Annotated in this window: 412 protein-coding genes, 1 tRNA gene and 4 pseudogenes (1 of these 417 running past the window's edge); 209 read left to right on the forward strand and 208 right to left on the reverse strand. The window is 71.0% G+C overall.

Annotated features, from left to right (window positions below):
* Positions 1–1,217 precede the first annotated feature (1,217 nt).
* The 3 genes from JYK18_RS34800 to JYK18_RS34810 are packed head-to-tail and all read left to right on the forward strand — an operon-like array spanning position 1,218 to position 4,064.
* Positions 1,218–1,994: an ATP-binding protein gene (locus JYK18_RS34800; RefSeq protein ID WP_206807634.1), complete on the forward strand. Its 777-nt coding sequence runs from the start codon at positions 1,218–1,220 to the stop codon at positions 1,992–1,994.
* Between the two features lie 52 nt (positions 1,995–2,046).
* Positions 2,047–3,342, forward strand: a complete 1,296-nt coding sequence (locus JYK18_RS34805) for a hypothetical protein (protein WP_206807635.1) — start codon at positions 2,047–2,049, stop codon at positions 3,340–3,342.
* Entirely contained in the window at positions 3,339–4,064 is a 726-nt protein-coding gene (locus tag JYK18_RS34810) for a hypothetical protein (protein ID WP_206807636.1), read from the forward strand. The genes JYK18_RS34805 and JYK18_RS34810 overlap by 4 nt, the downstream gene beginning before the upstream one ends.
* A gap of 308 nt (positions 4,065–4,372) precedes the next feature.
* On the opposite strand, the gene JYK18_RS34815 is transcribed toward JYK18_RS34810, so the two are convergent.
* Positions 4,373–4,603 (reverse strand): CHC2 zinc finger domain-containing protein, encoded by a 231-nt coding sequence (locus tag JYK18_RS34815; RefSeq protein ID WP_206807637.1) that lies wholly within the window; start codon positions 4,601–4,603, stop codon positions 4,373–4,375.
* A 206-nt stretch (positions 4,604–4,809) separates the two neighbouring features.
* Here JYK18_RS34815 and JYK18_RS34820 point away from each other — a divergent pair, with 206 nt between their 5' ends.
* Positions 4,810–6,555: a DDE-type integrase/transposase/recombinase gene (locus JYK18_RS34820; RefSeq protein WP_206807638.1), complete on the forward strand. Its 1,746-nt coding sequence runs from the start codon at positions 4,810–4,812 to the stop codon at positions 6,553–6,555.
* Between the two features lie 17 nt (positions 6,556–6,572).
* A complete protein-coding gene (locus tag JYK18_RS34825) occupies positions 6,573–7,337 on the forward strand; it encodes an ATP-binding protein (protein ID WP_206807639.1) in 765 nt (254 codons plus the stop codon).
* 862 nt (positions 7,338–8,199) lie between these two features.
* Here the strand turns inward: JYK18_RS34825 and JYK18_RS34830 are convergent.
* Positions 8,200–10,905 (reverse strand): LuxR C-terminal-related transcriptional regulator, encoded by a 2,706-nt coding sequence (locus JYK18_RS34830; RefSeq protein WP_206807640.1) that lies wholly within the window; start codon positions 10,903–10,905, stop codon positions 8,200–8,202.
* Positions 10,906–10,973: 68 nt separating this feature from the next.
* Here JYK18_RS34830 and JYK18_RS34835 point away from each other — a divergent pair, with 68 nt between their 5' ends.
* The 3 genes from JYK18_RS34835 (at position 10,974) to JYK18_RS34845 (ending at position 13,696) form a co-directional block, all read left to right on the forward strand.
* The gene (locus JYK18_RS34835; protein WP_206807641.1) at positions 10,974–11,339 is read left to right on the forward strand and encodes a cupin domain-containing protein; all 366 of its coding nucleotides are present in this window, start codon (positions 10,974–10,976) and stop codon (positions 11,337–11,339) included.
* Between the two features lie 12 nt (positions 11,340–11,351).
* Positions 11,352–11,651, forward strand: coding sequence for a DUF4287 domain-containing protein (locus JYK18_RS34840; RefSeq protein WP_206807642.1), 300 nt, complete (start codon positions 11,352–11,354; stop codon positions 11,649–11,651).
* A 197-nt stretch (positions 11,652–11,848) separates the two neighbouring features.
* Complete coding sequence (locus tag JYK18_RS34845; protein ID WP_206807643.1) at positions 11,849–13,696, forward strand: glycoside hydrolase family 5 protein; 1,848 nt, start codon at positions 11,849–11,851, stop codon at positions 13,694–13,696.
* Here the strand turns inward: JYK18_RS34845 and JYK18_RS34850 are convergent.
* The 4 genes from JYK18_RS34850 to JYK18_RS34865 are packed head-to-tail and all read right to left on the reverse strand — an operon-like array spanning position 13,693 to position 17,221.
* Positions 13,693–14,757: a zinc-binding dehydrogenase gene (locus JYK18_RS34850; RefSeq protein WP_206807644.1), complete on the reverse strand. Its 1,065-nt coding sequence runs from the start codon at positions 14,755–14,757 to the stop codon at positions 13,693–13,695. The genes JYK18_RS34845 and JYK18_RS34850 overlap by 4 nt on opposite strands.
* The gene (locus tag JYK18_RS34855; protein WP_206807645.1) at positions 14,730–15,737 is read right to left on the reverse strand and encodes an ABC transporter substrate-binding protein; all 1,008 of its coding nucleotides are present in this window, start codon (positions 15,735–15,737) and stop codon (positions 14,730–14,732) included. Before JYK18_RS34855 ends, JYK18_RS34850 begins: the two co-directional genes overlap by 28 nt.
* A 9-nt stretch (positions 15,738–15,746) precedes the next feature.
* Positions 15,747–16,499 carry an ABC transporter permease gene (locus JYK18_RS34860; protein ID WP_206807646.1) on the reverse strand — a complete coding sequence of 251 codons (753 nt, stop codon included), beginning with the start codon at positions 16,497–16,499 and terminating at the stop codon, positions 15,747–15,749.
* Complete coding sequence (locus JYK18_RS34865; RefSeq protein ID WP_206807647.1) at positions 16,496–17,221, reverse strand: ABC transporter ATP-binding protein; 726 nt, start codon at positions 17,219–17,221, stop codon at positions 16,496–16,498. Before JYK18_RS34865 ends, JYK18_RS34860 begins: the two co-directional genes overlap by 4 nt.
* Positions 17,222–17,412: 191 nt before the next feature.
* On the opposite strand from JYK18_RS34865, the gene JYK18_RS34870 reads away from it, so the two are divergent.
* The gene (locus JYK18_RS34870) at positions 17,413–17,964 is read left to right on the forward strand and encodes a YbhB/YbcL family Raf kinase inhibitor-like protein (protein WP_374195082.1); all 552 of its coding nucleotides are present in this window, start codon (positions 17,413–17,415) and stop codon (positions 17,962–17,964) included.
* Between the two features lie 3 nt (positions 17,965–17,967).
* On the opposite strand, the gene JYK18_RS34875 is transcribed toward JYK18_RS34870, so the two are convergent.
* The 5 genes from JYK18_RS34875 to JYK18_RS34895 are packed head-to-tail and all read right to left on the reverse strand — an operon-like array spanning position 17,968 to position 22,928.
* Positions 17,968–18,759 (reverse strand): citryl-CoA lyase, encoded by a 792-nt coding sequence (locus tag JYK18_RS34875; RefSeq protein ID WP_206807649.1) that lies wholly within the window; start codon positions 18,757–18,759, stop codon positions 17,968–17,970.
* Positions 18,756–19,970, reverse strand: a complete 1,215-nt coding sequence (locus tag JYK18_RS34880; protein WP_206807650.1) for a CaiB/BaiF CoA-transferase family protein — start codon at positions 19,968–19,970, stop codon at positions 18,756–18,758. The genes JYK18_RS34875 and JYK18_RS34880 overlap by 4 nt, the downstream gene beginning before the upstream one ends.
* Positions 19,967–21,478: a tripartite tricarboxylate transporter permease gene (locus JYK18_RS34885; protein ID WP_206807651.1), complete on the reverse strand. Its 1,512-nt coding sequence runs from the start codon at positions 21,476–21,478 to the stop codon at positions 19,967–19,969. The genes JYK18_RS34880 and JYK18_RS34885 overlap by 4 nt, the downstream gene beginning before the upstream one ends.
* Positions 21,478–21,945, reverse strand: a complete 468-nt coding sequence (locus JYK18_RS34890; RefSeq protein WP_206808347.1) for a tripartite tricarboxylate transporter TctB family protein — start codon at positions 21,943–21,945, stop codon at positions 21,478–21,480. The genes JYK18_RS34885 and JYK18_RS34890 overlap by 1 nt, the downstream gene beginning before the upstream one ends.
* Positions 21,942–22,928: a tripartite tricarboxylate transporter substrate binding protein gene (locus JYK18_RS34895; RefSeq protein ID WP_206807652.1), complete on the reverse strand. Its 987-nt coding sequence runs from the start codon at positions 22,926–22,928 to the stop codon at positions 21,942–21,944. Before JYK18_RS34895 ends, JYK18_RS34890 begins: the two co-directional genes overlap by 4 nt.
* A gap of 111 nt (positions 22,929–23,039) precedes the next feature.
* Between JYK18_RS34895 and JYK18_RS48130 the strand changes: the two genes are divergently transcribed.
* From JYK18_RS48130 to JYK18_RS34910, 3 genes are read left to right on the forward strand one after another with little or no spacing between them, the layout of a single operon-like run.
* On the forward strand, positions 23,040–23,807 hold the full coding sequence (locus tag JYK18_RS48130; protein ID WP_307796187.1) for an IclR family transcriptional regulator: 768 nt from the start codon (positions 23,040–23,042) through the stop codon (positions 23,805–23,807).
* A gap of 19 nt (positions 23,808–23,826) precedes the next feature.
* Positions 23,827–24,405 (forward strand): methyltransferase, encoded by a 579-nt coding sequence (locus JYK18_RS34905; protein WP_307796188.1) that lies wholly within the window; start codon positions 23,827–23,829, stop codon positions 24,403–24,405.
* Positions 24,398–25,309 (forward strand): NAD(P)-dependent oxidoreductase, encoded by a 912-nt coding sequence (locus JYK18_RS34910; RefSeq protein ID WP_307796189.1) that lies wholly within the window; start codon positions 24,398–24,400, stop codon positions 25,307–25,309. The genes JYK18_RS34905 and JYK18_RS34910 overlap by 8 nt, the downstream gene beginning before the upstream one ends.
* A gap of 1 nt (position 25,310) precedes the next feature.
* Here JYK18_RS34910 and JYK18_RS34915 read toward each other — a convergent pair whose 3' ends face one another.
* Genes JYK18_RS34915 through JYK18_RS34925 form a run of 3 tightly spaced genes read right to left on the reverse strand, consistent with a single transcriptional unit; the run spans position 25,311 to position 29,506 of the window.
* On the reverse strand, positions 25,311–27,143 hold the full coding sequence (locus JYK18_RS34915; protein ID WP_206807653.1) for a serine/threonine-protein kinase: 1,833 nt from the start codon (positions 27,141–27,143) through the stop codon (positions 25,311–25,313).
* Positions 27,144–27,152: 9 nt separating this feature from the next.
* Positions 27,153–28,937, reverse strand: a complete 1,785-nt coding sequence (locus tag JYK18_RS34920; RefSeq protein WP_206807654.1) for a serine/threonine-protein kinase — start codon at positions 28,935–28,937, stop codon at positions 27,153–27,155.
* Positions 28,938–28,996: 59 nt separating this feature from the next.
* Positions 28,997–29,506, reverse strand: a complete 510-nt coding sequence (locus JYK18_RS34925; RefSeq protein WP_206807655.1) for a hypothetical protein — start codon at positions 29,504–29,506, stop codon at positions 28,997–28,999.
* Between the two features lie 245 nt (positions 29,507–29,751).
* Between JYK18_RS34925 and JYK18_RS34930 the strand changes: the two genes are divergently transcribed.
* The gene (locus tag JYK18_RS34930) at positions 29,752–30,744 is read left to right on the forward strand and encodes a DMT family transporter (protein WP_206807656.1); all 993 of its coding nucleotides are present in this window, start codon (positions 29,752–29,754) and stop codon (positions 30,742–30,744) included.
* Here JYK18_RS34930 and JYK18_RS47135 read toward each other — a convergent pair.
* A pseudogene (locus JYK18_RS47135) lies at positions 30,695–31,675 on the reverse strand (acyltransferase family protein); the annotation flags it as partial. The gene JYK18_RS34930 and the pseudogene JYK18_RS47135 sit on opposite strands and share 50 nt — an antisense overlap.
* A gap of 54 nt (positions 31,676–31,729) precedes the next feature.
* On the opposite strand from JYK18_RS47135, the gene JYK18_RS34935 reads away from it, so the two are divergent.
* From JYK18_RS34935 to JYK18_RS34965, 7 genes are read left to right on the forward strand one after another with little or no spacing between them, the layout of a single operon-like run.
* Entirely contained in the window at positions 31,730–32,869 is a 1,140-nt protein-coding gene (locus JYK18_RS34935; RefSeq protein WP_206807657.1) for a tyrosine-type recombinase/integrase, read from the forward strand.
* 16 nt (positions 32,870–32,885) lie between these two features.
* Positions 32,886–34,004, forward strand: a complete 1,119-nt coding sequence (locus JYK18_RS34940) for an acyl-CoA dehydrogenase family protein (RefSeq protein WP_206807658.1) — start codon at positions 32,886–32,888, stop codon at positions 34,002–34,004.
* Between the two features lies 1 nt (position 34,005).
* Entirely contained in the window at positions 34,006–34,590 is a 585-nt protein-coding gene (locus JYK18_RS34945; protein ID WP_206807659.1) for a carbon-nitrogen hydrolase family protein, read from the forward strand.
* On the forward strand, positions 34,584–34,721 hold the full coding sequence (locus JYK18_RS34950) for a hypothetical protein (RefSeq protein ID WP_206807660.1): 138 nt from the start codon (positions 34,584–34,586) through the stop codon (positions 34,719–34,721). The genes JYK18_RS34945 and JYK18_RS34950 overlap by 7 nt, the downstream gene beginning before the upstream one ends.
* A gap of 20 nt (positions 34,722–34,741) precedes the next feature.
* Positions 34,742–35,095, forward strand: a complete 354-nt coding sequence (locus JYK18_RS34955) for a YciI family protein (RefSeq protein ID WP_206807661.1) — start codon at positions 34,742–34,744, stop codon at positions 35,093–35,095.
* A complete protein-coding gene (locus tag JYK18_RS34960; protein WP_307796190.1) occupies positions 35,092–36,279 on the forward strand; it encodes a DUF6596 domain-containing protein in 1,188 nt (395 codons plus the stop codon). Before JYK18_RS34955 ends, JYK18_RS34960 begins: the two co-directional genes overlap by 4 nt.
* Complete coding sequence (locus JYK18_RS34965; RefSeq protein WP_206807663.1) at positions 36,276–36,671, forward strand: NUDIX domain-containing protein; 396 nt, start codon at positions 36,276–36,278, stop codon at positions 36,669–36,671. The genes JYK18_RS34960 and JYK18_RS34965 overlap by 4 nt, the downstream gene beginning before the upstream one ends.
* Here JYK18_RS34965 and JYK18_RS34970 read toward each other — a convergent pair.
* Genes JYK18_RS34970 through JYK18_RS34980 form a run of 3 tightly spaced genes read right to left on the reverse strand, consistent with a single transcriptional unit; the run spans position 36,664 to position 38,725 of the window.
* Positions 36,664–37,869: an RNA polymerase sigma factor gene (locus tag JYK18_RS34970; RefSeq protein ID WP_206807664.1), complete on the reverse strand. Its 1,206-nt coding sequence runs from the start codon at positions 37,867–37,869 to the stop codon at positions 36,664–36,666. The two genes, JYK18_RS34965 and JYK18_RS34970, sit on opposite strands and share 8 nt — an antisense overlap.
* Entirely contained in the window at positions 37,869–38,216 is a 348-nt protein-coding gene (locus JYK18_RS34975; RefSeq protein ID WP_206807665.1) for a YciI family protein, read from the reverse strand. Before JYK18_RS34975 ends, JYK18_RS34970 begins: the two co-directional genes overlap by 1 nt.
* 44 nt (positions 38,217–38,260) lie before the next feature.
* Positions 38,261–38,725 (reverse strand): Lrp/AsnC family transcriptional regulator, encoded by a 465-nt coding sequence (locus JYK18_RS34980; protein WP_206807666.1) that lies wholly within the window; start codon positions 38,723–38,725, stop codon positions 38,261–38,263.
* A 93-nt stretch (positions 38,726–38,818) separates the two neighbouring features.
* Between JYK18_RS34980 and JYK18_RS34985 the strand changes: the two genes are divergently transcribed.
* Both JYK18_RS34985 and JYK18_RS34990 read left to right on the forward strand, forming a co-directional pair.
* The gene (locus JYK18_RS34985; RefSeq protein WP_206807667.1) at positions 38,819–39,661 is read left to right on the forward strand and encodes an LLM class flavin-dependent oxidoreductase; all 843 of its coding nucleotides are present in this window, start codon (positions 38,819–38,821) and stop codon (positions 39,659–39,661) included.
* On the forward strand, positions 39,658–40,074 hold the full coding sequence (locus tag JYK18_RS34990) for a nucleoside deaminase (protein ID WP_206807668.1): 417 nt from the start codon (positions 39,658–39,660) through the stop codon (positions 40,072–40,074). Before JYK18_RS34985 ends, JYK18_RS34990 begins: the two co-directional genes overlap by 4 nt.
* Here the strand turns inward: JYK18_RS34990 and JYK18_RS34995 are convergent.
* The 3 genes from JYK18_RS34995 to JYK18_RS35005 form a co-directional block, all read right to left on the reverse strand.
* Entirely contained in the window at positions 40,068–41,240 is a 1,173-nt protein-coding gene (locus tag JYK18_RS34995) for a glycosyltransferase (protein WP_206807669.1), read from the reverse strand. The two genes, JYK18_RS34990 and JYK18_RS34995, sit on opposite strands and share 7 nt — an antisense overlap.
* Positions 41,241–41,325: 85 nt before the next feature.
* On the reverse strand, positions 41,326–41,811 hold the full coding sequence (locus JYK18_RS35000) for an SWIM zinc finger family protein (protein ID WP_206807670.1): 486 nt from the start codon (positions 41,809–41,811) through the stop codon (positions 41,326–41,328).
* Complete coding sequence (locus JYK18_RS35005; protein ID WP_242582398.1) at positions 41,808–43,442, reverse strand: DEAD/DEAH box helicase; 1,635 nt, start codon at positions 43,440–43,442, stop codon at positions 41,808–41,810. The genes JYK18_RS35000 and JYK18_RS35005 overlap by 4 nt, the downstream gene beginning before the upstream one ends.
* A gap of 146 nt (positions 43,443–43,588) precedes the next feature.
* Here JYK18_RS35005 and JYK18_RS35010 point away from each other — a divergent pair, with 146 nt between their 5' ends.
* A complete protein-coding gene (locus JYK18_RS35010) occupies positions 43,589–44,080 on the forward strand; it encodes a GNAT family protein (RefSeq protein ID WP_307796191.1) in 492 nt (163 codons plus the stop codon).
* Positions 44,081–44,215: 135 nt separating this feature from the next.
* Here JYK18_RS35010 and JYK18_RS35015 read toward each other — a convergent pair.
* The 3 genes and pseudogenes from JYK18_RS35015 to JYK18_RS35025 form a co-directional block, all read right to left on the reverse strand.
* Positions 44,216–45,325, reverse strand: a pseudogene (locus JYK18_RS35015) (epoxide hydrolase family protein); the annotation flags it as partial.
* A 47-nt stretch (positions 45,326–45,372) separates the two neighbouring features.
* Entirely contained in the window at positions 45,373–45,870 is a 498-nt protein-coding gene (locus JYK18_RS35020; protein WP_206807672.1) for a VOC family protein, read from the reverse strand.
* A 36-nt stretch (positions 45,871–45,906) separates the two neighbouring features.
* A complete protein-coding gene (locus tag JYK18_RS35025; protein WP_206807673.1) occupies positions 45,907–46,887 on the reverse strand; it encodes an AraC family transcriptional regulator in 981 nt (326 codons plus the stop codon).
* Positions 46,888–47,032: 145 nt separating this feature from the next.
* Between JYK18_RS35025 and JYK18_RS35030 the strand changes: the two genes are divergently transcribed.
* A complete protein-coding gene (locus JYK18_RS35030; protein WP_206807674.1) occupies positions 47,033–47,923 on the forward strand; it encodes an NAD(P)H-binding protein in 891 nt (296 codons plus the stop codon).
* 36 nt (positions 47,924–47,959) lie between these two features.
* A complete protein-coding gene (locus tag JYK18_RS35035) occupies positions 47,960–48,448 on the forward strand; it encodes a DUF1772 domain-containing protein (protein WP_206807675.1) in 489 nt (162 codons plus the stop codon).
* On the opposite strand, the gene JYK18_RS35040 is transcribed toward JYK18_RS35035, so the two are convergent.
* Positions 48,430–49,200 carry an alpha/beta fold hydrolase gene (locus JYK18_RS35040; RefSeq protein WP_206807676.1) on the reverse strand — a complete coding sequence of 257 codons (771 nt, stop codon included), beginning with the start codon at positions 49,198–49,200 and terminating at the stop codon, positions 48,430–48,432. The genes JYK18_RS35035 and JYK18_RS35040 overlap by 19 nt on opposite strands.
* A 114-nt stretch (positions 49,201–49,314) precedes the next feature.
* Between JYK18_RS35040 and JYK18_RS35045 the strand changes: the two genes are divergently transcribed.
* Both JYK18_RS35045 and JYK18_RS35050 read left to right on the forward strand, forming a co-directional pair.
* Positions 49,315–49,863 carry a PadR family transcriptional regulator gene (locus JYK18_RS35045; RefSeq protein ID WP_206807677.1) on the forward strand — a complete coding sequence of 183 codons (549 nt, stop codon included), beginning with the start codon at positions 49,315–49,317 and terminating at the stop codon, positions 49,861–49,863.
* 156 nt (positions 49,864–50,019) lie between these two features.
* Complete coding sequence (locus JYK18_RS35050) at positions 50,020–51,039, forward strand: aldo/keto reductase (RefSeq protein WP_206807678.1); 1,020 nt, start codon at positions 50,020–50,022, stop codon at positions 51,037–51,039.
* Here the strand turns inward: JYK18_RS35050 and JYK18_RS35055 are convergent.
* From JYK18_RS35055 to JYK18_RS35070, 4 genes are all read right to left on the reverse strand, one after another.
* Complete coding sequence (locus tag JYK18_RS35055; protein WP_206807679.1) at positions 51,036–52,310, reverse strand: RNA polymerase sigma factor; 1,275 nt, start codon at positions 52,308–52,310, stop codon at positions 51,036–51,038. The two genes, JYK18_RS35050 and JYK18_RS35055, sit on opposite strands and share 4 nt — an antisense overlap.
* Positions 52,307–53,308: a YafY family protein gene (locus JYK18_RS35060; protein ID WP_206807680.1), complete on the reverse strand. Its 1,002-nt coding sequence runs from the start codon at positions 53,306–53,308 to the stop codon at positions 52,307–52,309. The genes JYK18_RS35055 and JYK18_RS35060 overlap by 4 nt, the downstream gene beginning before the upstream one ends.
* Positions 53,309–53,420: 112 nt before the next feature.
* Entirely contained in the window at positions 53,421–55,679 is a 2,259-nt protein-coding gene (locus tag JYK18_RS35065) for an excinuclease ABC subunit UvrA (protein WP_206807681.1), read from the reverse strand.
* Positions 55,679–56,515, reverse strand: a complete 837-nt coding sequence (locus JYK18_RS35070) for an NAD(P)H-binding protein (RefSeq protein WP_206807682.1) — start codon at positions 56,513–56,515, stop codon at positions 55,679–55,681. Before JYK18_RS35070 ends, JYK18_RS35065 begins: the two co-directional genes overlap by 1 nt.
* Positions 56,516–56,590: 75 nt before the next feature.
* On the opposite strand from JYK18_RS35070, the gene JYK18_RS35075 reads away from it, so the two are divergent.
* A complete protein-coding gene (locus JYK18_RS35075; RefSeq protein ID WP_206807683.1) occupies positions 56,591–57,373 on the forward strand; it encodes a TetR/AcrR family transcriptional regulator in 783 nt (260 codons plus the stop codon).
* Here JYK18_RS35075 and JYK18_RS35080 read toward each other — a convergent pair.
* The 3 genes from JYK18_RS35080 to JYK18_RS35090 are packed head-to-tail and all read right to left on the reverse strand — an operon-like array spanning position 57,361 to position 60,470.
* Complete coding sequence (locus tag JYK18_RS35080; protein WP_206807684.1) at positions 57,361–57,897, reverse strand: NADPH-dependent FMN reductase; 537 nt, start codon at positions 57,895–57,897, stop codon at positions 57,361–57,363. The two genes, JYK18_RS35075 and JYK18_RS35080, sit on opposite strands and share 13 nt — an antisense overlap.
* Before the next feature lie 16 nt (positions 57,898–57,913).
* Complete coding sequence (locus JYK18_RS35085; protein ID WP_206807685.1) at positions 57,914–59,467, reverse strand: MFS transporter; 1,554 nt, start codon at positions 59,465–59,467, stop codon at positions 57,914–57,916.
* Between the two features lie 34 nt (positions 59,468–59,501).
* Complete coding sequence (locus tag JYK18_RS35090) at positions 59,502–60,470, reverse strand: YafY family protein (protein ID WP_206807686.1); 969 nt, start codon at positions 60,468–60,470, stop codon at positions 59,502–59,504.
* A gap of 54 nt (positions 60,471–60,524) precedes the next feature.
* Between JYK18_RS35090 and JYK18_RS35095 the strand changes: the two genes are divergently transcribed.
* Positions 60,525–61,181 (forward strand): alpha/beta fold hydrolase, encoded by a 657-nt coding sequence (locus JYK18_RS35095; RefSeq protein WP_206807687.1) that lies wholly within the window; start codon positions 60,525–60,527, stop codon positions 61,179–61,181.
* Here JYK18_RS35095 and JYK18_RS35100 read toward each other — a convergent pair.
* Complete coding sequence (locus JYK18_RS35100) at positions 61,169–61,342, reverse strand: hypothetical protein (protein WP_206807688.1); 174 nt, start codon at positions 61,340–61,342, stop codon at positions 61,169–61,171. The genes JYK18_RS35095 and JYK18_RS35100 overlap by 13 nt on opposite strands.
* Before the next feature lie 25 nt (positions 61,343–61,367).
* On the opposite strand from JYK18_RS35100, the gene JYK18_RS35105 reads away from it, so the two are divergent.
* Both JYK18_RS35105 and JYK18_RS35110 read left to right on the forward strand, forming a co-directional pair.
* Positions 61,368–61,886 (forward strand): CGNR zinc finger domain-containing protein, encoded by a 519-nt coding sequence (locus JYK18_RS35105; protein WP_206807689.1) that lies wholly within the window; start codon positions 61,368–61,370, stop codon positions 61,884–61,886.
* Positions 61,883–62,479, forward strand: coding sequence for a VOC family protein (locus JYK18_RS35110; RefSeq protein ID WP_206807690.1), 597 nt, complete (start codon positions 61,883–61,885; stop codon positions 62,477–62,479). The genes JYK18_RS35105 and JYK18_RS35110 overlap by 4 nt, the downstream gene beginning before the upstream one ends.
* Here JYK18_RS35110 and JYK18_RS35115 read toward each other — a convergent pair.
* Complete coding sequence (locus JYK18_RS35115; protein WP_206807691.1) at positions 62,466–63,011, reverse strand: hypothetical protein; 546 nt, start codon at positions 63,009–63,011, stop codon at positions 62,466–62,468. The genes JYK18_RS35110 and JYK18_RS35115 overlap by 14 nt on opposite strands.
* Positions 63,012–63,116: 105 nt before the next feature.
* Between JYK18_RS35115 and JYK18_RS35120 the strand changes: the two genes are divergently transcribed.
* Both JYK18_RS35120 and JYK18_RS35125 read left to right on the forward strand, forming a co-directional pair.
* Positions 63,117–63,695 carry a TetR/AcrR family transcriptional regulator gene (locus JYK18_RS35120; RefSeq protein WP_307796192.1) on the forward strand — a complete coding sequence of 193 codons (579 nt, stop codon included), beginning with the start codon at positions 63,117–63,119 and terminating at the stop codon, positions 63,693–63,695.
* A complete protein-coding gene (locus JYK18_RS35125; protein ID WP_206807692.1) occupies positions 63,692–64,447 on the forward strand; it encodes an SGNH/GDSL hydrolase family protein in 756 nt (251 codons plus the stop codon). The genes JYK18_RS35120 and JYK18_RS35125 overlap by 4 nt, the downstream gene beginning before the upstream one ends.
* 54 nt (positions 64,448–64,501) lie before the next feature.
* Here the strand turns inward: JYK18_RS35125 and JYK18_RS35130 are convergent, their stop codons facing one another.
* The 4 genes from JYK18_RS35130 to JYK18_RS35145 all read right to left on the reverse strand — a co-directional run bounded on the left by JYK18_RS35130 (position 64,502) and on the right by JYK18_RS35145 (position 67,856).
* Positions 64,502–65,806: an SPFH domain-containing protein gene (locus tag JYK18_RS35130; RefSeq protein WP_206808306.1), complete on the reverse strand. Its 1,305-nt coding sequence runs from the start codon at positions 65,804–65,806 to the stop codon at positions 64,502–64,504.
* Between the two features lie 144 nt (positions 65,807–65,950).
* Complete coding sequence (locus JYK18_RS35135) at positions 65,951–66,379, reverse strand: NfeD family protein (protein WP_206807693.1); 429 nt, start codon at positions 66,377–66,379, stop codon at positions 65,951–65,953.
* 77 nt (positions 66,380–66,456) lie between these two features.
* A complete protein-coding gene (locus tag JYK18_RS35140) occupies positions 66,457–67,260 on the reverse strand; it encodes a DUF3097 domain-containing protein (RefSeq protein ID WP_206808307.1) in 804 nt (267 codons plus the stop codon).
* Positions 67,261–67,322: 62 nt separating this feature from the next.
* A complete protein-coding gene (locus tag JYK18_RS35145) occupies positions 67,323–67,856 on the reverse strand; it encodes a TetR/AcrR family transcriptional regulator (protein ID WP_242583759.1) in 534 nt (177 codons plus the stop codon).
* Positions 67,857–67,939: 83 nt separating this feature from the next.
* Between JYK18_RS35145 and JYK18_RS35150 the strand changes: the two genes are divergently transcribed.
* Positions 67,940–68,719, forward strand: a complete 780-nt coding sequence (locus JYK18_RS35150) for an SDR family NAD(P)-dependent oxidoreductase (protein WP_206807695.1) — start codon at positions 67,940–67,942, stop codon at positions 68,717–68,719.
* Here JYK18_RS35150 and JYK18_RS35155 read toward each other — a convergent pair.
* Both JYK18_RS35155 and JYK18_RS47735 read right to left on the reverse strand, forming a co-directional pair.
* Positions 68,712–68,960 (reverse strand): hypothetical protein, encoded by a 249-nt coding sequence (locus tag JYK18_RS35155; RefSeq protein WP_206807696.1) that lies wholly within the window; start codon positions 68,958–68,960, stop codon positions 68,712–68,714. The genes JYK18_RS35150 and JYK18_RS35155 overlap by 8 nt on opposite strands.
* Positions 68,961–68,998: 38 nt before the next feature.
* The gene (locus JYK18_RS47735; RefSeq protein ID WP_206807697.1) at positions 68,999–69,949 is read right to left on the reverse strand and encodes an MBL fold metallo-hydrolase; all 951 of its coding nucleotides are present in this window, start codon (positions 69,947–69,949) and stop codon (positions 68,999–69,001) included.
* 86 nt (positions 69,950–70,035) lie between these two features.
* Here JYK18_RS47735 and JYK18_RS35165 point away from each other — a divergent pair, with 86 nt between their 5' ends.
* Positions 70,036–70,983, forward strand: coding sequence for a YafY family protein (locus tag JYK18_RS35165; protein ID WP_206807698.1), 948 nt, complete (start codon positions 70,036–70,038; stop codon positions 70,981–70,983).
* Here JYK18_RS35165 and JYK18_RS35170 read toward each other — a convergent pair.
* Both JYK18_RS35170 and JYK18_RS35175 read right to left on the reverse strand, forming a co-directional pair.
* The gene (locus JYK18_RS35170) at positions 70,980–71,774 is read right to left on the reverse strand and encodes an SCO1664 family protein (RefSeq protein ID WP_242582404.1); all 795 of its coding nucleotides are present in this window, start codon (positions 71,772–71,774) and stop codon (positions 70,980–70,982) included. The genes JYK18_RS35165 and JYK18_RS35170 overlap by 4 nt on opposite strands.
* A 1-nt stretch (position 71,775) precedes the next feature.
* Positions 71,776–72,351 (reverse strand): DUF3090 domain-containing protein, encoded by a 576-nt coding sequence (locus tag JYK18_RS35175; RefSeq protein ID WP_206807699.1) that lies wholly within the window; start codon positions 72,349–72,351, stop codon positions 71,776–71,778.
* 162 nt (positions 72,352–72,513) lie between these two features.
* On the opposite strand from JYK18_RS35175, the gene JYK18_RS35180 reads away from it, so the two are divergent.
* Together JYK18_RS35180 and JYK18_RS35185 are read left to right on the forward strand one after the other, a co-directional pair.
* Complete coding sequence (locus JYK18_RS35180) at positions 72,514–74,463, forward strand: prolyl oligopeptidase family serine peptidase (protein WP_206807700.1); 1,950 nt, start codon at positions 72,514–72,516, stop codon at positions 74,461–74,463.
* Positions 74,463–75,371 (forward strand): LD-carboxypeptidase, encoded by a 909-nt coding sequence (locus JYK18_RS35185; protein ID WP_206808309.1) that lies wholly within the window; start codon positions 74,463–74,465, stop codon positions 75,369–75,371. The genes JYK18_RS35180 and JYK18_RS35185 overlap by 1 nt, the downstream gene beginning before the upstream one ends.
* Here the strand turns inward: JYK18_RS35185 and JYK18_RS35190 are convergent.
* A complete protein-coding gene (locus JYK18_RS35190; protein WP_206807701.1) occupies positions 75,368–76,318 on the reverse strand; it encodes a squalene cyclase in 951 nt (316 codons plus the stop codon). The two genes, JYK18_RS35185 and JYK18_RS35190, sit on opposite strands and share 4 nt — an antisense overlap.
* Positions 76,319–76,347: 29 nt before the next feature.
* Between JYK18_RS35190 and JYK18_RS35195 the strand changes: the two genes are divergently transcribed.
* Together JYK18_RS35195 and JYK18_RS35200 are read left to right on the forward strand one after the other, a co-directional pair.
* A complete protein-coding gene (locus tag JYK18_RS35195; protein ID WP_206807702.1) occupies positions 76,348–76,944 on the forward strand; it encodes a pyridoxamine 5'-phosphate oxidase family protein in 597 nt (198 codons plus the stop codon).
* On the forward strand, positions 76,928–77,335 hold the full coding sequence (locus JYK18_RS35200) for a TIGR03668 family PPOX class F420-dependent oxidoreductase (RefSeq protein ID WP_206807703.1): 408 nt from the start codon (positions 76,928–76,930) through the stop codon (positions 77,333–77,335). Before JYK18_RS35195 ends, JYK18_RS35200 begins: the two co-directional genes overlap by 17 nt.
* 106 nt (positions 77,336–77,441) lie before the next feature.
* Here the strand turns inward: JYK18_RS35200 and mptB are convergent, their stop codons facing one another.
* The 5 genes from mptB to JYK18_RS35225 are packed head-to-tail and all read right to left on the reverse strand — an operon-like array spanning position 77,442 to position 84,428.
* Complete coding sequence (gene mptB / locus JYK18_RS35205; protein ID WP_206807704.1) at positions 77,442–78,962, reverse strand: polyprenol phosphomannose-dependent alpha 1,6 mannosyltransferase MptB; 1,521 nt, start codon at positions 78,960–78,962, stop codon at positions 77,442–77,444.
* 14 nt (positions 78,963–78,976) lie between these two features.
* Positions 78,977–80,656 carry an ABC transporter ATP-binding protein gene (locus JYK18_RS35210; RefSeq protein ID WP_206807705.1) on the reverse strand — a complete coding sequence of 560 codons (1,680 nt, stop codon included), beginning with the start codon at positions 80,654–80,656 and terminating at the stop codon, positions 78,977–78,979.
* A complete protein-coding gene (locus tag JYK18_RS35215; protein ID WP_206807706.1) occupies positions 80,653–81,564 on the reverse strand; it encodes an ABC transporter permease in 912 nt (303 codons plus the stop codon). Before JYK18_RS35215 ends, JYK18_RS35210 begins: the two co-directional genes overlap by 4 nt.
* Positions 81,561–82,589 carry an ABC transporter permease gene (locus tag JYK18_RS35220; RefSeq protein WP_206807707.1) on the reverse strand — a complete coding sequence of 343 codons (1,029 nt, stop codon included), beginning with the start codon at positions 82,587–82,589 and terminating at the stop codon, positions 81,561–81,563. Before JYK18_RS35220 ends, JYK18_RS35215 begins: the two co-directional genes overlap by 4 nt.
* A 12-nt stretch (positions 82,590–82,601) precedes the next feature.
* Entirely contained in the window at positions 82,602–84,428 is a 1,827-nt protein-coding gene (locus JYK18_RS35225; protein ID WP_242582407.1) for an ABC transporter substrate-binding protein, read from the reverse strand.
* Between the two features lie 163 nt (positions 84,429–84,591).
* On the opposite strand from JYK18_RS35225, the gene JYK18_RS35230 reads away from it, so the two are divergent.
* The 8 genes from JYK18_RS35230 to JYK18_RS35265 all read left to right on the forward strand — a co-directional run bounded on the left by JYK18_RS35230 (position 84,592) and on the right by JYK18_RS35265 (position 99,531).
* Positions 84,592–85,419, forward strand: coding sequence for a M55 family metallopeptidase (locus JYK18_RS35230; protein ID WP_206807709.1), 828 nt, complete (start codon positions 84,592–84,594; stop codon positions 85,417–85,419).
* Complete coding sequence (locus tag JYK18_RS35235; protein ID WP_206807710.1) at positions 85,412–86,728, forward strand: M20/M25/M40 family metallo-hydrolase; 1,317 nt, start codon at positions 85,412–85,414, stop codon at positions 86,726–86,728. The genes JYK18_RS35230 and JYK18_RS35235 overlap by 8 nt, the downstream gene beginning before the upstream one ends.
* 214 nt (positions 86,729–86,942) lie before the next feature.
* Complete coding sequence (locus JYK18_RS35240) at positions 86,943–91,253, forward strand: GH92 family glycosyl hydrolase (protein ID WP_206807711.1); 4,311 nt, start codon at positions 86,943–86,945, stop codon at positions 91,251–91,253.
* A 68-nt stretch (positions 91,254–91,321) separates the two neighbouring features.
* Positions 91,322–94,570: a GH92 family glycosyl hydrolase gene (locus JYK18_RS35245; protein ID WP_206807712.1), complete on the forward strand. Its 3,249-nt coding sequence runs from the start codon at positions 91,322–91,324 to the stop codon at positions 94,568–94,570.
* Positions 94,567–96,660 carry an FUSC family protein gene (locus JYK18_RS35250; protein WP_206808310.1) on the forward strand — a complete coding sequence of 698 codons (2,094 nt, stop codon included), beginning with the start codon at positions 94,567–94,569 and terminating at the stop codon, positions 96,658–96,660. Before JYK18_RS35245 ends, JYK18_RS35250 begins: the two co-directional genes overlap by 4 nt.
* A 49-nt stretch (positions 96,661–96,709) precedes the next feature.
* The gene (locus JYK18_RS35255) at positions 96,710–97,699 is read left to right on the forward strand and encodes a malate dehydrogenase (RefSeq protein ID WP_206807713.1); all 990 of its coding nucleotides are present in this window, start codon (positions 96,710–96,712) and stop codon (positions 97,697–97,699) included.
* A gap of 118 nt (positions 97,700–97,817) precedes the next feature.
* Positions 97,818–99,308 (forward strand): peptide MFS transporter, encoded by a 1,491-nt coding sequence (locus tag JYK18_RS35260; protein WP_307796193.1) that lies wholly within the window; start codon positions 97,818–97,820, stop codon positions 99,306–99,308.
* An 82-nt stretch (positions 99,309–99,390) separates the two neighbouring features.
* The gene (locus JYK18_RS35265) at positions 99,391–99,531 is read left to right on the forward strand and encodes a hypothetical protein (RefSeq protein ID WP_206807714.1); all 141 of its coding nucleotides are present in this window, start codon (positions 99,391–99,393) and stop codon (positions 99,529–99,531) included.
* Positions 99,532–99,576: 45 nt separating this feature from the next.
* Here JYK18_RS35265 and JYK18_RS35270 read toward each other — a convergent pair whose 3' ends face one another.
* The 4 genes from JYK18_RS35270 to JYK18_RS35285 all read right to left on the reverse strand — a co-directional run bounded on the left by JYK18_RS35270 (position 99,577) and on the right by JYK18_RS35285 (position 104,405).
* Positions 99,577–101,628 (reverse strand): M3 family metallopeptidase, encoded by a 2,052-nt coding sequence (locus tag JYK18_RS35270; protein WP_206807715.1) that lies wholly within the window; start codon positions 101,626–101,628, stop codon positions 99,577–99,579.
* Positions 101,625–102,329 (reverse strand): histidine phosphatase family protein, encoded by a 705-nt coding sequence (locus JYK18_RS35275; RefSeq protein ID WP_206808312.1) that lies wholly within the window; start codon positions 102,327–102,329, stop codon positions 101,625–101,627. The genes JYK18_RS35270 and JYK18_RS35275 overlap by 4 nt, the downstream gene beginning before the upstream one ends.
* Before the next feature lie 191 nt (positions 102,330–102,520).
* Complete coding sequence (locus tag JYK18_RS35280) at positions 102,521–103,360, reverse strand: undecaprenyl-diphosphate phosphatase (RefSeq protein WP_206807716.1); 840 nt, start codon at positions 103,358–103,360, stop codon at positions 102,521–102,523.
* A 1-nt stretch (position 103,361) separates the two neighbouring features.
* A complete protein-coding gene (locus JYK18_RS35285; RefSeq protein WP_206807717.1) occupies positions 103,362–104,405 on the reverse strand; it encodes an LLM class F420-dependent oxidoreductase in 1,044 nt (347 codons plus the stop codon).
* 85 nt (positions 104,406–104,490) lie between these two features.
* Here JYK18_RS35285 and JYK18_RS35290 point away from each other — a divergent pair, with 85 nt between their 5' ends.
* The 3 genes from JYK18_RS35290 (at position 104,491) to JYK18_RS35300 (ending at position 106,760) form a co-directional block, all read left to right on the forward strand.
* On the forward strand, positions 104,491–105,456 hold the full coding sequence (locus JYK18_RS35290) for an aldo/keto reductase (protein WP_206807718.1): 966 nt from the start codon (positions 104,491–104,493) through the stop codon (positions 105,454–105,456).
* 96 nt (positions 105,457–105,552) lie between these two features.
* Positions 105,553–106,545, forward strand: a complete 993-nt coding sequence (locus tag JYK18_RS35295) for a YncE family protein (protein WP_206807719.1) — start codon at positions 105,553–105,555, stop codon at positions 106,543–106,545.
* The gene (locus tag JYK18_RS35300; RefSeq protein WP_206807720.1) at positions 106,542–106,760 is read left to right on the forward strand and encodes a DUF5703 family protein; all 219 of its coding nucleotides are present in this window, start codon (positions 106,542–106,544) and stop codon (positions 106,758–106,760) included. The genes JYK18_RS35295 and JYK18_RS35300 overlap by 4 nt, the downstream gene beginning before the upstream one ends.
* Positions 106,761–106,778: 18 nt before the next feature.
* On the opposite strand, the gene JYK18_RS35305 is transcribed toward JYK18_RS35300, so the two are convergent.
* A complete protein-coding gene (locus JYK18_RS35305; protein ID WP_307796194.1) occupies positions 106,779–107,087 on the reverse strand; it encodes a metalloregulator ArsR/SmtB family transcription factor in 309 nt (102 codons plus the stop codon).
* Positions 107,088–107,148: 61 nt separating this feature from the next.
* Here JYK18_RS35305 and JYK18_RS35310 point away from each other — a divergent pair, with 61 nt between their 5' ends.
* The gene (locus JYK18_RS35310; RefSeq protein ID WP_206807721.1) at positions 107,149–108,144 is read left to right on the forward strand and encodes a zinc-binding dehydrogenase; all 996 of its coding nucleotides are present in this window, start codon (positions 107,149–107,151) and stop codon (positions 108,142–108,144) included.
* Here JYK18_RS35310 and JYK18_RS35315 read toward each other — a convergent pair.
* Both JYK18_RS35315 and pruA read right to left on the reverse strand, forming a co-directional pair.
* The gene (locus JYK18_RS35315) at positions 108,141–109,067 is read right to left on the reverse strand and encodes a proline dehydrogenase family protein (RefSeq protein ID WP_206807722.1); all 927 of its coding nucleotides are present in this window, start codon (positions 109,065–109,067) and stop codon (positions 108,141–108,143) included. The two genes, JYK18_RS35310 and JYK18_RS35315, sit on opposite strands and share 4 nt — an antisense overlap.
* A gap of 3 nt (positions 109,068–109,070) precedes the next feature.
* On the reverse strand, positions 109,071–110,702 hold the full coding sequence (gene pruA, locus JYK18_RS35320) for an L-glutamate gamma-semialdehyde dehydrogenase (protein ID WP_206807723.1): 1,632 nt from the start codon (positions 110,700–110,702) through the stop codon (positions 109,071–109,073).
* Between the two features lie 87 nt (positions 110,703–110,789).
* On the opposite strand from pruA, the gene JYK18_RS35325 reads away from it, so the two are divergent.
* The 3 genes from JYK18_RS35325 (at position 110,790) to JYK18_RS35335 (ending at position 114,051) form a co-directional block, all read left to right on the forward strand.
* A complete protein-coding gene (locus JYK18_RS35325) occupies positions 110,790–112,370 on the forward strand; it encodes a CdaR family transcriptional regulator (RefSeq protein ID WP_206807724.1) in 1,581 nt (526 codons plus the stop codon).
* Positions 112,371–112,482: 112 nt separating this feature from the next.
* Positions 112,483–113,697, forward strand: coding sequence for an SGNH/GDSL hydrolase family protein (locus JYK18_RS35330; protein WP_206807725.1), 1,215 nt, complete (start codon positions 112,483–112,485; stop codon positions 113,695–113,697).
* 156 nt (positions 113,698–113,853) lie between these two features.
* On the forward strand, positions 113,854–114,051 hold the full coding sequence (locus JYK18_RS35335; RefSeq protein WP_242583769.1) for an IS110 family transposase: 198 nt from the start codon (positions 113,854–113,856) through the stop codon (positions 114,049–114,051).
* Here JYK18_RS35335 and JYK18_RS35340 read toward each other — a convergent pair.
* From JYK18_RS35340 to JYK18_RS35375, 8 genes are all read right to left on the reverse strand, one after another.
* Positions 114,048–115,445, reverse strand: a complete 1,398-nt coding sequence (locus JYK18_RS35340) for a Gfo/Idh/MocA family protein (protein ID WP_206807727.1) — start codon at positions 115,443–115,445, stop codon at positions 114,048–114,050. The two genes, JYK18_RS35335 and JYK18_RS35340, sit on opposite strands and share 4 nt — an antisense overlap.
* A 17-nt stretch (positions 115,446–115,462) precedes the next feature.
* The gene (locus tag JYK18_RS35345) at positions 115,463–118,390 is read right to left on the reverse strand and encodes an endo-alpha-N-acetylgalactosaminidase family protein (protein WP_206807728.1); all 2,928 of its coding nucleotides are present in this window, start codon (positions 118,388–118,390) and stop codon (positions 115,463–115,465) included.
* A 104-nt stretch (positions 118,391–118,494) separates the two neighbouring features.
* Positions 118,495–119,280, reverse strand: a complete 786-nt coding sequence (locus JYK18_RS35350) for a DeoR/GlpR family DNA-binding transcription regulator (RefSeq protein ID WP_206807729.1) — start codon at positions 119,278–119,280, stop codon at positions 118,495–118,497.
* Positions 119,277–121,043, reverse strand: a complete 1,767-nt coding sequence (locus JYK18_RS35355; RefSeq protein ID WP_206807730.1) for a DUF5107 domain-containing protein — start codon at positions 121,041–121,043, stop codon at positions 119,277–119,279. The genes JYK18_RS35350 and JYK18_RS35355 overlap by 4 nt, the downstream gene beginning before the upstream one ends.
* Positions 121,043–122,122 (reverse strand): ABC transporter ATP-binding protein, encoded by a 1,080-nt coding sequence (locus JYK18_RS35360; RefSeq protein WP_206807731.1) that lies wholly within the window; start codon positions 122,120–122,122, stop codon positions 121,043–121,045. The genes JYK18_RS35355 and JYK18_RS35360 overlap by 1 nt, the downstream gene beginning before the upstream one ends.
* Positions 122,123–122,135: 13 nt before the next feature.
* A complete protein-coding gene (locus tag JYK18_RS35365; RefSeq protein ID WP_206807732.1) occupies positions 122,136–123,071 on the reverse strand; it encodes a carbohydrate ABC transporter permease in 936 nt (311 codons plus the stop codon).
* 8 nt (positions 123,072–123,079) lie between these two features.
* Positions 123,080–124,021 (reverse strand): carbohydrate ABC transporter permease, encoded by a 942-nt coding sequence (locus JYK18_RS35370; protein ID WP_206807733.1) that lies wholly within the window; start codon positions 124,019–124,021, stop codon positions 123,080–123,082.
* Positions 124,018–125,421, reverse strand: coding sequence for an ABC transporter substrate-binding protein (locus JYK18_RS35375; protein ID WP_206807734.1), 1,404 nt, complete (start codon positions 125,419–125,421; stop codon positions 124,018–124,020). The genes JYK18_RS35370 and JYK18_RS35375 overlap by 4 nt, the downstream gene beginning before the upstream one ends.
* Positions 125,422–125,588: 167 nt before the next feature.
* Between JYK18_RS35375 and JYK18_RS35380 the strand changes: the two genes are divergently transcribed.
* Positions 125,589–126,374 (forward strand): DeoR/GlpR family DNA-binding transcription regulator, encoded by a 786-nt coding sequence (locus JYK18_RS35380; protein ID WP_206807735.1) that lies wholly within the window; start codon positions 125,589–125,591, stop codon positions 126,372–126,374.
* A 72-nt stretch (positions 126,375–126,446) separates the two neighbouring features.
* On the opposite strand, the gene JYK18_RS35385 is transcribed toward JYK18_RS35380, so the two are convergent.
* Genes JYK18_RS35385 through JYK18_RS35395 form a run of 3 tightly spaced genes read right to left on the reverse strand, consistent with a single transcriptional unit; the run spans position 126,447 to position 129,023 of the window.
* A complete protein-coding gene (locus JYK18_RS35385; RefSeq protein ID WP_206807736.1) occupies positions 126,447–127,280 on the reverse strand; it encodes a class II fructose-bisphosphate aldolase in 834 nt (277 codons plus the stop codon).
* A complete protein-coding gene (locus JYK18_RS35390) occupies positions 127,258–128,163 on the reverse strand; it encodes a 1-phosphofructokinase family hexose kinase (protein ID WP_206807737.1) in 906 nt (301 codons plus the stop codon). The genes JYK18_RS35385 and JYK18_RS35390 overlap by 23 nt, the downstream gene beginning before the upstream one ends.
* On the reverse strand, positions 128,163–129,023 hold the full coding sequence (locus JYK18_RS35395) for an SIS domain-containing protein (protein ID WP_374195092.1): 861 nt from the start codon (positions 129,021–129,023) through the stop codon (positions 128,163–128,165). The genes JYK18_RS35390 and JYK18_RS35395 overlap by 1 nt, the downstream gene beginning before the upstream one ends.
* Before the next feature lie 98 nt (positions 129,024–129,121).
* Between JYK18_RS35395 and JYK18_RS35400 the strand changes: the two genes are divergently transcribed.
* The 3 genes from JYK18_RS35400 (at position 129,122) to JYK18_RS35410 (ending at position 131,236) form a co-directional block, all read left to right on the forward strand.
* Positions 129,122–129,628 carry a helix-turn-helix domain-containing protein gene (locus JYK18_RS35400; RefSeq protein ID WP_206807739.1) on the forward strand — a complete coding sequence of 169 codons (507 nt, stop codon included), beginning with the start codon at positions 129,122–129,124 and terminating at the stop codon, positions 129,626–129,628.
* 61 nt (positions 129,629–129,689) lie between these two features.
* A complete protein-coding gene (locus JYK18_RS35405; protein WP_206807740.1) occupies positions 129,690–130,193 on the forward strand; it encodes an SRPBCC family protein in 504 nt (167 codons plus the stop codon).
* Positions 130,193–131,236 (forward strand): LLM class flavin-dependent oxidoreductase, encoded by a 1,044-nt coding sequence (locus tag JYK18_RS35410; RefSeq protein WP_206807741.1) that lies wholly within the window; start codon positions 130,193–130,195, stop codon positions 131,234–131,236. The genes JYK18_RS35405 and JYK18_RS35410 overlap by 1 nt, the downstream gene beginning before the upstream one ends.
* An 18-nt stretch (positions 131,237–131,254) precedes the next feature.
* On the opposite strand, the gene JYK18_RS35415 is transcribed toward JYK18_RS35410, so the two are convergent.
* Positions 131,255–131,986, reverse strand: coding sequence for an SDR family oxidoreductase (locus tag JYK18_RS35415; RefSeq protein WP_206807742.1), 732 nt, complete (start codon positions 131,984–131,986; stop codon positions 131,255–131,257).
* 130 nt (positions 131,987–132,116) lie between these two features.
* Between JYK18_RS35415 and JYK18_RS35420 the strand changes: the two genes are divergently transcribed.
* The 3 genes from JYK18_RS35420 (at position 132,117) to JYK18_RS47740 (ending at position 134,141) form a co-directional block, all read left to right on the forward strand.
* Complete coding sequence (locus tag JYK18_RS35420; RefSeq protein WP_206807743.1) at positions 132,117–132,992, forward strand: NAD(P)H-binding protein; 876 nt, start codon at positions 132,117–132,119, stop codon at positions 132,990–132,992.
* A gap of 186 nt (positions 132,993–133,178) precedes the next feature.
* On the forward strand, positions 133,179–133,736 hold the full coding sequence (locus JYK18_RS35425; RefSeq protein WP_206807744.1) for a DUF6801 domain-containing protein: 558 nt from the start codon (positions 133,179–133,181) through the stop codon (positions 133,734–133,736).
* Positions 133,737–133,772: 36 nt separating this feature from the next.
* A complete protein-coding gene (locus tag JYK18_RS47740; protein WP_206807745.1) occupies positions 133,773–134,141 on the forward strand; it encodes a hypothetical protein in 369 nt (122 codons plus the stop codon).
* Positions 134,142–134,156: 15 nt separating this feature from the next.
* Here JYK18_RS47740 and JYK18_RS35435 read toward each other — a convergent pair whose 3' ends face one another.
* Together JYK18_RS35435 and JYK18_RS35440 are read right to left on the reverse strand one after the other, a co-directional pair.
* Positions 134,157–135,137, reverse strand: a complete 981-nt coding sequence (locus tag JYK18_RS35435) for a hypothetical protein (protein ID WP_206807746.1) — start codon at positions 135,135–135,137, stop codon at positions 134,157–134,159.
* Complete coding sequence (locus JYK18_RS35440; RefSeq protein ID WP_206807747.1) at positions 135,137–136,036, reverse strand: universal stress protein; 900 nt, start codon at positions 136,034–136,036, stop codon at positions 135,137–135,139. The genes JYK18_RS35435 and JYK18_RS35440 overlap by 1 nt, the downstream gene beginning before the upstream one ends.
* A 122-nt stretch (positions 136,037–136,158) precedes the next feature.
* Here JYK18_RS35440 and JYK18_RS35445 point away from each other — a divergent pair, with 122 nt between their 5' ends.
* Positions 136,159–136,905 carry a helix-turn-helix domain-containing protein gene (locus tag JYK18_RS35445; RefSeq protein ID WP_242582410.1) on the forward strand — a complete coding sequence of 249 codons (747 nt, stop codon included), beginning with the start codon at positions 136,159–136,161 and terminating at the stop codon, positions 136,903–136,905.
* Here JYK18_RS35445 and JYK18_RS35450 read toward each other — a convergent pair.
* The 3 genes from JYK18_RS35450 to JYK18_RS35460 all read right to left on the reverse strand — a co-directional run bounded on the left by JYK18_RS35450 (position 136,852) and on the right by JYK18_RS35460 (position 139,055).
* Positions 136,852–137,397, reverse strand: coding sequence for a dihydrofolate reductase family protein (locus JYK18_RS35450; RefSeq protein ID WP_206808314.1), 546 nt, complete (start codon positions 137,395–137,397; stop codon positions 136,852–136,854). The two genes, JYK18_RS35445 and JYK18_RS35450, sit on opposite strands and share 54 nt — an antisense overlap.
* 77 nt (positions 137,398–137,474) lie before the next feature.
* Positions 137,475–138,524 carry an aldo/keto reductase gene (locus tag JYK18_RS35455; protein WP_206807749.1) on the reverse strand — a complete coding sequence of 350 codons (1,050 nt, stop codon included), beginning with the start codon at positions 138,522–138,524 and terminating at the stop codon, positions 137,475–137,477.
* Positions 138,525–138,578: 54 nt separating this feature from the next.
* Positions 138,579–139,055 (reverse strand): VOC family protein, encoded by a 477-nt coding sequence (locus JYK18_RS35460; RefSeq protein ID WP_206807750.1) that lies wholly within the window; start codon positions 139,053–139,055, stop codon positions 138,579–138,581.
* Between the two features lie 110 nt (positions 139,056–139,165).
* Here JYK18_RS35460 and JYK18_RS35465 point away from each other — a divergent pair, with 110 nt between their 5' ends.
* The 8 genes from JYK18_RS35465 (at position 139,166) to JYK18_RS35500 (ending at position 147,768) form a co-directional block, all read left to right on the forward strand.
* Positions 139,166–140,146 (forward strand): YafY family protein, encoded by a 981-nt coding sequence (locus JYK18_RS35465; protein WP_206807751.1) that lies wholly within the window; start codon positions 139,166–139,168, stop codon positions 140,144–140,146.
* 27 nt (positions 140,147–140,173) lie between these two features.
* Positions 140,174–141,415, forward strand: coding sequence for a PQQ-binding-like beta-propeller repeat protein (locus JYK18_RS35470; RefSeq protein ID WP_206807752.1), 1,242 nt, complete (start codon positions 140,174–140,176; stop codon positions 141,413–141,415).
* Positions 141,412–142,896, forward strand: a complete 1,485-nt coding sequence (locus tag JYK18_RS35475) for a hypothetical protein (RefSeq protein WP_206807753.1) — start codon at positions 141,412–141,414, stop codon at positions 142,894–142,896. Before JYK18_RS35470 ends, JYK18_RS35475 begins: the two co-directional genes overlap by 4 nt.
* Before the next feature lie 185 nt (positions 142,897–143,081).
* A complete protein-coding gene (locus JYK18_RS35480) occupies positions 143,082–143,426 on the forward strand; it encodes a hypothetical protein (RefSeq protein WP_206807754.1) in 345 nt (114 codons plus the stop codon).
* 13 nt (positions 143,427–143,439) lie between these two features.
* Positions 143,440–144,195, forward strand: a complete 756-nt coding sequence (locus JYK18_RS35485; protein WP_206807755.1) for an IclR family transcriptional regulator — start codon at positions 143,440–143,442, stop codon at positions 144,193–144,195.
* Between the two features lie 99 nt (positions 144,196–144,294).
* Positions 144,295–145,329, forward strand: a complete 1,035-nt coding sequence (locus JYK18_RS35490; protein ID WP_206807756.1) for an aromatic ring-hydroxylating dioxygenase subunit alpha — start codon at positions 144,295–144,297, stop codon at positions 145,327–145,329.
* Complete coding sequence (locus JYK18_RS35495; protein WP_242582413.1) at positions 145,326–146,408, forward strand: PDR/VanB family oxidoreductase; 1,083 nt, start codon at positions 145,326–145,328, stop codon at positions 146,406–146,408. Before JYK18_RS35490 ends, JYK18_RS35495 begins: the two co-directional genes overlap by 4 nt.
* A 25-nt stretch (positions 146,409–146,433) precedes the next feature.
* On the forward strand, positions 146,434–147,768 hold the full coding sequence (locus JYK18_RS35500) for an MFS transporter (RefSeq protein WP_206807757.1): 1,335 nt from the start codon (positions 146,434–146,436) through the stop codon (positions 147,766–147,768).
* Positions 147,769–147,878: 110 nt separating this feature from the next.
* Here the strand turns inward: JYK18_RS35500 and JYK18_RS35505 are convergent, their stop codons facing one another.
* Genes JYK18_RS35505 through JYK18_RS35515 form a run of 3 tightly spaced genes read right to left on the reverse strand, consistent with a single transcriptional unit; the run spans position 147,879 to position 150,882 of the window.
* Positions 147,879–149,063, reverse strand: coding sequence for an amidohydrolase (locus tag JYK18_RS35505; protein ID WP_206807758.1), 1,185 nt, complete (start codon positions 149,061–149,063; stop codon positions 147,879–147,881).
* Positions 149,060–149,707, reverse strand: coding sequence for a response regulator transcription factor (locus tag JYK18_RS35510; protein WP_206807759.1), 648 nt, complete (start codon positions 149,705–149,707; stop codon positions 149,060–149,062). The genes JYK18_RS35505 and JYK18_RS35510 overlap by 4 nt, the downstream gene beginning before the upstream one ends.
* The gene (locus JYK18_RS35515; RefSeq protein WP_206807760.1) at positions 149,704–150,882 is read right to left on the reverse strand and encodes a sensor histidine kinase; all 1,179 of its coding nucleotides are present in this window, start codon (positions 150,880–150,882) and stop codon (positions 149,704–149,706) included. Before JYK18_RS35515 ends, JYK18_RS35510 begins: the two co-directional genes overlap by 4 nt.
* A gap of 193 nt (positions 150,883–151,075) precedes the next feature.
* Here JYK18_RS35515 and JYK18_RS35520 point away from each other — a divergent pair, with 193 nt between their 5' ends.
* Positions 151,076–151,618: a heme-binding protein gene (locus tag JYK18_RS35520; protein ID WP_206807761.1), complete on the forward strand. Its 543-nt coding sequence runs from the start codon at positions 151,076–151,078 to the stop codon at positions 151,616–151,618.
* A gap of 206 nt (positions 151,619–151,824) precedes the next feature.
* Positions 151,825–152,448, forward strand: a complete 624-nt coding sequence (locus tag JYK18_RS35525; RefSeq protein ID WP_206807762.1) for an ankyrin repeat domain-containing protein — start codon at positions 151,825–151,827, stop codon at positions 152,446–152,448.
* Here the strand turns inward: JYK18_RS35525 and JYK18_RS35530 are convergent, their stop codons facing one another.
* The 5 genes from JYK18_RS35530 to JYK18_RS35550 are packed head-to-tail and all read right to left on the reverse strand — an operon-like array spanning position 152,449 to position 158,579.
* The gene (locus JYK18_RS35530; protein ID WP_206807763.1) at positions 152,449–152,934 is read right to left on the reverse strand and encodes a hypothetical protein; all 486 of its coding nucleotides are present in this window, start codon (positions 152,932–152,934) and stop codon (positions 152,449–152,451) included. It lies immediately after the preceding gene.
* The gene (locus JYK18_RS35535) at positions 152,931–155,255 is read right to left on the reverse strand and encodes a molybdopterin oxidoreductase family protein (RefSeq protein WP_206808316.1); all 2,325 of its coding nucleotides are present in this window, start codon (positions 155,253–155,255) and stop codon (positions 152,931–152,933) included. Before JYK18_RS35535 ends, JYK18_RS35530 begins: the two co-directional genes overlap by 4 nt.
* A 60-nt stretch (positions 155,256–155,315) precedes the next feature.
* On the reverse strand, positions 155,316–157,580 hold the full coding sequence (gene katG, locus JYK18_RS35540) for a catalase/peroxidase HPI (protein ID WP_206807764.1): 2,265 nt from the start codon (positions 157,578–157,580) through the stop codon (positions 155,316–155,318).
* Positions 157,581–157,604: 24 nt separating this feature from the next.
* Positions 157,605–158,027 carry a Fur family transcriptional regulator gene (locus tag JYK18_RS35545; protein WP_206807765.1) on the reverse strand — a complete coding sequence of 141 codons (423 nt, stop codon included), beginning with the start codon at positions 158,025–158,027 and terminating at the stop codon, positions 157,605–157,607.
* Positions 158,028–158,066: 39 nt separating this feature from the next.
* Positions 158,067–158,579 (reverse strand): TetR/AcrR family transcriptional regulator, encoded by a 513-nt coding sequence (locus JYK18_RS35550; protein ID WP_206807766.1) that lies wholly within the window; start codon positions 158,577–158,579, stop codon positions 158,067–158,069.
* A 52-nt stretch (positions 158,580–158,631) separates the two neighbouring features.
* Between JYK18_RS35550 and JYK18_RS35555 the strand changes: the two genes are divergently transcribed.
* Positions 158,632–158,982, forward strand: coding sequence for a VOC family protein (locus JYK18_RS35555; RefSeq protein ID WP_206807767.1), 351 nt, complete (start codon positions 158,632–158,634; stop codon positions 158,980–158,982).
* 3 nt (positions 158,983–158,985) lie between these two features.
* Here JYK18_RS35555 and JYK18_RS35560 read toward each other — a convergent pair whose 3' ends face one another.
* Together JYK18_RS35560 and JYK18_RS35565 are read right to left on the reverse strand one after the other, a co-directional pair.
* Positions 158,986–160,155 carry an LLM class flavin-dependent oxidoreductase gene (locus JYK18_RS35560; RefSeq protein WP_206807768.1) on the reverse strand — a complete coding sequence of 390 codons (1,170 nt, stop codon included), beginning with the start codon at positions 160,153–160,155 and terminating at the stop codon, positions 158,986–158,988.
* Between the two features lie 87 nt (positions 160,156–160,242).
* The gene (locus tag JYK18_RS35565; RefSeq protein ID WP_206807769.1) at positions 160,243–160,818 is read right to left on the reverse strand and encodes a DUF4232 domain-containing protein; all 576 of its coding nucleotides are present in this window, start codon (positions 160,816–160,818) and stop codon (positions 160,243–160,245) included.
* A 114-nt stretch (positions 160,819–160,932) separates the two neighbouring features.
* Here JYK18_RS35565 and JYK18_RS35570 point away from each other — a divergent pair, with 114 nt between their 5' ends.
* From JYK18_RS35570 to JYK18_RS35580, 3 genes are all read left to right on the forward strand, one after another.
* The gene (locus tag JYK18_RS35570) at positions 160,933–161,499 is read left to right on the forward strand and encodes a hypothetical protein (RefSeq protein WP_206807770.1); all 567 of its coding nucleotides are present in this window, start codon (positions 160,933–160,935) and stop codon (positions 161,497–161,499) included.
* A 36-nt stretch (positions 161,500–161,535) separates the two neighbouring features.
* Positions 161,536–162,870, forward strand: coding sequence for a ferric reductase-like transmembrane domain-containing protein (locus tag JYK18_RS35575; RefSeq protein WP_206807771.1), 1,335 nt, complete (start codon positions 161,536–161,538; stop codon positions 162,868–162,870).
* Positions 162,871–163,023: 153 nt separating this feature from the next.
* Positions 163,024–163,908 (forward strand): glycoside hydrolase family 19 protein, encoded by an 885-nt coding sequence (locus tag JYK18_RS35580; protein WP_206807772.1) that lies wholly within the window; start codon positions 163,024–163,026, stop codon positions 163,906–163,908.
* Positions 163,909–163,967: 59 nt separating this feature from the next.
* Here the strand turns inward: JYK18_RS35580 and JYK18_RS35585 are convergent, their stop codons facing one another.
* The gene (locus tag JYK18_RS35585; RefSeq protein ID WP_206807773.1) at positions 163,968–164,723 is read right to left on the reverse strand and encodes a helix-turn-helix transcriptional regulator; all 756 of its coding nucleotides are present in this window, start codon (positions 164,721–164,723) and stop codon (positions 163,968–163,970) included.
* 54 nt (positions 164,724–164,777) lie between these two features.
* On the opposite strand from JYK18_RS35585, the gene JYK18_RS35590 reads away from it, so the two are divergent.
* The 3 genes from JYK18_RS35590 to JYK18_RS35600 all read left to right on the forward strand — a co-directional run bounded on the left by JYK18_RS35590 (position 164,778) and on the right by JYK18_RS35600 (position 167,297).
* Positions 164,778–165,977: an MFS transporter gene (locus JYK18_RS35590; RefSeq protein WP_206807774.1), complete on the forward strand. Its 1,200-nt coding sequence runs from the start codon at positions 164,778–164,780 to the stop codon at positions 165,975–165,977.
* Positions 165,978–166,011: 34 nt separating this feature from the next.
* A complete protein-coding gene (locus tag JYK18_RS35595) occupies positions 166,012–166,917 on the forward strand; it encodes a VCBS repeat-containing protein (RefSeq protein WP_206807775.1) in 906 nt (301 codons plus the stop codon).
* Positions 166,918–167,030: 113 nt separating this feature from the next.
* Complete coding sequence (locus JYK18_RS35600; RefSeq protein ID WP_206807776.1) at positions 167,031–167,297, forward strand: GlsB/YeaQ/YmgE family stress response membrane protein; 267 nt, start codon at positions 167,031–167,033, stop codon at positions 167,295–167,297.
* A 5-nt stretch (positions 167,298–167,302) separates the two neighbouring features.
* On the opposite strand, the gene JYK18_RS35605 is transcribed toward JYK18_RS35600, so the two are convergent.
* On the reverse strand, positions 167,303–168,649 hold the full coding sequence (locus JYK18_RS35605) for an MFS transporter (RefSeq protein ID WP_242583785.1): 1,347 nt from the start codon (positions 168,647–168,649) through the stop codon (positions 167,303–167,305).
* 341 nt (positions 168,650–168,990) lie between these two features.
* Here JYK18_RS35605 and JYK18_RS35610 point away from each other — a divergent pair, with 341 nt between their 5' ends.
* Both JYK18_RS35610 and JYK18_RS35615 read left to right on the forward strand, forming a co-directional pair.
* Positions 168,991–173,097: a WD40 repeat domain-containing protein gene (locus JYK18_RS35610; protein ID WP_206807778.1), complete on the forward strand. Its 4,107-nt coding sequence runs from the start codon at positions 168,991–168,993 to the stop codon at positions 173,095–173,097.
* A 120-nt stretch (positions 173,098–173,217) separates the two neighbouring features.
* The gene (locus tag JYK18_RS35615; protein ID WP_206807779.1) at positions 173,218–173,982 is read left to right on the forward strand and encodes a phosphotransferase; all 765 of its coding nucleotides are present in this window, start codon (positions 173,218–173,220) and stop codon (positions 173,980–173,982) included.
* Here the strand turns inward: JYK18_RS35615 and JYK18_RS35620 are convergent.
* Both JYK18_RS35620 and JYK18_RS35625 read right to left on the reverse strand, forming a co-directional pair.
* Positions 173,961–174,881: a sugar phosphate isomerase/epimerase gene (locus tag JYK18_RS35620; protein WP_206807780.1), complete on the reverse strand. Its 921-nt coding sequence runs from the start codon at positions 174,879–174,881 to the stop codon at positions 173,961–173,963. The two genes, JYK18_RS35615 and JYK18_RS35620, sit on opposite strands and share 22 nt — an antisense overlap.
* 49 nt (positions 174,882–174,930) lie before the next feature.
* Positions 174,931–179,451, reverse strand: a complete 4,521-nt coding sequence (locus JYK18_RS35625) for an RHS repeat-associated core domain-containing protein (RefSeq protein WP_206807781.1) — start codon at positions 179,449–179,451, stop codon at positions 174,931–174,933.
* A 138-nt stretch (positions 179,452–179,589) separates the two neighbouring features.
* Between JYK18_RS35625 and JYK18_RS35630 the strand changes: the two genes are divergently transcribed.
* Complete coding sequence (locus tag JYK18_RS35630) at positions 179,590–180,258, forward strand: DUF427 domain-containing protein (protein WP_206807782.1); 669 nt, start codon at positions 179,590–179,592, stop codon at positions 180,256–180,258.
* Here the strand turns inward: JYK18_RS35630 and JYK18_RS35635 are convergent.
* Positions 180,248–182,485, reverse strand: a complete 2,238-nt coding sequence (locus JYK18_RS35635) for a tetratricopeptide repeat protein (RefSeq protein ID WP_206807783.1) — start codon at positions 182,483–182,485, stop codon at positions 180,248–180,250. The two genes, JYK18_RS35630 and JYK18_RS35635, sit on opposite strands and share 11 nt — an antisense overlap.
* 167 nt (positions 182,486–182,652) lie before the next feature.
* On the opposite strand from JYK18_RS35635, the gene JYK18_RS35640 reads away from it, so the two are divergent.
* Positions 182,653–183,108 (forward strand): carboxymuconolactone decarboxylase family protein, encoded by a 456-nt coding sequence (locus JYK18_RS35640; protein WP_242582415.1) that lies wholly within the window; start codon positions 182,653–182,655, stop codon positions 183,106–183,108.
* 38 nt (positions 183,109–183,146) lie between these two features.
* A complete protein-coding gene (locus JYK18_RS35645) occupies positions 183,147–183,584 on the forward strand; it encodes an iron chaperone (protein WP_206807784.1) in 438 nt (145 codons plus the stop codon).
* Here JYK18_RS35645 and JYK18_RS35650 read toward each other — a convergent pair.
* Positions 183,561–184,478: a LysR family transcriptional regulator gene (locus tag JYK18_RS35650; RefSeq protein WP_206807785.1), complete on the reverse strand. Its 918-nt coding sequence runs from the start codon at positions 184,476–184,478 to the stop codon at positions 183,561–183,563. The two genes, JYK18_RS35645 and JYK18_RS35650, sit on opposite strands and share 24 nt — an antisense overlap.
* 73 nt (positions 184,479–184,551) lie before the next feature.
* On the opposite strand from JYK18_RS35650, the gene JYK18_RS35655 reads away from it, so the two are divergent.
* Positions 184,552–185,451, forward strand: coding sequence for a serine/threonine dehydratase (locus JYK18_RS35655; protein ID WP_206807786.1), 900 nt, complete (start codon positions 184,552–184,554; stop codon positions 185,449–185,451).
* Between the two features lie 71 nt (positions 185,452–185,522).
* On the opposite strand, the gene JYK18_RS35660 is transcribed toward JYK18_RS35655, so the two are convergent.
* From JYK18_RS35660 to JYK18_RS35685, 6 genes are all read right to left on the reverse strand, one after another.
* The gene (locus JYK18_RS35660) at positions 185,523–186,227 is read right to left on the reverse strand and encodes a hypothetical protein (protein WP_206807787.1); all 705 of its coding nucleotides are present in this window, start codon (positions 186,225–186,227) and stop codon (positions 185,523–185,525) included.
* A 39-nt stretch (positions 186,228–186,266) separates the two neighbouring features.
* Positions 186,267–186,641: a hypothetical protein gene (locus tag JYK18_RS35665; protein ID WP_206807788.1), complete on the reverse strand. Its 375-nt coding sequence runs from the start codon at positions 186,639–186,641 to the stop codon at positions 186,267–186,269.
* A gap of 47 nt (positions 186,642–186,688) precedes the next feature.
* Positions 186,689–187,075, reverse strand: coding sequence for a roadblock/LC7 domain-containing protein (locus tag JYK18_RS35670; protein ID WP_206807789.1), 387 nt, complete (start codon positions 187,073–187,075; stop codon positions 186,689–186,691).
* A gap of 238 nt (positions 187,076–187,313) precedes the next feature.
* Entirely contained in the window at positions 187,314–188,318 is a 1,005-nt protein-coding gene (locus tag JYK18_RS35675; RefSeq protein WP_206807790.1) for a hypothetical protein, read from the reverse strand.
* A gap of 29 nt (positions 188,319–188,347) precedes the next feature.
* On the reverse strand, positions 188,348–189,409 hold the full coding sequence (locus tag JYK18_RS35680; protein WP_206807791.1) for a hypothetical protein: 1,062 nt from the start codon (positions 189,407–189,409) through the stop codon (positions 188,348–188,350).
* 53 nt (positions 189,410–189,462) lie between these two features.
* Positions 189,463–190,053, reverse strand: coding sequence for an isochorismatase family protein (locus JYK18_RS35685; protein ID WP_206807792.1), 591 nt, complete (start codon positions 190,051–190,053; stop codon positions 189,463–189,465).
* Between the two features lie 119 nt (positions 190,054–190,172).
* Between JYK18_RS35685 and JYK18_RS35690 the strand changes: the two genes are divergently transcribed.
* Positions 190,173–191,153, forward strand: a complete 981-nt coding sequence (locus JYK18_RS35690; protein WP_206807793.1) for a GlxA family transcriptional regulator — start codon at positions 190,173–190,175, stop codon at positions 191,151–191,153.
* Positions 191,150–191,404, forward strand: a complete 255-nt coding sequence (locus JYK18_RS35695) for a hypothetical protein (protein ID WP_206807794.1) — start codon at positions 191,150–191,152, stop codon at positions 191,402–191,404. Before JYK18_RS35690 ends, JYK18_RS35695 begins: the two co-directional genes overlap by 4 nt.
* On the opposite strand, the gene JYK18_RS35700 is transcribed toward JYK18_RS35695, so the two are convergent.
* The 3 genes from JYK18_RS35700 to JYK18_RS35710 form a co-directional block, all read right to left on the reverse strand.
* Complete coding sequence (locus JYK18_RS35700) at positions 191,405–192,703, reverse strand: DUF4474 domain-containing protein (RefSeq protein ID WP_242583795.1); 1,299 nt, start codon at positions 192,701–192,703, stop codon at positions 191,405–191,407.
* A 5-nt stretch (positions 192,704–192,708) separates the two neighbouring features.
* Complete coding sequence (locus tag JYK18_RS35705) at positions 192,709–193,017, reverse strand: hypothetical protein (protein WP_206807796.1); 309 nt, start codon at positions 193,015–193,017, stop codon at positions 192,709–192,711.
* A gap of 80 nt (positions 193,018–193,097) precedes the next feature.
* Entirely contained in the window at positions 193,098–194,006 is a 909-nt protein-coding gene (locus JYK18_RS35710) for an alpha/beta hydrolase (protein ID WP_206807797.1), read from the reverse strand.
* A 74-nt stretch (positions 194,007–194,080) separates the two neighbouring features.
* On the opposite strand from JYK18_RS35710, the gene JYK18_RS35715 reads away from it, so the two are divergent.
* The gene (locus JYK18_RS35715) at positions 194,081–194,485 is read left to right on the forward strand and encodes a MarR family winged helix-turn-helix transcriptional regulator (RefSeq protein WP_206807798.1); all 405 of its coding nucleotides are present in this window, start codon (positions 194,081–194,083) and stop codon (positions 194,483–194,485) included.
* Here JYK18_RS35715 and JYK18_RS35720 read toward each other — a convergent pair.
* Together JYK18_RS35720 and JYK18_RS35725 are read right to left on the reverse strand one after the other, a co-directional pair.
* Positions 194,482–195,507, reverse strand: a complete 1,026-nt coding sequence (locus JYK18_RS35720; RefSeq protein ID WP_206807799.1) for an NADP-dependent oxidoreductase — start codon at positions 195,505–195,507, stop codon at positions 194,482–194,484. The two genes, JYK18_RS35715 and JYK18_RS35720, sit on opposite strands and share 4 nt — an antisense overlap.
* Positions 195,508–195,559: 52 nt before the next feature.
* Positions 195,560–196,450, reverse strand: a complete 891-nt coding sequence (locus tag JYK18_RS35725; protein ID WP_206807801.1) for an AraC family transcriptional regulator — start codon at positions 196,448–196,450, stop codon at positions 195,560–195,562.
* Positions 196,451–196,538: 88 nt separating this feature from the next.
* On the opposite strand from JYK18_RS35725, the gene JYK18_RS35730 reads away from it, so the two are divergent.
* Positions 196,539–197,504, forward strand: coding sequence for an MBL fold metallo-hydrolase (locus tag JYK18_RS35730; RefSeq protein WP_307796195.1), 966 nt, complete (start codon positions 196,539–196,541; stop codon positions 197,502–197,504).
* Here JYK18_RS35730 and JYK18_RS35735 read toward each other — a convergent pair.
* Both JYK18_RS35735 and JYK18_RS35740 read right to left on the reverse strand, forming a co-directional pair.
* The gene (locus JYK18_RS35735) at positions 197,416–198,237 is read right to left on the reverse strand and encodes a helix-turn-helix domain-containing protein (protein ID WP_206807803.1); all 822 of its coding nucleotides are present in this window, start codon (positions 198,235–198,237) and stop codon (positions 197,416–197,418) included. The genes JYK18_RS35730 and JYK18_RS35735 overlap by 89 nt on opposite strands.
* Before the next feature lie 4 nt (positions 198,238–198,241).
* Positions 198,242–198,982 carry an SDR family NAD(P)-dependent oxidoreductase gene (locus tag JYK18_RS35740; RefSeq protein ID WP_206807804.1) on the reverse strand — a complete coding sequence of 247 codons (741 nt, stop codon included), beginning with the start codon at positions 198,980–198,982 and terminating at the stop codon, positions 198,242–198,244.
* Positions 198,983–199,086: 104 nt separating this feature from the next.
* Between JYK18_RS35740 and JYK18_RS35745 the strand changes: the two genes are divergently transcribed.
* Complete coding sequence (locus JYK18_RS35745; protein ID WP_307796196.1) at positions 199,087–199,689, forward strand: TetR/AcrR family transcriptional regulator; 603 nt, start codon at positions 199,087–199,089, stop codon at positions 199,687–199,689.
* Here the strand turns inward: JYK18_RS35745 and JYK18_RS35750 are convergent, their stop codons facing one another.
* Positions 199,690–200,760 carry a hypothetical protein gene (locus JYK18_RS35750; RefSeq protein ID WP_206807805.1) on the reverse strand — a complete coding sequence of 357 codons (1,071 nt, stop codon included), beginning with the start codon at positions 200,758–200,760 and terminating at the stop codon, positions 199,690–199,692.
* Between the two features lie 81 nt (positions 200,761–200,841).
* Here JYK18_RS35750 and JYK18_RS35755 point away from each other — a divergent pair, with 81 nt between their 5' ends.
* Positions 200,842–201,216, forward strand: a complete 375-nt coding sequence (locus JYK18_RS35755) for a limonene-1,2-epoxide hydrolase family protein (protein WP_206807806.1) — start codon at positions 200,842–200,844, stop codon at positions 201,214–201,216.
* Here the strand turns inward: JYK18_RS35755 and JYK18_RS35760 are convergent.
* Together JYK18_RS35760 and JYK18_RS35765 are read right to left on the reverse strand one after the other, a co-directional pair.
* Positions 201,177–201,626: a thioesterase family protein gene (locus JYK18_RS35760; protein ID WP_206807807.1), complete on the reverse strand. Its 450-nt coding sequence runs from the start codon at positions 201,624–201,626 to the stop codon at positions 201,177–201,179. The two genes, JYK18_RS35755 and JYK18_RS35760, sit on opposite strands and share 40 nt — an antisense overlap.
* Positions 201,627–201,710: 84 nt before the next feature.
* The gene (locus tag JYK18_RS35765; protein WP_206808348.1) at positions 201,711–201,959 is read right to left on the reverse strand and encodes a hypothetical protein; all 249 of its coding nucleotides are present in this window, start codon (positions 201,957–201,959) and stop codon (positions 201,711–201,713) included.
* A 100-nt stretch (positions 201,960–202,059) separates the two neighbouring features.
* On the opposite strand from JYK18_RS35765, the gene JYK18_RS35770 reads away from it, so the two are divergent.
* From JYK18_RS35770 to JYK18_RS35815, 10 genes are all read left to right on the forward strand, one after another.
* Complete coding sequence (locus JYK18_RS35770; RefSeq protein ID WP_206807812.1) at positions 202,060–202,926, forward strand: TetR/AcrR family transcriptional regulator; 867 nt, start codon at positions 202,060–202,062, stop codon at positions 202,924–202,926.
* 29 nt (positions 202,927–202,955) lie between these two features.
* The gene (locus tag JYK18_RS35775; protein WP_206807817.1) at positions 202,956–203,849 is read left to right on the forward strand and encodes a 3-keto-5-aminohexanoate cleavage protein; all 894 of its coding nucleotides are present in this window, start codon (positions 202,956–202,958) and stop codon (positions 203,847–203,849) included.
* The gene (locus JYK18_RS35780; RefSeq protein ID WP_206807819.1) at positions 203,842–204,807 is read left to right on the forward strand and encodes a 3-hydroxyacyl-CoA dehydrogenase NAD-binding domain-containing protein; all 966 of its coding nucleotides are present in this window, start codon (positions 203,842–203,844) and stop codon (positions 204,805–204,807) included. The genes JYK18_RS35775 and JYK18_RS35780 overlap by 8 nt, the downstream gene beginning before the upstream one ends.
* Complete coding sequence (locus tag JYK18_RS35785; RefSeq protein ID WP_206807825.1) at positions 204,800–205,234, forward strand: thioesterase family protein; 435 nt, start codon at positions 204,800–204,802, stop codon at positions 205,232–205,234. The genes JYK18_RS35780 and JYK18_RS35785 overlap by 8 nt, the downstream gene beginning before the upstream one ends.
* Positions 205,235–205,275: 41 nt before the next feature.
* A complete protein-coding gene (locus JYK18_RS35790; RefSeq protein WP_206807826.1) occupies positions 205,276–206,832 on the forward strand; it encodes an ABC transporter substrate-binding protein in 1,557 nt (518 codons plus the stop codon).
* Positions 206,833–206,856: 24 nt separating this feature from the next.
* A complete protein-coding gene (locus JYK18_RS35795; RefSeq protein WP_206807827.1) occupies positions 206,857–207,819 on the forward strand; it encodes an ABC transporter permease in 963 nt (320 codons plus the stop codon).
* A complete protein-coding gene (locus tag JYK18_RS35800; RefSeq protein ID WP_206807828.1) occupies positions 207,816–208,679 on the forward strand; it encodes an ABC transporter permease in 864 nt (287 codons plus the stop codon). The genes JYK18_RS35795 and JYK18_RS35800 overlap by 4 nt, the downstream gene beginning before the upstream one ends.
* Entirely contained in the window at positions 208,676–210,256 is a 1,581-nt protein-coding gene (locus tag JYK18_RS35805) for an ABC transporter ATP-binding protein (protein WP_206807829.1), read from the forward strand. Before JYK18_RS35800 ends, JYK18_RS35805 begins: the two co-directional genes overlap by 4 nt.
* A gap of 236 nt (positions 210,257–210,492) precedes the next feature.
* On the forward strand, positions 210,493–211,263 hold the full coding sequence (locus JYK18_RS35810; RefSeq protein ID WP_307796197.1) for a GntR family transcriptional regulator: 771 nt from the start codon (positions 210,493–210,495) through the stop codon (positions 211,261–211,263).
* Positions 211,264–211,503: 240 nt separating this feature from the next.
* On the forward strand, positions 211,504–212,601 hold the full coding sequence (locus tag JYK18_RS35815) for a ThiF family adenylyltransferase (RefSeq protein WP_206807835.1): 1,098 nt from the start codon (positions 211,504–211,506) through the stop codon (positions 212,599–212,601).
* 3 nt (positions 212,602–212,604) lie between these two features.
* Here the strand turns inward: JYK18_RS35815 and JYK18_RS35820 are convergent, their stop codons facing one another.
* Entirely contained in the window at positions 212,605–213,462 is an 858-nt protein-coding gene (locus JYK18_RS35820) for a helix-turn-helix transcriptional regulator (protein WP_307796198.1), read from the reverse strand.
* A 424-nt stretch (positions 213,463–213,886) separates the two neighbouring features.
* Here JYK18_RS35820 and JYK18_RS35825 point away from each other — a divergent pair, with 424 nt between their 5' ends.
* Together JYK18_RS35825 and JYK18_RS35830 are read left to right on the forward strand one after the other, a co-directional pair.
* The gene (locus JYK18_RS35825) at positions 213,887–214,624 is read left to right on the forward strand and encodes a hypothetical protein (protein WP_206807837.1); all 738 of its coding nucleotides are present in this window, start codon (positions 213,887–213,889) and stop codon (positions 214,622–214,624) included.
* A gap of 268 nt (positions 214,625–214,892) precedes the next feature.
* Positions 214,893–215,807 carry an RNA polymerase sigma factor gene (locus tag JYK18_RS35830; protein WP_206807838.1) on the forward strand — a complete coding sequence of 305 codons (915 nt, stop codon included), beginning with the start codon at positions 214,893–214,895 and terminating at the stop codon, positions 215,805–215,807.
* 1 nt (position 215,808) lies between these two features.
* Here JYK18_RS35830 and JYK18_RS35835 read toward each other — a convergent pair whose 3' ends face one another.
* On the reverse strand, positions 215,809–216,954 hold the full coding sequence (locus tag JYK18_RS35835) for an acyl-CoA dehydrogenase family protein (protein WP_206807839.1): 1,146 nt from the start codon (positions 216,952–216,954) through the stop codon (positions 215,809–215,811).
* Positions 216,955–216,973: 19 nt separating this feature from the next.
* Positions 216,974–218,224, reverse strand: coding sequence for a cyclase family protein (locus tag JYK18_RS35840; protein ID WP_206807840.1), 1,251 nt, complete (start codon positions 218,222–218,224; stop codon positions 216,974–216,976).
* A 133-nt stretch (positions 218,225–218,357) separates the two neighbouring features.
* Between JYK18_RS35840 and JYK18_RS35845 the strand changes: the two genes are divergently transcribed.
* Together JYK18_RS35845 and JYK18_RS35850 are read left to right on the forward strand one after the other, a co-directional pair.
* Positions 218,358–219,752 (forward strand): BNR repeat-containing protein, encoded by a 1,395-nt coding sequence (locus JYK18_RS35845; protein WP_206807841.1) that lies wholly within the window; start codon positions 218,358–218,360, stop codon positions 219,750–219,752.
* Between the two features lie 26 nt (positions 219,753–219,778).
* Positions 219,779–221,023, forward strand: a complete 1,245-nt coding sequence (locus JYK18_RS35850; RefSeq protein WP_206807842.1) for a prolyl oligopeptidase family serine peptidase — start codon at positions 219,779–219,781, stop codon at positions 221,021–221,023.
* Here the strand turns inward: JYK18_RS35850 and JYK18_RS35855 are convergent, their stop codons facing one another.
* The 4 genes from JYK18_RS35855 to JYK18_RS35870 all read right to left on the reverse strand — a co-directional run bounded on the left by JYK18_RS35855 (position 221,024) and on the right by JYK18_RS35870 (position 224,890).
* Entirely contained in the window at positions 221,024–222,208 is a 1,185-nt protein-coding gene (locus JYK18_RS35855) for a cytochrome P450 (protein ID WP_206807843.1), read from the reverse strand.
* On the reverse strand, positions 222,205–223,143 hold the full coding sequence (locus JYK18_RS35860) for a PDR/VanB family oxidoreductase (RefSeq protein ID WP_206807844.1): 939 nt from the start codon (positions 223,141–223,143) through the stop codon (positions 222,205–222,207). Before JYK18_RS35860 ends, JYK18_RS35855 begins: the two co-directional genes overlap by 4 nt.
* Before the next feature lie 70 nt (positions 223,144–223,213).
* Positions 223,214–223,966 (reverse strand): IclR family transcriptional regulator, encoded by a 753-nt coding sequence (locus JYK18_RS35865; protein ID WP_206807845.1) that lies wholly within the window; start codon positions 223,964–223,966, stop codon positions 223,214–223,216.
* A gap of 3 nt (positions 223,967–223,969) precedes the next feature.
* Positions 223,970–224,890, reverse strand: a complete 921-nt coding sequence (locus tag JYK18_RS35870; protein ID WP_206807846.1) for a LysR family transcriptional regulator — start codon at positions 224,888–224,890, stop codon at positions 223,970–223,972.
* A 107-nt stretch (positions 224,891–224,997) separates the two neighbouring features.
* Here JYK18_RS35870 and JYK18_RS35875 point away from each other — a divergent pair, with 107 nt between their 5' ends.
* From JYK18_RS35875 to JYK18_RS35895, 5 genes are read left to right on the forward strand one after another with little or no spacing between them, the layout of a single operon-like run.
* On the forward strand, positions 224,998–225,963 hold the full coding sequence (locus JYK18_RS35875) for a cyclase family protein (RefSeq protein WP_307796199.1): 966 nt from the start codon (positions 224,998–225,000) through the stop codon (positions 225,961–225,963).
* Between the two features lie 20 nt (positions 225,964–225,983).
* Positions 225,984–227,105, forward strand: a complete 1,122-nt coding sequence (locus JYK18_RS35880) for an FAD-dependent oxidoreductase (RefSeq protein ID WP_206807847.1) — start codon at positions 225,984–225,986, stop codon at positions 227,103–227,105.
* 17 nt (positions 227,106–227,122) lie between these two features.
* Entirely contained in the window at positions 227,123–228,061 is a 939-nt protein-coding gene (locus tag JYK18_RS35885) for a VOC family protein (protein WP_206807848.1), read from the forward strand.
* A 5-nt stretch (positions 228,062–228,066) separates the two neighbouring features.
* Positions 228,067–229,035 (forward strand): fumarylacetoacetate hydrolase family protein, encoded by a 969-nt coding sequence (locus JYK18_RS35890; RefSeq protein WP_206807849.1) that lies wholly within the window; start codon positions 228,067–228,069, stop codon positions 229,033–229,035.
* Between the two features lie 3 nt (positions 229,036–229,038).
* On the forward strand, positions 229,039–230,202 hold the full coding sequence (locus JYK18_RS35895) for a S9 family peptidase (protein WP_206807850.1): 1,164 nt from the start codon (positions 229,039–229,041) through the stop codon (positions 230,200–230,202).
* A gap of 35 nt (positions 230,203–230,237) precedes the next feature.
* Here the strand turns inward: JYK18_RS35895 and JYK18_RS35900 are convergent, their stop codons facing one another.
* The gene (locus JYK18_RS35900; protein WP_206807851.1) at positions 230,238–231,113 is read right to left on the reverse strand and encodes a hypothetical protein; all 876 of its coding nucleotides are present in this window, start codon (positions 231,111–231,113) and stop codon (positions 230,238–230,240) included.
* A gap of 66 nt (positions 231,114–231,179) precedes the next feature.
* Here JYK18_RS35900 and JYK18_RS35905 point away from each other — a divergent pair, with 66 nt between their 5' ends.
* Positions 231,180–231,827, forward strand: coding sequence for a helix-turn-helix domain-containing protein (locus tag JYK18_RS35905; RefSeq protein ID WP_206807852.1), 648 nt, complete (start codon positions 231,180–231,182; stop codon positions 231,825–231,827).
* On the opposite strand, the gene JYK18_RS35910 is transcribed toward JYK18_RS35905, so the two are convergent.
* A complete protein-coding gene (locus JYK18_RS35910; protein WP_206808322.1) occupies positions 231,814–232,473 on the reverse strand; it encodes a haloacid dehalogenase type II in 660 nt (219 codons plus the stop codon). The two genes, JYK18_RS35905 and JYK18_RS35910, sit on opposite strands and share 14 nt — an antisense overlap.
* 82 nt (positions 232,474–232,555) lie before the next feature.
* Between JYK18_RS35910 and JYK18_RS35915 the strand changes: the two genes are divergently transcribed.
* The 3 genes from JYK18_RS35915 (at position 232,556) to JYK18_RS35925 (ending at position 234,578) form a co-directional block, all read left to right on the forward strand.
* Entirely contained in the window at positions 232,556–232,885 is a 330-nt protein-coding gene (locus tag JYK18_RS35915) for a helix-turn-helix transcriptional regulator (protein ID WP_242583812.1), read from the forward strand.
* Between the two features lie 56 nt (positions 232,886–232,941).
* Positions 232,942–233,808, forward strand: a complete 867-nt coding sequence (locus JYK18_RS35920; RefSeq protein ID WP_206807854.1) for a hypothetical protein — start codon at positions 232,942–232,944, stop codon at positions 233,806–233,808.
* A gap of 203 nt (positions 233,809–234,011) precedes the next feature.
* Positions 234,012–234,578 carry an EF-hand domain-containing protein gene (locus JYK18_RS35925; protein WP_206807855.1) on the forward strand — a complete coding sequence of 189 codons (567 nt, stop codon included), beginning with the start codon at positions 234,012–234,014 and terminating at the stop codon, positions 234,576–234,578.
* A gap of 3 nt (positions 234,579–234,581) precedes the next feature.
* Here the strand turns inward: JYK18_RS35925 and JYK18_RS35930 are convergent, their stop codons facing one another.
* Positions 234,582–235,028, reverse strand: a complete 447-nt coding sequence (locus JYK18_RS35930) for a pyridoxamine 5'-phosphate oxidase family protein (protein WP_206807856.1) — start codon at positions 235,026–235,028, stop codon at positions 234,582–234,584.
* A gap of 220 nt (positions 235,029–235,248) precedes the next feature.
* Between JYK18_RS35930 and JYK18_RS35935 the strand changes: the two genes are divergently transcribed.
* Together JYK18_RS35935 and JYK18_RS35940 are read left to right on the forward strand one after the other, a co-directional pair.
* Positions 235,249–235,911, forward strand: coding sequence for a HEAT repeat domain-containing protein (locus tag JYK18_RS35935; RefSeq protein WP_206807857.1), 663 nt, complete (start codon positions 235,249–235,251; stop codon positions 235,909–235,911).
* The gene (locus JYK18_RS35940; protein WP_206807858.1) at positions 235,905–236,897 is read left to right on the forward strand and encodes a MerR family transcriptional regulator; all 993 of its coding nucleotides are present in this window, start codon (positions 235,905–235,907) and stop codon (positions 236,895–236,897) included. Before JYK18_RS35935 ends, JYK18_RS35940 begins: the two co-directional genes overlap by 7 nt.
* Here the strand turns inward: JYK18_RS35940 and JYK18_RS35945 are convergent.
* Together JYK18_RS35945 and JYK18_RS35950 are read right to left on the reverse strand one after the other, a co-directional pair.
* Complete coding sequence (locus tag JYK18_RS35945; RefSeq protein ID WP_206807859.1) at positions 236,890–238,092, reverse strand: sorbosone dehydrogenase family protein; 1,203 nt, start codon at positions 238,090–238,092, stop codon at positions 236,890–236,892. The two genes, JYK18_RS35940 and JYK18_RS35945, sit on opposite strands and share 8 nt — an antisense overlap.
* Before the next feature lie 201 nt (positions 238,093–238,293).
* Positions 238,294–239,274, reverse strand: coding sequence for a saccharopine dehydrogenase family protein (locus JYK18_RS35950; protein WP_206807860.1), 981 nt, complete (start codon positions 239,272–239,274; stop codon positions 238,294–238,296).
* 45 nt (positions 239,275–239,319) lie between these two features.
* Between JYK18_RS35950 and JYK18_RS35955 the strand changes: the two genes are divergently transcribed.
* The 6 genes from JYK18_RS35955 (at position 239,320) to JYK18_RS35980 (ending at position 245,166) form a co-directional block, all read left to right on the forward strand.
* Entirely contained in the window at positions 239,320–239,970 is a 651-nt protein-coding gene (locus JYK18_RS35955) for a TetR/AcrR family transcriptional regulator (protein ID WP_206807861.1), read from the forward strand.
* A 51-nt stretch (positions 239,971–240,021) separates the two neighbouring features.
* Positions 240,022–241,146 carry a sensor histidine kinase gene (locus JYK18_RS35960; protein ID WP_206807862.1) on the forward strand — a complete coding sequence of 375 codons (1,125 nt, stop codon included), beginning with the start codon at positions 240,022–240,024 and terminating at the stop codon, positions 241,144–241,146.
* On the forward strand, positions 241,139–242,236 hold the full coding sequence (locus JYK18_RS35965; RefSeq protein WP_206807863.1) for a hypothetical protein: 1,098 nt from the start codon (positions 241,139–241,141) through the stop codon (positions 242,234–242,236). The genes JYK18_RS35960 and JYK18_RS35965 overlap by 8 nt, the downstream gene beginning before the upstream one ends.
* A gap of 315 nt (positions 242,237–242,551) precedes the next feature.
* A complete protein-coding gene (locus JYK18_RS35970; protein WP_206807864.1) occupies positions 242,552–242,950 on the forward strand; it encodes a hypothetical protein in 399 nt (132 codons plus the stop codon).
* Positions 242,951–243,085: 135 nt separating this feature from the next.
* Entirely contained in the window at positions 243,086–243,673 is a 588-nt protein-coding gene (locus JYK18_RS35975) for a carbonic anhydrase (RefSeq protein ID WP_206807865.1), read from the forward strand.
* 8 nt (positions 243,674–243,681) lie between these two features.
* Positions 243,682–245,166 (forward strand): SulP family inorganic anion transporter, encoded by a 1,485-nt coding sequence (locus tag JYK18_RS35980; RefSeq protein WP_206807866.1) that lies wholly within the window; start codon positions 243,682–243,684, stop codon positions 245,164–245,166.
* 45 nt (positions 245,167–245,211) lie between these two features.
* Here JYK18_RS35980 and JYK18_RS35985 read toward each other — a convergent pair whose 3' ends face one another.
* Positions 245,212–245,865, reverse strand: a complete 654-nt coding sequence (locus tag JYK18_RS35985) for a CoA transferase subunit B (protein ID WP_206807867.1) — start codon at positions 245,863–245,865, stop codon at positions 245,212–245,214.
* Between the two features lie 2 nt (positions 245,866–245,867).
* Positions 245,868–246,569, reverse strand: a complete 702-nt coding sequence (locus JYK18_RS35990; protein WP_206807868.1) for a CoA transferase subunit A — start codon at positions 246,567–246,569, stop codon at positions 245,868–245,870.
* Between the two features lie 134 nt (positions 246,570–246,703).
* Here JYK18_RS35990 and JYK18_RS35995 point away from each other — a divergent pair, with 134 nt between their 5' ends.
* Positions 246,704–247,471 (forward strand): IclR family transcriptional regulator, encoded by a 768-nt coding sequence (locus tag JYK18_RS35995; RefSeq protein WP_206807869.1) that lies wholly within the window; start codon positions 246,704–246,706, stop codon positions 247,469–247,471.
* Positions 247,472–247,480: 9 nt separating this feature from the next.
* Here the strand turns inward: JYK18_RS35995 and JYK18_RS36000 are convergent, their stop codons facing one another.
* The gene (locus tag JYK18_RS36000) at positions 247,481–250,150 is read right to left on the reverse strand and encodes a BTAD domain-containing putative transcriptional regulator (protein ID WP_206807870.1); all 2,670 of its coding nucleotides are present in this window, start codon (positions 250,148–250,150) and stop codon (positions 247,481–247,483) included.
* A 91-nt stretch (positions 250,151–250,241) separates the two neighbouring features.
* Between JYK18_RS36000 and JYK18_RS36005 the strand changes: the two genes are divergently transcribed.
* Complete coding sequence (locus JYK18_RS36005; RefSeq protein ID WP_206807871.1) at positions 250,242–251,756, forward strand: MFS transporter; 1,515 nt, start codon at positions 250,242–250,244, stop codon at positions 251,754–251,756.
* Positions 251,757–251,775: 19 nt separating this feature from the next.
* On the forward strand, positions 251,776–252,135 hold the full coding sequence (locus JYK18_RS36010; RefSeq protein ID WP_307796200.1) for a DUF4440 domain-containing protein: 360 nt from the start codon (positions 251,776–251,778) through the stop codon (positions 252,133–252,135).
* A gap of 3 nt (positions 252,136–252,138) precedes the next feature.
* Here JYK18_RS36010 and JYK18_RS36015 read toward each other — a convergent pair whose 3' ends face one another.
* The gene (locus JYK18_RS36015) at positions 252,139–253,110 is read right to left on the reverse strand and encodes a helix-turn-helix transcriptional regulator (protein ID WP_206807873.1); all 972 of its coding nucleotides are present in this window, start codon (positions 253,108–253,110) and stop codon (positions 252,139–252,141) included.
* Positions 253,111–253,200: 90 nt separating this feature from the next.
* Positions 253,201–255,888 (reverse strand): BTAD domain-containing putative transcriptional regulator, encoded by a 2,688-nt coding sequence (locus tag JYK18_RS36020; protein WP_206807874.1) that lies wholly within the window; start codon positions 255,886–255,888, stop codon positions 253,201–253,203.
* Positions 255,889–256,196: 308 nt separating this feature from the next.
* Here JYK18_RS36020 and JYK18_RS36025 point away from each other — a divergent pair, with 308 nt between their 5' ends.
* Together JYK18_RS36025 and JYK18_RS36030 are read left to right on the forward strand one after the other, a co-directional pair.
* Positions 256,197–257,009: a TauD/TfdA family dioxygenase gene (locus JYK18_RS36025; RefSeq protein WP_206807875.1), complete on the forward strand. Its 813-nt coding sequence runs from the start codon at positions 256,197–256,199 to the stop codon at positions 257,007–257,009.
* Positions 257,006–258,445 carry an FAD-binding protein gene (locus JYK18_RS36030; RefSeq protein WP_206807876.1) on the forward strand — a complete coding sequence of 480 codons (1,440 nt, stop codon included), beginning with the start codon at positions 257,006–257,008 and terminating at the stop codon, positions 258,443–258,445. The genes JYK18_RS36025 and JYK18_RS36030 overlap by 4 nt, the downstream gene beginning before the upstream one ends.
* On the opposite strand, the gene JYK18_RS36035 is transcribed toward JYK18_RS36030, so the two are convergent.
* On the reverse strand, positions 258,400–259,353 hold the full coding sequence (locus JYK18_RS36035; RefSeq protein WP_206807877.1) for a LysR family transcriptional regulator: 954 nt from the start codon (positions 259,351–259,353) through the stop codon (positions 258,400–258,402). The genes JYK18_RS36030 and JYK18_RS36035 overlap by 46 nt on opposite strands.
* Positions 259,354–259,404: 51 nt before the next feature.
* Between JYK18_RS36035 and JYK18_RS36040 the strand changes: the two genes are divergently transcribed.
* On the forward strand, positions 259,405–260,361 hold the full coding sequence (locus JYK18_RS36040) for an L-tyrosine/L-tryptophan isonitrile synthase family protein (protein ID WP_206807878.1): 957 nt from the start codon (positions 259,405–259,407) through the stop codon (positions 260,359–260,361).
* Here the strand turns inward: JYK18_RS36040 and JYK18_RS36045 are convergent.
* The 6 genes from JYK18_RS36045 to JYK18_RS36070 form a co-directional block, all read right to left on the reverse strand.
* Positions 260,337–261,593, reverse strand: a complete 1,257-nt coding sequence (locus JYK18_RS36045) for an NAD(P)/FAD-dependent oxidoreductase (RefSeq protein ID WP_206807879.1) — start codon at positions 261,591–261,593, stop codon at positions 260,337–260,339. The two genes, JYK18_RS36040 and JYK18_RS36045, sit on opposite strands and share 25 nt — an antisense overlap.
* Positions 261,594–261,611: 18 nt before the next feature.
* On the reverse strand, positions 261,612–262,499 hold the full coding sequence (locus JYK18_RS36050) for a MerR family transcriptional regulator (protein WP_206807880.1): 888 nt from the start codon (positions 262,497–262,499) through the stop codon (positions 261,612–261,614).
* A gap of 334 nt (positions 262,500–262,833) precedes the next feature.
* Entirely contained in the window at positions 262,834–264,354 is a 1,521-nt protein-coding gene (locus tag JYK18_RS36055; RefSeq protein WP_206807881.1) for an FAD-dependent oxidoreductase, read from the reverse strand.
* On the reverse strand, positions 264,351–265,295 hold the full coding sequence (locus JYK18_RS36060) for a phytoene/squalene synthase family protein (RefSeq protein WP_206807882.1): 945 nt from the start codon (positions 265,293–265,295) through the stop codon (positions 264,351–264,353). The genes JYK18_RS36055 and JYK18_RS36060 overlap by 4 nt, the downstream gene beginning before the upstream one ends.
* Positions 265,292–266,776: a phytoene desaturase family protein gene (crtI, locus tag JYK18_RS36065; protein WP_374195083.1), complete on the reverse strand. Its 1,485-nt coding sequence runs from the start codon at positions 266,774–266,776 to the stop codon at positions 265,292–265,294. The genes JYK18_RS36060 and crtI overlap by 4 nt, the downstream gene beginning before the upstream one ends.
* Positions 266,777–266,879: 103 nt before the next feature.
* A complete protein-coding gene (locus tag JYK18_RS36070; protein ID WP_206807884.1) occupies positions 266,880–267,239 on the reverse strand; it encodes a hypothetical protein in 360 nt (119 codons plus the stop codon).
* A 143-nt stretch (positions 267,240–267,382) separates the two neighbouring features.
* On the opposite strand from JYK18_RS36070, the gene JYK18_RS36075 reads away from it, so the two are divergent.
* The 4 genes from JYK18_RS36075 to JYK18_RS36090 are packed head-to-tail and all read left to right on the forward strand — an operon-like array spanning position 267,383 to position 269,724.
* Entirely contained in the window at positions 267,383–267,703 is a 321-nt protein-coding gene (locus tag JYK18_RS36075) for a lycopene cyclase domain-containing protein (RefSeq protein ID WP_206807885.1), read from the forward strand.
* A complete protein-coding gene (locus JYK18_RS36080) occupies positions 267,700–268,011 on the forward strand; it encodes a lycopene cyclase domain-containing protein (protein WP_206807886.1) in 312 nt (103 codons plus the stop codon). Before JYK18_RS36075 ends, JYK18_RS36080 begins: the two co-directional genes overlap by 4 nt.
* Complete coding sequence (locus JYK18_RS36085) at positions 268,008–268,727, forward strand: class I SAM-dependent methyltransferase (protein ID WP_206807887.1); 720 nt, start codon at positions 268,008–268,010, stop codon at positions 268,725–268,727. Before JYK18_RS36080 ends, JYK18_RS36085 begins: the two co-directional genes overlap by 4 nt.
* 4 nt (positions 268,728–268,731) lie before the next feature.
* On the forward strand, positions 268,732–269,724 hold the full coding sequence (locus JYK18_RS36090; RefSeq protein WP_206808323.1) for a DUF5914 domain-containing protein: 993 nt from the start codon (positions 268,732–268,734) through the stop codon (positions 269,722–269,724).
* A 4-nt stretch (positions 269,725–269,728) separates the two neighbouring features.
* Here JYK18_RS36090 and JYK18_RS36095 read toward each other — a convergent pair whose 3' ends face one another.
* Together JYK18_RS36095 and JYK18_RS36100 are read right to left on the reverse strand one after the other, a co-directional pair.
* Complete coding sequence (locus tag JYK18_RS36095) at positions 269,729–270,361, reverse strand: transglutaminase family protein (RefSeq protein ID WP_307796201.1); 633 nt, start codon at positions 270,359–270,361, stop codon at positions 269,729–269,731.
* 85 nt (positions 270,362–270,446) lie between these two features.
* A complete protein-coding gene (locus JYK18_RS36100; RefSeq protein WP_307796202.1) occupies positions 270,447–271,667 on the reverse strand; it encodes an NAD(P)/FAD-dependent oxidoreductase in 1,221 nt (406 codons plus the stop codon).
* 88 nt (positions 271,668–271,755) lie between these two features.
* Here JYK18_RS36100 and JYK18_RS36105 point away from each other — a divergent pair, with 88 nt between their 5' ends.
* On the forward strand, positions 271,756–272,562 hold the full coding sequence (locus JYK18_RS36105) for a hypothetical protein (protein ID WP_206807889.1): 807 nt from the start codon (positions 271,756–271,758) through the stop codon (positions 272,560–272,562).
* Positions 272,563–272,594: 32 nt separating this feature from the next.
* Here JYK18_RS36105 and JYK18_RS36110 read toward each other — a convergent pair whose 3' ends face one another.
* Positions 272,595–273,917, reverse strand: a complete 1,323-nt coding sequence (locus JYK18_RS36110; protein WP_206807890.1) for a M20/M25/M40 family metallo-hydrolase — start codon at positions 273,915–273,917, stop codon at positions 272,595–272,597.
* Between the two features lie 113 nt (positions 273,918–274,030).
* Here JYK18_RS36110 and JYK18_RS36115 point away from each other — a divergent pair.
* A tRNA-Leu gene (locus JYK18_RS36115) sits at positions 274,031–274,114 on the forward strand.
* Here the strand turns inward: JYK18_RS36115 and JYK18_RS36120 are convergent.
* From JYK18_RS36120 to JYK18_RS36145, 6 genes are read right to left on the reverse strand one after another with little or no spacing between them, the layout of a single operon-like run.
* On the reverse strand, positions 274,096–275,850 hold the full coding sequence (locus tag JYK18_RS36120) for a recombinase family protein (protein ID WP_206807891.1): 1,755 nt from the start codon (positions 275,848–275,850) through the stop codon (positions 274,096–274,098). The two genes, JYK18_RS36115 and JYK18_RS36120, sit on opposite strands and share 19 nt — an antisense overlap.
* Entirely contained in the window at positions 275,840–276,004 is a 165-nt protein-coding gene (locus tag JYK18_RS36125; RefSeq protein ID WP_206807892.1) for a hypothetical protein, read from the reverse strand. Before JYK18_RS36125 ends, JYK18_RS36120 begins: the two co-directional genes overlap by 11 nt.
* Positions 276,001–278,037: a cell division protein FtsK gene (locus JYK18_RS36130; protein WP_206807893.1), complete on the reverse strand. Its 2,037-nt coding sequence runs from the start codon at positions 278,035–278,037 to the stop codon at positions 276,001–276,003. Before JYK18_RS36130 ends, JYK18_RS36125 begins: the two co-directional genes overlap by 4 nt.
* Complete coding sequence (locus JYK18_RS36135) at positions 278,030–278,725, reverse strand: hypothetical protein (RefSeq protein ID WP_206807894.1); 696 nt, start codon at positions 278,723–278,725, stop codon at positions 278,030–278,032. The genes JYK18_RS36130 and JYK18_RS36135 overlap by 8 nt, the downstream gene beginning before the upstream one ends.
* The gene (locus JYK18_RS36140; protein WP_206807895.1) at positions 278,722–279,042 is read right to left on the reverse strand and encodes a hypothetical protein; all 321 of its coding nucleotides are present in this window, start codon (positions 279,040–279,042) and stop codon (positions 278,722–278,724) included. Before JYK18_RS36140 ends, JYK18_RS36135 begins: the two co-directional genes overlap by 4 nt.
* Positions 279,039–279,383 carry a WhiB family transcriptional regulator gene (locus tag JYK18_RS36145; RefSeq protein WP_206807896.1) on the reverse strand — a complete coding sequence of 115 codons (345 nt, stop codon included), beginning with the start codon at positions 279,381–279,383 and terminating at the stop codon, positions 279,039–279,041. The genes JYK18_RS36140 and JYK18_RS36145 overlap by 4 nt, the downstream gene beginning before the upstream one ends.
* Before the next feature lie 333 nt (positions 279,384–279,716).
* Between JYK18_RS36145 and JYK18_RS36150 the strand changes: the two genes are divergently transcribed.
* The 3 genes from JYK18_RS36150 (at position 279,717) to JYK18_RS36160 (ending at position 282,082) form a co-directional block, all read left to right on the forward strand.
* Entirely contained in the window at positions 279,717–280,097 is a 381-nt protein-coding gene (locus JYK18_RS36150; protein ID WP_206807897.1) for a helix-turn-helix domain-containing protein, read from the forward strand.
* A gap of 117 nt (positions 280,098–280,214) precedes the next feature.
* Complete coding sequence (locus tag JYK18_RS36155; RefSeq protein ID WP_206807898.1) at positions 280,215–281,735, forward strand: transcriptional regulator; 1,521 nt, start codon at positions 280,215–280,217, stop codon at positions 281,733–281,735.
* Positions 281,732–282,082 carry a signal peptidase I gene (locus tag JYK18_RS36160; RefSeq protein ID WP_206807899.1) on the forward strand — a complete coding sequence of 117 codons (351 nt, stop codon included), beginning with the start codon at positions 281,732–281,734 and terminating at the stop codon, positions 282,080–282,082. Before JYK18_RS36155 ends, JYK18_RS36160 begins: the two co-directional genes overlap by 4 nt.
* Here the strand turns inward: JYK18_RS36160 and JYK18_RS36165 are convergent.
* On the reverse strand, positions 282,071–283,555 hold the full coding sequence (locus tag JYK18_RS36165; protein WP_307796203.1) for a helix-turn-helix transcriptional regulator: 1,485 nt from the start codon (positions 283,553–283,555) through the stop codon (positions 282,071–282,073). The two genes, JYK18_RS36160 and JYK18_RS36165, sit on opposite strands and share 12 nt — an antisense overlap.
* A gap of 803 nt (positions 283,556–284,358) precedes the next feature.
* Here JYK18_RS36165 and JYK18_RS36170 point away from each other — a divergent pair.
* A complete protein-coding gene (locus JYK18_RS36170) occupies positions 284,359–284,574 on the forward strand; it encodes a hypothetical protein (RefSeq protein WP_206807900.1) in 216 nt (71 codons plus the stop codon).
* Between the two features lie 3 nt (positions 284,575–284,577).
* On the forward strand, positions 284,578–285,624 hold the full coding sequence (locus JYK18_RS36175; protein WP_206807901.1) for a Scr1 family TA system antitoxin-like transcriptional regulator: 1,047 nt from the start codon (positions 284,578–284,580) through the stop codon (positions 285,622–285,624).
* Between the two features lie 46 nt (positions 285,625–285,670).
* Here JYK18_RS36175 and JYK18_RS36180 read toward each other — a convergent pair whose 3' ends face one another.
* From JYK18_RS36180 to JYK18_RS36190, 3 genes are all read right to left on the reverse strand, one after another.
* Positions 285,671–288,055: a tetratricopeptide repeat protein gene (locus tag JYK18_RS36180; RefSeq protein WP_206807902.1), complete on the reverse strand. Its 2,385-nt coding sequence runs from the start codon at positions 288,053–288,055 to the stop codon at positions 285,671–285,673.
* Positions 288,056–288,362: 307 nt separating this feature from the next.
* A complete protein-coding gene (locus tag JYK18_RS36185) occupies positions 288,363–290,705 on the reverse strand; it encodes a hypothetical protein (protein WP_206807903.1) in 2,343 nt (780 codons plus the stop codon).
* 916 nt (positions 290,706–291,621) lie between these two features.
* Positions 291,622–292,740: a recombinase family protein gene (locus tag JYK18_RS36190; protein ID WP_307796204.1), complete on the reverse strand. Its 1,119-nt coding sequence runs from the start codon at positions 292,738–292,740 to the stop codon at positions 291,622–291,624.
* On the opposite strand from JYK18_RS36190, the gene JYK18_RS48135 reads away from it, so the two are divergent.
* A complete protein-coding gene (locus JYK18_RS48135) occupies positions 292,621–294,939 on the forward strand; it encodes a PEP/pyruvate-binding domain-containing protein (protein ID WP_307796205.1) in 2,319 nt (772 codons plus the stop codon). The two genes, JYK18_RS36190 and JYK18_RS48135, sit on opposite strands and share 120 nt — an antisense overlap.
* A gap of 167 nt (positions 294,940–295,106) precedes the next feature.
* Here JYK18_RS48135 and JYK18_RS36200 read toward each other — a convergent pair whose 3' ends face one another.
* The 5 genes from JYK18_RS36200 to JYK18_RS36220 form a co-directional block, all read right to left on the reverse strand.
* On the reverse strand, positions 295,107–295,304 hold the full coding sequence (locus JYK18_RS36200) for a hypothetical protein (RefSeq protein ID WP_206807904.1): 198 nt from the start codon (positions 295,302–295,304) through the stop codon (positions 295,107–295,109).
* 139 nt (positions 295,305–295,443) lie between these two features.
* Positions 295,444–296,118: a helix-turn-helix domain-containing protein gene (locus JYK18_RS36205; RefSeq protein ID WP_206807905.1), complete on the reverse strand. Its 675-nt coding sequence runs from the start codon at positions 296,116–296,118 to the stop codon at positions 295,444–295,446.
* A 4-nt stretch (positions 296,119–296,122) separates the two neighbouring features.
* Positions 296,123–296,332 (reverse strand): hypothetical protein, encoded by a 210-nt coding sequence (locus tag JYK18_RS36210; protein WP_206807906.1) that lies wholly within the window; start codon positions 296,330–296,332, stop codon positions 296,123–296,125.
* Positions 296,329–297,681 carry a cell wall metabolism sensor histidine kinase WalK gene (locus JYK18_RS36215; RefSeq protein WP_206807907.1) on the reverse strand — a complete coding sequence of 451 codons (1,353 nt, stop codon included), beginning with the start codon at positions 297,679–297,681 and terminating at the stop codon, positions 296,329–296,331. The genes JYK18_RS36210 and JYK18_RS36215 overlap by 4 nt, the downstream gene beginning before the upstream one ends.
* Positions 297,678–298,355: a response regulator transcription factor gene (locus tag JYK18_RS36220; protein ID WP_206807908.1), complete on the reverse strand. Its 678-nt coding sequence runs from the start codon at positions 298,353–298,355 to the stop codon at positions 297,678–297,680. Before JYK18_RS36220 ends, JYK18_RS36215 begins: the two co-directional genes overlap by 4 nt.
* A 466-nt stretch (positions 298,356–298,821) precedes the next feature.
* Between JYK18_RS36220 and JYK18_RS36225 the strand changes: the two genes are divergently transcribed.
* On the forward strand, positions 298,822–299,274 hold the full coding sequence (locus JYK18_RS36225; RefSeq protein WP_206807909.1) for a DUF4232 domain-containing protein: 453 nt from the start codon (positions 298,822–298,824) through the stop codon (positions 299,272–299,274).
* 541 nt (positions 299,275–299,815) lie between these two features.
* Here the strand turns inward: JYK18_RS36225 and JYK18_RS36230 are convergent.
* From JYK18_RS36230 to JYK18_RS36240, 3 genes are all read right to left on the reverse strand, one after another.
* Positions 299,816–300,889, reverse strand: a complete 1,074-nt coding sequence (locus tag JYK18_RS36230; RefSeq protein WP_206807910.1) for an acetate/propionate family kinase — start codon at positions 300,887–300,889, stop codon at positions 299,816–299,818.
* 2 nt (positions 300,890–300,891) lie between these two features.
* Entirely contained in the window at positions 300,892–303,543 is a 2,652-nt protein-coding gene (locus tag JYK18_RS36235; RefSeq protein WP_206807911.1) for a GNAT family N-acetyltransferase, read from the reverse strand.
* A gap of 115 nt (positions 303,544–303,658) precedes the next feature.
* Positions 303,659–305,398 carry a GAF domain-containing sensor histidine kinase gene (locus tag JYK18_RS36240; RefSeq protein ID WP_206807912.1) on the reverse strand — a complete coding sequence of 580 codons (1,740 nt, stop codon included), beginning with the start codon at positions 305,396–305,398 and terminating at the stop codon, positions 303,659–303,661.
* Between the two features lie 181 nt (positions 305,399–305,579).
* Here JYK18_RS36240 and JYK18_RS36245 point away from each other — a divergent pair, with 181 nt between their 5' ends.
* On the forward strand, positions 305,580–306,521 hold the full coding sequence (locus tag JYK18_RS36245; protein WP_307796206.1) for a nitroreductase family protein: 942 nt from the start codon (positions 305,580–305,582) through the stop codon (positions 306,519–306,521).
* 44 nt (positions 306,522–306,565) lie between these two features.
* Positions 306,566–306,868, forward strand: coding sequence for a hypothetical protein (locus JYK18_RS36250; RefSeq protein ID WP_206807914.1), 303 nt, complete (start codon positions 306,566–306,568; stop codon positions 306,866–306,868).
* A 9-nt stretch (positions 306,869–306,877) separates the two neighbouring features.
* Here JYK18_RS36250 and JYK18_RS36255 read toward each other — a convergent pair whose 3' ends face one another.
* The 10 genes and pseudogenes from JYK18_RS36255 to JYK18_RS36300 form a co-directional block, all read right to left on the reverse strand.
* Positions 306,878–307,531: a response regulator transcription factor gene (locus JYK18_RS36255; RefSeq protein ID WP_206807915.1), complete on the reverse strand. Its 654-nt coding sequence runs from the start codon at positions 307,529–307,531 to the stop codon at positions 306,878–306,880.
* A 165-nt stretch (positions 307,532–307,696) separates the two neighbouring features.
* Positions 307,697–309,409, reverse strand: a pseudogene (locus tag JYK18_RS36260) (hypothetical protein).
* Positions 309,406–310,293 (reverse strand): universal stress protein, encoded by an 888-nt coding sequence (locus tag JYK18_RS36265; protein WP_206807916.1) that lies wholly within the window; start codon positions 310,291–310,293, stop codon positions 309,406–309,408. The pseudogene JYK18_RS36260 and the gene JYK18_RS36265 overlap by 4 nt, the downstream one beginning before the upstream one ends.
* Complete coding sequence (locus JYK18_RS36270) at positions 310,293–310,904, reverse strand: CBS domain-containing protein (RefSeq protein WP_206807917.1); 612 nt, start codon at positions 310,902–310,904, stop codon at positions 310,293–310,295. The genes JYK18_RS36265 and JYK18_RS36270 overlap by 1 nt, the downstream gene beginning before the upstream one ends.
* On the reverse strand, positions 310,891–311,559 hold the full coding sequence (locus JYK18_RS36275; RefSeq protein WP_206807918.1) for a CBS domain-containing protein: 669 nt from the start codon (positions 311,557–311,559) through the stop codon (positions 310,891–310,893). The genes JYK18_RS36270 and JYK18_RS36275 overlap by 14 nt, the downstream gene beginning before the upstream one ends.
* The gene (locus tag JYK18_RS36280) at positions 311,556–312,464 is read right to left on the reverse strand and encodes a universal stress protein (RefSeq protein ID WP_206807919.1); all 909 of its coding nucleotides are present in this window, start codon (positions 312,462–312,464) and stop codon (positions 311,556–311,558) included. Before JYK18_RS36280 ends, JYK18_RS36275 begins: the two co-directional genes overlap by 4 nt.
* Before the next feature lie 102 nt (positions 312,465–312,566).
* The gene (locus JYK18_RS36285; RefSeq protein ID WP_206807920.1) at positions 312,567–313,061 is read right to left on the reverse strand and encodes a hypothetical protein; all 495 of its coding nucleotides are present in this window, start codon (positions 313,059–313,061) and stop codon (positions 312,567–312,569) included.
* A gap of 65 nt (positions 313,062–313,126) precedes the next feature.
* Positions 313,127–314,011: a universal stress protein gene (locus tag JYK18_RS36290; protein WP_206807921.1), complete on the reverse strand. Its 885-nt coding sequence runs from the start codon at positions 314,009–314,011 to the stop codon at positions 313,127–313,129.
* A complete protein-coding gene (locus tag JYK18_RS36295) occupies positions 314,008–314,934 on the reverse strand; it encodes a hypothetical protein (RefSeq protein WP_206807922.1) in 927 nt (308 codons plus the stop codon). The genes JYK18_RS36290 and JYK18_RS36295 overlap by 4 nt, the downstream gene beginning before the upstream one ends.
* A gap of 88 nt (positions 314,935–315,022) precedes the next feature.
* Entirely contained in the window at positions 315,023–315,574 is a 552-nt protein-coding gene (locus tag JYK18_RS36300) for an HPP family protein (protein WP_206807923.1), read from the reverse strand.
* A 154-nt stretch (positions 315,575–315,728) separates the two neighbouring features.
* Between JYK18_RS36300 and JYK18_RS36305 the strand changes: the two genes are divergently transcribed.
* Positions 315,729–316,283, forward strand: coding sequence for a DoxX family membrane protein (locus JYK18_RS36305; protein ID WP_206807924.1), 555 nt, complete (start codon positions 315,729–315,731; stop codon positions 316,281–316,283).
* A gap of 292 nt (positions 316,284–316,575) precedes the next feature.
* Here JYK18_RS36305 and JYK18_RS36310 read toward each other — a convergent pair whose 3' ends face one another.
* The 3 genes from JYK18_RS36310 to JYK18_RS36320 form a co-directional block, all read right to left on the reverse strand.
* Positions 316,576–317,511: a hypothetical protein gene (locus tag JYK18_RS36310; protein WP_206807925.1), complete on the reverse strand. Its 936-nt coding sequence runs from the start codon at positions 317,509–317,511 to the stop codon at positions 316,576–316,578.
* Positions 317,508–318,818, reverse strand: a complete 1,311-nt coding sequence (locus tag JYK18_RS36315) for a hypothetical protein (protein WP_307796207.1) — start codon at positions 318,816–318,818, stop codon at positions 317,508–317,510. The genes JYK18_RS36310 and JYK18_RS36315 overlap by 4 nt, the downstream gene beginning before the upstream one ends.
* Before the next feature lie 61 nt (positions 318,819–318,879).
* Positions 318,880–319,146 carry a DUF6403 family protein gene (locus JYK18_RS36320; RefSeq protein ID WP_307796208.1) on the reverse strand — a complete coding sequence of 89 codons (267 nt, stop codon included), beginning with the start codon at positions 319,144–319,146 and terminating at the stop codon, positions 318,880–318,882.
* Positions 319,147–319,606: 460 nt separating this feature from the next.
* On the opposite strand from JYK18_RS36320, the gene JYK18_RS36325 reads away from it, so the two are divergent.
* The 7 genes and pseudogenes from JYK18_RS36325 to JYK18_RS36350 all read left to right on the forward strand — a co-directional run bounded on the left by JYK18_RS36325 (position 319,607) and on the right by JYK18_RS36350 (position 324,263).
* Entirely contained in the window at positions 319,607–320,845 is a 1,239-nt protein-coding gene (locus JYK18_RS36325; protein ID WP_206807927.1) for a YncE family protein, read from the forward strand.
* 389 nt (positions 320,846–321,234) lie between these two features.
* Positions 321,235–321,567 carry a hypothetical protein gene (locus JYK18_RS36330; protein WP_206807928.1) on the forward strand — a complete coding sequence of 111 codons (333 nt, stop codon included), beginning with the start codon at positions 321,235–321,237 and terminating at the stop codon, positions 321,565–321,567.
* 134 nt (positions 321,568–321,701) lie between these two features.
* Positions 321,702–322,016: pseudogene (locus JYK18_RS48345) on the forward strand (histidine kinase); the annotation flags it as partial.
* Positions 322,017–322,105: 89 nt separating this feature from the next.
* The gene (locus tag JYK18_RS47155) at positions 322,106–322,432 is read left to right on the forward strand and encodes a sensor histidine kinase (protein WP_242582420.1); all 327 of its coding nucleotides are present in this window, start codon (positions 322,106–322,108) and stop codon (positions 322,430–322,432) included.
* Positions 322,429–323,067 (forward strand): response regulator transcription factor, encoded by a 639-nt coding sequence (locus tag JYK18_RS36340; RefSeq protein WP_206807930.1) that lies wholly within the window; start codon positions 322,429–322,431, stop codon positions 323,065–323,067. The genes JYK18_RS47155 and JYK18_RS36340 overlap by 4 nt, the downstream gene beginning before the upstream one ends.
* 120 nt (positions 323,068–323,187) lie before the next feature.
* Positions 323,188–323,790 carry a TetR/AcrR family transcriptional regulator gene (locus JYK18_RS36345; protein WP_206807931.1) on the forward strand — a complete coding sequence of 201 codons (603 nt, stop codon included), beginning with the start codon at positions 323,188–323,190 and terminating at the stop codon, positions 323,788–323,790.
* A 104-nt stretch (positions 323,791–323,894) separates the two neighbouring features.
* Entirely contained in the window at positions 323,895–324,263 is a 369-nt protein-coding gene (locus tag JYK18_RS36350; RefSeq protein WP_206807932.1) for a DUF1330 domain-containing protein, read from the forward strand.
* 119 nt (positions 324,264–324,382) lie between these two features.
* Here JYK18_RS36350 and JYK18_RS36355 read toward each other — a convergent pair whose 3' ends face one another.
* The gene (locus tag JYK18_RS36355) at positions 324,383–325,816 is read right to left on the reverse strand and encodes an alpha/beta hydrolase (RefSeq protein ID WP_206807933.1); all 1,434 of its coding nucleotides are present in this window, start codon (positions 325,814–325,816) and stop codon (positions 324,383–324,385) included.
* Between the two features lie 261 nt (positions 325,817–326,077).
* On the opposite strand from JYK18_RS36355, the gene JYK18_RS36360 reads away from it, so the two are divergent.
* Positions 326,078–327,127: a sensor histidine kinase gene (locus JYK18_RS36360; RefSeq protein ID WP_206808328.1), complete on the forward strand. Its 1,050-nt coding sequence runs from the start codon at positions 326,078–326,080 to the stop codon at positions 327,125–327,127.
* A 118-nt stretch (positions 327,128–327,245) separates the two neighbouring features.
* Positions 327,246–328,343: a DUF4037 domain-containing protein gene (locus JYK18_RS36365; protein ID WP_242582421.1), complete on the forward strand. Its 1,098-nt coding sequence runs from the start codon at positions 327,246–327,248 to the stop codon at positions 328,341–328,343.
* A 109-nt stretch (positions 328,344–328,452) separates the two neighbouring features.
* Here JYK18_RS36365 and JYK18_RS36370 read toward each other — a convergent pair whose 3' ends face one another.
* Positions 328,453–328,989, reverse strand: coding sequence for an ABATE domain-containing protein (locus JYK18_RS36370; RefSeq protein ID WP_206807935.1), 537 nt, complete (start codon positions 328,987–328,989; stop codon positions 328,453–328,455).
* 39 nt (positions 328,990–329,028) lie between these two features.
* Between JYK18_RS36370 and JYK18_RS36375 the strand changes: the two genes are divergently transcribed.
* Complete coding sequence (locus JYK18_RS36375; RefSeq protein WP_206807936.1) at positions 329,029–329,862, forward strand: alpha/beta fold hydrolase; 834 nt, start codon at positions 329,029–329,031, stop codon at positions 329,860–329,862.
* Between the two features lie 301 nt (positions 329,863–330,163).
* On the opposite strand, the gene JYK18_RS36380 is transcribed toward JYK18_RS36375, so the two are convergent.
* Positions 330,164–332,404 carry an NPCBM/NEW2 domain-containing protein gene (locus JYK18_RS36380; protein ID WP_307796209.1) on the reverse strand — a complete coding sequence of 747 codons (2,241 nt, stop codon included), beginning with the start codon at positions 332,402–332,404 and terminating at the stop codon, positions 330,164–330,166.
* A gap of 188 nt (positions 332,405–332,592) precedes the next feature.
* On the opposite strand from JYK18_RS36380, the gene JYK18_RS36385 reads away from it, so the two are divergent.
* Positions 332,593–332,931 (forward strand): hypothetical protein, encoded by a 339-nt coding sequence (locus tag JYK18_RS36385; protein WP_206807937.1) that lies wholly within the window; start codon positions 332,593–332,595, stop codon positions 332,929–332,931.
* 86 nt (positions 332,932–333,017) lie between these two features.
* Positions 333,018–334,259 carry an erythromycin esterase family protein gene (locus JYK18_RS36390; RefSeq protein WP_206807938.1) on the forward strand — a complete coding sequence of 414 codons (1,242 nt, stop codon included), beginning with the start codon at positions 333,018–333,020 and terminating at the stop codon, positions 334,257–334,259.
* A gap of 124 nt (positions 334,260–334,383) precedes the next feature.
* On the opposite strand, the gene JYK18_RS36395 is transcribed toward JYK18_RS36390, so the two are convergent.
* Complete coding sequence (locus tag JYK18_RS36395) at positions 334,384–335,010, reverse strand: sigma factor-like helix-turn-helix DNA-binding protein (RefSeq protein ID WP_206807939.1); 627 nt, start codon at positions 335,008–335,010, stop codon at positions 334,384–334,386.
* Positions 335,011–335,033: 23 nt separating this feature from the next.
* Here JYK18_RS36395 and JYK18_RS36400 point away from each other — a divergent pair, with 23 nt between their 5' ends.
* From JYK18_RS36400 to JYK18_RS36410, 3 genes are all read left to right on the forward strand, one after another.
* Positions 335,034–335,708: a hypothetical protein gene (locus tag JYK18_RS36400; protein WP_206807940.1), complete on the forward strand. Its 675-nt coding sequence runs from the start codon at positions 335,034–335,036 to the stop codon at positions 335,706–335,708.
* Between the two features lie 98 nt (positions 335,709–335,806).
* Complete coding sequence (locus JYK18_RS36405) at positions 335,807–336,694, forward strand: ABC transporter ATP-binding protein (RefSeq protein WP_206807941.1); 888 nt, start codon at positions 335,807–335,809, stop codon at positions 336,692–336,694.
* Complete coding sequence (locus tag JYK18_RS36410; protein WP_206807942.1) at positions 336,691–338,256, forward strand: ABC transporter permease; 1,566 nt, start codon at positions 336,691–336,693, stop codon at positions 338,254–338,256. Before JYK18_RS36405 ends, JYK18_RS36410 begins: the two co-directional genes overlap by 4 nt.
* Before the next feature lie 48 nt (positions 338,257–338,304).
* Here JYK18_RS36410 and JYK18_RS36415 read toward each other — a convergent pair whose 3' ends face one another.
* Genes JYK18_RS36415 through JYK18_RS36425 form a run of 3 tightly spaced genes read right to left on the reverse strand, consistent with a single transcriptional unit; the run spans position 338,305 to position 340,524 of the window.
* Positions 338,305–338,643, reverse strand: a complete 339-nt coding sequence (locus JYK18_RS36415; protein WP_206807943.1) for a hypothetical protein — start codon at positions 338,641–338,643, stop codon at positions 338,305–338,307.
* A complete protein-coding gene (locus JYK18_RS36420; RefSeq protein ID WP_206807944.1) occupies positions 338,643–339,011 on the reverse strand; it encodes a YbaB/EbfC family nucleoid-associated protein in 369 nt (122 codons plus the stop codon). Before JYK18_RS36420 ends, JYK18_RS36415 begins: the two co-directional genes overlap by 1 nt.
* A gap of 25 nt (positions 339,012–339,036) precedes the next feature.
* Positions 339,037–340,524 carry a hypothetical protein gene (locus JYK18_RS36425; RefSeq protein WP_206807945.1) on the reverse strand — a complete coding sequence of 496 codons (1,488 nt, stop codon included), beginning with the start codon at positions 340,522–340,524 and terminating at the stop codon, positions 339,037–339,039.
* Between the two features lie 197 nt (positions 340,525–340,721).
* Here JYK18_RS36425 and JYK18_RS48140 point away from each other — a divergent pair, with 197 nt between their 5' ends.
* Entirely contained in the window at positions 340,722–344,843 is a 4,122-nt protein-coding gene (locus JYK18_RS48140) for a WD40 repeat domain-containing protein (RefSeq protein WP_206807946.1), read from the forward strand.
* A gap of 97 nt (positions 344,844–344,940) precedes the next feature.
* Positions 344,941–347,451: a tetratricopeptide repeat protein gene (locus JYK18_RS36435; protein ID WP_206807947.1), complete on the forward strand. Its 2,511-nt coding sequence runs from the start codon at positions 344,941–344,943 to the stop codon at positions 347,449–347,451.
* A 64-nt stretch (positions 347,452–347,515) separates the two neighbouring features.
* On the opposite strand, the gene JYK18_RS36440 is transcribed toward JYK18_RS36435, so the two are convergent.
* Both JYK18_RS36440 and JYK18_RS36445 read right to left on the reverse strand, forming a co-directional pair.
* Complete coding sequence (locus JYK18_RS36440; RefSeq protein ID WP_206807948.1) at positions 347,516–348,856, reverse strand: tachylectin-related carbohydrate-binding protein; 1,341 nt, start codon at positions 348,854–348,856, stop codon at positions 347,516–347,518.
* 134 nt (positions 348,857–348,990) lie between these two features.
* Positions 348,991–349,725, reverse strand: coding sequence for an SDR family oxidoreductase (locus JYK18_RS36445; RefSeq protein WP_206807949.1), 735 nt, complete (start codon positions 349,723–349,725; stop codon positions 348,991–348,993).
* 117 nt (positions 349,726–349,842) lie between these two features.
* On the opposite strand from JYK18_RS36445, the gene JYK18_RS36450 reads away from it, so the two are divergent.
* The 4 genes from JYK18_RS36450 to JYK18_RS36465 all read left to right on the forward strand — a co-directional run bounded on the left by JYK18_RS36450 (position 349,843) and on the right by JYK18_RS36465 (position 354,157).
* On the forward strand, positions 349,843–350,514 hold the full coding sequence (locus JYK18_RS36450; RefSeq protein WP_206807950.1) for a TetR/AcrR family transcriptional regulator: 672 nt from the start codon (positions 349,843–349,845) through the stop codon (positions 350,512–350,514).
* A 10-nt stretch (positions 350,515–350,524) separates the two neighbouring features.
* Entirely contained in the window at positions 350,525–351,163 is a 639-nt protein-coding gene (locus tag JYK18_RS36455; RefSeq protein ID WP_307796210.1) for a TetR/AcrR family transcriptional regulator C-terminal domain-containing protein, read from the forward strand.
* Between the two features lie 272 nt (positions 351,164–351,435).
* Positions 351,436–352,914, forward strand: a complete 1,479-nt coding sequence (locus JYK18_RS36460; protein WP_206807952.1) for an MFS transporter — start codon at positions 351,436–351,438, stop codon at positions 352,912–352,914.
* Between the two features lie 37 nt (positions 352,915–352,951).
* On the forward strand, positions 352,952–354,157 hold the full coding sequence (locus tag JYK18_RS36465; protein ID WP_206807953.1) for an FAD-dependent monooxygenase: 1,206 nt from the start codon (positions 352,952–352,954) through the stop codon (positions 354,155–354,157).
* On the opposite strand, the gene JYK18_RS36470 is transcribed toward JYK18_RS36465, so the two are convergent.
* Both JYK18_RS36470 and JYK18_RS36475 read right to left on the reverse strand, forming a co-directional pair.
* Positions 354,111–354,959: an NAD(P)H-binding protein gene (locus JYK18_RS36470; RefSeq protein WP_206807954.1), complete on the reverse strand. Its 849-nt coding sequence runs from the start codon at positions 354,957–354,959 to the stop codon at positions 354,111–354,113. The two genes, JYK18_RS36465 and JYK18_RS36470, sit on opposite strands and share 47 nt — an antisense overlap.
* Positions 354,956–355,399 carry a nuclear transport factor 2 family protein gene (locus JYK18_RS36475; protein ID WP_206807955.1) on the reverse strand — a complete coding sequence of 148 codons (444 nt, stop codon included), beginning with the start codon at positions 355,397–355,399 and terminating at the stop codon, positions 354,956–354,958. Before JYK18_RS36475 ends, JYK18_RS36470 begins: the two co-directional genes overlap by 4 nt.
* A gap of 128 nt (positions 355,400–355,527) precedes the next feature.
* Between JYK18_RS36475 and JYK18_RS36480 the strand changes: the two genes are divergently transcribed.
* The gene (locus JYK18_RS36480; RefSeq protein WP_206807956.1) at positions 355,528–356,349 is read left to right on the forward strand and encodes a helix-turn-helix transcriptional regulator; all 822 of its coding nucleotides are present in this window, start codon (positions 355,528–355,530) and stop codon (positions 356,347–356,349) included.
* A gap of 198 nt (positions 356,350–356,547) precedes the next feature.
* Here JYK18_RS36480 and JYK18_RS36485 read toward each other — a convergent pair whose 3' ends face one another.
* Positions 356,548–357,450 carry a helix-turn-helix domain-containing protein gene (locus JYK18_RS36485; RefSeq protein WP_206807957.1) on the reverse strand — a complete coding sequence of 301 codons (903 nt, stop codon included), beginning with the start codon at positions 357,448–357,450 and terminating at the stop codon, positions 356,548–356,550.
* A 135-nt stretch (positions 357,451–357,585) separates the two neighbouring features.
* Here JYK18_RS36485 and JYK18_RS36490 point away from each other — a divergent pair, with 135 nt between their 5' ends.
* Both JYK18_RS36490 and JYK18_RS36495 read left to right on the forward strand, forming a co-directional pair.
* The gene (locus JYK18_RS36490) at positions 357,586–358,491 is read left to right on the forward strand and encodes an MBL fold metallo-hydrolase (protein WP_206807958.1); all 906 of its coding nucleotides are present in this window, start codon (positions 357,586–357,588) and stop codon (positions 358,489–358,491) included.
* 32 nt (positions 358,492–358,523) lie between these two features.
* The gene (locus JYK18_RS36495; protein WP_206807959.1) at positions 358,524–359,978 is read left to right on the forward strand and encodes a carboxylesterase/lipase family protein; all 1,455 of its coding nucleotides are present in this window, start codon (positions 358,524–358,526) and stop codon (positions 359,976–359,978) included.
* A gap of 500 nt (positions 359,979–360,478) precedes the next feature.
* Here the strand turns inward: JYK18_RS36495 and JYK18_RS36500 are convergent, their stop codons facing one another.
* Positions 360,479–361,600 carry a cytochrome P450 gene (locus JYK18_RS36500; protein WP_206807960.1) on the reverse strand — a complete coding sequence of 374 codons (1,122 nt, stop codon included), beginning with the start codon at positions 361,598–361,600 and terminating at the stop codon, positions 360,479–360,481.
* A gap of 36 nt (positions 361,601–361,636) precedes the next feature.
* Here JYK18_RS36500 and JYK18_RS36505 point away from each other — a divergent pair, with 36 nt between their 5' ends.
* The 3 genes from JYK18_RS36505 to JYK18_RS36515 are packed head-to-tail and all read left to right on the forward strand — an operon-like array spanning position 361,637 to position 363,748.
* Complete coding sequence (locus tag JYK18_RS36505; protein WP_206807961.1) at positions 361,637–361,888, forward strand: hypothetical protein; 252 nt, start codon at positions 361,637–361,639, stop codon at positions 361,886–361,888.
* On the forward strand, positions 361,885–362,814 hold the full coding sequence (locus JYK18_RS36510) for an NADP-dependent oxidoreductase (RefSeq protein WP_206807962.1): 930 nt from the start codon (positions 361,885–361,887) through the stop codon (positions 362,812–362,814). The genes JYK18_RS36505 and JYK18_RS36510 overlap by 4 nt, the downstream gene beginning before the upstream one ends.
* Positions 362,815–362,866: 52 nt before the next feature.
* The gene (locus JYK18_RS36515) at positions 362,867–363,748 is read left to right on the forward strand and encodes a helix-turn-helix transcriptional regulator (protein WP_307796211.1); all 882 of its coding nucleotides are present in this window, start codon (positions 362,867–362,869) and stop codon (positions 363,746–363,748) included.
* Between the two features lie 29 nt (positions 363,749–363,777).
* On the opposite strand, the gene JYK18_RS36520 is transcribed toward JYK18_RS36515, so the two are convergent.
* The 3 genes from JYK18_RS36520 to JYK18_RS36530 form a co-directional block, all read right to left on the reverse strand.
* Positions 363,778–364,890 (reverse strand): NAD(P)/FAD-dependent oxidoreductase, encoded by a 1,113-nt coding sequence (locus JYK18_RS36520; RefSeq protein WP_206807963.1) that lies wholly within the window; start codon positions 364,888–364,890, stop codon positions 363,778–363,780.
* A 174-nt stretch (positions 364,891–365,064) separates the two neighbouring features.
* Positions 365,065–365,508, reverse strand: coding sequence for a MaoC family dehydratase N-terminal domain-containing protein (locus tag JYK18_RS36525; protein WP_206807964.1), 444 nt, complete (start codon positions 365,506–365,508; stop codon positions 365,065–365,067).
* Positions 365,505–366,488 (reverse strand): beta-ketoacyl-ACP synthase 3, encoded by a 984-nt coding sequence (locus tag JYK18_RS36530; RefSeq protein ID WP_242582423.1) that lies wholly within the window; start codon positions 366,486–366,488, stop codon positions 365,505–365,507. Before JYK18_RS36530 ends, JYK18_RS36525 begins: the two co-directional genes overlap by 4 nt.
* Before the next feature lie 144 nt (positions 366,489–366,632).
* On the opposite strand from JYK18_RS36530, the gene JYK18_RS36535 reads away from it, so the two are divergent.
* The gene (locus JYK18_RS36535; protein WP_206807965.1) at positions 366,633–366,890 is read left to right on the forward strand and encodes an acyl carrier protein; all 258 of its coding nucleotides are present in this window, start codon (positions 366,633–366,635) and stop codon (positions 366,888–366,890) included.
* Between the two features lie 54 nt (positions 366,891–366,944).
* Here the strand turns inward: JYK18_RS36535 and JYK18_RS36540 are convergent, their stop codons facing one another.
* The 6 genes from JYK18_RS36540 to JYK18_RS36565 are packed head-to-tail and all read right to left on the reverse strand — an operon-like array spanning position 366,945 to position 373,418.
* On the reverse strand, positions 366,945–368,132 hold the full coding sequence (locus tag JYK18_RS36540) for an MFS transporter (protein ID WP_206807966.1): 1,188 nt from the start codon (positions 368,130–368,132) through the stop codon (positions 366,945–366,947).
* Positions 368,133–368,171: 39 nt separating this feature from the next.
* Positions 368,172–369,503, reverse strand: a complete 1,332-nt coding sequence (locus JYK18_RS36545; RefSeq protein ID WP_206807967.1) for a peptide ligase PGM1-related protein — start codon at positions 369,501–369,503, stop codon at positions 368,172–368,174.
* On the reverse strand, positions 369,500–370,792 hold the full coding sequence (locus JYK18_RS36550) for an aspartate aminotransferase family protein (RefSeq protein WP_206807968.1): 1,293 nt from the start codon (positions 370,790–370,792) through the stop codon (positions 369,500–369,502). The genes JYK18_RS36545 and JYK18_RS36550 overlap by 4 nt, the downstream gene beginning before the upstream one ends.
* On the reverse strand, positions 370,789–371,187 hold the full coding sequence (locus JYK18_RS36555; protein WP_206807969.1) for a thioesterase family protein: 399 nt from the start codon (positions 371,185–371,187) through the stop codon (positions 370,789–370,791). Before JYK18_RS36555 ends, JYK18_RS36550 begins: the two co-directional genes overlap by 4 nt.
* A gap of 27 nt (positions 371,188–371,214) precedes the next feature.
* On the reverse strand, positions 371,215–372,375 hold the full coding sequence (locus tag JYK18_RS36560; protein WP_206807970.1) for an acyl-CoA dehydrogenase family protein: 1,161 nt from the start codon (positions 372,373–372,375) through the stop codon (positions 371,215–371,217).
* Complete coding sequence (locus JYK18_RS36565) at positions 372,372–373,418, reverse strand: ketoacyl-ACP synthase III (RefSeq protein ID WP_307796212.1); 1,047 nt, start codon at positions 373,416–373,418, stop codon at positions 372,372–372,374. Before JYK18_RS36565 ends, JYK18_RS36560 begins: the two co-directional genes overlap by 4 nt.
* Positions 373,419–374,143: 725 nt before the next feature.
* On the opposite strand from JYK18_RS36565, the gene JYK18_RS36570 reads away from it, so the two are divergent.
* Positions 374,144–377,254, forward strand: a complete 3,111-nt coding sequence (locus tag JYK18_RS36570; protein ID WP_206807972.1) for an amino acid adenylation domain-containing protein — start codon at positions 374,144–374,146, stop codon at positions 377,252–377,254.
* A gap of 4 nt (positions 377,255–377,258) precedes the next feature.
* Here the strand turns inward: JYK18_RS36570 and JYK18_RS36575 are convergent, their stop codons facing one another.
* Positions 377,259–377,888, reverse strand: a complete 630-nt coding sequence (locus JYK18_RS36575; protein ID WP_206807973.1) for a LysE family translocator — start codon at positions 377,886–377,888, stop codon at positions 377,259–377,261.
* A 156-nt stretch (positions 377,889–378,044) separates the two neighbouring features.
* On the opposite strand from JYK18_RS36575, the gene JYK18_RS36580 reads away from it, so the two are divergent.
* Genes JYK18_RS36580 through JYK18_RS36610 form a run of 7 tightly spaced genes read left to right on the forward strand, consistent with a single transcriptional unit; the run spans position 378,045 to position 397,124 of the window.
* Entirely contained in the window at positions 378,045–378,371 is a 327-nt protein-coding gene (locus tag JYK18_RS36580; protein ID WP_206807974.1) for a chorismate mutase, read from the forward strand.
* 3 nt (positions 378,372–378,374) lie between these two features.
* Complete coding sequence (locus JYK18_RS36585; protein WP_206807975.1) at positions 378,375–379,613, forward strand: MFS transporter; 1,239 nt, start codon at positions 378,375–378,377, stop codon at positions 379,611–379,613.
* 10 nt (positions 379,614–379,623) lie between these two features.
* Positions 379,624–393,297 (forward strand): non-ribosomal peptide synthetase/type I polyketide synthase, encoded by a 13,674-nt coding sequence (locus tag JYK18_RS36590; RefSeq protein ID WP_206807976.1) that lies wholly within the window; start codon positions 379,624–379,626, stop codon positions 393,295–393,297.
* Positions 393,294–394,277, forward strand: a complete 984-nt coding sequence (locus JYK18_RS36595) for an isocyanide synthase family protein (protein ID WP_206807977.1) — start codon at positions 393,294–393,296, stop codon at positions 394,275–394,277. The genes JYK18_RS36590 and JYK18_RS36595 overlap by 4 nt, the downstream gene beginning before the upstream one ends.
* Entirely contained in the window at positions 394,274–394,942 is a 669-nt protein-coding gene (locus tag JYK18_RS36600) for a DUF6875 domain-containing protein (RefSeq protein WP_206807978.1), read from the forward strand. The genes JYK18_RS36595 and JYK18_RS36600 overlap by 4 nt, the downstream gene beginning before the upstream one ends.
* On the forward strand, positions 394,939–396,153 hold the full coding sequence (locus tag JYK18_RS36605; protein ID WP_206807979.1) for a cytochrome P450: 1,215 nt from the start codon (positions 394,939–394,941) through the stop codon (positions 396,151–396,153). The genes JYK18_RS36600 and JYK18_RS36605 overlap by 4 nt, the downstream gene beginning before the upstream one ends.
* A 23-nt stretch (positions 396,154–396,176) precedes the next feature.
* A complete protein-coding gene (locus JYK18_RS36610; RefSeq protein ID WP_206807980.1) occupies positions 396,177–397,124 on the forward strand; it encodes an alpha/beta fold hydrolase in 948 nt (315 codons plus the stop codon).
* Between the two features lie 63 nt (positions 397,125–397,187).
* On the opposite strand, the gene JYK18_RS36615 is transcribed toward JYK18_RS36610, so the two are convergent.
* The gene (locus JYK18_RS36615; RefSeq protein ID WP_206808332.1) at positions 397,188–398,123 is read right to left on the reverse strand and encodes an NADP-dependent oxidoreductase; all 936 of its coding nucleotides are present in this window, start codon (positions 398,121–398,123) and stop codon (positions 397,188–397,190) included.
* A 122-nt stretch (positions 398,124–398,245) separates the two neighbouring features.
* Here JYK18_RS36615 and JYK18_RS36620 point away from each other — a divergent pair, with 122 nt between their 5' ends.
* Complete coding sequence (locus JYK18_RS36620) at positions 398,246–399,208, forward strand: GlxA family transcriptional regulator (RefSeq protein ID WP_206807981.1); 963 nt, start codon at positions 398,246–398,248, stop codon at positions 399,206–399,208.
* Positions 399,209–399,550: 342 nt separating this feature from the next.
* Complete coding sequence (locus JYK18_RS36625; protein WP_206807982.1) at positions 399,551–401,872, forward strand: beta-L-arabinofuranosidase domain-containing protein; 2,322 nt, start codon at positions 399,551–399,553, stop codon at positions 401,870–401,872.
* Positions 401,873–402,021: 149 nt separating this feature from the next.
* Here JYK18_RS36625 and JYK18_RS36630 read toward each other — a convergent pair whose 3' ends face one another.
* The gene (locus JYK18_RS36630) at positions 402,022–402,579 is read right to left on the reverse strand and encodes a TetR/AcrR family transcriptional regulator (RefSeq protein WP_206807983.1); all 558 of its coding nucleotides are present in this window, start codon (positions 402,577–402,579) and stop codon (positions 402,022–402,024) included.
* 92 nt (positions 402,580–402,671) lie between these two features.
* Between JYK18_RS36630 and JYK18_RS36635 the strand changes: the two genes are divergently transcribed.
* From JYK18_RS36635 to JYK18_RS36645, 3 genes are all read left to right on the forward strand, one after another.
* Positions 402,672–403,379: an alpha/beta fold hydrolase gene (locus JYK18_RS36635; protein WP_206807984.1), complete on the forward strand. Its 708-nt coding sequence runs from the start codon at positions 402,672–402,674 to the stop codon at positions 403,377–403,379.
* 94 nt (positions 403,380–403,473) lie between these two features.
* On the forward strand, positions 403,474–403,815 hold the full coding sequence (locus tag JYK18_RS36640) for a hypothetical protein (RefSeq protein ID WP_206807985.1): 342 nt from the start codon (positions 403,474–403,476) through the stop codon (positions 403,813–403,815).
* 54 nt (positions 403,816–403,869) lie between these two features.
* A complete protein-coding gene (locus JYK18_RS36645) occupies positions 403,870–406,215 on the forward strand; it encodes a helix-turn-helix domain-containing protein (protein WP_206807986.1) in 2,346 nt (781 codons plus the stop codon).
* 5 nt (positions 406,216–406,220) lie between these two features.
* Here JYK18_RS36645 and JYK18_RS36650 read toward each other — a convergent pair whose 3' ends face one another.
* Entirely contained in the window at positions 406,221–407,258 is a 1,038-nt protein-coding gene (locus tag JYK18_RS36650) for a LacI family DNA-binding transcriptional regulator (RefSeq protein WP_206807987.1), read from the reverse strand.
* A gap of 216 nt (positions 407,259–407,474) precedes the next feature.
* Here JYK18_RS36650 and JYK18_RS36655 point away from each other — a divergent pair, with 216 nt between their 5' ends.
* Entirely contained in the window at positions 407,475–409,367 is a 1,893-nt protein-coding gene (locus JYK18_RS36655; RefSeq protein WP_206807988.1) for a ricin-type beta-trefoil lectin domain protein, read from the forward strand.
* A 9-nt stretch (positions 409,368–409,376) separates the two neighbouring features.
* On the opposite strand, the gene JYK18_RS36660 is transcribed toward JYK18_RS36655, so the two are convergent.
* On the reverse strand, positions 409,377–409,631 hold the full coding sequence (locus tag JYK18_RS36660) for a WD40 repeat domain-containing protein (protein ID WP_206807989.1): 255 nt from the start codon (positions 409,629–409,631) through the stop codon (positions 409,377–409,379).
* A gap of 17 nt (positions 409,632–409,648) precedes the next feature.
* Here JYK18_RS36660 and JYK18_RS36665 point away from each other — a divergent pair, with 17 nt between their 5' ends.
* From JYK18_RS36665 to JYK18_RS36675, 3 genes are read left to right on the forward strand one after another with little or no spacing between them, the layout of a single operon-like run.
* Positions 409,649–409,906 carry a hypothetical protein gene (locus tag JYK18_RS36665; protein ID WP_206807990.1) on the forward strand — a complete coding sequence of 86 codons (258 nt, stop codon included), beginning with the start codon at positions 409,649–409,651 and terminating at the stop codon, positions 409,904–409,906.
* A 44-nt stretch (positions 409,907–409,950) separates the two neighbouring features.
* Positions 409,951–410,562 (forward strand): TetR/AcrR family transcriptional regulator, encoded by a 612-nt coding sequence (locus tag JYK18_RS36670; RefSeq protein WP_206807991.1) that lies wholly within the window; start codon positions 409,951–409,953, stop codon positions 410,560–410,562.
* Positions 410,546–411,415, forward strand: coding sequence for a crotonase/enoyl-CoA hydratase family protein (locus tag JYK18_RS36675; protein WP_206807992.1), 870 nt, complete (start codon positions 410,546–410,548; stop codon positions 411,413–411,415). Before JYK18_RS36670 ends, JYK18_RS36675 begins: the two co-directional genes overlap by 17 nt.
* A gap of 7 nt (positions 411,416–411,422) precedes the next feature.
* Here the strand turns inward: JYK18_RS36675 and JYK18_RS36680 are convergent, their stop codons facing one another.
* Both JYK18_RS36680 and JYK18_RS36685 read right to left on the reverse strand, forming a co-directional pair.
* On the reverse strand, positions 411,423–412,778 hold the full coding sequence (locus tag JYK18_RS36680) for an MFS transporter (protein WP_206807993.1): 1,356 nt from the start codon (positions 412,776–412,778) through the stop codon (positions 411,423–411,425).
* Between the two features lie 91 nt (positions 412,779–412,869).
* Positions 412,870–413,712: a LuxR C-terminal-related transcriptional regulator gene (locus JYK18_RS36685; protein ID WP_206807994.1), complete on the reverse strand. Its 843-nt coding sequence runs from the start codon at positions 413,710–413,712 to the stop codon at positions 412,870–412,872.
* Between the two features lie 168 nt (positions 413,713–413,880).
* Here JYK18_RS36685 and JYK18_RS36690 point away from each other — a divergent pair, with 168 nt between their 5' ends.
* Complete coding sequence (locus tag JYK18_RS36690) at positions 413,881–415,581, forward strand: AMP-binding protein (RefSeq protein ID WP_206807995.1); 1,701 nt, start codon at positions 413,881–413,883, stop codon at positions 415,579–415,581.
* Positions 415,582–415,602: 21 nt separating this feature from the next.
* Here the strand turns inward: JYK18_RS36690 and JYK18_RS36695 are convergent, their stop codons facing one another.
* Both JYK18_RS36695 and JYK18_RS36700 read right to left on the reverse strand, forming a co-directional pair.
* On the reverse strand, positions 415,603–415,818 hold the full coding sequence (locus JYK18_RS36695; RefSeq protein ID WP_206807996.1) for a hypothetical protein: 216 nt from the start codon (positions 415,816–415,818) through the stop codon (positions 415,603–415,605).
* Between the two features lie 241 nt (positions 415,819–416,059).
* Positions 416,060–416,941, reverse strand: coding sequence for an alpha/beta hydrolase (locus JYK18_RS36700; RefSeq protein WP_206807997.1), 882 nt, complete (start codon positions 416,939–416,941; stop codon positions 416,060–416,062).
* A gap of 82 nt (positions 416,942–417,023) precedes the next feature.
* Between JYK18_RS36700 and JYK18_RS36705 the strand changes: the two genes are divergently transcribed.
* The 14 genes from JYK18_RS36705 to JYK18_RS36770 all read left to right on the forward strand — a co-directional run bounded on the left by JYK18_RS36705 (position 417,024) and on the right by JYK18_RS36770 (position 433,007).
* On the forward strand, positions 417,024–417,758 hold the full coding sequence (locus JYK18_RS36705; RefSeq protein ID WP_206807998.1) for a TetR family transcriptional regulator: 735 nt from the start codon (positions 417,024–417,026) through the stop codon (positions 417,756–417,758).
* Positions 417,759–417,872: 114 nt separating this feature from the next.
* Complete coding sequence (locus JYK18_RS36710) at positions 417,873–419,501, forward strand: GMC family oxidoreductase (protein ID WP_206807999.1); 1,629 nt, start codon at positions 417,873–417,875, stop codon at positions 419,499–419,501.
* A 13-nt stretch (positions 419,502–419,514) separates the two neighbouring features.
* The gene (locus JYK18_RS36715; RefSeq protein ID WP_206808000.1) at positions 419,515–421,089 is read left to right on the forward strand and encodes a succinic semialdehyde dehydrogenase; all 1,575 of its coding nucleotides are present in this window, start codon (positions 419,515–419,517) and stop codon (positions 421,087–421,089) included.
* Between the two features lie 155 nt (positions 421,090–421,244).
* The gene (locus JYK18_RS36720) at positions 421,245–422,480 is read left to right on the forward strand and encodes a class I SAM-dependent methyltransferase (RefSeq protein WP_206808001.1); all 1,236 of its coding nucleotides are present in this window, start codon (positions 421,245–421,247) and stop codon (positions 422,478–422,480) included.
* Positions 422,477–423,268 carry a glucose-1-phosphate cytidylyltransferase gene (locus JYK18_RS36725; protein WP_206808002.1) on the forward strand — a complete coding sequence of 264 codons (792 nt, stop codon included), beginning with the start codon at positions 422,477–422,479 and terminating at the stop codon, positions 423,266–423,268. The genes JYK18_RS36720 and JYK18_RS36725 overlap by 4 nt, the downstream gene beginning before the upstream one ends.
* Positions 423,265–423,918, forward strand: coding sequence for a PIG-L deacetylase family protein (locus JYK18_RS36730; RefSeq protein ID WP_206808003.1), 654 nt, complete (start codon positions 423,265–423,267; stop codon positions 423,916–423,918). Before JYK18_RS36725 ends, JYK18_RS36730 begins: the two co-directional genes overlap by 4 nt.
* A gap of 4 nt (positions 423,919–423,922) precedes the next feature.
* The gene (locus tag JYK18_RS36735) at positions 423,923–424,945 is read left to right on the forward strand and encodes an NAD(P)-dependent oxidoreductase (protein ID WP_206808004.1); all 1,023 of its coding nucleotides are present in this window, start codon (positions 423,923–423,925) and stop codon (positions 424,943–424,945) included.
* 4 nt (positions 424,946–424,949) lie between these two features.
* Positions 424,950–426,227 (forward strand): DUF4910 domain-containing protein, encoded by a 1,278-nt coding sequence (locus tag JYK18_RS36740; RefSeq protein WP_307796213.1) that lies wholly within the window; start codon positions 424,950–424,952, stop codon positions 426,225–426,227.
* 5 nt (positions 426,228–426,232) lie between these two features.
* Positions 426,233–427,504, forward strand: coding sequence for a hypothetical protein (locus JYK18_RS36745; protein WP_206808005.1), 1,272 nt, complete (start codon positions 426,233–426,235; stop codon positions 427,502–427,504).
* Positions 427,501–428,451 (forward strand): glycosyltransferase family 2 protein, encoded by a 951-nt coding sequence (locus tag JYK18_RS36750; protein ID WP_206808006.1) that lies wholly within the window; start codon positions 427,501–427,503, stop codon positions 428,449–428,451. Before JYK18_RS36745 ends, JYK18_RS36750 begins: the two co-directional genes overlap by 4 nt.
* Entirely contained in the window at positions 428,448–429,635 is a 1,188-nt protein-coding gene (locus JYK18_RS36755) for a polysaccharide pyruvyl transferase family protein (protein ID WP_307796214.1), read from the forward strand. The genes JYK18_RS36750 and JYK18_RS36755 overlap by 4 nt, the downstream gene beginning before the upstream one ends.
* A complete protein-coding gene (locus JYK18_RS36760; RefSeq protein ID WP_206808008.1) occupies positions 429,632–430,174 on the forward strand; it encodes a dTDP-4-dehydrorhamnose 3,5-epimerase family protein in 543 nt (180 codons plus the stop codon). The genes JYK18_RS36755 and JYK18_RS36760 overlap by 4 nt, the downstream gene beginning before the upstream one ends.
* Positions 430,171–431,490 (forward strand): glutamate-1-semialdehyde 2,1-aminomutase, encoded by a 1,320-nt coding sequence (locus tag JYK18_RS36765; RefSeq protein WP_206808009.1) that lies wholly within the window; start codon positions 430,171–430,173, stop codon positions 431,488–431,490. The genes JYK18_RS36760 and JYK18_RS36765 overlap by 4 nt, the downstream gene beginning before the upstream one ends.
* Complete coding sequence (locus JYK18_RS36770) at positions 431,487–433,007, forward strand: right-handed parallel beta-helix repeat-containing protein (protein ID WP_206808010.1); 1,521 nt, start codon at positions 431,487–431,489, stop codon at positions 433,005–433,007. The genes JYK18_RS36765 and JYK18_RS36770 overlap by 4 nt, the downstream gene beginning before the upstream one ends.
* Positions 433,008–433,012: 5 nt before the next feature.
* On the opposite strand, the gene JYK18_RS36775 is transcribed toward JYK18_RS36770, so the two are convergent.
* The 15 genes from JYK18_RS36775 to JYK18_RS36845 all read right to left on the reverse strand — a co-directional run bounded on the left by JYK18_RS36775 (position 433,013) and on the right by JYK18_RS36845 (position 453,238).
* Positions 433,013–433,693 (reverse strand): phosphatase PAP2 family protein, encoded by a 681-nt coding sequence (locus JYK18_RS36775; RefSeq protein WP_206808011.1) that lies wholly within the window; start codon positions 433,691–433,693, stop codon positions 433,013–433,015.
* Positions 433,690–434,865, reverse strand: a complete 1,176-nt coding sequence (locus tag JYK18_RS36780; protein ID WP_206808012.1) for a glycosyltransferase — start codon at positions 434,863–434,865, stop codon at positions 433,690–433,692. Before JYK18_RS36780 ends, JYK18_RS36775 begins: the two co-directional genes overlap by 4 nt.
* The gene (locus tag JYK18_RS36785; protein ID WP_206808013.1) at positions 434,862–436,058 is read right to left on the reverse strand and encodes an O-antigen ligase domain-containing protein; all 1,197 of its coding nucleotides are present in this window, start codon (positions 436,056–436,058) and stop codon (positions 434,862–434,864) included. The genes JYK18_RS36780 and JYK18_RS36785 overlap by 4 nt, the downstream gene beginning before the upstream one ends.
* Position 436,059: 1 nt before the next feature.
* Positions 436,060–437,592: a right-handed parallel beta-helix repeat-containing protein gene (locus JYK18_RS36790; RefSeq protein ID WP_206808014.1), complete on the reverse strand. Its 1,533-nt coding sequence runs from the start codon at positions 437,590–437,592 to the stop codon at positions 436,060–436,062.
* Positions 437,589–439,529, reverse strand: a complete 1,941-nt coding sequence (locus JYK18_RS36795) for an alginate lyase family protein (RefSeq protein ID WP_206808015.1) — start codon at positions 439,527–439,529, stop codon at positions 437,589–437,591. Before JYK18_RS36795 ends, JYK18_RS36790 begins: the two co-directional genes overlap by 4 nt.
* Entirely contained in the window at positions 439,529–441,700 is a 2,172-nt protein-coding gene (locus JYK18_RS36800) for a bi-domain-containing oxidoreductase (protein ID WP_206808016.1), read from the reverse strand. Before JYK18_RS36800 ends, JYK18_RS36795 begins: the two co-directional genes overlap by 1 nt.
* 7 nt (positions 441,701–441,707) lie before the next feature.
* Positions 441,708–443,615 (reverse strand): asparagine synthase (glutamine-hydrolyzing), encoded by a 1,908-nt coding sequence (gene asnB / locus JYK18_RS36805; RefSeq protein WP_206808017.1) that lies wholly within the window; start codon positions 443,613–443,615, stop codon positions 441,708–441,710.
* A gap of 19 nt (positions 443,616–443,634) precedes the next feature.
* Complete coding sequence (locus JYK18_RS36810; RefSeq protein WP_206808018.1) at positions 443,635–445,104, reverse strand: Wzz/FepE/Etk N-terminal domain-containing protein; 1,470 nt, start codon at positions 445,102–445,104, stop codon at positions 443,635–443,637.
* Positions 445,101–446,414 carry an exopolysaccharide biosynthesis protein gene (locus tag JYK18_RS36815; protein ID WP_242582426.1) on the reverse strand — a complete coding sequence of 438 codons (1,314 nt, stop codon included), beginning with the start codon at positions 446,412–446,414 and terminating at the stop codon, positions 445,101–445,103. The genes JYK18_RS36810 and JYK18_RS36815 overlap by 4 nt, the downstream gene beginning before the upstream one ends.
* A 124-nt stretch (positions 446,415–446,538) precedes the next feature.
* On the reverse strand, positions 446,539–447,726 hold the full coding sequence (locus JYK18_RS36820) for a glycosyltransferase family 4 protein (RefSeq protein ID WP_206808019.1): 1,188 nt from the start codon (positions 447,724–447,726) through the stop codon (positions 446,539–446,541).
* Positions 447,707–449,023: a nucleotide sugar dehydrogenase gene (locus JYK18_RS36825; protein ID WP_206808020.1), complete on the reverse strand. Its 1,317-nt coding sequence runs from the start codon at positions 449,021–449,023 to the stop codon at positions 447,707–447,709. The genes JYK18_RS36820 and JYK18_RS36825 overlap by 20 nt, the downstream gene beginning before the upstream one ends.
* 177 nt (positions 449,024–449,200) lie before the next feature.
* Positions 449,201–450,259, reverse strand: coding sequence for a DegT/DnrJ/EryC1/StrS aminotransferase family protein (locus JYK18_RS36830; protein ID WP_206808021.1), 1,059 nt, complete (start codon positions 450,257–450,259; stop codon positions 449,201–449,203).
* A gap of 7 nt (positions 450,260–450,266) precedes the next feature.
* Positions 450,267–451,646: a glycosyltransferase gene (locus JYK18_RS36835; RefSeq protein ID WP_206808022.1), complete on the reverse strand. Its 1,380-nt coding sequence runs from the start codon at positions 451,644–451,646 to the stop codon at positions 450,267–450,269.
* A 117-nt stretch (positions 451,647–451,763) separates the two neighbouring features.
* Positions 451,764–452,204 (reverse strand): GyrI-like domain-containing protein, encoded by a 441-nt coding sequence (locus JYK18_RS36840; RefSeq protein WP_206808023.1) that lies wholly within the window; start codon positions 452,202–452,204, stop codon positions 451,764–451,766.
* 38 nt (positions 452,205–452,242) lie between these two features.
* A complete protein-coding gene (locus tag JYK18_RS36845) occupies positions 452,243–453,238 on the reverse strand; it encodes a LacI family DNA-binding transcriptional regulator (protein ID WP_206808024.1) in 996 nt (331 codons plus the stop codon).
* Positions 453,239–453,386: 148 nt separating this feature from the next.
* Here JYK18_RS36845 and JYK18_RS36850 point away from each other — a divergent pair, with 148 nt between their 5' ends.
* The 5 genes in view from JYK18_RS36850 to JYK18_RS36870 are tightly spaced (each overlapping or abutting the next) and all read left to right on the forward strand, a layout consistent with a single transcriptional unit that may run on beyond the window.
* Positions 453,387–454,511: a cupin domain-containing protein gene (locus JYK18_RS36850; RefSeq protein WP_206808025.1), complete on the forward strand. Its 1,125-nt coding sequence runs from the start codon at positions 453,387–453,389 to the stop codon at positions 454,509–454,511.
* Positions 454,508–455,200: an alpha/beta fold hydrolase gene (locus JYK18_RS36855; protein ID WP_206808026.1), complete on the forward strand. Its 693-nt coding sequence runs from the start codon at positions 454,508–454,510 to the stop codon at positions 455,198–455,200. The genes JYK18_RS36850 and JYK18_RS36855 overlap by 4 nt, the downstream gene beginning before the upstream one ends.
* Positions 455,200–456,498: a histidinol dehydrogenase gene (hisD, locus tag JYK18_RS36860; protein WP_206808027.1), complete on the forward strand. Its 1,299-nt coding sequence runs from the start codon at positions 455,200–455,202 to the stop codon at positions 456,496–456,498. Before JYK18_RS36855 ends, hisD begins: the two co-directional genes overlap by 1 nt.
* A complete protein-coding gene (locus JYK18_RS36865) occupies positions 456,495–457,259 on the forward strand; it encodes an SDR family NAD(P)-dependent oxidoreductase (protein WP_206808028.1) in 765 nt (254 codons plus the stop codon). Before hisD ends, JYK18_RS36865 begins: the two co-directional genes overlap by 4 nt.
* Positions 457,256–457,417: the start of an HpcH/HpaI aldolase/citrate lyase family protein gene (locus tag JYK18_RS36870; RefSeq protein WP_206808029.1), read on the forward strand. It continues 576 nt past the right edge of the window; the window shows 162 of its 738 coding nt (coding positions 1–162); it begins with the start codon at positions 457,256–457,258; the stop codon falls past the right edge of the window. The genes JYK18_RS36865 and JYK18_RS36870 overlap by 4 nt, the downstream gene beginning before the upstream one ends.

Below are 457,417 nucleotides of genomic sequence, written 5' to 3' on the forward strand. Positions count from 1 at the left end.
GCGTTCGGGCCGTCCGGCAGCGCCAGGCCGACGCGACTGTCGTTACCGCCGTCCGTACCCGCAGCGCTTCCTGGCGCCCGGCGAACCCGAACGTGAACCCAACGACCACTGTCATAGTCGACGTGACGATGGCCGTCAGCAGTTCCCAGGCATCGAACGGGCGCCTTCGTGGCCGCGGACAGGGCCTTGTCGACGAGAGCTATCCCCTGGCGCCGGCCACCGCGCTGCGCTGATCGTCAGGTCGCGGGCAACGAAGACCTCGCCGGGGACGAACACGTACTCAGAGCGCCCGCCTATCCACGTGGACGTCGCGGGAAATGGCCGTCGGCCCGGGTGAAGGGCCTGCGAATCGACGGCACACGCACGCGAGTCGGCCGGTTATGCGTGGACAATCTGGCCGCACCTATTCCGTGCCCGGGCAAGGTGACGTGCCCGGTTCGTGATCACTATGTGCAGGCTGACGAGGCCACCAGCGTGATCGTCGTCGATGGTGCCTCGGTCCCGCACGCAGCGCCGTCGACCAGACCGGCACGGACCTGGCTACCGGGCCCACGCAGCACGATGTCGATGACGTCACAAGATGACGGCCAGGTACCCAACTCGTTGGACGAACGACCTTGGCCATCGGCACGGCTGAGCCGCCAACAGCGGCTGTCCATCCCGCGCGGCACGTATCGGCGACGCCGCACCTGCCTCAAGGTTGTGACGACTTCACGGCCGTGTGGATGCCGGCCACGAGGGGAATGGAAGATGTCCTCCGGTCGTGTCGGGGGAAGGCTGGCCTTTCAGTCGCTGGGGAGATTCCGATCTGACCGCGGAAGCGGTAGCGGAGGTGGTTCGCCGTGCCGAGGACACTGAGCCTCGCGATCCGCTGGTTCTGCAGCGGTGTGGTCCCAGGCGCAGCGTGAGGCGGCGCGAGGAGGTCCGCAAGCTCGGCTCCCCGGGGGGCCGGCGCCGGATTACGGCCACTGCCAGGGGCGGCGATCTCACGCAGGCGGCTCACCGGCCTCACCTTGGATGACAGAGCGGGCTCCGGGGGCCAATCGGTGTAACGACCTTGACTCCGATGGCACTGACGTTGTGTGCTCGTTGCAGTAGAAGACGGCAGGCGCGACCGGAGTCCGCACTACCTGAGCTGTCGCCGGTCGCCGCATATCCGTGCCACAGCATGGGTTTTGCGCCCGTGTGGGCAGTGGCGCCCGGCCGGGAGGCACCCTGTGGAGCCGACACACTTCTTGGACCTCGACGGCGCGACCACGCTCGTCACCCCGGTGGTGCACTCGGTGGAGGAGGTCATCCACGACGTCATCGCCCACCAGGCACTGGGCGTGGTCTACGGCGCCGCCGGTACCGGCAAGACATTCGCCGTGATGCTGGCGCTGCAACGCTACCTGCACAACCACAACGGCCGCCGGCCACCGCCGACGATCGTCACGTTGAGCTTTGCTCATACCCCCACGTTGTCCAGTGTCGCCCGCGACATCGCGACCGCTTTGGAGCCTTGGGCGTCCATCCCGAAGACCGCGACCCGGTTCCAGTTGCAGACCCGGATTCTGCGAGCGCTGGCCTTCACGCCGTATCTGCTCGTGGTCGACGAGGCGCAGCGGCTGAGTTCGCACGCCATGGAGGTCCTGCGCTACCTCTACGACGATAAGGACACCGTGCTGTCGCTGCTGCTGGTCGGGGGCGACGGCTGCTGGAAGGTCGTCTCCCGGGAGCCGATGCTGATGTCGCGGCTGCATAGCCGCCGCAACTTCCTGCCCCTGCCACCGGAGGACGTTCCCACGCTGATGCGGGAGTTCCACTGGCTCTACCGCGACGCCGACCCGGGGTTGCTGACCGAGGTGGACACGTCCTTCGCCCACGGCTACTGGCGCAAGTGGGTCTCCTTCACCTCGGCGGCACTGCAACTGGCCCAGGCCGGCGACCGCACGGTGCTCGACCCCCCGCTGGTGCACCAGGTCTACGCCCGGCTCGGGCATGGCGACGACTGACACGCGGCACGCCTCACCGCGCACCGACCAGCCACCCCAGGCAGTGCCCTGGGTGCTGCTCAACTACGGCGACGACCCGCAGGTCCTGACCCGGCTCGCCGCGAACAGCGGCCGTCAAGGCGGCTCGGTGCTGGTACGCCTGAGCCCAGCCTCGGTCACCGCGGCCCACCTGGCCCACGATGTGCTGCGCGCGCTCGGAGTAAGCGCCGAGGACCTGGATGAACAGCATGTCGAGGAACAGCAACTGCCCGACCTGGTCACCTATCGACTCTGCGGACTGCGAACCCGAGCACTCGTCCTGGACTGCCCGCACCCGCTCTCGGCCGCCGCGCTGCGCCGGGCCCAGCGCTGGTGCGATCACCTGCGCGCGCAGCTGGTGCTGGTCGTGACCACCGCCGACTGGGTTCCCCAGCCCTGGTTGCGGACCACACCCGCGCGTCTGGAGGGGCTCGCGCCTGTCACACCCGGCAGGCGTGCGGTCTCCGACGCCGACCGGTCCGTTGCCGAGCTCGCCACGCTCCCGGCCCTGCCCGATGACGAGTTCACCACCTTCCGCGCCGCCTGCCGGCGGTTACCGGAACAACACTGGGCAACGTTCGCCGGCGAATACCTCGCCGCCGCCCGAACGATCGAGTGGGCGCTGCGCAGGCGCAGCGACGACAAGCGCACCATCGCCGCCCTGACGGCGCTGTACGCGCTGCTCACCGACGAGGCGCCACCCGGCCCAGCCCGAATCATCCGGGTGCGTGCCGCGCAGGCCGCGCTGTTCACCCACGGCCGCGTCCTGGTGCGATGGACGCCGCTGACCGCCCCGCACGAGCACGCCACCTCGGTGCCGGAGACGCTGCTACCGCGACATTGCCTGCCTGCGCTGCGGCAGACCGCAGATCCCCTGCTCGCCGCGAGAATCACCCTCGGTGGCCTGCTCGACATGCCCGCTGACCACCTGTTGGGCCTGCGGCGCGACCAGCTCGTCCTCGACGGCTACAGCGATACGGTCCTGGGCTTCGCGTACCCGCCGGCCGTGGCCGGGACTCACGCGGTGGTGCAATTGCCTGACTGGACCCTGCCCGTGCTCGGCGCCTACCGGTGCGCCCGGGATCACCACGACATCTACGGCATCGCCGACACCGACATGCTGCTGCCCAAGCAAACCCAGGCCCTGCACATACGGTCTCGCTACCTGGACCAGCGGCTGGCCGATGTCCTCCGCCAGCTCCTGGACCCGGGCTGGCCCACCACACCGCACGCGGACATCCTCGATTCCTGGCTGAGCAGGCGCCACCTGAGCATCACCGCCCTTCCCCGCGTGCCCACCGCCGTCCCGACCCCGGACACCGCGCCGTGACCTCCCCGTCCGCCGACGACTGCCCGCGCTGCGCACCGCACCAGTGCATGGGCACCGCGATGCACACGATCGAAGACGCCCTGCGCGATGGCCGCCACTCCCCGCGAATACTGGCCAGGCTGCTCACGACAACCCCGCAGGCGTTGAGCGCGATGTCCGGCTGGGACTTCGTCCGTCTCCTGCGCGATCTCAAGCTCGGCGATCTCTCCGAACTGGCCAGCTACCTCGGCATCAGCCCACAGAGCGTGCACGCCGCGCTCCTCGGCCCGACCTCCACCGAAACCCCCGACACCCCGGCAGCGCTGCGGGCAGCCCTGATCGCCGTCGTGTTCACCAGCCTGCCCACCGGGCTCTACCCGCAGGACCTCGAACAGCGCCTGGGCTGCGACGACGCCGCCATCTTCACCGCGATCCAGGACGTCATCCGGTATCAACCGCCCGGTCTGCGGCTCTATCTCAGCGGCGACGGCCGCGTCCTGCTGGGCCCCGACCACGCCTGCCTCCCGCCGCCGCCCGGCCCAGCCGACCCGACACCGCACTCACGCTTCCGCCTGACCGACGCCGACCTGGCCGCCAGCCTCTGGCACCTGTGCCAGCACCACGACCCCGCCGGCATCCCCGCCCAGCACCTGCAACAACTGCTGGACGCGGGCCTGGTGGCCACCGACGGGCAGGCCGCATACCCGACCCTGGAGGTCACCCATTCGCTGCAGTTCTACTAAGCACCCCGCGCCCGCGTGGGGCGGACCCGCCTACCTCGGGATAGCCACCTACCTCGGGATAGCACTGCGGGGTGACGGGCGCCAGTCCGTCCACCCCACGAGCGAGTCTGATCACCGCGCTGAGCCTGCCTCCGCTGCCCGAGTCTTCGCCTGGGCGCGCAATCGCCGCCGCGGCTGGTCGAAATTCGCCGCCATCTCCAAGCACGCGTCCACGTCGCAGCCCGCAAGCTGGTCAGCCAGACCGAATGCGTGACCGGCAGCCGACTGGCCAGCGGCCTCGGCATGCCCGTCGTGACCTGACCGAAGGCCTACACCCGGCCGATCCTGGCGGTGAAAGTGGCGCCGTCGCCGCCTTCACCGCAGCCGAAGCAGTGAAAGGTCCCGTGCGGCGGCCGCACCCGGAACGCGGACGAGCCGCAGAACGGGCACGACCCGCGCAACTGGTCAACTCCGTGCTGTCGCAGCAGGACATGACGGCCCACGACCTGACGGATGTCTTGCGGGTCGGGCTGCTGACCAGCTGCGATTGTCACCGACATGCCGGGCAGACTACGCCTCGCGCACGCCCCCTGCGGCCTGCCGCGGCATCGGCTCCCAGCTCTCACCGGTCGGGGCGAATCGGCCCTGCGGCCGGTACGACAATCAGGTCAGCGGGGTTGACCCGCACGGCCCCCAGCGGTGTGCTCAGTGCACTGGCCGCCACACCGGCAGCGTCGGCCAGTGGGCCCTCCCGGAGGTACCCGGCATGCTGATTTCCGACGCCGCCGAGCAGGCGGCCTGGCCACAACCCGCGGCTGCCCGCAGCACCCGCCTCGCCCGCCGGCACGTGGGCCCCGAGGAACGTGCGCGGGTCGTCGACCGCCTGGTCACGGTGCGCGCGCAGGGTGAGCCGCTCGCACCGGCGGTCGAACGTATGGCCTTCGAGCTCGGGGTCTCCATCCGCACCATCTACCGGTGGCTGCAGCGCGGCCCCGGGCACAGCCGGCCCCGCTCTGCCCGCCGCTACCAGCTGACCACTGCCGACCGGCAGGCGTTCCAGGACCACCACGGCAGTGTCGCCTCCGCCTACCGTGCACGCTGCGCCGTGCTGGCCGGCGAGAGCACCTGCGCGGGTGTGGACATCCCCTCGCATCTGCGTGCCGGGTGGCGTGACGCGCAACCGGTGTCCCCGGGCGCCTTCTATGCCGCCTTCCGCCGCGAGTTGGACCAGGCCGAACGGGCCTTCTGGCGACACGGGGAACAAGCTCGCCGCGCCCACCGCGCCTATCTGCAGCGCACCGTCGAGCACCGCAACCAGATCTGGCAGGCCGACCACACCCAGCTCGACATTCTGGTCTGTCCCCGCCGCGGCCAACTCGTCCGTCCCTGGCTCACCACCTTCGTCGATGTCCACAGCCGCGTCGTGCTCGGGTGGGCACTGTCGAAAGCGACCAGGCCCGACAGCGGGACCGTGCTGTGCGCGCTGCGCGACGCCCTGATCCGCGACCCGGACACCGGCGACCACGGCGGTGTCCCGGCGATCATCGAATGCGACCACGGCAAGGAGTTCACCGCCGAGGCTATCGGGCGAGCGCTGGCGAGCCTGGACATCCGCCTCCGGCAGGTGGAGACCTACGAAGGCCGCGGCAAGGCGTTCATCGAACGCTGGCACCACACGATCTCCCAACTGCTCCTGGTCCAGCTGCCCGGCTACACCGGCGGACCCCGGAACAAACAGGGCCAGCTGCACGATCTCGAACCCGACCTGCGACATCGCCCGCTCCTCACCGCCGATGTCGCCATCACAACCACCGGCGCCGCGACCGCCCCGGCCTTTCCCGCCGTCCTGTCCTTCGCCGCCTTCTGCACCACGTTCCAGAACTGGGTGCTGTGGTTCAACCACAACCACCGCCACCGCGGCCTGCTCGGCCTCACTCCCCTGCAGCGATGGCGCGCCGACCGGACAGCACTGACCACCGTGTCGGCCGACCTGCTCCGGGATCTGCTACTCGTCTCGAAAGACCGCACGCTGACCACCCGAGGGTTCGCGCTGCACGGCGTCCGCTACGTCGCCGAAGATCTCCAAGGCGAGGTCGGCACGCGCTACGACATCCGCCACGCACCCCATGATCACCGGTTCATCGAGATCTACCGCGACCAGCAATGGCTGGCCACCGGCTTCCCCGCCGATGTCAAAGACGAGCAGCAGCGCCAGCAGTACCACGACCGCTGGAATGAGCGCGGCCGACAACTCACCCGCGAGAAGCGCCAGGCCCGCGCCCGCCTACGTCTACGCGCGGAACCGGTCACCCACGCACACACCACACCGACTACCGGCCCGGCGGCAGACCAGACGCTGCGGATACCGCACACCGCGCCCGAACCACCGGCCCCGGCCGCCACCACCAGCGCGGGCTCGATGAGCCTGCTGGGCATCCGCCCCACCCTCGAACTCGCCGGGCCGCCGCCGGACTATCAGCCGCCCACACCACGCCTACCCCGCCAAACCTGAGCCCGAAGGAACACCTGATGCCCCGGCACCATCTCGACCTGCCCGGCGCGAACACCCTTCCCACACCCACGTTCCAACTCGTCGACCACGACGTCCGCGACATCGTCGAACACAACGCGCTCGCCGTCGTGCACGGCGACGCCGGCCTGGGTAAAACCTTCGCCGTCCAAGCCGCGCTCGAACGCCTCCGCCACGACCTCCGCAACACCACCGAACGACTCAGCATCGTCGAAGTCGCCCTGCCCCACACCTGCACCCCACTGCGAGTCGCACTCAGCCTCGCCCGCCGCATCCTGCGCACACCCACGCCCGAAAGCCGCACCCGCTACACACTCCACGACGACATCCTCGAACACCTGCTCTCCACCCCCCACCTCCTCGTCATCGACGAAGCCCAGAAACTCAGCGTCTACGCCATGGACGTCATCCGCTCCCTCTACGACGACTCCGGCACCAAACTCGCGATCCTGTTCGTCGGCGGCGACGGCTGCTGGCAAACCATCCGCCGAGAACCCATGCTCAGGTCCCGCGTCTTCCGCAGCCGCCTCTTCCGCCCGCTACCCACCGCCGAGGTCCCCGACCTCATGCGCGCCTATCACCAGCTCTACGCCCACGCCGACACCCGGCTACTCGCCTCCATCGACGCCCGCCACGCCCACGGCAGCTGGCGCGACTGGGCCGCCTTCACCCTCACCGCCCTCCAACACGCCGCCACCGCGGGCCGCGACACCCTCGACGAGGAAATCACCAACAACACCTACACCACCCTCGGCAGCAGATAACCCCTCCCGGACGCACCACAACACATCCCCCGAAGCGCCCGCGCAAAACAACGCCGCCATATATCAAGCATTTACACCAAACGACGAATTTAGACACAGCAAGAAACACCCCCACTAATGACACCACTGGACGCTTGCGACTTTGCCGGATATCACGCCTCACGGATGCGCCAGAGGTCGAACCATGCACCCCCAGGAGACGTATCGAGAATATTCATTCCCTATTCCTGAATCCCCACTCTATAGCTTTACCGCGCCATAAAAATGGGCAAAGAACTCCGCAATGTCACGCGGACAACTTCTCAGAATGTGAGACACGTCAAGGCTCCAGGGATCGAACCCGCGAGGTCAACTTGCTACGCTACCTGCAAGAACAGCGTCAACTTCGACGTCGCAGCGCACCGTCAGACGGGTGATAATATGCCCGAAATGTCACTGACAACTTAATAAGAACTCACATCTGTCAGGCCCTCTTCTTCGCGTTGCTCCGCACTGACCTGCACTTTTACCTCATATTTCTGACTGTTCCTTGTTTCAGTTAGCCCTAATCCTATCCAGTTCGACTCACAATAGTCCAGGTGGGCCGTGGGTGATAATCGCTGTTATCAGCCACTCGGGCGACGAAGCGCGATCCGAGCGACGAGAGGCGAGGGCGATGAGGCCGATGGAGCGGTGGGGTGGACGGGGTGGCGGAGGGTGACGGGGTGGGCGATCAGCTCAACCCCGCGCTGGGGATTGCCTGCCCTCAGGACCGGAGGCGTTCCGTGGGGGCGACATTGAGGCCGCACCCAGCGGCCCGGCGGAGCTCCGATGAAGGAGCCGCGATCTAGAGAGCGGAGCAGCTAGCTGGAGAGCGGAGCAGCTAGCTGAGCTGCCCCACCGTTGAAGCGGCTTCGAAGTCAGCGCCAATATCGGCGAAGGCGGCCGCCGCGGTTTTGAGCTGGGAGGGATCAGCGTCCCGCAGGGCGCCGGCTCGGGTCACGATCGCCGCCACCCAGCGGTTTTCGGGCGCGTGGCGGTCGGCTCGGCGTAGGTACGCGTCCGCATCGGGGTGGCCGGTGATCACGGCGATTTCCGCGGCCACCCCGGCCGCGTAACCGTCGAATCGGCCCGGCGCAAAGCTCCCGCCCGCTTCCTCGAGCAGTGCGGGTAGGTCCTCGCTGCCAGCGTGCAGGGCCACCCTCGCCCGCACGAAAGCGTCGAGCGGCGCGAGATTCGGCGAATCGGACAACGAGCCCGCGAAACGGGTGGCCCGCCGGCGCCAGGTCGCCATCGCATCCACGTCCCCGGTGAGACCGGCGGCCAGCGCGGCGCCCAGCAGCGGAACCCCCAGCGTGCTGTTGTTCTCCTGCCGGAAGGACAGCGCGCTCTCCCACATCGATTCAGCCCGCGCCAGCGCCTCGGCGAAGTGGCCGGCCAGCGCGAGCGGCGCAACCACGCTGCCCGAACCCCAGCACGTGTGCCGCGACAGCGTCGGATCGGTCTCGGCGCGTCTGCCGATCCGCACGGCGTCCGCGATCTCCCCGGTCGCCACGGCGTAGGCCACCGCGGCCCGGAACGTGTCGACGACCTCCAGCGCGGCCTGCGGGAACGTGCGGTCGAACTCATCGACCAGGTCCAGGCGCCGCAGGGTGACCCGGTACGCGTGGCCGGGGTCCCCGGCTCCCGCGGCCGCGGTGCACTGGGCGTCCAGCGCCGCGCTGACCAGCAGCGGATCACCGAACGCCGTCGCGGCGTCGACCGCCGCTTCGGCCGCGGGCATGGTCACCGCCTGCACCGTCGGGCCGGACAGCCAGGCGCGAGCGACCGCGACCCGCGTTTCCGCCGAAGCCGAAGCGCTCGCCAGCCGCTCGGCTTCGGCGAGCAGCCCGGCCAGTTCGTCGCGGGGCACCGGCCGCGCGACGAATCCCGCGCCCCGGAACCGGGTGGCGACCACCACCGCGTCCGCCAGGCAACCCGCCGAGGCCGCGTCGTCGTCCGCGGTCAGCCGGGCGGCTTCGCGCAGGAGGTCGTAGTGGTCGCGGGCGCCGCCGGTGAGCACGTGCGCGGCCGTGCCCGCGTGGTCCAGGGCGGCCGCGGCTTCGGCGCTCGTGCCCGCCAAGCGAGCCGCGGTCCGCCAGTGCTCACGGGCTTCGGCGAGGAACCCACGCGCGTAGGTCAACCGAGCCAGATCGGCCACCAGGTCAGGGCGCGGTTCGAGGGTGGCCGACGCTCGCAGGTCGCCGGCGAGCCGGTCGAACTCCGCCCGCCAGTCGCCGTCGAGGTGGGTGGTCAGGTCACGGGCACGCAGCGCGGCCCACGTCAGGTAGCGGCCGGTCACGTCCCCGGCTTCGGCCGACGCGTCGAGTTGCTCGCGCGCGAACTGCCGAACCCCGTCGAGCAGGCTCCACCCCCGCTGCGCCAGCGACTTGTCCACCAGGCGCCCGAGCAGGTCGGCCACCGCGCCGACGGGAAGATCCGGGCACAGCGCGGCGGCATCACCCAGGTCGAACCGGTCGGCGAACCGCGACACCCTCATCAGCAGCAGGCGTTCTTCGTCGGTGAGCAGCCGGTAGCTCCACTCCACCACCGCCCGCAGCGAGCGGTGGCGACGGTCGCCGCGGCCCGCGGAGAGCATGCGCAGCGGATCGTCGGCCAACCCGGCCAGCAGCCCGGAGACACCGAGCGAGGCGACCCGAGCGGCGGCCAGTTCGATCTGCAACGGCGAGCCACCCAGCCTGTGGCACAGGTCAGCCAGTTCGGCCGGATCGGACTCGAAGCCCGGATCGACGGCCCGCGCCCGATCGGTGAACAGCGCGACTGCCTCACCGACCTCGCGCAACGGGCCCAGCTGCAGCACCGTCTCCCCCGGCACGCCGAGACGTTCGCGGCTGGTGACCAGCACGCTCAACCGGGGGTTCGCCGCCACCAGGTCCGCGAGCACGTCCGCGATGTCGTCGACGACGTGCTCGCAGTTGTCCAGCACCAGCAGCGCCCGTCCTCGCAGCCGGTCGGCCACCACGTCCAGCAGGCGTTGCTGCGGCGCCGGTTCCACGCCGAGCCCGGCGGCGATCGTTTCGAGGACGTACCCGGGGCGCGCGGGGACCAGCTTGACGAAGGCGGCGCCACCGGGGAAACCCGAAGCCGCGCGAGCCGTGACCGCCGTGGCCAGGCGCGTCTTCCCGGCGCCGCCCGGCCCCAGCACGGTGGTCACCTGGCTTTCGACGATCAGGCGGGCCGCGGTGTCCAGTTCGACGCCCCGGCCGACGAAGCTCGTCGCGGGCTCGGACAGGCCGGGCACGGCGACCTCGGCGTCACCCGCGTAACCGGCGGCCAGGCCGGCCAGTTCGCGACGATCCCGCGCGCCGAGCTTGCGCAGCAACGCCGATACGTGGCTCTCCACGGTCCGCACCGAGACGAACAGCCGCTCGGCGATCTCGGCGTTGGTCAACCGGTCCGCCACGGCGAGCAGCACGTCGCGTTCGCGCGGCGAGACCGGTGGCGGGGTGGGCACGAACCACAGTCTGCCCGATCGCGCCTGGTCACCACGTGCGTACTCGATCTCCGTGGTGGGTTCCGTGGTCAGCACGGATGCCCCGGCCGCGGCACCGCCCGCAGGATGGTGTCCACGCCCGAACACCAGGAACGGAGCAGGAAATGCTGGTCATCGCCAAGGAAGACGATCTGCGCATCGGCGGGGGGCGCACCGCCCGGTTCGAGGGCGAGGCGTACGGGTCCGGGATCTCGTTCTTCCACGTCCACAACACCGAAGGCCAGGGGCCGGACCCGCACGTGCACCCGTACTCGGAGACCTGGGTGGTGCTCGCGGGCACCGCGCACATCCGTTCCGCCGACGGCGAGGCGACGGTCACCGAAGGCGACGTGGTGGTGGTCAGCGCCGGTACCGCCCACGCCTTCCGCGCGGTGGGCCCGGAGCCGCTGAAGATGATGTGCATCCACGCCTCACCCCGCATCCAGCAGGAATTCCTCGACGACAGCGACCAGCTGACCATCGCGAACTGAACGGAGAACCCGATGTCCTTCCAGGCCTACCTCGACGCGATCGAGGACAAGACCGGGCTGACCCCGCGCGAACTCGTCGCACTGGCGGCCGAACGCGGCTTCGACGATCCGGCCGTCAAGGCGGGGGTGATCGTCGAGTGGCTCAAGCAGGACCACGGCCTCGGCCGCGGGCACGCCATGGCGCTGGTGCACGTGATCAAGAAGGGCCCGACGATCAGCGGCAAGCACGTCGGCACCACCGGCTCGCACCGGGACGAGTCCGACACGCTCTGGCTCGACGGCAAGCGGACCCGGCCAGGTGCACCGGCCTGACCGGGGAGGGGTAGACCGTCCACATGCGACGGTCTACCCGCTGTCCGATGACACCGGGTCGTTTCGTCACGGTGACGGCACCGCGAAGCTCCGGGACACCGGAAGCAGGGACACACGCTGAAGCTGTGGTAGGTGGCCGCCGCTGGCGAGAGATCAATCCGGGGCCCGTGCCGGAGGATGCCTGCTAGCCTCCTCGAGTGAGGCTCGTGACTACGCTGCTCACCGCGCTACTGGCGGCCGGCGTCCTGGTCCCCCTGTCCCCTGAACCCCAAGCCGAAGCCCAAGAGGCGAGCTGGGCGGCACCGCTCAGCACGCGCGGGCGCTACATCGTCGACGCCAACGGCGACCGCTTCAAGCTCAAGTCCGCCAACTGGCACGGAGCCAGCGGCACCTGGAACGGCGAGGGCGACATCAACGACCCAGCCACCCACCACGCCGGGGAGAGGGCCTACCAAACCCCGCTCGGGCTGGACCGCGTGCCGATCGACACCGTCATCGACGGGCTCGCGGAGCTGGGGCTCAACAGCGTGCGCCTGCCCTTCTCCAACGCGATGCTCCACGACCAGAACCCCGTCCCCGACCTGCCCGCCAATCCCGAACTGCGCGGCCTGACCCCGTTGCGGGTCTACGACCGCGTGGTCGAGCGGCTCACCGCGCGCGGGTTCGCCGTCATCCTCAACAACCACACCACCACCTCGCGCTGGTGCTGCGGCGTCGACGGCAACGAGCGCTGGAACACCGCGCAGACCGAGCAGCAGTGGCAGGACGACTGGCTGTTCCTGGCCCGCCGCTACGCCTCGAACAAGCGGGTGGTCGGCGCCGACCTCTACAACGAGGTCCGCCGCAACGTGCTCGACGACCCCAACTGGGGCTGGGGCAACGGCCACGACTGGCAGCGCGCGAGCGAGCAGCTGGCCCAACGGCTCCTGACCGAGGCCAACCCGGACCTGCTGATCGTCGTCGAGGGCATCAACTGGACCGGCCTGCCCGTCGACGGCTTCCCGCACGGCAGGCCCACTCTGGAACCCGCCCGCACGCTGTCGCACACGCTGATCGACTCGGGCAAACTGGTCTACGCCGCGCACTTCTACGGCTACACCGGTCCGAACCACTCCGGCGCGACCGGCATCGGTGAGACCAGCGACCCGCGTTACCGCGACCTCTCACCGCAGGAACTGCGCGACGTCCTGTACCGGCAGGCGTTCTTCGTCTCGGCCGAGACCGGGAAGCACTACACCGCGCCCCTGTGGATCAGTGAGTTCGGCGAAGGCAGGCACACCACCGATCCGGCGTCCCGCGCGTGGTTCGAGAACTTCGTCTCCTACCTCGCCGAAACCGACACCGACTTCGCCTACTGGCCCGCGGTGGGCTTCCACCAGGGCGGCAACGGCAACGGCTGGTCGTTGCTCTCCTGGGACACCAACGGCGGCCGCGTCGACGTGCTCGACGGCGCCGACTGGCGCGGCCCGGCCTGGCAGCGGCTGGTGAACGCCCCCGCCCGCACCGGCCAGATCTCGGCGGCCGAGCGCTGGTCCATGCTCAACCTCGACTACGCCGACGCCCAGCCCTCCCGCACGATGCGGGCCGAACCGGACTGGAACCCGGGTGCGCGCAAGGGCGTCTGCCCGGACGGTCAGCGCCTGGCCGGGCTCGCCCACACCGGCAACCGCGGCCTGTGCACCGGAACGCTCCCCGTGCCCACCACGCACGCCGTGGTCCGCGACCAGTCCTATGTGGACACCGACTGGGCCTCCGGCTACACCAAGGTGCAGTGCCCGCCCGACCACGCCGCCATCGGCTACAGCGTCACCGGCGCGGCCTTCTCCGCCCTGCTGTGCGGCAAGTCCGCCACCCCGCTGGGGCGCACCGGCCGCACGGTCTGGTTCGACCGCGGCGACAACCGGCCCTCCGGCGCGCCCGGCGGGGATTTCGCCTCGGGGCACTACAAGGGCCAGTGCGCGCCGGGTGAGTACGTCGCCGGCGTCGCCTACACCGGGCGCATCGGCTCGAACCGAACCCCCGACGCGCTGCTCTGCCGGAGTTAGGGCACGACGACCACCTTCATCGGGTCGTTCTCGCGGTTGCGGACCACCCGGAACGCCTCGGTGATCTTCTCCAGCGGGAACCGGTGGGTGACCATCTCCGCGCAGCGCAGCTTCCCCTGCGCGGCCAGGGACACCGCGCGCTTGACGTTGTTGCCGCCCTCGCCGCGCGAGGTGTAGATGGTGATGTCCTTGCGCACGACCGCGCTCAGGTCGAAGGTGACCCGGTCCGGGTAGAAGGCGACGACCACGATCTTGCCGCCGCGCCGGGTCACCTCGGCGCACTGCTGCGGGACGTCCAGACCACCGGAACACTCGATGGTCACGTCGGCGCCGCCGATCAGGTCCGCGATCGCGGCGACCGGGTCGGTCTCGCGGGCGTTGATCGTGTGGTCGGCCCCCAGCGACCGCCCCAGCGCGAGCCGCGAGGACCGGGTGCCGACGAGGACGACCCGGTTCGCCCCGAGCGCCTTGCACGCCTGCACCGTGGTCAGCCCGACCGGGCCCGGGCCGAACACGACCACGTCCTGTCCGGCGATGTAGCCGCCCGCGACGTCCAGGCCGTAGAGCCCGGTTCCGGCGGTCGTGATCAGCACACCGTCCTCGAAGGACAGTCCGGGCGGCAGCGCGTACAACGCGCCGGCGTGGTGCACGGCGTATTCGGCGAAGCCGCCGTCGGCGGTCATGCCGGTCGCGCGGTGTCCTTTGGCCTGGTCGCCGTAGTTGAGGCAGGCGGTGTAACGGCCGGTGAGGCAGTTGTCGCACCGACCGCAGCCGCCGTGCGCTTCGATGCAGACGCGGTCACCGACGGCGAACTCGTCGACGCCTTCGCCCAGTGAAGCCACCGTGCCGGTCCATTCGTGGCCGGGCACCAGCTGCTCCGGTGTGTGCGGGAAGTGGCCGTCGAAGATCTTCAGGTCGGTGCCGCAGGTCCCGCACATCGCCACCTTCACCAGCACTTCGCCGGGGCCGGGACGGGGGACCGGCCGGTCGACCACCCGCAGGTCGCCGGGGCCGAACAACACCGCCGCGCGCATCATCGCCATCGCGCGTCCCCCGTCCACTCCCCCAGTGTCCCGACCACGTCGGAAATCGGGCCGCGGTCGACCAGGTCGTCCCCGGGCGCGGCACCGGTGAGGATCTTGAACTGCTCCATCGTGCGGACCGTCGAGGTGATGCGCGCGGGGTCGAGGCCGTCGTTCACCGGGAACACGCCCTTCTGGCCGAGCAGGACGTCGTAGGCCGTGCCGACCACCTGCGGCTCGAACCCGGTCGCCTCGGCCACCACCGGCAGCGTGCCCTCGCGGTCGGTGTACATGTAGCGATGCGCCCGCACGATCGCGGTCAGGAACTTCACCGCGGTGTCCCGGTTCTCCGCCAGCCACGCCCTGGTCACGAAGTAGGCGCCGTAGAAGTAGTCCGGCTGGACCCGGTCGAGGTCGACGAGCACGTGCAGGTCGCCGTCGCGGCGCTGCGCGTCGGCGACCTGTTCCTGTTGCAGCACCGCGGACTGGATCGTGCCCTGGAGCAGCGCGCTGGTGTAGGAGTCGGCGTCGGTCGGCACGTAGGTGACGTCCTCGGGGGTCAGCTGGGCGCCGGTGAGCACCATCCGGGTCATCACCTCGCGGAACGCGCCGACCTGCTGCACGCCGAGGCGTTTCCCGCGCAGGTCCGCCGGGGTCGCGATCTCCCTGGGCGTCACCAGCGAGACGGTGAGCCGGTCGGCGTAGGACCCGATGACCACCAGGCCGCCGCCCTGGGCGTGGGCGTTGACCACCGGCTCGATGCTGGAGGCGCCGATGTCGAGCGAACCTCCCACGACACCCTGCACCACCGGGACGCCGGAGTTGAGGTTCTTGACCCGCACCGAGATCCCGGCGTCGCGGAAGTAGCCGAGCTTGTCGGCCACCACCACGTCGGCGTTGGCGAAGCTGGTGACCCCGGTCGGCAGGCCGAGCTCGATGGTGCTCGGCGCACCGGGTGGATCGGAGGAGCAGGAGCAGGTGGCGAGCAGGAGCGCGAGCACAACGAGGTAGCGCGGCATGACCCTCCTTCAGGATGCTTGACGCCAGCGGGCCAGGCGGCGCTCGACCCACTCCAGCGCCGCGGTGAGCGCCACCCCGAGCAGGGCGATCACCACCACGGCCACGAACACCCGCGCGGTCTGGAACGAGTTCGCGTTGACCGCGATCAGGTTCCCCATCCCGGACAGCGCGGTGTAGAACTCGGCCACCACCACGCCGATCAGCGCGCGCCCGATCGCCAGCCGGATCCCGGTCACCACGAACGGCAGTGCCGAGGGCAGGATCACCTCGCGCCAGATCCGCGCTTCGCCCGAGCAGAACGAGCGGGCGACCTCCAGCAGCGCGGGATCGGTTTCGCGGACCCCTCGGGTGGTGTTGATGAGCACCGGGAAGACCACGAACAGGAACACCACCACGGTCTTCGCGGTCAGCTCGAAGCCGAACCACACCACCACCAGCGGGATCAGCGCGACCATCGGGGTGGCGTAGAGCGCGTTCACCGGCCATTCCAGCAGGGTCGCGGCGACCGTGCTCCGGCCGGTCAGCGAGCCCACGAGCACACCGGTGACCACGCCGGCGCCGAACCCGAGGCCGAGCACGACCAGGCTGTCGCCGAGGGCGGCGGGCAGGCTGCCGTCGGCGATCATGTCCGCGGTGGCGGCCACCACCGCGCTGGGCCGGGACAGCAGGATCGGGTTGAGCAGGCGGCCGTACAGCTCCCACGCGCCGAGCAGCACCGCGACCGAACCCAGGCGCAGCAACCACTTCCGGCCCGGGGTCACAGTGATTCCCAGAGCGTGCGGCGGATCTTCGGGTAGTTCTCGTGCTCCCGGATGTCCATCACGGTGCGCGGGCGCGGCAGGTCGATCGGCAGTTCCAGGGTGACGCGGCCGGGTGGTCCGGAGATCACCACGACCCGGTCGGCCAGCAGGATTGCCTCGTCGATGTCGTGGGTGACCAGCAGGGCGGTCATCTCCGGCAGGCGGAGCACCTCGTTCTGCAGTTGTTCGCGGGTGATCGCGTCCACCGAACTGAACGGCTCGTCCAGCAGCAGCACCTCGGGTTCCACGGCCAGTGCCCTGGCGATGCCGACCCGCTGCTTCATGCCGCCGGAAAGCTGCGCGGGATAACGGTCGGCCACCTCGCTCAGGCGCATCACGTCCAGCAGTTCCGCCACCCGGCCGGTGACCGGCCTTCCCTGCGCCCGAATGCCGTATTCGACATTGGTACGAACGGTTTTCCACGGAAAGAGACCGAAATGCTGGAATACCATCGCGGTGCGCGGAGAGGGGCGCAAGATCGGTTCCCCGGCGAGCGAAACCGAGCCCTCGGCAAGCGCGACCAGGCCCGCGATCGCCCGCAGCAGCGTGGTCTTGCCGCCGCCGGAAGTCCCGATCACGCAGACGAATTCGCGTTCCGCGACGGCCAGTGAAACGCGGTCGAGCACCGGGCGCCCGCCGAGTTCGACGGAAACCCCGTCGAGGAGCAGGTGCGCACCGGCCATGCTTATTTCCTTAGGGCCTGGCCGGGAATGGTGTCAATGCCTCCTTTCTTTTGACGTGCCAGTCGGCGTAGCGTCCGAGCCTTGTTGTGATGCAGATCACATACCGGCGCAACTTCCGGAATTGGTATGGACCATGGCGAGGTCCGGTCTGCCACGCTGGGGTGAGCCGCCCGACGGACCAGGGAGATCCCGTGAGATGGATCGTGCTCGCCGCCCTGCTGATCGCCTCCGCCACGCCCACCGCGGCGAGTCCGGGCGCGTTCGTCCTGTCCAGCACGGCGTTCGCCAACGGCGGGACCATTCCCAAGGTCCACGAGTGCACCAGCGGCGGTGGCCACGACCCCGGCAAGAAGAACGAGTCGCCGCCGCTGGCCTGGGCCGGTGCGCCCGCCACGGCCCAGAGCTACGCGATCGTCATGCGCGACCTCGACAACGCGAACCTCATCCACTGGGTCATCTACGACATCCCGCCGAGCGCGACCTCGCTCCCCCAGAACGTCGAACACGTCTACCGGCCCTCGGTCCCGATGGGCTCCAGGCAGATCTACTACCGCGGCAGCGCGAGCCTCTACGGCTACCAGGGACCGTGCTCACCCTCCACGGTGAACACCTACGAGTTCGTCGTCCACGCGCTCAACCGGGCGTCGCTGACGAACCTGAACTCCGGCTCCTCCACCCAGACCGCCGCCGCGACGATCACCGCGGCGACGGTCGGCTCGGCCCGGATCAGCGGCGAATCCTGACCGTCACGGGTAGGCCCGCCTCTGCTCGCCGGTGTAGTCAGCGAGCAGAGGCGGCGGCAACGGGCCCTTGACCCGCCGGCCGGTGCCGGTTTCCTCCCAGGCGTGCGCCAGGATGCCGACCGAACGCGCCAGCACGAAGTAACCGCGGGCCAGTTCGGGCGCGATGCCGAGTTCGGCGTAGATGATCGCGGTGATGCCGTCGATGTTCATCGGGGGTTTCAGCGCCGCCTCCACCGCGAGGCCCGCGCGCAGGTGGTCTCCGGCGAGTTCGCCCGCCTCGACGGCCTCTTCCACCAACGCCAGCAACGGATCCCGGCGCGGGTCGCGGGGGTGGAAGCGGTGGCCGAAACCGGGCACGAAAGCCTTGCGCGAGCGGTAGTCCGCCACCACCTCGGCCGCGATAGAGGCGAGATCGCGCTCGTCGCGGGCCGCGGTGTCCACGAGGTCGTTCAGCAACGCGACGCACTGCTGCCCGGCGCCGCCGTGGACGTCACCGAGGACGTTGATCCCGTTGGCCATGGCCGAGTTCAGGCCGACGCCGCACGTCGCCGCCATGCGGGCGCTGGCGATGGACGGCGCCTGCGGGCCGTGGTCCACGCTGGCCACCAGCGCCGCCTCCAGCAGCTTCGACTGCGTACCGGTGGGCAGCGAACCGCGCGTCAGCAACCAGATCGCGCTGACGAAGTCGAGCTTGCCGATCAGCTCCTCGATCGGGTACCCCCGCAGCTCGATCTCCCCCGGTGCGGTGCGGGTGATCGCGGTGGACCACCACGCGGTGGTGTCGGCGACGGTCATACGGCGTTCTCCTGGTGCAGTCGGGCGATGTCGGTGTCGTGGTAGCCGAGTTCGGCGAGGATCTCGTCGGTGTGCTGGCCGAGCGTGGGCGGCGGCAGCTCCGGTGCGCTGGGGTGGCCGTCGACGTGGATGCCGTGGCCGAGCACGCGCAGCGGTCCCTCGGCGGCACCACCGGGGAACGGCAGTTCGTGCACCAGGCCCCGCGCCCGGATCTGCGCGCTCTCCAGCATTTCGGCGACGCTGAGCACGGCGGCGGCCGGCACCCCCGCCGTGCTCAGCTGCTCTTCCCAGTGCGCCGCGCTGTGCCGGGTGAGGGCGACCTCGAGTTCGGCGGTCAGCTGGGCGCGATGGGCCTTGCGGGACTCCCGTTCGGCGAACCGGGGGTCTTCGGCCAGTTCCGGCCGGCCGAGCACGCGGCACAGCAGTTCGAACTGCTCCTGCTTGTTGGCCGCGATGTTCAGCTCACCGTCGGCGGTGCGGAAGGTGCCCGAGGGCGCGGCGGTGCCGTTGTCGTTGCCGAGCGGACGCGGTGCCTGCCCGGCGATCAGGTGGTTCGACACCACCCAGCCCATCGCGGTCACCGCGGTTTCCAGCATCGAGACGTCGATCTGACAGCCTTCGCCGGTGCGTTCACGGCCCAGCAGTGCCGCGGAGATCGCGTACGCGGCAGCCAGCCCGCCCAGCGTGTCGGCGATCGGATAACCGGCGCGCAGCGGCGCGGTGTCCGGGGTGCCGGTCACGCTCATCATGCCCGAGCTACCCTGGATGATCTGGTCGTAGGCGGGTTTCGCGCGCATCGGGCCGTTCTGCCCGAACCCCGAGATGGCGCAGTAGACCAGCCTCGGATTGAGGCGGCGCAGTTCTGGCCAGCCGAAGCCGAGCCGGTCGAGCACGCCGGGGCGGAAGTTCTCGCACAGCACGTCCGCGCTCGCCACCAGCCGCCGCAGCACCTCCTTGCCGCGCTCGGACTTCAGGTTCAGCGTCAACGAGCGCTTCTGCGCGTTCTGCGCCAGGAACGAGGCACCCAGCCGCGCCCGGTTCAGCTCGGCCGACGCCCCGAGCTGGCGTGCCAGGTCCCCGGTGTCGGGCACCTCGACCTTGATCACGTCGGCGCCGAGCAGGGCGAGCTGATAACCCGCGTACGGCCCGGCGAGCACGTTGGTCAGGTCGAGCACCCGGATGCCGGTGAGCGGCCGTGTTTCCGTGGTCATGCCACCGCTTTCTCTCGTCGACGATTCCGCCGGCGCTGCAGGAAGAACCCGGCCAGGCCGAGCGCCAGCACGGCGTAGAGGGTGACCGCGATCGGGCTGGACACGAACACGGCCGGATCGCCTTCGCTGACCGCCAGCGCCCGCCGGAACTCGGTTTCGGCCAGCGGGCCGAGGATCACCGCGATCAGCACCGGGGCCACCGGCAGCCCGTACCGGCGCATCAGGAAACCGAGCACCCCGATGCCCAGCACCAGCACCAGGTCGAGGATCTTGCTGCTGGTCGCGTAGACCCCGAGCATGGCGAACACCGAGATCCCGGCGTAGAGGTAGTGCTGCGGGACCTTGAGCAGCTTCGCCCACAGCGGCGCGAACGGCAGGTTCAGGATCAGCAGCACGACCATGCCGATGAAGAAGCTGGCCAGCAGCGCCCAGACCAGCTCGCTGGCGCGTTCGAACAGCAGCGGCCCGGGTTGCAAACCGTACTGGCGGAAGGCGGCGAGCAGGATCGCCGCGGTGGCCGAGGTGGGCAGCCCGAGCGCGAGCAGCGCGCCCATCGCGGTGCCCGCGGTGGCGTTGCCCGCCGCCTCGGGACCGGCCACGCCCTGGATGGCGCCCTTGCCGAACATCGAATCCGGCCGCCGTGAGCCGAGCCTGCGCTCGGTGCCGTAGGCCAGGAAGGTGGGCACCTCGGAACCGCCGACCGGGATGATGCCGAACGGCACGCCGATCGCGGTGCCGCGCAGCCACGCGGGCAGCGCGAGCCGGAATTCGCGGCGGGACAACCACAACCGCCCGGTGGACGGCATCACCCGGTGGTCCTCCGGGGTTCCGCGGCGGGCGGCCACGGCCAGCACCTCGCCGAGCGCGAGCAGGCCCACGGTGATCACCACGATGTCGATGCCGTCGAACAGTTCCGGCAGGCCGCCGGTGAACCGCGCCGCGCCGGAGGTGCCGTCGATGCCGACCAGCGAGATCGCCAGCCCGATCACCAGCGCGGCGAGCCCGCGGAGCACGGAATCGGCGACCACGGCGGAGATCGCGACGAAGGCGAACACCGCCAGCGCGAGGTACTCCGCCGGGCCGAACAGCGTCGCCAGCTCCGCCAGCGAGGGCGCGAAGAACACCACCAGCACCGAGGCGACGACCCCGCCGACGAACGCGCCGATCGCCGAGGTCGCCAGCGCCTGCGCGGCCCGGCCGCTCTTGGCCATGCGATGGCCCTCGATCGAGCCCGCGATCGCGGTGCTGTTGCCCGGGGTGTTCATCAGGATGCCGGAGATCGAGTCGCCGAACAGCCCGCCGAAGAGCACCCCGGAGAACATGATGAACGCGCCGATCGGGTCCAGCGAGAAGGTGACCGGCAGCAGCAGGGCCACCGCCATCGCCGAGCCGAGGCCGGGCAGCACCCCGACGGCGGTGCCGAGAATGGCGCCGACGAACACCCACAGCAGGTTCATCGGCGTGAGCACGGTCAGGAAACCGGTGCCGAGATTGGCCAGTGATTCCATCAGAAGACTCCCGCCAGGACACCAGGGGGCAGGTTGAGGCCGAGGCCGGCGGAGAAGGCCAGCTGAACCACCGAGGCGATGGCCAGCGACAGGAACAGGTCGAGGACCGGGCGGCGGCTGCCGAGCGAACGCGCGACGCCCCAGAACAGCACCGCGCCGGAGAGCAGCCAGCCCAGCGGGTTCAGCACGGCGATGAACACCACGAGCGTGCCCACGACCCCGGCCAGCGCGCGGTGGTTGCCGCGCACCCGGTCCTCTTCGGGGTTGCGCACCACGTCGGCACCGAGCAGCACGGCGAACACCAGGCACGCCACGGCGACGATCGCCGGGAACACCCGCGGCCCCGGTGAAGTCGCGCTCGCCGGGACCTCCATGGCGAGGGTGCCGACGGCGAGCGCGATCCCGGTGGCCAGCAGCAGGACCGGCACCACCAGTCCGGTGCGGCGGCGGAGGTGGTCGGTGGTCACAGGCCCAGCTCCTCGATGATCGCGTCGACCCTGGCCTGGTCCTCGCGGATGAACGCGGTGAACTCGTCGCCGGTGAGCAGGGTGCCGGTCCACTTGTTGCGGGCCAGCGCATCGGCCCATTCGGCGGTGCCCGCCATCTCGGTGACGATGGTGATCAGCTCCTGGCGTTGCTCGGCGGTGATGCCCGGCGGGGCGACCAGCCCGCGCCAGTTGGGCAGCGAGACGTCCACGCCCTGCTCGCGGAAGGTGGGGGTGTCGATGCCGGGCACCGGCGCGTCCGCCGACAGGGCGAGCGCGCGGAGCTTGCCCGCCTCGATCTGGTCGCGGAACTCGTTGTAGCCGCTGACGCCGACCTCGACGGTGTTGGACAGCAGCGAGGTCAGCACCTCGCCGCCACCGGCGAAGGACAGGTAGTTCACCTGGGCGGGATCGATGCCCGCGGCCCGGGCGGTCAGGCCGGTGAGCAGGTGGTCGGTGCCGCCGAGCCCACCGCCGCCGACCGGGTGCGCGTGCGGGTTCTCCCGCCAGACCCGCAGGAAGTCCTGGAGTGTCCGATAAGGGGAGTCGGCGGGGACGATGAGCACCTCGTAGTCGTCGGCGAGCCGCGCGATCGGGGTGGTGTCGAGCAGGTCCACCGGCGAGGCGTTCGTGGTGATCGCGCCCTCCATCACGGTGCCGGTCATCATCAGCTGCGTCGGGTCGGCGCCCAGCTCGGTGAACTGGCCCAGCCCGATCGTGCCGCCGGCGCCGGGCACGTTGACCACCTGCACGTTGTTCACGATCGACGCGCTGCGCAGGGCCTGCTGGAACTCGCGGGCGGCGAGGTCCCAGCCGCCACCGGGCGCGGCCGGTGCCATCACCGTCAGCTTCGCGCGCGGGGTGGCGCCCGAGGTCGACCGGCTGGCGTCCACCGCGGCGAACCCGGTGAGCACCAGGGTGCTCACCACGCCGAGAACGCCGAGCGCGAGACGTCTGCTGCGCACACGATCACTCCCTTGTGATCTCGAATGTGTCCACCTGGTGGACAACAATGACCGCCTGATGGTAAGCATGTTCTCGAACCGAACGCAAACAGCTGCCTTGGAGGGGTTGTGGTGAAGCCGGACGACGGCGGCGGCATCCGCGCGGTCAGCCGCGCCTGGCAGGTGCTGCGGGCGTTCTCGCCGGAGCACATGTCGCTGGGGGTGGCCGAGCTCGTGCGCGAGACCGGGTTGCCGAGGACGACCGTGCTGCGGCTGGTGGAAACCCTGGCCGCGGAAGGGCTGCTGGAGACCGGTGCCGACGGCCAGGTCCGGGTCGGCACCAGCCTGATCGGTTTCGCCGCGTTCGCCGAGGCCGCCTGGACGGTGCCCGCGGCTTCGCTGGCGCGCATGCGGGAATTGGCGGCGGAAACCGGCGAGACGGTCAGCCTGTATGTCCGGAAAGGACTGTCCAGGGTGGTCGTCGGCCAGGCACCCAGCCCGAACACGCTGCGGCACGTGGTGCAGCCGGGCGACGAACTGCCGTTGCACGTCGGGTCGGCGGCCTACGTCCTGCTCAGCCTGGAACCGGCCGGCGAGCGGGCGGACCTGCTCACGAGCATCGCCGAAGCGGCCGGTTCGGACGCCGCGAAACTGCGTGCCGGGGTGGACAAGGCCGCCGCCGAAGGCTGGAGCGTCAGCCACGGGCAACGCGAGCCGGGCAACAGCGGGCTCGCCGTGCCCATTCCCGCCGGTTCACGGGCTCCCGCGCGCCCGGTCGTGCTGGCGCTCGGCGGGCCCACTGTCCGTTTCGGCGAAGACCGCATTCCCGGGTTTGTCGCCGCGGTCCGCCGTTGCGCCGACGACCTCGCCCGCACCGGGCTGCCGCCCGCCCTGTACTGACCGCTTTTCGAGGAGGATCGTGGATTTCCCAGCTCCCGCCGCCCTGCCGGTGGCCACCGTGTCCGACGCGATGGACCGGTTCGGCGTCGCCGATCGCATCCGTCCACTGTGGCCTGGAGCGGTGTTGTCCGGGCCCGCGTTCACGGTGTGGACGCGGCCGGGTGACAACCAGGGCCTGCACGCGGCGTTCGAGACGATCCGCCGCGGTGAGGTGCTCGTGGTCAACGGCGGTGGTGACGAGACCAGGGCGCTGATCGGCGAACTCGTCGTGCAGAAGGCGCTCGCGCTGGAGATCGGCGGCATCGTGCTCGACGGCGCGGCCAGGGACGTGACCGAACTGGCCGCGCTCGGCGTGCCGGTGTTCGCCCGCGCGGTCACCCCGGCGGGGCCGTGGAAGACCGGGCCGTACCGGATCGGCGGCACGATCGCCGTCGGCGGGGTGCCGGTGAGCCAGGGCGACTGGGTGCTCGGTGACGACGACGGCGTGGCCGTCGTGCCCGCCGCCGAGGTCGGTGACGTCGTGGCCGCCGCGCGCAAGTTGCTCGAAGGCGAGGCGCGGCGGCGCGCTGCGAACCAGCGGTTGGTGCCGCGTGGCTGACCGCCCGGTCGTCTGGATCCCGCGTCCGGTGCACACCGACGCGCTGGACATGCTGCGGGAACGCACCGAGGTCCGCCTCGGTTACGGTGACGACGAAACCACGTTCGACGAGGTGTCCGGCCGGGTCGGCGCGATCCTGCTGCGCACGGTCCGGGTCGACGGCGACATGATGCGCCGGGCGCCCGCGCTCCGGATCGTCGCCCGCCACGGCGTCGGCGTCGACACGGTGGACCTGGAGACGGCACGCGAACTCGGCATCACCGTCACGACCACGCCGACGGCCAACACACAGTCCGTCGCCGAGCACACGATCGCGCTGCTGCTCGCGGTCCGCCGGGGCATCGGCATGGTGGTCCGGGGCGACGGCGCCGCGCGCGCCGCCATCCACGGCCGCGAACTCGCCGGTTCCACGCTGGGCCTCGTCGGCTGCGGGCGGATCGCGTCACGGGTGGCGCACATCGCCCGGCACGGGTTCGACATGCGCGTGCTGGGCCACGACCCGATGCTCACCGCCGAGCAGATCGTCGCCGCCGGGGCCGAACCCCGCACGCTCGAGGCGCTGCTGGCCGAATCCGAGGTGGTCAGCCTCCACGTGCCGCTGACCGACGCCACCCGCGGCCTGATCGGCCTGCGCGAACTGCTGACCATGCCGCCCGGCGGGGTCGTGCTGAACACCTCGCGCGGCGGCACGCTGGACGAGCACGCGTTGCTTTCCGTGCTGCGCCAAGGACACCTGGCCGGTGCGGGGCTCGATGTCACGACCGTCGAGCCGCTGCCCGCCGACCACCCGCTGCGCGGTGACCCGTCGGTGGTGATCACCCCGCACGTCGGCGCGCAGACCGCCGAGGCCCTGCGCCGGATGGCCACCGAGGCGGCGACCCGGATCCTGGAGCACCTCGGCTGACCTACTGGGGTTTCGGCAGTTTCGGCAGGATCGAGCCGACCACCGTGCGCACCTGCTCGCAGGGATTCCCGCCATCCAGTCCGTTGCCCCCCACCGAGAGGTACTCGGCGTCACCGTCGGGGAGCAGGCGGTGCTGCCAGGTCACCCGGCAACTGCTCGGGCCGGTCTCCGACTTCTCGCCGGTCAGCCCACCGCCCAGGTCGATCGTCTCCCCGGTGGCGACGTACAGGCTGCGCTTCACCTCGACGGTCAGGGTGTTGCTCCCGTTGACCCACTCGCAGGTCCGCAACGACTTCACCCGGGGCTTCCCGCCGTTCAGCGCGCCTTCGGCCACGGCGGCGTCGGGCAGCGCGCACGGGTCCAGCGGCAGCACGCTGGCCGGGTCCGCCGGGCGGTCGACCTCGGCGGTGCGCAGGCGCGTCAGCGCCGCGGAAAGCGCGCTGTCGGCGATGGCGCACGGATCACCGGCCTTGGTCGCGTTGTAGATCATCACGTGGAGCTGCGGTTGCGTGGGCAGCAGAACGAGCGAATCGCAGCCGCCGCTGAAGGTCATGCGCTGCAGTGCCATGCCCTCGGCGGACCGGTTGGCCTGGCCGACATCGCCGTTGGGCACCGGGTCGCCGAGCTGGAGTTCGAAGTCAATGCCATCGCCGCCATCGCCGCGGGAGTAGTAGCAGCGGTTCGGCTGGATCGGGTTCGATTCCGGTTCCAGCGTGCCGAGATCGGCGGTGAAGTCGCCGTCGAGCACCTGGCACGGATCGACGCGCCGCAGCCGGTCGAGGGTGAGCGCCTCGGTCATCGGCAGCGCGGTGACGCCGGGGTCGTCCGGTCCGCGCGTCGCGATGATCGCGGTGGTGAGCGCCGCGACCAGGGCGACCACGACCCCCGCCACGGCCCAGCGCAGCCAGATCCTGGGTGGGCGCGGGGGTGGTCGCCAGGCCGGGAGCGGCAGGGACAGTGCTGCGCGCACTTCCGCGTCCTGCTGCTGGATCCGCGCGTGGACCGCGGGCGGCCACGGGGCGGCTGAGGCCGGGGCCCGGCCGAGGAAGTCCAGCACCTGCTCGGGTGTGGGCCGGAGAGCCGGGTCCTTGGCCAGGCACGGCTCCGCCAGCACGCGGATCTCCGCCGGCACGGTGGTGAGATCCGGTTCGGTGTGCACGACGTTGTAGAGCGTCTGGGCCGCGGCCGTGCCGGTGAACGGGCCCTGCCCGGTGGCCGCCATGACCAGCACGGCACCGAGGGAGAACATGTCGCTGGCCGCGGTGACCTGCCCGCCCCCGGCCTGTTCCGGGGACATGAACGCGGGCGAGCCGATGATCGAGCCGGTGCCGGTGAGTTCGTGGCCGTCCTCGATCGCCCTGGCGATGCCGAAGTCGATCACCCGCGGCCCGTCCGCGGTGAGCAGGATGTTGCTGGGCTTGAGATCGCGGTGGACCAGCGCGGCGCGGTGGATCTCGGTCAGCGCCGCGGCCAGCCCGGCGGCTAGGCGGCGCACGGCCCCCACCGGCAGCGGGCCGAGCGCGTCCACCGCCTCCCGCAGCGACGGCCCGGTGACGAAAACCGAGGCGAGCCAAGGCGTTTCGGCTTCCGGGTCGGCGTCCATCACCGCCGCGGTGTAGGCGCCGGAGACCAGCCGCGAAGCGGTCACCTCACGCCGGAACCGTTCGCGGAAACCGGTGTCGTGCACGAAGTGCGGGTGCAGTTGCTTGACCGCGACCAGCCGGCCGTCGGGCGCGAGGCCGAGCACGACGCGGCCCATGCCGCCCTCGCCGAGCGCGGCGATGATCCGGTAGGGGCCGAGCTGGCGGGGTTCGCGGGGGTCCAGTGGTTCCACGGGCCGTTCCTAGGGTTTCGGGAGTCGCGGGAGCACGACCTGGCGTGCCTGCTGGACCTTCTGGCACGCCTGGTCCATGGCCTGACCGCTACCGGGGATCACCATCAGCTCGACGCTCTCGCCGTCCCGCGCGCCGGTCTGCCGGTGTGCCCAGGCCAGTGCGCAGCCGGACTGGCCGTCCTCGTTGTTCCGCGGCGTCGGTGCCGTCGACACCGGGATGCCGTTGACCAGCCGCACCGCGAGGGAGCCGGTGCCTTCGTACCGGCATTCGCGCAGTCCTCTGTAGACGGTGTTGCGCAGGGGCTCGACGAACCGGTCCGCCTCGGCGGGTGCGAGCAGCGCGCAGGGATCGAGCGCGGCCACGGTGCCCGGCGGGAGGTCGCGGTCGTGGCCACCGGCGCGCAGTTGCCGCACGGCGGCGCCGAGTCCGTCCTTCGCCACGGTGCACGCGTCGGCGACGGGCACGGGGAAGAACACCTCGGCGCCGAGTGTGCTCTCCGGGAACCCGTTGACGGCAACCGCCGCCTCGCAGTTGCGGGCGTCGCCCTTGGTCTCCAGCCGGAGACCTTCGAGGTCACCGTCCGGTTCGCCGCCGAGCAGGCCGCGCCCGATCTTGAGTTCCAGGCCCTGGCCTTCGGCGTTGTCCAGCAGGCAGGAGTCGAACAACCAGCCGTCCTTCGTGGACAGCCGGCCCAGTCCGGGCACGTCCTGCCCGTCGAGCAACCGGCACAGGTCGACGCGGCGCAGGTTGTCCGGGCCGAACGGATCCGGGTTCGCCGCGGTGACCACCGGCTCCGACGGCAGCCCACCGGCCGCCGACGGTGACTCGGACCCGGTCAGGCTGAGCGCGGTGATCGTGCCACCCGCCAGCAGGACCACCGCCGCGACGGCGATTCCGGCGTACCAGCGGCGGCGGGACGGGGGCTTGAGCAGTTCGCTGATCCGGTCGCGTTGTGCGTCGCCGAGCTGGAGCACCCGCGGCGGCCACGGGCTGGCGACCGGTTCGATGGGACCGAGTTCCCGCAGCACCTCGGCGGGCGAGGGCCGGCGCGCCGGGTCCTTGGCCAGGCACGGCTCGACGATCCGCCGCAGCCACGGGTCCAGGTGGCGCAGGTCGGGTTCGGCGTGCACCACGTTGTAGAGGGTCTGCGGGGTGGAGGTGCCGGTGAACGGGCCGCGGCCGGTCGCCGCCATCACCAGCAGCGCGCCGAGGGAGAACAGGTCGCTGGCCGGGGTCAGCGGTGTGCCCTGCGCCTGTTCCGGGGACATGAACCCGGGCGAGCCGATGATCGAACCGGTCTGCGTCAGCTCGGATTCGCCCTCGGCCAGGCGGGCGATGCCGAAGTCGATCACCCGCGGGCCGTCCTCGGCGAGGATGACGTTGCCGGGTTTGAGGTCGCGGTGCACCAGGCCGGTGCGGTGGATCTCCCCCAGCGCCAGCGCGAGCCCCGCGGCCAGGTGCCGGACGGCGGCCGGGGGCAGTGGCGCCACTTCGGACAGTGCCGGCCCCGGCACGAACACCGAGGCGAGCCACGGGGTTGGCGCGTCCGGGTCGGCATCGACCACGGCGGCGGTGTAGGCCCCGGAGACCAGGCGGGAGGTGGCGACCTCGCGGCGGAAGCGCTCGCGGAACCCGTGGTCGCGCGCGAAGGAGGCGTGGACCTGCTTGACCGCGACCAGCCGCCCGTCCGGGGAGATCCCGAGCAGCACGCGGCCCATGCCGCCGGCCCCCAGAACGGCGATCACCTGGTAGCGACCCACCTCGGCCGGATCACCGGCGCTCAATGGTTCCACAGCACTCCCCCCGTCGGAAAAAGATCTTACCGAGGAGGGTCGCGGGCAGGTGATTCAGGTCAGCAATTCACCGGCACCGGGTAACTCGCTTCCGAGTCGCGCCAGCCGTCGATGTTCACCGCGGCATTCGCGGTGACGTGGGTGGCGCCCGGCGCCGCGGAGCACACCGCCGAGAGGGTGGCCGGAGAGCCGTAACACGCCGCCGCGTACCAGGACGACAATCCGCTGTTGTGGCAACCGTCATCACGGACCTGCTTCGACGAACCCGTCACCGCCCACATGTTGATGACCGCGGCCGACAACTGGATTCCGGCGTTGGTGTTGTTCTTCACGATCATCACCGACCGGTACACCGGCTGCGTGCCGTTGTGCGAGTTGATCAAGCAAGCGTCGAGGTAGGCACTGGTGTCGCAGTGCCAGTTGGATGGATACCGCCCCTGTGAATCGCGGGGGTCGGCGGACCAGTAACGCTGCTCCGCGGAAGCGGGCGGGGCCCACACGCACAACGCGGTCAGCGCCGAAGCGAAGAGAACTCCGGTGATACGGCCTCTTCGAGGAAGGTTTCCCATGTGCACACTCCTTTGTTTTCGGACAGCAAAGAATTACCGTCGTGCGGCAGAAATACGCGGAATCGACGCGTGAATCATTTCCGAAACACCGGGCCTCCCCAGGCCGGTGCACGGAACTCCCCTCTGGCGCGTTCGAGATTAGCGGCACGATAAGATCAAGTAAACGTTTACTCGAAATTTCTCAGCCGAATGCCAGGTCCGATTTCCGCCGGTGCGCGAGGTGGTTACTGCGGTGTGCTCGGGAGATGTCGTCGAGAGGAGTGCCGTGGCAGTTCGCCGCGCTGGCGCTGGCGTGGGGATCGAGCTTCCTGTTCATGAAGGTCGGGCTGGCCGGGCTGTCCCCGGTCCAGCTGGTCACCGCGCGCATGGCGCTCGGCGCGCTCGCGCTGCTGGTGCTCGTCGTGGTGCGGCGGGTGCCGCTGCCCCGGTCGGCGCGGGCGCTGGCGCACATCGGCGTGGTGTCGCTGTTCCTGTGCGTGCTGCCGTTCCTGTTGTTCGCCTGGGCGGGCGAGCGGATCAACTCCGGCCTGTCCAGCATCTTCAACGCCACCACTCCCCTGATGACCCTGCTGATCACCCTGGTGGCGCTGCGCGCCGAACGACCGCACCGCGGCCAGCTCGCCGGACTCGGGCTCGGCCTGGCGGGGGTGCTCGTGGTGCTGGCGCCGTGGCAGCTCACCGGCGTCACCGGCGGCATCACCGCGCAGCTCGCCTGCCTCGCCGCCACGGCCAGCTACGGTCTCGCCTTCGTCTACCTCCGCCGTTTCGTGTCACCGCTGGGACTGCCGGCGATCGCCGTCGCCACCGTCCAGGTCGGACTGGGCGCGGTGCCCCTGCTCGCCACCGTGCCGTTCCTCGACCCGCACCCGGTGACCCTGACCCCAGCGGTGGTGCTGAGCGTGCTCGGGCTGGGCGTGTTCGGCACCGGGCTGGCCTACGTCTGGAACACCGGCATCGTCGCCGCCTGGGGTGCCGCGGTGGCGTCGAGTGTCACCTACCTGACGCCGGTCATCGGGGTCGCGCTCGGCGCGGTGGTGCTGGGCGAGGCCATCACCTGGAACCAGCCGGCCGGGGCGGTGCTCGTGGTCGCCGGGATCGTGCTCAGCCGCGGCGCGAAAGGCGGGTCAAGGCCGCCAGCACCAGCGCGAACACCGGCAGCCAGTACAGCCGGTGCCACACCCACCCGCCCGACGGTTCGTCGAGCAGACCGGGCAGGCGCCCCAGCGCGAGACCGGTGAAGCTGACCAGGAGCAACGCCGTCTGGTGCCAGCAGTAGACGATCATCGCCGAGCGGTTGAGCGCCGAGATCGGTGTCCACACGCGACGGTGCTGGAGCACCGGGGCCAGCCACGGGCGCACCAGCAGGAAGGCACCGATCTGCGCGGCGGCCAGTGCCAGGGCGAACAACGACGGCGGGGCGAGGTTGGACCACCGGTCCCCCGGTACGCCCACCGCGCTGGCCGGGTACCCGGCCCACAGCAACGCGGCGCCGCCGAGCACGCCCACCGGCAGCAGCACCGCACCGGCCGTCCGCGGCAATCGTCCTTCGGCCAGTGCGAGACCCAGCAGGTGCGGCGCGGCCCAGGCGACGGGCGCGGCGGCCAGCGAGAGCCAGGGCGGCAGGCCGTGCGGCCGGATCAGGTCGACCACCACGACCAGCGCCACCGGCACCAGCGCCACCCACGGTCCACCCCGGCGCACGGCGGCGCGCAGCGGGCGGGTGAGCGCGACCAGCAGCAGGTACACGAGCAGGAACCACAGCGGCTGGGTGACCAGCGCCCGCACCAGGTCGCGGGTGCTGTCCGGGACGCCGGCTGCGTCGAGCAGGATCAGCGCGGGCACCCACAGCGCGGCCAGCGCGACCAGCGGGACGACCAGCCGGGTCAGGCGTAGCGGTTTCCCCGCCCGTGCACGGCGGCCCGCCGCGTACCCGGCCGCGAAGAAGAACGGGCCGAGCGTCTGCAGGAGCCAGGTGACCGGGGCGAGCCACGGGCTGTGGGCCAGCGGGCTCTCGCCGTGCAGTGCCGAGGGCCGGTGCGGGTCGCTGACCACCGCGCTCACCAGCCAGTGCCCGAGCACCACCCCGGCGATCGCGCCGCCCCGCAGCGCGTCCACGGTCCGGTCGCGTTCGTCGCTTGTGGACACTGCAACGCCCCGTTCCCGGACCACCGGAGACCCGCACGCGAAAAGCTACCCGATCCGGGCGGGCTAGGATCGGCATCGATGACCGAGCTCGAACCCACCGCCGCCGCCCGGATCCTGGCCAGGCAGGCGCCGTCGCAGCGGGCCGCCGTGGTGGGTGAGGAACTGCTGGAGGCCGAACGGCAGCGCGGCCGCCTGATCAGGGCGATCGCCGAGTTGCCCGCCCTGCCGCCGCCCGATCCGCGGGACCGCTACACCCCGAGGGCGCTGACCGTGACCTGGCTGAGCGGGAAGTCGCCGCACACCCAGCGCGGTTACCTGCGCGAACTGAACGACTGGCTGCACTGGTGCCAGGCCAACCAGCTCGACCCGCTCGACGCCCACGGTGCCGACGGGGACGCGTGGAAGGCCACCATGACCGCCCAGCGGCGGGCGCCCGACGGCACGGTGAGGCTGGAGAAACCCAGCGCCACCACGGTGAAGCACCGGATCGACGCGGTGTCGAGCTGGTACGCCTACCTGCTGCGGCACGAGCGGGCCCAGCGCAATCCGATGGTCGCGGTGACCCGGCCGCCGGTGCCGGCGACCTCACCGCTGCAGGTGCTCGACGACGACGCGGAGTACCACGCGTTCCTGGAGTTCATCGAGGAGCGCGCCACCAGGCTGGGTACCGAGACGGCGCTTCGTGACACCGCCTTGATCCGCGCGTTGTTCACCCTGGCGGTGCGTGTCACCGGGTTGTGCACCGCACGCATCGAGCACATCCGGCGCGTGGGCAACCACACGAACCTGCACTACCGGAAGAAGGGCGGCCAGGATGCCCACGTGCCGATCGGTCCCGGCACGCTGGCCACGTTCGAGCGGTACTGGGCGGTGCGGGCCGAGCGCGAAGGCGTCCCGAGGGCGAAGCTCAGCGGCCCGATCCTGGCTTCGACCCCGCATCCGCACCAGCCGCAGCACACCGGCGGCCGGGCGCTGACCCAGCGCGACGCCGACCGCATCCTGTCGCGGGTGGCGCGTGAAGCCGGGATCACGATCCGGTTGTCGCCGCACTCCGGGCGGGCGACCGTGGCGACCCGGGCCCTGCGTGAAGGCGCGCCGCCGCGGGCGGTGCAGGCGCTGCTCGGGGTGGCCAGCCTCGACACCGCGATGCGCTACGACCGCACCGACTACACCGGCGACCGCAGCCCCGTTTACCTGCTGGACCCGCCGACGCCGTAGCGGGCACAGTGTGCCTATGAACGACTTTCCCCTGTCGCCGCCCGCGCACGAGCAGCGGTGGCTCGACGTCGCGCGGGAGCTGGCGGCGGAGTTCGCGCGGACGGCGCCGGATCGTGACCTCACGGCTGAGCTGCCGCGGGAGAACCTGGAGGCGCTGCACGCGTCGGGGTTGGACGCGGCGTTGCTGCCGGGCGAACTCGGTGGGCAGGACCTCAGTTACCGCGCCTATGGCGAGATCGTGCGCGTGCTGAGCGGTGCGTGCCCGTCGACGGCGTGCATCTGGGTGATGCACATCGGCGCGGGGGTCGGGCTGGCGCAGCTGTCGGCGCCGGAGATGGCGCGGTACTACGCCGGCGAGCTGATCGCCGGGCGGCGGTTCGCCAACGCGCTGTCGGAACCGACCGGCGGCAACCGGTTCCTGTTCCCGTCGCAGACCGCGTCGCCGGTCGAGGGCGGCTTCCTGTTCTCCGGCGCGAAGCGCTTCGCGTCCGGGTGTGAGATCGCTGATCACTTCCTGGTCAACGTGCTCATCGACGGGGAGCCCGCCTTCTTCGGCGTGCCCCGTGACGACACGGTCGCGTTCAACCCGCTGTGGGACTCGATGGGCCTGCGCGCGAGCCGCAGCCAGCAGCTGGAGTTCACCGGCACGCTCCTGCGCGCCGAGCACCGGTGCCCGCCCGGGGACGGTCCGCGCCCCAACCACATCGCGGCGGGGCTGGCGTTCCTGTCGCTCGGCCTGGCCGACGCGGCACTGGCCGAGACGATCGCCTTCGCCCGGCGGCGCACCCTGCCACCGCACGGGATCGCGCTGGCGGACAAGGAAACCGTGCAGGTCAAGATCGCCGAGGCGCACGTCCGGCTGGAGGCCGCGCGGGCCTACGCGCAGAAGATGGCGCTGCACGCGGACCTGCTGGACCCGGCGTTCCTGGAGTCGTCGATGGTGGCGAAGGTACTGGCCAACGGGGTCGCCAGGGAGATCGCCGCGCTCGGCCTGGAAACCGCGGGAGGGAACGGTTACGTGCGCCCGTCGCCCTTCGAACGCTTCACCCGCGATGCCTGGGCGGGGCACCTGATGGCGCTGTCGCCGGAGGTCATCCACGCCATGCTCGGCGCGCGGCTGCTCAAGGAGGAATAGCGTGCCGAAGCTGACGGTGGCGACCTGCCAGTTCCCGGTGACCGCGGACATCGCTCACAACCTGCGGTACGTCCGGCGCCAGTCGCGCATCGCGGGTGGGCGTGGGGCGCGGGTGGCGCATTTCCCCGAGTGCGCGTTGTCCGGTTACGCGGTCGCCGACTTCGAGAGCCACAAAGGATTCGACTGGGCTGCCCTGGAGGACGCCGTTCGCGCGGTCATGGAGCTGGCCCGCGAGCTGCGGATGTGGGTGGTGCTGGGCTCCGCGCACCGGCTGACCGGCGACCACAAACCGCACAACAGCCTGTACGTCATCGACGACACGGGCGAACTGGTCGACCGGTACGACAAGCGGTTCTGCGCCTCGGTCGACCTCGAGCACTACTCCCCCGGCGACCACCCGGCCGTGTTCACCGTCGACGGCGTCCGCTGCGGGGCGCTGATCTGCTACGAGTACCGCTTCCCCGAGCTGTACCGCGAATACCGCCGCGACGGCGTCCAGCTGGTGTTCCACTCCTACCACGCGGGCAACATCCCGGCCGCCGAGTTGCCGGACCGGCCCTACCCCGCAACCGCGCGGGCGTGCTGATCTCCGAGGTCGACACCGACGCCGTCCTGTACGACTCGACCGCGCAGTGGCGGGATCGGGCGATGAACGGCGTCCTGCACTCCGGCACGCTCGTCGACGACCCGCGCTCGCGGTCCCGGACCAGCCCGTGAGGCTCTGCCAGAATCGCCGCGTGAAGTACTTGATCCTGATCTACAGCAATCCGGAGTCGCGGGAGCTGTGGGCGTCGTTCTCCGCCGAGCAGCGCTCGGGCGGCTGGGAAGCGTACGCCCAGCTCAACCACGAACTGGCCGCCTCGGGCGAGCTGATCGTCACCGAACCGGTCGAGCAGGGCCGCGCCACGCGGGTGCTCGCGCACGACGGTAAAACGACCACCACCGACGGGCCGTTCGCCGAGGTCAAGGAGCAGCTGGCCGGGTTCTACCTGGTCGAATGCGCCGACGAGCGGCGTGCGGTGGAGATTGCCGCCAGGGTGCCGGAAGCCGCGTTCGGCCTGGTCGAGGTGCGCCCGGTGCTGACCCCGTGAACGAGGACCTGCTGCGCGAGCTGGCGCCGCAGGTGCTGGCCGCGCTGGTCCGCCACCACGGCGACTTCGGCGCCTGCGAGGACGCCGTGCAGGAGGCGCTGCTCGCGGCCGCGCTGCAGTGGCCGGAGCAGGGCGTGCCCGCCAATCCGAAGGGCTGGCTGATCACCGTCGCCTCCCGCCGCCGGACCGAGCAGTGGCGCAGCGAGACCGCGCGCCGCCGTCGCGAGGAGGAGACGGCGGCCGCCTGGGTACCGGCCGAGGTACCCGACGTCGACGACACGCTCACGTTGCTGTTCCTCTGCTGCCACCCCTCGCTGACCCCGGCCTCGCAGGTGGCGCTGACGCTGCGGGCGGTCGGCGGGCTCACCACGGGCGAGATCGCGCGCGGGTTCCTGGTCCCGGAAGCCACCGTGGGCCAGCGCATCAGCCGCGCCAAGCAGAAGCTGAAGGGCGCGTCGTTCGCGATGCCGCCCGAGGCCGAGCAGGCCGAGCGGCTGGCCTCCGTGCTCGGTGCGCTGTACCTGGTCTTCACCGAGGGCCACACCGCCAGCTCCGGCACCGAACTGCACCGCGTCGACCTGACCGCCGAGGCGATCCGGCTGACCCGCCAGTTGCACACGAGCCTGCCCGAGGACGGTGAGGTCGCCGGGCTGCTGGCGCTGATGCTGCTCACCGACGCCCGCCGTCCCGCACGCACCCGCGAAGACGGCGCGCTCGTCCCGCTCGCCGAGCAGGACCGCACGCTCTGGTCGGTCGAACTGCTCGCCGAGGGCACCGAGCTGATCACCACCGCGCTCGCGTCCGCGCCGATCGGGCCGTACCAGTTGCAGGCCGCGATCGCCGCCGTGCACGGGGAAGCCACGCGTGCCGAGGACACCGACTGGAAGCAGATCCTCACCCTGTACGGCCTGCTGCACACCCTCGCGCCCGGTCCGATGGTCACGCTCAACCGGCTCGTCGCGTTCGCCATGGTCCACGGGCCGCAGGAAGCGCTGGCCAAGCTCGCCGAGGCCGAAGCCGAACCCGCGCTGGCCGAGCACCACCGGCTCGCCGCGGTCCGCGCGCACCTGCTCGACCTGGCCGGTGCGCACGACGCCGCGCGCGAGCACTACCGTCTCGCCGCGGCGCGCACGCTCAGCGAGCCCGAACGGCGCTATCTCGAAGACAAGGCTGGAGCTCGATGACCATCGACAAGATCGCGTGGATCCACCTGCGCGACGGCAAGATCCTGGGTGCCCGCTCGCACGGCAAGGACACCTACTACCTGCCCGGCGGCAAGCGCGATCCCGGCGAGACCGATCTGCAGACGCTCGTGCGCGAGGTCGAGGAGGAGCTGACGGTCACCATCGTGCCCGGCACGGTCGCCGAGGTAGGCACCTTCAGCGCGCAGGCACACGGCAAGGCCGACGGCGTCGAGGTGCGGATGGCCTGCTACACCGCCGACTACGAGGGCACACTGCGCGCCAGCCAGGAGATCGAGGAGATCGGCTGGCTGACCTACGCCGACCGCGACCGCCTCTCGCCGGTCGGGCGCCTGGTGTTCGACCACCTGCACGAGGCCGGGCTGCTCAGCTGAGGGCGGCCCGCTTCCCCCTCAGCAGGCGGCGTTCGGCGGCGTTGCCCGCCAGCGCGATCGCCGCGTCGTAGGCCTCGGCCGCTTCGCCGGTCCGGCCGAGGCGGCCGAGCAGTTCGGCCCGCACGGCGTGGAACAGGTAGTAGGAGCCGAGGTCCAGTTCGTCCACAAGCGACAGTGCGGGGGCCGGGCCGGACCGCTCGGCCACCGCGATCGCCCGGTTCAGCGCCACCACCGTGCCCGGGCTCACGGCGAGCAGCTGATCGTAGAGCTGGACGAGCTGGGCCCAGTCGGTGGCCGCGGCCGTCGGCGCGTCGCTGTGCACGGCGTTGATCGCGGCCTGGATCTGGTACGGACCGGGCTGGTTGCGGCGCAGGCACCGGCGCACCAGGTCCTGCCCCTCGCCGATGAGCGCGCGGTCCCAGTCGCCGCGGTCCTGGTCGGCCAGCAGCACCAGCTCACCGTCGGCGGTGGTGCGTGCCCGCCGCCGGGACTCGGTCAGCAGCATCAGCGCGAGCAGGCCCAGCACCTCGGGCTCGTCCGGCATCAGCCGGGCCAGCAGCCTGCCCAGCCGGACGGCTTCGGCGCACAGGTCCTCGCGCACCAGCCGGTCGCCGGAACTGGCGGCGTACCCCTCGTTGAAGATCAGGTAGACCACGGTGAGCACGGCCCGCACCCGGCCGGGCAGGTCGGCCTCGTGGGGCACCCGGTACGGGATGCCCGCCTTGCGGATCTTGCCCTTGGCCCGGACCAGGCGCTGGGCCATGGTCGGCTCGGGCACCAGGAAGGCGTGCGCGATCTCGGCGGTGGTCAGCCCGCCGAGCAGCCGCAGGGTGAGCGCGACCTGCGCGGGCACGGCCAGTGCCGGGTGGCAGCAGGTGAAGAGCAGGCGGAGCCGGTCGTCGTGCACGGCGCCCTCCTCCGGCGGTTCGCTCGCGGCGTGCAGCAGCGCGGCCTCGGCGTGGCGGTCCTCGCGGGTGGCTTCGCGCCGGAGGCGGTCGATGGCGCGGTTGCGCGCGGTGGTGATGATCCAGCCCGCCGGGCTCGGCGGGAGTCCGGCTTCCGGCCAGCGGCGCACGGCCTCGCCGAACGCGTCCTGGACCGCTTCCTCGGCGACGTCGAGATCACCGAAGACGCGGGTCAGGACGGCGACGGCGCGGCCGTACTCCTCGCGGAAGACGCGTTCGATCCGCTGACGCATCAAGCCACTTCGTAGAACGGGCGGACCTCGATCGGCAGGCCGAGCGCCCTGGTCACCTTCCCGGCCCAGGTCAGCGCCTCGTCCAGATCGGCGGCGCGGATCACGGTGAAGCCGCCGACGAACTCCTTGCCCTCGACGTAGGGGCCGTCGGTGACGATCACCCGGCCGTCCTCGGCACGCACCACCGACGACGCCGACGGGTCGTGCAGCCCGCCGGCGAACACCCACGCCCCGGCCGCGCGCATCTCGTCGTTGACCTTGTTCAGCTCGCGCATGATCGGCTCCAGCTCCGCGGGCGGCGGCGGGTCGCCGACGGGCTGCTGGATGTTGAGCAGGTACTGCTTCACGGGTGCCTCCTCGGGCTCGGTTCTCACCCCCTACACGAACGGGATCACCCCGGATCGACAGCCGGTGGTTCCTGGGGTCCGCGGAAGGGCAGGGTCTGGCTGTAGACCACGTTCGTGGTGGTGCTGCCGAACTGCGCCAGATCGTCCACCAGGTGCTCCAGGTGCGCCATCGACCCGGCGGCGACCTTGAGCGTGTAGCAGTCGTCGCCGGTGGTGCGCAGGCATTCGAGGATCTCCAGGCGCTCGCCGAGCAGCTTGTGCAGCGGGCCGTGCCTGCTGCCCGGGTACTTGAGCCGGACCACGGCCAGCACCGGGTAGCCGGCCTTGCCGAGGTCGACGGTGGCGCGGTAGCCGGTGATCACGCCCGCCGCCTCGAGGCGCTTGACCCGTTCGGTGGTGGCCGAGGCGCTGAGGCTGACCCGCTTGCCCAGCTCGGTCAGCGGGATGCGGCCGTCCCGCTGGACCTCGACCAGGATGGCCCAGTCGGTCGCATCGAGATTCTCGGTCATCGGCTGAAGATACCGGCAGATCCACGGCCGGTGCGGCGAAGGACCGGGAAGTGTCCCTTCCCCGGCGGGGGTCCGCGCTCCTAGCCTTGAGCTGTGCAGATAGGTGTCAACGTTCCCAATTTCGGCCCGGGCACCGACCCGGGCAGGCTCCGCGGCTGGGCGCAGGTGGTCGAAGGGCTCGGCTACGACCTGCTGATGGTCTCCGACCACGTGGTGATCACGCCCGACGTGGCCGAGCAGTACCCGCCGCCGTTCTACGAGCCGTTCACCACGTTGTCGTGGCTGGCCGGGCAGACCGGGTTGCGGCTGGGCACCACGGTGCTGCTGGCGCCGTACCGCCACCCGCTGCTCACCGCGCGGATGGCGGCCAACCTCAACGAGTTCTGCGGCGGGCGCCTGGTGCTGGGCATGGCGGTGGGCTGGGCGCGGCAGGAGTTCGAGGCGCTGGGGGTGCGCTTCGACCGGCGCGGGAAACTCACCGACGAGTACCTGCGCGCGATGCGCGCGGCCTGGGAGAACAAGGACGACTACCGCACCGAGCAGATCCCGATCTGGATCGGCGGCAACAGCGACGCCGGGATCCGGCGGGCCGCCCGGCTCGGCGACGCGTGGCACCCGCTGCGCAACACCGTGCCGTGGCTGCGCGACGGGCTGGGCAGGCTGCGCTCGGCCGCTGAGGCCGAAGGCCGCCCGGCACCCGCGTTCGCGCCGCGGATCATCCTGCGCCTGACCGACGCGCCGATCACCGGCTCGGAGCGACTGGCCGGCGAGGGCACCATCGAGCAGATCGTCGGCGATCTCGACGCCTTGACTCAACTGGGGGCTGAAACGGTGGTGCTCGACCCGTTCGGCGGTGATCCTGAGGAGACCCGCCACCCGCAGACCGCCTGGCACGCGCTCGCCGCGGTGGCCGACCACTGGGAGTTGACCCGATGACCGACGAGAATCTGCTGCGCCAGGCGATCGCGCTGGCCGCCAAGGCCCGCGCGGGCGGGAACCCGCCGTTCGGTTCGCTGCTGGCCGGGCCGGACGGCACCGTGCTCGCCCAGGACCACAACACCTCCCTCACCGACGACGACATCACCGCGCACCCGGAGCTGAAGCTGGCGCGGTGGGCGGCGCGGAACCTCGACGCCGAGACCGCGGCGGCGACCACGATGTACACCAGCTGCCAGCCGTGCGGCATGTGCACCGGCGCCATCGCGCGGTCGGGGCTGGGGCGGGTGGTGTTCGCGTTGTCGACCGAGCAGCTGATCGGGCTCAAGCCGGGCGGCGATTTCCCGGCGGTGCCGCAGGACGGCCCGGCGCTGTTCGACGAGGCCCGCGTGCCCGTCGAGGGTTACTACTGAACCAGCGCTTCGAGCAGGCGGACCGCGTGGCCGGCGTCCGGCAGGGTGGCGATCTCGTCCCGCATCCGGACGGCGGCTTCGCGGTATCCCTTGTCCTGTAGGACTTCCTGGGTGGCGTCGGCGATTTCGGCCGGGGTCGCCTCCAGTGCGTCGAGCACCTTGGCCACGCCGAGGTCGGCGCAGCGTTCGGCGTTGTGGGGCTGGTCGGCGCCCATCGGCAGCAGCACCATCGGCAGGCCGTGGGCGAGCGCGCCGAGCACGCTGCCGGAACCGCCGTGTGACACCACCGCGGTGCACCGGGGCAGCAGTGTCGCCTGCGGCACGTACTGCTCGATGCGCACGGAATGCGGCTGGGGCCCGAATTCCGCCGGGTCGATGTGCGGGCCGACGGTCATCACCACGTTCAGCGGCAGCTCGCGGAGTCCGGTGAGCACGCGGTGGAAGAGGTCGCCGGATTCGGTGTTGAACACGGTGCCGAGGGTGAAGTAGAGCGTGGGGGTGCCGTCCGTGACCGCAGTGGGTTCGACCGGGTCGAGGGTGAGCGTGGGGGTGCGGTCCGGGGCCGCGGTGGGCCGGACGGGGTCGAGAGTGAGCGAGTGCGCGGTGGGCGGCAGCGGGAAGTCCGGGTCGCGGTAGCTGGGCGGGAACGGGGAGAGCACGAGGTGCCTGCCCAGCATGGCCATCTCGGGATCCGGTGGGAGGCCGTGGCGCGCCCGCAGTTCGTTGAGGGGTTCGCCGACCAGGCCGGGCCGGATGAGCGAGCCGGCGGCGATCACCAGCACCGTGGCGTGGGGCAGGCCCAGGCTTTCGGCCGCGACGACAGCCCCGAAGTCGGCTTCGTCGCACACCACGAGGTCGGCCCGGAAGTCCTGGCACGCCTCGATGAGCCGCGGGCAGCGCTCCCCCGCGACCCGCCGGGCGTAGCCCTCGCGCAGGGCCAGCTCCTCGCGTTCGATGTCCGTCGCGACCAGCGGCATGCGCTCGCGGGCGCCGAAGGTGTCCCCGCCGGTGTCGTACGCGGTGAACCCCGCGGCTTCCACCGTCTCGACCATCACCGCCTGCCCCGCGAACGCCACCGCGTGCCCGGCGGTTTCGGCCGCGCGGGCGATCGGCACGAGCGGGTTGAAGTGGCCGGTACCCCCGGCGAAGGTGAACAGGATGCGCACCGCAACGATCTTGGCAGAGCCGGGGGCGCGGTTCGCGGGGTTTTGCGTCCCGTCTTGGCCGAGTCGGGGCGTGCGGGTGTTGCGGTCAGTCGCCGTAGAAGGTGGTGGGGTTGAGCAGGGCGAGCGGGATGCGGGTGGCGGTCGCCGCCGGGGTGTGGGTGAGGCCGCGCAGCAGGATGGCCAGGCGGGGCCGTTCGTCCAGCCGACGGGCGACTTCGTAGAACGTGGCCAGCGCGTGCACGCACGGGTTCTTGCGCTGGCTGCAGTCGCAGTCCGAGGCGACCCCGGTCATGCCGGGCAGGTCGGCGTGCACAGCGTCAGGGAGGTCGTCACCGCGCAGGTGGGTGCGGGCCACGTCGAGGGTGCCGGGATCCCACTGCGGCACGCTGATGCGCACCCGGTACCCGTCGACCGCGGCGGTCACCGTGCCCGGTGCGAGTTCGACGTCGTGGACCTGCTCGCGCCGGGCCAGCGAACGGGCCTTGGGCAGGCGCGAATCCGGTCGCGTCACCGAGGTGGGCTCGGCCAGGCGGACCCAGTCGCGACCCCAGACCGTGGTGCCGAAGCTCATCGGCGGCCTCCCGGTTCGAGCACCTCGCGCAGCCGTTCGTCGGAGAGCTTGGCCAGGTCGTTCTCGATGGTGCGGGTTTCCCCGGTGGCGATACCGGCCAGGTCGCGCTTGCCGGCGTGCAGTTCGGCGATCGTCTCCTCCAGCGTGCGTTCGGTGAGCAGGGTGTGCACGGTGACCGCGCGGGTCTGGCCGATGCGGTGCGCGCGGTCGCTGGCCTGGTCCTCGACCGCGGGGTTCCACCACCGGTCGAAGTGGACCACGTGCGTGGCGCGGGTCAGGTTGAGGCCGAACCCGGCCGCGCGCAGGCTCAGGATCAGCACCGGCGGCGCGTCGTCGTCTTCCTGGAACGCGCGGATCAGCTCCTCCCGCGCGGCGATCGACAACCCTCCATGCAGGAACGGCGCGCGGAGGTGCCCGGACAGCATCTCCCCGGTTTCGCGGTACTGGGTGAACACCAGCGCGCGCTCGCCGTTGTCCATGATCTCGGCGAGCATCTCGGTGACGCGGTCGAGCTTGCCCGAGCGGCCGTCGAGGCGTTCGGCGCGCGGTTCGGGGTGATTGCACAGCTGCTTGAGCCGGGTGAGCAGGGCCAGGATCCGGCCGCGCCGCTCGATGCCGGAGCCGAACCCGTCGCGGAAGGCGCCATCCATCGCCGCGCGGTAGAGCCTTTCCTGTTCGGCGGTCATCCGGCAGACCACGGTGGTTTCCAGCTTGGGCGGCAGTTCGGGGGCGACCTCGCGCTTGCGGCGGCGCAGGATGTGCGGGCCGACGATCTCGTGCAGCCGCACCGCGGCGGCGTCGGAGCGGCGTTGCTCGACCGCGGTGGCGAACCGGCGGCGGAACCGCGCGCGGCTGCCGAGCAGCCCGGGATTGGTGAACGCGAGCAGCGACCAGAGTTCGTCGAGCCGGTTCTCCACCGGGGTACCGGTCATCGCCACGCGCAGGCGGGCTTCGAGGGTGCGCGCGGCGCGCGCGGTCTGCGAGTCGGGGTTCTTGATCTGCTGCGCCTCGTCGAGCACCACCACGTCCCACGGGGTCGCGGCGAACTGTTCGGCGTTGGCGCGCAGTTTGCCGTAGCTGGTCAGCGTGACCGAGGTGAGGCCGGGTGCGAAGCGCTCGAGTTCGCGGGCCCAGTTGCCCAGCAGCGAGGTCGGGCAGACCACCAGGTGCGGCCCGTCGGCGCGGGCGGCGAGCAGGGCGATGGCCTGCACGGTCTTACCGAGGCCCATCTCGTCGGCGAGCACGCCGCCGCCGTCGGCGGCCTGGAGCCACGCGACCCCGGCGCGCTGGTACGGGCGCAGGGCGATGCCGTCTTTGGGGTGGCCGGTGACGCTGCGTCGGGCCGCGTCGATCGCGGCGCCTGCCGACCAGATGGTGGTGCCGTCCAGGCCGAGTGCCGCGTGCCCGGCGGTCGGCAGCCGTGGTTCGTCCACTGTGGAGCCCTCGCGGAGGGCGGCGGCGATGCGGGCCCACGCGTGCACCGACGCACCGGCCTCGGGTCGCGGCGACCACCCGGCCAGCGCGGCGATCGCCGGTTCCGGCTCGACCAGGACCGCGGGCACCTCGGCGGGGACCACCTGCCCGCCGACCGGTAGGGCGAGGCGCAGGTTCGCCGGTTCTCCGGCGGGCAACCCGGCCGAAGACGCACTCGCCCCTGGATTGTCAACCCCCCACCAGGCGAATTTTTCCGCTTCCACCACAAAACAGGCTTGAAGCCGCCCTGGCAGTACTAGGGTCATCGCCTGCCCACCCTAGTGAAAAACCGAGCGGAGCGCTGGTGCCTGCCGAAATCATCCTGCGAGAGTGGACAGCCGACGACGCGGACTGGTACGTCCGGCAGATCGCCGATCCGGACATCCGCCGCTTCACCACCGAACCGCCCACGCTGACCGCCGAGCAGTTCCTCGAAGCACTCGACCGGCTCAACGGCACCGACGACGAACTCGGTTTTGTCGCGGTGGACGCGGTTTCCGGGGAGCGCCTGGCCAATCTCGCCGCCCTGCGCAACGGCGGCACGGCGGTGGTCAGCTACTGGGTCACCGCCGAGGCCCGCGGCCGCGGGGTGGCGACCGCGGGCCTGCGGGAACTGTGCGACCGCGCACTGGCCCACTGGCCGATCAGCGAGCTCCGGCTGTACACCCACGCGGACAACCTCGGTTCGCAGCGGGTCGCCGAGAAGGCCGGATTCCGGCCGTTGGCGGACATGCCGACGGTGCGGGAGGTCTACGGCGTGAAGTGGCCGGTGCGCTGGTTCGAGCGCACCCGCTAGTCGGCAGGGCCCGGTCTTCCACGCTGTCGGTCTTCCGCGCTCCCGGCTCCCACTGGTCGGCGCGCCCTGTCATCAACGCCCCCGACAGATGACGCCCCGCTCGTCGGCGCTCCCGGTTGTTGGCGCACTCGGTTGTCAGCGCAGCTGGCGGAAGAAGGCGCGGATGTCACCGGTGAGCAGGTCCGGTACCTGCAGCGCGGCGAAGTGCCCGCCTCGGTCGAATGTGGACCAGTGCACCACGTTGTGCTCGCGTTCGGCGAAGCGGCGGATGGTGGCGTCGCCTGGGAAGACCGCGATGCCGGTGGGGACCGGGCTGAAGGAGATCTTCTGTTCCCAGTTCGCGGCGCCTTCGCGGTAGAGGCGCGCCGACGAACCGGCGGTGCCGGTGAGCCAGGTGATGCTGACGGTGGTGAGGATCCGATCGGGATCGATGCCGCCGACGTCGTCGCCGTAGGCGTCGAACCATTCGGTGTCCCAGGCGAGCAAGCCGGTCGGTGAGTCGACCAGGCCGTAGGCGAGGGTCTGCGGCCGGGTGCCCTGGATCTGGGCGTAGCCGGAACGTTCGCCCGACCAGTTGTTCAGATCGTCCACAATGGCCAGTTCGGCCTCGGTGAGGCCGTCGAGGTCGTGGCCGGGGAAGGCGACGAAGGCGTTGAGGTGCAGCCCGATCATGCGGTCGCCGTCGAGGCGGGCGAGTTCCGGGGCGATCCGGGCACCCCAGTCCCCGCCCTGCGCGCCGTAGCGGTGGTAGCCGAGGCGGCGCATGAGCTCCGCCCACGCCCGCGCGATCCGGGTGACGTCCCAGCCGGTTTCGGTGGTGGGCCCGGAAAAGCCGTAACCGGGGATCGAGGGCACCACCACGTGGAAGGCGTCCGCCGGGTCGCCGCCGTGGGCACGGGGGTCGGTCAGCGGGCCGAGCAGCTCGGCGAACTCGGCACCCGAGGCGGGCCAGCCGTGGGTGAGCAGCAGCGGGACGGCGCCGGGTTCCCGGGAACGGACGTGGAAGAAGTGCACGCGCTGGCCGTCGATCGTGGTGGTGAACTGGGCGAAGCGGTTGAGCGCCCGCTCGTGCCGGCGCCAGTCGTAGGTCGTGCGCCAGTACTCGGCGAGTTCCTTCAGCCGCGCCAACGGCACGCCGTAGGTCCAGCCGGTGCCGGGCAACTCGTCGGGCCACTTCGCCGCGGTGAGCCTTGCCCGGAGGTCGGCCAGCGCGACCTCCGGGATGTCGATGCGGAACGGGTGGACGGCGCGCCTTCGGTCATGGCACCGAAGTTAGGACCGATCGCGGCCGGTCACCTTCCGCTTTCGACCAGGTCCCGGCTCTGCAGGTACTCCATCGCCGCCACCCAGTCCGGGTCGGTGGCCCGGCGCGCCAGCTCGGCCTCGTCCACGTCTTCCACGCGGGTGTGCACCCACCAGAGGTTGCCGAACGGATCGAGCACCCGGCATACCCGGTCCCCGAAGGGCGCGGTGGTCGGCCGCGTGAACGAACGCCCGCCCGCGGCGAGGGCGCGTTCGTAGGTGGCGTCGCAGTCGGCCACGTACAGGCGCAGGAAGCTCGGCGTGGCCGGCCAGTCGGGCCGCTTGTCGAAGGCCATCACGATGGCGTCGCCGATCCGGAACTCGGCGTGCCCGATGTAGCCGTCCTCGTCGGCGACGCGGAAGATTTCCTCGGCGCCGAACGCGGCGGTGACGAACTCGATCAGCTTGCCGGTGTCGGCGGAGATGATCCACGGGGTGACCGTGGTGTACCCGGCGGGAACCCCGTTCACGGCGGCCGTCTTGGTCATGGTCTGCGCTCCTCGTTCTCGGTGACTGACACCAAGTTAGAAGGCAAGTAGGTCAGCTTCGGTCCTACTTGTGCCGCGCGTGCGCACCGATCCCGGCGAGACCCCGACCACGCGCTTGAACGCGCGGCTGAACGCCGCCTCGGACTGGTAACCGAGCTTGCCCGCCAGTTCGGCGACGGTGGCGCCGTCCTCGCGCAGCGTGGTCAGCGCGACGTTCATCCGCCACCGCGTCACGTAGTGCATCGCGGGCTCGCCGACCAGCTCGGTGAAGCGGGCGGCGAACGCCGAACGCGACATGGCCAGCTCGTCGGCCAGCGAGGCCACCGTCCACTCGCGAGCGGCGTCGCGGTGGATCAGCGAGATCGCCCGCCCGATCTGACGGTCCTGCAAGGCGCCGAGCCACCCGGTGCGCGCCACCGGATCGGTTTCCATCCACGACCGGATCGCCTGGATGACCAGGATGTCCGAGAGCCGGGTGATCACCGTTTCCCCACCGGGACGCGGCTGCGCGGCCTCGGCGATCATCAGCCGCAGGCTGCTCTGCAGCCACTCGGCCTGCGGTGAGTCGGCGGCGGCCACGTAGATCAGCCGCGGCAGCAGTTCGAGCAGCTTGGCCGCCGCGGGGTGGTCGAACCGGACCGCACCGCAGATGATGCCGCTCGGGGTGCCGCCCCCGCCGTGGTGCAGGATCGCGTACCGGTCGCTGACGTAGTCGTGCGGCAGCTTCTCGATCGCCGCCGCGGGCAGCTCGCGGTCCGTCCAGAGGGCATGCCCCCGGCCATGTGGCACCAGCGCGAGATCACCGGGGCGGAGCTCGCGCGGCTCGGCGCCGTCGACCTCCAGCGTGCAGCTGCCCGCGGTCACGACGTGGAACCACACGCAGTCGCGCACGGACGGGATAGCCACGTGCCACGGCCCGCTCATCTCCGACCGGCAGTAGAACGCGCCGCTCATCCGCAGGAAGTGCAGTGCCTCGCCGAGTGGATCCGCCGGTGGCGGGATGTCGCCCGTTCTCATGGTTCGGGAGTATGCCGCCGCGGAAGATCGTTCGTCCACGGTCGCTGGACGAACGAGCAGGAAACCGCGATTCACGGTCATGGTTTGTCCAGGACCCCGCCGCCATAGTTGGACGCACAGCAAGGAACCCAACCAGGAGGACACCATGACGATCACCGTGCTGGGCGCGACCGGGAACACCGGCGGCAAGATCGCCGAACTGCTGCTGGCGGCCGGGGAATCCGTGCGGGCCGTGGGCCGTTCGGCGGAGAAGCTGGCCCCCCTGGCGGCGGCCGGCGCCGAACTCGCTGTCGGCGACGTCGGCGACCCCGACTTCCTCACCGAGGCCTTCCGCGGCGCTGACGCGGTGTACACGCTGCTGCACACCGGCCCGGAGGTCGAGGACTACTTCACCGAGCAGGACCGCAAGGGCGAGGCGATCGTCGAGGCGGTCCGCAGGACCGGCGTGCGGTACGTGGTCTCGTTGAGCAGCGTCGGCGCGGAGCGCCCGGCCGGGACCGGCTTCATCGTCAGCCTGCACACCCAGGAGCAGCGGCTGCGCTCGCTGGAAAACACCAGCGTGCTGTTGTTGCGGCCGGGGGCGTTCTTCGAGAACTTCCACGCCGCGGTCGGGCTGATCAAGCAGGCCGGGATGTACGCCGACTCGGTGGCGCCGGACGCGAAGATCCCGATGATCGCCGCGCGCGACATCGCCGAGGTGGCCGCCGAGGCGCTGCGCAAGCGGGATTGGACCGGCGTGGTGGTGCGCGAACTGCTCGGCGAGCGCGACCTCAGCTACGCCGAGGCCACCCGGATCCTGGGCGAGGCGCTGGGCCTGCCCGAACTGCCGTACGTGCCGATGCCGGGCGCGGAAATGGCCGAAGCCCTGCGGCAGGCCGGGTTCTCGGCGACGGCGGCACGCCTGCAGGTGGAGATGACCGCCGCCTTCAGCGACGGCACCGTCGCCGCGACCGGCGAGCGCACCGCGGCGAACACCACCCCGACCCGGTTCGAGGACTTCGTGCCCGAACTCGCCCACGCCTACCGCCAGCTGTGAAATTCTCCTTTCCCTGACCCAGTCGAGGAGCCTGCGATGCCTGACGCCCTGATTTCCGGACTCACCCTGGCCGCCGCCGTCGGCGCGGGCCTCAACGGCGGCCTGTTCTTCGTCTTCTCCACCTTCATGATGGGCGTGCTCGGCGCTCTGCCCCCGGCCCAGGGCATCACCGCGATGCAGGGGGTGAACCGGCGGATCCTCAACCCGCTGTTCGGCCTGGTCTTCGGCGGGACCACGGTGATCTGCCTGTTCCTGGTGGTGGTCACGCCGTTCTCCGGCGCGGCGGGCGGTGGGTGGCGTCTCGGGGGCGCGCTGCTGCTGGTGCTCGGCATGTTCGCCGTCACCATGGTGTTCAACGTGCCGCTGAACAACGCGCTCGACGCGGCTGACGCCGACAGCGCCGAGGGCGCGAGCTTCTGGCGGGACCGCTACCTGACCCGCTGGACCGCGTGGAATCACCTGCGCACCTTCGCCTGCACCGGGGCCGCCGTCACGCTGACCATCGCCTACGGCGCCAGTGCCTGAGCCCGGCGGACCGGGATCAGCGTCGGCCGGGGCGGCACGGTCAGGAACCGGGTGACGATCGCGGTGGTCAGCTCGGGCTGGTCCACCAGGATCGCGTGGGAGGCGCCGGGCACCACCGCCAGTTGCGCCTCGCGCAGGCCCCGGTACAGGGCGAGCGTGTGCTCGGCGTGGACCAGGTCGTCGTCCGCGGCGACGACCAGCGCCCGGCAGTCGATCCCGGCCAGCTCGTCGGTGGTGCACGACGGGTCGGGATTGGCCGGGTCGGTCAGTTTCCGGAACACCACCGGGAAGTGCTCGGGCCCGTCCGGGGAGACCTCGCCGTAGTAGTCGATCACCTCCCGCGGCATCTCGCCGTCGGGGTCGGGCTGCACCAGGAACCCGTCGGTGGCGAACGCGGAGCTGATCAGCACCAGCTCGCGCACCAGGTCGGGCCGCCGCAGCGCGGCCAGCAGCGCGACGAAACCGCCGTCGCTGTAGCCGACCAGCCGGGCCGGGCCCCGCACCACCTGCTCCAGGAAGGCGATGGTGTCCTCGGTCATCCGCTGGTGGGTGATGGGGCCAGGTGCGTCGGCGGTGCGCCCGTGGCCGCGGCGGTCGAACCGGTACACCCGGAAGTGTTCGTTGAGCGCGTCCAGGTTGCCGGTGAACTCCCTGGCGTCGCTGAACCCGCCGTGCAGCAGCACGACCGGTTCTCCCTCGCCGCGCACCTCGTACCAGGTGCGCGTGCCGTTCAGTTCGATGTGCTCCCCCATGGGTCCTCCCTCGTCAGAGCGGGTCTGTCGACCTCACGACGAACTGAAGCACCCGGCACCGACAGTTCCGGATCGAGCGGAATAACCTGTGGTCATGATCGGGCGGAACGGCTGATGGCGGCGACCACGCGGCTGCTGGTGCTGGGCGCGCTCCGCGAGACCGGCCCGGTGCACGGCTACGACCTGCGGCGAGAACTGCTGTCCTGGGGCGCGGCCGAATGGGCCAACGTCGCGCCGGGGTCGATCTACAACGCGCTGAAGTCGCTGGAGAAGGAAGAGCTGCTGGAGGTCGTCGGCACCGACCGGCAGGGCGCGCGTCCCGAGCGGACGACCTACCGGCTCACCGATGCCGGGGAGGCGGAGTTCCAGCGGCTGCTGCGGGAGAACCTGTGGGACACCAGTGTGCCGAACCACCCGCTGCTGATCGGCCTGGCTTTCTTCCCGCACCTGCCCGCCGAGGAGCTCGCGGCGGCGATGCGGCGGCGGGCGGAGGACCTGCGGGCGCGGGCGGAATCGACGCGCGCCGGGGTGCGGTCGATCCTGGCGGGCGGGCCGATTCCCCGGCACGTCGCTGAGAGCTACCGGTTCGAGGCCGCTCAGCTGGAGGGCGAGGCGACCTGGGCGGCGGAGTTCGCCGAGCGACTGGACAACGGCGAGTACTGACGCGCGGGAGTCGTCCGGGTCGTCCTGGAGCGCCTGGTCCGCGGTGAAAGCTGACTCGCGGTAGCTGCCGAGCCAGTGCTTCCTTGTATTCCTTCGTCTATGTCTTCCTTCTCGGTCCTTCTTGACCGCACATAGTCAAGCTTGAATAATCAAGCCATGACCACCATGCGATACCGCCTCCTCGGCCGCAGCGGCGTGCGAGTGTCCGAGCTGTGCCTGGGCACGATGATGTTCGGCTATCCCGGTCTCGGCGTGGCGACCGCCGCGGAGGCCGCGGGCGCGCTCAAGCTGTTCGCTGAGGCGGGCGGCAACTTCCTCGACACGGCCGACCGGTACGCCGGCGGCGAGAGCGAGCGCGTGGTCGGCGAGCTGATCCGCCCCGACCACGACCGCTGGGTGCTGGGCACCAAGTACGGCCTGAGCAGCGATCCGGCCGACCCCAACGCCGGTGGCACGCACCGCAAGAATCTCCGGCGCGCGGTCGAAGCCAGTCTCGACCGCCTCGGCACCGACTACCTCGACCTCTACTGGGTGCACATCTGGGACAGCTACACCCCGATCGAGGAGGTGGTGACCGCCCTCCACGACCTCGTGCGCGCGGGCAAGGTCCTCTACCTGGGCATCTCCGACACACCCGCGTGGCTGGTCGCGCGGGCGGTGACGATCGCCGAGGAGCGCGGGCTGACCCCCTTCTCGGCGATCCAGGTGCCCTACAGCCTGGTCGAGCGCACGGTCGAGCGGGAACTGCTGCCCATGGCCAAGGCGCTGGACCTGGCGGTAACCGGCTGGGCGCCGCTCGGCGGCGGGCTGCTGACCGGCCGCTACGGCTCCGACCGCGAACGCCCCGCGGACGGCCGTCGCGCCGGAAGTGCGGTCGACGACCGGGAGCTGGCCATCGCCGACGCGCTCAACACCGTCGCCGAGGCACGCGGGGCGAGCGCGAGCCAGGTGGCCCTCGCGTGGGTTCGCGCGCAGCAGCAGCCGGCGCTGACCATCCCGATCGTCGGCATCCGCAACGAGAACCAGCTCGCCGACAACCTACGGCTGATCGACCTCGAACCCGAGGAACTCCGCACGCTCGACGAGGCGACGGCCCTGTCCCCCGAGTTCCCGCACGGCTACGACGGCGAGCGCTACGCCCACGGCGACGCCGTCGTCGACTACCACCGGCGCTAGCTCGGCACCTCTCCCCTGGCGCAGGCGGCGGCGCGGTCGGTGAGCAGCGTGCGTTCCCGTTCGTTCTTGGTCATGCCCGCGGCGCGTTCGAATTCGGCGCGGGCCTCCTCGAACCGCCCGAGCTTGGCCAGGAAGTCACCCCGGACCGACGGCAGCAGGTGGTAGTTCTTCAGCGACGACTCCGACAGCAGCGGGTCGACCAGGGCGAGCCCGGCGGCCGGGCCGAAGGCCATCGAGTGCGCGACCGCCCGGTTCAGTTCCACCACCGGGGAGCCGGAGGTGGCCGCGAGTTCGTCGTAGATCTCGGTGATCCGCTTCCAGTCGGTGTCCTCGGCGGTGCGGGCGCGGGCGTGGCAGGCGACGATCGCGGCCTGCAGCCCGTACGGTCCGAGCGGCCCGCCCGCGGACTCGGCCCGGTCCAGCGCGTCGAGCCCGCGCCGGATGAGCATCTGGTCCCAGCGGGTGCGGTCCTGGTCGAGCAGCAGCACCGGTTCGCCGTTCGGGCCGGTGCGGGCGCGGGCGCGCGAGGCCTGGATCTCCATCAGCGCGACCAGCCCGTGCACCTCGGGCTCCTTGGGGGTCAGCTCGGCCAGTACCCGGCCCAGCCGCAGGGCCTCCTCGCACAGCGCCGGGCGCATCCAGTCGTCGCCCGCGGTGGCGGAGTAGCCCTCGTTGAAGATCAGGTAGATCACTTCGAGCACGGAGGCGAGGCGTTCGGCGCGCTCGGACTCCTCGGGGACCTCGAACGGCACCTTGGCTTCGGCCAGGGTGCGCTTGGCCCGGACGATCCGCTGCTGCACGGTGGCTTCCGAGGCGAGGAAGGCGCGGGCGATCTCCTTGGAGGTGAGCCCGCCGAGCATGCGCAGCGTGAGCGCGACCCTGGCCTCGGTGGTCAGGATCGGGTGGCAGGCGGTGAACACCAGGCGCAGCAGGTCGTCACCGATGTCCTCGCCGTGCAGCACGGCGTCCTCGGGCGCGTTGGGCGCGTCGGTCTCCAGGTCGTGGCCGAGCACCTCGATCTTGCGTTCGAGGGTTTCGCGGCGGCGGATCTGGTCGATGGCCCGGCGTTTGGCGATGGTCATCAGCCAGGCCCCTGGATTGCGCGGCACCCCGCTTTCCGGCCACTGTTCGAGCGCGGCCACGAGCGCGTCCTGGGCCAGTTCCTCGGCCTGGCCCACATCGCGCACCAGCCGGGCGAGCCCGGCGATCAGCCGTGCCGCTTCGATCCGCCAGACCGCCTCGATCGCGGCGTGCGTTTCGGTAGCCGTCATGGGGAAATCACAGCACTGCCCGCTTCGGCGTCGCAACCTGCCCCGCGGGTGAGCCTGGCGGAGATCTCCCGGAGGTGGGTGAGGAGCTCGGGTGGGCCGTGCGCTTCGAACTCGCAGCCGAGCATGATCAGCCGCGCGGCCAGCCATTCCAGGGTGTCGCCGTAGCCGTGCAGGCGGCAGCTGTGCTCGTCGATGGCTTCGAGGTGGTCACCGGCGTCGCCGAGGCGGGCGCGGGCCTGCTCGATCGGCAGGTGCAGGGTGGCTTCGGCTTCGTAGGTGGGCACGAGCGAGTACATCTTGCTGGTCAGGTAGGTGGCCGCGTCCTCGGCGGGCAGTTCGCGGGCCTGCGCGCGGGCGCCGGTGGCGAACGGCTCGCTGATGCGGTCGGCGCGGTAGATCCGCCAGCCGTCGCGGTCGAGGTCGTAGGCGACCAGGTACCAGCGGCGCCCGGCGGAGACCAGCCGGTGTGGTTCGGTGTGGCGCTTGCCGTCGGTGCCCTCGTTGGTGACGTAGGCGAAGCGCAGCCGTTCGCGGTTGGCGATGGCGGCGGCGATCGTGGTCAGGACCGCGGGATCGACGGTCTGGGTGCCCGGGGCCAGTGCGGGCACGGTGGCGCCGCTGAGCGCGCCGACGCGGTAGCGCAGCCGCGAGGGCAGCACCTGTTCGAGCTTGGTCAGCGCGCGCACGGACGCCTCTTCGATCCCGGCGATCGCGTTGCCCGCCGCGGTGCGCAGGCCCAGCGCGATGGCGACGGCCTCCTCGTCGTCGAGCAGCAGTGGCGGGAGGGCGGCGCCGGCGACGAGCCGGTAGCCGCCTTCGGCGCCCATGCTGGCCTCGACCGGGTAGCCGAGGTCGCGCAGCCGGTCGACGTCGCGGCGGATGGTGCGCGGGCTGACGCCGAGGCGTTCGGCCAGCTCGCTGCCCGGCCACTCCCGCGGGGTTTGCAGCAGGGACAGCAGGCTGAGCAGCCGAGCGGTGGCAGGCTTCGCGTCGGTCATGACGTTCAGCCTGCCACCCCTCTAGGACCACACCTGACCTAGATCGGCCAAGTCAATGCTATGAGTGGGGCATTACTTGCATTCAACGCAAGTAATGCCCCACTCATAGCAATCAGGTCGCCGACAGGTCCTGGCGCAGGAAGTCCGCGGTGTAGGAGCCGGTGGCCTCCAGCAGCGCCGCCGGTGGGCCCTCGAACAACACGGTCCCGCCGCCGCTGCCGCCTTCGGGGCCGAGGTCGACGATCCAGTCGGCGTTGCGGATCACGTCCAGGTTGTGCTCGATGACGATCACCGTGTTCCCCTGGGCGACCAGGCGTTCCATGATCTCCAGCAGGTGCCCGACGTCGGACATGTGCAAGCCGGTGGTCGGCTCGTCCATCACGTAGATCGAGCCCGCCTTGTGCAGTTCGGTGGCGAGCTTGATGCGCTGGCACTCGCCACCGGACAGCGTGCTCAGCGGCTGCCCCAGCTTCAGGTAGTCCAGCCCGACGTCGTTGACCGCGCGCAGCACCTCGCGCAGCTTCTTCTCGGTGAAGAACTCCACCGCCTCGGCCGCGGTCATCTCCAGCACGTCGCTGATCGACCGGCCGCGCAGCTTGTGCTCCAGCACGTCCTCGGAGAACCGGCGCCCGTCGCAGATCTCGCACACCGACTTGAGCCCGTCCATGAACGCCAGGTCGGTGTAGATCACGCCGAGTCCTTGGCAGTTCTCGCAGGCGCCCTTCGAGTTCGCGCTGAACAGGGACGGGCTGACGCCGTTGGCCTTGGCGAACAGCTTGCGGATGCCGTCGAGCAGGCCGGTGTAGGTGGCGGTGTTGGACCGCCGGGAGGTGCCGACCGCGGCCTGGTCGATCACGATCGCGTCCGGGTGCTCGGCCAGGAACGCGTCGTTGACCAGGGAACTCTTGCCCGATCCGGCCACCCCGGTGACCACGGTGAGCACCCCGGCGGGGAACTTCACCGTGACGTCCTTGAGGTTGTGGCTGGTCGCGCCGGCCACGGTGTACCAGCCCGACGGCTGCCGCGGCGCGGTCTTGAGCGGCAGCCGGTTGCGCAGGAACCGCCCGGTCAGCGTGTCGGCCCCGGCCAGCTCGGCGACGCTGCCCTCGAACACCACCTCACCCCCGCGCGAACCGGCGTGCGGGCCCATGTCGACCACGTGGTCGGCGATCGCGATCACGTCGGGGTCGTGCTCCACCACGAGCACGGTGTTGCCCTTGTCCCGCAGCTTGACCAGCAGTTCCTTGAGCCGGTGCACGTCGCGGGCGTGCAGGCCGACGCTGGGCTCGTCGAAGATGTACATCATCTCGGTCAGGCTGCTCGACAGGTGCCGGACCATCTTGATCCGCTGCGACTCACCGCCCGAGAGCGTGGTGGTCTCCCGGTCCAGGCTGAGGTAGCCCAGCCCGATCGCGACCAGGTTCCCGATCCGGTCGACCAGGCTGTCCAGCACCGTTTTCGCGGTCGGCACCTCCAGCTTGCCCAGCAGGGTGACCAGCTCACCGGCTTCCATCGCGGTGAAGTCGGCGATGTTGTAACCCTCGATCCGGCAGTCGAGCGCGGCCCGCACGAGCCTGGTGCCCTCGCACACCGGGCACACCCGCGAGGTGACGAACCGCAGGAAGATCTCGCGGTTGCGGTCGGACATGCCGTCCTTCTTGATGTAGAGCCGGGTGAACCGGTCCACCAGGCCCTCGTACTTGGCGTTCATCGAGCCGCCCTGCCACTGCATGACGAGCTTGCCCTCGCCGTGCAGCAGCTGCTGCCATTCCGCGTCGTCGTAGTCGGCCAGCGGTTTGTCGTTGTCGAAGCGCCCGGAGCCGGTGTAGGTGCCCAGCACCCAGCCGCCGACGGCGAAGTCGGGGTGCTGGACCGCGCCCTCGTTCAGCGACTTCGACCGGTCGAGGAACTTGTCCAGGTCCAGCTGCACGGACCGGCCGAGGCCCTCGCACTCCGGGCACATGCCCTGCGGGTCGTTGAAGGAGAAGGCGTTGGAGTAGCCGGCGTGCGGGGTCCCGGCGCGGGAGAACAGCAGGCGCAGCAACGGGTTGATGTCGGTGATGGTGCCCACGGTGGACCGGGAGTTCCCGCCGAGGCGCTTCTGGTCGATGATGATCGCGGCCGAGATGTTCTCGATCGCGTCGAGGTCGGGCTGGCCGTAGCTGGGCAGGAAGTTGCGCGCGAACGCGGTGAAGGTCTCGTTGAGCTGGCGCTGGGCTTCGGCGGCGATGGTGTCGAACACCATGGACGACTTCCCGGAACCGGAAACCCCGGTGAACACGGTGATCTGCCGCTTCGGCACGCTCAGCGAGACGTTCTTGAGGTTGTTCTCCCTGGCCCCGGTGATCTGGATCTGGTCGGGCTGCTGCATCAGCGGAACGCTCCGGCGTTGTCGGTGGCCCATTGCTGGAAGGTGGTTCCCGGCTCCCCCATGAGTTCTTCGTAGCCGGGTTCGGGGATTTGCGGGTGTTCGGTGGCTTCGGCGAACCCGTCGAGCAGCCAGTCGGCCACCTCGGCGGGGATGCCGTAGTCGAGCCAGACCTGGCGGTGTTCGGCCCTGGTCAGTTCGTGGAACCGGATCTCGGTGCCCAGCGCGGCGGCGATCGCGGCGACCTGGCCCGCCTGGGTGATCGACTCCGGTCCGCTGAGGGTGATCTTGCGGTGGCTGTGCCCGCTCTCGGTGAGCACCTTGGCCGCGACCTTGGCGATGTCGCGCAGGTCGATCGGGGTCTGCGCGGCGTCGGGGTAGGCCGAGCTGACCGTGGCACTGGCCCGGATCTCCTCGGCCCAGCCCAGCGTGTTGTTGGCGAAGACCCCCGGCCGCAGGAAGGTCCAGTCGAACCCGGCGGCCTCCACCGCGCGCTCGACCTTGATGTAGTGGGCTCCGCTGGAGCCCTCGCGTTCCTCTTCGTCGGCGTTGCTGCCCGACAGCGCCACGACGCGGCCCACGCCCGCCTCGCGCGCCAGCTCGGTGAACTCCCCCACCGTGTCCGGCAGCGGCGCCAGGTACACCGCGTCGACCCCCTTGAGCGCCGCGGGCAGCGTCGCCGGCCGCCCCAGGTAGCCGGTGACCACGTCCACCCCCTCGGGCAGCGCCGCCTTCTCCGGGTTCACGGTCAGCGCCCGCACCGGCGCCCCCAGTGCCACCAGCTCGTCGACGACCAGTCGGCCGACGCTGCCGGTGGCGCCCGTGACCAGAATCGTCACTGTTCCCCACTCCTTTTCGTATGCCGTACGAGAACGACCTAGCGTACACCATACGGGAATGTAGGATCCAGTGCCGTGACGGTTGAACACAGTGGTGGTGGCGATCCGGACCGCAGCCTGCGGCTGCTCTGGCGGGACCGGCACGCCGAGCCCGAGCCGGCCAGGGGCCGCAAGCCGCGGCTGAGCCTGGAGGCCATCGTGGCCACGGCGATCCGGGTGGCCGACGCCGACGGGCTGGGCGCGGCGTCGATGCACCGGGTGGCCAAGGAGCTGGGTGCGGGCACGATGACCCTCTACTCCTACGTGCCCGCCAAGGACGAGCTGATCGACCTGATGGTGGACGAGGCGCTCGGCGAGGACGGCCTGCCCGGGCCCGGCGAGCCGCGGCCGGCGGGCTGGCGCGCGCAAGTCGGGCTGTACTCCGAGCGCACGCGCCAGGCCTACCGGCGCCACCCCTGGCTGCGGCAGGTGTCGATGACGCGCCCGGCGCTCGGGCCCGCCGTCATCCACCGCCAGGAGTACCTGCTCTCCACGCTCGCCGGGATCGGGCTGACCCACCGGCAGATGGCCGCGGCCGCGGCGAGCATCGCCACCTTCGTGGAGTCGAACGCCGCGGTCGAGGCCGACACCGCGTACCTGGAGCGGGTCACCGGGCAGAGCACCGACACCTGGTGGCACCAGCGGCAGGTGTTCTGGGACGAGTTCTTCGACCAGGCCGCCAACCCGACCATCGTCGAGGTGTGGGAGCACGACGGGTTCGAGCTCGGCGCCCAGGACGCCGCCGCGGAGGCCTACGACTTCGGCCTCAACCGGCTGCTCGACGGGATCGAGGCACTGGTGGCCCGTCAGCTGCCGTAGGCGTGCGTGGCGCGGGCGGTGCGCAGGGCCCGCGCCCACCACACCAGCTGGCCGAGCAGGACCGCGGCGGCCTCGTCGACCGACTTGGCGTCCTTGGGTTCGCCGTCGGGGGTGAACTGCCCGGCGGCGCCGTGGAAGCTGACCGTCTCGCGCACGGTGACCGCGTGCAGTTCGGCCAGGACCACACGCAGGGCCTCGACCGCGCGCAGGCCGCCGGAGAGCCCGCCGTAGCTGACGAACGCGACCGGTTTGCCCCGCAGTTCGCCGCCGACGGAGTCCAGCGCGATCTTCAGCGGTCCGGGGAAGCTGTGGTTGTACTCGGGGGTGATCACCACGACCCCGTCGGCGGCGGCGAGCCGCCGGGACAGTTCCTCGCCGGGGTACGGGATCTTCGCGAGGTCGACCGGGTCCACCGCGAGCTCGGGGTGGAGCGCGGCCCGTGCGGTGAACCAGTTCGCCACCACCGGCGCGAACCGTCCTTCCCGGACACTCGCGGTGAGCACGGCGATCTTGAGCTGGGACATGGCAGAACCCTTCTGGTTACGGGGAAACGCGGGTGTCTTCGGCGGGGGCGTCCGGCCGGACGTGGCGGAGCAGGACCACCGCGAGCACGGCCAGCCCGGCGGTGATCGCGGCGCTGATCCAGGAGTTGACGTGGAAGCCGTCGGTGAACGCGGACCTGGCCGCGGTGAGCAGTTGCTCGGCGGTGCCGGCGGGGAGTTCGGCGGCGATGGTGACCGCGCCGCCGAGCGTGTCGTGCGCGACGGTGGCCAGTTCGGGCGGGATGCCGGCGGGTGTGCCCTCGGTGACGCCGATCCGATAGACGGCGGTGCCGATGCTGCCGAGGATCGCGATGCCCAGTGCCATGCCGAGTTCGCTGCCGGTCTCCGACAGCGCGGACGCGGCGCCGGTGCGCTCGGGTGGCGCGGAGGCCATGATGAAGTCGGTGGTCACGGTCATCGCCGGGCCGAAACCGAAGGACAGCAACGCGAATCCGGTGACCACCGCGCCGATGCCCGATCCGGGTTCGGTGAAGGTGAGCAGGACGAACCCGGCCACGGCCAGCACCATGCCGCCACCGAGCACGTAGGGCGCGCGGACCCGGCGGACGATGGCCGGGGCGAGCATGGTCCCGGCGACACCGGCCACTGTGGACGGAACGGTCCACAGCCCGGCTTCCAGCGGGGACAGCCCGAGCACCAGCTGGAGGTACTGGGCGACGAAGAAGAAGCCGCCCGCGACGCCGAACACGGCCAGCGTCTGCACGGTGATCGAGGCGGTGAACCCGCGGTTGGTGAACAGCCCGAGGTCCAGCAGCGGTTCGCGCAGCGTGCGCTGGCGCCGGACGAAGGTGTAGAGGACCAGCAGCCCACCGGCGAACGCGGCGGCGGCGAGCCAGCCGAACCCGGCCTCGGCGAACTTCTTGAGCCCGTAGACGGTGGCGAGCATGCCGATCAGCGACAGCGCGACGCTGAGCGGGTCCACCCCGCTGGCCCCGTCGTTGCGGCTTTCCGGCAGCAGGACGGGCCCGACCACCAGCAGGAGCAGCATCACCGGAACGCCGAGCAGGAACACCGAGCCCCACCAGAAGTTCTCCAGCAGCACGGCGCCGAGCAGCGGGCCGAGCGCGCTGCCCGCGGTGAAGCTGGTCATCCACACCGAAATGGCCACGGTGCGCTGGGCGGGGTCGTGGAAGAGGTTGCGGATCAGCGACATGGTCGAGGGCATCAGCGTCGCGCCGGCGATGCCGAGCGCCGCGCGCGCCGCGATCAGCATCTCCGCGCTGGTGGAGAAGGCGGCCACGGCGGAGGCCACGCCGAACGCGGCCCCGCCGATCAGCAGCAGGCGGCGCCTGCCGATCTTGTCCCCCAGCGTGCCCATGGTGATCAGGAAGCCGGCGATCAGGAAGCCGTAGATGTCGTTGATCCACAGCAGCTGGGTGCCGGTCGGTTTGAGGTCCGCGCTCAGCGCCGGGACGGCCAGTCCCAGCACGTTCATGTCCAGCGCGATCAGCAGGGTGGGCAGGGCGAGCGCGGCCAGTCCCAGCCACTCCCGCCTGCCCGCCTTGGGTGGTGCGTGCTCGTGTGCGGTCATGCGGCCGACGGTAAAACCTAAACCATAGTCGAAGTCAACTTTTGTCCGGTTCGGCCAGCGCGGCGGTGCAGCGGGCGGCGAGTTCGGCCACGGCGGCACGCAGTTCGGGGCCGCCCTCGACGCGGAACGGGAAGGGCGCGGTGGATAGCCATTCCTGCGCGTACATGGCCGGATTCCGGGTGCTGCCCACGAGTACGCAGCCGGTGGCGGCCGGTTCGAGCCTGCCCATCGGCGGGCGCGCCCAGGCGCGGACCCGCTCGATCGGCGCGTCGAAGGTGACGCGGGTGGTGAACCGCCAGCCGGTGCCCAGGTGTTCTTCCAGCACGGCCACCGGGTCCAGATCCTCGGGTGGGGTGAAGGTGTGGCGGGTGCGTTCGGCCGCGCGCACGCGGTCGATGCGGTAGGTGCGGGTCGCCGCCGCGCGGTGGGAGTGGCACAGCAGGTACCAGCGCCCGTGCCGGGCGACCACCGCCCACGGGTCCACTTCGGACACCCACGGTTCGCCGCGCTCGCCGCGGTAGGTGAGCACCACGCGGACGCGGTCGGCCACGGCGCCGACGAGCGTGCTGGTGAGCAGCGGGTCGGGACTGGTGGCGTAGCGGTCGGGCGCGGCGGCGGCGTGTTCGCGCAGGGCCGCCGCTTCCCGGCCGACACCCTCGGGCAGCGCCTGGATGACCTTGCCCAGCGCACCGCCCACCGGGTCGCCGGGTGACGCGGCGCCCGGCCTGCCGTCGAGCACGGCCATCACCAGGCCGAGCGCTTCGGCTTCGGTGAACACCACCGGCGGCAGCCGGGTGCGGCGGCCGAGCCGGTACCCGCCGTGCGGGCCGCGCACCGACTCGACCGGGATCCCGGCCTCACGCAGGATCTCCACGTACCGGCGGGTCGCGCGTGGTGTCACGCCCAGCCGTGAGGCCAGTTCGGCGGCGGGGACCACCGCGCGGGACTGCAGGACCTCCAGCGCGCGCAGCACCCGGGCGGTGGGACTCGGTTCGGCGGACACGTCCGGAGAGTAGAGGAAGCAGAACGTCCGCTACTGGGTTTAGCGTGACCGGTCATGGAGATCTTGCTCATTCCCGGCCTGTGGCTGGACGGTTCGGCCTGGGACGACGTGCTGCCCGAACTCACCGCCCGCGGGCACCACCCGGTGCCGCTCACCCTGCCCGGCGACACCCTGGACGACCACCTCGACGCGGTACTGGCCGCGCTCACCGGTCCCGCGCTGGTGGTGGGGCATTCGGCGGCGAGCACGCTGGCCTGGCTGGCCGCGGACGCCCGGCCCGACCTGGTGGCCGGGGCCGTGTTCGTCGGCGGTTTCCCCGCGCACGACGGCCGGGCTTACGCCGATTTCTTCCCGGTGGCCGACGGGGTGGTGCCGTTCCCCGGCTGGGAACCGTTCGACGGCCCCGATTCCGCCGACCTGGACCAGGCCGCCAGGGACCGGTTCACCGCGGCGGCGATCCCGGTGCCCGCCGGGGTCACCGGGGGCGTGGTGCGCCTGCGCGACGAGCGCCGGTTCGACGTGCCGGTGACCGTGGTGTGCCCGGAGTTCAGCCCCGACGAGGCCCGGGAGTGGATCGCCGCCGGGGACGTGCCCGAACTGGCCAAGGCGAAGAACGTGCGCTTCGCCGACCTCGATTCCGGGCACTGGCCGATGTTCACCAGGCCCGCCGAACTCGCCGCCCTGCTGGCCGAGGCCGCTCACCCCGCCTGAGCCCCGCCGGTCGCGCCGACCAGGCGCCCGTCGAGGCGGACCAGCCAGGTGCCGCAGACGCACCGGCGGTAGCAGAGCGTTCCCTCCCCGGTGCGGTGCCGGGAATCGGGGGTGGTCTCCTCGGCGGGCCAGCCGCAGCGAGGACAGCGTTCGACGTTCATGGCGTCAGCGTGCTGTAATGGTTCAGTGCACTTCAACCCTTACGGCGGTTCCGCGGCCCAGGTGGCCGCCGGACTGGTCAACCTGGGCCACGCCCCGGCCGGGGAACTGGTGGCGATGATGCGCGCGTGCGGGATGACCCTGCGGCGGCTGACCGCGGCCGAGGCGGCCGCCGTCTCGGACTGGGGCGACCGGCTGCGCCCGATCTTCTCCGAGTCCGATGTGGACAAACGGGTGGACCTGGTGAACGAGTTGCTCGCGGATTCCGCGTGCCGCCCGTTCATCTCCCGTCACGACGGGCTGGCCGCGCACCTGCACTACGCGAGCGAGGAATCCGGTGCGCTGAGGCGGTTGCAGGCCTACACCGCCGGCGGGCTGGCGCACCTGGTGTGCGAGGAACCCGAGCGACTGGGCACCTGCGCCCGGGAGGGTTGCGACGTCGTCTACGTCGACACCTCCCGCAACGGGCGGCGCCGCTTCTGCACCACCCGCTGCGCCACCCGGGTCTACGTCGCCGACCACCGCGATCGGCTGCGTGCCGGATGAACCTCCTCGATCACGTCCTTTGGGGAGTCCGCGACCTGGGCGCGGCCACCGACCGGCTGCGCCACGAATGGGGCCTGGGCACCGTGCCCGGCGGTTCACCGGCGCCCGGGGTCACCAACGCGGTGGTTCCGCTGGCGCCGCCGGTCTACCTAGAACTCGTGGCCGCCACCGACCCCGGTGCCGGGGAGGCCGCCGCGGGCCTGGCGGCCGCGACCGCGCTGGGCGATCGGCTGTTCACCTGGGCGATCGAGCCGGACGATCTCGACGCCGAGTCCGCCAGGCTCGGCCTCGAACCGTCGAGCGGCGGCGGGGACACCGGGCGCTGGCGGTTGCTCGGCGAGGTCGAGCCGGAGCGGCCGTTCTTCATCGAATACGACGTCGCCCGCGCCGATCGCCTCGACGGCTGGCAGCGCGCCTACGCCCGGGCGGCCCACGACTGCGCCCCCGGTGAGGTGACCTTCCTGGAGGTCGCCGGTGACGGGCTGTCGCGGTGGACCGGTGAGGTCGACGTGCCGCTGCGCCTGAGCGACGGCCCGCCACGCCTGGCCGCGATGGGGATCGCCACCGCCCGGGGCGAGATCATCCTGCGGTGACGCGGCCGAGCCGGATCGCCGAGACGAGGAAGAACACCCCGCCGAGGGTGGCGTAGCCGGCCAGGTTGACCAGCGAGGCACCCGGCTGCGCGGCCTGCAGGAAGAAGGACGTTCCGGCGATCGTGGAGATGCCGCCGCTGAGGATCATCGCCCACTGGCCGCCCAGCTTGCGGCGGCTGAGGCCGACGGCGAGCTGGGTAAGGCCCGCGACCACGGCCCAGATCCCCCACACCCGCAGGACCGCCGGGATACCGGACGCGGACGCGACGGCGAGGCCGGCCGCGGCCAGCCCGCTCAGCGCGATGTTGACGTACAGGCCGGTGGTGGCGCGGGACGAGCGGACGTCGACGACGGCGGCCGCGACGTCGAACAGCGGGTACAGCACGAGCAGCGCGATGCTGACCGGCCCGAGCTGGGACGCGGTGGTGAGCAGCAGGCCCGCCCACACGATGGCGAAGCCGAAACGGGCGAAGTACAGGCGTCGCAGGGCGGGCGCCACGGTGTCGGGGGTGGCGAGGGTACTGGTGCTCACGGGGTGCTCCTCAGCAGGTGGGTAGAACGTTCGGTCTACCGCTGAGACTGGCACCCTTTCGCGAAGCCGTCAAGACCGAACGTTCTATCTGCTAGGCTGGGCCGGGTGAACACCACCTCCGAAGCGCGGTCACGGCTGCTCGCCACGGCGACCCGGCTCTTCTACGTGGAGGGCATCCGGGCGGTCGGCATCGACCGGATCGTCGCCGAGGCGAAGGTGACCAGGGCCACGCTGTACCGGCACTTCCCCGGCAAGGACGAACTGATCGTCGGTTACCTGCGCGAAGCCGACCAGGCCATCCGCGATCAGATCGGCGCCATCCTGGCGCGGGAACTACCCGCGCCCGAGACGCTGCTGGCCATCGCCGCGTCCATCGCCGAGGGCATCCGCTCCCCCGGCTTCCGCGGCTGCGCCTTCCTCAACGCCGCGGCGGAGTACCCCGACCCGGCGCACCCCGTGCACCAGGCCGTGCTCACCCACCGCGAGTGGTTCTCGCACACGATCACCGAGGTGCTGGCGCGCATCGGCGACGCCCCGGCCGAACCCGCCGCCCGGCACTTCGTCCTGCTGCGCGACGGCGCCATGGCCACCGGCTGCCTGTCCGACCCCGGCCCGATCTGCGAATCCTTCCTCGACGGGGTCCAGGGCCTGCTCCGGCTCCGGGATGGCACCATGGTCAGGTGAGCAAGCGCTTAGTTGCAGTGGGCGACTCCTTCACCGAAGGGGTCGGAGACGAGGATCCCGCGGCACCCAACGGGGTGCGGGGCTGGGCCGACCGGGTCGCCGAGGTGCTGGCGGCCGCGGACGAGGAGTTCCGGTACGCGAACCTGGCGGTGCGCGGCAAGCTGCTGCGGCCGATCCTGGCCGAGCAGCTCGAACCGGCGCTGGACCTCAAGCCCGATCTGGTCACCTTCTACGCCGGTGGCAACGATCTGATGCGGCCCAAGGTGGACATCGACGGGCTGATGGTCCAGTACGAGCGGGCGGTCGCCCGGCTGACCGCGGCCGGTGCGGTGGTGGTGCTGTTCACCGGGGTGGACGGGGTCGAGGACGCGTTGTTCCGCAAGATGCGCGGGCGGGTGGCGATCTACAACGAGTTCGTCCGCGGCATCGCCGGGCGGCACGGCGCGCTGCTGGTGGACATGTGGTCGATGCGGCAGCTGCGTGACCGGCGGCTCTGGTCCGAGGACCGGCTGCACCTGAACTCGTTGGGGCACCGGGAAATCGCGATCGCGGTACTCGACGCGCTCGGAACCGCGCACGAGCTGGAGAGCACGTCGCTCGGCCCGGTCGAGGCGGCGCCGGTGCGGGTTCGCCGCCGGGAGAACCTGCGGTGGGCGCGGGAGCACGCGCTGCCGTGGGTGGGCAGGCGCCTGCGCGGGGAGTCCTCCGGGGACAACCTGCCGCCGAAACGCCCGCAACTGCGCCCTTACTGACTACCGGAAAAGAGGGTGGCTCCCCGGCCGGGGAGCCACCCTCTTTTCCGTGTCCTACTGCTGTCGCGGCGGGCCCGAGTAGGGGCCGCTTCCGGGGCCCTGCCCGGGGAACGGGCCGCTCTGCGGGTTCTGCCCCGGCGCCTGCGGGGGTGGCTGCTGCTGGTACGGCGGCTGCGACTGCGGGAACGGCCGCGCCCCGCCCTGCTGCGACGGCGGCAGCTGCGCGGGCGGCGGTGCCTGCCGCTCGGTGGGCTCCGGCTCGGCCGCGGGCTCGTTGTCCCCGCGCAGCGCGGCCAGCGCCGGCGGCGTGGTGCGCGGCGCGGTCAGCGGGCTCGGCACTTCCTGCCGCGCCACGGCTTCGGCGGCGCGGACCGCTTCGGCGACCTTCGGGTCGGTGGAGGTGTCGAACCAGGCGGCCACCTCCTCGTCCTCGACCGAGGGGCGCTCGGCGTCGTCGTAGGCGGGCGGCTCGTAGCGGAACACGCCGTCGTCGCCGGGGGCGCCGAGCGAGCGGGCGAACCCTTCCAGCGCCTTGCCGTAGTCGCTGGGCACCATCCAGACCTTGTTCGCGTCGCCCTGCGCCATCTGCGGCAGCGTCTGCAGGTACTGGTAGGCCAGCACCTCCGGGGTCGGGCGCCCGGCCTTGATCGCGGCGAACACCTTCTCGATCGCCTTGGCCTGCCCCTGCGCCTGCAGGTAGCGGGCGGCTCGTTCACCCTGGGCACGCAGGATCCGCGACTGCCGTTCCGCCTCGGCGGCCAGGATCGCCGCCTGCTTGGCGCCCTCGGCGGCGAGGATCTGGCTCTGCTTCTGGCCTTCCGCGGTCTTGATCGCCGATTCCCGCTGCCCTTCGGCGGTCAGGATCATCGCGCGCTTCTCGCGGTCGGCGCGCATCTGCTTCTCCATCGAGTCCTGAATGGACGGAGGAGGATCGATCGCCTTCAGCTCGACGCGGGCCACGCGGATGCCCCAGCGGCCGGTGGCCTCGTCGAGCACGCCGCGCAGCTGGCCGTTGATCTGGTCGCGCGAGGTCAGCGTCTCTTCCAGGCTCATCCCACCGACCAGGTTGCGCAGCGTGGTGGTGGTCAGCTGCTCGACACCGACGATGTAGTTGGAGATCTCGTAGACCGCCGCGCGCGAGTCGGTGACCTGGAAGTAGACCACCGTGTCGATGGACACGGTCAGGTTGTCCTGGGTGATCACCGGCTGCGGCGGGAAGGAGACCACCTGTTCGCGCAGGTCGATCCGGGCGCGCACCTTGTCCAGGAACGGGACCAGGAAGTTCAGGCCGGGCGAGGCCACGGTGCGGAATCTGCCCAGTCGCTCGATCACCGCGGATTGTGCCTGCGGGACCACCATGATCGCCTTCGCGACGGTGACGATCACCAGCAGCACGACGATCGCGACGACGATTATCGCTGCGGTTGACAAGTTCGTCTCCCCTGTTCGTTCGGTGCGGCGCTCAGCCCGGTGCCGCGGGGCTCACCTTAGCGAGGCCGTCGCTCACGGTTCGGCCGACACGACCGCCGTGGCGCCGGAGATCTCGACCACGGTCACCCTGGTCCCGGGTTCGAGCACCTGCCCCTCGGTGAAGCAGCGGGCCGACCAGACGTCCCCGCCCAGCTTCACCTGCCCGCTCTGGATGTCCACAGTGGACAACACGACGGCCTGGGCGCCGATCAGCGCGTCGGCGTTGGTCTTGTGGTCGGGGCCGGAGAGGAACCGCTTCTTCAGCGCCGGGCGGACCACGCCGAGCAGGCCCACCGAGGCCACCGCGAACACCGCGACCTGGATGTAGACGTTGTCGGTGATCAGCGCGGAACCGGCGCCGAGCAACCCGCCGAGCCCCAGCATGAGCAACACGAAGTCCCCGGACAGTACCTCCGCGGCGATGAGCGCCAACCCGGCCACGAACCAGATGAGTGCTGCCATGGGCTACATGGTGTCAGATAGATCGGCTTCACACTGAGTGAGCGACCGGACGTGACCTACGCGTGACCTGCCGGGGTTCACTCTTCCGGCGGTGGCGCGACGAAGTCGATGAGCCGCTCCACCGCGCCGATCAGCGGCGTCTCCAGATCACGGTAACTGCGCACTCCGGCGAGCACCCGCTGCCAGCCCTCGTGCGGCTCGCCCCAGCCCAGCGCTTCGCAGATGCCTTCCTTCCACGGCAAGCCCTTCGGCACCACCGGCCAGGCGCGGATACCCACCGATGCGGGCTTGACCGCCTGCCAGATGTCCACGTAGGGATGCCCGGTGACCAGCACATGCTCGTCGCGGATCGCTTCCACCAGACGGGATTCCTTGCTGCCGGCGACCAGGTGGTCCACCAGCACGCCGAGGTTGCGGCCCGGCCCGGTGCCGAACTCGGCGATCCGGTCGGCCAGCACGTCCACACCGTCGAGTGGTTCGACCACCACGCCCTCCACGCGCAGGTCGTGACCCCAGACCCGTTCCACCAGTTCGGCGTCGTGCTTGCCCTCGACCCAGATGCGCGAGTCACGGGCGGTGCGCGCCCGCAGCCCGGCGACCTTCACCGAACCGGACGCCGACGCGGCGGACTTGGCCGGCGCGGCCTTCGCGGGCACGAGCGTGACCGGTTTGCCGTCCAGCAGGAAACCCGCGCGGCTGAGCGGGAACACCCGGTGCTTGCCGTGGCGGTCTTCGAGCACCACGGTGCCGTGCTCGAGCCGGACCACCGCGCCGCAGAAGCCACCGGGCTCCTCGACCACCAGCCCCGGTTCGGCGGGCACCTCCGGGATCACCCGCTTGCGCGGCCCGGCGAGGACGTCGTCATAGGAATGGGAGCGCACGCCGGGCAACGGTAGCCAGGTGCGCACCCCGTCGGGGGACGCCACGCCGGGCCGGTGTCGGTTCAGCGGGCGCGCAGTCCGTCGAGCACGAAGCCCAGTTGCCGCCGCCAGGCCGCCGGTTCCAGTTGCACGATCCGGCCCAGCGCGAGGATCTGCAGCCCGAGGTCCTCGCCGGTGACCTCGGCGCGGAGGCTGCCTTCGGCGTGGGCGCGCCGCACGATCGGTTCGAGCGCGTCGGCCAGGTGCTCGCGGCAGGCGTCGGCCGAGGCGGAGGCCTCGGCGCTGGTCAGCCCGTCGAGCACGGCCTTGTGCCGCGCCATCGACGCCAGCGTCTGCTCCAGGAACCCGGTCAACCCGGCCCAGGCCGTCTCGGCGCCGAGCGCGCGCTCGACGATGCCGGGCCACTCCTCCAGTTCCTTGGCCAGCACCGCGCCGACCAGTTCCTCCTTGGTCGGGAAGTGCCGGTACACCGTGCCGACGCCGACCCCGGCCGCCTTGGCGATGTCCCTGATCTCGGCGTCCATCCCGCGCTGGTCGAACTCCTTCGCCGCGGCGGCGAGCACCAGTTCGCGGTTGCGGGCGGCATCCTTGCGCATCACGCGGCCCATCCTAGCGTTGCGGAACCACGGTTCCGTTACGTACGATCCGGAACCGAAGTTCCGGAAACTGGGAGGAAGCGATGAAGACAATCGTGATCACCGGCGGCACCGACGGCCTCGGCCGCGCCCTCGCCCGCAAACGGCTCGACCACGGCGACCACGTCGTGGTCATCGGCCGCAGCCACGAGAAGTTCGCCACCCTCGGCGGCGGCGAGTTCCTGCCCGCCGACCTGACCCTGATCAGCGAAAACCGGCGCGTGCTCAAGGAAATCGGCGACCGGCCCATCGACGCGCTCGTGCTCGCCGCCGCGTACGCGAACTTCCCCCGCGTCACCACCGCCGAAGGCATCGAGCACAACTTCGCGCTCTACCACCTCAGCCGCTTCCTGCTCGCCGACGGACTCCACGACAACCTGCGCGCCACCGCGAACCCTGTGATCATCGACACCACCGTGCCCGGCGCCAACGCCGACGCGATCCACTGGGACGACCTCAACCTCGACCACGGCTACACCTGGAAAGCCGCCAACGAGCAAAGCCGCCGCGCGACCTTCCTGCGCGCGGCCGGCCGCACCCACGAGGACCCCGTCCCCCACGTGCTGATCAACCCCGGCTTCGTCCGCAGCAGCCACCAGGGCTCCCTCACCGGCATCCGCCGCGGCCTGGTCGGACTGCTCGCCCGGCTCATGGGCACCGCACCCGAACGCGCCATCGCCCCGCTCGAGAAGTTCCTCGACCAGCCACCGGCCGAACCGCTCAGCGCCTACCAGGGCAGCAAGCGCCTCCCGGTGCACATCGACGACCACACCCTCGCCGACGCCCACCGCCTCGCCACCCTCACCGACGAACTCCTCACCTGAGCCGCGACACCGCGTGCACCACCGCGTCCACCGCACCGGGATTGCGCAGCACCTCGACCGGCAACCCGGTCAACCAGAACAACGCGCCCCGCCCGAACCGCGGCCGGTCCCCGGTCGAACACACCAGCTCCACCACCCCGGCCTCGACGCACACCAGCGCGTCAGCCCACTCGTCCTCGTCGAAGCACCGCCGGCCGCCGGGAGGGATGACCACCTTCCGGCGCCGGAACCCGGTCGCCACCACCCGTCCTCCCGTCCACCGGCGAAACCCGTCCCCAGCTAGGACAACCCGACCGGCGAAAACTCATCGGCCCCCAGCACCCCGGTCTCCCCCACCGCCAGCGCCCACAACGCCGACGGCGCCAGCCCGGCCTCCGCCCACTCCCGCCGGATCCGCTCGTACGGCTCCACCACCGGCTCCCTGGTCAGCACGAACGTGCCCCAGTGCATCGACGCCAGCCGCCGCGCGCCCAGATCCCCGAACGCCCGCACCGCCTCCGCCGGATCCAGGTGCACCGGCCGCATGAACCACCGCGGGTCGTACGCCCCGATCGGCACCATCGCCACCTCGATCCCCGGATACCGTTCCCCGATCTCGGCGAACCACGGCCCGTACCCCGAGTCCCCCGCGTGGTAGGTCCGCAGCCCGTCCGGCGCGGTCAGCACCCAGCCACCCCACAACGTGGCACACGTGTCGAACAGGCCCCGCCTGCTCCAGTGGTGCGCCGGCACGAAGTCGAACCGCACCCCCGCCACCTCCGCCGACTCCCACCAGTCCAGCTCCACCACCTCGGTGAACCCCCGCCGCCGGAACCACCGCCCCAGCCCCAGCCCGGTCAGCACCGGCGTCGACCGCGGCAACCGCCGGATCGTCGGCTCGTCCAGGTGGTCGTAGTGGTCGTGGCTGATCACCACCGCGTCCACCGGCGGCAGCTCCCGCCACGCCAGCCCCGGCGGGGTCAGCCGCCGCGGCACCCCGCGGATCTTCGTCGACCACACCGGATCGGTCAGCACCGTCCGCCCCGCCACCCGCACCACATACGTCGAATGCCCCACCCACGTCCAGCTCGCCGCCCCCGCCGCCAGCTCCGGTAACCCGTTGCGCCGCACCGGTATCCGGTCCGCCCCCGCGACCGAACCGCGGAACCCGCCCTGCCGCAGCACCCGCGCCAGCTCCCGCGCACCCGGCAACGGCGAAGTCAGCCTGTCTCGGTAGTCCACCCGCCTCATGCCCCACACCCTGCCAGCAAACGATCATGAACCGCCGCCGGGCAACGCGGAAGCAACCCTTCCGGGATCCCTGCCAGACTCACCGCATGCTCGAGACCTCCGCGCGCCTGCTCCGCCTGCTCTCCCTGCTGCAGACCACCCGGGAGTGGACCGGCCCCCAGCTCGCCGAACGGCTCGGCGTGTCCACCCGCACCGTGCGCAAGGACGTCGAACGCCTCCGCGAACTCGGCTACCCCGTCAACGCCCAACCCGGCGTCGCCGGCGGCTACCAACTCGGCGCCGGCGCCCGCATGCCACCACTGCTGCTCGACGACGAAGAAGCCGTCGCCGTCGTGGTCGGCCTCCGCACCGCCGCCGGCGGACTCGAGGAAAGCTCACTGCGCGCCCTCACCAAACTCGAACACGTCCTGCCCGCCCGGCTGCGCCACCGCGTCACCACCCTGCAGGCCGCCACCGTCGCCGCCCCCGACCAGCGCCCACCCGTCGACCCCGCCCTGCTCACCACCATCGCCGCCGCCTGCCGCGACCACGAACGCCTCCGCTTCGACTACCAGCGCCACGACGGCACCGCCGCCCGCCGCGACGTCGAACCCCACCGCCTCGTCCACGCCCGCCGCCGCTGGTACCTCGTCGGCTGGGACACCACCCGCACCGACTGGCGCACCTTCCGCGTCGACCGGATGTCGTTGAAAACCCCCAACGGCCCCCGCTTCACCCCGCGCGAAGCACCCCACGACGACCTCGCCGCGTACGTCACCGAAGGACTCACCAGCGCCTACCAGAAAGTCCGCGCCACCGTCCGCCTGCACGCCCCCGCCGAGCACTTCACCGAACAGCTCACCACCGGCTGGGGCGCCATCGAACCCGTAGACGACCAGAGCTGCCTGTTCCACACCGCCAGCGACTCGCTCGAAATGCTCGCCTTCTACCTCGGCCTGCTCCAGACCGACTTCGACGTTATCGACCCACCCGAACTCGCCACCCACCTCGACGACCTCGGCCACCGCTACCTCCGCGCGGCCCGCCCCCGCTAGAACAACGGCCAGGGAATCGCACGCCAGTCGTCACCCGGTTCCGGGAAACGGCCGTCCGCCAGCAACTTCGCCGCCCGCGTGCCGATCGCGGCGATCTCCGCCCGCGTCAGGTGCGGCGCCAGCTCCTCACCCAGCGAACCCGCCAGCAACGACGGCACCGCCGCCAGCTTCTCCCCGATCTCCCCCGGCAGCTCGTCCCCGACCCACCCCCACAACACCGTCCGCAACTTCGGCTCGGTGTGCAGGCAGATCCCGTGATCCACCCCGTACACCCCACCGTCCACCCCGGCCAGCACGTGCCCGCCCTTGCGATCGGTGTTGTTCACCACCACGTCCAGCGCCGCCAGCTCCCGCATCCCCGGGTGATCCGCGTGCGCCAGCACCGCCGGCTCCCCCGACCGGTCGTGCGCGTGCAACACCACCCGCCACCCCGGCGGCACCTCGGCCGGCGACCGCACGTCGATCAGCTCGACGTCCTCATCCGTCTCGATCCACAACTGCACCATGCCCGGCCCGAACGGACCATCCCGCAACACCGTCGGCGGCACCCGCCCCAACCCGGTGCGCTCAGCCACCAGCGCCGTCGCCACCTCACGCCCGGCCAGCGTGCCGTCCGGGAAATCCCACAGCGGCCGCTCACCCGAAACCGGCTTGTACACCGCGTTCGCCTCGACCCCGTCCAGCTCCACCGAGCAGAACAAGGTCACGTTCGACGCGTCGACCAGCCGCCCCTCCACCGAGATCCGCCCGTGCGCCACCAGCTCCGCGGGATCGGAAGACGAATCGGCCAACTCACTCCTCGATGACGTCCACATCACGCCGGTACCCGTTCTGCCGGGGACAGATGTGCCCCTCCGGGTCCAGCGGCTCACCACACAGCGGGCACGGCTTCCGCCCCGCGTTGACCACCCGGTCCGCCCGCTCCGCGAACGCCCGCGCCGCCACCGGGCTCAGGAACACCCGCACCGCGTCGGGCCCCTCCTCGGTGTCGTCGAGCACCACGGTCTCATCGACCTCGCCCTCGGTCACCGCGAGCAGCTCGATCACCACCGCACTGCTCTCGGCATCCCACCCCAGCCCCATCGTGCCGACGCGGAACTCCTCCTCCACCGGCACGGAGAGCGGACCGGCATCGACCAGCTCATCAGGTGTTTCCGCCGGGATCTCGGCGCCGAAGCGCGTGGCGACCTCGTCGAGCAGCGAACCGAGCCGCTCCGCGAGCACCGCCACCTGCTGCTTCTCGATGGTCACACTGATCGTGCGCACATCCTCGGACGCCTGCAGGTAGAAAGTGCGGTCACCGGGTTCCCCGACGGTCCCGGCGACGAACCGGTCGGGCTGACGGAAGACGTGGATTACACGGGCCATGACAACCTCGACCCTAGGCCACCCGCCGAAGATCGGCATCCGCCGCCCCGGGTTTCGCCCTGGGCGAACAAGACGGGCAGAAATCCGACCTTTCCCCCAGCCAACGGAAAACCGTTCACCACAAGATCGCGAAGCGCTCGAAAGAGTGACTAAACTCGCGCGATGCCCGAGATCGCGCCTTACGGAGCCTGGACCTCACCCATCACCGCCGCGGACGTCGCCGCCGCCGGGAACACGCCCCAGTGGCTCGACGTCGTCGACGGCGAAGTCTGGTGGGCCGAAGCCCGGCCCGGCGAAAGCGGGCGCGTCGCACTGGTCAAGGCCGGCCCCACCGGCACCGTCGAAGAACTCCTCCCCGCGCCATGGAACGCCCGCAACCGCGTCCACGAATACGGCGGCAGGCCCTGGCTCGCCCTCGACGGCAAGATCGCCTTCACCCACTGGGACGACCAGCGCGTCCACCTCCGCGACCCGGCCACCGGCGAGGTCACCCCGCTCACCGCCGAACCCGCGGTCCCCCAAGGCGTCCGCTACAGCGACCTCCGCCCCGGCCGCCCCGGCGAACTCTGGGCCGTCCGCGAAACCAGCACCGGCCCCCGCCGCACCGACATCACCCGCGCCCTCGTCGCCATCTCCCTCACCGGCGCCCCCGAACGCGAACTCACCGCCACCCACCACTTCCTCACCGCCCCCCAGCTCTCCCCCGACCACACCCACGCCGCCTGGCTCGGCTGGAACCACCCCGACATGCCGTGGGACGCCACCGAACTCTGCGTCGCCCAGGTCGCCCCCGACGGCACCTTCGGCCCCCACCGCGTCCTCGCCGGCGGCCCCGGCGTCGCCGTCTGCCAGCTCGAATGGGAAACCCCCGACAGCATCCTCGCCCTGCTCGACCCCGACGGCTGGTGGAACCTGCACCGCGTCGGCCTCGACGGCACCAGCCGCAACCTCGCCCCGGTCACCGAAGAACTCGGCGGCGCACTCTGGAAACTCGGCCTCACCTGGTTCACCCCGCTCGGCGACGGCAAGCACGCCGTGCTCAACTCCGGCCGCCTCGCCGTGCTCGACGAGCACACCGCCCAGGTCACCACCATCGACCCCGAAACCACCTGGGCCGCCGGCATCGCCCCCTACGGCAACGGCATCGCCGGCCTCGCCGCCGGACCCCGCCAGGAAACCGCCGTCCTGCACGCCGACCTCACCACCGGCACCCTCACCGAAATCACCCCCCGCCCCGGCGAAGCCCCCTCCGACGACCGCCTCCCCGACCCGGCCTACCTCCCCACCCCCGTCGAACGCGTCTTCACCGCCGCCGACGGCGAACCCATCCCCGCCTACGTCTACCCACCCGCCAACGCCGACTTCACCGGCCCCGACGACCAGCTCCCGCCCTACCTCGTGCACGTGCACGGCGGCCCCACCGGCCGCAACTACCCCGTGCTCGACCTCGACTTCAGCTACTTCACCAGCCGCGGCATCGGCGTGGTCGCGGTCAACTACGGCGGCTCCACCGGCTACGGCAGGCGCTTCCGTGAACGCCTCCGCGAACAGTGGGGCGTGGTCGACGTCGCCGACTGCGTCGCCGTCGCCCACCAGCTCGTCACCGAAGGCGCCGCCGACCCCGACCGCCTCGCCATCCGCGGCGGCAGCGCCGGCGGCTACACCTCCGCCGTCACCATGACCACCGAACGCGCCTTCCGCGCCGCCACCGTCAAATACCCCATCCTCGACCTCCACCGCTGGACCGCCGCCGGCGGCGAAACCCACGACTTCGAATCCCGCTACCTCGACGGCCTCATCGGCCCACTCCCGGAAACCGCCGACCGCTACCGCGACCGCTCACCCATCAACAACACCGGCACCCTGGCCGGCCCCCTGCTCTTCCTCCAGGGCCTCGACGACCAGATCTGCCCACCCGAACAAGCCGACCGCTTCGTCGCCTCCCTGCGCGGCACCGAGGTCCCGCACGCCTACCTCACCTTCGACGGCGAACAGCACGGCTTCCGTAAGGCCGAGACCATCATCGCCGCCCTCGAAGCCGAACTCGCCTTCTACGGCCAGGTCTTCGGCTTCGACACCCCCGGCATCACCCCGGTGGACCTCCGCCCGTGATCCGCCCGCCCCGACTCCAGCCCGGCGACCACGTCGCCCTCGTCAGCCCCGCCGGACCGGTCGCCGACGACCTGCTCGACACCGCGCACCGCACCCTCAAGTCCTGGGGACTCGAAGTCCACGAAGGACCCCACGCCCGCGGCGTGCACCCCACCGTGCCCTACCTCGCCGCCCCCGACACCGACCGCGCCAGCGACTTCACCCAGGCCTGGCTCGACCCCGACATCCGCGCCGTGTTCGCCGCCCGCGGCGGCTACGGCAGCATGCGCATCCTCGACCTCGTCGACTGGACCGCGCTCCGCGAAGCCGGACCCAAGATCCTCACCGGCTCCAGCGACATCACCGCCCTGCACGAGGCCGTCGGCGTCCATCTCGGACTCACCACCCTGTTCGCCCCCATGGTCGGCAGCGTCCTGCTCACCCCGGGCGCCGCCGACCACCTCCACCGCTCGCTCTTCGACCCCGCCACCGCGCTCGACCTCGCCCGGCCCGGCGCCGAACCACTGGTACCCGGCCAAGCCGAGGGCGTGCTCGTCGGCGGGAACGCCAGCCTGCTGGTGTCCAGCCTCGGCGCCCCCGAACACCGACCCGCCACCGGCGCGATCGCCCTGCTCGAGGACATCACCGAAAGCACCTACCGGCTCGACCGCATCCTCACCCAGCTGCTGCGGTCGGGCTGGTTCGACGGCGTCGCGGGCATCGTGCTCGGCTCGTGGGCCGACTGCGGACCACCCGAAGACATCAAGGCCCTCATGCTCGACCGCCTCGGCCCGCTCGGCGTGCCCGTGCTCTGGGAAGCCGGGATCGGCCACGTCCCCGACTCACCCACCGTCCCGCTCGGCGTCCCCGCCCGGCTCGACGCCGACGCGGGCACGCTCACCGCGCTCGAACCCGCACTGTCTGGTTAGGACGCATCCCACCAGGCCAGCACCCGCGTCCCGGACAGCGTCAGCCACTTCGACCGCTCCCCGGCCAGCACATCGATGTCGAACCACACCCGGCCGGGGTGCCGGTTCCCCTGCACCCACGTCCCGTCCGGCTGCCGCGCGTCCCGGATCAACCCGATCGCCTCGGCCATCCGCGGATCCGGCGCCGACCCGTCGTGCACCGACGCCGCCCGGAAGTACTCCGCCGCGTTGAGCACGTCGTAGAACCACCGGAATGGATAAGCGAACCGGCCCACCCACGGCGCGATCGGCTCACCGGTGGACAACCGCCGGAACAACCCCCGCACCAGCAAGTACTCCTCACCCGCCCGGCGCGCCGCCCGCGTGGCCTCGGTGCCACCCGTCGCGATCTCGTGCGCCAGCAGGCCCTTGAGCGAATTCAACGTCGAATGGACCGACGACCGCTTCGAACCCTCGACCCACTCGCAGTTCCAGCCACCATCGGACAGCTGGTGCTCGACGAACCAGTCCACGATCCCGGAGATGTCGACACCCAGCCACAGCCCGTTCTCCACCGTCCACGCGTTGATGCAGCAGTCGACCTCACCACCCCAGTAGGGCAGGTCGTCGTACTCCCACCGCGCGTTCTCCGCGAGCAGCTCGGCCGTGCGCCGCTCCCGCAGGACCGCCGCGTCCAACCCCCACTCCCGCAACGCGTTCAGCGACCACGTGGTCGCCGTCCACGGCTGGGCAGGCTCCTTCGCCGGGTCGTAATCCGCGGGGAAGAACGCACCACCCGCCCACCGCCCGTCCGGGTCCTGGTGCGCGAGCAGCCGAGCGCCGAAACCCTCGGTCGCCACCCTCGCCCTGGTCGCCTCCCACACCTCGGGCGGTTCGCCCGCGATGTCCCGTTCGATCTGCCAGCGCAGGGCAGGATCCGCGTCACACAGCCACGACACGCTGACCATCCGCGGACTCTATCGGCATACTCGGCGGCATGGGCAAGACTTACCAGCGCCTCGACGACCGCCTCCGGGCCTTCATCGACGCACAGCCGGTCTTCTTCGTGGCGAGCGCACCACTGAGCGGCGACGGGCACGTCAACCTCTCCCCGAAGGGCCGCGCCGGAACGCTCGCCGTGCTCGACGAGCTGACCGTCGCCTACCTCGACTTCGGCGGCAGCCACGCCGAGACGATCGCGCACCTCCGCGAGAACGGCCGCGTCACGCTGATGTGGTGCGCCTTCACCGGACCGCCCAAGGTGCTGCGCCTGCACGGCCGCGGCGAACCGGTCTTCCGCGACGACCCGCGCTGGGCCGAGCTGGTGCGCCGGTTCGGTGACGCCGACGGGCCGGGCCTGCGGGCGGTGATCGTGGTGCGCGCCGAGCTGATCAGCGACAGCTGCGGGTTCGCCGTGCCGTTCCTCGACTACCGCGAAGAGCGCAGCCTGCACGCCGAGTACTTCGGCCGCAAGACCGACGAGGAGTTCGCCGCCTACTGCGCCGGCAAGGAAACGAACGTCGCCAGCATCGACGGGCTGCCCGCGATCCCGCTGCCGTTGCCGCAGCGGACCGACGATGCGCCTGTCCACTGAGGACTGCCGCACCCGGTTCACCGGCGAGCGCGCGGCCATCCTGGGCACAGTCACCGAAGCGGGGACCCCGCACCTGGTGCCGGTGACCTTCGTCGTGCTCGGCGACGAGATCTGCTTCGCCGTCGACCACAAGCCCAAGCGCACGCGGGATCTGGCCCGGCTGCGGAACATCACCGCGAACCCGGCGGTCAGCTTCCTCGCCGACCGGTACGCCGACGACTGGGACCAGCTGTGGTGGGTCCGTGCCGACGGCCGCGCCACCGTGCTCGGCGAACACCCCGAAGCCGTCGCCGCGCTGCGCGCGAAGTACCCGCAATACCGGGACACTCCCCCGGAGGGGCCGATCGTGCGGACCGTGATCAGCCGCTGGACCGGCTGGTCCTTCGTCTAGGCGGATCTTTTTCAGCGCCAGGCGAGATTTTCGTTTGAAGCGGTGCCGTATAGGTCGTTATACACTTGACTGCCGAGTGCATGACCACGATCGGTCACCACCGGGATCAGCGGTCCAGGAGCTCCGGCTTCCGCCAGGCCGCGATCAGCCCCAGCGGGTCCGGCTTGAGCAGGGACGCCCCCGCGTACACGCTCACCGCCAGCACTCCCCCGATGAACCACCAGTCGTAGAGCGCCTGCTCCCCCGTCGGGTAGTAGACCAGCACCAGGAACACCGAGACCCCGACCACCCAGGCCAGGTGCTTGCGCTCCCACGGGAAGCTCGACGCCAGGACAAAACCCCAGGTCAGGTACCACGGCAGGGTCGGCGGCGCGAGGATCGCCACGGCCAGCAGCGCGGCCGCGGCCCGCAGCACGGCCTGGTTGCCCCCGTCCCGCGAGAGCCACCACTGCCGCACCACGAAGACGGCCAGCACCACCCACGCCAGCGTCCGGAACACCGTGACGAACGGGGACGGCGGCACGTCGACCATGATGTGCGCCATGGTGTAGAAGATCTCGCCGATCCCGGTCGGGAAGTTCAGCCAGTTCGCGATCAGCTGCGGCGCGCTCATCCCGGTGAACCAGCCGATGTTCATCGAACCGAGCGAAACCCACGTCCCCACCACGAAAACCGGGACGAACACACCCAGCGCGGGCAGCAGCGCGCGGAAGAACCGCTTCACCTTGCCCCCACTGGGCAACTGCGCGGCCCACATCCAGACCAGGAACGGCAACGCCACCGCCGCGGTCGGCTTGATCAGCATGCCCACGGTCACCAGCACCACCGACAGCACCGGGCGGCGTTCCAGCATGGCCAGCACGCCGGTGGTCAGGAAACCCAGCATCAGCAGGTCGTTGTGCGGGCCGCCGACCAGGTGGATCACCGTCATCGGGCTGGCCACCGCCAGCCACAGCGTCACCGGCAGCTTCCCGCCGAGGTGCCTGACCAGCCGCGGCAGCGACCACAGCACCCCGGCCAGGCCGACCATGATCACCAGGCGGGTGAGGATCACGCCCAGAATCATGTTGTTGCCGGTGAGCCCGACCACCCACTTCGACACCAGCAGGAACAGCGGGCCGTAGGGCGCCGGCGTGGTCTGCCACAGCTGGTGCACGTTGAGCACCACGTCCGGCAGCACGTTCAGCTCGGCCGGGCCGGTGGCGTACGGGTCCATGCCGTGCAGCAGCTGCGCGCCCTGCCCGAGGTAGGAGAACACGTCGCGGGTGAACAGCGGCGGCGACACCAGCAGCGGGCCCATCCAGCAGGCCGCCGCGATCACCACCGGCTTCGCGCCGACGCGGCCGTCCAGCACGTACCGGCCCAGCCGCACCCACGCCCACACCACCAAGCCGAAGCCGAAGTAGAGCAGCGCGGTCGCCAGCGCCTTGCCGTGGCCGTAGCGGATGAACGACAGCGGACCGTGGCCGAGCACCGGGTCCCGGATCAGGATCCCGCCCGCACCGAGCGCCGCGAGCATGAGCAGGGTCGTGCCGACCGTGCCCATCGCGATCGTGCGGTACGGGAAGCGCGACGGAGTCAGGGTCAGCGTGCCCGCCTCGGCCGCGGGGTCTGTGGTGGTGGCCATTTCACCACAGGAGATTACACACCGCGCTCCCCCGCCTGCCCCGCGCCAGCACCTTCCGGAGTCACGGTTCCACCCGGAAGTGCGGCCAGCAACGACTTCGTGTACTCGTGGCGCGGCGAGAGCAGGACCTCCTCCACGGTGCCGACCTCGACCAGCTCACCGCGGTACATCACCGCCACGCGATCGGCGATGTTCCACGCCAGCCCCAGATCGTGCGTGATCACCAGCCCGGCCAGGCCCAGTTCCCGCCGCAACCGCAGCAGCAGCGCGAGGATCTCCCCGCGCACCGACGCGTCGAGCGAGGCCACTGGCTCGTCGGCGACCACCACCTTGGGATCGAGCGCGAGCGCCCCGGCGATCACCACGCGCTGGCGCTGCCCGCCGGAGAGCTCGTGCGGCAGCCGTTGCATGAACCGTTCCGCCGGCCGCAGTTCCGCCGCCTCCAGCGCCTTCGTCACGATCTCGCGCTCGTTCTGGGCCAGCCCGTGGATCCGCGGGCCCTCCGCGACGGCCTCGTACACGCTGTGCCGCGGGTTCAGCGCGCTCGTCGGGTCCTGCAGCACCAACTGCACCTGCCGCCGGTACGCCTTGAGCCCGGCACTGGTCATCGGCACCGGCTCACCCTCGAACAGCACCTGGCCCGAGGTCGGCTTCTGCAGTCCCATCAGCGTGCGCGCCAGCGTCGTCTTGCCCGAGCCGGACTGGCCGACCAGCGCGATGATCTCGTTGCGCCGGACCTCGATGTCCACGCCCTTGACCGCGTCGATCGCCGCGCCCTTGCGGTCGCGGAAGCGGACGTGCAGGTCCCTGGCCGCCAGCAGCGGCCCCTCCCCCGTGTCCACCGCGGTCTCCGGCTCCGGCGGCAGTTCGGTCGCGGTGGCCGGGGCGAACCGCGAAACCGGGTCACCCACGGTGGGGAACGCCGCGGCGAGCGCCCGGGTGTGGGCGTGCTTCGGCGCGGCCATCACCTGCTTGCCCACGCCCTCCTCGACGATCTCCCCGTCGTACATCACCGCGATGCGGGCGCAGGTCGCCGCCAGCACCGACAGGTCGTGGCTGATCATGATCAGCCCGATGCCCTGCTCGGCGACCAGGCCGCTGAGCAGTTCGAGCACCTGGGCCTGCACGATCACGTCCAGCGCGGTGGTCGGCTCGTCGGCGATGATCAGCCGCGGCCGGCAGGCCAGCGCCATCGCGATCATCACCCGCTGCTTCTGCCCGCCCGAGAGCTCGTGCGGGTACGCCCCCGCCCGGCTGACCGGCAGGTCGACCTGCGTCAGCAGCTCTTCGACCCGCTCGCGGACCGCGCTCTCGCTCTGTGCCTTGCCCTCCGGCGGGTGCAGCCGGATCGGCTCGGCGATCTGCTCCCCGATGCGCCGCACCGGGTTCAGCGCGTGCATCGCGCCCTGGAACACGATCGAGGCCGACGACCAGCGCACCGCGCGCAGCCGCCCCCACTTCATCGTGGTGACGTCCTCACCGTCGAGCAGGATCTCGCCGGTGATCTTCGCGGACTTCGGCAGCAGCCGGAGCACGCTCATCGCCACCGTCGACTTGCCCGACCCGGACTCCCCCGCCACGCCGACCGTGTCACCCGGTTCCAGCCGGAGGCTGACCTCCCGCACCGCGTGCACGTCCTCCCCGGTCGCCGGGTAGGTCACGTTCAGGTTCCTGATCTCCAGCAACGCGCTCATCGATCCCCCTTGAGCCGCGGGTTGAGCACGGTCTCCAGCGCCCGGCCGACCAGCGTGAAGCACAGCACGATCGCGACGATGGCCAGGCCCGGCGGCAGCAGGTACCACCAGGCGCCACCGCTGACCGCGCCCGAGCTGAGCGCGGTCTGCAGCATCGAGCCCCACGAGACGTTGTTCGGATCACCGAGGCCGAGGAAGGACAGCGTGGACTCGGCGATGATCGAGCCGCCGACCACCAGCGTGGTGTTCGCCAGCACCAGCGGCATCACCGCGGGCAGCACGTGCTTGCCGATCACGTGCAGGTGCCCGCCGCCCAGCGCCTTCGACCGCTCGATGTACGGGCGGCTCTCCACGGTCAGCGTCTGCGCGCGCACCAGGCGCGCGGTGGTCGGCCACGAGGTGACCCCGACCGCGACGATGATCGTCGGGATGCCGCGCGGCAGCACGCTGGACAGCGCGATCGCCAGCACCAGCGAGGGCAGCACCAGGAAGAAGTCGGTGAACGGCAGCAGGATCCGCGCCACCCACCGGCCGAAGTGCCCGGCCGCGATGCCGACGACGGTGCCGATCAGCACCGAGAGCACGGTCGCCGCCAAGCCCACCAGCAGCGAAACCCGCGCACCCCAGAAGGTCAGCAGCAGCACCGAGCGACCGTCCACATCGGTCCCGAGCAGGTACTCGCCGGTCGGCGGCTGCAGCGGCCTGCCCGGCGCCTTGGTCACGTCCAGGCCGGCCGGATCGGTGATCACCGGCGCCAGCACCGCCAGCACCACGATCACCACCAGCAGCGCCAGCCCGACCAGCCCGCCGCGGTTCTTCGCGAACTCCCGCCACACGTTCCCGGCGGCGGCGAACCGCCGGTGCCAGGCGATCGCCCGGGCAGACCGCGTCTCCGTCGTCCCGGTCATGAGGCACGCACCCTCGGGTCGAGCACCCGGTAGAGCACTTCGGCGAACAGGTTCATCACGACCACCGAACCGGCCAGAATCAAGAACACTCCTTGCAGCAGCGGCAGGTCCGGCCCGCGCAGCGCTTCGAACGTGAGCAGGCCGAGGCCCGGCCACGAGAACACGGCCTCGACCGTGACCGTGCCCGACACCACCAGCCCGAACTGCAGGAACACCAGGGTCACCGTGGGCAGCAAGGCGTTCGGCACGGCGTGCCGCCGCCGCACCAGGTCGTCGCGCAGCCCCTTCGCGCGGGCCGTGGTCAGGTAGTCCGCGTTCATCTCCTCCAGCAGGGACGACCGCATCACCAGCATGTACTGCGCGTAGATCACCGCGAGCAGGGTGACGCACGGCAGCACCAGGTGGTGCGCCACGTCCAGCAGTTCGGGGAAGAAACCCGGCGGGGTGTCCGGCGAGGTCATCCCCCGGCTCGGGAACAACCCCTGGGTGGCGATCAGCAGCATCAGGCCCAGCCAGAACTGCGGCACCGACCACAGCGTCAGCGCCACCCCGGTCTGGACCTTGTCGAACGAGCTGCCGCGCTTCCACGCCGCCCGCACGCCGAGCCACAGGCCCAGCGCGACCGCCAGCACGGTGGCGGTGCCGACGAGCAGGATGGTCGGCCACACCCGCTCGCCGATCATCGCCGCGACCGACCGGTTGTAGATGTAGGAGGTGCCCAGGTCACCGCGCAGCAGCCCGCCGAAGTAGTCGAGGAACTGCTGCAGCATCGGCTTGTCCACGCCCAGCCGGGCGCGGAGCTCGGCCAGCTGCTGCGGGCTGGTGGGCCGGTCCCTGGTCATCGTGGTGACCGGGTCGCCGGGGATCATCCGGAACAGCAGGAAGCCCAGCACCACCACCAGCAGCAGGCTGACCAGCCCGGAGCCGATCTTCCCGGCGAGAAACCGAAGGGTCCCGGTACCCCCGCGTCGTTCGTCCGGGTCGGGCAACTCGGTACCCGGGGCTGTCGAGACCGCTTCGGTCAACGCCTCTTGCTCCTATTCCTTGTCGTCGTCCGAGCCGGCGGACTTGCCGCGCCGCGACACCATCACACCGACCAGCACGACCACGAGCACCGCACCGGCACCGATGGCGATCCACGCCCCGGTCGGCAGGCCGCCCGAGTCACCGGCGGCCGCGGCGTCCTCGCCGGCCGGCACCGCACCGTAGAAGCTCCAGTACCCGCTCTGCTCCATCAGCGCGCCGTCGGCGACGGGCTGCTTGGTCAGCGACGAGAACTTGTCCGAGCGGTAGGCCTCCAGCGCGCTCTTGTAGTCGAGCACCAGGCTCGGCGCCTGGTCGTAGTAGCGGGCCTGGGCCTGCTTCGCGTACTCGGCGCGCTTGGTGATGTCGGACTCGGCGGCCTGCAGCGCGTAGAGCCGGTCGTACTCCGCGTCGCAGAAGAACGCGTTGCTGCTCGTGCTGCCGGCGGTGGCGGGCAGCACCGAGCAGGTCTGCTTGGCCAGGATGTAGTCCGGGTCCGGGTTGGTGCCCCAGCCCGAGAGCGCCAGGTCGTAGTTGCCCGCCGAAGTGGACTCGTCCACCTCGTTGTCCGACACCAGCTTCTCGATCACCTTGATGCCGATCTCCCCGAGCCAGCCCGCGACGTACTTGACCACGCGCTGGTCGTAGTCACGGGTGGCGTGCCCGGTGAAGCGCAGCTCCAGCTTGCGCCCGTCCGGGCCGACGCGGATCCCGTCCGGGCCCTTCGGGTAGCCGGCCTGGTCCAGCGCGGCGTTCGCGGCGGCCAGGTCGAAGGTGTACTTCTCGGCCGGGCCCGGCTCGTAGTGGTAGGTCTTGAACACCGGCGGCACGATGCCGCCCGGCGCCTCGCCGTACCCGCCGAGCACCTTGTCGATGATGGTGGCCGGGTCGATCGCGCGGGCGATCGCCTTGCGCACCCGCACGTCCTTGAGCGCCGGGTGCCCGTCGCCGATCGGCTGGCGGTCGAAGTTCTGCGCGCCCGGGTTCATCAGCAACTCGTCGTAGCGGCGGCCGACAGCCTTGTTCGTGGTGATGCCCGGCTTGCCGTTGAGCGAGTCGAACTGGGTCGCGGTGAGCCGGTTGATCAGGTCCACCTCGCCGTTGTTCAGCGCGTTGACCGCGGCGTCGGCGTTGTCGAACTTGACGAACTGCAGCTCGTCCACCTTCGGCGCGCCACGCCAGTAGTTCGGGTTCGCCTTCATCTTGACCAGCTGGTTGGTCTGGTACTCGGTGATGGTGAACGGGCCCGAGCCCACGCCGACCTTGGCGACGGTGTCCGTCTCCGGCGAGGCCATGTCGGTCACGCCCGACCAGACGTGCTCGGGCACGATCGGCACGTCGAGCGCGGTCATCGAGGCCTGCGGCTTCTTCAGCGTCACGGTCAGCGTGCGGTCGTCGGTGGCGGTCACCGTCTGGAACTGCTCGACGAAGGTGCCGTTGGCCTCGCGCGCGGCCGGGTCCGACATCATCCGGTTGAAGGTGAAGGCGGCGTCACGCGCGGTCAGCGGCGTGCCGTCGGACCACTTCGTGTCGCGGATCTTGAAGGTCCAGGTCAGCCCGTCCGCCGACGGCGTCCACGACTCCGCCAGCCCGGGCGCGGGCAGGTTGTCCTCCGCCGAGGCCAGGGTGAGGAACTCCCACGAGATCCGGCCGATCATCGCGGTCGAGGCGAAGCTCGCGGTGAACGGGTTCAGGTGGTCGATGGACTGGACCAGCGCCACCCGCAGCACGGTCGGCTGCTGCGCCTGGGCGGGCCCGACGGCCAGCACCGGCCCGGCCACCAGCGCGGTGGCGCCCAGCGCGGCCGCACGCCGCCGCCAGGTAGTTCTCACTGCACGCATTCTCACGATCCCCAATCGTCCCAAGCCCCGTCCCCGAAAGCCGAAAAGTAACCATTCACCGCCACCCGAAGTCAACGATTGCCGGTCGTTCATGCCAAGCCGTTACCCAACCAGGTGGGGGCGATGACGAACGTCACTTGCGGCGCCCACTAGGTTGAACCCCATGCGGATCATGATCTCGGCCGACATGGAGGGTGCCACGGGGGTCACCTGGACCGACGACGTGGTCCCCGGAACCGAGCAGTGGCAACGATTCCGCAGGCTCTTCACCGGTGACGTCAACGCCGTGGCGGCCGGGCTGGCCGAGGCGGGCGCGGACGACCTGCTGGTGAACGAGGCCCATTCGTCCCAGCGGAACCTGCTGCTGGAGGAGCTCGATCCGCGGGCCCGCATGCTCACCGGCAGGCACAAGCCGCTGTCGATGATGCAGGGCATCGACAGCGATGTGGACGGTGTGGTCTTCCTCGGCTACCACGCCGGGGCGGGCGCCGACGGCGTGCTTTCCCACACCTACCTGGAGAACCAGATCACCGGCGTGTGGCTGGACGGCAAGCACGCCAGCGAGGGCAGGCTCAACGCCGCGCTCGCCGCCGAATACGGCGTGCCGGTCCTGCTGGTCACCGGCGACGACAAGACCTGCGAAGACGCCGCGGACTACGCGCCCGGCGCGGAACTGGTCGCGGTGAAGGAATGCGTCAGCCGGTACGCGGCGATCTGCCTGCCCCCTTCACGTACGGCTGAACTGCAGACCGAGGCGGCGCGGCGCGCGATGGCCAGGGCCGGGCGCGGGGAACCCTCGCCGCGGGGCCACCGGATCGAGGTGGAGTTCGACGCGAGCCACCTCGCGCAGGCGACCGCGGTGATCCCCACGGTGGACCAGGTGGGCGTGCGGCGGGTGGGTTTCGACGCGCCGAACATGACCGAAGCGATGAAAGCGTTCAAGGTGGTCACCGCGATCGCCGCGGGCGCGGTGCAGGGGAAGTATGGCTGAGCTGGATGTGGTGTCGGTCTGCGCGGACCTCGTGCGGTTCGACACGACGAACCGGGGCAACGGGGATTCGGAGGGGGAACGGGACGCCGCCGAGTACGTGGCGGGCCTGCTCACCGCCGCCGGGCTCACCCCGGAGATCTACGAATCGGCACCCGGCCGGGCCAATGTGGTCGCCCGCGTCGCCGGCAGCGACCCGACTCTGCCGCCGCTGCTGGTGCAGGGCCACCTCGACGTGGTGCCCGCCGACGCGGCCGACTGGTCCGTGCCGCCGTTCTCCGGCGAGGTGCGCGACGGGTTCCTCTGGGGCCGCGGCGCCACCGACATGAAGGACTTCTGCGCGATGGTGCTGTCCGTTGTGGACGGCTTCGCGCGCGAGGGGCGGAAGCCGCGCCGCGACATCGTGCTCGCCTTCGTCGCCGACGAGGAGGACCGCGGGGAGTACGGCGCGCACTGGCTGGTCGAGCACCATCCGTCCCTTTTCGACGGTTGCGCGGCGGCGATCAGCGAGTCCGGTGCCTACACCTACCACGTGCCCGCCGCCGACGGCCGGATCGTGCGGATCTACCCGGTCGGCGCGGCCGAGCGCGGCACCGCGCACCTGCGGCTGACCGCCCGCGGCCGCGCCGGGCACGGCTCCCGGCGCAACCATGAGAACGCCGTGGTCCGGCTCGTCGGCGCGCTGAACCGGATCGCCACGCACGAGTGGCCGGTGCGGTTGACCCCGGCGGTGCGCGCGTTCATCGAGCAGACCGGAAAAGCGCTCGACGTCGAGGTGGACTTGTCCAGTTCGGACGCAGTGGACGGGACATTGGCGCGGCTGGGCCCGGCGGCGTCGCTGGTCGAGTCGACGGTGCGCAACAGCACCACGCCGACCATGCTGGACGCGGGGTACAAGGTGAACGTGATCCCCAGCGTGGCGCAGGCGCAGGTGGACACCCGCACGTTGCCCGGCACCGAGGCGGAACTGCTGGCCACAGTGGACGAACTGCTCGGGCCGGACGTGACCAGGGAGTTCGTCGCGCACCAGGGCCCGGTGCAGGCGCCGATCGACACCCCGTGGTTCGACGCGATGGCCGACGCCCTGCGCGCCCAGGACCCGGACGCGGTCGTGGTCCCGTACTGCCTGGGCGGCGGCACCGACGCCAAGGCCTTCGCGAAGCTCGGCATCGACTGCTACGGGTTCGCGCCGCTGTGGCTGCCGGAGGGCTTCCCGTACCGCGCCATGGCCCACGGCGTCGACGAACGCGTCCCGGTGGACGGCCTCCTGTTCGGCACGCGGGTGCTGGACCACTTCCTCACCCACTGCTGATCGGTGCGGGTTTTGCCCTGGTCGGTCGAGCGCGTTGCGCTGGAAAGCCGTGCCGTATAGGACGTTATACACCTGACTGGGCACGCGGCGCGGTTGTCTGATTTCGGACGGGAAACGAAGGCGTTCTTGACAACGATGTCACAGCGCGCTTATTTAACGGGGCGCCGTTCCGGCGGCGCCTCCCCTGCGATCCCGCCCGGAACCTGGAGCAAAGATGCCCCGAAGCGTCCGACCACCGGTCTGCGCGCTGCTGTCCGCCGTTGTGCTCTCGGCTGGCCTGACCGCGGTCCCCTCCCCCGCACTGGCCGCGCCCGCGCCCCCGCCCGACTTCTACTCCTCGTTCGAGCCGGGCGAGCCCGCGCCCAACTGGACCGACACGGTGGACACCGGCCCCGACGGCAAGCCCAAGGCCCACGGGGTCAACGGCGCCAACGGCACCGCCATCCCCGGCGACGTGCGCGGCAAGCTCGCCGAGGCCACGGCCAGCAGCGAGAACCCCGAGGGCGGCGAGACCGCGCCCAACCTGGCCGACGGCAAGCCCGAGTCGAAGTGGCTGTCGAAGAACCCCACCGCCTGGGCGCAGCTCGCGATGACCGAGCCGGTGACCATCACCCGGTACGGCCTCACCTCGGCGAACGACTTCGACGAGCGCGACCCCCAGGACTGGAAGCTCCAGGGCTCGGCCGACGGCACCACCTGGACCGACCTCGACGCCCAGACCGGCCAGGAGTTCACCGAGCGCTTCCAGCCCAAGGAATACCGGCTGGCCGCCCCGGCCACCTTCCAGTACTTCCGGCTCGACATCACCAAGAACAACGGCGGCCCGCTGCTCCAGCTCGCCGAACTGCTGCTGGCCAACGACGAACCGGCCCCGCCGCCGCTGCCCAACATGCGCAGCTTCCCCGACGGCGGCCCGACCGGCGGGTACACGAACAAGTCTCGCGCCGGCTACTCCGGCTCCCGCGCGTTCCGCTACTCCGGCACGCACACCGTCGAGGGCCACGGCTTCTCCTACAACAAGATCTTCGACGTAGACCTGCCGGTCGGCGACGCCACCGAGCTGTCCTACAAGGTCTTCCCCGAGTTCTCCGGTGACGACCTCAAGTACCCCAGCACGAACGTCGCCGTCGACCTCGCCTTCACCGACGGCAGCTACCTGAGCGAGCTGGGCGCCGCCGACCAGTACGGGTTCGCGCTCTCCCCCGCCGGTCAGGGCGCGGCGAAGTCGCTGTCGATCAACCAGTGGAACCTGGTTCGCTCCTCCATCGGCACGGTCGCCAAGGGCAAGGTGATCGACCGGATCCTGGTCGGTTACGACAACCCCGCCGGGCCCGCCCCGCTGCAGGGCTGGCTCGACGACATCCGCCTCGGCGCGGGCACCCCCGCTCCCCCGGCGAACGCCCGCCCGAGCGACCACGTGCTGACCACCCGCGGCACGCACGCGAACTCGACCTTCTCGCGCGGCAACAACTTCCCGGCCACCGCGGTCCCGCACGGCTTCAACTTCTGGACCCCGGTGACCGACGCGGGCTCGACCAGCTGGCTCTACCGCTACCACGAGGGCAACAACGCGCAGAACCTGCCGACCGCGCAGGCGTTCAGCGTCAGCCACGAGCCGAGCCCGTGGATGGGTGACCGGCAGACCTTCCAGGTCCAGCCCTCGCTCGCGACCGGCGTGCCCGACGCCAACCGCGACGCCCGCGAGCTGGCGTTCAAGCACGAGAACGAGGAAGCCAAGGCGCACTACTACGGCGTCCGGTTCGAGAACGGCATCAGGACCGAGCTCGCCCCGACCGATCACGCGGCGCTGTTCCGGTTCACCTTCCCCGGTGCCGACGCCAACCTGATCTTCGACAACGTGAACAACAACGGCGGCCTGACCCTGGACAAGGCGAACGGCACGCTCAGCGGATTCTCCGACGTCAAGAGCGGGCTGTCGGCGGGCGCGGGGCGCCTGTTCGTCTACGCCGAGTTCGACAAGCCGGTGTCCGCGGGCGACAAGCTGCCCGGTGAGGGCCGGGACAACGTCCGCGGCTACCTGCGCTTCGACACCGGCGGCTCGAACACCGTGCAGATGCGCATCGCCACCTCGCTGATCAGCGTCGACCAGGCCAAGAAGAACCTCGGCCAGGAGATCGCCGCCGGCGCCACGCTGGAGTCGGTCCGCGACGCGGCCCAGGCGGCCTGGGACGAGAAGCTCAACGTGATCCAGGTGGAGGGCGCCAGCGCCGACCAGCTGCAGACGCTCTACTCGAACCTGTACCGCCTGTTCCTGTACCCGAACTCGGGTTACGAGAACGTCGGCACGAAGGAGCAGCCGAAGATCCAGTACGCCAGCCCGGTCGCGCCGAAGACCGGCCAGGACACGCCGACGCACACCGGCTCGAAGCTGGTCGACGGCGAGATCTTCGTCAACAACGGCTTCTGGGATACCTACCGCACCACCTGGCCCGCGTACGCGCTGCTCACGCCGACGATGGCCGGGAAGATGGTCGACGGCTTCACCCAGCAGTACCGCGACGGCGGCTGGATCTCGCGCTGGTCCTCCCCCGGCTACGCCAACCTGATGACCGGCACCAGCTCCGACGTGGCCTTCGCCGACGCCTACCTCAAGGGCGTGAAGAACTTCGACGTGCAGTCCGCCTACGACGCCGCGCTGAAGAACGCCAGCGTGACCCCGCCGAACGCCAGCGTGGGCCGCAAGGGGCTCGACACGTCGATCTTCCTCGGCTACACCTCGACCGCGACCGGCGAGGGCATGTCCTGGGGCATCGAGGGGTACGTCAACGACTTCGGCATCGCGAACATGTCGAAGCAGCTCTACGACGAGGCCGCCGCGGACGACCCGCGCAAGCAGGAGTACCTGGAGAACCACGAGTACTTCACCAACCGCGCGCAGAACTACGTCAACACGTTCGACCCCAACGTGAACTTCTTCCAGGGCAAGTCGCCGACCGGCGAATGGCGCGTCCCGGCGAGCGAGTACGAACCCCGCGAATGGGGGCACGACTACACCGAGACCAACGCCTGGAACATGGCCTTCACCGTGCCGCACGACGGCAACGGCCTGGCCAACCTCTACGGCGGCCGCGACGGCCTCGCCAAGAAGCTGGACGAGTTCTGGGCCACCCCGGAGACGGCCACCTTCCCTGGGTCCTACGGCGGTGTGATCCACGAGATGCGCGAGGCCAGGGACGTGCGGATGGGCCAGTACGGGCACTCCAACCAGCCCTCGCACCACATCCCCTACATGTACAACTACGCCGGTCAGCCGTCGAAGACCCAGGAGAAGGTGCGCGAGGTGCTCTCGCGGCTGTACCTGGGCGGCGAGCTGGGCCAGGGGTACGCGGGCGATGAGGACAACGGCGAGATGTCGGCCTGGTACATCTTCAGCGCGCTGGGCTTCTACCCGCTGCAGATGGGCAAGGCGGACTACGCGATCGGCTCGCCGCTGTTCACCAAGGCCACGGTGAACCTGGAGAACGGCAAGAAGCTGGTGATCAACGCCCCGCAGAACAACGCGAAGAACGTCTACGTGCAGGGGCTCAAGGTCAACGGCAAGGACCACAGCTCCACGTCGCTGCCGCACGACCTCCTGGCCAACGGTGGCACGCTGGACTTCACCATGGGCCCGCAGCCGTCCGCGTGGGGCACCGGCGCCGGTGACGCGCCGGAGTCGATCACCGAGGGCACCGCGGTGGCCAGCCCGCTGCACGACCTGACCGGGCCGGGCAAGGGCACCGCCACCGCCGAATCCGGCGACGTGGCCACGCTGTTCGACAACACGTCCGGCTCGGAGTCGAAGCCGGGTTCGTGGGTCCAGTACCAACTGAACTCGGACAACGAAGCGGCTAGCTTCTACACGCTGACCTCGGTGAAGGGCGCCGGTGACCCGAAGAGCTGGGTGCTCAAGGGTTCCTACGACGGTCAGACCTGGGCCGTGGTGGACGAGCGCAAGGACCAGTCGTTCAAGTGGCGCCAGCACACGCGGGCGTTCAAGGCGGCCAAGCCGGGCCACTACACCCACTACCGGCTGGAGATCACCGCGACCGAAGGCGGGCCCGCCGGACTGGCCGAGGTCGAACTGCTCGGCAAGCCCGATCCGGTGTGCACCACCACGATCAATCAGGACCACAACGGCGCGCTGGCCGTGACGAGCGGCGTGACCTGCGTGGACGGCGTGACCGTGCGCGGTCCGGTGACCGTGGCCGACGGGGCTTCGCTGGTGGTCGACGGTGGTGCGATCAGCGGACCGATCTCGGCCTCGAACGCCGGTTCGGTGCGGTTCCTGGGCACGAAGGTGACCGGGCCGATCTCGATCACCGGGTCCACCGGCACGGTGGCGCTGGAGCACAGCACGGTGTACGGGCCGGTGGCGCTCGACGGCAACACCGGGCCGTCGGTGCTGGTCGCGGCGAACACCGTGCAGGGCTCGGTCAGCTGCGGCGGCAACACGCAGCCGGTGAACAACACGCTGGTCAACTCGGTGCGCGGGACCGTCGCCGGGCAGTGCGCCGGCTTGTAGCGGCGACCGCGCGTCACGACACGGGCGGCGTCCGGGAGTTCCCGGGCGCCGCCCGTTAACGTGTGCCCATGCCCGATCAGCCGACCGAGTTCTTCTCGTCCTTCGAGCACGGCGACCCCGCGCCCGGCAGCGGCGACCGGCTCCGCGTGCACGTCGGGGCGGGCCCGGCGAACGCCCCCGCGGCCAAGCCGGGCGCCGGCTTCAGCGGGCTGGCCGCGCTCAACTACCGCACCGAGGTGGCCGGGCAGGCGCGCACCGGGCTGTTCCGCACCGACCTGGTCATCACCGAGCGCAGCGAACTGTCCTATGTGGTGTTCCCCGAGGCGGATCCCCGGTGGCGCGCCACCTTCGTCGCCATCGACATCGAGTTCGACGACGGCACCACGCTCGCCTCGCTGAACCAGCGCGACCAGCACGGCTTCGCAGTCACCGCGAAGGCGCAGGGCCTGGCCAAGAAGCTGTACCTCGACCAGTGGAACCACGTCCGCTGCTCGCTCGCCGCGGCCGCGGGCAAGCGCGCCAAGGCGATCCTGCTCACCACCGAGCTGCCCGACGGGGACGGTGAGGTCTCCGGCTGGCTCGACGACGTGCGGATCACCGAGCGCGAGCCCGCCGCCGAGGTCGAGCCGGTGGACCGCGTGCGCACCACGCGCGGCACGCATTCGGCGAACAACCGCTCGCGCGGCAACAACATCCCGGCCACCGCGCTCCCGCACGGCTTCAACTTCTGGACCCCGGTGACCGACGCGGGGTCGACCACCTGGGTGTACGAGTACCACCGGCGCAACAACGGGGCGAACCGCCCGGCGCTGGAGGCGTTCGGGCTGAGCCACCAGCCGAGCCCGTGGATGGGCGACCGGCACACCTTCCAGGTGATGCCGCGCATCGGCGAGCTGACCGTGGACCGGCAGGCCAGAGCGCTGGCCTTCGACCACGCGAACGAGCTGGACCGCCCGTTCCACTACCGGGTCCGCTTCGACAACGGCATCACCGGCGAGATCGCGCCCGCCGACCACGCCGCCATGCTGCGGTTCACCTTCCCGGCGGGCAAGGCGCACCTGATCTTCGACAACGCCGCCAACCGCGGCGGGCTGCGGCTGCACTCCAACGGCACGGTCACCGGCCACACCTGGGTCCGCAGCCGGCTGTCCGTCGGCGCGCGCCGGATGTACGTCTACGGCAAGGTCGACCGCCCGGTGACCGCGGCGAAGAAGGTGCGCGACCCGGTCTGGCGCACGGTCACCGGGCACCTGAGCTTCGAGGTCGGCGAGCAGGAGGCGGTCAGCCTGCGGATCGCCACCTCGCTGATCAGCCTGCGGCAGGCACAGCACAACCTGGAGCTGGAGATCCCCGACGGCACCAGCTTCGAGGCCGTGCGCGACCACGCGCGCGAGGAGTGGCGCAAGGTGCTGGGGCGCATCGAGATCGAGGGCGCCAGCGAGGACCAGCTCACCACGTTCTACTCGAACCTGTACCGGCTCTACCTGTACCCGAACTCGGCGCACGAAAACACCGGCACCACCGCGTCCCCGGTCTACCGGCACGCGAGCCCGGTCGTCCGCACCACCCGGCTGAGCACGCGGCGGCGCACCGGCGCCAAGGTGCTGGACGGGCCGATGGTGGTGAACAACGGTTTCTGGGACACCTACCGCACCACCTGGCCCGCGTACGCGCTGTTCAGCCCGGAGCGCTGCGGGCAGCTGGCCGAGGGGTTCGTCCAGCAGTACCGCGAAGGCGGCTGGATCTCCCGGTGGTCCTCCCCCGGTTACGCGAACCTGATGACCGGCACCAGCTCCGACGTGGCCTTCGCCGACGCCTACCTCAAGGGCGTGCGCAACTTCGACATCCAGGCCGCCTACGACGCCGCGCTGAAGAACGCCACGGTGACCCCGCCGACCAAGAGCGTGGGACGCAAGGGCCTGGATGAGTCGATCTTCCTCGGGTACACGCCTTCGTCCACACCGGAGGGTCTGTCGTGGGCGCTGGAAGGCTGCATCAACGACTTCGGCATCGCGAACCTGTCGCGCGCGCTGTACGAAGCCGCCGAGGAGGACGACCCGCGGCGAGCCGAATACCTCGACCACCTGCGGTACTTCACCAGCCGCGCGCTGCACTACGTCCACCACTTCGACAAGCGGACCGGGTTCTTCCAGGGCCGTGACCCCGCCGGTGGCTGGCGCTGGAGCACCGAGCAGTACGACCCGGAGCTGTGGGGGTTCGACTACACCGAGACCAACGGCTGGAACATGGCCTTCACCGCGCCGCACGACGGCAACGGGCTGGCGAACCTGTTCGGCGGCCGCAAGAAGCTCGAATCCACTTTGGACACCTTCTTCGCCACGCCGGAAACCGGGCTCAAACCGGGCTCGTACGGCGGCATCATCCACGAGATGACCGAGGCCAGGGACGTCCGGCTGGGCCAGTACGGGCACTCCAACCAGCCCTCGCACCACATCCCGTGGATGTACCTGCACGCCGGTGCCCCGGCCAAGGCGCAGGCGGTGGTGCGCGAGGTGCTGCTGCGCTGCTACCTGGGCAGCGAGATCGGCCAGGGCTACCCCGGCGACGAGGACAACGGCGAGATGTCGGCGTGGTACCTGTTCGCCGCGCTGGGCTTCTACCCGCTGGCCATGGGCAGTCCGTCCTATGTGCTCGGAGCGCCGTTGTTCACCAAGGCCACCGTGCACCTGGACAACGGCGAGAAGCTGGTGATCAACGCGCCCGGCAACACCGCGTCGACGGCGTACGTGCGCGGGCTGAAGGTCAACGGCGAGCCGTACGCCAAGACGCACATCCCGCACGAAACCCTGGCCCGGGGCGCGGTGCTCGACTTCGACCTGGCCGAGGAACCCGGCGACTGGGGCACCGGCGAGGGCGACGCGCCGCCGTCGATGACCACCGGCGAACTGGTCGCCGAGCCGCTCGCCGACCTCCCCGGCCGGGGCCGGTGCGCCGAGAACGACGTCTCCCAGCTGTTCGACGACACCAGCCGCACCCAGGTGAACTTCGCCACCGCCACGCCCACCGTCGAGTTCACTGTGGACGGTGAACCCAGGCCGGTGCTGCTGTACACGCTGACTTCCGCGCTCGGTGAGGGCGACCCGTCCGCGTGGGTGCTGGAGGGTTCCGACGACGGCGAGTCCTGGCGGAGCCTGGACGAGCGGACCGGTCAGGTGTTCCGCTGGCGGCGCCAGACCCGGCCGTTCTCGCTGACCGCGCCCGCCGCCTGCCGCCACTACCGGCTGCGCGTCACCGCGGGCACCGACCGGCGGATCAGCCTGGCCCAGTGGGAGTTGCTCGGGAGCACCACCGCATGATCGCCCGGTTCACCGAGGCGACCAGGGACCGGCTGGTCGCCTCGGATCCCGGCTTCGTCCGGTTGCGCCTGGCCCTGTCCGCGATCTTCGGCATCGTGCTGGCCGTGCTGGTGCTGCTGCCGTTCGGCCAGCCGATCACCGTGGTGATGGTCGGCGCGATCGGGGCCATGCTCAGCGCGTTCACCGTGCACGAGGACACCACGCGCCAGGAACTGGTCACGCTGCTGCTGGTGTTGCTCACCGGGGCCGCCTCGCTCACCCTGGCCAGCCTCGGCGCCTCGCTGCCGCCGCTGGACGGCGTGATCTTCGTGCTGCTGATCTTCGTCGCGGTCTACGCGCAGCGGTGGGGTTCGCGCGGCATCGCGCTCGGCTCGGCGAGCTTCTTCCTGTTCTTCTTCGCCATGTTCCTGCAGACGCACCTCGCGCAGGTGCCCGCGCTGCTGGGCGCGCTGGCCGCCGGGATCGCGGCGAACACCTTCGTCCGGCTGGTGCTGCTCCCCCGGCGCCCGGCCAAGGAACTGCTGCGGGTGCGCCGGGCCTTCCGCGCGCGGCTGGTGGCGGTGATCCGGGCCGCGCAGGCGTACCTGGAGGCGGGCGGGCGCAACGACAAGCCGCTGCGCACGGCGGCGAACCGGATGCACGAGTGCGTGCTGATGGTCGAGGACGTGGCACCGGACGTGGTGGACGAACGCGCGGTCGGCGTGCTGCGGCGGCGGGCGATCGAGGTGGAGCTGGCGGTGGAGTGGCTGGTGATCACCCTGCGCCGCACCGCCGCCGAGGACCTCGATCCGGGGACCAGGGCGGATCTGGTCACCGCGTTGCGCCAGTTCGGCGCGCTGATCGGCCGCGACCCGCGCGAGCTGCCGGTGATCAGCGATTCCGCCGAGTTCAGCCAGATGCTGGTGGCGGGCAGCCGGATCGGCGAGCACGCCCGGCCCGGTGACGAGCTGCGGCACGCCATCGCCGAACTGGCCATCGCCGACGTCAACGCGCAGCGGGTGGCCGAGAACGACGAGCTGCCACCCGAAGACGTTCCGGAAGTCGAGGAGGAGCCCGAGCGCAAGGCGGTCTTCACCTACGACAACCAGACCCGGGGCGCCATCCAAGCCGTGGTCGGCGGCGGGCTCGCCGTGCTCGGCGGCGAGCTGGTGTCCCCGCAGCGGTGGTACTGGGCGGTGCTCACCGTTTTTGTGGTGTTCCTCGGCTCCGCCACCGCGGGCGCGACCTTCGTCAAGGGCATGCGGCGGCTCGTCGGCACGCTGGTCGGCATCTTCGGCGGGGTGCTGGCGGCGTTGCTGGTGGTCGGGAACCCACCCGCCACGCTCGCGCTGCTGCTGGTCTGCGTGTTCGGCATGGTCTACTTCTCGCGCGTGTCGCAGACGATCATGGCCTTCTTCATCACCGCCATGCTCGGCCTGCTCTACAGCCTGCTCGGCACGTTCACCGTCGAGGTGCTGTGGATCCGGCTCGCCGAGACCGCGGTCGGCGCGGCGGCGGGCATGCTGGCCGCGGTGGTGATCGTGCCGGTGCGCACCCGGTCGGTGATGCTCGACGACGTGGCCACCACGCTGGAGGACCTGCGCGCGTTCGTCGAGCGGGCCGGTGAGCTGCTGTCCGGACGTGAGAATGTCAACATCATCGAGCTGTCCCGCACCCTGGACCGCGACGTCGACCAGGTGCGCCGCACCATCGAGCCGCTCACCCATCCGGTGAACGTCAGCACGGCGCGGCGCGACCTCGGCTGGCACGTGCAGGGCACGCTGGAGTCCATCGCGTTCCGGGCGCGGCACGTCGCCGCCCGCGCCCAGCCGGGCATGTTCGCCGGTGACGAGCGCCTGCCCGAGGTGCTGGCGGCGATCACGCGCAAGGTGGACACCCTGCTCGAAGTGGTGCGGGACCCCTCCGGCGCGGACCGGCGGCAGCTCGACCACGAGACCGGCCTGCCGCCCGGCGAGTGCGCCGGCGACGCCACCCGGCGGTCGCTGCTGTCCAGTCTGGACCAGCTCGACGCCGAGCTCGTGGCCCTCGGGAACGCCTTCGGCGTGCGGCGTGACAAGACGCACCCCGACGCCGGTTACGGAGAGGGATAACATCGCTCGCACAAAGCCATGAGCCAACGCTGTCTGCAGGAGAATCGTGATGACCCAAGCCCCTGTCAACGTCACCGTCACCGGCGCGGCCGGCCAGATCGGTTACGCGCTGCTGTTCCGCATCGCGTCCGGTCAGCTGCTCGGCCCGGACACCCCGGTGCGACTGCGGCTGCTGGAGATCCCGCAGGCGGTGAAGGCGGCCGAGGGCACCGCGCTGGAACTCGAGGACGGCGCCTTCCCGCTGCTGGCCGGCACGGACATCTTCGACGACGCCAAGCAGGCCTTCTCCGGCGCGAACGTGGCGCTGCTGGTCGGCGCGCGCCCGCGCACCAAGGGCATGGAGCGCGGTGACCTGCTCGAGGCCAACGGCGGCATCTTCAAGCCGCAGGGCGAGGCGATCAACGCCGGTGCCGCCGAGGACATCAAGGTGCTGGTGGTCGGCAACCCGGCCAACACCAACGCGCTGATCGCCCAGGCGCACGCGCCGGACGTGCCCGCCGAGCGCTTCACCGCGATGACCCGCCTCGACCACAACCGCGCGCTCGCGCAGCTGTCGAAGAAGCTGGGCGTGCCGGTCTCGGAGATCAAGAAGCTGACCATCTGGGGCAACCACTCGGCCACCCAGTACCCGGACGTCTTCCACGCCGAGGTGGCGGGCAAGAACGCCGCCGAGGCGGTCAACGACCAGGCGTGGCTGAGCGACACCTTCATCCCGACCGTGGCCAAGCGTGGCGCGGCGATCATCGAGGCCCGTGGCGCCTCCTCGGCGGCTTCGGCCGCGTCGGCCGCCATCGACCACGTGCACACCTGGGTCAACGGCACCCCGGAGGGCGACTGGACCTCGGCCGCGGTCGTGTCCGACGGTTCCTACGGCGTGCCGGAGGGCCTCATCTCGTCCTTCCCGGTCACCGCCCGCGACGGCAAGTACGAGATCGTGCAGGGCCTGGAGATCGACGAGTTCTCGCGCGGGCGCATCGACGCCTCGGTGCAGGAGCTGGTCGAGGAGCGCGACGCGGTCAAGAAGCTCGGCCTCATCTGATTTGAGCTGATTTGTGGCACGGCCGCCCGCCGCGGGTGTCCACTGAGGACATTTGACGGCGGGCGGTCCGCCGGTTTAGCGTCCGCCGACCCTCGACGGCCGGTGGAACGGGAGATCGGTGGCACGCTCGCTGACCGGGACGAAGTCCGCGCGCGGTTTCTTCGGGCACCCGCCCGGGCTGGCCACCCTGTTCTTCACCGAGGCGTGGGAACGGTTCTCCTACTACGGCATGAAGGCCATCCTGCTGTACTTCATGTACGACAGGGTGGGCGAAGGCGGGCTCGGCCTGCCCAGCGACACCGCCCGCGCGCTGGTCGCGGTCTACGGCGCGGCGATCTACCTGGCGGCGATCGGCGGTGGCTGGGTCACCGACCGGGTGCTCGGCACCGTGCGCAGCACCCTCTACGGCGGCGTGCTGATCATGTGCGGGCACCTCTGCCTCGCACTGCCCGCCGGCGCGGGCGCGCTGTACCTGTCGATGGTGTTCATCGTGCTGGGCACCGGGTTGCTCAAGCCCAGCATCTCCACCTCGGTCGGCCAGCTCTACCCGGACGGTGACGAGCGCCGCGATTCCGGGTTCACCATCTACTACACCGGCATCAGCGCCGGGGCGCTGCTCGCGCCGCTGGTGGTCGGCACGCTCGGCGAGAACTACGACTACCACCTCGGTTTCGGCGTGGCCGCGGTCGGCATGGCGGTCGGGCTGGTGGTGTTCGCGCGGGGCCGGGGACGGCTCGGTGAGCGCGGTACGCGACCGGAGAACCCGCTGCGCTGGCGTGAGGTCCCCGCGGCCAGGCGCCGGTGGTCGGTCGCGATCGGGGTGGCGCTGTGCGCCGCCGTCGCGGCCGCCGCGCTGACCGGCACGCTCACCGCGGACCTGGTCATCGACGCGATCAGCGTGCTGGCCATCGCCCTGCCCGTCGGGTACTTCACGGTGATGCTGCGCAGCCCGCGCACCACCGCGGCCGAGCGCACGCGGGTGCTCGCCTACCTGCCGCTGTTCCTGGCCGCGGTGTGCTTCTGGATCATCCAGGAGCAGGGCGCCACGGTGCTGGCCGAGCACGCGCAGGAGAGCACCGACCTCGGGGCGTTCGGCTTCACCATCCCGGCCTCGTGGTTCCAGTCGGTCGGTTCGCTGGTGCTGATCCTGATCGCGCCGGCGTTCGCCGTGCTGTGGGTCCGCCTGGCCCGGCGCGAGCGGCAGCCGTCGACCGCGGCCAAGTTCAGCTTCGGCCTGGTGGTCGCCGGGCTGTCGTACGCGCTGCTGGTCATCCCGTCCCTCGGCGGCGAGCCGACGCACCCGCTGTGGCTGGTCGGGAGCTTCGCGCTGGTCACCGTCGGCGAGGTGTGCCTGTCGCCGATCGGCATGTCGGCCACCACGCGGCTGGCGCCGGCCGCCTTCGCCACCCAGACGATGGGCCTGTGGATCGCCTCCAGCGCGGCGGGACAGGGCATCTCGGCGCAGATCGTCGGGTGGTACAGCCGGGAGACCGCGCCCCAGTACTTCGGCACGATCGGCCTGGCGGCGGTCGCGGTGGGCCTGCTGCTGCTCGTGGCGGCGAAGGTGTACCGCCCACTGCGGGACACCTCGGCTACTCCATCCGGGTAGCACCGGCCCAGGGCTGTGACAGTGGCCGCGCAGTTGTCACAGAATGCGGTGGTCGGTTTTCCGATCACTGGGAGGTGTGCACATGCGGAAGATCCTGACGGGCCTGCTGCTCGCGGCCACGGTCGCGCTGGGTGGACTCGCGATGAGCGGAGCGGCTTCGGCCGCCACGGCCGTCGAGTACGGCAACGACTGGGTCGTCACCCCGGACGCCTGGGACTGGTAACCCGTGAACGGCTCCCTCGGACACCCGAGGGAGCCACCACGCGAACTACGCGCCGGTCAGGCCGCGGCGCTTGAGCAGCGGGTCGATCTCCGGGTCCCGCCCGCGGAAGTTGCGGAACGCGGTCATCGGGTCGATGCTGCCGCCGCGGGCCAGCAGTTCCCGCCGGAAGTGGTCCCCGTTCTCCCTGGTCAGCCCGCCGTTCTCGCGGAACCACTCCACGCTCTCCGCGTCGAGCACCTCGCTCCAGATGTACGAGTAGTACCCCGCGCTGTACCCGCCGCTGAAGATGTGCGCGAAGTACGAGCTCTGGTACCGCGGCGGCACGGTCGGCACCGCCACCCCGGCCTTGCGCAGCGCCTCCGCCTCGAACGCGGCGGCGTCGGTGATCCGGTCCTCCGCGCTGATCGTGTGCCACGCCTGGTCCAGCAGCGAAGCCGCCAGGTACTCCGTGGTCGAGTACCCCTCGCCGTACTGCTGCGACTCCAGCAGCTTGTCCACCAGGTGCTGCGGCAGCGGCTCCCCGGTCCGGTGGTGCTTGGCGTAGTTCGCCAGCACCTCCGGCCACAGCAGCCACATCTCGTTGACCTGCGACGGGTACTCCACGAAGTCCCGCGGCACGTTCGGCCCGGAGAACTTCGGGTACCGCACGTCCGACAGCAGCCCGTGCAGCGCGTGCCCGAACTCGTGGAACGCGGTGACCACCTCGTCGAAGGTGAGCAGCGTCGGCTCCCCCTCCGGCGGGCGGATGATGTTCAGGTTGTTCACCACCACCGACCGCTCGTCCCGCAGGCCCGCCTGCTCGACGAAGTTGTTCATCCACGCGCCGCCGCGCTTGGAGTCACGGGCGTAGTAGTCGCCGAGGAACAGGCCCAGCCCGGTGCCGTCGGCGTCGAACACCTCGAAGATCCGCACCTCGGGGTGGTACTTCGGCAGGTCGTGCCGCTCGGTGAAGCTGAGCCCGTACAACTTCGACGCGGCGAAGAACACCCCGTCGACGAGCACCCGCTCCAGCTCGAAGTACGGCCGCAGCGCGGCCTCGTCGATGTCGAACCGCGCCTTGCGCACCTTCTCCGCGTAGAACGCCCAGTCCCACGGCTCCAGCGAGAACTCGCCGCCCTCGGCGTCGATCTGCTGCTGGAGTTCCAGCGCCTCGGCGTTGGCGTTGGTCACCGCCGCCGGCGCGAGCCGCTCCAGCAGGCCCAGCGCGGCGTCGGCGGTGCGCGCGGTCTCGTCCGAGATGACGTACGCGGCGTGGTTCGGGTAGCCCATCAGCGCCGCCCGCTCGGCCCGCAGGTGCGCGATCTTGATGATCAGCTCGGAGTTGTCGTGCTCGTTGCCGCGCTTGCCGCGCGACACCGAGGCCCCGTGGAGCCGCTCGCGCACCGCCCGGTTCTCCAGCGACGCGAGTGCGGGCTGCTGCGTGGGCAGGCTCAGCTTGAGCACGTACTGGCCGTCCAGGCCGCGTGCGGTGGCCGCTTCGGCGGCGGCCGCGACGGTGTCCGCCGACAGCCCGGCCAGCTCCTCGGCGGTGTCGACCACCACGGCGAGGTCGTTGCCCTCGGCGAGCAGGTGCTCCTGGAAGCGCGTGCTCAGCGTCGACAGTTCCTCGTTCAGCGCGCGCAGCCGGTCCTGCTCGGCTTCGCCCAGCGCGGCGCCCGCGCGCACGAAGTCGACGTGGTAGCGCTCCAGCAGCCACGCCGATTCCGGGTCGAGGTCGAGTGAATCCCGCTTCTCGTACAGCTCGGTGATCCGCGCGAACAGCTTCTTGTCCAGGTGGATCGCGTCGCGGTGGGCGGAGAGCTTCGGCGCGATCTCGGCCTGCAGCTGCTGCAGTTCCGGGGTGGTGTCGGAGGAGGTCAGGTTGAAGAACACCATCGACACGCGGCCGAGCAGCTCACCCGAGCGCTCCAGCGCCACCACGGTGTTGTCGAAGGTCGGCGGCTCCGGGTTGTCCGCGATCGCCCGCACCTGCTCGACCTGCTCGGCGATGCCCGCCTCGAACGCGGGCCGGTAGTGCTCCCCGGTGATCCGGTCGAACGGCGGCAGCCGGTACGGCAGCTCGCTGGCACTGGCGAACGGGTTGTCCGGGGAGATCATGCGCGGCCCTTTCGACCAGTCGAACCACCGATGACGGCATCGGAGGACTTCTTACCCTTCTTACCCCGCTTCGGCTTCGGTGGCACGAGGCCGCTCAGGTCACCACCGTTGTCGTTGACCCGCACCACGAACGGCCGGGTCTCGGTGTAGGTGACCACCGAGATCGAGCCGGGGTCGACCACGATCCGCTGGAACGAGTCGAGGTGCTGCCCGAGCGCGTCGGCGATCAGGGACTTGAGCACGTCGCCGTGACTGCACAGCAGCCACACCGCGTGGTCCCCGTGCTCGGCGGTGATGCGCGCGTCGTGCTCGCGCACCGCCTCGACCGCCCTGGTCTGCATCGCGGCCAGCCCCTCCCCGCCGGGGAAGACGGCGGCCGACGGGTGCGCCTGCACCACCCGCCACAGCGGCTCGGAGACCAGGTCCTTGATCGCCCGGCCGGTCCACTCGCCGTAGTCCACTTCGGACAGCCGGGCGTCCACCACCCGGTCCAGCCCCTGCGCGGCGGCCAGCGGCGCGACGGTCTGCTTGCAGCGCAGCATCGGCGAGACGACCAGCCCCGACAACGGGATGCCGGCCAGGCGCCCGGCCAAGGCCTCGGCCTGCGCCCGGCCGGTTTCGTCGAGTCCGACCTTCGGCGTGCGCCCGGCCAGCACACCCGACCCGTTCGCGGTCGAGCGGCCGTGCCGCAAGAGGATCACAGTGCCCACGGCGCCAGCCTAGGCGCTGTCCGGCGGGTCTGGTCGATGGGCTTCGTGATCCAGGTGGTTCCTGGCGGTGCGGGCGGAGCGCCCTCGTACTGGCCCGTACTCGGGCGATCCGCCCGTGCCGCCAGGGGCCGCCTGGGCGCGGAGACCGCGAGCTTGACCCGCCGGACTGCGCCTAGATGACGTCAGTGGCCCGCCGGGCCCGCGTTCGGATCGAGCACGCCGCCGAAGACGAGGCCGAACAGCACCAGGCCGAGCACGATCCGGTAGATCACGAACGGCAGGAAGCTGCGCTTCTTGATGTAGCTCATCAGCCAGGCGATCACCACGTACCCGACGCCGAACGCGACCAGCGTGGCCAGGATCGTCGGGCCCCACTCGGGGCTGTTTTCCCCGCCGACGTCCTTCAGCTTGAACAACCCCGAGGTGAACACCGCGGGCAGCGCGAGCAGGAACGAGTACTCCGCCGCCTCCGGCCGCTGGTAGCCCATCAACCGGCCGGCGCTGGTGGTGCCGCCCGAGCGCGACACGCCCGGGATCAGCGCGAGTGCCTGCGCGAACCCGAAGCCGAGGCCGTGCTTGATGGTCAGGTGGTCCAGCGTGCGCTCGTTCTTGCCGTAGGTGTCGGCCAGCCACAGGATCACGCCGAACACGATCAGCATGGTCGCGGTGATCCGCAGGTCGCGGAACGAGCTGTCGATCTGGTCCTGCAGCAGCAGGCCGAGCACGCCGATCGGCAGCGTGCCGACGATGATCAGCCAGCCGAGCCGCGCGTCCGGGTTGCTGCGCCACTCCGGCTTGTACAGCGAGTAGAACCAGCCGGTCAGGATCCGGCCGATCTTCTTCGCGAAGAACAGCACCACGGCCAGCTCGGTGCCGATCTGGGTGACCGCGGTGAACGCGGCACCGGGGTCGTCCCAGCCGGCCAGCGCGGCGGTGACCCGCAGGTGCGCGCTCGAGGAGATCGGCAGGAACTCGGTCAGGCCTTGGACCAGGCCGAGCACCAGCGCTTCGAACCAGCCCACGTCAGCTCCCCGCCAGCTCGATCGCTTCGGCGGCCACGTCGAGCGCGTTCCGCCGCGCGTCGGCGTCACCGTCGTAGGGCGCCACGGTGAGCGTGGTCACGCCCGCCTCGGCGAAGGCGGCCATCTTCTCCGCGATCCGCTCCTTCGGGCCGAGCAGCGCGGTCGCGTCGAGGAACTCCAGCGGCACCGCGGCCATCGCCCCGGCGTAGTCCTTGGCCAGGTACTTCTCCTGCACCTCGGCGGCTTCGGCCTCGAAGCCCATCCGGCAGGCGAGCTGGTTGTAGAAGTTCTTGTCCCGGCTGCCCATGCCGCCGATGTACAGCGCGGCATAGGAGCGCACGGCGTCCGCGCAGGCCTTCCAGTCGTCCCCGGTGACCAGCGGCACGGTCGGCGCGATGTCGAGGTCGGCCAGCGAGCGACCGGCCTTCTCGGCACCGGCCCGCAGGTGCTTCAGGTGCTCCTCGGCGTGGGCCGGGGAGAAGAACACCGGCAGCCAGCCGTCGGCGATCTCGCCGGTCAGCTCCAGGTTCTTCGGGCCGATCGCGGCGAGGTAGGTGGGGATGTAGTCGCGGACCGGGTGCACGGTCAGCGCCAGTGCCTTGCCCGGACCGTCCGGCAGCGGCAGCTGGAAGTGCTTGCCGTCGTAGCGGACGCGTTCACGGCGCAGCGCGGTCCGCACGATGTCGACGTACTCGCGGGTCCGGCCCAGCGGTGAGCCGAAGCGCACCCCGTGCCAGCCCTCCGAGACCTGCGGCCCGGACACCCCGAGGCCGAGGCGGAACCGGCCGCCGGACAGCGTGTCCAGCGTGGCGGCGGTCATCGCGGTGGTGGCCGGCGTGCGGGCCGGGATCTGCAGCACCGCGCTCCCGACGTCGATCCGCGAGGTCTGTGCGGCGATCCAGGCCAGCACCGTCGGGGCGTCCGAGCCGTAGGCTTCGGCGGCCCAGACGACGGCGTAACCCAGGTCGTCGGCGTGTTTGGCGAGTGTGAGGTTGGCCGCGTCGTTGCCGGCGCCCCAATATCCGAGGTTCAGTCCCAAGCGCACGGGGCCCGACCCTAAACCGGGGGATGATCACCGCGACACGCGCCTTCGTAAAGGTTCGCCGGGCCCGGTTGGCTAGGCTGCGCGAATGGAGAACCGGCAGCTCGGCGCGTCCGGCCTGAGGGTGTCCAGGATGGGCCTGGGCACGATGTCGTGGGGTACCGGCACGGACGCCGAAGAGGCCGCCAGCCAGCTGGTGGCCTTCGTGGACGCGGGCGGCACGCTGGTCGACACCGCCGACATCTACGGCGAGGGCGAGAGCGAGCGGGTGCTCGGCTCCCTGCTGGGCGACCTGGTGCCGCGCACCGACATCGTGCTGGCGACCAAGGCGGTGGCCCGCAGCGGCGACGGCCCGTTCAGCGGCGGCGCCTCCCGTGGCGCGCTGCTCACCGCGCTCGACGGGTCCCTGCGCCGCCTCGGGGTGGACCACATCGACCTGTGGCAGCTGCACGCCTGGGACGCCGCGGTGCCGCTCGAGGAGACCCTGTCCGCGGTGCAGTTCGCGGTGAACAGCGGCAAGGTGCGCTACGCCGGGGTGTCGAACTACTCGGGCTGGCAGCTGGCCACCGCGGCCGCGCTGCCGTCCGGGGTGCGGCTGGTCTCCACGCAGATGGAGTACTCGCTGCTGCAGCGCGGGATCGAGCGCGAGGTGCTGCCCGCCGCCCAGCACCACGGGATCGGCGTCCTGCCGTGGGCCCCGCTCGGGCGCGGCGTGCTGACCGGCAAGTACCGCACCGGCACCCCCGCCGACTCGCGCGGCGCCTCCCCCACCTACGCCGGTTACGTGGAGCAACACCGCACCGAGCGCGCGGCGCGCATCGTGCAGGCCGTGGTGACCGCCGCCGACGGGCTGGGCACCTCGCCGCTGGCGGTGGCGCTGGCCTGGGTGCGGGACCGGCCCGGCGTGGTCGCGCCGGTGGTCGGCGCCCGGGACACCGGCCAGCTGACCGGCTCGCTGATCGCCGAGGAGATCACCCTGCCGCCGGCCATCCGGTCCGCGCTCGACGACGTCAGCTCGATCGAGACCGGTTACCCGGAGCGATGGCCGCACTGACTGCGCTAGAGGTGTCTGTTAGGTGACAGCCACGTGACGTGCCGTGGTTTCTACGGGATGCTGGAACTGTTGGACTCACGGTCGGGAGGACCTGGATTGCGCCGGTTGCTTGTCGCTTCGCCCCTGGTGGTCACGCTGGTGTTGAGCGGCTGCGCCACGGGGAGCGACCAGTCCGACGACCTGCAGCTGGTGGCCAACCCGGTGGCCGCGACCGCCGCGCCCTCCCCCGCGCGTGGCGCCGAACCCGCCGGGCGGGTGCTGCCCGCGTCGCCGGTGGGCACCGTCGCCGTGGTGGGCGGGGTGCTCGCCGTGGCACTGACCGAGCCGTCGCTCCAGCTCTACGACCTGGCCGACCTGGGCAAGGCACCCCGCACGGTCGCGCTGCCCGCACCCGCCGAGCAGCTCACCCCCGAGGGTGACCGGTTGCTCGCCAGCCTGCCCGGCGCGAGCGCGCTGGCCAGGGTGAACCCGGCCGACGGCAGCTTCACCACGGTGCCGGTCGCCGGGCAGCCCGCCGCCGCCGATCCGCGGGGCGCGCAGACCCTGGTCGCGGTGCGGGACCGCAAGGCGGTCGACGTGCTCGACGGCGACCGGGTGACGAAGTCCATCACCGGGCAGATCTACAGCGCCGACGAGGTGCTCACCGCCGGGGAGAGCACGGTGGTGCTGGACCGGTTGCGGACCGCGTTGTTCGAGGTGGACCTCGCGGGCGGCACGGTCAAGGAGGGCCTGCGGGCCGGGGACGGGGCCACCAACGCGGTGACCGACCGTTACGGCCGGGTGCTGGTCACCGATTCGCGGGCGGGTTCGCTGCTGGCGTTCTCGTCGGCGCCCCTGCTGCTGCGGCAGCGCTACCCGGTGCCGGGCGGGATCTACGGCATCGCCTACGACGCCCAGCGCGATCTGGCCTGGGTCACGCTCACCGAGCGCAACGAGGTCGCCGCGTTCGACGTCGGCGGCGGCGAGCCGGTGGAGAAGTTCCGCTTCCCCACCGTCCGCCAGCCCAATTCGGTGTCAGTGGACCCGGCGAGCGCGGCGGTGGTCGTCGGCTCGGCGGCCGGAGAAGGGATCCAGGTGATCACACCATGACCGAGGCGGTGGTCGAAGGGGATTGGGAGTATCGCCGGCTGCAGCTGCCACCCGGCGTGTCGCGGATCTCCGCGGCGATCCAGCTCTCCATCCAGGCCGAGTTCTCCGGCTGGGAACTGTCCAACGTGCGCCTCTACGCCGACGGGACGCGCCGGGTCTGGCTCCGCCGGCGACGCTCACTGGCCACGGCGGGCGTACCGGGGCCGAGCCTCTAGCCGCGTCCAACGGGGAAGCTAGAACACCTCGCGCAGGGTTTCCATGAGGCGGGCGATGTTCGCTTCGTCGCGGCGGTAGTAGGTCCACTTGCCCCGGCGGGTGGCGACCACGAGGCCTGCCTGGCGCAGCATCGTGAGGTACTGCGACGTCGTCGACTGCCCCAGCCCCACCCGCTGCTGGATGTCGGTCACGCAGACACCGACCTCCACGTCATCGGGCTCCTGGCCGGGGAAACCCAGCGGATCCTTGAGCCACACCAGCATCTGACGGCGGGTCGGGTTGGACAGGGCCCGGAACACAGCCTCCAGCTCCGCCTCCGTGAACACGCGGTGAGCCTACCCCACCAACGTATTGACGATTCCCGATATGACGATCTAATGTCGCGGCATGTCCTCCTCGATGCGTGTGCTGGAACTCGTCCACTTCGGCGACGCGGACACCGCGTTCGCCACCCGGGAACGACCCCGGCCCACTCCCGGTCCCGGCCAGCTACTGGTCCGCGTGCTGGCCACCTCCGTGAATCCCCTCGACCTCCAGACCCGGCGCGGTGACTACCGCGACCAACTCGCGCTGCCGGCGGTGATCGGCAACGACGTGTCCGGCGTGGTGGTCGAGACCGGCCCCGGCGCGGACGAGTTCCAAGCGGGCGACGAGGTCTGGTACCTGACCCCGATCTTCGCCGGGCGGGGGACCTACGCCGAGTTCCACGTGGTCGACCAGGCACTGGTCGCCCGCAAGCCCGCACGGTTGTCGCACGTCGAGGCCGCTGGGCTGGCGCTCGTCGGCGTGACGGTGTGGGAGGCACTGGTCGAACGCGCCGGAGTACGGGCCGGGGAACGAGTCCTGGTGCACGGCGGGGCGGGCGGCGTCGGCTCGGTCGCCATCCAGCTGGCCAGCGCGCTGGGCGCCGAGGTGGTGACCACCGCGCGGGCACGGGACCACGAGTTCGTCACCGGCCTGGGCGCCGACACCGCGATCGACTTCTCAGCCGGTGACTACGTTCCACGGGTCCGCGCGCTGGGCGGGGTGGACGTCGTACTGGACACCGTCGGCGGGGACACCCTGAGCCGCAGCCCGGAGATCCTCGCCGACCGGGGCCGCGTGGTGTCCATCGTGGACATACCCGACCCGCAGAACCTGCTCGCCGCGTGGGGGGTGAACGCGACCTACCACTTCGTCTTCGTCAGCCCCGGCCGGGAGAAGCTCGCCGCCCTCGGCCGGCTGGTCGACCTGGGCAAGCTCCGGCCGGTGATCGGCGCCGTGCTCCCGCTGTCCGAGGTCGCACAGGCACACGCGCTGCTGGAGGGCTCGGCGGGCGGTGGCCGCCGACGGCCGCGCGGCAAGATCGCCATCGCCGTCGGCGAGCCACCGCTCCCGCGTTAGCCCCGGGAAGTGAACGAGCGCAGGAAGAACGCCACGTTCGCCGGGCGCTCGGCCAGGCGGCGCATGAAGTACGGGTACCACTCGGTGCCGTAGGGCACGTACGCGCGCAGGCGCATCCCGCGTGCCGCCAGCGAAAGCTGCGCTTCCGGCCGCACCCCGTAGAGCATCTGGAACTCGAAGTCCTCGGCCGACCGGTCGTGCTGCATGGCCAGCCACTCCGCGATGTCCAGCAGCCGCGGGTCGTGCGTGGCCACCATCGGGTAGCCCTCCCCCGCCATCAGCACCTTCAGGCACCGGACGTACGAAGCGTCCACTTCGGACTTCTCCCGGTACGCCACCGAAGCCGGTTCGTCGTAGGCGCCCTTGCACAGCCGGATCCGCGAACCCGGCCCGGCGAACTCGGCGCAGTCCGCCTCGGTGCGCTTCAGGTACGCCTGCAGCACGGTGCCGGTCGACGGGAAGTCCACCCGCAGCTCACGCACGATCGCCAGGGTCGAGTCGGTGGTGGTGTGGTCCTCCATGTCGACCGTCACCGTGGTGCCCACGGCGGCCGCGGCGGCGCAGATCTGCCGGGTGTTCTCCAGCGCGATCTTGTCGCCGTCCACCGGCAGCGCCTGGCCCAGCGCGGACAGCTTCACCGACACCTCGGCGCGCTCGGCCAGGCCGTCCTCGCCGAGGGTGCGCAGCAGCGCCCGGTAGGCCTCGACGGTCCGCTCCGCCTGCGCCCGGTCGGTGGTGTCCTCGCCGAGGTGGTCGAGCGAGACCAGCCGGTCCTCGGTGAGCCGCCGGACGTTCTCGATGGCCTGGCCGAGTTCGTCCCCGGCGACGAACCGGTCGACGATGGGGCGCATCACCGGCGCCCGCTCCGCGAGGGTGCGGAACGAGGCGGACCGGGACGCGGCGATCAACGCGGAGCGGAGCATGGCTCAGTCCTCCAACTGGTGCGGGTAGCCGGTCGACACCGGCGGCACGAAGGTTTCCTTGACCGTGCGCGGGCTGATCCAGCGCTGCAGGTTGTAGATCGAGCCGGCCTTGTCGTTGGTGCCGGACGCGCGCCCGCCGCCGAACGGCTGCTGGCCGACGACCGCACCGGTCGGCTTGTCGTTGACGTAGAAGTTGCCCGCGGCGAACCGCAGCGCCTGCGACGCCTTCACCACGGCGGCGCGGTCGTTGGCGATGATCGAGCCGGTCAGCCCGTAGGCCGCGCCCTGGTCGACCTGCTTGAGCACGGTCTCGAAGTCGCTGTCCTCGTAGACGTGCACGGCCAGGAACGGGCCGAAGTACTCGGTGCTGAACACCTCGTGCGTCGGGTCCTCACCGACCACCACGGTCGGGCGCACGAAGTAGCCCTCGCTGTCGTCGGCGGTGCCACCGGCGACGACCTGCAGCGAGTCGGACTCGTGCGCCAGCTTCAGCGCGCCGGCCAGCCGGTCGTAGGCACGCCGGTCGATCACCGCGCCGAGGAAGTTGGTCAGGTCGGTGACCGGGCCCATCTTCAGCGCGTCCACTTCGGACACCAGGTCGTCGCGCAGCCGGTTCCACACCGAACGCGCCACGAAGGCACGCGAGGCGGCCGAGCACTTCTGGCCCTGGAACTCGAAGGCGCCGCGGATCAGCGCGGTCCGCACCACGTCCACGTCGGCCGACGGGTGCGCGACCACGAAGTCCTTGCCGCCGGTCTCGCCGACCAGGCGCGGGTAGGTGCGGTAGCCGGAGATGTTGGCGCCGACGGTCGACCACAGGTGCTGGAAGGTGCGGGTGGACCCGGTGAAGTGGATCCCGGCCAGCGCCGGGTCGGCCAGCGCGACGTCGGAGACGGCCAGCCCGTCGCCGGTGACCAGGTTGATCACACCCGGCGGCAGCCCGGCCTCTTCGAGCAGGCGCATGGTCAGGTGCGCGGCCAGGCCCTGGGTGGGTGACGGCTTCCAGACCACGGTGTTGCCCATCAGCGCGGGCGCGGTGGGCAGGTTGCCGGCGATCGCGGTGAAGTTGAACGGGGTGATGGCGTAGACGAAGCCCTCCAGCGGGCGGTAGTCGAGCCGGTTCCACACCCCGGGCGAGCTGACCGGCTGCTCGGCCTGGAGCTGCCGGGCGAAGTGCACGTTGAAACGCCAGAAGTCGGCGAGCTCGCACGCGGAGTCGATCTCGGCCTGCACGGCGGTCTTCGACTGGCCGAGCATGGTCGCCGCGTTCAGCGTGTCGCGCCACGGGCCGGACAGCAGGTCGGCGGCACGCAGCAGCACCGCGGCGCGCTCGTCGAAGGGCAGCTCGCGCCAGGATTCGGCGGCCCGCAGCGACGCGGCCACGGCGGCCTTCGCGTCGGCGTGCGTGGCGTTCGCGGTGGTGCCGAGCACGTGGGCGTGCTTGTGCGGCTGCACCACGTCGATGCGCTCACCACCGGCCATCCGCTGCTCACCGTCGATCGTCGAGGTCAGCTCGAACCGCTGGGACTCCAGTTCGGCGAGCTTCGCCACGAGCGAGGCGCGTTCCGGCGAACCGGGGGCGTACTCGCGGACGGGTTCGTTGCGGGGTGCGGGCGGCTGGGTGATCGCGTCCATAGCCGCAACGGTAAGCACGGGACGCCGTCCCGGGATTGTCCGATCGGCTAGGCTTGATGCCGATTCCCTGTTCGATCGGACAACACCATGACCGACGGTCCCTCCCTGCGCCAGCTGCTCGCGGCGATCGGCGAACCCCTGGTCCAGCTGGGCGCGGGGTCGGCCGACCTACCCGTGCACGGGCTCGCCATCCTCGACCCGGACGACGATCCCGGTGCCTACCGCGGTGAGCTGGTGCTGATCATCGGCGCCCGCGGCCGCGACGCGCTGCGGTACCTGCGGGCGGCGGCTCGGCGCGGCGCCGCGGCCGTGGCGGTGAAGTCGGAGGAACCGGACACCGCCCAGCTCGAAGCCGCCGCCGGGGACGCGGGCATCGGGCTGCTGGTGGTCCAGCCGCGGGCGCGGTGGGACCAGCTCTCCGCGTTGATCCGGGAACTGCTCGACAGCGCCGCGCTGACCGCGGGCCTGCGTGACGACCGCTCCGACCGGGACCTGTTCTCGCTGGCCCAGACCGTCGCCGCGCTGACCGGCGGCATCGTCAGCATCGAGGACGCGACCTACCGGCTGCTGGCGTACTCCCGCTCCGACAGTGAGGCCGACGAGGTCGATGAGCTCAGGCGGCTGACGATTCTCGGCTGGAAGGGGCCGGAGCGGTACCTCGAACTGCTCCGCGAATGGGGGGTCTACCAGCGGCTGCGCTCCGGTGAGGAGGTGGTCGACCTGGAGGAGCGGCCGGAGCTGGGCATCCGGCGGCGGCTGGCGGTCGGCATCCGGGCCGGGAGCCAGCACCTCGGCGCGATCTGGGTGCAGCAGGGCGGGCAGCCGTTCACCGAGCAGGCGGGCAGCGCGCTGGTCGGGGCCGCGCGGATGGCCGCGCTGAGCATGCTCACCCAGCGCGGGCTCCCGGGCACGCGGTCGCGGGACGAACTGGTCACCGGCCTGCTCGACGGGCGGGTCAGCGCCGACCTGGTGGCCGGGCAGCTCGGCCTCGACCCGGCGGCGCCCTCGGTGGTGCTCGCGTTCGCGGCACGCACCATCGAGCCGGACCTGCCGGAGCACGAACTGCACCTGGCCGAACTCGCGCGGGTGGTGTCGGTGCACGTGACCGCGCACCGGCGCAACGCACTGGTCGGCTCGATCGGCGGCCGCGTGTACGCGGTGCTGCCGACGGCCACCGCGCCGGTCCCGCTCGCCGAACGGATCGTCGAGGTGCTCAAGGGACGGACCGCGCTGACCGTCCAAGCCGGAATCGGCGGCGCCGCGCCGTCACTGCGGGAGGTGGTGGCCTCGCGCGCGGAGGCGGACCGGGTGCTCGACGCGGTCGGCCGCACCCCGGACCGGCCGGTCGGCACCATCGGCGACCTGCGGGCCGAGGTGCTGCTGGGCGAGACGCTTTCCCTGCTGGAGGCCAAACCCGAACTGCACGACCCGGCCGTGGCGTCCCTTGTGGAGCACGACGCCACGCACGGCACGGAACTGGTCGGCTCGCTGCTGGCCTATCTGGACGCGCTCGGTGACGTCCGCGCGGCGGCGGCCCGCCTGCACGTCCACCCCAACACCCTGCGCCACCGGGTCCGCCGCGCTGCCACCGTAGGCGGGCTCGACCTGGAGGATCCGGCACATCGGCTGGTGTGCCACCTGAACCTGCTGCTGGCCACCAGGACATAGGCTGCCTGGTCACCCAAAACCGTTGCGTGTCAACAGAATCTGACCGTCGTTGGCCACTCGATCACCTGAACGGCGGTCCCGGCACGCGGCCCGGGCGCTGAAAGGTGAGCTCATGCGGCGAATCCTGGCCGCCGGGGCGATCGCGGTGGCGGCCCTCGGCGTAGTGACGGCATCGAGCAACGCCCAGAGCCCCGAGCTTCCCGGCAACTGGGTCGGCACGTGGGCGGCGTCCCCGGCGTCCGGGGTGTCCGGTACCGAGGGCGGTTATCCGAACTACTCCATCCGCAACCTGGTGCACACCAGCGTCGGCGGCGCGTCGGTGCGGGTCCGGCTGTCCAACGCCTTCGGCACCCAGCCGCTGACGCTGGGCAAGGTGACCGTGGCGGTCGCGGCCGAGCCGAACACCCCGCGGGCCGTGCCCGGCACCATGCGCACGCTGACCTTCGGCGGCGCGGAGACCACCGTGGTGCCCGCGGGCGCGGAGGTGCTCAGCGATTCGGCGCTGCTGCGGGTGCCGCAGGACGGCGACCTGCTCGTCACCACCTACACCCCGACGCCGTCCGGTCCGGTCACCCACCACCCGGCCGCGTTGCAGACCTCGTTCTTCACCAAGGCCGGTGACCGCGCGGCCGAGGAATCCGGCGCGTCCTTCACCGAGAAGACGTCGGTGTGGCACTACGTGTCCGGGGTGGACGTGCAGAGCCCGGCACGCGGCTCGGTGGTCACCCTCGGCGACTCGATCACCGACGGCGTGGGCGGCACGGCGGGCACCAACCAGCGCTGGCCGGACTTCCTCAGCGACCGGCTGATCGCGGCCGGGCGCCCGCTCGGTGTGCTCAACGCGGGCATCAGCGCGAACCGGCTGCTGCTCGACGTCCCGGGTTCGGGTGCGGGCCGCAACGCGCTGGCGCGCCTCGACGAGGACGTGCTCAGCCTCGGCGGGGTGAAGACGCTGGTGGTGCTGGAGGGCATCAACGACATCCAGCAGACCCCGCACCAGACCGATCCGGCGCAGATCATCGCGGCGTACCGGCAGCTCATCGCGCAGGCGCACGCGCGCGGCATCCGGGTCATCGGCGGCACGCTGACCCCGTTCAAGGGCTGGCGCGTCTACGACGAAACCCTGGAAGCCACCCGGCTCGCGGTGAACGAGTTCATCCGCCACGGCGGCGCCTTCGACGGCGTGGTCGACTTCGACGCGGCGATCCGGGACCCGCAGGACCCGCTGCGCATGCTGCCCGCCTACGACTGCGGCGACCACCTGCACCCGAACGACGCCGGCTTCCGCGCCATGGCGGACGCCGTCGACCTCGCCCTGCTGCGCTGACCGAGTGCGGTGAATGTGGCTTTCACAGCGGAATGTGCAGTGAAAGCCACTAGAAGCGTGGGCATACGCCATCAACCTCGGCTGAGGTGTGGCCGACCAGCCCGGCCCGGAAAGTGCACATGTTCTCCGGCTGGGGAAGGAACACACGCGGTGTCCATGGTGGTCGTAGGGATCGATCCGCACAAGTCCAGCCATACCGCGGTCGCGGTCGATCAGACCGGGCGCAGGCTCGCCCAGAAAACCGTCACCTCTGACCGGGACGGGCTGCTGCGACTGCGGTCCTGGGCCTCCCAGTTCGGCACCGGGCCACGCTGGGCCGTCGAGGACGGCCGCAGCGGGCCCGGGCGACGCTAGGGCTTCGGCGAGTCGATGCCGGCGTGCGGGGTCTTCCAGTTGTTCCGGGTGAAGTCCGGGAACGGGATCGACGCGCCCTTGTGCTTCACCGACATCACGCCCAGCGGCAGCGGGGCGCTCCACGCCGCCGAGTCGTAGACGTCGATGTCCGGCGGCAGCCCCAGCGTCAGGCACTGCACCAAGCGCCACAGCATGATGTAGTCCATCCCGCCGTGCCCGCCGCTGCCGCCGCCGACCTCGGTCCACAGCCAGTGGTCGAACGACTTGTACGCGTCCCACGAACCCCACTTGTGCCCGCTGTGGTCGGGTTCGACGTAGATCCGCGCCGGGTAGTCCTCGAAGGCGCCCTTCGTGCCCGCGATGTAGTTCAGCCTGCTGTACGGGTGCGGGCTCGACACCCCGTGCACCAGGTGGATCACCCGGCCCTTCGCGGTCTGGATCAGGCTCATCGTCACGTCGCCCTTGACGTAGGTCTCCTGCCAGGACGAGTCGCTGCGCGGCACGTGCGCCTCGCGGTATTCGGCCAGGCCGAGCGCGGGCGTGCTCATCGTGCTGATCCGCTCCAGCCGGTCACCGCGGTGGATGTCCATGTACGCCGCCACCGGGCCGAGCCCGTGCGTCGGGTACAGGTCGGTGTTCAGCTTCGTGTGCCACGTCCGCCGCCACTCGCCGGCGTAGTACGTGTCGGAGAACAGCAGCTCGCGCAGGTCGTGCAGGTAGGCCCCCGAACCGTGCAGCACCTGCCCGAACTTCCCGGCGTGCACCATCCGCAGCGCGCGCATCTCGTTCTGGCCGTAGGAGCAGTTCTCCAGCTGGATGCAGTGCCTGCCGGTCTGCTCGGAGGTGTCGACCAGCTCCCAGAGGTCCTTCACGGTGATCCCGATCGGGCACTCCACCCCGACGTGCTTGCCCGCGCGCATCGCCGCCAGCGCCATCGGCGTGTGCCATTCCCACGGCGTGGCCACGTAGACGAAGTCCACGTCATCCCTGGCCACGAGCTGCTCGAAGGCGTGCTCGCCGTTGGTGTAGACGGCCGGCTCCGGCTGACCCGCGGCGGTGACCACCTTCGCCGCCTTCGCCGCGAACTCCGGCCGGGTGTCGCACAGCGCGGTGACCTTCGCGCCCGGCACGCCGAGCAGGTCGGTCAGCATGCCAGCCCCGCGGTTGCCGAGGCCGATGATGCCGAAGCGCGGGTTCGGCGTCGCCTGGAACGGCACGCCGATCATCGACTTGCCCCGCCGCTTCGGCCACGATCCCGAGTCCTCACCCACCGCCGGGATGCTATCGGCGCCCGCGGTGGCCTGCCCGCCGAGCGTGACCAGCCCCGCGCCCATGCCCGCGATGGCCGTGTTCCGCAGCAGCGAGCGCCTCGACACACCAGGTTGCTCAGCCATGTTCTCCTCCAGATCCCTCAGCCGGCGAGGCCGAGATCGAAAACGGTGAAGTCGTCCAGGACCAGGTCGGCCTGTCCCGGGGTGTCCACGTCGTGCTTGCGCAGGCCCACCCAGGCGTCGGGACCGTCCACTGTGAACTCCTGGGTGAACCGCGTGGTCTCCGCCCGCGCGGGCAGCGGGGTCGCCTGCTCGGCGGTGCCCGCGCCGGTGATCCACGAGTACTGGCCCGCGTGCCCGTTCTGGTACGAGAACTCGACGCGGTACCGGTGCCCCGGTTCGAAGCGCACGGTCTGCGGCACGGTCCGGTAGACCAGCCCGGCGTTCTCCTCGTGTGCCTTGAGCGACCAGTTCCCGGCCAGCACGTCGTCGACGAGCTTCCCGTGCCAGCCGCGCTGGGTGTAGGGCGCGTTCAGCTCGGCCAGGTGCGTGCGCGGGTCGGTGCTGCCCCCGGCGTCGCCCTTGACGAACGGCCCCCAGCCCTGGTCGACGTGCTCGAAGTCCTCGTTGACCACGCCCGGCCCGGCGACGCGCTCGGTCCGCACCACGCGCACGTCGTCGAACCGCACCCCGGCACCGCCGGTGAGGCGCAGCACGGGCCGCTCCCCCGCCTTGACGTCGAAGAGCACTCGCATGCGCTGGAAGTGCGTGCCCTGCTTCTCGTCGGCGGCCACGTAGTTCTTGGCGGTGGACCGATCGACGAAGTTCTCGGCGTCACCGACCGCGATCTCCGCCCGCTCACCACCGGTTTCGACCCACACCGAGGCGCTGTACGTGCCCGGCTCCAGACCGCTCACCTGCTGTTCCAGGGCGCCTGGGCCGTCGAATCGCGCGACCGTGTGCCCCTGCGCGGTCCGCTCGGCGTGCACGTCGCCCTGCGGGCGCCATCGGCGCAGGTCCGCCGCGTTGAACCCCGGATCGACCAGCCCGGTGCCCTCGCCCCAGCGCGGATCGGCGGTCCGCCCGCCCGGCCCATCCAGCACGTACGGCACCCCCGGTTCGGCGTCGAGCGCGACCTTGCCGTTCTGCGGCCGCACCACCCCGGTGACGACCCGGCCGGTGTCGGTCAGCCGGTACACGGTCAGCTCGCGGTTCCCCGGGACCGTCCATTCGGTACGGCCGCCCGCCGGGTTGTAGTGGTAGTACTTGCCCTTCCACGGCAGCAGGTACTTGTCGCCGTCGAGCACCTTCGCGTCCCCGGCGAAGATCTCCCGCTTGCCCGCGGCGTCGGTTCCGCGCACCCCGCCGGTGAAGGTGATCTCGTGCTCGTCCCAGCGCAGGATCCGCTGCTGCTGCAGGAACTTCGCGGGCAGGTTGTTGGTCCAGATGTTGGTGTAGAAGGTGGTCCAGTCGGTCTCGCCGGTCCAGCCTTCGAACTCCTCGATCCGGGTGTTGCCGAGGATCGGGTGCGGGTTCCACACGTCGCGCTGGTCGTTGCGCAGGAACCGGATGATCCGCGAGTTCAGGCCCTTGTTGGTCTGGCCGCCGTAGTCGAGGTCGTTGGCCCAGTGCGACCACAGCGAGGAGCGCTCCAGCTTGTCGGACCACTCGGTGCCGACCGTCCAGCCCTGGTCGCGCAGTTCACGCAGCATGTGGTCGGCGACGTACCCGTGGTTGCGGTAGACGTCGATGTAGAGGAAGTCCAGGTTCGGATGGGTTTCCTCGCGCAGCTGGCGGAAGCGCTTCGCCAGTTCGCCGGAGGCGTTGTCCCGGCGCTGGTCGATCTCCCACGACTGGTCGAGCCAGTTCCAGCCCTCGCGGTTCACGTCCACCAGCTGCTCGTTGAACGCCCTGGCCTCCGGGTAGGACTCCGTGGCGTTGACGTGCACACCGAAGTCCGCGTTGAACTTCTCGCCTTCGGCCGCCAGCGTGTTCAGGTCCTTCAGCCCGCCGGCGCGCTCGTTGTAGTTGCCGCCGTAGTCCGGGTGCGCCGAGTCGTGGCCTTCGCTGCCGTACCCCTTGAGCACGGCCAGCTGCCCGAGGCCGTCGGTGGCCAGCGAGATCCGCTTGACGTCATCGAGCGTGCGCAGGAACGGGTGGGTGGCCTGGCTGGCGAAGTTGAACGGGATGTGGGTGATCACCCGGTCCGGCGTCTGCCCGGCACCGGGCGCGGTGATCGCGATGTCGCGGAAGGCGATCGCGCCGTCCTGCCAGTCGACCTTGCCGTCACCGTTGGCCTCGGGGGTGACCACGACCTTCGCCCACGGCAGTTCCTCGGTGGTCGCGGAACTCTCGGCGCGGTAGGTCCACTGGCCGCTCCAGAGGCCGACGCGGGTGGCGTCGCCTTCCTTGCGGGCCTGGTGCCACAGCCGGGCGTCGTCCCCGTTGGTCGCGCCGGATGGCTTGTCGTACACGGAGTTCGTCTCCACCGAGGCCGCCAGCGCTCCGGTGTGGACGATCCCGTACGAGGCACCGACCGGGTTAGGCTCGGCCGCCGTGCCCGGGGTCACCGCGGCGAACACGTCCGCGGTCCGGGTGGCGTTCGGGTCCAGCGTGGTGAACGCCGTCCCGGCACCGGGTTGTCCACTGGAGACGGACACCAGGTCGTGGCCGGGCAGGTCGAGGGTGCCGACCCGGAACTGCTCGGTGTCGGTGATCCGGTCGATCCGGAAGGTGGTGGCGCGGCGCTCGACCCGCAGGGACGCCTCGATCACCACCCCCGGCTGGTCGTCGAGGGTGAGCCGGTACCTGGCCACGCCATCGGTGACCGAACCTTCGCCGCTGACGTGGTGCGCCACGCCGTTGACGGTGATCGTGTCCAGTTCGGTGGCGCGGCCGTCCAGCGTCGCGCCGGTGGCGCGGTCGGTGTAGCGGTGCACCACGGGGAAGTCGGCACCGACCGAGACCGCGAGTTCCGGGGACGAGATCTCCAGTGCGGACGGCTCGGCCGCCACCGCCGGAGCGGCCCCGGTGAACAGGACCGCCACGAGGATCGAACGGGGAAGCATGGTGAAACCCTTCTGCCACCGAGCGTTCTTTCCTGATTTTTCTAGGCTTGTTTCACTCATAAGTCAACATCTGCGAGCAGATTCGAGCAGGAAGGAGCAGGCCGTCAGACCGTGCGCAGGCGCACGCCCGCGGCCGCGAACCCGGCTTCGACCTCGGCCACCACCGGGGCGTCGGTGACCACGAGGTCCACGTCCGCGATCGGGCAGATCCGCGCGAAGGCGCGCTTGCCCAGCTTCGACCCGTCCGCGGCGACCACCACCCGTGCCGCGCGCTCGACCATCAGCCGGTTGATGTCGGCCTCGCCCTCGTGGTGCGCGAAGGCACCGGCCACCGGATCGATCCCGTCCACGCCGAGGATGAGCAGGTCCAGCGAGATGTCCGCGAGCACGCCGGTGGCCAGCGGCCCGGTCAGCTCGAACGAGCGCGGGCGGGCCACGCCGCCGGTGACCACCAGCTTGAGGTGCTGGCGCACGGCGAGTTCACCGGCGATGTTGAGCGCGTTGGTCACCACGGTCAGCGCCGGCCTGCCCGGCCGGTGGTCCAGTTCGGCCCTGGCCGCGATCGCCCTGGCGATCTCGGTGGTCGTGGTGCCGCCGTTCAGCCCGACCACCGCACCCGGTTCGACCAGCAGCGCCACGTTGCGGCTGATCCGGGACTTCTCCGGCGCCTTGAGCGCGCTCTTGTACCGCAGCGGCAGGTCGTAGGAGACGTGCGTGGCGATGGCACCGCCGCGCGTGCGGATCAGCAGCTGCTGCTCCGCCAGGTGGTCCAGATCGCGGCGGATGGTCGCGGCCGAGACCGCGAGTTCCTCGGCCAGCGCCTCGACCACCACCTTGCCGCGCTCCCCGACCACCGACAGCAGCCCGCTGAGCCGCTCGTGCCGGTTCAAGGAGCCGCCATCCGGAAGTCGTACCGCCGGGGCAGCGGCCGGGCACCGCCCAGCGCCCGCTGGATCTCCGCCCAGGTGTCCGAAAGGGACGTGTCCCCCTCACGGATGTCGGGCACGTCGAAGCCCGAGAGGTAGATGTCCTCCGCCCCGGCCGCGTCACCGGCCGCCAGCAACGCGCGGGCGGTGAGCAGTTCGATCCGGCCGGTGCGCACGGGCACCGCCGCGAGCAAAGCGAGCGCTTCTTCGGCCTGCCCGGCGGCGAGCGCGGCCTCGATCGCCTCGACGGCCAGCTCGGCCGGAGCCAGCTCGAACGCCCGATTCAGCAGCGACGCGTCGTCGGTGGCGACCGCGAGATTCCTCAGTGCCCAGGGGTTCTCGGCTTCGTCGAGCGACGCGCGCCAGGCCTGTTCGGCGGCGGTTTCATCCCCGGCGTACCAGTGGGCGACGCCCCGGTGGTACCAGACCAGCCAGTTCGGCTCGGCCGCCTCCAGCTCCGCCCGCCAGGTCACCAGTGTGCCGTCCGGCGGAGTGAGCGGGTCCGGTGCGGCCATCTTGCCGGTCAGCAGGTCGAGCCACGGTTGTTGCCGCTCGCCGAGCGTGCTGTCCGGGAACGGGGTGCCCGGGAGCGATCTCGGGGTGCGCCGCTGTTCGAGCGCGCCCCAGCCGGAGCCGGTGTGCAGCCACTCCCCCGGCTCCTCGTCGGCCACGACCTGCCACTCCGGGTACGAAGCATCGACCGGCCCGTAGGTCTCCAGCCACTCCCGCGACTCACCACCGGGCAGGCGCAGGTGCTCCAGCTGCGTGCGCGCCAACCCCGCCTGGATCTCCAGATAGCCATGCTCCGAATCGGGTGAAAGCCACTCCTGCCAGCGCCTGCCGCCCTCCGAGCTACCCCAGACGAACAGCTTCCGCCCGCGCAGCAACCCCGTCGACGTCTGGCGCAGGCCGTACCCGGTTTCGTCGACCGCCGCGATCCACGGCCGTTGCCCGGGTTCGAGGTCGAAGAAGAAGTCGGCGGCGTGCTCGTAGGAGTTCGGATCGATCTCCGCGGGCATCGGCACCCGGTCGAGGTGGCCACCGTAGCCGTAGTGCCAGGCGTGCCGCGCGGGCGCGAGCACCCGCGTGCCCGGGGTCTGCGGCACCGCGATGTTCGACCACCAGTACAGCGGCACCTCGTGCTCGTGCGGATTCCGGACCCGCACGCCGACCAGCAGCACCGGCGACTCCTCCGGCAGCCGGAAGTCCAGCTGGTACGGCAGGTTCCTGGTGCGTTCCCACTCCCACAACCGGAGCCCGTCGGTGCCGACGCGCGCGGCGTGCATCGGCTCGCAGGTCATCGTGGTGTGCCCGGTGCTGCCGAGGTTCCACTCGACCCCACCGGCGAACCAGGCGTCCCGCAACGCCAGGTTCGCCGGTTGCAGTACCGGGTTGCGGAACAGCAGCTCGCGGTCGCGGACCTTGTCGTGCAGCGAATACAGACGGCCACCGAGCGAGGGCAGCACGGTCGCGCGCAGCTTCGCGTTCTCCAGCACGAGCGCGGGCAGCGCCTGCTCGGTGCGTTCGCGGCCGTACCCGTTCCGCACCAGGCACGGCAGTACGCTGTCCAGCTTCCCGTACCGCACACCGTCGGCCAGGTCCGGCGGTAGTTCGTCCACATTGGTCACCTGCTGCGCGGCGGTCAGCGGGCGCAGCGGCGGCAGCGGGTTCTCCGGCCCGATCGACGCCACGGGCAGCACCAGCTCGGTGCGGAAGACACGCGTCATCAGTCCGGCAACCGCTCTCCGGTGGCTTCGTCGAACAGGTGCACCGCGCCGGGGCGCGGCGACAGGCCGAGCCGTTCGCCGCGCTGCCACGCCGCCATGCCCTCGGTGCGCACGGTCAGCACGTGATCGGTCGTGCCGGAGACCGCGCAGTACAGGTACTGGTCGCTGCCGAGTTCCTCGACCACCTCGACCACCGCCCCGATGCCGTCCTCCGGCGAGCCGACGACCCAGCCCTCGGGCCGCACGCCGACCACCACGCGTTCGCTGGTCAGCGCCGCGCGCTGGGCCGGGGTCAGCGGCAGGTGCGTGCCGCCGACCACCGCGCCCTCCCCGCCGATCGTGGTGTGGATCAGGTTCATCGCGGGCGAGCCGATGAACCCGGCCACGAAGACGTTCACCGGCCGCGAGAACAGCCCGATCGGGGTGTCGCACTGCTGGAGCAGCCCGTCCTTGAGCACCGCCACCCGGTCGCCCATGGTCATCGCCTCGACCTGGTCGTGCGTGACGTAGATGGTGGTCACGCCGAGCTTGCGCTGCAGCGAGGCGATCTGCGTGCGGGTCTGCACCCGGAGCTTGGCGTCCAGGTTGGACAGCGGTTCGTCCATGCAGAACACCTGCGGGCTGCGCACGATCGCGCGGCCCATGGCCACCCGCTGGCGCTGACCGCCGGACAGCTTCGCCGGCTTGCGGTCCAGGTAGGGCTCCAGGTCGAGCACCTTCGCCGCCTCGGCCACCGCCCGTTCGCGTTCGGCGCGCGGCACCTTCTGGATCTTCAGGTGGAAGCCGATGTTCTCGGCCACGGTCATGTGCGGGTAGAGCGCGTAGTTCTGGAACACCATGGCGATGTCGCGGTTCTTCGGCGCCATGTCGGTGACGTCGCGCTCGCCGATGTGGATGGTGCCCTCGTCCACGCCCTCGAGCCCGGCGAGCATGCGCAGCGTGGTCGACTTCCCGCAGCCGGACGGGCCGACCAGCACGAGGAACTCGCCGTCGGGCACCTCCAGGTCCAGCCCGTCCACCGCCGGCCGGTCGGAACCCGCGTAGTACCTGGTCGCGCCCCGGAACGAAACGCCTGCCATAACTTGTCTCCCTTTACTTGCCGGCGCCGAGGGTGAGGCCGGTGATGATGCGCCGGGCCAGGACGAGGTAGAGCACCAGCATCGGCAGCACCACGATCGCCACGCCGGCGATCAGGCCGCCGTACTCGCTCTGGTAGCTGGCCGCGCCGTAGAAGGTGAACAACGCCCGCGACAGGGTGAAGTCGGCGTTCTCCTGCAGGAACACGATCGCCAGCAGGGTCTCGTTCCACAGGCCGATCAGGTTCAGGATCAACGCGGTGATCAACCCGCCGCGGGCCAGCGGCAGCATGATCGAGACGAAGGTCCGCAGCGGGGAGGCGCCGTCGATCGCGGCGGCCTCCTCCATCTCGTCGGGCAGCGAGCGGAAGAAGCCGGTCAGCAGGAACACGGTGAACGGCAGCGACAGCGCCACGTAGATGAGGAACAGCCCGAACAGGTTGTTGGCCAGGCCGATCTTCGCCATGTTCACGAACAACGGGATGATCACCGTCTGGAACGGCACGCCCATGCCGATCGCGACGAACCCGGTCATCCCGCTCGCCCCGCGCACGCCGAGCCGGGTCAGCGCATACGCGGCGGGAGCCGAGACCACCACGGTGACGATCGCGGCGGCACCGACCAGCAGCACGGTGTTGACGAACGCCGAGCCCAGCCCGGCCTGGTTCCACGCGTAGACGTAGTTCCGGAACGGATCCCCGGCGACGAACCACTGGCGCGGCAGCTGGAACGGCTGGGTGAAGATCTCGACCGGTGTCTTGAACGAGGAGGAGAGCAGCCAGTACAGCACGAAGAGGTTGAACGCGGTGAACGCCCACACCACCACCGTGCCGACCACCTTCAGCGGGCTCAGCCTCCGCGACCCCGGCGGCGGCTTCGGCTTGCGCGGCGGCTTGCCCCGCGGCTTGGCGGCCGGTTCGCGCGGCGGCGCGGTCAACTCCACTGTGGACACGTGAACTCCTAGAACTGGATGGCGTCGCGGCGCATGAGGCGGCGCAGCAGCAGGACGAGCACGGTGACCAGTGCGATCATCGCCACCGCGCAGGCGCAGGCGGCACCGAAGTCCGGGGTGCCGTTCGAGCCGAACGACCGGTCGAACACGTAGATGCCCAGCGTCCAGGCGTTGTTCGGCGGCGAGTACGTGCCCGGCCCGGCGAGCACGAAGACCAGTTCGAAGATCTTCAGCGCGTTGATCGTCCACAGCACCCCGGCCACGCCCACCACGTCCCAGGTCAGCGGCAGCGTGACGTTGCGGAACTTCTGCCACGGCGAGGCCCCGGCCAGTTCGGCGTCCTCGTACAGGTAGGGCGGGATGCGGTCGACCGCGGCCATCAGGATGGTGATGTAGAACCCCGAACTCGCCCACATGATCGCCGCGGTGACCGCCCAGGTCACGTTGGCCGGGTCGAGGAACTTCGCCGCGCTCAGCCCGACGCTCTCCAGCAGGAAGTTCGCCAGTCCCTGCTTGCCCGGCTGGTACTTGAACACGAAGCCGAGGAACATGCCCAGCGCCACCGGCGCCACGATGTTCGGGAAGAACAGGATCGCGCGCACCAGCTTCCCGCCCCGCATGTCCCGCAGCACCATGGTGAACAGGAACGCCAGCACGAAGGTGCCGATGCCACCGACGAACACGTAGATCAGCGTGTTGCGGAACGAGTACTGGAACGAGTCGCTGGCCCACATGCGGGTGTACTGGGTGACCCCGGAGAACTCCGGGCTGTCGCCAGCCCCGGCCCAGCTGGTGAAGCTGAGCACCACGGTGGCGATCGTCGGCAGCACCAGGAAGATCAGGTACAGCGCGAGCGCCGGCGCGACGAACGGCCAGAACAACCGGCGCTTGCGCACCTCGTGCTCACCGTCCGTGCCGCGCCGGGCCCGCGGTAGCGCTGTGGTGGTCATGAGCCCTGCGCGGCCCAGAACTCGGCGGACTTCGCGGCCAGGCCGTCGACGAACTGCTGGGGGTTCACCCGGCCCTTGAGCAGGTCGAGGTTGAGCGGGTCGAACACCTCGGTGGCCCACTTGCCGCCCGCCAGGCCGTCGAGCCCGTCGTACTGCAGGACGTGCTCCTTCTTCGGGTCGTCGATGGCGGCCTTGATGTCCTTCAGGTCGTCCGGGACCGGCAGGTCCGCGCGCGGCACCAGGTTGTTGGCCACCACGGTCATGCCCAGCAGGATGTCCTTGTTCAGCGTGTAGGCGATGAACGCCTTCGCCGCCTCGGTGTGCTTGGCCGCCTTGGGGATGGAGAAGCCGATCGACATCTGCTCGACCGTGTCGTGCGTGGCGCCCTCGGGCATCGGGAACTGGAACGAGCCGTAGTCGATCTTGGCCGCGCCGCCCTGCTTGGTCAGGTACTCGCGCGTCTCGCTGGGCACCCAGCTGCCGACGTAGAGGAAGCGCGCCTCACCGTCGGCCCAGCGCTGCTGCACCTGCGGGAACTTCGCCGCGTCCCAGCCCTCGATGAAGTACGGCGGGATCTTCGCGGTCTCCTCGGCCGCCCGGCGGAACCCGGGATCGGTCAGCCAGCCCTGGCCGGTGCGGTCGCTCGCGGCCCGGTATAGCCCGCCCGCGCCGACGAACCGCTCGGCGAGCTGGGTGTAGAAGTACATGTTGTAGAAGGAGATGTCGCCGTCCTGGGCGACCGCGGCCTTGCCGTCGGCCTTCGCCTTGTCGAACAACGCGGTCAGCTCGGCCATTGTGGACGGTGGCCGGACGTCGCCGGCGGTGGCCCTGTCGTACCACCAGGCGCTGGCCATCATCTCGTAGGGCACCATGAAGTTCGCCCCGGCCGCGTCCTTGTTCTGCGGGAAGTCGTACGAGCTGGGCGCCAGCACGTCCTTGACCGTCTTCTCGCCCTCACCGACCTTCATCGCGAACACGTCGTCGACGCTCTGCGTGCCGCCCGGCTGCACGATGGCCGCGCTGACCTTGCTGACGTCCTGGTCGAACAGGTCGGGCACGGTGCCGGTGTTCAGCGCGGGCACCAGGTTGGTGGTGTAACCCTTGCGGCCCAGCCACTCCACGTTGACCTTGACCCCGGTCTTCTCGGTGAAGCAGCGCATCGCCTTCTGCAGCACCTTGCCCTGCGGCTCGTCGGCGGTCCACATCGACCAGTAGGTCAGTTCCTTGTCCGACTGCGGTTTGACGCCGGGCTCGGGGCACGGCGCGGTGAGGAACTCCTCGGCGCCGGGCAGCGCGTTCTGCGCCCCGGGCGTGCCCTCCTGGCCGGTCGGCGTGCCGCACGCGGCGAGCGTGAACGCCAGTCCCGCCGCGAGTACGAGCTTGCCACGAGCTGATCTCATCGCCACCACCTGATCGATTCGACAAACTTCCAGCGGGATCGCTGCGCGTTAGTGCGCAGTTTTGTCTTCGTTCAAGCACGTGTCAACAGTCACTGTGCAACAAATTGCGAAATCGTGCTCGGAGCGGCGGTGCGGGTGCGGGCCCGCACTCGTAGTACTTTCGGCGGATGGATCGGCACGAGCGACTGAACGCACTGCTCGACATGGTCGGGCAACGGGACAAGATCGACGTCGACGAGACCGCCGCCGAGCTCGACGTCTCCCCGGCCACCATCCGCCGCGATCTCGACCACCTCGCCGAGCGGCAACTGCTCACCCGGACGCGTGGTGGCGCGGTGGCCAGCAACGTCGCCTACGACCTGCCGTTGCGGCACAAGGCCGCGCGCAACGCCCCGGAGAAGCAGCGGATCGCCGTGGCGGCGGCGAAACTGGTCGAGCGCGGCATGGTGATCGGGCTCAACGGGGGCACCACGCTGACCGAGGTCGGCCGGGCCGTGGCCACCCGCCCGGACCTGGGCGAGCGCGGGGACTCGCCGTCGCTGACCGTGGTCACCAACGCGCTGAACATCGCCAACGAGCTGGCCGTGCGGCCGAACATCAAGATCGTGGTGACCGGCGGGGTGGCGCGCCCGCAGTCGTTCGAGCTGACCGGCCCGTTCGCCACCAAGATCCTCGACGAGATCACGCTGGACCTGGTGCTGCTGGGGGTGGACGCGGTGGACCCGCTGCGCGGTGCCTACGCCCACCACGAGGGCGAGGCCAGCATCAACCGGCTGATGGTGTCGCGGGCGCGGCACGTGGCGGTGGTGGGCGACAGCTCCAAGCTCGGCGGGCACGCCTTCGCCCGGATCTGCGCCACCAACGAGGTGCACACCCTGGTCACCGACACGGCGGCGCCGGACAAGACGATCGAGGCGTTCCAGGCCGAAGGCGTCCGCGTCATCACGGCTTGAGCCAGCTCGCGACGCGTCGGCCCGTCACGAAGGTGGCTTTCGAGGCGTCCCGAAAGCCACCTTCGGGACAGCTCAGTGCTGAAGCAGGCGCAACAGCCGGGCCACCTCGCCGGCCACCGCTTCCCGGCCCGCGCTGAGGTACTTGCGCGGGTCGACCGTGTCCGGGCGGTCCGCGAGCTGGTCGCGCACCCCGGCGGTGAACACCTTGTTCAGCTGCGTGGCGACGTTGATCTTCGTCAGCCCCCGTGCCACGGCGGTGGCCAGGTCCTCGTCGGCCACGCCGGACGAGCCGTGCAGCACCAACGGCACCGGGACCTCCTGGTGCAGGGCGCTGATCAGGTCGAAGTCGAGTTCGGCGTCCCTGGTGAGCATCGCGTGCGAACTGCCGACGGCGACCGCCAGCGCGTTCACCCCGGTCGACTCGACGAACGCGCGCGCCTGGGCCGGATCGGTCCGCGCACCGGGCGCGTGCACCCCGTCCTTGCCGCCCACCTCACCGAGTTCGGCCTCCACCCACACCCCCTGGGCGTGGCAGTACGCCGCCACCTCCCTGGTCGCCGCCACGTTGTCCGCGTAGTCCAATGTGGACCCGTCGTACATCACCGAGCCGAAGCCGAGTTCCACCGCCTCGTGCACCAGTTCCGGCTCGTCGGCGTGGTCGAGGTGCACCGCGACCGGCACGTCCGCACCACGCGCCGCGGCCACCGCGGCGGCCCCGATCGGGGCGAGCGAGCCGTGGTAGCGCACCGCGTTCTGGCTCAGCTGCAGGATGACCGGCAGCCCGGCCCGCTCGGCGCCGTCGACGATCGCGCTGATGTGCTCCAGCAGGATGGCGTTGAACGCACCGCAGCCGGTGCCGAGTTCGGCCGCCGGCCCGACGATGTCACCCGTTGACACCAGTGGCATGGGTTTCCTCCACGGTCACGGCGCCCACTTCGCGCCGGTAGTGATCAAGATCGACGTCGCCGGCCAGCGGGCCGAGCACCGCGGCGGCGGACAACGCCACGGCGTGCCGCAGCACCGCGGGCCAGTCCTGGTGCAGGTTCAGCGCGATGCCCGCCACCGCCGCGTCCCCGGCGCCGGTGGTGTTGCCGTCCAGTGCGCGCGAGGGCCGCGCGAGCCAGGTTCCCCGCTCGGTGACGGCCAGCATTCCCTCCGCGCCTTGGGAAACGAGCACCGCGCCCGCGCCCCGCGCGCGCAGTTCGTGGGGATCGTCGGTGAGCTCACGCAGTTCGTCCGCGTTGGGCTTCACCACGTCCGGTCCCGCCTTGATGCCTTCCCGCAGTGCGTCGCCCGAGGTGTCCAGCACCACCGGCACTCCGGCCTTCCTGGCCAGGCCGATGAGCCGCGCGTAGCCGTCGGCGGGCACACCGGGTGGCAGGCTGCCGGAACAGACCAGCGCGCTCGCGTGGTCGAGCTGCCGCGCCACCTCCTCCGCCAGCTCGTTCCATTCCACTTCGGACAGCCGGGGCCCGGGTTCGTTGACCAGGGTGACCTCGCCGGGCGCCACCAGCGCCGTGGTGCGGCGGGTGACCCCGGCGATCGCGGTCAGCCGATGCGGAATGCCCGCCGCGGTCAGGTCCTCGCGGATCAGTTCGGCGTCGGTGCCGCCGACCGAGCCCAGCGCCAGCACCGGGTGGCCGAGCGCGTGCAGCACCCTGGCCACGTTGACGCCCTTGCCCCCGGCCCGTTTCCGCACCTCGGCCGGCCGGATGACGGCACCGGGTTCCAGTGCGCCGACCCGGTAGGTGACGTCCAGCGCGGGATTGGCGGTGACCGTGACGATCACTACGCGAGCACTACGGAACGGGTGAGGTTGCGGGGGTTGTCCGGGTCGAGGCCGCGGTCCGCGGCCAGCGCACCGGCCAGGCGCTGGGCCCGCACCAGATCGGCCATCGGGTCCAGGTCGTCGTCGACGAACAACGCGCCCGCCGCCCGGACCTGGTCGGCCAGTCCCTCCGGTGCGGTGCCGAACATCCAGGTCACGCGGCCCGGCTCGGCGATGCTGATCGGCCCGTGGCGGTACTCCAGCGCCGGGTAGGACTCCGCCCAGCTGACCGAGGCTTCGCGCAGTTTGAGCGCGGCTTCGGCGGCCAGGCCGACGGTCCAGCCGGTGCCCAGGAAGGTGAACTGCCCGGCCGCCCGCACGTCGGTGTCCACAGTGGTCTCCAGCACGCGCTCGGCGTCGGCGATGGCGCGGTCCAGGTTCTCGCCGAGGTGCGCGCGGAGCAGGGCCAGCGTCGCGGTGGCGAACCGGGTCTGCACCACGGAACGCTCGTCGCTGAAGGACAGGTCGACCACCGCGCCCGCGACGGCTTCGATCTCGGCGGGCACGCCGGTGAGCACCGTGGCCGGGGTGTCCAGCTGCCCGAGCAGCCGGTGGATCTCCGTGGTGGTGCCGGACCTGCTGATCGCGAGCACCTGGTCGTACCGCCTGCCGAGCGGGAACTCCGAGGCGGCGAACGCGTCGGTTTCGCCGAGCCCGGCGCGTTCCCGCAGCGCGGCGTAGGCCTGCGCGACGAACCACGAGGTCCCGCAGCCGACCACGGCCACCCGGCGGCCCGGGCGCGGCAGCAGGCCCTCCACGTCGGCGGCGAGTTCCACGGCTTGGCGCCAGTGCGCGGGCTGGCTGGCGATCTCCGCATCCATCTCTGACATGAGGATCAGCGTAGTTGCGTGTTTTTGCTCGGTCAATCGCTCTTTCACGCATCTTCGCGCATGACTAACTCGGGCTTATGCTCAACGGCATGAAGCGGACCTCTTTTGCCAGGTGGCCGTGCTCGATCGCGCGCACCATGGACCTGTTCGGTGACCAGTGGAGCCCGCTGGTGCTGCGCGAGAGCTTCTACGGCATCCGCCGCTTCGATGACTTCCAGCGGGAACTGGGCATCCCGCGCAACACCCTGGCCGACCGGCTCAAGCGGCTGGTCGACGAAGGCCTGCTGGAGAAGCGCGCCTACCAGGACGAGCCGGTCCGCTACGACTACCTGCTCACCGAGATGGGCCGCGACTTCTTCGACGTGCTCGTGGTGATGTCGCGCTGGGGCGATCGCTGGCTGTCCGGCCCGGAAGGCCCGCCGGTGCGGATGCACCACCTGGACTGCGGGCACGACACGCACGCCGAAGTGGTCTGCGCCGCCTGCGGGGAGCCGCTCGACCCCGCGCGGATCCGCATGCGCACCGGCCCCGGTTATCCCGAGGGCCTCAAGGACCGCCCGGACGTCCGGCGCCGGTTCGACGACTTGACAGGGTAAGTCCAATTACGAAACTCTGGAGCTCAGAGGGCACTTTCCCCGGAGCTGAGGAGGTCGCGCGATGGAGTGGACGGGCGCACGGTACGCGGACGCACCGACCATCGAGCAGCGGATCCGCATCGCGGCGCCACCCGAGCGCGTCTGGGAGCTGGTGTCCGACATCGAGCTGCAGCCGCGGATCAGCACCGAGCTGCAGGCCGTCGAATGGCTGGACGACGGCGCGCCGGCGATCGGCGCGCGTTTTGTCGGCCGCAACGAGCACCCGTCGTTCGGCAAGTGGGAGACCACCTCCTACGTGGTCGGGTACGAGCCGGGCCGCACGTTCGCCTGGGCGGTCTCCGATCCGGCGAAGCCGTCGGCGAGCTGGCGGTTCAGCCTGGAACCGGCCGAGGACGGCACCGAGCTGAGCCAGTGGATGCAGATGGGGCCGGGTCCGTCGGGCCTGTCGTTCGCGATCGAGCGCATGCCCGAGAAGGAGCAGAAGATCGTCTTCGTCCGCCTGCGCGAGCTGGAGAACGCCATCCTCGCCAACCTCGACGCGATCAAGAAGCTGGCCGAGGCCTGATGCGCACCGCGACGACCATCGAAGCCTCGGGTGGCCCGTGGCCGGAGGTGGTCGATTTTGTGGTGGAGGCCGAAAAGCTCGGCCTCGACGTGTGCTGGGTCGCCGAAGCCTGGGGCTCCGACGCACCCTCTCCCCTGGGTTTCCTGGCCGCGCGCACCGAACGGATGCTGCTCGGTTCGGGCATCATCCAGCTCGGCACGCGCACGCCCGCGGCGATCGCGCAGACCGCCATCACGCTGTCGAACATCTCGGGCGGGCGGTTCCTGCTCGGCCTCGGCCCGTCGGGGCCGCAGGTCATCGAAGGGCTGCACGGGGTTCCGTTCGCCCGCCCGCTGACCCGGATGCGGGAAACCGTGGAGATCGTGCGTGCCGCGTTCACCGGCGAGAAACTGCGTCATTCCGGTTCGGCTTTCGAAATCCCGCTGCCCGGTGAAGCCCGTCCCATGCGCCTTTCGGTCAAACCCGAGCATCCGATTCCCCTGTACCTCGCCACGCTTTCACCGCGCATGCTCCGGCTCACCGGGGAAATCGCGGACGGCTGGCTCGGCACCAGTTTTGTGCCGGAAGGCGCCGCGGAAGCCTATTTCCGCCACCTCGACGACGGTTTGGCCTCGGCCGGTCGCACGCGAGCCGATCTCGATGTGTGCCAAGGCGCCGAGGTCGCCTTCGCCGCCGACGAGGACGCGCTCCGGGAGATGATCGCGGGTCGTAAAATGGAGCTGGCGTTCAGCCTGGGCGGAATGGGTTCCGCCGGGAGCAATTTCTACAACGACGCCTACAGCAGGCAGGGCTGGGCCGAAGTAGCCGCGGAAGTGCGTTCGCGGTGGCTTTCCGGAGATCGGACGGGCGCGGCTTCGGTGGTCACGGATGAAATGGTGCTCGGCACCACGTTGATCGGGACCGAGGAAATGGTGCGCGAGCGGCTGGCGGTGTGGCGTGACGCCGGGGTCGACACCGTCCGGCTGTACCCGGCGGGTGACACCCTCGACGCCCGGCTCGACACGCTGGGACGGGCGTTGCAGTTGGTCGGCGACTTGGCTTGAGCGGGTCGCCGAGGCCCATCAGGCGATTCCTCCGTTGGCCCGGACGACCTGGCCGTTGATCCAGCGCGCGGGCCCGGCCAGGAACGAGACCAGTTCGGCGATGTCGGCCGGGGTGCCGAGCCGGTTCAGCGGCGGCTGCGCGGCCATCCTCGCGATGGTCTCCTCGTCCTTGCCGTCGAGGAAGAGCGCGGTCGCGGTGGGTCCGGGCGCCACGGCGTTGACGGTGATGTCCCGGCCGCGCAGTTCGCGGGCCAGGATCAGGGTGATCGCCTCGACTGCCCCCTTCGACGCCGCGTACCCGGCGTACCCCGGGAGCGCCAGCGCGAGCACGGACGTGGAGAAGTTGATGATCGCGCCACCGTCGCGCACGCGGCGGGCCGCCTGCTGGTCGACCACGAAGGTGCCGCGGATGTTGGTGTGGTGCATGCTGTCGAGCTCGGCGAGGTCGAGGTCCGCGAGCGGGGCGAGCACCATGCGGCCCGCGGCGTGAACCACCACGTCCACTCCCCCGAACTCGGCTTCCGCGCGGTCGAACACCGCCGCGACGGCCTGCTCGTCGCCGACGTCGGCCCTGGCCGCGATCGCCCGGCCACCGCCGGCGGTGATCTTCTCGACCGCCGCGTTCGCCTCGGCCTCGTTGCCCGCGTAGACGACCACCACGGCCATCCCGTCCGCGGCGAGCCGTTCGGCGGCCTCGCGGCCGATCCCGCGCGAGCCCCCGGTCACGACCGCCACCCGCTGTTCCGTCATGTCCGCCGTCCCTTCGAAGCGTTGCTAACAACTTTACGGTATCACCGCTACTTAACCGTCGCTACCCATTTTTTGATAGCGTTGATATTGTGGTCACCCCGTGGCCACAACCCTGGGTACCGTCCGGGACATGACTTCTCTCAACCGGAAGATCGTGGTCACCACCCCCACCGGGCAGGTGGGCTCCCGAGTTGTGCGGCTGCTGCTCCAGGCGGGGGTGCGCCCGACGCTGTTGCTGCGGGACGCGGGCAAGCTCGATCCGGAGACGCGGGCCGGGGTGGAGGTCGCGGAAGGCGACCAGACGAACGCCGACTTCGTCGTCGAGGCGACGCGGGGCGCCGACGCGTTGTTCTGGGTGAGTCCGCCGGGCACCGGCGAGGACCCCGTCGAGGCCTACGCCCGGCTCGGCGCGAACGCGGCGCTCGCCGTGCGGGAGAACGGCATCGCGCACACCGTGTTCCAGAGCAGCATCGGCGCGGAGAAACGGCACGGCGTCGGCGAAATCGACGGGCTGGCGCGCACCGAGGAACTGCTGAACGACACCGCCGGCGCGGTGACCCTCCTGCGGTGCGGTTACTTCTTCAGCAACCTGCTGGCCGACACCGAGTCGCTGCGCGCGGGCGTCCTCCGCACGCCGTGGCCGCTCGACCACGCGATGCCGTGGGTCGACCCGCGTGACATCGGCGAGGTCGCCGCGGCCCGGTTGCTGTCCGCGGACTGGCAGGGCAAGCAGGTCCGGGCCGTGCACGGCCCGGAGGACCTGACCTTCGCGCGGGTCGCCGAAATCCTGGGCGGGGTGCTGGGCCACGAGGTCAAACCGGAGCAGCTCTCCGACGACGAGTTCCGCTCGATGCTGACTTCCGTCGGCCTGCCCGCGGCCCAGGTCGACGGCATCGCCGGGATGTCGATCGGATTGACCGGCGACTTCGTGCCCGAGAACGCGCGCAGCGTTTTCACCACCACGCCGACGACCCTGGCTTCCTGGGCACAGGGGCAATTCGGGTAGTTCCTTGCTCCGGAGACCACAAACGCGTCGGGCATGATGTGCACCGGGGCGCAGGTTTCCTTGTGGTGCCTTGAATCGGGGGTTCGCGCGCTCGTAGCCTGCTCGGTGTCCGCACCGGGCAGGTCTCCCGTGTGGAGGTGCGCAGTGGCTCCCCGATTCCGGCGGCTCTTGGTGGCCGTCACAACCTTGGCCGCGTCACTGGTAGCCACCAGCGCCGAGGCGGCACCGGCGACCCAGCAGTTCCACAGCTCCGATCTCCAGCTCACCTGTGACTTCCCCGCGCTCGGTGCGCAGTACGTGGATGCCGCGGTGAGCTTCGAGGGACCGGCTTCGGTCTCCTCGGGCGACACGGTGCAGTTCTCCGCGCTCGTCGCGCACCTCGTCATCCCCCGCGACGTCGTGCAGGTCTACCAGGGTCTCGTCGCGGGCTTCCGCGCCACCGGCACCCCCACCATCGACGTGCAGGGCGGCTTCCCGAGTCCCATCAGCGTGACCGTGGCTTCGCCCTACCGGCCGCTCCCGATGCCGCCGGATGACCTCGTGCTCACCGCCTACCAGGATCCGGGCACCACGATTCCGGCTGTCACCGCGGGCATGCCGGGCCAGACGATGGCCGCCTCACTCGACGCCTTCGCGGTCACCCTCGACGTAGACTTCGGCCTCGACCTCACCCTGCAGGGCCCGTGCGTGCTCAACGCGAACCAGTACACCTGGTTCTATCCCTCCTTGCCCATCGGCTTTTGACGGAGCCGAGCGGGCCGCCCGCACGTCTTACCGGACATGGTCGAGGAGAAAGCGCCGTCCGGGCGCGGGATCGCGTTGACGCTGTGGTTGTCCGGCTACAGCGTGGCCGTGGTGGTCGTCGAGGTACTGCTGGCCGTGCACGCGGTCGGTGAACTGGATCGCGGCCGGATGCTGCCGGTCGCGGTGGTGCTGGGCATGGTCGCGCTCCTCGGGGAGGCGGCGGCGCTGACCGGCCTGTGGTTCTGGCGGCGGTGGGGTGTGGGCCTGCTGGCCGGCTGCGTGGTGGTTCAGGTGGTGGCCGGGCTGATGGCCGAGGTCAACGGCGGCATCATCGCGGCGCGCATCGTGCTCGCGTGCGCACTGGTGTTCATGCTGATCCCCCGCTGGGAACGCCTCCGCGGCTGACCTGGGCGATGCCGGTCAGGTCAGCCCGGCCATCGGGAAGCGGACTTCGGCCACGGGCCGCCGGGCGGTCAGCGGGCTCGGGTAGCCGTAGCCGACGCGCAGCAGGGTGTGGACCTGACCGGCGTCGTGGAACAGCGCGTCGATGCCGTCGCGGGTTTCCGGCGTTTCGAACGGCTGGGACAGGAACGAGGTCGACAGCCCGAGCGACGTCGCGGTGAGCAGGACCGCCTGCATGACCATGCCACCGTGGAGATCGGCGAGCGCGCCCTGCCCTCCGGACAGCACCGCCACCAGCAGCGGCTGCTGCTCGAAGGACCGCGGCGGGAGCGCCGGATTCGTGTGGGACGCGCGCTGCGGCAGCGCACCGGCCTCTCCGGCGGGCGGTGCGGCCGAGGACAACGGCACACCGTCGGCGCTCCCCTGCGGCCGCCGCGTCCACCGGGCCGACTCCGCCCGGAACGCCTCGTCACTGGCCTGCAGGAACTCCGCGCGCCGGGCCAGCGCGGCCACCGCGTCGTACCGCCCGGACGGCTCCAGGTGCTCCAGCCTGCCGCCCTCGGCCAACGCCGCCGCGTTGAGCGCCGAACGCACCCCGGGCGGCACCGCCCGCTCCAGGAACGGCCGCCGGTTCGTGTGCCGGTGGAAGATCGACTGCGCGAGCTTGCGCTCCTCCAGCGTCGATCGGCGGTGCCCCTCGACGTGGACCTCGGCGAGGAAATCGGGCCTGGCCGGATCGGGCACCAGCCGGACGGCCGCCTCCCGGCCGTTCGACCGCAGCGCGAGCCGCAGGTTGAACAGGGCGGCACCACACGACAGCCGCGCTTGCCTGGCCTCGGGATCGGCGACGGTGAGCACCCGCTCCCGGTCCAGCCACACCGCGACACGATCACCGTCGACACCGAACGACCACGGCTGGGTGTTGTGCGGTGACGGGGCCCGTGTTGCCGCGTTCAGCGCCTGGTCCAGTTCGGTCGGCAACGGCAACGGCCGGTCCATCACCGGCTCCCGGTTTCCGGGCGCACCACGAGCACCGGGCAGTCGGCGTGGTGGGCCAGCGCCTGGCTCGTCGAACCCAGCACCAGCCCGGCGAACCCGCCGCGGCCACGGCTGCCGACCACCACCAGGCAGGCCTTCGCGCTCCAGTCGAGCAGGCGGTGCCGCGGCTTGTCCCGGAGCACGACCTGCTCCACGGTGACGTCGGGGTAGCGCTCCCGCCAGCCCGCGAGCCGCTCGGCGAGCACCCGCTGCTCGGCGTCGTTGACCGGTTCCCAGTCGAACGCGACCCGGCTGCGGCTGAACAGGACCTCGGTGTCGCCGTCGTGCCAGGTGTGCACGGCGACCAGCGGGACCGCCCGCACCGAAGCCGCCGAGAAGGCCTCCGCGATCGCGGCCTCGCTGTTGCTGCTGCCGTCGACGCCGACCACCACCGGACCTTCCAGCTGCTGGCCGGCATCACGGCCGCGCACCACCACGACCGGGCACTCGGCCGCGGCCAGCACCGGGATCGAGGTGGACCCCACGACCAGACCGCTCACCGCGCCCCGCGGCTCCCCCAGCACCAGCAACCGCACCTGGGCCGACATCTCCCGCAACGCGGCCACCGACCCGAGCTCGCTCACGCTGGTCTCGGCGGGCAGGCCCGGCGCCGCCTCGTTCGCCACCTCGGCCGCCGCGGCGACCACGCGCTCGGCCGCTTCCTTCTGCGCGTCGACCCACTCCATCGGCGGGTACACCGGCATCGCGAACGACACGTCGTCGAGCCCGTACGCGCTGACGATCAGCAAGGGCGCGTTCAGCCGGACGGCCTCGGCCGCGGCCCACCGCGTGGCCGCGAGCGCGGACTCCGAACCGTCGACCGCCACCAGCACCGGCCGGTTCCCCGTTGACACGTCCATCGCCTTCCCTCCGCCGCCGGGCCATCGCCCTTCCCACCCTGGTCCCGATGGCGGCGGCCCGCCAGGGACCGGCGTCACCTTCCCGTGGGGACTTTGGTCTCGCGCGACCTACGATGACCGCCATGGGGTTGCGGTTCGAGACACGCGCGTCGGATTCGGCGTGGGTCGACACCGTGTGGACGTGCCGGAGCGAGCAGGTTTCGGCGATGACCTCGGTCGCGAGCGAGACCTGGGGCCTGGTGTTCTGGCGGCAGCAGGGCGAGATGTTCGCCGCCGCGACCGGACCGGAGACCCGGACCGGCACCGCCCCGGTGCCCGAGGACACGAGCTTCGTCGGCATCCAGTTCGCCGTGGGCACCGCGTTGCGCGCGGTCCCGGCGCACTCCGTGGTCGACGGCGGGATCGTGCTGCCCGACGTGACCGGCCGCCGGTTCTGGCTCGACGGCGGCCATTGGGAGCTGCCCGGGGCCGACGACGCCGAGGCGCTGGTGGCCCGGCTCGTCCGCGACGGGGTGGTGCTCCGCGATCCGCTGGTCACCGAGGTCCACCGCGGGTACCGGCCACCGGTCTCCGACCGCACGGTGGAGCGCCGCTTCCGCACGGCGACCGGCCTCACCCGGGGTGCCGTCCGGCAGATCACCCGGGTCCGCTCGGCCGCGGTGCTGCTGGCCTCCGGCGCGTCGGCCGCCGACGTCGTCCTCCGGTGCGGGTACTACGACGAGCCGCACCTCGCCCGCGCGCTGCGGCGGTACGTCGGCCGCACCGCCCAGCAGCTGCGCGACGGCGAGGGCGGTGCGCTCGCCCTCGATCCCGCGTCAGCGCACGACGTCGTAGATCAGCTTGACCACGCCGTTGGCGTAGGCGGCTGAGTCCCGCAGGCGCAGGTTCTGCTTGTCGCGGTCCTCCCGGCTGAAAACGCTCTTGCCCGCCGCCAGCAGCACCGGGAACATCAGCAGGTGGTAGCGGTCGACCAGGTCGGCGTCGGCGAGCCGCCGCGCGAGTTCCGCGCTGCCGTGGATGAAGATCGGGCCGCCGTCGGACTCCTTCAGCTTCGCCACGTCCTCGGCGGACCGCAGGATGGTGGTCTCGCCCCAGCCGCCGACCAGCGCGTCCTCGCCCAGTGTCGTGGAGACGACGTACTTCGGCAGTTCCTTGTACGCCACGTGGTCCTCGGAGTCGGGCCAGACCTGGGCGAAGGCGTCGTAACTGCGGCGGCCGAACATCAGGGCGGTGGTCTCCTCGAGTTCCTCGCCCTTCAGCGAGTAGGCCTCCGGCACGAACTCCGTCTCGAACACCCACCCGCCGCTGCGGTGCCCCTCCACCACGCCACCCGGCGAGTCCACCACGCCGTCCAGCGACATGAATCCCGTGTAGACCAGTTCACGCGTCAAGATGTGCTCCTACGAAACAAGGCGGCGGCGCCGCGGTTGGCCTCACCCTAAATCGGCGCCGCGGGGTGGTCTTGTACAGAACCGACAGCGACACGGCGGTTCACGCGCGCCAGCGAGGGCGGTTCGTACGCGACGTCGACGGGACCGAGGTCCGTTCCTGGCGGGACGATCTCGTCGATGCGGTCGAGCACGTCGTCGCCGAGGACCGTGCCTGCCCCCGCGAGGAGGTCGTCGAGTTGCTCCTCGGTCCGCGGGCCGATGATCGCCGACGTGACCGAGGGGTGCGCGGTGACGAACCCGAGCGCCAGGTGCGGCAGCGACAGGCCCGCCTCTTCGGCGACGGGAACGAGTGCTTCGACGGCATCGAGCTTGCGTTCGTCGGTCATGTGCCGCGGTGCCCAGTGCAGGCGCCCGGCCGACGCGGTTTCCGTGCCGTTCCTGCGCAGCCGCCCGGACAGCAGCCCCATCGCCAGCGGGCTCCACACCAGCACGCCGAGGCCGTAGCGGGCGCAGACCGGCAGGACCTCGCGTTCGATGCCGCGGTTGAGGATCGAGTAGTGCGGCTGCTCGCTGCGGAAGCGCGCCAGCCCCCGCCGCTCGGCCACCCACTGGGCCTCGACGATCTCCGACGGCGGCAGGCTGGAATGACCGATCGCCCGCACCTTGCCCGCGCGGAGCAGATCGGTCAGCGCGCCCAGGGTCTCCTCGACGTCGGTGCCGGGATCGGGGTGGTGCACCTGGTAGAGGTCGAGGTGGTCGACCCCGAGGCGGCGCAGGGAGGCCTCGGCGGCGGTGACGATCCAGCGCCGCGAACTGCCGCGCTGGTTGGGGCCGGGCCCCATCGGGCCGTTGACCTTCGTGGCCAGGACGACGTCGTCGCGACGGCCGCGCAGGGCCTTCCCGACAATCCGCTCGGCAAGGCCTTCGCCGCCGTAGACGTCGGCCGTGTCGATCGTGTTGATGCCGCCGTCGAGCGCCCGGTGCACGATGCGGGCGCACGCGCCGGGATCGGGATTGCCGTACGGCCCGAACATCATCGTGCCCAGGGTGAAGGCGCTGACCTGGATGCCGGTCCGGCCGAGTGGACGGGTGCGCATGGGTTTCTCCTGCGGTGGGGCGGGGTGCGGCCGGGCCACACCCCGCGACGGGCGTCAGGCCTGGGCGTGCTCAACCGCAGTGTCGACAACGTCGACGATCCAGGTGACACCGAAGCGGTCGGCCAGCATGCCGAACGCGGGTGCCCACTGGGCCGGGCCGAACGCCTCGATGACGGTCGCGCCCTCGGCGAGGCGGTCCCACACCGGGCTCACCTCGTCGACGGACTCACCGCGCACGGAGAGGAAGAACGGCTCCTCGGTGATCGTGGTGCCGTTCTCGCGGCGCGTGGTGGGCGCGGCGGGGGTGACCGGCGCGTGCTCGCCGGGCACGTCGTAGGCCATCACCCGGACGCCGTTGTCCGCCACGACCTGGCCGAACACGACGTTGGCCGAGCCGGGCAGCTCGGCGGGCATGCCGAAATCGCCGTAGGTGATCACGGTGAGCTGCCCGCCGAACACCGACTGGTAGAACTCCAGCGCCTCGCGCGCCTGGCCGCGGAAGTTCAGGTGGGGAACAGCGTTGAGCGACATGGTGTCCGGTCCTTCTCAAGGGGGTTCACCGCCGGCGGTTTCCGGCGGTGAGGCCACGATGTCACCGGTACCGGCCAGGGAACGTCCGCTTCTTGTGGCAAGGTGAAACCATGCCGACCGCCTCCTCGACCACGACCTCCAGCCGCCTGCTGTCGCTGCTGTCGATGTTGCAGGCCCGGCGCGACTGGCCGGGTCTGGTGCTGGCCGAACGGCTCGGCGTCAGCGAGCGGACGGTACGCCGGGACGTCGACCGGCTGCGCGAACTCGGCTACCCGATCCACGCGGTCAAGGGCCCCGACGGCGGTTACCGGCTCGAAGCGGGCAGCCAGGTGCCGCCGCTGTTGTTCGACGAGGAGCAGGCGGTCGCGCTCGCGGTGGCGTTGCGGATGGCCGTCGGGACCGGCGCCGGTATCGAGGAGGCGGCCGCCCGCGCACTGGCCACCGTCCGCCAGGTCATGCCGTCGCGGTTGCGCCAGCGCGTCGACGCCCTCGAAATCAGCGCCGCCGAACCGGCCCGTCCCGGCGTCGGCACCGACCTCCTGCTCGCGCTGAGCGCCGCCGTGCGCGCCGGGGAGGAACTGCGGTTCGACTACCGCGCACCGGGACGGCCGGAGGACGACCGGCCCCGGCGGGTGCAGCCCCACCACCTCGTCGCCAGGGGCGGCCGCTGGTACGTCGTCGGCTGGTCGCCCGAGCGCGAGGACTGGCGCACCTACCGCGCCGACCGGATGACGCTGCGGGTGCCGAATGGCCCGCGGTTCGGACCGCGTGAGGTACCGGGCGGGGACGTGGCCGCCTTCCTTTCCGCCCGGTTCAAGGGATCCGACACCGCCGACGCGTGGCCGTGCCGTGGTGAGGTGGTCCTCGACCTGCCCGCCGCCGAGGTCGCCCCGTTCGCGGGCGACGGGATCGTCGAGGAACTCGGCCCGGCCAGGACCAAGCTGACCGCGGGTTCCTGGTCCTGGGCCGGACTCGCCGCGTCGCTGGCACGATACGACTGCGAGATCGAGGTGCTCGGGCCTGCCGCGTTGCGTGACGCGTTCGCCGAGCTGGCGGCTCGTGCCGGGCGTGCCGCGACGCAAGTGGAATGAAAGTGCCCGTGGCTACCGTGCCGCCGCGTGGGGACCTGGAGAGAATCGACGTGGTGGCGCCGCCCGATACCGGTGCTGGCGATCGCCGTCGCCGTGGTGACCGCGCTCGGCCTGCTGGTGGTGGTCTGGCCCGGCCGCGGTGACGCCCCGGCCGCGCTGGAAGCGAAGTGGCGCCTCGGGCCGCTGTCCGAAGTGGATCTCGACACCGCCACCCCGGCGGTGCTGGGCGACGCCGTGGTGCTCGGCGACGACGAGGGCCTGGTCGTCGTCGACCCGGCGACCGGCGCGGTCCGCTGGGATCGCACCCTGAGCAAGAACTGCGGCTTCTCCGTGGCGCCCGACGCGGTGTACCTGAGCCTGCCAGCGGCGAACGGGCCCTGCGACACGCTCACCCGGATCAACGCCGACGGCCAGGAGGCGTGGCGCGTCCGGCTCGGCGACGCGGTGTCCCAGCAGGGGAAACCGGTGGCGCTCGCGGGTCGCGCGGACGGTGTCGTCGTGGTGACCGAGCGGGCCATCGTGGCCTACCCGGTGACCGGTGGCGCTCCGAAGTGGACGCACACGATCCCGGTGAACGCCTGGGGCGACAGCGAATACGGCAACGACTGCCGCTTCACCGACGCGGTGGTCGGGGCGGACGCGATCGCCACCCGGGTCGGCTGCGCGGAACCCGCGTTCGCCGTCAGCCGCGATTCCAGCCTGCTCGAACTGCGCGCCGTCGACGGCGGGGCGGTGCGCCACCGCGGCCCGGTCACCAGCGGCGGCGGGCAGCGGCTCCTGCACGCCTCCGCCACCGGCGTCGTCGTCAACGCCGCGTCCGGGCTGGAGTTCTACGACGCCCAGGCGCGGCTGACCGCGCGGTATCCCCACGACGCCGGGGCCGAGGCGGGCTGGATGTACCTGCAAGCCGCGTTCCCCCGCGACGTGGTGATCACCGGGGACCAACTGGTGATGGTCGGCTCCGGGCGCCGTCCGGTGGCCATCGAGATCTCCACCGGGCGGGAGCGGTGGCGGGCCGACGAAGGTGAGGACTTCGGCTGCGGCGGCGTGGTCTGGGGCGGTGAGCTGCTGGTGTGCGGCGACGACCGGGCGATGTCGGCCTACCACCTCGCCACCGGGGACCTGCGCACCGACCAGGGCATCGAGGTCGATGGGCTGACCGATCCCGAGCGCACGCTGGTCGCCAACTGGCACCGCGTGCTCCGCGTCGGCGACCACCTCGTGGTGCAGGACGGCGAAGACTCGGTGCTCGGGCTGGTGCCGGCGTGAGGCGGCGCGCGATCCTGACCGTGCTCGCGGCGGCGATGGTGCTGACCGCGTGCGGCAGCGAGGAGGAACCGCCGGACGCCCTCGGCGCGCCCAGCCACCCGCCCGTCGTGACCGCGCCGGCGGCACCACCCCGTGACACCGCCGCCGTGCTCTCCGCGCTGAACCGGCTGGATCCCTGCGCGCTGCTGGATCCGGTGGCGGCCGGGATCCCGGGCTTTCCCGCGGACGCCGAACGCGATCGGCGCAGCCCGCACAGCTGTGAGCTCGAGCGAGCGGGCCGCTACGGTTCGCTCACCGCCGTCCTCGGTGCGCCGCTGAACCGGCAGATCCGGTTCCAGTCGGCGACCAGGGTGCTGGACGCCACCGTGGTCTACGTCCAGTCGAGCCCCGACTGCCGCTACCTCGTGCCGGTGGGCCCGAGGCACGCGATCAGCTTCACCGCCGACTTCGCCGGCGGGTGCGCCGAACTGGACAAGCTGGTGCCGATCGCATTGTCCAGAATGGACACCCCAGCCGAGGCCGGACCCGCCTTCGCCGGACGGGATGCCTGCTCCGTCCTCGCCGCCGCGCTCGGCGAGGACGACAACACCCGGCTCGCGCCCGAGCCCGGCGTTTCCGGCCTGGACTCCTGCGACGCGACGAGCACCCAGGCCACCGCTTCCAGTCTGCGGCTGCGTTACGCCGGGGACCCGGCTCGCCGCTACGACGACCGGCCGACGTCCCAGCTGAACGAGCGCACGGTCTACCGCGACGACGACTGCGAACTGGTGTGGAGCCAGGGCCCGTCCGGTCTGCCCGGCGAGTCCCAGGCGTTCGCCACGGTCGAAGCGAGGACCACCTGCGACCGGCTCGACCCGCTCGCCACCGAGGTGATGCGGGTGCTGGGAGCACCGCCCGCCGCGGTGCCACCGGTGTCGCCGCTGCGCTACCCACCGGGCGAAACCGGCCTGCCGGACACCAGTCCCTGCGCCGACGTCACGCCGGAACAACCCTGCCGCCCGTCCGCGCACCAGCCCTACGCCCCGCACGACCCGGCCGCGCTGGCGTCCACGGCGGCCGCGGATCCCGGTGTCCTCTGCGGACTCGCCGAGGAGGCCGTACGGGCGCAGTTCGGGCCCGAACTGCGCCCGGTGGTCTCCACCGTCGGCAACGCACCGAGGGCCGAAGGCTGCCTCTTCGTCGAACCCAGCCTCCGGCGGCAGGTCACGGTCGCGGTCACCGTCGAATCCCCGTCCACAACGGACGGTCAGCCGGTGACCATCGCCGGACGGCCCGGCTGGGCCAGGGTCACCCCGGCGGACGACCGCCACACCCGGCTGGTCACCCTCACCGAGAACGAGAACACCGTGCAACGCCTGGAGATCGGCCTGCGCTTCAACCACGAACGCGGCAGCACGCCGGACCCGGACCAGCCGATCGGCACCCCGGGCCTGGAGAAGCTCGACGCACTGGCCGGCGACATCGCGTCCCGCGCCTTCTGACGCTCAGAGCTGGTTCAGGCCGCCGTCGACGTACAGGCTCGCCCCAGAGATGAAGCGTCCACTCCAAGCCCAGCTGAATAGGGCGTTATACATCCCCCTCCGGACGATCGACAGCGACCAGGCGCCGCTCCGCGAGGAAGAAGCCGCCTTTGCGCATCTCCCCCACGACGCGCGAAACTGAACCCGTGCCCGAGCTGACCCACGCCCTGACGCGGCCCGTCGTGTGGCAGCGCACCGACGCCGGTGTGTTCGTCCACGCGGCACAGGTCGACGGGCGGTGGTGGGTGCTGCGGCTCAACAGCTTCCCCGACCACCCGCTGTACACGTTCTTCGTGGACGGCACGGTGGTCGGCGACGTGCAGGACCTCCGGACCAGGGCACCGGGCTGGGACCTCGACACCCGTCCTCCCCTGTCCCCCGCGCACCGCGACGAGGTGCTGGCCCTGATGCGCGGGCTCGGGCCGTACGGCAGTGAGCTCGGCAAGCCCTGCGACGGGGACTGGTGCTGCTCGCGGCGCACCGGCGAGTGAGGACGGTGGACCGATGCCGGGAGGCAGGCGGCCGGGGCCGACGGGGGCCGTGGTCGGACGCGCGTTCCAGGTGCTGGGGGCGTTCAGCGCACAGCGGCCGGCGCTGCCGCTGAGCGAGATCGCCCGCCGCGCCGGGATGCCACTGTCCACTGTGCACAGGTTGCTGGGCGAACTGGCCGCGTGGGGCGCCGTCGAACGCGGTGAGGACGGGCTGTTCCGGGTCGGCCTGCGGCTGTGGGAACTCGGTGCGCTGGCGCCTCGCGGGCAGGGGCTGCGGGAACGGGCGCTGCCCTTTCTCGAAGACCTCTCCCAGATCACCAAGGAGAACGTGCAGCTCGCCGTCCGCGAGGGCACCGAGGTGGTGTTCATCGAGCGCATCGCCGGGTCCGGCGCGGTGCCGGTGCTGACCAGGGTCGGCGGGCGCTTCGCGCTGACCGCCACCGGCGTCGGCCTGGTCCTGCTCGCCCACGCCCCGGCCGAGGTGCAGGAGGAGGTGCTCGGCGGCCCGATCGAGCGCTACACCCGCAAGACCGTCACCGATCCGGCCGAGGTGCGCCGGATGCTCGCCGACGTCCGCACCAGCGGGTTCGCCATCAGCGACCGGCAGGTCACCATGGACGCCCTTTCCGTCGCCGCGCCGATCGACGACGGCGGCGGGCAGGTCGTCGCGGCGGTGTCCCTCGTCGTCCACCACGGCAGCACCCAGCCGCACGCGCTCACCCCGTTGGTCCGCACCAGCGCCCGCGCGATCTCGCGGGCCCTGCGCTGAGCGGGCCCGGAAAGTCTTCCATCTTTCGGAAACGCTGTTCGGCCGGTCCGGTCGTTCCCGCCAGGCTGGCCACCGGCCTCAACGACGAGGGGACAGCGCATGACCAGCATTCCGCGGGACCAGTGGTACGTCGCCGCCTACAGCGCCGAGATCGAGCCGGAACTGTTCTCCCGCACCATCTGCGGTGAGCCCGTCCTGTTCTGGCGGACCCGCTCCGGGGCGATCACCGCGATGCCGGACCGCTGCGTGCACCGGCGGTTCCCGCTCTCGCAAGCACCGTCCCGGCTCGTGGACGACCAGGTCGTCTGCGGTTACCACGGGTTCACCTACGGCGCCGACGGCAAGTGCGTCTTCGTGCCGGGCCAGCACCGCGTGCCGCGCACCGCCCGGCTGCGGCCGTACCCGGTGGCCGAGCAGGACTCCCTGGTCTGGATCTTCATCGGCGACCCGGCCAACGCGGACCCCGCCCGCATCCCGCGCGTGCCCTACCTCGACTCCCCCGGCCACACCACGGTCCGCGGCATGGAACCGCTGAAGGCGCGGTACTCCCTGCTGGTCGACAACCTGCTCGACCTGTCGCACGAGACGTACCTGCACGGCGGTTACATCGGCACACCGGAGGTCGCGGCAACCCCGATCACCACCGAGGTCGACGAGGACGCGGGCATCATCTACGTCTCGCGCCAGATGGACGACGCCGAATGCCCGCCGTTCTACGCGAAGTCGACCGGCCTCCAGGGCCGGATCGCGCGCTGGCAGGACATCGAGTACACGCCGCCGTGCCTGTACAAACTGCACAGCCGCATCGCCCCGGCGGGTTCGGTACCCCGGCCCGACGGGAGCGACCCGGACGCCTTCCACGTCGAGGTCGTGTACGCGATCACCCCGGAGACCGAGCACTCCACCCACGACTTCTGGGCCGTCGCCCGCGACTTCGCGCTGGACGACGACGGGGTGTCGGCCTTCCTCGCCGAGAACAACCGGACCGTGGTCCTGCAGGACGTGGAAGCGCTCGACGTGCTGGAGCGGGTGATCGCCACCGAACCGGCGGGGTACCAGGAACTGTCGATCAACATCGACACCGGCGGGCTCGCGGCCCGGCGGATGCTCCAGCGCATGGCGGCACCGGCATGACGGCCGGGCCGATGCTGACCGGCGACCGCGTGCACCGCATCCACTGGGTGCTCGGCACGGACCGGTTGCGCGCGGTCTGCCACTGTTCCGCGGAACGCGAGTTCGACGATCCCGTGGAGCTGTGGGAGTGGCTGCTCGCGCATCCGGAGCACGATTCGGTCCTTGTGGTGGAGCGCAAGGAGAAGCTCGCCGAGGGCGTTGTCCGGTTGACCCTGCGCTCGCCGGACGGTCAGCCCCTTCCGGCGTGGGAACCGGGGGCGCACCTGGATCTCGTGCTGGAGTCCGGGCTCGTCCGCCAGTACTCCCTGTGCGGCGACCCGGACGACTCCTCGGTGCTGCAGGTCGCCGTGCTCCGGGAACCGGACGGACGCGGGGGTTCGCAGTACGTTCACGACGTTCTCGGCGAAGGCGACCGGGTGCGGATTCGGGGGCCGCGCAACCACTTTCCGTTGGTGGAAGCCAAGCGGTACCTGTTCATCGCGGGCGGAATCGGCATCACACCGATCCTGCCGATGATCGCGCGCGTCGCCGAGACCGGGCGGGACTGGCGCCTTGTTTATGGCGGCCGAACGCGCGCTTCCATGGCGTTCGTGGATGAACTCGAGTCGTGGTATCCCGAGCAGGTTGATGTCGTGCCGCAGGATGAGCGCGGGTTGCTCGACCTTCCGGTCCTGTTGGGCGGTGCCGAGGAGGAGACCGCGATCTACTGTTGTGGTCCCGAATCTTTGCTCGAAGCCGTCGAAGCGCAGTGTGTGAAGCCGCCGCACGTCGAGCGGTTCGCGCCGAAGCCGGGACTCGCGGACGGTCCCCGTGAGGGCTTCGAAGTCGAGCTGGCACGGACCGGCGCCGTGCTCGGGGTTCCGGCCGGCCGCTCCATCCTTGAGGTGGTCGAGGAGGCCGGGGTGCCCGTACTGTCCTCGTGTCAGGAAGGCACGTGCGGGACCTGCGAAACCCCGGTGCTGTCCGGCGAGCCGGAGCACCGCGACTCGGTGCTCACCGGCGAGGAGCGGCAGGCCGGGGACACGATGATGATCTGCGTTTCCCGCGCGTGCTCACCGCGGCTGGTCCTCGATCTCTGATCCCTCCGGAAAAAGGAGTGCTGGCATGGATGATCCGGCCACCACCACGCGTTCGCTCAGGGAACTGCTCGACGGCTCACCCATGACGCGCTTCCAGTGGGGCGCGGTCGCGGTGTGCGTGCTGCTCAACACGCTCGACGGTTTCGACGTCGTCGTGATGGCGTTCACCGGCAAGTCCGTGTCGGCCTACTGGGGGCTCAGCGGCGCCCAGCTGGGGGCGCTGTTGTCGGCGGGGCTGATCGGCATGGGCGTCGGCTCGATGTTCATCGCTCCGTGGGCGGACAGGTTCGGGCGGCGGCCGATCGTGCTGGGGTGCCTGGCGATCGCCGGGGCCGGGATGGTGCTGTCCGCGGCCAGTCAGTCCGCGCTGCAACTCGGGGCACTCCGGGCGGTGACCGGGCTCGGCATCGGCGGCATTCTCGCGACGAGCAACGTCATCTCGGCCGAGTACGCCTCCGCGCGCTGGCGGGGACTGGCGGTCAGCCTGAACTCGACCGGTTACGCGCTGGGTGCCACGCTCGGCGGGTTGCTCACCGCGGTGCTGATCGGCGGGTTCGGGTGGCGGTCGGTGTTCCTCGTCGGGGGCGTCGCCACGTTGCTGTCGATTCCGCTGGTGTGGTGGCGGCTTCCCGAGTCGCTGGACTTCCTGCTGGTCCGCCGTCCGAAGGGGGCGCTCGAACGGGTCAACACGATGTTGGGCCGGATGGGGCACAGCCCGCTCACCTCGTTGCCCGCGCGGCCCGACGCGCCGAAGGGCGTGGGGTACCGCGAACTGCTCACCGCCCGGTTGCGGCGCAACACGCTGCTGTTGTGGGTGGCGTTCTTCGGCATCATGGCCGGGTTCTACTTCGTGACGAGCTGGACGCCGACGCTCCTGGTCGAAGCGGGCCTGTCCGCGACGGCGGGCATCACCGGCGGCACGCTGCTCAACGTCGGCGGCATGTTCGGCGCGGCGCTGCTGGGCCTGCTCGCCGCGCGGTTCGCGCTGCGGCAGGTGCTGGTCGGGTACCTGGTGGTGGCGGCGGTGCTGCTGGCGGTGTTCATCGCGTCGATCTCGTCGCTGGCGCTGGCGTTCACGGTGGCCGCGTTGATCGGGGTGGTGGTCAACGGCTGCGTCGCCGGGTTGTACGCGCTCACCCCGACGATCTACGAGCCCGCGATCCGGACTACTGGGGTGGGGACGGGGTTGGCCATCGGGCGGGCGGGGGCGGTTTTGGCGCCGAGCATCGCTGGGGCGTTGCTGGATTCGGGGTGGACCGCGGAGCGGTTGTATGTGGTGAATGGTGGGGTTTTTGTGGTGACCGCTGTTTTGCTGCTGCTGGTTCGGAGTGGGCGGGCGGGGGCCACCCCGGTGTTTTAGTGTGACTACGGCTGTGAACTGGGGATGGGGAGGGTGGGTTGGCTGCCGGTTTGTTGCAGTGAATGTGGCTTTCACTGCGGATTTTGCAGTGAAAGCCACATTCACTGCAGCTAGTTTGTCAGGGTGCCGTGGCGGGCGACGATGGTGCCGGATTTGACGACCAGGGTGCGGGGTGGGCGGGTGGCGACTGCTTCGGCGGGGACGCGGGCGTCCACAATGCACAGATCGGCGAAGCAGCCTTCTGCCAGGCCGTAGTCGGCCAGGCCCAGTGCGCGGGCACCGCCGTGGGTGGCGGCGTCCAGGGCCAGTTCGATGTCCTCGTCCCGGCGGAAGCCGCAGCCTTGGGCCAGGAACAGCGCCCGCTCCAGCATGTCCCCGGTGCCGTACGGCGACCACAGGTCCCGCACGCCGTCGTTGCCGCAGGCCAGGGTCGCGCCGGCGGCGACCATCGCGCGCAGCGGCGGCGCGGGCCTGGTCACCGGCGCCACGGTGGTCATGCTGATCCGCTGTTCGGCCATCGCCGCGATGATCCGCTCCTGTCGTTCCGCCGATATCCCGCCGCACAGGCCGAAACCGTGGCTGATGGTGACCTTGCCCGCCAGGCCGAGCACCCGGGTCCGCTCGATGATCAGGTCGAACTGCCAGGCCCCCAGCGGGCCCTCGTCATGGAGATGGATGTCCACCCCGCAGCCGTACCGCCCGGCGATGTCGAACACCGCGTCGAGCTGCCCGACCGGATCGTTGTCGATCCCGGCCGGGTCGAGGCCGCCGATGTTCTCCACGCCGGATCGCACCGCCTCCTCCAGCAGGGCCAGCGTTCCCGGCTTGCTCAGCAAACCCTCCTGCGGAAACGCCACCAGCTCGACGTCGATCCGGCCCTTGCGCCGCGCCAGTGCCTCCCGCACCGCCTCCACGCCACCGAGTCCGACACCGGGGTCGACGTCGACGTGGCTGCGCGCGTGGGTGGTGCCGTGCGCGATCATCGCGTCCAGCAGAGCGCCGATGTAGTCCGGCGACGGGATCCCCAGCTCACCGCGACGGCGCCGCTCGTTCGCGATCACCTCCGCCAGCCCGCCCGCCGCCGAGTGCGGCACCCACGGGCCACCCCACAGCGTTTTGTCCACGTGGCAGTGCGCGTCGACGAAACCGGGCAGCACCAGCGCGCCACCGCAGTCCTCGACCGTGCCCTCCGTGGTCAGGCCGTTGCCGATCCGGGCGATCCGCCCCGCGCTGATCAGGAGATCGGTGGCGGTGCCGTCGGGCAGCGTCACCGAGCGGAGCAGCAGGTCGTTCATCGTGGTGCCTCTCGCGAATCGATCCGGATGATCCGGCGCTCGGCGGCGACGGCGACCGCGGCCGCCCTGCTGTCCACGCCGAGCTTGCCGTAGATGTGGGTGAGGTGCGTTTTCACCGTCGCCTCGGAGATGAACAGCTTTCCGGCGATCTGCCGGTTGCTCAGCCCGTCGGCGAGCAGGCGGCAGATCTCGGTCTCCCGTGGCGACAGCTCGGGCACCGGGGCGCGCACCCGGCCGACGAGCCGGGCCGCCACCTGCGGCGCCAACGCGGTTTCGCTGCGTGCGGCCGCGCGGATGCCGCGGAACAGGTCCTCCGGCGGCCCGGCCTTGAGCAGATAACCCGTGGCACCGGCGGCCATCGCCCTGGTGACGTCCACTTCGGTGTCGTAAGTGGTCAGGACCAGCACCCGCGGCGCGTCCGGTGTGGCGGCGAGCCGTTTGGTGGCGTCCACGCCGTCCGGGCCGGCGCCGAGTTGGAGGTCCATCAGCACCACGTCCGGCCGTTCGGCCGCGGCGAACCGCACGGCTTCGTCGGCGCCCGCGCATTCGCCGATGACCGCCATGTCCGGTTCACCGGCCAGCAACGCGGCCAGCCCGGCGCGGACCACGGGGTGGTCGTCGACGATCAGGATGCGGATGGTCACCTGGCCTCCTCCACGGGTGCGGTGACCGCGAGCGCGGTGCCCTTCCCGGGCGCGCTCTCCACCACCAGCGAACCACCGAGCGCGGCGACCCGCTCGGCCATCATCCGCAGGCCGTACCCCCGTCCCGGGGCGGCGCGCACCGCGTCGGGGTCGAAGCCGGTGCCGTCGTCGCGGACGTCGAGCACGACCTCGTCGCCGAGGTAGGTCAGCGTCACCGCGGCCTCGGCCGCGCCCGCGTGCTCGGTCACGTTGGCCAGCGCGCCCTGGGCCACCCGCAGCAGACCGGCCTCCACTCGCGGGTCCAGCGCGTGGGGTGTGCCGCTGGTGGCGAACCGGACGACCGGGCCGCCCGCCGAGCCCGCCTGCTCGGCGAGTTCGGCCAGCGTCCCAGCGAGATCGGTGCCGTCGAGCCGGGGTGAGGAGAGGTCGCGGACGAACCGGCGTGCCTCGGCGAGGTTGTCCCCGGCGGCCTCGACCGCGCGGGTGACGTGCCCGCGGGCCACCTCCGGTTCCGCCGACCACGACCGCAACGCCGCCTGCAGCAGCATCCGCATGCTGGACAGGCCCTGCGCGAGCGTGTCGTGGATCTCCCTGGCCAGCCGCTCGCGTTCCTGCACCACCCCGGCCACGCGTTCGCTCTCCGCCAGGTCGTCGCGGGTGCGCAGCAGGTCGGCGGCGAGTTCCTGCTGTTCGGCCCTGGCGCGGTCGAGTTGCAGGAAGGTGACCGTGGCCATCAGCGCGACCGCGATCGGGGCGAGCACCAGGCCGAGGTCGAACCCGCTGGCGATGCGCAACTGGGCCAGGATCACCGCGACGGTGAGCAGCGCGACCATCACGATCACCACGCGCGGGCGCAGCAGTTGCAGGCAGACGAAGAACAGCGGGACCGCGCACCAGGCGAAGCTCGGCGCGGCCACCACCAACGCCAGCCAGACCGCGATCACCACCGCGAGCCAGGCCTGCCGCCATCGGCCAAGGCTCGTCCACAGCAGGACCCCGGCGGCGTAGACGACCGCGAGGCCGCCGGTGAGGCCGAGGATCAGCGGGGTGGCGCCGTGCAGTCCGTGCGCGCTGACGAACCGGGCCACCGACGCGGCGAGCAGGAGGAAGAAGCCGGCGTGCATGGCGGCGTTGAGCCGCGCGCTGCGCGCCCCGGCCGTCACCGCGACTGCCATCGGTCCGCTCCTTCCGCCTCGATCGACCCGGTGATCGTAAGCACGGGTCACCGGTGCCGCATCAATCGTCCGGATGATGCCGGGGTCGCCCGGACGACGCCGAAGCCCGCGACCCGCCCCCGATTCGCCGGTGCCCGTGAGCCGGGAAAGTGGTGGCAGAGCGGGAAAAACCCGCCGGACGAAGGGACATCCGATGAAGACCACCACCGCCCGCACCCGGCTCGCCCTCGGCATGACCGCCGGTGTGGCGACCGTCGCACTCGCCACCGGTTTCGGCGTGGCGCAGGCGCAGGGTGACCAGCAGGCGCCCCAGCCCGCCGCCGCGCAGAACGTGGTGCAGACCAGCACGCTCAGCATCGACGCGGCGATCCGGGCCGCGCAGGCCACCCTGGACGCCGCCGAGCAGAACGGGCAGCGGGTCACGGTCGCCGTGCTGGACCGCTCCGGCGCGGTGCGCGCCATGCTCAAGGGTGATGGCGCGGGTCCGCAGACGGAGGAGTCGGCCAAGCGGAAGGCCTTCACCGCGGTGTCGTTCGGGCAGCCGACGTCCGCGCTGGCCAAGAACGCGCAGGGCAACGGGCCGAGCGTGCGGGACATCCCGGGCACGCTGTTCCTCGCCGGTGGCGTGCCGGTCGTGGCCAACGGCGGCCCCATCGCCGCGATCGGCGTGGGCGGCGCACCGAGCGGTGACCTGGACGAGCAGTTCGCGAACGCGGGCCTGCGGGCGATTCGCTGATGATGGCCGGTCTCGGCGTGGTCGCCCGCGTGGACCACGGTAGCGGCGGTGGCGGAGGCGGTGGCAACACCGACGGCACGGATGGTCGCGACATCCGTGCCACCCGCGGCGGGCGGGGCATTGGCGGTGTCATCGCGCTGGTTTTGGCTCTTGTGCTCGGTGCCTGTTCTGGGCAGGCGCCGAGCACCCCACCCACTGGAGTTCCGATGGAGTCGAGTGAAAGGCAGGTCGCTCCGGTGCAGGCCGAGGAACTGCTGGCGGCGGCAGATCGTGGTGATGCGGGGGTGGTGCGCGCGGCCATCGCGGCAGGTACCGATCTGGAGGTCCGCGACTCGGCGGGCCGCACCCCGCTGCTGCGAGCGGTCACCTCCGACCGGGTCGAGGTCGCGTCCCTCCTGGTTGCGGCCGGCGCCGATCCGGATGCGCTGGATCAGCGCCACGACACCCCGTGGCTGGTCACCGGGGTCACCGGCAGCGTGGCGATGGCGCAGGCCCTGCTCCCCGCCAACCCGGACCTCACCATCACCAACCGGTTCGGCGGCACCTCGCTGATCCCGGCGTCCGAGCGCGGTCACGTCGAGTACGTCCGGCTGGCCTCCACCACCGGGATCGACGTGAACCACGTCAACAACCCGGGGTGGACGGCCCTGCTCGAGGCCATCATCCTCGGCGACGGCGGGCCCGCCTACCAGGAGATCGTGCGCATCCTGATCGACGCCGGGGCCGACGTGAACCTCGCCGACCACGAGGGCACCACCCCGCTCGCCCACGCCCGGGACAAGGGTCAGTCGGCCGTGGCGTCCATCCTCACCGCCGCCGGAGCCCGGTGATCAACCGGCGGCCAGCATCTGCGGCGACAGGGTCTTCAGCATCGCGTCGGACCACTTGAGCTGCCGCGACGTCTGCGGGTGACACCGCCCCGCCAGGTCGAGCAGGTCCCGGTCCTTCACCGCCTGCGCGCCCTGGCCCAGCAGTTCCCAGTCCAGCGAAACCCCAGCCGCACGCCGGTGCAGGCGCCGGAGGTCGGCGAGCAGCAGCAACCCGGGCTCCGCGCGCCGCCCGGTCAGTTCGCTGGCCTTCCGCCGCGCGGGGGCCAGCAGACCGGACGACCGCGGAGCCGCGGGCCGCAGCGTGAGGTCGTAGCGGTGGCCTGCCTCGGCGAGCTCGCGCACGTGCTCACGCGACCACCCCGCCAGATCCCTCGCCACGTGGTACACCTCGTGCTCCACGCGGTGGCGATCGGACAGTTCGTACAGGAAACGCGCGAGCGAGGTTTCCGACCGGTGCAGTTCCCGGATCACCAACCCGAGTTTCATCGCTCCTCCCCGGCTCGGGCGATCGCCGCCGCGGCGGTCTTGAAGATCGGCTGCTTCGACGCCGGGTCCCAGTCGGTCGGCGTCAGCTCGTTCGCCGCGCGGTGCGGATCGCCGTCGGTGTCCCAGTAGCCGTAGTGGAACGGCAGGAACAACACGCCGTCGCGGATCTCGCGGACCCGCACCCTGGCCCGCACCAATCCCCGCGCGGTGGTGATCTCCGCCAAGTCGCCCTCGCCGAGGCCGTGCGCACGGCTGTCCCGTTCGGACATCTCCACCCACACCTCCGGTTCCGCCTTCTGCAGTTCGGGTGCGCGGGCGGTCTTGGTGCGGGTGTGGAAGTGGTACAGCGTCCGCCCGGTGATCAGCGCGAACGGCCGTTCCGCGCTCGGCGGTTCGTGCGGGGTCAGGTACTCGGCGGGCCGGATCATCGCCTTGCCGTCCGGGTTCATCGCCCGGTATTCCCCCGGCTCCATCGGGGCCCCGGTGACCAGATCGCGGCCGTAGCTCTCGCAGTAGTCGGGATCGGCGAAGAACTTCCCGTCGGCGTAGAGCCGTTCCGTCCCTTTCGGACTGTCCTCGGTGCACGGCCATTGAATGCCGTTGGCAGAACGCAGCTTGGCGTAGGTGAGTCCACTGTAGTCACACGGACGCCCCGCACTGGCCGCCTTCCAGGCCTCGAACGCCGATTCGGCGTCGTGCCAGGACGGGAACGGGGCATCGTCGCGGTCGCGGAAGTCCATGCGGCGGGCGTAATCCAGGAAGATGTCGAGATCCGATTTCGCCTCGCCCGGTGGTTCGACCGCCTTGTCCGACAGGTGCACGGTGCGATCGGCGTTGGTGAACGTACCGGTCTTCTCGCCCCAGATCGCCGCGGGCAGCACCACGTCCGCCAGCTCGGTGGTCTCGGTGCGGAAAGCGTCCTGCACCACGAGGAACAGCCGGTCCTGGGAGAGGATCGACCGCACCCGCGCCAGTTCGGGCAGGGACACCGCCGGATTCGTGGCGCTGACCCACAGGAAGCGCAGCGTGCCGTTCTCCGCGTACCGCAGCATCTGCATCAGGTGCGTCGGCGGGGCGTAGTGCGGGATCTGCAACGGATCCAGGTTCCACAGCCGCGCCAGCTCGGCCACGTGCTCGTCGTTGGCCCAGTTCCGGAACCCGGTCAGATCACCGTCGGCACCGCATTCACGGGTGTTCTCCGCGGTCGGCTGCCCGTTCATCTGCAGCACCCCGGCGCCGGGTTTGCCGAGCATGCCGCGGATCAGGTGCAGGTTGTTCACCTGCACCGCGGCGGCGGTGGCCTGGTGCGACTGGTAGAACCCCTGCAGCACGGTGGACAGCAACCGGGAGGCGCCGCCGAGGAGCCGGGCCGCTTCCCGGATGCGCTCCGGCGGCACCCCGCAGATGTCCGCGACCGCTTCGGGAGTGGCGTCGGCGACCTGCTTCACCAGCTCGTCGTAGCCGACCGTGTGCCGCTCCACGTACTCGTGGTCGACCCGGTCGTCCTGGATGATCTGGTGCAGCAACCCGTTCATCAGCGCCACGTTCGTGCCGGGCAACGGTGCCAAGTGGACGGTGGCCGCGCGGGCCACCGGCGTGGTGCGCGGGTCGACGCACAGCAGCGCGGGCGGGTTCGGCCCGGCGAGCCGGTCCAGCATCCGGCTCCACAGCACGCTCTGCGTCTCCGCGACGTTGTGCCCGAACAACGCGATGACGTCGGCGTGGTCGACGTCGGTGTACGAACCGGGTTGCCCGTCGCAGCCGAAGGACTCCTTCAGCGCGGCCGCCGCGGTCGCGGTGCACAGCCGGGTGTTGCCGTCCATGTGGTTCGTGCCGATCGCGCCGTGCCCGATGGCGGCGAGCGTGTAGTACTCCTCGGCGAACAGCTGTCCGCTGGTGTAGAAGCCCAGCGCGCTCGGGCCCTGCTCCCCCAGCAGCTGCCTGCTCCGGCGCACGACCCGCGCCATGGCCTCGTCCCAGCTGGCCTCGACCAGTTCGCCACCCTCGCGCACCAGCGGGGTCGTCAGCCGATCGGGTGATCCCCCGGCCTGCCAGCCGTAGAGGTCCTTCGGGTCGAGGCGGCCGTGGTTGACCCGGTCGTCCGCGCGGCCGCGCACCCCGGCCACCCGCCCGTCCTTGACCGCGATCTCCAGCCCGTCCCCGTTGGAGTGCAGTACCGCCGCCGAGGTCACCCACGCGTCGACGTCCTCGGCACGCAGGCCGTCGGCCAGGTGGCAGTCGACGCGCACCGGCCAGCTCTCCCCCGGGCCGTAGGGGGTGCGCTCACCCCACGGTTCGCTGATCGCGTCGCGGTCGGGCATGCCGCGCGCGTACCCGGCCCGATCACCGGTCAAACCCGGACCGGTGATCGGGCCACGGGATCACACCAGGTCGAACCGATCCAGTTCCATCACCTTGGTCCAGGCCGCGACGAAGTCGGCGGCGAACCGGTCGCGGGCGTCCTGGCTGGCGTAGACCTCGGCCAGCGCCCGCAGCTGCGAGTTGGAGCCGAAGACCAGGTCGACCGCGGTGGCGGTCCACTTCAGCTCGTCGGTGGCCGCGTCGCGGATCTCGTAGACGTGCTCCTCCTCCGAGCCCTTCCACCGGGTGCCCGGCGCGAGCAGGTTGACGAAGAAGTCGTTGCTGAGCACCCCGGGCCGGTCGGTGAGCACCCCGTGCGAGGTACCCCCGGCGCCGAGGGAACGCAGCCCGCCGAGCAGCACGGTCATCTCGGGCGCGGTCAGGTCGAGCATGTACGCGCGGTCGACCAGCAGCACCTCCGGCTGAAGCTTCTCGCCCTGGCGGAGGTAGTTGCGGAACCCGTCGGCACGCGGTTCGAGCACCGCGAACGACTCCACGTCGGTCTGCTCCTGGGTGGCGTCGGTGCGGCCGGGGTGGAACGGCACGGTCACGTCATACCCGCCGTCCCGCGCCGCCTTCTCCACCGCGGCCGAGCCCGCCAGCACGATCAGGTCGGCCAGCGAGATCTGCGCGCCGCCCGCGCCGTTGAACTCCCGCTGGATGCCTTCGAGGGTCTCCAGCACCGTCGCGAGCTGCTCGGGCTGGTTGACCTCCCAGCCGCGCTGCGGTTCGAGGCGGATTCGGGCCCCGTTGGCGCCACCGCGCTTGTCGGTGGAGCGGAAGCTCGCGGCCGACGCCCACGCGGTGGTGACGAGCTGTTCGATGGTCAGGCCGGAGTCGAGCACCTTCGCCTTGAGCGCGGCGATGTCGCTCTCGCCGACCAGCTCACCCTCGACCGCGGGCACCGGGTCCTGCCACAGCTGCGGTTCGGCCACCCACGGGCCGAGGAACCGGCTGACCGGGCCCATGTCGCGGTGCAGCAGCTTGTACCACGCCTTGGCGAAGGCGAGCGCGAACTCGTCCGGGTTCTCCAGGAACCGGCGCGAGATCTTCTCGTAGGTCGGGTCCACCCGCAGCGCCAGGTCCGTGGTGAGCATGGTCGGCTTGTGCTTCTTGGCCGGGTCGTGCGCGTCCGGCACGATCGCCTCGGCGTCCTTGGCGACGTACTGCTTCGCGCCACCGGGGCTGGTGGTCAGCTCCCACTCGTAGCCGAACAGGATCTCGAAGAAGCGGTTGCTCCACTGCGTCGGCACGTCGGTCCAGGTGACTTCCAGACCACTGGTGATCGTGTCGGCGCCGCTGCCGCTGCCGTGCGTGCTCAGCCAGCCGAGGCCCTGCGCCTCCAGCGGGGCGGCCTCGGGCTCCGCGCCGACGTGGTCGTCGGCCACGGCCGCGCCGTGGGTCTTGCCGAAGGTGTGACCGCCGGCGATCAGCGCCACGGTCTCCTCGTCGTTCATCGCCATCCGGCCGAAGGTCTCGCGGATGAAGTGGGCCGCGGCCGCCGGGTCCGCGTTGCCGCGCGGGCCTTCGGGGTTGACGTAGATCAGGCCCATCTCGGTGGCGCCGACGTCGGGCACCATCTCCGACTCGCTGACGTAGCGCTCGTCGCCCAGCCAGTCGTCCTCCGGGCCCCAGAAGATCTCCTCGGGCTCCCAGACGTCCTCACGGCCGAAGCCGAAGCCGAAGGTCTTGAAGCCCATCGACTCCAGCGCCACGTTGCCGGCGAGCACCAGCAGGTCGGCCCAGGAGATCGACTGGCCGTACTTCTGCTTGACCGGCCACAGCAGGCGGCGGGCCTTGTCCAGGTTGGCGTTGTCGGGCCAGCTGTTGAGCGGGGCGAAGCGCTGGGCGCCGTCCCCGGCACCGCCGCGGCCGTCGCCGATGCGGTAGGTGCCCGCGGCGTGCCAGCTCATCCGGATCATCAGGCCGCCGTAGTGGCCGAAGTCGGCAGGCCACCAGTCCTGCGAGGTGGTCAGCACCTCGGTGATGTCCCGCTTGAGCGCCTCGACGTCGAGCTTGGCGAACTCCTCGCGGTAGCTGAAGTCCTCCCGCAGCGGGTTGCCCTTGGCCGAGTGGGTGTGCAGCACGGACAGGTCGAGCTGGTTGGGCCACCAGTCCTGGTTCGTGCGCGGACGGCCACCCGTCTTCGAGGTCGGCGAGTCGATCGCCGGGTTCTCGCTCTCGCTGCCGTGGGAGGTCACCGAGTCGTGCGCGACGGGGCAGCCCGCCGCCGCTTTCTCATCCACGCCCTGCGCGCTGGCGGGGTCGTTCTGGGTGGAGCTCATCTGCTTCCTTCCGAAGTGGCGGTTTCATCGGGAACTGGCGGTCGCGCAGGCGGGGCAGGTGCCCCAGAACACGACCTCCGCCTCGTCGATCACGTACCCGTGGTCGGCCGAGGCGGTCAGACAGGGTGCGGGACCGACGGCGCAGTCGACGTCCGCGATCGCCCCGCAGGACCGGCACACCACGTGGTGGTGGTTGTCGCCGACGCGGGCCTCGTAGCGCGCGGTGGCCCCGGCGGGCTGGATGCGCCGCACCAGCCCGGCCTCGGTGAGCGCGCGCAGCACGTCGTAGACCGCTTGGTGGGAGACCGCGGGGTGCTCGGCCCGCACCAGCGCGATCACTTTCTCGGTGTCCACGTGCGGGTGGTCCTGCAGTGCCGCGAGCACCGCGAGCCGAGGCCGGGTCACGCGCAGCGAGACCGCCCGCAGCTGTGCCTCGAAATCCGACATCACCCGGAACCCTAAGACCGTTCTCTGGAACGGGTCAAATTATGCCGGGTCGAGCACGAACACCAGGGAAGCCCGCGCGGTCGCCGCGGGAGTGCCGGACGCGACCACCAGCAGCGCGGCCCGCCAGGCCGCGGCCAGCACGTCCGCGGCGGGTGCCTTGTGCTTGGTCAGCAACGGCCGCAGCGCGGCGGCGACCGGGTCCTCGCGCTCGACCGGGGACTGCTCGCCGAGGATCCGGCACACGGTGAACCGGACGGCGGCGTCGAAGGCGACCAGCAGCGCCGCCCGCACCGCCGGGTAGCCACGCCCACCGACCGCCTCGGCCGCCCCCTCCATCCGTTCGGTGATCCGCTTCTCCATCTCCTCGCGGACCGTCTGGTAGAGGCCGAGCTTCGAGCCGAAGTGGTGGTACAGCGCGCCGGTGGTGACGCTCGCCTTGCCCGCCACCTCCACCACGTTGACCGCCTCGTACCCGCTGAGTTCGAAGTGGTGGATGGCCGCCTCGATCAGCCGGGCCTTCGCCGAACCGGGGACCGGTACCCATTCGCGCATGCCCCCAGCATAACCGGTTGACGCCCCGCCGTAATCCATTTACGGTCACGCCATGAAACTGACGTTCCTGTACCAACCGGTGAAGGACCTCAAGCAGTCGGTCGCCTTCTACCGCGACACGCTCGGCTTCGAGGAGTCCTGGCGGGAGGGCGACCTGACGGTGGCGTTCAAGCTCCCCGGGTCGGAGGTCGAGCTGATGCTCGACGTGCCGCCGGACTCCGGGCCGCGGTGGGGCGCCGGCGGTTTCTACGCCGTCGACAGCGTGGACGACTTCCGGCGGGCGCACCCGGAACTCGACTGGCAGGGCGAGATCCCCATGCCGGGCGGCAAGGGCGCGACCTTCCTCGACCCGAACGGCACCCCGGTCCACCTGTTCGACCAGAGCGCCGCCGGCCCGGAGTAGCGGTCAGGCCAGCTCGGGGATCAGCTCGCCGATCAGCCGGATGCTCTTGAGCACCTGGTCGTGGGGAATGCCGCCGATCTGCTGCAGGCACATCATCCGGTCGATGCCGAGATCGGCGTAGGCGCGCAGTTTCCGGCGGCAGGTTTCCGGGCTGCCCACGATCAGCGAGTCCTGCGCGCTGAGCACGGTGAAGACCTCGTCGTCCGGTACGGCCTCGCCCTGCAGGATCCTGGCGATCAGCAGGTTCGCCTCGGTCGGTTCGTTCCGAGCCTCCTTGCGGAGGAACTCGCCGGTGAGGCCGCCGCCGTCGGGCGCGGCGGCGATCTCCTCCTGGCGCGCGTTGAGCCGGACGAACTCGCTGGCCGCTTCGAAGAAGGTCAGCGCGGTCACCGTGTACCAGGCGGCGGCCGCGGCGGCGCCGTTCCGCATCGCCTCCTCGTCGGTGTCCGCGCAGTGCACAAAGGTGAAGAAACCGACCTGGTTGTTGACGAACGAGCCGACCGGGTCCGTGCACTGCCCGGCCGCGGCCCGGTACAGCTCGACCAGCCTGCCCGCGCGTTCGAGCGACTCCCACATCGTCGTGCCCAGCACGCCGACCCCGCGGCGGCCCGCCTCCTCGAACGAGGGCGCGCTCGCCGCCGCCTGCCAGAGCGGCGGGTGCGGCCGCTGCACCGGTTTCGGCGCGATCGGCACGTCGTGGACGCGGTAGTGCTCGCTGTCCCAGGAGAACCGGTCCGTGGTCCACATCCGCGGCACCATCTCGAACGCCTCCTGCGTCTGGGCCCGGGCGTCCTCGGGCTCGATGCCGAACAGGCGCCATTCCGGGATGGTCGACCGGGTCAGGCCGAGCTCGACCCGGCCGCCGCTGAGGTGGTCGAGCGTCGCGGCGCGCTCGGCGACGCGGATCGGGTGGTTGAACCGCCCCGGCGCGAGCACCGCGGCGTGCCCGAGCCGGATCCGGCTGGTGCGCTGCGACAACGCCGCCAGCATCAGTTCGGGTGCCGAGGACAGGCTGAACTCCCCAGCGCCGTGGTGCTCGACCTGCCACCAGCAGCCGTACCCGAGTTCGTCGGCGAGGACCGCTTGTTCGAGAGCCTGGCTGAACCTGAGTGCCTCGTGCCCGTCCGGCCAGGGCCGGGGGTGCTGGATCTCGTTGAACAAGTCGATCTTCATCCGCGGCCTCCGTCTGCTCGGCTCACCGAGTGATCCGTCAGCTTCCGCGACCACCGCGTTACACAAGTCGCACGTTCGGCGCAGCGGTCACCCCCGCACCGCCCAGGCGTTCACCGCCAGCCGTCCGGTGTTGCCGAGGTCGATGCCACCGGCCGGGGTGACGAGCTGGGGTGGTTCCCCGGCGGCCGCGGCGATCTCCAGGTACTGGCCGTTCGTGGCGGGCACCGTCGAGTCGGTCACCGTGTTGCGCCACAGCACCCGCGCGGTCACCTGCTCGCCGGGGCGCACGGTCACCGGCTGGGGCGGGGCGTCGTAGCTGTCCGGCGCGCTCACCGGGGCCGATCCGTTGCCGATCGTGACGTCGAGCGGCTGCTGGCTGGCGTCCAGCACGCGCACCACCGGGTAGCCGTTCGCGGTGTAGTCGCCGGTGCCGCAGTTGGTCAGCAGGATCCCGAGCGCCCGCAGTCCCATCGCGCCGTCGACCTCGCCGGCGGTGAGCTTGATCCCGGGCGCCGGGCACGTGGTGTCGGGGCTGCTGGTCGTCGACGGCGCGGGAAGGGTCGTCACCGGCTCGGGGCCGGAACACGCGGCGAGCACCGCCGTCGCACCGAGCACGGTGCTCAGCCCGCGGATGGTCCGACGCCGGAAGAAAGCTGAATTCACCGATCGAGCTTTCCACGCCCACCGCCGGGATGATCAGCCGACTCCCCCGCGGGCGGGAGGAAGACCGGTCGCCGGGGTGATCTCGTGCCGCCGTCCACAAGCGAGGGTGGGCACATGATCCTCCACCGGCCCCCGGCCGTGAACGACACCGCACGGCCGGTCCCCCGCTGGGCCTCGCGCCTGGCCCACGCGCTCCCCCTGCTCCTGCTGCCGTCGTGCCTGTGGCGCCTGCCTTTCGCGCTGCACTTCGAAATGGGGCAGGTCGGCCAGCCCGCCATGCCGCCCCACTGGATCAGCGTGCCCTACGTGCTCACCCTCAGCGTGCTCACCGAACTGGTCGCGCTCCTGACGCTCGGCCTGGTGCGCGGCTGGGGCGAGGTGGCGCCCTCCTGGATTCCACTCATCGGCGGCAAACCCGTCCGCCCGCTCGCCGCGGCACTCCCGGCTCTCCTCGGCGGACTCGCCCTCACCGCGTTCTTCAGCAGCATCCCGCTCGGCGGCGACCGGCATCTGACCGTGCACGGAATAGTCGAATCGGTCGGTTATTCCGCCACCGCATGGGAAATCCTGGCTATTGTGTGCGTCGCGCCGACCGCCGCCTGGGGGCCGATCACCATCGTGCTGGCCCTCGCCTACTGGCGCCGAAGGCATTCCGAAACCGCCCGGGCCGGTACATACTGACCCCCCTGTTCGGGCACACGGCGAAAAGGAGCGGCAGTGGCGACGAGCACACAGGTGCGGCGAGGCTCGTTGTCGCCGGTGGTCCAGGCACGGCTGGCGTTGTGGGCGTTCCTCGTGGTCAACCTGGTGATCATCGAGTACCTGTTCTTCACCGCGGGCCAGGGCAAGAACGAGATCCTCACTGTGGCCAAGTTCTTCGGCCTGCACGCCGCGCTGCTGCTGATCTGCCAGCTGCTCCTGGTGGCCAGGTTGCCGTGGCTCGACCGGCGGATCGGCATGGACCGGTTGACCGTGTGGCACCGGTGGCTCGGCTTCACCATGTTCTGGACCGTGCTCACCCACGCCACCCTCGTCGTGCTCGGCTTCGCGGCGCTCGACGAAGTTTCGGCGGGCAAGACGTTCCTGGCGCTGGCCGGGGTCCCGGCCTCGCTGCTGGGCATGCTGGCCGCGGCGATCGTCGTGCTGACCGCGGCCGTGTCGATGCGGTACGCGCGGCGCAGGCTGCGGTACGAGGTCTGGCACGGGCTGCACATGCTGTTGTACCTGGCCCTGACGCTGGCGTTCGTCCACCAGCTGCTGGAGACCACGACGTTCTGGTCGTCCGTGTTCGGCATGGTCTACTGGTGGGCGCTGTGGTTGCTGGCCCTCGGCGCGCTGATCACCGGGCGGATCGTGCTGCCGATCTGGCGCAACGCCTACCACCGGTTCCGGGTGGCCGCGGTGGTGCCCGAAGCCCACGACGTGGTGTCGGTGCACATCACCGGGCGTCACCTGGACAAGCTGCCCGCCCAGCCCGGCCAGTTCTCCATCTGGCGGTTCCCCGGGCACCGGCACTGGTGGCTGGCCAACCCGTTCTCGTTGTCGGCGGCGCCCAACGGCCGCTCGCTGCGCCTGACCGCGAAGGCGGTCGGCAGCGGCAGCGCCGGGCTTCGCCAGCTGACGGCCGGGGCGCGGGTGTTCATGGAAGGCCCGTACGGCGCGTTCACCGCCCGGCACCGGACGCGCCACGGCGTCCTGCTGATCGCCGGCGGGGTGGGCATCACGCCGATCCGCGCCCTGCTCGAAGCCGACCCGACCGGCGACGTCGTGGTGCTCTACCGGGTACGCGACGAACGTGAAGCCGTGCTGCTGCACGAGGTCCGGCAGCTGGTGGAGGTCCGGAGAGGACGGCTGCACCTGCTCACCGGCCGGACCGGCCAGGGCGCGCGGCCGTTCGACCCGATCGCACTGCACCGGCTGGTCCCCGACATCGCCGAGCGCGACGTCTACGTCTGCGGCCCGCCCGCGATGACCGCCGCGGTGGAGAAATCCCTGCGTGCGCTGAACGTTCCGGGTGGCCAGGTGCACGCGGAGAAGTTCAGCATGGCCTGAGACTAGGCCGTCCGGCTGTTGCCGCAGGGCCGAACAGGCAGTTCCTTCGCCTTCCCGGTTGGGTTTTCGCGTGCATTGGTCTATACCTTGGCAGATACCGCAAAGGTATAGACCATTCTCCCGCTGAAGTCCCCCCGTTCGAAGGAGCCGGTCATGTTTCTCAGACGGATGCTCGCGGCGGTCGCCGCCACCTTCGCCGCCACCACGGTCGCCGTGGTGGTCCCGGCCCCGGCCGCCGTCGCGGCGGCGTGCGTGACCCCGTGGAACGCGAGCGCGGTCTACTGGGGCGGCGACACCGCCTCGTACAACGGCCGCAACTGGTCCGCCAAGTGGTGGACGCAGAACGAGGCCCCCGGCATCGCGCAGGTGTGGGCCGACCAGGGCGCCTGCGGCGGCTCGACCAACCCGCCGGACCCGTCCGGCTTCGTGGTCAGCCAGGCCCAGTTCGACCAGATGTTCCCGAGCCGGAACCCCTTCTACACCTACAACGGCCTGGTCACCGCGCTCAGCGCGTACCCGGCCTTCGCCAAGACCGGCAGCGACACCGTCAAGAAGCAGGAAGCGGCCGCCTTCCTGGCCAACGTCAGCCACGAGACCGGCGGCCTGGTCCACATCGTCGAGCAGAACCAGGCCAACTACCCGCACTACTGCGACACCAGCCAGTCCTACGGCTGCCCGGCGGGCAACGCCGCCTACTACGGCCGTGGCCCGATCCAGCTGAGCTGGAACTTCAACTACAAGGCCGCGGGTGACGCGCTGGGCCTGCCGCTGCTGACCAACCCGTGGCTGGTCCAGAACGACGCGGCGGTCGCCTGGAAGACCGCCATCTGGTACTGGATGACCCAGAACGGCCCCGGCACGATGACCCCGCACAACGCCATGGTCAACAGCCGCGGCTTCGGGGAGACCATTCGCAGCATCAACGGCAGCATCGAGTGCAACGGCGGCAACCCCGCCCAGGTGCAGAGCCGGGTGACCAAGTACCAGCAGTTCACCGGCATTCTCGGCGTGGCCCCCGGCGGCAACCTCTACTGCTGACCCACGCTCCGAATCCGGCCCCGCACTGCCCACGACGCGGTGCGGGGCCTTTCGGAAAGCTAGTTCTCCACGAGTTGCTTCCGGCGCGTTCCGGGCGTGTGCCCGAAGGCGCGCCGGAAGACGTCGATGAACGCGCTGGTGGAAGACCAGCCGCAGGCGTGGGCCACGGTGGTCACCGGCGTGTCCCCGGCCAGCAGCACGAGCGCGCGGTGGAGCCGCAGCTGGGTGCGCCACTGCGGGAAGGTCATCCCGAGATCGGCCTTGAACAACCGCGTCAGGGTGCGCTCACTCGCGCCGACGCACGCACCGAGTGCGGCCAGCGTGCGGTTGTCGGCGGGGTCGGCGTGCAGGAGCGCGCACAGCTCACGCAGGCGGGGATCGGTGGGAGTGGGCAGGTGCAGCGGCTGCTGGGGTGAGGCCCGGAGCTGGTCGAGCAGGACCGCGCGCAACCGCCGCCGTTCCCCCGAATCGTCGTGCGGCGGCCGGGTGTAGGCGAGGATCAGCTCCCGGAGCAACGGCCCGACGGCCAGCACGGTGGGCTCGGCCAGGCCCAGCGGGTTGTCGGTGGCGGGCAGTCCGACCAGGTGCAGTTCGAGTTCCCCGTGTGCCTGGTGGGCGTGCACCGTGCCCGCGGGCACCCAGATCGCCCGCGTGGCCGGGGCGACCCACGAACCCCGGTCGGTCGTGATGGCCAGCACGCCGCGGGCGGCGTAGACGATCTGGTGGTCGTCGTGGCGGTGCGCGTCGATGCCGGCACCCGCGGCCAGCGGCTGCATCCGGGTGGTCGCGACCGGCATGTGGCGGATTTCCGTCATAGGGTGGCATTTTATCGGAAGTGCGACACTGGTCCGGGCGGCGAGCATGATCCCGTGGCACGGAACAAGTCGATCATCCTGTTGTCGGTCGGGCACGCCTGTGTGGACGTCTACCAGGGCTCGGTGGCCGCGCTGGTGCCGTTCTTCGTGGCCGAGCGCGCCTACGGGTACGCGGCGGCGTCGGGCATCGTGCTCGCGGCCTCGCTGTTGTCCTCCGTGGCGCAACCGCTGTTCGGCGCGCTCACCGACCGGTGGGCGATGCCGTGGCTGCTGCCGGTGAGCACCTTTCTCGGCGGCCTGGGCATCGCGCTCAGCGGGATCAGCGGTTCGTACGCGCTGACGCTGGTCTTCGTCGCGATCTCCGGGATCGGCGTCGCGGCCTACCACCCGGAGTCGGCCAGGATCGCGCGGATCGCCAGCGGGGGCAGCAACACCGCGATGGGCTGGTTCTCCCTGGGCGGCAACCTCGGCTTCGCCGTCGCGCCGCTGATGGTCACCGCAGTCGTGGCGACCGGCGGGCTGCGCCTGTCCCCGCTGCTGGTGGTGCCCGCGCTCGCCGGGAGCGCGCTGTGCCTGCCCGTCCTCCGGGCACTGCACCGGGGCGCGCGCACGGCCGCGTCCACGAAGGACTCCGCCGGGACCGACGACAAGGTCTCGTTCGGGAAGCTGTCCGTAGTGGTGGTCTGTCGCTCGATCGTGTTCGTCGGGCTGGGCACGTTCATCTCGCTCTACGCCCAGCAGCGGGTCTCCGGCGGGGTCGCGGCGGGCAGCGCCGCGTTGTTCCTGCTCTACCTCGGCGGAGCGGTGGGCACGATCCTCGGGAGCAGGCTGGCCGACCGCTGGGACCGGGTGGCCGTGGTGCGCTGGTCGTACCTGGGCACCCTCGGCGCCCTGGCGGGGGTCGTGTTCGTGCCCGGGCCGCTGTTCTACGTGTTCGTCCTGCTGACCTCGGCCGGTCTCTACGTCCCGTTCTCCCTGCAGGTCACCCTCGCCCAGGACTACCTGCCCACGCGGGTCGGCACGGCCAGCGGGGTCACCCTCGGGCTCACCGTCAGCATCGGCGGCCTCGCCAGCCCGCTGATCGGCACGCTGGCCGACCACACCTCGCTGCGGACGGCCCTCGTTCCCCTGATCGTGTTGCCCGCGCTGGCCTGGCTGGTGGCCCGCACCCTTCCCGAGCCCGTGGTCGCCCCGCTGTCAACCCCCCAGATCTTGGTATTACCGCGCTCCCCCGCACCCGGCGATCCTCGGTGACGTTCGGATCACCAGTGATCAGGGGGTTCACACCATGTCGGTGCACAAGATCGGGACCGCGCTGGCGGCGACCGCGGCGGCGCTCGCGTTCTCCGCCGCGCCCGCCCAGGCCGCGGCGGGCAACGCGGATCTGCTGTGGCACAACGCGAAGACCGGTGAGGTGGGCGCCTGGCTCACCGACGGGCACGGCACCGTGCTCGGGGAGAACAGACTCTCCTGGCCGTGCGGGCCCGAGTGTTCGGCCCAGTGGCGCGTGGTCGGCGGCGGTGACTTCAACAACGACTTCACCTCCGACGTACTGTGGCACAACGCCACCACGGGCGAGCTGTCCGCGTGGATCCTGGACGGCAAGGGCACGGTCACCTCGGCGCTGAGCCTGGACTGGAAGTGCGGCCCGGAGTGCGCCGGCCAGTGGAAGGCGGTGGCCATCGGCGACTTCAACGCCGACAACAAGTCGGACATCGTCTGGCACAACGCGTCCACCGGCGAGGTGGGCACGTGGCTGCTCGACGGCAAGGGCCACGTGACCGGCAATCCCAACCTCTCGTGGCCGTGCGGACCCGAGTGCGCCGGGCAGTGGAAGGTCGTCGGAGCCGGTGACCTCAACGAGGACCACCTCGACGACCTGTTGTGGCACAACGCCACCACCGGTGAGGTGTCCGCGTGGCTGACCGACGGCAAGCAGACGGTGACCGGTGCGCTGAAGCTGTCGTGGCAGTGCGGGCCGGACTGCGCCAACCAGTGGAAGATCGTCGCCGTCAACGACTTCACCAACGACTTCAAGAACGACGTGGTGTGGCACAACGCCACGTCCGGTGAGGTCGCGGTGTGGACGCTGGACGGCAACGGCGGCGTGACCGGCGACCCGCGGCTGTCCTGGGCGTGCGGCCCTGGCTGCGCGAACGACTGGAAGGCCGTGGCCACCGGCAACTTCGGCTGACGCCGGGGGCGCTCACTCCCCCGGAACCACCCGATCGGAACCGCCCCGTTCCGCGCCGGAACGGGGCGGTTCCCGTAGCGTGATCGACGGCCCTTCGACCGTGAGGTGACGCGATGGTGTGGACGTTTCTCGGCTGGCTCCTCTTCGGACTGATCGCCGGCTTCATCGCCAGGGCGCTGGTGCCGGGCCGGGACGACATCGGCCTGCCCCGCACCATCGTGCTCGGCATCGTCGGCTCGATCGTCGGCGGTTTCCTGTTCGGCCTGCTGACCGTGGGCTTCCGCGGGTTCCAGCCGGCGGGCTGGATCGGCTCGGTCATCGGCGCGGTCATCGTGCTGGTGATCTACAACAAGGTGACCGGGCGCAAGACCCGCGCCTGACCGTCTCAGGCGGACACCGGCACGCCGCCCGGCCAGCGCCGGTGGCGGCCGTCGATGGTGAACGCGTGCGCGTGCCGCCAGCCACCGTCGGCGGTGCGCACCGCGTCGGCGATGTGGTCGTCGTCGGCGGGCACGTCGTAGTGGACGTGGGTGAGCACCTCGGGGTCCCGCCGCGGCCACAGCACCACCGCCGCGATCGTGCCTCCGGCCGTGAGCACGCCGAGCGCGGCCCAGCCCGCCGTGAAGCCGAACGCGGTCACGCCCCAGCCCGCGATCGGGTAGCTGAGCAGCCAGCACGCGTGCGAGAGCGAGAACTGCGCGGCGAAGATCGCCGGACGGTCGGCCTCGGCGGTGGACCGCCGCAGCACCCGGCCCACCGGGGTGAGCACCAGGCCCGCGCCCGCCCCCAGCAGCGCCCAGACCGCCAGTGCGGCCGCCCATCCACCGTCCACAAGCGACAGACCGAGGGCGCCGGCCAGCCCGGCGCACAACGCGAGCGCGCCGGTGGTCATCACAGTGCGCTCGGCCAGCCGGTCGAGCACCCTCGGTAGCGCCAGTGCCACCACGATCGTGCCCACGCCGTTGGCCGCGAGCAGGAGCGCGACCTCCGCGTCGGCGAACCCGAGCACGTCGTGGACGTAGTTCACGGTGTTGACCATGACCACCGCACCGGCACCCGCCACCGCCAGGTCCAGTGCCAGCACCGCGCGCAACCGGGGCGTGGCAAGGAAAATCCGGGCGCCCGCGGCGACGCGGTCCAGCACCGCCGTGCGCGCGGTCGGCTTCGCGCGGGGAACGCGGGTGGTCAGCACCAGCAGTGCCGAGGCGAGGAATCCGGCGGTGGTCCCGCTGAACAGCCAGTGGAAGCTCATCACGCTCAGCAACGCCGCCGCGAGCACCGGACTCAGCAGTGTTTCCATGCTCGACGCCAGCGAGGAGGCCGAAAGCGCCCGTGTGTACTGCTTCTCGTCGGGCAGGATGTCGGGCAGCACGGCCTGGAAGGTCGGCGTGAACGCGGCGGAAGCCGACTGCAGCACGAAGATCAGCAGGTAGACCTGCCAGATCTCGGTGACGAACGGCAGTGCCAGCACCACCGCTGCCCGCACCACGTCCAGCACGGCGAGGAATCCGCGCCGCGGCAGGCGATCGGCGTAGGCACCCGCGAGCGGCGCGATCACCACGTAGGCCAGCATCTTGATCACCAGCGCCGTGCCGAGCACCGCGCCGGCCCGCTCGCCCGCCAGGTCGTAGGCCAGCAGGGCCAGCGCCACCGTGGCCAGCCCGGTGCCGAACAACGCCACCACCTGCGCGGCGAACAAATGCCGATAATCCCGGCCGGCGAACAAGGACAGCCCCACGCCCACACCTCCGCACCGAACGCACCCGGACTCTCGGCACCGTAACACACATATGAAGAGGTCTTCATTCGTTCCCGCTTGAGGCATGCGTGGTCGAGCGCCAGGCCGACTACAGGGTCGGCTCGTGCGACCGGGCTCCGCACGGCAGACAGGCGCGTCCGCACGGCAGACAGGCGCGTCCGCACCGCGGGCCGCGGTCAGGCCGAGCGGACCCGCGGACCCGGGCCACCGGCCACCGCGGCGGCCTCGCGCACGGCGGCGTGACCGAAGCCGGTGGTCATCCGATCGTGATCACCGGCCCAGTACGGTGGGTGACGCGACCACGAGGGGGATCGATGCCACCGGCAGACGATGTCGAAAACTCCGCCGACGAACCCGAAGCGAATCGCCGGGCGCGGCGCGGGGTGCGCGAGTGGGTGCGCTCGGCGGGCAAGAGCACCGGTCGCGGCCTGCGGAAGGTGACGCCCTACGGGACCTACGCCTTCCTCACCGCGGCCGCGGTGGCGCCGGTGGCCGGGGCCGCGCTCGGCGGCACCGACGCCTTCGCCACCGCGCTCGACCAGCTCGGCGGTATGGGCGGCAACTACCTCGCGAACGTGCTCGCCGACACCGCCGATCGCATGCGCCGCCAGGGCATCGAGCCCACCGGGGACCAGTGGCGGGACGCCGTCGCCGAGGAGCTGCGCGCCCGGCTGGAGGATTCCGGCGAGGAAACGCTGCGGCTGCGCGAAGAAGTCGGGCAGGTACTGCGGGCGGTGGACGGCGTCGGCGCGGCGCTGACCGAGTCCGCCGAGCACGCCCACGACCTGCACCAGGAACTCGTCGGCGCGATCGCGGTGCTGGGCAACGACTTCGACGAGTTCCGCTGGATGCTCACCGACCTGAAGCAGGCGCTGGCCGAATCGACCAGGACGCTCGGCGACGTCCAGCGCGAACTGCTGCTGGCCCGCACCGAGCAACGCGAGCAGAGCGACGTCACGCACCGCTTCCTCGTCGCCGTGACCAAGGTGCGCCAATGGCTCAAGCCGGAACACCGCGCCCCCGCGCCGCCCGCCGACGGCCCCTGCCCGTACCCCGGGCTGACCAGTTTCCAGGCCGGGGACGCGGAATGGTTCCACGGCAGGGAAAACGCCGTCGCCGAGGTGCTGGCCCGCCTGGACCGGCCCGGCCCGCTGGTGATCGTGGGCGCCTCGGGTGCCGGGAAGTCCTCGCTGCTGCACGCCGGTCTGCTGCCCGCGCTCGCCGATGGCGCGCTGCCCGCCGCCGGTTCCGCGGCCTGGCCCCGGCTGGTCCTGTCCCCCGGCGCGAACCCGCTCGGCGAACTCGCCGCCCGCGTGGCGGCGCTCGCCGGGGTGAACGCCGTCGCCGCGGCACGGGACCTGCGTGCGGCACCGGCCGAATTCGGGGCCCTGGCCCGGCAGGCCGCGCTGGCCACCGGTGAATCCGCCCGGCTGGTGCTCGTGGTGGACCAGTTCGAGCAGGTGTTCACGCCGTACGTCGACGCGGCCGAGCGACTGGCTTTCGCCACCGCGCTGGCCAACGCCGGGCCCGCGCTGGTGGTGCTGGCCGTGCGGGCGGACTTCTACGAGCAGTGCACCCGTCTCGAACCGCTCGCCGCCGCGCTGCCGGACCAGTTCGTGCTGGGCCCGATGACGCCGGACGAACTGCACCGCGTGGTCACCGAACCCGCGTCGAAGGCCGGACTGGTGGTGGAGGCCGGGCTGGCCGAACGGCTGGTGGCCGATCTCGGTGTGCGCGAGGGCGCCGACTACGACCCCGGCGCGCTGCCGATGCTGGCGCACGCACTGCACGAGACCTGGCGCAACCGTGCCGGCCACACCCTGACCGCGGAAGGCTACGCCCGGACCGGCGGGATCGAGCACGCGGTTTCCGGCACGGCCGACCGGATCGTCGGCGCGCTCGGGGACACCGAACGGGAGGCGCTGCGGCGGACGCTGCTGCGCATGGTGACCGTGGTGGACGGCGGCGGCGCGGTCCGCAGGCACGTCCGCCGCGACGAGGCCGACCTGACCGTGCTCACCCCGCTGATCGAAGCGCGGCTGGTGACCGCGGACCAGAGCGGCGCGCAGATCAGCCACGAGGCCCTGCTCACCGCGTGGCCGCGCCTGCGCGCCTGGGTGGACGAAGATCGCCACGGACTGCTGGTGCGCCAGCAACTCGACGAAGCGGTCCGGTACTGGACGAGCAACAACCGTGACGACGGCGCGCTGTACCGGGGTCTGCGGCTGGCTTCCGCACAGGAGTGGGCGGGCCCGCGGACCGACCTGTCCGACGCCGAACGCGAGTTCCTGCGGGCGAGCGAACGGGCCCAGCAGCGCTCGGCCCGCCGCCTACGCGGCCTGGTCGCCGCGCTGGCCGTGCTGCTGGTGGCGGCGCTGACCGCGGGTGTGCTCGCGCTCGTGGCGCGCGACGAGGCGGAACGCGACCGGCTGAACGCGCTTTCCCGGCAGTACGCGGCGGAATCACTGCGGAACGCCGACGCCGCTCCCGGCGAATCGATGCGCAAAGCCCTGTCGGCCTGGCAAACCGCGCACACCACGGAAGCCCGCAGCGCGCTGCTCACGGCGTCCACGCTGACCTACCCGGCCACCTTCGACTCCGGTCTGGGCACCGCCCACGCCGCCGATATCAGCCCCCGCGGCGAATACGCGGCCGTCGGCGGTCCCGACGGCAAGATCGTGGTCTGGGACCTCCGCGCCAACCAGCCGCTGCCCGCCGAGTTCAGCGGGCACACCGAAGCGGTGGACGACGTCGAGTTCTCCCCGGACGGTTCGCTGCTGGCCACCACGTCGGCGGAGGCGTTCGGCCTGCGGATCTGGGAGGTGCCCAGCGGGCGCCTGGTCCGCACCCTGCCCGGCGTCTTCCGGCTCGCCTGGCGGCCGGACGGCGGGGAACTCGCCGCCGTCGGCCTGTCACTGGACTTTCCGGTGGTCGGCTGGGATCCGTCGACCGGCCAGGAGGTGCGCCGGCTGCCCGGTGACCGGTCGCTGGTCCACGACCTCGCGTTCGGCGCCGGCGACCGACTGGCCGTGGCCAGGGCGGGTGGCGTGGTGGAGCTGTGGCGGACCGGGGACAGCACCCTGGTCACCCGGGTCGAAGCGCATTCCGCCGAGGGCGGCATGCGGGTCGCCTTCGCGCCGGGGGTGCTGGCGACCAGCAGCCAGCGGGACACCGAGATCCGCTTGTGGGACAGCGAAACCGGGGCGCCACAGGACCCGCTTCGCCTCGGCGGCGAGTTCGGGCCGGGCGCGATGGCGTTCAGCCCGGACGGGATGCGGTTGTTCGCCGGCGTCGGCGCGGAGGTCCAGCGCTGGGACGTGAGCACCCGTCAGCGGGCAGGCAACTACGCGTGGGACCGGGACCCGGTCGCCGACCTCGTGGTCTCCGCGGACGGCCGGACCGTGGCCGCGGCGGCGGTCACCGGCAAGGTGACCCGCTGGCAGCGCGCCACCTCCTGGTACACGCGACCCAGCGGACCGGTGATCGGCATCGCCTTCGCCCCGGACGGCCGGACCGTCGCCGCCTCCGACGGCACCGGCGCGGTGCACCTGTGGGATCCGGCGACCGGCGAGCAGCGGGACCAGTTCACCTCGGACGCGGGCCTGGTCAGCGTGCTCCGCTACACCCCGGACGGCACCCGGGTCGAAGCCGTGCAGAACGGCGTCGTGCGGGTCACGCCGCCGGGTGGCGGGGCACCGCGCACGGTGGCGCTGCCCGGCCGGGAACTGCGGGGCGATCTTGTCGTCTCCCCGGACGGCGCGCTGATCGCGGCGGCCTCGCGCGGTGCGGACGACTTCCGCGTCCACCTGTTCGACACCGCGACGCTGACCGAGCGGAAGGTACTGGAACTCGGTGCGTTCTCCGCGTACAGCATGGTTTTCTCGCCCGACGGCGCGAACCTCCTCGCGGCCACCAGCGACACCACCACGGGCGGCGTGCTGCGGTCGTGGCGCACCACGGACTTCGGCGAAGCGTGGTCCACGCCGCTCGGCCCCGAGTTCGTGACCGGACTGGCGATCAGCCCGGACGGGCGGACCCTGGCCACCGGCGACGGCGAACAGCTCCGGTTGCGCGCTGCGGCCGACGGGCGGGTCCTGCGGGAGGTGGGCGCGCCGCACCCGTCCGCCATCCGGGATCTGGTGTTCTCCCCGGACAGCCTGGTGCTGGCCTCGGGCACCATCGCCGACGCGACCGTCCGGCTGTGGAACGTGGCCGACGGCGGCCTGCTGGCCGTCGCGGACGGCCTCACCGGGCCGCCGAACGACCTCGCGTTCTCCCCGGACGGCACCGTGCTCGCCGCCGCGGGGACGGACACCGACGTGGTGCTGTGGCGGATCGAACCGGAGGCCGCCGTCGCGGAGATCTGCCGGAACCTCACCGACGGCGGTGCCACCGGCCTGACCGACCTCGGTTGCCGATGATGAGTGCCATCGGCCTCGCCGACCTCGAGCGCCGCTGGCAACGCGCCACCGGCCTGACCGACCTCGGGTCCTGGTAAGGCGCCACCGGCCTGGCCGCCCCCAGTGTCGATAATGAGTGCCATGGCAGAACTCGAGATCGTCGTCGCGCATCGGGAGTGCGCGACTCTCCGCGTCGGCGAGGTGTTCCTCAAGGTCGACACCGATCAGGCGCGGGCCGACCTCGAGGTGGCGGCGATGTCGCTCGCGCCGGTCCCGACGCCGGAAGTCCTGTGGCGCAAGCCGCCCGTGCTTGCCCTCGCCGCCCTCCCGGGGAAGGCGCTCGGCCGCCTCGGTCAGCCGCCCACCACATCCTCGGCCGCGTGGGCCGCGGCGGGCGCTGCCGTGCGAGCGCTGCACGACGCGCCCCTGCCGCCCTGGCCCGGCCGGGACCTGGACGAGATCACCGCGGAACTCGACGCCGAATGCGACTGGCTCCTCACCAACGACGTCCTCCCCGCCGAGCTGGTCACCCACAACCGCCAGGTCGCCGAGGCCGCGCTCCGGCCGTGGAAACCGGTGTTCACGCACAGCGACCTGCAACTCGCCCACGTCTTCGTCGACGGCGACCGGGTCACCGGCATCCTCGACTGGACCGAGGCCGCCCCGGGCGACGCCTTATACGACCTCGCCACCCTGACCCTCGGCAACGAGGACCGCCTCGACGACGTCCTGGCCGGCTACGGCACCGACGTCGACCGCGACGTGATCCGCGCGTGGTGGTCCCTGCGCAGCCTGCGCGGGATCCGCTGGCTCACCGAGCACGGCTTCGACCCGGCCATCCCGGGCTGCGAGATCGACGTGCTCAAGGCCCGGATGCCGGGCGCTCAGCTCCCGCAGTCGAGGTAGTCGAACGAGACGCGTGCCTCGTCCAGCATGGTGTCGACCTCGCCGAAGAACACCGGGTCCTGCTCGAAGACGTAGTTGCGGACCTTGCCCCGGGCGGCGGCCAGTATCTCGGGCAGCGGCAGCTCGCCGTGCCCCAGCGGCCGCTGCTCCAGCTCGGCCGCGGTCCGCACGCCGTCCTTGACGTGCAGCAGCTCGATGCGGTCGCCGAGCCGGTCCAGCAGCGCGGCCACGTCCTCCCCCGCGTCGTAGGCCCAGCCGATGTCGAGCTGGAAGGTCACGTACCGGCGATCGGTGTTGCGCACCAGCAGTTCCCACGCCGAAACCAGCTCGCCGGTCACCGGGTCTGGGTACTTCGTGGTGAACTCGTGCTGGTGGTTGTGCACGTAGACCTTGCCGGTCCCGTTGGCCACCGAACGCACGCCGAGGCGGTCCAGCGTGGCCGCGGTCGCCAGGGTGTCCTCATAGGACCCCAGGCCGGGCGCGGCCGACCCGCCCGAACCGACGTGGCGCTGGCCCAGCGTGCGCGAGTCGGCGAGTTCGGCGGTCCACCCGGCCTCGTCGGTGCTGCCGTGCCTGCTGGTGGCGCGCAAGCCGTACTCGCGCAACAGGTCACGGAACTGCTCGGCGGTCAACCCGTTGAAGGTGAACGGTTCCACGTTGCGGTAGCCGATGTCGGCGAGCTCGGCCAGCACGGTCCGCAGGCGGGCGTGGGTGGCCTCGTCGTCGCCGAAACCGACGTACTCGGCGAAGGTGTAGAGCTGGATGGAGATCTCGCTCAGCGGGACCGGGTGCGCCGGGCCGCACCCCTCGGCGGCGGCCGCCACCGGGGCGGGCAGCGCCAGGCCCGCGGACACGGCCAGCACCAGGGGCACCCGCAGCAGGGCGGGAATCTTCTTCACCGTGTCGTTCCTTCCAGGAAATCAGCGATGGCACCGGTCGAAAAGCGGTCTACGGCGTGAAGTTGCCGATCGTCCCGGTGGTGTCCTGCTTGTAGGTCAGGCTCGGCGGGAACCAGTCGTTGACCTTCTTCCACTCCGCCGCGGCGTCGGCCGGGTTCATCTTCGCGATGTCGCCCATCTTGTCGTTGAACTTGGCCACGTCGTACGAATAACCCCGGCCGACCTCGGCGAAGTGGGTGATCGTGGCCATGTCCTTGACGTGCTGCGGCAGCTGGTCGAAGGTCTTGCGGCCGCTGGCCCAGTCGTTCAGGTCGGCCGCGGCGTGCTTGCCGCCGTCCGGGCCGGCGGTGACCTTGTCGACGAAGCCCTGGTAGCTGGTGAGCTTGTGCCCGTCCATCCGGACCACCGGGTCGTACTGCTGGAACCCGTGGTTCAGCTTGATGCCGTGGTGGTCCAGCCCGATCTTCGTGTGCGGCGGCAGGCTGTCCAGGTAGGCCTTGGTGTCGGCCTTCGACCCGTTCTTCATCCAGACCTGGGAGTTCCAGTGCCTGCCGAGGTTGACCAGCTCCTCGGCGGTCGGGCCCTGGAGCGGCCGCTTCCAGCCCGGCGGCACCGGCCGGCCGGGCGGGGTCGCGCTGCCACCGGTGTTGCCCGGGTTGTGCGTCGAGTTCGGGGTGGTCGGGGCGCGGTCCGGATCACTGCTGCGGGTGCACACCAGGCCGAGCACGTCGCTGTCCCCGAACGGGTCACCGACGTAGGCGAACGGGTTCGGCCCGGCGGTCAGGCCAAGCGGGTCCTGGCTGAGGTACCGCGCCGAGGCCGGGTCGTAGTAGCGGAAGACGTTGTAGTGCAGGCCGGATTCGGGATCGGCGTACTGGCCGGGGAAGCGCAGCGGGGTGCTCGCCCGCGCCGCCGACGACGGCAGTTCGCGGCCCCACAGCGTCCGGCGGCTGTGCCAGGCGAGCTGCCCGTGCTCGTCGACCAGCTCGGTCGGCGTGCCGACCGCGTCGGTGATCACGGAGTGGAACCGCTCCCCCGCCGGGCCGCGGTCCAGCTGGGTGACCGGGGTCGCCGTACCGGGCAGGTGGTTCCAGGTGGTGCTCTCGGTGACCCCGTCGGCGACCCGGATCTGCTCGATCAGCGTGGCGCCGTCCCAGACGAACGAGGTGGTCTCGGCGATCCCGCCGTCCGGCCGCAGGCGCTGCTTGGCGATCCGCCTGCCGAGCGGGTCGTAGCGGTACCGCCACCGGTCGCCCTCCGGCGTCCGCAGTCCGGTGAGCCGCTCGCCGGTCCACTCGTAGTGCCACACCCGCTCCCCCCGCGGATGTGCTTCACGACGGCGGACGCGGCGGCCGAAGTGGTCGTGGTCGAAGGAGATCGCGGTGCTGCCGGGCCACGCGACCAGGTTGCCCGCGCCGTCGTAGCGCAGTTCCTCCGCGCCGTGCGCCGCGGAGATCGCCACGATGCGCGCGGCGGCGTCCCTGGTCAGGGCGGTGCGGCCGCCGACGTCCTCCTGCAACGCGGCCAGCTTGCCGTCGGCGAGGTACTCGAACGCACGCCGCTGGACCGGCGCCTGGCCCGCGTCCAGCTGCTGCGCGGTGAGCCGCCCGCCGGGGCCGAACGACTGCCGCAGCACGCTCACCCCGTCGACCTCACGGGCCACCACGCGGCCGCCTTCGTCGTGGCGGTACCGGACCACGTGCCCGGCGGTGCTCAGCGCGACCGGCCGGTCGAGATCGTCGAAGGCCCAATCACTGTCCACACCGGACGGTGTGCGGCGGCGGATCGTGTTGTGCTCGTAGGAGAAGGTGACCGTGCGTCCGTCCACGGTTTCCCGGACCACGCGGCCGTACCCGTCGCGCTCGAACTCCACTGTGGACTCGGCGGTGGAGATCCGGACGACCTCACCGACCGGGTCGTAGGCGTAGCTGGTGACGCCGTCGGGGCCGTGCACCTCGACGAGGTTGCCCAGCAGGTCGTAGCGGTACTCGGTGACCTCACCGGCGGCGTCGGTGGCGTGCGTGAGCTGACCGGCGGCGTCGTAGCGGTAGGTGCGGGTGCGGCCGTCGAAGTCCGTCTGCTCGGCGAGCCTGCCCGCGGGGTCGTACCCGTAGGTCCAGGTGCGGCCCTCCGGGTCAGTGACCGAGGTCAGCCGCAGCTCGGTGTCGTAGCCGTAGCGGGTCCGCCCGCCCGCCGGGTCGACGACGGCGGTGAGCAGGCCGAACGGGCCGTACTCGCGGCGCGTGGTGCGGCCGAGTTCGTCGGTGTGCTCGGTTTCGTTGCCCTCGCCGTCGTACCGCCAGCTGGCGCGTTCCTGCCGGGTGCCGGTGCGGGACGCGCGCTGCCCCTCGATGGTCCAGCCGAGCAGGATGTGCCCGCCGCCGACCTCCGGGATCGCCCGCGGCCTGCCGAACTGGTCGTGGTCGGCGGCGACCCCGGCCGGTGCGGTGTCCGCCGCGTCCAGCGGCAGGCCGGTCGAGGTGCCGACCGGCTCGGTCAGCGGGTCCGGCGCGCCGGAGTCGTAGTGGCGGTGCCAGATCCGGTCCTCGCCGGGCACGGTCACCGAGGTCAGCGCGGCGCCGGTGTAACCGAGCAGGGCGGTGCTGCCGTCCGGACGGACGACCCGCGTGGGCCTGCCCTGCTCGTCGTGTTCGTAGTTCGTGGTGCGGCCCAGCGGATCGGTCCGGCTGAGGAGCCGGTCGTACTCGTCCCAGGTGAACCGGGTGGTGCCGCCGAGCGGATCGGTCTCGGCGGTGGTGCGGCGGCGATCGTCGTACTCGATCACCGTGCGGTGGCCGAGCGAGTCGACGTAGGTGGTGACGCCCTCGTCGTAGGTGAAGGAGCCGTCGAGGTAGGCACCGTCGCCGACGGTGCGGACGCAGCGGCCCTCGGTGTCGTAGACGTAGCGGTACCAGGCGCCATTGCGGTCCTGCCAGCCGGTCACCCGGCCCTGGGCGTCGTAGTCGAAGTGCTGCGGGCGGCCGGAGGAGTTGATCACGTCGGCCAGGTGCCGCCGCTCGTTGTAGCCGTAGCGCAGCACGGTGACGTCCTGCTTGCTCTCCCCGCCGAGCACCCGCAGGTCGGTGATGCGCCCGTCCCGCGTGCGCAGGCCGACGCGCACGCCGTCCGCCCGCTGGAGCAGGGTGGGTGCGCCGAGGTCGTCGTAGAACACCTCGGTGCGCAGGGCGCCGTCGATCGCGCGCAGCGGCAGGGTGCGCCCGGAACCGGAGAAGTGCAGCGTCTCGGTGGTGGTGGTGAGCGTGTAGCCCTCGCCGACGGGGGTCAGCGTCCAGCGCGGTCCGGCCACGGGTTCGGCCGGTTCCCCGACGCGGGGGTAGACCAGCACCATGCCGTCGGCGGAGAAGTAGCGGATCTGCTCGCCGCCGACCTCCAGCCGCTGGTCCAGGGTCGACGACCAGGACGGGCCGAACCAGCGCCCGGCCCGGTGGGAGGAGACGTGCGTCCGCCGCAGGACCAGGTCGCCCAGGGTGAGGTCGACCTGCTCGATGATGACCTCACCGGTGGCGACGTCGACCGGGTCGCCCTTGCAGTTCCGGCCGTCGGGGCCCACCGGCTGGCCGTTGCCGTTGTTCCCGTTGCCGCCGTTGTTGCCGTTGTTGCCGCCGGAGCGGTTGCCGCCGCCACCCCGGGTGCCGGAGGACGAGGTGGAGCCGCCGCCGTCCAGGCCGCGGTTCTCCGACGGCGGATCGTTGCGGTTCGGCTGGGGCGTCGGCGGGCCGGAGTTGTTGTTGTCGCCCTTGGCGTTGCTGGCCGAGGTGCCGTCGCCCTTGGCGGTGTTGGTGTCGGGCTTCTTGCCGCCCTTGATGTCCTTGAGCTTCTTCGCCGCGTCGCCGAACGAGTCACCGAGCTTCTTCAGCAGCGGCGCCAGCTTCTTCAGTGCCTGGACCAGCTTCTCGGTGATGTCGGCGATCTTCATCGCGGTCTTGGCCACCGCGGAGATCACCTGGGGCACCACCCAGGCCATGCCGATGCCCAGGGTGAACAGCACCTGCAACGCCCAGCTGATCAGGTGCCCGACCAGTTCCGCGATGATGTCGCGGACCAGCGACCGCACCGCGCCGACCACCTCACCGGCGGTGCCGATACCGCTGGAGGCACCTTCGGCGGCCGATTGCGCGCTGCTGATCAGCGTGGCCGTGTCCGCCCCGCGATCGCGATAGGCGTCCCCGGCGGGACCGGTCCAGGAGGCGGTGTCCTCCTCGATCATCTTCGCCAGGTCGGCGCTGATGGAGGACAACTCGGTGCCGACGTTCTTCCACGTCTCCGAATGCGCCTTGATCTCATCGGGATTCCCGGTGAGCGCGTCGAGGGCGTCCGACAGCGGCCCGACGTGCTCGATCAGCCAGCCGACCCCGGCGGCGAGGATCGACCCGAAGGGATCCATCGCCATGCCGAGCGCGTCGAGCGCGGTCCCGGCCGCGCCCAGCACCCCGGCCGCCCAGTCACCACTCTCGATCGCCTTGCTGGTCTCGTTGACCGATTCCAGGATCGGAATGCCCGAAATGGCCGTTGTCGAGTCCTTGGTCTCGGCAATAAGCGGGTTCCCCATGACCTGCCAGCTCCCCCTGCTCCGGTTGTCGGTTCCCGGCGAGTCAATCGAAGATGGCCGCCGGGGTCAGCCGAGTGCGGTCGTGTTGCCCGATCCGTCACCGAGTGCTGCCCGGTCGTCCCCCGTACCGTGACGGGTATGACGGAGCAAGTGGAACCGGCACCCCGCCGGGTCAGGGCGTTCCTGCACGGGCGCCTCGCCTTCGACACGACGAATGCGCTCTATGTCTGGGAATGGCCGTATTACCCGCAGTACTACATCCCGCTGGCGGACGTCGCCGCCGGTGTGCTCGACGCACTCGGCCCCGAAACGGCCCGTGTCCACGACGAGGGCGCCGTCGCAGGTCACGTCCGGTTCGGCTTCGCCGCGCTCGACGCCTGGTTCGAGGAGGACGAGCGAATCTTCGTCCACCCGCGCAATCCGTACACCCGCGTGGACGCGTTGCGCTCCACCCGTCACGTCCGGATCGAGCTGGACGGCGTGCGGCTGGCGGAATCCTCGTCCCCGGTGCTGGTGTTCGAGACGGGACTGCCCACCCGCTACTACTTCAACCGCACCGAAGTGGATTTCCGCCACCTCGTGCCCTCGGCCACCGTCACCGAATGCCCGTACAAGGGCACGACCTCCGGTTACTGGTCCATCCGGATCGGCGCCGACCTGCACGAGGATCTGGTGTGGGCGTACGACTTCCCCACGCCCGGGCTGATGCCGATTCGCGGCATGCTGTGCTTCTACAACGAAAAGGTGGACACCTTCGTCGACGGCGAGGAGATCGCTCGCCCCAGCACCCATTTCTTCACGAAGTAATGGCTTCCCGTGCCTGCCGGGCGAGCTTTTCGTCGTGCGGCCGGTCGAGTTTCCCGGCGAGGGCGATGGTGCGGTCGAGCAAGGCGATCGCCTCGTCGTGACGGCCGGCGACGCGGCAGGTTTCGGCGTAGGCGTGCAGGCAGTCGATCTCCAGCTGCGCTTCGTCCAGTGGTTCCAGCAGTTCCAGCGCCCGCCGGTGGTGGTCGAGGCCTTCCTCGGGTGAGCCCGTGAGGCGCAGCGCGACGCCGAGGTAGTTGTGGCACCACGCCTGGTTGTGCGTCAGGTCGTGCTGTTCGGCGAGGTGCAGCGCCTCGTGCAGGCTGCGCAATGCCTCCGCCGGATCGTCCGGGGCGAGCGCGACGCCGAGCGTGACCAGCCCGGTGATCCGCGCGGGCCCGTCGGCCAGCGCCACCGACGCCCTGGCGAGTTCGATGGCCTCGCCGGGTTCGCCGAGGCGGAGGGTCACCCAGCCGTCGAAGGCCAGCGCCTGGGCTTGCCCGCCCGCCTGCCCGAGCTTCTCGAACAGCTCGCGGGCCCGGCGGAACTGTGTCCGCGCGGCCACGAGGTCGCCGAGATCGCGCCGTGCGAAACCGATGCGCAGCGCCAGACCGGCGGCGAGGTGGTCGTTGGGTTCGGACCGTTCGGCCTGCTCGTAGGCGGCCAGTGCGTCGGACAACCGCCCGGCGGCGGCACGGGTGAAGCCCAGGTCCGACAGCAGCGACGCGCGTTCCTGGTCGCGCCCGAGCCGTCCGGCGGCGGCCGCGGCGGTTTCGAGCAGCCGGGCCTGGTCGTCGGTGCCGCGGTGCCGGAAGAACCAGACCCGCAGGGCCCGCGGCAGTTCGGCCACCACCTCGTCCACACGGAGCCGGACGGCGGCGTCGAAGGCGGCGATCAGGTTCGGGTATTCGAGGTCGAACCACGCCATCGCCCGTGCCGGATCGCCCGGCGAAGGCCGCGGGCGGTGCGGTGACGGCAACGTCTCGTCGTGCGCGACGGCCTGGGCGAGGTAGTGCGCCAGCACCCGGCGCAGGGCGGCGTCCGCTGTGTCCTCTTCGGCGGCGAGGTCCGCCGCGTAGCGCCGGAGCAGGTCGTGCATCCGGTAGCGGCCCGGGGACAGTTCCTGGACCAGGTGGGCGTCGACCAGTTCCTCCAGCACGTCGTTCACCTCCGCCGGGCGCAGACCGGCGAGCGCACCGGCCACGGCCGCGTCGAAGTCCTCCCCGGGCAGCACGCCCAGCAGCCGGAACACCCGCCGCTGGGTGCCGTCCAGTTGCTGCACCGACATGCCGAACACCGCGTCGAAGCGCCCGGCGTTGTCCCGCAGGCGTTCGGCGAGCACCGCGACCGTCCAACCCGGACGGTGGCGCAGCCGGGCCCCCGCCATCCGCAGGGCCAGCGGGAGCCCGCCGCACTGCGCCAGCACCTGGCCGACGGCGTCCTCCTCGGCGGCGGTCAGCCCGGCGGCCCGGCCGAACAGGTGCGCGGCGTCGCCGTCCGCCAGCGGCGCCAGCGAGACCGGCGGCACCCCGTCCAGACTGATCAGCCGGTGGCGGCTGGTGATCAGGACCGCGGACTTGCCCGCGCCCGGCAGCAGCGGCCGCACCTGCTCGGCGTCGACCGCGTTGTCCAGCACCACGAGCGCCCGCCGCCGGGACAGTTCCGAACGCCAGAGCGCCGCGCGATCGGCGGTGCCGGCCGGCGGCTGCGTGACCTCGAGCGCGGCCAGCAGCCTGCCCAGCGCGGTGCGCGGGTCCAGCGGTTCCTGGCCCGGGGTGAAGCCATGCAGGTCGAGGTAGAGCCCGCCGTCCGGGTACGCCGAGGCGAGCCGGTGGCCCACGTGCACCGCGAGGCTCGTTTTGCCCACGCCGCCCATGCCATCGATCGCGACCGCGCCCGCCGTCCGCAGCAACTCCTCGACCTGCGCGGCCTCCGCCTCCCGGCCGGTGAAGTCGAACAGGTCGGCGGGCAGGTCGTTGCGGCGTGGTGGCGGTGCCGCGCCGGCCTTGGTGGCCTCCGCCCACAGCGGGCGCAGCGGCCGCGGGTCGCGGGCGACGACCCGGCACAACGCCACGACGGCCTCCCACGGCGGCACGAGCCTGCCGGTCAGGTACCGCGAGAGCGACGAACTGCTCAACCCCGCCTTCGTGGCGAGGGCGCGCAGGCTGAGGCCGCTCAGCTCCTTGATCCTGGCGAGCTGGGCGACCAGTCGCTCCTGGGGGCTGGACACGGAGAACACCGTAGCCGTCCCGCCCCGCCGAACCGGATCAGTGCCGTGTTTCCGCTGGTCAGGCCGTTTCCCGCTGTCCCACGGTGTCCCACGGAGGGCGCGGGCCGGGGTGCGCTGGTGGTCGTATTGCTCCTGTCAGCGAGACACCCCGAACGAGGAGAAACCCGATGGCCACCGAGCGCATGCCGAACCCCGCGATGCTGGTTCCCGAGGCGATGGAAGCCCTGATGGCGGTCAACCGGGCCATCACCGGGGCCGGCGTGGACGGCGGGCTGCTGGCGCTGAGCCACCTGCGGGCCAGCCAGGTCAACGGCTGCGGCCCGTGCGTGGCGGGCGGGGTCCACCAGGCACGGCAGCACGGGCTCACCGACGAGCAGGTGCACGCGGTGGCCGCGTGGCGCGAAACCCCGTGGTTCAGCGACGAGCAGCGCGCCGCGCTGGCGCTGACCGAGGCCGTGACGCGGCTCGCCGACCGGCCGGACCCCGTCCCAGACCACGTCTGGGACCTCGCGGCCAAGCACTTCGACCAGAAGGAACTCGCCGCGCTGCTGCTGAACATCGCCATCACCAACGCCTTCAACCGGCTCAACGCGCCGACCCGCCAGCAGGCCGGTCAGTGGTGACCCGGAACCGAACCCGACCAACCCCGAAAGGACCGATCATGACCAGCAAGACCGAGAAGTACGACGGCTTCACCACCGAAGAGCGCGACGCGATGAAGGAGCGCGCCAAGGAGCTGAAGACCCGCGCCCGCCGCGGCGCGAAGGCCGACACCGAGCCGGAGGTGCTCGCGAAGATCGCGGGCCTGGCCGACGCCGACCGGGTGATCGCCGAGCGGCTGCACCAGGTGATCAAGGCCAACGCGCCGGGCCTGACCCCGAAGCTGTGGTACGGCATGCCCGCCTACGCCAGGGACGGCAAGGTGGTCTGCCACTTCCAGCCCGCGTCGAAGTTCAAGACGCGTTACGCCATGCTCGGCTTCAGCGACCAGGCGAACCTCGACGACGGCGACCTGTGGGCCACCTGGTTCGCGCTGGCCGAGCTGACCCCGGCGGTCGAGGCGAAGCTCGCCAAGCTACTCAAGCGAGCGGTGAGCTGACCTGGCCGCGCTCTCGGCGAGCAGGGACACCATGGTCAGCACGTGGGACGGCGGGCGGTCGCGGTGCACGGTGTGGATCTCGCGCACCGGCCGCCTGCCGGTCAGGTCGCGGACCACCAGCCCGTCCCGGCCGGCTCCGGCGAGCAGCGTGTCCGGGACGAACGACACGCCGAGCCCGGCCCGCACGAGCGCGAGGATCACCGCGTAGTCCCGGGTCTCGTAGGCCACCCGGGGTGCCACGCCGGTCTCGGTGACCAGGCTTTCGAAGCACACGCGGCTCGGCGCGGCGTCGTCACCGGAGATCCAGTCGTCCTCGGCGAAGTCCTCGAACTTCGGGCGCCGCGCGGTCGCCAGCGGGTGGTCGGCGGGCAGCACGAGGCGGAGGCGGTCGGCCAGCAGCGGGCGCCGCGCCAGACCGCGGGACGGGGGCAGCCGGACGCCGGGATAGCGGTGGGTGATCAGCAGGTCGAGCTCACCGGAGAGCACCAGGTCGTAGCCGTCCGGCGGTTCGAGGTCGGTCAGGCGCAGGCGGGTCCGCGGGTGGGCGTGGCGGAAGGCGCGGAGCGCGGGCGGGACCAGTACCTGCCCGGCGGTGGCGAACGCGCCGATGCTCAGGTCGGTGGCCGGGAGCTCGCGCAGTTCCGCGATGGCCAGCTCGGCGGCCCGCAGTTCACCGGTGATCGCCTCGCCGTGCGCGACCAGCAGCCGTCCCGCCTCGGTCAGGGCCGCGCCGGTGGGCCGCCGGTCCAGCAGCGCGCAGCCGACCTCGCGCTCCAGCCGGGCGAGCTGCTGCGACAACGCGGACGGGGTGAACCCCATCCGCCGGGCGGCGGTGGCGATGGATCCGGCGTGCGCGACCTCGACCAGCACGCGCAGCCGTTCGGCGGTGATCACGCCATAAGTATCGCTAACGTCGGGCAAGTGATCAGCGCTGGTCGCTAACGACTCCGGGCGGCAGGGTGGAGCCATGACAGCCACGCTCACCACCGAGGTCACCGCGGCCGCCGACCGCATCCGCCCGCACGTCCGGCGCACGCCGCTGCTGCACGCGGAGGTCGATGGCAGGCCGCTCGCGCTCAAGCTCGAACACCTCCAGCGCACCGGCTCGTTCAAACTGCGCGGCGCGCTCAATGCCCTGCTCGCCGGCGACCTCCCGGCCGAGGTGGTGACCGCGTCGGGCGGCAACCACGGCATCGGCGTGGCGACCGCCGCGCGGATCCTCGGCCTCCGCGCCACCGTTTTTGTGCCGGACTCGGTGCCCGAGGGCAAGGCGCGGCGCATCGAACGGGCCGGGGCCCGCCTGGTCCGCGCGGGCTCGACCTACTTCGACGCCGCCGCCGCGGCGCGGGAGGCCGCGACGGGACCGGGCATCCGGTACGTCGAGGCGTACAACGACCCCGTGGTGATCGCCGGGCAGGGCACGGTCGCGGCCGAGATCGTGGCGGACGCCCCGGAGGTGGACGCGATCGCGGTCGCCGTCGGCGGTGGTGGCCTCGCGGCGGGTGTCGCGCTGGGCGGGGCGGGCCGGTTGACCGTCGCCGTCGAACCGGAGCGGTGCGCGTGCCTGCACCACGCGCTGGCCGCGGGTGAACCGGTGGACGCCGAGGTGGTCTCCGTCGCGTCGTCCGCGCTCGGCGCCACCCGGGCCGGGGCGGTCCCGTTCGGGATCCTGTCCAGCCACCCGGTGCGGTCGCTGCTCGTCACCGAGGACGCGATCCTGGCCGCCCGCGACCGGCTGTGGGAGGAGTTCCGGCTGGCCGTCGAACCGGCGGCCGCGGTGCCGTTCGCCGCGTGGCTCGACGGCCAGGTCCCCGGGGAACGCCCGTGCGTGGTCATCTGCGGCGCGAACGCCGACTGGACCCCGTGACCTACGCCGGCGGGGCCACGCGGTCGAACATCTTCCCCGCCTTCAACAGCGTGGAGAACGAGTAGCCCGGCCTAGGCGATCCACGCGGGCAGTTCCGTTTCCAGGCCCATGATCCGCGTGGTCGGCCTGCGGCGCGGCCACTTCCCGGCGGTGGTGACCTCCGCCAGGTTCTCCGCGAACGCCTTCCGCTGTCCCGGGGCCGCGACCGGCCACCGCAGTCTGAGCACCGGCCGGACCGGCGCGAGGAACTCCCTGACCGTTTCGTGCGCGCCGGCCGACCGGGCCCGGTGGTCCCGTTCGGCCCGGTAGGCCAGTTCCAGCTCGATCCGCGGTGGCGCGCCGCCCGCCTGGTGGTGGCACCGGGTGAGCATCCGGGTGATCTCCTCCAGTGCCAGCCGCACCGTGCCGGACATCCGGTCCTGCCACAGCCCGGGGAACGGCACGTTCGGCGCCTGGGTGAGCGCTTCCTCCCGCATCACGATCAGCGCCCGCACTGCCGTCCCGGCGAACTCCACGCGAAGCCGCGCCCACCGGCCGCCGACGTCGACGTACAGCAGTGGCGCGCCGACCGCGCAACCGCGGCGGATGCGCTCGCGCGCCTCGACGAGCGGGTGGTCGAGCACCACCTCGCCGTCGTGACGGTGTTCCGGCAGCACGAAGACGAACTCCAGTTGCTCGCCGGTGAGCTTCAGGCGCGCCGGGAAGAGCGTCCCGAAGTCGTGCATGAACGCCGAGCCGACGGCCAGCGCCTCGATGCTGGACCCGTCTCGGGTCATCACCGCCTCCTCCGCCGTGCGCACCGCTCCCCGGGTGAGCTACACCTGCAGTTCGGACTCGATGCGCTTGAGGTAGTGCCGCGCCAGCGCGAGATTGGCCTGGTCGCGGTCGAGCACCAGGTACAGGAACAGCGTGCTCCGCGCGCCCAGCGCGGTGTCGAGCAGCCGGATCAGGTGGTACTGGCGGCGAAGCGTGATCAGGATGTCCTCGATGCTGTCGTTGAGCGCGAGCGAGGACATCACGCGCAGCTTGGATCTGACCACGTCGGTGTTGCCCGCCGCCGCCACCTCCAGGTCGAACCAGTCACCTCCCCCGGCGGTGCCGAGCGACATCCCGCTCTCGTAGTCGACCAGCGCGACCCCGAGCGCGCCGGTGATCGACATGGATTCCTTCAGTGCGGTGTCGATGTTCATCGAAAAACTCCACTTCCTCGGTGTGCTCGGGGACCGGGTCCCGCCGGTCAGTGCCGGGACCCCACTCGGTCGGCCAGGATCGAGCCGATCCGCTCGATGACCGGGCGGCAGGCGAACAGCAGCCGCCCGACGTTCAACTCCTTGTCTCCGATGACGACCATCAGCGCCGACCGGCTGATGGCGAAGACGGCCATGTAGCCCTCACTGCCGAAAACCACGGTCTGGCCGAGCGTTCCCTTGCCCGTCACCTCGACCGCCTGGCGCGCGATGCCCAGGTCGGCGGCGGCCAGCGCGGAGAGCTTCGCCGGATCGATGCTCATCGCCGCGTCCGCGACGATGGGGATCCCGTCGACCGCGGCTATCACCGTGTCGGTCACCCCGGTGACGCTTTCCCGGAGAGTGCGCAACTCGGCGATCAGTGCGTCGAAATCCACAAACCTTACTTTCTGCTACGGGAAATTCAAAGCCGGGAAAACTTAAACAGATTCACCCGGCCGGCACCACGGCCCACCAGCAGCACCACTCGATCGCGTGAAGCGCGACCAATGCTGTAACAACGAATTCCTGGCCCTCACCAACAATTCCCCGACATCGGACGGTTATTGGGCAACAGAAAAAGAAAACGGGCTCAAACAGGCGACATTCGCCCGTTTGAGCCCGTCTGTTGGGCCGTCAGGAGCAGCGGTAGTGCGAAGGCCGCTTCGCCTCGACCCCGGCGATCGTGCGCTCGTCGTCGCTGAGTCCGGCCAGCGTGAAATTGGTCGTGATCGGCTGCGCCACGACCGCGCCGTCACGCCAGAGCACCACGCCCGACTGGGAGCCGTAACCGGCGATGGTCCCGTTGCCGCCGAGGGAAACCCCTTCGCGGAGACCGGTGCGGATGGTGCGGACCAGTTCGCCCCGCGCGTTCCACTCGGCCGCCGCGTAGCTGCCGGCTCCGTCGACGCTGCCGACGACCCGGCCGCCCCGGATGCCCCATGGCGTGCTGGAGCCGTCGGCGCCCATCGACGCGAGCACCCGCCACTGACCCGCGGGGTCCACCACGTAACCGCCGGTACCGGCGTCGGTCTGCACGATGACCCGGCCCTGCTCGTCGAGGTCGGCGAGGTGGTGGTAGCCGAGGTTCTGCGGGGTGGGCAGCTCGCGGTAGGTGCCGGGCGCGTTCCCCGGCCACACCACCAGGATGAGCCGCGAGCCGGCGTCGGCCCAGCCGGCGACGTCGCCGGCGTTGTTGACCGCCCACGCCGATGAGCTGGTCCACGCGGGATTCGCGGGCAGCTTGGTGACCTGGCCACCGTGGCCGACGGTCACCGCGTGGAAGACGCCGTCGACGACGGTGTCGCCGATCACCAGGCCGGAGGCGTTCACGTCGCGCAGGTGCGGCACGCTGGTGTCGGCCCGGAACACCACCTTCCCGTTGTCCCACAACGTTCCCCGGGGGTCGGCGACACCGTCGCCCCAGAGCGGCCTCAGCCCGGTGATGCCCACCGCGTACCGGCTGCCGTCGTAGGCGTCGACCTCACCGATCTCCGCGCCCGGCGGCAGGTCCCAGACGGTCTTCTGCCAGGCGCAGGCCGCCGCCGGTTCCGCCGCCACGGCCGGACCGGCGGGGATCGCCGCCAGCGCCGCCCCGAACACGGCCGTGGCGAGTACGCGTCTCAGTCGTTTCTCCGACACCAAAGCACCTTTCTGTCCTGAATGGATGGTCAGCCGCAGGTCCACACCGTCGGCATGTGCTTGCCACCGGGGATCGCCCAGCTCCGGCCCGCGATCGCGCCGTCGTCGCTGGACACCAGGAGCTGCAGCCCGTGGGTCTCGGTGAAGTTCAGCGTGGAGCCGAGCGTGGTCCGCTGCCACACCCCGAATTCGCGCCAGTCCGGATCGTCGGTGCGGCCGACGAGCTGCCCGTCGTCGTTGATGCCCCGGATGTCCGCGGACCGCGTCACCTCACGCGGCTGCCCGTCCCGGTCCCAGAGCACGCTGCGGAAGAAGGCGCCCGTCTCGTAGCTGGCTTCGCCGATGACCCGGCCGTTCGAGATCCCCCGGGTGATGACGTCGTAAGCCCCTTCGGGCAGCGGCAACCGGCGCGCCACCCCGTCCCGCCAGAGGTACGGCACCTGGTTGTAGTCCTCTTCGACCGAGACCAGCACGGTGCCGTCCTCGTCGATGCCGTCGGCGGTGGCCCGCGTCCCGGGCAGGCCGGTCAGCTCCACCACCGTGCCCGGTGCGTCGGCGGGCCAGATGACCGGATGCCAGAAGGGCCCGTCCTCGGCCATCGTCTCGACGGCGCCGACGATGTCACCTTTGTCGTTGACGCCTTCGGCCATCGACTGGCCGGCACCGGGCAGTTCGGGCAGGCGCTCCATCCGGCCGTCGCGCGACCGGATGGCGGCGCGGAAACCGGTCTGCTGGTAGGCGATGCCGACCACGGTCCCGGCGTTGTTCACCCCGGTGATGGTCAGCCGCTTCTGGAACTCGGGGTCGTCGAGGTTGCCGAACTCGGTGAACTGGCCGTTCTTCCACCGCACGGCCCGGCTGCCCTGCTCGGAGTCCGCGCCGTAGGAGACGCTGCCCGCGTAGCCGCCGGTGCCGTCCGCCGCGTCCACCCCGCCGGTGAGTGCGCCGGACGGCAGCGGCAGGACGGTCCGCGTCCAGGTGCACGCGTCCGGTGCGGCGGGCCCCGCCGAGGCCGCGGGCGCCACCGCACCGGTCATCGTCGCGATCAGCACCCCGGAAAGCAGGAAGCGCGTGAGAAACCGGTTCGTCATGCCGCCCATTCACCGGCAGCGACCTATATCCACGCCATATTCCGGGAAACGGACTAACGCAGCTCGGCGGCCGACGGCACGACCACCGCGTAGAGATCACCGATCGTGGCGAGGGCCGCGCGGTGCTGGTCCGCCGCGGCCACCGGACCGGCGGCGGACGGCAGGGCGCGGGTGGCGCAGGCCCCGGCGACCACGGTCGGGGTGTTCCCGCGCAGGAACGCGCCTTCCGCGGTGAACGTGACGCACATGTGGGTCATGAACCCGGCGATCACCACGTCCCGGTGCCCGGCGGCGTCGACCAGCTCCCCCAGTTCGGTGCCGACGAACGAGTTCGGCGCGGTCTTCACCACGACCCGCTCGCCCGGCGCGGGCGCCACGCGCTCGTGGATCCGCCCGATCTCCTGTCGGATGTCGTAGGGGCTGCCCTCGCCGCTGTCGTGCATGACGTGGATGACGGTGGCGCCTTCGGCCCGGGCACGGGCCAGCAGCGCGGCCGCCTCGTCGAGCGCGCTCTCCCAGCCGTCGAGCTCCATCACGCCACGCGTGTAGGTGTTCTGGTAGTCGACGAGGATCAGCGTGGCGCCCGAAAGCGCGGCGGCGGTGGTCGGCAGGCTGCTGATTTCGCGGAGCGTGGTGCTGGTCATCTTGTTCCTTCGGTTCGTCGGGGTACGGCTACCATCGTGGCTGACCTGATCGACCACGGAGATACGGAATCGGGTCAGCCCTGGCCGGGATCGGCCGACATCCGCGAGGGAGGGACCCGATGCGTGCTCCGGGAGTGGCCGTCCTGGCCTTCGACGGCATCAGCCCGTTCCACCTCGCCGTGCCGTCGCTCGTGTGGGGGCCGGAAGCCCCCACCGGCGACCTCGAACCGTGGCCGATCACGGTGGCCGCGCCGGAGCCGGGCCGCCTCAGGACCACCGCGGGCTACGCGATCGACGTGACCGCGGGCCTCGACGCGCTCGACACCGCCGACATAGTCGTCGTGCCGTGGTGGTCCCATCCGGAGTCGCCCGCGCCCTCGGCGGTCTCGGCCGCGTTGCGTGCCGCGCACGAGCGCGGCGCGCTGGTCGTCGGACTCTGCCTGGGGGTGTTCGTCGTGGCCGATGCCGGGATCCTCGACGGCCGCGCGGCGACCACGCACTGGAGGTGGGCGGACACGTTCCGGCGGCGTTTTCCCCTGGTGCGCCTGCAACCGGAGGAGCTGTACGTCGACGAGGGCGACGTCGTGACCGGCGCGGGCGCGACCGCCGGGATCGACACCTGCCTCCACCTGCTCGCCGGCCGGGCCGGTCAGGCCGCGGCCAACCGGGTCGCCCGCCGCATCGTCGCCGCGCCACACCGGCCGGGCGGGCAGGCGCAGTTCATCGAACTCCCGGTCCCCGTCCCGGACGAGGACCCGCTCACCGCCGTACTGGCCTGGATCCAGTCCCGTTTGGACAGTCCACACAGCATCGACGAGCTGGCCGCGCGGGCGCACATGAGCCGCAGCACCTTCACCCGCGCCTTCCGCGCGCGCACCGGCACCACCGTCCACCACTGGCTGGTCGCGCAACGGCTCGCGCGGGCGAGGCACCTGCTGGAAACGACGACGCTCGGCATCGACACCATCGCCACGCGGTCCGGTTTCGGCACCCCGGCCCGCCTCCGCGAGCACTTCGCCACCGCACTGGGCACGACGCCCACCCGCTATCGCACCGAATTCCCCGCGGGACCGCCGGAGCGACGTAGGATCAGCACATGAGCGAATCCCCGGAGGAACTGGCGAAGGCGTTGCGCGCCAAGGCCAGGGCGGCCGCGACCGCGGCGTTGCGCGAGGGACTGGTCGACGTCGAAAGCCGCCACGGCCAGCACGTGGCCGACGAGGTCGTCGGCCTGCTCGACATCGCCGACCTCTACCAGGGCCTCGTCGAGCCGGGCCGGGACTCCGACTCTGCCGACGACTCTGCCGACGACGACCAGCCGTACGAACTCAACACCAAGTACGAGTGGTGATCACTTCTCCCAGGTGTAGCTGATCGAACCGTCGGGATTGATCACCGGCTTGAACGTGGGGTCCGCGGCGGCGTAGCGCTGCATCGCCTTGAACATCTCGTCCCGCATCGCGGGCCGGTCCTCGACGTGGATCGTGGCCCGCTGCCCCAGCGCTTCCCGGTCCACGTTCGGATCGGTCTGGATCGCCAGGTTCCAGTAGTGGCGCTTGTCCGTGCCGTCGGCACCCTGCCCGTCGTTCGTCAGGTAGACGCGGTCGGGGTTGTTCTTGTCGTAGATCTGCTGGGTCACCCGGATCTGCTCGTCACCCTGGGCCGCGGAGTGGTAGCCGGGGATGTTGTCGGGTCCCTCGGGGTCGGCGTCCTTGGCGTACAGCGCGACCTCGCCGCCGAACGAGCCGCCGTACCCGTAACTGCCCTTCCACGCCTCGAACCGGTACTGCTTGCCGGTCACGGGATCGCGGAACTCGATGTTCGGGTGGCTGGTCTCGTGGAGCTTCATCCCGAGCGCCGGGCCCGCCTTGTCGTAGAGGTCGTGCCAGCCGAAGTAGCTCTGCAGCGAGTGTTCCCCGGTGGTGTAGAAGTCGCCGTCCTTGCTGTACTTGAAACCGAAGTGCTGGTACACCTGTTCGGCGAGTTCGGGGTTCTCCATCAGCTTGTCCATCAGCAGGGACTTGCCGAGGTTCGGGTTCTTCATGAGCACGCTGAGGATATAGCTGAGCTCGCTCAGGACACCCGCGTCCTTCTCCCGTGCGGCACGCAGGACGGCACCGGCGTCCTCGTCGATGTGGCCCTTCATATCGCGGATCGTCGCGCCCTCGTCGTTGAGGACCTTGTCGTAGGTCCGGACGATCCGCTCCATGTCCAGGAGCAGCAGCGCTTCCTGGACCTTCGTTTTGGTCTGCTTCGCCCAGGCGCCGGGGAGTTTGAACGGGTTGTCCTCGGCGCCCTGCCACGCCCGTTCGAGTTCGGCCTCCAGTGCCTTGGCCTCCTCGCGTTTGCTCCGGGCTTCCTGCTGCGCCTTCTCCAGTGCGTCGCGGACCACCTCGAAGGAGGCCGCCGACCGCTCCAGGTCGTCGGCCTGCCGCTCGCGGTTCCGGCGGAACGCGTCCAGGTCGGCGAGCGCCGTTTCGCCGGCGTTGCCCTGCCACGCCTGGCTCATCTCGGTGCGCACCCCGTCGAGCTGGGCCTTGACGGCGTGCACGGCTTCCTTGGCGGCGCGGCAGGCGCGGGCCCGATCGTCCAGGTCCGTGGTGCTGCCCTGGTCGAGCTTGTCGGCGAGGTCGTAGATCCGGTCGAACATCGCGGTCACCGGTCCATCTGCGCGAGGCCGTCGTCGAGTGCCTTGATGAAGGCCTCGCGCGCGTCGGCGTCCTGGGCGTCGTAGGCCAGCGCCGCCGCCCTGATCTTGGCGACGATGGCGGCGGTCTGTTCATCGGCGGCCTTGAGGTCCAGTTTCCTGGTCTCGAGCCACACCTCGTAGTCGGCGGCATACCCGGCGGCGCCGCCGGTCCCGCCGGCCCCCGGCGTCCCCTGCACGGTCATCGCCGGGGATTCCGCCTCGCTCAGCTTGTCCGCCGCCGCGCTCAAGTCCCTGACGTGCACTTCGAAGCCCATGCGCCCACCCTCCTGCCGGTTATGTTACAGAGACGATCGAAATGTCTCACCGGTTCCGCCGGATTAGGGCGGGAGTGGGTTCACAGGTACTCCGAGTAGAAGGCGGCCAGGCGCTCGACGGCGGCGTCGACGTACTCGGGTTCGTCGTACATTTCGTAGTGGCCGGCGCCTTCGACCACCATGAGGTCCACCGGGTTGGGCGCGAGTTCCCACAACAGCATGCCGGACTCGTAGGAACCGGTGTTCCCGCGGCGTCCCGCCAGGACGACCTGCAGCGGCTGCGTCATGAGCTGGTCTGCCAGGTGGTAGGCGTCGTAACCCAGGAGGAGCGAGTCGCCGCGGGCGAGGCGCCGGTTCGTCGAATGCGCGCTCCGGCCCCGGTCGGTGCGGTAGAAGGTGATCGCCTGCGTGGTGTCGACGTCGGTCAGCCCGGCCACGGCGGCCTCGTCCAGGGTGTCGGGGAGCCAGTTCAGGCGGGCCAGTTCGCCGGTGCGGTTCTCCTCGAGGCGCGCCGCGGCCATGGCGTCGAGCGCGGCGGCCGGGCCCTCGGGCTGGAACCCCCGGAACGACGTGCCCATGTTGCCGGGGACGACCGTGCCGACCGCCTTGATGCGGTGGTCCGTGCGAGCGGTGTGCACCGCGTACCCACCACCGGCGCAGATCCCGAGAACGCCGATGCGGTCCGCGTCGATGCCGGGAATCGTGCTGAGCGCGTCGATCGCGTAGGAGATGTCCTCCCCGCGGCGGTACGGGTCTTCGAGGTCGCGGGGTTCCCCGCCGCTCTGCCCCTGGTGGGCCGGGTCGAACACGAGCGCCGCGATGCCCCGGGCGGCGAGCCGGGACGCGTAGTTCGCGCCGATCTGCTCCTTCACGCTGCTCCCCGGTGTGGACACGACCACCGCCCGCAGCGGCTCATCCGCGCCGTCGGGCAGGTGGAGATCGGCCGCGAGGTCGAACGGTCCGCGGGGAATCGCGATGTGCTTGAGCACGACGAAAGCACCTTCCCGGTATCTAGTACAATATGGAACTAGTACAGAACTGTACCACTTGGAGGAGGGGTCGCGTGTCCGTGGACGCCGCGCAGTTGTGGACGCTGAACCACCGTCTGCTGACCGTCGTGCTGGACGCCTGCAGCGACGAACTCACCGCGCTCGGCCTGGACCCGAAGGAGTTCTTCGTGCTCGCCGAGGTCGAAGCCTCGCCGTACCCGGCCGAGCTGGCGGCGAAGCTGGTGATCCCCAAGGCCAGCGTGACGGTCTACGTGCGCAACCTGGTCGCGAAGGACTTCCTGCGCCGCGAAATCGACGACGCCGACCTACGACGGCACCGGCTCGCCCTGACCACCGAGGGCGAGGCGGCGCGCGACCGGGCGCTCGCCGCACTCGCGAAGGAGTTCGACCGCAGGCTGGCGAAGATCGCGCTTCGCGACCGCGCCGAACTGCGGCGGATCCTCCTCGCCCTGCTCTAACCCGCGGCGATCTTCGCGATCATCTTTCCGGGGGCGCGGCTGGTGAACATCTCCGGAAAGGTCTCGGGAATGGCTTCGAGCCCGTCGAAGAGGTGCGTCCGGGAGCGCACCTCCCCCGCCGCGACCGCCGGGGCCAGTTCAGCCAGGAAATCCGGGTAGCGGTCGAAGAACTCCATCACGTTGAACCCGCGGATGGTCGCCTTCCGGTAGACGGCCGCCCGCAGCAGGTCCGGCAGGTGGTCCGGGCCCTCGGCGGCGCCGGTCCGGGTGATCTGCGACATCACCCCGCCGACCACGATCTGCGCGTCCGGGTTGAGGTGCGGCAGCAGCGCGGGGAGCAAGGACGCACCCACGTTGTCGTAGATGGTGTCGATGCCGTCGGGCACGGCACGGGCGAGTTGCCCGGCGAAGTCGGGCGCCCGGTGGTCGGCCGCCGCGTCCAGGCGGAGTTCGTCCAGCAGGAGCCGCACCTTCTCGGGCCCGCCCGCGATCCCGACCACCCGCAGCCCGCGGAGCTTGCCGAGCTGAGCCGCCGCCGAGCCGACCGCGCCCGCCGCCCCGGTGACGACCAGCGTCCCGCCGGACCGGGGCCGGGCGATCTCGGTCAGGCCGACCCAGGCGGTCAGGCCCGGCATGCCGAGCACGTCCAGGTTCGTCCACAAGGGAGCCGCGTGCGGATCGACCACCCGGAGGTCCGATCCGTCCGACACGGCGTAGTCCTGCCAGCCGGTGATCCCGGCGACGTGGTCACCGGCGGCGAACGCCGGGTTCCTGCTCTCCTGGACCACCGCGACGGTGAAACCGAGCATGGTGTCGCCGATCCCGATGGGGACCTGGTCGCCGTTCGCGTTCCCCATCAGGATGCGGTTGAACGGTTCGAGCGAGGTCAGAAGGTTCCGGACGAGCACCTCGCCGTCGCGCGGCACGGGGACCGGGGCTTCCACGAGTTCGAAGTCGCTCGCCTTCGGGTTCCCGTGGGGCCGCGCCGCCAGCACGATCCGGCGGTTCACCGGCTTGGTCATGGTGAGATTCCTTTCGTGGCAGCGTTTTGTGCTGGCACCACGGAATCGCACCTCACCGGTCCGGACCAGTGCTCCGCGGGACCCGGGGAGTGGCAGGTCCCCTTTCCGCGGTCCGCTCCGCCGCCCGCACCCGGTACCGTCCCGGTGTGGTGCCGAACTCCCGCTCGAAGGCGTGCGAGAACGCGTAGGGACTGCCATAACCGACCCGGCCGGCGATGGTGGCCAACGTGCCGGAGGTGTCCCGGAGCAACCCGGCGGCCACGATCAGGCGCCACCAGGTGAGGTACGCCATCGGCGGGCGGCCGACCAGCGCGGTGAACCGGCGCGCCAGGGTGGCGCGGGAAACACCCGCCTCGGCGGCCAGGCGGTCGTTCGTCCACGGCGCGGCCGGATCGGTGTGCACCGCCCGCAGCGCGGCGGCCGTCACCGGATCCCCCAGCGCTCCCGGCCAGGTTCCGCACGTCGCTTCGTCCATCCAGGACCGGACGAGGTAGACCAGCAGAAGGTCGAGCAGGTTCGGCAGGGCGACACAGGAACCAGGCTTGATCCGGTCGAGTTCGCCGGACAGCAGGTCGATCGCGGCGCGGAGTTCGAGGTGGCGGCCGACGCGGTGCGGCAGGTGGACGACCTCGGGCAGTTCGGTCATCAGCGGGTGCATGCGGCTGCAATCGAGCCAGTACCGGCCAGAGAGGACTTCGGTATCAGTGCGCGCGTCCTCGATCGCGTGCCCGGCGCCGTGCGGCAGCAGCACGGCGTCACCGGCGTCGAGCGGGATGCGGTCGCCGCTGTCGGTCCGCAGCAGGCAACCGCCCTTCAGCACGACGTAGAAACCCGCGCCCTGGAACGGATCGACCCGCGTGCGCCAGTCCCCGCCCGACCGCATCCGGTGTGACCAGGGGTGCCCGAGGCGCACGGCCGAGATCGCGTCGCTCACCACGTCCATGAGATCCACTCTAAGGTGAGACGCACGCGTATCCGAACGAGCCCATCAAGCATCGAAAAGCTCAGCCGGGCTTCCTACGCTCGATCACGTGATCAACCAGAACGTGCAACGCCTGATCCTCGGCGACGTCGAGGTCGTGCGCCTCATCGAGTGGCACGAGCCGTTCCTGCCCGCCGCCGACTTCCTCCCGGACGTGCCACCGGAGGCGTGGGCGCGCCTGGCGCCGGACCACTGGCAACCGGACACGGGCAGGCCGGTGATCGCGCTGCAGACCTGGGTGCTGCATAGCGGCGGGCGCACCATCGTGATCGACACCGGCGCGGGCAGCGACCGCGAAAGACCAGGCATGGCCCCGTATTTCCACCACCGACGCAGCAACTTCCTGGAACTCCTCGCCCACGCCGGGGTCCGCCCGCGGGACGTCGACGTCGTCGTCAACACCCACCTCCACGTCGACCACGTCGGCTGGAACACCCTCGACGCGGGCGGCGAGTGGGTGCCGACCTTCCCCAACGCCGAGTACCTCATCCCGGCCGCAGACGACGCCCACTACTCCGGAAACGCGGTGCAACCCGTCGACCGCCTGATCTACGAAGACAGCGTCGCCCCGATCCACCGAGCGGGGAAAGCCTTGCTGTGGCAGGACTTCCACCGCATCGACGACAACCTGGTGCTGGAGTCCGCGCCCGGCCACACCCCCGGTTCGTCAGTGGTCCGCCTGACCTCCGGCACCGACCGCGCGGTCTTCGCGGGCGACCTGCTGCACAGCCCGGTGCAGATCCTCGAACCGTGCTGCAACAGCAGCTCGTGCCAGGACCAGGAACAGGCGGCCGCCACCCGCCGCCGCATCCTCGCCAGGGCCGCCGACGAACGGGAACTGCTCATCCCCGCCCACTTCGGCGGCCCCGGCGCACTGGAAGTACGACGGGACGGCAGCCGATTCGCCCTCGGCCCGTGGGCTGACTTCACGCCCTCCCCAGCGCCGGCGACCCCAGCAGGCCCAGCTTCTCCGCGTCCGGCGAACCCGCGTCGGCGTGGTACACCACGAGGGTGAGGCCGTCCGTGCCGCTGATCGCGAGCCGTTCGCGGTGCAGTCGCAACTCGCCCAGCCGCGGGTGGTCGACGGGGACCACTCCCCCGCGCTGGGTTCGCACGTCGTGGCGGTTCCACAACGTACGGAAGCGCGGGCTCAGCAGGGAAAGCTCGTCGATGAGCTCGATGAAGCGCCGGTCGTCGGGGTCGGCGGACCGGCGCAGGCTGGCGGCGTAACACTTCGTGGTCCCGTCCCAGTCCAGATGGAGGTCCTGTTCCGCCCGATCGAGGAACACGTCGAGCAGCTGGTTGTGCCCCGGTGACAACCGTGGCGACAACGCGGTCGCCAGCGCGTTGGCGGCCAGGATGTCGAAGTAGCGCCCCTCGACGAAGGCGGGATGCGGCAGGGTCCGCAGCAACTGGGCGGTGCCGCCCGGCACCGTCTCCGTGCGTGGCCCGGCCCGCCTCCGCCGGGGTTTTTCCGCGCCCAGGCTCAGCAAATGGGCCAGGTGCTCGTCGTCGAGCCGGAGCACTCGGGCCAGGGATTCGAGCACCTGCACCGACGGGTTCCGGTCGCGGCCGCGTTCGAGGCGCAGGTAGTAGTCGGCGCTGATGCCCGCGAGCATGGCCACTTCCTCGCGCCGCAAGCCGGGCACCCGCCGCCTGCCCAGGTCGGCGAGTCCCGCCTGCTCGGGCGTGACGAGCCCGCGGCGAGCACGGAGGTACTCGCCCAGGCCGTTCGACTGGTCGGTCACCGGCTCAGATCTGGTTCATCCCACCGTCGACGTAGAGATTGGCGCCGTAGACGAAACTGCTCTCCGGCGAAGCGAGGAACGCCACGGCGGCGGCGATCTCCTCCGGATCGCCCACCCGCTGACGCGGCAGCCCGGCCGCGACCGTCGCCAGCATCTCCTCGGCCTGCTCACCGAACGCCGAGTCCCACAGCGGCGTCTTCACCGGACCGGGTGAGACCACGTTGACCCGGATGCCCCGGCCGCCGAGCTCGCTGGCCCACGCCCGCGCGTAGGCACGGACGGCCGCCTTCGACGCCCCGTAGGCGCTCATGCCCGCGGCGCCGCCCTCGCCGGCGGTGGAGCCGGTGAGCACCACCGACGCCCCGTCGTTGAGCAGCGGAAGTGCCTTCTGCACGGTGAAGAAGGTGCCCTTGACGTTGATGTCGAAGATCTTGTCGTGGACCTCCTCGGTGAGTTCCGCCAAGGTGGCGAGCGGATTGACCCCCGCGTTGGCGAACACCACGTCCAACCCCCGGCCGCGCTCCCGCACGCGCTCGTACAGCCGGTCCACATCGGACGCGACGCTGACGTCACCGGGGACCGCGGTGGCGTCGCCGATGGCGATGACCGCCTTCTCCAGCTCGGCCTCGCGGCGCCCGGTGATGAACACGTGCGCGCCCTCGGCGGCCAGGCGCCGCGCCGCCGCGAGCCCGATGCCCGCGCCGCCGCCGGTCACCACGGCCGTTTTGCCCTCGAGCTGTCCCACTGTCGACCTCCACATATTTAAGTACCGAGCGGTACTTAATCAACGTAGCACAGCGTCGGCGCCTTGCGGATCGACCGGTACAGAAAAGGGGTAGGATCGGCCGCGTGGACGTTCGGCGGAAGGCACCCCCGGGGCGCCCGCGCGGCTTCGACACCGACGCGGCCCTCGACCGGGCCATGCGCGTCTTCTGGGAGCAGGGTTACGAGGGCGCCACCCTCACCGACCTGACCAACGCCATGGGCATCACGCGCACCAGCATGTACGCGGCCTTCGGGAACAAGGAGGCGCTGTTCCAGAAGGCGCTGGAGCTCTACCAGGTGGGCCCCGCTTCCTACGTGAGCCGGGCGCTGCGGGAACCCACCGCGCGCGAGGTGGCCACCGCGTTCCTGCGCGGGTCGATCAACACCTCGCTCACGCCGGACTGCCCGTCCGGCTGCCTCAGCGTCCAGGGCGCGCTGGCCGCCGGCGAGCACGGGCGCATCGCCCGTGACGTGCTCGCCGCGTGGCGGAACGAAGGCATGGAGCACCTGCGCGAGCGGTTCCAGCGGGCCCTCGACGAGGGCGATCTCCCGGCCGGCAGCGATCCCGTGGTGCTCGCGCGCTACATCATGACCGTGTCGAACGGAATCGCCGTGCAAGCCGCCAGCGACGCCTCCCGCGAAGAACTGCAGCGGGTGGCGGAGCTGGCGTTGCGCAACTGGCCGTGATCAGGGGAGCTGGATCGTGGTGCTGTCCCAGTCACCGCCGCCCGGCGTCTTCTCCCAGCCGTGCACCACTTCCCCGTAACCCGAGGCGAAGTAGCAGAGCTTCCCGTTGACGTCGAGGGCCGTGTCGAGCCCGAACTGGACACCGGGCCGGATCGCCGCGCTGGTCCAGGCCGGTTCCTCCGCGGTGGCCTTGCGGGCCCAGAACAGCTGGTCGTCGGGCGTACTGGCCAAGTGGACCAGCCGGCCGGCGACGTCCAGCGCCATCAGCGGTGACCGGCTGGGCAGGCCGAGGTCGCCCAGGACCCAGTCGAAGCCGGTCTGGTAGCCGAACTTGCCGGGCCCGGTCACGCTGCCGAGCACGAACCGCAGGCGCGCGCTCGCGTCGGCGACCACCGCGATCGAGCCGGGGTACTCCACCCCGGTGGCCACCACCTCCGACTGCCACACCTCGCCGAACTGCCTGCCGTGCCACAGCGTTCCGTCCGACCGGGTGGCCAGGTAGCGCGCTCCGCCGCCGGAGTCGACCAGCAGGCGGGCGGCGCCCACCCCGCCGTCCAGCACGGTGGTCGTGGTGAACTCACCGGAGCCCGGGGCGGTTTCGACCCCGGACAGGAGCTGGCCCGCGCCACGCTGGACGAGGAACCGGATCCGGCCGTCCGGGCCGAGCGCCGCCGAACAGATTTCCAGCACCTGCGTGACCGCGACGGTCTTGGTCCAGGTGCCGTCGGGCTGCTGCCTGCCGAACCACAGCTCACCCTGGTTCCCGCGGACGAAGTACGCGGTTCTCCCCTGGTGGTCCAGCAGCGCCACGGTCCGCCCGTTAGTGCCGTATTCGATGGGCGTGACGTCCCACGGGCCCAGACCGGGGGTGCGCTGCCTGCCGTAGACCAGGAAGCTGCTCATCCGGTCGTAGACCGAGGCAAGGAAGACCAGGCGGCCGCTCGCGTCGAGCACGCACCCGAGCCCGCCGATGTTGCGGGACGCCGCCGAGGCCGCCGGGACCCGCCATGCCGCGGTCACCGCCACGCCCGCGGCCACGGCCTTGCCGAAAGTGCGCCGATTCACCGTCATCGCCCATTCCCCCTCGAATGTCGTGTGCTGACTGCACGCCGGGCGGGCGCCGACGGTTGCCCTTGTGGCAGGGTGTGGGTGATGGCGTCGAATCCGAGCGAATTGGTGGCGGAGTTCTGCCGGGCGTGGGCGACCCCGCGGCCCGCCGAAATCGCGGCGTACTTCACCGAGGACGCGGTCTACCACAACATCCCGCTGCCGCCGGTCCACGGCCGGGCGGCCATCGAAGAGTTCCTGACCGGTTTCTGTGCCGCGTTCGAGGGCATCGAGTTCATCGTGCACCGGCAGATCTGCGACGGTCCCGTGGTGATGAACGAACGCACGGACGTCCTGCGGCGCCGGGACGGGAAAGAAGTGCGGTTACCCGTCATGGGCACTTTCGAAATCGCGGACGGCCGGATCGCCGCGTGGCGTGACTACTTCGACCTGTCCGCGGTGACCGAAGCGCTCGGCTGACCGTCGCGCGCGGCGAGCGCGCTTTCGAAGCGGCTCAGGTCCACGATCGCGCGCCGGTGCGTTCCGCGGCACACCACGGCCGCCTCGTCACGGGCGACGACCTCGAACAGCAGGCGCCTGCCCTCCACGGCGGTCAGCACCACCTCGATGCTCACCGTCGATCCCGGTGGCGTCGGCGCTTCGTGGCTCAGGTCGACGTGCACGCCCAAGGTGCGCTGGTCCGCCCGCAGGAACGGGGCGAGCGCCCGCATGCAGGTCCATTCGACCAGCCCGACCAGGTACCCGGTGGCCAGCACCCCCGGCATCGCGGCGAAGGTCTCCGACTCCGGGAGCAGGTGCGGCACCGTCCGGTGCTCCGGCACGGTGTAGTCGAGAGTGGCGCTCAGACCGGGTTCGAGTCGCGGTTCCACCGTTTCCTCCCTCGACAGAACAGAACACCGCCCCCGCTTGACCGGCGCGTCGGTCAGCCCGGAAGCCTGAGCGATGGTGGCAGGTCAGTAAAGACGCGGCAAGCCCCGCTCCGCGCCGGGTGGATCACCGGGCGAAGGCGTCTCCGGGCTCCGCTCCGCCTCGAGCTGGATCTCGACGTTCGTCTTGTGCGCGATCGGGTCCCAGATCTCCTCGAACGGTCCCATCAGCGACTGGCCGCTTCCGCGACGGCGGGCGCGGACGGCGTACCAGGCGAACGCCGCCAGGAAGAGCGGCAGGCTGCCGAACGCGGCCGCGGCCGCCAGGAACTCCATGCCCCCGACGATACCGTAACGCAACGTTTCCAGAAACACCGTGTTACCGAATCCGAGTAGCCATTGCGATTATCGCAACGAGCACTTATCGTTCCCCGGCATGGACGAGACCGGCGGGCTGCGGGAGCGGGTCCGCGGGCTGATCCGGGCGACCCCCGGGGCGCAGCGCGAGTTCGCCGCCGCGATCGGTCTCGACCAGACGAAGCTGTCGAAGGCGCTGGCCGGTGTCCGCCGGTTCTCCCCGCACGAACTGGTGCGGATCGCCGAGCACAGCGGGGTGACGGTCAACTGGCTGCTCAGCGGCAGCGACGAGGCCGCCACGGTGACCGCGATCCCCGCCGCCGCGGCACGGTCGACCCTGCCCGACGCGGATCCGGACACCACCGAGACCCGGCTCCGGATCCTGGAAACCGCCTGGCGCCTGATCGCCCGGCGCGGTTACCACCAGGTCCGGATCGCCGACATCGCCGAGGCCTGCAAGACCAGCACGGCAACCATCCACCACCACTTCCCCACCAAGGCCGCCGTGCTGAACGAAGCACTGCGCCGCAACGTGAAGCTCGCCTTCGACCGCCAGGTCGCCGAACTGCGTTCGGTGCCCGACGCGCACCAGCGCCTGCTCCGCCTCGTGGAACTCCAGCTGCCCACCGACGGGCTGCTCCGCGACGAGTGGGCGGTCTGGCTGCAGGTCTGGCACGAAAGCGCGCTCAACCCGGGAATCCGGTCCCTGTACTGGGATTCCTACGACCGCTGGTACCGCACCATCGCCATGACCATCCGCAGTGGACAGGACCAGGGCCGGTTCCGGCGGCAGGACCCCGACCAGCTCACCGCGCAGCTGACCGCGCTGATCGACGGGCTCGGCATCCAGGTGCTCACCCGGCGGCCCGGCAGTTCCGTGGACACCATGCGCGAGCACCTGCACCAGTTCATCGAGCACACCATTCTCCAGACCACAGTGGACTGACACCGACCAGCCGAGGGAGACATCCGGCCGTGAGGAAGAACGTCATCATCACCTGCGCGCTGACCGGCGCGGGCGACACCACCGGGCGCAGCGCGCACGTCCCGGTCACCCCCGAGCAGATCGCCGCCGACGCGGTGGCCGCGGCGAACGCCGGTGCCGCCGTGGTGCACATCCACGTGCGGGACCTGGAAACCAAGCAGGGCTCGCGGGACGTCTCGCTCTACCGCGAAGTGGTCGCCCGCGTCCGCGCCAGCGGGGTGGACGTGGTGCTGAACCTGACCGCGGGCATGGGCGGCGACCTGTTCATCGACCGGGAGGACCCGCTCAAACCGGTCGACGGCACCGATCTGGTCAACGGCCTGGAGCGGCTCCCCCACGTCGAAGAACTGCTCCCGGACATCTGCACGCTCGACTGCGGCTCGCTCAACTTCGGCGAGGGCAGCCAGCTCTACATCTCCACCCCCGACATGCTGCGTGCCGGGGCCGGCCGCATCCAGGAACTCGGGGTGAAGCCGGAACTGGAGATCTTCGACACCGGGCACCTGTGGTTCGCCACCAAGATGATCGACGAGGGCCTGATCGACCCGCCGCCGCTCTTCCAGCTGTGCATGGGGATTCCCTACGGCGCCCCGGCCAATCCCGAGCTGCTCCAGACCATGGTGCACATGCTGCCGGAAGGCGCGCAGTGGGCCTCGTTCGCGATCGGCCGCGACCAGCTGCCGTGGGTCGCCCACGCCGCGCTCCTCGGCGGCCACGTGCGCGTCGGCCTGGAGGACAACCTCTACCTGGCCAAGGGCGTCAAGGCCACCAACGCGCAACTGGTGGAGCGTGCCGTGCACATCGTCGAGGATCTCGGCGGCACCGTCGCCTCCCCCGACCAGGCCCGCGAACTGCTCGGCCTGAAGGCGGTGTCCAGTGTCTGAAGCGGCCTTCTCCCCGAATGAAGTGTCCACTGTGGCCTGTGTCGGCGCCGGTGTCATCGGCGGCGGCTGGGTCGCGCACTTCCTCGCCCGCGGTTACCGGGTGCGGGCCTGGGATCCCGCGCCCGACGCCGCCGCGAAGCTCACCCGGCTGGTGGACCGCGCCTGGCCCGCCCTGGTCGAGCTCGGCCTGGCCGACGGTGCCTCCCCGGCCAACCTCACCGTCACCGGCACCCTGGCCGAAGCCGTCGGCGAGGCCCACTTCGTCCAGGAGAGCGCGCCGGAAAAGCTGGACCTCAAACAGAAACTGCTCGCCGACATCGACGCCGCCACCCCGCCCGGCGTGGTCATCGCCTCCTCCACCTCCGGGTACGGCATGACCGAGATGCAGGTGGCCGCGCCCGCCCCGGAACGGCTCGTGGTCGGCCACCCGTTCAACCCGCCGTACCTCATCCCACTGGTCGAGGTGGTCGGTGGCGAGCTGACCGCGGACTGGGCGGTCGAGTGGGCCGCCGAGTTCTACCGCCACGCCGGGAAATCGGTGATCACCCTGTCCCGCGAGCTGCCCGGTTTCATCGCCAACCGGCTCCAGGAGGCGATGTGGCGCGAGGCCCTGCACATGGTGGCCAACGGTGAGGCGACGGTCGAGCAGATCGATCTGTCCATCACGGACGGACCCGGCCTGCGCTGGCCGCTGCACGGGCCGTGCCTGACCTTCCACCTGGCCGGTGGTGAGGGCGGCATGGCGCACATGCTCGACCACTTCGGACCGTCGCTGAAGGCGCCGTGGACCCGGCTCGACGCCCCCGAACTCACGCCGGAACTGCGCGACCGCATGGTCGAGGGCTGCCACGACGAAGCGGGCGACCGGTCCATCGCCGACCTCGTGCGGGAACGCGACCGGGCGATCATCGCCGTGCAGCGGGCCGTGCGCGCGGTGCGGGAGGCCGGCCGTGGCTGAGCCGTTCGAATACTCCGACACCGTCCGCGAGGAGTGGATCGACTACAACGGGCACCTGAGCGAGCCCTACTACGTGCTGGTCTTCGGGGACGCCACCACCGCGATGATGGACGCGGTCGGCCTCGACCCCGCCTACCGCGGCAGCACCGGCTGCTCGCTGTACACAGTGGAGGCTCACGTCCGCTACCTCCGCGAGGTCAAGCTCGGCGCGGAACTGCGCGTGCGCACCTCGATCATCTCCGCCGGGCCCAAGAAACTGCGCTTCTGCCACGAAATGCACGTCGGTGGCGGGCTGGTCGCCACCGAGGAACTGCTCGGCCTGCACGTCGGCGAGCACGGCACCACCCCGTTCCCGGCGCACATCTTCGAACGGCTCAGACAGCTGGAGAGCCCGGCGCCCGGCTACGCGGGGCGTGCCATTTCCTGATCCCGAACCCCACCTACCTCCCCGAACCGGAAGTCCCCGTCATGCCAGGCACCTTCACCAGACGGCAGTTCCTCGCCGCCGGAGCCGGGACCGCCGCACTCGGCCTGGTCCCGGCGCTGTCCGGCTGCTCCGGCGGCCGCGCCACCGCCGCGGCCCCCACCGGCCCGCCGAAACGCGGCGGCACGCTCCGGGTCGGGGTCACCGGCGGGGGCGCGGCCGACACGCTCGACCCGCACATCCCGGCCACGAACCCCGACATCGCCCGCACCGTCAACCTGTTCGAGCCGCTGCTGCACCGCAACCACGACTACCAGCTGGAAATGCTGGTGGCCGAGTCGCTGACCCCGTCGGCCGACGCCCGCACGTGGACGGCCGTGCTCCGCGCCGGGGTGCGGTTCCACGACGGCAGGCCGGTCACCCCGGCCGACGTGGTGGCCACGTTCGCCAGGGTGCTGGACCCGCAGGACCCCAAGAGCGGCGCGGCCAGCCTGAGCATGCTCGGCGAGGTCGTGCCCACCGGCGACCGCACGGTGGAGTTCCGGCTGACCGAGCCCTCGCCCGGCTTCGACGACTACCTCGGCCAGTACATGCTCGGCATCGTGCCGTCGGGGTTCGATCCGGCGAACCCGGTCGGCACCGGCCCGTTCCGGCTGGAGTCGTTCACCCCCGGGCAGCAGAGCGCCTTCGTCCGCAACGAGCACTACTGGCGGCCCGGCGAGCCGTACCTGGACCGCCTGGTGCTGATCAACTTCACCGAGGACGACGCCCGCATCAACGCGCTGCTGTCCTCCCAGGTGGACGCGATCGACCAGGTTCCGGTCGGGCTGATCGACGTGCTCGCCTCGGACGAGCGCATCCGGGTGCTGCGGTCGGAGACCGGGACCTGGCTGCCGTTCACCATGCGGGTGGACCGGCCGCCGTTCGACGACGCCCGGGTGCGCCAGGCCTTCCGGCTGGTGGTGGACCGCGAGCAGATGATCAACCAGGTGCTCAGCGGCCAGGGCCGGGTGGGCAACGACCTGTACGCCCCGTTCGACCCGGCCTACGCCGCGGACCTGCCGCAGCGCCGCCGCGACGTCGAGGGGGCGCGGCGGCTGCTGGCCGAGGCGGGCCACGCGAACCTGACCGTGGAGCTGGTGACCGCGCCGATCCAGGCCGGGGCGGTGGAGGCCGCCCAGGTGTTCCAGCGGCAGGCCGCCGACGCCGGGATCACGGTGAACCTGCGGCGCGTGGACACCACCACCTTCTTCGGCGACGACTACCTGTCCTGGGATTTCGCGCAGTCCTTCTGGTACACGCGCAACTACCTGCCGCAGGTCGCCTCCGGCGCGGTGCCCACCGCCCCGTTCAACGAGACCCACTGGGCGGACCCGGAGTTCCTCGACCTGATCGCCCGCGCGCGGTCCACTGTGGACACGAACGAGCGGAACGCGCTGCTGCGGCAGGCGCAGCGGATCGAGTACGAGCGCGGCGGCAACATCGTCTGGGGCTTCGTCGACCAGGTCGACGCGCACCAGGTCTACGTCGCGGGACTGGTGCCCGACCGCACCGGGATCTCGCTGAGCGGTTACCAGTTCCGGCAAGCCTGGCTGGGCTGACCGGCCCGAGGAGGTGTGCACGAGATGCGAAGGCTCATTCTCCGGCGCGTGCTGATCAGCCTGGCGGTGCTGTGGCTGGTCACGCTGCTGGTGTTCCTGGCGACGCTGCTGCTGCCGGGCGACCCGGCGCGGGCGATCCTCGGCCAGCAGGCCACCCCGGAGCGGATCGCCGCACTGCAGGCCCAGCTCGGCCTGGACCAGCCGGTGTGGCAACGGTACCTGAGCTGGCTGGGCGGGGTGGTCACCGGCGACCTGGGCACCTCGGCGGCCACCCAGGGCCCGGTCACCGCACTGCTGGCCGACCGGATCGCCGCGTCCGGGGTGCTGCTGGTCGCCGCCGCGGTGCTCAGCGCCCCGATCGGACTGGCGCTGGGCACCTGGTCGGCGTTGCGCCGCGGCCGGGGCGCCGACCACGCGGTGTCCGGGGTCAGCCTGGTGATCGCCGCGCTGCCCGAGTTCGTCATCGGCGTGGCGCTGATCGTGCTGCTGTCCACCACGGTGTTCCCGGTGCTGCCCTCGGTCACCCTGGCCGCGCCGGGCGAGGCGGTGTGGGCGCGGCCGGTGCAGCTGGTGCTGCCGGTGGCCACGCTGGTGCTGGTGGTCACGCCGTACATCACCCGGATGATGCGGGCGACCATGATCGACGTGCTGGACAGCGGGTACGTGGAGATGGCCAGGCTCAAGGGCCTGCCGGAACGCGTGGTGGTGCTGCGGCACGCGGTGCCGCACGCGATCGGCCCGGTGGCCCAGGTGGTCGCGCTGCAGCTGGCCTGGCTGGCCGGTGGCGTGGTGGTGGTCGAGTTCCTCTTCCGCTACCCCGGCATCGGGCAGGCGCTGATCGACGCGGTGAACAACCGCGACGTCGAGGTGGTCCAGGCGATCACCCTGCTCATCGCCGCGCTGTACATCGTGGTGAACCTGCTCGCCGACGTGGTGGGCATCCTGGCCAATCCGAAGCTCCGGACCGGACTGGGGGTGGCGGCATGACCACCGCCGTGGCGGCGAAACCGGCGACCCTGCTGCGCCGCGCCTGGGCCCAGCGCCAGGCGAAGATCGGGGTCGCGCTGACCGCGGTCGTGGTGCTCATCGCCGTGCTGGGGCCGTGGCTCGGCCCGCTTCTCACCGGGTTCGAGGCCGGGGACTTCTCCGGGAAGCCGTTCAAGCCCGACGGCGCGGCCGGCACCGACGGGCTCGGCCGGGACGTGGTCACCCGCTTCCTTGCCGGCGGCACCTCGCTGCTGCTCTACGCGCTGCTGGCGACCGCGCTGGGCGTGGCGCTCGGGGCGGCGCTGGGCATGCTGGCCGGGTACAGCGGCGGGCGCCTGGACGGTTTCCTCATGCGCGGCAACGACGTGCTGCTGTCCTTCCCGCAGCTGGTGTTCGCGCTGCTGGCGATCGCGGTGATCGGGCCGGAGGGCTGGCTGCTGGTGCTGGTCATCGGCATCACGCACGCCTCGCGGGTGGCACGCGTGGCGCGGCAGGCGACGGTGGCCGTGGCGGGCAGCGACTACATCCGCGCGGCGGAGATGTACGCGGTACCGCGGTGGCTGATCCTGCTCCGCGAGGTGCTGCCGAACATCACCGGCCCGCTGATGGTGGAGACCGGCCTGCGGCTGACCTACTCGATCGGCTACATCGCCTCGCTGTCGTTCCTCGGCCTCGGCATCCAGCCGCCCGCGGCGGACTGGGGGCTGATGATCAACGAGAACCGCATCGCGCTGGTCGTGCAGCCGTGGGGCGTGCTGCTGCCGGTGCTGGCGATCGCGGTGCTGACCGTGGGCACCAACCTGATCACCGACTCGCTGGCCGCCGCCGCGGCCCGGCGGGAGACCGGAGGCCCGGCATGACCGCCACCGCTCCCCCGACCACCGCGCTGGCGGTGTCCGGCCTCGAAGTGTCCACTGTGGCCGGAGAGCCGGTGCTGCACGGGGTGTCGTACTCGATCGCCGCCGGCGAGGTGCTGGCGCTGGTCGGCGAGTCCGGCTCCGGCAAGACCACCGCGGGACTGGCCGCGCTGGGCCACTTCCGGCGGGGCCTGGCCGCGCGGGCCGGTGAAGTGCTGGTGGGCGGCGAGGTGGACCTGCTCGCACTGTCCGTGGAGGACCGCCGGAAGTTCCGTGGCAGCACGGTTTCCTACATCCCGCAGGATCCAGCGCTCTCGCTGAACCCGGGCCTGCGGGTCGGGAAGCAGATCGCCGAGGTGCTCGAGGTCCACGGGTTCGACGGCTCGATCCCGGCCCGCGTGAACGAGGTCCTGGCGGACGTGGGCCTGCCCGCGGACGAGCCGTTCCAGCGCCGGTACCCGCACCAGTTGTCCGGCGGGCAGCAGCAGCGCGTCGGCATCGCGATGGCGTTCGCCTGCCGCCCGCGGGTGGTGGTGCTCGACGAGCCGACCACCGGGCTCGACGTGCTCACCCAGGCGCTGGTGCTGGAAACCGTCGGCAGGCTGGCGGCCGAGCACGGGGTGGCGGCGCTCTACATCACCCACGACCTGGCGGTGGTCGCGGAGATCGCGACCAGGGTGGCGGTCCTGCACGAGGGCCGGATCGTGGAGTGCGGGAGCACCGCCGACGTGCTGCACCAGCCGCGGCACGCCTACACGCGGAAGCTGATCGCCGCCGTGCCCGCGCTCGCCGGCCCGGCTGGGTACTCCACTGTGGACAAACTAGCCGCCGCGCCCCTGCTGGCGGCTTCCGGCATCGAGGTGTCCTACGGGGACAAGGCGGTGCTGCGCGGGGTGGACCTCGCGGTCGAGCCGGGCGAATGCCTGATGCTGCTGGGCGAGTCGGGTTCGGGCAAGACCACGCTGTCCCAGTGCGTGGCCGGGTTGACCCCGCACCACCGCGGTTCGGTCTCGCTGGACGGCGTGGTGCTCGCGCCCGCCACCCGCTCCCGGACGGCCGAGCAGCGGGGCGCGGTGCAGTACGTGTTCCAGAGCCCGTTCTCCTCGCTGAACCCCCGGCGGACGATCGCCCGGTCGGTGGAGGTGCCGCTGGTCCACCTGACCTCGATGGACCGGGCAGAACGCCGGGAGCGGGTGGCCGAGGTGCTGGCCAGGGTGCGGCTGGACCCGGCGCTGGCGGACCGCCTCCCCGACCAGCTCAGCGGCGGCCAGCGCCAGCGGGCCGCGATCGCCAGGGCGCTGGTGACCGCGCCCCGCGTGCTGATCTGCGACGAGGTGACCTCGGCGCTGGACGTGTCAGTGCAGTCGACCATCATCGACCTGCTCGGCGAGCTGCGGACGGAACTGGGCATGGCGATGCTGTTCGTGACGCACAACATCGCACTGGCCCGGCACGTGGCCGACCGGATCGCCGTACTGCACCACGGCGAAATCGTCGAGACGGGACCGGTGGACCGGGTGCTCGACGCGCCGGAACACCCCTACACGGAGGAACTGCTGGCCAACACGCCGAGCCTGTGACCGCGGATTCGCACGCTGGGCCATCCGCGTAACTCGTCCGTTGGTGTCGCGATCTGCCGTTAGGGTGTGAAAAGTGGACGAGATCCGGGCGAAACTCGCTGACTGCCACGGTGCCGACCTCTCGATGCAGTCTGTGATGTAGCTGTTTGCGCTATGGCTTTCTGCGTACAGGTGGCACACTCTGAAGATGTCTAGCCGTCTACAGGAGCGAGGCAGACATGCTGCAGCTTGGCCAGGTGGATCGAGGAGCGGACACCCCGCCCTTCCGCCAGATCGCCGCGATGCTCATCGACGCCATCGATGATGGCCGATTGGAGCCAGGACAGAAGCTGCCCTCCGAGGCCGCGCTGATGGAGCACTTCGGCGTGGCCCGCATGACGGTCCGGCAGGCCACGCAGGAGTTGCGCCGCCAGGGGCTGGTCGTGGCCGAACACGGGCGCGGGGTGTTCGTGCGCGCGCCCTCGCCCACCCTGCCGGTGCGGCGGGTGGCCTCCGATCGGTTCGCCCGCAAGCACCGCGACGCCGGCAAGGCGGCTTTCCTCGCCGACGCGGAGAAACTCGGCTACCAGCCGAGCGTCGACCGGATCCAGGTCCGGCGCGAAACCGCGCCGCCGCCGGTGGCCGAGCGCCTGCGCGTGGCCCCCGACGACGAGGTGGTGGTGCGCGATCGCCGCTACCTGGCCAACGGCCGTCCCATCGAGATGGCCACCTCGTACGTGCCCACGGAACTGGCCGAGGGCACGCAGATCCTCGACATCAATCCCGGCCCCGGCGGCATCTACGCCCGGTTGGAGGAACGCGGGCACAAACTGGCCTCGTTCACCGAGGAGGTGACCGCGCGCATGCCGAACTCGCGCGAGGTGCGTGAGCTGGGCCTTCCCGAGGGTTCACCGGTGCTGACGGTGATCCGCACGGCCTTCGACACGGATGGGGCAGTGGTGGAGGTCTGCGACATCGTCAAGGCGGCTTCGTCCTACGTCCTCGAATACGACTTTCCCGCCAAGTAACCGTTCTTACTCCGAACGAGTGCACCCGCATGACTCGTCCAGGCGCTAGGAACTCCTCTAGACGACTAGTACAGTTCGGTCATGAGGTCCCCCGGCATGCGCACCCTTCGCCACGAAGAAGGGGAGGGAGGAGTGCCGCCATGATCGAGATTTCGATGGTGGAGCGCGAGGACGCGAAACGCCACGTGTACAGCGAGTCGAACAACTGAGTCGAACCACGAGGGATGAACGAGGCACAGGATGCGTCTGCGGATCAAGCTGGAACACCGCCCGGTCCGGTTCTCCGACGGCGTCATCCAGATCGGCGGCGAGGTGTTCGGCATCGCCGGACGGCTGCCCGACCCGGATGGCGCGGTCTGGGCGCTCCTGGGCGTCCTCGACGGCTCGCGAACGGTGGATCAGGTGGTCACCGACCTGATCCACCGCTTCCCCGATCGCTCGGTGCGGATGGTGCTCGACGGCATCGAGACGCTGGCCAAGGCCGGTTACCTCGAAGACGTCGACGAGCCCGAATGCGCCGCGCTGAGCACGTGGCAGCGGGAGCGCTACGGGCGCGGCCGGGCGCTGAACCAGTGGGTGGACCGGGAATGGCGGGATTCGAGCTGGGAGTTCCAGGTCAAGCTCTCCCGCGCCAGGGTGGTCCTGATCGGGCTGGGCGGGGTGGGCAGCACCGCGGCGCTGGCACTGGCCATGTCCGGTGTGGGCAAGTTGCACTGCGTCGAGCCGGACGTGATCACGTTGTCCAACCTCAACCGCCAGATCCTCTACTCCGAGCAGGACCTGGGGCGCCGGAAGGTCGAGGTGGCGGTGGAACGGCTGCGGGCGGCGAACTCCACCATCACCGTCACCGGCGAACCCACCCGGGTCGACAGCCTGGAGGCCATCCGGGCGCTGGCCGCGGACTGCGACGTGCTGGTGGTCGGCGCCGACCGGCCGAGGGCGATCAGGTCGTGGGCCAACCGGGCCTGCCTCGCCACGGGTACTCCGTGGGTGTTCGGCGGTTACCACGGCCCCCAAGCCAGCCTGGGGCTGTACCGGCCCGGCACCGGGCCGTGCTTCGAGTGCGCGAACGCCGCCGACCGCGAGCGTGACGCGCTGCGGCCGGCGACCGGGATGTGGTTGCCCGCCGAGGAAACTCCCCAGGTGCACGCGGCGAACGCGGCCACCGCGGGCATGGTGGGCAACCTGGTGGCGCACGTGGTGATGAGCGTGCTGACCGGCGCTCCCCCGCTGCCGGTCAACTGCCAGTACGGCTACAGCCTGGCGACCATGGACCACAGCTTCATCACAAGCGTCGAGCGCCCGCACCCGCAGTGCTCGCTCTGCAACGCGGCCTGAGCGTCATTCGCCCAACTGGCGCGAGACGCGCTGGATGAGTTGCGTCGCCTCGCGTCCAGCGAGCGCCGCGGTGTGCAGGTGGCCGAAGAGCCTCGCGTAGCTCGTCACCTCCTCGGGATCCGCGAGCGCCTGCGACCCGGTGATCATCTCGATGGTGACGGTCTCGTCGTCGTAGATGCTGAACCCGTGCAGCGGGCAGACCGGTGTCGCGGTGGTGAACGGCACGATCCGGAGGTCGACGCTGCCGAGCTCGGCGACGGCCTGCAGCCGGTCCAACTGCCCGCGTTGGGTGTCGAGGCCGCCGATCCGCGTCCACAGCGCCGCCTCCCCCAGCACGAACGCCAGGCTCCGGCCGCCCTCGTAGAGCACGGTCTGCCGCTCGATCCGCAGTGCCACCAGCCGATCGAGATCGGCGTCGGTCATCGCCCCGCCCAGGATGGCGGGTCCGGACGGCAGTGAAAGCAACTCCCGCGCGTAGGCCGGGGTCTGCATCAGGCCCGGGATCATCGCCGGGAGAAAGGTGCGGACCCGGGCCGCCCGCTGCTCACGGCTCCCGGCGAGTCGTTGCAGGGACCCCGCGCCGCCGGACTCCCTGACCACCTTCCGGAAGTTCACCTGCTCGATCCGGGCGTCGGCCAGCAGCGCCGCGACCGTGTCCCGCTGATCCAGCGCGCCCGCCGCCGTCAGCCAGTCCGTGACGTCCTGGTCGGTCGGCAACTGCGCACCGGTCTCGATCTTGGACACCCGCGATTGCGGCCAGCCCAGGTGCGCGGCGAACTGGTTGCCGGACCTCCCGGTCACCGCGCGGAGCTCACGCAGCTTCGCGGCGAGCCGGGCCCGGTCGCTTCGCGAGGCACTCACGGCAACCCTCCGCACCCTGCGCATTGCGCATAACTCGATGGTAGTACGCGAATAGAACCTGAATGGTCGATGGAACTGGCGAATAGTTTGAGAATATCCTATCAAGGTCAAGACCGCCAAGCCGGAACGAGGCCCCGATGTTCGCACCACGCGGCCGGGACCGCGCGTCGTTCCGGCACCCGACCTGAGGCGGCGCGGCGCCGCTCCTGGCCACGGGAACGCGTGCCGGTGTCCACGGCCAGCTCGGCAACAGGGTGCGCAGGAGCCGGCCGCGACACCGGTCGAGGGGAGTTCCCGCGGTGGCGACCGCGCGGCTCCGGCCGTTCCACGACCCCCGTCTGGAACGGCCGGGGCGACCCTGCCAGCTCCCGGCGGCCCGCCGGTCCGCCGCGGGAAGTCCGCGACGCAGCACGGGGTGACCCGGATGACGCTCATCGAGACCGCACGCGCGCTCCCCTCGGCGCGCGACCCGTTCCCCGCCCTGCCCCGCCACCGGACCGTGGTCGCGGTCGACGTCGAAGGCTCCACCCGGCGGACCAACCACCGCCGGCGCGACATGCGCGAGGCCCTCTACGACGTGGTCGAGTACGCGCTGCTGGCCGCGGGCATTCTCGAACGCCACCGGGATCCGCTGATCGACCGCGGCGACGGCATCCTCATCCTGATCCACCCCGCCGACTCCGTGCCCAAGGCGATCATCCTGAGCCGGATGCTCCCCGCCCTGGCCGCGGCGCTCGCCTCCCACGCCCACCGCTTGCGGTTGCGTGCCGCGGTGCACACCGGCGAAGTGCACTACGACCGCCACGGCTGCTACGGCGACGCCGTCGACCTCACCTTCCGGCTGCTCGAGGCACCGGATCTCAAGACCGCCCTCGCCGCCGCACCCGCCGAACTGGTGGTGGTGGCGTCCGAAGACGTCTACCGGGCGGTGATCCGGCACGAGTACGACGGCCTCGACAAGAGCACCTTCCGGCAAGCGATCGACGTCCGCATGGGTGGCGAGCGGCACCTCGGCTGGGTGCGGACGAGCTTTACCCGCTCACCCGCGCAGATTCGGCCGGGCGAGTGCGGTGCTCAGCATCGACACCTCCGGTGTTCCAGTGCTGGTGGACAAGCATTGGCCGGTCAGCGGTCCGACCGCGGTGGCGGGGGTGCTGGCTAGGGTCGGCGGGGGCCCGCTGTCGGGGGACGAGCTGGACGCGGCGCTCGGCGTGAGCCGGACGCCGGTGCGGGAAAGCTTGGTCTTGCGCCGAATTCTACGCAGGGTCGCGGGCGCCCGGTGCCGTCCGCCCGGCTCGCCCACGTCCGGTCACACTTGGGCCCGCAAAGAACCACTCCAGGTTTTTCGCCCGGCTGACGATCTTCGCCGACCGGGTGCCCGGGTACTTTCCGGCGGACCGCCCGGCGCGACCCCGAGGAGAGCACCCGCGTTGCCGACGATCCACGAAGAACTGACCGACGCGACCCTGCTGGACGCGGTGCGCGCGGGAAACCTGCTGGCGTACGGCGTGTTGTGCCAGCGGCACGCCGGGCCCGCAGAGGAGTTCGCCCTCCGTTTGGCGGGTGACCCCGGCGCCGCGCACGACCTCACCGCGCGGGCGCTGACCGGAACGGTGCGCGCCCTTCGCCGCGGTGACGGTCCGCGGTGGAGCCTGCGGCCGCACTTGCTGGGCACCATTCGCCGCCTGGCCACCGAAGATCCCGCCGCAGGCGTGGCGGCCGGAGATCCCGCAGGCCTGGCAGCGGAAGATGCCGCCGCAGGCCTGGCGACCCGAGGTTGGGCCGAAGCCGCGTCGCAAGCGGCGGAAGCCACGGTCCGGCGGTGGCACGCCCAGCTCGCCGACCCGGCCTTCCGGCAGCTGCCCCCGCGCTGGCAACTCGTGCTCTGGCACCTCGAAGCCGGGCCCACAGCCACCACGGACCTCGCCGCCGTGCTGGGCACCTCGCCCGGTGGCGCCGCCGCGCTGATCCGGCGCGCCCGCGAAGACCTCAGCGAGCTCGACCGCCGCCCCACCCACAACCACCGCGAGCCCGACGGCCGCCACGCCCGCCAGCCCGACCGCCGCTCCACCCACCACGTCCACGAGCCCGGCAGCCGCCACATCCGCCAGCCCGACCGCCGCCCCACCCACCACGTCCACGAGCCCGACGGCCGCCACATCCGCCAGCCCGACCGCCACTCCACCCACCACGTCCACGAGTCCGGCTGCTGCTCCACCCACCATCAGTTGCGCACCTGGTTCGACGGCACCCCCTCCCACCGCCACCTCGACGAGCACGTGGCCGGCTGCGTCACCTGTCTGTCCACTTCGGTCCGTCTGCTCACCACCCGCCCACCCACCTAAGTCAGGGCAAGCCGCGGGCGATGAGCTGCCGGGCGATCACGTTCTGCTGGATCTCGTTCGTGCCCTCACCGACGATCATCAGCGGGGCGTCCCGGAAGTACCGTTCCACGTCGAACTCGGTGGAGTAGCCGTAACCCCCGTGCACGCGGATCGCGTCGAGCGCCACTTCCATCGCGGTTTCCGAGCAGAACAGCTTCGCCATCCCGGCCTCCAGATCGGCGCGCTCGCCCGAGTCGTACCGGCGGGCGGCGTGCAGGAGCAGCTGCCGGGCGGCGGTGAGCTTGGTGCCCATGGTCGCGAGACGGTGACCGATCGCCTGGTGCTGCCAGATCGGCTTCCCGAACGACTCCCGCTCCTGCGCGTACCGCAGCGCGTCGTCGAAGGCGGCGCGGGCGACACCGGTGGCGCGGGCGGCGACCTGGATCCGCCCGATCTCCAGCCCGCGCATCATCTGCGCGAACCCCTCGCCCTCGGTTTCACCGAGCAACGCGCTCCGCGGCACACGGCAGTCCGCGAAGCTGATCTCGCAGCTTTCGACACCCTTGTACCCGAGCTTCGGCAGGTCCTTCGACACGGTGAAAACCTTCTCCACCAACAGGATGCTGATCCCGCGGTGGGCGGGCTCGGCCCCCGGATCGGTCTTGCACAGCAACGCCACCAAGCCCGCCCGGCGGGCGTTGCTGATCCACGTCTTGGTTCCGTTGACGACGTACTCACCGTCGGCCTTGACAGCGGTCGTGCGCAACGCCTGCAGATCCGACCCGCCGCCGGGTTCGGTCAGCGCCATGGTCGCGCGCAGTTCCCCGGTCGCCATCCGCGGCAGGTACCGCCGCTTCTGCTCCTCGGTACCGAAGGCGAGGAGCAACTCGGCCACCACCGTGTGCCCGCCCATCGCACCGGCCAGGCTCATCCAGCCGCGCGCCAGTTCTTCGGTGACCATCGCGTAGCACCGGGCCGAGACCCGCAGATCGCCGTACGGTTCCGGGATGACCAGCCCGAAGACGCCGAGCCGCTTCATCTGCTCGATCAGCTCCCCGGGATAGGTGTTCGCGTGTTCGAGCTCGCGCACGACCGGCCGCACGTCGCGGTCGACGAACGCGCGCACGGTGTCCACGATGGCCTGCTCGACATCCTCCAGCTGGTCCATGCCCCTCCTCGGCGGTGCGTCAGTGGCGCCGCGGCTGCCCCATCGCGAGCGGCGGCGTGTTGCCCGCCGTCGCCCCTTCGGTGAACTGCGGCGTCACCGCGAAGACGAACTCGTACACCCGGTCGTCGGCGGGCCCGTCGAGCACATAGGACTCCCCGATCCGGATCCCGTTGCGCATCAGCAGTTCCTGGTGCACCGGGAAGGCCGCGCCGTTGTCGTTGACCGGATTGCCCACCACCTCCAGCGCCCAGGTGTCGCTGCCGACCACGGCGGGCCGGAACTGGGCCAGCCAGCGGGCCTCCCGCAGGTAGATCCCGGGCAGCCCGGCCGGCCCCTCCCACCGGAGGACGTCCGCCGGGTCGCGGCGGGCGAGGAGCTGGTTCCAGCCGGTGCGGAACAGCACGACGTCACCGGGTGTGATCCGCTTGATCCCGCCGAAGTCCATCGCCTTCTTGATGTCCTCGACGGTGATCCGGTAGTTCTCCCGCAGCAGCGGCTTGCCGTTGCTCGCCGGTTCGGCGAGGTCGCCGGAGGCGCCTTCAGCAAGCTTCACCCCGAGAATGTCCAGTAGGACCCCGCGGGTGACGATCGGGCCCATGTGCTCGTTGCCGAGCTTGGTGGCGCCGTGGGCGGCGGCGAACTCGGGGCCGCGGAACCCGTTGTAGTAGTACTCGGCCGCACCGACGTGGCAGAGGTTGTCGAGCTGCGAGGCGATCTGGTAGGTGGTGGCCAGCGGTACCGGGTGCTGGGGCGACAGCTCCGCGGCGAACCGCTCCTCGTGGTAGCTGAGCTTGTTCGCCCCGAGCGGTTCGGTGGTCATCAGCACGCCGCCGGCGTCCAGGAACCCCGGCGGCGGCTCGTACCCGGCGATGGTGAGCCGCAGTTCGTGGATGCGGCGGGGATTGGTCTTGAACGCGGGGAAGCCGTTCCACATGAGTTCCCCGAGGTTGTAGGTCCGCACCGGTCTGCCCGGCTTGAGCACGCTCAGCGCCGACGCGGTCTTGCCGGGGGTCACCTCGTTGAACGCGCCTCGCTGGTCCCCCGCGCCGTACCGGCTCGGCGCCCAGTCGGCCAGGTTCGCCGGATCGGCGTAATCGAACGGCGTGTCGTCGAACCCGTCCGAGGCGGCGGGCGCGGCGGGGGCGCTCGCCGACGCCACTCCCGCGGACGAGGCGACCGCGACGGCCCCGGCGGCCCCGGCCAGCCGGAGCGTGGTCCGGCGGCTGGTGCTGTGCCGGGAAAGGTAGTTACGCAGAAGGTCGGGGTTCATCCGTGACTCCTTTGTCGTCTCCACTCCAGATAGCACACCGGCGGAAGATCGGACCAGGTGGCGGTTCCACTCGATCAGGTCGAGTCGCTAGGCTCCCGAGAAAGCGCTTTCCACCTGGGCGAAGGGGTTGATCATGCGCCGCGCGGTGATCCTGTTGGCCGGCTTGCTCGCCCTGGTCACCCCCGCCCACGCCGAGGTCCGCGGCCCCGGGGTGACCCTGCTGCGGGACACCCAGCTCGACGCGTCGGCGCTGTACTTCGTCTCCTACGACGGGCTGGTGAACAACCAGTCCTACCAATCGGAGGCGATCCTCAGCCACGCCGGCTACCAGTACGCCGCCTGGTACACCGCGAACCGCGCCGCCGTGGTCGCGCGTCGCAAGCTGCCCGCCGGCACGTGGGAGAAGGCGGTCCTGCCGCACGCGCTGACCGTCAACGACTCCCACAACGTCATCTCGCTCGGCATCTCCCCCGCCGACGGGCGCCTGCACGTGGCCATGGACGTGCACGACACCCCGGTGTTCTACGCCCGCTCCGAGGCGGGCCTGGTCTCCGCGCCCGCGTCGCGCACCTGGTCGGCGGACCGGTTCGGCCCGGTGCAGCGCACGCTCGACGGGGTGGACCTCGGCGGGATCAGCTACCCGCAGTTCGTCGTCACGCCCGAGAAGCGGCTCCAGCTGAGCTACCGCACCGGCCGTTCCGGCAACGGCACCAACGAACTCGCCGAGTACGACGGCACGACCTGGCGCAAGCTCGGCAAGTGGTCGTCGGCCACCGGCCCGTGGACCGCGCCGAACGGCGTCACCAGCACGACCCGCAACATGTACCTGCACGGCCTGACCTACGGCCAGGGCGGCAGGCTGCACGCCGCGTTCACCTGGCGCGAGGGGAATTCCGGGGTGCTGTGCCACCCGGGCGGACTGACCAACCACGACACCGGCTACGTCTACAGCGACGACCGGGGCCGCACCTGGCGCCGGAACACCGGGCAGGTCGCGGGAACCACCGGCGGCACGCCCGTCTCGGTGTCACCGGACCTCGTGGTGGACCCGCTCGACCCCGACCACGGCCTGATGAACCAGGAAAGCCAGGCCGTCGACCGGACCGGCGCCCCGCACGCGGTGATCAGCTACGTGCCCGGCCGGTTCACCCAGTGCGTCACCGGTTACGCGGCCGACCGCACCCGGTGGGGCCGCACCTTTCACGTGTTCCGCACCCCGGACGGGTCGTGGACCAAACGCGAGGTCCCCATCCAGCCGAACGCCACCGGGCGCACCCGCGCCGTGTTCGACCGCGACGACAACCTCTACCTGATCATGCCGTTCGCCCGGATCGTCACCGCCTCGAAGGCCAGCGGCTGGACCGATTGGACGCTGGTCTTCGACCGCCCCGGCATGAACGTCTTCGGCGAGGTCACCGTCGACCATTCCCGGGTGACTTCCGAGGGCGTGCTGTCGGTGCTCTACCAGCAGCGTTCCACCGGAACCACCCCGTCCCCGATCCGCGTCGCGGATTTCCAGCTGGGTTAGCCGTCACCGATTCGAAGGAGTACCGCATGGACAAGGTGTTCAGCCGCCGGGCCGCCCTGGTCGCCGGCGCGGGGGTCACCGCCGGTCTCGCGCTGCCGGTCACCGCGCACGCCGCCCCGCCCGGCAGCGGCACCCGGTTCGTGCTCGACGCGGACACGCTCGACGGCGGTGAGCAGGTCACGTCGCTGACCCTCGACACCTCGCGGCTCGGGCCGATCGACCCGGCGAGCCTGACCCCCGGCACGTTCGGCGTGCACGCGAAGGCCACCAGCCCGATCGACACCGGCGGCCAGAACGTGGGCTACGACCTCGACCGGGCGGTGACCGCGGCGCGGCTCGACCGGCGCGGGAACATCGTGCTCGAACTGAGCCACGCCGAGGGCCAGCCCGGCGGCGGCACCCTCGGTTACGTCGGCAGCAAGGGCCGCAACGTCCGGCTGGACCTCGTCTACACCATCACCCAGCACAGCCCGTTCCGCCTGCGGCACGGCAAGCCGGTCACGCTCACCCGGTTCACCCAGGGCAAGCTGGCCAATCCCGAGGTCGACGCCTTCACCCACCACGCCTCGCGGTCCGGCATGAAGTACCGGCTGTACTCCCCCGGGTCGCACCACGGCAGGCGGCCCTTGATCGTCTGGCTCCACGGCGGTGGTGAAGGCGCCTCCCTGCCCGACGGGTACTACGACAACGAGACCACGTTGCGCGCCAACCGGGGTGCGCTCGGCTTCGCCACCGAGGAAGCGCAGGAGATCTTCGGCGGCGCCTACGTCGTCGCGCCGCAGAGCACGTCCGCCTGGATGGACGACGGCCCCCGGTTCGCCCCGCTCATCCACGAGATCATCCGCGACGTGCTCCGCACGCGTCCCGTCGACCCGAACCGCGTGTACGTCGCCGGGTGCAGCAACGGCGGTTACATGAGCCTGAAGATGACCACGGTCTACCCGGCCGCCTTCGCCGCGTCGGTCCCGATCTGCGGGGTCGTCACCGCGCGGCGGGCGGGCGACCCGCCGCTGATCCCGGACCCCGAGCTCACCGCGATCAGCACGCCAACTTGGCTGGTCACCTCCCTCGACGACACCACGGTGGACCCGCGGGCCAACACCGTCCATGCGCACGAACTGATCCCCGGTTCCCTCGCCACCCTCTACGACCACGTCGTCTGGGACGGCCACCAGTTCCCCGGCCACTGGTCGTGGATCTACGTGGCCCACAACGACCCGAGCGCGAACGGCACCCGCCTGTGGCAGTGGATGGCGAAGCAACGCCGGTGATCACGCCGCGTGGACGGTCATCGGCAGCGAACGCCACGCCCGCAGGGTGTTGTTCAGGTGCGGGCGTGGCGGGCCGGTGAGTTCGAACCGCGCCACGCGGCGGGCCAGCGCGGTCAGCAGCGCCTCGGCTTCCAGGCGCGCCACGTGCTGGCCGACGCAGTGGTGAAGGCCCATGCCGAAGCCGACGTGCCCGGACGGGTCGCGGGTCAGGTCGAAGGTGTCCGGGTCCGGCCACCGGCGCGGATCCCGGTTCGCGGCGGCGAGGAACATCAGCACCTTGCGCCCGGCGGGGATCGGCACGCCGCCGACGGTCCGCTCGCTCGTCGTGGTGCGGAAGAACGTCTGCACCGGGGACTGCCACCGCACGGCCTCGTCGAACGCGATGCGGGCGAGCCCCGGCTGCTCGCGCACACGTTGCCACTGCTCGGGATTCGTGGCGAACGCGTACAGGACGGCGGCGAGCCCGTGGACCGTGGTGTCCACGCCCGCGGTGAGCAGTGAGCGGACCACCAGCGGTGCCTGCTCCGGGGTGATGTCGCCGTGGTCGGCCGCGGCCCAGATCCGCGCCCCGAAACCGTCCGGCGCGAGGGCTTCCCTGGCGCACTGCGCCGCGACCCAGCCCGACAGTTCCGGGACACGCGGTTCGCCCTTGGCGACGAGCGCGTTGCGCGGGCCGAACGCGTTGAAAGCGTGATCGCCGTAGGGCAACAGGTTCTCCCGGCCGTCCCGGCCGATTCCGACCGCGTCGGGGAACACCCGCAACGGGAACGCCTCGGCCAGCGCGGGCACCGCGTCCAGTTCGACTTGGGTGCCCGTGCCGGGCAGCAACTCCCCCACCAGCCGTTCGGCCTCGGCGAACCAGGATTCGCGCAGCCGCCCGAGCGCCCGCGGCCCGACGACCGAGGAGAGCACCGCGCGCGGGGCGTCGTGGTGGGGCGGGTCGGCTTCGAGCAGCAGGCTCGGTGGCCGCCAGGGTTCTTCGTCGCGGAAGTTCGCCAGGCCGACCCCGGAAGAGGACTCGAAGTGCTGCCAGTCGGCCAGCACCTCGCGCACCTCGGCGTACCGGGCCAGCGCGAACACGTCGTACTTCGGCAGGTGCACCACGGGTCCGGCGTCACGCAGCGCGGTGTGGACGCGGTGCGGGTCGGCGAGCACTTCCGGGGAGAACGGGTCGAGGAGGTTCACAGGTCCAGCACCAGCCGATCGGTGAGGGAACGCGAGACACACGGGAACATGCGATCACCGCGGCCGCGGTCGTCGGTGATCGAGTCGCGGTGGTCGGGCGCGCCCGCGAGCACCGCGGTCTCGCAGGTGCCGCAGGTTCCCGTACGACAGGAGGACAGCACGGGAACGCCCGCCGAGCGGACCGCGTCCAGCACCGACTGTCCTCTTGCGACGGTCACGCATCGTCCCGAGCGGCGCAGTTCGACGTCGAAGGGTTCGTTCCGCACCGGTTCGGGCAGGACGGCGGGCACGAAGCGCTCGGTGCGCAGCAGACCGGGCGGCCAGTCCGCGCACCGGGCCTCGACGGCGGCCAGCAGTGGTGCCGGACCACAGCAGTAGACCTTCACGTCGGCAGCGGGTTCCGGTAGCCAGGCGGCCAGGTCGAGCAGTCCGCGCTCGTCCTGCGGCACCACCGTGACCCGGTCGCCGTGGCAGGCCAGTTCGCCGGTGAAGGCCATCGACGCCCGGGTGCGCCCGCCGTACAGCAGGTGCCAGTCGGCGCCGACGAGCACGGCCTGGCGCACCATGGGCAGCATCGGGGTGATGCCGATCCCGCCGGCGATGAACAGGTACCGGCGGGCGGGCACCATCGGGAAGTTGTTCCGCGGCCCGCCGATCGCCACCCGGTCGCCGACCGCGAGGTGGTCGTGCACATAGGCCGATCCACCGCTGCCGGACGGCTCGCGCAGCACCCCGATCCGGTAGTGGTGGGCGTCCCAGCGGTCCCCGCAGAGCGAGTACTGGCGCGACAGTCCATTCGCGAGGACCACGTCGATGTGCGCGCCCGGGGTCCAGTCCGGCAGCCGGACGCCGTCCGGGTGGGCCAGCGTCACGGCCACGACGCCGTCGGACACGACGTCCTTCGCGCGGACCTGGAGTTCGAGCCGTTCCGCCATGGGCGCTCCTCGTTCCGGGAATCCCGTGAGGATCGGCGACCCGCGGCGGCGGCCACCACCCGATTCTCGCTCAGCGAGAAAGCGCGGCCCGGATCCGCTGGATGCCCAGCGCGGCGGTCGACAACGCGGGCACGGCCCGGCGCGCCGCGCCGTCGTTCGGCACCACCACGCCGAGCGCGGCGTCCACCACCCCGTCGGCGTCGCGCACCGGGACCGCCACGCCGGTCGCGTCGGGGTGGATGTGCCCGGGGCAGACGACCGCGCCCGTGCGCCGGATCTCGGCCAGCACGCGCCGCAGCCGCCGGGGTTCGGTGATCGTGTGTTCGGTGTAGGGCCGCAGCCGTCCGCCGAGCACCTCGTCCTGGACCTCGGCCGGGGAGAAAGCCAGCAGCACCAACCCGGCCGACGAGGCGTGCAGCGGCAGCCGCCCGGCCACCCGCGTCACGTTCACCACGGCTCCCGGCGCGGACAACCGCTCCACGAAAAGAACTTCCCTGCCCTCGCGCAAACCCAGCTGGACGTGGTGGCCGACGACACCGTGCACGTCCTCCATGAACGGCATCGCCGCCTGCCGCAACCCCAGTGTCGGCGCCGCCCGCGACGCGACCTCCCACAGGCGGACGCCCACGCGGACCCGGCGATCCTCCTGCCGTTCCAGCCAGCCTGACCGCACCAGCTGCTCGACCAGCCGGGAGACCGTCGGCACGGGCAACCCCGTCCGCCGCGCGATCTCCGAGACGCCGAGCGCCCGCTCCTCCGGCGCGAACGCCTCGACGATCCGCGTCACCCGTGACACCAGCGATTCGCCGGCTCCGTCCCCCATGGGTCAGCCGTCGGCCGCGGTGAGTGCCGCGGCCGCCCGGACCACCAGGTCCCGGAAGTACCGGTGTTCGGGATCGTTGTCGTACATGGGATGCCACCACAGCGCTTCCACCAGCGGCCCGGCCTCGAACGGGCAAGGCAGCGCCCGCACGCCGAGTTCGGCGGGAATCCGCGCGGCGAGCCGACGTTGCAGCAGCGCCACCCGGTTCGAACCGCTGACGAGGGCGGGAACGCCGAGAAAGGTCTCGGTGACGACCTGCACGCGGGGTTCGATGCCGAGCATGCGCATCTGCCGCGCGGCCGGGGTCGACGCGGTCGGGCCGTGGTAGGTGACCACCCACGGCAACGTCTCCAGCTGCCGGACGGTCAGCTCGGCGCCGACCTCCTCGTTGTCCGCCGAGACCAGGCAGACCCAGTCGTCGAGGTAGAGGTCCTGGTGCGGCAGGTCGGTGACGAACCCGTGCGGGAGCAGCAAAAGGTCGATGTTCGTCAGCACCTGCGCACCCGCGTCTACCACCTCGGGCACGCTGGCGATGAACTTCAGCCGCGCGCCCGGCGCTTCCGCGGCGAGCAGTTCGACGATGGCCGGGGCGAGCACGGCCACGCCGTAGTCACTGATCACCATGGAGAACTCGCGTGCCGACGTGGCGGGCGTGAAGTCGGGTTCGGCGGCGAAAACCCGTTCCACGCCGGTGATCGCCACGCGCACGCGTTCCTTGAGCTGGGCGGCGAGCGGGGTCAGCCGGTAGGAGTTGCCGACCCGGACCAGCAGCTCGTCGCCGAAGTAGCGGCGCAACTTGGCCAGGTGGGCCGACACCGCGGGCTGGCTCAGGCCCATCTGCTCGGCGGCCCGGCTGACGCTGCGCTGCGCCAGCAACGCGTCGAGCGCCACGAGCAGGTTGAGGTCGAGGCGGGCGAGTTTCACCCGGCGAGGCTACATCCACCGGACTGATATCGCCTATCACCGAATTCGTCTTCCCTGATACCGCCGCGGTGCTCGAACCTGGTGGTGTCGCTCAAGGAGGTACGACCGTGCTGGACCGGACCGATCCCGAGGGAGCCATCGCCGCCGCGGCGAAGCGCTGTTCGAACTGGGGCCGCTGGGGTGCCGACGACGTGCTCGGCACGCTGAACTTCCTCGATGAAGCCAACCGGCGCGAGGGCGCCGCGCTGGTGCGCCGCGGTAGCAGTTTCTCGCTGGCGCAGTCGTTCGACATGAACGGCCCGCAGAAGGGCTGGCGGCGCCGGACGAACCCGGTGCACACGATGCTGGACACCGGAACCGACGCCGAGCGCGGCACCCAGGGCTTCCCGCACGGGCTCGGCGGTGCCGACGACGTCGTCTTCATGCCGTTGCAGGCTTCGACGCAGTGGGACGGGCTCGGGCACATCTTCGATCACGGCCTGGCCTACAACGGCCGCCGCGCGGGCGAGGTCGTCACCAGCGAGGGCGACCAGGTGACCGGCATCGAGACGGCCGCCGCGGTGATCGCCGGTCGTGGCGTGCTGCTGGATGTGGGACGCGCGGTCGGCGACGACGGTGAGTTGCCGGACGGGTTCGCCATCACCGAGGAACACCTGGAACGCACCATCGCCGCGCAGGGCGAATCCGCCCGCGTGGGCCGCGGCGACCTGGTGTGTGTCCGAACCGGACGGTTGGCGCGGGCCCGCCGCGAAGGCTGGGGCGACTACGCGGGTGGTGCCTCGCCGGGCCTGTCGTTCACCACCGCGGACTGGCTGCACCGCACCGAAATCGCCGGGATCGCCACCGACACCTGGGGGTTCGAGGTGCGGCCCAACGAGTTCGAGCACGCGTTCCAGCCGCTGCACCAGGTCGTCATCCCGCACCTCGGGCTGTTCGTCGGCGAGATGTGGGACCTCGACGCGCTGGCCGCGGACTGCGTGGCGGACGGGGTGTGGGAGTTCTTCCTCGTCGCCGCCCCGCTGCCGGTCACCGGCGCGGTCGGCAGCCCGGTCAACCCCCTCGCGATCAAGTGAACGTCCACAACGGAGGCCCCGTGCCCCTCGACAGCGTGCTGGTGACCGGTACCGGCCTGGCCGGTACCGCCACCGCCATCCTGCTCGCGTCGCGTGGCGTGGCGGTGGACCTGGTGGAGGTCGATCCCGGGGTGACCGCCCTCGGCTCCGGCATCACTCTGCAGGGCAACGCCTTGCGGGTGCTGCGCGACCTCGGCGTGTGGGACCGGGTGCGGGCCGAGGGCTTCGCCTTCGACGACCTGGGCCTGCGCGCACCGGACGGCACCCTGCTGGCGGAGATCCCGGACGCGCGCACCGGCGGCCCCGGCCTGCCCGCCACGCTCGGCATGCCGCGGCCCGCACTGGCACGGATCCTCACCTCCCGCGCGCGGGAGGCGGGCGCGAAGATCCGGTACGGCGTGGCCGCGACCGGGCTGCACCAGGACGGCACCGGCGCGGACGTGTCCTTTTCGGACGGTGGGACGAGCCGGTACGACCTGGTCGTCGGGGCGGACGGCATCCGCTCGGCGACCCGCCGCCTGGTCGGCATCGAGGTGGAACCCCGGCCCACCGGCATGGGTATCTGGCGTGCGTTCGGGCCGCGACCGGCTTCGGTCACCCGTACCGACCTGGTCTACGGCGGCCCGTGTCACATCGCCGGTTACTGCCCCACCGGGGAGGATTCGCTCTACGCCTACCTCGTGGAGGACGCGCGGGACCGCGGTGGGCTCACTCCCGCGCAGCGGCTGGCGGTGATGCGGGAGCTGGCGTCGGGTTACCACGGGCCGTGGGACGAAATCCGCGAGACGCTCCTCGACCCGGACCGGGTGAACTACACGCGGTTCGAGACGCACGTGCTGCCACCGCCGTGGCACCGCGGCCGCGTTGTGCTCATCGGCGACGCCGCGCACTCGTGCCCGCCCACCCTCGCCCAGGGCGGCGCCCAGGCACTGGAGGATGCCGCCGTCCTCGCCGAGCTCCTGCTCGACACCGGCTCCGTCACCGAGGAACTGCTGAGCGCGTTCACCGCCCGCCGCTTCGACCGGGCCAGAACCGTCGTCGAAGCCTCCAACCAGCTCGGCCAGTGGCTGCTCGACCGTGAGCAGGGTGACGTACCCGGCCTCATGGGCCGCGTCGCCGCACTGGTCTCCCACCCCGCCTGATCACGAAGGGCAAGCTGATGACCGATCGGTTGATCACCCATCTGCGGCACGTCGACCTGGCCGTGCCCGACCACCGCAAGCAGCTCGAGTTCTACACCGGCACCTGGGGCCTGCAGACCGAGCACACCGACGGCGGGCTGTCCTTCCTGGCCGCCGAGGGCTCGCCCGAGCAGTACGTGGTCCGGCTGCGCCAGGCCGAGGACAAGCGCATCGACCTGATCGCCTTCGGCGCCGCCACGCCGTCCGATGTGGACACACTGGCCGGACGGCTGGCGACCGGCGGCGTGCGGCTGGTCAGCGAACCCGGCACGCTGGCGACGCCGGGTGGTGGTTACGGCTTCCGGTTCTTCGACAACGAGGGCCGCACGATCGAGATCAGCGCGGACGTGGCCACCCGCGACCACCGCAGGATCGAGGCGGGCGAATCGATCCCGGTGCGCCTGTCCCACGTGGTGGTCAACTCCGCCGAGCCCGAGCAGACGCGCGCGTTCTACGAGCGGCACCTCGGGTTCCGGCTGTCGGACACGCTGATGCACCCGCACCGGGGCGAGATGATGTACTTCCTGCGGATCAACGCCTGGCACCACAGCCTGGCCATCGCCCGCTGCCCGCACCCGTCGCTGCACCACGTGTCGTTCGAACTGCGCGGCCTGGACGAGTACCTGCGCGGCACCGGCAGGCTGCTGCGCGCCGGGGTGGAGAAGATCTGGGGTCCCGGCAGGCACCTGGCGGGGAACAACACCTTCAGCTACTTCCTCGACCCGCACGGGAACACCCTCGAATACACCACCGAACTCGAACTGGTCGACGAGGACACCTGGCACCCGAACCTGCACGACTTCACCCGGCCCGAGGTGTCCGACCAGTGGGGCACGGCGAACGCGATGAACGAGTTCGTCGCCTCCCGGTCGTTCAACGATCCCGACCGGGGCCTCTTCGTGCCCCCGCCGGTGTGATCGCCATGCGGTTCGCCACCTACGAACACCACGGCACCACCGGCGCGGGCGTCGCGACCGACGACGGGATCCACCCGCTTCCCGCGCGCACCACCGTGCTCGACCTCGTCCGTGCCGGGCTTCCCGCCGCCCTCGACGCGGGTAGAGCCGTCCTCAATGGACAAGCGGTACCACTGGCCGAGGTCCGGCTGCTGCCGCCGTTGGATCCGCCGTCCGTGCGGGACTTCGTCGCCTTCGAGGAACACGTCGAGGGGGTCGTCGCCAGCGTCGGTGACGGCGGCGATGTCGTGCCGGAGTGGTACGAGGCGCCGACGTTCTACTTCACCAGCCCGCACGCGCTGATCGGCGCCCACGACGACGTCCCGATCCCGCCGGGTTCGCGGTTGTTCGACTTCGAACTGGAGGTCGCCGCGGTGGTGGGCCGCGACGGTTCCTCGCTGACGCCGGAGCAGGCCCGAGACGCCCTCTTCGGGTACACGATCTTCAACGACTGGTCCGCCCGTGACCTCCAGCGGCGCGAGATGAAGGTCCAGCTCGGTCCGGCCAAGGGCAAGGACTCCGCCACGACGCTCGGCCCGTGGCTGGTCACGGCCGACGAGTTGGAGCCCTTCCGCGACGACGACGGCTTCCTCGCCCTCGATCTGCGCGTCCTCGTCAACGGCGAACTCGTGGGCCAGGACCTGCTGTCCAACATGGGCTGGCCGTTCGAGGAACTCCTCGCCTACGCCAGCCGCGGCACCCGGGTCCGCGCCGGGGACGTGCTCGGTTCCGGCACCTGCGGCAACGGCGGCTGCCTCGCCGAACTCTGGGGCAGACGCGGGGCGCAGGACCCGCCACCGCTGCGGCCCGGCGACGTCGTGGAGATGACCGTCGAAGGGATCGGCACCCTCCGCAACACCGTCGTCGCCGGTCCCGAACTGCCCCCGGTCCGCCCAGCCCGCGCCCGCTCCCGCGTGCGCGTCAGGAAAGGATGATCCGTGTTCGAGTACTTCCCCGGCAACTACGTCTGGAACCTGGGCGTGGTCGCGACCCTCAACAGCGGCGGGCTCATCGACGAGGTGGACCGCGCGTGCCGTCCCATCCGCGAGATCGCCGCGCGTGGTGAGGACGCGGGCACCCCGGACTTCCTGCGGGCCTGGACCGCGCTGACCGACCAGCTCGCCGCGCGGGCCGAAGAAGCCGAGCGGGCCGGGCACCACCGTACGGCCGGGAAGTTGTACCAGCGCGCGACCAACTACCTCTGCCAGGCCGAGCGTTTGCAGAGCGCCTCGCACCCGGACCGCCTCGCCACCTATCGCCGGGTGCTCGAACTGCAGCAGAAGTCCTTCGACAACGGCGATCCGCACACCACCCGGGTCGCGATCCCTTTCGAGGGCACGAGTTTGCCCGCGTACTTCACCCGGAGCCCGGCCGCCGGGCCGGTGCTGATCATGTGGAACGGCCTGGACTCCACCAAGGAGCACATCTACGCCTCGGGGGTGGGCGAGGAACTCGCCGCGCGCGGGATCTCCACCCTCATGGTCGACACCCCGGGCAGCGGTGAGGCCCTGCGGCTCGGTGGTTTGACCGCGCGCATCGAGACCGAGGGCTGGGCCGCCGCCTGCGTGGACTACCTGGAGACCCGCGACGACGTCGACCCCGCCCGGATCGGTTTGGCCGGATGGTCGCTGGGTGGCTATTACGCGCCGCGTGCCGCCGCGTTCGAGAAGCGCCTCGCGCTCGTGGTCGCGTGGGGCGCGAACCACAACTGGGGCGCGGTGCAGCGCCGCCGCGTCGAGCGTGAGGGCGAACGCCCCGTGCCGCACTACTGGGAACACGTCCGGTGGGTCTGGGGGTTCGACGACCTCGACGCCTTCCTCGACTACGCCGACGGCGTCCACCTCGACGGCGTCGTCGAGAAGATCACCGTCCCCTTCCTCATCTGCCACGGCGAAGGCGACCGCCAGATCCCGCTGGAGTACGCGCACCGCTCCTACGACCAGGCCGTCCACAGCCCGGCTCGCGAACTGCGGATCTTCACCGCCGAGGAGGGCGGCACCGAGCACATCGGCCTGGACCACTTCCCGTACGTCCGCGACTTCATCACCGACTGGGTTGCGGACACCTTCCACGCGCTCGCCGGGTCGTCCAGCTCAAGGTGAACGTGGCCGTCCCTGCGCCGTCAGTTCGGTGACCGCTACGGCGGGCTGATCGCGGTGAGCAGGCGGGCGAGCTTCCACGGCCGTGGCCCCCAGGCGGCGAGTTTCCCGGCGAGCAACGGTTTCCCGATGCTCTGCCGTCCGATGAACACCAGCATGAGCGCGGCGGGATCGGCGGAAAGGCAGGCGTCGACGGCACCGGAGTAGTTCTCGTCGAGCGTGAGCGAACCGCGGTCGAAGACCATGGTGGTGCGGCCGCCGCCGCGCAGGCGCACGTCGAAGCGGGCGCGGAAGGACCCGGCCTTTTCCTGGTCCACGAACGCGGTGGGCGGCAGGGCCGTGATCAGCGGGAGCACCCCGCCTTCGACGGCGAGCAGCGCGTGGTCCCGCCGGATCGGCCACGGGCGGCCGGTGGCACTGGCGAGGTCGTGGCCGTGGATGAGGCATTCCTCGAGCAGGTGCGCGGCGACCACCGACGACGGCAGGCGCAGACCTTGCAGCCACTCGACGGTGTCCGCTCGCGAGGGCGACGCGACGTCGTCGAACTCAGCGGTGCCCGCTCGCGACGCGACATCGTCGAACTCAGCGGTGCCCGCTCGCGACGCGACATCGTCGAACTCGGTGGCGAGCGCGCTCAGGCGATCCGCGAGTGCGGCCGGGTCCCGTTCCCCGTCGTCGGCCAGGAGTTTGGCGTTGACCTCGGCCATGCCCGCCGCAGTCACCGTGGCGTCCGGCACCGGATTCCCGGCGATGGCGTCGATGTCGAAGCGGAAGACGTGGGACAGGTGGGCCGCGACCTCGCTCGTCGTCCACGTGCCGACCGAAACCGGGTCGGCCTCTCCCAGGTTCCGCACGAGTGCGACGAGGCCGGGCACGACCTCCCGCAACGCCGTCCGGACCGGAGTCAGGTGCACTGCGTCCTCCTCTCGGCTGCGGGGCATGACATTGTCAGGTTCGCTTGAGATTGTAAAGTGGACGGTATGAGTCGAAGCTACGGCCAGTACTGCGGGCTCGCCCGCGCCCTCGACGTGGTGGGCGACCGGTGGAACCTGCTCATCGTGCGTCAGCTCCTCATCGCGCCCGCCCGCTACCGCGAACTGCACGACGGGCTCCCCGGCATGGCCACCAACCTGCTCGCCGACCGGCTCCGCGACCTCGAAGCCGCCGGGGTGGTCGAACGACGCCTGGCCGAGGAGGGCAACGCCGTCGTCTACGCGCTCACGCCGTGGGGCGCCGGACTGCGGGAGCCGATCGAGGGCCTCGTCCGCTGGTCCACCCCGCTCATGGTCAGCGGGCCCGGCGGTGACCGCTTCCAGGCGGGCTGGCTCGTCGTCGCCCTCCGGGCCCTGCTGACCGGCAAGCCGGGCACACGCCGGTCGTCGACGGTGGGGATCGAGGTGGACGGCCAGCTGTTCCAGCTCCGGGCGACGCGTTCGGGCATCGAGGTGAGCCCGCGGGACGGGCGCGACCTCGACGCCGTCGTACGCGCCGACGCCGCGATCGTGCTCGGCCTCGCCGCGGGCGCGCTAGCCCTGGACGACGCGCGCGCCCTCGTCGAGATCGAGGGCGACGAGGCCGTCGTACGAGCCGTCTTCGCCGCGCGCGACCCCCAGCTCACCGGCCGATGAGCTGGGTGGCGACGTCGTCGATGTCCACCGCGGTCAGACCGGGCGCGTCGGCGGCGGGCAGCGGGAAGCGCTGGTCCCGCGACACAAACGCCGTGCCGAGACCGGCGGCCGCGGCTCCGGTGATGTCCCAGCCGTGGGCGGCGATCAGGACGGCGTCGGCCGGGGCGACCTGCTCGGTCCGCAGCACCAGCCGGTAGGGCTCCGGGGCCGGCTTGAGCCGCCCGGCCTCATCGGCGGAGTAGACGGCGTCGAACAGCGGGCGCAGGCCGGCGTTGCGCAGTTGCGCCTCGGCCACCTCGGACACGGAGTTCGTCAAGGCGACCACCCCGAAGCCGGCGGCACGCAGGCGGGTGATCGCGTCGCCCACCTCGGGGTGGGCCGGGAGGGTGCGCAGGCGTTCCCCGAGTTCGCGCTGGTGCTCGGGCGTGGCCGTGCGACCACGGGCCGCGGCGATCGGCGGCAGGCACGCGGCGGCGATCTGGCCGAACGGGCGGTAACCACCGGCGGCGGTGAGCGTCAGCGCGTTGTGGATCATCAGGTCGAACCAGTCCCGGCGAGCCGCCGGGTCGCCGGTGACACCGTCGAAGAACTCGTCGAGCGCGGCCAGGTCGAGCAGCGTCTCGTTGACGTCGAACACGCACAGCACGGAAGCCTCCATAGGTACGATGAATGTCGTACCAGCAAGGTACGATAGTCGTCGTACCCTTGTCGAGGAGGCTCTGGTGGAGATGGCCGTACCGCCGATCGACGAGGTCGAGCTCGGGCAGGTGCTCCGCACGCTGGCCGATCCGCTGCGCCGCGCGGTGATCACCGAACTCGCCGCCGACCCGGCCGACGGCGAGCGCGCGTGCTCCTCGTTCCCCATGCCGGTGACCAAGTCGACGAAGACCCACCACTGGCGGGCCCTGCGCGAAGCCGGCCTCATCACCCAGCGCGACGCGGGCAACGGCACCTTCGTCCGCCTGCGCCGAACCGCCTTCGAGCGGCGGTTCCCCGGGCTGCTCACCACGCTGACCGCCCTCTCCCGCGCCGAGGAAACACGCCGATCCCCAGGCTGACCGGCCGTGTACCGGGAATGTACGGCCGGTGGACCGCCCGCGCGTAGACCGGCACCATGCGGAACGACCTGCGGCTCGGTGCCGCTTCCCTGATCCTGTGCGGTCTTGCCGCCTGCGGCGCGCCCGCCGAACCCGCGGCACCACCGGCCGCACCGCCCCCGCCCCCGCCGCCGCCCACCTCGGAACAGGTGGACTGGCTGAACCGCTTCTGCCAGGCGGCGAAGGTGTTCCTGCTGCCCCCGGAACCGCCGGAGGACCTGCACGACGAGTTCACCGCGATGGACCTCAGCTCCTACCTGAGCACGGTCAGCACCTCGCTGAGCAACATGGAATACCAGGCCACCTCGCTCGCCCCGGAGGCGTTCCCGCGTGGCAAGGAACTGGTCGACGCCTACACCACGGCGGCGAAACCGTTGAGCGACAAGGTCGACGAGTACTCGCGCCAGTACACCGCCGGTGAAGAAGTGTTGCGCGGGTACGTCACCGAGACCACCGAGGCGCTCAAGACGGTGAAGCCACAGGGACTCGACCTCACCGCGTTGGTGGCCGCGGACGGCACCGTCGCGCAGGCGTACGAGCGAGCCGAAAGCTGCCGTCCGGTGCAAGACGAGGGCAAGCCGTCCACCGCGCCCGTCGAACTGCCCGCGGCGAAGGACGGCGAAAACCTGTCCGCCTGCTCGGACGGCCGGTGCGAGGTGCTGGTCACCGCCGGGGACGTGGTGCCCGCGCCGAAACGGTTCGGCTTCGACCTCATCCGGGTGCGCGCCATCTCCGACGGCGTCCTGCAACTGGGCGCCAAGAGCGGCGGCGGTTCGCTGACCTCGCCGCTGGACACCGGCCGCGCCACGGTCATGAACGGGCTCGAACTGAAAGCCGTGGCCGTCGGTGAGGGGAAGGCCGTGGTGAGCCTGGCCCCCGCGTGACGCGGTCACTGACCGGAGGTGTCAGTGGGCCCGGCCTAGCGTGGTGATCATGACTTCCTGACCTTCGCCACTGTGTCCACTATGGACACTGTCGCGGCATCACCCGGTGGTGGTACTGCGGTCACGCGTTCAGCGGCACCCCCGCGCCCGGGTTCTCGGCAAGGTGGGCCGTGGACCGCTGGAACCGACCCCGGGGAGACGTCATGACGGACCTGGTGACCGCCAAGATCAGCCACGGTTTCGACCACCTGGACGTCGACGGCGACGGCCTGCTCACCGAGCACGACCACGTGCTCTACGGCCGGCGCGCGGCCGCCTCGCTCGGGCACGAGCCCGGTTCGCCCGCCGAGCAGAAGATCATCGACGCCTACCTGACGATCTGGCGGGACCTGCACCTGCCGCACATCCCGGACGGCGGCACGTCGATCGCCAAGGAGCAGTTCGTCACCTCGACCCGCGGCCTCGCCGACGACCCCGCCGCCGCGTCGGCGACCGTCGGGGCGCTGGCACAGGCGTTCCTCGCCATCGCCGACACGGACGCCGACGGCGGCGTCGGCCCGGCGGAGTTCGCCGCGTTCCAGCGCGGCCACTTCCCCCACCTGACCGACGCCGACCTCGCCGAGGCGTTCACCCACCTCGACACCGACGGCGACGGGCACCTGTCCGGCGAGGAGTTCACCCGGGCGGTCGTCGAGTACTGGACCAGCGCCGACCCGGACGCCCCCGGCAACTGGTGGATGGGGAAGCCGCGATTCCTCGCCGGGGGCTGACCGTCAGCGAGGGGACACGTCCTTGCCGGGGAACCAGTTCCGCGCGAAGTCGGTGATGCGCCAGCCCGTGACCGCCAGCCGCACGGCGGCGACCGGAGCCTGCAGGAACGGTTCGCACTCGGGCACCTTGGCCAGCAGCCGCTCCCGGACCTCGCGCTCGTCGTCGCCCTCGACGATCTGCGCGGTGGCCTTCCCCTGGAGGAACGGCCGCATCGGCGAAGCGTCTCTCAGCACCACGGCCACCGCCGGGTTCTGCCGGATCGCGGCCAGCGTGCGCCCGCTCCGCTCCAGCACGAGAACGAGGGTGAACGGGTCCAGTTCGGCGAAGTACACCCCGCCCGCCCAGGGACCGTCGGTCCCCGCGGTGGCCAGGGTCATCGACGCGTGCGCGGCCAGTACTTCCGCCACGGCCGCTTCCCGTTCGGTCGCGTGCTGCTCGATGGTGGTCATGTCAGCTCCTCCTGTTCCGGCGACGGCCGGTCTTCCGGCGTCGATCGGCGGGGAGCCAACCACGGTGGCGGGCCGCGAAGCCGCCCGCGGCGGACCGGCACACCGGCAGTGCATCCGTTCGGGTCAAGGGGATCGCCGCATCGCGTGACGGGGCACGCACTCGCGCGGGCTTGACCTTGTCACTGTGACAAGGTCTTGACTCTCCCTCGGAGGTGGTCCCATGAACTCGCCACACACGCGGCTGCTCGAAGCGCTGGCCGCGGGGAACTCGTCGACGCGGCTGAAGGCGGCGCTGGCGATCGGCACGCGTCCCGAGCCCGGTTTCCTCGACCCGCTCGTGGCACGGTGCGCGGTCGAGCCCGACTTCTTCGTGCGCGACATGCTCACGTGGGCGCTGACCCGCCTGCCGCCGGAGCTCACGGTCCCCCGCCTGCGCGCGGAGCTCCGGTCCGGCGGCGGGCAGGCCCGCAGCCAGGCACTGCACACCCTGTCCAAGATCGGGGACGCCGGTGCCTGGCCGGAGATCACGCCGTCGCTGCTGCGCGACCCGGACGACGAGGTCGCGCGCAGCGCCTGGCGTGCCGCCGTCGTTCTCGTGCCCGACGGGGAGAAGGCAGCGCTGGCGGCGGAGCTGGCCACGCAACTCGGCCGCGGTGACCGGGAGGTGCGGCTGAGCCTGAGCCGGGCCCTGGTCGCACTCGGTGAGGTGGTCGAGCCCGTCCTGCGCACGGCGATGTCCCATCAGGACCCGGTGGTGCGTGCGCACGCCGGCGCCACCGAGCGGCTCCTGCGCGACCCGGACGCCGGTTTCGACCTCGCCGTCGACGCGGCGAAACGGGTCAACGCGCTCGGCCCCGACCGGGCGGAGGCCGCCGCGTGCTGATCGGTGAGGTGGCGCGCCGCTCGGGGGTGAGTGCCCGGATGCTCCGGCACTACGACACCCTCGGGCTGGTGCGGCCGACCGGCCGCACCGTCGGTGGCTACCGCGAGTACACCCCCGAGGACGTCCGGCGGATCCTGCACGTGGAGGGCCTGCGGTCACTGGGGTTGTCGCTGCGTCAGATCGCCCGCACGCTCGACGATCCGGGGTTCAGCCCGGCCGCGCTGGTCGGTGACCTCATCCGGAAGACCGAGGAGCGGCTGACCCGGGAGCGCGAGCTGCTCGACCGCCTGCACGCGGTCGACGCGGCCGCGCCCACCGGCTGGGAGGACGTCGCGCGCATCATCGAACTCCTGCACGGGTTGGGTTCACCGCACGCCGCGCGGCGGCAGCAGGCGGTCCTGGCCCCGGCCGAGCCGGTGCCCGCCGAGTTGCTGGCCGAAGCGGTTCTCACCGAAGCCGATCCGAACGTCGCCGGGGCCCTGCGGTGGGCTCTGGCGCGGACCGGTGCCGACGGCGTGGCGAGCCTGGCCTCCGGCATGGCTTCCGAGGACGTCGACATCCGGCGGCGCACGGTGCTGGCGATCGCCGAGCTGCCCGGCGAGGAGGCCACCGCGGCACTCACGGACGCGCTCGGTGACAGCGATCCGGCGATCCGCAGGCAGGCCGCGCTCGCACTCGGCGCGCGCGGCGTGACCGAGGCCGTGCCCACGCTCCTCACCACCGTGGCCGAAGGACCGAACGACGTCGAAGCGGCCGAACTGCTCGGAACGCTGGCGCGAGACGCGGACTGGACGGACCGCATCCTGGACGCGCTGGTCGACCGGCTCGGCGCGCCCGCCGCGGACCCGGCGGCACGGCGGCGGCTGACCCAGGCACTCGGCGAGATGCCAGGCGCCGCCGCACTCCCCGTGCTGCGGCGCCTGGCCCACGACGACGACCGGCCGGTGGCCCTCATCGCCTCGGCGCTGGTGCGGAAGCTCAGCTAGCCGGTGGCACCCGCTCGAACCGGACCTTGTTCAGCCAGCCGGGGAGGTCGCTGAGCACGTACAGCTCACCGTGCACGTCGGTGCCGATCGCGGTGGGCTGGGTCGGGAAGTTGCCGATGACGGCGTTCTCGTAGCCGCCGCCCTGGGGCCGCACGGCGAACACCCGGGTCGAGCAGTAGTCGCTCGCGACGTAGGTGCCCCGTGCCTCCGGGGTCTTGGACCCGCGGTACACCACGCCGCCGGTCACCGAGCAGTTGTCGTTGTAGTGGTCGTATTCGAAGACGGGGTCGGTGTACTTCCCGCCCGGGGTGCACTGCTCCGGGTCGAACACCGGGGTGCCCTCCCGGCAGGACCAGCCGAGGTTGGCCCCGCCCTGCCACGGGCGGATGTGGTTGATCTCCTCGACCAGGCCCTGCCCGACGTCCCCGATCCACAGCGAGCCGTCGACCGGGTCGACGGAGAACCGCCACGGGTTGCGCAGGCCGTAGAGCCAGATCTCGGGGCGGGCGCCCGGGACGCCGACGAACGGGTTGCTGCCGGGAACGCAGTAGGGCTTGGCCCCGCAGGCGCGCTTGACGTCGATCCGGACGATCTTGCCGAGCAGGGTGCCGAGGTTCTGCCCGGCCTTGAACGGGTCGAAGGCGTGGCCGCCGTCGCCGAGGGACCAGTAGAGGTAGCCGTCGCGGCCGAACGCCACCTGGCCGCCGTTGTGGTTGCCGTATTCGGCGTGTTCCTGGGTGAGCAGGACCTGCAGCTTGTCGGGGGCGTGGAGCGGGAGGCGGGCCAGGGTCAGCTCGCCCGCGGGCAGGCTCGTGTAGGCGACGTAGAGCATCCCGGTCCAGGCGAAGTCCGGCGCGGGGGTGATGCCGAGCAGGCCGCGTTCGTTGTCCGACGGGTCGATGCGGGCGGTCAGGTCGAGCACCGGTTCGGGCGCCAGGCCGGTGTCGGGGTGGTAGGCGCGGACGGTGCCGTTCTTCTCGGCGATCAGCATCCGGCCGTCGGGGAGGCCGGTGATCGCGATCGGTCTTTTCAGGCCGAAGGCGACCTGTTCGGTTTTCACGGTCAGCTCGGTGAGCGGGACCGGGGGTGGCGGGGGTGCGCCGCCCGCGGCGAGCGGGGGCAGCAGCAACGCGGACAGGGCCAGCACGAACAGGCCGGCCAGCAGGGTGACCGGGCGACAACGCCGTCGCGACATGGTTGAGCTCCTCGAGCAGGGTGGGGGACGCGATCTGGGAGCGCTCCCAATCCTATCGTGACTCCCTGGCGAGGTCCAACAGTCGCTTGTGGACAGTTGTCAAGGGGCGGGTGGAGGCGGCCGCCACCCCAGTCCGCGAGCAGGCACGGGGGCGGGTGCGTCCGGTACGGCCATCTGCCGCGGTTCGTGAGCCCACAGCCGTCATGCCGGTTCGCCGAGGTCGAGGTCGAAGCCACCGGCCGCGAGGTCGTCCAGGAAGCGGACTGGATCCACGAGTTGCTCGACGTGGTGCGCCCCGGACGGCAGCTCGGGCAGTTCGCGGATGAGCAACGCCGCCATGTGACCCGTGGCGCGGCTTTGCCGCCGTCCCGCGAATGACGCCTGGACCGCGCCGGCGCGCACCACCACGGCGAAACCATCCCCGCCGACGTGCACCGCACCGAGCGCGGAGAGCAGCAGGCGCCGAATCCGCGGGCGGCGCAGCAGCCGCGCGACGGCCGGGCGTCCCGCGAGCGACATCAGCCGGGTGACCAGGCGGGAATCCAGGCACAGCCCGGTACGAACGCCGACTCCGAGGGTCTCGGGCAGCGTGTACTGGTCGGAGAACGGGAAGCGGTGCACCACGCGCTCGCCGTACGGGGCGGGAAACCTCAGGGGCCACGAACCCGCCAGCTGCCCCAGCCCGTCGAACGTCCAGGCGAGCGCCGCGGGCCCGTGCACCTCCCCCGAACCCAGCAGCGCGCCGATCACCAGATCCTCCGACGGCGCGCGTTCGGAACACACGCGTGCCAGCAGATTCGACACGCCGGGAACCAGCCCGACACTGAGCACGACCGTGGCGCCGTGTGCCCTGGCCGCGCCGTCGAGCCGCGCCAACTCGGCGAGCACCGAATGCGAAGCCGTCACGTCCAGGTAGTGGATACCGCGCTCGACACACGCCCTGGCGACGTCGACATTGCCGGTCTCCGCGCACATGAGCACCGCGTCGACGCCGTCCAGCGCCCGGGCGAGACCGGCGGGATCGGTGGCGTCGACCCGCATCGCCGTGGTGCCGGGAACGGGCTGGGCCGCAGCCGGATTCCGCCCGGCGACCACGACTTTCGTACCGGGACGGCTGGTGAGCGCGTGCGCGGCCTCGCGGCCGACCGCACCGTAGCCACCCACGATGAGGACAGTTTTCATAGTGTCACTATAAGAATGTTTCCATAGTGGCGCTATAGTGATCTCGTGAGCGAGAAAACACCACCGGTGAAGGAAGACGGACGGTCGGCACGGGCCAGGGCCACCCGCGCCCGCATCGTCGGCGCGGCCACCGAGCTGTTCACCACGGCGGGCTACACCACCACGAGCGTCACCACGATCGCGGCGAAGGCCGGGGTGAGCGAGCCGACCGTCTACTACTCCTTCGGCACCAAACGAGCCATCCTCACCACCGCGCTGGACCTGGCCATCGCCGGTGACGACGAACCCGTGCCCACCCTCGACCGGCCGTGGGTGCGCGACGCGCTCGCCGACCCCGACCCGCTCGGCCAGCTGCGCCGTCAGGTCGCCGGTGCCGGGGAGATCTACCTGCGCGCCGCGCCGCTGCTGGACGTCGTGCGCAGCGCCGCCGCCACCGACCCCGACCTCGCCGAGGTCTGGACCACCAACATCCAGCAGCGGCTCACCGTCCAGCGCGCCTTCACCGGCGCGCTGGCCCGCAAGACCACCTTGCGCGGCGGCCTGACCGCCGAGACCGCCGCCGACGTCGCGCTCGCGCTGCTCTCGCCGGAGACCTACAACCTGCTGGTCGGCGCACGCGGCTGGCCACACGAGCAGTGGCGGGACTGGGCCGCGGGTGCCCTCGCCGGCCTCCTCTTGGCGGACACCGACGGGTGAAACCCCGAGTTGGCTAAACTTCCCCACACTAGCGACGGTGGTGGAGGCGAGGTGCCGGTCGATCGACCCACGTCGGGCGGCCCGGCCGAGCGCGAGATCGAACGCACCGGGCGGCGGTACGCGGTGCTCGTGCGGACCGTGGTGCTGCTGCTGGCCGCCTCGCTGACGGTGTTCGTCGCCCCCTTCGAACGATCCGCGCCGGTGGTCGCCGTGCTCGCGGTGTGGAGCGCGTTCTACTGGCCGCGCGCGACACGGGTGCTGGCCGCCGACACCGCCGTCATCGCCGCGGTCTGCCTCGGCGCGCGGTGGATCGACCCGGCGGTCCTGGCCCACGACAGCACCAGCTGGGTGGTCGTCGCGGTGTCGATCACCGTGGTGTGCCACCAGTGGTTGTGCGCCCCGGTGCCGGGCGCGGTGCTCACCGTCGTGCTGGTCGCCGCCTACCTGACCGGCACGGCCATCGCGGACCCGGCACGCTGGCCCGACCTGCTCCCGTTGTGCCTGTGGATCCTGGCCGAAGCCGCGTTGTCCCGTGGGCTGCGCGTACTGGTGGTGCGGGCGGGGCGCGCGGTGGACCTCGCCTCGGCGGGAGCTGCCAGCACCCGCCGCGCCACCGAGATCGCCGCGGCCCGGCGGGCCGACGAACGGGAGCACCTGGCCGCCATGCACGACACCGTGGCGGCCACCATGCTGGCCATCGGCACCGGCATGGTCACCGGCCGCGAGCCGTGGCTGGCCGACCGCGCCGCCAGGGACCTGCGTGTGCTCTCCGGTCGGCTCGACGTCCCGGACGGCCGCCTCGACCTGACCGAGCTCGTCGGCGAACTGGCCCGGCAGAGCCGGGTCAGCGTGGACTTCGACTCCCCCGGCCCGGTCCCGGTGCCCGCCGTCCCGGCGATCGCCCTGTGCCGGTCGGCGGGTGAAGCACTGGAGAACGTCGCCCGCCACGCCGGGGTGACCACCGCACGAATCTCGCTGTCCCACACGGACGACGTCGTCCGCCTCGAAGTCGCCGACACCGGCCGGGGCTTCGACCCGGCGGCGGTTCACCCGCACCGCCGCGGCCTGTCGGAGTCCATTGTGGACCGCATGGCGCGGGCGGGCGGGTCCGCCGCGGTGGTCGCGGCGCCCGGCCGGGGCACCCGCGTCCAGCTGGAGTGGCGGGCGCATGGCTGAAGCCACGGTGGCCCGGTTGTTCCGCGTGCTCCGGCTGGCCACCCTGCTGATCACCCTGGTCTTCCTCTTCGCGCTCGACCTGCCGCTACTGCTGGCGAACGCGGACGCCTACCACTCCTTCGCGGCCGAGGTGACGGCGTTCGCGGTGCTCGTGCTCGTCACCGGGTTCGCCGGGGTCCGGCTGTGGGGCGATCGCCCGCTGAGGTGGTGGCGGTGGCCCGCGCTCGCCGCGGTGTTCGGCGCCTCGGCGGCCGCGGTCTTCGCCGTGCCAACGGAATACGTGGGCACGGCGACGGAGTGGTCCAACGGCACGATCGGCTGGTTGTGCCTGTTGCTGCTGGCCGACCGCAGCCTGGTCTCGGTGCTCGCCGCCCTCGCCGCGCACCAGGTGTTCAGCTTCGGCCAGCTCGTGCTCACCGGCGGGGGCGACCGCGCGACACTGGTGGACCTGGCGATGATCACCGTGCTGGTGCTGGGTTGCCAGCTCACCGTCGCGGCGGCGACCGCCGCGGTGCGCCGGATGGCACAGGAGGCCGCGGCGACCGCCGCGCAGGAGGACCGGGTGCGCACCGCCGAGGCGGTGGCGGAACAACTACACCGCGATCGGCGGCTGCGCCTGGCGAACCTCACCACCACCACGGTCCCGCTGCTGGCCGGGCTGGCGGCGGGCGCGCCGGTGGCCGACCGGGTGGCCTACGCGGTCGAAGCCGCCCGGATGCGGCGGCTGTTCGCCGAGAACGACGACGTCGAAGACCCGCTGCTGCACGAACTGCGTGCCTGCGCGGACGTGGCCGAGCGCAAGGGGGTCCGGGTGTTCCTCGGCACCTGGGGTGAGCGGCCCGAACTGCCGGTGGCGATCCGCCGGGCGCTGACCGAGCCGGTGATGGCGTGCCTCGCCACCACCGTCGGGGAGGCCAGGGTGACCCTGCTGGGCGCGGCCGGATCCGTGACGGTCAGCGTGGTCACCGACGCCCCGCCGCCCGAGTCCGTCCGCGCCCCGGCCGAGGTCACCGTCACCCGGCGCGAATCCGGCGGCCGGTACTGGGTGGAAGCCCACTACCGGCCACCGGCCGAATCCCGTGACCACTAAGGACAGAACCTTTGCCCGATTCGTTTTTTGCGGTAGCATTCGCGGCCGCCCCAAGATGAGAGCGACCGTTTCACCCGATCGTGTTATGTGCGCGGCGGACCGTCTCACGATCTGGTCATTTTACCTGAGATTTACCCGGTTTCCGGTTTGTTGATCATGGAGCTGGCAGTGGTCAGCGGGCAAAGTCGCCGATCCGCCGGGCATATCCTGGCTTTCACGCAGAGTTAACTGCGGAGTCGGAGCCGTACTCATTTCGCCTGTTAGCCTTGATCAACGGCGGAAAAAGCAGCGGCACAACCACGGGAAAGGGGGCGAATGGTGCTGGGCACGGTCAAATTCCGGTTGCTGGTACTGGCGGGGCTGCTCGCTCTGCAGTTCCTCGCCCCCGCGCTCGCCCCGGGCACCCCGGCGGCCGCGCTCGACGGCCTCGGCGGCATCGCCGAAGCCGCCGCGCATCCGGAACGAGAGCGGCCCGGACCCGAGCAGGCCGGGTGCGACTCGCCCGATCCCGCCGCTCCCAACGGTCTTCCCCGCGCCCGCGACCGCTACCGCGCCGCGGCCGACCTGACTCCCCAGCCGCTCGCGCGACCCGCGCTGACCTGCACCGCCGCGGCCGAACGCCCGCCAACAGCGGACCTCGCGCTCGCCCGGCCGCCACACCTCGGCGCGTCCGCGGCGCAGTCCGCCGCGGTGCTCCAGGTCTACCTTCGCTGATCCGGTCACCACGACCGATCCCCCGCCACGCCCGTCACCGACGCCGGCGTGGGGGCACGCCGCTGTGCCCTTTTCGCAGTTCCGTTGTCCATCACCGACGCGCCACCGGATGGCGCGCCAGGAGGAAACCCGAAAATGCAGTCGCTGATCGAGCACGCCCGTTCCTTCCGACGGCAGTGTGAAGACCGCGCCGAATTCGCCCGGCTGGCCGAGGGCCAGTCACCGCAGGTCCTGTTCATCACCTGCTCCGATTCCCGGGTCGTCCCGGCCCTGATCACCGGCGCCCGGCCCGGTGAGCTCTTCGAACTGCGCACCGCGGGCAACATCGTGCCGCCGTACGCCTCCGGCCACCCCAGCGGCGAGGTGGCCACCATCGAATACGCGGTCGAGGTGCTCGGGGTGACCGACATCGTCGTCTGCGGCCACTCGCACTGCGGTGCCGTCGGCGCGCTGGTGCGCCAGGAGGACCTGGACGCCGTGCCCGCCGTGCGCGACTGGCTCGTGCACGCCACCCCGCGTCCGGAAGGCACGGTCGAAGACCCGGCCGTCGCCGACGCGGTGCGGAACCACGTCCTGACCCAGGTGCTGCGGCTGCGCTCGTACCCCGGCATCGACCGGCGCCTGAGCGAGGGCGCGGTCCGGCTGCACGGCTGGTTCTACGAGGTGCACACGGGCACCGTGCTGACCCACCACGCCGACTCCGACACCTTCCAGGCGCTGTGAGGACCACTGTGGACGTTCGAACGAAATTCCCCTATCTGCGCCAGGACTTCACCGCCTCCCTGGTGGTGTTCCTGGTCGCCGTGCCGCTGTGCGTCGGGGTCGCCGTCGCCTCCGGCGTCCCGGCCGAACTCGGCCTGATCACCGGCATCGTCGGCGGGCTCGTCACCGGCTTCCTGCGCGGCAGCAGCCTGCAGGTCTCCGGGCCGGCCGCCGGGCTCACCGTGCTGGTCTTCGAAGCCGTCCAGGAATTCGGCGTGCCCGCGCTCGGGGTGATCGTGCTGGCCGCCGGGCTGCTCCAGCTCGCCATGGGCGCGCTGAAGCTGGGCCGCTGGTTCCGGGCCATCTCGGTGTCGGTGGTCGAGGGCATGCTGGCGGGCATCGGGCTCGTGCTGATCGCGGGCCAGCTCTACACCGTTGCCGGGCTGACCGCCCCCGCCTCCGGGCTCGGCAAGCTGGCCGGGCTTCCCGGCGCGGTCACCGAGGTCATCGGGAACACCACCGCGCTCGCCTCGATCGCACTGGGCGCCGGGACCATCGCCGTGCTGGTGCTGTGGAAGTGGATGCCGAAGCGGGTGCGCACCGTGCCGGGCCCGCTCGCCGCGATCGGGCTGGCGGCGGCCGTCTCGGCGGTGTTCGGCCTGCCGGTCGCCACCGTCCAGGTGCAGGGCCTGCTCGATTCCATCCAGCTGCCCGATCTGGCCGCCTTCGGTGAACTGGCGAGCCTCAGCCTGCTCGGCACCATCCTGGCGTTCACGCTGATCGCCTCGGCCGAAAGCCTGTTCAGCGCGGCCGCGGTGGACCGGCTGCACGACGGCCCGCGCACCGAGTACGACAAGGAACTGATGGCGCAGGGCACCGGCAACACCGTGTGCGGGCTGCTCGGCGCGCTGCCGATGACCGCGGTCATCGTGCGCAGTTCGGCGAACGTCCAGGCCGGGGCGAAAACGAAGGCCTCCCGGGTCCTGCACGGGGTGTGGCTGCTGCTGTTCGCCGCGCTGCTGCCCGGCACGCTGGCGCTCATCCCGCTGCCCGCGCTCGCCGGGCTGCTCGTCCACGCGGGCTGGAAGCTCATCCCGCTGCGTTCGATCGCCACGCTGTGGCGCGAACACCGCGGCGAGGCGCTGATCCTGGTGGTCACCGCGCTGTCGATCGTCGCGGTGAACATGTTCGAAGGCGTGCTGATCGGGCTGGCGCTGTCGGTGATCAAAACGGCTTGGGAGGCCTCGCACATCAAGCTGGAGGTGGTCGACAAGGGCGCCGGTCCGGTGCAGGCGCACCTGTCGGGCAACGCGACCTTCCTGCGCCTGCCCAAGATCCTCGACGACCTGGAGGCGCTTCCCCGCGACCGCCCGATCGAGCTGGACCTGTCCGGCCTGCACCACCTCGACCACGCCTGCCGCACCGCGCTGGAGAACTGGGCGGCCCGGCACAGCGCCGGTCCCGACCCGGTGAAGGTCACCGAACCGGTCGCCGCGGGCGCCCCGGCCGGGTGACGAACGCGGGCTGGGCGGCGCCGATGGCACCGCCCAGCCCGCGCGCTACCGTGCCGCGCTCGTCCAGGCGGACGCGTCCACCTCGGCGTCCGTCTTGGCCAGCACCTCGTCGAGCGTGACCTCCGGGGCGAGTTCCACCAGCCGCAGCCCGGCCGGCGTGACGTCGAGAACGGCGAGGTCGGTGATGACGCGGTCGACCACCTCGGTGCCGGTGAGCGGCAGCGTGCAGCGGCCGACGATCTTCGGGGTGCCGTCCTTGGCCACGTGGTCGGTCAGCACCACGATCCGCTTCGCCCCGGCCACCAGGTCCATCGCGCCGCCCATGCCCTTGACCATGGTGCCGGGCACGGTCCAGTTGGCCAGGTCGCCGGTGGCCGACACCTGGAGCGCGCCGAGCACGGCGAGGTCGATGTGCCCGCCGCGGATCATCGCGAACGAGGTGGCCGCGTCGAAGAAGCTCCCGCCGGGCAACACGGTGACGGTCTGCTTGCCCGCGTTGATCAGGTCGGCGTCCTCGTCACCGGCGAAGGGGAACGGGCCGAGCCCGAGAATGCCGTTTTCGCTGTGCAGGGTCACTTCGATGCCGGGCGGCACGTGGTTGGCCACCAGCGTCGGAATGCCGATCCCGAGGTTGACGTGGTCGCCGTCGGACAGTTCCGTGGCGGCCCGTGCCGCCATCTGCTCGCGGGTCCAAGCCATGGTCACGCCTCCACTTCGCGCACGGTCAGCTTCTCGATCTCCTTCACCCGGGGCCGGGCCACGATCAGCCGGTCGACGAAGATGCCCGGGGTGGTGACCGCGTCCGGGTCGAGGTACCCGTCGGCGAGGTGCTCGGTCTCGGCGACGCAGACCCGTGCGCAGGTCGCCGCGAGCGGGTTGAAGTTGCGCGCCGCCTTGCGGTAGGCCAGGTTCCCGGCGCGGTCGGCGGTGTGCGCGTGCACCAGTGCCACGTCCGCGGTGATGGCGCGTTCCTGGACGTAGGTGCGGCCGTCGAACCGCGCGTGCGGCTTGCCCTCGGCGACCTCGGTCCCGACGCCGGTCGCGGTGTAGAACGCCGGAATGCCCGCGCCACCGGCCCGCATCCGCTCGGCCAGGGTGCCCTGCGGGGTGAACTCGATCTCCAGTTCGCCGTCGAGGTACTGCTGGGCGAACAGCTTGTTCTCGCCCACGTAGGAGGCGATCACCTTGCGCACCTGGCGGTTGTCCAGCAACACGCCCAGGCCCTTGCCGTCGACGCCCATGTTGTTGGACACGATGGTCAGCTCGCGCACCCCGGAGTCCCGCACGGCCTCGATCAGGTCGTAGGGAACTCCGCTCAGCCCGAACCCGCCGACCACGATGGTGCTGCCGTCGGCGAGCAAGCCGCCCAGCGCCTCCGCCGCGTCCGCATAGCGTTTCGCCACTCCGCGCCCTCCACGTCGTCCGTTGGGTGAACGAGCGCGAGTCCAGCGGAAACCCCGTGTTCTGGTCAAACAACTGCTCGGTTGATGGACCCCGGGTGCAGGTCGCGTTCACTGAGTGGACGTAGGCTGCGGGCATGAGCACGCCGGCTTCCCACGTCATCGGACGGGTCAGCGCGGTCCTGCGCGCCCTGTCGACCGCGCGGGACGACGGGGCGTCGACCACCTGGCTCGCCCAGCAGACCGGCCTCGCGCGGCCCACCGTGCACCGGCTGCTGGTGGCCTTGGCCGAAGAAGGCCAGGTCGACCGAGACCAGCGCAGCGGCCGCTGGTTCCTGGGCCCGGAGCTGTACCTGCTCGGTGAGGTGGCGGCACGGCGGTTCGACGCCACCCGGTACGCGCGCGCCAGCGTGCACCGCCTGGCCACCGCGACCGGCGAGAGCGCGTTCTTCTCCGCACGCCGGGACGAGGAAACCGTGTGCCTGCTGCGCGAGGACGGCGATTTCCCCATCAGGTCGTTCGTCCTGTACGAGGGCGCGCGCTTCCCGCTCGGCGTGGTCTCCGCGGGCTTGGTGCTGCTCGCAATGCGGTCCGACCGCGAGATCAGCGAGTACCTCGGCCGCGTCGACCTCACCACGCGCTGGGGAGACACCCACTCCCCCGACGCCGTGTGGGAACGCATCGGCCGGACGCGGGAAACCGGCTACTCGGTGAACCCCGGCTTGATCGTCGAGGGCAGCTGGGGCATGGCCGCCGCGGTGTTCGGGCCGTCCGGCAGTCCCGACTGGGCATTGACGCTCACCGGCGTCGAAACCCGCTTCCGCCCCGATCGGCGCGCCGAACTGGGCACCCTGCTGCTGCACGAGGCACACCAGCTGACCCAGCGAATCCGGACGCGCTCCTGACAGAGGTCGTCAAGCCGGTGCGACCGTGCCGAGTTCGGCCAGTGCCAGCGCGGCCCTGCTCTCCCCGCGCGCATAGGAGCGTTCGGCCGCGATGGACCGCGCGCGCTCGTAGAACTCCTTGGCCCGCAAGGGGTTTCCACCGGCCACGGCGGCTTCGCCCAGCCAGGTCAGGATTTCCACCGCCTCGGTCCAGAAGCCGAGTTCCTCGGCCACCGGCAGGCTCTCCCGGTGCAGCCGCTCGGCGCGCGCGGGATCGCCGTCGCGTTCGGCGATCAGCGCCCGCGACCGGGCCGCCCGCAGCCGGCCCCAGCGATCGCCGAGGTCGTCGAACAACGCGGCGCCGAGTTCCGCGTCGGCCGTCGACGGGTGCACCCGTTCGACCAGTGCCGCGGCCTCGGCCCAGCGGTCCCCCGCCGCCCGCGCCCCGGCCAGGCTCTCCTCGACCATCCGCCGTCCCTCGTCCGGCCTGCCCGCACTGTGCAATCCGGTCCCGACGAACCACCGCAACCGCGCGCGCAGCACCGGATCACCGACGCCTTCGGCCGGATCGCCACCGGCGGACACGGCGGGCAGCGAGCGCAGTTCCATCCCGGCCAGCCACGCCCGCGCGACCACCGAGTGCGGTGACGCGCCGGTGGACAGCGCGGCGTGCAGCGACCGGCGCGCCTCGGTCAGCTTGCTGCGCAGGAACCAGTACCACGCCAGCGCGTTCACCAGGCGCAGCGCGTGCTCGCTGTCGTCATCGGCCACCGCGAGTTCGAGCGCGCGCCGGAGGTTGACCGTCTCGGTGTCGAGTCGTTCCAGGTACCGCCGCTGGTCCGGCCCGCGCAGCCGGTCGTCGGCCTGCTCGGCGGACTCGGTGTGGTAACGCACGAACGCCGCGCGGGTGGTGGCCAGCTCCCCGGCCTCGGCGAGGCGTTCGAGGCTGTAGGCCGCCACCGACTCCAGCAGCCGGAACCGCTCCCCGTCGCGGACCACCAGCGAGCGGTCGACCAGGCGGGACAACAGGTCGAGCACGTCGGCGGCGGGCAGGCCCCGGCCCGCGCAGACCGCCTCGGCCCCGGCCGTCGTGCAGCCGTCCGCGTGCACGGCCAGCCGCCGCAGCAGGGTTTGTTCCTCCGCGGTCAGCAGTTCCCAGCTCCAGTCGAGCATCGCCCGCAGCGTCCGCTGCCGGGCGGGCAGCCCGCGGCCACGCACGGCGGGCAGGGTGAACCGGTCGGCCAGCGCGTCGGCGAGCTGCGCCGGGCTCAGCGCCCGCAGCCGTGACGCCACCAGCTCCAGCGCCAGCGGGATCCCGTCCAACCGCCGGCAGATGGCAGCCACGGCTTCGGCATTGCCCGCGTCGAGCTTGAACCCGGGTGCCGCGGCGGAGGCCCGCGCCACGAACAACTCGACCGCGCTCGACCGCATGGGGTCGGTGTCCTCGGGCAGGTCCAGCGGCGGCACGTGGTGCACGACTTCACCGGGAATGTCGAGCGCCTCCTGGCTGGTGGCCAGCAACCGCGCCCCCGGCACCGCGGCCAGCACCGCGCCCGCCAGCGCGGCGACCGGTTCGACCAGGTGCTCGCAGTTGTCCAGCAGGAGCAGGAACCGCTTGTCCGCCACCGCCTGGCACAGCCAGGCCACCAGATCGGCCAGGTCCGGCTCGGTGGCCGCGGTGTCGCAGAGGCCGAGCGTGGTGATCACCCGTTCGGCGATCTCGTCCACGGTCGACGCCGCCCCGAGTCCCGCCAGCTCGACCAGCCACACGCCGTCGGGGAACCGCGCGGTCATCTCCCGCGCCGCGGCGATCGCCAGCCGCGTCTTGCCGACGCCACCGAGTCCGGTCAGCGTCACCAGCCGCGTGTCCGGATCGGCGCTCAGCGGTTCGCGCACCCGGCCGACCGCTTCCCGCCTGCCGATCAGCGGGGTCAGCGGGGTGGGCAGGTTGGTGCGCCGGGGTGGCGGGGCCAGCCGGGACTCCTGCCGCAGGATCGCCTCGTGCAGCGCGGTCACCGCCGGGCCCGGCGGCACGCCGAGTTCGTCGTCCAGCCGCTGCCTCAGGTCGTGGAAGCTCCGCATCGCCTCGCCCTGGCGTCCGGCCTGGTACAGCGCGCGCAGGTGGATCGTCCGCAGCCGTTCGCGCAGCGGGTGCCGGGTCACCACCTCGCCCAGTTCGGCCGCGAGCGCGGCGTACTCCCCCAGTTCCAGGCGCACCTCGGCCTGGTCCTCGAACACGGTCAGCCGCAGTTCCTCCAGCCGGGTGATCTCGGCCCGGGCGAACAGCGCCTCGGTCACCCCGCCGTAGGCCGGGCCCCGCCACAACGCCAGCGCGTCGGCGAACAACCCGCACCTCACCGCCGGATCCCCGACCGCTCGCGCGCCCTCGACGAGTTCCTCGAAGCGCAGCGCGTCGATCCGGTCCCCGGTGACCAGCAGCCGGTACCCCGCCGGTTCACGGACCACCTGCTCGCGGCCGAGCACGCGGCGCAGCTGGGAAACCTTGGTCTGCAGGGCGTTCGCCGATCCGCCCGGCGGACGGCCCGCCCACAGGTCCTCGATCAGCCGGTCGGCGCTCACCGGCCCGCCGCGGTGCACGAGGAGGTTCGCCAGCAGGGCGCGCACCTTCACCTCGGGCACCTTGACCGGCTGCCCGCACGCGTCCCAGACGGCCAGCGGGCCGAGCACGCCATAGCGCATGGACGCAGCCTATCGCCAGGCGATCATCAGGAAACCGTGCGCGCCGCCGGTCAGCGTGGCTCCCGTCCGTTCTCGTCAACCAGGGAGTTCCATGAGCACATCGACCGCACGGCGCGCCGGGCCGAGGCAGTGGGCGGGGCTCGCCGTCCTGTCACTGCCCACCGTGCTGCTCGGCCTGGACGTCACCGTGCTGTACCTCGCCCTGCCCTCGCTGGCCGAAGACCTGCGCCCCAGCAGCACCGAAACGCTGTGGATCATGGACGCCTACGGCTTCCTGATCGCCGGTTGCCTGATCACCATGGGCACGCTCGGGGACCGCGTCGGGCGGCGGAAGCTGCTGATGATCGGCGCGGCCGCGTTCGGCGTGGTCTCGGTGGTCGCCGCGTACTCGACCAGCGCCGAACTGCTCATCGCCGCGCGCGCGTTGCTCGGCGTCGCCGGTGCCACGCTGATGCCGTCCACGCTGGCGCTGATCAGCACCATGTTCACCGACGCCCGTCAGCGCGCGCTGGCGATCGGGGTGTGGGCGACCAGCTTCGCGCTCGGCATGGCCGCCGGTCCGCTGGTCGGCGGCGCGCTGCTGTCGGTGTTCTGGTGGGGTTCGGCGTTCCTGGTGGCGGTGCCGATCGTGGTGGTGCTGCTGGTCGCCGCGCCGTTCCTCGTCCCCGAGTACCGCGCGCCGCGTAGTGGCCGCTTCGACCTGGTCAGCGTGGTGCTCTCGCTGCTGGCCATCCTGCCGGTGGTCTACGCGGTGAAGCGGGTCGCCAAGGAGGGCTTCGACCTGCCCGCGCTCGTGGCGACCGGGCTCGGCGTGGGGTTCGCGGTGCTGTTCGTCCGGCGGCAGCGCGGGCTGGCCAGCCCGCTGCTGGACGTGCGGTTGTTCGCCGGTCGCACGTTCAGCGCCGCGCTGAGCATCCTGCTGGTCGGGCTGGTCGGCGTCGGTGGGGTGATGCTGCTGGTCACGCAGCAACTGCAGTTCGTCGAGGGGTTGTCCCCGATGGCGGCCGGCGCGTGGCTGGGGCCGCCGGCGCTGATGATGTTCGTGGCCGCGATCGGTTCGCCGCTGGTGGCGCGCCGGGTGCCGCCGGGCATCGTCGTCGCCGTCACGCTGGGGTTGTCCACGATCGGGTACCTGTCGCTGGCGGTGGTGGGCCCGACCGGTGGTGTCGCGCTGGTCGTGGTCGGGTTCGGCCTGGTCTACCTCGGGCTCGGGGCGATCGCCGCGCTGGGCACGGACCTGGTGGTCGGCGCGGCGCCGCCGGAGAAGGCGGGTTCGGCTTCGGCGCTGTCGGAAACCGTGCAGGAGCTGGGTTTGGCGCTGGGCGTGGCGGTCCTGGGCAGCCTCGCCACGGCGGTCTACCGCGGGGAAATCGGCGACCAGGTGACTCCGGGCACCCCCGCCGCGGTGGCCGACAGCATCGCGGGCGCGTCGTCGGTGGCGGACCAGATCAGCCCGGAACTGCTCGGACACGCCCGGGAGGCCGCGACAGCAGGGCTGAATACCGCCACGCTGGTCGCGGGCGTGGCCATCCTGGTGCTGGCGGTCGTGTCCGCCGTGGCGCTGCGCCACATCGGAACCATCGGCAGCAACGAGGGGAAGTCCTGAAATGCACGCATCAGACGCCGTGGGCGAACAGCTCAGGGGGCACGAGCCCCTCTTCCACCGCGCCGAGCTCGGCACGAGCCGGGAAGACTTCGAGCAGATGATGGCCCCGGACTACTGGGAGGTCGGCGCGTCCGGCGCGAAGTACGGCCGTGACCGCATCCTGAGCGAGCTCGACCAGCGCTATTCGACCGACGGTTACGCCGAATCCGACACCTGGGAGGTCCACGACTTCGCTTGCCGCGCCCTCGGAGAGGCGACGTTCCTGGTCACCTACGAACTCCTGCATCGAGGCCGACGAACCAGACGGGCGACCGTGTGGGCTCGCCGACCCTCCGGCTGGCAGGCTCAATACCACCAAGGGACGGTCATCCCCGACTGAAAGCTACGGCGCGATCAGGTCGATCAAGTACTCCTGATCGGCCTGACCGGTGCAAGGACCATGCCGCGCCTCCCGGTCCGCGACGGCCTGTTTGCCCGCGATCCCGATGCACAGCTCGCTGTGCACGGGCTGCAGCCGGTACCGCCGCGAGTCGGGGGCACCGACCGGGTTCAGGCGGAACACCTGCGCGGACCGGCTCTCGCTGCAGTCGTCCCATGGTTCGACCAGGTCCTTGCCGGCCCCATCGGTCCGCACGACGAGGCACCCCACGCCGTGCTCCGGGTGGTGCCACTGGATCTGCACCAGGCCCGTGCCGACCGGCCGCAAGTACGTCCGGGGCGGCACGGCCTGGTCGCACGGCCTCAGCGCCGCCACGGCGTGCTCGTAGCCACCGGTGGAATCGCGCCCCTCGCTGAGGCAGAGATCGGCGGCGGCCGCTGCCCGGATCGTCGCCCAGCTCCCGACCGTGCCCATGGTCAGCCCGGGGATCGGCAGTCCGGCCCCGGCGGCCGGAGCCTGCTCGTGGGCCTGGTCGGAGAACACCGCGTACCCGCCGACCCCCAGCGCGGCCAGCACGACCACCAGCACCACCCCCACCCGCGCGGCGCCCGGCCATCGCCGCGGTGGCGCCGCCGCGGGCACGGGCTCGGTCCAGACCGGGGGGTTCCCCATCGCGACCCGACGGCGAGCCGAGAGCCAGTCCTGCACCACGGCCTCGTCCAGCCCGCAGGCCCGCACCAGCGCGGTCACGATCTGCTCGCGCGGCAGCGTCGGCCGGCCGAGCGCGGCGGCGATGGTGCTCGACGGGAGCACGTCCCCGTTCGCCGTGGCCTTTCCCTCCAGCTCGCGGAAGGTCAGCCCGGACCACACGCGCAGCGCCCGCAACGCCGCCACGAATTCGGTCGCCGTGCCCGCTTCCCGGGGCTGCGGGGGCTGGTCAGCGGGCACCACGCTCTGTTTCCGCTCGGCAGTCACGGGACCCCCTCCTGATCGTGGACCCCGCCCACGATGCCGTCCCCGCGCACAACGCCCGCACAATCCGCGTTGAATCCGCAGGTAGGAGCCTCACCGCGCGGCACCGAGCTTCGCCTCTACCCGCGACACCTGCTCGCCCCGGTTGTGCTGCCGGTAGCGGGTGATCGCCTCATCCCACGCCCGGCGTGCCTCGGCGAGCTCGCCGAGTTCCCGGTACGCGTCACCGATCCGGTCGAAGGTGTCGGCCTCGTCGGCGGTGTACCCGAGTTCGCGGTACACCACGAGCGCCGCCTGGAAGTACCCGACCGCGTCCCGGTGCGCGCCGGAGGTCGCGGCGATGTGCCCCAGTGTGTCCAAAGTGGCGCCTTCACCGCCACGACTGCCGTGCGCACGCAGCAAAACCAGGGCCTGCTCGCCGCACACGCGCGCCCGTTCCGGATCGAGCCCGGTCAGGTACCACGCCATCATGTTGAGCGCATTGGCTTCCCAGTCCGGATTCCCCAGTTCGCGGAACAACGCGAGCGCGTGCTCGGCGTGTTCCACCGCCGCGGTGTTGTCCCCCTGCTGACCCGTCACCCACGCCAGCGAGTGCTGGGTGTGGGCCTTCTCCTCGGTGGTGCGGGCGTACTCCCACGCGAGCCGCGAGTTCGCCAGTCCTTCTTCCAGCAGACCGGCCCGCACGTACGCACGAGAGGCGAGCCGATGGCACAGGTTGCGGACCTCCGGCTCGTGCTCCGCCGCGGCGAGCCCGAGTTCCCACGCGGCCACGTGGTCGTGCGGATCGGCCCGCATCCAGGAGTACGTGGCCTGCGCCCACGCCAGCTGCCAGGTATGGGCATACCAGCCCCGGTCGAACGCGAGCCGCTGCACCGCGGGCAGATTGGCGCGTTCGGCGGCGAACCAGGCTTGCGCGGCGGCGGCATCGGCCGGATTCCACGGTGGAACGGCCGGTGGTGGCAACTCGATCGGCGGACGGTTCGGCTCCAGCACGCGCTCGCAGGCGAAGGCCGTGTGCAGGTAGAACTCGGTCAGGCGCAACGCGGCGCCGTCCTCGGCGGGGAGTTCGGCGGCATAGTGACGGGCCAGGTCGTGCAGGGTGAACCGGCCGGGGCGAGGTTGCCGGACCAGGCTGGCGGCGGCCAGCTCGCGCAGGGAAGCCCGCGCCACCACCAGGGACTGATCCCCGATCGCGGCGGCGGCTTCCCCGCTGATCTCCGGCACGACCGCCTGGCCGAGCAGGGCGAACATCCGGCGCGCGGCCGGGGACAACCCCGCCAGCGACGCGGCGAAGGCGGCCCGCACACCGGAAGTCAGCTCGCCGGTTTCGAGCGCGTCGAGGGGCGCGGCCACCAGGTCGTCGGCGGTCGCCTGGAGCGGGAACTCGGGGTTGTTCGCCGCGAGCGCGGCCACGACGCCCAGTGCCAGCGGCAATCCCGCACACCGATCGAGGATGACCGACACCGCCTCCGGTTCCGCGCCGACGCGCTCCTCGCCGAGCCTGCTGGCGAGCAGTCGGTGCTCATCCTGCGGCGAGAGCGTGTCCAGCGTCATCCGCCCGGCGCTGTGCTCGGCCGCGAGCGCGGTCAACTGGCTGCGGCTGGTGACGAGCGTCGTGCACCAGCCGGAACCAGGAAGCAAAGGACGGACGTGGTCGCTGTCGCGGGCGTTGTCCAGCACGACCAGCAGCCGCTTGTCCGCGACGCGGCTGCGGAACAACGCCGTTTGCGCGTCGAGACCGGACGGGACGGCGTCGGCGGCGACGCCCAGCGCTTCCAGGAACCCGCGCACCGCGACCTCCGGGCGGAGCGGCCCGGACGTGGTGTACCCGCGCAGGTCGACGTAGAGCTGGCCGTCGGGGAACAGGTGCAGGTTCTGGTGGGCCCAGCGCAGCGCGAGCCAGGTCTTCCCGACGCCGCCCATGCCGGTCACGGCCACCAGCCTGGTCGTCCCGGAGTTCTGGGCCGCCTTGTCCAGCTCCGCCAGATCGGCCTCGCGCCCGATGAACAACGACGGCGACGCGGGGAGTTGCCGGGGTGCCGAGTCGGGTCTCGGCGTCAAAGCAGGGTCCGCCACGAGGATGCGCTGGTGCAGTTCCTGAAGCGGCGGCGCCGGTTCGGTACCCAGCTCGTCGACGAGGGCCTGCCGGGTCCGCCGGTAGTGCGCCAGCGCGGCGGCCTGCTGGTCACCGCGGTACAACGCGAGCATGAGCTGCGCGGCGGCGCGCTCGTCCAGTGGGCGGTCGTGGGACCGGGTGGTCAGTTCGGGGAGCAGTTCCTGATGCCTGCCGCACTCCAGCGCCCAGTCGACGCGGTCGGCATCGGCGGTGGCCTTTTCGAGTTCCAGGCGCTCCCGGACGCTGTCTGCCCAAGGCGTGGCCAACTCCGCGAGCGGCTTGCCACGCCAGAGCGCCAGTGCCTCGTCGACCAGTTGGAGTGAGCGGTGCGGGTCCTCCTGTTCCCGGGCCAAGGCGAGCAACCGGTGGAAGCGGTGCACGTCGACGCGGTCGCTCTCGATGACCAGCACATACCCGGTGTCGCGGCGCTCGATCGCCGCCCCGGCCTCGGCAACCGCCCGGCGAAGGTGGGTCAGGTAGGTGCGCAACACCGGCCGCACCCGGCTCGGCGCTTCGTCACCCCAGACGCGGTCGATGAGGCTGTCCACCGTCACCACGCGGTTGGCCTCGACCGCCAGCACCACCAGCACCGCCCGCCTGCGGCTGTGCCCGGCCGGTACCGGCTCACCCGCCGAACGCACCTCCAGTTCCCCGAGAACACCCACATCCGGCTGCCCGCCGATACCGCCCGCTTGTTGCACCCCTCTTGAATACCGGCAGTCCCTTCAACGGCCAAGCGCAATGCCGGAAACGGCGGCCAGCTCTCCGGCGTCCGTTGTGGACACAGCAGGCGGCTTGACCCCCGAATCGGCTTGGCCGACTGGAGTGATTTCCCACGGATAGCCTGCCCGTTCGTGCCCTGGCACGGGCCGCACGCGGCGTCTGCCATCGGCGCCCTCACCCGGGCGCATAACGCGATGTTATCCCCAGACGACAGTAGGTAAGGCCATCCCGCGCGGTCAGGATGGAAGCCATGATCGTCGTCGAGAAGTTGAGTTCGTTCGGGGTGGTGGTGCGGCCCGGCCCCGGTGCCGCCCAGCTCGCCGAGCTGCCCGTCGACCACCTTCGTGAACTGGTCAGGACCCACCACCTCCTGCTGCTCAGGGACTTCCCGCCGTTCGGCACCCCCGCCGAACTCACCGAGTGGAGCGGCACCTGGGGTGAGATCAGCATGTGGCCCTTCGGCGCGGTGCTCGAACTGGTCGAGCACGACAACCCCGGCGACCACATCTTCGACCACAGCTACGTCCCCCTGCACTGGGACGGCATGTACCGGCCGCAGGTACCGGAGTTCCAGATCTTCCACTGCGTCACCGCCCCGGCCGAGCACCAGGGCGGCCGGACCACCTTCGCCAATTCCCGAACGGCGGTGGCCGACGCCGAGCCGGAAACAAGACGCCTCTGGGAACGCGTCACCGGCACCTACCGGCGCAAGATGGAGTTCTACGACAGCAAGGCCGTCTCCCCGGTGGTGACCACGCACCCCGTCGCCGGCTTCCCGGTGCTGCGCTACGGAGAACCCGCCATCGCCGGTGACCCCGACTTCATCAACCACCCCGACCTCGAGTTCACCGGCGCCGACGACCGCTTCCACGAGAGCATCCGCGCCGCCCTCTACTCCCCCGCGCACTTCTACGCGCACGCCTGGCAAGCCGGCGACGTCGTCGTGGCCGACAACTACACGCTGCTCCACGGACGCGAGGCCTTCACCAGCCGCGCCCCGCGGCACCTGCGCCGCGTGCACGTGCTCGGTGACCCGCCGCTGGACAACCCCGCGCTCCGATGACAGCGGAGACTCCCACGGAGGTCGACGTCCTCGTGGTCGGTGCCGGTCCGGTCGGCCTGCTGTGCGCCTTCCTCGGACGGCTGCACAACCTGCGCGTCCTGATCGCCGACAAGACACCGGGGCCGCTTCGCACCGGCCGGGCCGACGCGCTCAACGCACGCTCGTTGCAACTGCTGGAGATAGTCGGCCTCTTCGACGACCTCTACCCGCTCGGGAAAACCTGCGACACCAGCTCGGTCTGGTCCGGCGGCCGGTTCGTCTCCCGCCAGTCGACCTGGTGGGAGGAGCTGGAAGGCTGCTTCCACAAGCACTTCCTGATGCTCGGCCAGTCCCACGTCGAAGGCCTCCTGGATCGGCGGGTGGGTGAGGTACGCCGCGGGACGTCGGTCGAGGCGGTGGACCTCGTCGACGGTGGCTGCCGGTCCACGCTGTCGTCCGGCGAGGTCGTCGAGTCGAAGTTCGTCATCGGCGCCGACGGCTCCCGTTCGTTCGTCCGGGAAGCCTTCGGCATCCCGTTCGCGCTCATCCGGCCGCAAATGATCTGGGCCGTGCTGGACGGTGTCATGGCCACCGACTTCCCCAAGGTTCCGGAGATCATCGTCTTCCAGGCCGAAACCTCCGACGTGGCGTGGATTCCGCGCGAGGGAGACCTCGATCGGTTCTACGTCCGGATGGATGTGGAGGAGTTCACCTTCGACCAGGTCGTCGCCAAGATCAACCGCGCCCTGCACCCGCACCGGCTGGCCGTCGAGCGGGTCGAGTGGTACTCCCGCTTCTCCGTCAAGGAATCCGTCGCGGAGCGGTTCTCGGTGGACGAGCGGGTCCACCTGGCCGGGGACGCCTGCCACGTCCATTCGGTGAACGGCGGCCAGGGGTTGAACACCGGGCTGTCGGACGCGTTCAACCTCATGTGGAAGCTCGGCATGGTGGTCAACGCCGGTGCGCCACCGGAAATCCTGCGCTCGTACGAAGAGGAACGCAAGCCGGTCGCGCTGAGCGTGGTCGAGTCCTCCGGTGCACTGGTACGCGCGACCAAGTACTCCGACAACGGAACTCACGCGGTCGACTACGTCAAGACCGTGGAACGGCGGGCAGGCAACATCACCGGCATGGGAATCCGTTACGGCGAAAGCGGCCTCGCCGGTACCCGCCTCTTCGACTTCCTCGTCGAGTCGGACGGTCCGCGGATCTACTCGCTGCTCGACTACCGGTTCTTCACGCTCCTCGTCTTCGGTGACCACCACCCGCCCATCGACCTGCCCCCTTTCGTCAAAACGCTGCGGTTCCCAAGAGCCCCCGAATGCCCGTACTCGAACCAGTTGCTCCTCGTCCGCCCCGATTCCCACATCGCCGCCGCATCGTCCACTGAGGACACCTCGGCGATCACCGGCTACCTGCGTTCGCTCTCGCCCATCGCCGCCAGCCAGTCGAGATAGACCGGACTCCGGTCGACCGCGGTCCGGTACACCCGCTCCGCCGCCGCGACCAGCTCCCCCGCCACCGCGGCCAGCGGCCCGTGGTTCTGCCACACCAGCACGTGGCTGGCCCACATCGGATCGCCCGCCAGCGGCCGCACCACCACCCCGGCGTGGCGGCGGAACGTGGCCTGGCCCAGCCCGATCGCCTGGCCGCTGCTGATCAGGTCGGTGTAACTCCCGGCCTCCGCCTCGTAACCGACCTTCGGAGGGAAGCCCGCATCGTGGCACGCCAGCGTGAAGTACTCCCGGAACCGGTTGTCGTCCGGCGGTTCCAGCGCCCACTCCTCGTCGGCCAGTTCGGCCAGCGGCACCGCTTCCAGCCCGACCGCGGGATGGGTTTCCGGCAGCAGCACGAACACCGGCTCGGTGGCCACCACGTGCCGCAGCACCCCGGCGCGGAGTTCCGTTTCGTAGCCAGGGAACTCCAGCAGGGCGGCCAGTTCCAGCCGCCGTCCCGCCAGCAGGTCGACCAAAAGCGCGTTGGACTGCTCGGTGCGGAACCGGATCTCGGCGTCCGGGCGCAGTTCCCGCAGCGCGGGGAGCAGTCCGGCGGCGAGCGGGCCGAGCACCGCTCCGTAGTGGAGCCGGGCGGGGGTGCCGGACGCGTGGTGCGCGGCGCCGCTGTTCAGCTCGTCCATCGCCGGGAGCACGGCCCGCGCCCGGGACAGCACGTAGGAACCCAGCGCGGTCAGCGTGGTCCCGTTGCCGTCCCTGGTGAACAGCGGTCCGCCCAGCGCCCGTTCCAGCCGCTGCACCTGCCTGGTCAGCGCGGGCTGCGAAATGCCCAGCGCGGCCGCGGCCCGGTTGAGGCTGCCGTGGTCGGCGACCGCGCACACCACCCGCAGGTGTCGGACTTCCAGTTCCATCCCCCGATGTTATGAGCCGCTGTTCCTTCCCGACGAGATCCAGGACGGACGATGATCGAACAGGATTCGGTGCCCGCGGTCGACCGGCGGGCCGCCTCGGTGCTGCGCCTCGTACTGGCCCACCAGCGCAGAACCCGGGACGCCGCGTGCACCGGCGCGGTGTGCGCCCGGTGCCTCGACCACCACCTCGGCACCGTCCGGGCGCTGGTGGCCGCGGGCCGCCGGATCGACCTCGTGCTCCCGGCGTTCCCGGTGAAGTCGCCCAATCCCGCCAAGGTGCTGGGCGTCCTGCCCGACCTCGCCGAGGAGCACGCGCTGCGCTTCCTGCGGTCGCTGGCCGACCGGATCGGCGAGCTCCACCCGGCCGGCGCGCGGGTGCTGATCTGCTCGGACGGACGGGTGTTCAGCGATCTCATCGGGGTCTCCGACGAGGTCGTGTCGGCCTACCGCGCGGAGCTCGACCGGATGATCGCGCGGGTCGGCGGCGGGCGGCTGGGCCAGTTCTGCCTGGACGACGCGGCCGCGGGCCGCTCACCGGAACAGATGCGCGCGGACCTGGTGCGCCGCCACGGCCAGCCGGTCGAGCGGATTCGCGCCGAGGTCCGGGCCGGTGGGCCGCTGCTCGGGATGTACCGGGGCATCACCCGGTTCCTGGTCGAGGACCAGTCGGTTCCCGGCCGCACCGAGAGCCGGGCGGCGCTGCAACGCCGTTGCCGTGAACGCGCGTACGGCGTGATCTCGCGCAGCAACGCCTGGTCGAACCTCCTGGCCGAGCACTTCCCCGACGCGGTCCGGCTGTCGATCCACCCGCAGCCGTGCGGCTCGGCGAAGCTCGGCGTACTCCTGGCCGACACCCCGGACACGTGGCTGACCCCGTGGCACAGCGTGGCCGTCCAGGACGGCGCCCGCATCCGGCTGATGAAACGAGCCGATGCCGAGGCCGCCGGCGCCACCCCGGTCCTGGTCGACGGCCGACCTACGCACTACCGGCTGCCTGCTCGGCGGTGAGCCCCTACCAGCCGTCCCGCGAGAGAACGGAACGCGTTCTGGGTCCCGGTGACCGCCTTCAAGCCGAACTTGCCGAGCCGGAAGGCCACCGGCCCCTCGAGGCGTTGGGCCCACCGCAAGTTCGACGTGCTGGCCGCCACGGCCTTCCGGCCACGGCTGAGCATGCGCGACTCGTAGCCGCCCAGCGCGCGCGTGGGGTCGGCGAGCCCGCGGTCGATCAGCGCGATCACGTCGGCCAGGTCGACCGCGTCGCACAACGCCGTGCTCGCCCCGATCCCGCCGGTCGGCGGCATGACGTGGATCGCGTCCCCGAGCAGGGTGACCGAGGGCGAGGTCGGCCAGGCCGGGGTCTTCGGCGCTGCCCAGAACGTCAGGGGCACCATCGACGCGGCATCCGCGTGCGCGACGAGTTCGGCGGCGGCAGGGTCCCAGGCGTCGAGCAGTCCCAGCACCGGCGCTCGCAGGGGTTCCCCGGGACCCAGCTCCCGGGGATCGGCCTGCCACCGGTCCGGTGGTGCCGCCACCGCCCACAGCACGTACGGCTCCTCCGGGTCGCTCGGCTGGTGGTACGAGAAGAACAGGTTTCCACCCCCTGGGCCGAGCACGAACCCCGTCCCCCGCAGGAAAGGCGGCGGCAGGGACAACGTCCGCGCGATGTCGAGGCTGGTCGTGCCGGCCACACAGCGGGTGGGCCACGCCGACGGTTCCGATCCGGGCAGCAACTGCGCGCGAACCGCGGAGGCCCGGCCGTCGGCGCCGACGAGCAGCGTGCCTTCCACTTCGTCCCCATCAGCGAGTCGCACGCTCACGCCGTTGTCGGGCAGCGCCCGGTACCCGGTCACTTCACGTCCCCAGTGGACCTCCGCGTCCAACCCGGTCAGCAGCATCGAGCGCAGGGCACGGCGGCTGACCATCACGTCGTCGTCGACCAGAGTTTCCGAGCCACCCAACGGAATGGCGGCCAGCTCGGTCAGCGATTCGTCGAGCAGGTGGAACGCGTCCAGTGGTACCGACGCGGCGGCGAGCACCCCGAGGTAGTTCCGCAGCGGCAGGCAGTCGTACAACGCGCGGTTGGCTTCCCCGGTCAGGTGCAGCCGATAGCCACTCCACTGCGCGTCGAAGCCGCTGTCCCGTTCGAACACCGCGACGTCCACGCCCCGGCGCCGAAGTCCCTGCGCCAGGCAGAGACCACCGATACCGGCACCCGCGATGATCACCCGTGTGCTTGCCAACCGGTCCCTCCCTGAGCGCTACTCGATCATCTCGGTGATCCGGGTCAACGCGCCGGGCAGGTCGTCGACACGCGGGGTGCGCCGCCCGGTGAACTGGTTCCAGCCCGGTCCGGCCAGGCAGGGCCGTCCGCCCGCCCGCCGAATCCGGCGCAGCACACCGATGTCGGCGGTGCCCGGGGCCATCGACCACAGCACGACCACGGCCGGGGACAGGTGCTTCGTCAGCGCGACGATGGTGTCCGGCGGCACCATCGGGCCAAGGTACATCGCCGCGACGTTGAGCTCCGCCAGTGCGCCGCGGAGCACTTCGAGCGGCAGGGTGTGCCGCTCGGCCGGGCAGCACGCGAGCAGCAACGGCGCCCCGCCCAGCGCGGTGCTGCGGGGCCGGGCGTAGCGCTCCAGCGCCGCGGAGATCTCGCGCGCCAGCGCCCACTCCGCGGCGAAGCACGGCTCGCCCGCGGTCCAGCTTTCTTCGAGCCGAAGCAACAGCGGGACCAGGATCTCCTGCCACGTGGTGACCACACCGCCGGCCGCGAGAGCATCGTCGAGCAACGCGGCCATGGTGGCGTACCGGAGGCCGTCCGCGGCCTCGTGCAACGCTTGCATGGTGCGCTCGGCCTGCCCGGTCACCAGCGGATCGTCTCGTCCGGAGAGCACGAGCTGGGCGGCTTCCCGAGTCCGGACACCCCGGCTCATCAAGCTCTGCATCCGTTGCAGCCCGGCCACATCGGCCGTCGAATACCGGCGTTGCCGCCCCGACTCGCGCACGGTCGGGCCGATCCCGTACCGGGCGTCCCAGCTGCGCAGTGTCACCGGTGACACGCCCAGGAGGTCCGCGACCTGCCCGGGCGTCCACACGTTGCGCGCCGAGACCTCGTCCCGGCCCGGTGCGGACTTCGTCGTCATGGTCAGGATGTTCCCACATCGCGCCCCGGTCGCATCGGTTTCGCAACGAATCGCCGGATTGACCGGCTGCCGAATGGGTACCCCTCGGGCATGCCTACCCCCGCCCGAGCAGGTGCCGCGGACCCTCGAGCCCACCTGAGCAGCCCACCCCAGCCGCGATTCGGCGAGGCGATCGCCCACCGGCAGCGACGCAAGGCACTGGGCGAAGACCTGCTGCGCGCAGTCGCCTCCAGCCGCGGCAGGCAGTGATCCCCAGCAACCGGTCAACGGCCGCGAAGCTCTCCCAGCGGCCGGTCGGCGATCCTCCACCAACCGGCCTGCCCGAAGCAGGCTGTCACCCGGCCCCAGCAGCCCGCCGCCGGGCGAGTGCCCGCACCAGCCCCAGCCGCCCCTGGTTCGGCACCGACCAGGTCGGGTGTCCCCGCAGCCCCCATCCCGCCAGCAGCCGGTTCGCCGCCTGCCAGCCGGTGGTCGCGGCCCGCTCCATCAACGCCACCGGCAGGTCCACCCGGATCCCGTCCCCGGCCAGCACCAGCCCCGGCACCGGGGTCTCCACCCCCGGCCGGCGCGCGAAGTCGCCCAGCCCGAAAAGCGGGCAGTCCTGCCGCCACTGGTCCAGCTCGCCCACGATGCGCGCCTGCCGGGTCTCCGGGTAGATCTCGTGCAACCGGTCGAGCAACCGGTCCGGCAGGTCGGCCGACCGTTCGGCCACGGCGTAGGCGTGCAGTTCGACCACCGCCCCGCCGGTGCGCGCGGCCCACTCCGCCGCCTGGGCCTCGAACCGGTCGAGCACGCTGATGTTGTCCAGCGGCGGCAAGCTCCCGGTACCGAGGAACGGCGCCCGTTCGACCCGCAACGGACGATCGAGCCACAGCCGGCGCACGTAGAAAGCGGGCGCGGTCCGCAACCTCTCGATCCGCTCACGCCACGCGGGCGTGCCCAACTCCGGTGACGCCCCGACCACCTCGCGCAGGCCAGGAACGTCCGAAGCCAGCACCACCCCGTCGACCGGAGCACCGCGTACCCGGAAGCCGCCGCGCTCGCCGGGCTCCACCGCGTCCACCCGGACACCCCGGTGGATCCGCACGCCCAGGTCCGTGAGGTACGCGGTCAACGGATCCCACAAACTCGCCGGATAGGTGTCCTCGGGCACATCGAAGATCAACCCCTCCGACGAGCCGAGGAAGTACAGGTGGAACATCGTCACCAGTTCCGCCGCCGAAAGTTCCGCCGGGGACGCGAAAAAGCTGCGCGAGAACACCTCGAACGCCAGATGCCGGGCGCTCGGCGGGAAGTTCAGCCGGTCCAAAAAGGACGCCGCGTCGATGTCGTCGAGCTGGTGGTACGTCTCCGGCACCGAAACGGCGGCCAGCGGCAGCGCCCCGGCCGGATCGATCCGCACCAGATCACGCAGCCGGAAAGTGGGGCTGCGCAGGGCGAACACCATCGCGTTCCACGGCGGCCTGCGCGGCAGGCCGCGGAAGGTGTCGACCCGGCCGCGGTCGTCCAGCAGCGGGTAGTCGGGGACCGGTTTCAACCGGCGCAGCCCCGGATCCGTACGCCGCAGCAGCGACCGCAGGTTGTAGTACTGGCGGAAGAACGCGTGGAAACCCCGGCTCATCGTCACCGGCGTGCCGTCGCCGAGCGTGGTGTCCCAGCCGCCCGCCCGGCCGCCGAGGTAGGACTCGCGTTCGTACAGGTCGACCTCGACACCGCGTTCGGCCAGCCCGGTCGCCGCGGTGAGTCCGGCGATCCCGCCACCGACCACCGCCACCCGCGGGCGCCACCGCAGTTCACCGGCGTGCGCGAGCCCGGGAGCGGGCGGGTACTCGACCCGCCGCGGATCCGCGCTCACGCGATACGCCCCGGTACCGCCCGCGAAGCCAGGACCCGGGCGGCCGCGACGCCGGCGACGGCCGCCCGGCGCCGCATCGGGACCGTGGCTCGCCGCGCGAAGACGTTGTGGTCGGCGGCTTCGATCCGATCGAGAATGCGGGAGTACAGCTCGAAAGCGGTGTGGATGCAGGGACGCGCGGCCGGGTGCAGCATCGCCACCCCGGGGCGAGCGCGGCGGTAGACGGCGCGGGTGAAGGCGATCTGGTCCGCGAGCGCCCGCCGCACCGGTGGATCGATCCGCCGGTGTTCCCGGCACCAGCGCAGCCGATCCCGGTCCACGCCGAAGGCGGCGAGCTCGTCGGCGGGCAGGTACACCCGGCCGCGGTCGAGGTCCTCCCCCACGTCACGCAGGAAGTTGGTGAGCTGGAACGCCGTGCCCAGCGCTGCGGCGGGCCCGGCCGCGGCCTCGCGGTCGGTCACCGTGCCCAGCACCGGCAGCATCTGCAGGCCGATCACCTCCGCCGAACCGTGCACGTACTCGGTCAGTTCCGGGCGCGTGGCGTACCCGGTGGTGGTCAGGTCCATGCGCATCGAGCGCAGGAAGGCCTCGAACAGCGCGTGGTCCAGCGCATAGCGGCGGGCCGTGTCGGCCACCGCGAGCAGTACCGGCTCGTCGACCGCCGCACCGGCCAACGCGGCCGCGAGATCCTTGTCCACCCTGGCCAGCCGCTCGTCGAGGGCGGCCGTGGTGGTGCCGGATTCGGGTTCGTCGACCAGGTCGTCGACCCAGCGCGCGAAGCCGTAGAGCGCGTGGACCGCCGGTCGGCGGGACGGGCTCAGCAGGCGCGTGGCCAGGAAGTAGGTGCGCCCGTGCCGGGCGTTGAGTTCGCGGCAGCGGGCGTAGGCGGCGCGCAGTTCGGCCCCGGTGATGCCCGCCGCGTCGAGTTCGGCCCGGGTCATCGCCCGCTCCCGGTGATCCGGTCGGCGGCCAGGCGGCCGGACAGCAACACCGTCGGCACGCCGACCCCGGGCACCGTGCCCGCGCCGGCGAGCACCGCGTTGTCCACCCCGCGCACCAGGTTCGCCGGCCGGAACGGCCCGGTCTGGGCGAAGGTGTGCGCGTAGCTGAACGGGGTGCCCGCGACCATGCCCCTGGCCGCCCAGTCCTCCGGGGTGAGCAGGAACGTGCGGTCGATCTCGGTGGTGAACCCGGGGGCCAGCCGCCGCTGCACGTGCCGGGCGAGTTCTTCGGCGTAACGCGGTCCCAGCGCGGCCCACCGCTGGCCGCCGCGGTCGAGATTGGGCACCGGCGCCAGGATCGAGTAGAGGTCGTGCCCCGGTGGCGCCAGCGTGGGGTCGGTGGCGGTCGGCCGGGTGACCAGCAGCGACGGATCGCTCATCAGCGACCCCTTCGTGATGATCTCGTCGAAGGTGCGGTGCCACGCCTGACCGAACACGATGCTGTGGTGGGCCACCTCGGGCCGCGCGCGCACGGTGCCGGCGTGCAGCACCACCGCCGAGGGCGCGGGCCGCAGCCGCACCGGACGGCGGGGTGCCCGGCCGAGCAGCCGGTAGCTGTGCTCGGGTTCGGTGGTGAGCACGACGGCGTCGCAGGGCACCCGCTGCCCGGCCGCGGTCACCACCGCGCGGACCCGGCCGCCGCGGATGTCCAGCGAAGTGACCGGATCGCCGTGGTGGATGGTGGCCCCGGCCTTGGTGATCGCCCCCGCGAGCGCGGCGGGCACCGCGCCCATCCCGCCGCGGGGGAAGAACACCCCGCCCACGGTGTCCATGTAGGAGATCACCGCGTACAGCGCCAGAGCGCGCCGGGGCGACTGACCCGCGTACAGCGATTGGAAGCTGAACACCCGCTTCAGGCGTTCGTCGCGGAGGAACCGCCCGACCGCGCCGTCGAGGCTGCGGAACCCGCCCATCGCGACCAGCCTGGCCAGCTGCGGCGACACCAGCGACAGCGGCGAGTCGAAGTTGGCCGCGATGAACCGGTCGAACTCCACCGAGTACAGCTCGCTCAGCCACTCGCGCAGGCGGAGGTAACCGCGGGCTTCCGCCGGTCCGGCGAACGCCCGGACCGCCTCGGCCATCGCCTCACCGTCCGCGTGCACGTCCAAAGTGGAACCATCGGCGAACGACGCCCGGTAGGCCGGGTCGAGGCGCACGAGGTCGAGCCAGTCCCCCAGTTCCTCGCCGAGCGCCCCGAAGACGCCGGCCAGGATGTCGGGCATGGTCAGCACCGTGGGCCCGGTGACCATCGAGTACTCCCCCAGCGGGCGCGCGCTCGCCCGGCCACCGGGGCCCTCGCGGTCGTCCAGCACGGTCACCGTCCGGCCGCGGCCGGCCAGGTGGGCTGCCGCGGACAGCCCGGCCAGCCCGGCACCGACGACCACCACCCGTTCGGTGGGGCCCGGGATCGTTCGAAGCACCACAGTTCCTCCGCGAGCGGGTGGAGCACGGACCCGGCACCGGATTCCGATGCACAAGCGTTGCACCGGTCAGCGTAGGGCCAGTGGCCCGGGCGCGCAGCGCTTACCGTTGCAGTGCGGACGCCGCGCACAACGCCGCCCAGCCCGCGGCGAAGCCCGCGACTTTCTTGCGCGCGGAGCGGTCCGGCAGCGCGAGCCCGAAGATCAGCGCGTCCGCCGCGTCCGCGGCCACGCGTGCCGACAGCGCCACCCGCAGCGCGAGACCTTCGGGGGCGAACACCATCGCCAGCCCGATCGCGGTGTCCCGCGCGCCGATCGCGGCGATCAGCGTCCGCACCGCCGGGACCACCTCACCGGCCGGCGTGGTCAGGCCGCAGGGCCGGGCCAGCACCTTCGGCGCGGCGATGATGGTGGCGCTGTAGGCGGCGGTCACCGCGCCGAGCACCCGGGTCACGGCAGGCATGGGAACTCCCTCGGTTCGTGGACGTTCCGCCCGGCATACCCGATGAGGCGGCGGGAAAACCCAGACCCTGCGAAGGCATCGGAGCGCGGTTACGCTCCCCGTATCGATTGCGCATCGAAGCAACCGGCTGACGGAGGTGGTGGGTGAACCAGTTCGCCTACCTGGCCGTGCTCGCGGTCTGCCTGCTGATCACCGCACCGCTGGAGTGGCTCGGCGCACCGGTGTACCGCCGGCCGCGGCGGCTGGCCAGAGCGGTGCTGCCGGCCGCCGCGGTGTTCCTGGTGTGGGACCTGATCGCGATCGCCGGCGGGGTCTGGGGCTTCAACCCGGAGTTGACCACCGGCGTGCTCCTGCCGTTCTCCCTCCCGGTCGAGGAAATGCTGTTCTTCCTGGTGATCCCGGTGTGCGGCCTGCTCACCTTCGAAGCGGTCACCGCCACGGTGAACCGCTGGAGGAACCGGTGATCGGCTACACCCTGCCCGCCGTGCTCTCCGTTCCGGCGGTGGTGGCGCTGGAACTGCTGGTGCTGCGCACGGGCCTGTTCCGGCAGCCCGCCTACTGGCTGACGATGGTGGTGGTGACCGCCTTCCAGATCCCGGTGGACGGCTGGCTGACCAAGCTCAGCGCGCCGATCGTGCTGTACGCGCCCGAGCACTTCAGCGGCGTGCGGTTCCCGTGGGACGTCCCGGTGGAGGACTTCCTCTTCGGCTTCTCGCTGGTGACCGCCACACTCTTGCTCTGGGTCCGCCAGAAGCGGAAGGAGACGACGTGAAGCTCGGCCCGCGCGGCCTGCCCCGCGCCGACGTGCCCACCGCGTTCGACGGCGGCGCGTCCGCCTATGACCGCCTCGTCGGCGCCAATCCCGGCTACCACGCGCACCTGCGGCTGTCCGCCGGGCGGCTGCGGTTGCCCGCCGGTGGCGCCGGGCTCACCCTGCTCGACGCGGGGTGCGGCACCGGCGCGTCCACCGCCGCCCTGCTCGCGGCCGCCCCGCGGGCGAACATCCTAGCGATCGACGCCTCGGCCGAAATGCTGCGGCAGGCGCGGGCGAAGTCCTGGCCCGACTCGGTCCGGTTCGCTCACACCCGCGTGGAGGACCTCCAGGACGGCCCGTTCGACGGAATCCTGGCCGCCTACCTGGTGCGCAACCTGGAGGACCCGGACGCGCAGCTGCGCCGGTTCGCCGCCCTGCTGCGACCGGGCGCTCCCCTGGCGGTGCACGAGTACTCGGTCGCGGGCTCGCTGCGCGCTCGGCTGGTCTGGCACGCCGTGTGCTGGTCGATCATCATCCCGGCCGGACGCCTGGTCACCGGCGACGGCGCGCTGTACCGCCACCTCTGGCGCAGCGTGACCACCTTCGACAGCGCCGGCTCATTCGAGAATCGGTTGCGCGACAACGGTTTCACCGACGTGCACCGCGAAACCGTGTCCGGCTGGCAACGCGGTGTGGTGCACACCTTCCTCGGTCGCGCACCAGAAGGGACCTGACGTGATCCGCCCGACCTGGCCGAGCAAGTGGCCCATCCAGCCGCTGGCCCGCGAGCGCTGGGCCGCCCAGCGCCCCACCTTCGCCGACGCCAAGGTGGGGGTGATCGAGGCAGCGCTGAGCCGCGCGCTGGACCGGCCCTCCGGCAACTGGTTCGTGTTCGCCGCCAGCCGGGACATCCGCCCGGACCGCCCCTACGGCACCACCGTCGCGGGGCGCGAACTGGTCGCCTGGCGCGACGCCACCGGTACCCTGCGGGTCGGCCCGGGCGCCTGCCCGCACCTCGGAGCGCCGCTCAGCGACGCCAGGGTGGCCGACGGGAATCTGGTCTGCCGCTGGCACGGCCTGGCACTGTCCGGGGCGGGCGGCCGCGGCTGGAGTCCGTTGCCCGCCTTCGACGACGGCGTGCTCACCTGGGTCCGGCTGGACGACGTCGGCGCCGAGCCGCCGCTCGACCGCCCGGTGGTGCCCACGCGCCCCGGCACCGCGGTGAGCCTGGCGGCGGTAGCGACCCTCGAAGGCACCTGCCACCCCGAGGACGTGGTGGCCAACCGCCTGGATCCCTGGCACGGCGCGTGGTTCCACCCCTACTCGTTCACCAGGCTCACCGTGGTCGAGGTCCCGAGTGAAAGCGACGACCGGTTCGTCGTGGACGTGACGTTCCGCGTCGCCGGGCGGCTCGGCGTGCCGGTGCGCGCGGAGTTCACCTGCCCGGAACCCCGCACCGTCGTCATGCGCATCACCGACGGCGAGGGCGAAGGCAGCGTGGTCGAAACCCATGCCACGCCAAGGGGTCGCGGTCCGGACGGGCGGCCCCGGACCGCCGTGATCGAGGCGACCATCGCGAGTTCGTCACGGCCCGGCTTCGCCGTGGCCCGCAAGGCCGCCCCGCTCGTGCGCCCGCTGATGACGTGGACCGCCGCGCGGTTGTGGCGCGACGACCTGGCCTACGCCGAACGCCGCTACGCCCTGCGCACCAAGGACCTGCCCGAACCGTGACGGCTCAGACCGTGCTCGGTCCCCCGCGCATCACCGGATAGGTGGCCAGCAGGGTGGACATGATCTCCTTCAGCGGGAGATCGGCGTGCACCCCGCGGTCCGCGACGTATTCCATGAACCTGCCGTCGGGGGAATACTCGTGCAACAGCGCGTCCTGCTTGCCGTCGAAGGTGATCGGCGTGACCCCGTTGCGCGCGCAGACCCCGGAGTCGAACGTGGGCGCCGCTTTCACCCAACGGCCGTCGAGGAACAGTTCGCTGTAACCGTGGTAGACGAACACGTCGGCGGCGTCGCCCATCCGGGCCCGCAACGCCGGGCTGGTGAGGTGGTTCCGCACGTCGGCGAAGCCCAGCCTCGCGGGAATTCCCGCCGCGCGGGCCGCCGCGGTCAGCAGCACCGCCTTGGGCACGCACCAGGTGCTGCCCGAGCCGATCACGGCGCTCGCCCGGTAGTCGGCCGGGTCCGGGCTGATCGCGAACGGGCTGTACCGGATGCTCTCGCGCACCTGCTCGAACAGCAACGCGGCCCGGGTGGCCGGATCGGCCGTGGCGCCGACGACCCGCGCGGTGAAGGCGCGGACCTCGGCCGAATCGCTGTCGAGGAAGTACGTCGCTGATCGATAGGCATCGAGGTTCACGCTGGTGAGCGTGCCAGCGATTCGTCGATACGGCCCCTCGTGGCGGAAAACTCTGGTGGTTTCGCGTGACACCGCCACCCGCGGGTCAGCCCGCCACGCCGAGGTCGGCCAGCACGGCCCGCGCCGCACGGCGCCCGGACACCAGGGCGCCCTGCAGGGAACTGGTGTCGCGGTGATCACCGCAGACGTACAGACCCGCGCCGAACCGCACCGGCCGGGTCAGCGGGTGGCCGGGCCCCATGACTGGCAAAGCGCGCTCGATGACGTACTTCCTGATCAGCCGCCAGTCCCGAGTGGAGCTCCGGTAGAGGCGCGCCAACCGCTCGCGCACGTCGTGCTCGGTGGTGTCCGTGCGCTCCGGTACCGACGCGGCGACCAGCGCTTGCCCGGCCGGCGCGTAGCTGGGGCTGACCTCGCTCATCACCGCGGTGTTCAGCAGCAGGTCCGGTGAACCGTCGAGGACCAGCGTCGGTTCGGGCAGCGGCGAGGCCGCCGCGGTGAAGTAGTAGGTGGTCACCGAATGCCACCGCGGTTCGGGCAGCCCCGGGAGCAACTCCGCCGCCGTGCTCCCGTCAGTGGCGACGACCACCGCCCGCGCCCGCAGCCGCTGACCGTCCTCGAACTGGACCAGGCCCGGTTCGGCACGGGCCACCGGGCGTCCGAAGTGGACAGTTCCGGCGAGCAGCCCGGCCGCGAGTTGCCGGGGCAGTTCACCCATGCCAAGTTGTGGCACCGCTCCCCCGCCGAGCAGGAAGCACCGCCAGATCAGGTGCAGCAGGCGGGCGTCGGTGGTCAGGTCGCGATCGAGGAACACCCCGGCGAGGAACGGGCGCAGCACGCGCTCGCGCACCGCCCCGTACACGCGGAACCGGCTCAGTTCCGCGGCGGTGGACCTGGAAAGGGGTCGGCGCAGTCGCGCCGACGGCAGCGCCAGGTCGCGTGCGGACATCGCGACCACGCCTGCTGAAGCGAGCGGTCCGGTGATCCCGAGGCGGGCCAGTCCAGCGATCGCCGCGGCCCGCGACGGGGGTGCCAGCAGCTGCCGGTCGTCGGTGTACGCGCCCCGGGTGAAAGCACGCAACCGCAGCGCCGGCAGGTCGAATTTGGCCCGGACCTCCGGGTAGGCGGGCAACAGCACCTGGAAACCGCGGTCGAGGCGGAAGTTGTCGACGACATCGGTGCGGACCCGGCCGCCCACCTCGTCGGCGGCTTCGACCACCGTCACGTCCACCCCGCGGGCGGTGAGTTCGCCTGCCGCCGCGAGCCCGGCCAGTCCCGCGCCGATCACCACCACGTCGTGCTCCACGGCCACCTCCTCCACCCCAACGTAGTTGCAACGGTTCTGCATCGCATCGCGAGTTGCGAGCCGCGAAGACCGGGCTTACGGTTCGACTATGGGACTTTTCGATGGTCGAACTAACTCGCGACGGCACGTGGTCGTCCTGGTGCTGGCGCTGGGCCAGGTGCTCTCCCCCGTGCTGTCGACCGCGCTGGGCGGCGGCCAGTTCACCACCGCGGACCGCGCGGGTGAACCCCCGATCGTGCCGTCCGGCTACGCGTTCTCCATCTGGGGACTCGTCGAGGTGCTGTCGGTCGTCTACGCGATCTGGGTCTTCTTCGCCCCCGAGGCCGCCCGTCCTCTGCTCGACCGGCTCGCGTACCCGCTGGCCGTGGTGTTCGCCGGGTTCAGCCTGTGGATCGTCGCCTCGGACATCGAGCCGGTGTGGACCACCTTGGCGGTGTTCCTGGTCATGGTCGCCGCGTTGCTGCGCGCACTCACCATCGCCCTGAGTGACCGGGAAGGCATCCGGACCTGGCCGACACCCGGTCGAGTGATCCTCTGGGCCCTGCTGGGGATCTACACCGGCTGGAGCAGCATCGCCATCTGGCTCAACCTGACCACCGCGTTGACCGAGAGCGGCGCCCCGATCGCCGGTGCGGCCGGAATCGGCGGGCAGCTCGCCATCCTCGCCGGCGCCACCGCGACCGCGGTGTTCCTCCTGCGCTGGTCCGCGGGCCTGCTGTCCTACGCCGCGGCGGTGGTCTGGGCCTTCGCCGGGGTGGTGAGCGGGGCGTCAGCCGCCGGGGAAACCGTGCTCGCCCTCGCCGCGGGCGCCGGGCTGGTGATCACCCTCGGCGCGACCCTTGTGTTCAAGCAACCGGCCTTCTCCGGGCGACTGCGTCCCGCCGGACACCGCTGAGCGGCGGCCTCGACCGAGGCCGCCGCCGCTGGTCAGGACGCCCGCAGGAAGCGGTCCAGCACCCGGGTGCCGAACTTCAGCGCCTCCACCGGCACGCGCTCGTCCACGCCGTGGAACAACGCCGAGAAGTCCAGGTCCGCGGGCAGTTGCAGGGGCGCGAAGCCGAAGTTGCGGATCCCCAGCTGCTGGAACGCCTTCGCGTCGGTGCCGCCGGAGAGCATGTACGGCAGGGTGCGCGCGCCGGGGTCCTCGGCGAGCACCGCGGCGGTCATGGCGTCGACCAGCGCGCCGTCGAAGGTGGTCTCGACCGGCGGGAGTTCCATCCACTCCTTCTCGATGTCCGGCCCGAGGATCTCGTCGAGTTCGCGGTTGAACGCCTCGATGCGGCCGGGCAGGATGCGGCAGTCGACCGCCGCCTCGGCCACCGACGGGATCACGTTCGACTTGTACCCGGCGGTGAGCATGGTCGGGTTCGCGGTGTCACGGAGGGTGGCGCCGATCATCCGCGAGATGTTGCCGAGCTTGGCGACCGCGCCCTCGATGTCGTCGTCGGGGAAGTCCCAGCCGGTGATCTCGGTCACCCCGTCCAGGAACTCCCGCACCGAGGGGCTCATGACCAGCGGGAACCGGTGGTTGCCCAGCCGGGCGACGGCCTCGGAGAGCTTGGTGACGGCGTTGTCGCGGTGGATCATCGAGCCGTGGCCCGCGGTGCCGCGGACGCGCAGCTTCATCCAGCGGATGCCCTTCTCGGCGGTCTCGATGAGGTAGGCGCGGACGTTGTCCTTGAGGGTGATGGAGAAGCCGCCGACCTCGCTGATCGCCTCGGTGGCGCCCTCGAACAGGTCGGGGCGGTGGTCGACCAGCCACTGGGCGCCGAACTTGCCGCCCGCCTCCTCGTCGGCGACGAAGGCGAAGATCAGGTCGCGGGGCGGGACGATGCCGTTGCGCTTGTAGTGGCGGGCGAGGGCCAGCGTCATGCCGACCATGTCCTTCATGTCGACCGCGCCGCGGCCCCAGACGTAGTCGTCCTGGATGGCGCCGGAGAAGGGGTGGACCGACCACTCGGAGGCATCGGCCGGGACGACGTCCAGGTGGCCGTGGACCAGCAGCGCCCCGCGGCTGGGGTCGGCCCCGGCCAGGCGCGTGATCACGTTGTGCCGGTTCTTGCCGCCGGACTCGACGTACTCGATCTCGTAGCCGACCTCGGTCAGCTTCTCGGCCACGTACTCCGCGGCCTCCCGCTCACCGACGAGCGTCTCGGGGTCTCCGGTGTTCGTGCTGTCAATCCGCAGGAGTTCGCTGGTCAGCGTCACTGCCTCAGCGGCGGCTGTATCGATCAGGCTCGGTTCGGTCACCCCGCGTTTCTACCACCCGCCGAGCCGGATGATCTTGCCACCAGCCCGCGGCAGCATGAACCGGCCCCCCGGTTAACGGCGGTCGGCGCATCGAGTAATCTGTTCCTCAGCAAGTCCGAGTGGCGGAATGGCAGACGCGCTAGCTTGAGGTGCTAGTGCCCTTAACGGGCGTGGGGGTTCAAGTCCCCCCTCGGACACGCACATTATTCACCCGAGGAGAGACCGTCGCGCAGACGGTCTCTTTTTCGTTGTCGTACCGCAGGTCAAGCCGCAACTCCTGGTAGAGCCGCGACAGCCGCTCCACGCAGGCACCGGTCAACGCGGCACCGACGTCACCCAGCGAGTCGACCATGGCGTACACCTCGGCCTCGGTGATCGCTCCAGTCTCGTCCCGCTCTCCGAGATCAGCTCTGGCCGCAGCTCGCTCCGCCTGCGCCTGATTGATCGCCTCCACCAACGCCGCCGGATCGATCCCGGCCACAATGGCCGCCTGGAAGCGCACCAGCTTCGCCTCCGCCTTGGCCAGCCGCTCAGCCGACAGCACGCTGTCGCGGGTTCGCGTCGGTGTCTGCTGCGAACTCACGATCCGGTGAACCGTCCGGTCCACATGCTCCGGCCCGAACAGCTGTCCAACCCAACCGTTCACCGCCTCCCGGAGCGGGTCCTCACGGACGTAGACCGTGGGCGGGTGATCGGCCAACACGTGTGAGCCGGGCGCCAGCGTCCTCGCCGGACAGCGGTAGTACATCCCATGCGCCCGCGGGCTGGCCTCCATCTTCCGGCCGCAGATCTCGCACCTGAGCAGACCGCGGAACAGGTAAGCCCGCTGCGTCTTCCTACTCGCACGCTCCGTCGTACGCGCGGACTTCAACCCGTTGGCCGCCTTCGCCTTCCGCTTCAACTGTGCGCGCGTGAAGTCCTCCACGCTCACGATCTCCGGATGCGCCGGCCGCCGAGACCGCACCACCCACTCCGCCGATGCTCGCCGGAACCGCACCACGTTCCCCGCTGCCACGTCATCCGGATCAAGCAACATCTCCTGCCGAGCCCACCGCCCGAATACCGCGAAGCCCGTGTACTTCGGATTCTCCAAAATGGACCGAACCGTACTGCCCTGCCACCCATCAGCCAACCGATGCCGATTCTGATCCGGCCGCCGAGCCGACGGGCACGGCACGCCATCCCGATTCAGCCCATTCGCAATCGCCCGGTCGCCGTTGCCGTCCAGGTACTCCGCGAAGATCCGCCGCACCACCTCGGCCGACTCGTCCTCCACCTCCAGAACCCTCAGCCGGAACCCCTCCGCCGCTTTCCGCGGATTCGGATGTGGCCCACCATCGACCACGACATACCCATACGGAGCCCGGCCGCCCTGATGCCGCCCCTCGTTCACCACCTGCGCATCCATCGCCGCCCGCACCCGCGCCTGAACGTGCTGCCGCTCCGACTCGCTCATCCCACCGAGCACACTCATCAACATCTTGTGCGACGGATTCCGCGCGTCGAACTTCCCGCCCAGCTCCGGCACCCACAGATCCACCCCATACGCAGCGAACCGCGGAGCGATCAACGAGAACTGGTTACCAAACCAGCAGCGCGTCCCCTCACCAACCACCACCGCATCCCACTCCCGCCGCGGGTCCTTCAACGCCGCCAGCAGCCGCCTGCCCTCCGTGCGCCGCTCCCAGGGCACCGACCGCGATTGCCCCACGTCGAAGAACTCGGCGACCACCTCACCGCCAAGAGGCTCGACGAACTTCCGCGCGTTGCCCAACTGCCAGCCCAGCGACGTCTCCGGGTCCTGGTTGTCCTCGGTCGAGCAGCGCCCGTAGAAGGCGAGCGCCCCGATTCCCTGGTCGACCGACTCGACTGCCTGAACACCCAGAACCTCATCCAGCACGGACCACGGATCACTGTTGAAATCAGCCGTCATCGGACACCCCCTCACCCGGCACATCCAGCACCGGAACCTCGGTCAGCTCGACCAGAATCGCCAGCAGCACCCGAGCAGCGGCCACCGTCAACACCGGCATCTCACCAGGCAGAATAACCCGAACAGGCCGCCCATCGAACCCAGCGGCGCTCACGATCGCTCACCCTGGCCACGGCTGTCACCCAATCGCTCCACCGCACGCCTGATATCAGCCGCCAGATACCCGCGGACCTGCTTCGTCCGCCCGTCCTCGCCCGGCACACGATCCCTGGTCGGCCGGCACCCCAACTCGCCCATCTGCCGCCCGAACGCCGTCGCCTCGACCCCCAACGCCTCGACCAACTCAGCACTCGGCACGAACCGACGCCCGTCCTCGCCCAGGTACTCGACCACCGCGGCCAACGGCTCCGGCAGCTCCACCGGCGCCGCCTCCGCAACGCGCTCCAGCAGCGGAACATCATCCCCTGCCGCGTGCCCGGTCAGCGTCCCCTCCGCTTCCCGTAGCTCCCGGCCGCGACGGCAGATGACCTGCCAATCCTCATTCGGCATGTAGTACGTACGAACCGTCAACGCCAACCCATCCGCAACGTCACCGTCCGGCCGCAAGATGCCTACGCCCTTGTGCGACGCGAGCAACCGACTGCTGTCATAGCCACGCGTGTTCATCTGTTCGCCGAGCACAATGTTGCTGTCCCGCCAGTCCATCACCCGCAGCGCGAACCGCGACCCGATCACCGCACGCAACCCAGACGGAATCGTCTTCGAATCCGGCCGCTGAGTCGCCAACGCCAGCACGATCCCCGCCGCCGGCCCCTTCTTCGCCAACCACGTCAACAACTCGCCGACGTACTCACCAGCCGCGACCTTCTGCCCCTCGACGGCCACCTGAGTCCGGTCCTCCAACGGCACCTGCACCTCATCGACGAAGATCGCCGTGACCGGCATGTTCAGCGCCCGATCCCGCGACATCTCCGGCGTCACCTTCGACTCCGGACACGTCACGTCGTCCAACTCGCGCATCCGGCGATACCGCCCCTGAACCTCGCCAACCAGCTCAACAAGCCAGTCGATCAGCGCTCGGACGTGTACTGACTCGTCACCGGACATGAACCGGTGAGCCACCTGCGCAGCAGCGTCCCAGTCCTTGCCCGCCTTGAAGTCCGCCACGTACAGCCGCGTGAACGGGTCCAGTATCAGCCCGGCCGCCGCCAGTCGGGCCGCGAACGTCTTGCCCTGCCTAGGAATCGCCCCAACCAGCAGCGACGTCCACACCAACGGCAGATCCACCCGCCGATCCCGAGCGTCCCGCCCGAACGGCACCGGCCGCCACGCATCCCAACGCGCCAAGTCCAGCAGCGGCGTCCGCAACGGCGGCCCGACGTACGGGTCCTGATCCGCCACCCACATCGACACCCGCCCGGCATGGCCACCGTTCCCACGCACCCGCTCCACGATGAGCTGCACCTCATCCACCGCCAGTGCGGACGCCAAAGCATCCCGGTTCTTGATCACGTCCGCCGCCTTGCGGGTGGCCGGCAGATCCACCGTGACCGCCCAGCCGTCACCGATCCGCGTCGCGCGCTCGACCAGGCGAAGCGTCTCGTCCTTCCCGATCAGCTTCGCGTCGCGGAAGGCGTCCACCAGGACCTGCGGGTCCATCGTCCACTTCAGCGTGCGCGGCCCCGCCAGCACCGCCTTACGCCCCGGACTCCCGTCCTTCCGCCGCCCAAGCACCGCCAACCCGACTAGCACCACAACGCCGCCACCCCACACCACCACCGAGCCGAACAGCAGATGAGCCACCGCCGCGAGCACTACAGCAGCAACCGCAACAAGCCCGGTCACCTTCCACCGGAACAAGGTCAACGCCCTGATCTCAACGAACTTGTCCGCCAACTTCTCCGCCTGCTCAGCGGCCTCCCGGTAGTCCCGAACCGAGACCCACCGCCGCCACCAGCGCACCGCGGCGACCACCCCGCGAACCGCAGCACCAACCAGCCGCCCCGGCGACCGAAGAACACCAACCGCCGCGTCCTTGACCACCTGACGCGTCTGATACCGGTCCCACGCCGGAACACGCCTCAGAAGCCACCAGCGACGCCCCGCCCGCCGCCGCGGCTGCGGCAGTTCGTCCACCAGCTCGCCGTCCAGCACCGGCTCCGCCTTCACCAACGAGTCCTCACGCATCGGCGACCTCCGCCCGAAGCGCCCGCGCCAACCGCGGCGACAGTCCACGCGAACACCCCGTGACCTGCCGAACCCAAGCCGGACTGATCTCGATCCCCGGCGACCAGCACTCCCGTGCCTCCGCCAAGTAGTCCGCGAACAACTTCCGCCGCCCAGCCTCCGAACCGGCTTGCCCAGCGCTCCGATGCGCGACCAGCACGGCATCCGTCAGCTTGTCCCGAAGATCCGTGATCGCCTCGACTGCAACGAACACCACGAGCGGCGGCACCGAATGCAGCACGATCGCCGCCGGGTCACGGTCCGCAAAGGACTCCCACGTGTTCATGACGTAAGTAGCCGCGAGCGTGAACCACTTCGCCCGCCGCACCCACGGCCCCGTCCGCACCTGGTAGCGAGCCGTCACCTGCTCCGCCCGCAGAATCGCCAGCAGCACGAGCGAGACCGTCGGGTCGAGCACCCAAGCTGCCAGCCACGCCAACGACCACGGCCGCGTGCCCGCCGACGCGAACCCCTGAACGTTGGCCATCGTGAACGCCAGCCCGAGCACGATCCCGGACCAGCACATCCAGTCCACCTGCCGCCGAACACGCTCGATCCGCAGCGCCACCACGTCCGGATCAGTCTGATACGCGCGGACCTGCGCGGCCTCCGCGGCATCACGCACCAGCCGCTGCGCCCGCCCGTTCATCGGCGACCACCCCGCCGTGACGTGTCGATCGTCGTCACCGTCATCGCCCTGGTCAGGGCATACGACGAGAACAGCGCCGGCAGGCCCAGCACGGCCAGCAGCAGCCAGCGATTGCCGGGGTTGGCGATCACCACCCACTGAACCGCCACGATCAACCCGGCGTTGAACAGCACCCGCCCGGCGAGCGATACCAGCCGCGCCCCACTCCGTGCGGCCTCAGCCGCCGCCTTCGCCCGGCGCGCCCCAGCCCGCCAGACCCAGAACAACACGAGCAGCACGCCGACAACGGCCATGATCTGCGTCGGAGTCACGGTCATAGCGCACCCCCGTCCCGGGCGCGCTCACCGCGGCGAAGCCAATGCGGCCGGAGCGCTCGCCGATCGTCCTCGGCAAGCCCGCCCCAGACACCCACCGTGGCGTCGCCACCGACCCGCAGTTCCAGCTCCAGGCACTCGTCCAGGACCGAGCACCCCTCGCACAGCCGAGCGGCCAACTCGCGATCGGAGCCCGCGCCGGGCGGCCCGGTATCCAGCGGCGGCCACATGCACAGCCCCTGACCAGTAACAACAACGTTCAGCGCGCTCGCTGGCACCCACCGAAGCCGGTCGAGTCGCCAGGCGATGCCGATCAGCCAGAAGTCGTCTTCGCCGGTGATCATGCGACACCTGCCGGGGCACTCAGCACACGCTTGATCTCGGTCGACGAGACCTTGAGCCCGGAGCGGCGGGTGGCCCGCAGCGCGCCCGTCCTGATCGCGCGGCTCACCGCGGAGCGGGACACGCCCAAGATCCAGGCGGTCTCTTGAATGGTGTGAAAGGTCGTATTCGTACGCATTGAAGGAAGCCCTTTGGATCGATTTCAAGACTATGTTGTTAATTTCAGCTCTCATCGGCGCGCGTTGTAGCGACGCGCCGCCGCAGTGCGCTCGATGGCGCCGGAAATCGTCGAAGAACCGCTAATCTCGGCGCTGAGGCGGAGCGCGGAGGAATAGGTGTCGGAAGATTGGGCGGCAGTCGCCAAGGCCATCAGCGAGCGCGTGAACGAACTCGGCTGGCGGCAACGCGAGCTGGCTGAGCGCTCGCACGTGTCGCAGGCGATCGTGCGCGAGCTGCAACACCACACGGTGGAACGGCGACGCAGCGCCAGAACGCTCGAAGCGCTGTCGACGACGCTCGGCTGGCACTCTCAGCACCTGCTTGCCGTGCTGGAAGGTCGGGTGCCTCCGCACCGCGACGAGCCGGCCGACGACGACCGCGGCCTGTGGTCGCGGCTCGACGCGCTCGAAGATCGGCTGGCCGACATCACCGAACGTCTTGAAGACGTCCAGAGCAACCTCGCGACCGTGGTCGAACATGTTCGCAATAAGCGCTGAGCGCCGGGTGATTTCCATACCTGAAATTCAAGGCCGAATGGCCATGACTTCCCATGCGTCACCAGTGCAGGACCAGTGCACAAACACTGCACTTCCGCGTTTCCGGGCAGCCGCGCGATGAATTCCGACGGCTGGACCGGCCAGACCGCTTGCGCACTTCAGGCCGCATTGCGCCTGAGCAACGAGCGGTTCGCCGAGCACCTCGGAATCGGCGTCCGCACGGTCGCCGCGTGGCATCAAAAACCGTCGCTCCGCCCCAAGTCGGAGATGCAACAACTCCTGGACACAGCGCTCGAACGCGCCTCGGACGCAGAGCGCGCCCGCTTCGCCGAACTCACCAGCGCACAGCCCGCAGCAGACCCGCGGCTCACCGAAGACCCGAACATCGTCGCCGCCCTCGACTGGCTCGACCGGCACGCGCGCTGGGCACCCGGCACAAGTCGGCAACGAGTCGCCGAGCGCGCCGCCGCCATCGATCCCCAGAGCCTTCGCGACCGCGGCACCCGACGCGGATGGGTCAGCCAGCGCGACGTCGCGCGCACCCTGGCCGACTACTACGGCCCCGCTAGCCTGTTCACGGCCCGATGCGGCGATCAACTCGTGAACACCAGCATCTTGACCAGCACTGATTGGCTAGATCTCGACTGCCCGTTGCTACCTCGGCACGACCGGCTCACCGTCGCCAGTGCCCTCCCAGAGGCAGACCTGCAGCTCGACGAACACGCCGCAGACGTCGCCGTTCAGCGCCTGGCCGAGACACTGTCCATGAACACCCGGATGGTCAACAGCCCGCTCTACCGCCTGCTCGACATCGCACCGGCCGCCCAGCACCTCGGCGGCTCGCTCGGCGTGACCCACTTCGTCCACTACGCACTGACCATGGACCTGCTCGAAGGCGAACTGGTCGACGCAATCGCCGCCGGCAGTTCGTCACCCATGCCGCTCCGAGACCGCTACCTACCCGACGTCGCCACCGTGCTCGACCTCGGAAACCGGCTCTGCTCCGGCGGCGTACTCGCCCTCACCGCCATCGCCCGCTCAGCCGACCCGTTCCGCGGCGAAGCCGATTACCTCTTACTCGTCCAGGAGCGCTCCGGCAGCGTCCTGAACGCCGCGCGCCGCCTGGCTGTGATCCCCAAGGGCTTCCACCAGCCGCTCAACGACGTCCGCCGAGACGCCCAGGTCGGCGCGACCCTGCGCCGCGAGATGGAAGAAGAGCTGTTCGGCCGTCCCGACATCGACAACACGCTCGGGCAGCAGCTGTCCGCCGACCCGATGCACCCCAGCAAGCTCTCCGAGCCGATGAGCTGGCTCATCGACCAACCCGGCCGCCTCCGCATGGAGTGCACCGGCTTCGGGCTCAACCTCGTCAGCGGCAACTACGAATTCGCCAGCCTGATCGTCATCGACGACGAAGACTTTTGGACACGTTACGGCGGCGTAGTCGAAGCCAACTGGGAGTCAGAAACCCTACGGCAGTATTCGACAACCGACACGGAACTCGTGACCGAACTACTAACCGACGCAGCTTGGAGCAACGAAGGATTATTCGCTATGCTCCTGGGGCTCCGACGGCTTGCCGAAACCGGCGGAGAACGCGTCAAACTGCCACCAATCGAATGGGAGATCGGCAAGTGAGCGACGGCTGGAGCACCGGCAACGCCAACGAGGACGGCAGCGAGACTCGCGGCTGGCTGGTCGGCCACTTCATCGACCCGTCGCAAGGCGTCCGCTCGTCGAAGGACGTCGAAGTTAAGTGGGCCAACCATCCTGTTGGCGACAAGCGTGCCGAGTGGACCTCCGACGACCAGCGCACCACGCTCGTGTTCCTCATCTCCGGCAAATTCCGCGTCGATGTCACCGGCGGCAGCAGCACGATGAGCAAGCAGGGCGACTACGTCATGTGGGGCCCCGGCATCGACCACTCATGGGAAGCCATCGAGGAATCGGTAGTCCTCACCGTCCGCTGGCCCTCAGCAACCTAATTCAATTTCCGGCAAGGCAACCCGACTACCACCATTCTCCCGAAGTCGCCGCAACCCTTGCAGGAACGCGAACAGCCCCTCATTGCTCCACGATTTATCGCCAACAAGGTCCACCAGCATTTCAGCATCCCTCGTCGAATACTGGCGTAACCCGGCCGCCTCCCAGTTGGCCTCAACCTCGCCACCAAACCGCGCCCAGAACGCTTCATCCTCGATCACGATCAGCGTGGCGAACTCGTAGTTGCCGCTGACCAGGTTGAACCCGAAGCCGGTGCGCTCCATCCGCATCCGATCGGCCCGCTCGCCCAACCACCTCATCGGCCGCGACAACCGACTTGCGTGCATCGGGTCCGCCGCCCGCGGCCCACCGGCGGTGTTGTCGACGTCAGCGCGCCCGAACAGCTCTTCCTCCAGCTCGCGACGCAGCGTCGCCCCGATCCGGGCATCTGCCCGGTAGTCCGCCAACGGCCCGTGAAAGCCCTTCGGAATCACCGACAACTTGCCCGCCGCGTTGAGCACCTGCGCCGAACGTTCCTGGACCAGCAAGAGGTAATCGGCCTCGCCGCGGTACGGGTCCGACGGCCGCGCAATCGCCGTCAACGCCAGCACCCCACCAGCACACAACCGGCCCCGAAGGTCGAGCACGCTCGCCAGATCCGGCAAATACCGATCCCGGAGCGGCAGCGCACCCGGCTTCGCCGACCGTCCCGCGGTCAGCGCGTCCACCAGCTCGCCCTCAAGCAGGTCAGCCGTAAGCGCGTACTCCACAAACGAGCCCAACTCGACCCGCCCCACCAAACCACCGGCCGCCGCCTCGACCTCCGTCAACCGATAGATCGGCGCATCCGTCATCCGGACGTCGCCCTCCACGACCCGCGCCAACCTGCGAACCGCCGCAGCCCCATCGATCGGCCCGGCCGCCGAACCACTGCCCGGCACCAACTCCAGGTCGCTCGCCGCGTCCAGCGCCCACGGTGCAAGCCACTCAGGCCGCGTAGAGACGCTGGTCACCGCTCGCGCGCTCCCAGCCCGCGCCGCGTAGAGCGCATGCCCGACGACTTCGCCGCCGTAGTACGCGCCCAGTGCCGCAGCGATCTCGCCGCGCCCCAACGCGCGCGCTGCCTGCGGCGCCCGCCCTGTGGCCAGCTCACCACGCACTCGCCGGTTCGCTTCTCCCGCCGACCAACCCGCTCGCGCATCGACCCAGTTCAGCGCGCGCTCCACCTCATGGCCGAGTTCCACCGCGTCGCCCGGCGGCTCGCCGTCGAGCACGTCGCGGAGCTGGTCCGCACTCCGGCCAAGCAGCCGCGCAAGCTTCGGCCGCAAGTATGGGAGGGGCGCGTACTCGCCAGCCTCCCAGCGAATCACCGTCGACCGGTCGACGTGCAGCGCCTCGGCAAGCCCTTCCTGCGTAAACCCGGCGGCCTTCCTCGCCGCCACCAGGGCCGTCCGCCGCCCAGCCAAGCCGATCACCTCACGTAGTCACCCGACCACGCCAATCTATCAGCCTTCTCCGCAGGTCAAACCCCCGACTGCAACATCCTCGCGTCCCAAGTTCGACGTTTCCGCTCTGGGAAGCCGCCTCGCCAGCCGGTTCAGTGATCACCACCAACCGGCACTCCAGGAAGGCGACCACCGTGAGCACCAGCAACGACAACGCGTCGCCCCAGCGCCTCTACGTCACCTGGTACCGCTGCATCGCCGACCACCTCGAACACGCCGTCACCGATGAAGAATTCGCCAACGGCCTCCACCGTGGCGCCGGCTGGCACCAAGCCCTCTGCGGCCACCACCTCTACACCGGCTCGTGCCTCCTGCCGCCCGCGCGCCCCTGCCCGCGCTGCCTCTACCTCGTCGCCGCAATCCGACGCCCCGCCGTGCCTCATCGCCCAACCCGCCGACTCCGCACGTACTCCACCCGCCGCTGCCTCCTCAGCGCCCTCAAACTCCGGCCGCCCCACCGCCGCGCCCGCCTCAACGAGCACGGCGATGCCCCGATAGGGACCGGCCGGACACCGCCGGTGGGGGCGGACGCAATCCCGTCCGCCCCCACCGGCCCGAGCACCTCGCGCCCACCGCCGCAGTCCCGTGACGCGTGACGGGGTCCGCCCTGCCCCTCAGACGGGCGCGGGAGAAGTCCTCCTGCGCCCCTCCGTGACAGGTCTCCCGCTTCCGACTCACCCGTCACGACGATCATCCGCGCAGGTCAGCGCTCTCTCCATGCCGTCACAACCGTCGTGACGGGCTCGCTCAACCAAGACGGGGTGGCATCGCACATGTCTACGAACAGGGACGACGAGACACAGCCCAGCGAACTGCCGCAACTGCTCTACGCGCTCGGACCGGAACTCCGCCCGGTCGCGCTGAGGCTCGCCCGCGAGGTCGACGAACCCGACCTCGATGCCACCCAGCTCCGGACCCTGCAAACGCTCCTCAAGCACCTCGACCACAACATCTCAACCCGCCTCGCAGCTCTCCCCGAACAGGAATAGCCCGTGACCTCCGATGCACCAGTTCCCGCCAGCGACCAGGCGCCCTCACTCCGCCACTGCGAACAGCTCGGTCTCGAACTCCGCGAGTACCGCGAGCACGCCGGCCTCGACGCCGCGGAAGTCGCCGAGCACCTGTCCTGGCCCCAAACTCGGCTGGACGCCACCGAAGAAGGCACCCGGCGCGTCACCGCGTCCGATCTCAAGGCCCTGCTCAGCCTGTACGAGGTCACCGGCACCGAAGCCAAGCGCCTCCGGGCTCTCCGCGTCCGCGCGAGTAAGGAACCGCCGGCCGCCACCGTTCCCGCCCGCTACCAGCAGTTCCACGAACTCCAGTCCGCCGCCATCGAACAGCGAACCTACGCCCCGACCCTGCTGCCCCCGATCCTGCAAACCGACGACTACGCCACTGCTGTGAACGAACACGGTTCCCGCCCAGACCAGCAGACCACCGCCGACTTGGCGAAGTACCACGTCCAGCAGAGCACCTGGCTCCTGAACCGCGAACAGCCCTTCGAACTACACGTCGTGCTCGGTGAAGCCGCGCTCTACAACGTCGCTGGCAGCAGCCGCACGATGATCAGGCAACTCGACCAGCTCGCCAAACTGGTCAAACTGCCCCACATCCACCTCCAAATCCTGCCCTTCGCCGAGTGCGGCCACGCCACCGCCGAATCCAGCTTCACCCTGCTCACCGGCGACCAGTCCCACCCCTGGCTCTCCACCGACGACCTACTCACCACCACCTGCACCAACGTCCCCTCCGCGGTCATCACCCACCAAGGTGCGTTCGCCACCCTCACCACGCGTGCCCTCAACCGCGACGACAGCCTCGACCGCCTCCACGCCATCCGCCGCAGCCACGCCACCGCCTCCCAACGACGCCCCGATGTCAACACCGAGGTCTGCCGTCGCCTCCGCACCAAGTTCAACCTGACCATCGACGAACTCGCCGCAGCCTTCGACTGCTCCACCGAAACCATCGGTCGACATCTGACCACGTACAAGCCGACCGACACACTTGCTGAGCCGATCCCATACAGCATGCCTTAAGCGTCAGCGATGGGGTCCCCCAGATTCTGCGCAATCCTGTGTTATTTCAGTCTGTTTTCTGCGCACTTGAGTACGCTCGCGCTCTTGCCAAGGTATCCGACGCAAGATCAAACTGCTTGGTCTTGGCATACAGCTTGGACATGTTCATTAAAACGACGTAAATGCCTGTAAAGGACTCGAAATCCTGAAACGCTTGTAGTGCGATCTCATACTGCTCAAGTGCATCCTCATATCGTTGTTGCTGCACGTAGAGATTCCCGAGATTAATCAACATCATTGCACCATTATATGCATCATTAACATCCTTTGCGGCTTTAATGGATTCAAGGATAAGGCGCTCCGCTTCAAGCCAGCCTCCCGTCTGACTTAACGCCGTTCCGAGCTGTCCAAGAGTAGAAGCTTCCGCTCGGCGATCCTCGTTTGCGCGATGATACTCAAGCGCATTCCTGAAGTACGGAATCGACTCTTCGGGCTGACCGGATTCGCGAAGTGTTATCCCAATATTAGTCAACACGTAGCCGGAGTGTCCATAAGTGCCATACTTCTCGATGAGCTTGAACGCTCGCCTAAGGGGACCAATGCTTAGTTCGGCGTCGCCACGCTTCCTAAGTGACTCACTTAGCCCGGTCAGTAATCGGATCTCATGATCGGGCATGTCGCAAGTTCGGGCGATCCGAAGGCCCCTGGTAAACGTCTTGATTGCCTCGTCATACCTTTGGAGAGAATTTTCGGTCAGGCCAACGTTATTCAACGCCGAAGCCAACTTGTCTGCATCCTTAAGCTGCTCTGCTGCCGAGACGGCGAGATTGGAGACATCCAAGCGCATTGCGTGATTATTACCTACCGAAAGAACCGATCCTATTGAAATAGCTAGAGTCCAAGATGTCGCCAGGCGCGACATCTTGGAAGCCAGATGCACACAGGAAATGACCGTGGAGATCTCATGCTGCAGCCACTCATTTGCGGCATTTCGCGTATCAAAATTTGCATCTTTTGAACGCCATTCCGCAGCTGCGACGACCATCTCTTCATAATAATCGAACAGGCGGCCCCTTGCTGCATTGATAGCATTCTCATGCTCTACTTCCACCAGCTTGTCCGCCGCGTAAATTCGGACAAGGTCGTGCAGTCTCCACCGATCAACCGTAGCTCCAGGCTCGAACAGATGCGCGTGTTGCAGGGCTCGAACTAGTCGGCGAGTAGCGACGGGTCGACGCGCAATTAAAGCGGACAGCGACGCCAGTGAAATCTCCTCGCCCGGATGTAAAGATGAGAATCGCAACAGTTGTGCTGCTTCTTGGCCGAGTCGAATGTAGGAGGCTGTCAATGCGACGTTAACCATGAGATCGTGATACTGTAGCGATTCAAGTCGATCCGCCTCCGATGCCAACTCCTCTGCCAGTTCGTGTGGCGAAAGGTTGGGGTCCGAACGGAGAATCGCCGCCGCTATCTGCAGTGCTAACGGCAACTCGCCGCACAACCGAGCGAGGCGGCGGAATTCGCCTATTTCTCCCCTTTGATGAGCGTGCCCTTGCCCTGAGGATAGTTGAATTAGCATCTGGCAAGCTTCGGTGCTCTCCAACTTGCCAATCCGAACGGCCAAACAATTCGACAACCGGCCTTCGAATGTTGATCTTGAAGTGATAATTACTTTGTGTCCACCAATGCGAGGCAGCAGCGACTCGATCTGGTTTACGTCCGATACGTTATCGAATACAAGTAGAACTGCGGCCCCAGATCTGGCCTTGACATCGAGTACCTCATGGTACTTCAATAGCATTGAACTCGGCTCAAGATTCATATCGCGTTCACCTAAAGCGTAAAGAATTCCTGGAATAACAGCACTGGGTTGTACGGCATCCGACACATCCAACGTATAACCACGAAAGTCTACAAAAACCGAGTTTTCGGAATAGTAGCCTCGATCTACCACGCTCTTTGCCATTTGACTCGCAAGTGCCGTCTTTCCCGTGCCTGCTAGACCTGAGATCAAGCTGACAGCGGGACCGTTTCCTTGTGTTTTATTTAGAAATTTGCCGAGCGCGATTATAGCATTTTCACGTCCGAACAGCCTTGTCGAACCTTCTTTTGCGGATTGACGAGTAATACTCTGAATAAAGAGTAAGTCCTGCGAGATATTGTTACTTCTAACCCTCTTCTCGGGGTCGGAATTCGAGATATCTAGGAACTGCTCGCGCACTGCATGCATAGGAGGAGCATCGAGAATGGAAACGATTCGTTCAAGGTGAAGCAATTCGAGTTTCTTTTTAGCCAGTTTAGCCAGTAACTCCCTCTCTTTAAGAGTGACTTCTTGGTTCGTGACAAAAACAAGTCCGACTGCGTCATTCTGGCGCACGCCGGCATCGTCGTCGATTAGTTTTGCCTTTATTTCCACGAAGCTTTTCTGGCCTCGCGGAAAATAGACGGCCATGATCCACAACTCGTTGTTGCGCTTCGCCCGTGCGTCACGTTTCCCGTCGGGGCCTCCAAGTGGGTGACTAGGATCGATGTCCGTGAAACCCCTGGCTGAGCAAAATCTGCACAGCAAGGCGCTCTGATCGTGCTTGCCCGTTAGTCCACTCGCGTAGGCGGTGCCAGGTCTCGTCCCACCTCAAAGACATGCGGTCACCTTACCTCACTCTAAAGCAGGAAACATCTTTAACCTTGAGAAGGTTGGCCGCTGAAACTCTCGTCGCCGCCTTGCGCTGCCTGTACAAGCACGCCCGAAGACGACCGCCTCATCGCCCCCGCCGACAACCTAGCTCCTCTTTGCGCAGTTGGGAGACGGTGTCGTTCAGCTTCGCCAGTGACCATCTTCTGATTTCCGAAGTTGCACCTCGGGCTATCAGAACGTCTTCACTCAGGGATCGGAATTCGTCGACGGCAGTCAACAGATCTCCTGAGCGAACATGTTTGACGGCGACCCAGTATCGGATTCGATAGTCGATCAAGTTCACTCGGAAGTCTCGCTTGTGCCATCGTTGCAGCATTTCAGTTCTAAGCGAAGTAAGCGTCTTTATGGCGTCGTCCGCACTTCCGAGTTCGCCCTCAAGGGAAGAGATCGATTTGCGAAGATAATATAAGTTGCACTCGGGAGTGGAGTGTGATTTGCTATCATTCAATAGTGAATAGGCGAACTGTAATGCACGGGATTGATCCCCGTGGGTTGCCATCAACTCCAGCCAATCGCTACGTGCAGACAAGGCGCGGCCGTGATGTCTCCCATTCGCCAGCTCTGCATCTATTGCGATAGATTCAAGTTCGCATAGGGCATGCTGATAACGTCCAGCGTTGCGAAGTTGACATGCCCGGTGATACTTAAGTGAATTAAATGAGTCTGCCGGCGCGCGTCGTGTGCGCATCCAGACTTCGAATTCGGATAATAGGTCAAGTGCGCGCTCTGGTGTAGCTTGTGTCCCAACATAGTGGGCGTAGCTAAAAAATACGGCATAAGTGAGCCATTCGCTCTCATCAAGATTTTCTAAGCAATCTTCGAACAAGCGTAAGAACAGGCCTGCCGCTTCACGCTGTTCGCCTACTTCACCCATTCTATGGGCGATGCCGCGTCGAATATTCAGCGTTGTCCGATGGAGGGGCCCGATGGCGCGCTCGGCATCCTTGCGTACTTCAATTAGTCGACGTAATGAAAGTCGCATCTGGTCAAATGGGGAGTCCCAGGCGACCAGGGATCTCATCATGACGGTATCCTCGTGATCCCGCCCAAGTTCGTTCGTCATGTCTTCTATGCTCTGGTGGAGGTAGGCTTCAAAAGCCTCCTCCCCATCGTCTTCGAAGATTACATAGCCGCGATTGGCCCGACTCTCGACAAAGGTGGAGGAAGCACGCGCAAATGCCAAGTCGGCTTGTTCAAGTCGCCCCCAATCCCATGCTGCCTGTCCAATATCTTTTAATTCTTGCGGGCTTGCGACTTCGATAAAGGCATGGAATGAACCCGCAGGTATGACCTCTCGTTCGATCGCGTCGATGAGGTAATCAAATGCAATGAAGGTGTCTTTGTCGCTCGGTATCAGAAGGCTACTGGTCGCATGCAGTGGTGTTGTCGCCCAATCGATGGCTTCGGCGACAGACTCCGGGCGTAGTTGGTGCCCGCCTCGGCTGTGCAGGTACTGTTCGTGTGCACGGGTAAGCATTTCCAATGGCAGCGGTCGGTGCATTCCTGCTCGCCGGGCGTCAACCGCGGCGAGAACGAGTGCCGCTCCTCGCGGGTGTGTGCCAGGCGCCCACGCGTCACGCCAGGTGGCGAGAAGTTGTGGGCCAGCGGCAAGGAACTCGGCTACACCGAAATTATTGACATGCTTGAGTGCTTCGGTAATACGAGGGTCCTCGGGTTGGGTTAGCTGCGCTCGTCGTACCTCGTGGCTGCTCCAAGAGCGACGAAGGTCGATCCGGCTGGCGAGACGGAGAACCTCCCAACCTTGCCGGATCGTTTCACGACTCCGCGTGGCATCCGCCATGTTGGCGGAGCCGCCGCAGAAGTAGGAAAATTCCTCCGATCGCATGGTGGCGACGATCTTGTGACACCTTCCTGAAAGGATGCTAGAAATCGCGGCCCCATTGAGGCCGCCCTCGCCTAAGTATCGCTCTATATCGTCAAGCCATAATACCGACCGAGAAGAATCCAATATTGCAGCGATTGCCACTCCTACGGCTTCTCGGTTGCCAGGCACGATCAACCGATGATCTGGTAAAAGTTCATGTATCGCTTCATAGGCGGCCCTTGACTTGCCAGCGGTGGACTCTCCGACTATTAGGACGAAATGATCGTTCTTTATTGTTGATACTAGCGTTTCCATGACATCGCGGCGAACAAATACTGGCACTCGCTCGAACGATTCAATTTGAACGGCCGGATGTACACCTAGCTGAATAGGGTTAGTGAGTTCGCGAACGTACGGTAACCTTCCATGGCGGTCGCATTGCAGGGTGGCCTGACGTGCCTCACGGCGATCGTCTCGACGCTTCATTGCTGCTGTCGCGCGGGCAGTGAAGATGCCAGCCGTGATCGCCCCAAGCGCGGCGATGACAGACGAGAATACGGCAGGCACGGGCAACTTGGCCAAGGCTGCACTAAATGCTACTACGACCAAGGTCATCCCGACCAAGAGCCAAATTAATCCTCGTCGCATCGCTCCTCCTCAACGTGAGAGTGTATGCGACCTGATCGTTGACTCGCAGCTTTGCGTCAGCTGATCGCTTCGACTGAGGCCGGGGTGACCACTAGCTGCGGGGACGGGCTTGGCCAAGTGTTTTCAACAAGGAAGCAGACCAGATTTGCAGTGGCTCGACCGTGGTGCACAAAGGTGGCGCCTTGGTAGGCGCTTCAGTGAAGCTGCGAGAGATTTTCCTGGAGCACACAGTAGTCGACGATATGGACGTTGCGAAATGTCAACCTAGTCGAAATTGAATCGATTCATTAGTGCGACATTCTGGTTTAATATGCCAAAAAGGCCTGGGCGCCCTAGTCTATTCCTGGATGATATCGAGAAAGTTGCGACGTCGATCGCGCTTCTCAGGTGGCTGTTCTGTCAGCTTCTTATAGGCCGATGTTATCGCCACCTGCACGATATCTGCGCGGTCACATTGTGTTCGGTCGACCACGCCGCCCAGTCCCGCCGTGCGCTCGCTGCGCCCTAATCCAGGGTTGCATCGACGTCGTTGATACGCAGGAACGCCCAGGGGGTCTCGAACCGCGGTCGATGCTCGGAGTAATCGCCCTGTACGAGATGAAGACCTGCGCCACGACACCGTCCCACTCAGCTATGCCAGAACGTCGGACGCGGGTAAGCCGCGTCCGGCCACTCTGCCTGCATGGGGCTGACTGACTACACCTGGGCGACCGTCCTGCGCGCGGTCATGACGAAGGGTTAACTGAACGGAAGGTCGGCCATGCATAGATCCAACTTCAGGCCTGACGTCGATGCAACACCGTCATCGAGCAAGCCTGCCGCTACTAGCGGCGCGTCAATTAGTCAAGTTTCAGGCGTTGGTCAGCCACAAGCGTGTGGTTAGTGTGCAAGTCGCCCCTCGGACACACGCATTAACCCTACGGGGCGGGCGGATGGTCACATCGACCATCCGCTCTTTTGCGTAGTAGACCATGTCCAGGCCGAACACCGCGTAGAGCTCTTGGAGCTTGGCCGGGTCAGCACGGTTGAGCTTGCGGCCGACGTCTCCGAGGTAGTCCACCATCGCCTCGACCTCGGCTCTACCGATCGCAGCGCCCGCTGGCAACCGCCTGAAGTCCTCCCGCGCGGCGTCCCGCTCCTCTTGCGCCCGATTGATTGCGTCCACCACAGCCGCCGGACTCGCTCCCGCCTCAATCGCCTGCTGAAGCCTGCTCATCCGCCTCTCAGCGTCCTCAAGCCGTCGACGCACAGCGTCCGCCCTAGACGATTCGTCTGCCTTCGCACCTGCACTGCGCATCATGGTTCGAACAGTGACGTCTCGATTGGACGGAGCGAACGCTGCCCCGATCCATCCGTTGAGCTGATCGATCACCGCCGCCTCTGGCAAATACACGTTCTTCGGATGCTCAGCCAGCACCGGCGAGCCCGGGACGATCGTCCGCGCCGCACACCGGTAGTAGATCCGAGTCTCCCGCGGCGTGCCCTCCATCTTCCGCTCGCAGTATCCGCAACGAACGCGACCGCGCAGCGCATACACCCACTTGGTCTTCCTCGGTCCGCGCTCCAACCTCCGTCGTGCCTTCAATCCGCCCGCTGCCCGCGACCGCCGCAGCAGTTGGACCTCGGTGAAGTCCTCAACGCTCACGATCGCGGGATGAGCCGGCCGCCGCGACCGAACCACCTGTTCCCGCTCAGCCCGCCGAAAGCGGACCACATGTCCAGCCGCGACGTCATCGGGGTCCAACAAAGTCTCGTGCTTTGTCCACCTGCCGAACACCGCGAATCCGGTGTACTTGGGATTCTCCAAAATGGACCGAACCGTGCTGCCCTGCCAACCATCAGCCAACCGGTGCCGGTTCTGATCCGGCCGCCGTGCCGACGGGCACGGAATCCCATCCCGGTTCAGCCCATTCGCAATCGCCCGATCCCCGTTGCCGTCCAAGTACTCAGCGAAGATCCGGCGCACCACCTCAGCCGAATCGTCCTCGACCTCCAGGACCCTCAGCCGGAACCCGACGCCGTCCGCGCGTGCTGGGCGTCCCTGCACACCGACCGCGCCATCGCCTATCGCGCCGCCGCCGGTGTCGAAGAGGCCGCGATGGCCGTGGTGGTCCAGCGGATGGTCGACCCCGTCGTGGCCGGTGTGCTGTTCACCGCCAACCCGATCACCGGGTGCCGCACCGAGATGATCGTCGACGCCGCTCCCGGGCTGGGCACCGCGATCGTCGACGGCACGGTCGTGCCCGACCACTACGTCCTCGGCCACCACTCCCCCGCCGCGGACCAGCGCGGCTGCCTCGACGCGCACCACCTCGAACAACTTCGCGCGGCGGGTCACCGGTTGCAGCGGCACTTCGGCGCGCCGCAGGACATCGAGTGGGCGATCGACGCGGACGGCACGCTGTGGCTGCTCCAGTCGAGGCCGATCACCACCCTGTTCCCGCTGCCACCGGACACCGGCGACACCCGCCTGTACCTCGAATTCGGGCACATCCAGGGAATGTTGCGGCCGTGCACCCCGATGGGCGTGTCGCTGCTCAAGACCGGCGCGGCCGTGTGGTTCGAGGCGCACGGCGTCAGGACCGATCCGGCCGACCCGCTGCCCCGGCTCGTCCCCATCGGCGGACGGCTCTACTTCGACCTGACCGATTTCGTCCGCAGCGGGCTCATGCGGGACCGGCTGCGGACGTCGCTCGAGGTGTACGGGCCGCGGGTGCGGGGCGCCGTCGAGCGCATGCTGGACGATCCGCGCTTCGCGCCACGGCGCGGCCTGCCGTTCCGGCTGGGCAACACGCTCCGGGCCACCGCACTGCTCGCCCCTGGCATGCTCGCCGGTTTCGCCTCCAGCCTCGCCCGCCCGGACGCGGCCCGTGTCCGGGCCTACCGCGCGGTGGAGGAGATCAGGCGCCGGACGGCTCCGCCACCGGAACGGGCCACCGCGGCGGCACGGCTGAAGTGGGTCATCGAAGACTCGCACCAGGCGTTCATGAGCCGCGGCATGCTGGGACTGATGTGGCCGCTGATGGCGGGCATCGCCCTGGGCGCGGTGCCGTCGGCCCTGCTCCAGGACATCGCCTCGGCCGAGGAACTGGACGCCGTTCTCGGCGGCATGCCGCACAACGTGACCACCGAGATGGACCTCGCGCTCTGGCGGCTCGCGGTGAACGCGCGGCCGCACCGCGACCTGATCCTCGGCACCGCGCCGGCGGAACTCGCCGCCCAGTACCGGGCAGGCGAACTGCCGGACATCGGCATGGCCGGCTTCCTGGAGAAGTACGGCATGCGCGCGGCGGCCGAGATCGACGTCGGCATGCCCCGCTGGGAAGAAGACCCGGCACCGCTGTGGGCCACGATCGCCAACTACCTCCGCGTCGAGGATCCCGAGCAGGCGCCCGACCGCCGCTTCCAGCGGGCCGCGGCAAAAGCGGAGGCGACGATCGAGGCGCTGGCCCGGCGCGCGCGCAGCGAGCGGCCCGTCCGCGGCCGCCTCGCGATATTCCTCATGCGCCGCTCCCGGCGCCTCACCGGCCTGCGGGACATCGGCAAGTTCGCCTGGCTGCCGTCGCTGCAGGCGTCCCGGCGCCAACTCCTCCTGGTCGGCGAGGACCTGGCCACCCACGGTCTGCTCGAACGCGCGGACGACATCATGTTCCTGACCCTCGAAGAAGCACGCGCCGCAGTGGAGGACGGGATCGACCACCGGGCTCTGGTCGCCGGGCGGCACGCCACCCACCAGCGGGAGTTGAAGCGGCCCACCGTTCCCAGTGCCCTGCTGTCCGACGGGACCGACGTGGAGGCACTCGCCCCGGCGGGGCCGATCGAGGACGGGGTACTGACCGGGATGGCCGGTGCGGCGGGCCGGGCGACCGGGAAGGCGCGCGTGATCCGCGATCCCGCCGGCGCCCACATCGAACCGGGCGAAATCCTCGTCGCGCCGACCACCGACCCCGGCTGGACCCCGCTGTTCATGACCACCGCCGGCCTGGTGACCGAAACCGGCTCACCGGTGGCGCACGGCCCCACCGTCGCCCGCGAATACGGCATTCCGGCCGTCATCTGCGTGCGCGACGCCACCCGCGCGATCAAAACCGGGCAGCTGATCACCATCGACGGGGGCGCGGGCACCGTCCGGATCGCCCCGGAAGACGGATCCACGAGCGCGGCCTGAGTTCAGCGCTTCCCGTGGAAACCGCGGCGGACCGAGCCCGGCGCCGGAACGACCCGGCCCTGGCACGTCGAGGCCACGGCGGCGGCCCGACACTGACCGACGAAGGCGGTCGCCGGTCACCAGCGGATTCCGACCGTTCTCGCCACCATCCCCTGTGGCGAGAACGGTCAGTTCGCGCAGCGCGGGCAGTAGTGCGGGCCGATGGCGCGATCGTGGCCGCGCCAGCCGTCCTGCCGGACCTCGCCCCACAGCAGCAACCACGCCTCGTGGTGGGCGGTACCCGGCGCCGTCCGGGGGCCGGAAGCTCCGCAGCCGTCGCAGATCAAGCGCAACGCGACGACCTCGTCCACCGGTACCGCCGTCATCGCCGCCCATCCGATCGAGTTCCCCGATACGACCACCGGCGATTCCCAGCACTTCACGCACGGCGCGAACCCATCCTCGCGCGCATTCGCCCGGCCCGACCTGACGATTGCCTGACGATCAGCACGCCGGAACGACTCCTCAAGCGCTGCCGATCGCCGCCAGGGACTTCGCGGGCGCACCGGCGCCGAGCCAGCCCACCAGCCTGCGCACCGCGGCCCGGTCGCCGGTGAAGCGCAAGGTGCGTGCTCGCAGTTCGTCGAGGCACCGGCTGTGGCCGAGCCACACGTTGGCGAGTGCGGTGATCGTGCACTCCACCCGCACCTGCACGGGCAGGGCCGGGGCGGTCCGCTGGGCGCGGGCGCGACCGGGGCCGAGCACCACCCACCACTGCCGCGGGCCGGTTACATCGGAGAACCCGACCTCGATGGCGCCGGGTTCGTGGGGGCCGCCGATGGTCCGGCACAGTTCGGCCAGCAGCAACCGCGGATCGAGATCACCGGCTCGCGGTGGCGGCAGCCAGCGCGAGCCCCACCTGGCCAGTTGCGCCAGCACTGGTTCGAGGTCGCGCCCGGCCTCGGTGAGCCGGTAGTGGAACCGGCCGTGCCGGTCGGCGGTGGCTTCGACCAGGCCCGCGGCGTGCAATCGGCGCATCCGGTGGCCGAGGCTGGACTTGGACACCATCGGCAGTTGATCGGCGAGTTCGTCGAGGCAGCGCTGCCCGGTCAGCAACTCGGTGATGATCAGCGTGGTCCACGCCTCACCCAGCAGATCGGTCGTCCTGGTCGCCGGGTGGTGGGTCGCGGAGCGCTTCACCACCTCATCCTGTCGTGGATTCCCCCGGCGGAACCTGACGACTGCCTGACGATCCGGACGTGGGCTCGTGCTCGGGTACCTGGGTGACCGACGGCGTGGGGTCCGGCATCCGGGTCAGGCTCGGCAGCTTCTCCGGGCGATCCTGCGTACTGACCCCGCATCCGGCGCACGCCAGCACCAGCGCGGCCAGACCGCTGAGCACCAGCTTCTTCATTCCGCCTCCGGGAGTTCGATGGTGAACCTCGCGCCGCCGCCGGGCCGGTCTGCCACCTGGGCGGTGCCGCCGTGCCGGGCGACGTGGTCGGCGACGATCGCCAGCCCGAGCCCGCTGCCGATCTCGTCGCCACGGCCCCGCGCCTGTCCGCGGGTGAACCGCTCGAAAATCCGTGACCGCAGCTCCACCGGCACCCCGGGGCCCTGGTCGTCGACCTCCATTCGCACCTTCCCGTCGTGTGCGGTGACCGCGATGCGCACCGCGCCGCCGGCGTAGCGGTCGGCGTTGTCCAGCAGGTTGCCGACCACCCGGTCCAGCCGCCGCCGATCGGCCAGCACCAGTGCGGGCGCCGCCGCGTCCAGCACATCGGGCTGGTTCCGGTGCTCGAGCACCCGGCGGACCACGTCGCCGAGGTCCACCAGTTCCCAGGATTGCTCGTCGTACTCCTGGCGGCCGCGGGAGATCTCGAGCAGGTCGACCACCATGCGCTGGAACCGGCGGATCTCCGCGACGAGCAGGTCCAGTGCGCGGCGAGCGGGTGCGGGAAGGGCATCACGGCGGCGGTCGAGCACCTCGGCCGCGTTGGCCATGGTGGTCAGCGGGGACCGCAACTCGTGGCTGACGTCCCCGGCGAACCGCGCGTCCTGCTGGACCCGGTGCTCCAGCGCTTCCGCCGTGGCGTTGAAGGTGGCGGCCAGCGGCGCCAGGTCGGGATCGGTCTGGGCGGGCAGGCGGGCGCCGTGGTCGCCGGCTGCGATGCGGGACGCCGCACTGGTCAGCGTGGTCAGCGGGCGCAGCGCCCGCCGGCTGGCCCACCAGCCCAGCCCGCCGCCGAGCAGACCGCCCGCCACCGTCGCCGCGCTCAGCACCACGCTCAGGAACCGCATCGTGCGGTCCAGCTCCACCAGCGGGAACAACTCGACGTAGAAGCCTCCCTCGGACACCACCGGCAGCACCACCGCGAGCACCGGGATACCGCCCACGGCCAAGCGCTGGCGGGCCGGTTCCCCCGCCCTGCCGAGGTCCACCAGTTCGCCGGGCAGGGTCTGCGGTGGGACCTGCCTGCCGCTGGTCAGCCACCGGCCCGGCTGGTAGACCAGGATCGACGAGTCCGGCCCGGTGGTCAGCCCGGTCAGCAACTCGTCCAGGCCGGGCGATCGATCGCGGATCGCGGCGTCGACCAGCCGCACGTTGAGCTGCGCCTGCCGCACCGCGGCCTGTTCGCGCTGGTCGAGCAGGTAGCTGGTGGCCAGGTTCCAGGTGGTCACCGCGAGCACGCTGACGATCAGCAGCGAGCCGACGCCCAGCGCGGCGGTCACCCGCCACCGCAACGACCACCGCCTGCTCATCCGCCGTCCCGGTGCACCCGGTAGCCGACGCCGCGCACGGTGAGCACCAGCGCGGGTTCGTCGGGATCGAGTTCCACCTTGCGGCGCAACCGGCGGATGTGCACGTCCAGCAGGCGGGTGTCGCCGAAGTAGTCGTAGCCCCAGACCCGCTGGAGCAACTGCTCCCTGCTCACCACATCCCCGCCGGCCGCGGCGAGTTCGGACAGCAAGCGGAACTCGGTCCTGGTCAGGTGCAGCGATTCCCCGTCCCGATCGACCTCGCCGGTGTTCGGGTGGATCCGCAGCGCGCCGGCGACGAGTTCCGTGCGGCCGGGACCGCGGCGCCGCAGCAGGGCCCGGATGCGGGCGGCCAGCTCGCCGGCGATCAGCGGTTTGGTCACGTAGTCGTCCGCACCCGCCTCCAGGCCGTCGATCACGTCGCGGGTGTCGGTGCGGGCGGTGACCATGATGATCGGCAGGTCACCGCGCGAGCGCAGGGACCGGCACACCGCCATGCCGTCGATGCCGGGCAGCATCAGGTCCAGCAGGACCACGTCGATCGGCGTGGACTCGACCACCGACAGCGCCTGCTCCCCCGAAACCGCCTCGACCACGTCGAAACCGTGGTCCGACAGGGAAAGCCCGAGCGCCTCCCGGATGTGTTCGTCGTCCTCGACCAGCAGTACCGCCGTCATGAACCAGCCCGCGCCAGCGTCATCGTCCACCTCCGGCGGCCGATTATCACACGCCATCACGCACCACCGGGCGTGCCGGTGGGCCCCCGCGCCGACGCGCGGCGATCATGATGTCCATCGCCACCTCGGGCCGACGGCACCGGACTTCGGCACCGTGCGGCCGAACTCGGTGGCGAGTTCGCGGATCACCTCGCTCACCGCCGTTTTCCGATCCGAACTGACGATCGCCTTCCTGCGCGGTGAGGAGAAAGCCACGGCGAAATGTCAGGAGAGCGCAATATTCCTTCCCCGGGCGCGTTCCCGGCTCGCTGCTACCGTCGCGCACGGAAAGAGTTCAGCGGAAAGGGCGTTCATGCGCGGGATGCGTGTCCTCGCCTCAACAGGGGCGTGCGCGTTGGTGCTCAGTGGCTGTGGCGCACCACAACCGGTGCCACCGGAAGCGCCGCCGGCCCCGCACACGACAACGGTGACGGCAAGTGGCCTGCCCGCGTGTCAGGCCGCGCACCTGTCCGGGCGGCTCCGGCCCGGCTCTCCCGAGGTCGGCCACCGCCGGGCCACCCTCGAGGTGACGAACCGCGGCGACTCCACCTGCGTGATCAACGGATACGGCGATCTGCGCCTGCTCGGCGCCGACGCCCGGACAGTGCCCACCGACGCCTGGCGCCGGGCACACCCGGCAGCCACCGAGGTGGTGCTCGCCCCGGGGGACCTGGCGGTCCGGGAACTGCGCTGGTCGGCGAACCCGGACGAAGGCGAACCGGCCGGCGGGCCATGCCGGCCCGAAGCCGTCCGACTGGAGATCACGCCGCCGGACCAAGCGGAAAGCTTCGGCGTGCCGTGGACGCTGGGCCCGGTCTGCCGCGGCGGCTGGATCAGCGGCGGCGCTTTCACCGGAAGCACTCCCAACGCACACCGGTAGCTGGGCAGCAGTCCCATCAGCACCGTGGCCGTGCCCATGCCCAGGAAGGTGAGCCGCAGCGCCCGGCGCCGCCCGTAGCGGTCGCCGATCCACCCGAACAGCATCGCACCGATCGGTCCCATCAGAAAGCCGGCGCCGAAGGTGGCCAACCCCATGAAGGCCGCGAACCAGGCGTCGTCTGCCAGGAAGAAGGTGTCGGTGAAGACCAGAGCTGTTGCCGTGCCGTAGATCGCGAAGTCGTAGAACCCGAGGGAAGTGCCCACACCGCTGGCGAAGGCGACCCGCCGCAAACTGGTTTTGCGTTCTGGAGCGACGTTACTCATAGTCCCCGAGCTGCGTGAGGAAATCCCCTACGGTTCGCAACGGTCATTCCACTGAGCCGTTGTCCGTGGCGGTGAACGCGAACAGCAGTCCGCAGCGTGCGGCCGACCCGATTCTCGGCAGGAACCGGTTTCGTACCAGCAGCTTCACCGGCCCCCGAAACCGCCGCCGCCCCGTCGGGCAGCGGCGGTGTTCTCGCTGTCCGGGTTGGGCCGCCTGGTCAGGACAGCGCGCATTCCGCGCCACGGGCCAGTTCGACGTCTTCGCGGGTGAACACGATGAGGGTCACCACCGCGGCATCCGGCGAGTTGAGGAAACGGTCGCCGTCTCCGTGGTCGTCGGCTGTGGTCACGCCTAGCACGCCCAGGCCGCGGATCACGTCGTGCACCACTTCCGGCTGGTATTCGGCTACGCCACCGGTGAAGACCAGCGCGTCCAGCCGGTCCAGGCTCATCGCCGCCGCGCCGATCTCCCGCCGGAGCCGGTGCAGGTAGACGTCGTAGGCCAGCTTCGCGTCCGGCTCCCCTGCCTCGCGGGCTGCCAGCACCTCGCGCAGATCGCCGGTGGTGCCGCTCATCCCGGCCAGGCCGGACCGGTGGACCAGCGCATCGGTCATCTCCGCCGGCGTCATCGGCCCGGTCTCCATCACGTACAGCAGCAATCCGGGGTCCACCGAACCCGACCGGGTGGCCATCGCGGGCCCCTCCAGCGGGGTGAAGCCCATGCTGGTGTCCACGCTCCGCCCGTCGCGCACCGCGGTGACCGAGACCCCGGCACCGAGGTGGCAGCACACCAGGCGAAGCTCGTCACCGCCGAGCAGTTCCGACGCGCGCCGCACGGTGTACTGATAGGACAGACCGTGGAAACCGTAGCGCCGCAACCTTCCTTGCGACGTCCAGGCTTTCGGCAAGGCGTAGTGCGCGGCCGCCTCGGGCAAGCCGGTGTGGAAGGTGGTGTCGAAGCACGCCACCACCGGCAGGTCCGGGCGCAGCCCCCGCACGACGCGGACGACGTCGAGGGACAGCGGCTGGTGCAGTGGCGCCAGCGGGGTCAGCCGGTCGAGGTCGGCCAGCACGATATCGTCCACAATGGCCGGTGCGGTCCGGCCACCGCCGTGCACGAAGCGCACAGCCACCGCGTCCGGCTCGGGCCAGCGGCGCAACGCGTCGCCGACCATCCACGAGTCGGTGGCCGGGTCGGCCGTCTCCCAGGCCGCCCAGCCCTTGGCTACTCCATTGTGGACCATCGCGGCCTTGAGGCTGGACGATCCGGGGTTCAGGGTCAGTACCCGCATGGTCAGCTCCTCACCGCCCGCAGCAACGGGTCCGGCGCCCGCCGGGGTTCGATGCGGACCCGCACATCCAGCGCCAGGCAACGACTTCCCGACACGGTGACCGGGTTCAGGTCCAGTTCGGTGATTTCCGGGACCAGCGTGGCGAGCGCGCTGACCCGCAGCAGCACCTCGCGCACGCCCTCCCGGGCCAGGCCCGACGCCCACAGCGCTGTCGACGAGCGCAGGGAGTCCAGCAGCAGCCCGGCGTCGGTGTCGGTCAGCGAGGCCAGGCGCGCGGCCCGGTCGGCGACCAGGTCGGTGTCGACGCCGCCGAGCCCGAACACGACCAGCGGGCCGAACACCTCGTCCGACCGCACGCCGATCAGCAGTTCGCGGCCGGGCGGGATCATCGGCTGCAGGACCACCCCGCGCAGCGCGGCGCCGAAGCGTTCCCGCAGCAGGCGAAGCGCCGAGCACAGGCCGGCCAGGTCTTCGATGCCGGTGATCACCCCGCCCCCGGCGCTCTTGTGCAGCAGGCCGATGGCGTCCGCCTTGAGCACCGCCGGGCCGCCGACCTGGTCGAACTCCGCGAGCACCGCCTCGTCGGTGGTCGCGTACCTGGTGTCCACCAGTGGGATGCGGGCCAGCCGCAGCAGCCGTGCGGCCGCATCGGGCGGCAACCAGCCACCACCGGCCGCCAAAGCACCACGGACCAGGTCGCGCACGGCGTCGGCGTCGATGTCGTCGAAGTGGTGGACCTGACCTTCGGGGCGCCTGCGCCACGCAGCGTAAGCCGACAGCCTGCCCAGCACCGCGGCCGCGCCACCGGGGTCGTCGTAGCTCGCGGTCACCGCGCCCGCGTCCGGAGCGTTGAGCGGCGTGACCCGTTCGGCCTGACCGGGCCGCACGGCGAGCACCGGTTTGGCGGACTCGCGCACCACGACGGCCAGTCCGTCGGCCGGGTCGCTGACCGCGGTGGGCACGGTGATCGCGATGACGGCGTCGATCCGGTCGTCGGCCAACACCGCCCGGAGGGCCTCGACGAAGATCCCCGGGGGCACGGCCGCGGTCGTGTCGAGCGGGTTGGCCACCCCCGCGCTGGCGGGCAGGAGCGCGCGGAGCCGCTGGACGGTGCCCGGGGACAGCTCCGGAACGGCCAGCGACCACCGTTCGCAGGCGTCCGCGGCCAGCACCCCCGCGCCACCGGCGTTGCTCACCACCGCCACCCGCGAACCGGCGGGCAGCGGTTGCCAGGACAGCGCCGCGATCACTTCGAGAAGTTCCGCCACGGAGTCGACCGCGATCACGCCGGCCTGCTCGTAGAGCGCGTCACGGGTGACCGCGGGCGTGGCCGCCGCGGCGGTGTGCGACGCGGCTGCCGCCTGCGCGACGTCACCGGTGCCGCTGCGCACGGCCAGCAGCGGCTTCTCGCGCGCCAGCGTCCGGGCCAGGCTGCTGAACTTGGCCGGGTTCCCGAAGGACTCCAGGTAGAGCACGGCGATCCGGGTGGTCTCGTCGGCCAGCCACCACAGCAGGAGGTCGTTGCCGCTGACGTCGTACTTGTCGCCGGTCGAGACCAGGTTCGACAGCCCGAGGCCGAGCTGGGCCAGCCCGTCGGCGAGCGCGATGCCGACGCCACCGGACTGGGTGACCACGCCGACCTCGCCCACCGGAACCGGGTCGCGCAGGAAGGTCGCGTTGAGGAGGTGGCCCGGTTCGGTGGTCGCCACGCCGAGGCAGTTGGGCCCGACCATCCGCATGCCGTACCGGCGGACCGCGTCGAGCAACTCCCGGCCGGCCGCGGTTCCGGTCAGTCCGGCCGAGATGACCACCACGGCGCGCACACCGCGTTCGCCGCATTCGCGGACCACGTCGGCGCAGCGTTCCGCGGGCACGCACAGCACAGCGAGTTCGGGCACCTCCGGCAGATCGCCGAGTGAAGCGGCACAGGGCACCCCGGCGATCCGGTCACCGGCTTTCGGGTTGATCGCGGTGAGCGTGCCGGCGAAGCCGCCGAGCACGTTGCGCAGGAGTTCGTGGCCCAGGGTGCCCGGACGCCGTCCCGCCCCGATCACCGCGACCGAGGACGGCCGGAGCACGGGCACCAGGCTCGCCGTGTCGGCCACCAGTTCCCGGTGCAGCACGGCGTCGGCGTAGCGGCCGTCGTCGGCCAGCGACAGCACGACGTCCCGCTCGGGGCCGCCGGGGCTGAACCGGACCGGCAGTCCGAGGCCGGTCAGCACCCGGATCACCGGCGTGTTCTCGGCGAGCACCTCGGCGACGAACCGCCGCACACCCTGCTCCTTCGCCGCCGAGACCAGGTACTCCAGCAACAGGGTGGCGACCCCGTGTGCCTGGGCCGCGCCGTCGACGGCCAGCGCGATCTCCGCGTCACCCGCCTCGGCCACGGCCTCGTAGTACGCGACCCCGATCAGCCGGCTGTCCCGGTAAGCGCCGATGGCGGTGTGCCGGGGACCGGGTTCGGCCGCGATCCGCGCGGCCAGCCGGTCGAGGTGCGCCGGTTCCGGCCCGAAGTACCGGAAGTACTTGTCCCGGGCGGACAACCGCCGGTGCAGGTCGAACACGTCGTCGGCGTCATTGGGGCTCAGCGGCCGGATGGTGATCACTTCGCCGTCGGCCAGCGGTGCCCGCACGCCGGTGTCCCACGTGGTCATCTCAGCTCCTCGCGCCCTCGAACCGCGGTCGGCTCAAGGAGACCGCCCACCGGCGAACCGGCGCCGCAGGCCAACTGCTCGAACCGGGAGGACCTTGGTCACCGGTGCGACCGGCTCAGCGCAGCGGCACGATCCAGTCGAGCTGGGTTCCGCCACCGTCGCGCGGGGTGATCGCGAAGGAACCGCCCAGGGCCTCGGCGCGCTCGCGGAGGTTGCGCAGGCCGCTCGTCGTGACCTCGGCCGGGATCCCGGCACCGTCATCGGCCACGGTGATCCGCAGTTCGTCCTTCGCCGCGACCGTCACGGTCAGGCCCGCCGCGCCCGCGTGCCGGACGGCGTTGCTCACGCCCTCGCGGACCACCGCTTCGGCGTGCTCGGCCAACTGCTGCGGCACGGTGTCCAAGGTCCCGGACATCACCACCGAGGGATGCAGTTCACTCGATTCGGTGAGTTCGGCGATGGCGTCGTGCAGCCGGTTGCGCAGCCGCTGCCCGGTGTGCCCGGCCGCGCCGCCGTGCAGGTCGAAGATCGCGGTGCGGATCTCGTGCACGATCTCGTGCAGTTGATCGATGCTCTCGCCGAGCCGCCGCTGCAGCTCGGGTGACTTCGCGCGCCGGTGGGTGCTCTGCATGGCCAGGCCCACCGCGAACAACCGCTGGATCACGTGGTCGTGCAGATCGCGAGCGATGCGGTCGCGGTCGGCGAGCACGTCCAGTTCCCGCGCGGTGCGCTGCTGGGTGGCCAGTTGCAGCGCCAGGGCGGCCTGGTCGGCGAACGAGGCGATCACCGGCAGCTGATCGGCGGCGAAGCCGGGCGCGCCGACCTCCCGCGCGGCCATCAGCACCCCGGAGGTCCGATCCCCGGCCCGCAACGCGACCACCAGCGACGGCCCCAGCTGCGAGTTCCCCAGTGCCACCTCGGGCACGTTGCGCGGGGTGCGATCGCGGTACACCGCACCCAGCAGCGACAACGCGACCTCCAGCCGCATCCCGGTGAGCTCCGCGGACCGGCTGCCCGCGCACACGAGCACGGTCAGCTCGTCGGCGGTGTCGTCCCAGTCCTCGTCGGCGTCGAACTGGGCGGAATAGGGCAACGCCAGCAGCGTCACGTCGGAACCGGTCAGTTCCAGTGCCCGGCTGGCGATCAGGTTCAGCGCTTCGGCCGGTTCGGTGCCGGCCAGCAGTTCCGTGGTCACCTCACCGGTGGCCGCCTGCCACTGCTGGCGCAGCCGCGCCTGCTCGTAGAGGTGCGCGTTCTCGATGGCGATCCCGGCCGCCGCGGCCAGCGCCTGCAGCACCACCTCGTCGTCCTCGGTGAACTCGCCACCGCCCTGCTTCTCGGTCAGGTACAGGTTGCCGAACACCTCGTCCCGCACCCGGACCGGGACACCGAGGAAGGAGTGCATCGGCGGGTGGTTCGCCGGGAAGCCGACCGAGGCCGGGTGCCGCGAGATCTCCTCCAGGCGCAACGGTTTGGCCTCGTCGATGACCAGCCCGAGCACCCCGTGGCCCTCCGGCAGGTGACCGATCCGGTCCCGGGTCGGCTCGTCGATCCCGATGTAGACGAACTCGGCCAGCGACGTGCCCTCCCCCAGCACGCCCAGTGCGCCGTACCGGGCTTCCGCCAGGTCGATCGCGGCCTGCACGATCCGCCTCAGCGTGGTGTCCAGCTCCAGCCCGGAGGCCACCGCCAGCACCGCGTCGAGCAGGCCGTCCATCTTGTCCCTGGTACTGATCAGCAGCTCGATGCGCTCCTGCAGATCACGCAGCACCTCCCGCACCCGAAGCTGCGAGAGCGTTCCGGTCACGCGGCGGGCGCCGCTGCCGTCGTCCTCGGTGCCCGAGTCAGCGGACATGGCGGCCGTCTCCGTTCCGTCCGGGACTTTCCCGCCGTGGCGGGTGACTTTCTTCCCTTACGCCGACCGGCAGGCTGGCAGCACGCTCAATCGACATCAGCGGCCAGTCTGCCGCCCATTGCCGGTGAGGGGAAGAACGCTCATGCAAGTGGCCTCGGTCGGGGGCCTGAGCACAAACCAGGTGGAATCGGTGCTGCAAGCCGCCATTCTCGCGCCCTCGACGCACAACACCCAGCCGTGGCTGTTCCGCTGCTCCCCGGCCGGCATCGACCTGCACGCCGACCTCAGCCGCGCACTGACCGCCACCGATCCCGACCGGCGCGAACTCCTGCTGTCGTGTGGTGCCGCCCTGTTCAACCTCCGGGCCGCCATCACCGCGCTCGGCGCGCACCCGGCGACCGTGCTGCTCCCCCGGCGCGAGGAACCCACCCTGCTGGCCAGTGTGCGGCCCCTCGCCGTCCATTCGCCGGACGGCCGGATCACCCGGCTGGCCAAGGCCATTCCGCGCCGGCACACCAACCGGATGCCCTTCACCACCACGCCGGTGCCCGGACACGTGCTCGCCGCGCTGCGGCGTGCCGCCGAGGTCGAGCACGCCTGGATGCCGGTGCTCGACCAGAACCAGCGCGACCGGCTCCACCGGTTGGTGGAAAAGGCCCACCAGGTCCAGGTTTCGAACACCGCGTTCCTGGCCGAATGGCAGCAGTGGACGCACCGCCCGCGAGGATCACGGGACGGGGTGCCGCTCAGCGCCGCGGGCACGGTGTCCAACTCCGACTGGACGCTGCGGGACTTCGGCAGCACCGGTACGCGCCCTCCGGCGGGCCACGGTGAGCCACTCGTCGTGGTCATCGGCTCGTTCGGCGACTTGCCCGCCGACCGCCTGCGGACAGGCCAGGCCATGCAGCGGGTGCTGCTCACCGCCACCGCGGCCGGGCTGGATGCCTCGTTCATCTCCCAGCCCGTCGAGGTCCCGTCAGTACGCCGCGAACTGCAGAAACTACTGGGCGGCGGGCTGTGGCCGCAGATGGTGCTCCGCATCGGCTACGGCTCGCCGACCGCCTGGACCCCACGCCGCCCGCTGGCGGACGTGCTGCTCACCGGGCAGCACCTCAACGCCTAGCTCAACGGCGTCACATCCCGGCTCGACCGGACGACTGATGAATCATGACCGACACAACACCCCGGAAGTTCACCGACCTCGGCTTGACGACGCCGTCCGTCTGGAGCGAGACCATCGCCGTGCACGGAAGTCAGGAGCGCATCCTGGCAACCGGCAGCCCGTCGGACGCGGCCAGGCAGATCGCACTGGAACAGCTCGGGGTCCTCCACTCGATCCGGCGCATCCTGATGTGGGTTCTGATCATCATCCCCGCGCTCGCGATCGGACTCGCGATCGTCTTCGGCGCGATCTCCGCGTCCTCGGACAGCGGCTCGTACTCGACACGCTGCACGTCGATCTACTGCTGAAGCACCCGCTTAGTGCTCGGCGTCGCGCGCGGCGCCGCCGCGCAGTTCGGTGGCGAGTACCGCGGCCTGCGTCCGGCGCTGCAGGCCCAGCTTGGTCAGCAGCCGGGACACGTAGTTCTTGACCGTCTTCTCCGCCAGGAACATGCGCTCGGCGATCTCGCGATTGGTCAGCCCCTCGCCGATCAGCTCGAACAGCGTCCGCTCCTGGTCGGTGAGCTGGGCCAGCGGGCCCTTCTTCTCCGCGCTCTCACGCAGCTTCGTCATCAGCGCCGCCGTCGCCCGCGCGTCCAGCAGCGAACGACCCGCACCGACCTCGCGGACCGCCGAGATCAGGTCCATGCCCTTGATGTCCTTGATCACGTACCCGCTGGCCCCGGCCATGATCGCGTCGAGCATCGCCTGCTCGTCGGTGTAGGAGGTGAGCATGAGGATGTTCAGCTCGGGCAGCTTCGACCGCAGCTCACGCGCGAGTTCCACCCCGTTGCCGTCGGGCAGCCGGACGTCGAGCACCGCCACGTCCGGGCGCAGCGCCGGGATCCGGGCCAGCGCCTCGGAAACGTTCCCGCCCTGCCCGATGACCTCGAGATCGTCCTCTTCGTTGAGCATGTCGGCGACACCACGCCGGACCACCTCGTGGTCATCCACCAAGAACACCCGGAGCATGCCGCTCTCCTTCCGATGATGAGCAGCCTACGACGGGTCACGCCGTCCAGACGATGACCAAAGTCCCTGGTTCGGAGGTAGTCCTTCCTTCGATTGTCAGCACTCGGGCAGGCCGTCGTCCTCGAAGAAAGCCCAGCCCGGTCGCGGAAGCGTGAAGTTCACGCCTCAGTCCGCCCACTTCCAATGGCGGATTTCGGGGAGGTCCTCGCCGTGTTCGCGGATCCAGTGGTGGTGGCGCTGCCGCGCCTCGCTCATGCGCTGCCGCAGGCCGCCGGCGGTGGTGGCCAGGCCGGGAACCCGGTCGATCACGTCGATGACCAGCTGGAAGCGGTCCATGTGGTTGAGCACCAGCATGTCGAACGGCGTTGTGGTCGTGCCGAGTTCGCGTCCGGTGGGAAGTAGACCCGCACGACTTCGGCGCTCTTGCTCGCCACGTGGTCGACGAAGCCGGGGTCCTGGTGGGAGAAACCGTTGTGGTCCTGTCGCCAGACATGCGACGTGAGCAGGTAGTTCAGCGAGGCAACCGGGCGCCGCCATGGGATCTCGCGGTGCACCTTCAGCCACTTGATGTGCTGGTTCACGATCGAATCCACGATGTGCACGAAGGCCTCGTAGCAGGAGACCTGCCCGTGCCTGCCCGAGAGCAGGTAGCCCTCCAGCCAGCCCTGGCACAGGTGCTCGGACAGCACCTCCAGCACCCGCCCGTCCGCGGCCAGGTTCTCGTCGACCGGTTCGATCGCGCCCTGCCACTGCTTCGCCGTCACCTCGTACACGGCGTCGAGCCGGTTGGAGGCCGTCTCGTCCGGGCCGAAGAGGCGGAAGTTGGCCCGGCTCGCGTTCACGGCGAACACGTCGCGCAGGTACTTGCCCAGCGCCCGCGTCGGCGAGGTGAGCTGCGTGCCCGGTTCCGGCACCGGCACCCCATGGGAATCCGGCAAGGGCAGGGCAAGTGGCCGCAGGATCCGCCCGCCGTTCGCGTGCGGGCTCGCGCCCATTCGCCGGTCCCCCGCCGGGATCAGCGCGGTCACCTCGGCGACCGGCACGCCGGTCGCGTCGAACAACTCCTCCGGCCGGTACGAACGCAGCCAGGATTCCAGCTGCGCCAGCCGGTCCGGGTTATCCCGCACGTCGTGCAGCGGGACCTGGTGCGAACGCCAGGTCCCCTCCACCGGCAGGCCGTCCACTTCGGACGGTCCGGTCCAGCCCTTCGGCGGGCGGGATGCGCGACAGCACCGTCGGGTTGGCGATCTTGTAGCCGTTGAGGTGCAGGATCGGCAACACCCGGCCGTCTCGCTGGGGATCGGGGAACTTGTTGGCGTGCCAACTCGTGGCCAGCGGCCCGGTCTCGGCCTCACCGTCGCCGATGACGCAGGCGACGACCAAGCCGGGATTGTCGAACGCGGCACCGAACGCGTGCGCGAGAGAGTAGCCGCGTTCACCGCCCTCGTGGATCGACCCCGGCACCTGCGGCGCGACGTGGCTCGGCACCCCACCGGGAAAGGAGAACTGCCGGAACAGGGTGCGCATGCCCGCGGCGTCGCGGGTGACTTCGGGCCAGGCTTCGGTGTAGCTGCCTTCCAGCCAGGTGTTGGCCAGCAGCGCGGGCCCGCCGTGGCCGGGACCGGTGACAAAGAGGGCCTCGAAACCGTGCGTCACAATCGCCCGGTTCAGGTGGGCGTAGACGAAGTTCAGCCCCGGCGACGTGCCCCAGTGCCCGAGCAGTCGCGGCTTGACGTGCTCCCGCTGGAGCGGCTGGGTCAGCAGCGGGTTGTCCATCAGGTATATCTGTCCCGCGGACAGGTAGTTGGCCGCTCGCCAGAGCGCGTGCACCTGTCTGAGTTCGGCAGGGCTGAGCACCCCGGCGTGGACCGCGGTCACTTCGCCTTCTCCGGGCGCACCACGAGCACCGGGCACTGCGCGTGCTGGATCAGGGCCTGGCTGGTCGAGCCGAGCAGCATTCCGGTGAACCCGCCGCGCCCGCGGCTGCCCACGACCAGCAGCTGTGCCTGCTCGGAGTGCGCCAGCAGGGCGTGCCGAGGCCGGTCGCGGAGCAGTTCCCGGCGGATCTCCACGGTCGGGTACTTCTCCTGCCACCCGGCCAGGCGCTGGGCGAGCAGCCGCTCCTCCTCGTCCCGGATCGCCTCCCACGGCGAGGGCAGCCGCGAAGCGCCGTAAAAGTCGTCGTAGGTGACGTCGCTCCACGCGTGCAGCGCCACCAGTGGCGCGTCCCGCAGCGACGCCTCTTCGAACGCGGCGGCCAGCGCCTGCTCACTGTTCGGGCTGCCGTCGATGCCGACCACGACCGGTCCGGACACCGGCAGCTCACCACCTTCCCGCGGCCGCACCACCACCGCCGGGCAGTGCGCGTGGCTGGCCACGGTGGCCGCCGTGGCACCGACGAGCATGCCGGTGAACGCACTGCGGCCACTGCGCCCCACCACCACCATGCGGGCCTCGCGGGACAGGTCGATCAGCAGCGGAACCGGCGGCTCGGTCGGCATCTCGGTGTAGACACTGAGCTCCCCGACCACCTCACGCGCGGTTTCCTCGGCGTCGGCGAGCAGCTGGTCCCCGGCTTCCCGGAGCGAGTCGACCAGCTTGGACGGCATCGCCAGCCCGCCCCCGTAGTAGAGCTCGGCGACCCGCAAGCCGTGCACGATGTGCAGGCCGAAGTGCCGGCGCCCGGCTTCCTGGGCGGCCCAGCGCACCGCGGCGGCCGACCCGGCGGAGCCGTCCACCCCGACGACGATCTTGTTCTCCATCAGACAAGCCCTTCTGTGGTTTCGGAAACGGTGCGCGCGTCGAGCACGCCGGGCACGGCCTGGGCGAGCAGGGTGGCCACGTGGCGGTCGGTCTCGCTGTCGTAGGCGTCGACGATGTGGACGACGCCGTCGTGGACTTCGACCCGCCAGCGGCCGGGGCCGCCGTAGATCTCGAGGTGGTGCCGGACGTCGGCGGCGATGTCGGCGTCGCTGCGGGCCAGCGCGCGCACCACGTCCCGCCGGGTGACGATGCCGACCACGGTGGCACCGTCCACAATGGGCATCGCCCGGATGCGGTCGTCGAGCAGCGCCCGGCACAGGTCGGCCACATCCGTGCCGCCGCCCATCGCCACCGCCGGCGAGGTCATCAGCGAACCCACATCGAGATCGGGCACCGGGTGCGGCGTCTCGTGGTGGCGGTACCGGACGTCGCGGGGTACGCGGTCGCGGATCAGGTCGGCTTCGGTGACGATGCCGATCAGGCGGTCGTCCTCGTCGAGCACGGGCAACGCGGTGAAACCGTGCTCGGCCAGCAGCGAAGCGGCTTCCTTGGCCGAGGTCGACGGCCGCACGGTGATCACCGGCGAGGTCATCAGCTCACGGGCGCGCATCGGTGGCCACCTCCGCCGGAGCGTCCTGCCAGACGTAGTCGAGCCGGTTGTCCACCGCGACCACGCCCCGCACCTGCCCGATCCGCCTGCCGACCGGCGCGACCTCGCTACGGCGCTCGACGCGGCCCACCACGGTGACCACGCCGCTCTCGACGAGCACCCGCACGCGGTCCGGGCCGAGCGAGAACTCCTGCCACAGCACGGTGTTCTCGATCTCGTGCCGGATCTCCGCGTCGTCCCTGGCGAACACGCTGATCAGGTCGTGCCGGGCCAGCACGCCGACCGGCTTGCCGTCGCGGACCACGAACAACCGCCGGACCCCGGTTTCGGCGAACCGCGCCGCCGCGGTGGTCAGCGAGTCCTCGGCATCCACGCACAGGGCGGGCGCGGTCATCAGCTCGGCCGCGGTCCTGGCCGCCGCCTTGCGCCGCTCCAGGCGGTACCGCAGCCGGTGCCGCCGCTTGAGGCACACGCGGTAGTGCGCCAGCAGATCCGCCTCCGAAACCACGCCGGCCAGCGCGCCGTCGGCGTCGGTCACGCCGACGGCGCTGATCCGCCGGGTGGCCATGTGCTCCGCGATTTCCTTGAACGTAGCCGACAATCCCACGGTGACCGGGTCTGCGGTCATCACCGAGGCGACCGTGCTCAGGTTCATGACCGGACTCCTTCGGGGTGCGTGCGGACGACCATCACCGGGCAGTTCGCGTGGTGGGCCAGCGCCTGGCTGGTCGAGCCGAGCACCAGTCCGGTGAACCCGCCGCGGCCCCGGCTGCCGACCACCACCAACTGCGCCTTGTTGCTCAGTTCGAGCAGCCGCTGGCGGGGCTTGTCCCGCGCGACGACCCGCTCGACCGCCACGTCCGGGTACCGCTCCTGCCAGCCCGCCAGGCGTTCGGCGAGCAGACGCTCTTCCGCAGTGGTGACCGATTCCCATTCGAAGTAGGCGCTGCCCTCGCTGAACAGACCGGCGGGGTCCGCGTCGTGGCAGCTGTGCAGCGCGAGCAGCGGTGCCCGTCGTACCGAGGCTTCGGCGAAGGCGTGCGCGATCGCGGCCTCGCTCATCGGGCTGCCGTCGACCCCGACGACCACCGGCCCTTCCTGCGGGCGACCGCGGTCCCGGCCGCGCACGACCACCACCGGGCAGTCGGCCCCGGCGAGCACCGGGATCGACGTCGAGCCGACCACCAGCCCGCTCACCGCGCCACCCGGTTTGCCGAGCACCAGCATCCGCACGTGGGCCGACACCTCGCGCAGCACGGACACCGAACCGAGCGGGCTGACCCTGGTCTGCACGCGCAGGCCGGGAGCCATCTCATTGGCCACCGCCGCCGCGTCGGCGACCATGCGCTCGGCGGCCTGCTTCTTGGCCTCCAGCCATTCGGCGGGCGGGTAGACGCGCATCGCGAACGACACGTCGTCGAGGCCGTAGGCGCTGAGGATGAACAACGGCGCGTGCAGGCGGACGGCCTCCTCGACCGCCCACCGCGTCGCCGCGAGCGCCGGTTCGGAACCGTCGATCGCCACCGTGACCGGTGGATTTCCCGCTGGTGACCCATTCATCGCCGTTCCTCACCTTCGCTCGTTACCGACGAATCGAAGCTATCCAGCGGACCCGTGCCGCGAATGCGGCCGTTCTTCCCTTCACACAGGGACTTTCGCCCGTCAGCGCAGGCGACACCAAACGCGCACGAACCCGTAGACGAGCCAGCACAGCCCTAGGACGCCGAGCCAGCTCAGCAGGGCGACCGCGACTCCGGCGGTCACCGCGTTGGATGGCGCCTCCGGTGGTGTGACTGGGTTTCCGTGCTCATCGAGCCAGACCGGCACGGCGGCCCCGGCTTTCGCTCGCTGCTCGGCGGGGACCATGCCGGTCCGTCGCTGCGCGTCCGCGGTCACCCACGTGGCAGGCGTGTCGACCTTGTGCGTGATGGCGGTGCTGTGCGAACCGCTCGCGGGTGCGTCCGCCCGCAGGACCGCGGTCGCCGGATACCGGGTGGTAGCCTGGTGTTCGATGATCGCGGCGCGGTCGTCGTGCATGTGCCCACCGAGCGCGATCGCCCCGGGCAGCGCCAGCGCCGCTACCGCCAGCACCACGTTCAGCAGTGCCGCCTCGACGCGGTCCGTGTGGCGGGCCAGCGGCTTCCGGCCGGGGAACAAGCGAGTTCACCACCTGGTTCCGAGCCGGGCCGAGTCGCCGAACCGGGACTCGGTCAACAGCACCCTCATGACCGGATCACCGCGACCGGGCAGCTGCTGTGGTGCAACAGGCCCTGGCTGGTCGAGCCAAGGCACATCCCGGCGAACCCGCCACGACCGTGCGAGCCGACCACCAGCAGCTGGGCATCCTCGGCCTCGGCGGCCTTGAGCAGCCCGCGCACCGGCCGATCCCGCACCGACCGCTCGATCACCTCGACCTCCGGGTACTTCGTCCGCCAGGCCGCCAGGTGCTCGGTCAGGCCGCGGGCCTCGTCCTCGCCGATGAGCCGGTAGTCCAGTTGCATCGGCATCACCGGCCAGCCGTGTTCCAGCGTCAAGTCGGTCCACGTGTGCACCGCGATCAGCGGGACCTCGCGCAGCGCCGCGCCGGCGAACGCGAAGTCGAGCGCGGCGTCGCAGTTGTCCGAGTTGTCCACCCCGACCACGATCGGCCCGCCCTCCGGCGGCTCCGACTCCAGCGTCTTCCCGCGCACGACCACCACCGGGCAGTGCCCGTGGTGCGCCAGCGCGACCGCCACCGACCCGACCAGCAGGCCGCTGAAGCCGCCCAGCCCGCGCGACCCCAGCACCACCAACTCGGCCTCAGCCGACTCCGTGACCAGCAGGTCCGCGGCCACGCCCGCACGCAAGTCGGTGTGGATGACCACCTCGGGTTCGACCTTCTTGACCGCGTCGGCCGCTTCCCCCAGCCACTGCCGCCCCTGCTCCAGCAGTGCGTCGCGGTAGTCCCGCGGCAGCGCCACCGGCACGTGCGGCTTCGGCGGCAGGAAGCAGGCGTGGAACAGGCGCAGCGCACGGCCGCGGCGCACGGCTTCCCGCGCCGCCCAGCGCACGGCGTGCAGGGCCGAGGCCGACCCGTCGACACCAACCAAGACCGGTTTCTCGTTCATCGCAGTTCCTCCAGGGAGACAGGGGCGGGCAGGGGCCGGGACAGGGATTCGGCCGGATGACCGGCCCGGATGAGCAGCTGGGGGTAGCCCTCCAGGCCGAGCCGCTCGATCAGCCCGGCACGGACCTCGGGCAGGTGCAGCGGCTGGGTCACCACCGACGCCACCAGCCCGCCGGCCACCGCGTCCAGCCAGATCCGCTGCATAGCGGCACCGGCGTGCAGGTGGTCGCGCCGCGTGTCGTCCGGGGTGAGCACCGCCAGCAGCCCTTCCCGGGCCAGCCGGGCGGTGAAGGTGATCTCGTCGGGTACCCGGGTGTTTCGCCGGACCAGGCCCGCCCACGGCAGGCTCGATCGATCAGCGGGCTCCGCGGTCCACGCGGTCAGTTCGCGCTGGTAGGCGGCGTCGTCCTGGAGCACACGGGCCGCGTAACCGAGCAGTTCGGCCAAGTCGGCGGACTCGGTCCGGTGATCGATCACCCTCGCCTGGGTGCCGTCCTCGCCCACCGCACGGCTGAGCGAGCGCAACCGCTCGACGGGCAGGCGCCGGAGCCGGAACGGGTGCCGGTAGCTGTGCCGCCGGAACATGGCCGCGTACCGGGTCGCGATCTCCTCGGTCAGCTCCGCCCGCCCGGCCGCGTGGACCCGGGCCACCAGCTCCGCGCGGCCGCCCTGCGGGAACAACGTGGTTTCCACGCCCCAGCCGAGCGCCCGAACAGCGAGCTCCAGATTGACCAGCGCCGCCCCGCACGAGATCACCCGATCCCGGCCCGTCGGATCGTGCCTCGGCAACGACACCTCGCGCCGCTCGTACAGATTCACCACGTCACCACGCGGTTCGATCAGCCACGGCCGGGTGTCGTGCACCGAGGGCGCGTGGCTCACCGCCCTCGCCAGCGCGCCGATTTCCGCAGTCGACCAGTTCATCACAGGACCTCCACCCGTCCACTGTCTCCGGCCGCGGCGCGCCCCGGCAGGGACCCGGGTCACCGAGCCGTGGGCCTTTCGCCACCCATCAACGGAGTTCCACCCGGGAGACCCCGGGAACGGTGTGCGCGAGCGCGCGGACCGTCTGCCGCTCGGCCGCGTCGGTGAACCCGCCGCCGACGCTGACCACCCCACCGGCCACCTCCACCGACCAGCGCCTGCGGTGCCCGGCGTAGTCGTCGAGCAGCACGTGCAACTGCGCCGCGATGGCGTCGTCGTGGCGGACCAGCGGGCGCAGCAGGTCACGCCGGCTGATCACCCCGGCCAGCACGCCCTCCTCCACCACCGGGACGCACCGCAGGCGATCGCTCAGCATGTGCCGCGCCACCTCGGTCACATCGGTGTCCGGCGAGACCACCTCCACCGGCCTGACCATCACCGCCGCCACCGTGGTCTCCGCGGAGCCGAAGTCGGCGCGCAGCGCGTCGGCCTCGGTGAACACCCCGACGACCTGATCGTCCTCGTTGACCACCGGCATGCCCGCGAAGCCGTGTTCGATCAGCATCGCGGTCGCTTCCCGCACCGGCGTCTCGGGCGAGACCGCCACCGCGGGCCGGGTCATGATCTCTCGTGCCAGCATGAGCCGCTCCTCCTCCTGGTAGGTGCCTGACGCTACGAAGCCGGACCGCCCGCCGACGGCGGCCGATCGTCACCGGCCGCGGTGACCTTCGCCCCCGGACAGGGCGACCCCCACCGGAACAGGCTGGAATCCCCTGAGCGGAAAGGAACCGACCATGTCGATCCGAGAATCCCGGGTCGCCGACCCGACCCGGATCTCCGCCGGCGCCGCCCAGTCGATCTCCGTGTTGCGCGTCGCCACCGGCCTGCTCTTCCTGTGGGCCTTCGCCGACAAGACCTTCGGCTGGGGCTACGCCACCCCGGCCGCGAACGCCTGGCTCAACGGCGGATCCCCCACCAAGGGCTTCCTCAGCGGCGTCCACAGTGGACCCTTCGCCGAAACCCTGCGCGGCTGGGCGGGTGCCTGGTGGGCCGACTCGCTGTTCATGATCGGCCTGCTGGGCATCGGCATCGCGCTCGTGCTCGGCGTCGGCCTGCGCATCGCCGCGGTCACCGGCACGGTGATGCTGCTGCTGATGTGGGTCGCGGAATGGCCGCCCGCGCGGTTCACCGACACCGGCGAAGCGACCCGCTCCACCAACCCGGTGATCGAGTACCACCTGATCTACGCCCTGGTCCTCATCGTGCTCGCGGCCGTGTACGCCGGGCACACCTGGGGCCTGGGAAAGCGCTGGGAACACCTCGTCGGCGACAACCGCTGGCTGCTGTAGAACCGAGCCACCCCGCGGAAGGCATTGCCCATCGGTCGCGGGCAATGCCGTCTGTCTATTGTGGACCTTCCGGGGCGGCGAGGGTGAAGTAGGCCTCTTCCTCCTGCGCGAAGCGAAGCGTGAGGACGGCGTCGGACCGTACAGCGTGGCACGCAGGTCCTCGACCTGATCCGGCTGGGGCCTCCGCAACGGCAACCAGGAGACGGCCGCCTTCCCGCGCCTCGACGAGCCTGCCGGGACGCTCTTCTGACGTCGCGTACGGTTCGGGGCTGTGGAAGCGGTGCCAGCTTCGCTACTCCGCTTTCAAGTAGTTCGAGAGCTCGCCGCAGCGAGCACCGAGCTCCTCGACCTTCGGGATGAGGTCCTCAATGGACTCGTCGTCGTGGGCGTCGTGGACTTCGGGCAGCACCTTGGCGTATCGGGCGGCGAGCGTGCCGTAGTCCTTGTCGAACTTCGTCCGCTGTTTCGCACTCAGCTGCGGTTTCCTGCGTGCGTACTCGGCGTCCAGTGAGAGCAGCCGACCGGCTACGACAGCCGCCGCGGCACCCAGCCGTGTCCTCGCGTCCTCCGCGTGTGCCCGTCGCTCCAGCCGTGCCGCCGTGAGCCTGCCCGCCCCGCGGGAGACGAGGTACAGCGCCAGGGCACCGAGCACGACGCCCGCGGGCGCACCGCCCGCGATGAGGAAGCGGGGCAGCGGTGCCACGATCGTCCGCGTGCCGTCCGGGATGGTTCCCGCCCGCACGAGCGAGTCGTAGTTCACCACCACGACCTTGAGCGCGTCGAGCGGTGAATCGACGAACTCGTCCACTCCGGACGGGAGCTGCGATTCGGCGACGTAGGCCTTGCCGAAGCCCTCGTCCTCGGCGCCTGCCAGCTGCACGCAGCCGTACGTGTCGTATTCGCCGCCTGCTGGGCTGAGCAGCAGCCCGACCGTGCCGGCCGCGGGTCCTTCGAGGTCGTCGCACGCCTCACCGAGGTCCTCGCCCTGCGGCAGCCAGGCGACAACGAGCCTGCGGTTGCCCACGATCCGCTCGGCGGCCTGCTCGTCGATGTCGGTGCCGTCGCCGACGTGGACCGAGGACACACGCAGGTCGGACTGCAGATCGTCGTCGAACGCGCCACCGGTCCACAGCCCCCAGCCCGCGAGCACCACGCACACCGCCAACGCGATGAGGAACAGGCCGTTGCCCCGGCCGCGATACCGTCCGAGGGACTCGAGCGCGCTCATACCAACTGCCTCCCCACGTACACGTCGGGGCGGTAGTCGGTGCGCCCGAGCAGCCGCGCGACCTCGTCCAGCTGGGAATGGGCTTCGGCGAGGAACACGTCCGGCTTGCGACCCTCCTCAATGGCCTCGCGCGCGCTGTCCAGCTTCGCGAGCGCGACGGTCAACGCCACATCACTCTCACCGTCGGTCAGCCCCGACACCTCGATGGCCAGCGCCGTCAGCGCGCCGAGTCTCGCTCCCGCCCCCGTCCCACGCGCAAGGCCACGCGGCTTGCGCACCGCGCGCGCCGACAGTGCGACGAACACCGCCACGCACCCGGCGAAAACCCAAGGCAGCACCGGCAACGTCACCCGCAGCGGGTCCGGTGGCTGATACGGCAGCGGCCGGTCGAACAGCCCCGCGTAACGGATGTCGATGACCCGATCGAGGTAGACGCCGAGAACGGCGTCCTGCGGATACGCGCGCGACGACAGGTGGCTGCCGAACTGAGCGTAGGTGCTCGCGGCGGCGACGTCGGCGAAGGCGTCCGCGTTCGGCCCGTGGTAGGAGACCCACAGTCCGTAGAGGACGACGATCGGGCGGGCGGGGAACCGTGCCGTGAGTGCCGGCCCATAGTCGGGCACCGGCTCGCCGAAGGGCTGCCGCGGGAACGCTGCCACGAGCGGCTCGGCGCCGTCGAACGCCTGCCGCGCCGCCTCGCCGGGCACGCCGGTCAGCGTCGCGCCGTCGGCGGTGTAACGGCCGTCGGCGCGCAGTGCGGCTTCGACGGGGGCCAGCTCGGCGGCGGTTGGCTCCCGCCAGCGGAAGTCCGGCGCGCTGTCGGCGACCGGCTGCTTCCACAGGTGCGCGAGCAGATAGCTGATCAGGCCCGTGACGTCACCGACGGCGAACTCCGCGCGCCGCTCGTCGAGGGTGCTCGGCGAGACCTCCAGGATGCCGCCGCTCACGGTCGTGCCAACGATCGTGACCACCTCGCGCTCGTCACCGTCCACCTGGGATTTCGCTTCGCTGATCCGCTTCCTCTCGGCCTCGTCGAGGCCCGGCGGAGCGACGAGGATGCGGGCGTCACGGCCGCCGATCAGCTGGTCGACCCTGGCCTCGTCCCAGTGCGCGACAGCGCCGGGGAGCCGGACCACGCGTTCCGCCTGCAACCTCGCGACGAGCTCGTCGACGGGCGGCACCGAGGCATCCGAAAGTCCGGCGTCCTTGTTGCCTTCGCGGGATTCCGACGACGTCGGCGACTGCGCGTAGCTCACGTCGATGGTCTCGGCACGCTGCGAAACCAGGAAGAAGACGAGGGCCGCCACAGCCGCGCCGAGGCACGTCCACCGCGCGACACCGAACCAAGCACCGACCTCGCGTCGCGTATCACTCACCGACTGCCTCCCGCCACAGCCTCCCCGCGCGCCGCGCGTCACGCCCCGCGTGCTCGGCCGAGTCCGCTCCCCCACCTTCGGCCGCAATCGCCTCGGCCCGTGCGAGGAGGTCGTCGGCTTCCGGCACCGCCGTCGCGCACGCGTCGCGGCGAATCGTCGCGGCCTCGATCGCCGACCTCGCCGCGGCCCACGCCTCGTCGCGGCGCTGCCGCCGTCTCCTCGCGTGCGGTACGAAGGTCGCCAGAACCCCGGCAGCCACGAGCACGACGATCCCGACAAGCCAGATCGGCCAGGTTGGCGACACTCACGCACTCCTCGATGGTCGACAGCGGTCGATCAAGTAGAGCGAGCCTACGTCCTCCGGCTCGTTCCCTCCGTAGCCGGTCGGCCGGACAGCCGCCGACGGCGATCCCGAACCCGCGCGGCGAAGGACCACGAATTCCCATCCGGCAATTCACCGGGTTCCGGACCGTGCCGATCTTGGCCGGGGCCTGCGGACCCGGCCGCGCAGCTCGAGGCAGGCGCAGTGCTTGACCCTCCGCTTGCCGGCAGCACCGGCCGCCGCGCGAGCAGGGAGCCGGGCGGTGGCGTTGTGGAACTCGCACAACCGGACCGCGATCTGTTGGCGGGCTGCCCCTACCCCCGGTGCCATGCCGTTTGCTTCCCTGTGACGTCGACAACCGGCCATGCACGCCTGTTCAGCGTCGAAGGGTGTTCCCATGCGCAGACTCCGCCGCATCGCCTCGCTCGCGGTCCTGCTCGCCGCCGGGGTGAGCGCTCCTGCGACCGGCACCGCCGCCGAACCCACCGCGCTGCGGGAGGTGATGTTCGTCGGCAACAACTGGGAGGGCACCGCGGACGTGCTCGAGTCCAGCGGGAGCTTCGGCCGGATCGGCCGGGTGAACATCATCCCGGACAAGGAGGACCGGCTGTGGGAGATCTACACGGACCCGGTGAAGCTGGCCTTCTTCCTCGGCATCCGGTCGGGGCCGGGTGAAGGGCACGACCAGTTCGTCGACGACATGTACACCACACCGGACGGCAGCGCGGTGGTGGCCTCGCGGCCAAGCTTCGCCGACGTGGTCTCGATCGACCTGGCCACCGGCGCCGTCCGGTGGCGTTTCCCGGTTTCCGGCTTCCGCTCCGACCACATGGCCGTCTCCCCCGACGGCAGGCGGGTCGCGGTGTCGGCGTCCACGTCGAACACCGTGCACGTGCTCGACATCGAGACCGGCGCGCAGGTCGGTTCGTTCGGCGCCGGGGACAAGCCGCACGAGAACGTCTACACCGACGGTGGCCGCCACCTGTGGAACATGTCGATCGGTGAGGTGAACACCGATCTCGACGCGCCGTGGCTGGACTTCACCAAGGGCGATCGGCGGATCACCGTCGCCGACACCAGCACCCACCAGGTGGTGAAGGTGATCGACATGCGACAGCGGCTGGACGCCTTCGGCCGGTCGGACCTGTCAGACTCGGTGCGGCCGGTGGCCTTCACCCCGGACGAGTCGAAGCTGTACTTCCAGCTGTCGTTCTTCAACGGGTTCGCCGAATACGACGTGGCGGCCGACAAGATCACCCGGATCAAGACACTGCCGAAGAACCCGGCCACCAGCGAGGACCGGACCACCTGGGTGAACGACTCGCGCCACCACGGCATGTCGATGAACCCGGCCGGAACCAAGCTGTGCGTCGCCGGGACGATGGACGACTACGCCACCATCGTCGACCGCGCCACCCTGACCGAGGGCTCGCTCGTGCCCGCGGCCAAGCCGTACTGGGCCACCGTCAGCGGCGACGGGCGCAGCTGCGTGATCTCCGAAAGCGGCGCCGACCAGATCACCGCGATCGACTTCGCCACCGGCACGAAGAAGGTTTCGGTACCGGTCGGTGACCACCCGCAGCGCATCCGGATCGGCCACGTGCCCTCCGGCTGGACCGGACCAGCGGCATCCTGACCGAAACCACCTCACCGTCGACCACGGACATCCCGATCAGGCCGTTGTTTCCTGACGAGCACGAGTACCGCGACGAGCGGAATGGGCGCGAGCGATGCCGAGCCACGGCGGCAACGGCGTCCGCGCCGCCGTCGGCAACCTGACCGGCGCCCCCGCCGGGGCGGTACGCGGCAGCTACGCAGAAACGGATCCGCGTGCAGCACGAGCGGGTCTCATCGGCACGTGCTTACCTCTTCTCGTCGCGGCTATCGCCCCATCCCCCCGGCACAGGTTCAGGTCGAGGGCCGGAATCCATTGAATTCAGCCGATTTGTGGTGCGAACGACCGATGTGGTGATCAACAGCAGGGTGTTGGCTGCCCGGGATCCATTCGTATCCGAAGGAGAACCCGTGCGTCAGCGCTTGCCCGTCCTGCTCGCTTCCCTGGCCTTGGCCCTCGGTGGCCTCGCCGTCACGGCCGGCCCGGCGTCCGCCGCGACCTACGGGTACATCAACTGGACCAACAACTGCTCCGGTCCCAAGCTCTACTCGATCATCTACGCCAGCGGGTCGAAGTCGGGCCAGGTCGTCGTGCAGCAGAGCAGGGTCCCGGCAGGCGCGAAGCACAGCCAGAAGGTGCCGTCCGGCTACAAGTACCAGGTCACCGCGAACGGCGGCTGGGACACCGTGACCATCCTCAACATCTCCGGCCGGGTGCACAGCGTGGCCGTGAAGGCCTGCTGAGCGGCGTTCAGGCGACCCGGGTGACGCCAGGATGACCGCCTCTGTTCGGTCGGCAACCGGACGGTCATGCTCGCGCCACGGCGGTGGTCGTCGGCTCGGTGATCCGGGAGGAGGGCGCGGTTTCGGGCAACGCCATGGTGGCCATCAGCGCTTTCGCGATCTCCGTCCCGTTCGGACTGTGGTGGCTGCAGAACGAGCGGCGCACCCGAACACTCGGGGACGAACTGGCGCGGGCTCAGCAGGAACTCGCCGAAGCCCACCGGCGCGAGGGTGCCGTCCGAGAGCGCGACCGGCTCTCGCGGGAGATCCACGACACGCTGGCCCAAGGGTTCGCCTCGATCATCGCACTGGCCGAGGCAGCACGTGTTGCTCCCGACCCCGAGCAACGCGTGCGGCACCTGGCGTCGATCGAGACGACCGCGCGGGAGAACCTCACCGAGGCGCGAGTGCTCGTCGGCTCGGTGCCGGCGGCCGCCACCGGCTCGCTTCCCCAGTCCCTGCGGCACACGCTGGAGCGGTTCGCCGAGGACACCGCACGGTGCACGCCGAGCTGGCCGAGGTCGCCCCCGATCCGCACGTCCGCGGCGCGTTGCTGCGCTGTGCGCAGGAATCGCTGGCCAACGTCCGCAAGCACGCCTGCGCCTCGGCGGTCACGGTCGTACTCACCCGGCGCCCGGACGCGGTCGAACTGGAGGTCACCGACGACGGCCGCGGGTTCGTGGTGGCGGACGCACGTGGCTTCGGCATCAACGGCATGCGGCAACGGCTCGCGGAACTCGGCGGCGACCTCACCGTGACCAGCTCGGTCGGCGACGGGACGAGGATCCTGGCCGAGATCCCGATCCCGGAGGGCGGACAGCGATGACCGTGCGGATCGTCGTCGCCGACGACCACCCCGCCATGCGAGCAGGTGTGGTCGCCCTGCTCGCCTCCGACTCCGACCTCGAGATCGTCGGGGAGGCCGCCGATGGCCACGAGGCGCTCGAACTCGTCGCGCGGCTGCGGCCCGACGTCGCGGTGCTCGACCTCCGCATGCCGTTACTGGACGGGGTCGCCCTCACCACCCGGATCGTGGCCGAACACCCCACCACCCGGGTCCTGATCCTCACCACCTACGACACCGACCGGGAGATCGAACGCGCGGTCGACGCCGGCGCACTCGGCTACCTGCTCAAGGACGCCGGTCGTGACCAGCTCACCAGCGCCGTCCGCGCCGCCGCCCGCGGCGAGACCGTGCTCGCACCCAGCGTCGCCGCCCGGCTGGTCGCCCGGATCCGAGCCCCGGCCCCGGTCACCCTCACCCCTCGCGAGGTGGACGTCCTCCACGCAGTCGCCGACGGTCTGTCCAATCCCGACATCGGCGCACGCCTGTTCATCACCGAAGCCACCGTGAAAACCCACCTCCTGCGGATCTTCGCCAAACTCGACGTCAACGACCGCACCGCCGCCGTCGTCGCCGCGCTCCAACGAGACCTCCTACCCCACTACCGCGACCGATAACCCGGGTCCGCCACGGGGCTTGAACCCACCCCGCTCCCTGTCGCAGTCGGCTGCGCACGGGCTCGGCCGGCGCCCTTTACTTGTTGCTCGGCACGCAAGTTAGTTGGCTATGCTGCCCCCGTGGCCACAACTCGCCGGACGCAACAGGAGCGTCGTCAACACGCCGAAGCCGCCTTGCTGAACGCCGCCGCGGAGCTGGTCGTCGAGCAGGGCGTGCGGTCGCTGACGCTGGCCAGGGTCGGCGAACGTGCGGGATACAGCCGAGGGATCGTCACGCATCACTTCGGTGGCAAACAGGTGCTGATCGAGCGGCTGGCCCGCACTACGCAGACGGGTTTCGTGCCGGGGCTTACCGATGTGCCGCCCGGCTTGGATCGGCTGTTGCGGCTCATCGATGGCTACATCGGCGCCTTCGGCGACGTCAGTGTGATGAACCGGGCGTTCCTGTTGCTGTGGGCGGAAGCCGCTACAGCGGCGGAATTGGCGCCGTTGTTCCGCGACCGCGACGAAGCCTTCCGCGCCGATCTCCGCGACGATGTCACCGCGGGAATCGCCGGCGGCGAGATCCGTCCGGACGTCGTTCCGGGCGAAGTGGCCGTCGCTGTTGTCGGTCAGCTACGCGGTATCGGCTTACAACGCCTGCTGGCTCCCGAAGCGGTCGCCGTCGACGAGCTGCGCCGCAGTGTCACCGACTACTGGCGCCGAGCCCTACACGCTAGCTGAGCCACCTTCGGTTCCGTGCGGGGCGAAGCTCGGGAAACTAACTTGCGTGTCGCCCAACAAGTAAGTGTAGGCTGGCGGAGCACCGAGACCTACGGAGGAAACCGATGATCGAACTCGACGGCCGCGAACTCGAGGCCCTGCTCGCCGACGACCCGGGTGGGCCGGTCGTGATGCTCAACCTGCTGCGGTTCCGGCCCGACGGCGGCCGCGAAAGCTACCGGCGCTACGCCGAAGCCCTCGGCGGTGAGGTCAACGCCCGGTACGGCGTGACGGTGGAGTACCTCGGCGACGGCGAGCGGCCGCTCGTGGCCGAGAGCGGGCAGGCCTGGGACATGGTGGTGCTGGTCCGCTACCCGAACCGGCGGGCGTTCGCGGACATGGTCCGTGACCCCGACTACCAGGCGGTCGCCCACCTGCGCAGCGAAGCGCTGGTGGAGACGGTCCTGCAACCGACCACACCGGTTGGGCTCTGACGCCCCGCAGTTGTCGCGCAACGGCAACCCGGAGACGGCCCCGACGTGCAGAACACGTCCTGAGGCTCCCGCGAGCTCGACACCCTCCCCCAGCAGGGTGTCGAGCAATCATTCGGTGATCAGCACGCGGTGTCGTGTCGCGGGCGCTCGCCGGTGACCAGGAACGCCGTCGTCAGCTCGGTCGCGCACGGGTTGTCCTTGAACAGGTAGGTCAGGTGACCGCCCTCGTCCGCGGTGATCATCCGGGCGCGGTGGCCGAAGGCGGCACGCAGCTTCCTGGCGCCGGCGAGCGGGGTCGCCGGATCGCGCTGGTTCTGCACGATGAGCACGTTCGACGGCCCGCGGCCGGTGATCCGCACCGGCGGCTCGACCGGCTCGGACGGCCAGAACGCGCACGGGGTGATGCTGGCCGCGGCGGCGCCGAACATCGGGTGACGGATCCGGTCGATCGCCACGTTGCGCTGGTAGGTGCCGATCGCCTCCGGCCAGTCGGAGTCGTTGCAGATCACGTGGAGCTGGCTGGCGAGGTAGTTGTCCGACGGCGCCGGTGCGAGCGCGGCACCGGCTTCGGGCAGCGGCTTGCCGGTGTCGAGCGCCTGCCAGGCCGCGGCCAGCCACGGGAACTCCTCGTCGAAGTAGAACCTCGCGAAGGTGACCTGGCGGAACAACTGGCCGTTGACGCCCTCCGGGCGCGGCGTCGCGTCCAGGCGCGCGGCGAGGTCGAAGTACTTCGCGGTCACCTTCGCGGGCGTGTCGCCCAGGCCGTATTCGGGACGCTCGGCCACGAACCGGGCGAAGTCCGGGAACCGGTCCTCGAAGCCCTCGCCGAACTTCCGCGAGAACTCGGCGTCCCAGCCGCCGGGCCCGGTCGCGCTGTCGAGCAGGAACCGGTCGCTGCGGTGCGGGAACAAGGTCGTGTAGACCGAACCGAGGTAGGTGCCGTACGAGCGGCCGAAGAAGGACACCGTGGTCTCACCCAGCGCTTCGCGGACGCGGTCGAGGTCGCGGGCGGTGTTCGCGGTGGTGATGTGCGGCAGCAGCGACGCCGTCGCCGACTTCCCGCATTGTTCGGCGACCACCTTCGCCTGCTCGGCCTGTTCGCTGACGTCCGCGCTGTCGCGCGCGTAGAGCGGGATGTTCGTGATCCACTGCTCCGGCGTCAGGTCGCAGGTCACCGGTGTGCTGTGGGCGACTCCGCGCGGGTCCATGCCGATGATGTCGTAGGTGTCCAGCACCTCCCGCGGAAGCTTGAGGTTGTCCCGCAGCACCGCCGGGTAGGCCAGGCCTTCCCCACCCGGCCCACCGGTGTTGGTCAGCAGCACGCCGCGGCGCTTCGCCGGATCGGCACTGGACAACCGCGAGATGGCGATCTCGATCTCCCGCCCGCCCGGGTTCCGGTAGTCCAGCGGCACGTCGAGCGTGGCGCACTCGAGCCCGGCTCTGACGATCCCTTGTGGACACTGACCCCACTGCAGTGTCTCCGCCGCAGCCGCCGCGGGCAGCAGCGAGGCCGTCAGCGCCGCGGTGAACACGACCGGCACGAACTTCCGCATGATCACTCTTTTCCGTTGTGGATGATGATGTTCGGCGACGCCGAGCTGATTCCACCCCGTGCCCCACGAGCCGGGCAGTGCGAACACGTCATGTCCTCGCTGTGACATTCCTCGGGATGAACGTGTGACGTGGTGTCACTGGCGAGCCGGCGCGAGCGGGAAGACACTGGCGCCCATGGATTCCCGACCCTCGCCTGTGGACCGGTGAAAAGCTACCGCCCGGAAACCCAGCGGCGGCTGCGCCAGCTGAACCTGCTCACGATGACCCCGCTGCTGGTGACGATCGGGGCGATCACCGTGGCACTGGAAGCGAGATCCTGGACCGACGTCGTCGTCCTGGGTCTCGGGTTGGCAGCCGCGCTGGTGACCTTCGAGCGGTGGACGGTGAACGACGTCTTCCGCGTCGCGATCCCCTGCCTGCTCGTGAGCGCCGGGGTGTGGGTCTACGGCGCTCTGGTGATCGGGGCGGGCACGGCGTTCCTCAGCATTTCCCTGGTGGGACCGCACATCATCCCCCAGCTCGCCCGGCGCCGCGGGTTCGCCGCGACCGCCTTGGTCACCTTCGTCGCCGCGGTCGGCGTGACGAAGCTGGTGCTGACCGGCGGCGAACTCCCGGTCGCGCTGATCACCTGGCTGTTCCTGCCCACCGGGATCACCGCGATGGTGACCGGGCTCATGTTCCCCAACAGGGGGTTCTACGGCATGGTCAAGGACCTGGAGGAAGCCAGGGACCGCGAAGCCGAACTGGCCGTGGTCCGCGAGCGCATGCGGTTCGCCAGCGACCTGCACGACATCCAGGGCCACACCCTGCACGTGGTGAAGCTGAAGATCACGCTGGCCCAGAAGCTGGTGCGCACCAACGCCGAACGGGCCGATGCGGAGCTGCGCGAGATCCACGCCCTGGTCGCCGACACCATCGCCCAGACCAAGGAACTCGCCTACGCTCAACGGCGGCTCAACTTGCCCGCGGAGCTGGAGAACGCGAAGAACCTGTTCGAGGCCGCCGGCATCCGCGTGCACGTCGACCGCGAAGCCGAGGTCGACGCCCGCGCGAGTGAACTGCTCGGACAGGTCCTGCGCGAGACGACGACCAACATCCTGCGGCACGCGCAAGCCGAACAGGTGCGGATCACGTTGTCGGAGACGGGTATCACCATCCTCAACGACGGCGCGCAGGCCGGTCCCCTGCCCGAACTGAGCGGGCTTGCCACGCTCCGGGAACGCGTGGCCAGTGACGGCGGCGAACTGACCACAGAGCAGGAGAACGGCAATTTCCTGACGGCCGCGACGTTTCCGCAGATGACCCGATGACCACCGTGGTGCTCGCCCACGGCGAAGCCCCTGCCGCACAGGGCACTGGTGTCGAGGGCGACCCACCGCGCGGGATATCCGGTCGCGGCCCCGCGCGCGGCGCGGCACCATGCCGCTCATGGCCTCCTCGTTCATTCCTGGTCTGGAACTGTCGCGCCGCTTCTACCTCGAGGTGGTACAGCCGTTGCTCCACGCGCACTTCGGGAACCTGCCCCACACGGCTGCGCGGATCGGCACCGGCTCGGAAGTCCTCGGTTTCGACACCGCCCGATCCGCTGATCACGAGTGGGGCCCGCGGCTGCAACTGTTCCTGAACCGCGAGGACGCCGAGCAGCACAGCGCGAACCTCGTCTCGGTGCTGAGCAACGAGCTCCCCAAGACGTTCTCCGGCTACCCCACGCACTTCGCCCCCACCGAGAACGAACACGTGCGCCACATGGAAGTCACCGACGGACCGGTCTTCCACCGCGTCGAGGTCACCAGCCTCGGCCGGTGGTGCACGGGGCACCTGGGATTCGATCCACGCGAGGCCATCACCACGCTCGACTGGCTCGCCACCCCCACCCAGGCCCTGGCCGAGTTCACCGCCGGTGCGGTCTATCACGACCAGACCGGGGAACTCACCCGCGCCCGAGCGCAGCTCGCCTGGTACCCGGAGCAGGTCTGGCGCTACCTGCTGGCCTGCCAGTGGCAGCGGATCTCCCAGGAAGAAGCCTTCGTCGGACGATGCGGGGAAGTCGGCAACGAACTCGGCTCGGCCGTCGTCGCCGCGCGCCTGGTCCGCGACCTCATGCGGCTGAGCCTGCTGATGCACCGCCGCTACCCGCCCTACAGCAAGTGGCTGGGCAGCGCCTTCGCACGGCTGCCGTCCGCGGCTACCCTGACGCCGGTGCTGACCGCGGCGCTCGCCGCGACCACCTGGCACGAGCGCGAAGACCACCTCGCCACGGCGTACTCGGCTCTCGCCACGCTGCACAACCAACTCGGCCTCACCGAACCGCTCGACCCGCGTACCCGCCCGTACCACGCGAGGCCGTTCCAGGTCTTGCACGCCGAACGCTTCAGCCGGGCGCTCCTGGCCACCATTGCCGACCCCGACCTGCGCGACCTCCCGCTCACCGGCGCCGTCGACCAATTCGCCGACAACACCGACCTGCTCGCCGACCGCGCCTCGACCCGCACGATGACCGCCGTGCTGGCCACATCGAAAGCCTGACCCGCCAGGCATAGGCCCGTCCCCACACCATGCGTCGTGTTCGCTGACTGCGCTCGGCGGGTCGTCGCCGCGTCCTCCGGCCTCCCCGACCGGGACCCGCCAGAGCGGCTCAGGTGGGCTTGCGACGCGCGTAGTGCGCCCGCGCCTTGGCCCGGTTGCCACAGCGGGCCATCGAGCACCACTGCCGGTTGTGCCGCGGCGACGCGTCGAGGAAACGCAGCCCACACCGGTCCGACGCGCAGATCCGGACCAGCTCACCCCCCACCACCACGTCGATCGCGTCGGCGGCCAGCTTGCCGAGCGCCGCGGCGACCGGGCCGCCGGTGGAGCGGTGGGCGCACCGCGGGCCGTCGGCGTCGATCCGCAGTTGCGGCACCGGCGCGCCGACCGCGACCTCGTTGACCAGCCGCACGTCGGCGGGGCGCGTACCGCCGCGGGTGAGCCGGTCGACGGCCTCGCGCAACCGCAGCGCGAGCGCCAGCTGCTCGGCCGTCACGCGCGGCCGGTGCTCCAGGTGCCCGGCGGCCACCAGCCACTCCCCCAGCTCGGCCGGCGAGGTCAGCAGTTCACGCCCGCCGAGGTGCCGGTCACGCCGGGTGTTGACCAGGTCCAAGCAGGGCCGCCCGCCGTCGAAGATCCACTCCATCGCTTGATTCTAACCGGTTCATATGGTTAGAAAGAAGGCATGGAGTCACGGATGGCCACGGTGAACGGGATTCGGACGCACTACCGGCTGGCCGGGGACGGCCCGCCGGTGGTACTGCTGCACGGCTGGCCGCAGACCTCCTACTGCTGGCACAAGGTCTTCGGGGAGCTGGCCGAGCACCACACCGTCATCGCGCCCGACCTGCGCGGCTACGGGCTGACCGACAAGCCCCGCACCGGCTTCGACAAGCGGACCATGGCCGCCGACGTCTCGGCACTGGTGCGCCACCTGGGTTTCCCGCGGGTCAGCGTGGTCGGGCACGACCGCGGCGGCCGCGTCGCGCACCGGTGGGCGCTCGACCGCCCGGACGAGGTGGCCAAGCTCGCCGTCCTGGACATCATCCCGACCAGGGAGATGTGGCGGCGGATCGACGCCCGCACCGCGCGGGGCTACTGGCACTGGCTGTTCCACCTGCAGCCGGACCTGCCGGAACTGCTGGCCGGGCCGAACATCGCCGCCTATCTCGGCTACTTCTTCGAACGCTGGACCTACCAGCGCCAGGGCCTCGACGCCGCCGACGAGTACGTCCGCGCGTTCTCCGCGCCCGGCGCGCTACGGACCGGATTCGACGACTACCGCGCGTCCTTCCCGGACGACGACGAGCACGACGAAGCCGACGCCGGCCGCAAGCTGACCATGCCCGTGCTGGCGATGTGGGGCGAGGCCGGGCTGCTCGGCACGCTGCCCGCACTGGACATCTGGCGCGACTACGCCGAGGACGTGACCGGTGCCGGAATCACCGAATGCGGCCACTTCCTGGCCGAGGAACAACCCGCCGTGGTCGCCGCGCGGCTGCTGGAGTTCCTGCGGTAGCGCCACCCGGCGGTGGCACCTGACCCGCGCCGGGCTCGCCGGCTTTTGGGTCGCCGCCGAGTAGCTGGTCGATCAGGTGCAGCCGCTGGTAGAGCGCCTGCCGGGAAAGGTGCCCGCGCTTCGCCGCGATCGACTTGTTCCCCGCCGGCCGCGAGGTAGTGGCGCAGGCTGGTGAGCAGTTCCGTGCCGTGCTGCTCGTCGTACTCGATCAGCGGTGACGACCGCGGTGCCCTCGAGCCGTCCGCGCAGTTCGTCGATCCGCGCTGACCGTCCCTACCGCTGCCCCCGCTTCCTCCGGCCGTCACTCGCAGGTGATGGTGGGGTTCGCCCAGTCGGCGTGGTCGTCGCCGGTGCCGTCGCCGCCGTCGGTGACTTCGAGGCGGACGAACTGCGCGCTGGTCACGTCGGCCGCGATCGGCAGTGGCGGGTCGGCCGTGGTGCGTACGCCGCTGTCGTAGGCCAGGGTGCCGTCGGTCCAGAGGCGGAAGGCCACGGTGCCGGGTTTGCCGTCGTGCAGGCCCGCCAGTGCGCTGAACGACGTGCAGGCCCCGCCGGTGAAGTACTCGATCGAGGCGGGGGCGTGCGTGCCGAGTCCCTTCGCGTAGGCGACCCCGCCGAGCGTGATCGGCTCGCCGTCACCGGCGAACTGCTCACCGTTGGCGCGATCCTTCTCCACCGGGCCCCAGCCGTTCGACGCCCGCACCCAGTTCGCGTCGCTGAGGAAACTGGTGCCCGCCGCCGGGGTCGCCGCGACCGTCACCTCGAGGGTGTGCGAGGCGGTGACGGGTTTCGGCTCGTGGGGAACGGAGTACGTGTAGTTCCCCGTCAGCGCGTACGTTCCGGGTGCCGTGCCCGCCGGTACCGAGACCTCCCATTGGGTGCCGAACTGCTTCCCGCCCGCGAGCACCGGTTTGGTCGCCGCGGACGCGGGCCGGACCGGCCAGCCCGCCGGTGCGCCGAGGTCCGCCGTGACCGCCCCGGCCGGCAGGGTTCCCGAGTTCGTCAGCGTGGTGGTGACCGTGGTGGCGGCACCGCCGGCGAGTACCGGTAGCGCTCCCGGGTAGGCCGAGTCCGGATCGGTGGCGGCATCGGTCGCCGGCGGGTACTTGTACCAGTGCCGGTCGGCGCCGATGCGGTACATCCTCGTCGCGTGCGGCGGAACGGTCGCGCTGATCGCACCGGCGGTGTGCGCGTCCTGGTGGGTCCACAGGTCCCGCAGCCGGTAGCCGGTGGCCTGCGCCAGCCCGGCCTCGGCGGCGGAGGTGCTGATCCGGCGGGCGGTGTCGGTCTCGTTGAACAGCACCACCGCCCGGTCCCCGTTCGCCAGCGGTTTGACGAACACGTGCGTGCCGTCCTGCGACCGGATCGGCGCACCCTGGATCCCGAGCGGGTCCTGGTTCACCGCGATGACATCGGGATTGCGCAGCAGATCGAGGGTCTGCGGGTCGGCTTTGCGCAGGTCGGTGCTGATCAGCAGCGGCGCCGCCATGGTCGCCCACAGGGTGAACTGGGAGCGGTATTCGGTCGCGGACATGCCGCCGTTGCCCGCCATCAGCAGATCCGGGTCGTTCCAGCCCCCGGGCCCGGCGTGCCCGGCCAGCCCCATGTTCTGCTTGAGCACGGTCAGCAACCGGCTCCAGGAGTCGTTCATGTCGATCATCGTGCGCCACGAGTGGCCGATGCCGGTGGCCCAGTTCCACGGCTTGGTGATGCCCCACTCGCAGATCGCGAACACGATGGGCCGCCCGGTGCCCCGCAGCGCGTCGGCCATGGCGGAGTAGCGCTGCTTCGCGTCGATGCCCTGGTTGTTGCAGTTGTCGTACTTGAGGTAGTCGATCCCCCAGGCGGCGAACAGCTTCGCGTCCTGCTCCTCGTGCCCGAGGCTGCCGGGAATCCCCGGTGTGGCACAGGTTTTCGTGCCGGCACCGCCGTACAGCCCGAATTTCAGGCCGCGGGCGTGCAGGTCGTCGGCCAGTGCCTTGACCCCGCGGGGAAAGCGCACCGGATCCGGGACCAGCTCGCCGTCGGCGTTGCGCTGCGGCAGTGCCCAGCAGTCGTCGATGTTGACAAACTGGTACCCGGCGTCCCGCAGGCCGGTACCGACCATCGTGTCGGCGATGCCGAGGATCGTCTCCTCGTTCAGGCCCGACCCGCAACCGGTGACGAACTTGTTGTTGAAACCCATCGGCGGGGTCAGCGCCAGGTCAGGCGCCGCGTGCGCCGGAACCGACGCGAGTACGGGCACCCCCGCGGCCAGGCAGATCGCGGCGAGCAACGCCGGCAACCGGCGGCCGAGCCACGGACGGGACGGAACAGACATCGGACACTCCAGGGCGAGGGACGGAGGACGCCGATGACAGCAGTACGGTCTAAAGCCGCCCTTTTTTCCCGTGGTGTTGGCGCGCGGAGTGCCGAACACCTCGCTCGCGGGCCGGGCGAGCAGGTCGGCCGTCGTGGCGCGTTCGACCACTTCGCCGTGCCGCATCACCACGACCCGATCGGCGACTTCGGCGACCACGCCGAGGTTGTGGGTGATCAGCACGATCGCGGTGACGATCGAGGTTAGGCCATTCCGGGGGCTGAGCACCCCCAGGAGGTGTGGGAGCCACTCGGGTGGCCCACCGCCGCCTCACCGCGCGCGTTTTCGTTTCACCTTTCCGATGAATTCTGGAAAATCCTCCCGTGCGGTTAATCTGAGTTTTCATTTGGGACGATCCCCGGGAGAAAATGATGCGAAAGCAATTAGCCTGCCTGTTCGCCGCGGCTATTTCGATGGGTGGCCTGCTGGCCGGTGCGCCCGCCGCCGGCGCGGCGGAGGACCGGCCGCCATCCGGCTGCGACGCCTACCGCTACGGTTTCCTGTGGGGTGAAGGCGTGTCCATGACCTGCTTCTCCCTGCCGGGCCCGGCCGGGACCTATCGAGTGGTCGCGCATTGCACCAACGGGTCGGCCTACTGGTTCACCGTCGGCGAGTGGGTTCCGCTGTGGTTCGGGCCGTCCACCGCGGAATGTCGCGGCGGCCTGCTCTGGAACGCCTATCTCGCCGGTTATCACGTAGAAGATTTCTGAGTTCCTCGCACCACCGCGTTGACGTACGGTGTACTCTCACGATCGTAAGGGTACAACGTACGCGATTCGATGCGGGAACGGTGATCATGGCGGACGGCCTGGCCGACTGGATCCACACCAACGGACACGCCGTCGAGGCGTTCGACCTCGACGCGCCGCTCGACGACCTGGCCCCGCTGGTGGAGATCGTCGGTTCGGCGCGGGTGGTCGGGCTGGGCGAGAGCTCCCACCACGTCCGCGAATTCTACCAGGTGCGCCACCGGATCCTGCGGTTCCTCGTCGAGCGGTGCGGGTTCACCGTGTTCGCCGTCGAGGCGCCGTTCACCGGCGGCCACCTGCTGGACGAGTGGCTCGATGGCGGTGCCGGGGCGGTCGAGGACGTCACCGCCGAGGCGATCGCCCTGCGCCTCGGCGACGTGCCGGAACTGCACGACGCCCTCCGCTGGCTGCGCGCCCGGCGCGGCGGCGGCGCGCCGATCCGGTACGCCGGGGTCGACCTGCCCGGTTCGCTGGGCTCACCGCTGCCCGCGCTCGACGCGATCGCGGCCTACGTCGAGGCCGGCGATCCGGCGGCCCTGCCCATCCTGGAACGGGCCCGCGACCTGGTCGGGCGCTTCCACGACCCCGAACCGATGAAGGTCGTGTTCGGCTACCCGTCGGTGGACCAGGCCGAGCGGGACGCGCTCACCGCGGCACTGGCCGAACTGGCCGCCCGGATGCAACGACTGGCACACCGCGGAACGGGCGAGCACGCCGTGGCCACGCACCACCTGCGCGGGGCGTGGCTGCTCGACCAGTTGCACCGCGCGATGGCCACCGAGGGAATCGAGGTCGCTTCCACCTTCCGCGACCTCTACCTGGCCGAGACCGTCCTGCACCTGCTCGCACGGGACCCCGGCGCCCGGATCGTCCTGGCCGCGCACAACTGGCACCTCAAGAAAGCACCGGAACCCTTCGGCAACGGCGAGTTGTTCCCCGCCGGCTACCACCTCGCCGCCGAACTCGGCGATGACTACCGCGCCATCGGCGTGAGCACGCGCGGGGGCCGCACCGCGGTCGCCAGCGGCGACTTCACCGACACCAGCGCCTTCCCTTTCCGTGAAGCGCCGCTGCCTCCGCTGGAGGACACGGCCGTCGAAGCCGCCTTCCCGGCCTCCGCGCCCTGGACGCTCGCCGACCTACGCGCCGCCCGCGAAGTCACCGACGCCCAGCGCTACAGGCGGATGCGCATGGCGGACTACTTCTGCGACCAGCCCGCGTTCGACTGCTTCGACGCCATCGCCTGCGTCACCGAAACCAACGGGACAACCCTCACCCGCAGCGGGTGACGCCCTTTCCCGCGCGATCCCGCAGAGATGTGCGCGCCAACACCTCCACGGTCACGAACGCACGGCCCGGGCGGCGACGACACAGTGCTGCCGGTTCACGGCCTGACTGGTTCCGCGTTCGCGGTCAGCCCGCGCTCCGGCGAGCTTGGTTGGTGGCGCGCACCACCGCCCAGGCGTCCGCGACCGCGCCGAGGTGCTGCAGCTTGTCGGGGTTGATCACCGCGCGGATCGTCTGGATCCGCCCGTCGAGGATGTCCAGTGCCAGGGTGTTGACGACCCTGCCGTCCCGGTCGCGGAAGACCGCGCCCGGCTGGCCGTTCACCTCCTGCGGCTCCACGACGCCGCCGATCCGGCTGAACGGCACGACGAACGCCCCCAGCATCCGCGCCACGTTCTCCGCGCCGAACACGCCCTTGCCCCACAGCGGCGCCTTGCCGCCGCTGTCGCCGATCACCTGCACGTCGGCGGCGAGCTGTTCTCGTTCCCGGCGGTCGGTCTCGAACCGGGCGCGCCCGTTCTTCATGTGACGGCGCGCCCGCACCGCGAGCTGGCGGCATGCCGCCTCCGAGCGCCGCACGGCCGACGCGATCTCGGGGAAGCTGAACCCGAACACCTCCCGCAGGACCAAAACCGCGCGTTCCAGCGGGCTGAGCCGTTCCAGCAGCACCAGTGCGGCCATCGACACCGAGTCGGCCAGTTCCGCCGACCGCTCCGGGTCCTCATACGGGTCGTGATGAGCCGCGCACGGCATTTCCAATGCGATGGGGCGACCTGATGGCAGCACGCGAGATGGCCCGCCGTCTGCCCGTGTTGTTGCGCGCGTGGGGATTGTCGGGCGTCCGGGTCGTCGATGAACTGACCCAACACGGCGACCGGTCACGAGCGTGGCTGGTGTACGCGCACAACGGTTCCCACGTCGCGAAACTGACCTTCGATGCCACCGACTTCGTCGAGCCGGGACTGCGGATCGCGGCCGCGCTGGACCGGGCGGGCATCAGGACCGGCGCACCGATCCCCACCACCACCGGAGCCTTGTGCCACCGGATACGGCGATGGCGCGGCGAGTGGACGCTGGCTCTGCTGCAACACGTCGACGGCCGTCCGATCGACTGGGGCAGCCCCGAACCGTGCGGTGAGCTGCTCGGCCGGGTCCACCACATCTTGGCCCGACTGGGTGGCGACCTGAAGCCCGCGGGCCGACTTCTACGCCGGGGAAGCCATCCGGATCGGCGGGCACCGCGGCGACGCGCTGGCCCTGATCGACTGGGGCACACCCAGCTGGGGCCCATTACCGGCACACCATCGACGACACCGAACTGGCCGGCACACCCCTGTTCCTCGACCTGCACCGGGCAATCCAAGCGGCCTGGGATCCCCGCTGACCGGCCACGCCGGTCGCGCGACCAGGCGACCAGAATTCCCGGCGCACCACGCGCAAAAATGCCGTAAAGATCGGGCGGGAGCAACTCCGGGTGAGTAAGCTGGTGCCCGGTGTGCCGGGAAGCCTGGTCGGCGGGTCACTGCCGACCGTCGCTGAAGGGTTTCCCATGGCTGACGCCATCCGCGCCCGAGGGCTGAGCAAGCGCTTCGGGTCCACCACCGCCGTCCACGAGCTGGACCTGTCCGTGCCCGCCGGGGAGGTTTTCGGGTTCCTCGGGCCGAACGGCGCGGGCAAATCGACCACCATCCGGCTGCTGCTCGGGCTGATCCGCCCGTCCGCGGGCACCGCCGAGATCTTCGGCGACCCGGCCGCCGACGTCCGGCGGGCGCACCGCCACCTCGCCCACGTCCCGGCCGACGTCACCCTGTGGCCGTCGCTGACCGGCGAGGAGATCCTCACCCTGCTCGGCCGGGTCGGGCCACCGCCGGACATCGCCTACCGCGCCGAGCTGGTCGAGCGCTTCGAACTCGACCCCGGCAAGCGCGCCAAGGCCTATTCCACCGGCAACCGGCAGAAGGTCGCGCTGGTCGCGGCCTTCGCCAGCCGGGCGCCGCTGCTGGTGCTCGACGAACCCACCAGCGGACTGGACCCGCTGATGGAACGGGAGTTCCAGCGCTGCGTGCACGACGCCCGCGAACGCGGCCAGACCGTGTTCCTCAGCTCCCACCTGCTCGCCGAGGTCGAAGCCGTGTGCGATCGCGTCGGCATCCTGCGCGCGGGCGAGCTGGTCGAGGTCGCCGGCATCCCCGAACTGCGCCGGCTGCGCCGCACCGAGGTCGAAGTCGCCTACACCGGTGTGGCACCGGACCTGACCGGGATCCCGGAAATCAGCGGCATCGAGCGGTTCGACCGCGGGCGGCTGCGGTTCTCCCTCAGCGGGCCGCCGGCGGCAACCCTGCGAGCGCTGAACGAAGCCACGGTGACCGGGATCAGCATGCGCGAGCCCAGCCTCGCCGAGATCTTCCTCGACTACTACGGCGAGCCGGTCCGATGACCGGCCTGGCCATCCGGCAGCTCCGCTTCGGCGCCGCCGTGATCATCGTGTTCACCGCGGCGATGTCGGCCCTGGTCGCCGCGCAGTACCGGACGACCTTCGCCGGAGCGCTCGACAACGGCGCGCTGCGGGCGCTCGCCGCCAACCCGGCCATCCGCACCCTATTCGGCGACCCGGTCGCGCTCGACGACCCCGGCGGCTTCACCGTGTGGCGCACCGGAACCCCGATCGGCGTGCTGGTCGGGGTCTGGGCCGCGCTCACCGCCACCCGGCTGACCCGCGGCGACGAGGACGCCGGGCGCTTCGACCTGCTGCTGTCCGGCCGGATCACCGCGCGTGGCCTGCTCACCCGCCGCCTCGCCGTGCTCGCCGCGGCCGTGACGCTGTCCGGGATCGGCATCAGCGTCGCACTGCTGATCACCGGCACCGCCCCGGCGAGCGCGCTGCTCCACGGCGGTGGTGTCGCCGCACTCGGCCTCGCGTTCGCCGCACTCGGTGTGCTTGCCGCGCAACTGCTGCCGTCACGGTCCCCGGCCACCGGTGCCGCGGTGGGCGTGCTGGGCGCGGCCCTGCTCGCGAGGATGGTCACCGACGGGCTCGACGCACCGGCCTGGGTGCGTTGGCTCAGCCCGTTCGGGTTGTTCGGCCAACTCCAGCCCTATGCCGCCAACCGCGTCCTGCCGTTGGTGGCGCTGATCGCGCTGGCGGCGGTGCTCGCCGCGGTCGCGCTCCTCGTCGCCGGACGCCGCGACCTGCACGGCGCACCCTGGGCCCTTGACGCCCGCCGCCGCCCGCGCACCCGCCTGCTGCACTCCCTCACCGGCTTCGCGCTGCGCCGCGCCCTGCGGCCGTGGATCGGCTGGCTGCTCGGCGTCACCGCCTACTTCGGCCTCATCGGATTGCTGACCATCTCCATCACCGAATTCCTCACCGGCAACCCCCGCTTCCGCGAACTCGCCGCCACCGCGGGATTCGGCCTGGACTCCCCCGCCGCCTTCGCCGCGACGATGTTCAGCCTGCTCGCCATCCCCGCCGGCGTCTACGCCGCGGTACGCACCGGCGCCTTCGCCGAGGACGAAACCAGCAGGCGCGCGGCACTTCTGTTCGCCCTGCCGTTCTCCCGCCGAAAACTGCTCGGCACCGAACTCGCCGTCACCACCGCCGGAACGCTGCTGCTGACCGCCGGTGCCGGACTCGCCCTGTGGGTGGGTGCCACCGCCGCCGGAGCCCAGCTCAGTTTCACCGGTGCCATCGGTGGTGCGTTCAACGTCGCGCCGGTCGCGCTGCTCTCGCTGGGTGCCGCCGTGGCCGGGCTCGGCTGGCTCCCCCGCGCGGCCGTGGCCCTCGGCGCCCTTCCCCCCGTCGGCGGCTTCTTCTTCCAGGTCGTCGCCCAGAGCGCTGGGGCGCCGGACTGGGTGCTTTCCCTCTCTCCCTTCACTCACATCGCCGCCGTTCCGCAAGCCTTACCCGACTGGCCCGGCCTGGCCGGACTGCTGATCGCCGCCGCCGTTCTCACCGCACTCGGCGTGTTCGGCTACGGTCGGCGCGATCTGGCGGTATGAGCGCAGGTCCGTGCCTTGACGACGGCCGTGACTGTCCCGCTTGTGGCGCTACGCCGGCGTTTCCCGGCCGTCGCTGCTGTTCAGTCCTCGGACCGAGTCGGTTCCCTGGTTCTCCGCCGCGAGGTAGTCCGAGACACAACCCATCGCGTCGTCACACAACCTCCCGTACGAGGCGGGAATGGCGTCGGCCTTGGCGGTCAGCTTCTCGGCGACCGGCAGGTACTTCGCCAGGAATGCCTGTGCCAGCACGTCACCGCCGAAGCGCGACCGGGCCGCCTCGATCGCCCGTTTGTGGTTCTCCCAGGCACTGCCGAAGTCCTCACCGGCCGCGCGCAGCTGATTGACGCCCCGAGTCACGAGATCCGGGTCCATGTCGTACTTGGCCATCACTTCGCTCCCTCGATTTCCTGGTCGAGCTGGTGCATGAACGCGTCGGTGTGCACGTCGGTGGTCTCGAACTTCGCGCCCGGTGGCAGGTAGTCCCGGGTGATCTCGAACAGCTGCCGCCGAGACTGCTCGACGGCGTCCTTGATAGTGTCCACAATGGACGCGGCAAGCGCCGTCGAATCCATTGTCCGGTAGAGCCGCGGGTCGAGGTGCAGCTCGCTCAACTCGCCACGGCCGACAACCGTCGCGCTGACCAGGCCGTCGGAGGAGTCGGCGGTCGCCTCGATATCGGCGATTCTCCTGCTGATGTCGTGCAGTCGAGCGTAATCTCGCCTTCGTGCGGCCAGGTCGATCGTGGGCCGTGCCATGGAATCTCCTTTCACCGCGGCGAAATCACGGGAAGTCCTCGGTGCCGCCGCCGGGCACGAGCGCGGTTTTGTCCTGGTTGAGCACGACGAGCTTCCCGTCCCGGATCGCCTGCTCGATAGTCGCGCGCACCTCCGCGTCCGAGGCGCCCGGTCCCAGTGCGGTCGCGATGTCCCGGCCGACCTGGTTGTTGTACAGGTCCATGGCTTCCTGCCGCTCCGCGAACTGCGGGGGTGTGTCGGGAACCGGGTCGTCGGGGCGCCGCTCGTGCCCGGTGCCGACAGCCTCGGCCGAGTGTTCCCCGAACGACCTGGTCATCAGCGCGTTCCAATAGGCGTGGCGAAAGGCGTCGCGATGATTGTCGCCGGTGCCCGTGCGGCCGCCCTGGGGACCCTCGGGACCGTCCGGATCCGGAAAGCTTTCCTGGCCGGCGGTCGTGGCCCTGTCCTCGATATTCCAGTGGAAGAACGGGTTCACGGCGTTGATCCCCGTGAAATCGTCCTGAAGGCTCGCCGCCGCTTCACTGAGCGAAACCGTCTTTCCCGCTACCTCGATCATCTGGTCGTCCCCGACCTGGTAGTCGCGCAGCAGGTCGGCATCCGACGGTGGGGCCGGGAGGTTCGCGATGACGTCGCGGCCTGCTTGGGTCAGGGCGTCCTGGGCGTTGTCGAGGTTTTGTTCCGGCAGGCTGAGGTTTTCCCAGTCGCCGTGGACCTTGCGGTCCAGCGCGGCGCGTACCTCGAGGTTCCTGTTCACCGCGCTTTCCTTGAACCACGCTTTGGCGAGTCGAGCTTCCGGTTCGGACCCCGCCAAGGCATCCGCGGCGCGCGCGTTGCCGTCCGCGTGCTCCGCCGAAGCCACCATCTGATCCCGCACGTGGGCGTAGTCGCCCGCGGTCAGGTCCAACTGCTCGGTCACCGGACGCGCTCCCCGCGCCAGCTCGTCGGCCTCCCGCAACGAGGCGTCGGCGCGCCCGGCCATCGCCGCGCCGCCGTCGTCGTTCCACCCCGCGGCGAGTTCCTTCGCTCCGGCCCGGCCGTGGTCACGAGCTTGCTCCGCCTTCCCGACGACGGGGCCCCACGCGTCGCGCGCCTCTTCCACCGGCTTCGGGTCCGGTGGCGGAACATCGGTGAGCACTTCCCGCGCGACCTCACCACGCGGCTCCTCCCCCGTGGTGGCAGTCTCACCCGGCCGCTCACCGCCGGTCTCCCCCGCCGCGTCGCGAGCCTGACCGGTAGCGGGCTCGCCGGTAGTCGACCCCTCGGCCGTGGGTGCCTGCGCCTCATCACCCTGCTGCGCCCCACCCTGCTCGCTTCCGGATGCCTGCGGCTCACCACCGGCACCGGATGTCTTGGTGTCGGCCGAGGCGGCGCCATCCCCCTTGGCTTCGCCCTGAGGTGCGGAGTCAGCGCTCTCGCCGCCCGAGCCCTGACCCGCGGCAGGCTCCGGCGCCTGGCCGCCGCCGGCCTCCGGCGCCGGGGCGGCACCAGCGTCACCGGTCGCTGCGTTACCCATGAACGGCTCCTCGATACTCTCCAGATCGACTGGACGAGGCCCATGGTCACCCGAACACCACGGCCCCGGCGCATCGCGGCCTCTTCCTGCCAGCGGTCGGCCGCAGGCAGCAGGTATCGGTTCACGCGAATGAGTGAAAGGTCGTCAGGCTCTGTGCGGCTGCGGGGACTATGGCGGCATCTTTTGGGCCGAATGACGTGATCTCCGGAGGTTTTGTGTCGCCTGATGCACTGCATCGCACGGTTCTGGTTGTGGACGTGGAGCAATTCAGCGGCCGGAAGAACCCGGAACAGCGGAAGGTGCGCAACGGCCTCTATGCCGCCCTGGCTCATGCGCTCGGCTCGCACTGGAGCGACTGCCATCGCGAAGACCGGGGTGACGGCGTGCTTCTCCTTGCGCCGGCGGATGTTCCGAAGCGGCTGTTCGTCGAGCAGGTACCCGCTCGCCTGGTGAAAGCGCTGAACAAGCACAACCGGGCGCACGGGACCGGCGAGCAGATCCGGCTGAGGATGGCGGTGCACGCCGGGGAAGTCCTGCTCGACGCACACGGCGCGACCGGCGTCGCGATCAACCACACGTTCCGGTTGCTCGACGCGCCGCCGTTGAAGGACGCTCTCGCCGGGTCGGCCGGCGTACTCGCGGTGATCACCTCCGATTGGTTGTTCCACGAGGTCGTCTGGCACAGCGCCGCTGACGAGACCCGCTATCGGTCCCGACGCTTCCGGGTCAAGGAAACGGAGACGGTGGGGTGGATCTGCCTGCCGGACGACCCGTACCCGCCCGACGACAGCCAGCCGGGGTGGCCGGAGGACGTCTGCCCCTATCCGGGTCTGCGTGCGTTCCAACCTGACCAAGCGCGGTGGTTCTTCGGCCGCGAGGCGACCTTGTCGGTGTTGATGGACAAGATCGATCACCGCAGCGGGCCGGTCTTCGTCGTCGCACCGTCCGGCGCAGGCAAGTCATCGCTGCTTCGAGCGGGCGTGACAACCGCGGTGGCCGACAGCGGCCGCCCATGGCTGTTGCTCACCCCGGGAAAGGAGCCCTGCGAGACACTGGCACAGCAGGTCGCGCAGCTCATCCACGGCAGCGTGGACGGCGTGCTCTCGGCAGTCAGAGCTGATCCCGCCCTGCTGGCGAGCATGCTGCCCGACGGGACTGTCCTCGTGGTGGATCAGTTCGAAGAGGTGTTCACCCTGTGCACCGGCGAGGCCGAGCGGCAGCGTTTCATCGCCGCACTGATCGCCATGCGTGCGGTTCTCGGGGTACGAGGCGACTTCTACCACCACTGCCTCGCTGACGACCAGCTCGCGACGTTCCTGCCGGCAAGCCAGTTCAACCTCCAGGCGATGTCCCCGGCCGGGTTGCGAGCGGCCATCGAACGGCCGGCTCGGCAGATCGGCGTCGACGTCGAGGCGAGTCTGGTCGAGGTCCTCCTGCACGAGGTCGGGACGGACGCGGGCGGGCTCCCGCTGCTGGCCCACGCGTTGGCCGTCACCTGGCAGCGGCGCGCGGGCGACAAGCTGACCTTGGCGGATTACGACCGGACCGGGCGGATCCAAGGCGCGATCGTGGCGACCGCGGACGAGGCCTACGCGCGTTGTTCCACGGCCGAGCAGCGCGAGATCTTCCAGCACATCCTCATGCACCTGGTCGTGGTCAGGCACGACGCGCCGCCCGCCAGGCGGCGCGCGGATCCGGCGGACCTCGTCAAGGGCTTCGACGCACCGCGGACCGCTGAGACGGTTCTCGGCTGGCTGATCGAGAAACGTCTGGTCACGCTGGACGGCAACGCCGTCGAGCTTTCCCACGAAGTGTTGCTGCGGGCGTGGCCGCAGCTCGGCACCTGGATCGAGGCGGGCCGCAACGATCAGGTCATCCGGCAGCAGTTGATCGAGGCCGCCGAACAGTGGGAACGAGAAGGGAAACCGGTCGGATCGCTGTATCGCGGCGATCGGCTGGCCATCGCGAGGGGGTGGCAGTCCAGGAGTGAGCACCGCGCCGCCCTCACGCCGCTCGGCGCGGCCTTCCTCAGCGCGTCGAGCCGGCACGAAAGCCGGCGGGCCAGAATTCGCCGGACCGCGGTCACCATGCTGGCCGTTCTCGGCCTTGTCGCGTCCAGTACCGCTGTCTACGCCTTCCAGCAACGCGACATCGCCCGTGAACAACGTGACGCCGCGATCTTCAACAAGGTCACCGCCGAGGCGAACCGGATACGGACCATCGACGTGTCGCTGGCGGCCCAGCTCGACCTCGTCGCCCACCGCATGCGCCCGGCCGATCCGGACACCGGCACCCACTTGATCGTCGACGCGAACGCCCCGCTGTCCGCCACGTTGCCCTCGGGCGCCAAGGACGTCAGCGTGGTGGCGTTCAGTCCCGACGGGCGAACGCTGGCCACCGGCAGCGGCAGCGGTGACCGGCTCGTGCGGTTGTGGAACGTCGCTGATCCGGCCCACCCGGTGCTGCTGAACGAAACCATCAGTCATGGCGAAGCAACCCGTGCGCTGGCGTTCAGCCCGGACGGCCGCACTCTGGTCACCGGCGGCGCCGACAACACGGCGCGGCTGTGGAACGTCACCAACCCGGCCCAGCCCGAGGCGCTCGGCCCGCCGATCACCGGGCACACAAGGACGATCCGGTCGCTGGCGTTCAGTCCCGACGGGCGGACGCTGGCCAGCGCGGGCGACGATCAGACCGTACGGCTGTGGAACGTCACCGACCTCGCCCAGCCCGCGGCACTCAGCCCGCCGATGGCCGGGCACACCGACGCCATCTACTCGGTGGCGTTCAGTCCTGACGGCCGGACTCTGGCTACCGGCGGCGACGACCGGACCATGCGACTGTGGGACATCGCCGCGCCGGACCGGGCCAAACCCCTCGGGTCACCGTTGACCGGAAACACCGGCGCTGTCCGTTCGGTGGCGTTCAGTCCCGATGGGCGGATGCTGGCCGGTGCGAGCAACGACCGGGCAGTGCGGCTGTGGAACGTCGCCGACCCGGCTCGCCCGGAGGCGCTGGGCCGGCCGATCACGGGGCACGCCGGTGCGGTCCGGTCGCTGGTGTTCAGTCCCGACGGACGGAAGCTGGCCACCGGCGGCGACGACAACACCGCGCGGCTGTGGGACCTCACCGATCCAGCCCGCCCCGCGCCCATCGGCGCGCCGATCACCGGGCACGCCGACGGCGTCCGATCGATGGCGTTCAGCCCGGACGGCCGCATCCTGGCCACCGCCAGTGGAGACCGGGCGGTAAGGCTGTGGAACATCCCCGACACTGTCCTAACTGGACATACCGGGGAGGTCAAGGCGTTGGCGTTCAGCCCGGACGGGCGCATCCTGGCCACCGGCGGCGGCGACCGGACCGTCCGGTTGTGGACGCCGGCCGAGCGGCGGCAGCTGGGCCCGCCGCTCACCGGCCACCAAGGCGACATCAACGCCCTGGCGTTCAGCCCGAACGGCCGCGTGCTGGCCACCGGTGGCGGCGACCGGACCGTGCGGCTGTGGGACGTCACCGATCCCGCGCGCCCCGCGCCCATCGGCGCGCCGATCACCGGGCACGCCGACGGCGTCCGATCGATGGCATTCAGCCCGGACGGCCGCATCCTGGTCACCGGCGGCGACGTGAAGGACGACAACACCGCGCGGTTGTGGGACGTCACCGACCCGGCTGAACCCGTGCTGCTGGCCCGGATCATGATCGGACCGGACGCCAACGCTCTGGCGGTGGCGTTCAGCCCGAACGGAAGAACCCTGGCGACGGGCACCGAATACAGCGACGTCGCGGTGTGGTTGTGGAACATTGCCGATCCGGCCAAGCCCACGTTGCTGGCCGGCCCGCTCAAGGGGCACCAGGACGACCTACGCCGGGTCGCGTTCAGCCCGGATGGGCGGACCTTGGCCAGCGGCAGCGACGACGAGCAGGTGCGGCTGTGGGACGTCAGCGATCCGGCTCATGCCACACCGCTCGGCGAACCCCTTGCCGGCCACACCAACCCCGTCGTGGGGGTGGCGTTCAGCCCGGATGGGCAGACGGTGGCCAGTGGCAGCGGCGACAACACCGTACGGCTCTGGCGGACAGCCGACCGGACGCAGTCGGGTCAGCCGCTCACCGGCCACCAGGCCGACGTCAACGCGGTGGCGTTCAGCCCCGATGGCGCCACCCTCGCCACCGGCAGCCACGACCACACCGTGCGGCTGTGGGACATGACCGTGCCCCAAGCCGTGCACAGCATCTGCGCCATCACGGGGAACACGCTCACTCGCGAGATGTGGGACGAGTTCGTGTCGGCTGAGCTGCCGTACCGTCCGCCGTGTTCCTGAGACCGGGGTTGACCGGACTCGACTCCAGCGCGGATCTCGCTGTTCGAGCGTGCCGACGAGTAGGCTTTCCTGGGAGCCGAGGTAGCCAGGAGGGCGGGTGTTCGGTTCGGATTTGCGTGCTCGGCGTCGGCGTGCCGGTCTTACCCAGGAGGCGCTTGCCGAGCGGTCCGGTTTGGGCGTGCGCACCATCCGAAAGCTCGAGAACGGTCTCATCCGCCAGCCCCGCAACGACACCGTGCGACTGCTGGCGGACGGGCTGAACCTCACGGGCGAGGACCGCGATGCCTTCGTCGAGTCCGCGCTCGCCGAAGACGACGCCGACTCGTCGGCGCGGCGGCCGTCGCCGGTCTTCTCCCTGCCGTCGGACACCGCCGACTTCACCGGGATGGACGAGCAGATCGCGGTCATGGAGGCGCGGCTGGCCGAGCGGCAGGCGGCCGACACCGCGGTTCCGGTGGTCGCGCTGGCCGGGGCGGCCGGGATGGGCAAGACCACGGTCGCGGTGCACGTCGCCCACCGCCTGCGCCGGATCTACCCCGACGGTGGCATGTTCATCAACCTCCGCGGGACACAGGCGAACCCGGTGCCGCCCGACGAGGCGCTCGGGCGGTTGCTGCACGCGCTCGACGAGCCGGCCGCCGCGTCGGCGCGCAGCCTCGACGAGAAGGTCGAGCGGTACCGGCTGACCCTCGCCGCCCGGCGCGTCCTGGTCGTGCTCGACGACGCGGGCGGCCTCGACCAGGTGGCGCCGCTCCTGCCGGGCCACCCCGGCTGCGGGGTGATCATCACCAGCCGTGCGCCGGTCGCCGGTCTGCCCGGGGTGATCACGCTCGACGTCCGGGCGATGAGCGAGTCGCACGCACTGGGGCTGCTCCGGCACATCATCGGCGACACCCGGCTCGACCAGGATCCGGGCGCCGCGGAAACGCTGGTGCGGCTGTGCGACCGGGTCCCGCTGGCGGTGCGGATCGCCGGCGCGCGGCTGGCCAACCGTCCACAGTGGCCGGTCGCGACGCTGGTCGGCCGGATGGGTGACGAGCGGCGCAGGCTGGACGAGCTCCGGCTCGGCGAGTTCGGCGTGCGCTCGTCGCTGGCGGTCAGCTACCACGGACTCGACGAGACGGGCAAACGGGCGTTCCGGCTGCTCGGTTTCCTCGATCCGCCCGACTTCGCGGCGTCGACCGCCGCCGCGCTGCTCGCCGTGCCCGTCGCCGCGGCGGAGGACGTCCTCGACCGGCTCGCCGACGCACGGCTGGTCGAGTACATCGCGAAGACGGGCGGTGGGATCCGCTACCGCATGCACGACCTCGTCCGGATCTACGCCAGGGAGTGCGCCGAGGCGGAGGAGAGCGTCGACGACCGCACGACGGCCGTGGCACGCGCGATCACCCAGGCGCTGCGGGCGGTCGAGGGGGTGGCCGAGCATCTGCCGGTGGCCGTGCGCCGCCTGTACCAGCCGGACCTGGAGCCGAGCTGGCTCCCGGTCGACGGGGGTTACGGCCCCGAACTGCTTGACGAGGAACCGATGCTGGTCGCGATGGTCGAGCGGGCCAGCGCGCTCGGACTGGATCGGCTCGCGTGCGCACTGGCCGAGGCGCTGGTGTTCGCCGTTTTCGGCACCTACAACCGGTTCGACGGCTGGGACCGCACCCACGCCGCGGCCTGCGCCGCCGCCGACGCGGCGGGCAACGACTCGGGACGGGCCGCGCTGGAATGCGGCCTCGGTCAGCTCCGGTACACCGAAGACCGCTTCGCCGAAGCGAAATACCACTTCCAGCTGGCCATCGACCGCTTCCGCGCGGGCGGGAACCCACACGGCGAAGCGGTCGCGGTCAACGGCATCGGCACGGCCCACCGTGAGCTGGGCGAACACGACCTGACCCTGCGATACCACGAACGAGCCCGGAAAGCCTTGTCCGCACTGGGCGACTGGCACGGCGTCGCGCACGCGCTCTACGGAATCGGCTACGCGCACCGGGAACTGGGCCACGACGAACTGGCCGCACACCACCTGGAAGAAGCGGCACGCCAGTACCGCCGCATCGGACACCACCGCGGCGAGGCGATCGCGATCCGGGGCATCGGCCTGATCCACCGGGCCCGCGACGAACTCGAGCCGGCCGAACAGTTCTGCGAACGAGCACACCGGATCATCGAGACAACCGGCGACCGGCACCTGCGGTGCTACACCTCGCAGGCACTGGCCAAGGTCTGGATCCGCCGCGGCGCGACCGACCGGGCGAGGCCGGTGCTGCTGACCAGCCTGCGCGTGTGCCGAGAACACCAGGACCGCCTCGGGGTCGCGCTCATGCTCCGCACGATCGGCGAACTGCACCTGGCGGAAGGCGACGCCGAGTCCGCCCTGCACTGGCTGAACCAGGCCATGACGATCTGGCGTCACCTTCACCTCCGCCTCTGGCAGGCCCGCACCCTCCGGGACATCGGGGCGGCACATGCCGTCGGATCGGGCTGCGCCCAGGCCCACCCGCACTGGGCGGAGGCCTTGACCATCTTCCGCGCCCACCGCACCAGGGAAGCGGACGAGCTCGACACCTGGCGCCGTTCCTGGGGCTGCCACTGCGCTCCGGAGGTGCTGACCGAGCGGTAGAGCGAGCCGGTCGACCCGCTCTACCGCTCAGCGGGAGGTCCCCCTCGCAGACCTCCGTCCTACCTCACAGCCAACCGGAGCCGACCGTGTTGCCACACGGTGCGACGGGTGCCCAGCTGGCCGACCCGTTCGTCGGGTCGGTGTGGTGCCACCAGCGGAGGATGCCTGCCTGGTCGGCGGCGTAGATCCGGCCGTTGCCGGCCGCGAGAACGGTCTGGTAGTTGCAGGTCCCCTCGACCCAGCCCGACCCGATGGCCGCCCCGCTGCCGCCGGCCCACCCGACGCCCGCCCCGTCGTCCGGCGTGAGATACCGGTACCACCGCAGCGATCCGTCGTGGCCGACGGGGTAGAGCACCCCGTTGGACGCGGTGATCGAACGGAACGTGTGCCAGCCCGCTCCGATGACCTTGCCGGAGTTCGGTGCCCAGGAACCGCCGGCGCCAGGCGTTCCGCGATACCGGTACCAGTACAGGGTGCCGGTCCAGGAGACGCCGTAGATGACCCCCGCGCCGGCGGAGATGACGAACTTGAAGGAGTTCCACCCGGTGCCGACAAGCGCGCCGCTGGCCGCGGCGAACCCCTGGTCGGTGTCGTAGCGGTACCACTGCATGTCGCCGTTCGGGCGGACACCGAACAGGGTCCGGTCCGCGGCGACGAGCTTGTCGAAGTTCTGGAACCCGGCGCCCGCGGTGAACGCGGATTCCCAGCTCGGCGTGCCCGAGGACCAGCCGGTGTGCTGGTACCAGCTCAGTGCCCCGTCGTCGGCGACGATGTTCAACCGGCCCGCCTGACCGGACACGACGTCGTTGGCGAGCTTCGCGTAGCGGATGGGGGTGTAGGAGTTGACCTTGGCCTGGGACCAGACGGCCGTCCGGGTCCGGTCGACCGCCCCGGTCTGCTCGTACACCAACGCGCCGGTGGAGACCCATGCCACGAACAGGGCGGCGTGGTCGTTGTTGGGGTTGCTGTCCTCGATGTGCAGCAGCAGTGCGTCGCCCGGCGCGAGCTGCGACTGGGTGATCGAGACGGTCCGCCCGCTGGAGTGCGCCGGTCGCAGGTTGCCCGTGTACCAGGCGTTCCCCTGGCCACCCATCCCCCAGGCCATGGCCAGGAACCCGGAGCAGTCCTGCCGGTACGAGCCATAACTGTTGCTGTGGCAGGAATTCTGCGAGTACGGCACGTATTCGCCGTGATAGTTGATCGGGTCGGCACCGGGGTCGACGTGGGCCAGCCACGACCGTGCCCGGCGCAGCACCTCGCTGCGGGACGGCACGAGATCGTTGCCGTTGTCCTGGCAGGCCGCCTGGACCCCGGCATCCGGTGCGGCGGCCGCGGTGGCCCCACAGCCCGTCAGGCCCGCTGCCACCACCGCGGCTGTGACGATGATCGTGGTCAGTCGTCTCATCATTCCCTCCTCGTCCGAGCGGCACCCGACGTCGCACACCACCCGCACAGGAGCGTCCCGTGCACAGGGGGCGGTGCGACAGGTCCACGACCGGCCGCTGACCGGCACCTTGGAAGAACGGCTCGATCACCAGGTCAGGTCTGGCCGATTCCACCGTCGACGGGGAGGTCGATCCCGCTGATGAAGCTCGAGTCCGCGGAAGCGAGGAAGAGCGCCGCCGTGGCGATCTCGTGCTCGGCGCCGAGGCGGCCCACGGGTACCCGCGCGGCGATCTGTTCCTTGAATCCCGGCGGGAGGTCGGCGAACGCCGGGGTGTCGATCGCGGCGGGACTGAGGACGTTGACGCGGATCCCCCGCTCCCTCAGGTCGGTGGTCCAGGTCCGGGCGAACGACCGCAGCGCCGCCTTGCTCGCGGCGTAGACCGTCGTCCCCGGATCGCCCTTCTCCGCGGCACCCGACCCGATGAGCACGATCGAAGCGCCATCGGACAGCAACGGCAAGAGCTTCTGCACGGTGAAGAACGTCCCGCGCACGTTCACCCCGAACACCGCGTCGAACGACTCCTCGGTCACCTCACCGATCGTCTCGTTCCACGTCCAGACCCCGGCGCTCGCGACGAGCACGTCGACCCGGCCCAGTTCGGCCGCCACGACCTCGGCCAGTCGGACCACGTCGGCGATCTCACCGACGTCACCGACCACACCGGTCACGTCGTGGCCGATCGCGGCCACCGCCGCGTCCAGCCGGTCCTGGCGCCGGCCGGTGATGACCACGTGCGCCCCCTCCGCGACGAACACCTTCGCCGTCTCCAGTGCCAGTCCGGAGGTCGCCCCGGTGATCACCGCGACCTTGCCGCCGAGCTTCGCCATGCCACTCCCCTGCGGCAAAAATGATGGTGCTCTCATTTTCCGTTCCCCGCTGAGCGTACGGAAAAATGAGAGCACTCTCAAAGTTGAGACATGTCACATTTTGTTAGGGTGACCCGCATGCCCGCCAGCAAGAACCCACCCACTCGCCGGGACGCCCACCGCAACCGCGAGCGGCTTCTCGAAAGCGCCCGGCACGCGTTCGCCGAACGAGGCGCCCAGGCCGCCCTCGACGGCATCGCCCGGGAGGCGGGACTGGTGACCGGCACCCTCTACCGGCACTTCCCGACACGCCTGGACCTGCTGTGGGCCGTGCTCGAACCGAAACTGCACCGCCTGCTCGACGAGGTACGGGCCCTGCCCGAACTGGAGGACCCGTGGGAGGCGTTTCGCAGCCTGCTGGAAGTCCTGTGTTCCGCCCAGGCCGAAGATCGGGCGTTCGGCGACTTCCTGGCGAAGCGGTTTCCCGGCGACGACCGCACCGAAGCCGTGCACGGCGAGATCTGCGCACTCGCACAACGCGTTCTGGAGCGGGCGCAGGAAGCCGGTGCCGTGCGCTCGGACGTCACCGGCGCGGACCTCTTCCTGTTGTTCTGGGCAAGCGGCCGAGTCGCCGAGGCCACGCGGCACGTGGCCCCGTCGATGTGGCGGCGACACGTTTATCTGGCGCTGGACGGGTTCCGGGCCTCGAACCGGCTCGACCTGCAAGAGCCCGCGTGGGACGCGGACCAGCTCCACCGGGCGATGGCCGTGCCCGGGAAGCACGGAGCGGAGCTGCCTGAACTTCGTTAAGGTGTCCTCCGTGGGAAAGGGCATCACCAAGGAACGGATCGTCGCGGCGGCGCTCGAGTTGCTCAACGACAAGGGCATGGACGCACTGACCGTCCGTGCGCTCGCGACGAGGCTTGGTGTGCAGGCACCGGCGCTGTACTGGCACGTGCGCAACAAACAGGAACTGCTCGACGAGATGAGCACGTTCGTCATGCGCCGGGTCACGGATGCACTGTCGGCCGTCCCGCCGGACGCCGGCTGGCGGGCCAACCTCGCCGACTACGGCCACATCCTGCGCGCGGAATACCTGGGCTACCGGGACGGAGCCCGCATCTTCAGCGGCACGCGCTTGTCCGATCCGGACGTGGTGAAAGCCAAGGAGACCTGGCTCGCGCGGTTCATCGAGGCCGGTTTCACCCTCGCCGACGCCGACGACGCCCTCGATGTGGTCACCGCGTTCGTCGTCGGCTACGTCATCGAGGAACAGGAACGGGCGCAGTCGGACGAGACCGCACCAGGTCGTTACTCGCTCGCCGAACGCGATGCCTGGCTGGGCGAAGGGGCCGATCTGGTCAAGGCCGCGGGTCGCCTGCGCGATGACCACGACACCCGGTTCGAGCGGCACCTCGACGTCGTCCTCGACGGACTCGCGGCCCGGCAGCAACGCTGACGCTCGTCGCGGACGACGACCGCGCGATTCCCAAGTCCCTGGACCGCACGACTTCTGTCTCGTTGCTGACTCCACCGGCGTGTTGACCCACTGAGGTTCGCCGGGCGTCCTTTGCCGCGGTTGACTCCTTAACAAAGTTCAGGCACGGTGGGTGCCAGCAGAGATTAACTTTGTTAAGGAGTCGGCCGTCCGCTGCGGTCCTGATCGGCGCCGCGGAAAGAAGCCCTCGATGCGGCCGGGTGTTCCCGGCTGCCGCTACCTGGAGAGAACTCATGGTGCAAGGCACGTCGCTAGTGCGCCCGCCGGACGTCGCGGAAGGCAGGTGGAGCGGCCGGCTGGTCGGCTGGCTGACCATCCTCGTCGGGGCGAACCTGTTGGCCGACCTGGTCATCGTCGCCCCGCTGCTGGCGTTGCCGGACATGATGCGGCACTTCGAGACCGACCAGGCCGCGTGGCTCAACTCGAGCGCGATGCTGGCGGGCGCGATGTGGGCGCCGCTGCTCGGGCGCACCGCCGACATCCACGGCAAGCGCCGGATCCTCGTGGTGACCATGCTCGTCACGCTGACGGGGTCACTGGTCTGCCTGATCGCGCCGAACGTCGCCGTCTTCGTGCTCGGGCGGTTCCTGCAGGGCGCGGTCATGGGGACGGTGCTGCTCACGGTGGCGATCACCCGCCAGCTCTGCACTCCGCGGGTCGGGATGACCGCCGTCGGGGTCGTCACCACGGGCGCGTCGGTACTGGGGATTCCCTCGATGCTCCTGCTGAACCCGGCGATCGACACCTTCGGCTACCGGAGCGTCTTCGTCGCCGCCACCGCTCTCGCGATGGTCTGCGCGGTCGCCGTGCGACTCTTCGTCCCGGAACCGCCGATCCGCTCCGGTGGGTCGGTCGACGTCGCCGGGGCGCTGCTGCTCGGTGCCGGTCTGGTCGCGGTGCTCGGTGCCGTCAGCATGGCCCCGGACCTGGGCTGGGCGAACCCGGGCCTGCTGGCCGCGCTGGCCGGCGGCGTCCTCGCGCTGGCCGCCGGGGTGCGGCACGTGCTGCGGGTCCGCGAACCGATCGTCGACCTGCGCGGGCACAGCCGGTCGCTGGCGACAACGCTGGGCGCGGTGGCGCTCACGGCGGGCTCGGTGCAGGCCATGCTGCAGCTGATGAGCCTCGTCGCGGAGGTGCCGCCCGAGCTCGGCCTCGGTTACGGCCTCGGCGGTGGCGACGTGGTGCTCGCGTTGTTCGTGCTGTCCGCGATCGGGATCATGATCGGCGGTCCGGTGTCCGGTGTGCTCGCGTCCCGGATCGGCCCGACGCGCACGCTGCTCGCCGGGATCGCGGTGGGCACGCTGGCCACGTTCGGGATGCTCACGGGTATCTCGGTGCTGCCGGTCGGGCTCGCCTGCGCCACCCTGCTCGGCGTGGCCGCCGGCGCGGGCATCGCCTCCAGTTTCAACCTCGCGACCGTGATGACACCGCCCGAGCACCACGGTGCCATCGGCAGCCTGGTGGCGGTCGTGCTCAGCGTCGGGTCAGTCGTGCTCAACGTCCTCGGCGTGATGGTGCTCAACGCGACGGCCACCGACACGCTCGTCGCGGACGTCGCCGCGAACTCCCTGGCCGGGGTGCGGCTCTACATCCTGATGGGCGGCGCGGCGCTCGTCGCGGCCGCGGTGCTCGCGACGGTGCGGGTGCGCAGGCGCGACTCACAGGTCGCCGCACCCCGCCGCGGCCACGCCGTCGTCGTCGTGCCGGACTGAGCCATCCCACAAAAACGTGATCGTAGAAAGGAAAGCCATGCGGAAGAAGGCACTGGTGGTGGGGCTCGGCATCGCGGGAATGTCCGCGGCCATCGGGCTGCGCCAAGCCGGTTGGACGCCGGTGATCGTCGAACGGGCGCCCGAGCGGCGTACTGGGGGCTACTTCGTCGGGCTGTTCCCGCAGGGCCGGCAGGCCGCGGTCGACCTGGGGATCGACGGCCACCTGCACACCCGCAACCCGGAACGGGCGGCCGGCGCGAATTCGTGGTCGGTGAATCGCCGGGGTGGACGCAGGCCGGCTCTGGGATTCCTGGACCAGCCCGGCGAGCCCGCGGCGGTGCTGCGCGGTGACATCGAAGCCGCGCTGTGGCAGAGCATCACCGGTGTCGAGGTGCGGTTCGGGACCACTCCGGTCGAGATCACCGAAGGCGACGGCGGGGTGCGGGTCCTGCTCGAGAACGCCGGTGCGCGGTCCCGCGAGGACTTCGACCTCGTGGTCGGCGCGGACGGGATGCGCTCGAGCGTGCGCCGGCTCGTGTTCGGTCCGCACGAGGACTACCTGACCACGTGGAACGCGATGATCTGCGCCTTCCAACTGAAGGAGCAGGTGCCCTCGTACGCGGCGGATGACAGCATCATCGTCGCGCGCGCGAAGCGGGCGGTGTGGGTGTTCGGGCTCGCCGACCACGCGCCCACCGCGCTGCTGACCTACCGGACGAGGGACATCCAGGAGCAGTTCGGCGGGTCGCGGGTCGATCGGCTGCGCTCGGTCTTCTCGGGCATGGACGATCCCGTGGTGCGGCACGTCCTCGACTCCCTGGACCAGGCCCCTGACCACCTGTTCGACTCGGTGCACCAGGTGAAAATGCCCCGGTGGAGCAAGGGCCGGGTCGTGCTGGTGGGAGACGCGGCGTGGTGCATGAACCTCTACTCGGGCATGGGTGCCACGTCTTCGCTGCGCGGCGGAGCCGCACTGGGCGTGGCCCTGCGGGAGCACCCCGGCGACCTGGCCGCCGCGCTGGACGCCTGGGAGGCCGGACTGCGGCCGTTCATCACCAAGCACCAGCGCACCGCGCGGCTCAAGCAACAGATGTTCGTCCCGTCCAGCCGCCGGGCCGAGGCGCTGCGGTCGGCCCTCCTCGGTCTGGCCCGCCGGATCCGTGGCCGTCGGCGGGCGACGGGCGCCCAGCCCGTGGTCACTTCCCGCGCCATTCGTCCGCGTGCTCCGAGACGAACTGCTTGAAGGTGCGGGGCGGGCGGCCGGTCAGATCGAGCACCGTCGTGCTGACGCGGTCCTCCCGCCCGCGCCGGATCCCGTCCTCGACGGTCGCGAGGGCGGCGGCGAACTCGGCGGGCAGGCCCGCGGCCCGGTAAGCCGCGGCCTGCTCGTCCGGCTCGATCCGCCGTACCCGGATCCGGCGGCCGGTGTGGGCGGTGATGGCTTCCGCGGTGTCGCCGTAGCTCAGGCTCTCGGGCCCGGTGAGCAGGAAATCGCCACCCGCGGCGCGAACTTCGGGCTCCCCCAGCAAAGCCGCCGCGGAAGCCGCGATGTCCCGGACGTCGATCCAGCCCACCTTGCCGTCGCCTGCCGCGGTGCGGATCTCGCCGAGCCGGTGGATGCGCTCCCACAGCGGGTGCGGGGGCAGGAAGTTCTGCATGAACCCCGACGCACGCAGCACCACCCAGCCCGGCTCGGCCCGCACCTGTGCCGCCAGCTCCAGCGCGCTGGGCGCGTTCGGCAGGACGATGGCGGAACCGAGCAGCACGACCCGGCGCACACCGGACCGCCGGGCCCGGCGCAGGAACGGCCCGGCCAGGGGCAAGGGGTCGACGCTTTCGACCGGGGGAACCAGGAAGACACGATCCATGCCGCGCAGCGCGGCTTCGTGCGTACTCGGGTCCTCCCAAGCGAATCGGACCGCGTCGGGATCGAGGGCGGAAGGGCGCCGGCTCGCGATTCGCACCGGTACCCCCGCCCCGCGAAGCTGTTCGACGAGTGCCGATCCGGTCTTGCCGGTGCCTCCGGTCACGAGCACCCCGGTCACGAGACGTCGTCCCGGTCGAGCGAAGCGATCAGCTCGGGCAGCCGCCCGGTCGCGCGAGCCGTCGCCAGCGGGCTCCAATAGTCGCGGTACACCGTGATCCGGTCCTCGCGCACGGTCAGCACGACGACGTAATCCAGCCGGTAGCGCTCGCCGGTGCGCACCGCGCGGCCCTCGGCCGTCCACTCGATCACGGCGGTATCCGCGTCGTCGGTCGGTCGCACGGTGAGCGCGGCGACTTCCCGCATATCCAGCAGTTCCGGGTATCCGGCAAGGTAACCGCGAACTTCTTCGCGCCCCGTCAGGCGCCGCGGCGCATCGCCGTCGGCGAAGGGGAACTCCGCGATGCCGTCCGCCGCCCAAAGATCCGCGACAGCGTCCATCTCCTTCTTCAGCATCAGGTCGAGCAGACGCCGGAAAACTTCCTCCGGTGCACCGGGCACGTCATCCTCCTCGGGAATTCTGCTTGCCGGACCAGCGTGCCCAGCCGGCGAGCACCCGAGGAACCCACGCTTCAGCCCCGGACTGTCAGGGGGAGGCTGAGCCGGAATCCGCGTGGAAGGATGGCGGCGTGTCCGGACAAGAGCTCGCCGATTTCCTCCGCCGCCGCCGGGAGAACCTGCGACCGGAAACCACCGGGCGGGCGCACGGACCGGGCCAGCGCCCCCGGCGGACCCCCGGTCTGCGCCGCGAGGAGGTGGCGGCCTGGGCGCAGGTGTCGGTCAGCTACTACGAACGGCTGGAGCAGGCACGCGCCTCCCGCCCGTCTCCGCAGGTGCTCGACGCGCTGGCGACGGCCCTCCAGCTCACCGGCGCGGAGCGCGAGCACCTGGCCAGGCTGGCCGGCCAGATCCTGCCCGACGCGCACAGCGAGCCCGAGCCGATCCCCGATGGCGCGCGTGCGCTCCTCGACCGGCTCGGCACCATTCCGGCCTACCTCGTGAACAGCAGGCAGGACATCGTCGCCTGGAACCGCGCGGCGGTCGCCTTGATCACGGACTTCGGCCGGTTGGCACCCGGCGAGCGCAACGCCGTCCGGCTCGCCCTGCGGCTGGCCGGCACCCTGTGCGACGCCGCCCCGAAGGCGGAAGCGACGTTCGCGCGGCAGTCCGCCTCGCACTTGCGCACCGCCGCGCTGAAGCACCCCGCCGACCGCGCGCTGGCCGAGCTGATCAACGAGTTCGCCGCCCACGACGCCGATTTCGCCGCCGGCTGGCGTGACCACGACGTGCGCCCCATCCCCGCCGTCCGCAAGCGGGTGAAGCACCCGGTGCTGGGAGAACTGGAGCTGGATCGGACCACCCTGCTGTTCCCGGGTGCCGGGCACACCCTGGTGATGTACACGGCCGAGCCGGGCAGCCCCAGCGCCACCGCCCTCGAGCGGATCAGCTGACGAAAGCGCGCAAGGCCCGCGGCGTGGACCTCACGCCCGCGACTCCGGGCGGCCGAGGGTGGCCCGGACCGTCGTGGCACTGGCGCTGGGCCCGGAGACGGCCCGGAACCGGATCGGCCGCGAGCAGGCAGCCCAGCTGTCCGAGGTCCGGTGACGGTGGCGCGTGCCCTGCCCTCACTGTGCGGACGAGGCGCCGGGTTACCGGGCGGTGGTGGAGCGGTCGGGCAGAGCGGGCCCACCGCTCCGCTCCCCCGCGCTCGCCTGCCGCAACAGGGCGATGGCCGCCTCCGACGGTGACCCGGCGGGCGTCGTGCACACCACGACGGACTGCCCCGGCGAACGCGCCAGGACGAGGGTCTGCTGGGTGACCGTCACCGTGCCGACCACCGGATGGTGCAGCTCGTAGGTGTCGGCGTCGCACGGCGTCACCCGGTGGTCACCCCACAACGCCACGAATTCCGGGCTCTTCATCGTCAGCTCGCCGATCAGCTCGGCGAGCAGCCGGTCCTCCGGATGACGGCCGACGGCGATCCGCAGATTGCCCACCACCGCGCGCACCTTGCCCCGCCAGTCCCCGTAGAGCTCCCGGCAGTGTGGGTCCAGGAACAGCATCCGGCTCATGTTCGGCCGGGCCGCGGGGTCCTCCGTGCTCAGCGGGTCGAGGTGGCCGGCGAGCAGGGCGTGGCCGAGCGGGTTCCACGCCAGCACGTCCGTGCGCCGGCCGAGGACGAGCGCCGGGACGCCGTCCAAGGAGCGCAGCAGGTCCCGCGTCTCGTCGGCGAGCTTCTCGGGGCGGGGCCTTCGCGCCCGCGGTACCCGGCGGGCGGCCCCGGCGAGGCGTTCCAGGTGGTCCCGCTCGTGGTCGTCGAGCAGCAGGGCGCCGGCGATCGCCTGGAGCACCTCCGCCGACGCGCCACGGGACAGGCCCTGTTCGAGCCGGGTGTAGTAGGACACGCTGACCCCCGCCAGCTGCGCCAGCTCCTCCCGGCGCAGCCCGGCCACCCGCCGGCGCGGCCCGAGGTCGCGGAGGCCCACGTCTTCCGGGCGCAGCCTGGCCCGCCGTGCCTGCAGGAAGTCGCCGAGCGGGCCTGGTCCGTCCATCACTCCACTATCCACGCCCGCGGCACCGCCCAGCCAGCCCCTGCCAGGGGCAGGACAGGGCGGGACTGGTTGGTGCGCGCGGACGCGATCAGGCTCGGCCTGGCCGGGGCGACCCGCGACCAACGAGGAGTGAGCATGGAGCAGATCGAACTGGGCGACGTCACCGTCACCCGCGTCAAGGAGTACTACGGCTCGGTCGAGATGGGCCCCGCGGATTTCTTCCCCGAGAGCCCCGATGACGCCTGGGACGCACACCAGAGCTGGCTCGCCCCGGACTTCCTGGACGCCGGCACCGGCGAATGCCGCTCGGCCATCCAGACCTGGCTGCTGCGCAGCGAAGGCCGCACGATCCTCGTCGACACCGGGGTCGGCAACCACAAGGACCGCCCCTACGCGCCCGTCTGGAGCCGGCTGTCCACGAACTACCTGGACAACCTCGCCACCGCCGGGGTCCGGCCCGAAGACGTCGACATCGTCGTCAACACCCACCTGCACATCGACCACGTGGGCTGGAACACCTTCCTCGACGGCCGGACCTGGGTGCCGACCTTCCCGAACGCCACGTACCTGATGCCGCGGCGGGACTTCGACTTCTGGAACCCGGCCAACAACCACGAACCGGTGCTGGGCCGCGGCAACCAGAACGTTTTCGAGGACAGCGTCGCCCCGGTGCACGAAGCCGGGCTGACCCACCTGTGGGACGGCTCGTACCGGATCGACCGGAACCTCCGGCTGGATCTCGCGCCCGGCCACACCCCGGGGTCGTCCGTGCTGACCCTGGCGTCGGGCGGTGACCGCGCGCTGTTCGTCGGCGATCTGGTGCACAACCCGCTGCAGCTCGTGGAGCCGGAGACCAACTCCTGCTTCTGCGAGGACCCGGCCGAGGCCAGGGCGACCCGCCACAAGCTCCTCGGCCGCGCGGCCGAGGACAACACGCTGGTCTTCCCGGCTCACTTCGGTGGCCAGGGCGGTGCCGTGGTCGAGCGCGCCGGGTCGAAGTTCGCCATCAAGGAGTGGGCGGGCTTCTCCCGCATCGCCTGAGCCCGCCAGTCACCGAGAGAGGGAGCTTTCCCGTGCCCCAGCAGGCAGATCCGATCGTCGAGACCCCGGCGGGCACCGTGCGTGGTGTTCGTGACCGCTTCGGCGAGCTCTACCGCGCCGTCCCGTACGCGGCGGCACCCACCGGCGCCGGCCGGTTCGCGCCACCGGCGGCCCACCCGGGCTGGTCCGGTGTCCGGGACGCCACCGCACCGTCGCCGACCGCACCGCAGCCGGCCCGCGACTTCGGGCGGCTCGACATGAGCCCCTACTTCGGCCCGGGCTGGGTGCGCGGCGAGGAGTACCTGACCGTCGACGTCCGCACGCCCGGCGCGGACGGTGGGCAGCGGCCGGTCATGGTCTTCGTGCACGGCGGCGGGTTCGTCACCGGCTCCACCCGCGCCGCGCTCTACGACGGCCGGGCGTTCGCCCGTGACGGCGTGGTGCTGGTGACGGTGAACTACCGCGTCGGCATCCCCGGTTTCCTCGACCTGGAGGGTGCCCCCGCCAACCGCGGGCTGCTCGACGTCCTCGCCGCGCTCGGCTGGGTGCGGGACGCGATCGCCGCCTTCGGTGGAGATCCCGAGAACGTCACGGTGTTCGGCCAGTCCGCGGGTGCCACCATCACCGGAGCGCTACTGGCGACGCCGGAAGCCAAGGGGTTGTTCCGGCGCGCGATCGTCCAGAGCGGCAGCGGCACCGGCGCGTTCACCCCCGAGCAGGCGCAGCGGGTCACGGCCGTGGCCGCGCGGGCGCTGGGCGTGCCGCCCACCGCGGCGGCGTTCGCCGAGATCCCGGACGAGCGGTTCCTCGAGATCCTGCCGGAGCTCGCGGGGATCGACCTGCGGACCGCGACGGCCACGGACCCGCTCGTCGAGCTGAGCCCGTTCTCCCTGGTCCTGCCCGTGCAGCCGGCCGACGCACTGGCGGCGGGGCCGGCTGGCGAGGTCGACCTGCTCATCGGCACCAACACCGAGGAGGGCCACCTCTACCTGGTACCGCAGGGCAAGCTGGAATCGTCCACGGACGACGACGTGCTCGCCGTCGCGGCGAAGGTCGGCGCGGACCCCGCCGCCGTGGTCGCCGCCCAGCGGGCCGCCCGGCCGGGGGCGACCCCGGGCGAGCTGCGCTCCGCGGTGCTGGGCGAAGGCCTCTTCGGGGCCGGTACCGCGCGGCTGGCCGAGGCCCACGCCCGGCTGTCCGGTGGCCGTACCCACGCCTATTCGTTCGGCTACCGCTCGACGGCGTTGGACGGGCGGCTGGGCGCCACGCACACGGTGGAGCTGCCCTTCGTCTTCGACATCGCCGACGAACCGCGGCTGCACGGCGACACCGGTCTGCTCGGCCCCGACCCGGCGCCCGCCGGGCTCGCGGCACGCGTGCACGGCGCCTGGGTCGCCTTCGCCACCCACGGCGACCCCGGCTGGGCCGCGTACGACCCGCAGCGGCCCCAGGCGGAAGTCCTGGCAGCCGCGTGTCACCTGACGTGAACGGCCTCGCCGACGAACTCTCCCAACAGGTAGAGCCGAAACGATGGCGATCTCATCTGCGAAACGGCCCGCGCCGAGGCTGGCTCCGAGTCCCGCGCGGGCCGCACCGTCCGTGCCGAGAATGTCGGAGACGAACTCTTCGACATCGAACGACGAGCCGGTTGCGACGAAGCACCCGGCGACCGACTTCGCCTCGGGCTCGGAGACGCGGTCGTTGAACAGCGCGGCCATGGCCGGGTTCGGCAAGAACGCCTCTGCCAGTTGATGTCGAGTTCCCGCAGGAAGCCGGTAAGTACGGCCACATATCCCGGCAGTGAGTAGTCGTCAGGATGCTGAGCCGGGCCGGAATGCCCGTGCCCCGGCAAATCCAGCGCAAAGCAGCGGAACCGCCGCCCGAGCGTCGTCGTCAGCCGAGCTTTCAGGTAGGCGATTTTCGTTTCGCCGACAAGCACGTTGCGCCGATCCACTGAGCACCTCTCATTTCGACCGGGCTCTGGACCCTAGCCACGAAGGCGGACGGGCAGCGAGGTGACACCGCGCTGGAAGTCGGATCGCCGTGCGACGTCGCCGGCCGGGATCGCCAGGTCCAGCTCGGGGAAACTGGTCATCAGCGCGGTGAAGGCAACCTCTCCCTGCACACGGGCCAGCGGCGCGCCGATGCAGTGGTGGATGCCGTACCCGAAACCCAGGTGCTGGCTGCGCGGCCGGTCCAACCGCAACTCGTCGGCCGCCGGGAACCGGGTGGCGTCCCGGTTGGCCTCCGCCAGGCTGACCAGCACCAGCGAACCCGCCGGAATGGTTCGACCACCGAGCTCGAAGGTCGCGGTGGCGCGGCGCTGCGTCGTGACGGCGATCGGCGGCTCGAACCGGACGAACTCTTCGACGGCGGTCGGCAGCAATTCGGGCTCGCCACGGAGCCGGGTCCACCGGCCCCGGTCCTCGAGCAGTGCCAGCACCCCGTTGCCGATCAGGTTGACCGTGGTTTCGTAACCAGCGATCACCAGCATGAACACCATCGACGTCAGCTCGTCATCGGACAGCCGATCACCCTCATCGCGTACCGCGACCAGACCACTCACGAGGTCGTCGCCGGGACTCGCGGCCCGGTCGGCCAGCATGGCCCGGATCCGCACCAGGAGTTCGGCCAGCGCGCCGGGCAGCTCGTCCTGCCGGGCCGCGCCGGCCGCGATGATCGCGGACCACTCGCGGAACGCGGTGCGATCCTCGACCGGCACCCCGAGCAGCTCGCAGATGACCTGCAGGGGCAACGGGTTGGCGAACACCTCGATCAGATCGACCGTCTCGTGGCCGGTGATCGCATCGAGCAGCTCGGTGGCGATCTGGTCGATGCGCGGACGCAGGTCTTCGACGCGGCTCGGGGTGAACACGGCCGAGACCAGCCGACGCAGTCGCGTGTGGTCCGGCGGGTCGAGGAACAACATCTGGCGCAGCATGGCACTGGTGAGCTCCGGCGTCAGACCGACCTCCGCGGCCGTGAGCACTTTGGACAGACGCCGCTCCGACAGCGCCTGCCGGGCGGCGTCGTAACCGGTGACCAACCAGCCCCGCGAACCGTCTGGCAGTGCGATCTCACGAACACCGTGAGCCTGGTCCCCGGTCATTCCACCCCCCGCACGTCGTCCACCTCGGAAGTACTGGTGCCGCTCGTCAACGGCCACGAAGCCACCGGCACTCCACCAATATTGCCCTTCCACACTCCCGTTTTCCCAGGGGACGCCGTCACCTGTGTGAACGGCACCTCGCTGGGTGCTCGACGAGGCCGCACCATCGGACGGGTGAGGGAAACCACGTTCTACCGAGCTTTCGCCGTTCTACCCGACCTCGAGAACTGGTTCGGGTTCTTCAACCAGATCGGTGTCATGCCGACCGTCGCGGAGGGGGTCAAGTGAAGGCGACCAGGCTGTCCGGCTACGGCGCACCACCCGTGCTCGACGAGGTGGCGGACCCGAAGCCCGGCCGGAACGAGGTGCTCGTCCGGGTGGCCGGCGCGGCGGTCAACCCGTTGGACCTCAAGATCGCCGCCGGCTACCTGCGGGACTTCTTCCCGGTGGAGTTCCCGTACACCCTCGGCACGGACGTCGCGGGCTCTGTCGTCGAAGTGGGAGCCGACGTCGGCGACCGGGCGGTCGGTGACGCGGTGGTCGCCCGTCTCGACCCGTCGACCGGTGGGGCGTTCGCCGAGCTGGCGGTCGTCCCGGCCGACCAGATCGTCCCGGCGCCGACGACGATCCCGCTGTCCCTGGCGGCCGGGGCGGTGACGTCCGCCGCCACCGCCCTGCAGGCGCTCACCGAGGTCGCCGGCGTTCGGCCCGGTCACACCGTCCTGGTGCACGCGGGCGCGGGTGGGGTCGGGAGCTTCGCCGTGCAGATCGCCCGGCGACTCGGCGCGCGGGTCGTCACCACCGTCTCGAAGGCAGGAGCCGACCTGGCCGCGGAACTGGGCGCCCACCAGGTGATCGACTACCGCGAACAGGACTTCGGCTCCGCGGTCGCCGACGTCGACGTCGTCATCGACACGGTCGGCGGCGCCGTCGAGGCGCGCTCCCTCGACGTGCTTCGCCCGGGCGGCCTGCTTGTCGCCGTGTCAGGACCTCCCGAGGTGGAACGGGCCGCCGCACGCGGTTTGCGCGCGGAGTTCGTCTTCCACGCCTCGGACGCCACCCGGCTCGCCCGGGTGATGTCGCTGATCGACGACGGGCTGCGGGTCGCCGTGGACAGCCGGTACGCCCTCGACCACGCCGCGGCGGCGCTGGAGTACCTCACCGACGGGCACGCCAAGGGAAAGGTCATCCTGACCGCGGGTTCAGTGGGGTGACAGGGGACGGCATCCCCTGCCACCCGCGCCCCACTCGCGCGACACTGGACGGGTGAGCATCGCCAAGTACGCCGAGCTGGGAACGTTCCTCCGCTCCCGCCGCGAGCGCATCCGCCCCGAGGACGTCGGGCTGGTGCCCGGCCCGCGCCGCCGGGTGCCAGGCCTACGCCGGGACGAGGTCGCGCACCTGGCCGGCGCCTCGGCGGATTACTACAACGAGCTCGAACGCGGTGCCGGGTCCCAACCCTCCGCGCAGATGCTCGCGGCGCTCGCCCGGGCGCTGCGCCTGACCGACGACGAACGCGACCACCTCTACCACCTCGCCGGCCGGCCCCTGCCGTCCCCGAGCGGACCGACCTCGCACGTGCACCCCGGGATGTCGGATCTGCTCATCCGGCTGACGTCGACGCCCGCGCAGGTGATCACCGACCTGCACGTGACCCTGGTGCAGAACCCGCTCGCGGTCGCACTACTGGGCGACCACTCGGCGTTCACCGGCTCGCGCGCGAGCTTCGTCTTCCGCTGGTTCACCGAGCCGGAGTCCCGCGCCCTCTACCCCGAACAGGACCACGACAGCCAGTCCCGCGCCTTCGTCGCAGACCTGCGGGCCGCCGCGGCGCGCCGTGACGCCAAGGACGACGAGGTACGACCGATGATCACCGAGTTGCAGCGGCGCTCCACTGAATTCGCCGAGAAATGGGCCGACCACGAGGTGGCGTTCCGCCGCAACGACCGGAAACGCATCGTCCATCCCGGACTCGGGTTGATCGAGGTCAACTGCCTCAACCTCTTCAGCGAGGACGGCAGGCAGCGGTTGCTTTGGTTCACGCCCGCCGTCGGCACCGACAGCGGTGATCTGCTCGCCCTGCTCGCGGTGATCGGCACGCAAAACCTCGCCGGATCGACTCCGCGGACCGACGAACCGTCTTGGTGATCCTCCTTTCGGGACGATGCTCGTAGGCCTCAGGGACCTCCGAACAGGGTGACCACGCTCTCCGGCGCATCCTGGCCGAAGAAGGTCTCGAGGTTGTGCGCCGAGTGGGCGGCGATCTCCTGGCTGCGGGGGAAGAGCCGCTTTTCGTAGGCGGCGAGCGCACTTTCGACGTCGGGCCGGCCGGCGAGTTCGCGTGCCAGGTGGGCGCCGTCGTACATGGCGAGGTTGGCGCCTTCACCGGCGAAGGGCGACATCAGGTGCGCGGCGTCGCCGACGAGCGTCACGCCCGGCACCCGGTCCCAGCTGAGTCCGACCGGGAGCGCGTGGATCGGCCGGAGGCACGGCTCCGCGTCGCTGCCTGTCACGAAAGCCGTGAGCAGCGGGGACCAGCCATCGAACTCGTGGGCGAGGCGGCGGAGACCGGCGGCGGGGTCGCCGAAGTCGATCGACCGCATCCACTCCTCGGGCTTGTTCAGTGCCACGTACCCGCGCACACCGCCGTCCGCGTTGCGGTGGGCGATGATGCCCTGGCCCGGCGCGACCGCCATCAGCGTGCCGCTGCCGGTCGTGGCCACGCTCGCCCGGTGGTTCGGGGCGAGGGCGATCTCGACGAAGCAGGTGCCGCTGTAGCGCGGTTCGGCCTGGGTGAGCAGTGGCCGGACCTTCGACCAGGCGCCGTCCGCGCCGACGACGATGTCGGCGTGGACGGTGGAACCCGCCGCCAAGGTGAGGTCGAAGCCGCCCCTCGGGTGGTGCCGGAGCGCGGTGAGCTTGTGGCCCCAGTGGATGGTCCCCGGGGCGAGCGAGTCGATGAGCAGGCGCCGGAGTTCCCCGCGATCCACCTCGGGGCGGGCCGAACGGGGGTCAGCGGGACGGTCGAGCAGGACCGTGCCGTGGCGGTCGACGACGCGCTTGGCGTCCTCGCCTGGCCGAACCAGGGCGCGGAACTCGTCATACAAGCGCGCCACGCGAAGCGCGACCTGCCCGGTTTCTTCGTGGATGTCGAGCAGGCCGCCCTGGGCGCGCGCCGTCGCCGACGCCTCACCCTCGTAGATCGTGGCGGCGACGCCGTGGACTTGGAGCACCCGGGCGAGCATCAGCCCGCCCAGTCCCGCTCCGACGATGGTGACGGTTTCCGGCATGGTGCGCTCCTCGGTAGCGGTCGACACCGGGAGCGGGCAGGACGCCCGATCTCGGCATGGAGACGCTCACCGACGGAACTGGCCTGCATCGATGTGTGCGCGATGTCCGGCGGGCTACGCCGCGGGACATCGTTTTTCGCGACACCACGACTCTAACAGGTGGCTGCCACCACCTCAGGTGCGCACCAGGAACCCCATGGTGACGTCGCAGACATCGTGGTTTTCGGCGTCGGCGATCCGCGCGTGCAGCACGCACAGCTCGTTGGCCGAGGTGGTCCGGATGTCGGTGATGGTCAGGCCGGTGGTCAGCCGGTCCCCGGCGTGGATCGGGCGGTGGTAGCGGAAGTCCTGGTCGCGGTGCACCAGCCGCCCGTAGTCCACGCCCAGCTCCTCGTCGCGCAGGATGCGCTCGGCGGCGGGCAGCGCGAGCAGGATCGCGAACGTCGGCGGTGCGAGCACATCCGGGTAACCACGCTCCCTGGCCCACTCCGGATCGAAGTGGGCGGGCGCGTCGGCACCGACGGCGGCGGCGAACTCCGCGATCTTCTCCCGGCTGACCAGGTACTCCCCCGACGGCGGAAAGCTGCGCCCGGTGAAGTCCTGGTTCAGCGCGGTCACGGCAGCACCACGACCTGCGCCGCGTGGTTGAGCCCGGCGCCGAAACCGGCGAGCAGCGCGAGCGAGCCGGATTCGGCCGCGCCGGAAGCCAGCAGGGATTCCACGGCGAGCGGAACCGACGCCGCCGACGTGTTCCCGGAGGTCACCACGTCGCGGGCGATCGCGGTGCGCTCCGGCAGGCCCAGACCGTCGGCCATGATCTCGATCATGCGCAGGTTCGCCTGGTGCGGCACAAAAGCACCGAGGTCCTCCGCCCGCACGCCCGCCACCTCCAGCGCCTCGCGGCACGCGGGCAGCACCGAGCCGACCGCCCAGCGGAACACGCGCTTGCCGTCCATCCGCATCACCGGCACCGCACCCGGTTCCGCCCACGGCCCGGTCATCCGCAACGCTTCCCGCGAGCCGAAGTCCGCACCCCGCACGGCCGGCCCGATCCCGGGCGTGGCCGACGGGCCGACCACCGCCGCGCCGGCACCGTCGGCGAAGAGGAAGGCGATCGTGCGATCGGCCGGGTCCACGATGTCGGTCATCCGCTCCGCCCCGACCACGAGCACGTGCCTGGCTTCGCCGAGGCGGACCATCGCCGAGGCCAGGCCCAGCGCGTGGCAGAACCCGGCGCAGGCGGCGGAAACATCGAAGCCGCCCGCGCGGCGCGCGCCGATGCCCGCGCCGACCGCGGCCGCCAGTGGCGGGGTCTGCACCAGGTTCGACATGCTGGCCACCAGCACGCAGTCGAGATCGGCCGGGTCCACTCCGGACTGCCCGCACGCCTTGGCCGCGGCCGCCACCGCCATCCACTCCAGCGTCTCGTCCGGGGCGGCGAACCGGCGCTCGCGAATACCGCACCGCGACTCGATCCACTCCTCGGTGGAGTCGATCCTGGTGCACATCTCGGCATTGCCCACCACCGTGCGCGGCCGGTAGCCGCCGAACCCGAGCAGTGCGGCGCCACCACCACCGCCTGGCGACAACATCGGCATGGAAACGACCCCGTTCCGTCCATTTCGGACTATTGTCGGCCAGTAATTCGATGATTCGAGATTATCTCGCCGAGTTCTTGAGCGCAACAATTCAGCGCGGTAGCCTGGAAGCGTTCCCGGCAAACAGTCGACAATGGAGGCTCCATGCCCAACTTCGGGCCCATCGAATTGCAGAAGATCATCGATTCCTGCGTGGGAACGGACGACAACATCCGGCTCACCGAAGGCAACATCGACGAGAAGTTCGCCGATCTCGGCTACGATTCGCTGGCTGTTTACGAGATCGCCACCAAGGTGCAGGACGACCTCGGGATCCCGGTCAGCGACGAGCAGATCGACGGCATGCAGACGCCGCGGCAGCTGCTCGAGTTCGTCACCGCGAGCGGCGCGCTCACGCACTGAGCACGATTTCCGGGCCGGCCGCTCAATTGCGGCCGGCCCGGGAAACGGCGGAAATCAGGATTCTTTGACGGCCAGCATTTCGAGCCTGCGCGCACTGCGGCGCTCGGTGAAGAAACCGGCCACCCCGGCGAGCGCGGTGACCCCGACGCCGAACAACACGGCCACCGACGGGCTGGCGATGGCCAGCACCGCGCCGGAAGCCATTCCGCTCACGCCGTAACCGACCCCGCTGCCGACGTACATCATCGAATACCCGGTGGCGTGCAGATCCTCGGGCAGCCGCTCGCGCAACGACAGGTTGCGGGCGGTGAGCAGCGCCGCCTGGAACAACCCGGCCAGCAGCAGCCCGACCGCGGCCCCCACCAGACCGGGCAGCAGCGCCATCACCGCCACGAACAGGGTCACCACCAAAAGCAGCAGATTGCTCTGCGTGCGATACGAACCCGGCCACCGGTCGCGCAGGCCGTAGCCGAACCCGCCGACGATGCTGGCCACCGCGAACCCGGTGAGCAGCGCACCCGCCCAGCCCACCGCGACCCCGCGGTCTTCGAGCAGCGCGGGCAGGGTCAGCTCCGCGGTGGCCAGCAGGTACATCGCCGCCGCACTGGTCAAGTAGACCGGCCAGGCCGACCACAGCGCGCGGCGGCGGCCGGTCGACGGGGTTTCGGGCACCGGTTTCCCGGCGGGCAGGCGCCACACCGCGATCGCGCTGAGCGCGGTGCTCACCGCGGCCACCGCGAACGGCAGCGAGGCGTCGAACCGCAGCGCCAGCACGCTGACGATGGCCGGGGACAGCGCCCACGCCGCCTGGTTGAGCATGGTGTCCACGCTCAGCGCCCGCGGCACGTCGTTCTCCGCGACCAGCCCGGTCACCAGTGACCGCAGGCTGCCCGGCGCGATCGCGGCCGGCGCGCCGGCCACCACGGTCAGCACGATGTGCACCGCCAGCGGCGCGTCCGGCACCAGCGCGAAAACGCCGACGCCGAGCGCGCTGATCAGCAACCCGATGGCGAGCGGGCGGCGCAGGAACGAACCGCGCAGGCGCGCGCCGAACACCAGCGCGCCCACCGTCTCGGCGATCGTGTACACCGCCGCCAGCACCGCGCCGACGGCGTAGCCACCGGGTTCCTCCCGCGCGAAGAACACCAGCGCCAGCGGCATCATCGCCACCGGGAGGCGGCTGAACAAGGTCGCGACCAGCCACACCGCGACCCCGCCGGTGGCCAATCCGCGGTAACCCATGCGCCCATCCCCTCGTCTCGTTATTCCGGCGGCGCGGGCTCAGTGCCCGCCGAGCTCCGGGAACAGTCCGCCGATCGCCTTCTCCAGTGCTTCCGCCGCCGGGATTTCGGTGGCCAGCACGCAGTATTCCAGTACGCCGGTCTGCGCGGTGTGATCGCCGGTGATCAGCACCCCTTCCCCGCGTCCGGCGTCGAACTCCAGCCCGGCGGCACGCACCTTCGCCACCGCTTCGGCGGTGGAACCCACCCGCCAGTGGTTGCGGGTGAGCATGACGGATTCGGTGAAGTAGTCCTCGCCGACCAGTGCGCGGCCCAGCCAGTCGAGGTGCGAGGTACCACCGACCCGGCCGTTGAACTCGGTCAGCAGCATGCCGCCGTCCGGGGTGATGATGCCGTCGATGTTGATCAGGCCGCGATAACCCATCGCCGCCACCGGTTCGCACAACCGGACCAGCGCATCGTGGTAGGCCTCCCGCACGGTGGCGCTGCCGACCTCGGAATGAATGGCGATCCCGTCGAAAATGGGCTCCATGCGCATTTCGCCGAAATGGTTCAGCCGGAAACCGCGCCCGGTGACCACGCATTCGGCGCCGAGCGCGATCGAGCCGGGCAGGTAGTGCTCCAGCACGGCGGGCCGGGCACCGTGATTGGTGTACCCGGCCCACCGGTCGCCGAAGTGCGACGGCACTTCGCCGCCGGTGACCACCGACAGGTGCCTGGCGCCCACCTTCGCCACCCCGTCGTGCGGGGCGAGTATTTCGTTGCCGTACCCACCGGCGTGGAAGTCCTGCTTGACGATGACCGCTTTACCGCGCTCCAGCAACCCGGCGGCGAACGACTCGGCCTCCGCCCGTTCGGTGGTGGCGATCCCGGTGGTGTGCGGCACGCCGATCCCGCCGGCGATCGCGCGGAACACGCTCTTGCTGTTGAGCAGGTCGGTGCCGCCCGCCGCGGCGAAGCCGAAGCCCTCGGTGTTCTCGTGCAGCCCGAGTTCGGCGGCCAGCGCGGTCACCGTGCGGTCGAACGAGTACGGCAGCACCCGGTCGAGGCCGCGTCGGCGGGTGAGTTCGGCCAGCCGGGCCCGGACCCCCGGGTCGGCGAGCCGGTCCCTGGTCAGCACGTCCGAGCCGAACGCCCCGGGCGGCGGCACCACGATTTCGATCGCGTCCTGGTCCATGCCCTTCCAGTGGAGCAGGTAGGCCAGGAAGTCCGGGTTCGGCGGCTGCGGCAGCAGTGCCACGTCCCCCGGCTCGGCCAGCCACAGCATGCGGACCGAGATGTTGCCCGCCACCGCGCGCTCGTCGGGGGTGAACGTGCGCAGGTCGCCGACCAGGTGGTCGTTGTAGGAGTTGCCGATCAGCAACGTGCTCATACCGCGCTCCCGAAGTCCCGCAGGGTCCGCTCCAGCCGGAGCAGCAGTTCGTCCAGTTCGTCGGCGGTGCTGGTCAGCGGTGGCGCCACGAGCACGGCCTGGGTCGTGTGCGCCACGCCGGCCGGGTACACGACCAGCCCGTGGTCCCGCGCGGCCAGGCACAGGCGCGGCGCCAGCGGGTTACTCGCGTACTCCTCGGCTTCCTGCACCACCGGCAGTCCCCACAGCAGTCCCCGTCCGCGCGGCGCGTAGAACAACGGGCTGCCCGCGGTCAGCTCGGCCAGCCGTGCGCCGAGTTCCCCGCCCACCCGCCGGGCCCGGGCGGGCAGGTCGTGCTCGCGCGTGTACCGCAGCACAGCCAGCGCGGTCGCGGTGGACAGCGGGTTGCCGCTCATCGTGTGGCCGAACGCGAAGTCCGCCGCCGTGCGGCCGGGCAGCACCGCGGTGCCGACCAGGCAGGCGCCGATCGGCGTGTACCCCGAGCTGAGGCCCTTGCCGATGGCGGCCAGGTCGGCGCGCACGCCGGACGGCTGGTGCCCGAACCAGTCCCCGGTCCGCCCGAACGAAGCCAGCACCTCGTCCAGCACCAGCAGCGCGCCGGACTCGTCGCACAGCTCGCGGAGCCGCCGCAGCACCTCCGGGGAGGTCGCGGCGGCGCCGGTGGAGGCCCCGCCGATCGGCTCGACCACCACCGCCGCCACCCGTTCGGGGCCCGCCTCGCGGAAGGCGTCCTCCCATTCGGCCACGCCGGGCAGCACGGCCGCCGGGTCGAGCGCCTTCACCGGCACGGTGCCTGCGCTGTGGTCGTGCAGCGGGGCCAGGCCCGCCCGCCGACCGGGATGCCCGGACACACCGAGCGCGCCGGCGGTCATGCCGTGATAGCTCGGGAACTGGGTCAGCACCACCTCGCGATCGGTGTCGCCGCGCTGGGCGTGGTGGTGGAAGGCCAGCCGCAGCGCGGTTTCGATCGCTTCGGACCCGGAATTGACGTAGACCACTTCGCGGTGGTCCGCACCGGCGACGGCCAGCACCTCGCCGGTGAGCTCCGCGGTGCACCGGGTGCCGAACTGGCTGCGGTGGGCGAAGGTGACCCGTTCCGCCTGAGCCCGCATCGCCGCGAGCACCTCCGGCACCCCGTGGCCGAGGTTGACGCAGATCGGGCCCGAACTGCCGTCGATGTAGTCGCGGCCCTGGTCGTCGTAGATCCGCGCGCCACGGGCGCGGACCGCGGTCGGCACCCCGCGCGCGGAGACCGGCGCGGGTGGGGCGGCGTGCGGGGCGGCGCTCACCGGACCGCCAGCGCCGACACCTTGGCCTGGAAGCCGGCGACCTCGATCACCGCGCGCAGATGGGTGCCGTCGCAGACCAGCGTGCCCAGCGAATCACGCACCTCGAAGTCGAAGCGGATCTTGCGGTCCACCCGGTCCGCGTGCACGTGGTAGCTCACCTTGGCGCCGACCGGGGTCGGGGCCCGGTGGTGCAGCACCGCCTCCACGCCGACGGTCATCTCACCGTCGTCGAGGTGACCGGCCAGCGCGTCGGCGCACAGCTTCTCCATCCGGCCGAGGATCGCCGGGGTGGACAGCACCTCCAGCCCGGTGTTGCCCCAGCGGCTGGCGCAGTCATCCGGTTCCACCACCCATTCCGATCGCGCGTGCACCGCGTTCTCCGAAATCCGGACCATAGCGGGAAACTCCGTTCTCGTGTGGGTTCAGGCGCTGACGGTCTGCCTGGCGGTGACCAGGTTCTTGAAGATGTTCTTCTTCTGCATTTCGTCGGTGCCACCGGCGATGCGGAAGGCGATGGCGTCGCGCAGCTGGCGTTCGATGCCGTGACCGCGTTCGCAGCCCAGGTGCCCGAACAACTGGACGAGCTCCAGTCCGGCTCGCACGATTCCGTTGGCGGACAGCAACTTCGCGCAGGACGCGAGCGTGCTGAAGTCGCCTTCGCGGCGGTTCAGCGCGTCCAGCGCGGTGTAGGACAGCGAGCGCGAGGCCTCGACCGCCATCTTCATGTCCACGATCTTCTCCTGGATGTACTGGTGCTCGGCGAGCGGAGCGCCGAACGCCTCGCGGCTCAGCGCCCGGTCCAGCGCCACCGGGATCAGTGCCTCCAGGTGCGCGGCGACGATGATGCCGTAGAGCATCCGGTCGAAGGCCAGCGTCCAGTAGAGGGTCTTCAGCCCGTCACCGGGCGTGCCGATGACCCGGCTCGCCGGCAGGCGCACGTTGTCCAGGTGGATCGGGCCGAGCGGGCTGGTGCGCAGGCCGACCAGGTCCTCGTGCTCCCCGCGGGAGACCCCGGTCTGGGTGGCTTCGACCAGGAACAGGGTGATGTCGTGCTTGCCCAGTCCGGCCACCCGGCCGAGGATCATCATCACGTCGGCCACCGGCGCGTTGGTGATGTGCGCCTTCCGGCCGGTGAGCCGGTAGCCGTCACCGGTCCTGGTCGCGGTGGTGGACACCGCCGCCACGTGCGAACCGCCCGCCGCTTCGGTGGCCGCGGTGGCCCCGACCGCGCCGGAGAGCAGGCCCGGCAGCAGGTCCGCGCGCTGGTCGTCGGTGCCGTAGTTCAGCAGCAGCTGCAGCAGTCCGGCGTGCGCGGCGGCCGAGAGCACGAACCCGGTGTCCCCGGCGCCGTGGGCCAGGCCCTCGAACGCCGCGATGTGGTCCCACAGGTCACCGCCGTCACCACCGAGCTCCACCGGCACGTGCACGCGCCAGAACCCGGCCGCCGCCAGCGCTTTCCAGCCCTGTTCGTGGAAGGCGGCGGTCCGGTCGCGCTCGGCGCTGCCGGGGGCCAGGTGCTCCCGGCCGAATGCGGCGAACCGCTCCCGCAGTTCCGCCTGCCGCTCGGTCCAAGTCAGTTTCACGCGTTCTCCTTGATCCGGTGGGTCTGGCCGGCCGCCGCCGGCCAGCGCAGGAAGGTGCGGCCCCAGGACATCCCGGCGCCGAAGGTGATGAGCAGCACCGCGTCGCCGGGCTTGATCCGGCCGTCGCGCGCGGCGACGTCGAGACCGATCGGCACCGAGGCGGAAGCGGTGTTCGCGACCACGTCGCCGGTGATCACCAGCTGGCGCGGCGCCAGGTCCACGGTGCGCGCGCAGGATTCGAGCAGCCGCGGATTGGCCTGGTGGCAGATCACGTGGTCCAGGTCGGCGGGCTCGATGCCCTGTTCCTTGACGGTGTCGGTGACCAGTCGCGGGAATTCCGCCAGTACCAGTTCCGCCACGTCACGGCCGGACATGGCGATGTGGTGCGCGCCGCCGGCCAGTTCCTCCGGCGTGGTCGCCACCGGCGGCCCGCCGGTGGCGTACTCCGACATCCGGCCGTCGGTGATCAGTTCGGTGGTGAGAATGCCCTGCCCGGCAGGCACCCGGCCGAGCACGACGGCACCCGCGCCGTCGCCGAAAAGCGGGTAGGTCCGCCGATCGGCGGGGTTGAGATAGCGCGAATAGGTGTCCGAGGCCACCACGAGCACGTATCGGCGGTCCGGATCGGCCGCCAGCAATCCGCGGCCCGTTTCCAGCGCGAACAGAAAACCGGCGCAGGAAGCGTTGACGTCGAACGCCAGCGATCCGTGCGCGCCGATCTCGGCCTGCAACCGGGCGGCCACCCCGGGAATCGGGCGGTCCGGCGTCGACGTGGCGGCCACCACCGCGTCGAGCTCGCCGGCCGGCACTCCGGCCGCCTCCAGCGCCTTCAGCGCCGCGCCGGAAGCCAGTCGCGAGGCGGTTTCCCCCGGTGCGGCGAACCGGCGTTCTCGCACGCCGATCCGCTCGGCGATCCAGCGCGGATCCACCCCGAGCAGGTTCGCCACCTCCGCACTGCCGACCCGCTGTTCCGGCAGGCACGATCCGGTGCCGAGCACACCCACGCTGCCACCGCTCACACCGGCGGTCACTTCTGCGGACACATTTCCTCCGGATTCCATTACGGCATGGCCGCACCGGGAGCCCCGATGCAGCGCAAACTATTTGTGCAGACGGAATTCGGCCACGTCGCCGCGGCCGACGATCAAGTGAAGTCGGCGAACGCGGTCAATCGAAAAACCCCCACGCGGCCCGGACAATTTCCGGCCGGCAGTTCGCACGCTACCAACGTCGCACCGAAACCCACAACCGGGAACCAACCCGCAAAACGGGGTCACCCCAACGGAGCACACCCGGGGGTGGGTCCCCACACTCAGGCTACTTTTCGCCTGCCATTACTAATGCGTGACATCCGACGATCCGGTGTCGCTCGACGTCGCCCGCTCTCAGGACTCAAGAATTGCCACCCATGCCTTGACAGCCGACTGCGGCGGCCCCCTACACTGGCCATCGGCCAGGGGCAGTACAGCTCCGTCCGGCCGCTGCAGCAGGAAAACACTGGGGAAGACCGGCCTCGCGGCCACCGGAAAATCATCCGGTAGAGGCGGAGCGAGTCCGGCCGGTGCCGAAATCGGACACCGATGCGGAAAGGGGTCGGGGGACCTCCGTGTGCACGCGACACACGGCCAACTGCTTTCGAAGATCGATTCCGCGCGCGGCCCGCAGCCGCTGATTCAGCACGTCAGCACGGTTTCCGTCAGCGCCGACGGACGTTCATTCATCATACTCACGCGCTTAAGCGTCGGAGCCAGGAGAGCCACCGATCCCGATGACCAATTACGACCGCAGAAGACACGGAATCCACAACCTGGAGCGACCTGAGGTCATCGCCGACCCCCGTGGTTACGTCGAGGCCATCGGCGAGCTCGGCCCGCTCTTCTTCGACGAGGTGGGACAGCTCTGGGTGTGCTCGGGTTACCGCGAGGCGGCCCAGATCCTCAGCGACTTCAAGAACTTCTCCTCCGCTCGCGGGCGGCAGCGCGGTGAACTGGCCGAACGCGGCCTCGGACCGGGCGCGGAACTCGCCGCGATGGTGGGCGAGCAGATGCTGTTCGTCGACCCGCCGTCGCACAGCGAACTGCGCGCGCCGCTGCGAGAGCAGTTCACCGTGGCCAAGGTCCGCGAACGCGACGAGGACGTCCGCGACCTGGTCGGCGCCATTCTCGACCGGCTGCCCGGCGAGGGCGAGATCGACCTGGTCGGCGACCTGGCGGGCCCGGTGCCCTCCGCGCTGGTGGCCTACCTGCTGGGCATGCCGGGCAGGCAGCTCGAACTCGGGCGGTGGGCCGATGGCTACGAACGCCTGCTGGGCAGCCTTTCCTCGCTGCCCGACGTCCGCGACGGCGAAGTGGTGCCGATCCTGCGGGAGGCGATGGCCGCGTTCACCGACCAGGCCAGGGCACGCCTGGCCCAGCCGGCCGACGACCTGATCGGCGCGCTGGCCGGGCCACTGGCCGGGCTGGACGACGAGGCCGAACTCGAGCGGCGGCTGCACATCATCGCGGCGAACTGCGTGGTGCTGGTCGGCGGCGGGTACCAGACGCTCACCCAGCTGGTGGCCGGCGGGCTCCTGCTGCTGGAGCAGCACCCCGAGCAGCTGCGGGCGCTGCGCGAGCGGCCCGAGCTGATCGACTCCGCGATCGACGAGTTCATGCGCCTCAACGGTTCCAGCCAGTACGTCGCCCGGCAGGTCACCGCCGATGTCGAACTCGCCGGGATGACGCTGCGGGCGGGGCAGAGCGTGCTCGTGCACCTCGGCGCGGCCAATCTCGACCCCGCCGTGTACGAGAACCCGCACCAGCTGGACATCACCCGCCGCGGCCCGCGGCACCTGGGCTTCGGCCTGGGCAGGCACTACTGCGCCGGCGCGCCGTACGCCCAGCAGGCCGCGCGCTGGGCGATCCTCGGTTTCCTCGACCGCTATCCGCACTACGAGACCGCGCCCGGCCCGGACGCGGTGGTGTGGGGCAAGCACGCCAACACCAGGGCGCCCGCCAGGGTGCGGATACGCGTGTCGGCCGGGCGCCCCGAAGCCCCCGCGGGCAAACCGGCTGCGTCCACTGTGGACACTGTGGACATTCGCGCGCTGCTGGAACGGTTCAACGACAACGAGGTCGCGCTCGGCGAGCACCGGTGCTGGCACCAGCTCTTCGAGCGGTGGGCCCGGATCACCCCGAACGCCATCGCGGTGCGCGACAGCGACGGTGAGTACGGTTACGCCGAGCTGGACGAGCGCGCCAACGCGCTGGCCAGGACGCTGCGCGCGAGCAACGTGCAGCCGGAGTCCGTGGTCGCCGTGGTGATGGAACGCTCGGTCGACTTCGTGATCTCGGTGCTCGCGGTGGCCAAGGCGGGTGGCGCCTTCCTGCTCGCCGCCGCCGATTCGCCCACCGAGCGGATGCGCCACATGCTCCACGACGCCTCGGCGGAACTGGTGCTGGCCGACGAGCGGACCGCGGCGCGCCTGCGCGACGCCGGGCTGACCACCACCGTGCTGATCCCCGGCACCACCGGCCGGGCCCCGGTGCCGCCGGTCACCGGCACCACCGGCGGGAACACCGCCTACGCCGTGTTCACCAGCGGTACCACCGGGCAGCCGAAGGGCATCGTGATCGACCACCTCGGCGTGGTGAACCTGCACCTGGCGCAGCGGCGGATCCTGCGCATCACCCCCGCCGACCGGGTGCTGCAGTTCCTCTCCCCCAGTTTCGACGGCTGCGTGTTCGACCTGGTGCTGGCGCTGACCGCGGGCGCGACGCTGGAGGTGGCACGCGGACCGGAGCTGACCGTCGGCCCGCCGCTGATCCGCCTGCTGCGCGAGCGGGGGGTCACCGCGGCGAACCTCACCCCGTCGGTCTGGGCCGCGCTGCCCGACGCCGAACTGCCCGACCTCCGGCTGGCGATGGCCGCCGGCGAACGGCTCCCCGCCGCCACGATCACCCGCTGGCACCGGCCGGGACGGCGGTTCTGCAACCTCTACGGGCCGGCGGAGACCGCGGTGTGGGCCACCTGGCACGACTGCGTGCCCGGCGAGGCACCGCCGATCGGCAGCCCGGTGACGAACAAGCGGGTCTACGTGCTCGACGAGGACCTGCGCCCGGTCGGCATCGGCGTGCCGGGGGAAATCTGCGTCAGCGGGCTCGGCGTCGGCCGGTACCTGTCCCGGCCCGAGCTGATGGAGACCAAGTTCGCGCCGGACCCGTTCGGGCGGCCGGGTGAACTGCTCTACCGCACGGGTGACATCGGGCAGTGGCTGCCGTCGGGCTCGCTGGAGTTCCTCGGCCGTCGCGACCGGCAGGTCAAGATCCGCGGGCAGCGGGTCGAACTCGACGAGATCGAGCGGACGCTGTCGCTGGCACCGGGCGTCGCCGAGAACGTGGTGATCGCGGCCAACGGCGCGCTCGAGGCGCTGGTCGTGCCGGCCGGCACCGAGCTCGACGAGCAGGCGGTGCGGGAGTACCTGTCCGCGCGGCTGCACACCGGCATGGTGCCCGCCAAGTTCACCGTGGTGGAGGAGCTGCCGCGGACCGACACCGGCAAGCGGCGGCTCGACCAGGCCGCCGCGGCGGCCGCGCCACCGGTGACCCGGCCGGAATCCGGGACCGGGCAGGCCATCGCCACCGACTTCGCCGGCGCGCTCGACCGGCTGGTGCGGTTGTTCGCCGATTGCCTGCGGGTGCCCGCCACCCAGGTGCGCGCCGAGTCGGACTTCTTCGCCGAAGGCGGCGACTCGCTGGCCCTGTCCGCCCTGCTGACCGCGATCGAGCAGGAGTTCGGCACCCGGATCGACGTGGAGCGCCTGCTCGACGACCCCAGCCCGATCGGGGTCGCGCGGGCGGTCACCGGCGCGCCGCCCCGGCTGGCGAGGACCGCCCGGTGAGTGCTCAGATCTTTTCCAGCGCCAGCCGGAGACCGAGGGCGATGAGCACGGTGCCGGTCACCCGTTCGAGATTGCGCCGCACCCGCTCGCGGGTGAAGAACTTCCGCGCCATGCCGACGAAAACCGCGATCAGCATGAACCACCCGCCGTCGATGAGCACCTGCAGCGCGGCCAGCGGCAGCGTGGTCAGCAGCACGTCGGAGCCGGGCGGGACGAACTGTGGGTAGAAGGCGAACATGAACACCGCGACCTTGGGGTTGACCAGATTGGTCAGCAGTCCCGAAAGCGCGGCGCGGCGCCAGTTCTGCCGGACCGCGGCCTCGTCCACCGGCAGTTCCGCGGCGGGGTGCCGGGAGGCCAGCCAGGCCTGCACCCCGAGCACCACCAGCACGACGGCACCGGCGACGCGGAGCACGGTGTACGCGGCCTCGCTCGCGGCGACCAGCGCGGCCACGCCCGCCGCGGCGGCCACCGCCCAGGCGAGCAGGCCGGCTTCGATGCCGAGCACCACGGGCAGCGCCGAGCGCGCACCGCCGAGCGCCGCCCGCCGGATCACCAGTGCCGTGGTGGGACCGGGCACCATCGCGCCCAGGGTCACCGCGAGCACGAAACCACCGAGATTCGACCAAGTCATGCGCGCAGTATCGCACAACACGACCGGGCGAATCTTGGCCGGGGAACCAGCAGGCCGGAACTGACCGGAATGCGCCGAAATCGTCGGAACGCTGCTTCGGCGCGCCCTTTTCCAGAGCAACGGACGGGATCAATGCAAGCGCACGACACAGCGCCCGTGACCGGGCACAACTCTTGCCCGCCAAGCGAAAGCGAGCGGGTGCTCACGCCGGCGGAGCAGGTCGTCCAGACCACCCGCGGCCGGATAGACGAAATCGACGACCAGATCATCGGCCTGATCGAGCAACGCCGGAAACTGTCCACCGAAATCCAGTCCGCGCGGCTCGGCGCGGGCGGAACGAAGATTTCCTACGGCCGCGAGAACGTGGTGATCGGCCGTTATTCCCGGGAACTGGGCAAACCGGGCAGGGTGCTCAGCCTGGCCATTCTGGAAGTGTGCCGCGGCGCGCTGGACAGGGCGGCGCGCCGCCCGTCGGACAGCTGATCGATGACCGAACTGCGGCGGTTCCAGGTGCTGGTGGCCGGTGCCACGGTGTCCAACTTCGGCGGTTACCTGAACATGGTGGCGCTGAACCTGTTCGTGCTGGAGCGCACCGGCAGCGCGGTGAGCATGGGCCTGTTCATGACGCTCCGGCTCGCCGCCGGGTTCGCCGCCGGGCTGGCCGGTGGCACGGTGGCCGCCCGGCTGCCGCGCAAGCCGGTGCTGATCGCCTGCGACCTCGGCCAGGCGGCGGCGTTGCTCGCGCTGGTCGCGGCGACCGCGGGCGGCGGGGACTCCGGGCTGGTGCTGCTGCCGGTGGTGGCGGTGGCCACCGGGCTGCTCGGCAACACCACGGTGGTGCTGTTGCGCAGCAGCGTGCCGGACCTGGTCGGCGCGGCGAACCGGATGCGGGCCAACGGCATGCTGGTGACCGGCCGCGCGATCGCGATGACCGCGGGCTTCGCCACCGGCGGGGTGCTCGTGGCCGCGCTGGGCTACCACGCCGCGTTCGTGATCGACGCGGTCACCTTCGGCGTGTCCGCCGCGACCGTCGCGGTGCTGGCGCTGGCGTTCCCCGCGCCGTCGAAGGCGACCGCGCCGCGGGCGGGCGCACCGGTCCGCCGGTGGGCGCGGGTGGCCGGACTGGCGGCCGTGCCGCCGGTGCTGGCCATTCTCGGCATCCGGGCCTTGGACGCGTTCGGGTCCGCCTCGCACAACGTGGGGGTGCCGGTGTTCGCCTCGCAGGTGATGCCGGCGAATCCGGCGACGTTGGCCGGCTGGTTCCTGGCCACCTGGGCGGTCGGACTGCTCGGCGCGCACCAGGTGGTGCAGCGCCTGCACCGGGACCGCGAGTCCCGGCACGACGAGCGCGCGTTCGCCGCGGGCACCTGCGCCATGTCCGCGGCGTTCGTGCTCGCCTTCGCCCTGCCGTGGCCGTGGTTGCTGGTCACCGCGCTCGTCGCCGGGATCGCCGACGGCTACACCGAGATCACCTACACCACCCGGCTGCAGGCCGAACCCGATCCGGACCGCGCTCACTACTTCGGCTTCGCCGCGGTCGCGGAGAACGTCGGCCTCGGCGCCGGGCTGCTGGCCGCGGCGGCGCTGACCGGGCTCTGGCCGGTGGTCGCGGTGGCCGGGCTGATGCACGGCCTGGTGCTCGTCGTGGCGATCGCCTGCGTCGCGGCCGGGGTGCTGGGCAAACGCGGGCGCACCGAAGCCGCCGACGCCGTGGGAGAACGCTGACGTGGACCTGATGACCGAGTTGCTGGCGCATCCGCTGGTGCACGACGCCGCGCTGGAGGACCGGCCCCGGCCGGACGGCGGCGCGGGCCGGGTGCTGCACGTGGTGCCCGCGCCCGGGGTCGACCCGGCCGAGACGCGGCGGGCGGCCGCCGGTCTCGCGCTGTCACCCGGCAGCCCGCTGCTGATCAGCGTGCTGAGCCGGATTCCCCGTGACCACAACGGAAAGCCGGACACGGTGAAGCTCGCCGCGCTGCCGATCGCGATGTCGGCGGGCGCGCCGGTGCCCGCCGAACCGCCGGTGGCCCTTCCGCCCGCCGAAGCCGCACCGCCGGAGCAGCCGGTCGATCGGCACGCGCCGTCCTCCCACGTCCGCACCGGCGCACCCCTGGTCGAACCGGGTGACCCGGCGACCGTGCGCGAGGCGATGCTCCGTGCCGCCGAACGGTGGCCGGAGCGCGGCGTGACCGTCGTCGACGACCGGGGGACGCGGCTGGTCACCTTCCCCGAACTGCTCCGCCGTGCCCGGTGCGCGCTGAGCGGGCTGCGCACCGCGGGCATCGAGCCCGGCGACGCGGTGATCCTGCACTGCGACGATCTGGAACAGCATTTCGTCGCGTTGTGGGCCTGCCTGCTCGGCGGTTTCCACGCGGTGGCGGTGGCCCCGGCCGCGGACTACGGCGAACGCAACCCGGTGCTGGACAAGTTCGAGCACGCCTGGCGCGCGCTCGGTGAACCGGTGGTGCTCTCCGGCGGCGGACTCGCTCCGGCACTGCGGGACTTCGCCGCCCGGCACGGTTTCGGCGGTGTCGTGGTGCTCGACGTCGCCGGGTGCGAAGGCGGCGAACCGGCCGAACTCGGCCCGGCGCCGGCCCCGGAGGACGTGGCGATCCTGCAGCTGTCCTCCGGCAGCACCGGAGTGGCCAAGGTGATCCCGCTGACCCATCGCGGCATCGTGCGCTACGGCCAGGACGCCAGGGCGGCCAGCCGGATGCGCACCGGCGACGTTTTTGCCAACTGGCTGCCGCTGGACCACGTCGGCGGCGTGGTGATGTACCACCTCGGCCCGCTCGTGCTCGGCTGCGGCACCGTGCACACGCCGACCGCGCGGGTGCTGGCCGAGCCGCTGCGCTGGCTCGACCTGCTCCACGAGCACCGCGCCCAGCATTCGTGGGCGCCGAACTTCGGCTTCCGCCTGCTGGCCGACGCACTGGCCGGGCACGAGGGCGGGCGGTGGGACCTCAGCGCGGTCCGCACCCTCACCGACGCCGGGGAGCAGTGCACCGGGCCGGTGCTGGACGCGTTCCTGCGCGCGGTGACCCCGTTCGGCCTCGACCCGGGCGCGCTGGTGCTGGCCTGGGGCATGGCCGAGACGTGCACCGCGCTGACCTTCGAGTGGTACGGCCGGGACGCGGTGCAGCACGTCCGCGACGCCCGGCCGGGGGTGGTGCTGCACCTGGCCGAGCGCCCCGGCCCCGGCACCACGACCTTTCTCAGCATGGGCGCACCGGCCCCCGGCAACGAGATCCGGATCGCCGGGCCCGACGGCGCCACCCTGCCCGAACTGCGGATCGGCAGGCTGCTGGTGCGCTCGGACCGGGTGCTGCCGGGGTATCGCGACAATCCGGCGGCCGACGAGGCGGCCTTCCCCGGCGACGGCTGGTTCGACACCGGGGACCTCGGTTTTGTCGTCGGCGGCAAGCTGACCATCACCGGGCGGGCCAAGGAAATCCTGATCGTCAACGGCGTGCACCACTTCTGCCACGAGATCGAAGCGCTGGCCGGGACGGCGACCGGGGTGCGTGCCGGGCTGGTGGCGGCCTTCGGCGTCCCGGCCGCCAGCGGTACCGAACGTCCCGCGCTGGTCTACGTACCCGACGGCACGGCGAACGCGGCGACCGGCGACGAGATCCGGGGGCTGCTGGCCACCCGCCTCGGCCTGACCGCCCCCCTGCTGGTGCCGATCCCCGAGTCCGCCTTCGAACGCACCACCAGCGGCAAGATCCGGCGCGCCGAGATGCGGGCCCGCCTGCTGGCCGGCGCCTACGGGACCACGCCGGCCGCACCGCCGTCGTACGCTCACCGTCCGGAATGGACACCTCGCGCGTTCACCCGCGGCAGCTCCGGCGCGGTGCTGGCGATCGCCGACGGCCGCGGCCTGGTGGACCGGCTGGCCGGGCTGCGCGCCGGGATCACCGTGCTCCGCCCGGGAGAGCCGCTTCCGGCTGCCCCACCGCCGACCGTGCTGCTCGCTCCCTCCACTGTGGACGAAGAGGTGCCACAGGCGCTCGACCTGTTCCGCGCGCTCGCCGCGGCCGGGTGGACGGGCACGCTGGTGGTGGTCACGGCCGGGGTCTTCCGGATCACCGGTGCCGAAGCGCCCGGCTGGCCCGCCGCGCTGCTCGCCGGGCTCGCCGACGGCTTCGCGGCCGATCGGACCGGCGTCCGCGCGTGGCAGCTCGACCTGGCCGGTACCGATCTCGACGTGGACGCCGGGCGCGTGGCCGAGGCACTCACCTGGCAGCATTCGGAGCCCGTGGTCGCCTGGCGCGGTGACCTTCCCGTCACCCGGGTACTGGTCCCCGTCGCGCTGACCGGGACCGGGCCGGGCATCGAGCCGGGCAGCCGCTGGCTGGTCACCGGCGGGCACGGCGGACTCGGCCGCGTGGTGGTGGACGACCTGCGCCGGTCCGGGGTGCAGCTGCTCGTCACCGGCCGCTCCCCCGCACCGCCCGAACTCCGCGACGTGCGCTCCGCCGTCGTCGATGTCCGTGACCTCGACGCACTGGAAACCGCGGTCGCCGCCGCCGAGCGCGACTGGGGCGCACCGCTGGACGGCGTGCTCCACCTCGCCGGGAGCTTCGACTCGGCGCCCGTCACCGAGCTGACCGCTGAGGCCTTCGACGCCGCGACCGGCGCGAAGGTGGCCGGAGCGCGCAACGCCGCCGAGCTGCACCGGGCCCGGCCGGGCAGCAGGCTGGTGCTCGTTTCCTCGCTGCTGGCACGATTCCCGGCCGCCTCGACCGGTGCGTACATCGCGGCGAACCGGTTCGCCGAAGCGCTCGCCGACCACGTCGGCGCGCACTGCCTGGTCTGGCCGGTGGTGCGCGACACCGGTGTCAGCGCGGGAGACGCCGCCCTCGACCGGGTGCACCGGCGGCGCATGCGCTCGGTGAACCGCGAAGACGTGCCCACGTTGACCACCGCGGCCCTGCGCCTCCCACCGGGCCCGGTGCTGTTCGGCGTCGACCACGGCGCACCGCTCGCGCGGCAGGCGGCGGATCCGCCGTGGGCACTGGAAACCGTGGCAGGCCGGGAAACCGACGCCTACGGAGTTCCGCTCCCGCCACCCGCCGAGACCGCGGCCCCGGCGCCCGTCCGGGTCGGGCGGGACTCGCTCGGGCCGGCCCGCCAGGTGCGCGAGGCCCTGCGCGAGGTGCTGCCCGGCGGCATCGATCCGGTCACTCCGTTCCACGAAGCCGGGCTCGGCTCGGTGGAACTGGTGCGGCTGCACGACCGACTGCGGCGGGCACTCGGCCGCGACCTGCCGCTGACCGCGTTGTTCGAGCACGCGTCGGAGGCCGCGCTGGTGCGCTACCTGGCCGGCAGCACGAACGGCCACCACGCCCCGGCGGCCGCGGTTCGCCCGGCCGGCGGCCGGATCGCGGTGATCGGCATGGCCGCGCGCTTCCCCGGTGCGTCCACACTGGACCAGTACTGGGCGAACCTGGTCGCCGGGCGGATCAGCCTGCGCCGCTTCTCCCGGCACGAGCTGCTCGCCGCCGGACTGCCCGCCGCACTGGTGGACGACCCCGACTACGTGCCGGTCAGCGGCGCGCTCGACGACATCGCCGGTTTCGACGCGGAGCTGTTCGGGCTCAGCCCGCGCGAAGCGGCGCTGACCGATCCGCAGCAACGGCTCTTCCTCCAGGTCTGCCACGAAGCGCTGGAGCACGGCGGTTACGGGCGCAGCGAGGACGTGGCCGTCTACGCGGGCGGCGGCATGTCGCTGTACAGCCTGCGCAACTACCTGATGGAGCGGTTGGCCGACGTCGACCCCGGTGATCAGCTCGCCGCGCTGCAGGTGACGATCGGCAACCAGCCGGACTTCCTGGCCACGCGGGTGGCCTACCGGCTCGGCCTGACCGGACCGGCGATGAGCGTGCAGACCGCCTGCTCGACCTCGCTGGTCGCGGTGCACCTGGCGGCCCGGTCGCTGCTGGCCGGGGAAACCGGGCTGGCGCTGGCCGGAGCCGCCGCCGTGCACGTGCCGCAGGCCTGCGGGTACCGCTACCAGGAGGGATCGATCCTCTCGCGCACCGGTGCCTGCCGGGCCTTCGACGCCGCCGCGGACGGCACCGTCGGCGGCAACGGCGTCGCCGCGGTGCTGCTGAAGCGGCTCGAAGACGCGCTGGCGGACGGTGACACCGTGCACGCGGTGCTGCTGGGCTCGGCGGTCAACAACGACGGCGCCGCCAAGGCCGGGTACACCGCGCCGGGCGTGGCCGGGCAGACCGCGGTGATCCGGCAGGCGCTGGCCGCCGCCGGGGTGCCGGCGGACTCGATCGGATACCTGGAGGCGCACGGCACCGGGACCGCGATCGGCGACCCGATCGAACTCCGCGCGGTGCGGGCGGTGTTCGGCGAGCGGCCGCACCCGCTGGTGGTCGGCGCGGTGAAACCGAACATCGGGCACCTGGACAGCTGCGCCGGGATGGCCGGGTTGATCAAGACCGTGCTGGCGTTGCGGCACGGACACATCCCGGCGCTGGCCGGACTGGACGAGCCCAATCCCGAACTCGGGCCGATCGGCGACACGATCCGGCTGGCCTCGGGAGAGCCGTGGCCGGTGCCGGGTCCGCGTCGCGCCGGGGTGAGCGCACTGGGTGTGGGCGGCACGAACGCCCACGTGGTGCTCGAACAGCCACCGGCTCCCGTCGCGGTGGCGGAAAGCACTGGGCCGTATGTGATCCCGCTGACCGCCCGGACCTCGGAGGCGCTGCGGGAGCTGGCCGGGCGGCTCGCCGATCGCCTCGCCGACGCGGACCCGCCCCGCGCCGAGGACGTCCTGCGGACGCTGGGATCCGGGCGGCGACTGCGGCCGGCCCGGTTGGTGGTGCGGGCCGAGACCGCGGCCGGGGCGGCCGTCGCGTTGCGCCGGGGTGACGGCGTGCGGGGCGTGGCGCGGCCCGGTCCGGTGGTTTTCGCCTTCTCCGGTCAGGGGTCCGGAAGTGCCGGGGTACCCGGGTGGCTGCGGTCGGACCCGGCCGCGGCCGAGGTGCTCGACCGGTGTGCCGTTCGGCATCGGCGCACCTGGGGCCGGGAGTTGTTCCCCGACGGGGCGCACACGGTGGCGACCCTGCTGCCCGCGCTGACCGCGATCCAGCTGGCGCAGGCGGCCGCGCTGGCCGCGGTGGGCGTGCACCCGGACGTGGTGATCGGCCACAGCGCCGGGGAGTACGCGGCGCTGCACGTGGCCGGTGCGCTGTCCGAAGTGGACGTCATGCAGCTTTCCGCGGTGCGGGGCGGGCTGCTGGAGAACGAGGTCGCCGAGGGCGGGATGCTGGCGGTCGGTGATCCGGCCGCGGCGAACCGGGTCGTCTCGGCGGTTCCGGAGCTGTCCGTGGCCGTCCACAATGGACCGGATCAGGTGGTGCTGGCCGGGCCGCCGGACGCGGTGGCCTCGGCGGCGCGGCTGCTGGCCGAGGACGAGGTGTGGGTCCGGCGCCTGAACGTGCGCCGCGCGTTCCACACCGGCGCGGTCGACCCGGTGCTCGACGAACTGACGCGGCACGCGGCGGCGGTCGAATGGCACCCGCTGCGGCTGCCGTTGCTCGACGGTGCCGGTGCCGTCCGGCACGAACCCGGTGCCCGGCTCGGGGCCGGCCACCTGCGGTCGCACACGCGCGCCCCCGCCCGGTACGGGCCGGGGATCGACGCGCTGGTCGCGGCCGGGTGCACCACCTTCGCCGAACTCGGGCCGGACACCGGCCTGTGCGCGCTCGGCAGGCAGTGGCCGGGTACCGCCTGGCTGCCCGCCGCCCGGCCCGAGGTCGTGGATCGCCTGTTCTGCCAGGGCGCCGCGATCGAGTGGGGGCCGGGTGGCAGGCGGGTGCCGCTGCCCACCTACCCGTTCCAGCTGTCCCGCCATTGGGCCGGTCCCGCAGGAGGTACCCCGCAGATGCCCGCCGACGACACCCTCGAGCAGATCCGCGAGATCCTGGCCAGGCACCTCGGCGAGGACCCGGCGCGCCTGCGGCCCGAGGCCTCCCTGCTCGACCTCGGGGCCGACTCGCTGCTGATGATCACCATGCTGCGGGAGCTGGAAACCCGGTTCTCGGTCCGCATCCCGATGCGGAAGCTCTTCGAGGAACTGGACACCCCGGCCGCCCTCGCCGCCGAGATCGCCGAGCGGCGCCCCGCCCCACCCGCGGCACCCACCGCCGTCCCCGCCGCCGCACCAGTCTCAGCCCCCGCAGCCGACCCCGCCGCGGCGCCAGTTTCAGCCCCCGTCGCCGCACCAGCCTCAGCCCCCGCCGCGGCACCAGCCTCAGCTCCCGCCGCCGCACCCACCCCAGCTCCGGCGGCGATCCCGGCTCCGGCAGCGGTCCCAGCCCCGGTGGCGGTCCCGGCTCCGGCGGCTACCTCGGCCCCCACGCCCGCCACCGCGACGGCACCCGTGCCAGTTCCGGCCCCCGCACCCACGTCGGCACCAGCGGCACCGGCGGCCTCCCAGTCACCCGCGGGCCTCGACGAGCTGGTCAGGAACCAGCTCGCGCTCGTGGACCGGTTCACCAGCCTGATGTCCGAGCAGCTCACCGCGTTCTCCGGCCACACCCCCGCCCCAGTACTCGAACCACAGGTCGCTCCCCTGCCGGCGGCCGAACCGCCCCGGCAACTGGGGCCCCGCGCCGAAGTCGCGGGTACCGGCATGGCCACCGGCCGCCTGAACCCCGGCCAGCAGCGCCACTTCGACGACCTCGTCGAGCGGTACACCCGTCGCACGGCCAAGTCCAAGGAACTGGCCCAGCGTCACCGCGCTCGTCTCGCCGACAGCCGCGCCATCGTCGGCTTCCGGCGCGCCACCAAGGAACTGCTCTACCCCATCACCGCGCGCCAGGCCGCCGGCGCGCACCTCGAGGACATCGACGGCAACACCTACGTCGACATCACCATGGGCTTCGGCACCCTGCTCTTCGGCCACGACCCCGCCTTCCTCACCGAAGCCGTCCGCGCGCACCTCGACAACGGCCTCCGCATGGGCCCGCGCGGTGAGGACGCCGGAGAGGCCGCCGCGCTGCTGTGCGAGCTGACCGGCACCGACCGCGCGGCCTTCGCCAACTCCGGCACCGAGGCCAACGCCGCCGCGTTCCGGCTGGCCCGCGCGCACACCGGACGCGACCTGATCGTGCTCTTCGAGGGCTCCTACCACGGCCATTCCGACCCGGTGCTCGCCCGCTCGGTCCGCGACAACGGCGGCCTGCGCACCGTCCCGGTGTCCAGCGGGGTCCCCGCCGCGGCGGTGGCGGACACGCTCGTGCTGCCCTACGGCGAGCCGTCCTCCCTCGACGAGATCGTCCGTCACGCCGACCGGATCGCCGCGGTCGTCGTCGAACCGGTACCGAGCCGCTTCCCGCTGCGCCGTCCGGTGGAATTCGTCGGCAACCTGCGAGAACTGTGCGACCGGCACGGCATGGTGCTGCTGTTCGACGAGATGCTCACCGGCTTCCGCCCGCACCCGCGCGGCGCGCAGGACCTGTTCGGCGTGCGCCCCGACCTGGCCACCTACGGCAAGGTCATCGGCGGCGGCTACCCGATCGGCGCCATCGCCGGCCGCGCCGACCTGCTGGACCTGGTCGACGGCGGTTTCTGGCGTTACGGCGACGACAGCGTGCCCGAGCGCGAGACCACCTTCTTCGGCGGTACCTACATCCAGCACCCGCTGTCCATGGTCGCCGCCAGGGCGGTGCTCGGCAGGCTCCGCGCGGCCGGGCCCGGCCTGCAGGCGGACCTCAACGCCCGCACCGACCGGCTCGCCGCGACGCTCAACTCCTTCGCCGAGGAGTACGAGTTCCCGGTGCGCGTGGAGCACTTCGGTTCGCTGTTCCGCTTCGCCCACCGCGGCAACCTCGACCTGCTGTTCACCCACCTGATGCTGGAGGGGGTGCACGTCTGGGAGTGGCGGAACTTCTTCCTCTCCACCGCCCACACCGACGCCGACGTCGACCACGTGCTCGACGCCGTCCGCAACTCGCTGCACGACCTCCGCGAAGGCGGCTTCCTGCCCGGCCCCGCGACACCGCCGAAGGCCGTGCGCGCACAACCACCGGCGCCGCGACCGGCCGCCAGGGCGGAAACCGTGCCCGCGCCGGAAATCGGCCGCACCACGCCGGACTTCAGCCTGTACTTCTTCGGCGACTACCCCCGCGACACCCCCGGCGAGAAGTACCGCACGGTGCTCGAAGCGACCGAGTTCGCCGACCGGCACGGGCTGCACGCGGTCTGGCTGCCCGAACGGCACTTCGACTCCTTCGGCGGCATCTTCCCGAACCCGTCGGTGCTGGCCGCCGCGCTGGCCGGGCGGACCAGCCGCGTCCGCCTCAACGCGGGCTGCGCCGTGCTGCCGCTGCACGACCCGATCCGGGTGGCCGAGGAGTGGTCCGTGGTGGACAACCTCTCCGGCGGCCGGATCGGCCTCGGCTGCGCGAGCGGCTGGCACGCCAAGGACTTCGTGCTCGCCCCGGACAACTACGAACGGCACCGCGAGGTGCTCTACGAGAGCATCGACACCATCCGGACGCTGTGGCGCGGCGACCCGGTGACCCGCCGCGCGGGCAACGGTGAACCCGCCGAGGTCCGGCTGTTCCCGCGCCCGGTCCAGGCCGAGCCCGAGTTCTTCACCGCGGTGGTCGGCAATCCCGAGAGCTACCGGCGGGCCGGGGCGGCGGGCATCGGCGTGGTGACCAACCTGATGGCGCAGACCGTCGACCAGCTCGCCGAGAACATCACCCGGTACCGGCGGGCTCGCGCGGACGCCGGGCTGGATCCCCGTGGCGGGCGCGTCGTGCTGTTGCTCCACACCTATCTCGGCACCGACACCGAGCAGGTGCGCGCGGAGGCGTTCGGCCCGTTCTGCGACTACCTCCGCTCCTCACTGGCCCTGTTCGGGCAGCTGACCAACAGCCTCGGCTTCCGCATCGACCTCGACAAGACCCATCCCGAAGACCTCGACTTCCTGCTGCGGCGCGCCTACGACCAGTACTGCGCCGACCGCGCGCTGATCGGCACGCCGGAGGACGCCGAGCCGATCGTGCGCCGGGTGCGCGATCTCGGCGTCGACGAGGTGGCCTGCTTCGTCGACTTCGGCCTGCCGCCGGACCGGATCGTCGCGGCACTCCCGCAGCTCGACCGGCTGCGGCGGAGCTTCACCGACGCCCCCGCGCCCGGCACCCCGCTTTCCCCCGCCGAACAGCGCATCTGGTTCCTCGAACAGGCGTTGCCCGGCAGGCCGACGCACACCGAGTCCCGGCTCGTCCGGCTGCGCGGTGACCTGGACGCCGGCGCGCTGACCGCCGCGGTCGACACCGTGGTCGGCAGGCATCCCGCGCTGCGCTCGGTGTTCCGGTCCGCCCACGGCGAACCCCGCCGGGTGGTGCTCCCCCATCGCCCGGTGGAACTGCCGGTGCTGGACCGGCCGGGCGAAGCGGCGGCCATCGCGGCCGAAGTGGTCGAGGAGGAACGCGCCCGCGGCTTCGACCTCGCGGAAGGGCCGTTGTTCGAGCCGCGGCTGCTCCGGCTCGGCGACGACGACCACCTGCTCGTGCTGCGCATGCACCACCTGGTCGTGGACACCTGGTCGGCTCAGGTGCTGACCAGGGAGATCTCCGCGGCTTACCGCGCACACCAGGAAGGCCGCGAGCCCGAGTTGCCGCCGGTCGCCCCGGTGCCGCCCGCCGCCCCGGAATCCCCGGCGGACCTGGAGTTCTGGCGCGAACTGCTCACCCCGCCGCCGGCCGAACTGGAGCTGCCACTGGCCCGGCCGAGGCCCGCGCGCCCCGGCGGGCGGGGCGCGTCGGCCACCGCCGAACTCGGCCCCGAGCTGACCGCCCGGCTCAAGCGGTACGGCCGGAACTCGCGCGCCACCACGTTCACCGTGCTGCTCGCCGCCTTCGCCGTGGTGCTGCGGCGCTTCGGTGGCCAGTCCGACCTGGTGCTCGGCACCCCGGTGGCGAATCGTCCACAAGGGACGGAGGAGGCGGTCGGCTTCTTCGTCGAAACCCTGCCGCTGCGCCTGAAGATCGACGCCGGTGCCGGGTTCGCCACGCTGGTGCGGTCCGCCCGCGACGTGCTGATGGACGCGCAGGAGCACCGTGCCGTGTCCTTCGGCACGCTCGCCGCCGAGCTCGGCACCCGGGGCAGCCTGCGCAATCCGCTCTTCGACGTGGCCATCGAGTACGACAACGGCGCCGTGTTCGAGTTCGACCTCCCCGGGCTGCGGGCGGAACTGCTGCCGGAGATGGCCGAACGGGCACCGTTCGACCTCACCCTGCTGCTGACCGACACCGGCGAGACCATCCACGCCCGGCTCGCCTACGACGCCGACCTGTTCGACCCGGCCACCGCCGCGCGCGTGCTGGACCACCTGGAGCTGGTGCTCGACACCGCCATCGGTTCCGACCAGCCGATCGCCGAGTTGCCGCCGGTCACCGAGGCGGACACGGCACTGCTGTCGCGCTGGCAGGACGGCGGCCCGCCACCAGCGGGACCGCTGATCGTGCACAAGGGCGCGCGCTGCGGACCGGTCACCGACGAGCACGGCACCACCGCCGGCGCCGACGTGGAACGCCGTGCCGCCGCGGTCACCGCCGCGCTGCGGGCGGCCGGGGTCGGCCGGGGTGACCAGGTGGCGCTGCACCTGCCGCGCGGCGCCGATGCCGTGGCGGCCATGCTCGGCACGGTCCGGGCCGGTGCCGCCTACCTCCCGCTCGATCCGGACCACCCGCCGGCGCGCAAGCGGGAAATCCTCGACCTCGCCAATGTGGGCGCGTTGATCGGCCCCTGGCCGGAGCCCACCGCCGTGCCGGTGCTCGGCATGGCCGACCTGCCGCCCGCCGAGGCAGCCGAGCCCGCCGACCTCACCCCGGAGGACCCGGCCTACGTGCTGTTCACCTCCGGCTCCACCGGCACGCCTAAAGGCGTGGTGGTCCCCCACCGCGCCATCGCCACCACGATCGCCTGGTACGTCGACGGGCTGGGCATCACCGGCGACGACAGGCTGTCGTGGTTCGCCAGTCCCGGGTTCGACGCCGCCGCCGCGGAGACCTGGGCGGCGCTGCGCTCCGGCGCCCCGTTGCACGCCGTGCCGCCCGAGCTGCGCTTCGACGTGCCCGCCCTCCGCGACTGGCTGGTCGCGACGGGCATCACCGTGGCCTCGGTGCCGACCCCGGTCGGAGAGCTGCTGCTCGGCCTCGACTGGCCGGCGGGCACCTCGCTCCGGCACCTGGTGATCGGCGGGGACCGGCTGCGTGTGCACACACCGGCCGGGCTGCCGTTCCGCGCCTGGAACATCTACGGCCCCACCGAAGCGGCCGTGGCCGTCACCTGGGACGAGGTGCGGCCCGATGACGGCAGGGGCGCACCACCGATCGGCCGCCCGGTGCCGGGCACCACCGTCGAGGTGCTCGACGATCACCGGCGCCCGCTGCCGCCCGGCGTGGCCGGGGAGCTGTACCTCGGTGGCCGCCAGCTCGCCAGCGGGTACCTGAACGACCCGGACGAGACCGGCCGCCGGTTCACCGGCGGGCGCTACCGCACCGGTGACGTCGTCCGCTGGGGCGAGGACGGCAAGCTGCGGTTCCTGCACCGGCGGGACCGGCAGGTGCAGATCCGCGGCAACCGCGTGGAGCCCGCCGAGGCCGAGCGGTGCCTGCGCGCGCTGCCCGGGGTCACCGACGCCGCCGTGGTCCCGCGTACCGACGGCGACGGGGAAACCTATCTCGCCGGATACGTGGTGCCGTCGAACGGCGAACTCGACCCGCGACGGTTGGAAGCCGACCTCGGCCGCGTGCTGCCCCGCTACCTGATCCCGGTGAAGTGGTCGACGCTGCCCGCGCTCCCGGTGAACCCGAACGGGAAACTGGATCGCCGGGCGCTGCCCGAACCGGCGGCGCCCCCGGTGGTCAAGGCCGCGCTGTCGCCGCTGACCACCCGGCTCACCGCGATCTGGGCGGACGAACTCGGCGTGCCGGAGGTGTCCCCGGACGCCTCGTTCTTCGAGCTGGGCGGTCATTCGCTCAACGCGGTCCGCCTGCTCAACCGGGTCCGCACCGAAGTCGGCCGCACGCTGGACATCCCGGCGTTCTTCCAGGCGCCGACCGTGCGCGGCATGGCCGACGCGCTGGCCACGGACGCGTTCCCGCTGTCGGTGGCGCAGCTGACCAGGTACCACCGGACGGTGCACGCGGGCGACCCGGCGGTGGCCACCATCGCCGTCCGCCTGCCCCTTCCGTCCGATGTGGACACCACGGCCCTCGCCGCCGCGCTCACCGAGCTCACCGGCCGCCACCCGGCCCTGCGCACCGTCTACCTCACCGACGACGGCGAGGTGCGCCAGCGGGTGCTTCCACCGGTCCCGATCGAACTCCCGCGCGTCGACGGCGGTGAGGAAGCCGTCCGTGCCTGGGCACGCACCCCGTTCGACCTGACCGGCGGCACCGGGTTCCGGGCCGCGGTGACCGCCGCTCCGGAACTCCTGCTCGCGCTGCACCACGGCATCGCCGACGGCTGGTCGCTGGCGAACCTGGGCACCGAACTCGGTGAGCTGTACCGCGCGGCGAGCACCGGCACGACCGCCCGGCTGCCGGTGCCCGCCGCCGACTACGCCGATTTCGTCACCTGGGAACGGCAGTACCTGGCCAATCCCGCCACGCGCGCCCGCGTCCGCGACTGGGCGGAGGGGCATCGCGCGGTACCCGGCCCGAGTTCCCTGCCGCCGGACGACCTCGGCCCGGCGGCTCCGGGCCCGGACGCCGGGGACGAGTACACCGTGCCGTTGCCCGCGGCGGTCGTCACCTCGGCCACCGCACTCGGCACGGCCGCCGGCTGCACCACGTACCCGGTGTTCGCCGCCGCCTTCGCGGCCTACATCGCGCAGCTGACCGGCGTCCCGGCGCTGGCGGCGGGGTCGGCCGTGGTCAACCGCCCCGACGACCGCTTCGAGCACGTGACCGGACTGTTCGCGCAGATGTCGTGGCTGATCGTGCCCGTCGAGGGCGTCTCGACCTTCACCGAGCTGGTCGGCCGGGCCGCGCAGGCGACCCGGGACCTGCTCGCCCTGCAGTCCGTGCCGGGCAGCGTGCTGGCCACCGCGCTCGGCGGTGCCTTCGATGGCGTCGCACCCCGGCTCGGATTCGGCATGCAGAGCACCGATCCGATGAGCCTGCGACTACCCGGCGCGCGGCCGGCGGTCGCTTCGGAGATTCCGCTCGGCGTGTCCCGCACCGAGCAGACCTGGGTGGTCACGCCCGGGGAGCCGGGCTGGTCGCTGACCGTCGAGTACGCCACCGGCCGGTTCCAGCGGCAGCGGATCGAGGCACTGGTGGCCGGGTACCTGGACCTGCTCGACCGCCTGCTGGCCGATCCGTCGGCCGATCCCGCCACCGCGCTGGTGCCGGAGGTGGCGAGATGAGCACCGCCGTCGCCGGTCGCCTGCTGCGCGAACTGTTCGAGGTCCGCCGCCTCCATCCCGGCGCGGCGCCCTGCCCGGACCCCGCGTCGGACTGCTGCGTGCGCGCGCACCTGCCGGTGGTGCTGCCGCCGGTGGCCGACGGCCGCCCGGTGACCTGCGTGCTGCCCGCGTTCCCGGCCAAGAGCCCCAGTCCGCGCAAGGTGCTCGGCCCCCACCCCGACCTCGCCGAGGAGCAGGGACTGCGGTTCCTGCACCAGCTCTGCCTGCGCCTCGGCGAGGTGCACCCGCCGGGGGTGCGCGTGGTGATCTGCTCGGACGGCCGGGTCTTCAGCGATGTCGTGGGGGTGTCCGATGAGGACGTGGAGACCTACCGCGGCGAGCTGGAGGCGATGATCAGCCGCCTCGGGCTCCACACGCTTTCGGTGTTCTGCCTGGAAGACGCCCTGCCCGGGCTGAGCTACGACCGGATGCGCGAGGTGCTGGCCCGCGACCACGCCGAGCCGCTGGGCGCGGTACGGACGCGGGTGCTCACCGATCCGGAGAGCAAGCTGCTGTTCAACGGCATCCACCGGTTCCTCACCGAGGACCGCGCCGCCGTCGAGCCGCTGCGCAGCCGCAGCTGGCTCCGGCGCGACTGCAAGGATCGCGCCTACCGCCTGATCCAGCGGTCGGCGGCGTGGGGCGGGCTGGTGGCCGAGCGCTTCCCCGGTGCGGTCCGGCTGTCCATCCACCCGCAGGCGCCGCACGCGCCCAAGATCGGCGTGCTGCTGTCCGACCAGCCGCGCGAAAGCTGGCTCACCCCGTGGCACTCGGTCTGCGTGCGAACCGGTGACGGCTACCGCTTCCTGCACCGCCACGACGCCGAAGCACTGGGGGCGCGGCTGGTCCTGGCCGACGGCAGGCCGAGCCACTACGACCTGCGCCGGAGCGCGCCGGACACCCCGGCCGCCGCCGTCTCCGCACCCGGAGGGAACCCATGAGCCAGCCGGTCGTCTACGCCAACGAAGAGGTCCGCGCCCAGGCCGCCGCGTTGCCCGTGCTGGCCACCGCGCTCGACTGGGCCGAGCAGTACCTCTCCGCCCCGCACCCGGACCTCGGCAGGCCGGGCGTGGTCTGCCCGTACGTGCGGTTCTCCCTGCGCCACAACACACTGTGGTTCACCGAAGTGCCCGCGGCCACCGAGAACGCGGCGCGGCTCGACGCACGGCTGACCGAACTGGCCACCGTGTTCACCGGCCTCGACCCGGTGGAAGCCGACCGCGCCACCGAGAAGGCACTGGTCATCGCCTTCCCGGGGCTGCCCGCCGAGCAGGCCCCCGACCTGCTCGGCGGCATGCTCCGGCGGCTCAAGCCCGCCTTCGTCGAGGACGGGCTGATGCTGGGCCCGGTCTTCCCCGGCAACGAGATCCCCGGCGCGCACAACCCGGATTTCCGGCCCATGCGCGGCCCGGTCCCGCTGGTCGCGCTGCGCGTGCTGATGGAGACCGATCTGCCGTTCCTGGACCGCCCCATTGACCCGCCGCACCTGCGCGCCCGGTATCTGCGCGCCTACCTGACCCGGCTCGGCGCGGGGATTTCCCCGTCTCGCCGGGAAAAAGCTGAGCACACCCTGGCGAGCCTGGAAGTGGAGGCGGAGCTGAGATGACCGGCGCGACCCTGCACGAGGTGTTCACCGACGCCCTCGGTTTCGACCCGTCCTCCCCCGGGTTCCGCGACGACCCCTACCGGCACTACGCGCGCCTGCGCGACCGGGACCCGGTGCACCGCGGGTCCGCCGGGTTCTGGGTGGTCAGCGCGTACGACAAGTGCGTGGCGGTGCTGGCCGACCCGCGCTTCGGCCACCCGCAGGGCCGTCCGGTGCACACCCCGGACGCGCTGCTCGGCGGTTCGGCCGACCAGGACAACTTCCTCCTGTTCATGAATCCGCCGCAGCACACGCGGGTACGCGCGGCCGTGCGCCAGGTTTTCGCGCCCTCCCTGGTCAACCGGCTGCGCCCCTACGTCGAGCGGGAGACCGAGCGCCTGCTCGACGCCGCGTTCGCCGCACCGGAGTTCGACCTCATCGGTTCGCTCGCCCATCCGCTGTCGCTGGCCACGATCTGCGAACTGCTCGGCGTGCCCGACGGTGACCGTCCCATGGTGATGGCGGCCGCGCAGGACTTCCTCGCCGGCATCGACCCGACCTTCACCCTGTCCGAGGAACGCGGCGCGCGACGCGACGCCGCACTGGCCACTTTGGACGAATACTTCGGCGACCTGCTGGCCCGCAAACGCGAGGATCCCGCCGAGGACCTGCTCAGCGCGCTCGCCACGCTCGACGACCTGGACCCCAGGGAGCTGCGCGGCACCGGGATCCTGATGTTCATCGCCGGGCACGGCACCACCACCAACCTGATCGGCAACGGCACCCTCGCCCTGATCCGCCACCCCGCCCAGCGGGAGCAGTTCCTCGCCGACCCCGCGATCGCGGTGACCGCGCTGGAGGAACTGCTGCGCTTCGACGCCCCGTCGCAGCTCACCGTGCGGACCGCGCTGGAGGACGTCGAGCTCGGCGGGCACCGGATCGCCGAAGGCGAGCAGGTGCTGGTGCTGCGCGGGGCGGCCAACCACGACCCGGCCCGGTTCAGCGAGCCCGGCGAGCTCGACCTGACCAGGCCGGACAACAAGCACCTCGCCTTCGGCTCCGGCATCCACCGCTGCCTCGGCGCTCCGCTGGCCCGCATGGAAGGCGGCCTGGCTTTGCGCGCGTTGCTCACCAGGGCACCCGACCTCGCCGTGCGCCCCGGCTCACTGTCCTATCGCGACAGTTTGCTCATCCGCGGCCTGACCGCGCTGCCGGTCACCGCCGGCCGCTGACCACCCCGAGGAAAGGACCAGCCATGGTTTCCCCCGTCAACCGCCGGACCGCGCTGCGCGGTGCCGCCGCGCTCGGTGCCGTCCCGCTCGCCGGAGCCGCCCTCACCCGGACCGCGAGCGCCGCCCCGGCGACCGGGTCCGAAGGTGTGCCCGGCAGCCGCCTCCGCCTTTCGACGGGGGTCACCGTGCACTACGTCGACCGGGGAGCGGGCCGCCCGCTGGTCTTCGTCCCCGGTTGGATGGCCACCACCGAGTTCTTCGGCCACCAGCTGACCCACTTCGCCGGCACCCACCGCGTGCTCAGCTACGACCCGCGCAGCCAGGGCAAGTCGGAGAAAACGGCGCAGGGCAACAACTTCACCACCCGCGGCCGGGACCTCGACGCCTTCCTGCGGGCACTCGACCTGACCGGCGCGGTGCTGGCAGGCTTCTCCTACGGGTCCTACGACGTGTTCGCCTACCTGCGGGACTTCGGCTTCGACCGGGTGGCCGGGGTGGTGGTGCTGGACCAGCCGCCCAAGAGCTGGGCCGCCGCGGGCGACCCGTCCTGGTCGGAGTCGCCGCTGGTCCCGGCGGGCCTGCCGGCCATCATGCGCGCCGCGATCGACGACCGCACCGCGTTCTGGACCGAGCAGGTGAAGATCATGCTGGCCAAGCCACCGTCCACTCCGGACACCGACCCGGAGGTGGCCTGGGCGGTGCGGCAGGGCCTGCTGATGCCGCAGGACCCGGCGATCGCCATGCTCGGCGACGGCATGGCGTCGGACTTCAGCGCGGTGGCCACCGAAACCGCGGCGACGGTGCCCACCCTCGTCTACTCCAGGACCGACTGGCTGCCCACCGCGCAGGCCTGGGTGAGCGAGCACATGCCCGCCGCCGACTTCGCCGAGATGCCCACGCACCTGGGCTTCCACATCGCGCCCGGCCCGTTCAACGACCGGCTGGCCGCCTTCCTCGCGGCACTCGGCTGACGACCGGCGACGCTGGCAGTCGCCAGCGCGCCGGCGATCATCCCGCACGCTCGCGGTACCAGCTCAACGGACGGCGAGCACGATCTTCCCGGTGGTGCGATCGGTCTCCCCATGGGCGTGCGCCTTGGCCGCCTCGGCCAGCGGGTAGGTCGCGTCGAGGTGGGCGCGGAGCCTGCCTTCCTCGGCCAGCGCGGCGATCGCGCGCATGCCCGCGTGGTCGGCCTCGACGAGCAGCACTTCCAGCCGGACACCCCGTTCGGCGGCCTTGGCCTCGGCGGCGGCGCCGACATCGCGCGGCAGGATCGAGATCAGCGTGCCCCCCTTGCGCAGGACGTCCAGCGAGCGGGTGAGGACGTCGCCGGCGAGGGGATCCAGCACCACGTCGACGTCACCGGCCACCTGCGTGAAGTCCGTGGTCCGGTAGTCGATCACCTCGTCCGCGCCCAGTTCGCGCAGCAGGTCGTGCTTGCCGGCGCTGGCCGTGCCGATGACGTGCGCGCCGCGCGCCTTGGCGATCTGCACGGCCAGGTGGCCGACTCCCCCGGCGGCGGCGTGGATCAGGACCCGCTGCCCCGGCCGCACGTCCGCGGTGTCGACGAGTGCCTGGTGGGCGGTGAGCGCGGCGAGCGGCAACGCGGCGGCCTGCAGGTGATCGATGACCGCCGGTTTGCGGGCGAACGCCCGGGCGGTGCCCGTGGCGTACTCGGCGTAGGCACCCGCACCGTGCGGGTAGGGCAGCATGCCGAACACCTCGTCGCCCGGCTTGAACAGGGTGACCCCGGCGCTGACCTCCTCGACGACCCCGGAGACGTCCCAGCCCAGCACCGGCACGGGCACCGGGCTCACCGACCTGCCGGCGCGGTGCTTCCAGTCGGTCGGATTGACGCCCGCCGCGTGCACGCGGACGAGGATCTCGCTCGGGCCCGGCGCCGGCCGCGGCCGCTCGACCTCCTTCAGCACCTCCGGGCCACCGAAGTCGTCCTGGCTGATGGCGCGCATGGTGGCGCTGTTCGCGGTGTTCTCAGTCATGTCCCCAGCCTGGCGTGCGGGCGGGTGCCCCAGCAATGGCAAGATGGTCATCATCCGATGGAATCCTGCCAACCGCCAGGAGGAACCCCGCCATGGCATCCGCGCACCGTGTGGTGACCCTCGCGCTCGACGGGGTGTACCCCTTCGAACTCGGTATGCCGAGCCGGATCTTCGGCGCGGCCGACGGCCGCTACGAAGTGCTGACCTGCACCGTCGACGGGCAGCCGGTGCGGACGGCCGCCGACTTCGCCATCACCGTCGAACACGGCCCCGAGGTGCTGCGCGCCGCCGACACCGTGGTGATCACGTCGTTCGGCACCTCCCCCACCGCGGCGGAACTGTCCTCGGGACGCCTACCCGAACCGGTGGCGGCGGCCCTCGCGCTGATCCCCTCCGGCACCCGGCTCGTCTCCATCTGCACCGGTGCCTTCGTGCTCGCCGCGGCCGGCCTGCTGAACGGTCGCCGGGCCACCACGCACTGGCAACTGGCCGAACAACTCGGGCGCCTGTTCCCCACCGTCGACGTGGACCCGGACGTGTTGTTCGTCGACGACGGCGACATCCTCACCTCGGCCGGTGCCGCGTCCGGCATCGACGTCTGCCTGCACCTCGTGCGCAAGGACCACGGCAGTGAAATCGCCAACCGGGTGGCACGCCGCTGTGTCGTGCCACCGTGGCGGGAGGGCGGGCAGGCCCAGTACATCGAAACCCCGATCCCCAGCACACCGGGGGACGGCACCGCGGCCACCCGCCACTGGGTCCTCGAACGCTTGCACGAACCGCTCAGCCTGACCGACCTCGCGCACCACGCGCGGATGAGCGTGCGCACCTTCGCCCGCCGCTTCACCGGCGAAGTCGGGATGAGCCCGGGCCGCTGGATCATCCAGCAGCGCGTGGCCCGCGCACGCCACCTCCTCGAATCCAGCGAACTCCCCGTCGACGAAATCGCCACTCAGGTCGGCTTCGCCACGGGCATCTCCCTACGCCAGCACCTCCACGCGGCGATCGGGGTCTCCCCCTTGGCGTATCGGCGGACGTTCCAGGCAAAGCGCTAGGAGCCGGGCAACGCGCTGTCCCCAGTCCCACCCGCCGAACATGGGTCGGTCACCGCGGTGATCCCGCGCGGCCGACCCAGGATCGCGTGCAGGTGACCGGGTTCAGCCATCGGGGCGCGCGCAACGCCAGGTCAGCGTCGTGTGGTCCGCCTCGCGGGCGGCTTGCCCGGCGTCCGGCTCAGCGGACGGCACAAGGTTCGGGATCCTGGCCGCGTCTTGACTGCGCCGAGGTTGTCCTCGACCCTCGCTTCGGTGCGGGATTCCGCGACGCCTGCCCGGCGACGTCCACAATGGACCAACACCGGCGGTTGCCCGTATTCGTGATCACCGAAGGAGTGCGGGATGTCTTCCTCGTTCAGCCGGCGGCGGCTGCTGCAAGCCACCGGGGCCGCGGCGGTCGCCTCGGCCGCGGGGTACTACGCCGGCGGCTCGACGGCCCACGCGGCGATCGCTCCGGTCCGGCCGGACCTCGGGGTGTCCGCGCATCCCTTCCAGCTCGGCCAGGTGCGGCTGACCGCGAGCCGGTGGCTGGACAACCAGAACCGCACGGTGAACTACCTGCGGTTCGTCAACGTCGACCGGTTGCTGTACAACTTCCGGGCCAACCACCGGCTGCCCACCCACGGCGCCGCCGCCAACGGCGGCTGGGACGCGCCGACGTTCCCGTTCCGCACCCACATGCAGGGGCACTTCCTCACCGCCTGGGCGCAGGTGTACGCCCTGACCGGGGACACCGCCTGCCGGGACAAGGCCGGCCACATGGTGGCGGAGCTGGCCAAGTGCCAGGCCAACAACGGTGCCGCCGGGTTCAACAGCGGGTACCTGTCCGGCTTCCCCGAGGCCGACTTCACCGCGCTGGAGGCGCGGACCCTGAACAACGGCAACGTGCCCTACTACTGCATCCACAAGACGATGGCCGGTCTGCTGGACGTGTGGCGCCTCATGGAGAACACGCAGGCGCGCGACGTGTTGTTGCGGCTGGCCGGGTGGGTCGACTGGCGCACCGGCAGGCTGACCACCCAGCAGATGCAGACCATGCTGCAGACGGAGTTCGGTGGCATGAACGCCGTGCTGGCCGACCTGTACCAGCAAACCGGCGACTCGCGGTGGCTCACCGCCGCCCAGCGGTTCGACCACGCCGCGGTGTTCACCCCGCTCGCGGCCAACCAGGACCAGCTCAACGGACTGCACGCCAACACGCAGGTGCCCAAGTGGATCGGTGCCGCCAGGGAGTACAAGGCCACCGGCACCACCCGCTACCGGGACATCGCCGCCAACGCCTGGAACATCTGCGTCGACGCGCACACCTACGTGATCGGCGGCAACAGCCAGGCCGAGCACTTCCGCCCGCCCAACGCCATCGCCGGTTACCTCAGCAAGGACACCTGCGAAAGCTGCAACACCTACAACATGCTCCAGCTCACCCGGGAGCTGTTCGCGCTGGACCCCGGCCGGGTCCAGCTGTTCGACTACTACGAGCGGGCGTGGCTGAACCAGATGATCGGCCAGCAGAACCCGGCCGACGCCCACGGGCACGTCACCTACTTCACCCCGCTCAACCCGGGCGGCCGCCGCGGGGTGGGACCGGCGTGGGGCGGCGGCACGTGGAGCACCGACTACGACTCCTTCTGGTGCTGCCAGGGCACGGGCCTGGAGATGCACACGGCGCTGATGGACTCCGTCTACTTCCACGACGGCACGACGTTGATCGTGAACATGTTCCTGCCCTCGGTGCTCACCTGGTCGCAGCGCGGGATCACGGTCACCCAGACCACGTCGTACCCGGTCGGTGACACCACCACCCTGCAGGTCACCGGCAACGTCAGCGGCACGTGGCCGATGCGCCTCCGCATCCCCGGCTGGACCACCGGGGCCACCATCAGCGTCAACGGCGCGGTCCAGAACATCTCCACCACGCCGGGCAGTTACGCCACGTTGACCCGCTCGTGGAGCCCCGGCGACACGGTCACCCTCCGGCTGCCGATGCGCATCATCCTGCGGCAGGCCAACGACAACGCGAACGTCGCCGCGGTCACCTACGGCCCCACGGTGCTGTCCGGGAACTACGGGAACACCTCGCTCAGCTCCCTGCCGGCACTGAACACCGCTTCGATCACCAGGACCAGCACCAGCTCGCTCGCCTTCACCGCCACGGCGAACGGCTCCACGGTCAATCTGGGCCCCTTCTACGACGCCCACGGCCACAACTACAGCGTCTACTGGAACACCAGCGGCCAGGGTGGTGGCACTTCCCGCCTGGTCAACGTGGGCAGTGGGCTGGTGCTGGGCATCCAGGACATGTCCACCGCCGACGGCGGCCGCGCGCTGCAGTGGCACGACTCGGGCACCGCGGACCACAACTGGGAGATCGTCGCCGACGGCAACGCGGTCCGCTTCCGCAACGCCAACAGCGGCAAGGTGCTCGGGGTGCGGGATATGTCCACAGCGGACAACGCGCACGTCCTGCAGTGGTCGGACAACGGCACCGCCGATCACCGGTGGACGCTGCTCGACCAGGGAGACGGGACGTACAAGATCCGCAACGCGCACAGCGGCAAACTGCTCGGCATCGAAAACAACTCCGCGAGCGCGGGTGCCTTCGCGGTCCAGGACTCCGACAACGGAACCGCCGACAACCGATGGCGCGTCATGGGCGGCAACTAGGGCAGATCGCCGGTAACGCCACCACGTCGGCCGGGCCACGGAGACCCTTGACAACGGGCTTGGCTGAGCGGCAACCGGTCCCGCGGTCGCTGCCTGCGTCATCCGGGTTCGCCGAGCTGCGGTTGCCGCGCCACGCCGGCGGCAAGCCGTCAGCCGAAGAGGGTGGTCAGGCGGTGGTCGACCAGTGCCACGGCCTCGGCGGTGGTGTAGGTACCGACGAGCAAGCCCAGCGCCAGACCGGTGACCATCGCCAGCAGACCGTCCACTTCGGTCAGTGCGGCCGGGTGGTCCAGCGCGGGCGCGAGCTGCCCCGCCAGTTCGCGGGGGATCCGGTTGAGCAGGGCCGCGACGCGTGCGTCGGTGATCGCGTGGGCGAGGTAGGCGTGGTGCACCGCGGTCAGCAGCCGGCTGCGCTCGTCGACCGCTAGCAGGCCGAGCAGGGCGGCGCGGAGCACGGCCCGCGGCCCGGAGGCCGCCTCGATCTCGCCCCGGAGCCGGTCCGACGCGACTTCGATCAGGTGCCGCAGGCCGTACTCGAGCATTTCCTCCTTGGCCGGGAAGTAGTACTGCACCAGGTTCATCGACATGCCCGCCTCGGCGGCCACCCGGCGCAGGGTGACCGCGCCCAGCCCTTCCGCCCTGGCGATCTCCCAGAGCGCGCCGGTGATCTCCCGGCGCCGTTGCTCGTGATCCACGCGTTTCGGCACGGCTGCTGGACTGGCCGCAGCCCCGCGAAGAGCTGACGATCGAAACCAGCTACGGCTCGACGAACGTGCGGCGCAGCGGCAGCGACACCGGCGTGCCGCTGGTCCTCCTGCACGGCGTCATGGCGACTTCGCTGTCGTTCCAGGCGCACGCCGCCGAACTGGGCGTGCACCACCCGGTCTACGCCGTGGACTCGCTGGGCGAGCCGGGGCGCAGCGTGCAGACCGCGCCGCTGCCCGATCCGGAGTCCGTGGCGGACTGGCTCGACCAGGTGCTCGCCGCGCTGGGCCACGAACGCGTGCACCTGGCCGGGGTCTCGCGCGGCGGGTGGCTGGCGCTGAACCAGGCGATCCGCCGCCCGCGGCGGCTTTCCGGGGTGACGGCGGTGGATCCCGGCGGGCTCGCGGACCTCGGGCTCAAGCAGCACCTGTGGCTGGCCGCCGGGCTCGGCCTGATGCTCTCCCCGACGGTGCTCCGGCGGCGGTTCGCGAAAACGAGCTTCAGCGCCTTCCTCGACGACACCGTCCGGCGGATCACGCTGGCGCAGTTTTCCCACCGCACCAAGGCGTTCATGTTCGACACGCTGACCGAGGACCAATGGCGGTCGCTGCGCGTACCGGTCGACCTCGTGCTCGGCGGGCGCAGCGTGCTCTACGACGCGGAACGGCAGGCGCGGCGCATCGCGGCGCTTTCGCCGAGTGTGCGCGTCGAGGTCGTGCCCGATGCGGCGCACGGCATCGAGCTGATGGACCTGGTCACCGATCGGGCGTTGCGCGCATCGGGCAGCTCGCCGGAAAGCTGAATTCCAGCACGGAGGTCCTCTGTAGAACGGTGGCGCAGGTGTGACACGGCAAGGCTTTTGCGTCACACCTGCGCGGGTAGGGCATGATGTTCGCGTGAACACCAACCCCGAGAAGGAGCTGCGCGAGGTCCGCGAGCTGCTGGCGAGCTTCACCACGCCGGCGTGCATCCGCCGCACAGCCGAGCTGGCCGGGGCCGTCGACAGGATCAGTTCCTGCGCCGCCGAACTACCGGAGGCGAACCACCTCCGCCACTGCCTCACCACCGCGGTCGACGCCATCCACGGGGCCAGGAGAGCGGCGAAGGTCCACCGGCGCAACCCGTTGACCCGGCCCCTCTCCCAGTCGCTGTTCGCACTGAAGACGGGAACCGCGCTGGGCGCGGTCGAGCAGGCGCTGGAAGAGCTGGAAGCGGCAGACTCCCTGTCCGTCCTTTGAGGACAACCGTCCCGCCCGCGTCCGAAAAAGGTACACGTCGAAGGGTCGTCTCCCGTGGCAAGTCGGTTCGGCGTCCTCCTGCGCGACATTCGGCGCCGCGCCGAACTCACCCAGGAGGAGCTGGCCGCGCGGTCCGGCATCGGGGTGCGCACCATCCGGCGGCTCGAGACCGGCGGGGGCAACGACCCGCGCATCGGCACGGTGACCTTGCTCGCCGACGCACTCGGCGTCACCCCGCGCGAGCGCCGCGACCTCCTCTCCGCCGCCGACGGCAGGCCTGAATCCGAGGCCGTCGAGCCGGTCACGCCCTCGTCGGATGGACCGGTGGTCCCGACGCCCGCCCTCGTCCGCACCGTCCCCGCCGAGGTGTCGGCCGCGGCCGACCACCTGGCCACGATCATCGCCGCCCGGCTCCGGCGCGAAGAGGAACTGCGCCGCGTGCACGACCCCTTCCCGCTGCCCGTCCGCTGGCGGACCGCCGCGGACCGGCTCGCCGACCACTGGGACAACATCTGCCGCGTTCCGCACGGCGTGACCGCGACCCCGCTGGACCTCACCGGCGAAGTCGGCGACATCACGCGCGCCTACCGCGCCATCCCCTCGCGACGGCTGGTGGTGCTGGGCCGAGCCGGCGCGGGCAAGACCGTGCTGACCCTGCGGTTCGTCCTCGACGCGCTGGCCGCCCGCCAACCCGGGGGCGCCGTCCCGGTGATCTTCAACATCGGCTCGTGGGACCCGGCCACGATGCCGCTGCGCACCTGGCTCGTCGAGACACTCCAGCGCGACCACCCCGGTCTCTCCGCCGCCGCTCCCGGCGGTTCGACGCTGGCGGCCGTGCTGACCGACACCGAACGCATCCTGCCCGTGCTCGACGGCTTCGACGAGATCGCCGAGGGCCTGCACCGCCCAGCCCTCGAAGCGCTCAACTCCCTGTCCAGGCCGCTGCTGCTGACCAGCCGCTTCGACGAGTACGAGCGCGCGGTCACCACGGTCGACGTGCTGACCTCGGCGGCCGTGGTCGAACTGACCGACCTAACCCCCGACGACCTCACCGGCTACCTGCCCCGGACCGCCCGCCGCACCACCTCCGGCGACGGGACCACGGCCTGGGACCCGGTCTTGGCCGAGTTGCGCGACCCGGCCGCCGGGAGCCCCGCCGCGAACCTCGCCGAGGTCCTGCGCACCCCGCTCATGGTCGGCCTGGCCCGCGCGGTCTACAGCGACCCCCGCGACCGCGACCCGGCGGACCTGCTGGACCCCAGCCGGTTCCCGACGGCACACGCCATCGAAGAGCACCTGCTCGACACCTTCCTCCCCACCGTCTACAACGGACAGCAGGAAACCGCGCCCGGCCTCGGCGACGACGCCAGGCAGCGCTGGGATCTCGACGAGGTCCGCCACTGGCTGGGCTTTCTCGCCGACGACCTCGACCGCCGGGGCACCGGCGATCTCGAATGGTGGCGGCTGGGCAGTTCGGCCATCAGCCGTCGATCGCGCGCCCTCATGGTGACGGCGTCCGCGTGGCTGGCCACGGCGCTGGTCGTGTGGCTGGTGTACAGCCCGCTCAACACGCTCATGACCGGTGCGCCGCTACGGCCGTACGTCATCTTCCTCGACGGGCTCGTCGTCGGCCCGGTGATCGCGGTCCCGTTCGGCTTGCTGTACTGGTTCGTCGTGCTCCGCAAGAGCGAGATCGTCGAGCCGACAAGGGTTCGCGTCCGGCTGTTCGACCGGTCGAAACGACAACCCGGTTTCCGGCGAAGGGCCGCCGCGAGGTTCGTGGCCGGCACCATCGGCGGCACGCTGGCCGGGTTCGCCTACTCGCTGGCGGGTTTCCTCGCGAAGACACCGGACCGGCCCACCACGGACGACCCCGGGCTGCTCGTCGACGCCGTCATCGTCGGCCTCACCTTCGGCCCGGCCTGCGGGGCGCTGCTCGCGCTCGTGGCGCTGCTGGAAGCGCCCGCCAACCTGACCACCAGCAGTCCCGCCGATCTCCTCGCCGCCAACCGCACGACCGCGTTGCGCCTCACCGGACTGCTCTCCGTCGCGCTCGGGGTCGCCATCGGCTTCGGCGGCCTCGCCGTGACCAGCGCGCTCGAAGTCGTCGCGGGCAAGCCCCTGAACGTCGACTGGACCGTCACCGACGGCCTGCTGCTCGGGATCACCGCGGGCTTCCGCGTCGGGCTCGCCTACCTCGTCGCCTTCACCGCGTGGGGCCAGTGGCTGGTCTTCACCCGCTTCCGGCTCCCGCTCCGCCGGAAACTTCCGTGGGCCGTCAACGCATTCCTCGACGACGCCTACCGCCGCGGCGTGCTGCGGCAGTCAGGGGCCGTCTACCAGTTCCGGCACGCCCGCCTCCAGGAGCACTTCGCCAAGGCCTACCGCGCCAAGCGTTAGACCTGTCACCGGCCGGAGGGTGGCGGGATCTCTCCCGAGCCCCGGCGGATGAGGGTGGCCGGGATGACGGCGTGCGTCGGCGGGGAATGGTCGCCCTTGATCCGGTTGAAGACCAGTTCCGCCGCTTTTCGGCCCAGGGCCGGGACATCCTGGCGCAGGACGGTGACACCGGGTTCGAGCATGTCGGCCAGCGGGAAGTCGTCGAAGCCGATCAGGGCGACCTGGTGGTGCAGGCCGCGGTCGCGCAGTGATCGCATCGCGCCGACGGTGAGCAGGTTCTGCGCGGTGAACAACGCGGTCGGCGGCTCGTCGAGGTCGAACAGGGATGCTGTGGCAATCTCCGCGGCGTTCGGGCCGTACAGGCCGGTGTGGACGAGTTCTTCCCGCAGGGTCAGCCCGGCACGGGCGAGCCCCTCCAGGTAACCGGTGTAGCGCTCCTGGCTCGTCCACAGTGTTTGCCGGTCGCCGAGGAAGGCGATGCGCCGGTGTCCCAGGCCCGCGAGCTGGAGCACGGCTTCCCGCGAGCTGTCGCGGTTGGTCGTGGTGACGCTGTCGGTGCTCTGGAACGTCGGCGGCCGGTCGACCAGCACCATCCGCATGCCGCGCTCACGTTCCTGCTGCAACGCGTCCTGGTGCCCGCCGGCGGCCATGACGACCATGCCGTCGACTCGGCGGGTGGCCAGCGAGGTGAGCATTTCGCGTTGCAGGTCGGTGTCGTCCTCGCTGCTGCCCGCCAGGACCAGCACGTCGTTCTTCCGCGCCAGGTCCTCGACCGCCCGCAGGAGCGCGGAGTCGAACGGGTTGGACAGATCCTCCAGCAGCACACCGATGGTGGCGCTGCGCCGGTCGGCGCGGCGCAGGCTGCTGGCGGAGAGATTGGGCCGGTAGCCGAGGGTGCGCGCGGCCGCGCGGACCCGGTCGACCACCTCGGGACCGGCCCCGGGCAGGTCGTTGATCACCCGCGACACCGTTTTCGTGCTGACCTTGGCGAGCGTGGCGACGTCCCGCATGGTCGGCTCCCGCCGGGCACCCCGCGACTCCATGGCACCTGCCCATTCCGAGTAACGCTTGCGTAACGGCGGCTTGTCGTCACTTCTCGCCCAAAGCTAGCGTCAACGATGACGTAGCAAAAGCCCCGCTTCCCGGCTGATCCGCGGAAGTGGTTCCGTCCGTAGCGGTTGGCGCCACAGGCCCGTTACGTCAACGTTGACGTAGACCGAAGCGAGCTCCCCTTCCCATCGATGTGAAGCGAGACTCCGATGCGCAGCTTTGCCGTCAAGCGCCTGCTCCGGCGCCGCGCCGTTCTCCTGTCGGCGGTGACGATCCTCGCCATGATCGCCGGGCCCACGGCGCACGCCGCGCCCTATCCGGAATATCCCTACGACGCGACCGACTACAGCGAGCCGTTCCGCGGCCAGTTCCACTTCAGTTCGCAGGGCGGCTGGATGAACGACGTGAACGCGCCGCTGTACTACAACGGCACCTACCACCTGTTCTACCAGCACAATCCGCACGGCCTGCACTGGGACACGATGCACTGGGGGCACGCGATCAGCAAGGACCTCGTGCACTGGACACAACAGCCGATCGCCCTGGAGCCGGGCACGCACAACGCCACCCTGTTCTCCGGTGGTGGCTGGGTCGACACCGCCAACGTCACCGGCCTCAAAACCGGTGCCGACGCGCCCATCCTGCTCTTCACCAACACCAACGGCGTGTCCATCGCCTACAGCACCGACGGCGCCAAGACGTTCCGGATGTACAACGGTGGCGCCAAAGTGCTCTCCACCCCGTTCGAATCCCGTGACCCCAAGGTGTTCTGGGACGCCGCACGCAACCGCTGGGGCATGGTGTTCTGGGGCGACGAAGGCGGCAACGTCGCGAAGTTCTACAGTTCGGCGAACCTGCTCGACTGGACCTACGGCGGCGAGTTCCGCGCCGACTGGCTGTTCGAGTGCCCGGACCTCTTCCCGCTGCCGGTCGACGGGGACACCGCGAACACGAAGTGGGTCCTGCAGGACGCCAGCGGCGAGTACGTAGTGGGCGCGCTCGACAGCGCGGGCGTCTTCGTGCCGGACGCCGGTTGGTCGCAACCGCAACGCCTCGACCTGGGACGCACCAGCTTCGACGGAACCGCTTACGCCGGCCTCACTTTCACCAACCTGCCCGACAACCGGGTGGTCCAGATGTTCTGGCAGCCCGGGAACAAGGGCGCGACCTGGACCGGAAACGCGTCCTTCCCGGCGCAACTCGGGCTCAGGACGTTCGCGGGCGAGGGCCTCCGGGTGACCCGCAACCCCGTGCCCGAGATCGCCTCGATCCGTCAGCCGGCGCAGACCTGGAGCAACCTGACGATCTCCGACGACATCACCACGAACCCGTTCAACGGCATCGCCGCGGACACCTACGAGATCGAGGCGACCTACGACCTGGCCGGAGCCACCGCCACGGACTTCGGCTTCGAACTGCACCGGCGGGACGACGGCACGCGCGACGCGGCGATCGGGTACGACCGGACGCGGCAGACCCTGGCCGACGCCCCCATGCCGCCCATCGACAACCGGGTGAAGCTGCGTGTGCTCGTCGATCGCGGGCAACTGGAAACCTTCGGCAACGACGGCCGGATCTCGGTCACGGACAACGTCAACTTCGACTCGTCGAGCCGCAGTCTCGGCATCCGGGCGTACGCCAACAACGGCACCGTCCGGCTCGAGTCGCTGACGTTCCGGCGGCTGGGCAAGGCGTGGGCGAACGCCCCCAGCGGACCGGATCAGGGCGTCGGCGCGATCAGGTGGAACGGGACCGGCAAGTGCGCCGACCGCGACAACGCCACGGCCGTCGTGCAGATCTGGGACTGCTTGACCGGCGGCAACCAGCGCTGGACGTTCACCGCCGCCGGGAAGATCAGGATCGGCAACGAATGCCTCGACCAGCCCGCGGAAACCGTCGGCAACGGCGCGCGGCTCACCACACATCCGTGCTGGGGCGGCGACAACCAGCGATGGATCCGCGTCGGCACGGACCAGTACCAGAACGCGTGGTCGAAACGCTGCCTCGACCTCGCCGCAGGTGACGCGGCCAATGGTCGCCAACTACAGGTGTGGGACTGCGTCGGTGGCCCGAACCAGACGTGGAGCATGCCGACCGCCTGACCACACCGGTCATCCCGCGCTGGGAAAGGACCACAGCCGCACGACCTGGTCATCACCGGCGGTGGCCAGCGTGCGGCCGTCCGGGCTGAACGCCGCGCCGTTGACACCGTCGATGGCCTCACCGATCTGCTGCCCGGTCTCGACCTGCCACAGGCGCAGCGACAGGCGTTCGGCGCCGAATTCGACGGCTATCCATCTCGCTGAGCACCCGCGGCACGCTTGCATGAAGAAATGAATCAGTGCTTCAATCCGCGCGCTGATCAACGAACGAGGAGCTGCCCATGTCTGCCCACCCCGCCCGCGTGGCCGGAATGCTCATCGCCGGTACCGGCCTGGCGCACTTCGCGGCGCCGCGGTTGTTCGAGGCCATCACCGCGCCGCTGTTCCCCAAGGACACCCGCGGGTGGGTGTACCGCAACGGGGCCACCGAGCTCGCGCTGGGCGTGGCGTTGTCCGCGGACAAGACGCGCAAAGCGGGCATCGCGGGACTCGCAGCCTACGTGGTTTGGCTGGCCAGCCGCGCTGCCGCGAACCGCTGACCGAGCCCTTGCATGAAGCACTGAATCAGTGCTTCACTTCTTCCATGCCCTACCGACAGACACCCGCCGTGCGGGCCCGGCTGGACGCTCAGCGGGACGTGGTGCTGGAGGCCGCGGTCACCCTGCTGGCCGACGAGGGCTACGCGGGGTGCTCGATGGCGGCGGTCGCGGCCACGGCCGGGATCGCCACCGGCAGCGTGTACCGGCACTTCTCCAGCAAGGCCGAGCTGGCCGCGGAGCTGTTCCGCACGGTGGTGTCCCGCGAGGTCGCGGCGGTGTCCGAGGCGTCGCAACGGCCCGGGGACCTGGTGGAGCAGGTCGTGGCGGTCGTCGAGACGTTCGCCGGTCGGGCGCTGAAGTCGCCCCGGCTGGCGTACGCGCTGCTGGCCGAGCCGGTCGATCCGGCGGTGGACGCCGAGCGGCTGGTGTTCCGCGAGGCGTTCCGCGACGTCTTCGCCGAACGCATCACCGAAGGCGTCGAGTCCGGTGTGCTGCCGCCGCAGGATCCGCGGCTGACCGCGTCGGCGCTCGTCGGCGCCGGCGCGGAGGCACTGATCGGCCCGCTGGCCGAGGGCGCGGCGAGCCCGGACACCATCCCGGGTCTGGTCACCTTCACCTTGCGAGCATTGGGAGTCGCGCATGCCGGCGACGCATGAATTCACCACGCTCACCTACGCCGTCCGCGACCGCAAGGCGTACCTCACGCTGAACCGGCCGGAGCGCCTGAACGCGATCAACGAGGTCATGCCCGCGGAGATCCGCGACGCGGTGCAGCGCGCCAACGAGGACGACCAGGTTCGGGTCATCGTCGTGCAGGGCGCGGGCCGGGCGTTCTGCTCGGGTTACGACCTCAAGCAGTTCGCCGAGGAAGACGCCGAGAACCGCTGGAACCAGGGCCCGCTGTGGGATCCGATCAAAGACTTCCAGGGCATGAAGGCCAACACCGACAACTTCTTCAGCCTGTGGCGCTCGCTGAAACCGACGCTCTGCAAGGTCCACGGCCACGCCATCGCCGGCGGCAGCGACATCGCGCTGTCCTGCGACCTGCTCGTCATGGCCACCGACGCCCGCATCGGCTACCCGCCCGCGCGGGTGTGGGGCTGCCCGACGACCGCGATGTGGGTGTACCGGCTCGGCGCCCAGCTGGCCAAGCGCATGCTGCTCACCGGCGACACCATCGACGGCACGACCGCCGCGGAGTACGGCCTGGCGCTGGAGGCCGTCCCGCCGGAGCGGCTCGACGAGGCGGTGGAAGCGCTGGCCGACCGGATGGCCGGGGTGCCGATCAACCAGCTCGTCATGCAGAAACTGATGATCAACCAGGCCTACGACAACATGGGCCTGGCGGGCACCCAGACACTGGCCACCCTGTTCGACGGCATCACCCGGCACTCCCCGGAAGGCCGCTGGTTCCGCGACTTCGCCGAACGCGACGGCTTCCACGCCGCCGTCGCCTACCGGGACTCCGGCCTGCCCATCCCCGACGGCGGTGGCCCGCCGCCGGGGTGACCCGCCCCTAGGAAACGGTCTCCCGGGGCCGTTCGTGCTCGAGGGCGCGGTTGCGGGTCTCGGCCAGCGCGGACACGCAGACGAGCGAGAGCACCCCGATCAGCGAGAGCATGACGCCGATGGCGATGCTGCCGAACGACGCGGCGAGGCTGGGCGCGACCAGCGGCGGGATCGCGCCGCCGAGCACGCCGGCGAGGTTGTAGCCCAGCCCGGCCCCGGTGTAGCGGTGCCGCGCGGCGAACAGCTCGGGCAGGTACGAACCCGCTGGGCCGTAAGCGATCGCGAAGATCACCAGGGTGACCGACAGCCCGATCGCGAACGCCACGGCACTGCCGGTGTCGAGCAGCGGGAACAACACCAAGGCCCAGATGATCCCGGCCACGCAGGAAGCGCGGATGACGTTGCGGCGCCCGAACCGGTCCGACAGCATCCCGGCGAGCACGATCGCGATCCCGAACAGCACCGCGGCGCCGATGCCGATGCCGAGCACGACCGGGCGGGACAGCGCCGCCCCCTTCGGGTTGGTGCCGTAACTGGTCAGGTACGCGGTGCCCATGTAGAAGAACGCGAACAGCATGGCCAGCGCACCGGCGGACAGCAGCACCTCGCGCGGCTGCGCGCGGAGCACCTCCAGGAACGGCAGCCGCTTGCGCTGGTCGAGCGAGCTCGCCTCGGCCTTCGCCACGGCCTGTGCCGCGCGGAACGCCGGGGTTTCCTCGATGCTCATCCGGACGTAGAGCCCGACCAGGACCAGCACGATCGAGAACAGGAACGGGATCCGCCAGCCGTAGGACAGGAACGCCTCGTCGGTGTCGCCCATGATCAGCCCGGTGGCCAGGAAGGTGCCACTGGACAGGGCGAACGCGATCGCCGGGCCGAGTTGCGGGAACACGCCGTAGAGGCCGCGTTTGTGCCGCGGCGCGTATTCCGCGGTGAGCAGCGTCGCGCCCGCCCACTCACCCCCGACCGCGAAGCCCTGCGCGAACCGCAGCACGACCAGCAGGATCGGGGCGGTGACGCCGATCGACCCGGCTTCGGGCAGCAGTCCGATCAGGACGGTGGCGATGCCCATCAGCAGCAGGGTCGAGATCAGCGTGCGCTTGCGCCCGATGCGGTCGCCGAAGTGGCCGAACACGATCGCGCCCACCGGCCGGGCGAAGAAGGCCACCGCGAAGGTCGCGAACGAGGCGACCGTGCCCGCCGTGGCGCCCAGCGCCGGGAAGAAGACCTTGGGGAAGACCAGGGCGGCGGCGGTGCCGTAGATGAAGAAGTCGTAGAACTCGATCGTGGTGCCGGCGCAGCTGGCGGCCGCGACGCGCCACAGCGGGACCGGCGGCGCCGCACTGCCTTGCGAACTGGACATCGAAGCTCCTCGTTGAGCTCGAACCGAAGTGACGAGCGGAGGTTCGCAAGCCGCGGTCCACAGTCGATACCCGCGAAAAGGGGTACCCGCGCTAGAGGAGCCCGTGCTTCCGGGCGGCGTGCACCGCGGCGGTCCGGTTGTGCACGTTCAGCCGGTGCATGGCGCTGCGCAGGTAGGCGCGCACGGTCTCGGTGCGCAGGCGCATCACCTCGGCGATCTCGCTGTTGCGCAGACCGACGGCGACGTGCTGGAGTGCCTCGATCTCCCGAGGGGCGAGGTGCACCCCGTCGCCGCGCACCGCCACGGGCGGGGTCCGGTCGTCGTCGAGTTCGCGGAGGTCCCGCGCGATGCCGAGCAAGGCGTCGCGCACGGTCTCGTCTTCCACACCGAGCGCGACCTCGCGGAGCTTGTCGAGCGCGGCGCGGGCGCGGGCCGGCACCGGCTGGGTCGGCGGCTCCGGCGGTTCCAGCAGCGTCGTGAGCTCGCGTTCGAGGCTCGCCCCGAAGGTGGTGGCTCGCTCCAGGACGACGTCACCGATGGTCTGCTGGCCGCGAAGGGCGCCGTAGATGACGCCGCGGACCGTGCCGGCCACGCTGACCGGCAGGGCGAAGACGGAGCTGAGCCGCTCCTCCTGCACGACGATCGCGTCGAAGTCGTGGGTGATGGTCCGGGTGGAGGCGTAGTCACGCACGGTCCGCAGCGCCCCGGTCTGGATCACCGAGCCGCCCAGGCCCCGCCCCGATTCGACGCGGAGGTCCAACAAGGACTTCCCGACGGTGCCGCGGAGGTGGCCGATGCGCAGCTGCGGCGCCGTCGACTCCTTCAGGGTGGCACCGCCGAACACCACCGGGAGCCCGGTCAGCTGCTGCAGCTGCTTCAGGCGCAGGCCGAGGACGCGGTCGATCGTCGTGGTGTGGCTCCAGTCGACAGCCATCGGGCCTCCTTGCCTGGCACGTCCGCGCCGAAAGGTGCAGGGTGCGGTGCCCGAACGGATACGTCAAGAGCCGCACCGGCCACTACCCCCGCACGGGGGTAGTCCGCGGTCTCCGGCACCGGTCACGCTCAGCCGACCTCGATCCGGGCAACTCATGGGGAGACGACGATGTCGAGCACCACGGCGGCCTACCGCGCGGCCCGCGACGTCCTGCAGGACCTGGCCGGCGACTACGAGAAGGCGGTCGCGTCCTTCGCCTGGCCGGATTTCGGCGACCGGTTCAACTGGGCGATCGACTGGTTCGACGCGGTGGCCAGGGGCGTGGACCGCACGGCGCTGTGGATCGTCGAGGAGGAGGACGGGTCGGAAGCGAAGTACTCGTTCGACCAGCTCGCGTGCCGGTCGGACCAGGCCGCCGCGCACCTCGCCGCCCACGGCGTCGCCCGCGGTGACCGCGTGCTGCTGATGCTGGACAACCAGGTCGAGCTGTGGGAGTCCATGCTCGCGGTGATGAAGCTGGGCGGGGTCATCCTCCCGGCGACCACCGCGCTCGGACCGGCCGAGCTGGCCGACCGCATCGACCGCGCGGCGGTGCAGCACGTCCTGGTCAACGCCGCGGACACCGCCAAGTTCGACCAGGTTCCCGGCTCGTACCGCCGGATCGCCGTCGGGGACGCGCCGGACGGCTGGGTCGCCTACCGGGACGCCTACGAGCTGACCGTGCCGCCCGCCGAACACCCGGGCACCGCGCCCTCGGACCCGCAACTGCTCTACTTCACCTCCGGCACGACGAGCAAACCGAAACTCGTCGAGCACACGCAGGTCTCCTACCCGGTCGGGCACCTGGCGACCTCGTTCTGGGTGGCGGCCAAGCCCGGTGACGTCCACCTGAACATCTCCAGCCCCGGCTGGGCCAAGCACGCCTGGTCCTGCTTCTTCGCGCCCTGGATCGCCGAGGCGACGATCTTCGTCTACAACTACGCGCGCTTCGACGCGGGCAAGCTGCTGGAGCAGATCCGGCGAGCCGGGGTGAACACCTTCTGCGCCCCGCCCACCGTGTGGCGCATGCTGATCAAGGCCGACCTCTCCGGCGGGCCGGGGGCGCTGCGCGAACTGCTGTCCGCCGGCGAGCCGCTGAACCCGGAGGTGATGGACCAGGTCGCCGCCGCGTGGGGCCTGACCATCCGCGACGGTTACGGGCAGACCGAGCTGCCGCTGGCCGTGGGCAACGTGCCGGGCATGCCGGTCAAGCCCGGCTCGATGGGGTTGCCGCTGCCGGGCGTGCCGATCGTGCTGGTCGACCCGCTCACCGGGCAGCCCGCCGACGAGGGTGAGCTCTGCGTCGACCTGGCACAGCGGCCGATGTCGCTGATGACCGGCTACCAGGGCGACGCCGAACGCAACGCGGAAGCCATGGCGGGCGGCTACTACCACACCGGCGACGTCGCCTCCCGCGACGCCGACGGGTACATCTTCTACATCGGCCGCACCGACGACGTGTTCAAGGCGTCGGACTACAAGATCTCGCCGTTCGAACTGGAGAGCGTGCTCATCGAGCACCCGGCCGTGGCGGAAGCCGCCGTCGTCCCGGCCCCCGACGAACTCCGGCTGGCGGTGCCGAAGGCCTACGTCGCGCTCGCCGCCGGCTACGAGCCGACCGCCGAGACCGCCTTCTCCATTCTCAAGCACGCCCGGGAGAATCTCGCGCCGTACCAGCGCATCCGGCGCATCGAGTTCTTCGACCTGCCGAAGACCATCTCCGGCAAGATCCGGCGCGTCGACCTGCGCGGCCGCGAGGAACGCGCGGCCACCGGCCAGACTGAAGTCACCGAATACCGGGACGAGCAGTTCCCGCGGCTGCAGTCCTAGGTCCGGTTTCGCCGCAGCCGGTCATTCGCACACTTCGATGGTCAGGCCGTGGTGGTCCCGGTAGTGCCGGGCGAGTTCGGCCCCGGCACGAGCCGGTATCCCCGCCTCCCACCACGGCAGGTCCGGCGCCGCGGGGCCCGGCCGCAGCAGGGCGCGGAACCGCTCGTCGAGCCTCGGTCCTTGTCCTTCTCCTTGCGGCCTTCGCCGTGGCCAGTACGCGGCCCCCTTGCGGCTCACAGCGGGAATCGCAACTGGCGGGCCGTGGCTTGACCGACGCCTTGGCCTCGCGGGCACCGGCGGTCGACCCCCACAAACCGAACAGGACGGCAAAAGTGGCGCCGGTCAGGACCTGACCGGTCACCTCGAGCGACCGGCTCAGCTTGGGTTTCACGAGCGCATGCCCTCTCATCACAGGGATCGACAGCGCTCATAGCGTGGAACGGCGAGGTCCAGCGGAAGTACATTCCGGATACACCCACTACCGGTTCCGCAGGAAGGCGACCTGGTCGGTGAGGGCGTGCTCGCGCACGGCCGGGTCGGTGTAGAACGTGAAGTGCGTGCCCGGGTAACTCCGCAACTCCCCGTGCGGCGCCCGTTCGGCCAGCTCCCTGGTCGTCTCGATAGGAGTCTCCTGGTCGTCGGCGGCGACGCAGACCAGGAGCGGCGCGGTCAGCCGAGCCGCGGCCAGCGCGGGACGGTAGCGCATCATGCCGAGCAGCGCCCGTGGCGCGATGCTGTTGCGCCACAAAGAATCCTCCCCACCGCTGGTGAGCGCGCGGATGTGCTGGTCGGCCTCGGCAGTGGCCGCGACGGCCAGCTCCCCCGGCCTCCCGACCATCGGGATGTAGAACGGCCGCAGCCCCAGCTTGCCGCGCAGCGCGTCACAGCCGATGGCGGCCAGCAACCGCAGCGTCTGCCCCGTCGAACGGCCCGCCACCCGCCGAGGGAAGCCGTTGAACGGGATCTGCGCGACCACCGCGGCGATCCCCGGATCATCGGCGGCCACGGAGATCACGTGGGCGCCACCCAGCGAATTGCCCCACAGCACCACGGCACCGGGATCGACGTGCCGCCGCGCGAACGCGATGGCCGCCCGCAGATCCTCCTGCTGGCCACCGACGTCGGCGAGCTGACGCGGCTCGCCACCGCTCTCCCCGAAACCGCGGTAGTCGAACACGAGCGCCGCCATGCCCTCGGCGGCGAACCGCTCGGCGTGCGGGAACAGCCGGTCCATCGTGCCGCTGAACCCGTGGCACAGCACGACGCACGGCAGCCGTCCCGCCGGCGACGCAGGCAGGTGGAGGTACCCGGCACAGGTGGTACCGCCGGACTCGAAGGTGACCTTGACGCGCTCCTGCATGACCCCACTCCCGTAGACTGACCGACGGTCAACAGCATAGCGACAAATCTGACCGATGGTAAGCAGCTTCCCGAGGAGGCCGATGAGCACCACCCCGCAGCGGATACTGGCGGCCGCCCGCGCCCTGTTCGCCGAACACGGCTACCGCGCCACCTCCATGCAGGCCATCGCGGACCAGCTCGGTATCACCAAAGCCGCGCTCTACTACCACTTCGACTCGAAGGACGAGCTGCTCCGCCACCTCACGCTGCCACTGCTGGACGAACTGGAGGGCGCGCTCAACGACGCGGAGACCGCCGGCGACCCGGAAGCGGTGCGCTGGCGCGCCATCGAGGGCTACGTCGACGTCCACCTGCGCCACCGGGAAACGCTGCTGATGCTGGTCCGGGACATGACGTTGCTGGTGCAGGCCCCGGTGGCGGACCGGTTCCGCGCGGCCATCGCACTGGCCAACGACCTGATCCGCGGCCCGGAGCACGACCTGGCCCAGCGGGTGCGTGCCGCCCAGGTGGTCGCCGGGCTGGCCGATCCGGTCGTGCTCTTCCTCGACGAACCCCCGGAGCAGGTCAAACGGCTCATCCTCGACGGCGCGCGCGCCCTGCTGGCGACCCCGGCCGAGAAGGAGGAACCGGCGGGCACCCGTCCTCGCGGCCGGCCCCGCGGCCGCAGTGGCGGGCGGCCCGCCGCGCTGACCGAGCCGGACGCCCAGCGGGCCCGCGACCTGTACGCGGCCGGGCACCCGGCACAGGTGATCGCGGACCGCCTCGGCGTCTCACGGGCCACCGTCTACCGCTGTCTCAAAACCTCGGCCGGTTGATTTTGAAATCAACCACGCGAAGCGGCGACCGTTGCGGTCCGGGAGCGAACGCTCTACGGTGACAAAACTAGAACAGGTTATAGTTTGACTGGCGCGCCGGACCGAGGAGCGGACATGGCGAAGAGGGCACCGCGCGGCGACGAGGCCGACTACGTGGTCGTCGGGTCGGGCAGCTCCGGGGCGGCGATCGCGGGCAGGCTCGCCGAGTCCGGGGCGAGCGTGATCGTGCTCGAGGCGGGCAAGACGGACGAGAAGCTGCTGGTCCGCAAGCCCGGCCTGGTCGGGCCGATGCACGCCGTGCCCCAGCTCAAGAAGCCCTTCGACTGGGGCTACTACTCGGTCCCGCAGAAGCACGCGCTCGACCGCACGATGCCGGTCCCCCGCGGCAAGGTGGTCGGCGGCTCCAGCTCGATCAACGGCATGGTCTACGTCCGCGGCAACCGCGCCAACTTCGACGCCTGGGCCGCCGAGGGCAACACCGGCTGGGACGCGGACAGCGTGAACGCCGCGTACAAGCGGATGGAGGACTTCGAGGACGGCGAGAACGCGTTCCGCGGTGCCGGCGGCCCGATCCGGATCACCCGCAACAAGATCCCCCAGGAGGGCTCGCTCCAGTTCATCCAGGCCACCGCCGACGCCATCGGCTGCAAGATCCTCGACGACTACAACGCCGAGTCCCAAGAGGGCGTCAGCCGGATGCAGCAGAACGCCGCCGACGGCCTCCGCTACAGCGCCTCCCGCGGCTACCTCCACCACCTCGCGCCGCCGACCCTGGAACTCCAGTCCGGCGTGCTCGCCAGGAAGGTGCTCGTCGAGAACGGCCGGGCGACCGGGGTCGAGGTCACCGACGCCAACGGCGGGCGCCGCACCATCCGCGCCGGCAAGGAGGTCATCCTCTCCGCCGGGTTCATCGGCTCGGCGCAGCTGCTCATGCTTTCGGGCTTCGGCCACGCCGAGCACCTCAAGAGCCACGGCATCGAGGTGCTCGCGGATCTCCCGGTCGGCGACAACCTGCACGACCACATGTTCCACGCGCTGACCTTCCACGTCTCGTCGAGCAAGAACACCGGCACCCCGCCCTACTTCGCGCGCGGGCTGGCCAGGGAGCTGATGCGGCCGGGCACCACCTTCCTGGCGAACTCGGTCTTCGAGGCCGTCGCCTTCCTCCGCACCTCGCAGGCCACCGACGTGCCCGACCTCCAGCTGCACCTGCTGCCGTGGGCCTACGTCTCCCCCAACCAGGACGCGCCGATCCGGCACGACGTGGACAAGCGGCCCGCGCTCACCGTGCTGACCACGCTGATCTACCCGAAGAGCCGCGGCACGCTGCGGCTCGCGTCGGCCGATCCGGCCGCCGCCCCGCTGATCGACCCCCAGTACCTGGCCGACCCCGCCGACCTCGAAGTGCTCGCCGAGGGCTCGGAGATGGCCCGCGAGATCTTCGGCTCCGGCGCCTTCCAGGGCTCGGTCAAGTCGGAGATCCACCCGGGCGCCAACCTCCGCGGCCAGGAACTGCGCGACGCCATCCTCAACCGCGCGACCTCGGTGTACCACGGGGTCGGGACCTGCCGGATGGGCGTCGACGAGCTCGCCGTCGTCTCCCCCGACCTCAAGGTCCGCGGGGTGGACGGGCTGCGGGTCTGCGACGCCTCGATCATGCCGTCGATCACCGGCGGCAACACCAACGCGCCCGCCATCATGATCGGCGAGATGGGCGCGCGCCTCGTACTTTCCGGCAACTGACGGGAAAGGGACCATGACCGTCACCCCAGTCGCGCTCACCCGCCCGGCGTCGGTCACCGACGCGTTCCTGCGGCAGCTCGTCGCCAGAGTGCCCGGCTCGGGCGGGGCGACCTGGCGGCTCACCGAGGTCTACACCGGCGAAACCCTGGTGGAACTGCCGCAGTCGACGCCGTCCGACATCGAGCGGGCGTTCGCCGTCGCCCGCGAGGCACAGCGGAAGTGGGCGGCCACGCCGCTCAAGCAGCGGCTGGCGGTGTTCAAGCGGGCGCACGCGCTCTTCACCGACCGGGCCAAGGCCGTCACCGACCTGATCCAGGTGGAGAGCGGCAAGAACCGGCAGATGGCGATCGAGGAGACCTGCGACCCGGCGATGGTGATGAGCCATTACCTCAAGCGGGCCACCAAACTCCTGGCGCCGACCCGGCGCGGCGGGCCGGTCCCGCTGGTCACCAACTCCACCGAGATCCGGCAGCCCAAGGGCGTGGTCGGCATCATCGCGCCGTGGAACTTCCCGTTCGCCACCGGCATTTCCGACGCCGTGCCCGCGCTGATGGCCGGGAACGCGGTGGTGCTCAAGCCGGACAACAAGACCGCGCTCTCACCGCTCTACGGCATCCGGCTGCTCGAAGAGGCCGGGTTGCCCGAGGGCCTGTTCCAGGTGGTGTGCGGGGAGGGGCCGGACGTCGGCCCGACGCTGATCGACAACGCCGACTACGTGATGTTCACCGGTTCCACCGCCACCGGCCGGGTGATCGGCGAACGGGCCGGGCGGAACCTGATCGGCTGCTGCCTCGAACTCGGCGGCAAGAACCCGATGATCGTGCTGCCCGACGCCGACCTGGCCGAGGCGGTGCAGGGCGCCGTCTTCGGCGCCTTCGGCAACACCGGGCAGATCTGCATGCACATCGAGCGGATCTACCTGCCGGAATCGCGGTACGAGGAGTTCAAGAAGGCGTTCGTGGCCAAGGCGGAAGCGCTCGACGTGCGAGCCGCCTACGACTTCGGGCCGGAAATGGGCTCGCTCGTCTCGGTGGACCACATGCAGCGGGTCAAGTCGCATGTGGACGATGCGGTGGCCAAGGGCGCGAACGTGCTCTGCGGCGGCAAGCCGCGCCCGGATCTCGGCCCGGCGTTCTTCGAGCCGACGATTCTCGAGGGCGTCACCAAGGACATGGTCTGCGGGGTCACCGAAACCTTCGGGCCCGTTGTCGCGCTGCACAAGTACCGCACCGTCGACGAAGCCGTGGAACTGGCCAATGACACCGAATACGGCCTCAACGCCTCGGTCTGGGGAGTCGATCTCGACGGCGCACGCGCGGTCGCCGCGCGCATCGAATCGGGCAACGTCAACATCAACGACATCCTCGCCACCGCCTACGCCTCGAAGGGAACCCCGTCCGGCGGCGTGAAAACCTCCGGGGTCGGCGCCCGCCACGGCGATCAGGGACTGCTCAAGTACACCGACGTGAAGAACCTCGCCGTGCTCAAGAAGCAGGTGATGGGGCCGCGTCCGGGGCAGGACTACGAAAAGTACGTCAAAAGCATGATTTCCGGCCTGAAACTCATGCGGAAGTTCCGTATTCGGTGATTGCCCGCGCCCGGATGGGCGAAACGTTTGCGCCGATGGCGCGAGAAGCCAGTTCCCCTTCTCCCGCAGAAGGATGAGGGTTCCGAGGAGCGTGTAACGAGGCGGCCCGGGGTGCCGACGTCTCGGTTACGTGACGCGAGCCAAGGAGCCTCTCGATGATCACCTGCCGTCTCTGCGGCTCGGCCCACCTCGCCAGCGTCGTCGACCTCGGCGCGACGCCGCCGTGCGAACGGTTCCTGACCGAGGAACAGCTCGGTGAACCGGAACCGGCCTATCCCCTGCACCTCCTGGTGTGCACCGACTGCTGGCTCGCGCAGCTCCCGCCGTTGATCTCCCCCGAAGATACTTTCACCGAATACGCCTATTTCTCGTCGTATTCCGCCTCCTGGGTGGAGCACGCCGGTGCGTTCGTCGACGACGCCGTTTCCCGGCTCGGTCTCGGCGATTCCTCCTTTGTCGTCGAGGTCGCCAGCAATGACGGTTACCTTTTGCGGCACGTGGTGGCGCGGCGGATCCGGTGCCTGGGCGTGGAACCGTCGGTGAACGTGGGCGAGGCCGCGCGGTCGGCCGGGGTGCCGACCAGAACCGCTTTCCTCGGCCCGGAAACCGGGCGCGAGGTCCGCGAGGAGCACGGCCCCGCCGACCTGGTGGTGGCCAACAACGTCTACGCGCACATCCCGGACATCACCGGGTTCACCCACGGGCTGCGTGCCCTCGTCGCCGACGACGGCTGGGTCAGCATCGAGGTGCAGCACCTGCTCACGCTGATCCAGCGGAACCAGTACGACACCATCTACCACGAGCACTTCCAGTACTACACGGTGGAATCGGCGCGCCGGGCGCTGGCGTCCGGCGGTCTGTCCGTTGTGGACGTCGAACTCCTGCCGACGCACGGCGGCTCGATCCGCCTCTGGGCGCGCCCGGACGCGGCCGCCGGTGAGCCGAGCCGCCGGATGACCGAGGTGCTCGACGCCGAGAAGGCGGCCGGGCTGCACGAACTGTCCGGCTACACCGAGTTCGCCGAGCGGGTCAAGAAGGTCCGGCTGGAGCTGACCAAGTTCCTCGTCGACGCGGCGCTCGACGGCCGGACCGTGGTCGGCTACGGCGCGCCCGGCAAGGGCAACACGCTGCTGAACCACTGCGGTATCCGGCCGGACCTGCTGCCCTACACCGTCGACCGCAATCCCTACAAGCACGGCCGGTACACCCCCGGCACCCGGATCCCCGTCCTGCCCCCGGAGCGCATCGCCGAGGACCAGCCCGACTACGTGCTCGTCCTCCCGTGGAACCTGCGCACCGAACTGACCGCCCAGCTGGCCTTCGTCGGCGACTGGGGCGGAAAACTCCTCTTCCCCATCCCGCACCTGGAAATCGTCGAGGTGAAGTCGTGAAGGTAGTCCTCTTCTGCGGCGGGTACGGCATGCGGATGCGCAACGGTGACGCGTCCGACGTACCCAAGCCGATGGCCATGGTCGGCCCGAGACCGCTGATCTGGCACGTGATGCGCTACTACGCGCACTTCGGGCACACCGAGTTCATCCTGTGCCTCGGTTACGGCGCGCACCACATCAAGGAGTTCTTCCTCGACTACCGGGAAACCGCGTCCAACGACTTCGTCCTGCGGGACGGCAAGGCGGAACTGCTGTCCACCGACATCTCCGACTGGTCGATCTCGTTCGTGCACACCGGCCTCGAATCGGCCATCGGCGAGCGGCTGCGCCGGGTCCGCCCGCACCTCGGCGGCGACGAGATGTTCCTCGCCAACTACGCCGACGTGCTCACCGACGCCCCGCTGCCGGAGATGATCGAGCGGTTCTCCGCCGCCGACGCCGGTGCCTCGATGATGGTGGTGCCGCCGCAGTCGTCGTTCCACTGCGTGGAGATGGACGAAGGCGGCCGGATCGGCGCGCTGACCCCGGTCAGCGACATGCCGCTGTGGGAGAACGGCGGCTACTTCGTGCTGCGCCAGGAGGTTTTCGAGCACATCCCGCCCGGGGGCGACCTGGTCGCCGACGGCTGCGGTGAGCTGGCCAAGCGCGGCAGGCTGCTCGCCTACCCCTACCGCGGGTTCTGGAAGCCGACCGACACGGTCAAGGAACGGGTCCAACTGGACAACGCCTACACCCACGGCGACCGGCCCTGGGCGCTGTGGGAGCACGAGCCGGCGGGCATCGCGTGATCGGACTCGGCACCGGCAGGCTCCGGCGGATCGTCGCGCTCGGCGCGCACTGCGACGACATCGCCATCGGAGCCGGCGGCACCCTGCTGACCATCTGCGCCGAGCACCCCGGCATCCGGGTCGACGCGCTGGCCCTGTCCGGCGGCGGCACCGAGCGCGAAGCGGAGGAACGCGCCGCGCTCACCGCCTTCTGCTCGGGCGCCGACCTCGGCGTCACCGTGCTCAAACTGCCCGACGGCCGATTCCCCGCGCACTGGGAGGAAGCCAAGAACGGGCTGGAGGACCTGCGCCGGCGCACCGATCCGGACCTGGTCCTCTCCCCGCGCACGGCCGACGCCCACCAGGACCACCGCGGCTTGGCCCGGCTGGTGCCGACGGTCTTCCGCACGCACCTGCAACTGGAGTACGAGATCGTCAAGTGGGACGGCGATCTGGGCCGGCCCGAGGCCTACGTCCCGCTCTCCCCCGAGCGCGCGGAGCAGAAGGTCCGCCTGCTGCACGAGCACTACCCCTCGCAGCGGCACCGCCCCTGGTACGACCGCGAAGCCTTCCTCGGCCTGGCTCGGATCCGCGGCATCGAATGCGGGCACCGGTACGCGGAAGCGTTCGACCTCAAGAAACTGGCGCTCGACCTCACCGCGAAAGGCTGACCGCATGCGCGTGCTGCTGACCGGGCACAAGGGCTACCTGGGCACGGTGATGGCCCCGGTGCTGGCCGAAGCCGGCCACGAGGTGACCGGACTCGACTCGGGCCTCTTCGACGCCTGCGTATTGGGGCCGCCGCCGAAGGACCCCGACGGCCACGAGGTGGACCTGCGCGACGTCACCACCGCGCACCTGTCCGATGTGGACGCCGTGATCCACCTCGCGGCGTTGTCCAACGACCCGCTCGGGTCGCTGGCGCCGGAGCTGACCTACGACATCAACCACCACGCGTCCGTCCGGCTCGCGCGGCTGGCGAAGGAGGCGGGCGTCCGCCGGTTCCTCTACGCCTCCACCTGCTCGGTCTACGGCGCTTCGAGCAACGACGGCCTGGTCGACGAGGACGCGCCGCTTCGCCCGGTGACGCCGTACGCCGAGTCGAAGGTGCGGGTCGAGGACGACGTCCACGCGCTCGCCGACGACGACTTCTCCCCCGTGTTCCTGCGCAACGCCACCGCGTTCGGCTTCTCGCCCCGGCTGCGCGCGGACATCGTGCTGAACAACCTCACCGCCCACGCCCACGTTTCCGGCGAGGTCCTGGTGCTCTCGGACGGCACGCCGTGGCGTCCGCTGGTGCACGCCAAGGACATCGCGCGTGCCTTCACCGCGGCGCTGACGGCGCCGAAGGAGGCCGTGCACGGCAAGGCGTTCAACATCGGCACCGAGCGGAACAACGTGACCGTGGCCGAGATCGCCGAGCAGGTGGTCGAGGCCGTACCGGGCTCGATCCTGCGGATCACCGGCGAATCCGGCGCCGATCCACGCTCCTACCGCGTCGACTTCGCCCGGTTCCGTGCGGCGGTCCCCGGCTTCGACTGCGACTGGTCGGTCAAGGACGGCGCGCTCGAACTGATCCACGCCTACCGGCGCCACGACCTCACCGAACGGGACTTCCAGCTGCTCTTCACCCGGCTGAACACGCTCAAGGCGCGGGCGCGGGCGGGCGAACTCGACGAAACCCTCCGACAGCGGTGAATCGGTGACCACCTACCGGGCCCTGGACTCCGGCGCCGACCTGCGCAAACTGGTCGAGCGCCTGTACCCGTTCTGCCGCAGCATCACCGGCGACGGGGTGCGCCGCACGCTGGACGTGCTCGGCGAGCACCTGCCGCTCGCGGTCCACGAGGTCCCCACCGGCACCCGGGTGCTGGACTGGACCGTGCCGCGGGAGTGGAACATCCGCGACGCCTACGTCAAGGACGTCACCGGCCGGCGCGTGATCGACTTCCGCGAGTCGAACCTGCACGTGGTCGGCTACAGCGTGCCGGTGTCGCGGACGATGCCGCTGGCCGAACTGCGCGAGCACCTGCACACGCTGCCCGAGCACCCGGCCTGGGTGCCGTACCGGACCAGCTACTACGCGCCGGAATGGGGTTTCTGCCTGGCGCAGGAGGTGCTCGACGCACTGCCCGACGGGGACTACGAGGTGTGCGTAGATTCCACTTTGGACGACGGCAGCCTGACCTACGCCGAGCACGTGGTGCCGGGCCGGGTCGCCGAAGAGGTGCTCATCTCCTGCCACACCTGCCACCCCTCGCTGGCCAACGACAACCTCGCCGGCATCGCCATCGCCGCCGCGTTCGCCCAGCGCCTGGTGAACCCCTACTACACCTACCGGTTCCTGTTCATGCCCGGCACGATCGGCGCGATCACCTGGCTCGCGCGCAACAGCGCCCGCATCGGCCTGGTCAAGGCGGGACTGGTGCTGGCGTGCGCCGGGGACCCGGGATCGCTGACCTACAAGCGAAGCCGCCGGGGGAACGCCGAGATCGACCGCGTGCTGGAGCACGTGCTGTCCGGCCGCTCCCACACGGTCCTCGACTTCTCGCCGTACGGCTACGACGAGCGCCAGTTCTGCTCCCCCGGCTTCAACCTCGGCGTCGGTTCCCTGACCAGGACGCCGTACGCGGGTTATCCCGAGTACCACACCTCGGCCGACAACCCGGACTTCCTCTCCACCGAGGCGATGGAAGAAACCCTCCAGGTCCTGCTGGACGCCCAGGCGGTGTTCGATCGCGACCGCACCTACGTCAACCTCAGCCCCTACGGCGAACCGCAGCTCGGCAAGCGCGGGCTGTACGACTCGCTCGGCGGCCGAAGCGACGCCAAGCAGGCGCAGCTGGCGATGCTCTGGGTGCTCAACGTCTCCGATGGCGAGCACAGCCTGCTCGACATCGCCGAGCGGTCCGGGCTGCCCTTCGACTCCGTCGCCGCCGCCGCTGACGCGCTGCGGGGCGCGGGATTGCTCGGGGAGTGAGGCGGATGCGGTCGATCCTGCGCTCCCGGGCCGCGCGGGCGATGGCCGGGCGGCTCAGCTGGGGGCTGGGCGACCAGGCCGTCTCCAGCCTGACCAACTTCGCGGTCGGCCTCTACGTCGCGCGGTCGCTCGGGACCAGCGCGTTCGGCATGTTCAGCCTCGCCTGGGTCAGCTACGGCGTGGTGCTCAACCTTTCGCGCGGCCTGGGCACCGACCCGCTGATGGTGCGGTTCTCCGGGGTGTCCGCCGACGCCTGGCGCGGCGCGACCAGGCAGGCGACCGGAACGGCGCTCACCGCGGGACTCGCGGCGAGCGCCGTCAGCGTGGGGGCCGGTCTGCTCGTGGGCGGGAGCCCCGGCAAGGCGTTCGTCGCGCTCGGCGTCGTCATCCCGGCCCTGTTGCTCCAGGACGCCTGGCGGTTCGCCTTCTTCGCCGCCGGACACGGCCGGAAGGCCTTCGTCAACGACGTGGTCTGGGGTGTCGCGCTGATCCCGGCGCTGTACCTGGCCAAGGAACACGACACCTCCGCCGCGTTCATCCTGGCCTGGGGCCTCTCGGGCGCGGTCGCCGCGGCGTATGGCTGCCTGCAGGCCGGGGTCCGCCCGGATCCGCGTGGTGCGCTCGACTGGCTCAAGCGGCACCGCGACCTCGGCACCCGGTACCTGATCGAGAACGTCAGCAACAGCGGCTCGGCGCAACTGCGGATGTACGGCCTCGGCGCGATCGCCGGGCTGGCGAGCGTCGGCGCGGTGCGCGGCGCGGAACTGCTGCTCGGCCCGTTCCTCGCCCTGCTGATGGGGCTTTCCCTGGTCACCGTGGCCGAAAGCGCGCGGGTGCTGCAACGGGCACCGCACCGCCTTCGGCACTTCTGCGCCGTGCTCGGGGCCGGGCAGTCGGCCGCCGCCCTGCTCTGGGGCCTGGCGCTGCTGCTGATCCCGGACGGGGCGGGCCGGTTCGTGCTCGGTGACGTCTGGGCGCCCGCGTCGAGCCTGATCGTGCCGGTCACCATCGGCATCGCCGCGGCCGGGTTCACCACCGGGGCCGCCGCCGGGCTGCGGGCGCTCGGTGCGGCGAAGCGGAGCCTGCGGGCCCAGCTGATCGCCTCCGCGGCCTACGTCGGTTTCGGTCTCATCGGCGCCTTCTTGGCCGGGGCGCCCGGATCCGCCTGGGGGGTCGCGCTGGCGGTCACCAGCGGCTCGGCGGTGTGGTGGCACCAGCTCCACACCGCACTCAAGGAACGCCGGACTTCGGAGAAGGAAGAAATGGGGACGTCATGAGCACCGCGCCTCGGCTGAGCATCGGGCTCCCGGTCTACAACGGCGAGGACTACCTCGCCGAAGCGCTGGAGGCACTCCTCGGCCAGACCTACGACAACTTCGAACTGATCATCTCGGACAACGCCTCGGTGGACGCGACCGAGGAGATCTGCCGCGCGTACGCGAAGCGGGACCCCCGCGTGCGCTACGTGCGCCAGCCGGTCAACATCGGCTGCGCGCCCAACCACAACTACCTGGTCGACGTCGCCCGCGGTGAGCTGTTCAAATGGGCTTCCGACGACGACCTCTACGCCCGCGACCTGCTCGAACGCTGCGTCGAAGCGCTGGACGAGCACCCGGAGTACGTGCTGTCGCACTCGTGGACGGCGATGATCGACGAGCACGCGGTGGTCACGCAGGCGCTCGAATACCCGCTCGTCACCAACTCGCCGCGAGCCCCGGAACGCTTCCGCAGCACGCTGTTCGCCCCCGGCGGGGACGACGACGGGGCGGTCATCCGCACCGAGGTGCTGCGCCGGGTCGCGCCGCTGGACAGCTACCACCACGCGGACCGCACGATCATCTCCGAGCTGGCCCTGCACGGCCCGTTCCACCAGGTGCCCGACTGGCTGTACTTCCGCCGCGACCACCCCGGCCGGTCCGAGCACGAGTACCCGACCGTGCGCAAGCGCGCCAGCAACCTCGACCCGAAGCGGGCGAACCGGCTGCGCCACCCGATGGTCCGCCTGCTCGGCGAGTACGTGCTGGGCTACGTCAAGGCGATCCGGCGCGCGCCGATCTCCGACGCGGACAAGCGCGAGTGCTACCGGTACCTGCGGCAGTGGCTGCTCAGCCGGGCGGGCAACCCGGCCATGGGCAAGATGCCGATCCAGGCCACCGCGGAACTCGGGCCGCGCCAGGTGTCGGTGGTCTCGGTCGTGCCCGGCCAGGAGGGCCGGGTCCGGTGATGCCGCCGGCCAGGATCGGGCTGTTCGGGCTGCTCGGCTCCGGGAACCTCGGTAACGACGGTTCCTTCGAAGCGGTGCTCGGCTACCTGCGCGCGAACCACCCGGACGCCCGGATCAGCGTGATGTGCGGTGGTCCGGAGGTGGTCGCGTCGCGGTACGAGCTCGAAACGACGGCGTTGCACTGGTACTCGCGGGAGTACCGGACGGCCTCGGGGCCGGGCGCCCTCGTCGCGAAGGCGCTGGGCAAGGTAGTCGACATCGGGCGCACGGCGGCCTGGGTGCGGCGGCAGGATCTGGTGATCGTGCCGGGCATGGGTGTGCTCGAATCGACGCTCCCCTTGCGCCCCTGGGGGTTCCCGTACTCCCTGCTGTTGCTGTCGGCCTCGGGCAGGCTCGTCGGCACCAAGGTGGCGCTGGTCAGCGTCGGGGCCAGCGCGAGCGGCCACCGGGCCACCCGGTCGATCTTCGGCTGGGCGGCGCGGCTGGCGTCGTACCGGTCCTATCGGGACGAACCTTCGCGCGAGGCGGTGCGCGTGCTGGGCGTGGACGTCACCGCGGATCGGGTCTACCCCGATCTAGCCTTCGCCCTTCCCGTGCCCGCGGAAGCGGTGGTGCCCCGTTCGGTCGGCGTCGGCGTGATGGCGTACCACGGCGGGAACGACGACCGCCCGCGTGCCGGCGAACTGTACGACTCCTATGTGGACACCATGACCCGGTTCGTCGCCAAGCTGCTCGGCGACGGCCGCCAAGTCCGCCTTTTCATCGGGGACCAGGCCGACCGCCAGGTGGCCGACGAGATCATCGCCGAACTCCGCTCACCGCTTCTGTCCGCTCCGAAGACATCCACATTGGACGAGCTGATGCGGGCGATGGCGGCGGTGGAAACGGTGGTCGCCACCCGGTACCACAACGTGCTGTGCGCGCTGAAGCTCGCGAAACCCACCTTGTCCCTCGGGTACGCCACCAAGAACGACGTCCTGATGACGCAGCTGGGCCTCGGCGAGTTCTGCCGCCCGGTCCGGGACATCGAGGTCGACGACCTGCTCAGCCGGTTCACCGAGCTCGAAGACCGGGCGGACGAGCTGCGCCGGACCCTGGCGGAACGCGGTGCCGAGCAGACGCGGCTGCTGGAGGCGCAGTTCGCCGAGCTGTCGGCGGCCTTCCTGCCGGAGGGAGTCCGGTGAAGGCGATCCCGGTGCCCGCCATCGCGGGCGCGTACCTGTTCGAACCGACCCCGCACCTCGACGAGCGCGGCTTCTTCTGCCGCACGTTCGACGCCGACGTGGTGCGCTCGGCCGGGATCGATCCGGACGGGTTCGTCCAGGACAGCGTGTCCCGGACCCGGAAGGGCGTGGTGCGCGGCCTGCACCTGCGCGCGGGCCGCGGTGAGGCGAAGCTGGTCCGGTGCTCGTCGGGCGCGGTGTTCGACGTCGTGGTCGACGTGCGGCCGGATTCGCCGACCTTCCTCGGCAAGGCGAACTTCGAGCTGTCCGGCGAAACCCAGGTCTCCCTGTACATCCCGGCGGGATGCGCGCACGGGTTCCAGGCGCTCACCGAGATCGCCGACGTCTCCTACCGGATCGACCGCGCGCACGACCCCGCCGAGGACCTGGCCATCGCCCACGACGACGCCGAACTGGCCATCCGCTGGCCGCTCCCGGTGTCGCTGATCTCCGAGCGGGACCGCCAGGCACCCCCGCTCGCCCAGGTACTGAAGAGGTGAGCCCGGTGCACCTGCCCCGATCCGCCCTGGCCAACGAGCGCCTGCACGCGATGATCCCCGGTGGCGCGCACACCTACGCCAAGGGCGAGGACCAGTACCCCGAGCACCTGGCGCCGGTCATCTCGCACGGGCGCGGCGCGCGCGTCTGGGACGTCGACGGCAACGAGTACCTCGAATACGGCTCGGGGTTGCGCGCGGTCAGCCTCGGCCACGTCCACCCGAGGGTCACCGAGGCCGCCCGCCGCGAGCTCGACCGGGGCGCCAACTTCGTCCGCCCGTCCATTGTGGAGGAGAAGGCGGCCGAGCGGTTCCTGGCCACCGTGCCCACCGCGGAGATGGTCAAGTTCGCCAAGAACGGCTCCGACGCCACCACCGCGGCGGTCAAGCTGGCCAGGGCGGCCACCGGCAGGCCGCTGGTGGCGCTCTGCCGGGACCACGCCTTCTTCTCCATCGACGACTGGTTCATCGGCACCACGCCGATGTCGGCCGGGGTGCCCGGGGCGATCGCGGACCTGACCGTGTCGTTCCCCTACGGCGACCTCCCGGCCACCGAGGAGCTCCTGCGGGAGCACGCCGGGCGGGTCGCCTGCCTGGTGCTGGAGGCCGCCAACCAGGTCGAGCCACCCGACGGCTACCTCGCCGGCCTGCGCGCGCTGGCCGACCGGTACGGCTGCGTGCTGGTGTTCGACGAGATGATCACGGGTTTCCGCTGGTCCGAGGCGGGCGCGCAGGGCCTCTACGGGGTGACGCCGGACCTGTCGACCTTCGGCAAGGCGCTCGGCAACGGGTTCGCCGTCTCGGCCCTGGCGGGCAAGCGGGAGTTGATGGAACTCGGCGGGCTGCGCACCGACCGGGACCGCGTTTTCCTGCTGTCCACCACGCACGGCGCCGAGACGCACTCGCTGGCCGCGGCGATCGCGGTCATGGAGACCTACACCGAAGAGGGCGTCTCGGCGCGGCTGCACCAGCTCGGCGCACGGCTCGCCGCCGGGGTCCGGGAGGTCGCGGCCTCGGCGGGGGTCGCGGAGAACGTCGTCGTGCGCGGCCGGGCGAGCAACCTCGTCTTCGCCACGCTCGACGCGGAGGGGAAACCGTCGCAGGACTACCGCACCTTGTTCCTGCGGCAGCTGCTCACGGGCGGGGTCCTCGGGCCGTCGTTCGTGGTCAGCGGCGCACTGTCCGAAGAAGACATCGACCGGACGGTCGACGTGGTCGCGCAGGCTTGTCTTGTGTACCGCAAAGCACTCGACGCGGATGACCCGGCACCGTGGCTGGGTGGCCGTCCGGTGAAGCCGGTATTTCGGAGAAGGGTATGAAGTTCGGGTTCAGAGATCGTTCGGCCGGCTCGCGCGTGCTCCCGCTCGCGCTGTCGGTGTTACTGCTCCAGGTCACCGTCGCGTCGGCGGCGGTGGCGGTCCCCGAGACCCCGGAAGCCCCCCAGATCCTGGCGGCGGGCGTGTGCGGCACCACCGTCGGGGTGCCCACCGCGCCGGCCGGGGCCGAGATCGTCCAGCCGGGGACCGACCTGACCAGCCGCACCATGCAGCGCCCGGCGGGCTCGACGTTCTGGCTGGCCCCCGGCACGCACACGCTCAGTCCGGACCAGTTCGGCCAGGTGATGCCGAAGGACGGCAACGTCTACCTCGGCGCGCCGGGCGCGGTGCTCGACGGGCGCGGGATCAACCGCGCGGCCTTCACCACGCCGGCCAAGGACGTGGTGATCCGCGGGCTCACCATCCGCGGCTTCGTCGCGGAACGGGACCAGGGCGTGGTCAACCACGACTCCGGCGAACGCTGGATCATCGAAGGGAACGTGATCGAGCAGAACGAGGGCGCGGCGCTGATGGCCGGCGCGGGCCAGCAGGTGCTGGACAACTGCCTGCGCGACAACGGCCAGTACGGCATCAACGCCTACCGGACCGCGGGCGGGATCACCGGCCTGCTCATCCAGGGCAACGAGATCACCGGCAACAACACCGGTGACTGGGAAACCCAGATCCCGGGCTGCGGGTGCAGCGGCGGCGCGAAGTTCTGGGCCGTCGACGGGGCCGACATCATCGGCAACTGGGTGCACCACAACCACGGGGTCGGGCTCTGGGCCGACACGAACAACAACGACTTCGTGGTGGAGGGCAACCTGATCGAGGACAACGCCTCCGAGGGGCTGTTCTACGAGATCTCCTACAACCTGGAGCTGACCGGGAACACCTTCCGGCGCAACGCGCTGGTCCAGGGCCGCAACCGCGCCGCCAAGGGCGACAACTTCCCGGTCGCCTCGGTCTACATCAGCGAGTCCGGCGGGGAACCCCGGCTCCCGGCCCGGACCGGCGGCATCGTGATCCGGGGCAACATGTTCTCCGACAACTGGTCGGGGATCACCCTGTGGGAGAACGCGGACCGGTTCTGCAACAGCCCGGCGAACACCTCGGTGCTGTCCTGCACGGCACTGGTCTCGCCGACCTCCACCTGTTCCGCGCCGGCCATCGCCAGTGAACCGCTCTACGGTGACTGCCGCTGGAAGACGCAGCGGGTTTCGGTGTACGACAACACCTTCGAGTTCGACTCCGCGCTCGAAGGCTGCCTGAACATGTGCGGCCGGATGGCGGTGCTGTCGAACTACGGCACCTTCCCGTCGTGGTCGCCGTACAAGGGCTCGGTGATCTCGGAGGCGGTCACCTTCACCCAGCACAACCGGTGGTACGACAACAAGTACTACGGCCCGTGGTCCTTCGTCGCCCACGACACCTCACGGCGGCTGACCGCGGCGCAGTGGCAGGCCGCGCCGTATTCGCAGGACACGTGCAGCGTGTTCGGCGAGACGGAGACCTGCTGAAGCGTTCATCCGTGACCCGGCTCCCCCTCGCCCGCGGCGGCCCGCGAGGTGGAGTCGGCGCGGGTCACCCGGTCGATCGCCCAGCCCGCCACCGGGAGCACGGCCAGCGCGACCCCGAGCCCGGCGAGCACGTCGGTCGGGTAGTGCGCCCGCAACGCCACCTGCGACCACCCCATCGCCAGCGCCCCCAGGGCGACCAGCCCCAGCAGCACCCACGCCCCGGCACGCGGGCCGAGCCCGCGCACGTCGACCACCAGCAGCCCGGTCACCGCCGCGATGGTGACCAGGAACGCCGTGTGCCCGCTGGGGAACGACAGGAACTCGCCGTGGATCAACCGTCCGGTCAGCGGTTTCAGCCCGGTGGTCAGCGCGATCGTCACCGTGCAGGAAACCACCAGCAGTATCGCCGTGCGGGGGCGGCGGAACAGCAGGCACGCGAGGCCGAGCGCCGCGAAGACCACCACCGCGCCCACCGGCTCGCCGCTGAAGTCGATGACGATGGCCCATTGCCGGGTGAGCCCCTCCGCCCGGTCGATCATGGCGAACAGGGCCGCGTCCGGTCCGGTCGTGCCGGACGTCCCGGCATAACGCAGGCCGAGCACGAGCGCGACGAGGAAACCGAGTGCGCCCAGGACCGACAACGACGTCCTGGACTGCGGCGGGAGCGCGGGCGGACTGGTGCTCACTCGGCCGGTACTCCCATCGCAGCGCGGTACCCACCGACCAGCCGGTCCAGGCCGACCGCCGGGGTGAACCCCTTCTCGTAGGCCAGCCGGGCGGCCCGCCCCATCTCCTGGTTCCGCGCTCCGGTCGCTTCCCGCAACCGGTCCGCGAGCGACGCCGGATCCCCGGGCTCGTGCAGCAGGCCGGTGACGCCGTCCTCGACGAGTTCGCGGAACGCGCCGTGCGCGGCGGCGACCGTCGGCACTCCGGCGGCCATCGCCTCGACGATGACCAGGCCGAACGTCTCCAGCCAGGTCGAGGGGGCCACGACGGTGTTCGCGCGGGCGATCAGGTCGCGGCACTCCTCTTGGGACTGGAGACCCACGTACGACACGTCGTCGCGGCCGTGTGCCCAGCGGGCCACGTCGTCCTGCATCGGGCCGGTGCCCGCGATCACCAGCGGCAGGCCGATCCCGCCGAGCCGGTCCCACGCGGTCATCAGCAGCCCGGCGCCCTTCTCCGCGGTGATGCGGCCGAGGAACAGCACGTGCTCCCCCGCGCCCGTGCGCGTCCGGCCCGGGTCCTCCACGTAGTTGTGCTTCACCACGAGCCGGGATGCGGGCATCCCGGCGGCGACCAGGACCTCGCGTTGCGCGGCCGAGATGCAGAAGAACCGCGAGACCCCGGACCACCAGCGCTTCCGGTTGAGCACCAGGCTCGCCGCCATCGGCACGGTCGCGAGCGCCGAACCGCGGTAGCACCCGTGCCGCACCGCCGGGAGCGGTGCGCGCCCGGCGCAGTCGGTGCACACGTGCCCGTCGCGGTACAACGTGCCGGGCGCACAGATCTGCGTGTAGTTGTGCAGGGTCGCGACGGCCGGGACACCGGCGTCGGCGCACGCGGCCAGCACGGACGGCGAGAGCAGCGGGAACGTGTTGTGGATGTGCACCACGTCCGGCCGGTCCTCGCGCAGGCGCCGCGTGAGGTCCGCCCGCACCCCCCGGTTCCACGGCACGCGCAGCGGCACCGCGGCCTTGCGCGGCAGCGACATCCCGGAGATCTCGTCGCTGCGCCGTTCGAACAGGCCGACCTCGTGCCCGGCCCCGGCCAGCAGCGCGACCTCCTGGTCGACGACGTTGTTCTCCCCGCTCGGCTGTTCGGCCCGGTAGCGGTTGTGGACCACGAGGACCTTCACCCGGTCTCCTTCGGTTCGGCGGGCGGGCGGACCAGCAGCGACGCGGCCAGCGCCAGGTGCAGCAGGTACGGCGACGCGTCGCCGAAGCCCGCCTCGGTGAAGGAGGCGGACAGGCAGTAGGTGATCAGGAAGATCGCGCACGCACGGGCGAGCGAGGGTGGCCGCAGCACCGCGACCACCACCAGCACCAGCAGGAACGACGCGACGAGCACGATGCCGACGTAGCCCTGCTCGTGGTAGACCGCCAGCCAGCTGCTGTCGATCGGCAGCCCGTCGTAGGACTTGTCGGTCAGGCCGACGCCGAACAGGTACTCCAGCGTCGTGCGCGGCGCGGCCAGCAGCGCGTCCCACACCTTGGCGCGGCCGGTCAGGCTGGAGAAGTTCTCCTCGCTCTGCCCGCGCAGGAACCACGCCTGCACCAGCCCGCCCAGCACCACCGTGACCAGCAACCCGGTGACGACCAGGCCGGTGAACACCTTGCGGGCGCGGGCACTCGACATCCACTGCGACAGCAGCGCGACCACCGTCCCGGCCACCAGGCCGAGCGTGGCGGTGCGGGTGTGGGTCAGCAGCAGGATGCCGAGCGACGGGATGATGACCAGCAGCGCGGTCCGCCGGTCGAGCCGCCCGCCGAGCCACAGCAGGACGGTCAGGCCGATGACGATCGCCGCGTACTGGCCGACCTGCGGCGGGGTCAGCGGCCACAGCGCGCCGGTGAGCCGCCCGCCGTAGTCGAACGGCATCGCGTTGCCCGGGCTCAGCACCAGCCCGATCACCACCGTCACCAGCACCACGGTGTACGCGCGGATGTGGTGGCGGACCAGCTCGGTGCCACCGTCCCACCAGCGCGTCAGCAACCACAGCGTGGCGAGGAAGAGCGCGAAGCGGAAGCAGCGGAACAACGCGCCGAATCCGCCTTCGAGGTCCAGGCTCGCGACCGTGCTCGACACCAGGAGCACCGAGAGCAGCGCGAGGTACGCGCTGGGCCGGACGCGCAGCTTGCTGTTCAACGCGAGCGCGATCAGGAACGCGACCCCGAGGCAGCCCATGGTGATCAGCTGGCTGACCGACCTCGGCAGCGGGAGCACCGTCTTCGCCCCGGTCGAGCCCAGGGTGTTGATGATCAGCAGGGTCCAGGCGACGCCGACGGCCTTGGGCGGGCGGGCGACCGGCCGGGTCGCGGTGTCGAGCACGTCAGCCACCCCCGGCCCGGCTGAACTGGCTGCCCTCGTCCTGCCGGTAGGGCGCGCCCTGCCACTCGCCGAAGCCCAGCACGCGGCTCGGCTCGAAGGCCACGAAGGTCCACGGCCCGGCGTAGGTGTTGTGGTGGAAGCGGTTCTGCTGGGTGAAGGTGATCCCGTGCTGCACCACTTCACCCTGGTACGGCGACCACTCCGGGAAGGTGCCGAAGTTCGCCAGCATCGCCGTCCGCGCGCAGCCCTCCTCGCAGCCGGCGACCGCGGGATCGAGCACGAACCGGTTGTGGTGGACCTCCACGCGCTGGGTCTTCCACCGGCAGTCGGCGTTCAGCGGCCCGGCCGCGATACCGGGCTGCGCGCACTGGGCCGGTTCGGGCACCAGCCGCGTGCACGTGCCCGAAGAGGTGTTGGCCGGGCTGTTGCAGAACCGGTCGGAGTTCTCCCACAGGGTGATCCCGTTCCAGTTGTGCTCGAACGAGTTCCCGGCGATCTCCACCTTGTCCGTGCGCGCGGGGACCCTCGGCTCACCACCGGATTCGGACACGTAGAGCGAGGCCACCGGGAAGCTGTCGCCGCGGTCGACGTAGTCCCGGCCGTCCACCCGGTTGTTGTGCCGGAGGGTGTTGGTGCGGATGACGGCGTTGTAGCTGGTCTCGTACACCAGGGCGGCGCTGTCGTTGTTCTCGATGAGGTTGCCCTCGATGAGGAAGTCGTTGTTGTTCGTGTCGGCCCAGAGCCCGGTGCCGCGGTTGTCGTGGACCCAGTTTCCGCGGACGTCGGCGCCGTTGACCGACCAGAACTTGATCCCGCCGGTGCAGCCGCAGCCGTCGATCCGGCTCTCCCAGTCACCGGTGTTGTTGCCGGTGATCTCGTTGCCCTCGACGACGAGCCCGGTGATCGTGTTGCCCGCCGAGTACGCGTTCATCCCGTACTGGCCGTTGCGCCGCAGGCAGTTGCCGCGCACCTGCTGCCGTGCGCCCGCCATCAGCGCGGCGCCGTCGTTGTCCTGCACGGCGTTGTGCTCGATGATCCAGCCGTCGGCCGAATCGTGGTTGACCACGCCTTCGTCGTGCGGGGCCGCGAACCCCCGCACGACGAGGTACTGGATCTTGACGTCGGTGGCGTCGCCGGAGAAGGCGTACTGGTTGAGCTCGCGGCCGTCGAGCACGGCGCCCGGCCCGCCGACGTAGGTGTTGCCCGGCTTCGGGGTGACCTGGTCGTACCGGTCGTCGCCGAGCCGGTGCGTGCCGGGAGCCAGCCAGAACGTGGTGCCCGCCGGGCTGGACCGCGTCCGGGCGGCGAGGTCGCCCGGCACGGCCGGGTCGATCCTCACCGCCCCCGCCGGTGCTTCCGCCGGGCCCGCCGGGAGCTTGTCGCACACCTGCGCGACCGCGCCGGCCGGGGCCTGCGCGGGATCCGGTGCCCTACCCGCGTCGCCGTCCGGTTCGGCGGTGCAGGCCACGAGCAGCACGGAACCGGCCAGCGCTGCTCTCGCGGCCTGGCGGCGGTGACGCGGTCGGGTGGTCACGACGGTGGGTCCTCCCCCACGCGATCGAAGGTGAGCACGGTGGTCAGTGCGCTCTCGGCGGTCCCGGTGCCGAGCAGGGTCCACGTCGGTTCGCGGCGGCCGAACCCGGCCGAGTACCAGCCGAGCGGCGGGGTGAGATCGCCACGATGCGCCGACCACCTCAGCTGCGGCGGCAGTGCCACCGAGGCGCTGCGGGCCTGGCCGTCGACCGTCCAGGACAGCGTGGCGGTTTCGTCGGAAAGCTCGACCTGGACGGCTGGGCCGAAGTGGAACGCGAGCCGGGCGGGCCGCGCCTGGCCGGAGCGGACCTCGTCGACGATGTGCAGCTTCGAGCCCTCCAGTTCCACCGTGCGCCGGTGGATCGCCGGTGCGTAACCGTCGTGCTCCGCGCTCCACCGCGAGGGCGTGCCCACCGCGAGCACCCGGGTGGTGGCGTGCCTGGTCCAGAGGAACGGGCCGCCGGAGACGGACTGGTCGGTGCCGCCGAGTTCGAGGGTGTTGTGCGCGGCGGTGGACCGGAAGTACGTCCGCCACTTGGGTTCGCCGTGGTAGCAGTAGGTGCCCGGATCGGCCAGGATGTCGACGCCGTCGTGCCGGACCTCGACCGACAGCGCGTCGGCGTGGGCGTGGGCGGCGATGGACAGGAAGCCGTGCGGCCCGCCGTCGCAGCGACACCACAGGTCACCGTCCCGCAGGATGGTCATCCCGGCGTCGGGGAAGTCGTCGCGGCGGCGGACCGGGCGGACGGCGTCGACGTCGATGTCCCTGGCGAGCGCGGCGAGCAGCGGCGTCCGCACGTCGGGGGTGGCGACCTCGGGCCACCAGTCCAGCCGTCCGAAAAGGACCTCGCCGGTGTTGAGCAACGAAGCCCAGCGGCTGGTCTCAGCGCCATCGACGACCAGCCCGAACCCGTCGTCGGCGTCGCCCTGCCTCGGCGGCCGGAGCTTGCTGTCCACTATGGACGCCAGTGCGTCGGTCTTGCGGAGCAGCACCTGCCACGTCGACGCGGGAACCTCGACGCCGGCGGCCTCCGCCTCCAGCGCCCCGGCGAGGCCCAGCTCCAGCACCAGCCCGTGGTACTCGGTCGCCAGCTCCCGGTTGAGGCCCGAATCGAAGGTGTTGTGCCGCAGCATCCTGTCCAGCGAAGCCAGCGCCGACGCCCGCCACCCCGCCGATTCCGGGAACCAGCCGAACGCGCACGCGGCGGCGAGCTGCCCGGCGTCCTCGGCGATCACGTGGTTGTTCGCCGACGAACCCCGGCTCCCGAACGCGGCCAGCCAGCGCTGGTGGTGCCAGATCTGGTTCAGCGCCATCGGGTTGTCCTCGAACAGCAGGGGCACCCGCGCCCAGCCGTCGAGCAGCCGCCGGACCCACACCCAGGACAGCAGGCGGATCCCGAGCTCGATCCCGCTCACCCAGTGCACGCCGCGCATCGGCGGATTGGCCAGCCACCACGAATCCAGGTGCGCGGCGACGCGTTCGGCGTACCGGTCCTCGCCGGTCAGGGCGTACGCGGCGGCCAGCACGGTCAGGTGCTGGTGCCGCGACGGCTCCCAGATCTGCTTGATGTCGCCGACGGCCTCCTCGCTGCGGTACGGGATGTCGAAGGAGTACACATCGGACGGTGCCCGGCGCCCGGTCTTGGGGTCGTACGACCAGTCCGGCGCGACCAGGTCGTGGCGCTCGACGCCGAAGTACTCGGCGTGCCCGTCCATCAGCCGGTCCGCGGTCGCGAGCAGGGCCTTCACCGCGTCACCGGAAACGGAAGCGAGCGCGCTTTCCCCGAGCACCGGACCGAAGCGCCGGTCCGGCAGCCAGACCGCCCGCTCCCGCGCGACCGCGCGCCACCGGCGTTTGCGCACCACGTCGGTGACCCGACCGGCGATCTCGGCCGGGTCCATCCTGGACAGTCTGCGCAGGTACCAGCTCAGTTCCATCAGGCTTCCCCCGTGCCGATCCGCACCGGCGCGCCGGTCTCCAGGCTGCGGGTGACCGCGAAGGTGGCCAGCGTCGTCGAGACCAGCGACTCGACCGGCACCGGCATCGAGACCCCGGTCCGCAGCGCGGTGACGAACGCCTCCAGCTCGGCCGCCTGTCCCTTGTCCCGGCCCTGGGGCAGGCGCGAACTGACCCACTTCTTCCGGCCGAACACCGACGCCCGCGCGAAGTCGTCGAACTTCAGCACCTTGCCGTCGGCGGTGACGTCGATCGTCTCCTTGGGGAACGCCGGCGAGCCGCTGGTGGTGTACGCGATCGAGGCGGTCGAGCCGTCCGGGTAACGCAGCAGGATCTGCAGGTCCTGGTGGCCTGGTGTGGCGGTGGCGTACACCGAGACCGGGTCGGCCCCGAGCAGCCAGCTGACGGTGTCGACGAAGTGCCCGCCCTCACCGGCGAACCGCGAGCCCTCGCTGTCGGACTGGGTGTACCAGCTGTTCGCGTCCAGCCGTCCGGCGTTGACCAGGTAGCGCACCGACGCCGGGCCGATACGCGGGCCGAAGGTGCGCACCGCCTCGGTCAGCAACGGCGCGAACCGGCGGTTGAAGCCGACCTGCAGCCGGTTGTTGCCGGACTCCTCGATCGCGCCGAGCACGAGTGCGAGTTCCTTCTCCGACAGGGCCAGCGGCTTCTCGACGAACACGGCTTTCCCGGCCAGGAGCGCGCGCCGGGTCAGCTCGGCGTGGGAACTGTGCCGGGTGACGATGAAAACCGCGTCCACCGAGGGATCGTCGAGCACCGGGCCGAGGTCGGTGGAGGCGCGGGTGAAGCCGAACTTGCGTTTCGCGTTCGCCCCCGAGAGCGCGGAGGTGGTGACCACGTCCGAGAGGTCGACGCCGTCCATCCCGGCCAGGTGCGGCAGGAGCATCGACGACGCGTAGTTGCCCGCGCCGACGAACGCGACCTTCAATCCGCTCCGGGGAACCGCGCGGGCCGTCACCTGCTGCGGTACCGAAACCGACGCGACCTGCTCGAAGGTGTCGGCGGACCGCTGCTCGTACTCGAACAGCACGGCGACGGCCTTCAGCTCGCCCTCGTTCAGCTTCCGGTAGGTGTCCACGGCGTCGGAGAACGCCGCCACGTGCGAGATCAGCGGCTCGACGTCGAGCCGCCCGCGCCGCATCAGATCGACGACGCATTCGAGGTTGCGCCGCTCGGTCCAGCGGACCTGCCCGATCGGGTAGTCGCGGCCGTCGATCTCGTACTCCGGGTCGTAGCGGCCGGGGCCGTACGACCGGGAGAACCGGACGTCGAGTTCCTTTTCGTAGTAGGCGTTCCACGGCAGGTTCAGCGAGCACTTGCCGATGTCGACCACCCGGCCGCGGTCGCGGCTGAGCTTCGCGGCCAGCTCCACCGGCTCGTTCGTGCTGCCGCCCGCGGCGAGGTAGACCTGGTCGACGCCGTGGCCGCCGGTGATCTCCGCGACTGCGGCGTCGACCACTCCCGACCCGGGGTCGGCGCACCTGAGCGCGCCCAGCCGCTCGGCGAGTTCACACCGCGCGGGGTCGGGATCGACGCCGACCACCCGGACCCCGGTGGCGACGAGCAGCTGGACCACCAGCTGCCCGATCAGGCCGAGCCCGATCACCAGCGCGACGTCGCCGAGCTGGGGTTCGCCGCGCCGGACGCCCTGCATCGCGATGGAGCCGACCGTGCCGAACGCGGCGTGCCGCGGGTCGACCCCGCCGGGCACCCGCGTGTAGAGGTTCTTGGGCACCCAGTTCAGTTCCGAGTGCAGCGCGTGCTCGTTCCCGGCGCAGGCCACCAGATCCCCGACCGCCACGTCGTCGATGCCCGCGCCGACCTCTTCGACGACCCCGCACAGCGAGTAGCCCAGCGGGGTGTAGGAATCGAGCTTGTTCATCGCCTTGCGATAGGTGGCCGCCAGCCCGTTGGCGGCCACGCTCTGCACCACCTTCGCGACCTGGTCCGGGCGCGCCTTCGCCTTGCCCACCAGCGAAAGGCTCGCTTCGGACACCTTCATCATCTCGGTGCCGGTGGAGATCAGCGAATAGGCGGTGCGGACCAGCACACCACCCGGTTTGCCCGCCGGGACCGGGACGTCGAGGAGCGCCAGCTCCCCGCTCTTGTAGTTCTGCACTACCTGCTTCACGTCGCTCCTAAGCGCTCCGGGCCGAAACGGCACCGCGGTACCAGTACTCGAGGGTCAAGATGTGCCAGAGGTGCTTGCCCCGGTCCTGCTGCCCGGAGGCGTCCTCCTCGGCGAGCCGCCGCAGCGCGTCGCGGCGCAGGAAACCGGCCTTCACCAGTTCGCCTTCGTTGGTCACCTCACGCACCAGCGGCGCGAGGTCGCGGCTCATCCACGCCCGCAGCGGGGCGCTGAACAACCCCTTCGGCCGGTGCACGATCTCGGCCGGGAGGATCGACAGCGCGGCCTCCTTCAGCGCCATCTTCCCCTGCCGCTTCACGATCTTGCGGTCCCCCGGCAGCCGGAACGCCGCCCGCACCACCTCGACGTCGACGAACGGGGTCCGCACCTCGGTGGAGGCGGCCATGCTGGCGCGGTCGGTGTAGGCGAGGTTGAGCCCGGGCAGGAACAACCGCGAGTCGGCCAGGCACATGCGGTTGACGAAATCCGACAGCGTGTTGTCGTGGTAGGTGTCCGCGTGCTCGGTCAGCACTTCGTCGACCGCACCGGCGAGGTCCGGGTTCAGCAGACCGGCGATCTCGGCCCGGTCGTACATCGTGTAGCTGCGCCGGAACGCGGTTTCCTCGGGCAGTTCGGCGAAGGAGAGGAACCGCTTGGCGAACCGGACCGTCCGGAGCCCGCGCTTCGCCGTCGCCACCGGCAGTCTGTCCACAACGGACTCGATCGACCGGCGCACCGGGGCGGGCACCCGCTGGTACCGCACGGCGAGCTGGTTGGCCACGTGCTTGCGGTACCCGGCGAACAGCTCGTCGGCGCCCATGCCGGAGAGCATCACCTTGACCCCGGCCTCGCGGGCGGCGGTGCAGATCAGGTAGCTGTTGATCGCCGCCGGGTCACCGATCGGCTCATCCAGGTGGTAGGTCATCCGCGGCAGCAGGTCCAGCACCCGCGGCGCGATCTCGATCTCGTGCAGGTCGACCCCGAACCGGGCGGCCACCTTCTTCGCGTACGCCAGGTCGTCCGGCATCGCCTCGAACTTCGCGTCCTCGGCGCGGAAACCGATGGTGTACGCGGAGATCCCCGGCTGCTCGCGGGCGGCGAGCGCGGTCAGGTAGCTGGAGTCGAGCCCGCCGGAGAGAAAGGTCGCCACCGGCACGTCCGAGAGCAGGTGCTTGCGGGTGGAGTCCTCGATGACCGCGTTGAGGTCGAACACGCCGTCGTCGGCCGCACCTTCCTCGGCCACCTGGCGCAGCGACCAGAACGTGCCGCGGTCGCTCTCGCCGTTCGGGCGGAACCGCGCCCAGCTGCCCGGCGGCAGCTTCTCGGCCTCCCGGAACGCGCACCGGCTGTCCGGCACCCAGTAGTACAGCAGTGAGGCGACGAGCGCGGTGTCGTCGATGGTCAGCGACCCGCCGAGTTCGGTGGCCAGCGCCTTCAGCTCGGAGGCGAACACGACGCCCTGGCCGCGGTGCACCAGGAACAGCGGTTTGATGCCCAGCTGGTCGCGGACCAGCACCAGCTCGCCCGAGCGCTCGTCGAACACCCCGAAGGCGAACATGCCGCGCAACCTCGGCAGTCCGTCGATCCCCCACGCGCGCCACGCCTCCAGCAGGACCTCGGTGTCCGACGTCCCCCGGAACCGCACGCCGCCCGCTTCGAGTTCCGCGCGCAGTTCCGGCGCGTTGTACAGCTCCCCGTTGTAGGTCAGCGCCAGGCCGTTCTTGACCATCGGCTGCGCCCCGGTCTCCGAAAGGTCGATGATCGACAACCTGCGGTGTCCCAAGTGGACTTCACCGGCCCCGGCCCGGTGGTCGTAACGGCCTTCGCCGTCCGGGCCGCGGTGGGCGAGGGTCTTGGTGAGCCGATCGGTGAGCGGCCCCCCGTCGGGCCAGTGATAAGCGCCTGCGATGCCGCACATCTGCTTTCGCTCCCCATCTCTACCGGGCTCCGGCGTGGTCGTGGTCTTCGGGGCGCCGATACGGCATCGGCGGGCGGGTGCCGTTCAGGCCAGGCCCGGCCGGCCCGCGCCCGGCCCGGCCGCGCAGGGCGGTGTGCAGGCCGTCCCAGAGCGTGCCGTCGGTGTGGTCGCGGGGATCGGGATCCACCACGACCACCCCGATGATCGGGATCCGCCGGTCCGCGAGCTGCCGCGCGACGGTGTGCAGCCACTCGGTGCTCGCGTACCCGGCGCGGACGACGAGGATCGCCTCCGCACCGAGGAATTCGAGGTCGGTCCACGACGTCCCCGGCTCGATCGAACCGACGCCGACCCGGCGCCCGTCCGCCGGTGCGTCACCGCGGTCCAGCACCTCGACGGACCCGGCGAGCGCGCGGAGGTTCGCCCTGGGCAGGTCGTCGACGAGCGAGACGGGCCCGGATTCCGCGAGTTCACGGGCCAGGTCGGTGGCGAGCGCGGCGGTGACCCGCCGGGCGCCGAGATCGAGCAGCGACACCGAATCGCCGTTCTCCCGGACCGCCCTGGCCAGCGTGACCGCCACCCGCTGCCGCCGCCTGGCCGCCCGCGCCCGCAGGAGAACCCGGGGTGGCTTCGGCAACTGCGCGAGCACCGAGGCGCCGAGGTGTTCCGAGATCTCCCGCCGCAGCACCGGCCGGTCCCGCACCACGCTGGTCACGGCGGCGAGCGCCAGCCCGCCGAACAACCCGAGCGCGAACCCGATCCCGGCGTCGGTGGCCAGGGTCTTGAGCAGTGACCGCGGCAGGATCCTCGGCGCGTCCACGATCCCGGTGCCCGCGGCGACCTTGGGCGTGCCGATCCCCGCTTCCTGCGCACGGCCGTCGTAGTCGGAGATCTTCGAGGTCAGCTCCGCACGGCGCGCGTAGAGCCGTTCCAGCTGGGCCGGGTTGGCGTCGGCGCGCTTGGCTTCCTCGGCGACGATCTCCGATTCGATCGGCCCGAGTTCTTCCCGGGCCTTGTCCCGCTGGTCCAGCAGCGCCTTCTGTTCCGCGGCGGCGGCTTCCTGGTTGCGGGCGACGTACTCGGTGATGAAGGCGTCCGCGATCGCCTGTGCCCGGGCGATCGCTTCGTCGCCGGTCCCGCCCTTGACCGTCAGCTGCAGCACGTTGTTCGTCAGCCCCAGCCCCTCGTAGTCCTTGAGGAACTCCTCCGGCGCCTGCGGGCTGTTCAACCTCTGGAGCGCGTCCGCGGCGATCTTCGTGGTCTCCAGCACGGCGACGTCGGTGCGCATCAGCGTCCCGCTGTCGGTCGGCGAGTCGTCGGGGTGGATGACCAGGATCTTCGCCACGGCGGTCGGTGGAGCGGGCAGGAGCACCGCGACCAGGCCACCGGCGATCAACCCCAGCAACGCGGTGGCCAGCCAGAAGCGGCGGCGCCTGCGGACCGAGACGACCAGCCGCTGGAGGTCGATGAGCGGTTCGGCGCGGGTCACGGGGTGCCCGCCAGTGCTTCGGCCGGGGTTTCCGGGCGGGTGCGGGTCGGCCGGACCGGGCGGATCAGCGCGGCCCCCGCGACCGTGAGCCCGGCATCCGCGCAGGCTTCGGCGATCCCGACCAGCTCCCAGGCCGACCGCGAGCCGACGCTCACCACGACGAGCACCTCTTCGGCATCGGTGTCGCGGACGACGGGCCGGGTGGGGTTGACCGTCACCACGGTGGCGCGCGATCCGGCGAGCGCGGCGATCCGCTCGGCGGCCCGTTGCCCGGCGTGGTCCCCCTCGGCGGTGAGCATCAGCCGGCACCGCGGCGAAAGCCGGTCCACCAGCCGGTGGAAGTGGACGTGGTCGTCGATCTCGTCCGGGAAGACGTCGACGCGCGGCACGTTCCACGGCCGGTCGTCGTGCAGGAACTTCGCTCGCCGGGACGGTTCCGCGGCGGGTGGTTCGTCCACCACCTCGACGGTGGCCAGTACGGGCCCGCCGAGGGCCGCGGCGATCTCCTTCTCGTCGCGCAGCCGCCGATCGGTGCGGGCGGTGAACAGGTGCCCCAGCACACCGAGCAGGAAGAACAGCACCGCACCGCCGAGCACGAGTTGCGCCGGCGTCGGCGCGGCGGCCGAGGTAGGCAATTCGGCCGAACCCAGTACGACCATGTTGCCGAGCCCGCTCGCGGTGTCCGCCGCGTTCAGCGCGGACATCGCCTGCTCGATGGACGAGCGCAGCCCCTGCAATTCGGTGCGCAGCTGGAGGCTTTCCACCGTCGTCTGACCTTCGTCGGCCTTCGCGGAGAGTTCGCTGATCCGCTGGTTCGTCTGCGAAACCTGCTGGCGCAGCGTTTCGCGGCGTTCCTGCGCCAGTTGCACCGCGGCGTCACCGGACCCGGCGATGATCTGCGTGGAGTACTTCACGAACTCCTGCGCGAGCTGATCGGCCATCCGCTGCGCCTGGCCGGCGGTGTCGCCGGTGGCCTCGATGGTGATCACGTTGCCCTGCGCCACCGAGGTGGCCACCCGGTCCCGCAGTTCGGCACCGGTCCCGCCGAGCACCGCGGCGGTGCGGTCGAGCACGACCGAACTGGTCGCCACCTCGGCCTGGGTGAGCAGTTCGTCCGCCTCGCGCGGGCCCTGCAGCAGGACGCTGGCCGTGGTCCGGTAGCCAGGTGAGAGGAACAGCGACGAGCCGGCGCCGACGGTCGCGCCGAGCACGGCGAGGACGACCAGGGTCCGCCACCGCCCGCGCAGCACCTGCCCGACCGTGGCCAGGCGCACGGTGTCCTCTGTGCCGTACCCGCCGGTGTCCGTCAACGCCGGGTTCTCCCCTCAGTGCCCGGTACCGCCTTCGCTGGCGCACCACCAACCCCGTCGGACCGGGCACGGCGTTGGTTACACGATTGCCCGCGTCTTGTTCGAAACGCGACCGGAAAGCCGGTCAACGCACCGCCGCGGTGTAGGCCGCGAGCAGCGCCTTCTGGGAGTTCTCCCACGAAAGCGCGCCGGCGACCCGCGCCCGCCCCAGCTCCCCCATCTTTTCCCGCTCCTCCGGCGAGTCCAGCAGATGCGCGATCAGCTTCGCGAACTCCGCCTCGTCGTTGGCCTTGGCGTACAACGCCGCTTCCCCCGCCGAAACCCGCGCCTCCCGCAGCTCGAAGGAAACGATGGGACGGCTCATCGCCATGTACTCCATGATCTTGTTCATCGTCGAGACGTCGTTGAGCGGGTTCAGCGGATCCGGCGAAAGGCACACGTCCGCCGCGGACAGGTAGCGCAGCAGGTCCTCGTCGGGGATCCGGCCGGTGAACTCGACCTGCCCGCCCAGCCCGAGCCTGCCGGACAACGCCACCATGTCGTCGAAGGCGTCACCGGAGCCGATGAACACCGCGTGCCAGTCGGTGCGGCCGAGTTCGTCGCGCAGACGGGCCAGCGCCCGCAGCGCGTAGTCGACGCCGTCCTGGGGGCCCATCACCCCGAGGTAGGCGAGCAGGTGCGGTTTCCCGTTCTTCAGCCCGGGTTCGACCGGGACCTGGCGGAACCGCTCGACCACCGGCGCGCTGCGCACCACGAAGACCTCGTCCGGGGACTTGCCGCCGCGCGTCACCGCGACTTCCTTGTAACTCTCGTTGGTCGCGATGACCACGTCGGCCGTGCGGTAGGTCCACCGCTCCAGCGCGCGGACCGCGCGGTACAGCAGATCTTGGCCCCGGTCGAACCGCGAGAGGTACAGCTCGGGACAGAGGTCATGCTGGTCGAAGACGAACTTCGCGCCGCGGAGCTTGAGCGGGAGCGCGACCAGGAAGAGCAGGTCCGGCGGGTTGCAGGCGTGCACCACGTCGATCCGCCCGAGCTTGCGGGCGAGCCGGAAGGTGTGCCACAGCGCGGCTCCGTACTCCTGGAGGTACCCGGCCGGGCCACCGGTGGCGGCCCGCAGCGGGTACCGCAGGATGTGCACACCGTCGACGGTGACCTCCGCCTCGGTGTCCCGCTTTGTCCCTTGTGGACAGATGACGTGCACGCCCCAGCCCGCGTCGCGCAGCGTGGTGCACTCCTGCCAGACGCGGCGGTCGAACGGAACGGACAGGTTCTCGACGAGGATCAGGGCTTCACCAGGCAAGGCCGACATATCCCTCTTCAGCCCGGCGCCGGTCGGCGTCGGGGACGCGGACGAGATCGATGATCTGGTGGCCGTCGCCGGCCGGGAGCGCGGCGAGCACGTCCGGGTCGGTGCAGCCGATGAGGCAGACCTCGGCGTGGTCCAGCACCTCTTCGACGGACCCGGCCAGCAGCTGGCCCAGGTGCGGCAGCCGGGCTTCGATGTACTCGCGGTTGGCGCCCATCAGCCGGGAGAGGCTGACGTTGGCGTCGTAGATGCGGAGGTCGTACCCCTTGCCGTGGAGGCGTTCGGCGAGTTCGACCAGCGGGCTCTCGCGCAGGTCGTCGGTGCCGGGCTTGAACGACAGGCCGAACAGGCCGAGCTTGCGCTTCCCGGTGCGCACCACCAGGTCGAGCGCGCGCTGGAGGTGTTCGGTGTTCGACGGCAGCACGTGCGACAGGATGGGGATCGCCACGTCGGCGCGGCGGGCGGCGTAGACCAGGCCACGCAGGTCCTTGGGCAGGCACGAGCCGCCGAAGGCGAAGCCCGGCCGGAGGTAGGCCGCGCTGAGGTTGAGCTTGCGGTCGGTCAGGAAAACGTCGATCACCTGGTGCGAGTCGAGCCCGAGCGCGCGGCAGATGGCGCCGAGTTCGTTCGCGAAACCGATCTTGAGCCCGTGGAAGGAATTGTCGGCGTACTTGGTCATCTCGGCCACCGGGATGGCCACGCGGAATACCTCGCCTGGCAGCCCCTCGTACAGTTTCTCCACCACGTCGCCGCTGGCCGCGTCGAGTTCGCCGATGACGGTTCTCGGCGGGTCGAAGAAATCCCGGACGCTGCTGCCCTCACGCAGGAACTCGGGGTTCACCGCGACCCCGAAATCGACGCCCGCGGTGCGCCCGGACGCCTTTTCCAGGATGGGGACCAGCAGGTCGAGGCAGGTGCCGGGCAGCATCGTGCTCCGGAAGACGACGGTGTGCCGGGTGGTCCGGTCCCGCAGCGCGTCGCCGATCTGTTCGGCCACGCGTTCGAGGAAGGTGGTCGACAGGCTGCCGTTGGGCGAGGACGGGGTACCGACGCAGACCAGGGAAAGATCGCTCGCCGCGACCGCCTGCCTGGCGTCGGTCGTGGCTCTCAGCGCGCCGGCGGCGACGACCTCGGCGGTCAGCTCCCCGATGCGTTCCTCCACCACCGGCGCCCGGCCGCGGGAAATGAGCTCGATCTTCACCGGATTCACGTCGACCCCGACGACTTCGTGCCCGCGCCCGGCCAAACACGCCGCCGACACACAACCGACGTAGCCGAGCCCGAATACGCTGATCTTCATGCGAATTCCTCCAGCCGCGTTCCGCTGATCCGTTGGTCGGCGGATGGCTGGGGTTCGTTACGCGGCCCCGCATTCGGCGGAATCCGCGCGTGCAAAGGATTTAGTCCCTCGCGCGGCGGCTCCGTCAAACGCGTTAGACAGCTGTTTCCGGGGCGGGAAATCAGCGGCGGTGGCCGGTCAGTTCGCTCCGTAGAAGCGCCGGACGCGGCCGATGATGTAGTCCTGATCGCCTTCGGAGAGATCGGTGTAGGTCGGCAGGTACAGGCCCGTCGCGGCGAACCGGGCGGCGTTCAGCGAGGCCCAGCCCGGGTCGAAGTACATCGGCTGCCTGCTCATCGGGATGAAGAACGGCCGCGTGTCGATGCCCTCCCCCGCGAGGTATTCGCTCAGCCCGTCCCGGTCCTCGGCGAGCACGTCGAACATCCACAGCACGTCGCGCGGCGGCATCAGGGTCAGCCCGTCGATGCCTTCGAGGCCCGCCTGGTAGCGCTTCTCGATGGCCGCGCGCAACGCCAGTATCTCGTCCAGCCGCTCCACCTGCGCCAGCGCGACGCTCGCCTGGAGATTGGTGAACCGGAAGTTGTAGGCCACCTTGCGGTGCAGGTAGCTGTGCTCCTCGCTGGCGCCGAGCCCGCGCAGGTGCGCCATCTGGCCGGCCAGCCACGGGTCGTCGGTCAGGCAGATGCCGCCCTCCCCGGCGGTGATGATCTTGTTGGCGAACAACGAGAAGCAGGCGATGTCGCCGACCGGGCGGACGCCGTGCGCCTCGGCGGTGTCCTCGACCACCCGCAGCCCGTACTCGCGGGCCAGCCGCATGATCGTGGTCATGTCGCACTGCCTGCCGTAGACGTGCACCGGCATGATCACCTTGGTCCGCGCGGTGATCTTGGCTTCGAGCTGGGTGACGTCGATGGTCAGGTCGTCGGCGCAGTCGACGAACACCGGGGTGGCGCCGAGATAGGTGACCGACCAGGCCGAGGCCACGTAGGTGAACTCCGGCACCAGCACCTCGTCGCCGGGGCCGACGCCCAGCGCCCGCAGCGCGACCGTCAGCGCGGTGGTGCCCGAGGAGCACGAGACCCCGCGGGCCATCCCGTTGTACTCGGCGAAGGCCCGCTCGAACTTCGCCACGTTCGGGCCCTGTGAGGAGATCCAGTTCCCGGTGACGGCCTCGGTGACGTAGGCGAGCTCGTTGCCCCCGAGGCAGGGCTTGGAGATCGGGTAGGTGAACGCCATGCCGCCCTCAGTTCCGTGCCATCGCGGGAAGGCCCAGGATCAGGTCGGCCGCCTGCCGCGTGCCACCCGCCGCGGCGAACAGCTCGGCGTACTTCTGGGCGTTGACGCGGAACGAGTCGTCGGCGAGGACCCGTTCGATCTTGTCGAGCAGGTCGTCGGCATGCAGTTCCCACGGCTTGTCCAGAGTGAGGGACACGCCGAAGTCCAGGCCGCGCCGGGCCTGGTCGTAGGTGTCCACCCACATCGGCCGCAGCACCTGCGGCTTGCCGAAGTGGATGCCCTCGGAGAAGCCGTTGCCGCCCGCGTGGCCGACGAAGAGCTTCACGTTCTCGTGCGCCAGGACGTCCAATTGGGACGGTACCCAGTTCTCCACGCGCAGGTTCGCCGGGAGGTCTTCGGGTAGCCACTGCTGTTGTGACTTCGGCAGTTTCCACAGGACGTGGTGCCTGCCGTCGAGGCGCCGCACCACCTCCAGCACCGCGCCGACCTGGCCGGCGGTGAGCCGGGTGTTGGTGCCGAGTCCGATGTAGATCACCGATTCGTGCGCCGAGAGCCAGTCTTCCAGTTCGTTGCCCGGTGCCTGCGGCAGTGGCGGCAGCAGCGCCCCGACCAGCTTCACGTTCTCCGGGATGTCCAGCGGATAGTCGAGCTCCCGTACCGTGTGGACCAGCGCCAGCTCGGCCTTCTCCACCCTGGCGAACTGCCCCGCCACCTCGGGCGCGATGCCGAGTTCCTTGCGGACCTCGGCGTCTTCCAGCCACTGCTTGCGCATCTTCGACGACATGCCCATGGCGATCGTGCGGAACTGCATGAGCCGGTTCTGCAGTTTCTGCACCAGGTTCTGCTGGTACGGCAGTCCGGAATGCGGCACCGGGAAGGTGCGCGGCGCGTACGACTTGCCGAAGGGAACGTAGGAAACCAGCACGTTGCTCGGCAGGAACGGCACGTTGAGCACGAACGGGATCTTCTTCGTGATGGCGAGTTCGATGCCGTACTGGCACATGCAGTCGATCACCATCAACGCGGGCTGGATCTTCTCGACCGCCTCCTCCAGCTTGCGGTACTTCGGCACGCGCTGCCGGGGATCGATGTTCTTCTCGATGATCGCCCGGCGCGCCTTGAACCGCGAGCGCTGGGTCACCTTGCGGTAGGTCTCGTCGTCCCAGTTCTCCGAGAGCACGTCGGGGTGGTGCTCGCCGAGCGAGAAGAACTCCACCGGGGTGCCCGCGTCGATCGATTCCACATCGGACCGGCGCATCTCGTCCGTGGCGAACCACAGGTCCTCGACGCGGCGGCGGGACAACTCGCCGGCCAGCACGAGCATCGTGTTGATCAGCCCGCTGCCGACCATGCTCACGAACAGAACCGGCCGCTGACTCGAACTCATCTACGACTCCCCGGTGGACGAACTGGTGCCCGCGCAGCATGCCGCACCCCCGCCCGCCGGTGATCGATCTCAAGTCGAATCCCTAGTCGTTACGCCCGAATTATCGTGAACGAGCAATTAGTCCCCAGTGGACTGAACGTGAATCGGCAACCAGAGCTCCACCTGGTCGTAGCGCCGGTAGAATTCGACGAGCGGCCGTTCTTCGTCCACCCGGGCGGCGGCCAGCAGTTCGTCGAACCCGGGCGCGATCCGGCCGTAGAGGCCGGGCGGCTCACCGACCAATCTGCCCCGCAGGTACCAGCCGCCGGGCAGCGTGCCGACCACCAAGCCGTACCGGGCGGGCTCGTCCTCCGGCTTCACCGGGGTGCAGACGGTGTACGTGCCTTCCCGTTCGTCGGCCCGCGCGTACATCTTGCGCCCGCGCAGGCCCACCAGCCCTTCGAAGTCCGCCCAGAGCTCCTGCATCTCGGGCAGCTCGTCGCGCCCGGTGCGTTCCATCACCGGGACGTCCTCGCGCCGGATGCGGTCCGGCGTGCCGTGCAGTACCGAATCAGCCATCCCGGCAGCGAACCACGCACCACCGACAAAACCGGCCCTCAGGCGGGTTTCGCGTGCGTGCCCCGCCGCACCAGTTCCGGGGCGAAGCCCGCCTTTCTCGGCGCCAGCTCCGGGTGGTCGATGCGCTCGGCGAGCAGGCGCGCCGACGCGCGGGCCATCTCGTGCAGGTCGTGCCGCACGGTGGTCAGGTCGAACGACTCCCACCCGGCCATCGGGATGTCGTCGAAGCCGATCAGCGTCAGCTCCTCCGGGATCCGGATCCCGTGCCGCAGCGCGGCGTTGAGCGCGCCGATCGCGGTCACGTCGTTGCCGCAGAACACCGCGGTCGGCCGGGGGTCCTGCGCCCACAGCTCGGGCAGCGCCCGGTAGCCGGTCTCGAAGTCGAACGGGCCGCGCCGGATGTGCCGTTCGGTCAGCGCGATCCCGGCCTCGGCCAGGCCCAGCCGGAACCCCAGTTCGCGGTCGCGGCCGGTCGAGGTGTCCTGCGGGCCGCTGATGATCGCCACGTCGCGGTGCCCGAGCGCGGCCAGCTCCGCGGCCACCAGCCTGCCGCCCTTCTCGTTGTCCACCACGGCGCTGTCGGCGTGCGCGTTGGCCGACTCGCGGTTGAGGAACACGTAGGGCAGCCCGCGGCGGCCGAGTTCGTCGGGCAGCGCCGAGTCGAGCGTGGCCGTCGCCAGCACCACCCCGTCGATCGAGCGGTCCAGCAGGCGCTCGCTGGCGATCGCCGATTCGGACCGCTCGGTGAACAGCATCATCCGGTAGTCCAGCCGCTCCAGCTCGTCGTGCAGCGGGCCGACCAGGTGCGGGTAGAACGGATTGGTCAGGTCCGAGATGACCACCCCGACCCGGCGGCTGCTCCGCGTGGACAGGCTGCGCCCGGCCTCGCTGGGCACGTAGTTCAGCGCCTCGGCCGCGCGGCGGACCCGGTCCAGGGTCGCCGCGGTGACCCTCGGATCGCCCCGCAGCGCGCGCGACACCGTGGCCTGGCTGACCCCGGCCAGCCTGGCCACGTCGTGGCTGGTGATCGCCATCTCCGCCCCTCACCTGTGGATGCATACGCATCGTAGTGCACCCGGCGCGCCGCGGTAGCCGGTTTCGGCCGGGGAGTCAGTGAATCCGGCATTGACATCCGGCACCGCGATTGCTTCAGTACATACGTATGCACAACGGGAGGAAGACATGCGAGTGACCGAGGAGGAGTTGCGGCGGCGGACCATCCGGCGCACCGACTTCGTGTCCTGCGACCAGGCCTTCATCGACTGCCGGACCCCCGGGTCCGACCGCAAGGAGAACTACTCGATGATCGGCCCCGGCGTGACGCAGAGCGCCGGGCAGGTGGTCAACCTGCGCGAGGCCCACGGCTTCAACATCGGCGCCGCGGCGATGCCCGGCGGCATCACCAACAACCTGCACCTGCACTTCACCGCCGAGGTCTTCCTGTGCTTCCGCGGCGAGTTCCTGCTGCGCTGGGGCGCCGACGGCCGCGAGGGCGAACTGGTGCTGCGCGAGGGCGACATCGCTTCCCTGCCGACGTGGATCTTCCGCGGCTTCACCAACATCGGCCCCGACGACGGCTGGTTGTTCACCGCGCTCGGCCACGACGACACCGGCGGCATCATCTGGGGCCCCTCGGTGCTGCGCGAGGCCGAGGGCCACGGGCTGTACCTCACCGCCGACAACCAGCTGGTCGACACGGTGGCCGGGGACGAGCGCCCGCCCGAGGACCAGCTGGTCGCGCCGATGACCGACGAGCAGATCGCCGGGCTGCGCAGGTACACGCCCGAGCAGATGCGGCGGAAGGTCGCCACGCCGGCGGACCTGGTCTGGTCCAGCGAGCCGTTCCTCGACAGCAGGCTGCCCGGCGGCGGGGCCGAACTGGCGCTGGTGATCGGGTACGGGATGACCGAGGACCCCGAGCAGGAACCGCGGATCTTCAAGCCACACGGGCACAACATCGCCTGGCTGCGCGCGGAACCCGGGCAGGGCGTGCGGGCGCACCGGCACGCGCAGACCCAGGTGCTGATGGTCAAGGAAGGCGAGTGGGAGGTCACGCTCAACCTGCACGACGAGGTGTCGGTGCGGCTGGGCCCGTGGGACCTGCTGTCGGTGCCCGCCGGCGCCTGGCGTTCGCTGCGCAACGTCGGTGACGGCACCGCGAGCATGGTGGTGGTCAACGGCGGGGACGGCCGGGTCCGGCTGGAGTGGGACGACGAGGTGGTCAAGGCGGCCGCCGACGAGGGGGTCGCCATCGACCACGACGGCTACCTGGCCCCGTACGCGCTGGTCCCCCGGCCGATCGGATGACCCTGCCGACGGTGCTGGTGCCCGGCATGCTGTGCGACGCCGCGCTGTGGGACGGGGTCCGGGCAGAGCTCGGACCCACCGTCGACGTGGCGATCACCGCGGGCGACATCGGCGCGATGGCCGAGCAGGTGCTCGCCGCGGTACCGGGCCCGTTCCGGCTGGTCGGGCTCAGCCTCGGCGCCATCGTCGGGTTCGAGGTGCTGCGCCGTGCCCCCGAGCGCGTCCGCGGGCTGTGCGCCCTCTCCACCAACGCCGGTGCGCCACGACCCGAGCAGCGCGAAGCCTGGCTCGCGCTGGCCCGATCCACTGTGGACGGCCAGTTCGACGCGGTGGTGCGCGAGCGCGTCCTGCCGACCATGTTCGCCGAACCGGATTCCCCGCTGGCCGGGGCGTTCATGGCGATGGCGCACCGCGTCGGCCCGGCGGTGTTCCTCCGCCAGCTCGCCGCGCAGGCCACCCGGCGCGACCAGCACGAAGAACTGGCCCGGCACCGGATTCCCGCGCTCGTGCTCTGCGGGGACCGCGATGCCCTGTGCCCACCCGGATTCCACGAACGGCTGGCCGCCGCGTTGCCGCTGGCCGAGCTGGAGGTGCTGCCCGGTGCCGGTCACCTGCTGCCGTGGGAGACCGACCTGGGCCCGCTGCTGCGGGCGCACCTGAACCCCGATCTCGACGAGGAGACCGCGTAATGCCCGAAATCCTGAAAGCACCCGCACCGGTGGCCGGCGAGCGCGGTGACCCGGCCCAGGTGAAGACCAAGGTCACCGGCATCATCGAGGACATCCGCAAGCGCGGCGACGCGGCGGTGGCGGAGTACTCGGCGCTGTTCGACCGGTGGGAACCCGAGTCGTTCCGGCTCTCGCCCGAGGAGATCGACCGCATCATCGCCGGGGTGCCCGAGCAGGTCCTCGAGGACATCCGGTTCGTGCAGCAGCAGGTGCGCACCTTCGCCGAGCACCAGCGGGCCTCGCTCGGCGAGTTCGAGATCGAGACCCTGCCCGGTGTGCGCCTCGGCCAGAAGCAGGTGCCGATCGCCGCCGCGGGTGCCTACGTCCCCGGCGGCCGGTACCCGCTGACCGCGTCCGCGCACATGACCATCGTGACCGCGAAGGTGGCCGGGGTGGCGCGCGTGGCGGCCTGCACCCCGCCGATCCGCGGGGAGATCCCGGCGGCCACCGTGGCCGCGATGCACCTCGCCGGAGCCGACGAGATCTACCTGCTCGGCGGGGTGCAGGCGGTGACCGCGCTGGCCGTGGGCACCGAGACGATCCCGCGCGTCGACCTGCTCGCCGGACCGGGCAACGCCTACGTCGCCGAGGCGAAGCGGCAGCTCTTCGGTGAGGTGGGCATCGACCTGTTCGCCGGGCCGACCGAGGTGCTGATCGTCGCGGACGACACCGCCGACCCGTTCGTCGTCGCGGTGGACCTGCTCTCGCAGGCCGAGCACGGCCCCGACTCCCCCGCCGTGCTGATCACCACCAGCCGTGCGCTGGCCACGGCGGTGATCGAGCAGGTCGACGAGCTGCTGCCGGGCATGCCCACCCGCGACTTCGCCGAACCGGCGTGGCGCGACCACGGTGAGGTCGTCGTGGTGGACTCCGTGGACGAGGCGTACGCGCTGGCCGACACCTACGCCAGCGAGCACGTCCAGATCCTCACCGCGCAGCCGCGCCGGGCGCTGGACCGGATGACCCAGTACGGCGCGCTGTTCCTCGGCGCGGGCACCTGCGTTTCCTTCGGGGACAAGGTGATCGGCACCAACCACGTGCTGCCGACGCGGGGCGCGGCCCGCTACACCGGCGGATTGTGGGTGGGCAAGTACCTCAAGACAGTGACCTACCAGGAGATCACCGATCCGGCGTCCAGCGCGTTGCTCGGCGAGGTGTGCGGGCGCGCGGCCAGGGTGGAGCTGTTCGAGGGCCACGCCCGTTCCGGCGATGTGCGCGCGGCCGCCGGTGGACCGCGACCGGCCTGGGCGAACCGGTGAGCGCCGGCCTGGCCGGGCGGACCGCCCTGGTCACCGGCGGCGGCTCGGGGCTGGGCCGGGCGATGTGCCTGGCTCTGTCCGCCGCGGGAGCTCGGGTCATCGCCGCGGGGCGCCGCCGGGAGGCGCTGGCGGAAACCGTCGAGCTGCTGCCGGAGCCGGGACGCGCGGCTGTCGTCGACGTCGGCGATCCGGACTCCGTCGCCGCGCTGGCCGCGGAACTCGCCGAAGAGCAGGTCGGCGTGCTGGTCAACAACGCGGGCGTACCCGGTCCCGTCCGGAACCTGGTCGACGTCGAACCCGGCGAGTGGGACGAGGTGTTCGCGGTGAACGTGCGCGGCACCTACCTGATGTGCCGGGCCTTCCTGCCCGCGATGATCGCCGCCGGCCGGGGTGACGTGGTCAACGTGGCCTCGGTCAGCGGCAAGCGGCCCTTGACCGCCCGTACCCCGTACTGCGCCTCGAAGATGGCGGTGCTGGGGCTGACCACGACGCTGGCGGCCGAGGCCGGGCCGCACGGCGTCATGGTCAATTCGCTCTCCCCCGGGCCGGTGGACGGGCCGCGGATGGAGCGCAACTTCCGCCTGGAGGCCGAGCGCTCCGGCATCTCCAGCGAGCAGGCCGAGCGGGCGTTCGTCGCCCGCGCCGCGCTCGGGCGCATGGTCACCGAGACCGAGGTGGCCACCGCGCTGGTCGCGATGCTGGGCATGCCCGGCCTGTGCGCGGCCGACATCGACCTCTCGGCGGGGATGGTGGCCCGATGAACCGGCTCAAACGGACACTCGCCGCCGGCGGCAGCGCGACCGGCGTGCTGCTGCGCCTGCCCGCGGTGGGCCTGGTCGAACTCGCGGGCGTGGCGGGGCTGGACTTCGTGCTGCTCGACTGCGAACACGGGCCCGCCGACACCGAGCAGGTGCAGCAC

The organism is Amycolatopsis sp. 195334CR, assembly GCF_017309385.1.
Taxonomy (GTDB): Bacteria; Actinomycetota; Actinomycetes; order Mycobacteriales; family Pseudonocardiaceae; genus Amycolatopsis.

Coding starts and splice junctions, on each gene's coding strand:
- JYK18_RS34815 (WP_206807637.1), bottom strand. CDS start 4,603: ATGTCGGTGACAATCGCAGCTGGTCAGCAGCCCGACCCGCAAGACATC.
- JYK18_RS34820 (WP_206807638.1), top strand. CDS start 4,810: ATGCTGATTTCCGACGCCGCCGAGCAGGCGGCCTGGCCACAACCCGCG.
- JYK18_RS34825 (WP_206807639.1), top strand. CDS start 6,573: ATGCCCCGGCACCATCTCGACCTGCCCGGCGCGAACACCCTTCCCACA.
- JYK18_RS34835 (WP_206807641.1), top strand. CDS start 10,974: ATGCTGGTCATCGCCAAGGAAGACGATCTGCGCATCGGCGGGGGGCGC.
- JYK18_RS34840 (WP_206807642.1), top strand. CDS start 11,352: ATGTCCTTCCAGGCCTACCTCGACGCGATCGAGGACAAGACCGGGCTG.
- JYK18_RS34855 (WP_206807645.1), bottom strand. CDS start 15,737: ATGCCGCGCTACCTCGTTGTGCTCGCGCTCCTGCTCGCCACCTGCTCC.
- JYK18_RS34865 (WP_206807647.1), bottom strand. CDS start 17,221: ATGGCCGGTGCGCACCTGCTCCTCGACGGGGTTTCCGTCGAACTCGGC.
- JYK18_RS34875 (WP_206807649.1), bottom strand. CDS start 18,759: ATGACCGTCGCCGACACCACCGCGTGGTGGTCCACCGCGATCACCCGC.
- JYK18_RS34880 (WP_206807650.1), bottom strand. CDS start 19,970: ATGACCACGGAAACACGGCCGCTCACCGGCATCCGGGTGCTCGACCTG.
- JYK18_RS34885 (WP_206807651.1), bottom strand. CDS start 21,478: ATGGAATCACTGGCCAATCTCGGCACCGGTTTCCTGACCGTGCTCACG.
- JYK18_RS34925 (WP_206807655.1), bottom strand. CDS start 29,506: ATGGGAAACCTTCCTCGAAGAGGCCGTATCACCGGAGTTCTCTTCGCT.
- JYK18_RS34930 (WP_206807656.1), top strand. CDS start 29,752: ATGTCGTCGAGAGGAGTGCCGTGGCAGTTCGCCGCGCTGGCGCTGGCG.
- JYK18_RS34935 (WP_206807657.1), top strand. CDS start 31,730: ATGACCGAGCTCGAACCCACCGCCGCCGCCCGGATCCTGGCCAGGCAG.
- JYK18_RS34940 (WP_206807658.1), top strand. CDS start 32,886: ATGAACGACTTTCCCCTGTCGCCGCCCGCGCACGAGCAGCGGTGGCTC.
- JYK18_RS34965 (WP_206807663.1), top strand. CDS start 36,276: ATGACCATCGACAAGATCGCGTGGATCCACCTGCGCGACGGCAAGATC.
- JYK18_RS34970 (WP_206807664.1), bottom strand. CDS start 37,869: ATGCGTCAGCGGATCGAACGCGTCTTCCGCGAGGAGTACGGCCGCGCC.
- JYK18_RS34980 (WP_206807666.1), bottom strand. CDS start 38,725: ATGACCGAGAATCTCGATGCGACCGACTGGGCCATCCTGGTCGAGGTC.
- JYK18_RS34990 (WP_206807668.1), top strand. CDS start 39,658: ATGACCGACGAGAATCTGCTGCGCCAGGCGATCGCGCTGGCCGCCAAG.
- JYK18_RS35000 (WP_206807670.1), bottom strand. CDS start 41,811: ATGAGCTTCGGCACCACGGTCTGGGGTCGCGACTGGGTCCGCCTGGCC.
- JYK18_RS35020 (WP_206807672.1), bottom strand. CDS start 45,870: ATGACCAAGACGGCCGCCGTGAACGGGGTTCCCGCCGGGTACACCACG.
- JYK18_RS35025 (WP_206807673.1), bottom strand. CDS start 46,887: ATGAGAACGGGCGACATCCCGCCACCGGCGGATCCACTCGGCGAGGCA.
- JYK18_RS35030 (WP_206807674.1), top strand. CDS start 47,033: ATGACGATCACCGTGCTGGGCGCGACCGGGAACACCGGCGGCAAGATC.
- JYK18_RS35035 (WP_206807675.1), top strand. CDS start 47,960: ATGCCTGACGCCCTGATTTCCGGACTCACCCTGGCCGCCGCCGTCGGC.
- JYK18_RS35040 (WP_206807676.1), bottom strand. CDS start 49,200: ATGGGGGAGCACATCGAACTGAACGGCACGCGCACCTGGTACGAGGTG.
- JYK18_RS35045 (WP_206807677.1), top strand. CDS start 49,315: ATGGCGGCGACCACGCGGCTGCTGGTGCTGGGCGCGCTCCGCGAGACC.
- JYK18_RS35050 (WP_206807678.1), top strand. CDS start 50,020: ATGACCACCATGCGATACCGCCTCCTCGGCCGCAGCGGCGTGCGAGTG.
- JYK18_RS35055 (WP_206807679.1), bottom strand. CDS start 52,310: ATGACGGCTACCGAAACGCACGCCGCGATCGAGGCGGTCTGGCGGATC.
- JYK18_RS35060 (WP_206807680.1), bottom strand. CDS start 53,308: ATGACCGACGCGAAGCCTGCCACCGCTCGGCTGCTCAGCCTGCTGTCC.
- JYK18_RS35065 (WP_206807681.1), bottom strand. CDS start 55,679: ATGCAGCAGCCCGACCAGATCCAGATCACCGGGGCCAGGGAGAACAAC.
- JYK18_RS35080 (WP_206807684.1), bottom strand. CDS start 57,897: ATGTCCCAGCTCAAGATCGCCGTGCTCACCGCGAGTGTCCGGGAAGGA.
- JYK18_RS35085 (WP_206807685.1), bottom strand. CDS start 59,467: ATGACCGCACACGAGCACGCACCACCCAAGGCGGGCAGGCGGGAGTGG.
- JYK18_RS35095 (WP_206807687.1), top strand. CDS start 60,525: ATGGAGATCTTGCTCATTCCCGGCCTGTGGCTGGACGGTTCGGCCTGG.
- JYK18_RS35100 (WP_206807688.1), bottom strand. CDS start 61,342: ATGAACGTCGAACGCTGTCCTCGCTGCGGCTGGCCCGCCGAGGAGACC.
- JYK18_RS35110 (WP_206807690.1), top strand. CDS start 61,883: ATGAACCTCCTCGATCACGTCCTTTGGGGAGTCCGCGACCTGGGCGCG.
- JYK18_RS35130 (WP_206808306.1), bottom strand. CDS start 65,806: ATGGTGGTCCCGCAGGCACAATCCGCGGTGATCGAGCGACTGGGCAGA.
- JYK18_RS35135 (WP_206807693.1), bottom strand. CDS start 66,379: ATGGCAGCACTCATCTGGTTCGTGGCCGGGTTGGCGCTCATCGCCGCG.
- JYK18_RS35145 (WP_242583759.1), bottom strand. CDS start 67,856: ATGCGCAAGGATGCCGCCCGCAACCGCGAACTGGTGCTCGCCGCCGCG.
- JYK18_RS35150 (WP_206807695.1), top strand. CDS start 67,940: ATGAAGACAATCGTGATCACCGGCGGCACCGACGGCCTCGGCCGCGCC.
- JYK18_RS47735 (WP_206807697.1), bottom strand. CDS start 69,949: ATGAGGCGGGTGGACTACCGAGACAGGCTGACTTCGCCGTTGCCGGGT.
- JYK18_RS35165 (WP_206807698.1), top strand. CDS start 70,036: ATGCTCGAGACCTCCGCGCGCCTGCTCCGCCTGCTCTCCCTGCTGCAG.
- JYK18_RS35175 (WP_206807699.1), bottom strand. CDS start 72,351: ATGGCCCGTGTAATCCACGTCTTCCGTCAGCCCGACCGGTTCGTCGCC.
- JYK18_RS35180 (WP_206807700.1), top strand. CDS start 72,514: ATGCCCGAGATCGCGCCTTACGGAGCCTGGACCTCACCCATCACCGCC.
- JYK18_RS35190 (WP_206807701.1), bottom strand. CDS start 76,318: ATGGTCAGCGTGTCGTGGCTGTGTGACGCGGATCCTGCCCTGCGCTGG.
- JYK18_RS35195 (WP_206807702.1), top strand. CDS start 76,348: ATGGGCAAGACTTACCAGCGCCTCGACGACCGCCTCCGGGCCTTCATC.
- JYK18_RS35200 (WP_206807703.1), top strand. CDS start 76,928: ATGCGCCTGTCCACTGAGGACTGCCGCACCCGGTTCACCGGCGAGCGC.
- mptB (WP_206807704.1), bottom strand. CDS start 78,962: ATGGCCACCACCACAGACCCCGCGGCCGAGGCGGGCACGCTGACCCTG.
- JYK18_RS35210 (WP_206807705.1), bottom strand. CDS start 80,656: ATGAGCGCGTTGCTGGAGATCAGGAACCTGAACGTGACCTACCCGGCG.
- JYK18_RS35215 (WP_206807706.1), bottom strand. CDS start 81,564: ATGACCGGGACGACGGAGACGCGGTCTGCCCGGGCGATCGCCTGGCAC.
- JYK18_RS35225 (WP_242582407.1), bottom strand. CDS start 84,428: ATGCGTGCAGTGAGAACTACCTGGCGGCGGCGTGCGGCCGCGCTGGGC.
- JYK18_RS35230 (WP_206807709.1), top strand. CDS start 84,592: ATGCGGATCATGATCTCGGCCGACATGGAGGGTGCCACGGGGGTCACC.
- JYK18_RS35235 (WP_206807710.1), top strand. CDS start 85,412: ATGGCTGAGCTGGATGTGGTGTCGGTCTGCGCGGACCTCGTGCGGTTC.
- JYK18_RS35240 (WP_206807711.1), top strand. CDS start 86,943: ATGCCCCGAAGCGTCCGACCACCGGTCTGCGCGCTGCTGTCCGCCGTT.
- JYK18_RS35245 (WP_206807712.1), top strand. CDS start 91,322: ATGCCCGATCAGCCGACCGAGTTCTTCTCGTCCTTCGAGCACGGCGAC.
- JYK18_RS35250 (WP_206808310.1), top strand. CDS start 94,567: ATGATCGCCCGGTTCACCGAGGCGACCAGGGACCGGCTGGTCGCCTCG.
- JYK18_RS35255 (WP_206807713.1), top strand. CDS start 96,710: ATGACCCAAGCCCCTGTCAACGTCACCGTCACCGGCGCGGCCGGCCAG.
- JYK18_RS35265 (WP_206807714.1), top strand. CDS start 99,391: ATGCGGAAGATCCTGACGGGCCTGCTGCTCGCGGCCACGGTCGCGCTG.
- JYK18_RS35270 (WP_206807715.1), bottom strand. CDS start 101,628: ATGATCTCCCCGGACAACCCGTTCGCCAGTGCCAGCGAGCTGCCGTAC.
- JYK18_RS35290 (WP_206807718.1), top strand. CDS start 104,491: ATGGAGAACCGGCAGCTCGGCGCGTCCGGCCTGAGGGTGTCCAGGATG.
- JYK18_RS35300 (WP_206807720.1), top strand. CDS start 106,542: ATGACCGAGGCGGTGGTCGAAGGGGATTGGGAGTATCGCCGGCTGCAG.
- JYK18_RS35310 (WP_206807721.1), top strand. CDS start 107,149: ATGTCCTCCTCGATGCGTGTGCTGGAACTCGTCCACTTCGGCGACGCG.
- JYK18_RS35315 (WP_206807722.1), bottom strand. CDS start 109,067: ATGCTCCGCTCCGCGTTGATCGCCGCGTCCCGGTCCGCCTCGTTCCGC.
- pruA (WP_206807723.1), bottom strand. CDS start 110,702: ATGGACGCGATCACCCAGCCGCCCGCACCCCGCAACGAACCCGTCCGC.
- JYK18_RS35325 (WP_206807724.1), top strand. CDS start 110,790: ATGACCGACGGTCCCTCCCTGCGCCAGCTGCTCGCGGCGATCGGCGAA.
- JYK18_RS35330 (WP_206807725.1), top strand. CDS start 112,483: ATGCGGCGAATCCTGGCCGCCGGGGCGATCGCGGTGGCGGCCCTCGGC.
- JYK18_RS35335 (WP_242583769.1), top strand. CDS start 113,854: ATGGTGGTCGTAGGGATCGATCCGCACAAGTCCAGCCATACCGCGGTC.
- JYK18_RS35340 (WP_206807727.1), bottom strand. CDS start 115,445: ATGGCTGAGCAACCTGGTGTGTCGAGGCGCTCGCTGCTGCGGAACACG.
- JYK18_RS35345 (WP_206807728.1), bottom strand. CDS start 118,390: ATGCTTCCCCGTTCGATCCTCGTGGCGGTCCTGTTCACCGGGGCCGCT.
- JYK18_RS35355 (WP_206807730.1), bottom strand. CDS start 121,043: ATGACGCGTGTCTTCCGCACCGAGCTGGTGCTGCCCGTGGCGTCGATC.
- JYK18_RS35360 (WP_206807731.1), bottom strand. CDS start 122,122: ATGGCAGGCGTTTCGTTCCGGGGCGCGACCAGGTACTACGCGGGTTCC.
- JYK18_RS35370 (WP_206807733.1), bottom strand. CDS start 124,021: ATGACCACCACAGCGCTACCGCGGGCCCGGCGCGGCACGGACGGTGAG.
- JYK18_RS35375 (WP_206807734.1), bottom strand. CDS start 125,421: ATGAGATCAGCTCGTGGCAAGCTCGTACTCGCGGCGGGACTGGCGTTC.
- JYK18_RS35380 (WP_206807735.1), top strand. CDS start 125,589: ATGGATCGGCACGAGCGACTGAACGCACTGCTCGACATGGTCGGGCAA.
- JYK18_RS35385 (WP_206807736.1), bottom strand. CDS start 127,280: ATGCCACTGGTGTCAACGGGTGACATCGTCGGGCCGGCGGCCGAACTC.
- JYK18_RS35395 (WP_374195092.1), bottom strand. CDS start 129,023: ATGGATGCGGAGATCGCCAGCCAGCCCGCGCACTGGCGCCAAGCCGTG.
- JYK18_RS35400 (WP_206807739.1), top strand. CDS start 129,122: ATGAAGCGGACCTCTTTTGCCAGGTGGCCGTGCTCGATCGCGCGCACC.
- JYK18_RS35405 (WP_206807740.1), top strand. CDS start 129,690: ATGGAGTGGACGGGCGCACGGTACGCGGACGCACCGACCATCGAGCAG.
- JYK18_RS35410 (WP_206807741.1), top strand. CDS start 130,193: ATGCGCACCGCGACGACCATCGAAGCCTCGGGTGGCCCGTGGCCGGAG.
- JYK18_RS35415 (WP_206807742.1), bottom strand. CDS start 131,986: ATGACGGAACAGCGGGTGGCGGTCGTGACCGGGGGCTCGCGCGGGATC.
- JYK18_RS35420 (WP_206807743.1), top strand. CDS start 132,117: ATGACTTCTCTCAACCGGAAGATCGTGGTCACCACCCCCACCGGGCAG.
- JYK18_RS47740 (WP_206807745.1), top strand. CDS start 133,773: ATGGTCGAGGAGAAAGCGCCGTCCGGGCGCGGGATCGCGTTGACGCTG.
- JYK18_RS35435 (WP_206807746.1), bottom strand. CDS start 135,137: ATGGACCGGCCGTTGCCGTTGCCGACCGAACTGGACCAGGCGCTGAAC.
- JYK18_RS35440 (WP_206807747.1), bottom strand. CDS start 136,036: ATGGACGTGTCAACGGGGAACCGGCCGGTGCTGGTGGCGGTCGACGGT.
- JYK18_RS35445 (WP_242582410.1), top strand. CDS start 136,159: ATGGGGTTGCGGTTCGAGACACGCGCGTCGGATTCGGCGTGGGTCGAC.
- JYK18_RS35450 (WP_206808314.1), bottom strand. CDS start 137,397: ATGTCGCTGGACGGCGTGGTGGACTCGCCGGGTGGCGTGGTGGAGGGG.
- JYK18_RS35455 (WP_206807749.1), bottom strand. CDS start 138,524: ATGCGCACCCGTCCACTCGGCCGGACCGGCATCCAGGTCAGCGCCTTC.
- JYK18_RS35460 (WP_206807750.1), bottom strand. CDS start 139,055: ATGTCGCTCAACGCTGTTCCCCACCTGAACTTCCGCGGCCAGGCGCGC.
- JYK18_RS35465 (WP_206807751.1), top strand. CDS start 139,166: ATGCCGACCGCCTCCTCGACCACGACCTCCAGCCGCCTGCTGTCGCTG.
- JYK18_RS35485 (WP_206807755.1), top strand. CDS start 143,440: ATGCCGGGAGGCAGGCGGCCGGGGCCGACGGGGGCCGTGGTCGGACGC.
- JYK18_RS35490 (WP_206807756.1), top strand. CDS start 144,295: ATGACCAGCATTCCGCGGGACCAGTGGTACGTCGCCGCCTACAGCGCC.
- JYK18_RS35495 (WP_242582413.1), top strand. CDS start 145,326: ATGACGGCCGGGCCGATGCTGACCGGCGACCGCGTGCACCGCATCCAC.
- JYK18_RS35500 (WP_206807757.1), top strand. CDS start 146,434: ATGGATGATCCGGCCACCACCACGCGTTCGCTCAGGGAACTGCTCGAC.
- JYK18_RS35505 (WP_206807758.1), bottom strand. CDS start 149,063: ATGAACGACCTGCTGCTCCGCTCGGTGACGCTGCCCGACGGCACCGCC.
- JYK18_RS35515 (WP_206807760.1), bottom strand. CDS start 150,882: ATGGCAGTCGCGGTGACGGCCGGGGCGCGCAGCGCGCGGCTCAACGCC.
- JYK18_RS35520 (WP_206807761.1), top strand. CDS start 151,076: ATGAAGACCACCACCGCCCGCACCCGGCTCGCCCTCGGCATGACCGCC.
- JYK18_RS35525 (WP_206807762.1), top strand. CDS start 151,825: ATGGAGTCGAGTGAAAGGCAGGTCGCTCCGGTGCAGGCCGAGGAACTG.
- JYK18_RS35530 (WP_206807763.1), bottom strand. CDS start 152,934: ATGAAACTCGGGTTGGTGATCCGGGAACTGCACCGGTCGGAAACCTCG.
- JYK18_RS35535 (WP_206808316.1), bottom strand. CDS start 155,255: ATGCCCGACCGCGACGCGATCAGCGAACCGTGGGGTGAGCGCACCCCC.
- katG (WP_206807764.1), bottom strand. CDS start 157,580: ATGAGCTCCACCCAGAACGACCCCGCCAGCGCGCAGGGCGTGGATGAG.
- JYK18_RS35545 (WP_206807765.1), bottom strand. CDS start 158,027: ATGTCGGATTTCGAGGCACAGCTGCGGGCGGTCTCGCTGCGCGTGACC.
- JYK18_RS35550 (WP_206807766.1), bottom strand. CDS start 158,579: ATGCGCGAATGGGTACCGGTCCCCGGTTCGGCGAAGGCCCGGCTGATC.
- JYK18_RS35555 (WP_206807767.1), top strand. CDS start 158,632: ATGAAACTGACGTTCCTGTACCAACCGGTGAAGGACCTCAAGCAGTCG.
- JYK18_RS35560 (WP_206807768.1), bottom strand. CDS start 160,155: ATGAAGATCGACTTGTTCAACGAGATCCAGCACCCCCGGCCCTGGCCG.
- JYK18_RS35570 (WP_206807770.1), top strand. CDS start 160,933: ATGATCCTCCACCGGCCCCCGGCCGTGAACGACACCGCACGGCCGGTC.
- JYK18_RS35580 (WP_206807772.1), top strand. CDS start 163,024: ATGTTTCTCAGACGGATGCTCGCGGCGGTCGCCGCCACCTTCGCCGCC.
- JYK18_RS35585 (WP_206807773.1), bottom strand. CDS start 164,723: ATGACGGAAATCCGCCACATGCCGGTCGCGACCACCCGGATGCAGCCG.
- JYK18_RS35595 (WP_206807775.1), top strand. CDS start 166,012: ATGTCGGTGCACAAGATCGGGACCGCGCTGGCGGCGACCGCGGCGGCG.
- JYK18_RS35600 (WP_206807776.1), top strand. CDS start 167,031: ATGGTGTGGACGTTTCTCGGCTGGCTCCTCTTCGGACTGATCGCCGGC.
- JYK18_RS35610 (WP_206807778.1), top strand. CDS start 168,991: ATGCCACCGGCAGACGATGTCGAAAACTCCGCCGACGAACCCGAAGCG.
- JYK18_RS35615 (WP_206807779.1), top strand. CDS start 173,218: ATGGCAGAACTCGAGATCGTCGTCGCGCATCGGGAGTGCGCGACTCTC.
- JYK18_RS35625 (WP_206807781.1), bottom strand. CDS start 179,451: ATGGGGAACCCGCTTATTGCCGAGACCAAGGACTCGACAACGGCCATT.
- JYK18_RS35630 (WP_206807782.1), top strand. CDS start 179,590: ATGACGGAGCAAGTGGAACCGGCACCCCGCCGGGTCAGGGCGTTCCTG.
- JYK18_RS35640 (WP_242582415.1), top strand. CDS start 182,653: ATGGCCACCGAGCGCATGCCGAACCCCGCGATGCTGGTTCCCGAGGCG.
- JYK18_RS35645 (WP_206807784.1), top strand. CDS start 183,147: ATGACCAGCAAGACCGAGAAGTACGACGGCTTCACCACCGAAGAGCGC.
- JYK18_RS35655 (WP_206807786.1), top strand. CDS start 184,552: ATGACAGCCACGCTCACCACCGAGGTCACCGCGGCCGCCGACCGCATC.
- JYK18_RS35660 (WP_206807787.1), bottom strand. CDS start 186,227: ATGACCCGAGACGGGTCCAGCATCGAGGCGCTGGCCGTCGGCTCGGCG.
- JYK18_RS35665 (WP_206807788.1), bottom strand. CDS start 186,641: ATGAACATCGACACCGCACTGAAGGAATCCATGTCGATCACCGGCGCG.
- JYK18_RS35680 (WP_206807791.1), bottom strand. CDS start 189,409: ATGACGAACCGGTTTCTCACGCGCTTCCTGCTTTCCGGGGTGCTGATC.
- JYK18_RS35685 (WP_206807792.1), bottom strand. CDS start 190,053: ATGACCAGCACCACGCTCCGCGAAATCAGCAGCCTGCCGACCACCGCC.
- JYK18_RS35690 (WP_206807793.1), top strand. CDS start 190,173: ATGCGTGCTCCGGGAGTGGCCGTCCTGGCCTTCGACGGCATCAGCCCG.
- JYK18_RS35695 (WP_206807794.1), top strand. CDS start 191,150: ATGAGCGAATCCCCGGAGGAACTGGCGAAGGCGTTGCGCGCCAAGGCC.
- JYK18_RS35700 (WP_242583795.1), bottom strand. CDS start 192,703: ATGTTCGACCGGATCTACGACCTCGCCGACAAGCTCGACCAGGGCAGC.
- JYK18_RS35705 (WP_206807796.1), bottom strand. CDS start 193,017: ATGGGCTTCGAAGTGCACGTCAGGGACTTGAGCGCGGCGGCGGACAAG.
- JYK18_RS35720 (WP_206807799.1), bottom strand. CDS start 195,507: ATGACCAAGCCGGTGAACCGCCGGATCGTGCTGGCGGCGCGGCCCCAC.
- JYK18_RS35725 (WP_206807801.1), bottom strand. CDS start 196,450: ATGGACGTGGTGAGCGACGCGATCTCGGCCGTGCGCCTCGGGCACCCC.
- JYK18_RS35750 (WP_206807805.1), bottom strand. CDS start 200,760: ATGACGGTGAATCGGCGCACTTTCGGCAAGGCCGTGGCCGCGGGCGTG.
- JYK18_RS35755 (WP_206807806.1), top strand. CDS start 200,842: ATGGCGTCGAATCCGAGCGAATTGGTGGCGGAGTTCTGCCGGGCGTGG.
- JYK18_RS35765 (WP_206808348.1), bottom strand. CDS start 201,959: ATGGAGTTCCTGGCGGCCGCGGCCGCGTTCGGCAGCCTGCCGCTCTTC.
- JYK18_RS35770 (WP_206807812.1), top strand. CDS start 202,060: ATGGACGAGACCGGCGGGCTGCGGGAGCGGGTCCGCGGGCTGATCCGG.
- JYK18_RS35790 (WP_206807826.1), top strand. CDS start 205,276: ATGCCAGGCACCTTCACCAGACGGCAGTTCCTCGCCGCCGGAGCCGGG.
- JYK18_RS35795 (WP_206807827.1), top strand. CDS start 206,857: ATGCGAAGGCTCATTCTCCGGCGCGTGCTGATCAGCCTGGCGGTGCTG.
- JYK18_RS35800 (WP_206807828.1), top strand. CDS start 207,816: ATGACCACCGCCGTGGCGGCGAAACCGGCGACCCTGCTGCGCCGCGCC.
- JYK18_RS35805 (WP_206807829.1), top strand. CDS start 208,676: ATGACCGCCACCGCTCCCCCGACCACCGCGCTGGCGGTGTCCGGCCTC.
- JYK18_RS35815 (WP_206807835.1), top strand. CDS start 211,504: ATGCGTCTGCGGATCAAGCTGGAACACCGCCCGGTCCGGTTCTCCGAC.
- JYK18_RS35825 (WP_206807837.1), top strand. CDS start 213,887: ATGACGCTCATCGAGACCGCACGCGCGCTCCCCTCGGCGCGCGACCCG.
- JYK18_RS35835 (WP_206807839.1), bottom strand. CDS start 216,954: ATGGACCAGCTGGAGGATGTCGAGCAGGCCATCGTGGACACCGTGCGC.
- JYK18_RS35840 (WP_206807840.1), bottom strand. CDS start 218,224: ATGAACCCCGACCTTCTGCGTAACTACCTTTCCCGGCACAGCACCAGC.
- JYK18_RS35845 (WP_206807841.1), top strand. CDS start 218,358: ATGCGCCGCGCGGTGATCCTGTTGGCCGGCTTGCTCGCCCTGGTCACC.
- JYK18_RS35850 (WP_206807842.1), top strand. CDS start 219,779: ATGGACAAGGTGTTCAGCCGCCGGGCCGCCCTGGTCGCCGGCGCGGGG.
- JYK18_RS35860 (WP_206807844.1), bottom strand. CDS start 223,143: ATGGCGGAACGGCTCGAACTCCAGGTCCGCGCGAAGGACGTCGTGTCC.
- JYK18_RS35865 (WP_206807845.1), bottom strand. CDS start 223,966: ATGGGGGACGGAGCCGGCGAATCGCTGGTGTCACGGGTGACGCGGATC.
- JYK18_RS35885 (WP_206807848.1), top strand. CDS start 227,123: ATGACCGATCGGTTGATCACCCATCTGCGGCACGTCGACCTGGCCGTG.
- JYK18_RS35890 (WP_206807849.1), top strand. CDS start 228,067: ATGCGGTTCGCCACCTACGAACACCACGGCACCACCGGCGCGGGCGTC.
- JYK18_RS35905 (WP_206807852.1), top strand. CDS start 231,180: ATGAGTCGAAGCTACGGCCAGTACTGCGGGCTCGCCCGCGCCCTCGAC.
- JYK18_RS35915 (WP_242583812.1), top strand. CDS start 232,556: ATGGCCGTACCGCCGATCGACGAGGTCGAGCTCGGGCAGGTGCTCCGC.
- JYK18_RS35920 (WP_206807854.1), top strand. CDS start 232,942: ATGCGGAACGACCTGCGGCTCGGTGCCGCTTCCCTGATCCTGTGCGGT.
- JYK18_RS35925 (WP_206807855.1), top strand. CDS start 234,012: ATGACGGACCTGGTGACCGCCAAGATCAGCCACGGTTTCGACCACCTG.
- JYK18_RS35930 (WP_206807856.1), bottom strand. CDS start 235,028: ATGACCACCATCGAGCAGCACGCGACCGAACGGGAAGCGGCCGTGGCG.
- JYK18_RS35935 (WP_206807857.1), top strand. CDS start 235,249: ATGAACTCGCCACACACGCGGCTGCTCGAAGCGCTGGCCGCGGGGAAC.
- JYK18_RS35945 (WP_206807859.1), bottom strand. CDS start 238,092: ATGTCGCGACGGCGTTGTCGCCCGGTCACCCTGCTGGCCGGCCTGTTC.
- JYK18_RS35950 (WP_206807860.1), bottom strand. CDS start 239,274: ATGAAAACTGTCCTCATCGTGGGTGGCTACGGTGCGGTCGGCCGCGAG.
- JYK18_RS35965 (WP_206807863.1), top strand. CDS start 241,139: ATGGCTGAAGCCACGGTGGCCCGGTTGTTCCGCGTGCTCCGGCTGGCC.
- JYK18_RS35970 (WP_206807864.1), top strand. CDS start 242,552: ATGGTGCTGGGCACGGTCAAATTCCGGTTGCTGGTACTGGCGGGGCTG.
- JYK18_RS35975 (WP_206807865.1), top strand. CDS start 243,086: ATGCAGTCGCTGATCGAGCACGCCCGTTCCTTCCGACGGCAGTGTGAA.
- JYK18_RS35985 (WP_206807867.1), bottom strand. CDS start 245,865: ATGGCTTGGACCCGCGAGCAGATGGCGGCACGGGCCGCCACGGAACTG.
- JYK18_RS35995 (WP_206807869.1), top strand. CDS start 246,704: ATGAGCACGCCGGCTTCCCACGTCATCGGACGGGTCAGCGCGGTCCTG.
- JYK18_RS36000 (WP_206807870.1), bottom strand. CDS start 250,150: ATGCGCTATGGCGTGCTCGGCCCGCTGGCCGTCTGGGACGCGTGCGGG.
- JYK18_RS36005 (WP_206807871.1), top strand. CDS start 250,242: ATGAGCACATCGACCGCACGGCGCGCCGGGCCGAGGCAGTGGGCGGGG.
- JYK18_RS36025 (WP_206807875.1), top strand. CDS start 256,197: ATGATCGTCGTCGAGAAGTTGAGTTCGTTCGGGGTGGTGGTGCGGCCC.
- JYK18_RS36030 (WP_206807876.1), top strand. CDS start 257,006: ATGACAGCGGAGACTCCCACGGAGGTCGACGTCCTCGTGGTCGGTGCC.
- JYK18_RS36035 (WP_206807877.1), bottom strand. CDS start 259,353: ATGGAACTGGAAGTCCGACACCTGCGGGTGGTGTGCGCGGTCGCCGAC.
- JYK18_RS36040 (WP_206807878.1), top strand. CDS start 259,405: ATGATCGAACAGGATTCGGTGCCCGCGGTCGACCGGCGGGCCGCCTCG.
- JYK18_RS36050 (WP_206807880.1), bottom strand. CDS start 262,499: ATGACGACGAAGTCCGCACCGGGCCGGGACGAGGTCTCGGCGCGCAAC.
- JYK18_RS36060 (WP_206807882.1), bottom strand. CDS start 265,295: ATGACCCGGGCCGAACTCGACGCGGCGGGCATCACCGGGGCCGAACTG.
- JYK18_RS36070 (WP_206807884.1), bottom strand. CDS start 267,239: ATGCCTGCCGTGACCCGGGTGCTCGGCGCGGTGACCGCCGCCTACAGC.
- JYK18_RS36105 (WP_206807889.1), top strand. CDS start 271,756: ATGGGACTTTTCGATGGTCGAACTAACTCGCGACGGCACGTGGTCGTC.
- JYK18_RS36120 (WP_206807891.1), bottom strand. CDS start 275,850: ATGACGGCTGATTTCAACAGTGATCCGTGGTCCGTGCTGGATGAGGTT.
- JYK18_RS36130 (WP_206807893.1), bottom strand. CDS start 278,037: ATGCGTGAGGACTCGTTGGTGAAGGCGGAGCCGGTGCTGGACGGCGAG.
- JYK18_RS36135 (WP_206807894.1), bottom strand. CDS start 278,725: ATGAACGGGCGGGCGCAGCGGCTGGTGCGTGATGCCGCGGAGGCCGCG.
- JYK18_RS36140 (WP_206807895.1), bottom strand. CDS start 279,042: ATGACCGTGACTCCGACGCAGATCATGGCCGTTGTCGGCGTGCTGCTC.
- JYK18_RS36145 (WP_206807896.1), bottom strand. CDS start 279,383: ATGATCACCGGCGAAGACGACTTCTGGCTGATCGGCATCGCCTGGCGA.
- JYK18_RS36155 (WP_206807898.1), top strand. CDS start 280,215: ATGAATTCCGACGGCTGGACCGGCCAGACCGCTTGCGCACTTCAGGCC.
- JYK18_RS36170 (WP_206807900.1), top strand. CDS start 284,359: ATGTCTACGAACAGGGACGACGAGACACAGCCCAGCGAACTGCCGCAA.
- JYK18_RS36180 (WP_206807902.1), bottom strand. CDS start 288,055: ATGGCCGTCTATTTTCCGCGAGGCCAGAAAAGCTTCGTGGAAATAAAG.
- JYK18_RS36200 (WP_206807904.1), bottom strand. CDS start 295,304: ATGACGGCGGTACCGGTGGACGAGGTCGTCGCGTTGCGCTTGATCTGC.
- JYK18_RS36210 (WP_206807906.1), bottom strand. CDS start 296,332: ATGAAGAAGCTGGTGCTCAGCGGTCTGGCCGCGCTGGTGCTGGCGTGC.
- JYK18_RS36215 (WP_206807907.1), bottom strand. CDS start 297,681: ATGAGCAGGCGGTGGTCGTTGCGGTGGCGGGTGACCGCCGCGCTGGGC.
- JYK18_RS36220 (WP_206807908.1), bottom strand. CDS start 298,355: ATGACGGCGGTACTGCTGGTCGAGGACGACGAACACATCCGGGAGGCG.
- JYK18_RS36230 (WP_206807910.1), bottom strand. CDS start 300,889: ATGCGGGTACTGACCCTGAACCCCGGATCGTCCAGCCTCAAGGCCGCG.
- JYK18_RS36235 (WP_206807911.1), bottom strand. CDS start 303,543: ATGACCACGTGGGACACCGGCGTGCGGGCACCGCTGGCCGACGGCGAA.
- JYK18_RS36240 (WP_206807912.1), bottom strand. CDS start 305,398: ATGTCCGCTGACTCGGGCACCGAGGACGACGGCAGCGGCGCCCGCCGC.
- JYK18_RS36250 (WP_206807914.1), top strand. CDS start 306,566: ATGACCGACACAACACCCCGGAAGTTCACCGACCTCGGCTTGACGACG.
- JYK18_RS36255 (WP_206807915.1), bottom strand. CDS start 307,531: ATGCTCCGGGTGTTCTTGGTGGATGACCACGAGGTGGTCCGGCGTGGT.
- JYK18_RS36265 (WP_206807916.1), bottom strand. CDS start 310,293: ATGGAGAACAAGATCGTCGTCGGGGTGGACGGCTCCGCCGGGTCGGCC.
- JYK18_RS36270 (WP_206807917.1), bottom strand. CDS start 310,904: ATGCGCGCCCGTGAGCTGATGACCTCGCCGGTGATCACCGTGCGGCCG.
- JYK18_RS36275 (WP_206807918.1), bottom strand. CDS start 311,559: ATGAACCTGAGCACGGTCGCCTCGGTGATGACCGCAGACCCGGTCACC.
- JYK18_RS36280 (WP_206807919.1), bottom strand. CDS start 312,464: ATGAATGGGTCACCAGCGGGAAATCCACCGGTCACGGTGGCGATCGAC.
- JYK18_RS36290 (WP_206807921.1), bottom strand. CDS start 314,011: ATGAACGAGAAACCGGTCTTGGTTGGTGTCGACGGGTCGGCCTCGGCC.
- JYK18_RS36295 (WP_206807922.1), bottom strand. CDS start 314,934: ATGAACTGGTCGACTGCGGAAATCGGCGCGCTGGCGAGGGCGGTGAGC.
- JYK18_RS36300 (WP_206807923.1), bottom strand. CDS start 315,574: ATGCTGGCACGAGAGATCATGACCCGGCCCGCGGTGGCGGTCTCGCCC.
- JYK18_RS36305 (WP_206807924.1), top strand. CDS start 315,729: ATGTCGATCCGAGAATCCCGGGTCGCCGACCCGACCCGGATCTCCGCC.
- JYK18_RS36310 (WP_206807925.1), bottom strand. CDS start 317,511: ATGAGCGCGCTCGAGTCCCTCGGACGGTATCGCGGCCGGGGCAACGGC.
- JYK18_RS36325 (WP_206807927.1), top strand. CDS start 319,607: ATGCGCAGACTCCGCCGCATCGCCTCGCTCGCGGTCCTGCTCGCCGCC.
- JYK18_RS36340 (WP_206807930.1), top strand. CDS start 322,429: ATGACCGTGCGGATCGTCGTCGCCGACGACCACCCCGCCATGCGAGCA.
- JYK18_RS36350 (WP_206807932.1), top strand. CDS start 323,895: ATGATCGAACTCGACGGCCGCGAACTCGAGGCCCTGCTCGCCGACGAC.
- JYK18_RS36355 (WP_206807933.1), bottom strand. CDS start 325,816: ATGCGGAAGTTCGTGCCGGTCGTGTTCACCGCGGCGCTGACGGCCTCG.
- JYK18_RS36360 (WP_206808328.1), top strand. CDS start 326,078: ATGACCCCGCTGCTGGTGACGATCGGGGCGATCACCGTGGCACTGGAA.
- JYK18_RS36365 (WP_242582421.1), top strand. CDS start 327,246: ATGGCCTCCTCGTTCATTCCTGGTCTGGAACTGTCGCGCCGCTTCTAC.
- JYK18_RS36370 (WP_206807935.1), bottom strand. CDS start 328,989: ATGGAGTGGATCTTCGACGGCGGGCGGCCCTGCTTGGACCTGGTCAAC.
- JYK18_RS36375 (WP_206807936.1), top strand. CDS start 329,029: ATGGAGTCACGGATGGCCACGGTGAACGGGATTCGGACGCACTACCGG.
- JYK18_RS36385 (WP_206807937.1), top strand. CDS start 332,593: ATGCGAAAGCAATTAGCCTGCCTGTTCGCCGCGGCTATTTCGATGGGT.
- JYK18_RS36390 (WP_206807938.1), top strand. CDS start 333,018: ATGGCGGACGGCCTGGCCGACTGGATCCACACCAACGGACACGCCGTC.
- JYK18_RS36395 (WP_206807939.1), bottom strand. CDS start 335,010: ATGCCGTGCGCGGCTCATCACGACCCGTATGAGGACCCGGAGCGGTCG.
- JYK18_RS36400 (WP_206807940.1), top strand. CDS start 335,034: ATGGCAGCACGCGAGATGGCCCGCCGTCTGCCCGTGTTGTTGCGCGCG.
- JYK18_RS36405 (WP_206807941.1), top strand. CDS start 335,807: ATGGCTGACGCCATCCGCGCCCGAGGGCTGAGCAAGCGCTTCGGGTCC.
- JYK18_RS36410 (WP_206807942.1), top strand. CDS start 336,691: ATGACCGGCCTGGCCATCCGGCAGCTCCGCTTCGGCGCCGCCGTGATC.
- JYK18_RS36415 (WP_206807943.1), bottom strand. CDS start 338,643: ATGGCCAAGTACGACATGGACCCGGATCTCGTGACTCGGGGCGTCAAT.
- JYK18_RS36420 (WP_206807944.1), bottom strand. CDS start 339,011: ATGGCACGGCCCACGATCGACCTGGCCGCACGAAGGCGAGATTACGCT.
- JYK18_RS36425 (WP_206807945.1), bottom strand. CDS start 340,524: ATGGGTAACGCAGCGACCGGTGACGCTGGTGCCGCCCCGGCGCCGGAG.
- JYK18_RS36440 (WP_206807948.1), bottom strand. CDS start 348,856: ATGAGACGACTGACCACGATCATCGTCACAGCCGCGGTGGTGGCAGCG.
- JYK18_RS36445 (WP_206807949.1), bottom strand. CDS start 349,725: ATGGCGAAGCTCGGCGGCAAGGTCGCGGTGATCACCGGGGCGACCTCC.
- JYK18_RS36450 (WP_206807950.1), top strand. CDS start 349,843: ATGCCCGCCAGCAAGAACCCACCCACTCGCCGGGACGCCCACCGCAAC.
- JYK18_RS36460 (WP_206807952.1), top strand. CDS start 351,436: ATGGTGCAAGGCACGTCGCTAGTGCGCCCGCCGGACGTCGCGGAAGGC.
- JYK18_RS36465 (WP_206807953.1), top strand. CDS start 352,952: ATGCGGAAGAAGGCACTGGTGGTGGGGCTCGGCATCGCGGGAATGTCC.
- JYK18_RS36485 (WP_206807957.1), bottom strand. CDS start 357,450: ATGGACGGACCAGGCCCGCTCGGCGACTTCCTGCAGGCACGGCGGGCC.
- JYK18_RS36490 (WP_206807958.1), top strand. CDS start 357,586: ATGGAGCAGATCGAACTGGGCGACGTCACCGTCACCCGCGTCAAGGAG.
- JYK18_RS36500 (WP_206807960.1), bottom strand. CDS start 361,600: ATGACCGGGGACCAGGCTCACGGTGTTCGTGAGATCGCACTGCCAGAC.
- JYK18_RS36520 (WP_206807963.1), bottom strand. CDS start 364,890: ATGCCGGAAACCGTCACCATCGTCGGAGCGGGACTGGGCGGGCTGATG.
- JYK18_RS36530 (WP_242582423.1), bottom strand. CDS start 366,488: ATGCCGATGTTGTCGCCAGGCGGTGGTGGTGGCGCCGCACTGCTCGGG.
- JYK18_RS36535 (WP_206807965.1), top strand. CDS start 366,633: ATGCCCAACTTCGGGCCCATCGAATTGCAGAAGATCATCGATTCCTGC.
- JYK18_RS36540 (WP_206807966.1), bottom strand. CDS start 368,132: ATGGGTTACCGCGGATTGGCCACCGGCGGGGTCGCGGTGTGGCTGGTC.
- JYK18_RS36545 (WP_206807967.1), bottom strand. CDS start 369,503: ATGAGCACGTTGCTGATCGGCAACTCCTACAACGACCACCTGGTCGGC.
- JYK18_RS36555 (WP_206807969.1), bottom strand. CDS start 371,187: ATGGTCCGGATTTCGGAGAACGCGGTGCACGCGCGATCGGAATGGGTG.
- JYK18_RS36570 (WP_206807972.1), top strand. CDS start 374,144: ATGACCAATTACGACCGCAGAAGACACGGAATCCACAACCTGGAGCGA.
- JYK18_RS36575 (WP_206807973.1), bottom strand. CDS start 377,888: ATGACTTGGTCGAATCTCGGTGGTTTCGTGCTCGCGGTGACCCTGGGC.
- JYK18_RS36585 (WP_206807975.1), top strand. CDS start 378,375: ATGACCGAACTGCGGCGGTTCCAGGTGCTGGTGGCCGGTGCCACGGTG.
- JYK18_RS36590 (WP_206807976.1), top strand. CDS start 379,624: ATGACCGAGTTGCTGGCGCATCCGCTGGTGCACGACGCCGCGCTGGAG.
- JYK18_RS36595 (WP_206807977.1), top strand. CDS start 393,294: ATGAGCACCGCCGTCGCCGGTCGCCTGCTGCGCGAACTGTTCGAGGTC.
- JYK18_RS36600 (WP_206807978.1), top strand. CDS start 394,274: ATGAGCCAGCCGGTCGTCTACGCCAACGAAGAGGTCCGCGCCCAGGCC.
- JYK18_RS36605 (WP_206807979.1), top strand. CDS start 394,939: ATGACCGGCGCGACCCTGCACGAGGTGTTCACCGACGCCCTCGGTTTC.
- JYK18_RS36610 (WP_206807980.1), top strand. CDS start 396,177: ATGGTTTCCCCCGTCAACCGCCGGACCGCGCTGCGCGGTGCCGCCGCG.
- JYK18_RS36615 (WP_206808332.1), bottom strand. CDS start 398,123: ATGCGCGCCATCAGCCAGGACGACTTCGGTGGCCCGGAGGTGCTGAAG.
- JYK18_RS36620 (WP_206807981.1), top strand. CDS start 398,246: ATGGCATCCGCGCACCGTGTGGTGACCCTCGCGCTCGACGGGGTGTAC.
- JYK18_RS36625 (WP_206807982.1), top strand. CDS start 399,551: ATGTCTTCCTCGTTCAGCCGGCGGCGGCTGCTGCAAGCCACCGGGGCC.
- JYK18_RS36650 (WP_206807987.1), bottom strand. CDS start 407,258: ATGGAGTCGCGGGGTGCCCGGCGGGAGCCGACCATGCGGGACGTCGCC.
- JYK18_RS36655 (WP_206807988.1), top strand. CDS start 407,475: ATGCGCAGCTTTGCCGTCAAGCGCCTGCTCCGGCGCCGCGCCGTTCTC.
- JYK18_RS36665 (WP_206807990.1), top strand. CDS start 409,649: ATGTCTGCCCACCCCGCCCGCGTGGCCGGAATGCTCATCGCCGGTACC.
- JYK18_RS36670 (WP_206807991.1), top strand. CDS start 409,951: ATGCCCTACCGACAGACACCCGCCGTGCGGGCCCGGCTGGACGCTCAG.
- JYK18_RS36675 (WP_206807992.1), top strand. CDS start 410,546: ATGCCGGCGACGCATGAATTCACCACGCTCACCTACGCCGTCCGCGAC.
- JYK18_RS36680 (WP_206807993.1), bottom strand. CDS start 412,778: ATGTCCAGTTCGCAAGGCAGTGCGGCGCCGCCGGTCCCGCTGTGGCGC.
- JYK18_RS36685 (WP_206807994.1), bottom strand. CDS start 413,712: ATGGCTGTCGACTGGAGCCACACCACGACGATCGACCGCGTCCTCGGC.
- JYK18_RS36690 (WP_206807995.1), top strand. CDS start 413,881: ATGTCGAGCACCACGGCGGCCTACCGCGCGGCCCGCGACGTCCTGCAG.
- JYK18_RS36700 (WP_206807997.1), bottom strand. CDS start 416,941: ATGCAGGAGCGCGTCAAGGTCACCTTCGAGTCCGGCGGTACCACCTGT.
- JYK18_RS36705 (WP_206807998.1), top strand. CDS start 417,024: ATGAGCACCACCCCGCAGCGGATACTGGCGGCCGCCCGCGCCCTGTTC.
- JYK18_RS36710 (WP_206807999.1), top strand. CDS start 417,873: ATGGCGAAGAGGGCACCGCGCGGCGACGAGGCCGACTACGTGGTCGTC.
- JYK18_RS36715 (WP_206808000.1), top strand. CDS start 419,515: ATGACCGTCACCCCAGTCGCGCTCACCCGCCCGGCGTCGGTCACCGAC.
- JYK18_RS36720 (WP_206808001.1), top strand. CDS start 421,245: ATGATCACCTGCCGTCTCTGCGGCTCGGCCCACCTCGCCAGCGTCGTC.
- JYK18_RS36735 (WP_206808004.1), top strand. CDS start 423,923: ATGCGCGTGCTGCTGACCGGGCACAAGGGCTACCTGGGCACGGTGATG.
- JYK18_RS36745 (WP_206808005.1), top strand. CDS start 426,233: ATGCGGTCGATCCTGCGCTCCCGGGCCGCGCGGGCGATGGCCGGGCGG.
- JYK18_RS36750 (WP_206808006.1), top strand. CDS start 427,501: ATGAGCACCGCGCCTCGGCTGAGCATCGGGCTCCCGGTCTACAACGGC.
- JYK18_RS36770 (WP_206808010.1), top strand. CDS start 431,487: ATGAAGTTCGGGTTCAGAGATCGTTCGGCCGGCTCGCGCGTGCTCCCG.
- JYK18_RS36795 (WP_206808015.1), bottom strand. CDS start 439,529: ATGGAACTGAGCTGGTACCTGCGCAGACTGTCCAGGATGGACCCGGCC.
- asnB (WP_206808017.1), bottom strand. CDS start 443,615: ATGTGCGGCATCGCAGGCGCTTATCACTGGCCCGACGGGGGGCCGCTC.
- JYK18_RS36820 (WP_206808019.1), bottom strand. CDS start 447,726: ATGTCGGCCTTGCCTGGTGAAGCCCTGATCCTCGTCGAGAACCTGTCC.
- JYK18_RS36825 (WP_206808020.1), bottom strand. CDS start 449,023: ATGAAGATCAGCGTATTCGGGCTCGGCTACGTCGGTTGTGTGTCGGCG.
- JYK18_RS36830 (WP_206808021.1), bottom strand. CDS start 450,259: ATGGCGTTCACCTACCCGATCTCCAAGCCCTGCCTCGGGGGCAACGAG.
- JYK18_RS36835 (WP_206808022.1), bottom strand. CDS start 451,646: ATGAGTTCGAGTCAGCGGCCGGTTCTGTTCGTGAGCATGGTCGGCAGC.
- JYK18_RS36840 (WP_206808023.1), bottom strand. CDS start 452,204: ATGGCTGATTCGGTACTGCACGGCACGCCGGACCGCATCCGGCGCGAG.
- JYK18_RS36845 (WP_206808024.1), bottom strand. CDS start 453,238: ATGGCGATCACCAGCCACGACGTGGCCAGGCTGGCCGGGGTCAGCCAG.
- JYK18_RS36850 (WP_206808025.1), top strand. CDS start 453,387: ATGCGAGTGACCGAGGAGGAGTTGCGGCGGCGGACCATCCGGCGCACC.
- JYK18_RS36855 (WP_206808026.1), top strand. CDS start 454,508: ATGACCCTGCCGACGGTGCTGGTGCCCGGCATGCTGTGCGACGCCGCG.
- hisD (WP_206808027.1), top strand. CDS start 455,200: ATGCCCGAAATCCTGAAAGCACCCGCACCGGTGGCCGGCGAGCGCGGT.